At 43.8% G+C, this 461373-nt stretch carries 423 protein-coding genes, 20 tRNA genes, 6 rRNA genes, 10 pseudogenes and 1 riboswitch (2 of these 460 running past the window's edge); of the genes and pseudogenes, 184 read left to right on the top strand and 275 right to left on the bottom strand.

Going from position 1 to position 461373, the window contains the following annotated elements; translation table 11 throughout:
- The 5 genes from I6L24_RS00540 to I6L24_RS00560 all read left to right on the top strand — a co-directional run.
- A protein-coding gene (locus tag I6L24_RS00540; protein ID WP_216986269.1) for a Mu transposase C-terminal domain-containing protein crosses the window boundary here: on the top strand, positions 1 to 1233 show its 3' portion. Its footprint begins 654 nt before the window's first position; 1233 of the gene's 1887 nt are visible here — the last part of the coding sequence; its start codon lies beyond the left edge, outside the window; the stop codon is at positions 1231 to 1233.
- Positions 1226 to 1645, top strand: a complete 420-nt coding sequence (locus I6L24_RS00545; protein ID WP_228733333.1) for a TniB family NTP-binding protein — start codon at positions 1226 to 1228, stop codon at positions 1643 to 1645. The genes I6L24_RS00540 and I6L24_RS00545 overlap by 8 nt, the downstream gene beginning before the upstream one ends.
- A gap of 85 nt (positions 1646 to 1730) precedes the next feature.
- A protein-coding gene (locus tag I6L24_RS00550; RefSeq protein WP_155857500.1) for an IS3-like element ISAcsp5 family transposase occupies positions 1731 to 2860 on the top strand; the annotation gives its coding sequence in 2 pieces (ribosomal slippage) (positions 1731 to 1983 and positions 1983 to 2860; 1131 coding nt in all).
- A 40-nt stretch (positions 2861 to 2900) separates the two neighbouring features.
- On the top strand, positions 2901 to 3455 hold the full coding sequence (locus tag I6L24_RS00555; protein WP_228733334.1) for a TniB family NTP-binding protein: 555 nt from the start codon (positions 2901 to 2903) through the stop codon (positions 3453 to 3455).
- 4 nt (positions 3456 to 3459) lie between these two features.
- A complete protein-coding gene (locus tag I6L24_RS00560; protein WP_216986270.1) occupies positions 3460 to 5469 on the top strand; it encodes a TniQ family protein in 2010 nt (669 codons plus the stop codon).
- Positions 5470 to 5690: 221 nt separating this feature from the next.
- Here I6L24_RS00560 and I6L24_RS00565 read toward each other — a convergent pair whose 3' ends face one another.
- The 3 genes from I6L24_RS00565 to I6L24_RS00575 form a co-directional block, all read right to left on the bottom strand.
- Positions 5691 to 7820 carry a TonB-dependent receptor gene (locus tag I6L24_RS00565; protein ID WP_005252684.1) on the bottom strand — a complete coding sequence of 710 codons (2130 nt, stop codon included), beginning with the start codon at positions 7818 to 7820 and terminating at the stop codon, positions 5691 to 5693.
- 391 nt (positions 7821 to 8211) lie between these two features.
- Positions 8212 to 10614, bottom strand: coding sequence for a glucose/quinate/shikimate family membrane-bound PQQ-dependent dehydrogenase (locus tag I6L24_RS00570; protein ID WP_005252687.1), 2403 nt, complete (start codon positions 10612 to 10614; stop codon positions 8212 to 8214).
- A gap of 170 nt (positions 10615 to 10784) precedes the next feature.
- Complete coding sequence (locus I6L24_RS00575; protein ID WP_005252689.1) at positions 10785 to 12026, bottom strand: carbohydrate porin; 1242 nt, start codon at positions 12024 to 12026, stop codon at positions 10785 to 10787.
- Between the two features lie 482 nt (positions 12027 to 12508).
- Between I6L24_RS00575 and I6L24_RS00580 the strand changes: the two genes are divergently transcribed.
- Positions 12509 to 13117 (top strand): DUF805 domain-containing protein, encoded by a 609-nt coding sequence (locus I6L24_RS00580; protein ID WP_005252690.1) that lies wholly within the window; start codon positions 12509 to 12511, stop codon positions 13115 to 13117.
- Between the two features lie 24 nt (positions 13118 to 13141).
- Positions 13142 to 13657: a hypothetical protein gene (locus I6L24_RS00585; RefSeq protein ID WP_004645901.1), complete on the top strand. Its 516-nt coding sequence runs from the start codon at positions 13142 to 13144 to the stop codon at positions 13655 to 13657.
- 148 nt (positions 13658 to 13805) lie between these two features.
- On the opposite strand, the gene I6L24_RS00590 is transcribed toward I6L24_RS00585, so the two are convergent.
- On the bottom strand, positions 13806 to 14453 hold the full coding sequence (locus tag I6L24_RS00590) for an HAD-IA family hydrolase (RefSeq protein ID WP_004281744.1): 648 nt from the start codon (positions 14451 to 14453) through the stop codon (positions 13806 to 13808).
- Between the two features lie 98 nt (positions 14454 to 14551).
- On the opposite strand from I6L24_RS00590, the gene I6L24_RS00595 reads away from it, so the two are divergent.
- Complete coding sequence (locus tag I6L24_RS00595) at positions 14552 to 15319, top strand: hydroxymethylpyrimidine/phosphomethylpyrimidine kinase (protein ID WP_004281743.1); 768 nt, start codon at positions 14552 to 14554, stop codon at positions 15317 to 15319.
- A 78-nt stretch (positions 15320 to 15397) separates the two neighbouring features.
- On the opposite strand, the gene I6L24_RS00600 is transcribed toward I6L24_RS00595, so the two are convergent.
- The 16 genes and pseudogenes from I6L24_RS00600 to acnD all read right to left on the bottom strand — a co-directional run bounded on the left by I6L24_RS00600 (position 15398) and on the right by acnD (position 31404).
- Positions 15398 to 16456: a DUF1176 domain-containing protein gene (locus tag I6L24_RS00600; protein WP_005252694.1), complete on the bottom strand. Its 1059-nt coding sequence runs from the start codon at positions 16454 to 16456 to the stop codon at positions 15398 to 15400.
- A gap of 3 nt (positions 16457 to 16459) precedes the next feature.
- Entirely contained in the window at positions 16460 to 18898 is a 2439-nt protein-coding gene (locus tag I6L24_RS00605) for an AI-2E family transporter (RefSeq protein WP_086044533.1), read from the bottom strand.
- Positions 18899 to 19019: 121 nt separating this feature from the next.
- On the bottom strand, positions 19020 to 19460 hold the full coding sequence (locus tag I6L24_RS00610) for a YybH family protein (protein WP_005252710.1): 441 nt from the start codon (positions 19458 to 19460) through the stop codon (positions 19020 to 19022).
- A 428-nt stretch (positions 19461 to 19888) separates the two neighbouring features.
- Entirely contained in the window at positions 19889 to 20251 is a 363-nt protein-coding gene (locus I6L24_RS00615; RefSeq protein ID WP_034436289.1) for a 5-carboxymethyl-2-hydroxymuconate Delta-isomerase, read from the bottom strand.
- A gap of 136 nt (positions 20252 to 20387) precedes the next feature.
- Positions 20388 to 20735: a zinc ribbon domain-containing protein YjdM gene (locus tag I6L24_RS00620; protein WP_004281737.1), complete on the bottom strand. Its 348-nt coding sequence runs from the start codon at positions 20733 to 20735 to the stop codon at positions 20388 to 20390.
- Positions 20736 to 20859: 124 nt separating this feature from the next.
- Positions 20860 to 21306 (bottom strand): SRPBCC domain-containing protein, encoded by a 447-nt coding sequence (locus I6L24_RS00625; RefSeq protein WP_004281736.1) that lies wholly within the window; start codon positions 21304 to 21306, stop codon positions 20860 to 20862.
- A 243-nt stretch (positions 21307 to 21549) separates the two neighbouring features.
- Positions 21550 to 21939, bottom strand: a complete 390-nt coding sequence (locus I6L24_RS00630; RefSeq protein WP_004281735.1) for a ribonuclease E inhibitor RraB — start codon at positions 21937 to 21939, stop codon at positions 21550 to 21552.
- Positions 21940 to 22200: 261 nt separating this feature from the next.
- Positions 22201 to 23133, bottom strand: a pseudogene (locus I6L24_RS00635) (DUF4041 domain-containing protein).
- Positions 23134 to 23718: 585 nt separating this feature from the next.
- Positions 23719 to 24384 carry a pseudouridine synthase gene (locus I6L24_RS00640; RefSeq protein ID WP_005252715.1) on the bottom strand — a complete coding sequence of 222 codons (666 nt, stop codon included), beginning with the start codon at positions 24382 to 24384 and terminating at the stop codon, positions 23719 to 23721.
- Positions 24385 to 24468: 84 nt separating this feature from the next.
- Complete coding sequence (locus I6L24_RS00645; RefSeq protein WP_004281732.1) at positions 24469 to 25182, bottom strand: SIMPL domain-containing protein; 714 nt, start codon at positions 25180 to 25182, stop codon at positions 24469 to 24471.
- A gap of 122 nt (positions 25183 to 25304) precedes the next feature.
- On the bottom strand, positions 25305 to 25553 hold the full coding sequence (locus tag I6L24_RS00650; RefSeq protein ID WP_004281731.1) for a DUF6868 family protein: 249 nt from the start codon (positions 25551 to 25553) through the stop codon (positions 25305 to 25307).
- A gap of 529 nt (positions 25554 to 26082) precedes the next feature.
- On the bottom strand, positions 26083 to 26346 hold the full coding sequence (locus I6L24_RS00655) for a hypothetical protein (protein ID WP_004281730.1): 264 nt from the start codon (positions 26344 to 26346) through the stop codon (positions 26083 to 26085).
- A gap of 113 nt (positions 26347 to 26459) precedes the next feature.
- Positions 26460 to 26681, bottom strand: a complete 222-nt coding sequence (locus I6L24_RS00660) for a hypothetical protein (RefSeq protein ID WP_004281729.1) — start codon at positions 26679 to 26681, stop codon at positions 26460 to 26462.
- A 164-nt stretch (positions 26682 to 26845) separates the two neighbouring features.
- The gene (locus tag I6L24_RS00665) at positions 26846 to 26989 is read right to left on the bottom strand and encodes a zinc ribbon-containing protein (protein ID WP_004645925.1); all 144 of its coding nucleotides are present in this window, start codon (positions 26987 to 26989) and stop codon (positions 26846 to 26848) included.
- A 362-nt stretch (positions 26990 to 27351) separates the two neighbouring features.
- Positions 27352 to 28481, bottom strand: a protein-coding gene (locus I6L24_RS00670) for an IS3-like element ISAcsp5 family transposase (protein ID WP_155857500.1) whose coding sequence is annotated in 2 segments (ribosomal slippage) — positions 27352 to 28229 and positions 28229 to 28481 — 1131 coding nt in all. Because the reading frame shifts where the segments join, the coding sequence is not laid out codon by codon here.
- Positions 28482 to 28785: 304 nt separating this feature from the next.
- Positions 28786 to 31404, bottom strand: a complete 2619-nt coding sequence (gene acnD / locus I6L24_RS00675) for a Fe/S-dependent 2-methylisocitrate dehydratase AcnD (protein ID WP_004281727.1) — start codon at positions 31402 to 31404, stop codon at positions 28786 to 28788.
- Positions 31405 to 31918: 514 nt separating this feature from the next.
- Between acnD and I6L24_RS00680 the strand changes: the two genes are divergently transcribed.
- Together I6L24_RS00680 and ygfZ are read left to right on the top strand one after the other, a co-directional pair.
- Positions 31919 to 34051, top strand: coding sequence for a multicopper oxidase family protein (locus I6L24_RS00680; protein WP_005252718.1), 2133 nt, complete (start codon positions 31919 to 31921; stop codon positions 34049 to 34051).
- Between the two features lie 114 nt (positions 34052 to 34165).
- Positions 34166 to 34891 carry a CAF17-like 4Fe-4S cluster assembly/insertion protein YgfZ gene (gene ygfZ, locus I6L24_RS00685; protein ID WP_004281725.1) on the top strand — a complete coding sequence of 242 codons (726 nt, stop codon included), beginning with the start codon at positions 34166 to 34168 and terminating at the stop codon, positions 34889 to 34891.
- A 51-nt stretch (positions 34892 to 34942) separates the two neighbouring features.
- Here the strand turns inward: ygfZ and I6L24_RS00690 are convergent, their stop codons facing one another.
- The gene (locus I6L24_RS00690) at positions 34943 to 35188 is read right to left on the bottom strand and encodes a hypothetical protein (RefSeq protein ID WP_004645929.1); all 246 of its coding nucleotides are present in this window, start codon (positions 35186 to 35188) and stop codon (positions 34943 to 34945) included.
- Between the two features lie 263 nt (positions 35189 to 35451).
- On the opposite strand from I6L24_RS00690, the gene I6L24_RS00695 reads away from it, so the two are divergent.
- Positions 35452 to 36249, top strand: coding sequence for a tetratricopeptide repeat protein (locus I6L24_RS00695; protein ID WP_085064227.1), 798 nt, complete (start codon positions 35452 to 35454; stop codon positions 36247 to 36249).
- 83 nt (positions 36250 to 36332) lie between these two features.
- Here the strand turns inward: I6L24_RS00695 and I6L24_RS00700 are convergent, their stop codons facing one another.
- The 3 genes from I6L24_RS00700 to I6L24_RS00710 form a co-directional block, all read right to left on the bottom strand.
- A complete protein-coding gene (locus I6L24_RS00700) occupies positions 36333 to 37259 on the bottom strand; it encodes an AEC family transporter (protein ID WP_004281722.1) in 927 nt (308 codons plus the stop codon).
- A gap of 60 nt (positions 37260 to 37319) precedes the next feature.
- A complete protein-coding gene (locus I6L24_RS00705; protein WP_216986271.1) occupies positions 37320 to 38429 on the bottom strand; it encodes an NADH:flavin oxidoreductase/NADH oxidase in 1110 nt (369 codons plus the stop codon).
- Positions 38430 to 38521: 92 nt separating this feature from the next.
- Complete coding sequence (locus I6L24_RS00710) at positions 38522 to 39790, bottom strand: carbohydrate porin (RefSeq protein WP_005252726.1); 1269 nt, start codon at positions 39788 to 39790, stop codon at positions 38522 to 38524.
- 399 nt (positions 39791 to 40189) lie between these two features.
- On the opposite strand from I6L24_RS00710, the gene mutM reads away from it, so the two are divergent.
- A complete protein-coding gene (gene mutM, locus I6L24_RS00715) occupies positions 40190 to 41050 on the top strand; it encodes a bifunctional DNA-formamidopyrimidine glycosylase/DNA-(apurinic or apyrimidinic site) lyase (protein ID WP_005104147.1) in 861 nt (286 codons plus the stop codon).
- Positions 41047 to 41331 carry a peptidylprolyl isomerase gene (locus I6L24_RS00720; protein ID WP_004281718.1) on the top strand — a complete coding sequence of 95 codons (285 nt, stop codon included), beginning with the start codon at positions 41047 to 41049 and terminating at the stop codon, positions 41329 to 41331. Before mutM ends, I6L24_RS00720 begins: the two co-directional genes overlap by 4 nt.
- Before the next feature lie 104 nt (positions 41332 to 41435).
- On the opposite strand, the gene mscL is transcribed toward I6L24_RS00720, so the two are convergent.
- On the bottom strand, positions 41436 to 41873 hold the full coding sequence (gene mscL / locus I6L24_RS00725; RefSeq protein ID WP_005252728.1) for a large conductance mechanosensitive channel protein MscL: 438 nt from the start codon (positions 41871 to 41873) through the stop codon (positions 41436 to 41438).
- Positions 41874 to 42050: 177 nt separating this feature from the next.
- Positions 42051 to 43889, bottom strand: a complete 1839-nt coding sequence (gene typA, locus I6L24_RS00730) for a translational GTPase TypA (protein WP_004281716.1) — start codon at positions 43887 to 43889, stop codon at positions 42051 to 42053.
- Positions 43890 to 44063: 174 nt separating this feature from the next.
- Here typA and I6L24_RS00735 point away from each other — a divergent pair, with 174 nt between their 5' ends.
- From I6L24_RS00735 to I6L24_RS00745, 3 genes are all read left to right on the top strand, one after another.
- A complete protein-coding gene (locus I6L24_RS00735) occupies positions 44064 to 45434 on the top strand; it encodes a uracil-xanthine permease family protein (RefSeq protein WP_004281715.1) in 1371 nt (456 codons plus the stop codon).
- A 66-nt stretch (positions 45435 to 45500) separates the two neighbouring features.
- Positions 45501 to 46535, top strand: coding sequence for a methyltransferase (locus I6L24_RS00740; RefSeq protein ID WP_005252731.1), 1035 nt, complete (start codon positions 45501 to 45503; stop codon positions 46533 to 46535).
- Positions 46535 to 47998, top strand: coding sequence for an amino acid permease (locus I6L24_RS00745; protein ID WP_005252733.1), 1464 nt, complete (start codon positions 46535 to 46537; stop codon positions 47996 to 47998). The genes I6L24_RS00740 and I6L24_RS00745 overlap by 1 nt, the downstream gene beginning before the upstream one ends.
- 73 nt (positions 47999 to 48071) lie before the next feature.
- Here I6L24_RS00745 and I6L24_RS00750 read toward each other — a convergent pair whose 3' ends face one another.
- A complete protein-coding gene (locus I6L24_RS00750; RefSeq protein ID WP_005252735.1) occupies positions 48072 to 48605 on the bottom strand; it encodes a cysteine peptidase family C39 domain-containing protein in 534 nt (177 codons plus the stop codon).
- Between the two features lie 104 nt (positions 48606 to 48709).
- Entirely contained in the window at positions 48710 to 49768 is a 1059-nt protein-coding gene (omp38, locus tag I6L24_RS00755) for an outer membrane protein Omp38 (RefSeq protein ID WP_005252738.1), read from the bottom strand.
- Positions 49769 to 50142: 374 nt separating this feature from the next.
- Between omp38 and I6L24_RS00760 the strand changes: the two genes are divergently transcribed.
- The 3 genes from I6L24_RS00760 to I6L24_RS00770 all read left to right on the top strand — a co-directional run bounded on the left by I6L24_RS00760 (position 50143) and on the right by I6L24_RS00770 (position 52633).
- The gene (locus I6L24_RS00760) at positions 50143 to 50664 is read left to right on the top strand and encodes a GspH/FimT family protein (protein ID WP_005252739.1); all 522 of its coding nucleotides are present in this window, start codon (positions 50143 to 50145) and stop codon (positions 50662 to 50664) included.
- Positions 50665 to 50774: 110 nt separating this feature from the next.
- Complete coding sequence (locus I6L24_RS00765) at positions 50775 to 51950, top strand: thiolase family protein (protein ID WP_005252742.1); 1176 nt, start codon at positions 50775 to 50777, stop codon at positions 51948 to 51950.
- A gap of 233 nt (positions 51951 to 52183) precedes the next feature.
- On the top strand, positions 52184 to 52633 hold the full coding sequence (locus I6L24_RS00770) for a VOC family protein (RefSeq protein ID WP_005252744.1): 450 nt from the start codon (positions 52184 to 52186) through the stop codon (positions 52631 to 52633).
- A 65-nt stretch (positions 52634 to 52698) separates the two neighbouring features.
- On the opposite strand, the gene I6L24_RS00775 is transcribed toward I6L24_RS00770, so the two are convergent.
- From I6L24_RS00775 to I6L24_RS00785, 3 genes are all read right to left on the bottom strand, one after another.
- Positions 52699 to 53184 carry a DUF934 domain-containing protein gene (locus I6L24_RS00775; RefSeq protein ID WP_005252746.1) on the bottom strand — a complete coding sequence of 162 codons (486 nt, stop codon included), beginning with the start codon at positions 53182 to 53184 and terminating at the stop codon, positions 52699 to 52701.
- Positions 53177 to 54820 (bottom strand): nitrite/sulfite reductase, encoded by a 1644-nt coding sequence (locus I6L24_RS00780; RefSeq protein ID WP_005252749.1) that lies wholly within the window; start codon positions 54818 to 54820, stop codon positions 53177 to 53179. Before I6L24_RS00780 ends, I6L24_RS00775 begins: the two co-directional genes overlap by 8 nt.
- 254 nt (positions 54821 to 55074) lie before the next feature.
- Entirely contained in the window at positions 55075 to 56196 is a 1122-nt protein-coding gene (locus tag I6L24_RS00785; RefSeq protein ID WP_216986272.1) for a CaiB/BaiF CoA transferase family protein, read from the bottom strand.
- A gap of 213 nt (positions 56197 to 56409) precedes the next feature.
- Between I6L24_RS00785 and I6L24_RS00790 the strand changes: the two genes are divergently transcribed.
- From I6L24_RS00790 to I6L24_RS00805, 4 genes are all read left to right on the top strand, one after another.
- Positions 56410 to 57420, top strand: coding sequence for an AraC family transcriptional regulator (locus I6L24_RS00790; RefSeq protein WP_005106131.1), 1011 nt, complete (start codon positions 56410 to 56412; stop codon positions 57418 to 57420).
- Between the two features lie 198 nt (positions 57421 to 57618).
- Entirely contained in the window at positions 57619 to 58824 is a 1206-nt protein-coding gene (locus I6L24_RS00795; protein ID WP_168730859.1) for an acetyl-CoA C-acetyltransferase, read from the top strand.
- A gap of 11 nt (positions 58825 to 58835) precedes the next feature.
- Complete coding sequence (locus tag I6L24_RS00800; protein ID WP_168730860.1) at positions 58836 to 60971, top strand: 3-hydroxyacyl-CoA dehydrogenase NAD-binding domain-containing protein; 2136 nt, start codon at positions 58836 to 58838, stop codon at positions 60969 to 60971.
- Between the two features lie 160 nt (positions 60972 to 61131).
- Positions 61132 to 61479, top strand: a complete 348-nt coding sequence (locus I6L24_RS00805) for a hypothetical protein (protein WP_005106128.1) — start codon at positions 61132 to 61134, stop codon at positions 61477 to 61479.
- Between the two features lie 69 nt (positions 61480 to 61548).
- Here I6L24_RS00805 and I6L24_RS00810 read toward each other — a convergent pair whose 3' ends face one another.
- Both I6L24_RS00810 and I6L24_RS00815 read right to left on the bottom strand, forming a co-directional pair.
- Entirely contained in the window at positions 61549 to 61980 is a 432-nt protein-coding gene (locus I6L24_RS00810) for a GNAT family N-acetyltransferase (RefSeq protein ID WP_168730861.1), read from the bottom strand.
- Positions 61974 to 63197: pseudogene (locus I6L24_RS00815) on the bottom strand (class I SAM-dependent methyltransferase). The gene I6L24_RS00810 and the pseudogene I6L24_RS00815 overlap by 7 nt, the downstream one beginning before the upstream one ends.
- Positions 63198 to 63299: 102 nt before the next feature.
- On the opposite strand from I6L24_RS00815, the gene trhA reads away from it, so the two are divergent.
- The 3 genes from trhA (at position 63300) to I6L24_RS00830 (ending at position 65927) form a co-directional block, all read left to right on the top strand.
- Positions 63300 to 63944, top strand: a complete 645-nt coding sequence (trhA, locus tag I6L24_RS00820) for a PAQR family membrane homeostasis protein TrhA (RefSeq protein WP_216986273.1) — start codon at positions 63300 to 63302, stop codon at positions 63942 to 63944.
- A 142-nt stretch (positions 63945 to 64086) separates the two neighbouring features.
- Entirely contained in the window at positions 64087 to 65394 is a 1308-nt protein-coding gene (locus I6L24_RS00825; protein WP_004281697.1) for an MFS transporter, read from the top strand.
- Positions 65395 to 65525: 131 nt separating this feature from the next.
- Positions 65526 to 65927, top strand: a complete 402-nt coding sequence (locus I6L24_RS00830; protein WP_216986274.1) for a hypothetical protein — start codon at positions 65526 to 65528, stop codon at positions 65925 to 65927.
- A gap of 24 nt (positions 65928 to 65951) precedes the next feature.
- Here the strand turns inward: I6L24_RS00830 and I6L24_RS00835 are convergent, their stop codons facing one another.
- Positions 65952 to 66962, bottom strand: a complete 1011-nt coding sequence (locus tag I6L24_RS00835; RefSeq protein WP_216986275.1) for a metallophosphoesterase — start codon at positions 66960 to 66962, stop codon at positions 65952 to 65954.
- A 101-nt stretch (positions 66963 to 67063) separates the two neighbouring features.
- Here I6L24_RS00835 and I6L24_RS00840 point away from each other — a divergent pair, with 101 nt between their 5' ends.
- The gene (locus tag I6L24_RS00840; protein WP_216986276.1) at positions 67064 to 68698 is read left to right on the top strand and encodes a phospholipase D family protein; all 1635 of its coding nucleotides are present in this window, start codon (positions 67064 to 67066) and stop codon (positions 68696 to 68698) included.
- Positions 68699 to 69014: 316 nt separating this feature from the next.
- On the opposite strand, the gene I6L24_RS00845 is transcribed toward I6L24_RS00840, so the two are convergent.
- Together I6L24_RS00845 and I6L24_RS00850 are read right to left on the bottom strand one after the other, a co-directional pair.
- Positions 69015 to 69828 (bottom strand): IS5 family transposase gene (locus tag I6L24_RS00845; RefSeq protein WP_180181165.1). Its coding sequence is split into 2 segments (ribosomal slippage): positions 69015 to 69440 and positions 69442 to 69828, totalling 813 coding nucleotides; the frame shifts between segments, so codons are not numbered across the junction.
- A gap of 91 nt (positions 69829 to 69919) precedes the next feature.
- Positions 69920 to 70729, bottom strand: coding sequence for a lysophospholipid acyltransferase family protein (locus I6L24_RS00850; RefSeq protein ID WP_004732180.1), 810 nt, complete (start codon positions 70727 to 70729; stop codon positions 69920 to 69922).
- Between the two features lie 189 nt (positions 70730 to 70918).
- Here I6L24_RS00850 and I6L24_RS16715 point away from each other — a divergent pair, with 189 nt between their 5' ends.
- The 8 genes from I6L24_RS16715 to I6L24_RS00885 all read left to right on the top strand — a co-directional run bounded on the left by I6L24_RS16715 (position 70919) and on the right by I6L24_RS00885 (position 75855).
- Positions 70919 to 71050 carry a hypothetical protein gene (locus tag I6L24_RS16715; RefSeq protein ID WP_267313459.1) on the top strand — a complete coding sequence of 44 codons (132 nt, stop codon included), beginning with the start codon at positions 70919 to 70921 and terminating at the stop codon, positions 71048 to 71050.
- A 77-nt stretch (positions 71051 to 71127) separates the two neighbouring features.
- Positions 71128 to 72468, top strand: a complete 1341-nt coding sequence (gene hflX, locus I6L24_RS00855) for a ribosome rescue GTPase HflX (protein WP_129717518.1) — start codon at positions 71128 to 71130, stop codon at positions 72466 to 72468.
- A gap of 40 nt (positions 72469 to 72508) precedes the next feature.
- Positions 72509 to 72880, top strand: a complete 372-nt coding sequence (locus I6L24_RS00860) for a hypothetical protein (protein ID WP_216986277.1) — start codon at positions 72509 to 72511, stop codon at positions 72878 to 72880.
- Positions 72881 to 72889: 9 nt separating this feature from the next.
- A complete protein-coding gene (locus I6L24_RS00865) occupies positions 72890 to 73564 on the top strand; it encodes an LrgB family protein (RefSeq protein WP_005252772.1) in 675 nt (224 codons plus the stop codon).
- Between the two features lie 86 nt (positions 73565 to 73650).
- Positions 73651 to 74097 (top strand): DUF2147 domain-containing protein, encoded by a 447-nt coding sequence (locus I6L24_RS00870; protein ID WP_004732188.1) that lies wholly within the window; start codon positions 73651 to 73653, stop codon positions 74095 to 74097.
- 204 nt (positions 74098 to 74301) lie between these two features.
- Positions 74302 to 74751, top strand: a complete 450-nt coding sequence (locus I6L24_RS00875) for a DUF2147 domain-containing protein (RefSeq protein WP_216986278.1) — start codon at positions 74302 to 74304, stop codon at positions 74749 to 74751.
- A gap of 60 nt (positions 74752 to 74811) precedes the next feature.
- Positions 74812 to 75261, top strand: a complete 450-nt coding sequence (locus I6L24_RS00880) for a DUF2147 domain-containing protein (protein ID WP_004645963.1) — start codon at positions 74812 to 74814, stop codon at positions 75259 to 75261.
- A 147-nt stretch (positions 75262 to 75408) separates the two neighbouring features.
- The gene (locus I6L24_RS00885) at positions 75409 to 75855 is read left to right on the top strand and encodes a DUF2147 domain-containing protein (protein ID WP_216986279.1); all 447 of its coding nucleotides are present in this window, start codon (positions 75409 to 75411) and stop codon (positions 75853 to 75855) included.
- A gap of 52 nt (positions 75856 to 75907) precedes the next feature.
- On the opposite strand, the gene I6L24_RS00890 is transcribed toward I6L24_RS00885, so the two are convergent.
- From I6L24_RS00890 to pdxA, 3 genes are read right to left on the bottom strand one after another with little or no spacing between them, the layout of a single operon-like run.
- Positions 75908 to 76753 carry a symmetrical bis(5'-nucleosyl)-tetraphosphatase gene (locus tag I6L24_RS00890; protein ID WP_216986280.1) on the bottom strand — a complete coding sequence of 282 codons (846 nt, stop codon included), beginning with the start codon at positions 76751 to 76753 and terminating at the stop codon, positions 75908 to 75910.
- 6 nt (positions 76754 to 76759) lie between these two features.
- Entirely contained in the window at positions 76760 to 77572 is an 813-nt protein-coding gene (gene rsmA, locus I6L24_RS00895) for a 16S rRNA (adenine(1518)-N(6)/adenine(1519)-N(6))-dimethyltransferase RsmA (RefSeq protein ID WP_004645966.1), read from the bottom strand.
- Positions 77573 to 77605: 33 nt separating this feature from the next.
- Positions 77606 to 78574, bottom strand: a complete 969-nt coding sequence (gene pdxA, locus I6L24_RS00900; RefSeq protein ID WP_044111680.1) for a 4-hydroxythreonine-4-phosphate dehydrogenase PdxA — start codon at positions 78572 to 78574, stop codon at positions 77606 to 77608.
- Between the two features lie 305 nt (positions 78575 to 78879).
- Between pdxA and rplM the strand changes: the two genes are divergently transcribed.
- From rplM to I6L24_RS00925, 5 genes are all read left to right on the top strand, one after another.
- Positions 78880 to 79308, top strand: coding sequence for a 50S ribosomal protein L13 (gene rplM / locus I6L24_RS00905; RefSeq protein WP_004281682.1), 429 nt, complete (start codon positions 78880 to 78882; stop codon positions 79306 to 79308).
- A 13-nt stretch (positions 79309 to 79321) separates the two neighbouring features.
- Positions 79322 to 79708 (top strand): 30S ribosomal protein S9, encoded by a 387-nt coding sequence (rpsI, locus tag I6L24_RS00910; protein WP_005007735.1) that lies wholly within the window; start codon positions 79322 to 79324, stop codon positions 79706 to 79708.
- Positions 79709 to 80039: 331 nt separating this feature from the next.
- A complete protein-coding gene (locus I6L24_RS00915) occupies positions 80040 to 80693 on the top strand; it encodes a glutathione S-transferase N-terminal domain-containing protein (protein WP_216986281.1) in 654 nt (217 codons plus the stop codon).
- A 9-nt stretch (positions 80694 to 80702) separates the two neighbouring features.
- On the top strand, positions 80703 to 81131 hold the full coding sequence (locus I6L24_RS00920) for a ClpXP protease specificity-enhancing factor (RefSeq protein ID WP_004281679.1): 429 nt from the start codon (positions 80703 to 80705) through the stop codon (positions 81129 to 81131).
- 18 nt (positions 81132 to 81149) lie between these two features.
- Positions 81150 to 81797 (top strand): hypothetical protein, encoded by a 648-nt coding sequence (locus I6L24_RS00925; RefSeq protein WP_004281678.1) that lies wholly within the window; start codon positions 81150 to 81152, stop codon positions 81795 to 81797.
- Positions 81798 to 82045: 248 nt separating this feature from the next.
- Here the strand turns inward: I6L24_RS00925 and rrf (I6L24_RS00930) are convergent.
- The 13 genes from rrf (I6L24_RS00930) to secA form a co-directional block, all read right to left on the bottom strand.
- Positions 82046 to 82160, bottom strand: a 5S ribosomal RNA gene (gene rrf, locus I6L24_RS00930).
- A 268-nt stretch (positions 82161 to 82428) separates the two neighbouring features.
- Positions 82429 to 85323: ribosomal RNA gene (locus tag I6L24_RS00935) — 23S ribosomal RNA — on the bottom strand.
- Positions 85324 to 85769: 446 nt separating this feature from the next.
- Positions 85770 to 85845 (bottom strand) — tRNA-Ala (locus I6L24_RS00940).
- Positions 85846 to 85916: 71 nt separating this feature from the next.
- Positions 85917 to 85993 (bottom strand) — tRNA-Ile (locus tag I6L24_RS00945).
- A gap of 60 nt (positions 85994 to 86053) precedes the next feature.
- A 16S ribosomal RNA gene (locus I6L24_RS00950) occupies positions 86054 to 87591 on the bottom strand.
- The 16S, 23S and 5S rRNA genes sit together here with 2 tRNA genes alongside, the layout of an rRNA operon.
- A 914-nt stretch (positions 87592 to 88505) precedes the next feature.
- Positions 88506 to 88582, bottom strand: a tRNA-Pro gene (locus tag I6L24_RS00955).
- Positions 88583 to 88599: 17 nt separating this feature from the next.
- Positions 88600 to 88675, bottom strand: a tRNA-His gene (locus I6L24_RS00960).
- Between the two features lie 33 nt (positions 88676 to 88708).
- Positions 88709 to 88785, bottom strand: a tRNA-Arg gene (locus tag I6L24_RS00965).
- Positions 88786 to 88819: 34 nt separating this feature from the next.
- A tRNA-Pro gene (locus I6L24_RS00970) sits at positions 88820 to 88896 on the bottom strand.
- A gap of 151 nt (positions 88897 to 89047) precedes the next feature.
- Positions 89048 to 90115 carry a quinolinate synthase NadA gene (gene nadA, locus I6L24_RS00975; protein WP_044108476.1) on the bottom strand — a complete coding sequence of 356 codons (1068 nt, stop codon included), beginning with the start codon at positions 90113 to 90115 and terminating at the stop codon, positions 89048 to 89050.
- 153 nt (positions 90116 to 90268) lie between these two features.
- Positions 90269 to 91489 (bottom strand): bifunctional glutamate N-acetyltransferase/amino-acid acetyltransferase ArgJ, encoded by a 1221-nt coding sequence (gene argJ, locus I6L24_RS00980; RefSeq protein ID WP_005248020.1) that lies wholly within the window; start codon positions 91487 to 91489, stop codon positions 90269 to 90271.
- A gap of 159 nt (positions 91490 to 91648) precedes the next feature.
- Complete coding sequence (locus I6L24_RS00985; protein WP_005106111.1) at positions 91649 to 92002, bottom strand: hypothetical protein; 354 nt, start codon at positions 92000 to 92002, stop codon at positions 91649 to 91651.
- Between the two features lie 138 nt (positions 92003 to 92140).
- Positions 92141 to 94867, bottom strand: coding sequence for a preprotein translocase subunit SecA (secA, locus tag I6L24_RS00990; RefSeq protein WP_216986282.1), 2727 nt, complete (start codon positions 94865 to 94867; stop codon positions 92141 to 92143).
- A gap of 332 nt (positions 94868 to 95199) precedes the next feature.
- Between secA and I6L24_RS00995 the strand changes: the two genes are divergently transcribed.
- Together I6L24_RS00995 and I6L24_RS01000 are read left to right on the top strand one after the other, a co-directional pair.
- Positions 95200 to 95841 carry a peroxiredoxin gene (locus I6L24_RS00995; protein WP_216986283.1) on the top strand — a complete coding sequence of 214 codons (642 nt, stop codon included), beginning with the start codon at positions 95200 to 95202 and terminating at the stop codon, positions 95839 to 95841.
- Positions 95842 to 96154: 313 nt separating this feature from the next.
- The gene (locus I6L24_RS01000; protein ID WP_213686888.1) at positions 96155 to 96757 is read left to right on the top strand and encodes a dual specificity protein phosphatase family protein; all 603 of its coding nucleotides are present in this window, start codon (positions 96155 to 96157) and stop codon (positions 96755 to 96757) included.
- On the opposite strand, the gene I6L24_RS01005 is transcribed toward I6L24_RS01000, so the two are convergent.
- The 4 genes from I6L24_RS01005 to trpA are packed head-to-tail and all read right to left on the bottom strand — an operon-like array spanning position 96754 to position 100770.
- Positions 96754 to 97797, bottom strand: coding sequence for an SPOR domain-containing protein (locus tag I6L24_RS01005; RefSeq protein ID WP_216986284.1), 1044 nt, complete (start codon positions 97795 to 97797; stop codon positions 96754 to 96756). The two genes, I6L24_RS01000 and I6L24_RS01005, sit on opposite strands and share 4 nt — an antisense overlap.
- Positions 97794 to 99077 (bottom strand): bifunctional tetrahydrofolate synthase/dihydrofolate synthase, encoded by a 1284-nt coding sequence (gene folC / locus I6L24_RS01010; protein WP_216986285.1) that lies wholly within the window; start codon positions 99075 to 99077, stop codon positions 97794 to 97796. Before folC ends, I6L24_RS01005 begins: the two co-directional genes overlap by 4 nt.
- Positions 99074 to 99970, bottom strand: a complete 897-nt coding sequence (gene accD / locus I6L24_RS01015) for an acetyl-CoA carboxylase, carboxyltransferase subunit beta (RefSeq protein ID WP_216986286.1) — start codon at positions 99968 to 99970, stop codon at positions 99074 to 99076. Before accD ends, folC begins: the two co-directional genes overlap by 4 nt.
- Positions 99967 to 100770: a tryptophan synthase subunit alpha gene (gene trpA, locus I6L24_RS01020; RefSeq protein ID WP_191112608.1), complete on the bottom strand. Its 804-nt coding sequence runs from the start codon at positions 100768 to 100770 to the stop codon at positions 99967 to 99969. The genes accD and trpA overlap by 4 nt, the downstream gene beginning before the upstream one ends.
- Positions 100771 to 101135: 365 nt before the next feature.
- On the opposite strand from trpA, the gene I6L24_RS01025 reads away from it, so the two are divergent.
- Entirely contained in the window at positions 101136 to 102470 is a 1335-nt protein-coding gene (locus I6L24_RS01025) for a Na+/H+ antiporter NhaC family protein (RefSeq protein WP_004645172.1), read from the top strand.
- 48 nt (positions 102471 to 102518) lie between these two features.
- Here I6L24_RS01025 and I6L24_RS01030 read toward each other — a convergent pair whose 3' ends face one another.
- A complete protein-coding gene (locus tag I6L24_RS01030) occupies positions 102519 to 103556 on the bottom strand; it encodes a helix-turn-helix transcriptional regulator (protein ID WP_216986287.1) in 1038 nt (345 codons plus the stop codon).
- Positions 103557 to 103698: 142 nt separating this feature from the next.
- Between I6L24_RS01030 and I6L24_RS01035 the strand changes: the two genes are divergently transcribed.
- Positions 103699 to 104577, top strand: a complete 879-nt coding sequence (locus I6L24_RS01035) for a metal-dependent hydrolase (RefSeq protein WP_004645170.1) — start codon at positions 103699 to 103701, stop codon at positions 104575 to 104577.
- 62 nt (positions 104578 to 104639) lie between these two features.
- Here I6L24_RS01035 and I6L24_RS01040 read toward each other — a convergent pair whose 3' ends face one another.
- Together I6L24_RS01040 and I6L24_RS01045 are read right to left on the bottom strand one after the other, a co-directional pair.
- On the bottom strand, positions 104640 to 105632 hold the full coding sequence (locus I6L24_RS01040; RefSeq protein ID WP_005252817.1) for a DUF2804 domain-containing protein: 993 nt from the start codon (positions 105630 to 105632) through the stop codon (positions 104640 to 104642).
- A 136-nt stretch (positions 105633 to 105768) separates the two neighbouring features.
- Entirely contained in the window at positions 105769 to 106278 is a 510-nt protein-coding gene (locus I6L24_RS01045; protein ID WP_216986288.1) for a DUF1543 domain-containing protein, read from the bottom strand.
- A 484-nt stretch (positions 106279 to 106762) separates the two neighbouring features.
- On the opposite strand from I6L24_RS01045, the gene I6L24_RS01050 reads away from it, so the two are divergent.
- On the top strand, positions 106763 to 108994 hold the full coding sequence (locus I6L24_RS01050; RefSeq protein WP_005252821.1) for an NADP-dependent isocitrate dehydrogenase: 2232 nt from the start codon (positions 106763 to 106765) through the stop codon (positions 108992 to 108994).
- A gap of 258 nt (positions 108995 to 109252) precedes the next feature.
- Here the strand turns inward: I6L24_RS01050 and I6L24_RS01055 are convergent.
- Positions 109253 to 109339, bottom strand: a tRNA-Leu gene (locus tag I6L24_RS01055).
- Between the two features lie 167 nt (positions 109340 to 109506).
- Here I6L24_RS01055 and queA point away from each other — a divergent pair.
- The 8 genes from queA to secF all read left to right on the top strand — a co-directional run bounded on the left by queA (position 109507) and on the right by secF (position 117785).
- The gene (gene queA / locus I6L24_RS01060; protein WP_216986289.1) at positions 109507 to 110541 is read left to right on the top strand and encodes a tRNA preQ1(34) S-adenosylmethionine ribosyltransferase-isomerase QueA; all 1035 of its coding nucleotides are present in this window, start codon (positions 109507 to 109509) and stop codon (positions 110539 to 110541) included.
- Between the two features lie 16 nt (positions 110542 to 110557).
- Positions 110558 to 111586, top strand: a complete 1029-nt coding sequence (locus I6L24_RS01065) for a hypothetical protein (protein WP_216986290.1) — start codon at positions 110558 to 110560, stop codon at positions 111584 to 111586.
- Between the two features lie 49 nt (positions 111587 to 111635).
- The gene (locus I6L24_RS01070; protein WP_004645163.1) at positions 111636 to 112205 is read left to right on the top strand and encodes a LemA family protein; all 570 of its coding nucleotides are present in this window, start codon (positions 111636 to 111638) and stop codon (positions 112203 to 112205) included.
- Positions 112206 to 112318: 113 nt separating this feature from the next.
- Positions 112319 to 113161, top strand: a complete 843-nt coding sequence (locus I6L24_RS01075; protein WP_216986291.1) for a DUF4303 domain-containing protein — start codon at positions 112319 to 112321, stop codon at positions 113159 to 113161.
- Between the two features lie 130 nt (positions 113162 to 113291).
- Positions 113292 to 114422, top strand: a complete 1131-nt coding sequence (gene tgt, locus I6L24_RS01080; protein ID WP_005252828.1) for a tRNA guanosine(34) transglycosylase Tgt — start codon at positions 113292 to 113294, stop codon at positions 114420 to 114422.
- Between the two features lie 100 nt (positions 114423 to 114522).
- Positions 114523 to 114852 carry a preprotein translocase subunit YajC gene (gene yajC, locus I6L24_RS01085; protein WP_004645158.1) on the top strand — a complete coding sequence of 110 codons (330 nt, stop codon included), beginning with the start codon at positions 114523 to 114525 and terminating at the stop codon, positions 114850 to 114852.
- A gap of 51 nt (positions 114853 to 114903) precedes the next feature.
- A complete protein-coding gene (gene secD / locus I6L24_RS01090; RefSeq protein WP_064095204.1) occupies positions 114904 to 116802 on the top strand; it encodes a protein translocase subunit SecD in 1899 nt (632 codons plus the stop codon).
- 8 nt (positions 116803 to 116810) lie between these two features.
- Positions 116811 to 117785 carry a protein translocase subunit SecF gene (gene secF / locus I6L24_RS01095; RefSeq protein WP_171260795.1) on the top strand — a complete coding sequence of 325 codons (975 nt, stop codon included), beginning with the start codon at positions 116811 to 116813 and terminating at the stop codon, positions 117783 to 117785.
- 24 nt (positions 117786 to 117809) lie between these two features.
- On the opposite strand, the gene I6L24_RS01100 is transcribed toward secF, so the two are convergent.
- The 5 genes from I6L24_RS01100 to cysM form a co-directional block, all read right to left on the bottom strand.
- On the bottom strand, positions 117810 to 118493 hold the full coding sequence (locus I6L24_RS01100; protein ID WP_216986292.1) for a S24 family peptidase: 684 nt from the start codon (positions 118491 to 118493) through the stop codon (positions 117810 to 117812).
- Between the two features lie 100 nt (positions 118494 to 118593).
- Positions 118594 to 120903, bottom strand: coding sequence for a RelA/SpoT family protein (locus I6L24_RS01105; RefSeq protein WP_004733739.1), 2310 nt, complete (start codon positions 120901 to 120903; stop codon positions 118594 to 118596).
- 32 nt (positions 120904 to 120935) lie between these two features.
- On the bottom strand, positions 120936 to 122324 hold the full coding sequence (rlmD, locus tag I6L24_RS01110; RefSeq protein ID WP_216986293.1) for a 23S rRNA (uracil(1939)-C(5))-methyltransferase RlmD: 1389 nt from the start codon (positions 122322 to 122324) through the stop codon (positions 120936 to 120938).
- 6 nt (positions 122325 to 122330) lie between these two features.
- The gene (locus I6L24_RS01115; RefSeq protein ID WP_005101819.1) at positions 122331 to 123149 is read right to left on the bottom strand and encodes a 3'-5' exonuclease; all 819 of its coding nucleotides are present in this window, start codon (positions 123147 to 123149) and stop codon (positions 122331 to 122333) included.
- Positions 123150 to 123167: 18 nt separating this feature from the next.
- Entirely contained in the window at positions 123168 to 124097 is a 930-nt protein-coding gene (gene cysM, locus I6L24_RS01120) for a cysteine synthase CysM (protein ID WP_005248067.1), read from the bottom strand.
- Between the two features lie 362 nt (positions 124098 to 124459).
- On the opposite strand from cysM, the gene I6L24_RS01125 reads away from it, so the two are divergent.
- From I6L24_RS01125 to rsfS, 5 genes are all read left to right on the top strand, one after another.
- Positions 124460 to 127267: a GacS-like sensor histidine kinase gene (locus I6L24_RS01125; RefSeq protein ID WP_216986294.1), complete on the top strand. Its 2808-nt coding sequence runs from the start codon at positions 124460 to 124462 to the stop codon at positions 127265 to 127267.
- Positions 127268 to 127374: 107 nt separating this feature from the next.
- A complete protein-coding gene (locus tag I6L24_RS01130; protein WP_071851623.1) occupies positions 127375 to 128163 on the top strand; it encodes a crotonase/enoyl-CoA hydratase family protein in 789 nt (262 codons plus the stop codon).
- Positions 128164 to 128199: 36 nt separating this feature from the next.
- Positions 128200 to 129069, top strand: a complete 870-nt coding sequence (locus I6L24_RS01135) for an NAD(P)-dependent oxidoreductase (RefSeq protein ID WP_216986295.1) — start codon at positions 128200 to 128202, stop codon at positions 129067 to 129069.
- Between the two features lie 39 nt (positions 129070 to 129108).
- Entirely contained in the window at positions 129109 to 129897 is a 789-nt protein-coding gene (locus tag I6L24_RS01140) for a hydroxypyruvate isomerase family protein (protein ID WP_085064179.1), read from the top strand.
- A gap of 81 nt (positions 129898 to 129978) precedes the next feature.
- On the top strand, positions 129979 to 130386 hold the full coding sequence (rsfS, locus tag I6L24_RS01145) for a ribosome silencing factor (RefSeq protein ID WP_004645144.1): 408 nt from the start codon (positions 129979 to 129981) through the stop codon (positions 130384 to 130386).
- Between the two features lie 267 nt (positions 130387 to 130653).
- On the opposite strand, the gene I6L24_RS01150 is transcribed toward rsfS, so the two are convergent.
- The 3 genes from I6L24_RS01150 to I6L24_RS01160 are packed head-to-tail and all read right to left on the bottom strand — an operon-like array spanning position 130654 to position 133565.
- Entirely contained in the window at positions 130654 to 132099 is a 1446-nt protein-coding gene (locus I6L24_RS01150) for an NAD(P)(+) transhydrogenase (Re/Si-specific) subunit beta (RefSeq protein ID WP_216986296.1), read from the bottom strand.
- Positions 132100 to 132102: 3 nt separating this feature from the next.
- A complete protein-coding gene (locus I6L24_RS01155) occupies positions 132103 to 132426 on the bottom strand; it encodes a proton-translocating transhydrogenase family protein (RefSeq protein ID WP_004281642.1) in 324 nt (107 codons plus the stop codon).
- Positions 132427 to 132437: 11 nt separating this feature from the next.
- Positions 132438 to 133565 carry a Re/Si-specific NAD(P)(+) transhydrogenase subunit alpha gene (locus tag I6L24_RS01160; protein WP_004281641.1) on the bottom strand — a complete coding sequence of 376 codons (1128 nt, stop codon included), beginning with the start codon at positions 133563 to 133565 and terminating at the stop codon, positions 132438 to 132440.
- A gap of 983 nt (positions 133566 to 134548) precedes the next feature.
- On the opposite strand from I6L24_RS01160, the gene I6L24_RS01165 reads away from it, so the two are divergent.
- Positions 134549 to 135736: an MFS transporter gene (locus I6L24_RS01165; RefSeq protein ID WP_005106075.1), complete on the top strand. Its 1188-nt coding sequence runs from the start codon at positions 134549 to 134551 to the stop codon at positions 135734 to 135736.
- 15 nt (positions 135737 to 135751) lie between these two features.
- Here I6L24_RS01165 and I6L24_RS01170 read toward each other — a convergent pair whose 3' ends face one another.
- The 9 genes and pseudogenes from I6L24_RS01170 to I6L24_RS01210 form a co-directional block, all read right to left on the bottom strand.
- Positions 135752 to 136396 (bottom strand): hypothetical protein, encoded by a 645-nt coding sequence (locus tag I6L24_RS01170; protein ID WP_005248075.1) that lies wholly within the window; start codon positions 136394 to 136396, stop codon positions 135752 to 135754.
- Between the two features lie 664 nt (positions 136397 to 137060).
- The gene (locus I6L24_RS01175; protein ID WP_004281638.1) at positions 137061 to 137678 is read right to left on the bottom strand and encodes a DUF805 domain-containing protein; all 618 of its coding nucleotides are present in this window, start codon (positions 137676 to 137678) and stop codon (positions 137061 to 137063) included.
- A gap of 219 nt (positions 137679 to 137897) precedes the next feature.
- A complete protein-coding gene (locus tag I6L24_RS01180) occupies positions 137898 to 141002 on the bottom strand; it encodes a type I restriction endonuclease subunit R (RefSeq protein ID WP_216986297.1) in 3105 nt (1034 codons plus the stop codon).
- Positions 141003 to 141177: 175 nt separating this feature from the next.
- Positions 141178 to 141684 carry a hypothetical protein gene (locus I6L24_RS01185; protein WP_004281636.1) on the bottom strand — a complete coding sequence of 169 codons (507 nt, stop codon included), beginning with the start codon at positions 141682 to 141684 and terminating at the stop codon, positions 141178 to 141180.
- Positions 141681 to 142379 (bottom strand): DUF3800 domain-containing protein, encoded by a 699-nt coding sequence (locus I6L24_RS01190; RefSeq protein WP_141991899.1) that lies wholly within the window; start codon positions 142377 to 142379, stop codon positions 141681 to 141683. Before I6L24_RS01190 ends, I6L24_RS01185 begins: the two co-directional genes overlap by 4 nt.
- Positions 142380 to 142381: 2 nt before the next feature.
- Entirely contained in the window at positions 142382 to 143791 is a 1410-nt protein-coding gene (locus I6L24_RS01195; protein WP_216986298.1) for a restriction endonuclease subunit S, read from the bottom strand.
- Complete coding sequence (locus I6L24_RS01200) at positions 143788 to 145191, bottom strand: AlbA family DNA-binding domain-containing protein (RefSeq protein ID WP_010115575.1); 1404 nt, start codon at positions 145189 to 145191, stop codon at positions 143788 to 143790. Before I6L24_RS01200 ends, I6L24_RS01195 begins: the two co-directional genes overlap by 4 nt.
- Positions 145181 to 146911 (bottom strand): class I SAM-dependent DNA methyltransferase, encoded by a 1731-nt coding sequence (locus tag I6L24_RS01205; RefSeq protein ID WP_216986299.1) that lies wholly within the window; start codon positions 146909 to 146911, stop codon positions 145181 to 145183. The genes I6L24_RS01200 and I6L24_RS01205 overlap by 11 nt, the downstream gene beginning before the upstream one ends.
- A 240-nt stretch (positions 146912 to 147151) precedes the next feature.
- Positions 147152 to 147646: pseudogene (locus I6L24_RS01210) on the bottom strand (recombination directionality factor); the annotation flags it as partial.
- Positions 147647 to 147802: 156 nt separating this feature from the next.
- Between I6L24_RS01210 and I6L24_RS01215 the strand changes: the two are divergent.
- Entirely contained in the window at positions 147803 to 148582 is a 780-nt protein-coding gene (locus tag I6L24_RS01215) for a TorF family putative porin (protein ID WP_004679614.1), read from the top strand.
- A 45-nt stretch (positions 148583 to 148627) separates the two neighbouring features.
- On the opposite strand, the gene I6L24_RS16815 is transcribed toward I6L24_RS01215, so the two are convergent.
- Both I6L24_RS16815 and I6L24_RS01220 read right to left on the bottom strand, forming a co-directional pair.
- Positions 148628 to 148843, bottom strand: a complete 216-nt coding sequence (locus I6L24_RS16815) for a hypothetical protein (RefSeq protein WP_004733097.1) — start codon at positions 148841 to 148843, stop codon at positions 148628 to 148630.
- Between the two features lie 10 nt (positions 148844 to 148853).
- On the bottom strand, positions 148854 to 150269 hold the full coding sequence (locus I6L24_RS01220; RefSeq protein WP_004733098.1) for a glutamine synthetase family protein: 1416 nt from the start codon (positions 150267 to 150269) through the stop codon (positions 148854 to 148856).
- 250 nt (positions 150270 to 150519) lie between these two features.
- Here I6L24_RS01220 and I6L24_RS01225 point away from each other — a divergent pair, with 250 nt between their 5' ends.
- Positions 150520 to 150915 carry a transposase family protein gene (locus tag I6L24_RS01225; RefSeq protein ID WP_082190872.1) on the top strand — a complete coding sequence of 132 codons (396 nt, stop codon included), beginning with the start codon at positions 150520 to 150522 and terminating at the stop codon, positions 150913 to 150915.
- On the top strand, positions 150863 to 151282 hold the full coding sequence (locus I6L24_RS01230; RefSeq protein ID WP_216986300.1) for a transposase: 420 nt from the start codon (positions 150863 to 150865) through the stop codon (positions 151280 to 151282). Before I6L24_RS01225 ends, I6L24_RS01230 begins: the two co-directional genes overlap by 53 nt.
- Before the next feature lie 100 nt (positions 151283 to 151382).
- Here I6L24_RS01230 and I6L24_RS01235 read toward each other — a convergent pair whose 3' ends face one another.
- The 5 genes from I6L24_RS01235 to kdpA all read right to left on the bottom strand — a co-directional run bounded on the left by I6L24_RS01235 (position 151383) and on the right by kdpA (position 159378).
- A complete protein-coding gene (locus I6L24_RS01235) occupies positions 151383 to 152096 on the bottom strand; it encodes a response regulator (protein WP_004281627.1) in 714 nt (237 codons plus the stop codon).
- Between the two features lie 27 nt (positions 152097 to 152123).
- On the bottom strand, positions 152124 to 154772 hold the full coding sequence (locus I6L24_RS01240) for a sensor histidine kinase (protein WP_004733101.1): 2649 nt from the start codon (positions 154770 to 154772) through the stop codon (positions 152124 to 152126).
- A 205-nt stretch (positions 154773 to 154977) separates the two neighbouring features.
- Positions 154978 to 155580, bottom strand: coding sequence for a potassium-transporting ATPase subunit KdpC (gene kdpC / locus I6L24_RS01245; RefSeq protein WP_004682291.1), 603 nt, complete (start codon positions 155578 to 155580; stop codon positions 154978 to 154980).
- A 19-nt stretch (positions 155581 to 155599) separates the two neighbouring features.
- Complete coding sequence (kdpB, locus tag I6L24_RS01250; RefSeq protein WP_004281624.1) at positions 155600 to 157642, bottom strand: potassium-transporting ATPase subunit KdpB; 2043 nt, start codon at positions 157640 to 157642, stop codon at positions 155600 to 155602.
- Between the two features lie 11 nt (positions 157643 to 157653).
- Positions 157654 to 159378, bottom strand: a complete 1725-nt coding sequence (kdpA, locus tag I6L24_RS01255) for a potassium-transporting ATPase subunit KdpA (protein WP_005252878.1) — start codon at positions 159376 to 159378, stop codon at positions 157654 to 157656.
- 313 nt (positions 159379 to 159691) lie between these two features.
- Between kdpA and I6L24_RS01260 the strand changes: the two genes are divergently transcribed.
- Positions 159692 to 160489 carry an undecaprenyl-diphosphate phosphatase gene (locus I6L24_RS01260; protein WP_004281622.1) on the top strand — a complete coding sequence of 266 codons (798 nt, stop codon included), beginning with the start codon at positions 159692 to 159694 and terminating at the stop codon, positions 160487 to 160489.
- Positions 160490 to 160544: 55 nt separating this feature from the next.
- On the opposite strand, the gene I6L24_RS01265 is transcribed toward I6L24_RS01260, so the two are convergent.
- From I6L24_RS01265 to I6L24_RS01285, 5 genes are all read right to left on the bottom strand, one after another.
- Positions 160545 to 161480 carry a recombination directionality factor gene (locus tag I6L24_RS01265; RefSeq protein WP_216986301.1) on the bottom strand — a complete coding sequence of 312 codons (936 nt, stop codon included), beginning with the start codon at positions 161478 to 161480 and terminating at the stop codon, positions 160545 to 160547.
- 141 nt (positions 161481 to 161621) lie between these two features.
- Positions 161622 to 162680: a YqaJ viral recombinase family nuclease gene (locus I6L24_RS01270; protein ID WP_004733106.1), complete on the bottom strand. Its 1059-nt coding sequence runs from the start codon at positions 162678 to 162680 to the stop codon at positions 161622 to 161624.
- A gap of 197 nt (positions 162681 to 162877) precedes the next feature.
- Positions 162878 to 163909 carry a DUF932 domain-containing protein gene (locus I6L24_RS01275; RefSeq protein ID WP_216986302.1) on the bottom strand — a complete coding sequence of 344 codons (1032 nt, stop codon included), beginning with the start codon at positions 163907 to 163909 and terminating at the stop codon, positions 162878 to 162880.
- A 22-nt stretch (positions 163910 to 163931) separates the two neighbouring features.
- Positions 163932 to 164210, bottom strand: coding sequence for a hypothetical protein (locus I6L24_RS01280; protein ID WP_201953857.1), 279 nt, complete (start codon positions 164208 to 164210; stop codon positions 163932 to 163934).
- A 105-nt stretch (positions 164211 to 164315) separates the two neighbouring features.
- Positions 164316 to 165224 carry a YagK/YfjJ domain-containing protein gene (locus tag I6L24_RS01285; RefSeq protein WP_216986303.1) on the bottom strand — a complete coding sequence of 303 codons (909 nt, stop codon included), beginning with the start codon at positions 165222 to 165224 and terminating at the stop codon, positions 164316 to 164318.
- A 463-nt stretch (positions 165225 to 165687) separates the two neighbouring features.
- Here I6L24_RS01285 and I6L24_RS01290 point away from each other — a divergent pair, with 463 nt between their 5' ends.
- Positions 165688 to 166584: a hypothetical protein gene (locus I6L24_RS01290; RefSeq protein ID WP_005252890.1), complete on the top strand. Its 897-nt coding sequence runs from the start codon at positions 165688 to 165690 to the stop codon at positions 166582 to 166584.
- Between the two features lie 422 nt (positions 166585 to 167006).
- On the opposite strand, the pseudogene I6L24_RS16525 reads toward I6L24_RS01290, so the two are convergent.
- Positions 167007 to 167132: pseudogene (locus I6L24_RS16525) on the bottom strand (tyrosine-type recombinase/integrase); the annotation flags it as partial.
- A 47-nt stretch (positions 167133 to 167179) separates the two neighbouring features.
- The gene (locus I6L24_RS01295) at positions 167180 to 168349 is read right to left on the bottom strand and encodes a hypothetical protein (RefSeq protein WP_227554916.1); all 1170 of its coding nucleotides are present in this window, start codon (positions 168347 to 168349) and stop codon (positions 167180 to 167182) included.
- 144 nt (positions 168350 to 168493) lie between these two features.
- Here I6L24_RS01295 and I6L24_RS01300 point away from each other — a divergent pair, with 144 nt between their 5' ends.
- Complete coding sequence (locus I6L24_RS01300) at positions 168494 to 168790, top strand: pyocin activator PrtN family protein (protein ID WP_004281614.1); 297 nt, start codon at positions 168494 to 168496, stop codon at positions 168788 to 168790.
- Here I6L24_RS01300 and I6L24_RS01305 read toward each other — a convergent pair.
- Positions 168756 to 169892 carry a site-specific integrase gene (locus I6L24_RS01305; RefSeq protein WP_005252908.1) on the bottom strand — a complete coding sequence of 379 codons (1137 nt, stop codon included), beginning with the start codon at positions 169890 to 169892 and terminating at the stop codon, positions 168756 to 168758. The genes I6L24_RS01300 and I6L24_RS01305 overlap by 35 nt on opposite strands.
- A 131-nt stretch (positions 169893 to 170023) precedes the next feature.
- Here I6L24_RS01305 and dusA point away from each other — a divergent pair, with 131 nt between their 5' ends.
- Entirely contained in the window at positions 170024 to 171049 is a 1026-nt protein-coding gene (gene dusA, locus I6L24_RS01310) for a tRNA dihydrouridine(20/20a) synthase DusA (protein WP_216986304.1), read from the top strand.
- Positions 171050 to 171099: 50 nt separating this feature from the next.
- On the opposite strand, the gene I6L24_RS01315 is transcribed toward dusA, so the two are convergent.
- Positions 171100 to 171612, bottom strand: coding sequence for a hypothetical protein (locus I6L24_RS01315; protein ID WP_216986305.1), 513 nt, complete (start codon positions 171610 to 171612; stop codon positions 171100 to 171102).
- A gap of 230 nt (positions 171613 to 171842) precedes the next feature.
- Entirely contained in the window at positions 171843 to 173117 is a 1275-nt protein-coding gene (coaBC, locus tag I6L24_RS01320; RefSeq protein ID WP_216986306.1) for a bifunctional phosphopantothenoylcysteine decarboxylase/phosphopantothenate--cysteine ligase CoaBC, read from the bottom strand.
- 113 nt (positions 173118 to 173230) lie between these two features.
- On the opposite strand from coaBC, the gene radC reads away from it, so the two are divergent.
- Entirely contained in the window at positions 173231 to 173932 is a 702-nt protein-coding gene (radC, locus tag I6L24_RS01325) for a RadC family protein (protein ID WP_216986307.1), read from the top strand.
- Positions 173933 to 173997: 65 nt separating this feature from the next.
- The gene (locus I6L24_RS01330; protein WP_004733710.1) at positions 173998 to 174909 is read left to right on the top strand and encodes a bestrophin family protein; all 912 of its coding nucleotides are present in this window, start codon (positions 173998 to 174000) and stop codon (positions 174907 to 174909) included.
- An 84-nt stretch (positions 174910 to 174993) separates the two neighbouring features.
- Here I6L24_RS01330 and I6L24_RS01335 read toward each other — a convergent pair whose 3' ends face one another.
- The gene (locus tag I6L24_RS01335) at positions 174994 to 175845 is read right to left on the bottom strand and encodes a PHP domain-containing protein (RefSeq protein WP_216986308.1); all 852 of its coding nucleotides are present in this window, start codon (positions 175843 to 175845) and stop codon (positions 174994 to 174996) included.
- 44 nt (positions 175846 to 175889) lie between these two features.
- Between I6L24_RS01335 and I6L24_RS01340 the strand changes: the two genes are divergently transcribed.
- The 4 genes from I6L24_RS01340 to mnmC are packed head-to-tail and all read left to right on the top strand — an operon-like array spanning position 175890 to position 179285.
- A complete protein-coding gene (locus I6L24_RS01340; RefSeq protein WP_004645132.1) occupies positions 175890 to 176501 on the top strand; it encodes a septation protein IspZ in 612 nt (203 codons plus the stop codon).
- Between the two features lie 28 nt (positions 176502 to 176529).
- Entirely contained in the window at positions 176530 to 176832 is a 303-nt protein-coding gene (locus I6L24_RS01345) for a YciI family protein (protein ID WP_004281605.1), read from the top strand.
- 5 nt (positions 176833 to 176837) lie between these two features.
- Positions 176838 to 177347, top strand: coding sequence for a hypothetical protein (locus I6L24_RS01350; RefSeq protein ID WP_216986309.1), 510 nt, complete (start codon positions 176838 to 176840; stop codon positions 177345 to 177347).
- 39 nt (positions 177348 to 177386) lie between these two features.
- On the top strand, positions 177387 to 179285 hold the full coding sequence (mnmC, locus tag I6L24_RS01355; RefSeq protein ID WP_216986310.1) for an FAD-dependent 5-carboxymethylaminomethyl-2-thiouridine(34) oxidoreductase MnmC: 1899 nt from the start codon (positions 177387 to 177389) through the stop codon (positions 179283 to 179285).
- Positions 179286 to 179422: 137 nt separating this feature from the next.
- Here the strand turns inward: mnmC and tnpC are convergent, their stop codons facing one another.
- The 4 genes from tnpC to I6L24_RS01375 form a co-directional block, all read right to left on the bottom strand.
- A complete protein-coding gene (gene tnpC, locus I6L24_RS01360; RefSeq protein ID WP_216986311.1) occupies positions 179423 to 181069 on the bottom strand; it encodes an IS66 family transposase in 1647 nt (548 codons plus the stop codon).
- Between the two features lie 74 nt (positions 181070 to 181143).
- The gene (gene tnpB, locus I6L24_RS01365; protein WP_005232274.1) at positions 181144 to 181479 is read right to left on the bottom strand and encodes an IS66 family insertion sequence element accessory protein TnpB; all 336 of its coding nucleotides are present in this window, start codon (positions 181477 to 181479) and stop codon (positions 181144 to 181146) included.
- Positions 181476 to 181859 carry an IS66-like element accessory protein TnpA gene (tnpA, locus tag I6L24_RS01370; protein ID WP_004733109.1) on the bottom strand — a complete coding sequence of 128 codons (384 nt, stop codon included), beginning with the start codon at positions 181857 to 181859 and terminating at the stop codon, positions 181476 to 181478. Before tnpA ends, tnpB begins: the two co-directional genes overlap by 4 nt.
- Positions 181860 to 182024: 165 nt before the next feature.
- Positions 182025 to 182339 carry a rhodanese-like domain-containing protein gene (locus I6L24_RS01375; RefSeq protein WP_216986312.1) on the bottom strand — a complete coding sequence of 105 codons (315 nt, stop codon included), beginning with the start codon at positions 182337 to 182339 and terminating at the stop codon, positions 182025 to 182027.
- Between the two features lie 92 nt (positions 182340 to 182431).
- On the opposite strand from I6L24_RS01375, the gene I6L24_RS01380 reads away from it, so the two are divergent.
- Both I6L24_RS01380 and I6L24_RS01385 read left to right on the top strand, forming a co-directional pair.
- Positions 182432 to 182920, top strand: coding sequence for a YajQ family cyclic di-GMP-binding protein (locus tag I6L24_RS01380; protein WP_004281601.1), 489 nt, complete (start codon positions 182432 to 182434; stop codon positions 182918 to 182920).
- Positions 182921 to 182945: 25 nt separating this feature from the next.
- Positions 182946 to 183449, top strand: coding sequence for a DUF4442 domain-containing protein (locus I6L24_RS01385; protein ID WP_005252918.1), 504 nt, complete (start codon positions 182946 to 182948; stop codon positions 183447 to 183449).
- Between the two features lie 59 nt (positions 183450 to 183508).
- On the opposite strand, the gene I6L24_RS01390 is transcribed toward I6L24_RS01385, so the two are convergent.
- Genes I6L24_RS01390 through I6L24_RS01400 form a run of 3 tightly spaced genes read right to left on the bottom strand, consistent with a single transcriptional unit; the run spans position 183509 to position 185283 of the window.
- A complete protein-coding gene (locus tag I6L24_RS01390; RefSeq protein ID WP_153566559.1) occupies positions 183509 to 183949 on the bottom strand; it encodes an acyl-CoA thioesterase in 441 nt (146 codons plus the stop codon).
- Positions 183950 to 183954: 5 nt separating this feature from the next.
- Complete coding sequence (trxC, locus tag I6L24_RS01395) at positions 183955 to 184386, bottom strand: thioredoxin TrxC (RefSeq protein ID WP_005101783.1); 432 nt, start codon at positions 184384 to 184386, stop codon at positions 183955 to 183957.
- Positions 184387 to 185283: an alpha/beta hydrolase gene (locus I6L24_RS01400; RefSeq protein ID WP_195725581.1), complete on the bottom strand. Its 897-nt coding sequence runs from the start codon at positions 185281 to 185283 to the stop codon at positions 184387 to 184389.
- 125 nt (positions 185284 to 185408) lie between these two features.
- On the opposite strand from I6L24_RS01400, the gene I6L24_RS01405 reads away from it, so the two are divergent.
- Positions 185409 to 185744: a protein tyrosine phosphatase family protein gene (locus tag I6L24_RS01405; RefSeq protein WP_004281596.1), complete on the top strand. Its 336-nt coding sequence runs from the start codon at positions 185409 to 185411 to the stop codon at positions 185742 to 185744.
- Positions 185737 to 186159 (top strand): protein tyrosine phosphatase family protein, encoded by a 423-nt coding sequence (locus I6L24_RS01410; protein ID WP_004645120.1) that lies wholly within the window; start codon positions 185737 to 185739, stop codon positions 186157 to 186159. Before I6L24_RS01405 ends, I6L24_RS01410 begins: the two co-directional genes overlap by 8 nt.
- A gap of 164 nt (positions 186160 to 186323) precedes the next feature.
- On the opposite strand, the gene I6L24_RS01415 is transcribed toward I6L24_RS01410, so the two are convergent.
- From I6L24_RS01415 to I6L24_RS01430, 4 genes and pseudogenes are all read right to left on the bottom strand, one after another.
- Positions 186324 to 189731, bottom strand: coding sequence for an Ig-like domain-containing protein (locus tag I6L24_RS01415; protein ID WP_228733335.1), 3408 nt, complete (start codon positions 189729 to 189731; stop codon positions 186324 to 186326).
- A gap of 201 nt (positions 189732 to 189932) precedes the next feature.
- Positions 189933 to 190325: pseudogene (locus tag I6L24_RS01420) on the bottom strand (transposase family protein); the annotation flags it as partial.
- Positions 190326 to 190362: 37 nt separating this feature from the next.
- Complete coding sequence (locus tag I6L24_RS01425; protein ID WP_000669095.1) at positions 190363 to 190767, bottom strand: transposase family protein; 405 nt, start codon at positions 190765 to 190767, stop codon at positions 190363 to 190365.
- A gap of 72 nt (positions 190768 to 190839) precedes the next feature.
- A complete protein-coding gene (locus tag I6L24_RS01430) occupies positions 190840 to 192423 on the bottom strand; it encodes a hypothetical protein (RefSeq protein ID WP_228733336.1) in 1584 nt (527 codons plus the stop codon).
- 171 nt (positions 192424 to 192594) lie between these two features.
- Between I6L24_RS01430 and I6L24_RS01435 the strand changes: the two genes are divergently transcribed.
- Positions 192595 to 193986, top strand: coding sequence for a dihydrolipoyl dehydrogenase (locus tag I6L24_RS01435; RefSeq protein WP_216986313.1), 1392 nt, complete (start codon positions 192595 to 192597; stop codon positions 193984 to 193986).
- Between the two features lie 157 nt (positions 193987 to 194143).
- On the opposite strand, the gene rrf (I6L24_RS01440) is transcribed toward I6L24_RS01435, so the two are convergent.
- From rrf (I6L24_RS01440) to I6L24_RS01475, 8 genes are all read right to left on the bottom strand, one after another.
- A 5S ribosomal RNA gene (rrf, locus tag I6L24_RS01440) occupies positions 194144 to 194258 on the bottom strand.
- Positions 194259 to 194479: 221 nt separating this feature from the next.
- A 23S ribosomal RNA gene (locus tag I6L24_RS01445) occupies positions 194480 to 197374 on the bottom strand.
- A gap of 468 nt (positions 197375 to 197842) precedes the next feature.
- A tRNA-Ala gene (locus I6L24_RS01450) sits at positions 197843 to 197918 on the bottom strand.
- A gap of 71 nt (positions 197919 to 197989) precedes the next feature.
- Positions 197990 to 198066: transfer RNA gene (locus I6L24_RS01455), tRNA-Ile, on the bottom strand.
- Positions 198067 to 198126: 60 nt separating this feature from the next.
- Positions 198127 to 199664, bottom strand: a 16S ribosomal RNA gene (locus I6L24_RS01460).
- 441 nt (positions 199665 to 200105) lie between these two features.
- Positions 200106 to 201182 (bottom strand): DUF6670 family protein, encoded by a 1077-nt coding sequence (locus tag I6L24_RS01465; RefSeq protein ID WP_216986314.1) that lies wholly within the window; start codon positions 201180 to 201182, stop codon positions 200106 to 200108.
- 18 nt (positions 201183 to 201200) lie between these two features.
- Entirely contained in the window at positions 201201 to 202022 is an 822-nt protein-coding gene (pssA, locus tag I6L24_RS01470; protein WP_005108642.1) for a CDP-diacylglycerol--serine O-phosphatidyltransferase, read from the bottom strand.
- Between the two features lie 38 nt (positions 202023 to 202060).
- Positions 202061 to 202918 (bottom strand): 23S rRNA (adenine(2030)-N(6))-methyltransferase RlmJ, encoded by an 858-nt coding sequence (locus tag I6L24_RS01475; protein WP_044113156.1) that lies wholly within the window; start codon positions 202916 to 202918, stop codon positions 202061 to 202063.
- A 117-nt stretch (positions 202919 to 203035) separates the two neighbouring features.
- Between I6L24_RS01475 and I6L24_RS01480 the strand changes: the two genes are divergently transcribed.
- Complete coding sequence (locus I6L24_RS01480; protein WP_004281424.1) at positions 203036 to 203638, top strand: 2OG-Fe(II) oxygenase; 603 nt, start codon at positions 203036 to 203038, stop codon at positions 203636 to 203638.
- Positions 203639 to 203708: 70 nt separating this feature from the next.
- Entirely contained in the window at positions 203709 to 204236 is a 528-nt protein-coding gene (locus tag I6L24_RS01485; protein ID WP_004281425.1) for a hypothetical protein, read from the top strand.
- 90 nt (positions 204237 to 204326) lie between these two features.
- Here the strand turns inward: I6L24_RS01485 and I6L24_RS01490 are convergent, their stop codons facing one another.
- The 6 genes from I6L24_RS01490 to I6L24_RS01515 form a co-directional block, all read right to left on the bottom strand.
- Positions 204327 to 204584 (bottom strand): DUF2789 family protein, encoded by a 258-nt coding sequence (locus I6L24_RS01490; protein WP_004645106.1) that lies wholly within the window; start codon positions 204582 to 204584, stop codon positions 204327 to 204329.
- A 115-nt stretch (positions 204585 to 204699) separates the two neighbouring features.
- On the bottom strand, positions 204700 to 204954 hold the full coding sequence (locus I6L24_RS01495) for a DUF2789 family protein (protein ID WP_004645105.1): 255 nt from the start codon (positions 204952 to 204954) through the stop codon (positions 204700 to 204702).
- 51 nt (positions 204955 to 205005) lie between these two features.
- Positions 205006 to 205284 carry a DUF2789 family protein gene (locus tag I6L24_RS01500; protein WP_216986315.1) on the bottom strand — a complete coding sequence of 93 codons (279 nt, stop codon included), beginning with the start codon at positions 205282 to 205284 and terminating at the stop codon, positions 205006 to 205008.
- A 172-nt stretch (positions 205285 to 205456) separates the two neighbouring features.
- Positions 205457 to 206443: a malate dehydrogenase gene (locus I6L24_RS01505; protein WP_216986316.1), complete on the bottom strand. Its 987-nt coding sequence runs from the start codon at positions 206441 to 206443 to the stop codon at positions 205457 to 205459.
- A gap of 167 nt (positions 206444 to 206610) precedes the next feature.
- Positions 206611 to 207249, bottom strand: a complete 639-nt coding sequence (locus I6L24_RS01510; RefSeq protein WP_153567136.1) for a ribonuclease T2 family protein — start codon at positions 207247 to 207249, stop codon at positions 206611 to 206613.
- A 32-nt stretch (positions 207250 to 207281) separates the two neighbouring features.
- Complete coding sequence (locus I6L24_RS01515; protein ID WP_216986605.1) at positions 207282 to 209216, bottom strand: lytic transglycosylase domain-containing protein; 1935 nt, start codon at positions 209214 to 209216, stop codon at positions 207282 to 207284.
- Between the two features lie 334 nt (positions 209217 to 209550).
- Between I6L24_RS01515 and miaB the strand changes: the two genes are divergently transcribed.
- The 3 genes from miaB to ybeY are packed head-to-tail and all read left to right on the top strand — an operon-like array spanning position 209551 to position 212627.
- Positions 209551 to 211008 carry a tRNA (N6-isopentenyl adenosine(37)-C2)-methylthiotransferase MiaB gene (miaB, locus tag I6L24_RS01520; protein ID WP_216986317.1) on the top strand — a complete coding sequence of 486 codons (1458 nt, stop codon included), beginning with the start codon at positions 209551 to 209553 and terminating at the stop codon, positions 211006 to 211008.
- A gap of 37 nt (positions 211009 to 211045) precedes the next feature.
- Positions 211046 to 212122, top strand: coding sequence for a PhoH family protein (locus I6L24_RS01525; protein WP_004732214.1), 1077 nt, complete (start codon positions 211046 to 211048; stop codon positions 212120 to 212122).
- A gap of 22 nt (positions 212123 to 212144) precedes the next feature.
- Positions 212145 to 212627 carry an rRNA maturation RNase YbeY gene (gene ybeY / locus I6L24_RS01530; RefSeq protein ID WP_216986318.1) on the top strand — a complete coding sequence of 161 codons (483 nt, stop codon included), beginning with the start codon at positions 212145 to 212147 and terminating at the stop codon, positions 212625 to 212627.
- A 167-nt stretch (positions 212628 to 212794) separates the two neighbouring features.
- Here ybeY and I6L24_RS01535 read toward each other — a convergent pair whose 3' ends face one another.
- Positions 212795 to 213652, bottom strand: a complete 858-nt coding sequence (locus tag I6L24_RS01535) for an energy transducer TonB (RefSeq protein ID WP_216986319.1) — start codon at positions 213650 to 213652, stop codon at positions 212795 to 212797.
- Between the two features lie 263 nt (positions 213653 to 213915).
- Between I6L24_RS01535 and I6L24_RS01540 the strand changes: the two genes are divergently transcribed.
- From I6L24_RS01540 to I6L24_RS01550, 3 genes are all read left to right on the top strand, one after another.
- Positions 213916 to 214602 (top strand): hypothetical protein, encoded by a 687-nt coding sequence (locus I6L24_RS01540; RefSeq protein ID WP_005108629.1) that lies wholly within the window; start codon positions 213916 to 213918, stop codon positions 214600 to 214602.
- Between the two features lie 159 nt (positions 214603 to 214761).
- A complete protein-coding gene (locus I6L24_RS01545) occupies positions 214762 to 215475 on the top strand; it encodes a DUF3108 domain-containing protein (RefSeq protein WP_005108628.1) in 714 nt (237 codons plus the stop codon).
- 88 nt (positions 215476 to 215563) lie between these two features.
- Positions 215564 to 216139 (top strand): xanthine phosphoribosyltransferase, encoded by a 576-nt coding sequence (locus I6L24_RS01550; RefSeq protein WP_005094083.1) that lies wholly within the window; start codon positions 215564 to 215566, stop codon positions 216137 to 216139.
- A gap of 310 nt (positions 216140 to 216449) precedes the next feature.
- Here I6L24_RS01550 and I6L24_RS01555 read toward each other — a convergent pair whose 3' ends face one another.
- The 3 genes from I6L24_RS01555 to I6L24_RS16880 all read right to left on the bottom strand — a co-directional run bounded on the left by I6L24_RS01555 (position 216450) and on the right by I6L24_RS16880 (position 218772).
- Positions 216450 to 217112: a hypothetical protein gene (locus I6L24_RS01555; protein ID WP_034608358.1), complete on the bottom strand. Its 663-nt coding sequence runs from the start codon at positions 217110 to 217112 to the stop codon at positions 216450 to 216452.
- Between the two features lie 83 nt (positions 217113 to 217195).
- Entirely contained in the window at positions 217196 to 218401 is a 1206-nt protein-coding gene (locus tag I6L24_RS01560; protein WP_216986320.1) for a CsgG/HfaB family protein, read from the bottom strand.
- Positions 218395 to 218772, bottom strand: coding sequence for a hypothetical protein (locus I6L24_RS16880; RefSeq protein WP_005108624.1), 378 nt, complete (start codon positions 218770 to 218772; stop codon positions 218395 to 218397). Before I6L24_RS16880 ends, I6L24_RS01560 begins: the two co-directional genes overlap by 7 nt.
- A gap of 846 nt (positions 218773 to 219618) precedes the next feature.
- Here I6L24_RS16880 and I6L24_RS01570 point away from each other — a divergent pair.
- Complete coding sequence (locus I6L24_RS01570; RefSeq protein WP_171054336.1) at positions 219619 to 220026, top strand: hypothetical protein; 408 nt, start codon at positions 219619 to 219621, stop codon at positions 220024 to 220026.
- Positions 220027 to 220073: 47 nt separating this feature from the next.
- On the opposite strand, the gene wrbA is transcribed toward I6L24_RS01570, so the two are convergent.
- Complete coding sequence (wrbA, locus tag I6L24_RS01575; RefSeq protein WP_216986606.1) at positions 220074 to 220670, bottom strand: NAD(P)H:quinone oxidoreductase; 597 nt, start codon at positions 220668 to 220670, stop codon at positions 220074 to 220076.
- Positions 220671 to 220783: 113 nt separating this feature from the next.
- Between wrbA and I6L24_RS01580 the strand changes: the two genes are divergently transcribed.
- The gene (locus I6L24_RS01580; protein ID WP_216986607.1) at positions 220784 to 222031 is read left to right on the top strand and encodes a YihY family inner membrane protein; all 1248 of its coding nucleotides are present in this window, start codon (positions 220784 to 220786) and stop codon (positions 222029 to 222031) included.
- Between the two features lie 29 nt (positions 222032 to 222060).
- Here I6L24_RS01580 and yddG read toward each other — a convergent pair whose 3' ends face one another.
- Positions 222061 to 222948, bottom strand: coding sequence for an aromatic amino acid DMT transporter YddG (yddG, locus tag I6L24_RS01585; RefSeq protein ID WP_004281450.1), 888 nt, complete (start codon positions 222946 to 222948; stop codon positions 222061 to 222063).
- Entirely contained in the window at positions 222945 to 223883 is a 939-nt protein-coding gene (locus I6L24_RS01590) for a DMT family transporter (RefSeq protein WP_005108620.1), read from the bottom strand. The genes yddG and I6L24_RS01590 overlap by 4 nt, the downstream gene beginning before the upstream one ends.
- A gap of 104 nt (positions 223884 to 223987) precedes the next feature.
- Here I6L24_RS01590 and I6L24_RS01595 point away from each other — a divergent pair.
- Positions 223988 to 224819: pseudogene (locus tag I6L24_RS01595) on the top strand (AraC family transcriptional regulator).
- Positions 224820 to 224871: 52 nt separating this feature from the next.
- On the opposite strand, the gene I6L24_RS01600 reads toward I6L24_RS01595, so the two are convergent.
- Complete coding sequence (locus tag I6L24_RS01600; RefSeq protein ID WP_216986321.1) at positions 224872 to 225513, bottom strand: fumarylacetoacetate hydrolase family protein; 642 nt, start codon at positions 225511 to 225513, stop codon at positions 224872 to 224874.
- 37 nt (positions 225514 to 225550) lie between these two features.
- Entirely contained in the window at positions 225551 to 226048 is a 498-nt protein-coding gene (locus I6L24_RS01605; RefSeq protein ID WP_216986322.1) for a YcxB family protein, read from the bottom strand.
- Between the two features lie 158 nt (positions 226049 to 226206).
- Here I6L24_RS01605 and I6L24_RS01610 point away from each other — a divergent pair, with 158 nt between their 5' ends.
- The gene (locus I6L24_RS01610; RefSeq protein ID WP_216986323.1) at positions 226207 to 227505 is read left to right on the top strand and encodes an SRPBCC family protein; all 1299 of its coding nucleotides are present in this window, start codon (positions 226207 to 226209) and stop codon (positions 227503 to 227505) included.
- 105 nt (positions 227506 to 227610) lie between these two features.
- Here the strand turns inward: I6L24_RS01610 and I6L24_RS01615 are convergent.
- From I6L24_RS01615 to I6L24_RS01635, 5 genes are all read right to left on the bottom strand, one after another.
- A tRNA-Arg gene (locus tag I6L24_RS01615) sits at positions 227611 to 227687 on the bottom strand.
- Between the two features lie 287 nt (positions 227688 to 227974).
- Positions 227975 to 228580, bottom strand: a complete 606-nt coding sequence (locus tag I6L24_RS01620; RefSeq protein ID WP_005263738.1) for a dihydrofolate reductase family protein — start codon at positions 228578 to 228580, stop codon at positions 227975 to 227977.
- Positions 228581 to 228698: 118 nt separating this feature from the next.
- Positions 228699 to 228775 (bottom strand) — tRNA-Arg (locus I6L24_RS01625).
- Positions 228776 to 228824: 49 nt separating this feature from the next.
- Positions 228825 to 228901: transfer RNA gene (locus I6L24_RS01630), tRNA-Arg, on the bottom strand.
- A gap of 16 nt (positions 228902 to 228917) precedes the next feature.
- Positions 228918 to 229007 (bottom strand) — tRNA-Ser (locus I6L24_RS01635).
- Between the two features lie 263 nt (positions 229008 to 229270).
- On the opposite strand from I6L24_RS01635, the gene rnr reads away from it, so the two are divergent.
- From rnr to I6L24_RS01670, 7 genes are all read left to right on the top strand, one after another.
- Positions 229271 to 231718, top strand: coding sequence for a ribonuclease R (gene rnr, locus I6L24_RS01640; protein ID WP_216986324.1), 2448 nt, complete (start codon positions 229271 to 229273; stop codon positions 231716 to 231718).
- Positions 231719 to 231802: 84 nt separating this feature from the next.
- Positions 231803 to 232117, top strand: a complete 315-nt coding sequence (locus I6L24_RS01645; RefSeq protein ID WP_004281465.1) for a hypothetical protein — start codon at positions 231803 to 231805, stop codon at positions 232115 to 232117.
- Positions 232118 to 232426: 309 nt separating this feature from the next.
- Positions 232427 to 234466, top strand: a complete 2040-nt coding sequence (locus tag I6L24_RS01650; RefSeq protein ID WP_216986325.1) for a M3 family metallopeptidase — start codon at positions 232427 to 232429, stop codon at positions 234464 to 234466.
- Positions 234467 to 234506: 40 nt separating this feature from the next.
- Entirely contained in the window at positions 234507 to 234716 is a 210-nt protein-coding gene (locus tag I6L24_RS01655; protein WP_171248537.1) for a YheV family putative zinc ribbon protein, read from the top strand.
- A gap of 17 nt (positions 234717 to 234733) precedes the next feature.
- Positions 234734 to 235168: a restriction endonuclease subunit S domain-containing protein gene (locus I6L24_RS01660; protein ID WP_216986326.1), complete on the top strand. Its 435-nt coding sequence runs from the start codon at positions 234734 to 234736 to the stop codon at positions 235166 to 235168.
- 55 nt (positions 235169 to 235223) lie between these two features.
- A complete protein-coding gene (locus I6L24_RS01665; RefSeq protein WP_216986327.1) occupies positions 235224 to 236105 on the top strand; it encodes a DMT family transporter in 882 nt (293 codons plus the stop codon).
- Positions 236106 to 236209: 104 nt separating this feature from the next.
- A protein-coding gene (locus I6L24_RS01670) for an IS3 family transposase (RefSeq protein ID WP_148335412.1) occupies positions 236210 to 237432 on the top strand; the annotation gives its coding sequence in 2 pieces (ribosomal slippage) (positions 236210 to 236546 and positions 236546 to 237432; 1224 coding nt in all).
- Between the two features lie 49 nt (positions 237433 to 237481).
- Here I6L24_RS01670 and I6L24_RS01675 read toward each other — a convergent pair.
- The 5 genes from I6L24_RS01675 to I6L24_RS01695 all read right to left on the bottom strand — a co-directional run bounded on the left by I6L24_RS01675 (position 237482) and on the right by I6L24_RS01695 (position 242814).
- The gene (locus I6L24_RS01675) at positions 237482 to 239764 is read right to left on the bottom strand and encodes a TRAP transporter large permease subunit (RefSeq protein WP_216986328.1); all 2283 of its coding nucleotides are present in this window, start codon (positions 239762 to 239764) and stop codon (positions 237482 to 237484) included.
- A gap of 197 nt (positions 239765 to 239961) precedes the next feature.
- Entirely contained in the window at positions 239962 to 240534 is a 573-nt protein-coding gene (gene rrtA / locus I6L24_RS01680) for a rhombosortase (protein WP_004281478.1), read from the bottom strand.
- Positions 240535 to 240601: 67 nt separating this feature from the next.
- Complete coding sequence (locus I6L24_RS01685) at positions 240602 to 241642, bottom strand: hypothetical protein (RefSeq protein WP_004732263.1); 1041 nt, start codon at positions 241640 to 241642, stop codon at positions 240602 to 240604.
- 535 nt (positions 241643 to 242177) lie between these two features.
- Complete coding sequence (locus I6L24_RS01690) at positions 242178 to 242564, bottom strand: hypothetical protein (RefSeq protein ID WP_216986329.1); 387 nt, start codon at positions 242562 to 242564, stop codon at positions 242178 to 242180.
- A complete protein-coding gene (locus tag I6L24_RS01695) occupies positions 242557 to 242814 on the bottom strand; it encodes an FAD assembly factor SdhE (RefSeq protein ID WP_004281484.1) in 258 nt (85 codons plus the stop codon). The genes I6L24_RS01690 and I6L24_RS01695 overlap by 8 nt, the downstream gene beginning before the upstream one ends.
- A 183-nt stretch (positions 242815 to 242997) precedes the next feature.
- Here I6L24_RS01695 and I6L24_RS01700 point away from each other — a divergent pair, with 183 nt between their 5' ends.
- Positions 242998 to 244170: an acyl-CoA dehydrogenase family protein gene (locus I6L24_RS01700; protein WP_216986330.1), complete on the top strand. Its 1173-nt coding sequence runs from the start codon at positions 242998 to 243000 to the stop codon at positions 244168 to 244170.
- A 60-nt stretch (positions 244171 to 244230) separates the two neighbouring features.
- Here I6L24_RS01700 and I6L24_RS01705 read toward each other — a convergent pair whose 3' ends face one another.
- From I6L24_RS01705 to I6L24_RS01850, 30 genes and pseudogenes are all read right to left on the bottom strand, one after another.
- Positions 244231 to 245721, bottom strand: coding sequence for a flavin-containing monooxygenase (locus I6L24_RS01705; RefSeq protein ID WP_216986331.1), 1491 nt, complete (start codon positions 245719 to 245721; stop codon positions 244231 to 244233).
- Between the two features lie 218 nt (positions 245722 to 245939).
- A complete protein-coding gene (rplQ, locus tag I6L24_RS01710; RefSeq protein ID WP_004281488.1) occupies positions 245940 to 246305 on the bottom strand; it encodes a 50S ribosomal protein L17 in 366 nt (121 codons plus the stop codon).
- A gap of 18 nt (positions 246306 to 246323) precedes the next feature.
- Entirely contained in the window at positions 246324 to 247331 is a 1008-nt protein-coding gene (locus I6L24_RS01715) for a DNA-directed RNA polymerase subunit alpha (RefSeq protein WP_004281489.1), read from the bottom strand.
- A 16-nt stretch (positions 247332 to 247347) separates the two neighbouring features.
- The gene (rpsD, locus tag I6L24_RS01720; RefSeq protein ID WP_004281490.1) at positions 247348 to 247974 is read right to left on the bottom strand and encodes a 30S ribosomal protein S4; all 627 of its coding nucleotides are present in this window, start codon (positions 247972 to 247974) and stop codon (positions 247348 to 247350) included.
- Positions 247975 to 247986: 12 nt separating this feature from the next.
- On the bottom strand, positions 247987 to 248373 hold the full coding sequence (gene rpsK / locus I6L24_RS01725; RefSeq protein ID WP_004281491.1) for a 30S ribosomal protein S11: 387 nt from the start codon (positions 248371 to 248373) through the stop codon (positions 247987 to 247989).
- A 19-nt stretch (positions 248374 to 248392) separates the two neighbouring features.
- Entirely contained in the window at positions 248393 to 248749 is a 357-nt protein-coding gene (rpsM, locus tag I6L24_RS01730; RefSeq protein WP_004281492.1) for a 30S ribosomal protein S13, read from the bottom strand.
- 105 nt (positions 248750 to 248854) lie between these two features.
- Positions 248855 to 248971 (bottom strand): 50S ribosomal protein L36, encoded by a 117-nt coding sequence (gene rpmJ, locus I6L24_RS01735; RefSeq protein ID WP_000867907.1) that lies wholly within the window; start codon positions 248969 to 248971, stop codon positions 248855 to 248857.
- Between the two features lie 19 nt (positions 248972 to 248990).
- On the bottom strand, positions 248991 to 250310 hold the full coding sequence (secY, locus tag I6L24_RS01740) for a preprotein translocase subunit SecY (protein WP_171054339.1): 1320 nt from the start codon (positions 250308 to 250310) through the stop codon (positions 248991 to 248993).
- Between the two features lie 45 nt (positions 250311 to 250355).
- Positions 250356 to 250796: a 50S ribosomal protein L15 gene (gene rplO, locus I6L24_RS01745; protein WP_004281494.1), complete on the bottom strand. Its 441-nt coding sequence runs from the start codon at positions 250794 to 250796 to the stop codon at positions 250356 to 250358.
- 3 nt (positions 250797 to 250799) lie between these two features.
- On the bottom strand, positions 250800 to 250976 hold the full coding sequence (rpmD, locus tag I6L24_RS01750; RefSeq protein WP_004281495.1) for a 50S ribosomal protein L30: 177 nt from the start codon (positions 250974 to 250976) through the stop codon (positions 250800 to 250802).
- A gap of 6 nt (positions 250977 to 250982) precedes the next feature.
- Positions 250983 to 251480, bottom strand: a complete 498-nt coding sequence (gene rpsE, locus I6L24_RS01755; protein WP_004281496.1) for a 30S ribosomal protein S5 — start codon at positions 251478 to 251480, stop codon at positions 250983 to 250985.
- A gap of 2 nt (positions 251481 to 251482) precedes the next feature.
- Complete coding sequence (gene rplR, locus I6L24_RS01760; protein WP_004281497.1) at positions 251483 to 251833, bottom strand: 50S ribosomal protein L18; 351 nt, start codon at positions 251831 to 251833, stop codon at positions 251483 to 251485.
- A 14-nt stretch (positions 251834 to 251847) separates the two neighbouring features.
- On the bottom strand, positions 251848 to 252381 hold the full coding sequence (gene rplF, locus I6L24_RS01765; protein WP_004645059.1) for a 50S ribosomal protein L6: 534 nt from the start codon (positions 252379 to 252381) through the stop codon (positions 251848 to 251850).
- A 13-nt stretch (positions 252382 to 252394) separates the two neighbouring features.
- Entirely contained in the window at positions 252395 to 252790 is a 396-nt protein-coding gene (gene rpsH, locus I6L24_RS01770; protein WP_004281499.1) for a 30S ribosomal protein S8, read from the bottom strand.
- A 12-nt stretch (positions 252791 to 252802) separates the two neighbouring features.
- Positions 252803 to 253108 (bottom strand): 30S ribosomal protein S14, encoded by a 306-nt coding sequence (gene rpsN / locus I6L24_RS01775; RefSeq protein ID WP_004732275.1) that lies wholly within the window; start codon positions 253106 to 253108, stop codon positions 252803 to 252805.
- 9 nt (positions 253109 to 253117) lie between these two features.
- Positions 253118 to 253654 (bottom strand): 50S ribosomal protein L5, encoded by a 537-nt coding sequence (rplE, locus tag I6L24_RS01780; RefSeq protein WP_004645057.1) that lies wholly within the window; start codon positions 253652 to 253654, stop codon positions 253118 to 253120.
- A gap of 16 nt (positions 253655 to 253670) precedes the next feature.
- Positions 253671 to 253988, bottom strand: a complete 318-nt coding sequence (gene rplX, locus I6L24_RS01785; RefSeq protein WP_004281502.1) for a 50S ribosomal protein L24 — start codon at positions 253986 to 253988, stop codon at positions 253671 to 253673.
- Positions 253989 to 253997: 9 nt separating this feature from the next.
- Entirely contained in the window at positions 253998 to 254366 is a 369-nt protein-coding gene (rplN, locus tag I6L24_RS01790; RefSeq protein ID WP_004281503.1) for a 50S ribosomal protein L14, read from the bottom strand.
- A gap of 91 nt (positions 254367 to 254457) precedes the next feature.
- Positions 254458 to 254715, bottom strand: a complete 258-nt coding sequence (gene rpsQ / locus I6L24_RS01795) for a 30S ribosomal protein S17 (protein WP_004281504.1) — start codon at positions 254713 to 254715, stop codon at positions 254458 to 254460.
- The gene (rpmC, locus tag I6L24_RS01800; protein ID WP_004281505.1) at positions 254712 to 254909 is read right to left on the bottom strand and encodes a 50S ribosomal protein L29; all 198 of its coding nucleotides are present in this window, start codon (positions 254907 to 254909) and stop codon (positions 254712 to 254714) included. The genes rpsQ and rpmC overlap by 4 nt, the downstream gene beginning before the upstream one ends.
- Entirely contained in the window at positions 254909 to 255322 is a 414-nt protein-coding gene (gene rplP, locus I6L24_RS01805; protein WP_004281506.1) for a 50S ribosomal protein L16, read from the bottom strand. Before rplP ends, rpmC begins: the two co-directional genes overlap by 1 nt.
- Positions 255262 to 256078 (bottom strand): annotated as a pseudogene (gene rpsC / locus I6L24_RS01810) (30S ribosomal protein S3). The gene rplP and the pseudogene rpsC overlap by 61 nt, the downstream one beginning before the upstream one ends.
- 1 nt (position 256079) lies before the next feature.
- Complete coding sequence (rplV, locus tag I6L24_RS01815) at positions 256080 to 256409, bottom strand: 50S ribosomal protein L22 (protein WP_001982638.1); 330 nt, start codon at positions 256407 to 256409, stop codon at positions 256080 to 256082.
- Positions 256410 to 256420: 11 nt separating this feature from the next.
- Positions 256421 to 256696 (bottom strand): 30S ribosomal protein S19, encoded by a 276-nt coding sequence (gene rpsS, locus I6L24_RS01820; protein WP_004281508.1) that lies wholly within the window; start codon positions 256694 to 256696, stop codon positions 256421 to 256423.
- Positions 256697 to 256715: 19 nt separating this feature from the next.
- Positions 256716 to 257540, bottom strand: coding sequence for a 50S ribosomal protein L2 (gene rplB, locus I6L24_RS01825; RefSeq protein ID WP_004281509.1), 825 nt, complete (start codon positions 257538 to 257540; stop codon positions 256716 to 256718).
- An 11-nt stretch (positions 257541 to 257551) separates the two neighbouring features.
- Complete coding sequence (gene rplW / locus I6L24_RS01830; protein WP_004281510.1) at positions 257552 to 257872, bottom strand: 50S ribosomal protein L23; 321 nt, start codon at positions 257870 to 257872, stop codon at positions 257552 to 257554.
- Positions 257869 to 258471, bottom strand: a complete 603-nt coding sequence (rplD, locus tag I6L24_RS01835; RefSeq protein WP_216986332.1) for a 50S ribosomal protein L4 — start codon at positions 258469 to 258471, stop codon at positions 257869 to 257871. Before rplD ends, rplW begins: the two co-directional genes overlap by 4 nt.
- A gap of 11 nt (positions 258472 to 258482) precedes the next feature.
- Positions 258483 to 259121 carry a 50S ribosomal protein L3 gene (gene rplC / locus I6L24_RS01840; RefSeq protein ID WP_004645054.1) on the bottom strand — a complete coding sequence of 213 codons (639 nt, stop codon included), beginning with the start codon at positions 259119 to 259121 and terminating at the stop codon, positions 258483 to 258485.
- Positions 259122 to 259181: 60 nt separating this feature from the next.
- A complete protein-coding gene (gene rpsJ / locus I6L24_RS01845; protein ID WP_000070912.1) occupies positions 259182 to 259493 on the bottom strand; it encodes a 30S ribosomal protein S10 in 312 nt (103 codons plus the stop codon).
- A 272-nt stretch (positions 259494 to 259765) separates the two neighbouring features.
- A complete protein-coding gene (locus I6L24_RS01850) occupies positions 259766 to 260500 on the bottom strand; it encodes a type 1 glutamine amidotransferase (protein ID WP_216986333.1) in 735 nt (244 codons plus the stop codon).
- Between the two features lie 164 nt (positions 260501 to 260664).
- On the opposite strand from I6L24_RS01850, the gene I6L24_RS01855 reads away from it, so the two are divergent.
- From I6L24_RS01855 to yihA, 5 genes and pseudogenes are all read left to right on the top strand, one after another.
- Positions 260665 to 261867, top strand: coding sequence for a PLP-dependent transferase (locus tag I6L24_RS01855; protein ID WP_216986334.1), 1203 nt, complete (start codon positions 260665 to 260667; stop codon positions 261865 to 261867).
- 18 nt (positions 261868 to 261885) lie between these two features.
- Positions 261886 to 263436, top strand: a complete 1551-nt coding sequence (locus I6L24_RS01860; protein ID WP_216986335.1) for a helicase HerA-like domain-containing protein — start codon at positions 261886 to 261888, stop codon at positions 263434 to 263436.
- A gap of 153 nt (positions 263437 to 263589) precedes the next feature.
- Entirely contained in the window at positions 263590 to 264351 is a 762-nt protein-coding gene (locus I6L24_RS01865; RefSeq protein WP_004281516.1) for a globin domain-containing protein, read from the top strand.
- A 97-nt stretch (positions 264352 to 264448) separates the two neighbouring features.
- Positions 264449 to 264889, top strand: coding sequence for an RrF2 family transcriptional regulator (locus I6L24_RS01870; protein WP_216986336.1), 441 nt, complete (start codon positions 264449 to 264451; stop codon positions 264887 to 264889).
- Between the two features lie 105 nt (positions 264890 to 264994).
- Positions 264995 to 265771: pseudogene (yihA, locus tag I6L24_RS01875) on the top strand (ribosome biogenesis GTP-binding protein YihA/YsxC); the annotation flags it as partial.
- 281 nt (positions 265772 to 266052) lie between these two features.
- Here the strand turns inward: yihA and I6L24_RS01880 are convergent.
- Together I6L24_RS01880 and I6L24_RS01885 are read right to left on the bottom strand one after the other, a co-directional pair.
- Positions 266053 to 267300 (bottom strand): dicarboxylate/amino acid:cation symporter, encoded by a 1248-nt coding sequence (locus tag I6L24_RS01880; protein WP_017397874.1) that lies wholly within the window; start codon positions 267298 to 267300, stop codon positions 266053 to 266055.
- Between the two features lie 174 nt (positions 267301 to 267474).
- The gene (locus tag I6L24_RS01885) at positions 267475 to 268347 is read right to left on the bottom strand and encodes an acyl-CoA thioesterase (RefSeq protein ID WP_004645045.1); all 873 of its coding nucleotides are present in this window, start codon (positions 268345 to 268347) and stop codon (positions 267475 to 267477) included.
- A 283-nt stretch (positions 268348 to 268630) separates the two neighbouring features.
- On the opposite strand from I6L24_RS01885, the gene plsB reads away from it, so the two are divergent.
- A complete protein-coding gene (gene plsB, locus I6L24_RS01890) occupies positions 268631 to 271198 on the top strand; it encodes a glycerol-3-phosphate 1-O-acyltransferase PlsB (protein ID WP_216986338.1) in 2568 nt (855 codons plus the stop codon).
- 239 nt (positions 271199 to 271437) lie between these two features.
- On the opposite strand, the gene I6L24_RS01895 is transcribed toward plsB, so the two are convergent.
- Positions 271438 to 272253 carry an NAD-dependent epimerase/dehydratase family protein gene (locus tag I6L24_RS01895; RefSeq protein WP_216986339.1) on the bottom strand — a complete coding sequence of 272 codons (816 nt, stop codon included), beginning with the start codon at positions 272251 to 272253 and terminating at the stop codon, positions 271438 to 271440.
- A 33-nt stretch (positions 272254 to 272286) separates the two neighbouring features.
- Between I6L24_RS01895 and recG the strand changes: the two genes are divergently transcribed.
- Positions 272287 to 274332: an ATP-dependent DNA helicase RecG gene (recG, locus tag I6L24_RS01900; RefSeq protein WP_004645042.1), complete on the top strand. Its 2046-nt coding sequence runs from the start codon at positions 272287 to 272289 to the stop codon at positions 274330 to 274332.
- The gene (locus I6L24_RS01905; protein ID WP_005101225.1) at positions 274319 to 274954 is read left to right on the top strand and encodes a ComF family protein; all 636 of its coding nucleotides are present in this window, start codon (positions 274319 to 274321) and stop codon (positions 274952 to 274954) included. The genes recG and I6L24_RS01905 overlap by 14 nt, the downstream gene beginning before the upstream one ends.
- A gap of 4 nt (positions 274955 to 274958) precedes the next feature.
- Here I6L24_RS01905 and I6L24_RS01910 read toward each other — a convergent pair whose 3' ends face one another.
- Together I6L24_RS01910 and I6L24_RS01915 are read right to left on the bottom strand one after the other, a co-directional pair.
- Positions 274959 to 275360, bottom strand: coding sequence for an NUDIX hydrolase (locus I6L24_RS01910; protein WP_005108590.1), 402 nt, complete (start codon positions 275358 to 275360; stop codon positions 274959 to 274961).
- A 30-nt stretch (positions 275361 to 275390) separates the two neighbouring features.
- Positions 275391 to 275981, bottom strand: coding sequence for an LOG family protein (locus tag I6L24_RS01915; protein ID WP_216986608.1), 591 nt, complete (start codon positions 275979 to 275981; stop codon positions 275391 to 275393).
- 152 nt (positions 275982 to 276133) lie between these two features.
- On the opposite strand from I6L24_RS01915, the gene I6L24_RS01920 reads away from it, so the two are divergent.
- Positions 276134 to 277147 (top strand): CorA family divalent cation transporter, encoded by a 1014-nt coding sequence (locus I6L24_RS01920; RefSeq protein WP_004732304.1) that lies wholly within the window; start codon positions 276134 to 276136, stop codon positions 277145 to 277147.
- A 106-nt stretch (positions 277148 to 277253) separates the two neighbouring features.
- Here the strand turns inward: I6L24_RS01920 and I6L24_RS01925 are convergent, their stop codons facing one another.
- The 8 genes from I6L24_RS01925 to dxs form a co-directional block, all read right to left on the bottom strand.
- A complete protein-coding gene (locus I6L24_RS01925; protein WP_071850897.1) occupies positions 277254 to 277544 on the bottom strand; it encodes an STAS domain-containing protein in 291 nt (96 codons plus the stop codon).
- 15 nt (positions 277545 to 277559) lie between these two features.
- Positions 277560 to 278198 carry an MlaC/ttg2D family ABC transporter substrate-binding protein gene (locus tag I6L24_RS01930; protein ID WP_004281529.1) on the bottom strand — a complete coding sequence of 213 codons (639 nt, stop codon included), beginning with the start codon at positions 278196 to 278198 and terminating at the stop codon, positions 277560 to 277562.
- 18 nt (positions 278199 to 278216) lie between these two features.
- Complete coding sequence (gene mlaD, locus I6L24_RS01935) at positions 278217 to 278894, bottom strand: outer membrane lipid asymmetry maintenance protein MlaD (protein ID WP_216986340.1); 678 nt, start codon at positions 278892 to 278894, stop codon at positions 278217 to 278219.
- Entirely contained in the window at positions 278894 to 279673 is a 780-nt protein-coding gene (gene mlaE / locus I6L24_RS01940) for a lipid asymmetry maintenance ABC transporter permease subunit MlaE (protein WP_216986341.1), read from the bottom strand. Before mlaE ends, mlaD begins: the two co-directional genes overlap by 1 nt.
- A complete protein-coding gene (locus tag I6L24_RS01945) occupies positions 279670 to 280488 on the bottom strand; it encodes an ABC transporter ATP-binding protein (RefSeq protein WP_216986342.1) in 819 nt (272 codons plus the stop codon). The genes mlaE and I6L24_RS01945 overlap by 4 nt, the downstream gene beginning before the upstream one ends.
- Before the next feature lie 405 nt (positions 280489 to 280893).
- Positions 280894 to 282768, bottom strand: coding sequence for a DEAD/DEAH box helicase (locus tag I6L24_RS01950; protein WP_216986343.1), 1875 nt, complete (start codon positions 282766 to 282768; stop codon positions 280894 to 280896).
- Positions 282769 to 283320: 552 nt separating this feature from the next.
- Complete coding sequence (locus I6L24_RS01955; protein ID WP_004281534.1) at positions 283321 to 284151, bottom strand: inositol monophosphatase family protein; 831 nt, start codon at positions 284149 to 284151, stop codon at positions 283321 to 283323.
- Positions 284152 to 284265: 114 nt separating this feature from the next.
- Positions 284266 to 286176 (bottom strand): 1-deoxy-D-xylulose-5-phosphate synthase, encoded by a 1911-nt coding sequence (gene dxs / locus I6L24_RS01960; protein WP_216986344.1) that lies wholly within the window; start codon positions 286174 to 286176, stop codon positions 284266 to 284268.
- Between the two features lie 309 nt (positions 286177 to 286485).
- On the opposite strand from dxs, the gene ribA reads away from it, so the two are divergent.
- Positions 286486 to 287088 carry a GTP cyclohydrolase II gene (gene ribA / locus I6L24_RS01965; protein ID WP_004281536.1) on the top strand — a complete coding sequence of 201 codons (603 nt, stop codon included), beginning with the start codon at positions 286486 to 286488 and terminating at the stop codon, positions 287086 to 287088.
- Between the two features lie 139 nt (positions 287089 to 287227).
- On the opposite strand, the gene hemN is transcribed toward ribA, so the two are convergent.
- Positions 287228 to 288601 (bottom strand): oxygen-independent coproporphyrinogen III oxidase, encoded by a 1374-nt coding sequence (gene hemN / locus I6L24_RS01970; protein ID WP_005249871.1) that lies wholly within the window; start codon positions 288599 to 288601, stop codon positions 287228 to 287230.
- A 238-nt stretch (positions 288602 to 288839) separates the two neighbouring features.
- Here hemN and hemF point away from each other — a divergent pair, with 238 nt between their 5' ends.
- From hemF to I6L24_RS01995, 5 genes are all read left to right on the top strand, one after another.
- A complete protein-coding gene (hemF, locus tag I6L24_RS01975; RefSeq protein ID WP_086044437.1) occupies positions 288840 to 289796 on the top strand; it encodes an oxygen-dependent coproporphyrinogen oxidase in 957 nt (318 codons plus the stop codon).
- 134 nt (positions 289797 to 289930) lie between these two features.
- Complete coding sequence (locus tag I6L24_RS01980) at positions 289931 to 290137, top strand: hypothetical protein (RefSeq protein ID WP_004281539.1); 207 nt, start codon at positions 289931 to 289933, stop codon at positions 290135 to 290137.
- 99 nt (positions 290138 to 290236) lie between these two features.
- Positions 290237 to 291025, top strand: coding sequence for a shikimate dehydrogenase (gene aroE, locus I6L24_RS01985; RefSeq protein ID WP_005263792.1), 789 nt, complete (start codon positions 290237 to 290239; stop codon positions 291023 to 291025).
- A 398-nt stretch (positions 291026 to 291423) separates the two neighbouring features.
- On the top strand, positions 291424 to 293247 hold the full coding sequence (locus tag I6L24_RS01990) for an acyl-CoA dehydrogenase C-terminal domain-containing protein (RefSeq protein WP_216986345.1): 1824 nt from the start codon (positions 291424 to 291426) through the stop codon (positions 293245 to 293247).
- A gap of 347 nt (positions 293248 to 293594) precedes the next feature.
- Positions 293595 to 293804 carry a cold-shock protein gene (locus tag I6L24_RS01995; protein WP_004281542.1) on the top strand — a complete coding sequence of 70 codons (210 nt, stop codon included), beginning with the start codon at positions 293595 to 293597 and terminating at the stop codon, positions 293802 to 293804.
- A gap of 77 nt (positions 293805 to 293881) precedes the next feature.
- Here the strand turns inward: I6L24_RS01995 and I6L24_RS02000 are convergent, their stop codons facing one another.
- Together I6L24_RS02000 and hemW are read right to left on the bottom strand one after the other, a co-directional pair.
- Positions 293882 to 294826, bottom strand: coding sequence for an HNH endonuclease (locus I6L24_RS02000; RefSeq protein WP_216986346.1), 945 nt, complete (start codon positions 294824 to 294826; stop codon positions 293882 to 293884).
- Between the two features lie 170 nt (positions 294827 to 294996).
- Complete coding sequence (gene hemW / locus I6L24_RS02005; RefSeq protein ID WP_216986347.1) at positions 294997 to 296151, bottom strand: radical SAM family heme chaperone HemW; 1155 nt, start codon at positions 296149 to 296151, stop codon at positions 294997 to 294999.
- A 126-nt stretch (positions 296152 to 296277) separates the two neighbouring features.
- On the opposite strand from hemW, the gene I6L24_RS02010 reads away from it, so the two are divergent.
- Together I6L24_RS02010 and I6L24_RS02015 are read left to right on the top strand one after the other, a co-directional pair.
- Positions 296278 to 296736 carry a DMT family transporter gene (locus I6L24_RS02010; RefSeq protein WP_005108571.1) on the top strand — a complete coding sequence of 153 codons (459 nt, stop codon included), beginning with the start codon at positions 296278 to 296280 and terminating at the stop codon, positions 296734 to 296736.
- Between the two features lie 39 nt (positions 296737 to 296775).
- A complete protein-coding gene (locus tag I6L24_RS02015; RefSeq protein WP_324160403.1) occupies positions 296776 to 298134 on the top strand; it encodes an MATE family efflux transporter in 1359 nt (452 codons plus the stop codon).
- Positions 298135 to 298176: 42 nt separating this feature from the next.
- Here I6L24_RS02015 and I6L24_RS02020 read toward each other — a convergent pair whose 3' ends face one another.
- The gene (locus I6L24_RS02020) at positions 298177 to 298383 is read right to left on the bottom strand and encodes a DUF1737 domain-containing protein (RefSeq protein ID WP_004281552.1); all 207 of its coding nucleotides are present in this window, start codon (positions 298381 to 298383) and stop codon (positions 298177 to 298179) included.
- Positions 298384 to 298670: 287 nt separating this feature from the next.
- Here I6L24_RS02020 and I6L24_RS02025 point away from each other — a divergent pair, with 287 nt between their 5' ends.
- Both I6L24_RS02025 and I6L24_RS02030 read left to right on the top strand, forming a co-directional pair.
- A complete protein-coding gene (locus I6L24_RS02025; RefSeq protein WP_216986348.1) occupies positions 298671 to 299969 on the top strand; it encodes an ABC1 kinase family protein in 1299 nt (432 codons plus the stop codon).
- A 96-nt stretch (positions 299970 to 300065) separates the two neighbouring features.
- Complete coding sequence (locus tag I6L24_RS02030) at positions 300066 to 300317, top strand: type B 50S ribosomal protein L31 (RefSeq protein WP_004732342.1); 252 nt, start codon at positions 300066 to 300068, stop codon at positions 300315 to 300317.
- An 89-nt stretch (positions 300318 to 300406) separates the two neighbouring features.
- On the opposite strand, the gene crcB is transcribed toward I6L24_RS02030, so the two are convergent.
- Positions 300407 to 300787, bottom strand: a complete 381-nt coding sequence (gene crcB / locus I6L24_RS02035; protein WP_216986349.1) for a fluoride efflux transporter CrcB — start codon at positions 300785 to 300787, stop codon at positions 300407 to 300409.
- A gap of 174 nt (positions 300788 to 300961) precedes the next feature.
- On the opposite strand from crcB, the gene I6L24_RS02040 reads away from it, so the two are divergent.
- Positions 300962 to 301294: a HopJ type III effector protein gene (locus I6L24_RS02040; RefSeq protein WP_005101257.1), complete on the top strand. Its 333-nt coding sequence runs from the start codon at positions 300962 to 300964 to the stop codon at positions 301292 to 301294.
- A gap of 73 nt (positions 301295 to 301367) precedes the next feature.
- On the opposite strand, the gene I6L24_RS02045 is transcribed toward I6L24_RS02040, so the two are convergent.
- On the bottom strand, positions 301368 to 301931 hold the full coding sequence (locus I6L24_RS02045) for a hypothetical protein (RefSeq protein WP_216986350.1): 564 nt from the start codon (positions 301929 to 301931) through the stop codon (positions 301368 to 301370).
- A 190-nt stretch (positions 301932 to 302121) separates the two neighbouring features.
- Here I6L24_RS02045 and I6L24_RS02050 point away from each other — a divergent pair, with 190 nt between their 5' ends.
- Complete coding sequence (locus I6L24_RS02050; protein WP_216986351.1) at positions 302122 to 302751, top strand: class I SAM-dependent methyltransferase; 630 nt, start codon at positions 302122 to 302124, stop codon at positions 302749 to 302751.
- 18 nt (positions 302752 to 302769) lie between these two features.
- Here the strand turns inward: I6L24_RS02050 and I6L24_RS02055 are convergent, their stop codons facing one another.
- Both I6L24_RS02055 and I6L24_RS02060 read right to left on the bottom strand, forming a co-directional pair.
- On the bottom strand, positions 302770 to 303348 hold the full coding sequence (locus I6L24_RS02055) for a hypothetical protein (RefSeq protein ID WP_216986352.1): 579 nt from the start codon (positions 303346 to 303348) through the stop codon (positions 302770 to 302772).
- A gap of 27 nt (positions 303349 to 303375) precedes the next feature.
- Positions 303376 to 303843 carry a Holliday junction resolvase-like protein gene (locus tag I6L24_RS02060; RefSeq protein ID WP_004645008.1) on the bottom strand — a complete coding sequence of 156 codons (468 nt, stop codon included), beginning with the start codon at positions 303841 to 303843 and terminating at the stop codon, positions 303376 to 303378.
- 124 nt (positions 303844 to 303967) lie between these two features.
- Here I6L24_RS02060 and I6L24_RS02065 point away from each other — a divergent pair, with 124 nt between their 5' ends.
- From I6L24_RS02065 to I6L24_RS02085, 5 genes are all read left to right on the top strand, one after another.
- Entirely contained in the window at positions 303968 to 304612 is a 645-nt protein-coding gene (locus tag I6L24_RS02065) for a ParA family protein (RefSeq protein ID WP_216986353.1), read from the top strand.
- A gap of 128 nt (positions 304613 to 304740) precedes the next feature.
- Positions 304741 to 305871, top strand: a complete 1131-nt coding sequence (locus I6L24_RS02070) for an AI-2E family transporter (protein ID WP_410550221.1) — start codon at positions 304741 to 304743, stop codon at positions 305869 to 305871.
- A 122-nt stretch (positions 305872 to 305993) separates the two neighbouring features.
- Positions 305994 to 306536, top strand: coding sequence for a superoxide dismutase family protein (gene sodC, locus I6L24_RS02075; protein ID WP_216986355.1), 543 nt, complete (start codon positions 305994 to 305996; stop codon positions 306534 to 306536).
- Between the two features lie 126 nt (positions 306537 to 306662).
- Positions 306663 to 308846 (top strand): YccS family putative transporter, encoded by a 2184-nt coding sequence (yccS, locus tag I6L24_RS02080; protein WP_216986356.1) that lies wholly within the window; start codon positions 306663 to 306665, stop codon positions 308844 to 308846.
- Between the two features lie 120 nt (positions 308847 to 308966).
- Positions 308967 to 309263 (top strand): DUF3817 domain-containing protein, encoded by a 297-nt coding sequence (locus tag I6L24_RS02085; protein WP_004645001.1) that lies wholly within the window; start codon positions 308967 to 308969, stop codon positions 309261 to 309263.
- 179 nt (positions 309264 to 309442) lie between these two features.
- Here the strand turns inward: I6L24_RS02085 and craA are convergent, their stop codons facing one another.
- On the bottom strand, positions 309443 to 310672 hold the full coding sequence (craA, locus tag I6L24_RS02090) for a chloramphenicol efflux MFS transporter CraA (RefSeq protein WP_216986357.1): 1230 nt from the start codon (positions 310670 to 310672) through the stop codon (positions 309443 to 309445).
- A gap of 148 nt (positions 310673 to 310820) precedes the next feature.
- Positions 310821 to 311468: an AbiH family protein gene (locus I6L24_RS02095; protein ID WP_216986610.1), complete on the bottom strand. Its 648-nt coding sequence runs from the start codon at positions 311466 to 311468 to the stop codon at positions 310821 to 310823.
- Between the two features lie 112 nt (positions 311469 to 311580).
- Between I6L24_RS02095 and I6L24_RS02100 the strand changes: the two genes are divergently transcribed.
- A protein-coding gene (locus tag I6L24_RS02100) for an IS5 family transposase (RefSeq protein WP_228733337.1) occupies positions 311581 to 312332 on the top strand; the annotation gives its coding sequence in 2 pieces (ribosomal slippage) (positions 311581 to 311815 and positions 311815 to 312332; 753 coding nt in all).
- On the opposite strand, the gene I6L24_RS02105 is transcribed toward I6L24_RS02100, so the two are convergent.
- From I6L24_RS02105 to I6L24_RS02115, 3 genes are all read right to left on the bottom strand, one after another.
- Positions 312310 to 313086, bottom strand: coding sequence for an AbiH family protein (locus I6L24_RS02105; protein WP_216986358.1), 777 nt, complete (start codon positions 313084 to 313086; stop codon positions 312310 to 312312). The genes I6L24_RS02100 and I6L24_RS02105 overlap by 23 nt on opposite strands.
- 77 nt (positions 313087 to 313163) lie before the next feature.
- A complete protein-coding gene (locus I6L24_RS02110; RefSeq protein ID WP_216986359.1) occupies positions 313164 to 313541 on the bottom strand; it encodes a DUF4348 domain-containing protein in 378 nt (125 codons plus the stop codon).
- Positions 313542 to 313682: 141 nt separating this feature from the next.
- Positions 313683 to 315092, bottom strand: coding sequence for an FAD-binding oxidoreductase (locus tag I6L24_RS02115; RefSeq protein WP_216986360.1), 1410 nt, complete (start codon positions 315090 to 315092; stop codon positions 313683 to 313685).
- 354 nt (positions 315093 to 315446) lie between these two features.
- Here I6L24_RS02115 and serA point away from each other — a divergent pair, with 354 nt between their 5' ends.
- The 3 genes from serA (at position 315447) to I6L24_RS02130 (ending at position 318803) form a co-directional block, all read left to right on the top strand.
- Entirely contained in the window at positions 315447 to 316679 is a 1233-nt protein-coding gene (serA, locus tag I6L24_RS02120) for a phosphoglycerate dehydrogenase (RefSeq protein ID WP_004281578.1), read from the top strand.
- A gap of 124 nt (positions 316680 to 316803) precedes the next feature.
- Positions 316804 to 317679 carry an EamA family transporter gene (locus tag I6L24_RS02125; protein ID WP_216986361.1) on the top strand — a complete coding sequence of 292 codons (876 nt, stop codon included), beginning with the start codon at positions 316804 to 316806 and terminating at the stop codon, positions 317677 to 317679.
- Positions 317680 to 317924: 245 nt separating this feature from the next.
- The gene (locus I6L24_RS02130; protein WP_216986362.1) at positions 317925 to 318803 is read left to right on the top strand and encodes an EamA family transporter; all 879 of its coding nucleotides are present in this window, start codon (positions 317925 to 317927) and stop codon (positions 318801 to 318803) included.
- 411 nt (positions 318804 to 319214) lie between these two features.
- Here the strand turns inward: I6L24_RS02130 and I6L24_RS02135 are convergent, their stop codons facing one another.
- The 3 genes from I6L24_RS02135 to truB form a co-directional block, all read right to left on the bottom strand.
- Positions 319215 to 319682 carry a hemerythrin domain-containing protein gene (locus I6L24_RS02135; protein ID WP_216986363.1) on the bottom strand — a complete coding sequence of 156 codons (468 nt, stop codon included), beginning with the start codon at positions 319680 to 319682 and terminating at the stop codon, positions 319215 to 319217.
- A gap of 133 nt (positions 319683 to 319815) precedes the next feature.
- Positions 319816 to 320580, bottom strand: coding sequence for a sulfite exporter TauE/SafE family protein (locus I6L24_RS02140; protein ID WP_005248297.1), 765 nt, complete (start codon positions 320578 to 320580; stop codon positions 319816 to 319818).
- A 12-nt stretch (positions 320581 to 320592) separates the two neighbouring features.
- Positions 320593 to 321498 carry a tRNA pseudouridine(55) synthase TruB gene (truB, locus tag I6L24_RS02145; protein ID WP_005263817.1) on the bottom strand — a complete coding sequence of 302 codons (906 nt, stop codon included), beginning with the start codon at positions 321496 to 321498 and terminating at the stop codon, positions 320593 to 320595.
- 186 nt (positions 321499 to 321684) lie between these two features.
- Between truB and I6L24_RS02150 the strand changes: the two genes are divergently transcribed.
- The 5 genes and pseudogenes from I6L24_RS02150 (at position 321685) to I6L24_RS02170 (ending at position 327321) form a co-directional block, all read left to right on the top strand.
- Positions 321685 to 322713, top strand: a complete 1029-nt coding sequence (locus I6L24_RS02150; RefSeq protein ID WP_216986364.1) for a lipase secretion chaperone — start codon at positions 321685 to 321687, stop codon at positions 322711 to 322713.
- Positions 322714 to 323103: 390 nt separating this feature from the next.
- The gene (locus I6L24_RS02155) at positions 323104 to 324114 is read left to right on the top strand and encodes an esterase/lipase family protein (protein ID WP_195725525.1); all 1011 of its coding nucleotides are present in this window, start codon (positions 323104 to 323106) and stop codon (positions 324112 to 324114) included.
- An 84-nt stretch (positions 324115 to 324198) separates the two neighbouring features.
- Positions 324199 to 325170: an esterase/lipase family protein gene (locus tag I6L24_RS02160; RefSeq protein WP_216986365.1), complete on the top strand. Its 972-nt coding sequence runs from the start codon at positions 324199 to 324201 to the stop codon at positions 325168 to 325170.
- Between the two features lie 134 nt (positions 325171 to 325304).
- A complete protein-coding gene (locus I6L24_RS02165) occupies positions 325305 to 326273 on the top strand; it encodes an esterase/lipase family protein (RefSeq protein WP_216986366.1) in 969 nt (322 codons plus the stop codon).
- A gap of 69 nt (positions 326274 to 326342) precedes the next feature.
- Positions 326343 to 327321, top strand: a pseudogene (locus tag I6L24_RS02170) (esterase/lipase family protein).
- Between the two features lie 70 nt (positions 327322 to 327391).
- Here I6L24_RS02170 and rplS read toward each other — a convergent pair.
- The 12 genes from rplS to ispH form a co-directional block, all read right to left on the bottom strand.
- Positions 327392 to 327766 (bottom strand): 50S ribosomal protein L19, encoded by a 375-nt coding sequence (gene rplS, locus I6L24_RS02175; protein WP_004281205.1) that lies wholly within the window; start codon positions 327764 to 327766, stop codon positions 327392 to 327394.
- Between the two features lie 185 nt (positions 327767 to 327951).
- A complete protein-coding gene (trmD, locus tag I6L24_RS02180) occupies positions 327952 to 328686 on the bottom strand; it encodes a tRNA (guanosine(37)-N1)-methyltransferase TrmD (protein WP_216986367.1) in 735 nt (244 codons plus the stop codon).
- Positions 328687 to 328728: 42 nt separating this feature from the next.
- Positions 328729 to 329277 (bottom strand): ribosome maturation factor RimM, encoded by a 549-nt coding sequence (rimM, locus tag I6L24_RS02185; RefSeq protein WP_168418483.1) that lies wholly within the window; start codon positions 329275 to 329277, stop codon positions 328729 to 328731.
- A gap of 28 nt (positions 329278 to 329305) precedes the next feature.
- Positions 329306 to 329563 (bottom strand): 30S ribosomal protein S16, encoded by a 258-nt coding sequence (gene rpsP / locus I6L24_RS02190; RefSeq protein ID WP_004809941.1) that lies wholly within the window; start codon positions 329561 to 329563, stop codon positions 329306 to 329308.
- 142 nt (positions 329564 to 329705) lie between these two features.
- Positions 329706 to 330134: a type IV pilin protein gene (locus I6L24_RS02195; protein ID WP_216986368.1), complete on the bottom strand. Its 429-nt coding sequence runs from the start codon at positions 330132 to 330134 to the stop codon at positions 329706 to 329708.
- Positions 330134 to 330727: a type IV pilin protein gene (locus tag I6L24_RS02200; protein ID WP_216986369.1), complete on the bottom strand. Its 594-nt coding sequence runs from the start codon at positions 330725 to 330727 to the stop codon at positions 330134 to 330136. The genes I6L24_RS02195 and I6L24_RS02200 overlap by 1 nt, the downstream gene beginning before the upstream one ends.
- A 10-nt stretch (positions 330728 to 330737) precedes the next feature.
- Complete coding sequence (locus tag I6L24_RS02205; RefSeq protein ID WP_216986370.1) at positions 330738 to 334343, bottom strand: pilus assembly protein; 3606 nt, start codon at positions 334341 to 334343, stop codon at positions 330738 to 330740.
- 16 nt (positions 334344 to 334359) lie between these two features.
- Positions 334360 to 335052: a pilus assembly PilX family protein gene (locus I6L24_RS02210; protein ID WP_216986371.1), complete on the bottom strand. Its 693-nt coding sequence runs from the start codon at positions 335050 to 335052 to the stop codon at positions 334360 to 334362.
- Positions 335049 to 335999: a PilW family protein gene (locus I6L24_RS02215; RefSeq protein WP_216986372.1), complete on the bottom strand. Its 951-nt coding sequence runs from the start codon at positions 335997 to 335999 to the stop codon at positions 335049 to 335051. The genes I6L24_RS02210 and I6L24_RS02215 overlap by 4 nt, the downstream gene beginning before the upstream one ends.
- Positions 335989 to 336474, bottom strand: a complete 486-nt coding sequence (gene pilV / locus I6L24_RS02220) for a type IV pilus modification protein PilV (RefSeq protein ID WP_019836171.1) — start codon at positions 336472 to 336474, stop codon at positions 335989 to 335991. Before pilV ends, I6L24_RS02215 begins: the two co-directional genes overlap by 11 nt.
- 18 nt (positions 336475 to 336492) lie before the next feature.
- Positions 336493 to 336927 (bottom strand): prepilin-type N-terminal cleavage/methylation domain-containing protein, encoded by a 435-nt coding sequence (locus I6L24_RS02225; RefSeq protein ID WP_216986373.1) that lies wholly within the window; start codon positions 336925 to 336927, stop codon positions 336493 to 336495.
- Positions 336928 to 337091: 164 nt separating this feature from the next.
- The gene (ispH, locus tag I6L24_RS02230; protein ID WP_216986374.1) at positions 337092 to 338042 is read right to left on the bottom strand and encodes a 4-hydroxy-3-methylbut-2-enyl diphosphate reductase; all 951 of its coding nucleotides are present in this window, start codon (positions 338040 to 338042) and stop codon (positions 337092 to 337094) included.
- 134 nt (positions 338043 to 338176) lie between these two features.
- Between ispH and gmk the strand changes: the two genes are divergently transcribed.
- From gmk to I6L24_RS02255, 5 genes are all read left to right on the top strand, one after another.
- Entirely contained in the window at positions 338177 to 338800 is a 624-nt protein-coding gene (gene gmk / locus I6L24_RS02235) for a guanylate kinase (RefSeq protein WP_216986375.1), read from the top strand.
- A 76-nt stretch (positions 338801 to 338876) separates the two neighbouring features.
- Positions 338877 to 339158, top strand: a complete 282-nt coding sequence (gene rpoZ / locus I6L24_RS02240; RefSeq protein ID WP_004281186.1) for a DNA-directed RNA polymerase subunit omega — start codon at positions 338877 to 338879, stop codon at positions 339156 to 339158.
- A gap of 214 nt (positions 339159 to 339372) precedes the next feature.
- Positions 339373 to 341478, top strand: a complete 2106-nt coding sequence (locus I6L24_RS02245) for a RelA/SpoT family protein (RefSeq protein ID WP_005108527.1) — start codon at positions 339373 to 339375, stop codon at positions 341476 to 341478.
- 75 nt (positions 341479 to 341553) lie between these two features.
- A complete protein-coding gene (locus I6L24_RS02250; protein ID WP_086044403.1) occupies positions 341554 to 341937 on the top strand; it encodes a RidA family protein in 384 nt (127 codons plus the stop codon).
- Between the two features lie 220 nt (positions 341938 to 342157).
- Positions 342158 to 342352: a bacterioferritin-associated ferredoxin gene (locus I6L24_RS02255; RefSeq protein WP_004644972.1), complete on the top strand. Its 195-nt coding sequence runs from the start codon at positions 342158 to 342160 to the stop codon at positions 342350 to 342352.
- Positions 342353 to 342513: 161 nt separating this feature from the next.
- Here I6L24_RS02255 and I6L24_RS02260 read toward each other — a convergent pair whose 3' ends face one another.
- On the bottom strand, positions 342514 to 343575 hold the full coding sequence (locus I6L24_RS02260) for an RNA-guided endonuclease InsQ/TnpB family protein (protein WP_004281181.1): 1062 nt from the start codon (positions 343573 to 343575) through the stop codon (positions 342514 to 342516).
- A 231-nt stretch (positions 343576 to 343806) separates the two neighbouring features.
- On the opposite strand from I6L24_RS02260, the gene bfr reads away from it, so the two are divergent.
- Positions 343807 to 344271, top strand: coding sequence for a heteropolymeric bacterioferritin subunit Bfr (gene bfr / locus I6L24_RS02265; protein WP_005265547.1), 465 nt, complete (start codon positions 343807 to 343809; stop codon positions 344269 to 344271).
- Between the two features lie 49 nt (positions 344272 to 344320).
- Here the strand turns inward: bfr and I6L24_RS02270 are convergent, their stop codons facing one another.
- From I6L24_RS02270 to I6L24_RS02345, 16 genes are all read right to left on the bottom strand, one after another.
- On the bottom strand, positions 344321 to 345949 hold the full coding sequence (locus I6L24_RS02270; RefSeq protein WP_216986376.1) for a PglL family O-oligosaccharyltransferase: 1629 nt from the start codon (positions 345947 to 345949) through the stop codon (positions 344321 to 344323).
- Positions 345950 to 346101: 152 nt separating this feature from the next.
- The gene (gene tfpZ, locus I6L24_RS02275) at positions 346102 to 346836 is read right to left on the bottom strand and encodes a TfpX/TfpZ family type IV pilin accessory protein (RefSeq protein ID WP_216986377.1); all 735 of its coding nucleotides are present in this window, start codon (positions 346834 to 346836) and stop codon (positions 346102 to 346104) included.
- A 114-nt stretch (positions 346837 to 346950) separates the two neighbouring features.
- On the bottom strand, positions 346951 to 347472 hold the full coding sequence (locus I6L24_RS02280) for a pilin (protein ID WP_410550516.1): 522 nt from the start codon (positions 347470 to 347472) through the stop codon (positions 346951 to 346953).
- 475 nt (positions 347473 to 347947) lie between these two features.
- A complete protein-coding gene (locus I6L24_RS02285; RefSeq protein ID WP_216986379.1) occupies positions 347948 to 348508 on the bottom strand; it encodes a TPM domain-containing protein in 561 nt (186 codons plus the stop codon).
- On the bottom strand, positions 348502 to 349605 hold the full coding sequence (locus I6L24_RS02290; protein WP_216986380.1) for a TPM domain-containing protein: 1104 nt from the start codon (positions 349603 to 349605) through the stop codon (positions 348502 to 348504). Before I6L24_RS02290 ends, I6L24_RS02285 begins: the two co-directional genes overlap by 7 nt.
- Positions 349606 to 349624: 19 nt before the next feature.
- Positions 349625 to 350215 (bottom strand): LemA family protein, encoded by a 591-nt coding sequence (locus I6L24_RS02295; RefSeq protein ID WP_216986381.1) that lies wholly within the window; start codon positions 350213 to 350215, stop codon positions 349625 to 349627.
- 291 nt (positions 350216 to 350506) lie between these two features.
- Positions 350507 to 351928, bottom strand: a complete 1422-nt coding sequence (locus tag I6L24_RS02300) for a glutamate synthase subunit beta (protein WP_216986382.1) — start codon at positions 351926 to 351928, stop codon at positions 350507 to 350509.
- Between the two features lie 73 nt (positions 351929 to 352001).
- Positions 352002 to 356477: a glutamate synthase large subunit gene (gltB, locus tag I6L24_RS02305; RefSeq protein ID WP_216986383.1), complete on the bottom strand. Its 4476-nt coding sequence runs from the start codon at positions 356475 to 356477 to the stop codon at positions 352002 to 352004.
- A 449-nt stretch (positions 356478 to 356926) separates the two neighbouring features.
- Positions 356927 to 357805: a hypothetical protein gene (locus tag I6L24_RS02310; RefSeq protein ID WP_005263881.1), complete on the bottom strand. Its 879-nt coding sequence runs from the start codon at positions 357803 to 357805 to the stop codon at positions 356927 to 356929.
- 10 nt (positions 357806 to 357815) lie between these two features.
- Positions 357816 to 358895 carry a 3-dehydroquinate synthase gene (gene aroB / locus I6L24_RS02315; protein ID WP_085064333.1) on the bottom strand — a complete coding sequence of 360 codons (1080 nt, stop codon included), beginning with the start codon at positions 358893 to 358895 and terminating at the stop codon, positions 357816 to 357818.
- Positions 358896 to 358923: 28 nt separating this feature from the next.
- Positions 358924 to 359460, bottom strand: a complete 537-nt coding sequence (gene aroK, locus I6L24_RS02320; RefSeq protein WP_005263885.1) for a shikimate kinase AroK — start codon at positions 359458 to 359460, stop codon at positions 358924 to 358926.
- Positions 359461 to 359496: 36 nt separating this feature from the next.
- Positions 359497 to 361662 carry a type IV pilus secretin PilQ family protein gene (gene pilQ, locus I6L24_RS02325; protein ID WP_005263887.1) on the bottom strand — a complete coding sequence of 722 codons (2166 nt, stop codon included), beginning with the start codon at positions 361660 to 361662 and terminating at the stop codon, positions 359497 to 359499.
- Positions 361663 to 361679: 17 nt separating this feature from the next.
- Positions 361680 to 362207 carry a pilus assembly protein PilP gene (locus I6L24_RS02330; protein WP_004732447.1) on the bottom strand — a complete coding sequence of 176 codons (528 nt, stop codon included), beginning with the start codon at positions 362205 to 362207 and terminating at the stop codon, positions 361680 to 361682.
- Positions 362207 to 362929 carry a type IV pilus inner membrane component PilO gene (locus tag I6L24_RS02335; protein ID WP_216986384.1) on the bottom strand — a complete coding sequence of 241 codons (723 nt, stop codon included), beginning with the start codon at positions 362927 to 362929 and terminating at the stop codon, positions 362207 to 362209. Before I6L24_RS02335 ends, I6L24_RS02330 begins: the two co-directional genes overlap by 1 nt.
- Positions 362926 to 363564 (bottom strand): PilN domain-containing protein, encoded by a 639-nt coding sequence (locus tag I6L24_RS02340; RefSeq protein ID WP_180180631.1) that lies wholly within the window; start codon positions 363562 to 363564, stop codon positions 362926 to 362928. Before I6L24_RS02340 ends, I6L24_RS02335 begins: the two co-directional genes overlap by 4 nt.
- Entirely contained in the window at positions 363564 to 364622 is a 1059-nt protein-coding gene (locus I6L24_RS02345) for a pilus assembly protein PilM (RefSeq protein ID WP_004644949.1), read from the bottom strand. The genes I6L24_RS02340 and I6L24_RS02345 overlap by 1 nt, the downstream gene beginning before the upstream one ends.
- Before the next feature lie 165 nt (positions 364623 to 364787).
- Between I6L24_RS02345 and ponA the strand changes: the two genes are divergently transcribed.
- A complete protein-coding gene (ponA, locus tag I6L24_RS02350) occupies positions 364788 to 367313 on the top strand; it encodes a penicillin-binding protein PBP1a (protein ID WP_216986385.1) in 2526 nt (841 codons plus the stop codon).
- A gap of 51 nt (positions 367314 to 367364) precedes the next feature.
- Here ponA and I6L24_RS02355 read toward each other — a convergent pair whose 3' ends face one another.
- The 9 genes from I6L24_RS02355 to I6L24_RS02395 form a co-directional block, all read right to left on the bottom strand.
- Positions 367365 to 368168: a putative RNA methyltransferase gene (locus I6L24_RS02355; RefSeq protein ID WP_085064368.1), complete on the bottom strand. Its 804-nt coding sequence runs from the start codon at positions 368166 to 368168 to the stop codon at positions 367365 to 367367.
- A gap of 54 nt (positions 368169 to 368222) precedes the next feature.
- On the bottom strand, positions 368223 to 369341 hold the full coding sequence (gene mraY, locus I6L24_RS02360) for a phospho-N-acetylmuramoyl-pentapeptide-transferase (protein ID WP_004644946.1): 1119 nt from the start codon (positions 369339 to 369341) through the stop codon (positions 368223 to 368225).
- On the bottom strand, positions 369342 to 370745 hold the full coding sequence (locus I6L24_RS02365) for a UDP-N-acetylmuramoyl-tripeptide--D-alanyl-D-alanine ligase (RefSeq protein ID WP_184412770.1): 1404 nt from the start codon (positions 370743 to 370745) through the stop codon (positions 369342 to 369344).
- A gap of 9 nt (positions 370746 to 370754) precedes the next feature.
- Entirely contained in the window at positions 370755 to 372251 is a 1497-nt protein-coding gene (locus tag I6L24_RS02370; protein WP_216986386.1) for a UDP-N-acetylmuramoyl-L-alanyl-D-glutamate--2,6-diaminopimelate ligase, read from the bottom strand.
- A gap of 11 nt (positions 372252 to 372262) precedes the next feature.
- The gene (gene ftsI, locus I6L24_RS02375) at positions 372263 to 374086 is read right to left on the bottom strand and encodes a penicillin-binding protein PBP3 (protein WP_086044379.1); all 1824 of its coding nucleotides are present in this window, start codon (positions 374084 to 374086) and stop codon (positions 372263 to 372265) included.
- A 15-nt stretch (positions 374087 to 374101) separates the two neighbouring features.
- Positions 374102 to 374368 carry a cell division protein FtsL gene (gene ftsL, locus I6L24_RS02380; protein WP_370940785.1) on the bottom strand — a complete coding sequence of 89 codons (267 nt, stop codon included), beginning with the start codon at positions 374366 to 374368 and terminating at the stop codon, positions 374102 to 374104.
- A 76-nt stretch (positions 374369 to 374444) separates the two neighbouring features.
- Positions 374445 to 375356, bottom strand: coding sequence for a 16S rRNA (cytosine(1402)-N(4))-methyltransferase RsmH (rsmH, locus tag I6L24_RS02385; RefSeq protein ID WP_086044378.1), 912 nt, complete (start codon positions 375354 to 375356; stop codon positions 374445 to 374447).
- A gap of 184 nt (positions 375357 to 375540) precedes the next feature.
- The gene (locus tag I6L24_RS02390; RefSeq protein ID WP_086044928.1) at positions 375541 to 376560 is read right to left on the bottom strand and encodes a sulfate ABC transporter substrate-binding protein; all 1020 of its coding nucleotides are present in this window, start codon (positions 376558 to 376560) and stop codon (positions 375541 to 375543) included.
- Positions 376561 to 376804: 244 nt separating this feature from the next.
- Positions 376805 to 377806 (bottom strand): sulfate ABC transporter substrate-binding protein, encoded by a 1002-nt coding sequence (locus I6L24_RS02395; RefSeq protein ID WP_086044927.1) that lies wholly within the window; start codon positions 377804 to 377806, stop codon positions 376805 to 376807.
- A gap of 393 nt (positions 377807 to 378199) precedes the next feature.
- On the opposite strand from I6L24_RS02395, the gene I6L24_RS02400 reads away from it, so the two are divergent.
- From I6L24_RS02400 to I6L24_RS02420, 5 genes are all read left to right on the top strand, one after another.
- Complete coding sequence (locus I6L24_RS02400) at positions 378200 to 378502, top strand: hypothetical protein (protein ID WP_004281126.1); 303 nt, start codon at positions 378200 to 378202, stop codon at positions 378500 to 378502.
- Between the two features lie 127 nt (positions 378503 to 378629).
- Entirely contained in the window at positions 378630 to 380138 is a 1509-nt protein-coding gene (gene gltX / locus I6L24_RS02405; protein WP_086044377.1) for a glutamate--tRNA ligase, read from the top strand.
- A 57-nt stretch (positions 380139 to 380195) separates the two neighbouring features.
- A tRNA-Ala gene (locus tag I6L24_RS02410) sits at positions 380196 to 380271 on the top strand.
- Positions 380272 to 380309: 38 nt separating this feature from the next.
- Positions 380310 to 380385, top strand: a tRNA-Glu gene (locus tag I6L24_RS02415).
- 157 nt (positions 380386 to 380542) lie between these two features.
- Positions 380543 to 380884: a hypothetical protein gene (locus I6L24_RS02420; protein WP_086044376.1), complete on the top strand. Its 342-nt coding sequence runs from the start codon at positions 380543 to 380545 to the stop codon at positions 380882 to 380884.
- Positions 380885 to 380961: 77 nt separating this feature from the next.
- Here I6L24_RS02420 and ettA read toward each other — a convergent pair whose 3' ends face one another.
- Entirely contained in the window at positions 380962 to 382623 is a 1662-nt protein-coding gene (ettA, locus tag I6L24_RS02425) for an energy-dependent translational throttle protein EttA (RefSeq protein ID WP_005263915.1), read from the bottom strand.
- A gap of 308 nt (positions 382624 to 382931) precedes the next feature.
- Between ettA and I6L24_RS02430 the strand changes: the two genes are divergently transcribed.
- From I6L24_RS02430 to I6L24_RS02480, 11 genes and pseudogenes are all read left to right on the top strand, one after another.
- On the top strand, positions 382932 to 384209 hold the full coding sequence (locus I6L24_RS02430; RefSeq protein ID WP_064102368.1) for an O-acetylhomoserine aminocarboxypropyltransferase/cysteine synthase family protein: 1278 nt from the start codon (positions 382932 to 382934) through the stop codon (positions 384207 to 384209).
- Between the two features lie 296 nt (positions 384210 to 384505).
- The gene (locus tag I6L24_RS02435; RefSeq protein ID WP_085064329.1) at positions 384506 to 385393 is read left to right on the top strand and encodes an SDR family NAD(P)-dependent oxidoreductase; all 888 of its coding nucleotides are present in this window, start codon (positions 384506 to 384508) and stop codon (positions 385391 to 385393) included.
- Between the two features lie 225 nt (positions 385394 to 385618).
- Complete coding sequence (gene hisIE / locus I6L24_RS02440) at positions 385619 to 386401, top strand: bifunctional phosphoribosyl-AMP cyclohydrolase/phosphoribosyl-ATP diphosphatase HisIE (protein WP_085064365.1); 783 nt, start codon at positions 385619 to 385621, stop codon at positions 386399 to 386401.
- Between the two features lie 15 nt (positions 386402 to 386416).
- Complete coding sequence (locus I6L24_RS02445; RefSeq protein WP_085064364.1) at positions 386417 to 387919, top strand: UvrD-helicase domain-containing protein; 1503 nt, start codon at positions 386417 to 386419, stop codon at positions 387917 to 387919.
- Between the two features lie 41 nt (positions 387920 to 387960).
- Positions 387961 to 389342 (top strand): annotated as a pseudogene (locus I6L24_RS02450) (ATP-binding protein).
- A 437-nt stretch (positions 389343 to 389779) separates the two neighbouring features.
- A complete protein-coding gene (locus I6L24_RS02455) occupies positions 389780 to 392617 on the top strand; it encodes a monovalent cation/H+ antiporter subunit A (protein ID WP_004281115.1) in 2838 nt (945 codons plus the stop codon).
- A 4-nt stretch (positions 392618 to 392621) separates the two neighbouring features.
- Positions 392622 to 392987 carry a Na+/H+ antiporter subunit C gene (locus I6L24_RS02460; protein ID WP_004281114.1) on the top strand — a complete coding sequence of 122 codons (366 nt, stop codon included), beginning with the start codon at positions 392622 to 392624 and terminating at the stop codon, positions 392985 to 392987.
- The gene (locus I6L24_RS02465; protein ID WP_216986387.1) at positions 392987 to 394795 is read left to right on the top strand and encodes a monovalent cation/H+ antiporter subunit D; all 1809 of its coding nucleotides are present in this window, start codon (positions 392987 to 392989) and stop codon (positions 394793 to 394795) included. Before I6L24_RS02460 ends, I6L24_RS02465 begins: the two co-directional genes overlap by 1 nt.
- A complete protein-coding gene (locus I6L24_RS02470; protein ID WP_004281112.1) occupies positions 394795 to 395313 on the top strand; it encodes a Na+/H+ antiporter subunit E in 519 nt (172 codons plus the stop codon). The genes I6L24_RS02465 and I6L24_RS02470 overlap by 1 nt, the downstream gene beginning before the upstream one ends.
- A complete protein-coding gene (locus tag I6L24_RS02475; RefSeq protein WP_004281111.1) occupies positions 395310 to 395585 on the top strand; it encodes a monovalent cation/H+ antiporter subunit F in 276 nt (91 codons plus the stop codon). The genes I6L24_RS02470 and I6L24_RS02475 overlap by 4 nt, the downstream gene beginning before the upstream one ends.
- A 10-nt stretch (positions 395586 to 395595) precedes the next feature.
- On the top strand, positions 395596 to 395997 hold the full coding sequence (locus I6L24_RS02480) for a Na+/H+ antiporter subunit G (RefSeq protein ID WP_004281110.1): 402 nt from the start codon (positions 395596 to 395598) through the stop codon (positions 395995 to 395997).
- An 87-nt stretch (positions 395998 to 396084) separates the two neighbouring features.
- On the opposite strand, the gene I6L24_RS02485 is transcribed toward I6L24_RS02480, so the two are convergent.
- From I6L24_RS02485 to tpiA, 11 genes are all read right to left on the bottom strand, one after another.
- Entirely contained in the window at positions 396085 to 396489 is a 405-nt protein-coding gene (locus I6L24_RS02485) for a ribosome-binding factor A (RefSeq protein ID WP_004281108.1), read from the bottom strand.
- Positions 396489 to 399197, bottom strand: coding sequence for a translation initiation factor IF-2 (infB, locus tag I6L24_RS02490; protein ID WP_004281106.1), 2709 nt, complete (start codon positions 399195 to 399197; stop codon positions 396489 to 396491). Before infB ends, I6L24_RS02485 begins: the two co-directional genes overlap by 1 nt.
- 10 nt (positions 399198 to 399207) lie before the next feature.
- Complete coding sequence (gene nusA, locus I6L24_RS02495; protein WP_004281105.1) at positions 399208 to 400692, bottom strand: transcription termination factor NusA; 1485 nt, start codon at positions 400690 to 400692, stop codon at positions 399208 to 399210.
- A gap of 34 nt (positions 400693 to 400726) precedes the next feature.
- Entirely contained in the window at positions 400727 to 401251 is a 525-nt protein-coding gene (rimP, locus tag I6L24_RS02500) for a ribosome maturation factor RimP (RefSeq protein ID WP_004281103.1), read from the bottom strand.
- Between the two features lie 223 nt (positions 401252 to 401474).
- A tRNA-Met gene (locus I6L24_RS02505) sits at positions 401475 to 401551 on the bottom strand.
- 88 nt (positions 401552 to 401639) lie between these two features.
- A tRNA-Met gene (locus I6L24_RS02510) sits at positions 401640 to 401716 on the bottom strand.
- A gap of 67 nt (positions 401717 to 401783) precedes the next feature.
- Positions 401784 to 401860: transfer RNA gene (locus I6L24_RS02515), tRNA-Met, on the bottom strand.
- An 80-nt stretch (positions 401861 to 401940) separates the two neighbouring features.
- Positions 401941 to 402017 (bottom strand) — tRNA-Met (locus tag I6L24_RS02520).
- 54 nt (positions 402018 to 402071) lie between these two features.
- Positions 402072 to 402156: transfer RNA gene (locus I6L24_RS02525), tRNA-Leu, on the bottom strand.
- A 53-nt stretch (positions 402157 to 402209) separates the two neighbouring features.
- Positions 402210 to 402539: a preprotein translocase subunit SecG gene (secG, locus tag I6L24_RS02530; protein WP_004281101.1), complete on the bottom strand. Its 330-nt coding sequence runs from the start codon at positions 402537 to 402539 to the stop codon at positions 402210 to 402212.
- Between the two features lie 13 nt (positions 402540 to 402552).
- On the bottom strand, positions 402553 to 403344 hold the full coding sequence (gene tpiA / locus I6L24_RS02535) for a triose-phosphate isomerase (protein ID WP_004281100.1): 792 nt from the start codon (positions 403342 to 403344) through the stop codon (positions 402553 to 402555).
- Between the two features lie 277 nt (positions 403345 to 403621).
- Here tpiA and pilB point away from each other — a divergent pair, with 277 nt between their 5' ends.
- Genes pilB through coaE form a run of 4 tightly spaced genes read left to right on the top strand, consistent with a single transcriptional unit; the run spans position 403622 to position 408053 of the window.
- Positions 403622 to 405331, top strand: coding sequence for a type IV-A pilus assembly ATPase PilB (gene pilB / locus I6L24_RS02540; protein ID WP_004281098.1), 1710 nt, complete (start codon positions 403622 to 403624; stop codon positions 405329 to 405331).
- A gap of 31 nt (positions 405332 to 405362) precedes the next feature.
- Positions 405363 to 406592: a type II secretion system F family protein gene (locus I6L24_RS02545; RefSeq protein WP_004281096.1), complete on the top strand. Its 1230-nt coding sequence runs from the start codon at positions 405363 to 405365 to the stop codon at positions 406590 to 406592.
- Positions 406592 to 407452, top strand: coding sequence for a prepilin peptidase (locus tag I6L24_RS02550; protein WP_004281094.1), 861 nt, complete (start codon positions 406592 to 406594; stop codon positions 407450 to 407452). Before I6L24_RS02545 ends, I6L24_RS02550 begins: the two co-directional genes overlap by 1 nt.
- Before the next feature lies 1 nt (position 407453).
- Positions 407454 to 408053 carry a dephospho-CoA kinase gene (coaE, locus tag I6L24_RS02555; RefSeq protein WP_004281093.1) on the top strand — a complete coding sequence of 200 codons (600 nt, stop codon included), beginning with the start codon at positions 407454 to 407456 and terminating at the stop codon, positions 408051 to 408053.
- 21 nt (positions 408054 to 408074) lie between these two features.
- Here coaE and I6L24_RS02560 read toward each other — a convergent pair whose 3' ends face one another.
- From I6L24_RS02560 to ppnP, 3 genes are all read right to left on the bottom strand, one after another.
- Positions 408075 to 408998 (bottom strand): DMT family transporter, encoded by a 924-nt coding sequence (locus I6L24_RS02560; RefSeq protein WP_410550518.1) that lies wholly within the window; start codon positions 408996 to 408998, stop codon positions 408075 to 408077.
- A 6-nt stretch (positions 408999 to 409004) separates the two neighbouring features.
- Positions 409005 to 409754: a 23S rRNA (guanosine(2251)-2'-O)-methyltransferase RlmB gene (gene rlmB, locus I6L24_RS02565; protein WP_004281091.1), complete on the bottom strand. Its 750-nt coding sequence runs from the start codon at positions 409752 to 409754 to the stop codon at positions 409005 to 409007.
- Between the two features lie 134 nt (positions 409755 to 409888).
- Positions 409889 to 410212 carry a pyrimidine/purine nucleoside phosphorylase gene (ppnP, locus tag I6L24_RS02570; protein ID WP_004281089.1) on the bottom strand — a complete coding sequence of 108 codons (324 nt, stop codon included), beginning with the start codon at positions 410210 to 410212 and terminating at the stop codon, positions 409889 to 409891.
- 442 nt (positions 410213 to 410654) lie between these two features.
- On the opposite strand from ppnP, the gene recN reads away from it, so the two are divergent.
- The 3 genes from recN (at position 410655) to ruvX (ending at position 413421) form a co-directional block, all read left to right on the top strand.
- Complete coding sequence (recN, locus tag I6L24_RS02575) at positions 410655 to 412316, top strand: DNA repair protein RecN (RefSeq protein WP_004644925.1); 1662 nt, start codon at positions 410655 to 410657, stop codon at positions 412314 to 412316.
- Between the two features lie 114 nt (positions 412317 to 412430).
- Positions 412431 to 412985: a YqgE/AlgH family protein gene (locus I6L24_RS02580; protein ID WP_004281085.1), complete on the top strand. Its 555-nt coding sequence runs from the start codon at positions 412431 to 412433 to the stop codon at positions 412983 to 412985.
- The gene (gene ruvX / locus I6L24_RS02585; protein ID WP_004281083.1) at positions 412978 to 413421 is read left to right on the top strand and encodes a Holliday junction resolvase RuvX; all 444 of its coding nucleotides are present in this window, start codon (positions 412978 to 412980) and stop codon (positions 413419 to 413421) included. The genes I6L24_RS02580 and ruvX overlap by 8 nt, the downstream gene beginning before the upstream one ends.
- Before the next feature lie 64 nt (positions 413422 to 413485).
- On the opposite strand, the gene I6L24_RS02590 is transcribed toward ruvX, so the two are convergent.
- On the bottom strand, positions 413486 to 414106 hold the full coding sequence (locus I6L24_RS02590; RefSeq protein ID WP_004281082.1) for an alpha-ketoglutarate-dependent dioxygenase AlkB family protein: 621 nt from the start codon (positions 414104 to 414106) through the stop codon (positions 413486 to 413488).
- A 151-nt stretch (positions 414107 to 414257) separates the two neighbouring features.
- On the opposite strand from I6L24_RS02590, the gene I6L24_RS02595 reads away from it, so the two are divergent.
- Positions 414258 to 416060 (top strand): ABC transporter ATP-binding protein, encoded by a 1803-nt coding sequence (locus I6L24_RS02595; protein ID WP_004281080.1) that lies wholly within the window; start codon positions 414258 to 414260, stop codon positions 416058 to 416060.
- A 62-nt stretch (positions 416061 to 416122) separates the two neighbouring features.
- Here I6L24_RS02595 and phoU read toward each other — a convergent pair whose 3' ends face one another.
- Both phoU and abuO read right to left on the bottom strand, forming a co-directional pair.
- Positions 416123 to 416842 carry a phosphate signaling complex protein PhoU gene (gene phoU / locus I6L24_RS02600; protein ID WP_004281079.1) on the bottom strand — a complete coding sequence of 240 codons (720 nt, stop codon included), beginning with the start codon at positions 416840 to 416842 and terminating at the stop codon, positions 416123 to 416125.
- Positions 416843 to 416933: 91 nt separating this feature from the next.
- Positions 416934 to 418295 carry a multidrug efflux outer membrane protein AbuO gene (gene abuO / locus I6L24_RS02605; protein WP_004281078.1) on the bottom strand — a complete coding sequence of 454 codons (1362 nt, stop codon included), beginning with the start codon at positions 418293 to 418295 and terminating at the stop codon, positions 416934 to 416936.
- A 292-nt stretch (positions 418296 to 418587) separates the two neighbouring features.
- Between abuO and I6L24_RS02610 the strand changes: the two genes are divergently transcribed.
- The 7 genes from I6L24_RS02610 (at position 418588) to I6L24_RS02640 (ending at position 425343) form a co-directional block, all read left to right on the top strand.
- Positions 418588 to 419619: a hypothetical protein gene (locus I6L24_RS02610; protein ID WP_004644924.1), complete on the top strand. Its 1032-nt coding sequence runs from the start codon at positions 418588 to 418590 to the stop codon at positions 419617 to 419619.
- Between the two features lie 108 nt (positions 419620 to 419727).
- Positions 419728 to 419860: riboswitch (TPP riboswitch) on the top strand.
- 87 nt (positions 419861 to 419947) lie between these two features.
- The gene (gene thiC / locus I6L24_RS02615) at positions 419948 to 421843 is read left to right on the top strand and encodes a phosphomethylpyrimidine synthase ThiC (protein ID WP_004281076.1); all 1896 of its coding nucleotides are present in this window, start codon (positions 419948 to 419950) and stop codon (positions 421841 to 421843) included.
- A 76-nt stretch (positions 421844 to 421919) separates the two neighbouring features.
- Positions 421920 to 422555: an NUDIX domain-containing protein gene (locus tag I6L24_RS02620; protein WP_004281075.1), complete on the top strand. Its 636-nt coding sequence runs from the start codon at positions 421920 to 421922 to the stop codon at positions 422553 to 422555.
- The gene (locus I6L24_RS02625; protein WP_004281073.1) at positions 422552 to 423364 is read left to right on the top strand and encodes a metallophosphoesterase; all 813 of its coding nucleotides are present in this window, start codon (positions 422552 to 422554) and stop codon (positions 423362 to 423364) included. Before I6L24_RS02620 ends, I6L24_RS02625 begins: the two co-directional genes overlap by 4 nt.
- 210 nt (positions 423365 to 423574) lie before the next feature.
- A complete protein-coding gene (gene dksA, locus I6L24_RS02630; protein WP_004281072.1) occupies positions 423575 to 424102 on the top strand; it encodes an RNA polymerase-binding protein DksA in 528 nt (175 codons plus the stop codon).
- Positions 424103 to 424104: 2 nt separating this feature from the next.
- Entirely contained in the window at positions 424105 to 425025 is a 921-nt protein-coding gene (gene gluQRS, locus I6L24_RS02635; RefSeq protein WP_004281071.1) for a tRNA glutamyl-Q(34) synthetase GluQRS, read from the top strand.
- Between the two features lie 57 nt (positions 425026 to 425082).
- Positions 425083 to 425343: a zinc ribbon domain-containing protein gene (locus I6L24_RS02640; RefSeq protein ID WP_004281070.1), complete on the top strand. Its 261-nt coding sequence runs from the start codon at positions 425083 to 425085 to the stop codon at positions 425341 to 425343.
- Here the strand turns inward: I6L24_RS02640 and ftsW are convergent.
- The 5 genes from ftsW to I6L24_RS02665 all read right to left on the bottom strand — a co-directional run bounded on the left by ftsW (position 425332) and on the right by I6L24_RS02665 (position 430482).
- Positions 425332 to 426528, bottom strand: a complete 1197-nt coding sequence (gene ftsW / locus I6L24_RS02645) for a putative lipid II flippase FtsW (RefSeq protein ID WP_216986388.1) — start codon at positions 426526 to 426528, stop codon at positions 425332 to 425334. The genes I6L24_RS02640 and ftsW overlap by 12 nt on opposite strands.
- Before the next feature lie 20 nt (positions 426529 to 426548).
- Positions 426549 to 427895, bottom strand: coding sequence for a UDP-N-acetylmuramoyl-L-alanine--D-glutamate ligase (gene murD / locus I6L24_RS02650; RefSeq protein WP_004281068.1), 1347 nt, complete (start codon positions 427893 to 427895; stop codon positions 426549 to 426551).
- Between the two features lie 162 nt (positions 427896 to 428057).
- Complete coding sequence (locus I6L24_RS02655) at positions 428058 to 428309, bottom strand: DUF6587 family protein (protein WP_004281067.1); 252 nt, start codon at positions 428307 to 428309, stop codon at positions 428058 to 428060.
- 59 nt (positions 428310 to 428368) lie between these two features.
- On the bottom strand, positions 428369 to 430225 hold the full coding sequence (gene feoB, locus I6L24_RS02660) for a ferrous iron transporter B (RefSeq protein WP_004281066.1): 1857 nt from the start codon (positions 430223 to 430225) through the stop codon (positions 428369 to 428371).
- Positions 430222 to 430482 (bottom strand): FeoA family protein, encoded by a 261-nt coding sequence (locus tag I6L24_RS02665; protein ID WP_004281065.1) that lies wholly within the window; start codon positions 430480 to 430482, stop codon positions 430222 to 430224. Before I6L24_RS02665 ends, feoB begins: the two co-directional genes overlap by 4 nt.
- Before the next feature lie 174 nt (positions 430483 to 430656).
- Here I6L24_RS02665 and xerD point away from each other — a divergent pair, with 174 nt between their 5' ends.
- The 4 genes from xerD to thrC all read left to right on the top strand — a co-directional run bounded on the left by xerD (position 430657) and on the right by thrC (position 435117).
- Positions 430657 to 431574: a site-specific tyrosine recombinase XerD gene (gene xerD / locus I6L24_RS02670; RefSeq protein ID WP_004281064.1), complete on the top strand. Its 918-nt coding sequence runs from the start codon at positions 430657 to 430659 to the stop codon at positions 431572 to 431574.
- A 99-nt stretch (positions 431575 to 431673) separates the two neighbouring features.
- Positions 431674 to 432486, top strand: coding sequence for a DsbC family protein (locus tag I6L24_RS02675; RefSeq protein ID WP_004281063.1), 813 nt, complete (start codon positions 431674 to 431676; stop codon positions 432484 to 432486).
- 127 nt (positions 432487 to 432613) lie between these two features.
- Positions 432614 to 433921: a homoserine dehydrogenase gene (locus I6L24_RS02680; protein ID WP_034605826.1), complete on the top strand. Its 1308-nt coding sequence runs from the start codon at positions 432614 to 432616 to the stop codon at positions 433919 to 433921.
- A gap of 56 nt (positions 433922 to 433977) precedes the next feature.
- On the top strand, positions 433978 to 435117 hold the full coding sequence (gene thrC / locus I6L24_RS02685; protein ID WP_004281061.1) for a threonine synthase: 1140 nt from the start codon (positions 433978 to 433980) through the stop codon (positions 435115 to 435117).
- A gap of 57 nt (positions 435118 to 435174) precedes the next feature.
- On the opposite strand, the gene I6L24_RS02690 is transcribed toward thrC, so the two are convergent.
- On the bottom strand, positions 435175 to 436236 hold the full coding sequence (locus I6L24_RS02690) for a serine hydrolase (protein ID WP_004281060.1): 1062 nt from the start codon (positions 436234 to 436236) through the stop codon (positions 435175 to 435177).
- 219 nt (positions 436237 to 436455) lie between these two features.
- On the opposite strand from I6L24_RS02690, the gene gacA reads away from it, so the two are divergent.
- Genes gacA through I6L24_RS02705 form a run of 3 tightly spaced genes read left to right on the top strand, consistent with a single transcriptional unit; the run spans position 436456 to position 440118 of the window.
- On the top strand, positions 436456 to 437091 hold the full coding sequence (gene gacA, locus I6L24_RS02695; protein WP_004281059.1) for a response regulator transcription factor GacA: 636 nt from the start codon (positions 436456 to 436458) through the stop codon (positions 437089 to 437091).
- A 22-nt stretch (positions 437092 to 437113) separates the two neighbouring features.
- A complete protein-coding gene (locus I6L24_RS02700) occupies positions 437114 to 438679 on the top strand; it encodes a sensor histidine kinase (protein ID WP_004281058.1) in 1566 nt (521 codons plus the stop codon).
- A 14-nt stretch (positions 438680 to 438693) separates the two neighbouring features.
- On the top strand, positions 438694 to 440118 hold the full coding sequence (locus I6L24_RS02705) for a sigma-54-dependent transcriptional regulator (protein WP_086044365.1): 1425 nt from the start codon (positions 438694 to 438696) through the stop codon (positions 440116 to 440118).
- Here I6L24_RS02705 and I6L24_RS02710 read toward each other — a convergent pair whose 3' ends face one another.
- The 4 genes from I6L24_RS02710 to lptF all read right to left on the bottom strand — a co-directional run bounded on the left by I6L24_RS02710 (position 440119) and on the right by lptF (position 445167).
- Entirely contained in the window at positions 440119 to 441291 is a 1173-nt protein-coding gene (locus I6L24_RS02710) for a S41 family peptidase (protein WP_216986389.1), read from the bottom strand.
- A 30-nt stretch (positions 441292 to 441321) separates the two neighbouring features.
- Complete coding sequence (gene gpmI, locus I6L24_RS02715; protein WP_100357783.1) at positions 441322 to 442869, bottom strand: 2,3-bisphosphoglycerate-independent phosphoglycerate mutase; 1548 nt, start codon at positions 442867 to 442869, stop codon at positions 441322 to 441324.
- Positions 442870 to 442993: 124 nt separating this feature from the next.
- Positions 442994 to 444064, bottom strand: a complete 1071-nt coding sequence (lptG, locus tag I6L24_RS02720; RefSeq protein WP_004281054.1) for an LPS export ABC transporter permease LptG — start codon at positions 444062 to 444064, stop codon at positions 442994 to 442996.
- A gap of 2 nt (positions 444065 to 444066) precedes the next feature.
- The gene (gene lptF / locus I6L24_RS02725; protein WP_004281053.1) at positions 444067 to 445167 is read right to left on the bottom strand and encodes an LPS export ABC transporter permease LptF; all 1101 of its coding nucleotides are present in this window, start codon (positions 445165 to 445167) and stop codon (positions 444067 to 444069) included.
- A gap of 156 nt (positions 445168 to 445323) precedes the next feature.
- On the opposite strand from lptF, the gene I6L24_RS02730 reads away from it, so the two are divergent.
- From I6L24_RS02730 to blhA, 3 genes are read left to right on the top strand one after another with little or no spacing between them, the layout of a single operon-like run.
- A complete protein-coding gene (locus I6L24_RS02730; protein ID WP_085064325.1) occupies positions 445324 to 446772 on the top strand; it encodes a leucyl aminopeptidase in 1449 nt (482 codons plus the stop codon).
- Entirely contained in the window at positions 446765 to 447172 is a 408-nt protein-coding gene (locus I6L24_RS02735; protein WP_085064324.1) for a DNA polymerase III subunit chi, read from the top strand. The genes I6L24_RS02730 and I6L24_RS02735 overlap by 8 nt, the downstream gene beginning before the upstream one ends.
- Before the next feature lie 26 nt (positions 447173 to 447198).
- Positions 447199 to 447828 (top strand): cell division protein BlhA, encoded by a 630-nt coding sequence (gene blhA / locus I6L24_RS02740; RefSeq protein WP_086044361.1) that lies wholly within the window; start codon positions 447199 to 447201, stop codon positions 447826 to 447828.
- Between the two features lie 60 nt (positions 447829 to 447888).
- On the opposite strand, the gene I6L24_RS02745 is transcribed toward blhA, so the two are convergent.
- From I6L24_RS02745 to glnK, 7 genes are all read right to left on the bottom strand, one after another.
- On the bottom strand, positions 447889 to 448434 hold the full coding sequence (locus tag I6L24_RS02745) for a VTT domain-containing protein (protein ID WP_086044360.1): 546 nt from the start codon (positions 448432 to 448434) through the stop codon (positions 447889 to 447891).
- A 109-nt stretch (positions 448435 to 448543) separates the two neighbouring features.
- A complete protein-coding gene (locus I6L24_RS02750) occupies positions 448544 to 449203 on the bottom strand; it encodes a riboflavin synthase (RefSeq protein WP_086044359.1) in 660 nt (219 codons plus the stop codon).
- Positions 449204 to 449225: 22 nt separating this feature from the next.
- Positions 449226 to 450518, bottom strand: coding sequence for a DNA adenine methylase (locus I6L24_RS02755; RefSeq protein ID WP_086044358.1), 1293 nt, complete (start codon positions 450516 to 450518; stop codon positions 449226 to 449228).
- Positions 450515 to 451603: a bifunctional diaminohydroxyphosphoribosylaminopyrimidine deaminase/5-amino-6-(5-phosphoribosylamino)uracil reductase RibD gene (gene ribD / locus I6L24_RS02760; protein ID WP_086044357.1), complete on the bottom strand. Its 1089-nt coding sequence runs from the start codon at positions 451601 to 451603 to the stop codon at positions 450515 to 450517. Before ribD ends, I6L24_RS02755 begins: the two co-directional genes overlap by 4 nt.
- 2 nt (positions 451604 to 451605) lie before the next feature.
- On the bottom strand, positions 451606 to 452070 hold the full coding sequence (nrdR, locus tag I6L24_RS02765) for a transcriptional regulator NrdR (protein WP_004281044.1): 465 nt from the start codon (positions 452068 to 452070) through the stop codon (positions 451606 to 451608).
- A gap of 140 nt (positions 452071 to 452210) precedes the next feature.
- Positions 452211 to 453623: an ammonium transporter gene (locus I6L24_RS02770; RefSeq protein WP_086044356.1), complete on the bottom strand. Its 1413-nt coding sequence runs from the start codon at positions 453621 to 453623 to the stop codon at positions 452211 to 452213.
- A gap of 59 nt (positions 453624 to 453682) precedes the next feature.
- Entirely contained in the window at positions 453683 to 454021 is a 339-nt protein-coding gene (gene glnK / locus I6L24_RS02775) for a P-II family nitrogen regulator (protein ID WP_004281042.1), read from the bottom strand.
- A 277-nt stretch (positions 454022 to 454298) separates the two neighbouring features.
- On the opposite strand from glnK, the gene I6L24_RS02780 reads away from it, so the two are divergent.
- Positions 454299 to 454526: an accessory factor UbiK family protein gene (locus I6L24_RS02780; RefSeq protein WP_004732524.1), complete on the top strand. Its 228-nt coding sequence runs from the start codon at positions 454299 to 454301 to the stop codon at positions 454524 to 454526.
- A 66-nt stretch (positions 454527 to 454592) separates the two neighbouring features.
- The gene (locus tag I6L24_RS02785) at positions 454593 to 456083 is read left to right on the top strand and encodes a YifB family Mg chelatase-like AAA ATPase (protein WP_216986390.1); all 1491 of its coding nucleotides are present in this window, start codon (positions 454593 to 454595) and stop codon (positions 456081 to 456083) included.
- Positions 456084 to 456130: 47 nt separating this feature from the next.
- On the opposite strand, the gene I6L24_RS02790 is transcribed toward I6L24_RS02785, so the two are convergent.
- A complete protein-coding gene (locus tag I6L24_RS02790) occupies positions 456131 to 456865 on the bottom strand; it encodes a TorF family putative porin (RefSeq protein ID WP_216986391.1) in 735 nt (244 codons plus the stop codon).
- Between the two features lie 597 nt (positions 456866 to 457462).
- On the opposite strand from I6L24_RS02790, the gene I6L24_RS02795 reads away from it, so the two are divergent.
- Positions 457463 to 458809 (top strand): OprD family outer membrane porin, encoded by a 1347-nt coding sequence (locus I6L24_RS02795; protein ID WP_085064600.1) that lies wholly within the window; start codon positions 457463 to 457465, stop codon positions 458807 to 458809.
- Between the two features lie 95 nt (positions 458810 to 458904).
- On the opposite strand, the gene ppa is transcribed toward I6L24_RS02795, so the two are convergent.
- Together ppa and I6L24_RS02805 are read right to left on the bottom strand one after the other, a co-directional pair.
- Positions 458905 to 459441 carry an inorganic diphosphatase gene (ppa, locus tag I6L24_RS02800; RefSeq protein WP_004281037.1) on the bottom strand — a complete coding sequence of 179 codons (537 nt, stop codon included), beginning with the start codon at positions 459439 to 459441 and terminating at the stop codon, positions 458905 to 458907.
- 117 nt (positions 459442 to 459558) lie between these two features.
- Complete coding sequence (locus tag I6L24_RS02805; RefSeq protein WP_216986392.1) at positions 459559 to 459957, bottom strand: MAPEG family protein; 399 nt, start codon at positions 459955 to 459957, stop codon at positions 459559 to 459561.
- A 100-nt stretch (positions 459958 to 460057) separates the two neighbouring features.
- On the opposite strand from I6L24_RS02805, the gene I6L24_RS02810 reads away from it, so the two are divergent.
- The gene (locus I6L24_RS02810; protein WP_004732541.1) at positions 460058 to 460438 is read left to right on the top strand and encodes a hypothetical protein; all 381 of its coding nucleotides are present in this window, start codon (positions 460058 to 460060) and stop codon (positions 460436 to 460438) included.
- A 50-nt stretch (positions 460439 to 460488) separates the two neighbouring features.
- On the opposite strand, the gene I6L24_RS02815 is transcribed toward I6L24_RS02810, so the two are convergent.
- A protein-coding gene (locus I6L24_RS02815; protein ID WP_216986393.1) for an AMP-binding protein crosses the window boundary here: on the bottom strand, positions 460489 to 461373 show its 3' portion. The gene runs 792 nt beyond the window's last position; only the last 885 of its 1677 coding nucleotides appear in the window; its start codon lies off the right edge, out of view; the stop codon is at positions 460489 to 460491.

A 461373-nucleotide genomic window follows, 5' to 3' on the forward strand; every position in this document is an offset into this window, starting at 1 on the left:
GAAGCAAGTAAAAAATTTAAAGCATCAGGTCAGAGCTTAGTATCGCCTGGTTTACTCGCAATAGTTCAAATGGATACCCATGAGATTGATTGCATCATATTAGATAAAAATGGGAATGTACTTGGTAGACCAGAACTTTGCATTGCGATAGATATCTATACAAGAGCTATAGTAGGTTGGCACTTATGTATGCTACCTCCCTCAGCAACAAAAACATTACTTACACTTAAAAATATGTTGATGAGACCTCATCTCGACAAAACAGGAGGACTTCCAACAGTAATAATCCCAGACAATGGTTGCGAGTTTAATAATAATGCTTTAGCTAATTTTTGTAATAATTTTAATATTACTAAGTCAGAATCACAGCCATACTCTCCCAATAATAAAGCTCATATTGAAAGTTTTTTTAGATCATTAAATATGAGCATTATTCATAAACTTAAGGGTACTACATACTCATCACCAGTCCATAGAGGAGATTATGACTCTGTAGGAAATGCCTGTTATACACTAGATATATTAAGAGATTTAGTGAATGAATGGATTGAGAACATATATCATAAACGAATTCATTCAAGGACAAATCAAAGACCAGAAAAAATGTGGCAAGAAGCGTCTAAAATATTTCCTGTTTTAACCATTCCTGAATTAGAAATTGAAAGAAAATGTCGGACTGTGTTCCGATATAGAATCAACAAAGGACAAATAAACTTAAAAGGTCTAAGATATAAATCTCAGGCTCTCGCCACATTAAATTATCATTTCAAAGATAAAGTCACGATTTATGTTAATCCACTAGATTTAAGCTCTATTTATATACAAGACCCATTTGATAAAGATAATCTGATTCAAGCAGATTCAATATATCCTGAGGCTACTAAAGATTTAACTTTAGCTGAATGGTTAGAAGCTAAGGAAATATTGCGAGAGAAGTATAAATGTAACCCTGATGAGATTAAAAATGAAGAAATTTTATATCTTGCTCGTTTAAATTTTCTAGAAAAAATACAAAAGCTTAATCGAAGAAATAAACGTTTTAGACAGGTTAAGAATGATCTGCCCTCAATGATTACGAGCTTTGAAAGACACTTAAATTTAGTAACATTAAGTGAGAAAGATAAAGCTATCAAAACACAGTGCAACTCAAAAACAACCCCTTCCCTTACATTTGACAATTTACCTCCAGATTTAACTGATTTTTTCTATGAGGAGGTAAATTTTGATGAATAGTAATAAAAACATTGAAACTCTCTCTAAGTTACGGAACTTCATTTGTCATCATTCAGACTTCTCAAAAGCTTTAACGTCTATTGATGAGTGCATGCAAATGAGTTACATGGAAAATCGACCTATTGGCTCCTTGTTACTTGGTGCAGGGGGTGTAGGTAAATCTACTATATGTAAGCTTATTAAAAGCAGACATAAGCCTTATAAATGTATAGAGGATAACTTTGAGAAGTTAATAGTACCGGCTTTTTACTTTCCTGTTCCTTCACCAATCACTATTAAGAGCCTAGCCATTCGAATGCTTGAAGAGCTAGGATGTACAGATCATAGAGGTACAAGTGAGCAATTAAACTATCGATTACGCATTCTCTTAAAAGAATGTAAGACACAACTTATCATGCTGGATGAATTTTGATGTGGTTCTAGGATTTTAGACCACGCCTATAAGTGATAATCTACTCCCCAATAAGCATGGGAAATGCTTGTTTTTGGAGTCAACCATGACACGAAGAAAACGTCGTAATCATTCAGCAGAGTTTAAAGTTAAAGTTGCTCTCGCAGCAATTAAAGGCGACCACACACTCGCTGAACTTTCTACTCAATTCGATTTACATCAAAACCAAATCATCGATTGGAAAAATCAACTGCTTGAGCAATCAGTCAATATTTTTTCACGACCAACAGCACAACAAGAACCAGAGATTGACCTCAAAGCTCTACATGCCAAGATAGGACATCAGGCATTGCAAATTGATTTTTTAGAAGGTGCGCTCAGAAAAATAGGGCAGCTGAGCGGCAAAAAATGATCGATAAGACCCATCAACTTTCGGTACGACAACAATCGCAATTGATTCAAATCAATCGCAGTACGTTGTATTACAAGCCCAAAGAGATTTCATCAACTGATTTGAGTTTGATGCGTCTAATCGATGAAATTCATCTCGACTACCCATTTATGGGCAGTCGAATGATACGAGATATGCTACAGCGTCAAGGACATCAAATAGGTCGGCGTAAAGTCCGACGTTTAATGCGCTTGATGGGAATACATGCCTTGTATCCAAAACCCAATACCAGTAAGCCTAATCTTGCACACCGTATTTTCCCATATCTGTTGAAAAACATGGTCATCGATCACTCTAATCAAGTCTGGTGTACAGATATCACGTACATTCCTATGGCTAAAGGCTTTGTCTATCTGTGTGCAATTATAGATTGGCATAGTCGTAAAGTACTGGCTCATCGAGTATCGATCAGTATGGAAACAGACTTTTGCATAGATGCGTTGCAAGAAGCAATTGTGAAATATGGTTGTCCAGAGGTGTTTAATACAGACCAAGGCAGTCAATTCACAAGCGAGGCATTTTTGAATGAGTTAAAATTGCGAAATATCCGTATCAGTATGGATGGGAAAGGACGATGGATGGATAATGTGATGATTGAGCGTTTATGGCGCAGCGTGAAGCATGAGGAAGTCTATTTGAAGGCTTACGATACGGTTAAACAAGCGAAACAATCAATTGCTGAATATTTGGATTTTTATAACATGATACGTCCTCATTCAAGTTTGAATAAGGCAACACCGGATGAATTTTATGATCAACATTTACTAAAAGTAATGGCAGCATAATTTAAATATTTAGAGCGGATTTATCACTTATAAAACTGAATTGAGTGGTCTAATTAACGGAACCACATTATTTCATCATATTTATAGCTCGAGTGCCCAAAAGAATAAAACATCTGAAAATGTAGCCAACTGGATTAAAACATTAGCTGATGAAACTAAAATATCTATATGTTTGGTCGGGTTACCTACTATTCAAGATAATCTTTTTATTGACAGTCAACTAGCACGCAGATTTTCTTGTGTCTTACAACTCAATCCTTTGACCTTAAATAAATATGATCAATCTGGGACACTTATGCCCTTTTTGAAACAGACCTCTCTATACATAGCAAAGAACTTCAATCTTAGCTTTGATCCCGAAATTTTCTCAAAAGATTTATCTAAGCGCATATTTTTAGCCACTAGTGGCTTCCAAGCCTATGTCATGCAGCTGATACATCAAAGCTGTCTGAATGCACTAAGCGATAATCGTACGGTTGTTTCAATGAATGACTTTCATACAGCTTATGCATTAAAAAGTATCTTATATAAACCCATGACTAACAAAGATCTTTTTTTACTTAATCCCTCTCAAATTACTGAAATCTTAATTTAATATCATGAAAAAATTATCTCTTTCTCATACTCCAATCCCATTTTCTGATGAATTTTTAGCAAGCTTTCTCCTTAGAGCTTCATATATAAATGGCTATGAATTTCCTGAACAAATGCTAAACAGCGCAGGTATTTCCATATATAAAAAATCTTACGAGGCATTATTTACCAATGAAGATAAGTTTAAGGAAGTTATTGAACAGTTGGGACTTTCAGATGACTTACTAGATCTGGTAATAAAAAAGACCCCTCCAACATTTCAAAATTTCTTCTGGACAAAAACTCAAGTAATTCATCGTAAATTACTTAATATTGGCCTCCATAAATTTTGCTCATCCTGTTTAGAAGATAAGGGTTATTGGAAGAAAAATTGGTTATTAACCCCCTTAACAGTTTGTCTAGATCACCATATTGATTTGATAGAAAAATGCCCTGAATGCGATAATCCATTAGAGACTAGCCGAAAATCATTATTTGAATGTTCAACTTGTACTTTTAATTTACGTAAGAGCCAAAAGCAGCAATCTACACTAGAAGATATCCAGATTAATACATGGTTCTTAGATAGCTTTCAAGGGACTGATAAAACTTTTAATGAAAATTTTTTTGATATCTGGATAGCTTTATGCGAGTACTTTTCTAACTTAGAAATATTTAAAAACCGATCTTATATTTTAAATTTATCCCATGAATATTTTCATAATGAGGATAAATTTATTTCTAGCCTTATAAATGAAATCAAAAGCAACCTAGATTATGCTCATCCAAGAATTCAACTTCTTCCCTTTTTAGAAAATAAATCTAGATTTAAACCTATTCTCGATGAAATCCTAAGTTATTTTAGAGATTATAACTCTCCTTCCTCAAAATGTATTCAACGGAAATTTAATAAGAGAGAAGCTACTCATATACTTGGGGTTAGTTTTGCAGCATTTCATAAAAGACTGAAGGCGGGAGTTTTATATCACGATAAACTCAATGTAAGTGATAGAACTAATTTTCTTGCTTCTATACTTGAGGAATGGCTAATCAATGAAAAGAAAAATATCAATGGCACCTATACATATCATCGTCCACCACCACAAGCCGATGAATCTAATGATTATTTTTCTATTCCAGAAATTATGGAAATACTAAATATTAACAATCATAATGCACGTTTATTTCTTAAAATACCAGATATTCCAGCCACAAAAAAATATGTCCATCGTTATACACAGTCTTGTCTTTCCAAAAAATTTGTTAATGATTTTCATAAAAAATATATTTTTCTAAGTCCACTTGCTGACTACTTGGACGTTTCGCATCTCACACTGAGAGCCAAGCTTTCAAGTTTAAAAATTGAACCTATATATATAAACAAACTTTATCCGGCATATTATGCAAGAAAAGATATTCAGCATTTAGATAAGTCAATGATTGAAAATATAGTTACTTATAAAAATAATTCAGGGCGTAAAAAAGTTGGAACTGTAGATAAGAGTAAATGTGATGCTTATGTAAGCCTAAATGAAGCATCTCAACTTCTAGGTATTTCCTCATTACAAACAGCTCAACTTATTCAACATAAATGGCTTAAAGTAGAAAATTTAGAGATACGCCCGTATCGTATCCCAAGAAGAAGTATCGACAAATTAATTCAACAAAAGAATGACCCTACGTATGTTGATATAGAGGTGGTACTCAATGGATTAGATTGCTCATATGACCAACTTGAAAAAAATTGGATTATGACAGGTCATTTAAAACTTCGACATATTGGATATTGGCGGTCCTTCTCCAAAACTGAGTTTGATAAAGCCATGAAGATTCACCAAGAGTATTTTACAGCTTCAGAGGCTAATGACTATTTAGGTATGCATCGCACGCATATGACTAATCTAGTAACTCAGGGATTAATTAAGCCTAAATTTCATGGCAATAAATTTTATTCGGTCAGACTATTCTTACGGGAGGACGTTGATAAATTACTCGAAGCCGGTTATGGCTATAAAAGTAATCAAAAAAAATCTTAACTTATGTGTCAGAGATTCTCAGAAAATCTTAACTTATGTGTCAAAACCTCGTTAAGATTGAATGTCAAAAAAACTAATAAATAATTGATTTATTTAGTTAAATAAATCTCACATTATCTGTCATTTAACGCCGTCACGCGACACATAAGTTGTCATTTATGACTTATAGTTTGTCATAAAAAAACCGCCAATACTGGCGGTTTTTTTACATCACATAACAATTAAAACTCTTTTGTTACACTCAGACCAGCGCTCCAGTTCCGCCCTTCTGCCGGCTCAAAGAAACGGCTATTGCTTTCATTGACAATCACTGAACCTGAATAGTCTTTATCAAAAAGATTATCGACACGTGCAAAAGTTTTGACAGACCAGTCTTTCATATTCCATTTATAGCCAACATTGGCACCAGCAACAGTATAGCTGGGTGCATATTCAGTATTGGTATCATTGACATAAATTCGATCTGAATAACGTACATCCAAACCTGCACTCAAACCATTTTCAGGTTTCCAGCCCAGACTTAAAAATGCCTGATTTTTGGCAATACCGGGAATATAGTTTCCTGATTCAACTCTCGACACTGCAATATTGCCATTCTGATTTAAAATTTCAGGAATATCAGCATCAAAAGTTGCATCTATATAGCTATAGCTGGCTTGAGCAGTGAGATCACGCCATAAACTTTTATTCCAGGAGAGTTCAATACCTTCTCTTAAAGTTTGATCTGCATTACGGAAAGTAGAGCGACCATTGTCATTACCTGCAGAAACAATGTCATCCTGAGTCGTCGTATGGAAAACTGCAACAGTAAAATCACCTAATGTATTGGCAGATTTCAATCCCATCTCATAGGTTTCACTTTCTGCTGCTTTTAAACTGAAGCTGCGGTTTTCTGCAGTATTTGCAGGATAGGACATTTCGGTAAAGGTCGGCGTTTCAAAGCCTTGTGCATAACTGACATAAGTCATCAGCTCAGGTAAAATCTGCCAGCTTAAAGCCATGGAGGGCAATAATTTCTGATAATCGGTTTTACCTGAATTATTGCCATTCGCCAGAAACTTGTCTTTAGACTTGAAATGCACATTGCTATAGCGCAGGCCGGCATCCAAGGTCCAATCGGGAGCAAAGTGATAAGAAGCTTGCAAATACGGATCTAAATTCCACAGGGTATTATCTTCATCTCGACGTAGTTCACCTTTAACCCCCAAGCGATCACCTAAAAAGTTTTGATAGCCTTTACGGTCTTCAGTCATGGCATCAAAAGCGAGACCAGCAATCAGTTGGATATCTGGCAGAATATCTTTACCCGTCCAGCGTAAATCTGTCCCATAAAAATTACGGTCAAAATCAATCACGCCACCCGCATGATTAACTCCACCTTGTGCTGTACGAGGAATCGACTGATATTGCGTGACTGCGCGCTGTCCCCAGTAGGCCATACCATACAGTTCATGCTGATCATTGATCGGTTTATTCCAGGTCAAACCTGTTTGCAGCTGCTCAATTTCTTTACGTGCATTATAAAGAAGGACGTTGGTCGCTACCTGTCGGGGATTGGCCTTCCACTGGTCTCGGGTTAAACCACCCGGATCATCCGCTGCAATTTTGACATAGTTATTCATCCAGTTGATTTTAGAACCATCTTCCAGATCCCAGGTCAGCTTGGCATTATTCAGAACTTTATGTGCACTGCTGTGATCACGGTAACCATTGGTATCAAAATAAGAGGAGCTGATGATATAGCTTGGCTCTGAAGCATTCTCTGAACCGCCTTGCAAAACCAGCTTGGTCTGCCCTTTGTTCTGACTCCCTGCAGAATGCCCCAGTTCAATTGAGTCAGCGCCTTGCCCTTCCGTTGTGGTGGTTAAAATCGTTCCCCCCGAAGAGTTGCCATACAACGAGGAAAACGCACCACCCAAAACCTCAATATGATCCAGACTGTTCAAATCAATATTCGAGGTTTGCCCCTGCCCATCCGGCATCGTTGCAGGGATTCCATCCACATATAAACGCACACCACGCACACCAAAACTGGAGCGAGCGCCAAAGCCTCGCATCGAAATTTGCAGGTCCTGGGCATAGTTTTCACGATTATTTAACTGTAATCCTGGAACGCCTTTTAATGTTTCCGACAGGTTCACATTCATGCTGTTATCTTGTTCTTGATTCAGATAATACACTGATGCCGGTGTGGTCAATCGCTCCCGATCGGTACGGGTCGCTTGAATGATAATCGTGTCTAACCTTTGGACTTCTTGTGTGTCATTTTCTGCATAAATATTCTGACCTGCGCAAGCAATCAGGCAGGACAAGGTCGATTTCACAAATGGAAATTTCGGGCTTTGATACATAAATAACAGGCCTTATTTGAAAGTGGTTTAATGCGGCAAATACCTTATCAAGATGGCGTACATCTCATGATTCAATTCATTTTGTTTTAAGCATCGATATCCAATAAATGCGCTGATTCGATGACATATAGTTCGTTCAATGGATAGAAAGACTTTGAGCTTAAAATTCTGTGTTCGGTAAATTCAGACTTGATTAATCCTTTATCTGAATTGCGCTTAAAATCAGCCAGATACAAAGCATATTATTTTAATGCGATCTGAATGAAATTGAGCTTTCAGCAACAAATCAACATCATTTCTCTGTGTCCTTAAAACTGGATGTAGGCATTCAACAATACATAATAAAAAAGCCTGACGAATCAGGCTCCTTCATACTGATTTAAAAATTTAACTATTTATTGTCTGGCAAGGCATAAGCCACCAGAGAGTCGCCCATTTTAGTCCCAAAGGAACCATGACCACCCGCCATAATGACCACATACTGCTTGCCATTCGCTTCATAAGTCATTGGTGTAGCCTGACCACCCGCAGGTAGACGCCCTTTCCACAATTCATCACCGTTGTTCACGTTAATGGCACGGATATAGTTATCTTGAGTTCCGCCCACAAACATCACGTTGCCCGCAGTTGAAATAGGTCCACCCAGCATCGGCACACCCATTTTGAATGGCGGCAATGGAATGCCTGGCATACTGTCACGAATGGTACCGATACGGCGTTTCCAGGCCACTTCATGAGTATTTAAGTCCACACCTGCAACAAAGCCCCATGATGGCTGTTTACACGGCAGCCCAAACGGAGACAGGAACGCACTGATTTCAACGCCATAAGGCACGCCATACATCGGTTGAACGCCGGCTTCTGTGCCTGCACCTTTAGCCGTCTTAGGACGGTTCGGATCTTGAGGAATCAGTTTTGATACAAATGGCAGGCCAATCGGGTTGGTCAGTGCAATTTGACGGTCCGGATTCACCGACATACCGCCCCATTCAAACACACCCAGGTTACCCGGGAAGACCAGCGTCCCATTTTCAGAAGGTGGGGTATAAATGCCATCGTAATTCAATTTGTGGAACGCAACACGGCAGACCAACTGGTCGAACATGGTCGCACCCCACATCTGTTTATCGGTCAATTTCTCTTGTGGCGCCAGATTAAAATCAGAGAACGGTTGAGTTTTAGAATAGAACTCGCCTTTGGTTTGAGGTCCACGCTTCACAGATTGCGGTACCGGTTTCTCGGTAATCGGTACAATGGCTTTACCATTACGACGATCCAGCACAAAAGCATTCCCGGTTTTGGTCAAGACATAAATAGCCGGAATCATATTCCCGTTTTTATCTTTGATCTCGGTCAATGTCGGCTGTGAAGGTACGTCCATATCCCACAAATCGTGATGGGTAGTCTGGAAGTTCCATACCAGTTTGCCGGTCGTCGCATTCAAGGCCAGCATCGAGTTGGCATAACGCTCGTCCAGCTCAGTCCGGTGACCACCATAAATATCCGGTGTACCGACACCCGTTGGTACGTAGACGATATCCAGCTCTGCATCATAGGCCAAAGGTGCCCATGCATTAGGTGAATTATGTACAAATTTTTGACCCGGTGCAGGAATCAAATTCGGATCTTCAGCGCCTGTGTCAAATACCCAAAGCAGTTCACCGGTATTCACGTCATAACCACGGATCACACCCGATGGTTCTTCAGTTGAATAGTTGTCGGTAGTTGAACCCGCAATAATAATGGTGGTGCCGGTTACTACAGGCGGTGAGGTTGGAATATAACCGCCCGGATATGGGAATGGCATATCTTTTTGCAGATCGACTTCGCCATTTTTACCAAAGTCAGAGCAGACTTTACCGGTGGTCGCATTGACCGCAACCAGACGCCCATCATTGACCGGTAAAATCACTTTTTGTGGACATTCAGCCGATGTGGTTTTCTTCGCAGCGAGACTGCTTTCAAAACCTACCGTATTGTTGACATCATAATAAGATACACCACGGCAGGTTAAATGCTGATAGGTATGATCAGCTTTTAATTTCGGATCATAGGTCCATTTCGCCTTACCAGTTGCCGGATCAAGCGCAGTCAATTTCTGGTGAGTGGTACAGATGTACATGTTGTCACCCACCTTGATTGGGGTAACCTGATTGGTGGTTTCACCCGAGTCATTTTCAGTCTTGAATTCGCCCGTGTGATATTCCCAAGCCACCTGCAAATCTTTGACATTTTCAGTATTAATCTGCTTTAAGGGTGAATAACGCAAACCGGACTGGGTACGGCCATAAGCCGGCCAGTCTTCATCTGCCACACCGGGAATTGGCTGGTGGGTTGCAGGCTGCTGGGATTTTAATTCACCGCGAATTTCTTGCGGGTCATTAAATACAGCATAAATCATGACAGCGATGGTAATAGCCAGTGAACCACCCAGGGCAATTTTCGCACCTTTACTTTGATCAAAACCGCGTGTTACTGCCGGAATCAGCAGGGCCAGACCAAACAACCCTAAAATATCTAAACGCGGCGCGAGTGCAAAGAAATCTGAACCGACTTCCCACAGCCCCCACACCACTGTCGCCAAAACGAATACGGCATAAACCAGAAGTGCAGCACTTTTTCGTTTATACAAGAGAACTGCGGTCGCAATAAAGAGAATACCTGCAATGATGTAGTACCAAGACCCACCCAGCACTGCAAGATAAATCCCTCCAATCAGCAGTCCTATACCGAAAACAGCGGCAATGACCGCTAAAATCGTTTTCAGTACCGAACCTGATGATGAAGTATTCATATTGAACACCTATAAAAGTTTTTTTGAAAGTCCATGCACATGACAGGCATGAGCACCCTTATTGTTAAATTCTGAGTTATAAATACATCAATGTCTTAAGCAGGCATTGCCCATTACTGCAACAAAGTACCTAGAGATTCAATAGTGTATTTGCAACTAAAAACTATGTTTTAAAATGACGTATTAAACTTGATTCCGCCCACCCATACATTTTCACCGTCTTTGTCCGCACCGACGTGACGCACATATTGCACATTCGGGCGAATAGTGAGCCAGTTGGTGGCATGTAAGCCATAATAAATTTCTGCATCGATTTCTTGATGATGGTCAGTACTGACATCGTCATTCATGTTGATGCGTGCAATACCAAATGCGATTTCATCTTGAGGGCGTGAATCCATTGCACCCTTATAAACCAGTCCAATATTTTGCATATCGCTGACGGTATTGGTTTTGGAGTCATGCACTGTCGCATTTATAAAGCCGGTCAAACCACGCGAAGTATCTCCGTCATGTGCAGTCAATTGTTGCTTGGCAACGATCCAGCCACCGTGGTGGTGATCTGTTTGATCTGGATTGGAAATGACTTCAGCATCCGCTGTACTGTAGTAATAACCGGCACGATATTCACCCGGTAGTTTCTGTTCACCCAGTTTAGGCGTCCAAACCACTTCTGCAGGAAGCATTGCCCCTTTAGAACCATCCGTACTCAGATTAAACCCTTTACCACGTTCCAGATTCTCAGGGTTGTACTCATAAGCACCGACTTGGGCATAAAATTCAGGGTTAATATTGTATTTGACCCGTGCAGCCCATTGGCTTACCGGCCAGTTGTACCACTGATCACCGACCCAGTTCCCGACTTGTGAACCGCATAGGGCCAGATTCTGAAAATCGCAGTCAAAACTGTTGAAGTCTTCACCTTCACCGAAGCGCCCGACTTTCACATCCAGTTTTTGTTCCAGGAATTTTTTCTTGATCCATAAATCAGTCAGACGCCAGGTTTGACCACGGCCCCAGACCTCTTGTACTGAACTCAAATGACCGTTTAAAGCAGCAGCGCTTTGAGACAGTGACTGACCGTTACGCTGGGTCACTGTTATTTGTGCTTCAGTGTCTTGCCAACCTGCAATTTTTGCCAGATCCAGATGTGCCCCAAAAACAAACTGGTCCGCATATTCAGTTCTATGGTTTGAAGATCTTTGCGCATCGATCAAGGTTGCCATTTCACCGGTATAACCAAAACTGAAATCATAGCCCTGGTTTTGGAGCGCTGTACGTTGCCCGTTCCAGTCACCGAGCATCCACGGGCTTTCCGAACTGAAAGCAGCTTCAGCATGCACAGTGGTCGTGGTTAAGATGAAAGAGGCACAGCAAAGGTAAACGGCCTTCGATAATGGGGAGAGATACATTGAATGTGATACCTTCATCACAATATGAAGTTTTTTATTATACGCCTGTTGATTTTAAAAAATCGTTACTAATAGATAAAAAGTATGAATAAAATGTTATATTTATTAGTATTATTATATGCTTTTTGTAAATTTAAAATTTATAAGTATCTGTTTATCATCATATTAAATTTAACAACATCAAACCATAGTTCCAAAGAAAAATTTGATATTCATCAGATAGATTTAGCTTTAATTTCTTATAAAAGATTCAGAGATAAATCAGCTCCATTACTATTTAATTTTCTTCATTTCAAATCATGCAACGCTACATTTTTTGTTGATTGAATACTGAATCACTATTGCGATAAGGCTTTTAAAAACATGAAAAAATTATTGTCATTTCACCATAAACTTTTAAAAATTAGATTATGCTAAAGTTATTCTGATAAGAAATTGCGTCGCTTTAAAACAATAATCTAGCTTAATAGACGAGAACAAGCATGAAAGGTTCAATCCTTGATTTTTCTATTCAACACAATACCGGTTTTATCTCGGGGGATGATAATCAGCGCTATAGCTTTAATGGCGCGGACTGGCGTAGTGAGCGTCCACCTTCACGCGGTGATCGGGTCGATTTTATCGTCAATACTACAGGTGAAGCCTCTGAGATTTATCTGGCCTTAGGCAGTTCTATTTATCTGGGAGAAAAAATTTCCAGTCAGCTCGGCAAATATTCCAATCTGGATCAAGCCGAGGAAAACTACAGCAGCATTGACTGGTTTGTAAAATGTCTGACCAACTATGCAAACTTTTCCGGCCGCGCACGCCGTAAAGAATTTTGGTTCTTTATGCTGTTTTGTGTAATTTTAGGCATTGTTGCTGAGGTAATTGATACAGTTTTAGGCACTAAACCGCTGGTGAATAGCCTGCTTAATCTGGCACTTCTAGTCCCAAGTCTGGCCGTTGGCGCGCGTCGCTTGCATGATGTAGGACGCTCTGGTTGGTGGCAATTACTGACGCTTACCGTGATTGGTATACTGGTACTGATCTGGTGGTGGGCAACTGAAACCAAGCAACAAAACAATGAATATGGTGCTCCTGCCAAATAACCGAACCTTACAAATCCCGTCTTGATGCGGGATTTGTTTATCGATTATTTAATGACTAAATATCAGCAAAATCAGACTTTCTCCATGCTGCAAGATCAATTAGTGAAATTTCCAGATGCTGTATGGGTGCAAATCTATAAAGATAAAATGCAGCTGATGAATATAGATGGCACGATTACGCATACTCTGCTACCCGATGTGCCTTATGCCCATCCGCGGAGTATTATTGCCGACTTTGATGCAGCCGCGGTGACGCTGAAACGGCTGTTACCATCGTCAATGATGAAGAAACTATTTAGCTCTATAGCACTGCTGCAAATTATGGATCTGCCTGAAGACGGTTTAACCGAAGTTGAAAAGCGCGCGTTACTCGAACTCGGTTATGAAAGTAGCGTGCAAAATGTCATCCTGTTTGACCATGCAGGAAATGCACTGACCAAAGCCAGAGTTCCACCCCAACATCGAATGACGATCATCAATATTTTACTGGTGATTATCATTATGGTGGTGTTGGCATCGACCTGGTTTTTGACGCTTTAAATGTTCTTGTAAGAGCAAAAATCCCGCACGCTGCGGGATTTTTATTGAGATAACAATCTAATAAGAGAGTTGATCTGTATAGATGTAGCAGCTTATAGACAAAATATCTCTAAAAATCAGCTCAAATAAAATAAGCAAAAATTAGGGTTTATTTAAAATAATCTAGCAACTGATTAAAGCGGTCTATTTGATATTTAGGCTGTGCCAGTGCTAACTCTTCCTGACTACCATAACCATAATTTACCGCAATAGTATCAATACCATTTTGACGGGCACCAAAAATGTCATGCTCGCGATCACCGACCATCATGCATTGATCGGCCTGTAATTTTTGTTGCGCTAAAATATACTGAATCAGCTCGGCTTTATTGGTTCGGTCACCATTCAGCTCACTGCCATGAATGTCGGTAAAATACTGGGCCAGATCAAAATGTTCCAGAATCTGTTTGGCATACACTGTCGGTTTTGCTGTAGCGACAAACAAGCGATAACCACGGCGTTTCAGTTCTGCCAGCGTTTCTGCTACACCCTCAAAAACATGATTTTCATAGAGACCCTTGACTGCAAAGCGCTCCCGATAACCCATCAAGGCCTGTTCAGCCAGAACATGATCGGCCTCAACATTTAAAATTTTGGCAAGCGAGGCTTTTAAGGGCGGACCAATAATCCAGTCGATATTGATCTCGTCACTAATCGGATGACCAATTTTTTCCAGACCATAGCGTGCAGACGTCGTAATCCCCACTTTCGGATCGGTTAATGTCCCATCCAGATCAATTAAAATATTCTTAATCACCGCCTATCCCCTCTCATCAGCACCGATATAAATTAATATCGAGAGTTCATTCAAATTTGCCTATACTAATGCAATTTTAGTGAATGAAGGACATCATTTTGCGCCCTACCGTACTTTGCTTTTCCGGTTTAGACCCTTCAGGTGGAGCCGGCCTTCAAGCAGATATTGAAGCTATTGGTCAAAGTGGTGCACATGCGGCAATTGCCTGCACAGCCCTCACTATTCAAAATTCACAGCAGGTTTTTGGTTTCGAAGCCACTTCCAGAGAATTGCTATTGGCACAGGCCAATGCGGTGGTCAATGACCTGCCCATTCGTTGCGTAAAATCTGGCATGTTAGGCACCACAGACAATATCGTGGCTCTGGCCGAGTTTCTGACTGTACATCCAGATTATCTGTATGTGCTGGATCCGGTTTTGGTCGCCAATAGTGGCGGCTCGCTGGGTAATCAGGAAACGCTGGTCAAAGCATTTACCCAGCTGATTCCATTGGCCACCATTTTAACGCCAAATACGGTTGAACTACGCGCCCTGACGGGTGAGCAAGACCTCAAACTGGCCACTCAAAAATTATTTGAAATGGGTGCACAGGCAGTTTTGGTCAAAGGTGGCCATGAAGATACGCCAGATTACATTCAGAACAGCCTATATATCGCAGGTGAGCTGGTCAACGAAACTCGCTGTCCACGTCTGCCAGGTGAATATCATGGTTCAGGCTGTTCACTGGCCAGTTTCATTGCCGGACGTCTGGCCATGGGTGATCAGTTGAAAACTGCGGTACAGCATGCTGAAACCTGGTTATTTGGGGTATTAAAAAATGCTGAAATTCCTGTTCCAAATGGCCAGAGAATTCCAAAGCGTTTTTAAGATCACACTTCTTAAAATCAAAACTAAAAAAGCCTGAGTCATTCAGGCTTTTTTATCACTGATATTTTATAAACAATACTATTTGGCCTGATAAATGATTTTGCTTACATAGGTCGGTAAATTCCAAGCACCACCGGCGAAGCCTTTGCATTGTACGGTCAGACCACTGAAGCTTTTGACAAATTTCTTGCCATTCCAGGCCCATTCGTTCTGACTCAGACAATCGCCCAAACCACGCACTTTATGCCCGGAAAATATCTGGCCTTGGTTAAATGTTTCTCCCGAGGTCGTCACCAACTGTTTAAATTGCTTGTTTCGATCCATCAGCCAGAAGCCACTACCCATATTATAAGCCCCACGCCAGCATGGAATCTGAATCAGTTGATTCTGGGCATTAATGGGATAAATGGTCATAACATCATCATCCAGAAAACGCTGGCTAAACAGCAAATCACATTGATCTTCCTTGGTGGTGGCTTGCAGTTTTCGAATCATCTGCTGACTTGTTGCCGTATTCAGTTTTGCTTGAGTGACTTTGCCTGACTGATATTTTGGTATCTGAATTTTCGGTATCGCTGCAGCTTTGAGCACCGCCTGATTGGATTTTTTCCCCGGCCTGATCAAGGCTGAGGGCGTAGAAAGTCGACGCTGAAATTCATCCATCTTGAGTAAAACGGCACTGGCACCGGAAGTCGACAGGTTCCAGCGTGATTGCGTATTCTTAAATACAACCGGAGCTGTTCCCTGTACAGCTTTTAGCAAGGCTCGCGTTTGATCAGTACTGAGGTGCCCTATTCCCTCCCGATTCAGACCAATCACACCATAAGGTGTGCTGGCAATTTGTAGCTGAAGCTGTCGTGTAGGTGTGGCAGCAGCTAAGGGTAAAATCTGGACTTGGGCTTTGATACTACTGTTTGCACCCGCAGCACGCTCTAGTAGCACCGAAACCGGCTGATCAATATCTTGATCCGATTGATAACCGGCAGCGCGGCAGGTGCCGGTATTATCACAGGAAATTTCCCAGTCTTTATGTAAAAAATGCAGTCCCTGAATAGCAGCCAGACTCCATGAACTGATACTGGCTAGACCAAATGTGATACTCATGATTTTGATGCTGTAAATCCATTTTTGTTTCATCATTTAGTCCTTATTTAAAACGCTTGCCGAGGTAGCAGGCTGCATCTGCTCAATCTGCTTCTGTTTATCTTTTTTCTTGCGCTCATTGCTCAGGGTCGCCATTAAATCCTGCGCCAAAGCCTTAAGCAGAATCATATCTTCGGCCTGCATCTGTCTCGGTTGTTTATCCAGCAGACATAGACTCCCAACCGCAATTCCATTTTTATCTTTTAAAGGCACACCAGCATAGAAACGGATATGATGCTGTCTTAATTCTGACAGATGTGGAAAGCGCGGGTCACGCTGCAAGTCTTCTATCACCAAAGGCTCATTCTGATAGAGCAAATGGGTGCAGACTGAATCCTTGCACATTTGTCGGGTTGCAACAGGCTCCTGAGTAAAAGGACTGATTGGAATATACATTTCATGCTGATTCAGCCAGGAAATTTGTGCGTAATCAACGTCAAAGGCTTGACGGGCTTCTTCAATATATTGTTTATAAAGGGTCTGATGACGATGATCCAATAACCCCAATTCATTTAAAGCCTGCTGCCGTTCTTTTTCATTCTTGATCTCCAGATTCTCAAACCAGCTTTCGCCTTCATTCAAGGTATAAGTTTCGATAGTCAGAATCAGATCATCGACATTATTGACCAATGCCTCCAGCTCAAAACGTTGTTGCAGTTCATCCAGAAGCTTCAGCTGCATCACGCCCCAAGTCGCAAAAATGATTTTCAGCTCAGGATATTGCTGCGCCAGTCTATATTTCAGCAGCCGAATCTGTGCCGCAGGCGCATGATGAAAAATCGACACACATAAAATCTTGATCGAAGCTGGCAGTACAATACCCTTTCCTGATTCACTCGATTGAATCAATACATCCGGATCATTTCGGGCAGCAATATTTTTGAGATTCAGCGCGTGTGCCAACATGGCAGAAATCTGGGTGTCAATTTCCCAACGTGCACCAACGCAATAGACTTCGGGCTGCTCGGCACTCATCTTACTCGGATAGGCTTTTTGAAACGCATGATTAAAGAACTGCAAGCCCTGATAAAGACGCAACCGGTGTTCGGCAGTGACATCGGTATCATGTCCTTGAGAATAAATCCGAATGGCTGGAATGGCCACTTCGCCATAGAACATTTGTACCCGACGGGCCACCTCCTCTTCACTGGGCTTTTTCGGTAATTGTGCACAGATGTAATCATTGGCTACCTGCATTGCATCATTGACTTCATCAGCCACCAGTCGTTGGTAAAAGCGTTCGGAGGGTGACAATACTGGCGTACTGCCAAGTAAGGTTTTGACAAAACCCAGTGCCGGTACATAATTGGACAAAACCAGCAGGCAGGCAGTCAAAGGCGTCGACAAGATCAGCCCTACCGGTCCCCAGAGGGTGGTCCAGAACGTAGCAGCCAGAATAATTGCCAAAGTAGACAGACCGGTACTTTCCCCATAGAGCCACGGTTCAATCACGTTATTGCTGATGAGTTCCAGCACCAGTATCAAGGCCACAGTCCAGAGCACCATGTCCCAGCCCGGATCAACGGCGAAAGCCAGCGTAATCGGGAAAATAGCTGAAACGATCGGGCCAACATAGGGTACAAAACGCATAACCACCGCAACCAGCCCCCACATAATCGCTGCCGGCACACCAATCAATAACAGCCCAATCGCCATGGGAATGCCATAAGTGACATTGACCAGCAGCTGCATGCGCAAATAGGTTCCGATACTTTTGCCGGCATCATCCAGCGCATCGGTGCCGATATTCAGATTACCGCCCAAGAGTTTCAGAAAGCGGTCATGCAGGTCTTTGCCATTGAATAAAATCAATACCATAAACAGGAACACAATCCCGATAATCGCCAGTGGATTCAGGATTTTATTCAACCAGTCCAGCGCAGCCTCTTCACTCGTTGGTTCCAAACCGACCACTTTGACATTCTGCACATTTGGGTCTTCTGTTTCCTGTTCTGGGGTGTCTATCGAATCTTCGACTGTGTCAAAGGTCTGGATCGCACCGTCCCACATGCTCGGTCCTTGACGGTAGTTTTCGAGCATTTTCAGTTTTTGCTGGATAGTGTCCTGATATTGCGGCAGTTCCTGACTCAGCTTGCCGAGTTGTACCCCCAGATAAGTTGCAGTGCCACCCAGAAAGGACAAGGTCAAGCACATGACCAGGCCAATCACCGCCCATTGGGGACAGCCCCAACGCTTCAAACGGGAAACCAGAGGAGAAAGTAAAAATGCCAGCAGAATGGCCAAAGCCAGCGGAATAAAAATATCACGGCCAAAATACAATGCCGTCATGACTACAGCAGCAATTACAAAGCCTGCCATCATTCTGAGTGCATGTTGGGTGCGTTGCCGCTCGGACTGATCCGGCATCAATACTTCAGTCTGTTGTTGCAGGTTGGCCTGTCGTGGTTTTACTTGACTGTTCTTGTTGTTATCCACCTGAAAAGTCCTAAAATATTATTCCTTCAACATAATTTAGGACTTTCTATATTTTTGTTACAAAGGTATTCCTGTAATCATTTGCAAAGATATTTCACTTAAATCTTTTCAGGTAAATAGATTAACTCACGCTTTTGATCCGGCGCATTTTCCGGGTTTCGAGTTGCACAGGGACTGAAGTATGTTGATGCAGCAATTGCCATTTGCCCTGCTGCTTGCTCAGGCACATGCTGACCCGACACCAGCCCAGCTGGAAAATCGGTTCAATCACCGCATAACTCACCCGTACATAACCATCGACTACAGCCAGATCAGAAGTGACATGAATATTAAGGTCTTGGCGTTCGATGCGTATGCCTTCCGGTATAAATGCCCGATATTGCTGCCAGAGTGCCTGATAGGCTTCTACACCTTTCACTTCCATACTGACATCGACCAGACGGATATCGGGTCGGCATAATTGAACAATATCCTGAATTTCAAGTCTGGCTACGGCATTATCCCACTCCTGAAGAAATGCCATGACTTCCTGAGCCAATTTTTCATCCCCAAAAACCTGCATAAAATTTCCTTCAACCGGACAAGTCAGACCTGAAATCTGGGATTCAATCAACTCACCGGATTTCTGATCTTTTTGTTCTTATTATTATGCCTATGCTAAAGCGTTATTCTCGCTTTGCTCTTCACACTGCCGGATTGGATACAGCTCACCTGAAGATTATTTTTTAAATTATTTTTATTTCAATCAGGATGAATATGCTGTTTCTAGATTGGATGATTCAAAAATCAGCAGCGATTAAAAGTTACTTTAGAACTTTTATCGCATGCCTGTAAATGACATAAAGCGTCATTTAAAAATAGAAATAATTTTAGATCTGAATAAAATAGCGAGCTGTTACAGACCAAGTCGATCTGTTTATAAATTTCGTATGGCATTGATAAGGTTTCAAGGCATTTGATCATATCATCTCAGCAAATAAAAGCCATCATTCAGATAACAGCTTTACGATAAGTCTGCTTTGGCATTTCAATGATTTCGACACAAAGCTGTATTTTTAATTCAGGTTGTGGCGCAATATATTGCTGCATCACGTCGAGCACCAATTCGGAAATCGCCTGACGAACTTCGACACTGCGCCCACTCAACAGTGAAACTTTGGCATGCACATAGGCCTGATCTGTAACAGCATTCAGTCCAATCACATAATCCCGCTGCATAATCGCACGACTTTTTAAATCATTGGGATCAGTGACATGGCCGGTGTTAAAAAGTGCCTGATGGATCGCGACCAATAAAGGTTTGATCTCGATATGTTGCAGATTGTCAGAATATTCCAGATGCAGGTGCGGTATTAAAGTGGTCTCAAATCGAAAACGTGAGGATCAGAGCGGCAGGAAAATAATCAGCCCAGAATTTCAGTAATAATGAGAATAATACGATACATCAACCGTATTATTCTCTCGTCAGAATTTTAGTCTAGGGCTAAATTTAAGCTTTCTTTACATATTCTGATTTCAGTTTCATCGGGCCGATTCCCTCGATTTTACAATCAATATCATGCCCATCGGCAGCATCAGGCAGCAAACGGATATTTTTTACCTTGGTGCCCACTTTCACCACTGAAGATGAACCTTTGATTTTCAGGTCTTTAATCACCGTTACGCTATCACCGTCCGCCAGCACATTGCCGTTGGCATCCTTAATGATCACTTGTTCTTCAGTGACTTCACCTTCTTTCCACTCGTGTTCGCATTCAGGACAGATCAGTAGATCGCCATCTGCATAAGTATATTCAGATTGACATTTTGGACAGTTTGGACAGTTTGGCAGATCCATAAGAACCTCGAAAAAAAGAGAAAAATAAAATAAATGAAACAAATAAGCGCACAGTATAGCATCTTTGTCTGGAGCACTCATGGATAGGACATTGGGATGAAACCTACACAGGAGATCGAAGGAATTAATTGTCTGCAATCTGGGGATTAACCAGCAAAGATAGGAGTTGCAGTGATTCCTGCCAGCTCAAATGACACACCGCTGGCGGCACCACATCCGGATAACCCACCTGAATAATATGCAAACCGGTACCGATTGACACTTTTTCAAAGATGATCGTCACCTCTATTTCACCCTGCAATTCCGGGGTAGAGAACTGATCGGTATAGCGCAGCAGCTGATTGGGAATGACCTCATGATAAATGCCATGAAAATGATGCTGGGTCCCGGTAGAAAAATTGGTAAAGGTGGTTTTATAGCTGCCGCCGGGTTTGACTTCCGCATGTTCTACTTTGGCAATAAAGCCATGTGGTGCCAGCCATTTGGCCAGTGCATCCGGATGCACAAAGGCACGATACACCCGCTCCGGTGGTGCACTGAACACACGATGCATTTTTAAGGTGTAACTCATTTTTTCTTGTCCTTTGTTCTTATTATTTTTTTATTGCGGGATATTCCCTACATTTATTGTGACTAAATCATCAGCCTGAGTTAAGTACTCATTTGAGTTATTTTATCCAGTTTTGAGCTGGCTATATATAATGAGTATGTATCTATACTCAAGCTCAAATCTTCGTGTAGCAATTAAATAGAGCAATAAAAAAACCCGGCAGCACCGGGTCTCTTATTTTAAATGCTTTAAATACAAGCATGATCAGCTACTACGCAGGCTGCTCTCTTCGTCATCCAGCTCATCATCATAGACATAGGCCATGCAGCCCCAGCCATCATATTCGCCCTGAAATTGTGCAGCGATTTTGCTGAACCATTGTTCCAGATCCACGATATCTTCGTAGGCAGGCTCCATATACACATAAATCGTGATAATCCATTCCAGGGTATCGCTTTCTTCGTCCTGAAACAGGCTGATTTTTTGCTCTTCTTTTAATAGATGCAAGGCACAGCGATCTGCCTGCGCTTCATCCGCAAAGGCAATCGAAAATTCAATTTCGTGCGCTTCTTGCAAGTCGTCGCCATCCTGATGCATTTGCCACAGTACATTGCCATTTTCATCGTCAGGGAATTGATTGTAATCACGTGACATAGAAGTATCCTTATTATGATGCTGTTTTATTCTGCATTTAAGATTAGCTGATTTTTGTACAATTATCGAGATACAGACAAAAAATATTATCTTTTAACCATAAATAAACATATGATTTTTATAAATATAAAAATAAGTAAGGGGATCAATATATTCGAGATTCCTCAAGGCCAAAAATCCTGAAAAATATCAGGATTTAAACCAACTTATAGCATTCAGAATACTCTGGTAAAAATCTTCTAGACCTATGAATGTCATGATCTACGCGATGTGTGGATGCAGATGGTCTTGTTTCAGTTGCAAAAGCAGCGCAGCAAACTTGAGTTCCTCTAGACGCAGATCAAGATAGGATTCCCGAATCATCGCCTGACTCAGTGCCTGCCCGGTATAATTCAGCAAGACATAATCATCCTTTAAGGCTTGCAGCATCTCGCCTAGATTTTCTGTGCTTAATTGAGAGAGATATAAATCTGCCTTACAGTTGAAAGCCAGACTAAGGATTTCAATAGTACTTCGACGGCGATTGTCGTCGACATAATTACAGCTCGCCACCTGCTGTGTTTCTATGGCCTGTTGAATTCTGTCACGGACATTGCGTAAATGCCGAACCGCATCCGTTTCGCTATAACCCTCAATCAGCTGCTCTAAAACCTGTGTTGCGGGAAGCTGCAAGCCGAAGCGCTGGGCCTGTATTTTATGCTCTAAAGCACTCAATACCTCTTGCAAGCGATGCTGTTGTTTGGCCTGTTCATAATAACCGTGCAAACTTTGTCGGGCCTCCTGCTCAACCTCGGCCACGGCCTGCGCCTGAAACTGGGCAAGATAATCTTTTACTCTTGCGATATAGGCTTTGAGATCATCGATCATGATCGAAGCATCCAGCTTGGTCGCTTCAACAAAGTTTTCGGCCTGCAAAGTCCGGTTAATAATATATTGCTCGATATCCCAGATATCCTGATATTTTTTATATTTATTCAGCGCAATGTTTAAACTGCCATTCTGTACCCGCAGTTGGGTGATTTCATAATTCAATTCATCAACTTGAGTTTCATAATCTGCCAATTTGCTGCGGGAATGATCCAGATTTTCCTGTAAAAACTAAATATTGCTGCGTAATGAAGCCTGTACCTTCAAGCTCCATAGCAATGCACATATTGAAATACTCGCGAGAACGAAGAGAGCCATACTGAGCATCGTTCTTTCCTTTAACCCCGGGCAGCGCCCTAAACCATCAAATTAAAAATTTATTATAAAGTAATGATTGATTTTGCATCACTTCAGCCAGATAAGCAAAGCCATTGATCACCACTAAGTCATTCATTCATTTTATTTTTCTACAAAATTTTTATGTGAAAGTCATGTAGGACAGACTGCTTTCCGGCTCAAATCAAATCTATTCTGAAACAACTTACGATATTTTTTATATCAAAGGATATAATTTGAAAGTTTAAAAATAATGAAAGGAAAATTAAAAAACCATAAAAATAAAGGCATCAGGCCTATAGTGGGAGATAAAAGAATAAAAATTCTCTAGGCTCATCATCAAGAGATAAACCGAACATTAAAAATTTATGTGCGGTAGTGACAACCGATCAGGCAATGGATCAGTAGAAAATTTCATTTGAACATGCTTGTAAAGCTACTCATCTCCAAGCTACTATCGAAATAAATTCTCACACTTTTTATTCGGGTTGCCCAGTTTAAGGGCTTGAACCTCATTATATTTATGAGCTTAAAAAGCATGTGTCCGGTTGAATCTAACTATTAAGCAGAATCAAATTAGAACGGTATGGCTGCCTTAATTTCGACCGGGACACCACTCAAAGGCTGGGTAAAAGCCAGATAACTGGCATGCAAGGCCATACGATTTAAAGGACTGCGCTGGGGTTCAGGATGATAAATTTTGTCGCCAGTAATGGGATGACCAATATGCAGCATATGGACGCGAAGCTGGTGGGAACGGCCGGTAATGGGGGTCAGTAACACCCGACTAATGTCTTGCTGAGGTAGATATTCTAATGCCTGATACAGGGTTTTGGCAGCCTTGCCCAGTTCAAAATGCACCATCTGACGCGGACGGTTTTCCCAGTCGGTAATCAAAGGCACTTCGACGCTGCCCTCACCTTCGAGTTTGCCTTGTACCAGCGCGACATAATTTTTAAGTACCGTGCGTGCCTGAAACATTTTACTCACCGCCACTTCTGCATCGCGGTGTTTGGCAAACATCAAAATACCTGAAGTGGCCATATCCAGACGATGGGTAATTTTGGCCTGCGGATATTTATCCAGCACACGTAAATAGGCACTGTCATGATGCTCAGGTAAACGCCCTGGAACTGACAATAATCCGGCCGGCTTTTCAATCACCACCAGATCATCGTCTTCATAAACAATATGCAGCGGTTCTTGCGGTGGACAATAGACAAAGTCGTTATTGATGGGCATTTTAAGGGTACAGCATCTGGAACAATGCGCGCAAAATAACAAGCGGCTTCTAGGCTGTCAATTACCGTGCTTGACCAGCTCAGCTTAATCTGCCAGATAATAATCGACCGTCGAGACTACACGCACTTTCTTCAAATACGGGGTATTGCTGTCGCGATCTTCAATACTAAACAGCCCCTGATTGGCGGACTTGATTTTGCCCAGACTGCTTTTTGAATCTGCCGCAAATTTTTCGGCTACACTGCGCGCATTTTCGGTGGCCTGTTCAATCATCGCCGGCTTGATGTCATTCAGCTTGGTAAATAAATATTCCGTTCTTTGTCCAGAATCATCTCCGGCAAAGGCAATGCCTTTTCGACCCAAAGCCACCAGACGACTTTGTGCCGCACGCACTGCATCTATTTTATGGGTATAGACTGTAATGGTCTGGCTGGCGGTGTAACGTAGCGCGACATTGGCATCCCCGCCATATTGCTGGGCGTATTTATCGGTGATACTCGGTGAAGCACTGGTAATTTCTTCCGTGCTAAATCCTTCATTTTTTAAGAAGGTCTGAATTTCCTGGGTATTGGTTTGCATGGTATCGTACAATTCGGCCAAATCCTGACTGCCGGCATTAAAGCGGATTGGCCATACCGCCACATCGGCTTTGACTTCGCGTTCCGACAAGCCTTTGACCGAAACTATACGTTCATACTGTTTAATTTTCAGCGCGCTATTGCCCAGAATCCATCCTGTAATAATCATTCCCAAGCCGATCAAGGCGCCTAAAATCAGGGCCGGTTTGAATTGATTCATCCTTCAACTCCTTTGAAATCTTTTTTCGTTCTTATTGATCCTGCCACGCTATCAAGTAGCGATAAAATGATACTAATTCAATCTTATTTTTATCACTCGAAGATTCAATCACAACATCGTACTTAACCTTGATTTATCAGATAGATTGCAATTAACGGCGTCAGGTTAAACAGCAGAATCCCAATTTTATAGAGCGCCATCCCTGAATAATGAATCACATCGAAACTGGTATCTGACAGCTGAAACCATTTTCCATGCACCTGTTTCATCCAGTTTCGGGCAAAGACAAAGACCACGAACCAGATCATGAGAATGACATAATTGATCAGTGTGCAAAACAGTAAAAAGCGACACCAGATATCGAGATTCATGAGGATTCCCCTAAGGGGCAGCTGATGTTTTAAAATAACAGATCATGTTGAGAAATGAAGGGCTTATTTGTATCTTGCGCAGCTAGATATTTTTCTTAAATTTATGATTTATATTTATTTTAATTTTTTATTCTGCGTATATTACTAGAGAATTTTTTAGGGTGTTGGGAAAACTCGCAATGGTTTACTTCAACTATCATTCTTTGTAAGACCTGATCTTATAGCCTATAAACTTTTGGTCTATAGCGTCCTAAGCCGGATCGAGACCTTTTGGGTTCGTACTGCACTCGCGTTTTGCGCCGCTCACAGCATGCTACTCTTTCCGATCCCATCACACCCTTGAAAGCTATATTAGGCAAAGATGGACGGGATTAATTTCCTATGTTTTTTTAATTTCGATTAAATCTGAAAATTTATTTCACTATTAACCCCAATATAGAGAAATAAATTCCATTTCTTATTTTTTACGCTTTTTTATTCGCCAAAATGAGACTTTATTGCAATTTATATTCAGGAAATAATTACTATTTTATTGAAAGAATGTTCCCTGAATCCATTGCGCACTAAACCACCAGGCACTGATCGCTGACATCCCGCACAGAAGATTGGCCAAGACCTTGTTGAGCCTGGTCAGTTCAGAACTATAAATTTTCAGATTAAGCAGATAAGCGATCACAGCGTAAAACGAGCCAATCGCGCCCCCAAAAAGAATCAGGATCAGCGGCCATGCAGAATAGAAATGGGCTTTTTTATCTAATTTTCCTGATTCTGGCGCGTGCTGTTGAATATCCATAGGTGATAGCCCTCTTTTTAATATATGCACTTGCACTATTTCTAGGCAGATATTTATCCTTTAGAAAATATTTGCCTTCTAGGACTTTCACTGAAGCAAGAAGCAGACCAGTTTTAACGTACAAAAAGCTGTCGGGTATGATGATTGATATAGGCATTTAGCCCATCCCCATATTGAGCGAGCTGTTTCATGTTTTCGACATGCTGATAACTGGCACTGCTATAGCTATAGGTATAAACTTTCGAGGTTTTTTTGAATTGAACGCGAATAAACTCGTTACCAATCTCGTAATTGGCAACACCTGAGTCGTGATTAAGATCAAGATAATGTTGCAATTGAGCTGCCCTAAATACTTTGAATCTAGAGTTTTAGATGGGGTTTTATTGATTATTTTTCAATCAATCTTAAACTATAAATAGGGATGTTTAAATAGCAAAAAGCCCTATCGAGTAATAGGGCTTTCATTCAAAACAGAGGGTAACTGTTTGAGTTGTTTTGCTTAGGCATTCTTATTGTTAAATTGATTGCCTTGGCATTTGGTACACGGTGGTAAACGATCAGTACCAATTTCTAAGTAGGTGCGGTGTCCGCATTGAACACAAAAATAGAAGCCTGTTCCGGGTTTTTCGCCAGCAGTAACCATCTTTGTTCTCCATGGTTTTAGAAATGGTCTGACTAGTATAACCCTCTGGTAATGAATGTCTATTGTCCATTTTTGTAAATGATAGTGTCGTTTGGGCAAAGTAGTATTTCTAATTATTATTTAGTAACTTATTAATTAAGTGATAATTTATTATTTTTTTCAAGTTAACTAGTTTAATAACATTGAGATAAGTGATGCATAAGGCCAAGTATAGCGCAGTGCGTTAATACAAAATTATCACCATAGCCATATGAAATTTTATATTCCCTTAAAGTTATAGACGTCTTTAATCTAATGTGGTTCCGTTAATTAGACCACTCAATTCAGTTTTATAAGTGATAAATCCGCTCTAAATATTTAAATTATGCTGCCATTACTTTTAGTAAATGTTGATCATAAAATTCATCCGGTGTTGCCTTATTCAAACTTGAATGAGGACGTATCATGTTATAAAAATCCAAATATTCAGCAATTGATTGTTTCGCTTGTTTAACCGTATCGTAAGCCTTCAAATAGACTTCCTCATGCTTCACGCTGCGCCATAAACGCTCAATCATCACATTATCCATCCATCGTCCTTTCCCATCCATACTGATACGGATATTTCGCAATTTTAACTCATTCAAAAATGCCTCGCTTGTGAATTGACTGCCTTGGTCTGTATTAAACACCTCTGGACAACCATATTTCACAATTGCTTCTTGCAACGCATCTATGCAAAAGTCTGTTTCCATACTGATCGATACTCGATGAGCCAGTACTTTACGACTATGCCAATCTATAATTGCACACAGATAGACAAAGCCTTTAGCCATAGGAATGTACGTGATATCTGTACACCAGACTTGATTAGAGTGATCGATGACCATGTTTTTCAACAGATATGGGAAAATACGGTGTGCAAGATTAGGCTTACTGGTATTGGGTTTTGGATACAAGGCATGTATTCCCATCAAGCGCATTAAACGTCGGACTTTACGCCGACCTATTTGATGTCCTTGACGCTGTAGCATATCTCGTATCATTCGACTGCCCATAAATGGGTAGTCGAGATGAATTTCATCGATTAGACGCATCAAACTCAAATCAGTTGATGAAATCTCTTTGGGCTTGTAATACAACGTACTGCGATTGATTTGAATCAATTGCGATTGTTGTCGTACCGAAAGTTGATGGGTCTTATCGATCATTTTTTGCCGCTCAGCTGCCCTATTTTTCTGAGCGCACCTTCTAAAAAATCAATTTGCAATGCCTGATGTCCTATCTTGGCATGTAGAGCTTTGAGGTCAATCTCTGGTTCTTGTTGTGCTGTTGGTCGTGAAAAAATATTGACTGATTGCTCAAGCAGTTGATTTTTCCAATCGATGATTTGGTTTTGATGTAAATCGAATTGAGTAGAAAGTTCAGCGAGTGTGTGGTCGCCTTTAATTGCTGCGAGAGCAACTTTAACTTTAAACTCTGCTGAATGATTACGACGTTTTCTTCGTGTCATGGTTGACTCCAAAAACAAGCATTTCCCATGCTTATTGGGGAGTAGATTATCACTTATAGGCGTGGTCTAAAATCCTAGAACCACATCAAATCATTGAGGAAGCTCAATTGCTTAAGTTTAAAAAGAAAAGTACCTGTTTGTATTTTCTTGATAAAGACATTAATGCTCTAAATAAAAACCCCACTTCACAGTAGGGTCTTTTTTAAACAATATCAACAACTTTAATCCACTCCAACCCTCCTTAAAAAAGTAGGGAGTTCCCCTCTTTTTCAAAGAGGGGCTAGGGGTGATTAAAAAAAAAAGATTAAGCCACATTTCCTTCCAAGAAATCCTGTGCAAAGCGCTGTAATACCCCACCCGCTTCATACACATGTACTTCTTCTTCAGTATCCAGACGACAAGTGACTGGAACTTCAATAATCTGGTTCTTACCATCATCGGTTGAACGCTCAATCACTAAAGTTAAAGTCGAACGTGGCGCAATATTACCAATCACGCTATACAGCTCTGTACCATCAAGACCTAAAGTCTTACGATCTGTACCCGGCTTAAACTCAAGCGGCAACACGCCCATACCGACCAGATTGGTACGATGAATACGCTCAAAACCTTCAGCGACAATTGCTTCTACACCTGCCAGACGTACACCTTTCGCTGCCCAGTCACGACTCGAACCCTGACCATAATCCTTACCAGCAATAATAATCAACGGCTGTTTACGGTTCATGTAGATTTCAATCGCTTCCCACATCCGCATTACTTCGCCTTCAGGTTCCACACGCGCTTTCGAACCCTGCTTGATCGTGCCGTCTGAACGCACTACCATCTCATTAAACAGTTTCGGGTTGGCAAAAGTCGCACGTTGCGTCGTGAGGTGATCACCGCGATGCGTTGCATAAGAGTTAAAGTCTTCCTCAGGCACGCCCATTTTTTTCAGGTATTCACCTGAAGCACTGTCAAGCACAATGGCATTCGATGGTGACAAATGGTCGGTGGTGATGTTATCGCCCAAGATCGCCAGCGGACGCATATTCGATAATGTACGCGGTGCAGCCAAAGCCCCTTCCCAATACGGCGGACGACGGATATAGGTACTTTGTGGACGCCAGTCATACAGCGGACTTGTTGCTTTTTCATTCACACCCAAGTCGAACATCGGAATATAGATTTTTTTGAATTGTTCTGGTTTTACAGCAACTTTCACCAGCGCATCAATTTCTTCATCCGATGGCCAGATATCTTTCAGATAAATCGGATTGCCGTCTTTATCGTTTCCTAAAGCATCTTTTTCGATGTCAAAACGAATCGTACCGGCAATCGCATAAGCCACCACTAAAGGCGGTGAAGCCAAGAATGCCTGCTTCGCATAAGGATGGATACGTCCATCGAAGTTACGGTTGCCCGAAAGCACCGCTGTTGCATACAGGTCACGGTCGATAATTTCTTGCTGAATTTTTGGATCGAGTGCACCCGACATCCCATTACAGGTCGTGCATGCATAGGCCACGATACCAAAGCCCAATTTTTCTAAATCTTTAAGTACGCCTGCTTCTTCCAAATATAAAGCAGCCGCTTTAGAACCCGGTGCAAAAGAAGATTTTACCCAAGGCTTACGGACCAAGCCCAATTCATTGGCCTTACGCGCCAGCAAACCGGCTGCCACCGTATTACGTGGGTTTGAGGTATTGGTACAAGAGGTAATCGCCGCGATAATCACCGCGCCATCTGGCATTAAGCCTTCTGCTTCTTGTGCGCGAGCAGCATCTAGATTACCGGCAATACCTTTTTCTTTCAGGTCAGAGGTTGATACACGTGCATGCGGATTCGATGGGCCAGCGATATTACGTGTCACAGTCGATAAATCGAAATGCAGCACACGTGGATATTCCGCTTGGGTCATATCCGATGCCCAAAGCCCGATCTCTTTGGCATAAGTTTCGACCAGTTTGACTTGCTCAGGCTCACGACCGGTCAAGGTCAGATAATCAATGGTGTTCTGGTCGATATAGAACATCGCAGCCGTTGCGCCATACTCAGGCGTCATGTTGGAAATCGTGGCGCGATCACCCACCGACATGCTGTCAGCACCTTCACCAAAGAATTCTAAATATGCGCCAACCACACGCTCTTTACGCAGGAATTCAGTTAATGCCAAGACGATATCCGTTGCGGTAATACCCGGCTTGCGCTGACCTACCAATTCCACACCAATGATATCAGGCAGACGCATCCAAGACGCACGACCAAGCATCACATTTTCAGCTTCAAGACCGCCCACACCAATTGAAATCACACCTAAAGCATCTGTATGTGGCGTATGTGAATCTGTACCGACACAGGTGTCCGGGAATGCCAGACCATCACGGTTTTGAATCACCGGAGACATTTTCTCCAGATTGATCTGGTGCATGATGCCATTGCCCGCAGGAATTACATCAACATTTTCAAACGCGGTTTTAGTCCATTCAATAAAATGGAAACGGTCTTCGTTACGACGGTCTTCAATGGCACGGTTTTTCTCAAAGGCATCCGGATCAAAACCACCAAACTCAACCGCCAGTGAATGGTCGACAATCAATTGAGTTGGAACTACCGGATTGACTTTAGACGGGTCACCGCCCTGTTCTGCAATCGCATCACGTAAACCGGCAAGGTCGACCAGTGCCGTTTGCCCCAAGATGTCATGACACACTACACGTGCCGGATACCAGGGAAAATCATGTTCCTGTTTACGCTCAATCAGCTGGCGTAAAGACTGTTCCAGAATGGCAGGATCACAACGACGCACCAACTGCTCTGCCAGGACTTTGGAAGTATAAGGAAGTTTGGCATATGCGCCTGGCTGAATATCTTCTACGGCCTGTCGCACGTCATAATATTCCAGCTGGGTGGATTGCAGCGGTTTACGGTAGTTGTTGTTCATAAGCTTGCCTGCCCTCGTTTATCTCTATTTTTATTCATCAATAGATATTGATGAGTTACTTTTGTAATAGCAGCATTGTACGCTGCACAAATAGCATTTCCCAAATTTTATATTTTTCAAATACTTAATTATAAAAATCGGTATTTTCGCAAGAATTTGTTACATAGACTTTAGAATTTTTGCTTTAAAGCGGTCTTTTGCTAAAAAAATCTGAATAATTCGCCTCATTCTTTAGTCTTATGTTGCAAAATATTTCTCTAAATTTTTATTTTATTATTAATATAAACCACTAATATCATTAATAAATAATTAATTTTATTTGCATTTTTCTAAAGATAAAAAAATATAGTCTCCCTGGTTTTCCTAGGCCTGTCCTGCCGCCGCATTTAGCAAAATTTCAATCCCCTAATTTGGGATAGCAGATTTTCCAAAACTATCAGAAGCTCAGTGTGACGCATATCACATTATTCGTAATCCTCACATTAAAACAATAACCATAACAGGCAGAACTGAAATGTTGAAAATCGCAATATTCGGAGCTATAGCCGCCATTTTGACGCTCTTAGCTCGCGGTTGGGATGGAACAAAAAATCCATCGCCGCCGTCAAATCCCCCTAACCCGTCCCAACCCTCTCATCCCTCACACCCCACACCTCCACCCAAGCCATTACATCCCGTTCCGACAACATCAGACAGCTTGATTAGCAACCCACCCCTGTTACCGAAAAGTGCCAAAGGCAAATATGAGCTGATCGTGGCCTATAAGACTAACAAGCTCTATAACCCCAGAAACGGCTTATGGGATCAGGTGCTGCTGAGAGGCTATTTAACCAAACCCAGTTTATTTGATAAGAAAAAAACTGGTGAATATGTTGAGGATCAATTGGTCGGGCCACAGATTCGGGTCAAACAGGGTGAAACCATGGCGCTTAACCTGAATAACCAGCTTCCACCCGAGTCAGAAACAACCTGTCCAACTCATGTCGAGAATGTAAATGAACCACACTGCTTTAATACCACCAACCTGCATACCCATGGCTTCTGGGTCAGTCCTCAAGGCAATAGTGATAATGTTTTCCTGAAATTCAAACCTCAGGAAAAATTTGATTATGAGTTCAAAATGGAACCGAATCATCCTGCAGGGACTTACTGGTATCATGCCCATCTGCATGGCTCAACTGCTCTTCAGGTGTCGAATGGCATGGCAGGCCCATTGATTATTGAAGGCTCAAGAACACCAAAAGTCAAAAATGGCAAAGTCACTTCAACTGGAGATATGGATATTCTATGGAAAGAAAAAAACAGTTACCCCAACGAAAACATCCTGTTGTTCCAGCAAATCCAATATCGCTGTAGCAATCCCGATCCTAATGTCACATTTGCTGTTCCCAATAACTGTGAAGGTGAAGGTGTAGGCATGCTAGAAAATTATAATGACCTGTCTATTGGCGGCTTCTGGACCAACCAGAATTACTACACGTCTATCAACGGTAAAATTGTGGGAGAAATGAAGGTTGAACAGAATGTATTTAACCGCTGGCGCATGATTCATGGCGGTGTACGCGATACTATTGGTTTAATCATTAAGGAAATTCCTGACTCCAGTAAGTTTACTGCAGAGCAAACCATTAAAGCCTGTTCAGCCTATCAGGAGGCAGACAAGAAAGCTGAATTTGAGAAGCTGAATAGCCTGAATGTGCATACCATCGCGCAAGATGGCTTAACCATGAATCATGTACAGACCAGAACCCTGTCCATGTTCCATCCTGGTTATCGTCATGATGCAATGGTTGCCTTTCCGACCACCAATAGATACTGCCTTTTTGACACCAAATTGAATATCGATGATGAAATTAACGCGCCATTACCCAATGTAGGTCCTCAAATTGCTCCAAATCACCGCCTCAATGCCCAACTGCTTGGATGGGTCAATGTCAAAGCAGCCAAGACCAAAGCTCAGACTGCTGCACAGTTCCTGAAAGATCGGGCACAAAAAATTGGTTTAAGCAAAGACATCCAGACCCAGTTATCTCAGCTTAATCTTTCTGCGTTTAGTGATCATCCATCACTGATGACGCCGGAAATTGATAAAATAGTTGCTGCCCGACCAAAACAATATAGTGCTTTTTCGCTCGGCCCCGACCCTAGAACTGGCATATTTAAATTTGGCTTCCGACATAAAAAAGATGGAGATACACTGAGTTTTGGAGATTTCTTTGATGGAGATGGTTCAGTAGATGGCGAATATGTCCGTCAGTTACAAGTTGGACAGACTGATGAATGGGAACTGACCAGCGCTGGTTTTGGTGGTCATCCGTTCCATATTCATGTTAACCCGTTCCAGATTGTTAAAATTTTGAATCCTCAAGGTAAGGATGTCAGTGAGGCAGTAGCCCCAGAAGATCCGGTAAATCCAGTTCTGGATGATGTGCAATACCGTGGCATGAAAGGACAGTTTAAGGACACACTTTTTGTAAAACAAAACTATACCTATATTGTCCGCAGCCATTACAAGAAATTTGAAGGTGACTTCGTACAACATTGTCATATCCTTGACCATGAAGATCAGGGCATGATGGAAACCGTACGAGTCTGTGGAGGCAAATTCCCTTGTGATTCACCATTACCGGCTAGCCATCACCACTAAAGATCCGCTCACTAAAAGCCAATGATTTCGATTGTTGGCTTTTTTGTTTGCCTCTATTTGATGCTTGCTGCACAATAACTGCATTGATTTATAGTATTCAAACCGGGGCTTATTATGGCAGCGTCTCCTGCTTTTACATTGTTTAGTCTGAATGGTGTAGATGCACAAAAATTCCTTCAAGGTCAGGTGACTTTGAATACTGAAACTTTGGCGGAAAACCAGACACGCTATACTGCGATCTGCAGTCTGAAAGGACGCATTCAATTTGGCTTGTGGCTTAAAAAAATCAGTCCGGAAAGTTTTGAAATCGTCAGCACTGAAGATCAGGCTACGGAACTGACCAATCATATTAAAAAATTTGGTGCCTTTTCAAAAATGAAACTGGAACTGGTCGGTCCAGTTTATCCAGTCATCAATGGCATTCATACTGACTTTGTGGCGACTGAAACCGATGTGACGATGTGGGAACAGCAAGCCATTGAATCAGGTCAGGCCTGGATTCAGGCTGCCACTGCAACCCTGTTTCAACCACAAGAATTACGTTTGCATCAACGCGAAGGCATTCACTACGACAAGGGTTGCTATCTGGGTCAGGAAGTGATTGCGCGTTTATGGTTTAAAGCCAAGCCAAAACACTGGTTACATCTGGTTCAAGGCACAGGTGCCGCGCCTGATGTTGCGACCAAACTGAATAATGATGTTGAAATCGTCAATAGCATCGCGATTGAAAATGGTTATAAAGCGCTAGTCGTGGCAAAACCTGAAGCATTGGCTGAGCTAGGTCTCGAAGTTCTGGAGCTTCCTGAAGCTTTGAGCGGTGATGTAACGCGTCCGCAATAATCACTGCATAACTCATAAAAAAGCCAAGATAAAATTCTTGGCTTTTTTATTTTAGAAGCCATGAAACAGCTTGTTCATGTCTTTTACCACATAATCTTTAAAATGATAGGCCCGCGCATGTTTGGCATCAAACTTTGCCGTGAGTTCACCTTTTTGAAAGACATATACTCGGTCTTCCTGACTCATCAAAAACTCTGCACCAAGTTTCATCAGCAGCGCATCAATCTTGTCTTCATCGGCAATCGATTCATCAGCATTGATTCTGTCATAGTGACGTTTAATGGTTTTGACAAACATGGTTAAATCCTGGGAGTCTGATTCAAACCGAGATTTAATCAGAGAAGTCGGCTGAAGCAAAGTAATCCTTTTGATATCTGCAGGATTGATCAGAAACCTGTGCAAATCATGCATCGATTTAATCGGTATATTGTGCTTCGATGATTTGTATTTAGTGACAAATTGTATATTTACAAAGCACAAAATCCTTTTATGATGTAAGTGAAAATGATTAAAACGGCACCAAGGAATAAGGTGCCAGCAATAATAAGGTTATAGGAACCATGAAAAAATTAGTACTCGCTACAGTTCTTGCCCTTTCTGCGCAATTCGCTCTGGCAAATACCGTAAAAGATCAAGTCGATCCCCAATTCCAAAAAGTTGAGGCCATGGTCAAAGCCAATAATTTTAAAGGTGCCTATGACGCTTTGAATCAATTGGCCAGTCAGGGAAATGCCCAAGCTTTATATAACTTAGGCTATTTGACCCAAACCGGCCAAGGTACAACCAAGGACGAGAAAAAAGCCATTCAGCTTTACGAGCAGGCAGCCAGCAAAGGCTATCCGGTGGCCAATTATGTACTGGGTAAAAACTATGCAGCCGGCACACTCGGCCTCAAACAGGATTTGGCCAAAGCCAAACAGCATCTGGAACGCGCTTCAGCAGCCAAATTTGATGATGCCAGCATTGATCTGGCCATACTGCTATTTTCTGAAAATACGACAGCGTCAAATAAAGCCGGACTACAAAAGCTGCAACCGCTGATCAGCAAAGGCAATATGCAGGCCATTCATGCCAAAGCCTTATATGACATCAGCAGCGGTTTCAAAAACAAAGATGAAAAACCGATTCAGCAAGGCCTAAGCAGCATTCAGGAACTCGCCAAAAAAGGTTATATTCCGGCGCTGATGGCAGTAGGTAATATGTTTGCCAATGGCAGTATTGTTCCGCAAAATCTGCCAGAAGCTAAGAAAATCTTTGCTGCATTGGCGCAGCAAAATGTTCCGCAGGCCAAAGAGTCTTTGGCAGCGGTAGACAAAATGCTGGCTGAGCAGAAAAAAGCGCATGCGAAGAAAAGTTAAGTTAATTCCACAAAATTAAAATATAAAAAGCCCCATGCAATTTGGGGCTTTTTTTAGTAGCAGAGCATCCATCTGCTAAAAGATTATCCCCACCACAAGGCAATTAAGCCACTGGTCACGATAAAACCGACAATAGTACTCATCAACAATGGCGTTAAGGTTCGATCATTCAAACCATACGCCTGTCCCAGCATGCCAAAAATCGTCGGCATCGGCAAAGCTGCAATTAGCGTACCAGCATGGACCATTTCCTGACTTAAATCAGTTAACTGGCTCAGTCCCAGATACATCAATAACGGCATCATGATATTGCTGGAAAATACCAGATAGAAACTTTGCAGGTTGACATATTTCAGACTCATTCCCACGATCCCACCTCCAATGGCAAACAAGGCCAATGGTGAGGCCGTCTGACCAATCAAGGCAAAGACCTGATCGAGATAGACTGGAATTTTAATCTGGAAAACTGCACAGGCCATGCCCAGCATCACTCCCATAAATAAGGGATTCTTTAGCAAGGTCAGTAGCACACTTTTCAAAATGGCGCCAAGGTTCGCCTGATGTTGTGTGCCCAGCGCAGCCATGACCAGCACCAGCGGAATCAGCAACACGCTTTCAATGATGACCACCAGAGAGGTATAGGTCATCGCCTGTTGTCCGATCAATAAGCTAAGCACAGCTGTACCAATCAGCCCGGTATTTGACATTGCAGCACCCAGCGACAAGACTGCACTTTGCGAATGCGTATTCTGAAAATGACGGCGCATGATCCAGAAACCGCTACCATAGAGCAGTAAGGTCACGCTGCTATACACGGCAAAGTATTCAAAATACCAGATTTCATGCAGGTCTTTGGAGGCAAGGGACTGAAAGAACAGCAAGGGCAAGGCTACTTTAATCACAAAGGCACCGACCGTCCCCACCTGTTCTTTGTTTAACACTTGACTCTTTACAGTCAGATAACCCAGCGCCAACAATAAAAATATGGGCACAATGACCGCAAAAATCATAATGCAGTATCCTCTTGCCAGTGATATTCCATTATAAGAATTTCTGAGACTAAAGCAGTGTTAAAAAGGCTCAAACAGGTGATTCAAACCATGGGGTGCAGAGCGCAGATATTGCGGTGAAATCTTGATTTTTTCCTCAAGTGCTGCCGCTGCATGCCAAGGCCAATGGGGATCATAAAGAATGGCACGAGCCAGTGCGATAGCGTCGGCTTGGCCCTTTTGTAAAATATCTTCTGCCTGCTTAGCTTCAGTAATCAAACCGACGGCAATCACGTGAATATTCACGACTTTCTTGATCGCATCTGCAAAAGGCACCTGATAATTCGGCTTCACATCAATGTTCTGTTTGGCATGTAAACCGGCACTAGAAATATGAATATAGGCAGCACCCGCAGCTTCCAGTGCTTTGGACAATTCAATTGAAGAGTGAATGGTCCAGCTATCTGGCTGATCCATCCAGTCGCTGGCCGAAATACGCACTCCAATCGGATAACCGTCTGGAACCGCCGCCTTCATGGCTTGTAATACTTCCAGAGTCAGGCGCATCCGGTTCTCCAGTGAACCGCCATACTGATCATCACGTTTATTGGAAAGTGGTGACATGAACTGATGCAGTAAATAACCATGCGCTGCATGCAGCTCAATCAGGTCAAAACCAGCCTCAACTGCACGTTTGGCACTTTCTGCAAAGTCAGCAATGACCTGCTCAATTTCCAACTGGCTTAATGCCTTAGGTGGATGTTCATCGGCCTGAAAAGGAATATCACTGGCAGAAACAGTTTGCCAGCCATGTGCTTCATTCGGCTTAAACTGACCTTTACCTGCCCATGGTTTATCTGTGGAAGCTTTACGTCCGGCATGTGCGAGCTGAATGGCAAAAGGCATCGGGGAGATGGATTTGACTTTTTCTAGTAAAGTCTTGATCTGCTTTGCCTGTTCGTCATTCCATAACCCCAGATCGGCATAACTGATCCGGCCTTCTGGCTGTACCGCAGTCGCTTCGACGATACATAAACCTGCACCCGATAAGGCATAGTTAGCCCATTGCTGCTCGTGCCAATAGGTAATTTCCCCCTGCTCTGTTGCAGAGTACTGACACATCGGCGCAATTACGATTTTATTTTGAAGTTGCAGTGATCCAAATTGAATAGGTTGAAATAGTAATGCCACGCTGTATTTCCTCTTTTTATTGCACAGTTTCACTCTAGAAATAAAAACAGGCTCCCAAGAGCCTGTTTAGTTATAACGTGAACGATCAAACTTTAGAAGATGATTCGTGTAGTCAAACCGAGTACCAGTGCATCATCCACATTGTTGCTTGAACCTGGATTAATGACATATTGCAGGTTTGGACGCAGCATCAGCCACTTTGTTGTGTTATAGCTATAGTTCAGTTCAATATTGTATTCTGCATCAGCATTGAAAGCTGGCCGTGAATCAGCAAAGCGATCATTCACATGCACACGGTTGACCGCCAGACCTAAAATGTCGTTCGGTTGACTGTCCGCAAGACCGATATATTTCACACCGATTTGTTGTGAATTATCCACTTTATTGGTATCGCGGTCATGCCAGGTAAAGTTGGCAAATGAATGCAAACCCTGACGGCCCTGACCTGTAGACGTTAACTGTTGCTCTACAGCTAACCAGCCGGCAAAGGTACGGTTTTTGGCATCAGTAGGATTGGCAATATCCTTTTGGTTGGCAACATCATCGGCAGTATTGTACATCCCGCCGACACGGTAGCTGCCCGGCAAGCCATTCACCAATGATTTCGGCGTCCAGATTACTTCTGCCGGAATCGTCACGCCATCGGCATGGTCGGTATCCAGACTCCAGCCCTGACCTTCTTTAGCGCCATTACCATTATCTGGATTAAACTCATACACACCGACTTGTACTGCAAGTTCAGGATTGAGTTGCTGCTTCACGCGCGCACCCCATTGTGCTACAGGCGTATTCATCCAGATATTGCCCTGCCATTTTCCCATTTGCGCTGCACAAAATGCAGTACTGGCAAAATCACAAGCCATGACATTAAAGTCCATGCCCAGACCAAGACGACCCGCCTTAATACTGAGTCCCTGCTCTTTATAATTCTTTTCAATAGACAGCTCGCTCAGACGGCTATCCTGATTACCACGTCCGAAAGTACCTTGTACATTGGCCAGTTGCGGTGCACTAGGATCCTGCAAGTCACGGACAGAGGTACTTTGACCCTGACGTGCACTCATCACGGCACGTACGGTGACGCCATTCCATCCTGCCAGCTTTTCCATGTCCAGTTGAGTACCTAGCCATAATTGGGCAGAAGTTAATGGATCTGCGCCCTCATTACGACCACCATCAGCAAGATAGGCGGTATCGGTTAACAGATTGGCTTCAAATTTAATTCCCTGTTGGGCCAGTTCTGTACGTTGACCATTCCAGTCACCCAGTAAATATTGACCTTGTGGATCAAATGCAGATTCCGCTTGAGCGGTTGTCATGGCAGCCATTAAAGGCAATAGAGCTAGACCTAAATATTTCATGTAAAACCTAAACATTCGGAGAGAAAAACAAGCAAGGTTTTTAAATTGCTATTAGGTGCATGAATTTACATAACTTTTCATACAAATTCCCAGCATTTTTTTTATTACTCATTAAACTTTTAGTTATGTCTTAAACATAAAAATATAATTTTTATTTAAAAAATCTTAAATTATTTATATATTTTTCATCAGCTTATAATGTATTGATAATTTCCATTCGATTTACTTCTAAGAAAATTCGCTATAAAAACATAGAAACCCAGTTTATTCTTTAAGCAATTACAGCTTAAATAAATATGAAATACCCAGTCATTTTCCAGCGATTTCACCCAGATTAACGCTTGCAATCCCAGCCAATTCACCCAATATTAGCTGCATCTCCCTCGCCACTGATGTGTTATGCCTGAATTACCAGAAGTTGAAACCACCAAAACCAGTTTATTGCCTTTATTAGAGCAACGCGTAAAACGTGTTGAAGTACGTCAGTCAAGTTTGCGCTGGCCTATTCCGGAGAATATAGAAAAGCTGGTGGGGCAAAAATTACTGAAGCTCACTCGCCGTTCTAAATATATTCTGGCGGAGTTTGAACACGACACCATGCTCTGGCATTTAGGCATGTCGGGGAGTTTCCGTCTATGCGAGAGCAATGAAGAATTACGCAAACATGACCATCTAATCATTCAGTTTGAAGATATCGAACTGCGTTATCATGATCCTCGCCGTTTTGGCTGCATTCTTTGGCTGGATGCACAATCACAAAGCAAATTGATCGATACGCTGGGGCCAGAGCCCTTAAGCGAGAACTTTAATGCCAAGTATTTATTTGAAAAATTGAAGAATAAAAATGTTGGCACCAAAGTTGCAATTATGGATAACCATGTGGTGGTGGGCGTAGGCAATATTTATGCGACTGAAAGTCTGTTTAATCTGGGGATTCATCCGGCGCAACCGGCCTCGACTTTAAGCTTGATGCAGATTGAAAAGTTAGTGCTGGAAATTAAGCGCATTTTGAAACAGGCAATTGATCTGGGTGGTTCAACCTTAAGAGACTACACCAATGCCATGGGCGAAAATGGCTATTTTCAGCAAACCCTGCTAGCTTATGGCCGTGCCGGTGAAATGTGTGTGAACTGCGAGACCACGCTTGAAAATATTAAATTGGGGCAACGGGCTTCAGTTTTTTGTCCTGAATGCCAACCTTTGAAAAAGATCCATCTCCCTGTCAAAAAAGTGTCAACTGTACGAGGGAAAAAGTCATGAAAACAGCCATTGTGCGTCATATTCTGGTTAAAGATAAAGAAACCGCTGAGCAGCTTAAAAAGAAGATTTTAAGTGGTGCCGACTTTAATAAAATCGCAAAACAGTATTCAACCTGTAATTCTGCCAAACGTGGCGGTGAGCTAGGTGAAGTGAAGAAAGGCCAACTGGTTCCAGTGATTGATAAACTGGTATTTACTGCCGCTGAACGTGTATTACATGGCCCGGTTAAAAGCCAGTTTGGTTTTCATTTGGTCGAAATTAAGTTTCGGATGGATTTTTAAGCAATATTCCGCAAGGGGATGGAGGTTATTTTATTCTTAAAGAAATAGTTTCACCTCCCCCTAACCCTCTCCTAAAAGGAGAGAGAAAATTTTGATACACTGAATTATGCTTGTGGACGCTTTTTCAATTCATCACGAATTTCACGCAGTAATTCAATATCGGCTGGGGTAGTCGGAGTTTCCTCGACTGGGCCTTCTTGTTTACGTAAACGGTTCATGAACTTCACCAATAAAAATACGACCCAAGCCAAGATTAAGAAATTAATTAAAATCGTTAAAAAGTTACCGTAAGTCAGTACATTCACACCCGCCTTAGTCAAAGCATCCAGAGATTGTAAATTGTCTGGGTTTCTTCCCAAGATAAAGAATTTTTGCGTAAAATCGACGCCACCACCGGTGATCACGGTAATTAGAGGCATAATGATGTCTTTCACCAATGAATCGATGATCTTGCTAAAAGCACCACCGATAATGACACCAATCGCCAGATCCATCATGTTGCCTTTGATCGCAAACTCTTTAAATTCTTGAATAATGCTCATAACTGCTCCCATATGTTATTTTCAAGTTTTGGGTCAAATTATACCTGAATAAATACTTTTAATTTTGACTTAGTTTAATGCGTTTTAGTAAATTATGATTTAAGCATAACGTAAATATAAAAAAACCGTAATCTTCGAAAAGATTACGGTTTTTGAAAACCCGAAATAATCTAGCGATTATTTACCTGAACGGTTACGTTTACGTTCGTTTTCAGTCAAGAAACGCTTACGGATACGGATTGACTTAGGTGTTACTTCTACTAGTTCATCATCTTCAATAAACTCAAGCGCTTGCTCAAGCGTATATTCAATCGCAGGAACCAGCGTTAACGCATCGTCAGTACCAGAAGCACGTACGTTCGTTAACTGTTTTGCTTTAGTCGGGTTAACTGTCATGTCGTCTGAACGAGAGTTAATACCGATGATCATACCTTCATAAACTTCTAACTGTGGTTTCGCGAATAGACGACCACGGTCTTGAAGTGTGAACAGTGCATAGCCCAGGCAAGTACCTTGAACCATAGAAATCAGTACACCGTTTTGACGTTTCGCAACAGTACCTTGCTTCATTGGACCGTAGTGCGAGAAGCTAGACGTCATGATCCCTGTACCAGAAGTCATGGTCAGGAATTCAGAACGGAAACCAATCAGACCGCGTGAAGGAACAGTTGCCTCAATACGGATACGGCCTTTACCGTCAACTTCCATATTGGTCATTTCGCCTTTACGATGACCCATTTGTTCCATTACAGCGCCTTGGTGCTGTTCTTCAACGTCAAAAGTAACGTTTTCGTATGGCTCTTGTTTTTCACCATCAATTTCTTTAATGATTACTTGTGGACGAGATACGCCCATTTCGAAACCTTCACGACGCATGTTTTCAATCAGAACTGAAAGGTGAAGTTCACCACGACCAGATACTTTGAAACGGTCTGGACTATCAGTATCTTCAACACGTAATGCTACGTTGTGAATCAATTCGCGGTCTAGACGTTCACGGATATTACGTGAAGTTACGAACTTACCTTCTTTACCAGCAAACGGTGAGTTGTTTACCTGGAATGTCATCGATACTGTAGGTTCATCTACAGACAATGGAGGTAAAGCTTCAACATTTTTCGGATCACAGATGGTGTCAGAAATGTTGAGTGCATCGATACCCGTTACACAAACGATATCGCCTGCAGAAGCTTCTTCAACGTCAACGCGATCTAGACCATGATAACCCATGATTTTTAAGATACGGCCGTTACGTGTTTTGCCATCTTTATCGATTACAGTTACTTGTGTGTTTAATTTCACTGAACCACGCTGGATGCGACCAATACCGATAACGCCTACGAAGCTGTTATAGTCAAGTGAAGATACTTGCATTTGGAATGGACCATCAACGTCAACCGCTGGTGGTTCAACGATGTCTACGATCGTTTGGAACAACGGAGTCATATCTTCAGCAAGTTCTTCTGGAGAAGGACCAGCCACACCACGAAGGCCTGAAGCATAAACAACTGGGAAGTCTAACTGTTCGTCAGAAGCACCTAAGTTGTCGAACAAATCGAATACTTGGTCAATTACCCAGTCTGGACGCGCGCTTGGCTTGTCCACTTTGTTAATAATCACAATTGGTTTCAAACCACGTGCGAACGCTTTTTGCGTTACGAAACGAGTTTGTGGCATCGGGCCTTCTTGTGAGTCTACAAGAAGAAGTACGCAGTCAACCATCGACATTACACGTTCAACTTCACCACCGAAGTCGGCGTGTCCCGGGGTGTCCACGATGTTAATGCGGTATTCAGTATTGGTACGTTCATCTAACCATTTGATTGCAGTGTTTTTTGCAAGAATGGTAATACCACGTTCGCTTTCAATAGCGCCAGAATCCATGACACGCTCGATCTCACCCGCGCGATCACCGAGAGCACCTGATTGTTGCAAAAGTTTGTCTACAAGAGTGGTTTTACCATGATCGACGTGCGCAATAATGGCGATGTTACGGAGAGTTTTAATATCTGACATGTAAATTCAATGCGTATGTAATTTGAGGGCAAATTATACAGAAAAATACAAAACTTTTATAGTCACTGTAACCACACTCCTCAACTTTTTTTGCCCAGTTGGGGCTTTTTTGATTTTGTAAAGACGTGTAACTCGATTAGAATAGCGCCACCCAGACTTAATTTGCATTGACACATGTCTGATTTTAATCAATCTCCTCCTTCTAAAGATCAACTCGACCTGGTATATGGTCTGGAAGATCGACCAAAACCACTGATTGCTTTTTTAGCTGCATTCCAGCATTTATTAGCGATTATTGTCCCGATTGTGACTCCTGGCCTGCTGATTTGTTTAGCGCTCGGTGTTTCCAAAGAAGACACCAACATGATTTTGTCCATGTCCTTGGTGATCTCGGGCATCGCAACTTTTTTACAGTCTAAAAAAGTCGGACCTTTTGGTGCCGGTCTGCTGATTGTCCAAGGAACCAGCTTTAACTTTATCGGTCCAATTATTGGTATTGGTTCAGCCATGGTGGCTGCAGGTACACCTGTAGAAGCAGTAATGGCTTCTATTTTTGGTGTGGTGATTGCAGGTGCATTTATTGAAATGGGCGTGTCACAAATTCTGCCTTGGATCAAAAAACTGATTACACCGCTGGTGACCGGAATTGTCGTGCTGCTGATTGGTTTGACCTTAATTAAAGAAGGTTTAATCAGTATGGGCGGTGGTTATCAGGCCATGAGCGATAAAACTTTTGCCAATGCTGACAACCTGATCATGTCTTGTACCGTCTTGGCGTTGATTATTATTCTGAACCGTATCCGGATTACCTGGGTAAAAAGTTCTGCCATTTTGATCGCCCTAATCTGTGGTTATGTTCTGGCGGGCTTTATGGGGCATCTGGATTTCTCTGGTCTAAAAGATGCACCGTTGGTACAGATTCCAACCCCAATGCATTTCGGTTTAAGCTTCTCCTGGAGCCTGTTTATTCCAATGGCATTCATTTATCTGGTGACGTCTTTAGAAGCGATTGGTGATATCACTGCGACTTCAAAGCTTTCCAACCAGCCAGTTGATGGTCCAAAATGGATGCAGCGCATTAAAGGTGGTGTACTGGTGAATGGCGCGAATTCATTCCTTGCCGGTATTTTTAACACCTTCCCGAGTTCAGTATTTGCACAGAACAATGGTGTGATTCAGCTAACAGGTGTAGCGAGCCGTTATGTCGGCATCTGGATTGCTGCTTTGCTGGTTATTCTTGGTTTGCTGCCTGCAGTTGCTGGTATTATTCAGGCCGTTCCACAAGCGGTACTGGGTGGTGCAGTGATGGTGATGTTTGGGGCAGTCGCAGCCTCTGGTATTAACATCCTGTCTGGTGTTCATTTGGACCGTCGTGCCCTGCTGATCATTGCGATTTCACTGGCGCTGGGTTTAGGTGTTGCACAAGTTCCACAAATTCTTGAGCATCTTCCTGAGTTATTCCGTAATATCTTTAGCTCAGGCGTTGCTACTGGTGGTATCGCTGCCCTTATTCTGAATGTAGTACTTCCTGAAACAAAGAAGTAATTTCATGTCCAAAGAACACTGTCTAGGTCAGACTTAGGCAGTGTTCTTTATATTGGAGAGATACCTATGGATCCTAAAAGCGAAGTTTTATTAAGACAATATGATTTTTTGTCGGGTCGCATCTTACTGATTAATGCACCAACAGATGATCTGCTCGCTGAATTCGATGCCTCTATCAATCCCGCTGTCTGGACATGGAATTTTAATGATTTTCAATATTTCCAGTCACAACAAGCAGATGTGCATTTTGGTGCAGAGATGCCTGAAGCTGAGTTTGATCAGGCAGTTATTTTTGTACCCAAGTCTAAAGAACTGTTGAATTATTTATTGCATAATGTGGCAGCGCAGCTTAAACCGGGCAGCAGTATTTTTCTGGTCGGTGAAAAGAAAGGCGGGATAGAACGCGCAGCCAAACAGTTGCAGCCTTTTGGTAAAACTCTCAAACTTGACAGCGCACGTCATTGCCAGCTTTGGCAATTGGTTCTAGAGCATACGGTCGAGAAAAAAGCACTTGCAGACTGGGCGCAGCGTTATACCGTTTCGACACCAAATGGCGACTTAATTATTTGTGCACTTCCAGGCGTCTTTAGTCAAAACCGTTTGGATGTAGGAACTGCCACGCTATTACCTTATTTGTCACAAATCACTTCAGGTAAAATCGCTGACTTTGGTTGTGGTGCAGGTGTGATTAGCGCATATCTGGCAAAGTTGAATCCGAAAAACCGGATTTTTGCCATGGATGTTGATGCCTTTGCACTGGCTTCTACCCAAATGACATTTGAAGAAAACCAGCTCATTCCTGAACAGATTGAAATCAAAGCGGTTACAGGCATTGAGGATGCACCGTTATTCCTGCATGCCATTGTCAGTAATCCACCTTTTCATATGGGAATCGAAACCGATTACACGGCAAGTGAAACCTTATGTAAAACCTCGCGTCGTCATTTAAAATCGGGCGGTGAGCTTTGGATTGTGGCCAACCGTTTCTTGAACTACCCGACCCTGATTGAACAAAACTTTGGTCGCTGCACAGTAAAAGCGGATCAACAAGGCTTTAAAGTGCTCTTCGCCAGCACTCAAAAAAATGTTAAGGAATCATGATGAGCGAAACGCAAAACACGATGCAGCTGCAGCGTAAGCTGGGTGCTCGTCATCTGAATATGATCGCGATTGGCGGATCAATTGGTACAGGTCTATTCCTGGCCTCAGGGGCGACCATTGCCAATGCTGGACCAGGTGGTGCACTACTTGCATATGTACTGATTGGGATCATGATTTATTTCCTGATGACCAGCTTGGGTGAACTTGCCACGCACAATCCGACCTCAGGTGCATTTTTCACTTACGGCACCAAATATGTCGAAGGTGGTTTTGGTTTCGCTTTAGGTTGGAACTACTGGTACAACTGGGCCATTACCGTAGCTTTTGAGCTGGTTGCCGTTCAGTTCATTATGAAATTCTGGTTTCCCGATATACCGGGCGTGTACTGGAGCGCCATTTTCCTTGCCATTATTTTCGGGATTAATGCCCTGACGGTAAAAGGCTTTGGCGAATCTGAATTTTTCTTTTCTCTGGTGAAAGTTCTCGCGATCATTGCCTTTATCATCATCGGAATCTGGATGATCGTGAAGATCATGCTCACCCCGGGTGCGGAAGCATTTGTTAACTGGAGCATTGGTGATGCACCCTTTGTCGGTGGTTTCCAGGCATTAATTGGCGTGGCGATGATTGCCGGATTCTCCTTCCAGGGTACCGAAATGGTCGGTGTGGCGGCAGGTGAATCGAAAGATCCAAAGAAAACCATCCCGGTGGCCATCAAACAGATTTTCTGGCGTATCCTGTTGTTTTATATTGTGTGTATTTTCATTATCGGCACCTTGATTGCCTATAATGATCCACGTTTATTACAGGCCGCTGCAACAGATAATATTGCGCTTTCGCCATTTACCTTATTGTATGAAAAAGCCGGTTTTGCCTTTGCCGCCAGTATTATGAATGCGGTGATCTTGACCGCTATTTTGTCTGCAGGTAACTCGGGCATGTATTCGTCTACTCGTATGCTGTTTGATATGGCACGTAAAGGTAGTGCACCTAAAATGTTTGCACGTCTGGATCCGCGTGGTGTGCCGATGAATGCACTCTATGCCACTACGGCGATCGCAGCTCTGTGCTTCCTGACTACTTTCTTTGGTGAACAGGAAGTCTTTAACTGGCTGCTGAATATGTCGGGGATGTGTGGCTTTATCGTCTGGCTCGGGATTGCCATTTCCCATTACCGTTTCCGTAAAGGGTATCTGGCACAAGGATATAAACTGGAAGATCTGGCTTATCGCGCTAAATTCTTTCCTTTCGCCCCTTGGTTTGCGTTTATCCTCTGTGCGATTGTCGTCCTTGGACAGAACTATCAGGATGTTTTGTCTGGTCAATGGATGGGTGTGTTATCGACCTATATCAGTATTCCGCTATTCCTAGCCATTTGGTTCGGCTACAAATGGAAGAAAAAAACTAAACTAGTATCTTATCAAGAGATGGATGTACAGCCCATGAAACTTGATCAGGAATAAAAAATTATTCATTAAAAATAAAAAATTATTCATTAAAAAATCAGCTTACGGGCTGATTTTTTTATTTCTTGAATTAACTATGACGCATCACGAAATTGCGATCATCAATCACAATCACTTGCTGGCAAATTCCGCCTACCCGACGTTGCTGCTCAAACACATGCGCCGGCATTGTCTCAAAGCTATCAAAGAAGCTGATTTCATTTTCATCGATTGCATAAACTAATGAATGATTACCCACACCTTCTAGGGTATCGTAAAATACAATCACGAAACGTCCTGCCTCTACATTTTCCTGAATTTCTGTATAAGACAATGGCTGTTCTGTAACAGGAATATTTAAGCGATGGGCTTGTTGATAGAAATCGACTTCAATTGGCTGTTTATCTGCATCATGTTCAGTATAAAAATCGACATCCAAACCCAGTGTTTTTAAGGCAACCGCAAGTGCGATGCTAGAGCTTCCCATTTCAAGATCATGCTGACAGAGCTGAGTTAAGTCAGAAATATTCAAATCAATGCCATAATGATGAAAAATCATCCATATTGCAAAAATTCCGCCATTGGCTTCCAGATTTTGCAAGTCTTCAGGAATTTCAACACTCATATTTTTACTCAACGACATCTTAACAGGCTAAGTGTAGTCAAAATGCAGACATAAAAAAAGCGACTCCAGAGAGTCGCCTTTTTTAATCAGTATTCAATAACGAATTATTGAGCTGGTTGTTCAGCTAAAACAGTACGGCTACCAGTAATCGTCGCGAATACACGACGGTTCATAGCACGACCTTCTTTAGTGTTGTTGTCAGCAATCGGTTGATCCCAAGCGAAACCTTGAGTAGACAAACGAGATGCATCTACGTTGTATTCGTTCACAAGTGAAGATTTAACAGAGTTAGCACGAGCTAGAGATAAACGTTCGTTTAATGCACGTGGACCAGTGTTGTCTGTGTGACCTTCGATGCGAGCAGTAGCATTTGGATATTCAACTAACTTCTCAGCAACTTTTGCGATTTCTGGTTTGTATTGATCTTTGATATTTGATTTGTTGGTATCAAAGAACACACGAAGTTCCATGTTCAGGTCTTCAGTCAACTCTTGTGGAGCTGGAGCAACCGGAGTTACAGGCTCAACTGGAGCAACTTCTACAACAGGAGCAGCTGGCTTCAAACGTCCGCCTAGAACTACGTTAAGACCAGCAAGTGCTGTATAGTTCCAGAATTTTTCGTCAAAGTGGTAAGTACCACGAGCTTCGGTACGTAGCGCTAATGCATCGTTGATGTGCCAGAATGCACCAACACCAGCGTTACCTAAAGTACCTTCTTCTTCAAGACCACGACCTGCACGACCAATAGCAGCATCTGTAGCGCCATCAAATTCATATTTGTAGTGACCCGCACCCAAAAGCATGTATGGCTTCACTTTGCTGTCATAGTTACCAGTGAATACATCAGAAGTTGCATAGAAGTTACCCGCAATATTCTGACCTTTGTATTCAGCACCAGGTAGATCAGTCATATCGCCTTTAACCTGGCTATATTCAGCTTCAAAACCTAGCCATGGCGTTAATTCAACACCAATCGCCGCACCTACAAATAAATCATCTTCCATTTGACCAAAGGTGGTTAACTCTCCATCGTCACCGCCATTGTTGTGCTGAGTGTCTTGGAAAGTATAACCTAACATCAACGGAGTAACAGTTACGCCTGCATTGGCAGCAGCAAAAGGTGCAGCTACAAGCATAGCTAAAGCAATACGACTCATTTTCATGGATTTATCCTCCAGAGATAACAATTGTTGTTCAAGCTCAAGCCCGTAATAGGCCATCCTGAGATAGGCTTTTTATTACCCCAGTATTATTCTTAAGCTATTCACATGGCATCATACAAACACTTTTTTATTTTTCCAAGTGCTTGATTAATCTAATCAAGTAAATTATTGACAAAATTACTTACAATTTCCGTTGTAATTCAGTAATTTTTTACTCAATTTTTTATTCTGAATGACCTATTGTGATTGCCAATTATTTTTAACAGCTTTCTTGAAACTTAAGTAAGTACTGATTTACACGCTCAATAAAGCATAAAAAACGTATAATTAATAACATCTTTATCATAAAAATAATATATAAATCAGGTAACTCTATGTATAAAAAAATAACAAGAGCGTTCACTATTGTTGAGTTAATTATCTGTATTGCATTAATTGCAATTGTCGCCAGTATCGCCCTACCGTACTTCCATGAATATCGATCCAAACAGGAAGCCAAAAATATTCCGATCAAATTATCTCAAATTAATCGCTATGCACGCAGCCAGGCTGCAGTGTTTCATCAAAATATTGTGATTTGCCCGAGCCAAGATTCTCTCAGTTGCCAAGCCAATCAATGGAACAAAAACATGCTGGTTTTTATCGATAAAAATAAAAATAGGCAAGTGGATGTAGACGAACAAATTTTACATATTGATGTACTTAACCTCAAATACGGCAACCTGAGTTGGCGAGGAACTTTGAGTTTACCGAGTGTCACTTATCAAGCGCACACTGCCTTGCCGATTGGTTCAAATGGTAGTTTCTATTATTGTTCTACCCATCTTTCTAGCCAACAGCGTATTGTACTCAGCAAAATGGGCCATATCCGGATCGAAAGTCTCTCGTCTTGCTAACAGAACTATCCAGTTTATGCTTCGCTGCGATTAACGCTTCAATCCTGAGTTTTTTTCAATATACTGCTTAAGTCTGAAAAATTGATTAAAACTCATACGGAGAGAAAACAATGACTGACATCGTAATTGTCAATGGTGCACGTACAGCCATGGGTGGCTTTCAGGGTAGTCTTGCAAGTGTAACTGCGCCCGAACTCGGTGCGGTCACCATTAAAGAGGCAATTTCCCGTGCGGGTCTGCAACCAGCGGATATTGAAGAAGTCATTATGGGTTGTGTACTCCCGGCAGGTTTAAAGCAAGGGCCTGCACGTCAAGCGATGCGTCAAGCTGGTCTTCCAGATTCTACTGGTGCTGTGACCATTAATAAATTATGTGGTTCAGGCATGAAAGCCGTCATGCAGGCTGCTGACATGATTAAAGCAGGTTCTGCTGATATCGTGGTTGCCGGTGGTATGGAATCCATGACTAATGCTCCTTATGTATTGCCAAAAGCACGTGGCGGTTTCCGCATGGGTCACGGTGAAATCAAGGACCATATGTTTCTGGATGGCTTGGAAGATGCTGAAACAGGTCGCTTGATGGGTTCATTTGCCCAAGATATGGCAAATACCAAAGGTTATAGCCGTGAGCAGATGGATGATTTTGCAATTCGCTCATTAAAGCGTGCGCAAACTGCGGTCAATGAAGGCTACTTTGCTGATGAAATCGTGCCTGTAACAGTTAAAACCCGCAAAGGCGATGTGGTTGTTGATAAAGATGAGCAACCATTTAATGCCAACATCGATAAAATTCCAACTTTACGTCCAGCGTTTGCTAAAGACGGTACGATTACGGCGGCTAATGCCAGCTCGATTTCAGATGGCGCATCAGCTTTAGTAATTACCTCGGCTGACAATGCAGCAGCAAAAGGTTTAAATCCTTTAGCCAAAATTGTGGCGTATGCATCGAATTCTCAACATCCATCTGAGTTTACCATTGCTCCAGTCGGTGCAATCCAGAAAGTACTGGATAAAACCGGATGGACCGCTTCTGATGTCGACCTTTGGGAAATCAATGAAGCCTTTGCCATGGTCACCATGTGTCCAATGGATGAATTCAAGCTAGACCCTGAAAAAGTCAACATCAATGGTGGTGCATGTGCACTCGGTCATCCTGTGGGTTCAACCGGTTCACGTATTATCCTGACTTTGATTCATGCACTAAAACGTACCGGTGGAAAAAAAGGGATTGCAGCCCTGTGTATTGGTGGTGGTGAAGCGACAGCTGTGGCGATTGAATTACTTTAAAAGAAGTCTCCCTTTACTAAAGGTAAGCAGTATTACTGCGCAAGAGATAGATTGATGCATTGCTATAATTGAAAAATAATCCTCCCCTAACCCCTCCTTTATCAAAGGAGGGGGATTTTAAATCCCTTCACATGCAGGGATTTTTTATTCTTACATTTTGATAAAGTTTGCTCACACGCAATACCGCAAAGTGGCGTAGATTAAAACAAACAAAATAAAAAGGGAGCTCTCCCATGCAACTGAATCATTACCTCAATTTCCAAGGTCAGGCTGAAGCGGCCTTTAACTTTTATAAATCCGTTTTTGGCGGCGAATTTTCAAGCCTAAGTCGTTATGGTGAAATGCCACCCGAAGAAGGTGTCACACTGTCTGAAGCGGATAAAAATAAAATTCTACATATCTCACTTCCCATCAATGAGTTTACCGAACTGATGGCATCCGATACGAATGATCAATTTTGCGCGCAAACCAATACCGTGTTCACGCAAGGTAATAACCACTATATTTCAATTAACTTAGACGCAAGCGAACAAGCTGAAGCACAACGACTTTTTAATGCTTTATCGGTGAATGGTCAAATTGAGATGCCGCTAGAAAAAACCTTTTGGGGCGCACTTTATGCTGCCTTTAGCGATCAGTTTGGAATTCACTGGATGATCAACTGTCAACTTGAAGAAAGTTGAGAATTTTAATCAAGATATAAAAAAGCCGGAATCAATCCGGCTTTTTGACAGGAGCATAATTTAAATTATGCTCCTGTTTGATAATGTGCCTGTGCAACCGCAGTCGATGCCTGATACGGATTTTTGAAATCATTCAAACCGGCAGCGGCTTCCTGAATATCTTTACCTTCTTTAATTACGAAAGTATCGAAACCAGAACGCTTCATGTAATTCAGCACATCTTTGAACACGTCACCAGTGGCTCGTAGTTCACCTTGGAAACCCTGACGGCGAAGAAGTGCTGCAAATGAATAACCACGGCCATCATTAAAACCGGCAAACTCAATGAAGATTGCATCAAGCTGATCTAATGGAAATTCATGATTTTCAGGAGAAGCATCTACAGTTAAGTACAATGCTTTTTTACCTGAAACATTGCCAATCCGATCTAACTGGTCCACAGTCAGAACCACATCACCCTGCGGCAAAACACCATCTTCACCAATCAATTGATAGGTATTGTCTGCAATCGTGCCATCTTTAGAGAGCACTTGAAGTGCGGTATTAAGCATATGCACGCTCCTTAAATGGTTGAATGCCGACACGGCGATAAGTATCGATAAACTCTTCACCATCCTGACGCAGGTCAAGATAAGTATTCAGAATTTCTTCTACGATATCCGGCACGACTTCGGCTGCAAATGATGGCCCAAGAATGTCACCAATCGAAGCATCATGATCGGCATTACCGCCTAAAGTGATCTGGTAGAACTCAGCGCCTTTCTTGTCTACACCCAAGATACCAATATTACCAACGTGGTGATGACCACAGGCATTCATACAACCTGAAATATTTAGATCCAGTTTGCCTAAATTGTAAATCGTATCCAGGTCATCAAAACGGCGTGAAATCGCTTCAGAAATTGGAATGGATTTCGCATTGGCCAATGAACAGAAGTCACCGCCTGGGCAGCAGATGATGTCGGTCAAGAAACCGATATGCGCACGTGCCAGGTTATTTTGGTCAAGAGTTTGCCATACAGCGAACAAATCTTTTTGCGGTACATCCACCAGTGAGATGTTTTGTTCATGCGTGGTACGCAGCTCACCGAAAGTGTACTGATCTGCAAGATCTGCAATCAGGTTCATTTCTTCGGTGCTGACATCACCCGGTGCAATTCCGGCACGTTTCAGTGAAATCGTCACAATACGATAACCTTTCACTTTATGTGCATTGGTATTAATGTTGAACCACTGTTTGAATTTCGGATATTGCGCGAACAATTCAGTGAAATCTTCATCTGCATAATCTTGGTAATCGAATGGCGTGAAGTTCTCATCCATTTTTGCCAAGGTGTCTGCATCGATTTTCAGTGTTTTAACCGTATGCTCAAATTCAGCTTCAACTTTCTCGGCAAATACTGCTGGTGTTAAGGCTTTTACCAGAATCTTGATACGCGCTTTATATTTGTTGTCGCGACGGCCATGCAAGTTATACACACGAAGCACTGCTTCCAGATAAGCAATCAGGTCTTCACGTGGCAAGAACTCACGGATAAAGCTACCAATCACTGGCGTACGGCCGAGACCACCACCGACTTTGATTTTATAGCCCATTTCGCCTGCTTCATTACGCACGATATACACACCGATATCGTGGAATGCAGTAGCTGCACGGTCAGTTTCTTCCAGCGCAGAAACTGCAATCTTGAACTTACGTGGCAAGAAGGCAAATTCCGGATGGAAGGTTGACCATTGACGGATCAATTCACAAGTCGGACGCGGATCGGCAATTTCACCTGCAACCACACCTGCATACTGATCCGTCGTGGTATTACGGATACAGTTACCTGAGGTCTGAATCGCGTGCATTTGCACAGTCGCCAGTTCAGCCAGCATATCCGGCACATTTTCCAGCGCCGGCCAGTTAAACTGGATGTTTTGACGGGTCGAAATATGCGCGTAGCCACGGTCATATTCTTTTGCCAAATCAGCCACTTTACGAAGTTGTTTTGAGTTCATCAAACCATATGGCACGGCAATACGTAACATTGGCGCATAACGCTGTACGTACAGACCATTTTGCAGACGAAGCGGACGATACTCATCTTCAGTGAGTTTACCGGCTAAATAACGTTCCGTTTGGTCACGGAACTGTGCAACACGTTCATTAATCAGTTGCTGATCGAAATCAGTATATAAATACATGGCGTACAGCTAGTAGTTTCTATTATATCGCCGGCAAGGATAGCGAGATTGAACCTATCAATAAAATGCTTTTTATACATATTTCATAGCGGTTTTATTGATAAGCCTGTCAAAGTTTCACGGATCTCAGTATTTACAGCATTCGATTAAATTTAAAGTAATAATGATTAAATTCTTCAATCATTATTACTTATTTTCATATAGAAAGATTTATCTCTACTTTCATTATCTACTTTATTAACACTTTAAAAATTCTACCAATTTTGACTCTCTCCCAATTGCTGTCCTACAAATTCATAACGTATCGTGGAACGTGAAAATTTAATCGGGCAAGCCAGTTGTGCTTCGGTTTGCTGACTATTGGATTTGAGTGGCACCTGTACAACCCATCCCCGCTGCTGGGCCAGATCAGAATGTAAAGCTTCTTCAAGTTTGAGTACCGGTTCGACACAGACGTCTAGCGCGGCAAACAGCGTTTGCCATGCAGCCAATGACTTGGTCTTGATTTTATTCTGAATCGCCTGTTTCACCGCAGCATGATCTTCAGCGGCATAAGAAGCACCTTTTTCCAAAAGAATCGGCAGCTCTAAAGCCTGTGCCAGCCCCTGCATAAATTGTGGTTCCAGACTGCCAATCGACAAATAACGCCCATCCTGGGTTTCATAATAGTCGTAAAAAGTACCGCCATTCAGATACCCTGATTCAGGCCGTTGATGCTGATTGCCAGCCAGACTGGCAGAAGCCGCCAAATTATTCATCGTCACCACGCAATCGGTCATGGAAATATCAATATACTGCCCTTTGCCACTTTGTTGGCGTTCAATCACCGCAGCCAGAATCGCAATCACGGCATGCATGGAACCACCTGCAACATCGGCGACCTGAATTCCCAAGGCAGGTGGGCCATTTTCAATCCGACCACTGTGTCCGACAATTCCAGATAAAGCCAGATAATTAATGTCGTGCCCTGCCTTATCTTTATATGTGCCAGTTTGGCCATAACCGGTAATGGAACAGTAAATCAATTTTGGATTAATTTCGCTTAAGGTTTGATAATCTAAGCCTAGACGTTGCATTACACCGGGGCGAAATTGCTCAATCACAATGTCATAATCTGCAATCTTGGATTTAACCAGTTCGATATTCACAGGATCTTTCAAATCCAGTGCAACCGATTGCTTGTTTCGATTCAAATAACTTTGTGAAGTGGCTTGTCCATTGGCAAAGGGTGGCATTAATCGCAACAGGTCCGGTCGGGTCGGTGATTCAATATGCACAACTTCTGCACCTAAATCAGCAAGATATAATGTGGCAAATGGGCCGGGTAAAAGTGTAGAAAAGTCGAGGATTTTCAATCCTTTTAATACATATGACATTGGAGTATTTGCTCTACTTATATTGCTTTTTTCAGCATAATAGGCACATAAATGCACAAAAACAATGTCATGTTCAGCCATTTACCTTGATAGTTTCGGCAATCTAATATGTAAGAAAATGGCAAAGGTATTCTTGTAAATTGCCATTGCTTTATTATTTTTCGTCATTTAGGTCAATTATTAGTGAACATTAAAGAGACTGAAGGATTAAACATGAGTCGTGATACGATCAGTATCCACTTCGTCAATGCTGCCTTATCTGGCGTTAAGCGCTTGGGCATGGATGTCGATACTTTATTGTCTCACGTCGGGATTGAAGCAGAACTGCTGCATCAGCCCAAAGCGCGTATTTCGCCTGAACAATATACCCGCTTTATTAAAATGCTGTGGATGGTGACCCAGGACGAGCATGTCGGCTTTGACAAACAGCAACGCCGGTTGGGTACTTTTGCGATCATGTGCCAGCTCATCATTCATGCCAAAACCCTCGGTGATGCACTAGAACTTTCTTCCCAGTTCTACAAACTCTTTGGTGATGAATGGTCGGTGACCCTGGAGCGTGACAAACACGAAGCTCGTCTTGTTCCACTCATTCCAAATGCAATGGATCCGGATCATTTTATTACTGAAAGCATGTTGATGATCTGGCATGGCTTGGCGTCTTGGCTCATTGAACGTCGCCTGCCACTGGAACGCGTGCATTTTAGCTATCCACGTCCAGCCCATGCCGATGAATATGATGCCCTGTTCTTTGCGCCGGTGATGCAGTTCGACATGCCACGTACCGAAATTACTTTTGCTGCGGACTATCTGGACCTGCCAATTCGTCAGAATGAAGAAACCTTAGAAGAGTTTTTGAAAGCTGCGCCGGCACAATTGCTAGTGAAATTCAAAAACACCAACTCGCTGACTTCACGGATTCGTGATGTGCTGAAGAGCCAGATTGGGGAAGAAATGCCGACATTAAACGATGTCGCGTCGATGTTATATCTATCACCACAAACCTTGCGCCGCCGTCTGGCAGCCGAAGGCAAAAGCTATCAAGGCGTAAAAGATGCCTTACGCCGTGATGCTGCAATTCACTTATTACTTAATCCGGATCTAACCCTTGAAGATGTTGCACAACAAGTCGGTTTCAGTGAAACTAGTACTTTCCACCGCGCCTTCAAGAAATGGACCGGTGTAACCCCGGGTCTGTATCGTCAATTGCATGGCTATCATTAATCAAATGATGTTGCGAAATAACATTTAAAAATTAAAATCAGTTCTCTCCGCCTAAGCATTAGCTTAGGCTTTTTTATAATTACAATTGGCTAAATCGCTCAATTGATCTGACCCGTTCTCGTCATTGCACTTCAAAAATTAAGGATTACACTCGAATCATTAGAATAATTTTCATTAAATCAATAAAAGGAACATGCTATGAGCGAGGCATATATTATTGACGCCATTCGTACGCCACGCGGAAAAGGCAAAAAAGATGGATCTTTACATCAAGTAAAACCCATTTCATTACTGACTGGTTTACTCAATGAACTGAAAGACCGTCACGGACTGGACACCTCAAAAGTCGATGATATTGTGCTGGGTTGTGTCACCCCGATTGGTGATCAGGGGGCCGATATTGCCAAGACCGCTGCCATTGCTGCGGGTTGGGACAATGATGTCGCTGGCGTGCAAATCAACCGTTTCTGCGCTTCCGGACTCGAAGCTGTCAATCTGGCCGCACAAAAAGTCCGTTCTGGCTGGGAAGATCTGGTCGTTGCAGGCGGCGTCGAATCCATGTCCCGCGTAGCGATGGGTTCTGATGGCGGCCCTTGGGCGCTTGACCCTGAGACCAATATGGCCTGTGACTTTATTCCGCAAGGTATCGGTGCAGATTTAATTGCCACGATTGACGGTTATAGCCGTGCAGATGTAGATCAGTTTGCCGAACAATCACAAAAGAAAGCAGCGGCTGCTCAAGCCAATGGTTATTTCAACGCTTCTGTTATCCCGGTAAAAGACAGAGCCGGTGTAGTGATTCTGGACAAAGATGAATTCATCAAACCGACAACAACAGCAGAAGGCCTGAGCAAACTCAATCCAAGTTTCGCCACTATGGGGCAAATGGGCTTTGATGCAATTGCCCTGCAAAAATATCCTGAAGTCGGTGCTGTTAATCATGTGCATCATGCCGGGAATTCTTCAGGCATTGTCGATGGTGCAGCGGTGGTTTTGATCGCATCGGAACAAGCAGTAAAAGAACAAGGTCTGAAGCCACGTGCCAAAGTGCTGGCCACTGCACTGGTCGGTGCAGATCCAACCATTATGCTGACTGGCCCTGCCCCGGCTGCTCGTAAGGCCTTGGCTAAGGCGGGTTTAACCATTGATGATATTGACCTGTTTGAAGTTAATGAAGCCTTTGCTGCAGTGGTGATGCGCTTTATCAATGAGATGAAGGTTGATTCTGCTAAGGTGAATGTCAACGGCGGTGCAATTGCCATGGGACATCCACTCGGTGCGACTGGAGCCATGATTTTAGGCACTTTGCTGGATGAGCTGGAACGCCAGGGGAAAAAACGTGGATTAGCCACACTTTGCGTGGGTGGTGGTATGGGCATCGCAACCATTATTGAACTGGTATAAGGAGAAAAATAATGAGCGCAATTCAATATCAAAAAAATGAAGATAATATTGTTATTTTAACGTTTGATTCTCCAAACCAGTCTGCCAATACCATGAATGCCGACTTTCGCACGGCACTGGATGAAGTCGTTACCCAGTTACAAGCAGATAAAGATATTGCCGGGATTATTTTCCGTTCAGCGAAAAAAACTTTCTTTGCTGGCGGCGATCTGGATGAACTGATTCAAGCCACTCCTGAACATGCAACTGAATTCTTCAATATGATTGAAGAGATGAAAGCCAAACTACGCTATATCGAAACTCGCGGTATTCCTGTCGTTGCTGCACTGAATGGTACGGCGCTTGGCGGTGGCTGGGAAATTGCCCTGTGTGCCCATCATCGTATTGCCCTGAATGACCCTAAAAGCAAATTTGGCCTGCCTGAAGTTACACTGGGTTTATTACCAGGGGGCGGTGGGATCGTCCGTAGCGTCCGCCTGCTCGGTCTGCAAAATGCCCTTCCTTTATTGATGGAAGGCAAACAGTTTGGAGTCGATAAAGCCAGATCTTTAGGGCTGATTCATGAGGTCGCAGACAGTACCGATGAACTGTTGAAAAAGGCCATTGCCTGGATCAAAGCCAATCCAAAATCTCAGCAGCCATTCGATGTAAAAGGCTATAAAATTCCGGGTGGTAGCCCTTCGACACCAGCAGTTGCCCAGATGCTGGCAATTGCTCCGGCGATGCTGCGCGATAAAACCAAAGGCTGTTATCCTGCGCCTGAAGCGATCATGTCGGCTGCGGTAGAAGGTGCACAGGTCGATGTCGATACTGCCCTGACCATTGAATCGCGTTACTTTACTTATTTGGCGACCAGTCAAATTTCTAAAAATATGATTGGCACTTTCTGGCATGGTCTGAATGCAATCAAGTCCGGTGCCAGTCGCCCTCAAGGTATTGAAAGGTGGAAAGCCACTAAAGTCGGTATTCTAGGTGCGGGCATGATGGGTGCTGGGATTGCCTATGCGACTGCCAGCACAGGCATTCCAGTGGTCCTGAAAGATATTTCATTAGAAGCGGCTGAAAAAGGCAAAGCCTATAGCCAGAAACTGCTGGATAAAAAAGTCGCTCAAGGGCGTTTATCAGCCGAGAAACGAGATCAGTTTTTAAGCCTGATTCAAACAACTGCATCTAATGCAGATCTAGCCGGTTGCGACCTAATCATTGAAGCCGTATTTGAAAATCCCGCGCTCAAGGCTCAAGTCACGCAAGAGGTAGAGCAATATCTTGCCAGCAACGGCGTGATGGCATCGAATACCTCGACCCTGCCGATTACAGAGTTAGCCCAGGCTTCAAAAAATGATCAGAACTTCATCGGCCTGCATTTCTTCAGTCCGGTCGATAAAATGCAGCTGGTGGAAATTATCAAAGGTAAAAATACCTCGGCAGAAACGCTGGCCAAAGCTTTCGATTTCGTGCAGCAAATTGGCAAATTACCGATTGTGGTGAATGACAGCCGGGGATTCTTTACCAGCCGCGTGTTTGGTACCTTTGTGCAGGAAGGTTTACGCCTGCTGGCAGAAGGTGTACATCCGGCGCGAATTGAAATGGCTGCACTCAAAGCCGGTATGCCGGTGGGTCCGTTGGCGATTCAGGATGAAGTGTCCTTGACCCTGTCTGAACATGTGGCCAATGAAAGATACAAAGCTTTAGAAGCACAAGGTCAGACCATCACTAAATCACCCGCTGATGACGTGATTCACAGCATGATTCACGAATTTAACCGTAAAGGTAAGGCTGCAGGCGCAGGTTTTTATGATTATCCGGCCGATGCCAAAAAGCAGCTCTGGTCTGGTCTCAGCCACTGGAAAAAAGACAACGATATTTCTGAACAGGAAATAATTGACCGCTTCCTGTTTGTACAGGCATTAGATACCGTGCGCTGTCTGGAAGAAGGTGTCCTGGAATCTGTGGTCGATGCCAATGTCGGTTCTATTTTTGGTATTGGCTTTGCCGCCTGGACGGGCGGTGCTGTGCAATTCCTGAATCAGTATGGTTTAGCCAAAGCCGTGACCCGTGCCAAAGTACTTGAAAATAAATATGGCGAACGCTTCAAAGCCCCACAACTCCTCAAAGATCGCGCAGCACACGCCCAGCCGATTCAATAACTTAGGCACTTAAATAAAAGAGGAACGTGTTTCCTCTTTTTTATCTTCTGGATTTGCTTAATGCACTGGATAGACTCATCTGATGACAGATTTCGATCTGCTTTTTGATCAATTTATGTTATAAAGTTACATAAGTTTGATATCCACGTGGGTAAGACCTATGACTGATCACAGTTCACCTGAAAAATCTCCTTGGGGCTGGAAAGCACTTATCATCTTCTGTATTTTAGGTGGATTATTCATGCTTATTTTTTGGCTCGCGATAAGTAATGAACCGGATTACATGCCAAGCCAGCAAAATAAACAAACTACCCAGCAACACGCTTTTAAAAATGCACCGACGATGTCTCCAGAAGCCATTGCCAAAGCGCAAGCAGATCGTGAAGCACGTGAAGCTGCCAATACTGCTCATCCAGGTACGACAGCCGCTGAACACAATATGTCAGCTGAAGAACATGCCAATATGGATAATGCCGAGCACAGCTCAAATGCAGCACATGGCCACTGATCCAGATTCAGTCTATGCATAAAAAAGCGAGGTCAATGCCTCGCTTTTTCGTATTTGAATGGCTGAAAATTAAAGCTTTAAATACATATCAATATGCGGAATTCCACAATCCAGATATTCCTCGCCTTGAGCTTCAAATCCCAGCGCTTGATAGAAGCCAATGGCGTGCACTTGCGAAGACAGCTTTACCAACTTACGCTGCTCTGCACGCGCATAGTCAATCACGGCCTGCATCAAGCGCTGACCAACACCTAAACCGCGTGCTGTGGTTAGGACTGCAACCCGACCGATACTGTTATTTGACAATAAGCGTGCTGTAGCAATCGCCTGATCCTGCTGAAAAACAATGAAATGTACAGCAACCGCATCCTCAGCATCCCACTCATCTTCAGCTGCAATATGCTGTTCTTGAATAAACACGACTTCACGAATCACTTTGGCATGCGCTGCCAAATCCTTCCAGCTCCCGGAAATTATTTTAAGTTCTGGGCTATTTAGCATTTAGATCCGATTCCCTGCTGATCCCATTGATCATTAAGCAACAATTCCAGTGAATGTTTCTGGATACCATACATCTCTTTCAAGGCCTGGATTTGTGCCAGAACCGCCTGATCAGGTTGTTGATAGTCTTTGCGTTTTGTCGCCAGAATCATTTTATTTTTACTGGTATGTTCCAGCGCCACAAATTCAAAAACTTTGGTTTCATAACCATAAGCTTTGAGCAGTAAAGCACGTATGGTATCGGTCAGCATTTCTGCCTGCTGTCCGGCATGAATGCCAAACTGTAACATCGGGCTGAGGACTTTCGGTGCTTGTAACTGTGGACGTAATTCCTTATGACAACATGGTGCACACATGATCATCTGTGCATTTAGGCGAATTCCGCTATGAATCGCAAAATCTGTTGCTACATCACAGGCATGCAAAGCAATCATCACATCCAGACGTTCCGGTGTATAAGTACGGACATCCCCTTGGAAAAAGTCCAGCTGATCAAAACCGGATTGCTGCGCGACATTCTGGCAGAATTCAACCATTTTCGGATTAAGCTCTACCCCGGTGACATACGGCGTTTGACCATGTTTTTGCATATAGTCATATAAAGCACAAGTCAGATAGCCCTTACCCGAACCAAAATCCACCACGCGCAGGCCTTAAGCCTGTGGCTTAATCTGTGCCAATGCACCTGAGAAGATTTCTACAAACTTATTAATCTGCTTCCATTTACGCGCCATGCTCGGAATGATTTGCGCTTTTTGATCGGTAATACCGAGATATTGGAGAAAGATGCTGTCCTGATCGACATAACGTTGTTTAATCCGGTCATGGCCTTGTTCAGCAGGCTTCACCTGATTCATCGTGGCTTTATGTTTGCTACGCGTTAACATAGCTTTTTTCTTGTTTTTTTTCAGCTGTAATTCTTCATCTACTGTCATCAGATTGGCCTGTTTGCAACACGCCAGTAGTGAAGTAACCTGGAATAATGCTTCATCTAAAGGATAATTTTTCGTGACATCCTGCGTCTTGTAACGATATAGACAGCTCAATACGCGCTGTTCATTTAATGTAATGACTCGCAAGGTCATTTTCTCTAAATCCTGCAGTTCACCTTTATACTGGCTTAAGATCAGGCGATCGAATTGATTCCTTTCAACAGCTTGCTGAAAGGTATCCAAGAATTGCTGTTCCTGATCTGAGAGAGTTGCCAACGTTGACATAGATAAAACCTGAAATGAATTGCGCATCAAGTTTAAATCTTCTTAACCTAAAAGCAAAATTGAATTACTATACAAGTGTATATTTGAAAAAGAATGACAATCATGCAGAATGCTCCACTGGTTCCAGATTATGATCAAAATGAGGAACGGATTAACTATATTAGTCATGGTGTAGGTGCCGGGCTGTCCATTATTGCCGGTATTCTTTTGATTATTAAAGGGTCTTACCTGAGTACTGGACAATGGATTGGTCTTTGGGTTTATGCACTGAGCATGATTCTGTTATTTTCTGCTTCCATGCTTTACCACATGGCCACTGCAGCAGACCGCCGTTATTTTTATAAAAAAATCGATCATACTGCGATTTATTATTTAATCGCCGGAACTTATACCCCTTTCCTATCGATTGCCATTCCGACCGCCAAAGCCCAGTATTTATTGATTGCACTGTGGGTGATTGCCCTTCTTGGTACACTTTTCAAGTTCGTTTTCATTCATCGTTTCCAGAAACTTTCTTTAGCGGCTTATCTGGCCATGGGCTGGCTGGCGCTGCTGGTGATTGATGATATGCAGCAATATTTAAGTGTTCAATCTTTAACCTTTCTCATCATTGGTGGACTCGCTTATACCGTGGGTGCATTGTTTTACGCTTTAAAAAGAGTAAGATATACCCACGCTATCTGGCACATATTTGTATTGATAGGCGCAGGATCACATTTTCTGTCTATCTATCTTTACGTGATTTAATCATCTCCTTTTTCATTTCAGTGACCCTGAGCGAGTTGAAGCGAGAAGATTGCAGTTGTTTTTTTAAAAAATTACGCCTTTTTTAAAAAGATTACGCTTTTAAAACTAAGTTTTTTTATTTTTAGTAAGTGTAAGGTTTTCCATGGCGTCGTCTAATTCTGCTGCTCAGCCAGCACAAAATTCAAAATTTCGCGTTTTAACAGCAAGCTTGGTAGGCACTACAATCGAATTCTTCGATTTTTATATTTATGCCACCGCTGCTGTCATTATTTTTCCGTATCTGTTTTTCCCTACCAGTACAGATCCGATGACCGCAACCATTCAGTCTCTTGCGACTTTTGCCATTGCATTTATTGCCCGTCCGATTGGTGCAGCATTATTTGGTCATTTAGGTGACCGGATCGGACGAAAAGCCACCTTGGTTGCAGCTTTGCTGACTATGGGGATTTCAACCGTTGCGATTGGTCTATTGCCAACTTATGCGCAAATCGGAATTGCTGCGCCACTGTTACTTGCACTGTGCCGTTTAGGTCAGGGCTTGGGTCTGGGTGGTGAATGGTCAGGTGCGGTACTTCTTGCAACTGAAAATGCCCCGGAAGGCAAACGTGCCTGGTATGGCATGTTCCCGCAACTGGGTGCTCCGATCGGCTTTATTCTGGCAACAGGTTCTTTCCTGACGCTTGGCGCTTTCATGTCTGAAGCTGACTTTATGGCTTGGGGCTGGCGTATTCCGTTTATCTCAAGTGCCTTGTTGGTAATTGTCGGTTTATGGATCCGTTTAAAACTGCATGAAACGCCTGCTTTCCAGAAAGTGCTGGATAAACAAAAAGAAGTAAATGTTCCTTTTGTTCAAGTGTTCAAAAAGCACTCTCGTATGCTAGTTCTGGGTACGATTGCTGCAATCTGTACATTTGTTGTGTTCTACCTTACTACGGTATTTGCATTGCAATGGGGAACCAAACAACTCGGTTATTCCCGTGAAGAATTCCTGCAATTGCAGTTAGTTGCAACCCTGTGTTTTGCTGCATTCATCCCGCTTTCAGCAGTATTGGCAGAGAAATTTGGCCGTAAGACTACTTCCATTGCGGTATGTGTCATTTCTGCGATCTTCGGTATCTTCTTTGCAGATATGCTTGAATCTGGCAGCACCTTGGTGGTGTTCCTGTTCTTGTGTATTGGTCTGGCGATCATGGGCTTAACTTATGGGCCAATCGGTACTGTATTGTCTGAAATTTTCCCGACTTCAGTACGTTATACGGGTTCTGCATTAACCTTTAACTTGGCAGGTATCTTCGGTGCATCATTTGCACCGCTAATCGCAACCAAGCTGGCAACGGCCTATGGTTTGTCTGCAGTCGGTTATTACCTGACCGCAGCATCTATCCTGTCGCTTGTCGCGTTTTTACTGATTCGTGAAACCAAGAATGATGATGTAAATAATCAGATCTAAGGTTTTAGATCAATTCAAAAGCCAGCACTCGATGCTGGCTTTTTTATGATTTCACAACAAAACTTGGCTACTTATCTTGTTAAATTTGCTCAACAATCAAATGAACTGAATTCAAAAAATGAGGCAAGGCCATGCAGGATCTTATTGAATACCTATCGCAGGAGCAGTTGGTCAATATCATTATTTTGCTGGAAGATGATAAAAAATTAGAAGCTGTTCGCTATATCACCGAGAATACGCCCTTGGATGAAGCTCAGGCACTGCAAGTGATTGATGAAATTGTGCGGGAACATGACGTGGTCATGAAGCATGAAAGTACCGGTCCACGCTTTAGTGATGACGCCGGTGATATCGACCTGGTGACACCGCCACTGGAAATCCCCACCCATCCTAGTTTAAGCACATCCACAGAAGCTGAAATTACTGCACAACAATTACGTGAAAATGTGCCAACCCGAAAAATCGAAAAGAAAATCTGGATGATGGCGGCCATCGCGGTGGTGTTGCTGATTCTGGTCTGGATCATCAGTTAACACGGTACAGAACGCCGACTGAATTTAAATCAGTTCAATAATATCAATGGTAGGCGGCACCCGGAAACGGAAAGGCACACCGACCAAGCCGGTACCGACAGTGACGAACACATCTGCATGTTCATGACGGTACATGCCCTTTTTATGTCCCAAAATTGAAACCTTTTTCATGACGTAATTAGTTAGCCAAGGCAGCTCTACCTGTCCGCCATGAGTATGCCCGGACAGCATCAGAGGGCGCGTCGGCAGTTTGGGAATCATATCGACCGTATCCGGGTTATGCGAAAGAATGACCCAAGGCTTGTCCTGAGGCAAGTCTGGCAAACTGCGCATATCGGCTTTTCCAGCCCAGAGATCACCCACGCCCAAAAGTCGGAATTCATCAAATTCGACAATTTGACCTTCGATATCCATGACCTGATTGACTTGCAGTGCATAGTGCAACAGTTCGCGAATCGGCGGTCCGGGATATTGTTCGTCATGATTGCCATTGACCGAATAGACCGGAGCGTGAATCTCTTTTAAAACCGCCAGTTCCTGTGCCAGTTTATTTTTTGGCTCGTAAGTCCAGTCGCCAGCAACCACCACCAAATCAGGTTGAATATGATTTAATTTGTGTACAATTTGTCGCAACTGCCGCTCATGGCCCGAAAACAGACCGATATGCAAATCTGCAATCAGGGCGATTTTCACCGGCTGCTTTAAACGTTTATCTGCATTGATCTGATATTTTGTCGTTTTCACTTGAATTAGATGCGGCTCGATAAAGCGTGCATAAGTCAAAACCCCACTGAGTAAAAATACAAAAATGGCTTCATGCAGTGAATAATAACCTGTCCATCCAGCATAAATACTGAAGAAAACCAAAGGGATTAATAAATAGGCAAGATAAAACGCCAGCAAATGACCAAAAGCTTTAAAGGGATGAATGGTTTCGGTACGTGATTGGCTCGACCATGCCTGAGCCACAGCCCAGATGGCTAAAATCGCCATTCCCAAGTAAAAATAAAACAGTACGGAATTCGAATCCCACATAAATTGGCCTTATTCAGTCGAGCAGCAGATTACTGGCTTTATATTTATCTTTTCATAGCTGGCAATTATACTCAATTCTAATTTTTCATTCTTCGACTTATATGGCCACTGCTCCCCGCGATCAAGTTCACCTTCAATCCTCAGGTTTTATCCGCACTCATCGCTATAAAGCTGGCATTTTACTGAGCTGTAGCCTGGTTCTGGGTCTGCCTGCGTGTAGTACCTTACCCAAGCAAACCGAACAGCCAAGCCAGATGGCATTTGAAACGGATACATCGCAAACCAGCCTGGCACAAATTGTTGAACCTTTACGTGATCAGAACATCGGGTTGACTGGTTATCGCGTGCTGTATGATCCGCTTGAAGCACTGGCTGCTCGGATTCAGCTGATTAATAAAGCGGAACGCAGTCTGGATCTGCAATATTACATCTGGGATAACGACCGAATCGGTGCCCTCGCCCTGCATGCGATTATTCAGGCAGCAGATCGTGGCGTAAAAGTGCGCCTGTTGATGGATGACAATAATGCCAAGAAAATGGAAGGGATTTATCTGGCCTTAAACCAGCATCAAAATATCGATGTCAAACTGTATAATCCCTATCGCTTTCGTAAATACCGCGCCATGGACATGGTGCTGGATTTAAAGCGCATTAACCGCCGCATGCACAATAAAAGCTTTATTGCCGATAACCAGATTGCCTTGATTGGCGGGCGCAATATGAGTAACCAGTATTATAATGTCAGTGAAAGCTATCAGTTCTCTGATGTCGATGTGATGCTGGTCGGTGCAGCATCGGATGAAATCATTCATTCCTTCGATGAATACTGGAATGATGATTATGCCTATCCGGTACAAGAGGTGGTGAATCCACGGCATCATGGCTTACGTTTTCCAAGCTTAAAACTACAGCTAGAAACCCATAGTCAGGATCCAGCGACTCAAAATTATCTGGATCTGGCTAATCGTTCCAGAGCCTTTGACCAATGGCTGGAACAAAACATTCAGCTGGATTGGGTTGAAGCCGAAGTAGTCAAAGATCCACCGAGCAAAATCAAGGCCAAAGCCAAAACCGAAGAACATCTCAATTTCCAGTTATTACAGCGTCTGGAAAAACCTGAACAAAGTGTCGATATTGTCTCTGCCTATTTTGTTCCGGAAAAAATTGGTGCAGACCGTTTAAAGAAACTGGCGAATGAGAATATCAAGGTTCGCGTCCTGACCAACTCTTTTAAGGCCAACGACGTTGCCGTGGTGCATGCCTTTTATGCCAAATATCGTCAGGATCTATTGGAAAATGGGGTGCAGCTGTATGAGTTCTTGGCAGCGCCAGAAGCTAATCACCTTAATGCCAATACTGAGGAAATTTCGAAAAAAGCTAAAGTCAGCCTGAAAGGACTGAGCCGTTCCAGCCTGCATGCCAAACTGATGGCACTGGATCAAAAACAGGTGTTTATTGGTTCTTTTAACTTTGATCCGCGTTCAGCCTATTTGAATACTGAAATTGGCGTGTTGCTGAACAGTCCGTCTTTGGCACGTGCAGTACACGACACCATGGACAAAAATTTAAGCAAATATGCGTATAAACTGGTGCTGGATGCGAATCAGAACATTAACTGGAAAATCAAGAAAGCCAATGGTGACGTTCAAACGTTTACCAAAGAACCAAAAATGAAATGGTATCAGAAAGCTGGACTTAAACTGGTGTCGTGGCTGCCTATTGAAGGCTTTATGTAAGTTTGATTCTTTGAACAGCAATCCTAAAAAGTTTCTTATGGAATAATGGCGTCAATTAACGAGTTTAGAAAAAACTCCTTAATTATTTTCAGTGAACAACAGCATCTTTTCATTTTAAATTAAACGATTATAGTCTATATGCTACTTTTGTTTCGGCAAAAGTAGCCAAAACCATTTGTCACCCGCAAAACTCGTCCACTATGATCAACGATCAGATTCATCGCAAAAACAATCATTTTTTAATATCGTCCTGCCTCAGACAGTTGCGGGTGACGTTTCCACGTATCCTCTATAATCCATAGATCTCTTGCGAAAGTTAATTTAAGAGCATCCAATTCACCATTCCAGCAATTAAATTCATTCTTAGACCAAATCGTTTCCGTCTATTTCTATAGCGTTCTGTTAATATCCGAAAATGTTTAAGTTTGCCGTTGATATGTTCAATGGCTGTCCTACGCCGACTGATTTCTTGGTTGATCTTTTTTGCTATTTTGGGTAATGATAAATTCTTAGGTTTCTTGATTGGAATGAGTAACTTACTCTTAATCTGATGAAATCCTTTATAGGCTAAATCTGCCATGATACAAGGATAAATAATCATCTCCTTCAAATACTTACGCGCAATCGTCAGATCATGTTTTCTGCCACTTTCGACCTGTATACTTACAATTTTCTTTAGTCTTGGGTTAAAAATGACCTGTGTTTTTAGCGTATGTTTCTTCTTTTTACCACTATAGAATTTTCTTTGTTTTTTTGGGATGCTCAATCTGTGACTCAGTGACATCAACGATCACATAATCCCCCTCACTAAACTTTTGATTCCTTTTAGGCAATGCGAAAATCCGTGATTGAATCAGAGCATTTTCAACTTTTTGAATAGTACGATTCACATTGCTTTCAGCTAGGTTATAGTCAGCGGATAACTCAATTTGAGTTCTATAACAGCGTAAGTAATTTAAAGTTAACAACAATTGATCCTCTAAACACAACGAATGAGGTCTTCCAGATTTTTTCTTGGCAAGTTCAGCGTGTTGTAACACCGATACCATTTTTAAGAATAATGGACGAGGAACTCCAACGAGTCGTTTAAATTCCCCATCATTAAATCTAGTTAAATTTTCATATTTCATGGGGCTAGTATAAACAATTTTTTACTTTCGCAAGAGATCTCATGTATAAAAAAATTAAAGTCGATCAATTTACAAACTAACTCGGATTATCTTATTGAGGCTTTTTTAATACCCGTGACTGAAGTTCAACTAGGCCAGTCTGCATTTTTTCCTGGACCACACGGGTAAGGCTTTCAACCGTATGCCCTTCCGTGGCAATTGCAGGTAAAGCCACTAAATGTGCAATGACTTGCGGCATTTCCAGTACTTTTTTGACATGGGCAGCAAAACTGATGTCATTGACAAACGGCGCAACCATATCCAGTTCGCCCTGCTGATTCACATAACAAATCAGACAGATTTGTACAGGACGCTGCGCTTCAATCGCGGCGCCTAAAATCCGGCCATGCACTTTTTTGATGGCTCGTCCATCAGAAGTCGTCGCTTCAGGAAAGAACAGCACCGGAATATTCTGTTTGAGAAAATCGGTAATTTGTTCACGGATCCTGACGGAATCTCCTGAACCCCGTTTAATAAATAAGGTACCCCCACCCTTGGCCAATTTGCCTAGAATCGGCCAGTTCTCGATTTCTGCTTTCGCCAGAAAAAATACGCGCGCTCCGGAACCCAGAACGGCAATATCCAGCCAAGACACATGATTACTGACCCATAAGGCGGGTTCACGTGGAATCTCGCCATGCACCTGCACTTCGATATTGAATACTTTGCATAACTGACGGCAAAAATGTTGCACATAGCGCGTATTGGTCGGGTTATTCGGATTTTTATATAAGCCATGACGAAAAACCAAGTAAAACCCTTCACTAATGGTAGCCAATGAAGCTGTGATTTTCCGGCTATACAGGAAAAACTTGGCCAAGCCTTCGATATCTGGAGTCTGGTTTTGTACAGTCGAGTTCATAAAAACGTCATTAAATCCTAAGCGAGATACAGGGAATATCCATGAATTAAACTCATTCTATACTGTTCATTCGCAACTTGCATTGATAATAAAAATCGGCCAATAACATCTATATCTTCAATTTTAATTGGATTAAAAAATCATTCAAAATAAAGCTATCGAAATATTAGATTGAAAAGGATCGTAGGCATGCCAGATCAAACCCAGCCCGCGAACGACACACCTCAACCTTTACAAGTGCTCAAATATATTTTGGGCGGCACCGTTATCTATGCCGTGGTACTGGTAACACTTGTACAACTGTTTATCAGCGCACTTTAAACCAAAGCCGCGCTAATTCAGTATCTGCACAGCCTTTTTTCAACTACACTAAAGTTTTCAAGTGGAGATGGGCCTGAGTGGAATATTTACAACAACATCGAGGGAAAGAGCGCGTCATTCTGGTGAGTGTCAGCGTACAAATGCTGGATGACCTTGATGCTGAAGAGTTTCGTTTGCTGGCACAGTCTGCAGATGCTGAAATTCTGGAACATATTCATGCTCAGCGGATCAAACCTGACGCCAAATTTTTTATCGGCTCCGGCAAGGCAGAAGAAATTGCTGAACGTGTTGAAGAACTGGAGGCCAATTTGGTCATTTTTGACCATGCCCTGACCCCGGCCCAAGCCCGAAATCTGGAACAGGTGATCAAATGCCGCGTGGTCGATCGTACTGAACTGATTCTGGATATTTTTGCCCAGCGTGCCCGTACCTATGAAGGTAAGCTGCAAGTCGAACTGGCACAGTTACAACATTTATCTTCACGTTTAATTCGTAGTCGTGGCAATCTCGACAGCCAGAAAGGCGGGATCGGTTTACGTGGTCCGGGTGAAACCCTGCTGGAAACTGACCGCCGTTTGCTGCGTATCCGTATGGGACAGCTCAAGGCACGTATTGATAAAGTCCGCCAGACCCGGATGCAAGGCCGTGTTGCCCGTCAAAAAGCGGCTGTGCCGACGGTATCTTTGGTGGGTTATACCAATGCTGGTAAGTCTACCCTGTTTAATTTACTCGCCAACAGCGATGTCTATGCAGCCGATCAGCTGTTTGCCACTTTGGACCCAACCTTACGGCGTCTGGAATGGGATGGAATCGGCAATCTGGTACTGGCCGATACGGTAGGTTTTGTCCGTAATCTTTCCCATTCACTGGTAGAATCCTTTAAGGCAACGCTGGAAGAAACCGTTGAAGCCACACTGTTACTGCATGTGATTGATTCAAGTAGCCCAGAGATGCTAGAACAGATTGAAGCCGTTGACAAAGTGCTGAAAGAAATTGGGGCCGATGTTCCCATCCTTCAGGTCTACAATAAAATTGACTGTAGCGGTGAAGAAGCCAAAATTATTTATCGACGCCCGGGCGAACCGGAACGGGTCTATGTCTCGGCACATAGTGGCGAAGGTATCGACCTGCTGCGTAAAGCGGTACATGAGTCCTTGATGGGGCAACTACAGTCCTTCGATTTAATCCTGAAACCTGCCTACGGCAAGCTGCGTAACCAGCTCTATGGTCTGAATGTGATTCAGTCTGAACATTATGATGATGAAGGCCAGTTGCATCTGCATATTCGAATTGCCCCACAGAAACTGGAACAGTTGATTAAACAGGCGCATTTACCTTTAGATGAAATCCTGGGCAAACAGGCGCAGCAATTTCAACGTCCACTGGAAGCGTTTGAAATCCAGTCAAAGATCGAGTAAAACTTGATAAGTAAACTTATTAATATTAATGATCATAGCAATGAACTGGATAAAACGAATAGATTGGCCGGCATGGATCGGCACCCTTTTACTAATTATTGTCTTTCGGGAAGCTTCAGTCTGGTTAATGACCCAACTGAATCATCCTGAATTAGGTAATCTGGTCGGATTATTAAGCCTTTTAATTGCGCTGTTTACCTGGCGCTATTTTGGCAAACTCCCCGCTCGCCTCGTGGATACCAATAACAAACTGATGAAGGAAAGCGCCTTTGCTTTCCTGCCTGTCAGTGCAGGTGCCTTAATGATGCTGGTACATATGGGCCAGAAAATTCCGGCCTTTCTGTTGATCATGTTTTTCAGCACCCTGATTCCTTTATGGATTTACGCCAAAATGGCCAAGCGCTGGTTATAGGAGTTCCGCATGTTATCTATTTTGTATGGCTTTGCGGTTACCCTCATCGCCTATCTGATTGCCAAACCCTGTAACCGGTTCATTCCGCAAATTCCCGTCATCGTGTTCAGCATGTTCTTTGTACTGGCGATTTTATTTGCGCTCGGCATTCCCTATGAAAATTACATGGATGAAGTTAATCCTCTCTTCAACCATTTACTCGGCTATGTGACCGTCGCCCTGGCTATCCCTCTGGCCGCGATGCGCTACGATGACTTGCCGCTCAAAGCCATTATCGGCATTTTGGTTTTTGCCAGTATCAGTGCTGTCGCCTTACCGATGGGACTAGCTTATCTGCTGCATATGTCCTCTGCAGATATTATGGCGTTTGCTACCCGCGCAGTGACCACTCCAATTGCGATTAATATTGCCACCCTGCTGGATGCACCCATCAGCATGGTCATTCTGATCGTGATTCTTTCTGGTGTGATTGGTGCAGCTTTTTCTCCATTTATTCTGAGACATATCAATGATGAACGTGCCTCCGGACTGGCTTTAGGACTAGCCGCACATGCCATTGGTACAGCTCAGGCCTGGCAGCGTGGCAGTATTGCAGGACGTTATGCCGCATTTGGTATGGCCGTCAATGCAGTCTTTACCGCGGTCTGGTTGCCTACGTTTATACTTTATTTGCAAAAAATGTGACTAGTGAATCAAATTAATCATTTGTTTTATGTGGTAATCGTTCTTACTATAGAGTAAGAACTCTAATCCAACCTAGGAACAGATATATGAATAAGGTTCAATTTTTTTCAACTTTACTTTTAGCCTCTTTCAGCCATTTGGCCTTTGCCTCTGACCTTTCAGGCACATGGAGAAATATTGACGACAAAACTGGTTCGCCTAAAGCATTCCTCGAAATTCGTGAGACGGCTTCCGGCGTCTATGCTGCCAAGATCACAAAAATTACCCCGCGTCCTGGATATACCCCGAAAGAAAACTGTGTGTCCTGTCCTGCACCTTATACCAATAAACCTATTCTCGGTCTGGATGTGCTCACTGGCTTAAAGCACGTCGGCAATAACAGTTTTGCTCAAGGCAAGCTGCTTGATCCATTATCAGGGAATCTTTATAACACCAAGGCAAAATTAAGTGCTAATGGGAAACGTCTGATCCTACGCGGCTATATCGGCGTTTCAGCACTAGGCCGTAGTCAAACCTGGATTAAGCAGGATTAATTCCTGCTTTATTAAATAAAATGTGACGGGGTTATGCTTTAGTAGATAGAAGCTTGCATTTTAATGCATTAAGTTGTATGAATATTAAACATATGCTTTTTTCATGCAATATATATTATGAAAGTGTATTAACGTAGTTTGCGTCAATATTCACCACATGGAATTAGGTGAATGTTCATAAAAAAATAAGGATAAGGATATCGCATGTATAAAATCGCAATTTTAACTGTTTTTTCAGCTTCTTTATTCACAGGCTCTATGGCCTTTGCTCAGGAGTTATCTGGTCTTTGGCAACAGATTGATGATAAAACCGGCTCACCTAAAGCATTGATTGAAATGAAAACGCAGGCTGATGGCTCCTATACCGGAACGATTACTAAAGTCACACCTCGCCCAGGTTATACACCACGGGAAAAATGTGTCAAATGCCCACCACCTTATACCGATAAACCGATTTTGGGATTAGACGTTATTAAAGGACTGAAACCCACCACCAAAAATAACTATGCACATGGCCGGGTACTCGATCCACTCACCGGCAAAATTTATGATTTAAAAGGGCGGATTTCTGCCAATGGGAAAAGACTGACTTTACGTGGATATATCGGGATCTCTGCGATTGGTCGCACACAAACCTGGATTCGCCAGGATTAATAAAAACAGCACTTTTGTGTTGGGGATATTTTATTCATCTATAAAAAAGGCATAAATATAATGAAACAAACTAAATTAGGATTAATGTTCATCGCTGCACTGATGACTGGGACTGCTTATGCACAGGATCTGACTGGCATCTGGCAGCAAATTGATGATAAAACCGGCTCACCAAAAGCAATTATTGAAATTCGTCAAAATGATAATGGGACTTTTGCTGGAAAAATTATCAAAGTGACTCCACGTCCAGGCTATACTCCACAAAAGACCTGCAATAAATGTCCCGCGCCTTATACCAATCAACCGATCATGGGCATGGATGTATTGACTGGCTTAAAACATGTGGAAGGCACCAACAATTATGAAAAAGGTAAAGTGATTGATCCATTGGCAGGTAAAGTTTATGACGCTCGAGTGCGTCTAAATGCCAATGGTAAACGTTTAACCTTGCGTGGTTATGTGGGTGTGTCCGCTTTAGGCCGTAGCCAGACCTGGATTCGCCAAGATTAATACCTGATTCTCATTATTCAAAAAAGCTGCCAAATTGGCAGCTTTTTTTAGTGTATCAACTCTATAGTATTCAGATAAGTGTTGACTATTTTAGTAAGATTTCTAACATGAGCGGGCGATGATAAAAATTCTTTGGAATGACTCTCTATGTTTAAAAAAATATTACTTGCCGCGCTTACAGCAGGATGTATGACGAATTTGTGGGCAAACGATATTACCGGGACCTGGCAACAAATTGATGATAAAACGGGGGCGGCTAAAGCGATTATCGTCATTAGCAAAGAAGCAAATAATACCTATTCAGGCAAAATTGTAAAAATCACGCCTCGCCCAGACTATAATCCACGTGAAAAATGCAATAACTGCCCTGCACCTTATACCAATCAGCCTATTTTAGGCATGACCATTTTAAAAGGCCTAAAACTGGTTGAAGGCACCAAAAATTATGAAAAAGGTAAAGTGATTGATCCATTGGCAGGTAAAATTTATGATGCAAAAATGCGTTTAAACAATACCGGTAAACGTTTAACCTTACGTGCCAGTATGGGCGTTTCAGTTCTAGGTCGTAACCAGACCTGGATTCGAGCAGACTAAATTTTAAAACTAAAAAAGCCACGTAATCACGTGGCTTTTTTAATAGCTTTACTTACATCACCGGATTATCCACTGCAAACATCTGCTGATCTTCTAGGCGGAATGCCATGAGTTGATTACCCCAGACACAACCGCCATCTACATTCTGAATCTTGTTCGAAATGGTTTTACCGTTCAAGGCGGCCCAGTGACCAAACAGGATCTGATGAGTTTGTGCGGCCTGTGATTCAAACTCAAACCAAGGTTTAAATCCTTCCGGCATCGGATCATCCAGCGCATCTTTAAAGCTGTATTCCAGACGTCCCTCAGCGTCAGTTAAACGCATCCGGGTCAAGTAATTCACGATACAGCGAATACGTTCATGGCCTTGTAGTTGATCCGACCAGAGTGCTGGTTCTTTCCCAAACATTGCTTTCAGGAAATCATCCAGCACATCAAAGTCATCATGAGCAATGATCGCTTCAACTTCTTGTGCCAATTGAGCAGTTTTTTCTGCACTCCAGATATTCGGAATTCCAGCATGCGTCAGAATAGTCTGCTCATTTGGAAATAGACACATTGGCTGTTTGCGCAGCCAGTCAATCAGGTCATCACTGTCGATCGCATCAATCACATCACGGACATTGTCTTTTTCTTTTACTGGCTTGATACCACGGGCATAAGCCAGCAAAGTCAAATCATGATTTCCCAAGACCGTCGCAGCCGCACCTTGTTCAGCCAGCTTTTTGATAAACCGCAATGCAGCGATTGAGTTTTCACCACGTGCAACCAAATCTCCAGCAAACCAGATAAAATCTTGTTCTGCATCAAACTGGATTTCCTTGAGTAAAGCTTTCAAGGCTTCAAAACAGCCTTGAACATCCCCAATCACATAATTATATCGAGCAGTGCGGTTCATCGTAATTTAAGCCACCATTTGATCTGAAAGTGCAACAAACTGTTCAAGGGTCAGGGTTTCTGGACGTGCCATCGGATCAACACCCGCTTTTTCAAAACCTTCTTCGACCAGCATACCTTTCAGACTGTTACGCAGAGTTTTACGACGCTGGGTAAATACATGCGATACCAGACGTGCTAGCGCTTTTTCATTCTTCGCCACAATCGGTTTAACTTTATAAGGCTCCAAACGGAATACTGCTGAGGTCACTTTTGGTGGTGGATTAAAAGATCCAGGTGGCACTTCGAACAAGAAAGTCGGTTTACAGAAATATTGAATCATCACCGACAGACGGCCATATTCTTTGGTATTGGGTGATGCGGTAATGCGGTCCACTACTTCTTTTTGCAGCATGAAATGCATGTCTTGCACTTTGTCACCAAATTCCAAGAGATGGAATAACAGTGGCGTTGAAATATTATAGGGCAAGTTACCGACCACACGTAATGGACGATCTTCCTGAAACAATTGAGAATAATCATATCTCAATGCATCGGCTTCAATAATGGTTAAACGCTCAGGATGCGGCACACGACCCGGCAGGCCAGCAGCCAGATCACGATCCAGCTCAAGTACGGTTAAGGCATCACATTCACCAATTAAAGGTGAAGTCAAAGCGGCCAGACCCGGGCCAATTTCCAGAATGTTCTGACCTGGACGCGGATTGACTGAGCGTACAATTTTGGCAATGACACGCTGGTCATGTAAAAAGTTTTGACCAAATCTTTTTCGAGCCTGATGCCCTTCATCTTTTGGGTTTAAGGCATTAATTTGATACATAAAAACATTTCCAACATGAGTGATGAACAATAATCAGTGGCGCGCCAGATCGAGGGCTAAATCGACAGCAACGTGCAGGCTGGAACTTTTCGCAAGTCCCGTCCCCGCAAGGGAGAGTGCTGTGCCATGATCAACAGAAGTTCGAATAAACGGTAAGCCGAGGGTAATATTAATGGCTTCACCAAAGCCCTGTGATTTTAACACAGGTAAGCCCTGATCGTGATACATCGCCAGAACAGCATCAGCATCTTTTAGGTTTTCTGGAGTAAATAAAGTATCAGCAGGTAGGCTTAAACTCATGTTGATACCTTGGGCACGATAGCTTTCGAGTACCGGATTGATCACTTCAATTTCTTCCATCCCCAAATAACCGCCCTCCCCGGCATGCGGATTTAAACCGCAAACCAGTATATTCGGCTGTTCAATCTTGAATTTGGATTTCAGGTCGTGAATCAGAATATCAATCACCTGATGCAAGCGTTCAGGCGTAATCGCATCTGCCACGGCACGAAGCGGAAGATGGGTAGTGGCCAAGGCCACGCGTAAAGTTTTGGTGGCCAGCATCATGACTACACGTGGAACACCAGCAAATTCCTGGTAATACTCGGTATGACCACTAAAAGAAATGCCCGCTTCATTTATCACGGACTTTTGTACAGGCGCAGTCGCGACGCCGACACTTTTTCCTGACATGGCATAGTCTGCGGATCGACGCAGTTGCTCCAGTACATAAGCCGCATTGTTCGGATTCAGCTCACCCAATACGACGTCTTGCTGCACGGGAACATGCTCTACAAATAGCTGACCGATGCCTGAAGATGACTCCTGTCCTTGATATTCAATCAGCTCAACCGATAATTTGAGTACCTGAGCACGTTGCTTGAGCATATGAATATCCGCCAATACCACAATTGGGCGCTCATCAACACGATCTGCAAGACTCAGGCAAATATCAGGACCAATTCCGGCAGGTTCCCCACTGGTGACATATAAAGGCAGCATCATCTTCTCAATTTGGCAAAGCTGAGAAATATTATAACCCGATCACGCCTACGCTGTAGTAATCATTGCAAAGAGTACTTATAAATCAATATTTTGATACCATTGAAACTATGGTTACAAATATAGTTGCAGTTTTTGTAGCATATAAAGGCTTAGGTCTTTCTTTCACCAGGGAGATTAGATAAAATACAGCGCTTGAAATTTTAATTTTCATTTGTGATTCTTCACGTATTCGTTTAGAATCGCGTCTCCTTTAGTTTGGACAGATTCCATAGTCCAAACCAACTATAATAGGTAGTGGTTTAATGAAAACTCTCAGCGCTAAGCCAGCTGAAGTTCAACACGACTGGTACGTTGTTGATGCTTCTGGCAAAACTTTAGGTCGCCTTGCGACTGAAATCGCTCGTCGTTTACGCGGTAAGCATAAAACTTCTTATACTCCTCACGTTGACACTGGCGACTACATCGTTGTTATCAATGCTGAAGAAATCACTGTGACTGGTAAAAAGTCACAAGATAAGAAATACTATCGCCACACTGGTTTCCCTGGTGGTATCCGTGAGACTAACTTTGAAAAGTTAATCGCTCACAAACCAGAAGCAGTTCTAGAAAAAGCTGTTAAAGGTATGTTACCTAAAGGTCCTCTTGGTTATGCAATGATCAAGAAAATGAAAGTGTATGCAGGTACTGAGCATCCACACGCTGCTCAACAGCCACAAGTTTTGGACATCTAAGGGATAACAGCACATGGCTACTAATTATGGTACAGGTCGCCGTAAGACCGCAACTGCACGTGTTTTCCTATCAGCTGGTACTGGTAAACTCGTAATTAACAACCGTACTCTTGAACAGTATTTCGGTCGTGAAACTGCTCGTATGGTTGTTAACCAACCACTTGAGCTTCTTGAAGCTACTGAGAAATATGACCTTTATATCACTGTTGCTGGTGGTGGTATTGGTGGTCAAGCAGGCGCTATCCGTCACGGTATTACTCGTGCATTGATCGCTTCTGACGAAACTTTAAAACCTGCTCTTCGTCAAGCTGGTTTCGTTACTCGTGATGCTCGTGAAGTTGAACGTAAGAAACTTGGTTTACGTAAAGCTCGTAAACGTCCTCAGTTCTCTAAACGTTAATTCGTTTACCGAATCGGACAAAAAACCCTGGATTTTCCAGGGTTTTTTTATGGCGGTTAGTTGCTCATTTAGAGCTATTTTCTCGTTATTGCTCATGTACATCCTTACCCCATACCCCTTCATGACACCAGAATGACTTCATCAAATAATAATTTGCGATCCCAATACAGATAAACAGCAAAATGACAGGAAGCTTGATCAGCATCTTATTTTCCTCCAGTTGTTTTTCTTCTAATCTACCTCGGCTCAAGCCGATTGATCTTTGATGCTTGGTGCTTTTTAGGTTGAATTTTAGTATCCTAGTCTATTCATTAGAAGCTCATCAGGATTTATGTCAGTCGAAAGCGCGCCTCTTCAAGGAATCACTCTCTATAGTCATGCCGATGACTTTCGTTCCCATTGGATTCGCTATGTGCTTACCGAAAAACAGATTAAATATAACCTGATTTTGGTGGATGCCGATGATGAGGATCTGGCCAGTCTCAATCCTTATAATCAATTGCCGATGCTGATCGAAAATGAACTCAAATTATTTAATACTTCAATTATCTCAGAATATGTAGATGATCGTTATCGCCAGAATAAACTGTATGCCGATGCTCCGATGCCACGCGCAGAGCAACGACAATACATCTGGCGCTTTGAAAATGACTGGTTAAAGCTGGCTGATCTCATGTTATGCCATCCTGATACGCTGGATAAGAAAGCCAGAACTCAGGCACAAAAGCAGTTACAGGATATTCTGATTTCACTGATGCCACTATTCCAGCATTTTCCCTATTTTATGTCTGAACAATTTAGTATCCTGGATTGTATGCTGGCACCAATTTTTATCCGTCTGAAACAGATGGGCGTAGAATTACCACAGCAGCAATGCCGTCCGTTTTATTTATATTGCCAACGAATTTTCAGTCGTCCTGCCTTTGTAAAATCCATGACATTACAGGAAAAGAACCGTTATTCAGCGCAACTCAAGCACCCGTAGAGAAACCTCATGTCCGAACAAGAATTCAACCTTAGCCCTACCCGTCCCTATATGGCACGTGCAATCTATGAGTGGGTTTGCGATAACAATATGACGCCTTACCTGCTGGTGGATGCCACACGCCCAAATACCATGGTTCCTGAGCAGTTTATTAAAGACGGACAGATTGTCCTGAATATTGTGCCACATGCCGTACATGCGCTGCATATGAGCAATGATGCCATTAGCTTCTCGGCTCGCTTTGGTGGCGTTTCTCGTGATATTTATGTTCCTATGGCAGCAGTACTCGGTATTTATGCACGTGAAAATGGTCAAGGTTTATTCTTTGATCCAGGTGAATATGAGCATACACAAAATGATGAAGATGCTTTAAAATCAAGCACTGAAGAACAAACTGAACAACCAAAGAAAAAACCGACTTTAAGACTATTAGATTAAAAATAATGGAGCAAGTGAATGGCTTTTGATTTAGTACAATATTTTGTTGAACAGATAGAGACTCAAAAGCCTGAGCTTCTAAAAGAATATACAAAAGAAGAAAGACGAAAATATATATCAGAAATCAATGCCTTAACTTTAGGAAAACTTATTACTGAATGGCGTCATAACCCACAAAAAATTTATAATGAAATCAATCATCCTGATGAATTATATATCCTGGAAATCGTGCGTCATCTCGCTACCAGTCCGGAAAATCAATCTACTCTGGATCGAGCCCAGCTTGAGCACAGCACTTCAGAAATTTTTCATTTACAGCTTATTGAATTAAAACAACTGCATGATACCGGCAACCATAATATCCATAGCATTCAGGAATTACTGACCGGGCAAATTGAACATTTATCTGGTCAAGCAGATGATTGGGTTTGGACAACAAACAAGCTAACAGAACTCAAAGGCTCTAAACCAATTGTGCAAGAAGAGCTATCATTGGAAGCATCAATGAAGGAGTTTAATCAAATGGTAAGCCAGAATCAGCAGCATCAAGATGTCGAAGAAGTCATTGTTATCAATACCCCAACATGGGCAAAGATTGTTGAACCCATCGTGGCGATTGTCATTCTTTGGGTATTAATCGCAGCCGTAATGCGCGTGTTTGGCTAAAATAGTCTGCAATAAAAAAACCAGCGATTCGCTGGTTTTTTATTTTGTAAGGTTTATAAGATCAGCTTGTAAACTCTTATAGCGCTAGTTTTACAGAGATCCCAATAGGTCAAACAAATTAACAGGAATTCTCTGTCTCAGAAGAATCTGATCAACTTTGAGATATAGATATGTTAAATATCTTATCTAAAATTCCACGCACAAAAAAATCCCCCTCTGCTTTGGCCGAGGGGGATTTTCGAATAATGAGCTGGCGATGACTTACTCTCACATGGGTAACCCCACACTACCATCAGCGCTAAGAGGTTTCACTTCTGAGTTCGGGAAGGGATCAGGTGGTTCACTCTTGCTATTGTCGCCAGCACAACTGTTATGGACTTGTTCGGGTCTTACTTAACTGCTGTGCAGTGTATGCCTTACTTCGTACCAAATAGAATTCATTAACAGGTATATCTGAGTTGTGAGTGTAACATAAAGCGTAGCTTTATGCCTTGCACTCAGGCAAACGCTTTCGCGTTTGCTTATTCTTCGTTCATCTTAAGCGTTCACTAAATCAAGTCACTTTGTTTAATATCGAATCAATTGATCCTCACTTCTTTCGAAGTTCGTACAACAACTGTTTGGGTGTTGTATAGTCAAGCCTCACGAGCAATTAGTATTGGTCAGCTTCACATATCACTATGCTTCCACATCCAACCTATCAACGTCGTAGTCTTCAACGGCTCTTTAGGAGACATAAAGTCTCGGGGAAATCTTATCTTGAGGTAGGCTTCCCGCTTAGATGCTTTCAGCGGTTATCCCTTCCGAACATAGCTACCCGGCGATGCCACTGGCGTGACAACCGGTACACCAGAGGTTCGTCCACTCTGGTCCTCTCGTACTAGGAGCAGATCCTCTCAAATTTCCAACGCCCACGGTAGATAGGGACCGAACTGTCTCACGACGTTCTAAACCCAGCTCGCGTACCTCTTTAAATGGCGAACAGCCATACCCTTGGGACCTGCTTCAGCCCCAGGATGAGATGAGCCGACATCGAGGTGCCAAACACCGCCGTCGATATGAACTCTTGGGCGGTATCAGCCTGTTATCCCCAGAGTACCTTTTATCCGTTGAGCGATGGCCCTTCCATACAGAACCACCGGATCACTAAGACCTACTTTCGTACCTGCTCGACTTGTGGGTCTCGCAGTTAAGCGCGCTTTTGCCTTTATACTCTACGCGTGATTTCCGACCACGCTGAGCGCACCTTCGTACTCCTCCGTTACTCTTTAGGAGGAGACCGCCCCAGTCAAACTACCCACCAGACATGGTCCTCGTCCCGGATAACGGGACAGAGTTAGAACCTCAATATTACCAGGGTGGTATTTCAAGGACGGCTCCACCGAAACTAGCGTCTCGGTTTCAAAGCCTCCCACCTATCCTACACAAGTAAGATCAAAGTTCAATGTCAAGCTGCAGTAAAGGTTCACGGGGTCTTTCCGTCTAGCCGCGGGTACACCGCATCTTCACGGCGAATTCGATTTCACTGAGTCTCTGCTGGAGACAGCGCCCCCATCATTATGCCATTCGTGCAGGTCGGAACTTACCCGACAAGGAATTTCGCTACCTTAGGACCGTTATAGTTACGGCCGCCGTTTACTGGGGCTTCGATCAAGAGCTTCGCTTACGCTAACCCCATCAATTAACCTTCCAGCACCGGGCAGGCATCACACCCTATACGTCCACTTTCGTGTTTGCAGAGTGCTATGTTTTTAATAAACAGTTGCAGGGGCCTGGTTTCTGAGGCTGTCGGCCGCTCAAGGAGCAAGTCCTATCACAGACAACAGCGTACCTTCTCCCGAAGTTACGGTACCATTTTGCCTAGTTCCTTCAGCAGAGTTCTCTCAAGCGCTTTGGTCTACTCGACCTGACCACCTGTGTCGGTTTCGGGTACGATTCCTGTGTAACTGAAGCTTAGAGACTTTTCCTGGAAGCATGGTATCAGCCACTTCACTGTACAAGTACAGCTTGCTATCAGTTCTCAGCATAGAGTACCCCGGATTTGCCTAAGATACATGCCTACAACCTTCCACCTGGACAACCAACGCCAGGCTGACTTAACCTTCTCCGTCCTCTCATCGCATTACACAGAAGTATTGGAATATTAACCAATTTCCCATCGACTACGCCTCTCGGCCTCGCCTTAGGGGTCGACTCACCCAGCCCCGATTAACGTTGGACTGGAACCCTTGGTCTTTCAGCGTGCGAGTTTTTCACTCGCATTGTCGTTACTCACGTCAGCATTCGCACTTCTGATACCTCCAGCAGACTTCTCAATCCACCTTCATCGGCTTACAGAACGCTCCCCTACCACGCATAATAAATTATGCATCCGCAGCTTCGGCATATAGTTTTAGCCCCGTTACATCTTCCGCGCAGGCCGACTCGACTAGTGAGCTATTACGCTTTCTTTAAAGGGTGGCTGCTTCTAAGCCAACCTCCTAGCTGTCTATGCCTTCCCACATCGTTTCCCACTTAACTATAATTTTGGGGCCTTAGCTGGCGGTCTGGATTGTTTTCCTCTTGACTACGGACGTTAGCACCCGCAGTCTGTCTCCCGGATAGTACTCATTGGTATTCGGAGTTTGCATCGGTTTGGTAAGTCGGGATGACCCCCTAGCCGAAACAGTGCTCTACCCCCAATGGTATTCGTCCGAGGCGCTACCTAAATAGCTTTCGGGGAGAACCAGCTATCACCAAGTTTGATTAGCCTTTCACCCCTATCCACAAGTCATCCCCTGGCTTTTCAACGACAGTGGGTTCGGTCCTCCAGTTAGTGTTACCCAACCTTCAACCTGCTCATGGATAGATCACCTGGTTTCGGGTCTATACCCAGCAACTAAACGCCCTATTAAGACTCGGTTTCCCTACGGCTCCCCTATGCGGTTAACCTCGCTACTGAATATAAGTCGCTGACCCATTATACAAAAGGTACGCAGTCACCGGACTAAGCCGGCTCCCACTGCTTGTATGCATGCGGTTTCAGGATCTATTTCACTCCCCTCACAGGGGTTCTTTTCGCCTTTCCCTCACGGTACTGGTTCACTATCGGTCAGTCAGGAGTATTTAGCCTTGGAGGATGGTCCCCCCATATTCAGACAAGGTTTCACGTGCCTCGCCCTACTCGACATCATCATATAAGCCCTTTCGTGTACAGGACTATCACCGTCTACGGTCGCACTTCCCAGAGCGTTCCACTAGAACTTATATGACTTAATGGGCTCTTCCCCTTTCGCTCGCCGCTACTGAGGGAATCTCAATTGATTTCTTTTCCTAAGGGTACTGAGATGTTTCACTTCCCCTCGTTCGCCTTGCAACACTATGTATTCATGTTGCAATACCTACCTTATGGTAAGTGGGTTTCCCCATTCAGACATCTCCGGATCACAGGATATTTGCCGCCTCCCCGGAGCTTTTCGCAGGCTATCACGTCTTTCATCGCCTCTGACTGCCAAGGCATCCACCACATGCACTTAATTACTTGACTATACAACCCCAAACAGTCGTTTATCCTTACAAGTGGGATAAGCAACAGATCGTGTCTTTCAACACTCTCATACAGTTGGCGTTTCGTAGATTTAACTACAGTACAGCTTCAATTAGATTCATATACCAAAACGCTTGATTCAGTTAATTTCGCTAGAACTCATTTCCTTAATCTTCACATCACAGTAATAAATCACTGTTAGTGTTGATCTTAAAAACGAGTTTGAACAAATTATTTCAACTCAAATATATTCTGTTAATGATTTTTCCAGCCTTCGTCAGGTCAGGAAACTGTGATAAATCACAGAGATTATCAAGTCCGCGTATCATAACGCTTGTACTTGTTAATCTCTAGGATCTCATCACTTGATCGCTTAAGGACTAAACTAACAATCAACTGATTGTCTATTTATTAGCTTTTGTCTTTATACATTCCGTAGGAATGTATGGTGGAGACTAGGAGAGTCGAACTCCTGACCTCCTGCGTGCAAAGCAGGCGCTCTACCAACTAAGCTAAGTCCCCAGCTTATCAATAAGTCAATGTATCGTTCTGTTCTGTTTGCTTCAGCACTTACATGCTTTGTTAGTCAGATTTGGTGGGTCTGACAAGACTTGAACTTGTGACCCCACGCTTATCAAGCGTGTGCTCTAACCAACTGAGCTACAGACCCTCAGATACATCGTATGAAGAACAACTTGTTGTGAATTCTTACCAATCGTCAATCTTTCGTTAAGGAGGTGATCCAGCCGCAGGTTCCCCTACGGCTACCTTGTTACGACTTCACCCCAGTCATCTGCCACACCGTGGTAAGCGTCCTCCTTGCGGTTAGACTACCTACTTCTGGTGCAACAAACTCCCATGGTGTGACGGGCGGTGTGTACAAGGCCCGGGAACGTATTCACCGCGGCATTCTGATCCGCGATTACTAGCGATTCCGACTTCATGGAGTCGAGTTGCAGACTCCAATCCGGACTACGATCGGCTTTTTGAGATTAGCATCCACTCGCGTGGTAGCAACCCTTTGTACCGACCATTGTAGCACGTGTGTAGCCCTGGTCGTAAGGGCCATGATGACTTGACGTCGTCCCCGCCTTCCTCCAGTTTGTCACTGGCAGTATCCTTAAAGTTCCCGGCTTAACCCGCTGGCAAATAAGGAAAAGGGTTGCGCTCGTTGCGGGACTTAACCCAACATCTCACGACACGAGCTGACGACAGCCATGCAGCACCTGTATGTAAGTTCCCGAAGGCACCAATCCATCTCTGGAAAGTTCTTACTATGTCAAGACCAGGTAAGGTTCTTCGCGTTGCATCGAATTAAACCACATGCTCCACCGCTTGTGCGGGCCCCCGTCAATTCATTTGAGTTTTAGTCTTGCGACCGTACTCCCCAGGCGGTCTACTTATCGCGTTAGCTGCGCCACTAAAGCCTCAAAGGCCCCAACGGCTAGTAGACATCGTTTACGGCATGGACTACCAGGGTATCTAATCCTGTTTGCTCCCCATGCTTTCGCACCTCAGTGTCAGTATTAGGCCAGATGGCTGCCTTCGCCATCGGTATTCCTCCAGATCTCTACGCATTTCACCGCTACACCTGGAATTCTACCATCCTCTCCCATACTCTAGCCAACCAGTATCGAATGCAATTCCCAAGTTAAGCTCGGGGATTTCACATTTGACTTAATTGGCCACCTACGCGCGCTTTACGCCCAGTAAATCCGATTAACGCTTGCACCCTCTGTATTACCGCGGCTGCTGGCACAGAGTTAGCCGGTGCTTATTCTGCGAGTAACGTCCACTATCCAAGAGTATTAATCTCGGTAGCCTCCTCCTCGCTTAAAGTGCTTTACAACCAAAAGGCCTTCTTCACACACGCGGCATGGCTGGATCAGGGTTCCCCCCATTGTCCAATATTCCCCACTGCTGCCTCCCGTAGGAGTCTGGGCCGTGTCTCAGTCCCAGTGTGGCGGATCATCCTCTCAGACCCGCTACAGATCGTCGCCTTGGTAGGCCTTTACCCCACCAACTAGCTAATCCGACTTAGGCTCATCTATTAGCGCAAGGCCCGAAGGTCCCCTGCTTTCTCCCGTAGGACGTATGCGGTATTAGCATCCCTTTCGAGATGTTGTCCCCCACTAATAGGCAGATTCCTAAGCATTACTCACCCGTCCGCCGCTAGGTCAGGTAGCAAGCTACCTTTCCCCGCTCGACTTGCATGTGTTAAGCCTGCCGCCAGCGTTCAATCTGAGCCATGATCAAACTCTTCAGTTTAATACTATGTAGTGCCTTAAAGGGCACCAATCTTGGCTCATCAATTTTCTGACAAATATTTCTCAAATAAACTTCGAGTAATTTCTACCATCAATCAATGAAAATAATTTCGATCAATCAACCAGTAAAAATCCACACAAGTTGTTCTTCATAATCTCTTAATGATCTTCTTGCTAATTCGTCACCAGCAAGCTAGGTCGGCTATATTACTCTCTATCTCTAGAAAGTCAACCAGTAATGAAAACTATTTTTCAAAATTATCAAATAAAACCCAACTCAATCAATCTCAACTAAGTCACTGTTTTATCAGAAGTTTTAATCTTCATCACCGCCGATGGATGTGCATTCTACAGCATTCCCGACCTAATACAACCCCTATTTTTAAATAATTCAGAAAAATCATCACGACTGTTTATTTATTCTACAAAAAATACAGGTTTTTCTATTTTTCACTCAAAATTTATTCAATTATTGATGTTTTAAAGTAGTTTATTTACTTATCAATGGGTATTTCTAGTTAATTTAATTGCTATATCTATCTAAAAATTTTTTATTGTCTTTATTTCAGATCAAACACAACAGATGAGTTAATAAAATAGATTTACTATGGAATCCCTTACCCATTTTAAAAATATAATCCTCATCCATCCATTAAAATTCCATTCAACAAGATAATCACTCTATAGATAAACTCTGGTTAAATTGTTGAATGATTAAAATTAAGAGTGAAGCAATGCGAGAAGAAAGCAATCTTCAATGCACAGTTTTATTAGATGAAAAATAATTTAATAGGGATTCGAGCATTCATCATGATAGCCACCGATAACAATTGTATATTTTTTATTCACATTGGATTTCAGGCATAAAAAAACCGCTTAACGCGGTATCTTTTATCTCGACCATCTTGAAGGAGATGGTCGGAGCAGTAGGATTCGAACCTACGACCCCCTGGTCCCAAACCAGGTGCACTACCAGGCTGTGCTATGCTCCGATTTCAACTTTAAAAGTTGGGGTGAATGACGGGATTCGAACCCGCGACAACTGGAATCACAATCCAGGGCTCTACCAACTGAGCTACATCCACCATCATTTTGATTCTTAACATCAAGCGACCAAATGGCGCGCCTGACAGGATTCGAACCTGTGACCATCCGCTTAGAAGGCGGATGCTCTATCCAACTGAGCTACAAGCGCGTTACTGATGCAAACATCATTTGCCTTGAAGAATTGGTCGGAGCAGTAGGATTCGAACCTACGACCCCCTGGTCCCAAACCAGGTGCACTACCAGGCTGTGCTATGCTCCGATTCATCTCAGCTTTCGTATCGAACATCGTTCGGTACGGTGTGCATTCTAGGCGCGACGCCCGGAGACGTCAACACCTATATTTAAAAAAAACCGAAAAAACGCTTCAAGCGTTTATTTATCAATCGCTTCAGACATTTTTTATACAAATTTTAACGTTTTAGTCCGGCACTAAAGTTCAGCATGCGATCTAGAGGCAGTTTAGCTCGTTCAGCAAGTACCGGATCGACATGCACTTCCTGATCTTTATGCTGTAACACATGCAAGATACCATCCAGCTCGTTCATGGCCATCCAAGGACAATGCGCACAAGAACGACAAGTTGCCCCCTCTCCTGCGGTTGGTGCTTCAATCAGAATTTTATCCGGCACTGCCTGCTGCATTTTATAAAAAATACCGCGATCAGTAGCTACGATTAAACGCTGATTTGGCAAAGTTTGTGCTGCTTTAATTAATTGTGAGGTACTACCCACCGCATCGGCAATCTCGACCACAGACATCGGTGATTCGGGATGTACCAGAACTGCCGCATCTGGATAGAGCGCTTTCATATTGGCAATACCGCGTGAACGGAATTCTTCATGCACGATACAGGCGCCATCCCAGAGCAACATCTCTGCACCGGTTTTTTTCTGGATATAACGACCCAGATGCTGATCTGGTGCCCAGATGATTTTTTCGCCCAGACTGTCCAGATGTTCGATAATTTCCACTGCACAACTTGAAGTGACGACCCAATCGGCTCGGGCTTTCACGGCCGCTGACGTGTTGGCATAAACCACTACGGTATGATCCGGGTGCGCATCGCAAAAAGCGGTAAACTCATCGACAGGACAACCTAAGTCCAGTGAACAGGTCGCTTCCAAAGTTGGCATCAGCACGGTTTTATTGGGTGAAAGAATTTTAGAGGTTTCGCCCATAAATTTCACACCAGCTACCACAAGCGTTGAAGCTGGATGATCGCGACCAAAACGCGCCATTTCCAGTGAATCGGAAACACAGCCCCCCGTCAGTTCAGCCAGTTCTTGCACTTCAGGATCACAATAATAATGCGCCACCAAAACAGCATCCTGTTTTTCCAGCTCTGCCTTGATCTGTGCAAATTTGTCCAATTTTTCCTGCTGGCTCATTTGATGTTCTTGTGGAACACCTAAACGATCTAAATGCGCCTGCACAATCGATTTAGCTTCATTGGCTATTAATTTGGTCGCATCATTCATAACAACTCTTACTCTACCCTCATGGTTCACTATTCAATGAACCTTTCACCCTACATCCCGGTCAGCTCTGGCGAAGTGCTATTTTTGACCAGTCATTAAAAACTACAAGATATAAAAAAAGCCCCACAACGGAGGCTTTAGAAACGATCTGAATTATGAGCGATAATCTGCATTGATTTTTACGTAGTCATACGACAGGTCACAGGTATAAACCGTATCTTTTGCCTGACCTCGTCCAAGATCAACACGAATCGTCATTTCAGCCTGGGCCATCACACGTGCACCGGCTGCTTCAGTATAGTCTGCTGCCGCACCACCATCTTTACAGATTTGTACATCATCTAACCAAACCTGAATTTTTGCAACGTCTAAATTCGGTACACCGGCATAACCAATCGCTGCCAGAATACGCCCCCAGTTTGGATCAGAAGCAAAGATTGCGGTTTTGACCAGCGGTGAATGCGCAATGCTATAGGCAATATCGCAGCACTCTTGAGTATTGCCACCACCTTCTACAGTCACGGTAATGAATTTAGTCGCACCTTCACCATCACGTACAATCAGTTGCGCAAGGCGTTTCATGGTACGTGTCAATACGTCTAGCACCACTGCATAACGTGGATCTTCAGTCGAAGTGATTTCAGCACCACCGGCCTGACCTGTGGCAATAAAAATACACGAGTCATTAGTTGAGGTATCGCCATCAATTGTAATACGGTTAAACGATACATTGACTGTTTCAGTTAATAACTGTTGAACCAGTTCACGGCTGATCGGTGCATCCGTCGCAACATAGCCCAGCATGGTCGCCATATTCGGGCGAATCATGCCTGCACCTTTGGAAATACCGGTCATGGTATAAGTCACACCATCCAGCTCGAACTGTTCTGACGCTCCTTTCGGAGTGGTATCTGTGGTCATGATTCCAGTCGCTGCATCGCCCCAGGCATCATCACGCAATGAATCCAGCGCAGGCTGTAAACCTGTAAGCAAACGCTCCATTGGAAGCTGCTCACCAATCACACCAGTCGAGAATGGCAACACTTCAGCAGCCTGTACGCCTGCAAGTTCAGCTAACTTGGCACAGGTGGCTTCTGCATTTGCCATGCCTATAGGACCTGTTCCTGCATTGGCATTGCCGGTATTGATTACCAGGTAACGTGGATTTCCCGCTTGCAAATGTGCTTTGGATACATGCACAGGTGCTGCACAAAAGGCATTCTGGGTAAACACCCCAGCAACATTGGAGCCTGCAGCCAGTTCAAATATCACCAGGTCACGTCGGTTCTGATAGCGCACATAGGCTTCAGCCGAACCAATTTTAACCCCTTTCACCACATGCATCTGTGGCATAGATACGTCACCAACTGCCATTTTAAAGTCCAATATTGAAGTTTTAGAAAAATACAGCTTAGTTGATCTGCAACAAAAAATCGAGCCAAAGCCTGAGCCAGCCTGAGATTTGTTATGGGTTTTCACAATAAAAAACCAGTCATCAAGACTGGTTTCTACGTTTTTAAAATTAAGATATTTTTAATTTTGTGCAAGTTGTCCAGATTCGCTTAGTAAAGCCTGTTTCGCTTGTTGTTGACTTGCACTAGAAAGTGCAGGATTAGTAGCAACAATACGGTCTGCATTTGCCGCATTAGCAGCTGCAATCGCAGCGGTCTGCAACACAATCGGACGATTCTGATTGGCAAAGGTATAACGGATGCCGGTACGTGGGCTTGCCACAGTCACTTGTGCATCGGTACGTTGTACTTGAGCAGTAGTCGTACCCACCGCTTGCTGAACTTTATCAATTGTTGTGGTCGCTGCAGTTTGTGCAAAACTTAAGGCAGGCGTTGCCAAAGCGGCAATTATGAGCGTTTTTAATACTTTTTTCATTCAGGTTATTCCACTTTGAGGTGTTGAATGAGCCATTAAATAGCATTTAATTCCTAAGACTGCAAACAGTATTCAATTTCTGAAAAATCTTCATACATAAAAAAATCAGAGCCATGGGGCTCTGATTTTTAATAGCGTTTAGATCTTGCCATGACATTGTTTATATTTCAGGCCTGAACCACATGGACAAGGCGCATTACGACTTGCCGGTGCTTCAAAGACTGGCGCCACCGAATTTGCCTGAGCATTTTGTTCAGTAGTGTTTTCATGTTCGCCTGCCAGCAAACCGTCAAACTCTTCATGAGATAACTGCAAACGCATTGCCTCAGCCTGTGCCTGCTGCTGTGCTTCCATTTCCGCCAGCTCTTCAGGTGTCGGTACGTGGATGCGCGACAGATCTGTCACGACATCTGACTTGATCGTACCGAGCATGTTTACAAACAGGTTATAAGCTTCTTTTTTATATTCCTGCTCTGGATTCTTCTGCGCATAACCACGTAAATGAATACCTTGACGCAAGTAATCCATAGCCGCCAGATGCTCTTTCCAATGACGGTCCAGAGAATTCAGCATAAAGTGGCGTTCAAGCGATGCTGCAGATTCCTCGCCCATTTGTTCACGACGTGAACGGTAGCGGTTCAGCACTTCGTCGGTAATGCGGACCACCAAGGCTTCTTCATCCAGACGACGGTCCTGTTCCAGCCATTGTCCAATAGGAAGATCCATCGAAAGATCTTCACGCAGCGCCAGTTCCAGGCCTTCAATATCCCACTGGTCATGAATCGATTCAGGTGGAATATAGTTGGCGATCACACCCTGCATCACTTCACGGATCATTTCTTCAATATAATCCTGCAGTGAATTTTCTGCCAGAATGTCATCACGCTGACTATAAATAATCTTACGCTGTTCGTTATTCACGTCATCGTATTTCAGCAAGTTCTTACGAATATCGAAGTTACGTGCTTCCACTTTACGCTGCGCATTTTCAATCGAGCGAGACACCATTTTGTGCTCAATTGCTTCATCTTCCTGCAAGCCCATGGCACGCATCATGCCAACCACGCGATCTCCGGCGAAAATACGCATCAAGTCATCTTCAAGTGACAGATAGAAGCGTGATACACCCGGGTCACCCTGACGACCAGAACGACCACGCAGCTGGTTATCGATACGGCGTGATTCATGACGTTCAGAACCGATAATATGCAAACCGCCCGAATCTAGAACAGATTGGTGACTAACATCCCATTCTGCTTTCAGACGCGCTTCATCTTCAGCTGTCGGGTTTTCAATTTTGGCCAGCAAGGCTTTCCAGTTACCACCCAACAAAATGTCGGTACCACGACCCGCCATGTTAGTAGCAATGGTCACTGCACGCGGCGCACCGGCTTGCGCGATAATATCCGCTTCACGTTCATGCTGTTTGGCATTCAATACTTCATGCGTGATACCTGCCGCTTTTAGCTTATCCGACAGAATCTCAGAGGCTTCAATGGTTGCTGTACCGATCAGAATTGGCGCAACACCCGCTTCATGCACACGCTGAATTTCTTGAATAATCGCGTTATATTTTCCTTCACGATTTAAGTAAATTAAATCGTTATGGTCTTGACGAATCATTGGACGGTGAGTCGGAATCAGCACCACGTCCAGACCATAAATTTCCTTCATTTCCGCTGCTTCAGTATCAGCAGTACCGGTCATACCGGACAGTTTTTTATACAGACGGAAATAGTTCTGGAAGGTTGTAGTCGCTAGAGTCTGGTTTTCCGGCTGGATTTCCAGACCCTCTTTGGCTTCTACGGCTTGATGCAAACCTTCAGACCAACGACGTCCCGGCATGGTACGACCGGTATTTTCATCGACAATAATCACTTCACCGTCATTGATGATGTATTGCACATTGCGTTGATAGAGATAATGCGCACGGATCGCTGCAGTGACATGATGCAACAGGTTCAGGTTCGACGCTGAATACAAGCTCTCGCCTTCTGCCAACAAGCCCATTTCAATCAGTTCACTTTCAATGGTTTCAAAACCTACTTCAGTAATTTCAACTGAACGCTGTTTTTCATCAATCCAGAAGTGACCGCCATCCGGCACTTTCTCTTCTTTCTGTGCCTGTAATTTTGGTGGAATATTATTGATGGCTGCATAAAGCTGTGAAGAATCTTCACTTTGACCGGAAATAATCAACGGGGTACGTGCTTCATCAATCAGGATCGAATCGACCTCATCGATAATCGCATAGGTCAAACCACGCTGCTTTTTCTCTGCTAGCGAGAACACCATGTTGTCACGCAGGTAGTCAAAGCCAAATTCGTTATTGGTACCGTAAGTAATATCGGCACGATAAGCTTCAGCTTTTTCCATCGGATTTTGCATGGAATAAATAATGCCGATGCTTAGACCTAAAAATTCGAATAATGGACGGTTCAACTCGGCATCACGTTGCGCCAGGTAATCGTTCACGGTAATGACATGCACGCCCTGACCACTGATGGCATTCAGATAACAGGCCAAAGTACCCATCAGGGTTTTACCTTCACCGGTACGCATTTCTGCGATTTTGCCTTCGTGCAAGGTAATACCACCGATCAGCTGCACGTCATAATGACGCATGCCCATCACCCGCTTCGCGGCTTCACGACAGACTGCAAATGCTTCAGGCAGTAATTTATCGAGGGTTTCACCCTTATTATATCGTTGTTTGAATTCTTCAGTTTTTGCAGATAAGTCTGCATCGTTAAGGGTAGATATCGTCGGCTCGAGCACATTAATCTTGTCTACGATTTTACGCATGCGTTTGAGTTCGCGCTCATTTTTGGTACCGAAGATTCCTCCGATCAGACTTGCCAACATGAATAGACTCTCTAAATCTTGCTTGTCAAATGAATATGTTCTTAGTCGTTATTATGGTGCTAGAAATTTGAACTACAAGGGTTTTGCTGTAAAACCGCTAAAAAAATCTGATCCTTAGTTCTAGCCCTAAGATCTAAGGCAAAGTAATGTAGCAAATTTTCCCTGTGCAACATAGTCAATTAAGTGACTGATTTTTGCGCTTCTGGATAGATGGATATCTCACTTATGCAATTTACTCATAAAGAAAGCAAAAAACACTATTTTTAATCATAAAAAAATTGGTTCATATTAAATCGTATCTCGACATTAAAAGACCAATTGAGGCTAAAAAGATGAGTTTACGTTTAGGCGATACCGCACCGAATTTTGAACAGCAATCCAGTGAAGGCCTGATTAATTTTTATGACTTTCTGGGTGATAGCTGGGGCATTTTATTTTCACACCCTGCCGACTATACACCGGTATGTACGACTGAACTTGGCTATACCGCAAAACTTAAAGATGAGTTTGCAAAACGTGGTGTTAAAGCGATTGCCTTGTCGGTCGATAATGTGGAGTCACATCATGGCTGGATTAAAGATATTAATGAAACCCAGAACGCCACGGTGAATTTCCCGATCATTGCCGATCAGGATCGTAAAGTTTCCGAGCTATATGACTTTATTCATCCAAATGCCAGTGAAACTCTAACGGTTCGTTCTTTAGTGGTCATTGATCCCAATAAAAAAGTCCGTTTGATTATTACTTATCCTGCATCGACCGGCCGTAATTTCCATGAAATCTTGCGTGTGGTGGACTCCCTGCAACTCACCGATAGCCATAAAGTAGCAACGCCTGCGAACTGGCAGCATGGTGATGATGTTGTGATTATCCCTTCACTGAAAGATGAGGAAGAAATCAAGCAACGTTTTCCAAAAGGTTATACAGCGGTCACGCCTTACCTGCGCTTAACGCCCCATCCTGAGCAAGGATAAGCAGAGCACTGCTCTGCCCTGAGGAATATATTCCGCAAGAAGGTGAGAAGCTATGCTTCGAGCAACAAATTAAAAGGACTCCTTTTTAATTTTGCGCAAGACAAGCGAAGCGCGTAGCACAGGATAAGATGGAGCTCGTAGTAAAGAATAAGAGAAACTCTATTTTTCCAGATTTTATGTTTTATCGAATACGACATTGACGTGCCACGGATTCGATTTGTTGATACAGCCTGTCTTCGGATAGGCTTTTTTATATTCAAAATTCCATATCCACTTTAAACTTGAAATAACAAAAACAACATCTATGCTCTGTATGAAAATCTGCATATTTCCAATCCTGATGAGCTGCCTCCTGACAGGTTGTATGACCACGCCGGCCCTGCCTGAACCTCAACGTCCTCAGCATTGGGGACAGCCCATTCATCAGAATCATAATTTTCATCAAATCAGCAATTTTGTCTATCGTAGTGAGCAGCCTTCAACTGAACTCATTCCTTTATTAAAAAAGCATCAAATCGATGTAGTTATTAATTTACGTTCACGGGATCAAGACAGCTTTGTTTTGAGCAATGAAAACTTTCAGCTACATCATGTACCCATACATACCTGGGCAATTGATCGGGAAGATTTATTGAAAATTATGCTACTGATTCAGCAAGCACAACAAAATCACCAAAAGGTGCTCCTGCATTGTTATCACGGTTCAGACCGCACTGGTGCAAGTGTCGCCATGTACCGAATTATTTTTGAACATTGGCCGATTGAGCAGGCGCTACAGGAAATGAAACATGGCGGTTATGGCTTTCATGCCATTTGGAGCAATATCGAAAAGTTATTCACGCCTGAAAATGTAAAATGGATTCGCGAGCAACTCAAGAATCCATCTACAGAAACTTTGATTAATACAAAGAATTAACGCTTATCCAGCGGCACCCAGTCATTCACCCAAGCTGATTTCATATTCAGGCTGGCATCAGACGCAATTTTCTTACGAAGTGCATCTGCAGTCTCACGGTCTTTGGACGGCCCCACCATGATGCGTACACCTTTAGACGTTGAGCTTTTGGTGACCTTATAACCTTTGGCACGCAGTTTGGCTGCTACAGCATCCGCATTGGCTTCATTCGCTGCCAGTGCCACCTGTACCATCCATTGCTTGTCCTCTTCACCTTCCAGTAACTTACGCGCCTGCTCAGCTTCTGCTTTCTTCTTGGCTTCTTCGGCTGTAGCCTTTTTCTTGGCTTCTTCAGCTTTACGTTTTTCGTCAGCTTTACGTTTTTCCTCGGCAGCTTTACGTTCAGCTTCTTTCTTTTCAGCCGCTTTACGCTCTTCCTCGGTTTTACGTTTTGCTTCAGCCGCCTTACGTTCTGCTTCGGCTTTTTGCTGTTGCTCTAACTTGCGTTTTTCTTCAGCGGCTTTACTTTCAGCAGCTTTACGCTCTGCTTCTTTCTTGGCTGCGTCAGTAGAACTATTGGCTTTTTGTTGTACCAGCTGCTGCTGGGCTAACTTTTTTTCTTGCACCACTTTTTCTTCAGCCAGACGTTTCTGCTTGGCCTGTTCATCTTCCACCAGTTCTGGTGGAATATTATCGGAACTTTGCTGTCCCAGGCGGTGTGCATTCAGGGCAGCATATTCTTCAGCTGCTTTACGCGCAGCATCTGCTTCAGCCTGCTGTTGCATCGCTAAAAATTCGGCCGCACGCGCCTCCTGTTCTGCAACCGATTTTTCCCGGTCACGACGTTGCTGTTCAAGTAAACGCTTTTCTGTTTCCACATCGACCGTCAAAGAACCGAGCGAATGATTGCCTGTCTCTTTATTTTCAACTTCCGCAGCCTGTGCCGGATTTTGCTGACGGTCCTGATTGATTTCATCCTGGCCTTTCAGGAGTAATGCTGCCAATAAAACACCACCACCGAGTAAAACAACACCGCCCATCCAGCGCTGTTTGTTATTCATTGACATTCTTCCAAATACTCCCATACCGCTTCTAAGGTATGAAATGATCCACATACCAAAATCAGCTGATTATTATCTGTTTGATCCAGTGCTGATTTAAAAGCTAATTTTACATTGTCAAATTGTTCTACCGCCTCACCGTTTAAAGCATCAGCCAAAACTGTGACGTCTGCCGCACGTGGAACGGATAATGGTGCAATTTTCCACAATTGCACCGTGTCTTTCAATAACTTGACGACAGAATTTATATCTTTATCTGCCAGCATTGAAAATACACAAATGACTTCATTATATTTTTGATTGTAATTTAAATAATCTCGTAATTGTTTCAGTAGAAATTCGACCCCATGCGGGTTATGTCCTGCATCAAAAATCACGGTTTTATTCTGGATTTGACGGATTTCAAAACGTCCCGGCAATTTTGCCGTTTGAATGCCTTGTGCAATTGCCTGCTGGCTGACGTTTAATTCGCTCAGCAGAATGGCGGCCACGGCGGTAGAAATATTATCTAATGCCAGTGAACCTGTAGGGAGTTTTAAGGTCGTACCTGATGAAGCAAAAGCCCAGCTTTGGCCATCTTCAAAGGCTTCATAAAAATAATCCCGGTTGATTGCATACAAGGGTGCTTTACATTCTTGGGCTTTATTTAGAATGGCTTGCGGGATCTGTTGCTGTCCACCAAATACCACGGGAATATCCGGGCGAATAATTCCGGCCTTTTCAAAAGCAATTTTCTCAATGGTGTCACCAAGCCAGTCGGTATGATCCAGACCAATATTGGTAATTACCGCCACATCTGGATTGACCACATTGACCACATCCAGACGGCCGCCTAAACCCACTTCCAGTACCCAGACATCACAGCCTTGATCTTTAAAAATCACAAAAGCAGCCAGTGTGGTGGCTTCAAAGAAAGACAGGCTCAAACCGCATTCGCGACGAGCCTGATCGACCTGAACAAAAGCATCAATCAGCAACTGATCTTCCACTTCAATGCCGCGCAATTTAACACGCTCATTGAAACGGTACACGTGGGGGGATTGATATAGCCCGACCTTGAAGCCTTGCGCATTCAGGATCGCGGCCAGCGTGGTGGTGGTCGAACCCTTACCATTGGTTCCTGCCACCGTCAGCACTTTGGCCGCCGGACGTGTCACACCGAGCTTTTCAGCCACCGGAATAACCCGTTCCAGACCTAAATCAATACCCGTAACGTGAACATGGCTCCAATAATCGAGCCATGTACTTAAAGAATCTGTTGCTAGCGGTGCTGTGTTCAATGCAGGTTCATCAATTTCGTAACAATACGGTAAACTGTATCACGTAATGCGTGACGGTGAACAATCTGATCGATTACCCCATGATCAAGCAAATATTCCGCGCGCTGGAACGGTTCTTCCAGTTTTTCACGGACAGTTTGTTCGATCACTCGTTTACCGGCAAAGCCAATCATCGCCTTCGGTTCAGCCAGATGTACATCACCCAGCATCGCCAATGATGCAGTGACACCACCGTATACCGGATGCGTCAATACCACCACATAAGGCAGGCCTGCTTCTTTTAAACGCTGGATAGCAGCCGAAGTACGTGCCATTTGCATCAAGGATAACATGCCTTCCTGCATACGTGCACCGCCTGAAGCAGCAAAGCAGATCAAGGGCTGACGGGCTTCAATCGCACGCTCTGCCGCCTGAACAAAACGGTCACCGACCACTGTGCCCATAGAACCGCCCATGAAATCGAATTCAAATGCACAGGCAATCATTGGGACGTCTTTGAGCAGACCCTGAATCACGACCAACGCTTCGGTTTCGCCGGTTTTCTTTTGTGCTTCTGCCATACGCTCTGGATAAGCTTTGCTATCGACAAACTTTAATGGATCTTTAGCCTTAAACTCCTGACCCAGTTCAGTCTGTACCTGGTCAAAGAACCAGTTCAGGCGATCACGGGCTTTCATGCGTAAATGCTCATCACACTGCGGACAAACATAGGCATTAAATGACATCGCGGTACGGGTCACCAAAGCATGACATTCAGGACACTCGACCGTAGGCTCGGTAAATGTCGCTTTGTAGATCGTTTGCTCATCGGGTACATGAATGCCTGGAACAGTACGCTCCGTCCATGGGGTCGATGGGCTCAGAATTTTGCCTGATTTCAGTTGTTGACTCATACTAACTCATCGAGCGCTGCTCGAAGCTCCTTGACTTTATTCACCGTCGCAATAACGGCTTGTTCTGGTGCGAGCGTTGCAAACTGCTTTACAAACGCACTACCCACAATAACTGCATCGGCAGCAACACCCATCGCTTTCGCAGATGCAGCATCACTGATACCGAAACCTACGCCTACAGGAACATCAGTCACAGCTTTAATCTTTTGAATGCGTGCAGCGGCTTCAGAAACATCTAAAGTTGCTGCACCGGTCACGCCTTTCAGTGACACATAGTAAATAAAGCCGCTGGCCTGTTTTGCTACATGTTGAATACGTGCATCGGTTGAAGTTGGTGCCAGCAGGAAAATCTGATCCATGTCATATTTTTCCAGTACTTCACCCAGACTTTGTGCTTCTTCTGGTGGCAAGTCCACCAGCAACACACCGTCTACTCCACATTCATAGGCATAAGCCACAAACTTTTCATAGCCAATTACTTCAACCGGATTCAGATAACCCATCAGCACCACTGGTGTTTCGCGGTCTTTCAAGCGAAACTCTTTCACCATGTGCAGTGCATCCAGGGTATTGGTTCCACCAGCCAGAGCACGTTCAGCAGCTAGCGCAATCACCGGCCCATCGGCCATCGGATCCGAGAAAGGAAGTCCCAGCTCAATCACGTCGACACCCGCCTCCACCATCTCATGCAGCAAAGGCACTGTGACTTCTGGATGCGGATCACCCGCCATGACATAAGAAACTAAAGCTTTACGCTGTTGAGATTTAAGTTGTCCAAATCGTGTGGCTAAACGTGACATAGGGTGGTATTTTCCTTAACGTGTTTCAAACTTGAGGCATTGACTATGTAGAAATACAAGACATCGCATTGTAACGCTATTTTTTGTCCAATGAACAGTCTGCGATACCGACCTCGAGTACTTCATTTCCTGTGCGAAGATTTCAAAACAATTCGGAAGGGTCTATTTACGATTATTTTGATTTTTTTCACAATGATCAAAGATGCCTAATTTTGCTATTACCTAAAATCTTGAATATTTAGATAAACTTATTTTTATCATATAAAAATTAATAAAAATGTAGATGTTAGCGCATTCATTTAAAGTTTTCTGAAATAGCAAAACCTGCTTTATACTAGTCCTATTCTCTTACTTTTTTATCTCCTATGCAGACTGATTCTGAGGCTACAGTGCAGGCACGCGCCATTGCACTGCTGCCGCTTATTGTATTTTTAACCATATTTTTGGGTAGCGGGATCTATCATTCCCTGATCGGAACCGAGTTCGCGTTCTATCAGGTGAAAGCGCCTGTAGCTGCCCTGCCTGCGATTATCTTGGCTGCATTAGTGTATCGCGGCAAACTCAACCAGGGCATTGAGGAATTCCTTAGAGGTGCCAGTCATCCGAACTTAATTCTGATGTTTATGGTGTTTATGCTGGCCGGCGCCTTTGCCAGCGTCAGTAGCGCCATTGGCAGCGTCGACGCCACCGTGCAGATGGGCTTGTCAGTGATTCCACCCACATTTATTCTGCCGATGTTATTTGTGATCTCGGCCTTTATTGCCACGGCGATGGGTACCTCCATGGGCACCATTGCGGCCTGTGCGCCAATCGCTTTTGGTTTCACCCAGGTTACCGATATTGATGTGATTTATGCGATTGGTGCAGTGGTCGGTGGTGCCATGTTTGGTGATAACCTGTCCATGATCTCAGACACCACCATTGCGGCGACCACCAGCCAACGCGTACAACTGCGTGACAAGTTCAGGGTCAATGTCTGGATTGCGGTTCCAGCCTCAATCGTCACTATTTTGATTTACGTGTTGAGTACCAGTAGTAGCAATGCAGTGGAATACAAGGATTTTAACTGGCTTCTGGTTTTACCTTATATCGCCGTATTTATTTTAGCCTTTAGCCGTTTACACGTTCTGGCTGTACTGACCATTGGCGTACTACTTTCCGGCTTGTTTGGCCTGTTTGCCACAGCTGAATTTGATCTGCTCAAACTGAATACTTCAATTTATGATGGCTTTGTCGGCATGTTTGAAGTGGCGTTATTGTCGATGTTCCTGGGTGGCCTCTCGGCGATCATGCAACGAGAAGGCGGTTTACGCTGGCTGATCGAGCGCATTTATAGCTTGACCCGTCTATTTAAAGTTGGGAAGCAACGTGCCGGCGAAATCGGGATTAGTTTTCTGGTGGTGTTTTCGAATATCTTTGTGGCCAATAATACCGTGGCGATTATTCTATCTGGTGATATGGCGCGTGAAGTCGCCAAAGAATACGGGGTGGATCCCAAGCGTTCTGCGGCACTGATGGATATTTTCTCTTGCGTGGTACAGGGTTTAATTCCTTATGGCGCACAGTTACTACTGGCCTGTTCCATTGCAAAAATCTCGCCGGTTGAACTGATTGGTGGTGTGTACTATTGCTGGATTCTGGCCATTTTTGCGATTGCTGCGATCGCGTTTAGATTCCCTCAGGTGAAAGCAAGCACTTAATCCATCATCCTGCGAAAATAAAAAAGCGACCGATACCGGTCGCTTTTTTCAGCTTCGTGCTTTGTGTAACTGCCTTTTTCGCTCTAACAAGGTCTGTCCGGTGGCTGCCTTATAGGCCCGTGCCAAAGCAGACTGATCAGAATAATCCAGCTGCTCGGCAATCTCGGTCAGACCTAATCCCTGCTGCAACAACAGCTCGCAACGTTTAATCCGCTGCTGTTCCAGCAGTTTTTTAAATGAAGTGCCCTGTGTACTGAATAAGCGTTGCAAACTACGTGTCGACATCAACAACTGCCGGGCAAGCTGTTCAACTTTAATGGCCTGATGCTGGGTCCGCAGCTGTTCGGCAATCATTTGCTGCGCCTGTTGCAAATGATTTTCAAGGGGCGGCTTGGCTGCAATCGCCTGTTCTGCCTGATGAACCAGTAGCTGCAACAGCATTGGATCAGCCTGCTCAGACCCATGTGCCAGTCCTTGCAAATCCAGCTCTATGCCATAATAGTCCTGAGAAAATCTCACCTCACTGGCAAAAAACTTTTGATAATGCATTTGCCCCCTGTCGGGCGCATGGGCAAAACGTACACAGTGCAGTAACAGTTGATGATCCTGCAAAATGACACGCCCCAACTGCACCATCGCGGCCATGGTCAGCTCATTTAACAGATTATATTTTTTATCCAGATAGGCCCAAAATAATTCAAGACTGTGTTCACGCTGCTTCAATTGCAAAGGTACAAACTCACTGCCATCAATTACCAGTCGTTGAAAACGCATAATATGGCGGATCATTTCCGCAACGCTGCTGCTTCGCGAAGCCATATAACCGAGCACACCAAAATGTTCTGGACGAATGACCTGCACGATCTCGAAAATCAGCTGCGGACAGTTTAAATATTGCCGAGTTCTTAACAGAAGCTGATTTAATAATTCCAGCGGCACTTGCGTGGCAAAAGGCTGATCAATCAGGGTCGCAAGCGCTTCATGTACATCTTGCAGAAAATCAGCTTCCAAAGGCTCAATTTTCAGACTGCGTAGATAAGTCGCCCAAAGCTGAATATAACCATTGGATATTTTAATTTCTTGCATGCGCGCTTCTCGATGCCTGCTTTAGTCTGAGCAGTTTTATTTTCATTTGGCATAAAATGTATAAAAATTGGCAAGCATTGTCAAAACAATTGCGGCATTCCCCGACATACTGTCAGCATCGTCACAAAAAAGAATTCATAAGATGAATGCAGTATTAAAATCTTCAATAAAGCCCGTGGTCCGGACCCAGCTTGATTTTAAACTGGATGAAATCCCGCGCTACTGGTTTGGCGGTGACCCCTTTCTGACCCGCATGTTCGATGCCTTGAGCCTGACCTTTCCAGATGGCGAGCGTTATTTTATTCAGAGTGTGCGCCTGTTCCGCGATCAGATCACAGACCCGGAGCTGCAAAAACGTGTGGCAGATTTTATTCGTCAGGAAGCACAGCACGGCATTGCCCATGAAAAGATGAACCAGCTGATGCGTGAACAAGGCATGCCCGTCGATGATTTTATCGAACGTTTAAATAATATGTTCGCCTATGACCTCAAACATCGTTCAGCACAGTTCAATATTGCAACTACGGCAGCGGCAGAACACTTGACCGCGCTGATGGCTGAAACTTTTTACGGTCAGAAATCCACCTTAAAAGACGGCCATCCTTATGTACGTGCCATGTTTGCCTGGCATGCGATTGAAGAAATGGAACATCGTGATGTGGCTTTTGACGTGATGAAAGAGGTCGCAAAAACACCTGAATGGATGCGCAAAATGACCCTGCTCAGTACGACATTTTTGATGTTTAGTTATACCGCCTATCGCGCCAATGTCATGCTGAAACATGATGGCTTCAGTGTCTTAGAGCGTCTGCAAATGAACCTGAAAGGACTGCCCTGGTTGTTTGGCCGTAACGGCACCTTGACCCGCATGGGCCCACAATATCGGGACTGGTTTAAAAAAGACTTCCATCCTAGTCAGCATCCGGTTATTGCGCAATATGATGTCTGGGTAAAAACCTTAGCCGAAACCAATGACCCGATTCAGGCCGGTGAAGCCTTCTGGCAGGCCGCAAAAGATTAAGACCTAATTTAAAAGCCTTCAAAAATTGAAGGCTTTTAAATTAGGTCTTATGTCCTGCACTTTTACCATTTGGCATAATGCTGCTCAAGCAAGGCATATTCATTCAGTAAAATAATTTCCTGATCATCCTGCTGGATCGTTCCGGAAACCTTGGCTTGCCACTGACTAAACTGACTTCCGACCAGACGCAGGTTCAGATTTTCATAACGGCGCCAGCCTGTACTCACCATCAGATTCAATTTTTCATCCAGCGACTGAATCGTCCATTGGTTTTCCGATTCCTGCTGGAACAGCACATCGGCCAACGGATAAATCTTGCCATTGATCCACAGACAGTTCTCGTTGCCAAAACTTTCATTCACGCCCGAAGCCAGATTAAGCCCAATCCGATTATGGTTCACATCCCAGAAATTACAGGACAACCAGAACCAGGCCGTTTCCGGGCGCAAAAAGCCACAGGTATCATCCAGAGAAGCAAAGCTGCGTTCATTAAACTGAATGGTTTCACCCTGCTTGTTAATGAAAAAGCCTTCACAGCCCAAAGTGGTCAGTTTCTGAGTATAGGTCCAGCCATTGATGCCGGTCGGACTGCACATACTCAGTGGATCGGTTCCGGCACAGAAAATCCGGGCACTGAGTTTAATTTCGCCGTATTTGCTGACGTTGATATAACGCACGCCGTTGGCATGCTGGATATCGATCTGAAAAGGTGACTTATGGAAATAACTATGATTAAACAGTGGCTGCTCGTCCAGCACAGTGTTACGGGACAGGAAATTAATCGCATTCCATTCCAGCACTTCATTGCTCATATGGTTATAGACATAGACAAAACCATGTCCTGCCCATGCGATATCGGCAATTGCCAGTCCAATCGTATAATGCTCGTGCTGAATACTACAGAATTTGAATTTTTTATATTTTAGATGCTTACGCCAGCCTGACAGCACATGACCATAAGGATTTTTGTATTGATATGCCTGATAGTCAATACTTTTTGGAAGCTCCTTGAAACGTCCATAACGTGGTTGTCCATTTGCCTGAATTAAATCCATTTAAGACATTCCATCTCAGTCAAAACTGTTTTTCCTTGGCAGTATTATGCCGATTATTAAATTTTGATAAAGATTTTTTTAAGTCACTCGTCGAATCATTCAGCTAGCCCTAGGTTTAATTCAATCGCAAACTGCTTTAAATCGTGAGATAAGTATTTTCCCAACGATTGCCACTGAAACTACCCTCTAACAGTTCTACGTAGCGACCATAAACCTGATCAATGGCAATACAGTCATCTACATCCAGCACACGGTCAGTATGCTGTTTTTGCCAGTGCCGGGCGAAGTAAGCTTTGCCGCGCTGTTTAGCGACCATGGCATTCTGTGCAACCACCAGCACATAACGATGCAACTCTCCAAACTCACGTGGATCATAACCACCCAGATTAATCAGCCAAAGTTTTTCATCGGATTGCTGTGGCTGTGCATCAGTAAATTGCAGCGCATAGGACTTGCCTTCAAACTCTAGCCCGTTGATTTGCGCCCAGGCATCAATATGCAGACCTTTCTGTTCCGCAAACCAGGCATTTTTCAATTGCGGATAGGTATCTTCCAGACTCTCTCCTATTGCCAAAACCACATCATGAACTTCTGTATTGGCACGCGCATGACGACCACCGAGCATCACAATAAACAAGCTAGGCATTACATTTCCTTGTTAGCGTCAATCTTTAAGATCATTTCATTGATGCTTGCCAGTATAGCGCAAAGCTATTCCATGATGATGTAGCCATCTGCCAAGGACAAATTTGCATCATCAGCCTGACTGAATTTGCGCAAAACAGCATCCAGTCACTCGGTATCCATCTCCATATCGAGGATCAGTTTAAGCCTGTGTCAGGATCAAAAAACCATTTTCAGTGAATACAATTGGCTAGCGAATCATTTCCGATCATTTTCATCAGGATTTACAGCGATAGAGGATTATTTTTTTGTACAAAATACAAACACGGCTAAACCGCACAAATCTGTACAAATTTTCGCCCAAATTTCAATCTAAAGGCATATTTCGTTGACTGAAATGCGCTGAAAGACGATACTCTCAATGTTTTTATTTAAGCAAATCGGTTCAAAGAGGCTGGGCCAAAAGTTCGGTCCTCAGAAACTCAATCCAACGCAAGGGGCTATATATGGCTGGTGGAAAGTCAACTATCATTTACACACTGACCGACGAGGCGCCATTACTGGCGACTTATTCTCTGCTGCCGATCATTGAGACCTTTACTAAGCCAGCTGGCGTTGAGATCGTCAAAAGTGACATCTCTGTAGCTGTGCGCGTGCTCTCCGAATTTACAGATTACCTAAGCGAAGAGCAAAAGGTGCCTGACACTCTAGCTGAGCTAGGTCGTCTTACACAAGATCCAGACACGAACATTATCAAACTCCCAAATATCAGTGCTTCTGTTGGCCAGCTAACAGCGTGTATCAAGGAACTTCAGTCTAAAGGCTATGCAATCCCTGACTATCCTGAAAACCCGACCACTGAAGAAGAAAAAGCAATCAAGGCACGTTATAGCAAATGTCTTGGTTCAGCAGTAAACCCTGTTCTACGTGAAGGTAACTCAGACCGTCGTGCACCTGCTGCCGTTAAAAACTACGTGAAAAAACACCCGCACTCTATGAGCGAGTGGAAACAGTGGTCGCAAACTCACGTTTCACACATGGACGAAGGTGACTTCTACCACGGCGAAAAGTCGATGACTTTAGACCGCGCACGGAATGTAAAAATGGAATTGATCACCAAGTCTGGTGAAGCGATTGTTCTTAAGCCAAAAGTTGCGCTTCTGGACGGCGAAATCATCGATTCAATGTTCATGAGCAAGAAAGCACTTTGCGACTTCTACGAGAAAGAACTTGAAGACTGTCGTGAAGCAGGCATCCTGTTCTCTTTACACGTTAAAGCAACCATGATGAAGGTGTCTCACCCAATCGTATTTGGTCACTGTGTAAGAATCTACTACAAAGAAGCATTCGAAAAACATGGCAAGCTTTTTGATGAGCTTGGCATTAATGTCAATAACGGTATGGCGGGTCTTTACGAAAAGCTTGAAACTTTACCAACCTCTGTACGTGAAGAAATCATTGCTGATTTACATGCTTGTCAAGAACACCGTCCAGCTTTAGCGATGGTTGATTCTGCAAAAGGCATCACTAACTTCCATTCACCAAACGACGTGATTGTAGATGCTTCTATGCCTGCAATGATTCGTGGTGGCGGTAAAATGTGGGGCGCTGACGGCAAGCCTTACGACTGTAAAGCAGTCATGCCTGAATCAACTTTCGCACGTATTTACCAGGAAATGATCAATTTCTGTAAATGGAATGGCAACTTCGATCCAAAAACCATGGGTACTGTACCTAACGTTGGTTTGATGGCGCAAAAAGCGGAAGAATACGGTTCACACGACAAGACTTTCGAAATTCCTGAAGCAGGTGTTGCGAACATCACTGACCTAGAAACAGGCGAAGTGTTGATGTCACAAAACGTGGAAGAAGGCGATATCTGGCGTATGTGTCAGGTGAAAGACGCACCGATTCGTGACTGGGTGAAACTTGCAGTTACTCGTGCACGTAACTCTGGCATGCCAGCAATCTTCTGGCTTGACCCGTACCGTCCACACGAAAACGAACTGATCAAGAAAGTTGAAAAATACCTGAAAGATCATGACACCACTGGTCTTGATATCCAGATCATGTCACAAGTACGTGCAATGCGTTATACGCTTGAACGTGTTGCACGCGGTCTAGATACTATTTCGGTAACAGGTAACATCCTGCGTGACTACCTGACTGACTTGTTCCCAATCATGGAATTGGGTACATCTGCGAAAATGTTGTCTATCGTGCCGTTAATGGCGGGTGGCGGCATGTACGAAACAGGTGCAGGCGGTTCTGCTCCTAAACATGTACAGCAGTTAGTTGAAGAGAACCACTTACGTTGGGATTCACTCGGTGAATTCATGGCGTTGGCGGTATCTTTAGAAGAAATGGGTATTAAAGAAGGCAATGACAACATCAAGTTACTTGCCAAAACTTTAGACCGTGCAACTGGTAAATTACTGGATAACGACAAATCACCTTCTCGTCGTACAGGTGAGCTTGATAACCGTGGCAGCCATTTCTACCTGGCGAAATTCTGGGCTGAAGAACTTGCTGCTCAAGACGAAAATGCTGAATTGAAAGCGAAGTTTGCACCTCTTGCAAAAACTTTAGCTGAAAATGAAGAGAAAATCGTTGCTGAGCTTGCAGAAGTTCAAGGAAAATCAGTAGACATCGGTGGTTACTACGCTGTTGATCAAGAAAAAGTAAATGCAGTGATGCGTCCAAGTGCTACTTTGAATGCAGCACTTGCTACGATCTAAGCTTTTGCAAAACTGACTTGATCAGTAATGTAAAATAACAAAACCGGCGTCTAGGCGCCGGTTTTTTTATTTCTGATTGATGTATCAAAGTTATTCAATTAATCTATTTTTCGCTATAGATATAAATCATCATCTTACTGACAAAACCACTCAAATTCAGTCAAAAACCATTTTAAGAAATGATGAAAATAAATACTTTTAAATATACAGACAATAAAAAACCCCAAGACTGAATGTGCTTGGGGTTTTTTAGAATTTTGGTCCCGAGGGTCGGACTCGAACCGACACGTCATCTCTGACAGCGGATTTTGAGTCCGCCGCGTCTACCAATTTCACCACCTCGGGAGTGGATGAAAGGTATAATACGCGATTTCTCGGCACTGTCAACGCAGAATATTTACATTTGTTTATTTTTAAAACAAATGGCATTTTTTCGTTTTAAAATCGAGCAATTCCCGCTATAAAAAAGAAAAAAGTTTATACTAGCCGCAGTTTTTTTAGCGTAAATCATCATGCAACTTTCTGATTTTAATTTTGATCTCCCCGATGAGCTAATTGCTCGCTATCCACTGGAAACCCGCAGTGCCTCTCGCCTGCTGCACCTCGATACCCAAGGTCAATATCATGACCATCAATTTACTGACATTCTGGATTTACTTGAAGACGGCGACTTGTTGATATTGAATGACACCAAAGTCATGAAGGCCCGTTTAAAAGGTAAACGTGCTTCAGGCGGTGCGGTAGAAGTGCTGGTTGAGCGTATGCAAGATCGCTTTATTGCCTATTGCCATATCAAGGCCAGTAATACTCCGAAAGCCGGTGCAGAGCTTTTTATTGGCCCGGATGCAGTGAAAGTGATCGTACAAGGCCGTCATGAAAATCTGTTTATTGTAGAATTTTCACAACCAATTCTCGATGTGCTGGATCAATACGGCGCCTTGCCGATTCCGCCTTATTTCAACCGTGAAGCGGAAGAGATTGATACTGAACGTTATCAAACCGTGTTTAATGACCCGACCAAACTGGCCAGCGTTGCAGCACCTACTGCCAGCCTGCATTTTGATGCCGATCTGCTGGCAAAATTGGAAGCCAAAGGGATTCAAAAAACTTTTGTGACCCTACATGTTGGTGCAGGTACTTTCCTGCCAGTGCGTACCGATGATATTCAAAATCACATCATGCACAGCGAATGGTGCGACGTCCCTGAAACTGCGGTCGAGATGATTCGTCAGACTAAAGCCCGCGGTAATAAAGTCATTTCTGTAGGCACGACTGCCACCCGTGCAGTCGAAAGTGCAGCACAAGCACATAACGGTGAACTGGCAGCCTGGACAGGTGATACCCAGATTTTCATCTATCCGGGTTATCAGTTTAAAGTGGTCGATCGTTTGATCACTAACTTCCATTTACCAGAATCGACCCTGTTAATGCTTGTGTCTGCCTTGTCCAATCGTGACAATATTCTCAATGCTTATAAGCATGCAGTAGACAGCCAGTATCGCTTCTTCAGTTATGGCGATGCCATGCTGATTGATCAGGCGAAATAAGCGAGAACCATTGCCTATGCCGATCGAGTCTGTACAACAGTCCATTCATATTCGCCGCAAGAAAAATGCAGTGGTGTTTCAAAATATCGCTCGGCTTTGGGATCTGGGTCAACAGGCCAAAACGCATCAGCAATTGCTGGATGGGCTGCATCCCTGGAATGGCCCGATTACGCTCAAGTTTGAAAATAACCTGCCGCTTGCGCTTGCCGGAATTGGGCTTTTTCTGATTGGCAGCATTTTTATTGCGCCGGGAAATATCTGGATTCAGAGCAGTGTTTTTCTCGGCTGTCTCTGTATCTTCTGGGCCTATATTTGCTATGAACAGCAGCAACCCTTAGAGGAAGTCATTGCTTTTCTGGAAGAACAGGCACTGGCCAAGAAATATCAGCTTGCTTTTCAACAACAGCCGCAGCATATTTCCATGCCACTCAATCCCCTGTACTTTATCCGGCATTTAAAACAATTATTTCCAGTATTCAATCAAGGTTCGTTGAGTAATGAGATTCAGCGTTATGCCAGCACGGTCTGGGAAGATGAAAATGGCCAGCAACATCAGGTGCTACTGTTCCAATACCACTATATTGATGAAGTACAGGCCCGAAATAAGGAAGGTCAGCCAGTCAAACTGATGCAGGTCCATAAAGACCTGTGGGGCGTATTTGTGTTTGATATCCAGATTCAGGGACTGGCCGTTACGACTTCCAGAAAGAAATTTTATTATCCTTATAGCTATCCCTGGCACAGCAGCGATATTCGCACCAACCAGAGATTAAGCTTTTATGGCAGTGATCCGCTGCAAACTGCCAAATTACTCAGTCCGGGTTTTGTGCTGCGACTGGCCGATTTTTTTGAACAGCGTCAGGGTGATTTACTGTTTCATCCAGAAAATAAGATGCTGTGCTATCTAGGGCCCCATGATTTATTTCAGGTATCGAGCAAGCAGCAGAATATTAGCGATATTTCCACATTGCGCGGCCACCTGAGAACGTTTAAATTAAAACAGCTCGAAAACTTACAACATGATCTGCTGCAGTTTTTAAAATAAATTTTTCGCATCATTTTTAAAATATAGATATAGCTTGGGGAGATCTCGGATGGGATTTTTGATTTTATGTTTGATCATTGTGGCGCTGATTGTCACGATTATCATGATCCGCAACAGTATTGTCCGTCATCACAACGCCACGATTCGCGCCTGGTCGGATGTCGCCAGTTATGAACGGCAAAAACTGAAAATTCTGGATGGGCTGCAACCACTGGTTGAACAATACTCGAGTTTCGAAAAAGGTACGCTAGAAAAAGTCACCGAACTGCGTCAGAACATCATGAACCTGAATATCAAGGATGCCGATATTGGGCAGTTACAACGCATTGAAAGCCTGAATAAACAGTTGATGCACAGCCTGAATGTGGTGATTGAAAATTACCCGGAACTGAAAGCCAATGACATCTATCTGAAAATGATGGCTGAAATTGAAGAACAGAATGAAAATGTCGGTGCGGCGATTACCATTTATAATCGCAATGTCGAGCTGTTTAACAACCAGATCCAGATTTTTCCGCACAACATCATTAATAATATGTTACTCAGAAAAAAAGTGGTACGTCCATTCCGTGATCAAAGCGTGACACAGAATTTTGATTACCGTCCGAACTTTCACTGAGTGAACAGCAAGATCTGATAAAATTTTGCATCCTTGGCGCATTAACTTATTATAAAAATAGCCAAGGATGCGGCTGTACCTATCTAAAACTTATAATATAAAGAATAAAAATTATGCTGGATTATTTAGAGCACTTGCAACAGACGCTGGTCGAGGAATTTTATCGGTTATACGACCATTATCAGGATGATCAAATCTATGCCTGTAGTCTGGTCTTTGACGAATTTTTACTGCTGGATGATCTGGCCATCTCGACTGAACGCAGTATTTTTAAAGATCCGGAAAATCCACAGCAATATCTGGCGGAACAGGATCGCTGGAATGTCCGGAAGTGGCGTTATCGGGCCCACGCTTTGCCCCACTCTGGACTCATTCCCTTTAAAACCTTGCTGGCCGATTATTTTAAAACCCAGCACAGCTTTGGCCATCCGGTATTGGCACAGCAAAAACAGCTGCACGCGACGCATCTGGATTTATTGCTGGAGAGTTTTAAACAGACCAAACATCGTCTTTCTGAGGCTTATGGTCTGGATCTGGATGGCATCCTTTTTTTCATGAGCCTGCCCACCCAAGTCGAATTTGAATGCCAATCTGCACAGACACTTAATCCTGAGCATATTCATTTACAGGAATTTCTGGCATCCAGACAAACTACTCATTTACCTGCCATACAGAAACGCTTGAAACTCTCGCAAAACGACAAAGATATCTTGATTGATCTAGAGCAGATGCTGGTGATGGAGCCTTATGACTATTTGCAAGTGGCACAAGATGCCTATTTGCTGACCTTGGAATCCTACTTTGTCGATAGCAATATTTATATCCAGAAACTGATCCAGCATATCGCTGCAATGGCCTCTGAGCCGGATGGCAGCTGCGCCCTTAGCCGGGAAGATATCCAGCAGCGCTTGCAGCAGTTTTCTGCCCATCCGCCAATATCTCCGGATGTTCTCTAGCTTCAGCGATAAATAAAATTACAGAGCGAATGCTCTACAATGCTGGCGTTTAGTGTAAGAATCAAGGAAAATAGCGCCCTTTAGCTATAACAATCAGCGAACTGTTTTTTCGCCTTGATGTGGAACTCCTATGAAGTTTGAAAAATTAGGTCAGTCGGGCCGTGCCCGTCGTGGTCGTTTAACGCTTGAACATGGTGTGGTGGAAACCCCGATGTTCATGCCTGTGGGTACGTATGGTACGGTCAAGGGCCTGTTGCCACGCGACATTAAAGAGATCAAATCTCAAGTCATTCTGGGCAATACTTTCCATTTGTATCTACGTCCAGGACTGGATGTAATTCGTGAACATGGCGGCCTGCACGGATTTATGAAATGGAATAGTCCCATTTTGACCGATTCAGGCGGCTTCCAAGTCTTCAGTCTGGGCGCAATGCGTAAAATCAAAGAAGAAGGTGTGACCTTCCGCTCGCCGATTGATGGTTCAAAAGTATTTTTATCTCCTGAAATTTCAATGGATATTCAGCACACGCTGAACTCTGACATTGTAATGATTTTTGATGAATGTACCCCGTACCCTGCGACGCATGAAGAAGCGCAAAAATCTTTACAACTTTCTCTACGCTGGGCCAAACGCTGTAAAACCCAGCATCATGACGTGCTGAAAAACCGTAATGCGCTGTTCGGCATTATTCAAGGCGGCATGTATGAAGATTTACGTGATGAATCTTTAAAAGGCCTGCTTGAAATCGACTTTGATGGTTATGCGATTGGCGGCCTGTCCGTGGGCGAACCAAAAGAAGAAATGATCAAGGTTCTGGATTATCTTCCAGAGAAAATGCCTGCAGACAAACCGCGTTATTTGATGGGTGTCGGCAAGCCTGAAGATATTGTGGAAGCGGTGCGTCGTGGTGTCGATATGTTTGACTGCGTAATGCCAACCCGAAATGCACGTAACGGTCACTATTTTGTGACAGACGGCTTGGTGCGAATCCGTAACAGTAAATACCGTCATGACCAAAGCCCACTCGATCCGCATTGCGACTGCTATACCTGCCAGAATTTCACCCGTGCCTATTTATTCCATCTTGAGAAATGTGGGGAAATGCTCGGCTCTATGCTCGGTACGATTCATAATCTGCGCTATTACCTGCGTTTGACTGAAGCGATGCGTGATGCATTAGACAACGGTACATTTGACGAATTTGTTCATGACTTTTATGCCCGCCGTGGCCTGGAAGTGCCACCTTGTCCGCAAGATTAATCCATCAGCATTTGCGCTGAGGAAAAAGACAATGTAAATTGCAAGAATATGTCAATTTATTATCGAGTTGATCACCAGTTTTTTATTTTAGGAAAATGTAATGAGCCTTTTTATTTCGACTGCTCACGCTGCAGGTGAAGCTGCACAACAACCAAGCATGATGGCGAACCTTTTGATGATTGCTGTTTTTATTGCAATCTTCTATTTCTTGATCTGGCGTCCTCAATCTAAACGTGCCAAAGAACACCGTGCTTTGGTCGACAGCCTTGGCGTTGGCAGTGAAGTGGTATTTGCAGGCGGATTAATGGGCAAAATCACCAAGATTGAAGGTGACTTCGCAGTGGTTGAATTGAGCCGTGGTGTAGAAGTCAAAGTTCAACGTGCAAGTGTGATCTCAGTCCTACCTGAAGGCACTTTAAATAACCTTTAATCAAAAATAGTCGTGCCCTCGCACGACTTTTTCATTTTAAGAAGAAAACGAATGCGTTACCCAGCATGGAAATATGTACTGATCCTGGTTGTTCTGGTGATCAGTACTTTATATGCCCTGCCAAGTTTGTATCCAGATGAACCTGCTGTACAGATTTCGGGTGCCAAAGCCGGTACTCAAATTGATGCAAGCATCGTACAAAAAGCAGAGCAAATTTTAAAAACTGAAAATATTGCCACTCATGACAATAGCTTTAGCAACAATGCGGCCCTATTACGTGTAGATTCAAGTGAAGCGCAACTTAAAGCCAAAGAAGCTTTACGTCGTGGTTTAGGTGATGAGTACGTGGTTGCACTTAACCTCGCCCCAACCACCCCAGAATGGCTGCAAAAAATTGGTGCCAAGCCAATGAAGCTTGGTCTGGATTTACGTGGTGGTGTTCACTTCTTGCTTGAAGTGGATATGGACAAGGCCATTGCCCAGCGTATGGAAACCTCTGCGACGGATCTCCGTCGTCAGTTACGTGATAACAACCTGAAATTTAATAGCCTGACTTTAAGCAACAACACCATTGTGATGCAGTTTGCCAACAATGATGATCGTGCTGCAGTGATGGACTTCTTGCGCCGTAACGGCAATGAGTTTACCCAGCAGGCTGTTGCAACCAGTACCGGTTCGACCTTACGTCTGAACTATACCGATGTGCGTAAGCAAGAAATTGAATCTTATGCAGTCAACCAGAACTTGACCACCTTACGTAACCGTATTAACGAGTTAGGTGTGGCTGAAGCACTGGTTCAAACCCAAGGCAGTAACCGTATTGTGGTTGAGCTTCCGGGTGTGCAGGATACAGCTGAAGCGAAACGTGTCCTTGGCCGTACCGCGAACCTCGAGTTCCGTCTGGTATCTGACCTGAATGATCAATACATCGATCCATATACCGGTCAGGCTACAGGTGCATTACCACCGGGCACAGAAGTCTTTGCCTATGAATCACTGGACAGTGGTCGTCAGCTCCTTCTGAACCGTAACCGTATTTTAACTGGTGAACGTGTTCAAAATGCATCCAGTGGTTTTAGCCAGGACACTGGCGGTGCAGAAGTGAACATTACGCTGGACAGCGCAGGCGGCAAGCTGATGTCGGATGCGACCCGTAATGCGGTTGGTAAACGTATGGCAGTGCTGTTCATCGAAAACAAACAGCGCATTAACTATGTGGAAGACCCGGCAACTGGCACTCAAACTGAAGTCCGTACGCCATATACTGAAGCTGTCGTGATTAATGCTGCGACCATTCAGGCGGTATTGGGCTCTCAGTTCCGTATTACCGGTCTGGACTCGCCACAGGAAGCGGCTGAACTTGCATTAATGCTTCGTGCAGGTGCGTTGGCTGCGCCAATGTACTTTGTTGAAGAACGTGTGATTGGTCCAAGTCTGGGTCAAGAGAATATCGACAAAGGGGTGCTTTCAACTCAGATCGGTTTCCTCCTGGTTGCCATCTGGATGGTGGTGTTCTTCCGCGTGTTTGGCCTGATTGCCAACTTTGCCCTGATATTTAACCTGGCAATGATTCTGACAGTCATGTCGTGGATTGGTGCTTCCCTGACCCTGCCGGGTATTGCCGGTATTGTGATTACCATTGGTATGGCGGTCGATGCCAACGTACTGATCTGTGAGCGAATACGGGAAGAAATGAAATGGGGAGCTTCGCCAAAACAGGCGATTGTGGCCGGTTATGACCGGGCCTATAACACCATTTTTGACTCGAACTTGACCACCTTCCTGGTAGCATTCATTCTGTTCGCGATTGGTACAGGTCCGATCAAAGGCTTTGCCGTGACCTTAATGATTGGTATTGTCTGCTCGATGTTTACTGCCATTACAGTAACACGTGCAATCGTACAGATCATTTATGGCAAAAAACGTAACTTGAAAAAGTTGAGCATTTAAGGAGATCAATGATGACTGAAAATACTCAACTGAATCAAAAACAGTACGGTCGCCCGGAAGACGAACGCATTATTCCGTTTATGAAGATTGCGATGCCTGCGGCATTGTTTTCAATCCTCTTAACCGTTGCGAGTATCTTCTTTATTGCCACCAAAGGCCTGAACCTCGGTTTAGACTTTACCGGTGGTGTGGCAGCCGAATTAAACTATACCAATCCGGTCAAACCTGAAGATGTCTCCAAGGCATTGAACCAGGCAGGCTTTAATGATGCTGTGGTTCAGACTTTAGGTTCTGAACGTGACCTGATGGTGCGTATGCCGGTTCAGGAAGATATCGAAGCTGAAGACTTGACCAAGGCTGTTACAGCAGCGGTTCAACTGCCAAATAATGCGGCAGAAGTACCCAAGGTCGATGTCGTCGGTGGACAGGTCGGTAACGAGCTCTATGTCCGTTCTGGTGGTGCTGTGGCATTGGCACTCCTGCTGATGCTGGTCTATGTCACTATCCGCTTTGAGTTCAAGCTGGCCATGGGTGCCGTGTTGTCACTATTCCATGACATTATCGTCACCCTCGGGATTTTTGCGATGATGCAGTGGCCATTTGACCTCACTGTACTTGCGGCACTCCTTGCAATCATCGGTTTCTCACTGAACGATAATATCGTGGTCTCTGACCGTATCCGTGAGAACTTCCGTAAGATTCGTGGTGCAGAACCGGTCGAGATTATCAACATTGCCCTGACTGAAACCTTGCGTCGTACCATTCATACTTCCATGACTTTATTACTGGTTGTGGTTGCGATGATGGTTATGGGCGGTGATGGCCTGAAATGGTTCTCGATCGCGATGTTTGTCGGTGTTTTTGTTGGTACCTATTCTTCAATTTATATCGGTACAGCCTTTGCCTTGTGGCGTGGTCTGAACCGTCAGGACTTTATTGTTCAGGTGAAGCCAGAATTTGAAGACGAGAACCAGATTCCATAATCTGTTCTGTTTCATGTTCATCGTTCAGCCCGTCTTATGATGGGCTGAATTATTTCTGCCGTTTGAATATATGGCAGTGGGAATAATCGCAATGACTGGATGGATTTTCTCAATATCGGTTTTTTGGAAAATCACCTGTCGATGTTCATCCAGGCTTTGGAATTCATAATGATCTTGAGCTTCGCTCACCAACTGCAAAATGAGCTGCAGGCCATTAACCAGATACACACAGAGTATGCCTGCAGTGGATAACTCGACCTGTTTGTCACAGATCAGCCACCAGCCCGGTTTTAAGCTGGGAAAATAATACGGCCCTGCTACCTGAATTGCATAATGCTGTGCTTGCAGATGAAAAATATCCTGATTGAATGAAAATGCAGAATCTATAGGAATAAGTGCAAATGCCTGCTGTTGCACCACCTGCATCTGAAATAATACGCCTTGCTCTGGAATTGGAGCTAATTCAACTTTTGGCTCAGCCGACTGATCTAGAATGAGCACATCTAGACCCAGTTGTTGTTCCAGCTCCCTTGCTGCTTTCTCGCCGATCTGGCGTTTGCTATTCAGCAATTGAGCGATATACGATGCAGACAAGCCGAAATGCTCACAGATCTCTTTGCCGGTTTTAAATTGCTGCGTCTCGATCAGCAGATCAATCACCTTGGCCAGATTATTTCGTCTACGTTCAAATATTTCGGTGGCGCTCATCTTGGTTTGCTGGTCTATTTTTTATGCATGTGATTCAAATACCTTACAATAAAAAAGCCCGCAATTGAATTGCAGGCTTTTTAAACTTACATAAGGGAAATTAAGTACCCTGTACCAGACGGCGTGCGCTGATAATTCCCGGCTGCTGCTCTAGACGAGCCAAAAGCTTGGAAAGTTGTGCCAGACCTTTGACTTCAATCAACAGCTTCATATTGGCAATACCATCCGCTTCCGAAATGGTATTCACCTGACGGATATTGATCTGATCCGAGAAAATTACTTGCGTCAGATCTTTGAGCAAACCGCGTCGATCATAAGCTTCCACCACAATCTGCACACTTTGACCACGAGTCGGCTGCATTTCCCAGTCGGCTTCTACCGCACGTTCAGGCTCTTGGGTAATCATGCGCACATAGTCCGGACAAGCGACTTTATGAATGCTCACACCACGATTCAGAGTGATATAGCCAGCAATCGATTCACCATGCACCGGTTGGCAACATTGCGCGACATGTAGTTCCACGTTATCCAAACCATCGATCAGAATCCCGTGCGCTGACAGTGTATGACTGGCACGCGGGTTCAGGGCAGGTTTTAGCACCAGTTCAGGTTCGTCCTGATCCAGATGCATGTGACGATTCACCTGATTAATCAGGGCATGCAGGCTGATATCACCATTGACCAGATTGACCAGAATATCATCACCGGTTTTAACATTGAAGTGGTTGCAATAATCACTCAGATCAATCGATTTCGGGTGAATTGCCAGACGTGACAATTCTTTGTTCAGTACTTCACGGCCGACTTCCAGGTTCTTGCTACGATCCTGCTGACGGAACCAGTGACGCAACTTGTCTCGTGCCCGGGCTGTCTTGATATAACCCAGCGAATTAACCAGCCAGTCCCTGTTCGGTTCCCGGTCTTTTTTGGTCAGAATCTCGACCTGTTCACCGGTTTTCAGGGTATAGGTCAGCGGCACATAGCGCTGATTCACCCGTGCAGCATAGCACTTGTTCCCGACTTCGGTATGCACATGATACGCAAAGTCTAGCACGCTTGAATCACGTGGTAGCTCTTTGATATCACCATCACGGCTAAACACATAGATCTTTTCGAAGCCTTCAAAATCTTGAATATGCTCAAAATTCTCGATTTCATCTTCAGATTCTTTATGTGCACTGCTTTCATTGCGTTCTTGATAATGCTCAAGTACCGCACGTAAGGAATGCAGACGATGGTTAAAAGAGCGATCTGTAGTTTTCGCGCCTTCTTTATAATTAAAGTGTGAACACACCCCAAGTTCAGCTTCGTCATGCATTGCATGAGTACGAATCTGCACTTCAAGTGACTTGTTCTCGGCAATCACTGCAGTATGTAAAGAACGATAACCATTGGCTTTCGGATTGGTAATATAGTCATCAAACTGATGCGGAATATGGCGCCAGATCTGATGCACAATACCTAAAGTGTGGTAACACTCCGGTACACTTTTCACCAGTACCCGTAAAGCACGAATATCATAGAGTTGGTCAAAGCTCAGGTTCTTGCTTTTCATTTTTCGATAAATCGAATAAATGTGTTTCACCCGGCCATTAATTTCAGCTTCGATACCATGTTCGGCCAATTCATTGCGTAATTTATCAATCACAAACTGAATATACTGTTCACGCTCCAGACGCTTTTCATTCAGTAAGGAAGCAATTTCTTTATAACGTTCCGGCGCAAGATAACGGAACGCCAGATCTTCCAGCTCCCATTTCAGCTGGGCAATGCCCAAGCGGTGTGCCAGTGGCGAGTAAATGGTCAGAATTTCTCGGGCCACCCGTTCCTGACGCTCACGCGAGGAATTGGCCAGTTCACGCAAGGCATAGGTACGTTCGGCCAGCTTGACCAGAACAACCCGTACATCTTCGGTGACCGAGATCAGCATTTTGTAAATGCCAGACAGATGTTCACGCTGGTTATTATTGAAATGATCTTCCAGGCGTTTATTTTTTTCGATCAGCTCAGACAGCTTACCCATGGCAAGCGTACCTTTGACCAGGCTATGCACCTGTTCGCCGAACTGTTCCAATACTTCACTGAGTGGCATGACGCCTTCACGAACAGCACGATACAGCATGGCTGCGGACAAAGTATCTTCATCGACATGCAGATGCGCCAGAATATCCGCCATCTCAATACCAGTATAAAAGGTATTGGAGCGGTGCTGAACCGTACTTTGCAGCTCTCTTTCTAATGTTAAGTGGGCGACTTCTTCGAGCTGCGTTAAAGGTGCGCCATCTAATATGCCACGAACCCGATCCAACCATTCAGTCAGATCCTGGTGTGCTTGTTCGGCATGTTCTACAGTCGTCTCCTGTGACAACTCATTGAGTCGTCCAGGGAGTTGCTCACGTACTGTGACCATACCCGTCTCCTACTTTTAAAAACATCATTTCTTTAATCGTTTATTTGATTTTCTTTTTCGAACAATGCGATTGATTCAACATGTCCAGTATGTGTAAACATATCCATCACGCCCGCTTGGGTGAGACGATAGCCCTGTTGTACCAAGAGTCCTGCATCTCTGGCGAGTGTCGCAGGATTGCATGACACATAAACGATTCTTTTAGCTCCAAACTGAGGGAGATAATGCATCACTTCTTCTGCCCCGGCACGTGGCGGGTCGATTAATAATGCATCAAAACCTTGATTTGCCCAAGTATGGTGCGAGAAATCTTTGGTTAAATCTTGTGAATAGAACGCTATTTGTGCAATACCATTGTTTTTGGCATTTTCCGCACCACGTCGAACCATTTCATCACTTCCTTCAACCGCAATCACCTGACCCGATGCACCAACACAGCGCGCCAGCGGCAAAGAAAAGTTTCCTAATCCACAAAACAGATCCAGAACCCGTTCACCTTGTTGTAGCTGAAGCAAATCACATGCCAATCGTACCATTTGCGGATTGATGCTTGAATTTACCTGGGTAAAGTCCAGAGGATTAAAGCCGAATTTCACATCAAAGTCATCAAGACCATAGTGTAAGCGTGCAGATGCTTCTGGAGCATCTATCCGCGAGAGCGTTTCTTTGCCGGCAGGCTGCAGATACAGTTGCCAGCCTTTCTGTAACGTAAATTCGCGCAATTGGTTGACATCATCGGCAGATAATTTTGCAGTTTCACGCACCAGCAGCGCAATGTCCTGATCCCCCATAGCCAATTCTATATGACCGATGTCGGCCTTACCATTGAGACCTTGCAGCAATTGTTTAAGACGTGTAACCGAGCCAAACTCGCGATCCAAGATCATACAGCGATCAATCGGTGTCAGTTTGTTGGACTGATTTTCACGAAAACCCACCACCAGCTGATCCTTGGAAGGTAGATAACGCACCCCAATCCGGGCTTTACGGCGATAATCTTCACGTTGTGAACGTAAAGGCGGTAGCCATTGATCAGGCTGGATTCCAGCAAAATGCTGAAGATGCGATTTCAGCACATTCTGTTTCAGTTCAATCTGCGCATCCGCAGCAATATGCTGCATATTACAGCCACCACAAACGCCAAAATGTGAACACACCGGCTTCACGCGAATTTCAGAAGCGTCGCTCAACAATTCAAGGCTGTCGGCTTCTTCAAGTTTTTTCACTTCTCGGGTAATACGGGCACGCACGGTTTCACCCGGCAAGGCATAACGGATAAAGACTTTCTTGCCATGTTTATGCTGCGGATGATCTGGATGTGAACCATAATGAGCGATGCCACGTCCCTCATGCGATAGTGACTCAACCTGAAAAATGTACTCGGGTTGCTGGATAGGACGTGCTTTTGCTCGATGTTTCATGAAAACCTAGGGTGTGGAGATGGGAAAATCAAATTGGGTAAATTCAGTTCGTTGCGAAGTCTCACGCCAGACTGATAAAAAGTCCGCATGTTGCGGTTGAGTATGCAAATATTGAATCGTGCTTTGCAGCAAATGCTGATAATCCGGCAGCAACAACTGGCCTTTTAACAGCAACCAGCGGATATACACCAGCCAGGTATTCAGGACATCACCTTCACAATAAGACGTTAGTTCGGTCCATTGCTGATTGCGGACATATTCTGGAACCCGATAGGCTCCGTCACCGCGCTTGCCTGGATAGCCCAGCAAATGTGCAACATCGTCCAGCTTCTGGAAATGACGGGCATGAAACATGGCCATCACATCCATCAGGTCAACATGACGATGATGGTAACGATTCTGGTAGTTATTATAACGCTTTTGCGTATCAATTTCGCCCTGATCGAACAGACTCGGTGCAGAGAGTCCATGATACATGGCACGGTATAAAATCACTGGTAAATCAAACTGTGAGCCGTTCCAGCTGACCAGGGTTGGATGGCGCTTGTCAAAAATGGACAAGAATTTTTTCAAAATTTCTGCTTCGGAATGCTGTTCCCGGCTAAAGGAAAACAGCTTCATGCCCTGTTCGTCCATCCATAAACCGGAAATACAGACAATTTCATGCAGCGGTAAACGCTGAAAATCAGAGCCTGAATCCTGACGGCGTAATTTGGTCAAGGCCTGATCCAGATCTGCTTCGGGCAGGTCCAGACCAAACAGATGCGCGCCTGATTTGAGATCGGTTTGGGTTTCAATATCGAAAGTTAAAACAGGCAGGCGCATAAAACAGTGCTCAAATAATTATTCAGGATCTTGTACAGAGAATAACCCTGTAGACAAGTAACGGTCACCACGGTCACAGATAATACACACAATCACTGCATCCGGATGTTCTTCCGCCAGTTTAATCGAGGCCCACACTGCCCCACCAGAAGAGGTTCCGGCACTAATGCCTTCTTTCTGTGCCAGCTTACGCATGGTTTTTTCAGCTTCGATTTGTGGAATATCAATAATGCGATCGACTCGGCTGCGGTCGAAAATGGTTGGCAGATATTCTTCTGGCCAGCGACGGATTCCGGCAATGCTTGAACCATCAGATGGCTGTAAACCGACGATCTGAATATCAGGATTCATTTCTTTCAGGTATTTCGACACACCCATGATGGTGCCGGTGGTACCCATAGAACTGACAAAATGGGTAATTTTGCCACCGGTTTGCTGCCAGATTTCTGGACCCGTGGTCAGGTAATGCGCTTCGACATTGTCCGGATTTCCGAACTGATTCAGCACCAGACCCACACCATCATTCTGCATTTGAGCAGCAAGATCACGTGCACCTTCCATGCCCTGCTCTTTGGTTACTTCAATTAGCTCGGCACCATACGCAAGCATCGCGTCCTTACGTTCCTGACTCATATTGTTCGGCATGATCAGCTTCATTTTATAGCCACGCATTGCTGCGACCATCGCCAATGCAATCCCCGTATTTCCGCTCGTTGCCTCAATCAGGGTGTCACCCGGTTTGATCTGCCCACGCTTCTCGGCCTGCATGATCATATTATAGGCCGGACGGTCTTTGACCGAACCTGCTGGGTTATTGCCTTCGAGTTTCGCGAGTACTGTAGCTTGAGTGTGACTTGCCAGACGCTGTAAACGCACCAGCGGCGTTTTGCCTACATAATGGTCTAACAAAAATTCATCTGCTTGAAAATCAGGGATGGTATTACTCATTATTTGCACCTATATCGAGGTGCGGCTATTGTATGAAAAAATGCTTTTCCCTGCACCCATTTAGCAAGGCTTTTTCAGAAAACTCACTAAAACTCACACACTATCAAGCCATAAACTACATTTCACGATGATTTAGCCAGATGAAGCAGCTCGCTAATGAAGATGAAAATACTATTTCAGTCTGGCACTTTTACAGATTGAAATTTCGTGCGTCTTAGTCTTGCTGTACCTGAGCAAAATTAACTGAAATCTCTTGTATTTTTAACTGCTAATCCGAAGCTTTATAAAAATTATGCTTAAATTTTAACTGTCGATTTAAAGCATGCTAATATGCCAGGCATAAAGAAAATACTGCTTAAATCATGTCAACGATCAACAAAAAGCTGTTTAAACGCCTACACTTAAATCATGCCTATGGACAGCTGATTGCGCTGATTTTTGTGCCGATTACCATTTTGGCCTGTGTCGGTGCCATGCTGGTGTTGACTGAGACCTCGAATGCCGCACGTGCCCAGCAGAAGCAGATGGCCATTGCGATTCTCACCCGTTTTCAAGGCACCTCAGAATATGCACTGGATATCTTGAATCTGTATCCATGGCAATATGACCAGGCTCACAACGCCATGCAGAACATGCTGAATGAAAAGCATCTGGTTCGGGCAGCAGTTCTGGATGAAAATGGCAAGAACCGTTTGGGCATTGGTTTTCAGGAACAGGCGCCTTGGCCAGAATTTGAGAAAAGCGGCAATTTTGTTGGTCCGATTCTGCATCAAGATAATCATATCTATGCCATTAAAGTGAATGAAAACACTTTTTCTACCGGCTGGCTGGCGATCGAACTGGATAACCAGCCGCTAGCAATTGCCCGTTACCGAGTACTGATCGTACTGATTGCGACCGGATTACTGACCTTATTATTGTTATTACTTTGCTTGAATTTCTACTCACGGCGCTGGATCGCCCCAATGTATGAGATTCGCATGCAATTGCAACGCCTGAATGCCGATACCCTCGGCCAGCATATGGTGATTAACAGCACCGGCGAGCTGCGTTTATTGCAACGTGATATCGCCAATGTGGTGAAACGTTTGCATTTCAGCTTTCTGGAACTGCGTGAACATACCGAACAGACCGAAGACGATTTACGCCGCACCCTCGACACTTTAGAAGTCCAGAATATTACCTATCGTCAGGCACGCGACCAGGCGATCTCGGCCAACCAGGCCAAGTCGGTGTTTCTGGCCAATATTTCCCATGAATTGCGCACCCCGCTGAACAGTATTGATGGTTTTATTCATCTGTTGTTACGTCAGGGCAATCTCAGCAACGAGCAGAGCCTGTATTTGCAGACCATTCGTAAGTCTTCGGCGCATTTGCTAGCACTGATCAATGATGTTCTGGATTTTTCCAAAATTGATGCCGGCAAACTGGAACTGGAAACGGCACCTTTTGATCTGGAAGAAGCGATTTTTGATGTGATGGACATGTTGTCACCTCTGGCAGCACAAAAACATATTGATATGGCCTTCTATTATGCAGATGGTGTGCCAAAACACATTATTGGTGATGCGCTACGATTTAAACAGATTCTGACCAACCTGATTTCCAATGCGATCAAATTCACTCCGGATGGAGAAATCATTGTCCGGGCACGCATGGAACATGATGGAATGGATCAGTGTGTGCTGCATTTTAGTGTACAGGATAGCGGCATTGGCCTGAGTGGTACCGACCGTAAAAAGCTGTTTGAGTCCTTCTCGCAGGGTGATACCTCGGTGACCCGTCAGTTTGGCGGTACCGGTCTTGGTCTGGCAATTTCCAAACAGCTGGTCAGCCTGATGCATGGCCAGATTGGTTTTGAAGACAATCAGGAACGTGCTCCAACCGAAAAAGGCTCTACTTTCTGGTTTACTGCCCAGTTCCTGGTCGATGAAGATACCGTGATTGAGCATCCAGATTTTAGCGAATTGACCGTGGTGTCTTATCTTGCACATCCGGCAACTGCGAATGTGCTGCGGCATTATCTGGAAAATTATCAGGTTAAACATATTGAATGTGCATCAATTCTGGATCTGTTTAGCCGTCTGAATCATTTACAGAATAGCGAAAATACCTGGCTGATCGTCGATCATAGTGGTGACAGTGAGGTCTTGTTACGCGAAATCCGTTCACGTTATCAGGGTCATCTGGCTGTCTATGGTTATCAGATGCAGCTGGATCCAAGCATGCTCAACGACCATCGTGCCCGTGCCCTGCATCAGCCACTCAGCCGCAGCGCGCTGATTCAATTACTCGGCAATCAGCCGGTCTTCGATCAGGAACAGCATGAAGAATTTAATGGTCAAGGCCTGCATATTCTGGCCGTGGATGATCATTTGCCGAACCTGATTGTTCTGGAAGCCTTACTGGGCGAACTCAATGTCACCACAACCAAAGCCCTCAGCGGGCAGGAAGCGATCGATATTATTCAGCGCCGTTATGAACAGGAACAGCCGGCATTTGATCTGGTCTTTATGGACATTCAGATGCCAGTCATGTCGGGGATCGATACCACCCGTGCTATTCGCTCGCTGGAATCAACTTTTGAAAATCATAGCCGTCTGCCGATTATTGCACTGACGGCACATGCGCTTTCTGATGAAAAACATAAACTGCTGCAAAACGGCATGGATGATTATGTCACCAAGCCGATCCAGATCGAGCAGATTATCCAAATTTTGACGCACTGGACTACCGAGCATTTTAAACGGATTCCGGTACTGGAACGCGCCAATGTGATTGATGCACTGGATCCAAATATTCTGGACTGGCAGCAAAGCCTGCAACTGGCAGCCAATAAAGAAGATCTGGCGGTAGACCTGTTACGCATGCTGGTGGACAGCTTTGCAGATGAACTCGATGAAATGCAGCAACTGATTGAACTGGAAGATTTTCCACAACTGGAACATGTGCTGCATCGTTTATATGGCGCGACCCGCTATGTCGGTGCACCGACTTTGCAGAAAGTCACCGGTGGCTTTGAACAGTTCGTTTCAACCCTGCGCAAAGAACGCCGCAAGGCCGATGAAAGCTTTGTTCAAGACGTGTTGAAATATTTTGATGAACTCAAAGCTGTAATCGAACAGGTAGAACAGGCTGCCCAGCAAATTTTGAAGCAACATTTAAATTAAACCTCTGAAGCTGCTCAGTTCTTAACTTACTCAAGTGTGACTGAGCTGTCATGCAAGGCCAAAGGCTGCATGCTATGCTCAAGCCAGGAAAAATAAGGAAGAATGCCATGTCACTCGTGCGCTTGGAAAAAAATAACGGCATTGCCACTGTTACACTGAATCGTCCGGATAAACGCAATGCCATGAGCTTTGCCCTGCTACGCGAACTGGTCGCGACTGCACAGAAAATCAAAAAAGATAAAAGCATCCGTTGTGTGATTTTAACTGGCGAGGCCCAGGTCTTTAGTGCCGGTATTGATCTGGCAGATTTAAATAATCCTAAAAATCGTGCTTATGCCGCATGGGAACTGATTCGTCCTGGTCAAAGCTTATTTCAAAAAGCATTTCTGGTCTGGCAAGAATTACCAGTTCCGGTGATTGCCGCAATGGAGGGCTTCTGTTTTGGTGCCGGGATGCAGCTTGCTCTGGCCGCAGATATCCGCATTGCCCATCCTGACACCAAAATGTCAATTATGGAAACTCGTTGGGGACTGGTGCCAGACATGGGACTCAGCCGTTCACTGAAAGGCCTGATTGGGATTGATCTGGCCAAAGAACTGACCTTAACTGCCCGGATTTTTGATGGTGAATATGCCAAAGAAATCGGTCTGATCACCCATGTCGATCAACAACCTTTAGCTAGAGCACAAGCCTTGGCTGAAGAAATGCTGCAACGCTCTCCAGATGCGCTGATGGCCTCTAAATTTGTACTAGATGCCATGCAGCATCATCCAAATAAATCCCTGCGTATGGAAAAAATCTGGCAGCTGAAATTATTACTGGGTAAAAATAGTCAATTGGCTCGTAAAAAAGACAAAAACCCAGATATTCAGTTTGTGCCACGCCAGTACAAATAAACCAAGTCTGAATCCAGGAAAGGAATAAACCAAAGCATGCAGTTGAATCTTGATACTAAAATTGCCTTCTTAGGGATGGGGCTGATGGGCACTCGTATGGCCACACGTCTGCTTCAGGCAGGTTTTCAGGTAGCGGTCTGGAATCGCACACCAGCAGCCTGTGAGCCCTTGCTGGATCTAGGGGCAACTGCGCTATCTTTAGACCAGATTGCCGACTATCCGGTGATTCTTACCTGCCTGGCAGATGATCATGCAGTGCAATCGATCTTTGCTCAGATCGAACCGTATTTGGTTGCGGAGCAAGTGATTGTGGATTTTTCCAGTCTTTCGGTACAACAAACTCAAACACTTGCCGCGCAAGCACAGGCCAAGAAAGTGACCTGGATTGATTCTCCGGTTTCAGGCGGTACAGTTGGAGCCGAACAAGGCAGTCTGGTGATTTTTGCCGGTGGTGATGCCGCGACGATTGAAAATCTTAATCCGATCTATGCAGTACTTTCACAGCGCGTGACCCGTATGGGTGATACGGGTACCGGTCAGGCGACCAAAATCTGTAACCAGCTGATTGTGGCTGCCAATAGCACCTTGATCGCAGAAGCGGTCGCCTTGGCTGGACTTGCCGGGGTAGATACACGCTTACTGGCACCAGCGCTAGCGGGTGGTTTTGCCGACTCCAAGCCTTTTCAGATTCTGGCACCGCGTATGGCCACGCAAACTTTTGAACCGGTGCAATGGAAAGTACAGACCTTATCCAAGGATCTGAATAATGCCGTGCAACTGGCACAAAGCTTTGACCTGGATGTTCCGGTGGCGACTCAAGCTTTAACGCAGTTACATGCTCATCAAGCCCAAGGCTTTGCCGAAGCAGATCTGGCTACTGTAATCCAGCAACTAAAACATTCATAACGCTTGATTGATGCGGCCTTGAATATTGAAGAGAAAGACATGATTAAACTTGCCGTCAACCTGTCGATGATTTTTACCGAAGTGCCGCTGATTGAACGCTTCGCGCTGGCTCGTGCACAGGGCTTTAATCATGTGGAAATCCAGTTTCCTTATGAACTCACAATTGGCCAGATTCAAAACCAGCTCAGCACGCATCAGCTGAACTTGTGCCTGATTAATGTGCCAGCGGGCGATTTAATGCAGGGCGGTCATGGTCTAGCCGGCATTCCAGGACAGGAAATCGAGTTTCGTCATGCTGTTGAGCAGGCCATCCAGTATGCCACGGCGTTGAATGTACCGCGGGTCAATATTCTAGCAGGAAAACAGCCTCTGGATTGTGATCTGCTACCCTGCCTGAATACGCTGGCGAGTAACCTAAAAATGGCCTGTTCAATGCTGCTTGAGCATCAAATTGAACCGGTCTTCGAAATGATCAATGGCACCGATATGCCACGTTTTTTGATTCAAAATGTTGCCCAAGCCCAGGAAATGCTGGAAGCGGTACATCATCCGGCCTTAAAAATGCAGTACGACTGTTACCACATGGCAATGATGGGCGAAGATGTCTTAGAAACTTTGCAAGAAAATATTGCCTCGATTGGTCATATCCAATTTGCGGATTGTCCGGGACGGCATCAACCCAATACGGGTTCAATTCAATATCATGATATATTTCAGTGGTTAAAACATAGTCAATATCAAGGTTATGTCGCTGCCGAGTATAAACCTAGCGGACATTCCAACGATTCCTTTGACTGGAAAGCTGAGTTCTTTCCGGAGCATGACTGAGTGGACTGCGGCTTCATTTGAAATTCAGGACTAAAACCGCTATATTAGACCATGCATAATTGTTAGGAAATTACACTCCCCATGAATTTAGAACCATCGCCCAGCGCTTCTAATTCTCACGATCTTACTATGAATTCAAATTCTCAAGCTGTACAGGACTGCTTAAAAGTCGTACATGCTGCACTTGAAGATGTAAAAGCAAAAGAAATTGTTGAGCTTGATGTCAGCGGTATCAGTAATGTGGCTGATGCTATGGTCATTGCAAGCGGTACATCGACACGTCACATCAAATCATTGGCCAATAACGTTGCTGAAGAAGCACGAAAAGCTGGCTTCCGCCCTCTTGGTATTGAAGGCGAACGTGATGCTGAATGGATCCTCATCGACCTTGGTTATGTGGTGGTTCATTGTATGCTTCCAACAGCGCGTAAATTCTATGACCTAGAAAGCTTATGGCGCAATCCTACAGATACTGACTCTGTAGCGTAAAAACCGAATATTCAAAAAAGCGACCTGTGTAGGTCGCTTTTTTATTGCCTGTTCATCTAACTTTATAAGCATTAATACAACTCAATCTGTTCGCTATTTTTTAATTTCCATCTTGTCTTATGCACCGATTTGATTGGTATTTTAGGATCAATTCATCATCAACATAGACGTTCGATGATCACTCAATCATCCTTTTCCCAAGATATAAAATAAAAAGTCCCCCTTTATTAAAAGGGGGACTTAGGAGGATTCTAATAATTTAGATGATTAGTGACCCGTACCATTAATGGCTTTAGTCATATCTTCCACCACTTTCTTGGCATCACCAAAGATCATCATGGTCTTGTCATTATAGAACAAGTCATTGTCGAGACCCGCATAACCGGTTGCCATAGAACGCTTGATCACCATAATCGTACGTGCCTTATGGGCTTCCAGAATTGGCATACCATAAATTGGCGATGTTGGATCATCTTTCGCCGCAGGGTTCACAACGTCGTTCGCACCAATCACTAGCACCACATCTGTTGCCGGGAAGTCCGAGTTGATCTCATCCATTTCCAGGATGTCTTCATACGGTACGTCCGCTTCAGCAAGTAGTACGTTCATATGACCTGGCATACGACCTGCTACAGGATGAATCGCAAAACGAACCGTTACGCCCTGCTCTTTTAGCAAGTTAGCCAATTCTTTTACCGCATTTTGTGCACGGCCTTGCGCCATACCATAACCCGGTACAATCACCACGCTGTCTGCATTTGACATCAGGAAGCCTGCATCATCTGCCGAGCCAGAACGGTGATTACGTTGGACCTGTTCACCTGCTCCTGCTGTCGGCGCAGCTGCACCGCCCATCGCACCGCCAAACAAAACGTTGATGATTGAGCGGTTCATCGCTTTACACATGATGTAAGACAGAATAGCACCTGAAGAACCCACCAGTGAGCCTGCAACGATCAACATGTTGTTTTCTAAGGTAAAACCAATACCAGCTGCTGCCCAACCCGAAAATGAGTTGAGTAGCGATACCACCACTGGCATATCACCACCACCGACTGGTGCAATCCATACCCAGCCAAATGCCAGCGCAAGACCTGTCATCGCCCAGAACGATGTCATATTGCCAGTCAGGAAGAAGTGAACCCCAAAACCTAACATTGCAATAAAGATGATTGCCTGAACTGGTTTCACCCACACACCTGAAATGGTTTTCGCCCATTTCTTTGCAGCCAGTTTGCCGTAAGCAAAGACTGATGCTGTAAAAGTAATCGCACCTACGAAACAACCCACAAACAGTTCAAATAAATGAATACGGCTCATTTCATGGAAATTGACACCATTGGCAGCCAATAAGTCTGGACCAAGTTCGATCAGTTTGTTGTTGTGAATAATAGCAGCGACAGCAATCAAGACCGCAGCCAGACCCACCAATGAGTGCATTAGCGCCACAGTTTCAGGCATCTGGGTCATTGGAACTGTGCGTGCACGGGCGATACCCACAATTGCACCCAGCACCATTGCACCAATAATCATCCAGACAACCGGATTCTCAGCCACAAAGAAGGTAGTCACGACCGCAATGGCCATCGCGATCATTCCGTAACGGTTACCGGCAATCGCAGTTTTAGGACCTGATAAACCACGTAGCGTCAGGATAAAAAGAACGGCACCAATCAGGTAGAACCAATCCGCATATTCTCGAATCATTTCCATGGATTAACCCTCTTTTTTCTTTTGCTTAGGTTTAAACATTTCCAGCATACGTGCAGTCACGGCAAAGCCACCGAAAATATTAATACTGGCCAGGAATACCGCAATTGCACCAAGCACGCTCACCACGTTAATGGTCTGGAAATCCACACTACCTTCAACGCCGATCACCGGCAGGCCAACGGTTTGAATCATTGCACCGACAATAATGATCGATGACAAGGCATTGGTCACTGCCATCAACGGCGTATGCAATGCTGGTGTTACACCCCACACCACGTAGTAACCTACGAAAATGGCAAGGACAAAAATCGTAATTGTTTCAACCATGAGTCTTCTCCTTAACCACGTTTCAGCAGCACTTGGCCGCCATGAGTGACAAGTAGGGCTTTTTGAATTTCTTCTTCTTGATTCAGGACAAAATTCTTATCTGCATCAAATAGTGTTTCAACGAAGTTAAATACGTTACGAGCGTATAAAGCAGAGGCTTCAGTTGATACAGTCGACGGAATATTTGGAATACCGAGAATTTTGACGCCGTTGTCGGTATGGACTGTTTCGCCACATTTTGAACCTTCGACGTTGCCGCCAGATTCTACTGCCATGTCCAGAATCACTGAACCCGGTTTCATTTTCGCAACTGTTCCAGCACGGATTAAACGCGGTGCATCACGGCCCGGTAAAAGCGCTGTGGTAATCACGATGTCAGCATTTGATACCGCTTTATCAACAATTGCAGCCTGATCGCGGATGTATTCTTCACCCGGCATCCAGCCATAACCATTTTTGGCAGCATCTGCAGCTTTTTGCTGCTCTTCAGCAGACATCGGTACGTCTAACCATTTACCGCCCAGAGATTCAACCTGATCTTTTGCAGTTGGACGCAAGTCCGTGGCTTCAACGATGGCACCTAAACGTTTTGCTGTTGCAATCGCTTGCAGACCTGCTACGCCGACACCCATGATCACCACACGAGCCGGTTTAACCGTACCCGCAGCAGTCATCAGCATCGGGAACATGCGCTGGTATTCAGCCGCAGCCAAAAGCACCGACTTGTAACCTGCAAGGTTGGCTTGAGAAGACAAGACATCCATGTTCTGCGCACGAGACAAGGTTCGTGGCAAAAGTTCCAATGCAAATGCAGACACGTTTTGTGCCGCGAATTGGTCAAGCTCAGTATTACGGTAAGGATCAAACATTGCCACGATAGTGGTATTCGGGTTGAGTTTTTGAATTTCATCACCTTTCGGTGCACGAACTTTTAAAATCAACTGACTGCCAGTATAGGCATCATCCGTAATTTTGGCACCAACTTGTTCATAGGCACTATCGATATAGGCAGCTTTAACCCCTGCACCACGTTCGATAATCACGCTATGTCCTGCGCTGATCAATTTCTTTACTGTCTCTGGCGTCGCAGCGACGCGATTTTCACCGACAACAGTTTCGGCTGGAATTCCGATCTGCATGAGCGTTCCTCAAGCTAATTTTTCTTAAGTAAACATCGCCTAAACGATGCTTCCCCTCAGGATGTGTTCTTGTTGAATTTTTGGATTCTAATCAAACTGTTTGAAATTACCACCTACTATTTATTTAATAAATACCTATATTTTGAACTGATGATTCATAAAAATGATGCTGCAATAGCACATTTATTTAATTCAACGGCTATTCATATTCGATGCTTTTATAAACGATATTCATTCCGCTGAATGAAATATCCAGATTTTACTGGTGTAAATAAGCGCAGATTTCTGATTTATTTTGTTACATTGATGATTCTGACAATGATTGCTGTATTTCCTGATTTAGAAGCAGACTTTCAATTTCTCTAGTCCCTATAGATAGCGGCACTTTAGCTGCGCCGTTTTTTTAGTTTTGACTTTTTTGACAGATTTAGCACTCAAGCAAGAGCACTGTTTTTAGACGTTAAAATCGTATTTTATGAAATGATAGAATTTGATTTGAGCAGATCTTCATCAGACACAATTAATAGATCTGACAAAAAGTAATCGCTAAAATCTTATAAGACTCAGGTCTCAAACAGTCAGATAAAGGGTAGAAAAAAAGCTGGATGACTATTTATTATATTAATGTACTGAACTTGATTCAAAATGGAAAATCTCATTTTCGCACCAAATTTGCGCAATAAAATAGAGTAAATATTCCACTTTTTTTGACCTCAGTGCTCTTTTTTATTGTTTTTACTTTAAGCTGCGCTTTAATGAAGCAACCCCATCATTAAAAGATAAAAAATTCTGTAAATATTCACTCATACTTTCTATTTGAAATTGCACTTCTTTCATTAAGCTGCCTGAGTTCTAACAATTTTCAATGCTGGCAATATTTCTCTACTTTTAAAGCAAGAACTTCTGGCCTATAGTGCCCTCAATTTGAACATTATTCTCATTCCTCATTTAAGTTCTTCCGGTCTGAATACAAGGTTAGCCCTATGCACACGCCCCTCGATATTAGTCAAAATAAGCCCTTATTATGGCTGATGGCGATTGCATGCGGCTTATGTGCCGGCGCTAACTATTATTGCCAGCCGCTGATTTCATCGATTCAGCAGTATTATCAGGTGCCTGAATCACAAGTAGCGCTCACCGTCACCTTTGCTCAAATCTCTTATGCCTTGGGCCTGCTGTTTATTGTGCCTTTAGGGGACATGCTAAATAAAACCAAACTGATCCCCTTTCTCATGCTGGGTGCGGCAGCAGGTTTATTTATTTGTGCCAGTGCTGTGAATCTGCCGATGCTCTGGGTCGGCACTATCATTGCCGGACTGTTTTCCGTGGCTGCACAGATTCTGATTCCCTTGGCCACCATGGCGGTCAAACCGGAAAAAACCGGAGAAGTGGTGGGCTTCCTGATGAGCGGATTACTGGTGGGCATTCTGCTCTCAACCAGTATTGCCGGATTATTTTCCGACCTGTTTCACTGGAAAATGATTTATATCGTCAGTGGCATAAGTATGCTGGCCTTAAGTTTTTATTTGAGAGGAAAACTACCGAGCCTGCCACGTCTGAGAATCAGCTATACAGCGATTTTTAAATCTATGGGCATATTACTCAAGCAGGAACCACGACTGGTTTTGCGTTCACTTACAGGTGCGTGTGCTTTTGCTGCCATGAGTATGTTGTTCTCCACCATCGCTCTGCTGTTGACACAGGAACCTTTTCAGCTTTCTGATGTCATGGTCGGACTGGTCACGCTGGTCGGTGTATTTGGCGCACTTTCTACGCAGTTCATTGGTAAATGGGCCGATCGTGGCCATATCAAAATACTGAGCTGGATCGGCTGTTCTATCCTGATGGGGAGCTGGCTGTTTTTATACTTTGGTGCGGTATCCTTGCTCAGTTATATTCTCGGTTATGGACTGATAAATCTCGGGCTCGCAATTACGCACAGCTGTAACCAGAACGTGATTTTCCGCCTGCGCCCGGATGCCAAATCACGGGTCAATTCACTGTATATGACCTTGTATTTTATTGGTGGTGCATGTGGTTCAGCCTTAGGGGTTTATGCCTGGCATCACGGTGGCTGGAGCATGACCTGTCTGGCAGGACTCGGGCTAGCTCTGTGTGCCACCCTATTCGCCCTGCTGGATCAATGGCATCAGGCTAAGACAACCGCATAAGTATTTTACCTCTATCTAGCTGACTTGCGCCGCCGGATAATAAGGCTTATTCAGATCAAGAGTTTGTGAATTTTCCAATAAAATACAGATAAAAACCGGCAATAAGGCTGCCAGAATCCGGCAGCTTTCCTCTAATGATTTATAATTCAGCGAGCTGTGATACGTGGCGCCACCCTGCATTATCTGATGGTGCAAGGTAGATAAACGCTGAAATATTCCAGCTAAAATTTCAACAGAATTTCGTTCTTTTAAAGCATTCTCTATATTCTGTTTCTGTGTTTCCAAGTCAACCTGACAGCTTTCCAGGCTAATTTTCTGATGACGATAATCCCAAAAGCTTTGTTCCACATAGGGATTGGCCAAGAGTGAGCAGATCGGCTGGCTGTATTTTTCCCAAAGAATATGATTAATTTTCTGATCCAGATCCTTTTGGCAGAGTGTTTCCAGAAACTGCTGCAGCTTGCTTTGATCTTGAACTAGATCACTCTCATCTGCATAAATCGCCTGAAAGCTGATCCACAGGCTGATAAACTTAAAATCCAGATCCTGATCCAGATCTAGCGATTTTTTAAACCAGCCTAAGCCCCGATGAATTCTTAAATTAAAATGTGCCGAATTTTGTGCTTTATGGCTTTTATAAATTTCCTCCAATAACAACATGATTATTCTCCTTATTTCTAGCGTTTTTATCTTCATCTTTCTCCTATCAAAATATACCATTCCAACCTGACTGGGAATTCCAATTTTATTTCTTGTTTCATTCCCTGGATTTACCGGGCTAGCTCAAGTTCGCCGGGTGGTTTTTCTGATTTTATGCTAGTATTACGCCCTCTTTTTGCGACGTCAGCCGATCCAGTTTAAGCCAAAAACCAATAGCTGAGTGATCGCATGAATTGCTTCTTCTTTCTTCCATTTCGTTAAGGCGTGATTTTGAATGACTGATCTGACCACCATTGAAAATAAACTTCAACCACGAATCAGTGTTGCGCCGATGATGGATTGGACATCATGATAAATTTTACCCTTTAAAAACAATTATTTATAGTATTTTTGAATTTTAGTGGCGTAAATTTGGTGTAAAATATCCAGTCATTATTATTTATTCTGATAATTTAACAGGCAGTCAAAGCTAAAAAAGTTAATAAAATATGCTTGAGATTAAAACACAGCATCCTCAAAGTCTACGAATACTTAAAAAGCAATGCTTATCTCAATTACGTGCCAAGGTGATAATCATAATTTATTGTATAGCATTCACTTGATGCAGCATAATTTGAACAGAAAATAAGGCTTCCCACAAACTAGCAGAAAGCCCTTAGCTCAATTATTTTGCAGGTTGTCCCCATTGGTTTGATTCTTGCTTTGTTTCTGAAACCAACCAAATAAATAGAGGAATAAGTCCAATAATTGTCAATGAAATAAGCATCCACCATCCAGAACGATTCACGTCATGCAGTCGGCGTGCAAGAACAGATAAGTTCGGTAGTAAAAAGACTAAATACATCAAAGCCATAATACCATTCAACCCATCATCACTTAAGTCAAGTATGGCAGCAATTATCCCTAGACCGAATCCGACAATAATCTGGAATAGGTAGAAATACCAATACTCTTTACGTCTTGCACGCCCAGAAAAATCGACATACTTCCGCATACATTTCATTGACCAGTCGAGAAGGTTATAATTTGCTTCATCTTTTAATTCTACAGCTGTGCCTGTTGATGCAGAAATTTGTTTTTTTGCTAGAGCTTGAGCTGGATACTCAAGATAAATACCAACAGCCTGACCAGACTCACTGACTTCAAAATCGACTTGCTGTCCGCGGCTTGGGGAAACATTTTCTTTCCACTCAGCACCTGTAAACTTATATCGATTATTATCTTGACCAGTAATAATCCCTTCATTTGTTTGAATACTAAAATCTAATAATGTACCTTTCATTCTGGTGCTACCCCTTAATTTAATATTTTAATTTTCATTAAAATTTCGATTTTACAAAAAAGTGTTATATTTCATTTAATCAAATTGCTATTTTAGTATTATTTCCTCACTAAAGACAATGAATTATAAGGATAAAAAATATTTTATCCTTATAATTCATTTAAAAAATATGTATGGAGTTTTGGATCATTTACAAGTCTAATATTGATTGAATTTGACTTATCCACTCGTCCAAGCATTCGACAACTGCTCAGCCTGCTTCATCACTAACTCAATCGCTTCAGCTGCTTTATCAGGTGGATACTTCCAACGCTGCAAAGTACGACGTACTAATATTTTCAGCTGAGCACGCACACTATCCCGAACCTGCCAATCGACCGTCGTTGATTTCCGTAGCTTCTCTGTAATCTCTCGTGCGATCTGTTTCAGCGTATCGTCTCCAAGCTCTCTGACAGCACTTTCATTATTCGCCAAGGCATCGTAGAAAGCGATTTCATCTGGATTTAACCCAAGTGATGCTTCACGCTGCATCTCTGCCTGAAATTCTTTTGCCATTTGAATGAGTTCTTCAATGACCTGAGAAGTTTCAATCGCTCGGTTATTGTATTTCCTCAAGGTTTCCTGCAAACGGTCAGAGAAGCGTTTTTCCTGTACCACATTGTTTCGCGTCTTTGCTTTAATGCCGTCATTCAACAACTTTTCTAGAAGTTCAACTGCCAAATTACGATATGGCATCTGCCGTACATCTTCTAAGAACTCATCTGAAAGCAAGCCAATGTTTGGTTTATCTAAACCACACATTGCAAAAACATCTGTTACCCCATCTGCAATGACAGCATTATCCAGAATCTGTTTTAGCGTACTGTCCTTTTCCGCTTGCGACAGTTTACGATCTACAGAGGTATGCTTGCTAATGACTGCTTTAATGGCTGAGTAAAAGGCAATTTCTTTGTGCAGGTTCTTCGCCTCATCCAAGGTGCTGCATAAAGAGAAGGCTTTATTGATTGCCAGGACTAAATCAAGAAAACGCTTTTTACCATCCTTCAAGCTCAGCACATAGTTAGCTGCGGGGATAATCAGTCGGTGTGCCTGAGTTTCGTAAGCACTTAAATCCATGCCTACCTGTTCATTGGTTTTAGCAAACATTCCCCGTATCGCATCCATCTTTTCAGCAAGAACCGCATAGGCTTCTTCTGCACGTAAAGTCGGCTCACCCTTCCCTTTGGCATCAGTATAAGTTTTTAAAGCCTGCTTCAATTCATTGGCAATGCCGATATAATCGACAACAAGACCACCCTGCTTATCTTTAAATACCCGGTTCACGCGTGCAATTGCCTGCATGAGGTTATGGCCTTTCATTGGCTTATCGATATACATGGTGTGCGTACAAGGCGCATCAAAACCTGTGAGCCACATATCGCGCACGATCACTAACTGCAAAGGATCGTTTACATCCTTGAATCGTTTTTCAAGGCGTTTTTTGACTTGCTTGTTATAAATGTGTGGTTGTAGCAATGGTCTATCTGAAGCTGAACCTGTCATCACAATTTTGATTTTGCCTTTTTCAGGATCAGGGTCATGCCAATCTGGGCGTAGAGCAATAATTTCATTGTACAAATGCACACAGATTTCGCGGCTCATGGTCACAATCATACCTTTACCCGCCGTCGCTTCAGTACGAGCGTCAAAGTGTGCGACTAAATCCGCAGCAATCTGTTTCAAGCGTGGTGTAGCTCCTACCAGCTTTTCTAGTCGGCTCCACTCACTCTTGGTCTTTTCTCGGTTACCAACATCTTCTTCATCTTCCACCACCTCATCCACTTGATCAGACAGCTCTTCGATTTCAGCCTGATTAATATCTAGCTTTGCCAAGCGTGACTCGTAGTAGATTGGGACGGTTGCACCATCATCGACGGCATCCTGAATGTCATATATGGAAACATAGTCGCCAAAGACCGCTCGGGTATCTTTATCCTCACTCGAAATAGGGGTTCCAGTAAAGCCAATAAAAGCAGCATTCTTTAAAGCATCGCGCATGTGCTTGGCATAGCCGAACTTGTATGTGCCATCATTACCTAGTTTTGCTTTCAAACCATATTGGCTACGATGTGCTTCATCTGACATCACGACAATATTGTGGCGTCCATTCAGCATTGGATGCTCACTCTCACCATCTAGCAATGCGAACTTTTGTACTGTGGTAAAGATGATGCCACCAGACTCACGCTCAGCTAAAAACCTTCTCAGCTCATCGCGGTTATTTGCTTGTACTGGCGTTTGTTTTAATAAATCTTGAGCATTGCTAAAGGTTTCAAAAAGCTGTCCATCTAAGTCATTACGGTCAGTCACGATCAACAAGGTTGGGTTGTGCATGGCAGGCTGCTGTAAAAGTTTACCTGCATAGCAACACATAGAGATACTTTTACCCGAGCCTTGGGTATGCCAAACAACGCCTGCTTTCTTATCTCCACTTGGATTGGATGCCGCAATGGTCGCTTGTACGGCTTCTCTAACCGCATGGAATTGATGATAGCCTGCAATTTTCTTAATGGTCTTTTCGCCATCTGTTTCAAACAACACAAAGAATCGAATGTAATCTAGGAACAATTCTCGATCAAAGAAGCCTCGAATAACTGTCTCTAACTCCCATTCTAAAGCGGGTTTATCATCTTCATTCTTGATCGTACGCCACGGTAAAAAGCGTTCCTGATTCGCCGTCAGTGAACCGACACGTGCTGTTACACCATCACTGACTACCAAAGCTTCATTAAAGACAAACAGATCGGAGATTTCTTCTTTGTAAGTTTGCAACTGGTTAAAGGCATCCCAGATATCTGCATTTTCATCGGTTGGGCTTTTTAGCTCCAACACGGCAAACGGAATACCATTGATAAAACAGATGATGTCAGGGCGTCGAGGTTGTTTAGTGCCTAGAATCGTAAATTGATTGACCGCAACAAAACGGTTTTGATGCACATGATTAAAGTCCACTAAGAAGGCATGGTCATGTACCCAATCATCTTGCTTCTTATACGTGACAGGTACACCTTCCAACAACATACGATGGAAAGCGCGATTATTGGTGACAATATCTAAACTTTCAGGTTGATTCAGCTTTTGTAAGACTTGTTCAAAACAATTTATGGGAAGATGTGGATTTAATCGTTCAAATGCAGCATGTAAGTCTGATTCAATTAAGACTTGTTTATAGTCTTTGCGTAAAGGGTTACTGCTCTCAGGGGCAATATCAATACCATGAATGACTTCCCAGCCATTTTCGGTGAACCAGTCGAGGCAGAGATTTTCGAGTTGCGTTTCGTTCATGGATTCCCCCTATTCATTTAAACTTTAAATTCTGGTCTCTAATTACTATTTATATAGACATTATCTTTTGTAACTGCTATTGCGACCCTATATCAGTTTACTTATAATGTGCCTAGCTCATCTACCTAGTGTAGAAGGAGTATACGAAGTCCTTATATAGCAATATATCGGGGCTTTAGCCTTTTTTAGGGGTATGAAAACTTTCATATTCTTTTCTAAGTTTCCGTTTTGTATGCTCTCTTAGGCAATACGCTGTTTTCAATAAATAATATTTTTCATCTAAATCTGTTTTACGCTTAGCTAAAATAACAACAAAATCCAGATGTTCCGCCCAAATAACAACATGTGTTTCTCTACCGCGCTGATTTTCCCAATATAGAAAACCTGCTTGATGTGCATTCGTTATACACCAAGCCACCCACCGAATTCTCTCACAACGCTTTAGATCTGGAAGTCTGTCCTCTTCATTTTTATTATTTTGATCTGCAGCTTCAGAAATCAAATGCCAAAAGCCAAAAGCTTTATCTTTTGTTGTCGGACGAAATCTGACTTTTACGGGTGTATTTAAAAACAATAAGTTGGCATTGACGACTGTTTCTAAATAAACAGCATAGATTTCATTTTCATAGTCATTCCAGCTATCAAATCCCGCAAAAGCAATCAGTTCAGGAGGAGTATTCAATATTGAGGACTCCATATAAACAAATTAAACTTTTCCGCTTTAAGCAATGTGCTTATCTGCAAGCTCAACTGTGAACGATTTTGTAAATAATGAATGAGTTCAAGCTTCGCTTCACTCGTATTTAGCCCTCTATGCAAATACGATAAGGCACCTATAAACAAGTCTGCTAGCTGTAGCAACAAAACATCATGTGATTGCACCAAATCTATTGAATGGATAATAGTGCGATCGAAATCATAATTCGCATTGCATAAAACCTCACGCAACTTTGTTACTTTCTCTTGTCCCTTAGTATCTTTGATATCTAAATAGATTTTGTAATTATGATTTGGTGCAATTAAACGATTCAGCAGTAAGTACCATTGCTTATAATAAAAATCATCGTGACTCTGCATAAAGTTTGCATGATTTAATTTACTTTTATCTGGAATCACAACGCCTCTAAAATAAAGAAGAGGTTCATCAAAAAATAAATCTACGAGTGCTTTATAAAATGGGAGTTTGCTTTTAGAAACTTTCGTCCATTTAATTTCATTATTTGCAGAAATCTCAAATTCTTTTTTGAGTTGCTTAACTTTTCTTGCTAAATACTTATGATGTGAATCTGGGCACCATATTGCACCAAGTACCATTGCAGCAAAACCATCATTTTCGAGATGACAGCTTTCATCACAATAAATATTAAAAATACTCACGCTCAAGCCACCTCGTCCTGCACACCTGACACATCTAACTCACCCGACAATAATTTGGGTAATAATGTATCCCTTAAAGCTATTAAGCTATTATTTTCATATAAATTATTTTTTATATGCCCCATAATTTTTTCAACTTTAGACTCAAACAAGTCCATCATTTCTATGCTTGGTTTAATAGAAGTAACAGTATCAAATGTTGATTGAGTAATGGTATCAAATACAGCACCATGAGTATTTTTCTTTAAAACCTCTACTGCATTTTTTATCAAATAGTAGGTCATAAATTGCCTTACACCATTTATTCCTTGAACACCATAACAAGATTGGTTCATAGCCATTTCATAACCAACCAATGCTATTTTTCCTACAGTGCCTCTAGCAGTTATAATTGTAGTTCCTACAGGGAGTAATTTCGTTGAACTTTTATTTAAACCAAGTTCTGAAATTTTTTCTTGTGTAGTAATAACAAAAACTTCACCTTCATTTGGAACATCTTTTACAGAGAACCAGAAAATATCACCATTCCAATAATTTGGCTCAGATCTTTTAGGCGTTCCCCCACCAATTAGTGTGATCATTTTTGATAGCGAATATTTATCCCACCCCTTCGGAACTTCCCCTAACTCACTCTCTACCAACTCATCAGGAAACAGTGCAGCAGTCGCCTGTAATTCAATAAAATCATCATCAGATATTTGCTGAATCTCAACTTCACTTTTACCGCTAATGGCACACATGGCAGCAAGTTCAGTGTCTTTGCCTTCCTGCTTAGCTGCAATTTTGGCACGGACAGGATCAAAGTCGATAAACCAACTTTTAAATATAGCTTGGGCGATGGATTCTAGAGTTTGGTTGATTTGGCTGTTAAGATAAATTTTTTCATCGAAAGTTCTTAAAACTTGAGAAATCTTTTCGCTAGTTAAATAATCTATTTGAGGAAATGGAAGTGCTTCAATAGTTGCACTATTTATATTAGCTTGATTCGCACTACCACTAGAATTAGCAACTAAGTAATTTTGGGATTCCTTAGTACCCAAAAAATAAAAAATAAAATCTTTATGAACAGTTTTATTTTTTTTTAGAACAACCCTTCCAACTCGTTGGTTTATCCAAGCTCTTTTTCCTTTATCCCAAAACCGAGCAACCCTACCCACAAGTGATTGTGGTGCATTTGGTCCAGAACCCGTCAGAGATATTAATATATCACCCTCATTGACAATATAGCGTTCAGTTTCATCCGCTACCTTTTTATCAATATAAGCACAGTCATTAAAATCTATATAACCTGTTCGAATATTTTTTATTTTTAATACGGGATATGTAGAGCTTTGAATAAATTGTTGGCTCTTATAAGCATAACCACCTTGTACTGAAATATATTCTCCCAAAGTTGTTAATTCAAAACTCACACATCACCCCCAAATTCTTTCTTAATCACCCAAGAGCCACGAGTTCCACCCATACGCTCAAGCCAACCAATATCTTTTAAGTTATTCAAATGCTTTTTCACTGCTGACTCATTAATACCAAGCTGCTCTGCCATAGCACGATAGGAAACTTTCGGGTTCTGTTGAATTAAAACTAAAATTTCTTTTTGCCGATCTGTCAGTATACTTTCTTGAATTGAGCCACCTATTGAGCCACCGATTGAGCCACCTGCTTGCTCAGTCGAAGGACGGTAAAACTCCCAATCGACAAAATCTCCTTGGGCTTTCAGTTGAGGTTCGACATTGCCTGCCTGCAAACAAAGATCTTTGATCCGCGCAATACCACTGCCCCACTGCTCGATATAACCCAGCTCTTTAAACACACGGGCCAAGACACGGTTACGGATCTCTGAACGACCTTGTGCCAAATCCTCTTCAGTCAGACCATTGGGCAAACCACCCGGCGATACAATATTCAGGATGTCATCATAAATGCCAACCTTAATATCACGCCCTGCATTACTATAATCACGGTGCAGCACTGCATTCACCAAGGCTTCACGAATTGCAGGAATGGGGATTTCATAACTTTCTGTACGCTGCAAGCCTAAAATTTCTGCGCGTAGATGCAAATGATTTTTGATGAATTGCTCTGTTTGCTTCAACTGACTAAATAAGTCTCCACGGTATTCTTTTTTATCCAAAAATACTGTCATGGTCGTGCCTTTAAAGCGGCTACATTTAATCTCAACCTGCTCATAAAGCCCCAACAAAATGAGCAGCCCATGACTTGGGTAATCCTGTCCATTCTGCTGAATGATCAATTTGAGATTACGCATTTTCTGCAAAGACAATTCTTTACCCACCTCAGCAAAGGCTTGCTGTAAAGGCTGTAAATCGATGTTATCTAAACTGTATTGCGGATTCGGCTGCTCATCAAAAGTCTGGTTCAGACGTTGCAATTCAAGCTGCTGAATGTATTCAGGCGATGCCACACGATTGCTTGCACCTAAACGAATATACGTCCCCTGTGCCTTGCCTTGCGGCTTGAGATAATAAGGCAATAATGAACCACGGCTGACTTCAATCACCAGCAACTCAATGCCTTGGATATTCTCGATATAAATGTAAGGCAGAATATTAGGCGCACACAGCTCATTGATCATCGATGTGATCTGGTCTTGTAGCTCAAAAATATCATCTTGAATACCTACGAGTTGGCGATCATCACTTACACCCACTACCAATTTACCACCACTAGTATTGGCAAAAGCAATCAGGGTCTTTGCGACCTGTTGCCCTTTCGGTAACTGCTCTTTAAATTCAAGGTTTTGACTTTCACCCTTCTGAATTTCTTGCAATAAAGGATGATCAGAACTCATAACCCAAGCCCTTTAGATTCTTTTTAATCTCACTTTCCAAGACAGCACTTTCAGCAAATTGTTCTTTGAGCTGAGCGGTCAAACGCAGCATTTTCTCAGCGAATGGCTCGCCATCATCTTCCTGCTCGACTGCACCCACATAACGCCCCGGAGTCAGTACGTAGTCGTGCTTTTGTATATCTTTGAGCTCAGCAGAGAAACAGAACCCTTTCTCATCTTGATACTTTTCACCCTCAAAGTTCTCGCCCTGCTGCCATGCGTGCAAGGTCTGGGTGATTTTGGCAATATCGGCATCGGTAAAGTCACGCAGTACGCGATCTTTCATATAGCCCAAATTACGAGCATCGATAAACAGCGTCTTGCCTTCACGGTTGGCTTTCTTTTTATCCAAGGATAAGCCGTTCTTTTTATCTTTGGTCAAGAACCAAATACAAGCTGGAATTTGCGTGTTGGTAAACAGTTGTCCCGGTAACGCGACAATACATTCCACCAGATCAGCTTCGATCAAGTTTTTACGAATCTCGCCTTCATTGTTGGTATTGGAACTCATCGAACCATTGGCAAGTAAAAGTGCCATGCTGCCTGTTGGTGACAGATGATGTAGCATGTGCTGCATCCAAGCAAAGTTGGCATTACCTTGTGGCGGTGTACCGTATTTCCAACGTACATCACTTTCTAGCGAAGCATGCCACCAATCCTTGATATTAAAAGGTGGGTTGGCCATGACAAAGTCGGCGCGTAAGTCTGGATGCTGATCATCTAGAAAGCTGTCAGCGTTTTTCTTACCGAAATTAAAATCAATCCCGCGAATCGCCATGTTCATAGCTGCCAGTTTCCATGTGGTCGGATTGCTCTCCTGACCATAAATAGAAATATGCTTTTTCTGTTCGGAGGCTTTGTAATGCTTTTCCTGAGCATGCTGTTCAATGAACTTTTCACTGGATACGAAGAATCCACCTGAACCCATTGCAGGGTCATACACTCGCCCTTTATAAGGCTGCAACATTTCAACGATTAAAGTTACAATGCTTTTAGGCGTGTAGTACTGCCCACCTTGCTTGCCTTCAGCCAAAGCAAACTGTCCTAAAAAGTATTCGTAGACATGCCCGAGAATATCTTTACTGTGCAGACTGAGTTTCTCGCCATTATATTCAGGCTTGGTAAAACTGGTGTCAGAGAAGGTGTTGATCAGATCAAGCAGCTTGTCATTGTCCAGCTGATACTGTCCAATACGATTCAGAATACCCTTAAGCTTTGGATTGGCTTTTTCAATTTCATCAAAGGCATTGTCAATCAGCCAGGATACAGAGCGTAGTTTGACATCTTGCCCTTGTTCATCCTGCCAGATGCTAGAGCCAATCGCTTGTGCTGCTGCATTACGGATACTTAACCAACGTGCTGCTTTTGGCACCCAAAATACGTTTTTTTCTTGGTAGTAATCCAGTATTTCTAGTTCATCAGCAATAGCCTGTTGGTATTCTTCTTCGCTGTCGTACTGATCACGCGGCATGTAATAGATGTTGTGGTCGTCTTTTTGTGCAAACAATTCTTTGAGTTCAGATTGCCGTTCATCAAAAGCATCTGAAACGTACTTTAAGAAAATCAGCCCGAGAACAATATGCTTATAGTTGGCTGCATCTAGACTGCTGCGTAATTTATCGGCGGCTTTCCAAAGCTTGTCATCTAAGTCATTTAGAAATTTTTGTTCCAATGAATGCATTTTATTTCCTCAATCCAAGATCAACCGCTTTGGTTTTATACTTAATGTTAAACAATGTTGCTAAGTTAGCATATCTACGACCTATTAAAAGTCATGCACTTAACAAAAAAAATAGAGATTAATTAAGTCTTGTTATTTTAACGGGATAACTATAGCTAAAATAGTACTTTGACGACTCCCACGACTAATACTGTCGTAAAAAAGGGCAACCTAGAAAGCTGCTCTTTTCCAACCAACCGATTAGTTGACGGGTCTGACTGATTGCTGCAACCCCTGCTGAATATCCTGCACAAACCCTTCATGCGAAGCTTGTTGCTCTACCGTACGGTTTTGTTCTTGTTCAGGGTAGTATTCCTCCAGCACCTCTAACTCTTCCTCTATATCCGTTTCAAACCGTGCATTGGCAAAACCCTTCCTTGCAGTAAAGTCCAAAGCCTCCTGATAAAACCCTGCCTGCTTACTCTGCTCATCCATTTGCTTCGCCTGCATAATCGCTTCATTCAAGCTAATCCCTTCTCTTAAAGTCAGATCCACGTAATAGACTGGCTGACGATAGCTCTGTGTCGTACTCTTACCACGCAATATCAACTGCAATGGGAGGCAAGATAACAAACCATTAGACGCTGCATGGTAATAACTCAGTCGCGCAGCCAAAGTCCGAATACTGTTAAAGCCTGTGGTTCTAAAAATAAAGGGGTCAAATTCATCTAGCTTATTAAAGTTCATATGCAAACGTCTTTTAGACAATATGAATACTGATTTTTATTACTTTAAAAAATATTCATCTTAAATTTTATACTTATTTTACGCAAAATTTACGATAATTTTATTATATATCAATAAATTAAACCATAACATACATTACTTCAATGACTACTAATTTAAAGTGTTATGAAAAAATTATACCATCTACTTTTTAGCCTTATACCGCTCTATTCAAGTTATGCTTTTGCTACTGGAGATGAAAGCTCTCCCGCTTTAAGCTTTTCAGGTAATGTATCATTGGCCAGCGACTACCGCTGGCGCGGCCAAACGCAAACCCAGAATGATCCGGCCTTGCAGGGAAACTTTGTTTTAAGCCATGCTTCAGGATTTTATCTTGCTGCATTTGCATCGAATGTTGATTTTGATGACGAAGTAAATTTAGAACTGGATCCCCAGATCGGCTATACAGCGCCAATCGCGCTAGGTTCAATCCATCCTGCAGTTGATCTTGGCATGCTGCGCTACAATTACATCGGCAACAGCGATTTAAATTATAATGAATACTATTTCAAAATGATCTTTAATGCGTTGCTGCATCAGAACGATAGCTTTACACCAAGCATAAGCTATACCTATAACTATGGCGGCAAAGCTGCCAGTGACAGTATAGGTAAAGATATCTCAAATTGGTATTTTAATGTCTTATATGCTACACCGATTGCTCAAACTAATTTTGGCACAAATGTTAGCTTAGGTTATTCCAAAGCAAATCAGGACATTTATGGTTCTGAAGCAAAAGACCATTTTTTTGATTGGAAAATTGGTGCAACTTACCGCTATAACCCAATGGGAATAAATGCAGAATTAGCAGCGTTTGGTAGTAATTTAAAAACCAAAGACTTTACAAGTCAAAATAAAAAAGGGGTAAAAACTGAAGCAGTATTCACCCTGACTAAATCTTTTTAAAAGTTAAATGCCAATAGTATCAGCAATACTATTGGCATAATTATTTTACTTGAGTAATTTCAATATATGATCTATCTCACTTCGATTAAAACCTCTTTCTTTAAAAATAGTATGAATTATTTTTTTCATACTTTTTGACGCATACTGGTATTTCTTTACTAAAATGTCAGAATCAATTTCCTGTAAACTATACTTCAAATATAATTCTTCATTGAGCTTCTGATTTCTAGCATCATCTTCATTATTTATCGTGTTATACATTTTTAAGCAGTTAAATATCCCAATGTTGTTCGATCAAAGTAATTTGGCTGTACATATACTGATGCTCAGCACGTTTAACTGCACACCATAATTCCATAAATCTTTTGCCGAGATATTTTTGCAAAACAGTATTCCGGTGAAAAAATGTTAAAGCATCCAGCTGATTCGTACTTAAAAAGTGCGGCTGATGTTTATTTTTTATCTGAGTGGCTTGCTGTGGAATTTCCAGATTCTGTGTCAACCCATGCAGTGTGCCGATCAAAATCAGGGCTGCAGTTAAATAAGGATTGCAATCCGCACCTGCAACACGATATTCCAAGCGTTGATTTTCATTGTCCGAACATGGTATGCGAATGGCCACATTGCGGTTATTCACGCCCCAATTAGCTTCTAAGGGCACATGGTTTCCAGCTTTAAACCGGCGGAATGAGTTTACATTCGGGGCAAGCACGGCCATGGACGGCGGCAGCAAGACTATCAGCCCGCTGATCGCCTTTAATAATTGCCGTGACGGTAAAGGATTCTGCTTCATGCTGAAAATATTCTGCTGGTCTTGATTTAACAAACTCATGTGAAAGTGCATGCCGCTGCCCGCTTTATTCAGATCAGGCTTAGCCAAAAAGCTTGCATGTAACCCATGTTCTACAGCGACTTGCTTAATGGTGCGCTTTAGCATCATGATCTGATCGCATAGCTTCAAAATATCACCGCTATGCTGAATATTAATTTCGTATTGCCCGGAAGATGATTCCGAGACTAAGCCTGTAATCTGAATCCCCTGCAAAAGGGCAATCCGTTCAATTTCATCCAGAACGTCTTGATATTTATCTTGCACATTCACATCAAAACATTGATTTAAATAAATCTGATTGGAGCCAGATTTTTCATTGCTGTCAAATAAATAAAACTCCAATTCTGCGGCCATGCAAGGATAAAAGTTTTGATCATGCAGCGCTCTTAAACTTTTTTTTAAAATATTGCGCGGTTCAACTTCGCAATCTTGATGATTGTCATCTTTCATGGTTAGGAATAACTGTGCATTGGACTCTGGATTTAAAGCGCAGGGCTGCAGGCTTCCCAATATAGGTTTACATAAATAATCCGGCTCACCGATCGATTTTCCTAAACCCGATTCTTCAATCACTTCTCCATCAAGACTCATGGCATAAATAGACATTGGGAAATAACAGCCTTGTGCAATATTTTTTAGACCGACAATATCTATGCGCTTGCCGCGGACATGACCATTCAGATCGTGCAGGCAAATCTCAACATGACGGGTATTGGGATAGCGCTGCAGATAGTTTTCGATTTCTTCTGAAAATAGAATATCTTCAATATCGCAGCATTGACGCGCAGATGGCATGGATTCAGGGACCGCTTCTTCGTCAGCTATATTATGTCTAGCCATGAGTAAATTACTCATTATTTTGTCCTGTTAAATATTAACAATGATCAAAATAAAACAAGTTCTACCGAATGTAACGTAAATAAACCGTAAAAAAGCACCCAACTAATATGATTATTTTTTAAACTATTAAAACCACGAAAAAGCTAATTTAAAATAAGTTAAAACATAAAAATAACAATAGATCTTTTTCATAAATCAAAAAACGATCTTCTTTTTGGTTAATATTTGCACTCCGGATTTCTTAGCATTCGTGCATAATCTGCGGATGAAATACATCGATTCAAACAAGCTTTCTGATCCTCAGTTCAAGCGATACACAGGCATCTCATGGTCAACTTTCTATTTGATGGTTGAGCAATTGCAGAAGCATGTCTCTGCCAAAGGCAGACCGCCCAAGTTAAGCCTGGAGGATCAGGTTCTGCTCTGTCTGAGCTATTGGCGGGAATACCGAACCTTATTTCACGTTGCGACGAGTTACGGGGTTTCAGAGCCCACAGCCTCAAGAATTGTCCGTCATGTTGAAGACTGCCTGATTCGGTCCAATCTGTTTAATTTACCCAAAGATTTACCCGAGGGCAAAGGCATCGACTGGAATGTTGTGATCGTGGATGCCACGGAAATTCCAATCCAAAGGCCTAAAAAAACAGAAGAAAAGCTATAGCTGCAAGAAAAAGACCCATACCTTTAAAGTACAGGCCATGATTCACTACAAAACTCAGCAAATTCTGAGTTTATGTACCAGTCGCGGTGCAGTGCATGATTTCGAGTTGTTCAAACGCAATTTAAGCCAGATTCCTTTTGGGGCTTTTATCCTTGCAGATAAAGGCTATCAGGGGATTTATGTGTTGTATCCGAATAGCCTGTTGCCATTAAAAGCCAAAAGACACTGTAAATTGTATCCTGAATTGAAAATCTATAATCAAGAAATCAATAAAAGAAGAATCGGAATTGAGCATGTATTTGACAACCTGAAAACCTTCAAAATCCTTGCTGAGCGTTATCGAAATAGAGGTAAAGGCTTGATTTGAGATTCAATTTAATCGCTGGAATCTACAACTTGGAACTGAGCAAAAAATGATTTATGAAAGAGGTCTAATTACTCATGTAAAATAAATGGCATATTTAATATTAATAAATCTTCAAAAATCGCAAACCCACTCCCGGTTCAGTAATAATATATTTAGGCTGCACAGCATTATCATTTAACTTCACTCTTAATTTAGCAACCAGAATCCTTAAATAATGCGTATCTTCTTGGTGCGTTGGCCCCCACAGCTCTTTCAGTATTTGCGGCTGGGTAATCAATTGGCCTTTATTTTTCGCCAATAAATTCAGCAGCTGATATTCTTTGCGTGTTAAGGAGAGCAATTGTTGATTTAAAAAAACCTGCCGTTTGGAAAAATCGATTTTTAATACGCCATCATCAAAAATTGCCGTATCAACAGTACTATGCTGATGCTGCCTAAGCAGTACACGAATGCGCGCCATCAGCTCCTGAACACTAAACGGCTTGGTCACATAATCATTTGCGCCAGCATCCAGAAGCTTCACTTTTTCTTCTTCATTTGCCCGCACAGACAGCACTATCACTGGAACGTGCGACCATGTGCGAAGCTCAGACAAAACCTCATAACCATCCAAATCTGGCAAACCCAAATCGAGGATCACTAAATCTGCGCCTTGCAAAGCTAGGAGTTCCAAACCCTTTTGGCCATTTTCAGCCAAAAGGGTTTTATAGCCTTGCGCTCTGAGTGCTATATCCAAGAATTTTCGAATCTGATTTTCATCATCAATAATCAAGACATTGGTCATGGAGCTGGCTGATTCATTCTGTTCTGGCATTTTCCCACCTAAAAGCTGCTAGATGCTTTAAGTAATTTGCTGAATAGGAAGCTGTATGCGGATACATGTTCCTTGATTGTTCTTGCCTGATGATGCCATGATTTTCCCCATATGCGCACCCACAATCGCTTTCACAATCGTCAAGCCCAAGCCTGTACCATATTGCCCGCGGTCACCGCGCTGCATGGTATAAAACATGTCAAAAATGCGTTCCCGCTCACCTTCCGGGATACCCTGCCCCTTATCAGTTATGGCAATTTCGATCTCATTTTCATTCACCTGCTGCACCTCAATCATCACAGCTTTATTCTCTGGTGAAAATTTTGCGGCATTTTCCAGCACATTAAAAATGGCCTGTTCAATCAAGGCGGCATGTACAAATAAACTCAAAGATTCTTGAGGCGCATGCACTTCAACCAATGCATCTGGCATATAACGGTTTAAACGACGCACTGCTGAACCGATCAGTTCATCAACTCCAATCCAGTCCCGCTTCAAGCTTAAGCCTTCATGGCCTAAACGGGTCATATCCAGTAGGTTTTGAATATAGCGGTCTAAACGTTCCCCCTCTAAATGAATCGCTTCCAGCAAGCTGTCCTGATCATTTTCATTCATGGAATGGCGGTAAGTGCTCAAAGTATCCGCTGCTCCAATCATCGACGCCAAAGGCGAGCGTAAATCGTGCGATACGGATGATAATAATGCCGAGCGCAATTTTTCCGTTTCAGAATTCACATTGGCTATTTCCAAAGCCTTGGTCAGCTGGGTGCGGAAAATCGCCTGCGCAAGATACTCTACCATGAGTTCAGCGAGCTGTTTTTGCTCCGTATTGATTACTGCTTGCACATCTTTAAGTTTCAACCCCACCACGCCTAAGCATTGCTTGGAAGCCAATAAGGGCAAAAACCACCACTCATTTTCCGTCAAGGTTTGGGTAAAGCGACCGGACGGTTGATGGTTTTTGAATGTCCAATCGGCTGAAATTTTTTCTTTATTACTCATGATAGTGGATGATGCTTGAGTTGCTGCAGTATCTGGGAAATACAGCCAGACATCTGCATTGAGATTTTTACTCAGGCTATGTTCAGCAATCTCCTTGATTTGTGCCAAATCTAATGCTGTGGACAGCTTCTGCCCTAAATCCTGCATAATGCTGTTATAACTGTTCGCCGTTTTGAGTGCAGTCACCTGCTCTTTCAAACGTGACGCTAATCGGCTCGAAATTAAAGCCGCGCCCAAAAATGCAATCACGGTGACAATCCCCTGATGTGCAGAAATCTGAAATGTAAATTGCGGGGAAATAAAGAAAAAATTATAAGCTAGAAAGAATAGGATGGCTGAAAAAGCTGCAGCCAGCATCCGTGTTTTTGATGCCACAAAAACCACAGCGGTGATAAAAATCACCGAAAGATCTTCAATCCCTAAATACTTTTCCCCTAAGCTTGCAATCACAATGCTGATGACCGTGGTGGCTAGTACGTACTGTATTTCTCTCAGCGACAAGAATGCCCTTTGAGTGAAAAAGGACAGATGCTTATTCTCTGCAATAATCGGCACAATACTGAGTTCAAAACTGGGCCGGTATTGCAGTAATTGATCAATCAAATTGAGCCTTAAATTCAGCGAAAACTTTTGCGGAGCCGCTTGTGCTAAAACCAAGGTTGAAATGCCGCGGTCCATCACATAATCAAATAAAGTTTTAGCATGTTGCTGGCCGTGAAGGACTTCTGTCATTCCACCCATTTGACGCGTTAAGTTTAAAGCCCGTTCAATTTCACGGCTTTGCGAGTTTTCCTGTTTATTCATGATTTGCGTATCATGAGAAAAAGCAACAACTGTCCATTTTGCCGCACGATGCTCGGCAATACGGCATCCAGTCCGAACTAAAGCTTCAGAATGCCCTTTGCCATCAATCATAATTAAGACATGATTTTTTAAGGGGATTTGAGCAAGCCCTTGAATGGCGAAATTTTCGCGTACATCATTATCAACATAATTGGCAACGGTTTGCATTGCCAGTTCACGCAGTGCCGTTAAGTTGGAGCTGTTGAAAAATCGCTGTAAGGCCTGTTCCGCCTGCTCAGGCACATAAACCTTCCCTTGGTTTAAGCGCTCCAACAGCTCATTCACAGGCAAATCAATTAAGCGGATATCTCTAATCCGTTCGAACACCCGGTCTGGCACGGTTTCAGTGACACGAATCCCAGTGATTTGATATACCACATCATTCAAACTTTCCAAATGCTGAATGTTCATGGTGGTAAAAACATCGATACCAGCATCTAATAATTCATTGATGTCTTGCCAGCGTTTTTCATGACGGCTGCCGGGCATATTAGTGTGGGCAAATTCATCCACCAAAACAATACTGGGCTTTTTATCCAAAACGGCATCTAGATTCATTTCCTCCAGATGCTGCCCTTGATATTCAATAGCCTTGCGCGGAATTATATCTAAACCAGAAATTAAATTTTCAGTTTCTCTACGGCCATGCGTTTCTACATAGCCAATGACGATATTAATACCCTGCAGCGCCAGTTCATGCGCACGAACCAGCATGGCAAAGGTCTTTCCCACGCCCGGAGCTGCGCCTAAAAAAATCGTCAGCCGCCCAGACTGATAACGCTGTGTATGTTGCAGCAAAACATCGGCTTTATTGGTTCGTGGATCAGTCATAGAAGTAATCTTTATTTATTGCTTTAAAAGATGTTTTTAAATTCATTTAAATGCGTCTAAAGTCAGCTTGGCTATTGCTGGGCAATATGGATGCCACCGTTGGGCGGAGGTATAGAACATCCCCTCGCCCAACAATCGTATATAACTTAATTCAGATTATTCAATAGCTTTCAATCACTATATTTTAATCATCAAGCCATTCATATCACTTCCCGCCCCGATCCAAAGCCAAATTCAATTCAAGCACATTGACACGTGCCTGCCCTAAAATCCCAAAAATCGGCTGAACCGTATGCGACTGAATCAGTTTTTCGATATTCTGTTCAGGCATATGCCGTGCATGGGCAATCCGCTTCACTTGAATCATGGCTGATTGCACGCTAATTTCAGGGTCGATGCCGCTGCCTGAAGCGGTGACCAGATCCGCAGGAATTTTAGATTTTTCAATCTGTTCCTTCGCTGCGATTCGATTCAGCCGTTCCTCTATGGCTTTCTGCAGTTCAGGATTGGTTCTCGCCATGTTGCTTCCGGCCATCGCCATAGGATCATAATTTGCGGCAGATGGACGCGGATGGAAATATTGAACTTGGGCAAAAGGCTGTGCCACTAAGCGTGAACCGATCACTTGATTATTTTCGACAATCAAGCTGCCGTTGGCTTGTTTTGGAAAGAGCATTTGTCCTAAGCTGGTTGCAGCAGCACTATATACAAAGCCGCATAAGCCTAGAGCAATGATGGTCATTCCAAACGAAGCGCGCAGTTTCTCACCCCATGATGAGTCTGCCAATTGATGATTTTGCATATTCACTTTGTCATCCTCAAAAAATTTATAGGGCCAAGATTGGACTGATCAGCAGATCAATCGCTTTAATGGCAATAAACGGTAGCAGCACCCCGCCCACACCATAAATCAGCATGTTGCGGCGCAATAATTGGGTAGATGTCGAAGGTTTGAATTTCACACCGCGCAGTGCAATTGGAATCAGCAGAGGAATAATGATCGCATTAAAGATCAGCGCAGACAGGATGGCACTTTCAGAACTGCCTAGTTGCATGACATTTAACACATGCATTTGCGGAATTGCCGCGACGAATAATGCCGGCAAAATTGCAAAATACTTTGATACATCATTCGCCAAGGAAAAGGTGGTTAATGCACCGCGAGTAATCAGTTGCTGTTTGCCTATTTCAACCACAGATAGCAATTTGGTTGGATCAGAATCTAAATCCACCATATTGCCTGCTTCTTTGGCTGCTTGCGTTCCCGAGTTCATGGCTAAGCCAATATCTGCTTGGGCCAACGCCGGTGCATCATTAGTACCGTCACCGACCATCGCTACCAAATGTCCTTTGTTTTGCTCGGTTCGAATGCATGTGAGTTTATCTTCTGGTTTCGCTTCAGCGATATAATCATCCACACCAGCCTCTGCTGCGATGGCCGCTGCTGTGAGCGGATTATCTCCGGTCACCATCACAGTTTTAATGCCCATTTCACGTAAGCGCGCAAATTTTTCTTTAATGCCTTGCTTAATCACGTCTGATAGTTCAATGACACCCAACAAATTCTGGTCTTTAGCCACGACCAGCGGCGTTGCCCCTTTTGAAGCTATTTGTTCTACGCGCGCTTTCAGTTCGGCATGATTTTCAAGGTTTTGCGAAGCGAATTTAAGAATGGCATCCATAGCGCCTTTACGCACTTGATGACCATCCGCCAAGTTAAGGCCTGAAATGCGTGTGGACGCATTAAAAGCGATAAATTCAGCCTGTTCAGGCTCGGCCACTCTTTCACCTTGCTCTTTGGCCAAAGCAACCACCGATTTACCTTCTGGCGTTGGATCGGCCAAAGAAGTCAGTACCGCCGCTTGGCGAAGTTCAGACTCCGTCACTCCTGTTAAGGGATAAAAAGCAGTCGCCTGACGGTCACCGTAAGTAATAGTTCCGGTTTTATCGAGTAGTAAAACATCTATATCGCCTGCAACTTCAACCGCCTTGCCTGATTTGGCAATCACATTGGCTTTGAGCGCTCTGTTCATCCCTGCAATTCCAATAGCTGGCAATAAGCCGCCGATGGTGGTTGGAATCAAGCAGACCAATAGCGCCACCAATAAAATCGGGCTGATTTCAATATGCAGGAAATGTCCAATCAACGGCAGGCTGACCACGACGATGATAAAAGTCACAGTCATCACGGTCAGTAAAATACCTAAGGCAATTTCATTCGGTGTTTTTTGACGGTTTGAGCCTTCGACTAAAGCAATCATTCGGTCGAGAAAGCTATTTCCCGCCTCTGCGGTCACTTGCACGATGATCCGGTCGGTTAAGACTTTGGTTCCGCCAATCACCCCAGATTTATCTGTGCCCGCTTCACGGAGTACCGGCGCAGATTCACCTGTTACTGCAGCTTCATTGATCGTAGCAAAGCCCTGAATTATTTCACCATCTGCGGGAATCAATTCCCCTGCACGCACTTCAATCAAGTCATGCATGTTCAATTCAGCCGCTGAAATCTGCACCCCATCCATATCATCTTTAGAATGGATCCGGCGCGCCGTCAAATTCTGACGCGCTTGACGCAGGGATGACGCCTGTCCGCGGCCTTTGGCTTCAGCAACCGCTTCGGCATAATTGGCAAAGAGAACCGTCACAAATAAAATCAACGTCACCAATAAGCCAAAAACCAAACTAGATTGACCTAGAATTGTACTAACCAGTGTAATCAGCGTCCCAAGCCAAACGATGGCCATCACCGGATTTTTAATCACATGCTGCGGCAGCAGTTTAATAAAGGCATTTTTCCATGCTTCAGCTTGAAATAAGGTTGAAGCTATGGTGTTTTGCTGTGTTTGAACAGTGTGTTTTGAATGATTCATTGTACTCACCCTTAACCTTGAACCAATAACAGATGATCAGCAATTGGCCCCAAGACCAGGGCTGGCATAAATTGCAATAAGGTCAACATCACCACAATGGCAATTAAAGTCAGTGCGAATGTTGGCGTTTCGACTTTTAAACTGCCGCTGCTTTCAGGTGCTTGGCGTTTAGCAGCTAAACGTGTAGCGATGATTAAAGGAATAATTAATGTCGGGAAACGGCCGAGCAATAAAGCAATACCGCATGTGACATTCCACCACACGGTATTGTCTGATAGCCCTTCAAAGCCTGAGCCATTGTTGGCAAATGCAGACACATATTCGTATAGCACTTGAGAAATGCCATGGTATTGCGGATTACTGTTGCCCGTCAATTCAGGAAAAAATACAGTTATTGCGGTTAAACCAAGAATGACGATGGGTTGGATCAAAATCACAACAGCGAGCAGCTTGATTTCACCGACTTCAATTTTGCGGCCAAACAATTCTGGGGTGCGGCCGGTCATTAAGCCTGCAATAAAGACTGCTAAAAACAGATAAATAATGAATTGCTGTAAACCACAGCCAATCCCGCCCCAAATGGCATTGATCAGCATATTGGACAATTGCACCATACCTGTGAGCGGTGCAGATGAATCATGCATCATATCCACTGAGCCGTTATTGACTTGGGTGGTGACCGCTGACCACAAAGCAGATGATGCCTCGCCAAAACGCACTTCTTTACCTTCCATGGCGGAAAGCAATGTCGAAGTCGATGAAAGGCTTTCTGACCAGATAGCGCTAGTCGCAGAAATGATCGACATCAGCAGCATTGAAGCAAAGACCAAGCCTGCGAATTTGGCGCGTTTGGTGAAAAAGCCCAGCATAAAAATCACCGAAACAGGGATCAGTAAAATCGCAAGCATTTCCAGAAAGTTTGACAATGGTGTCGGATTTTCCAAAGGTACACTGCTGTTCGGACCATACCAGCCACCACCATTACTGCCCAATTGCTTAATTGCTACCATGGGCGCAACAGGGCCTAAAGGTATTTTTTGCGTTGTTAATTCGCTGCTTTGGTCGATGACTTGAACTTCTGGGCCGCCTTGAAAAGTCGATGGTACGCCTTGGCTAGTGAGCAATAATGACCAAACCATGCATAAAGGAATCAGAAAGCGGAACGTCGGACGAATCACATCGGCCCAATAGTTGCCGACATTAATTTGTTGCACTTTATGCTTAAAGCTGGTCTGTTGATCGGTTTCAGAAAGTGCATTGGATTGTTTGTAGAACAGTGCTCGAACTGTAGCCACCACCATCGCCAGGCCCATCATCGGCGTGATGATCTGCAAGCCGACAATGCCGACCATTTGCGATAAATATGACAGTTGCGCCTGTCCTGAATAGTGCTGCTGGTTGGTATTGGTCAGAAACGAAATCATGGTATGCAGCGCCAAATCCCATGACATATTCGGTGCATGGTTTGGGTTCAACGGCAGGCTGGCTTGAACCATAAATAGAGTCCAAGTCACCAAACCGATCACTGCACAGCTCATGACAAAATTGAATGAATAGGTTTTGACATTCATCCCCCGTTTGGGATTGATTCCTAAAACCGCGTAAATGGGCTTTTCAATCCAATTGAATAGAGGATCAATTTTCATATCGCGGTTGTGCATAATTGCTGCGAGGTATTTACCCAAGGGATAAGCCAGAACAAAGACGATGGCTAAAAGCAAAGCAAACTCTAACATGGCATTTCACTCCTATGTTTCAGAGCTGAAATCTGCTTAAAGAAGTTGAAATAAGATATATTTTGATTGTTTTGTACAACGCAATTTTTTTGATGCTGTACCTGCTGATGCGCGTGAATGACCGCACTCATGTTTTTCATCCTAAGCATTGGGATATTCCACTATCTAGTATGAAAAATAAAACCGTAAAGTCTCTATCCATAACTTTGGATGCCGCGTAAAGAAAGCGTAAAAATTTGGCTCAGTGAATTTATAAATGCAGAAAAATATCTTAAAAGTGATGGTTATTATTATTCTGTGACTCACTTTATTTATGGATATAATTTCAGTACTTAAAGCCTTATTTTTAGGTTTTATAGAAGGTTTAACGGAGTTTTTACCCATTTCCAGTACTGGTCATTTAATTTTATTTGGCCATTTAATTGATTTTCATTCAGACTCAGGCCGTGTCTTTGAAGTTGTCATTCAACTGGGCGCAATCTTAGCCGTTTGTTGGCTCTACCGTAAAAAAATTATTAATCTACTACATGGTTTTATATCAGGTGATTACCATGCGAGACGTTTTGCGATAAATGTCTTCATTGCATTTATTCCTGCAGTAGTGATCGGAGTTATAGCTGTTGATTTTATTAAACAAGTTTTATTCAGTCCTTCGGTTGTTGCATCTGCACTGATTATTGGTGCACTGTTAATTTTTGCTGTAGAAGCTAAAAATTTTAAAGTCCAAACCATTGAGGCAACCAATATTGGATTCAAACAGGCCATTGTTATTGGTTTGGTTCAATGTCTTGCGATGATTCCGGGGACTTCACGGTCTGGTGCAACCATTATTGGGGGGATGTTGGCGGGTTTATCACGTAAAGCAGCTACTGAATTTTCTTTTTTCCTTGCCATACCAACAATGCTTGGTGCCGCTACTTATGACATATTTCGCAACGTTGATGTTTTAACTTCAGAAAATTTATTGAATATTTCCGTAGGCTTTGTAACCGCATTCATCGCAGCTTTGCTTGTGGTAAAAGCCATGGTTAAATTTGTAGAAAAACATACTTTAAAAGTTTTTGCTTGGTATCGTTTGGTATTAGGTTCAATCATCTTATTTATTTTTTAATACAAGCAAAAAAATAAATAAATTAAAGAGAACTCGCTGTTCTCTTTAAGTTTTTTTAATTTACAACCCGTACATTCTGCTGCAAGCTTTTCTGAATCTCTTGTACAACACCCTCTCCCTGATGGAACTTAGGCCCTGATTTAGATTCCTTTTTGGTTCTAGTTTGCAGGGGTTCAGATTCAATAAGTTCATCTATATCAAACTCCTTAACTACCTCCAAGCCTTCCTCTATATCGACCTCCATCCTTCCATTCGCAAAACCCTTCCTTGCAGTAAAGTCTAAAGCCTCCTGATAAAACCCAGCCTGCTTACTCTGCTCATCAATTTGCTTTGCCTGAATAATGGCTTCATTCAAGCTAATCCCTTCCCTTAAAGTTAAATCCACGTAATACACTGGCTGACGATAACTCTGTGTCGTACTCTTGCCCCGCAATATCAATTGCAAGGGTAGACATGACAACAAGCCATTTGAGGCCGCATGGTAATAGTTCAACCGTGCAGCCAAAGTCCGAATACTATTAAAGCCCGTAGTTCTAAAGATGAAGGTGCCAAACTCATCCGATTCATCTAAATTGACATGCAGGCGTCCATAAGGCTTACAGTGCCCGCCTTGTCCAAGTGGGCATAAGTCGGGGGATGGGCAAGGATGTTGCTCTACACCTTGTGATGTCATACGTTGACAGGTCTGACCATTCCCCACACAAATCGGGCGACCTGTCTGTCGGTCAAACAAGCTGTACTCGGCACGTAAGTTCAATTCAGGATCATTGAAGATCATACGCACAGGAATGCTACGCAGCTTTTGATTCGGTGCTTGACTACGCAATTGCTCATCCAAGGGGTGTTTGACCCAACCATCCTTGCCTTGTATTTGACTGGTAATGGTGAACTGATCGTCTTTCTCAGGCAGACGCTTGCCATTCTTTTCGACTACACGACCAATACTGATCCGGCCCAAGATGGGTGGTGTGATTGCTAGACCTTTAATCATGTTGAAATTCCTCTCGTATAGATGTTGATGTTTAGATGTGTTGCACTGTTTGCTAAAAATGAAATCGGTATAAAAATCCCATGCAGGACTGCACGGGATTTCAGGTTTTTTCTTGCTGAGTGATTAACTCTAAGCTTTGAGCTAATCGTGATAAATGTTGAAACGACGACTGCCTGCTTTCTGCAATGGGTATTGTTGGATGAGTTCAGGTTGGTGCTGAAGTAAGGACTTGGTATCTAGGCTAATACTGTCCTTGCTCTTTTTCCATGTCACTGAACCTTGCTGAAATACGGCACGTTCATGTTCCTGCATCAGTGCCTGAACACGGTGTTTGAGTAGATCAAACTGGCTTTGGTGTTGTTCAATCTGCTGTTTTTCCTTTATCAGTTGATCAAACAGTTCATTGGCAAGTTCGACCTCCGTTAGATCAACACAACTGAGCGGGGTATGTTCAGGATAGAGCTGCTGTAAAGCTTTGGCTGCCGATTCACTGGCATCCACTGCTGGTGGAACGTCATTTTCAACACATTCCCAAAATAATCGTTCTGCTTGAACAATATGTTCAATCACGGATTCAGACCGTGTCACTTTGAAGATCTTGGTTTCATGCCCACAGATCAAGACACAAACATGCGCTGCCTGTTTACCAGTCACCGCCAGTTGATGTTGTACCTGACAAAGCACATATAAAGGCACACCATCACGCCACAATTTTGCTCCATGCTCACCTGCTGTTTTGCATTCAAGAATCTGAACTTCGTCGCTTCCAACAACAGAGTAATCCAAGTTTGCTAACATGAAATGCTTATCAGGATCAGGGTGCTGTAATACAGCATTGACTCGACGAACTTTGTTATTGGTGTGCATGCTGTAATACTCAGCCACCAAAGGTTCCAGCTGTTTGCCCCAATACAGAGGTGCTATACCTGAACTTTCATCTTCAATGGATTGAGTCTGACGACCTGTTTTGATCAGCCAAAGCTCTAACATGGACATGTAGGGATTTAAGCCACATGCTGTTGCTGCATCACTGCTGCCAATGCCTTGTTTACGAACTTCAAGCCAATCTTGATACGCCATATCTTTGGTGTTGACTAAGCGTTTTGCAGAACTAGCTCGTTTAGGTGTAGTTAATGGATTTAATGCAGTTTGAACACCTGCCTGTACAGTCTGATTTGAAATCGGTGCGATTTGATTCATGGTACTATCCTTATAAATTTCAGTTTTTGTAAAAAAGAAGCGCATAAAAAAGCCATACCCGACACGAGGTCGGGTATGGCGATATGCATGCTGATTCAGATTATTGATTGTGAGTAGTAAATAGAGAGAGTTACGTGTGTGCTGTACTCAGCGATTGTTGAGACTTGCGGGGTTAAGGTTGGATGGATTACATGAGCTTAGGCTATCAAAGATAAAGCCTGTTCCAATCCTCTTTGTTTAAGACCAGCACCTGCACCGAACCAAGCTGAATCAAGACGATGATCGGTACTCATGGCACGTCGTTCATGATCCACAAATTCCGTGATCGAACACAGTAAACCATAAGCAGTGTCTTTGGCGGATGACAGGTCAGCACCACGTCCTTGCCCATTGAACATGTCCAAAGCTTTATTCATGGCACGACCATTGGGTTCAGGCTTTTTCTCCTGAACTTGCTGTGCGACATTACGATAGAACTGAATGATGTTTTCTTCAGGATCGGAAATTGACATGGTGCTGTTGTTGAACACGGCATCAAAGTAAGCCTTAGCTTCTTGCTGACTCACCTTACGCTGTGTGAGCTGTTTCATCTCATACATGTGTTCATCCCATGCACGCACTGAAATACCCAATTGCTGTTTCACTTTCTCTGCATCAAACTTGGTGCTATGTGGAACCTTCACTACACCTGCACTACTGCTCTGCCCACGTAAGGCAATCGCCAAAGTGTTGTTACAGACCACTCGGATACCGGTGAACTGTGCTGTCGTTGCCAAAGTGCCGTCACACGCAGTAGCCAGCAGAATATAACCATTACTGACATCTTTGGACTTTAACGCGGTGCTTTGTCCGGTACGTGCCAAAGCCCAGAACTTCTTCCCACCTTTCAAAACCCCTGCGGTTTCTAACTCAAAACCTGATTGCTCAGTCAGATCCCGGTAGAACTCCAGAATCTCTTTGGGTTGAACTTCCTGATAACGCTGACTGACCACAGATAAAGGCGCATGGGTATCTGAGCGATACAATACACGCTGCTCTTCAAAAGGCATGATAATGCTCTGACCACGTTCATTCTGTGCCATATAGCTGACGTTCGAGGATTCGATCCGCCAGTCCATCCCCGCTTGCTGTGCCCAGACTTCCAGTGGTTGATTCGGACTCAGCTGATTACCCAGACCATGCCAAGGAGTTTCGCCAACATAGGCGATTTGTTCGATTTGATGTGCCATCGTTCTTATCTCCTATGACGATTCAACGAAAATTCTGCTGACATTGATTGCAATGGTAATAGGTCAGGGTGATCGGCTTTTTCGGCTCATCAAACATGCTGCTAAATAGACCACCAATGACCGCACCTGCAAGCCCGCCAAGCAGTGGTGATACAGGTAAAGGTAAACCCTTTGAAATGGTTGCACCGATGGTTGCGAACGATGCGGACGCTGCTAGACCTGTAGAATCAGAACCATTCACCTGCTGATTAACCACTTGAATAACCTGATCGGAAAAACAATAAGGACAATTTAAACTCATAATATACATCTCCAGAAATGACAAAGGCTCACCGATTGGTAAGCCTTGCAAAGTATTTAAAACCTCGTTTTCATCTAGATAATGTATATCTGAGATTATTTTCATTTAGCGTCTATCATACTGCACTCTTAACTGACCTTTACCAAATACTCTTCGTCCTTCTGGCTTAACACGTAAGTATTGAAGAGTACGTTTGTGATGATCAGCAATGTATTGCATTGCCTCAATGAAATTTGTCACTTGGGTTGAATCGCGACGATAAATCAAACCGATCCCTAGCTCATCTCTACCTCGAAGCTCCTTTACGCGTTCGCGGTTCCAACAATTATAGCCTTGACCATAATCTCGAGTAATCTCACTCCAAAGCGCGATAATTTTATTCCCCCAATATGCTGCGCTTCCATCACGAAAGGCAGTATCATAAATGATTGCTAAATGGCAATGAAAACCTTTACTTTTACCGCCTTGCTCCACTCCCCATATATACCCGACCACATGTTTAAATATGCCATCTTTATTTTGGATACGGTTAAGCAGTATATCCAAATCATTATAAATATCTTCAACTCTGATGCGACTAGAATGTTCTTGTAAATAACCCAAGTCCACCCGAGCAACTAATATTCGGCTATATTTACCAATTATTGACTCACAATATTCCTGCACTTCAATTTTATTTTCATCTTTCTGTTTTTCGATCATCTTATAATCTTTTTCAAAATCCTCAGATAAATCTAAAAACCACGCTCTCATCTCTCTATACCCAATTATCTTTAGCTCATCCATAAGATCAAAATAATCAGAGTCTATTCTCTGCAAGTCATATCTCAGAATTACAAAGAATTTAAGATAACCTGTGTATTCATCATCGGGATCATAAATATCATTAAAGCCTAATAACAGATTAGTAAGCTGCGAATAGAATCCATACCATTTTGTTCGTTCTCTTTTTAAACGTTTTAAAAATTTCTCAATCTCAAGTGTAAGTTTTTCCTGATTAATTGAAACTCTCATGTTTAAACCTATGTGTGTGATAGTTACATAAGAGATAGGGAATTCAGTATATATATACGTTTACTTCACAATAAAGTGTTACCTAATAAACGATTAGATTAATAACCAAAGAGTTAGGGAGTCCAAATTCCTCCTGTAGTACAGTACCCATTCTCCACATGAAAAACTTTTCCTCCCTGCTCTACGCTTAAATTCATGCAGGCTCTAGTCTCAAAAAAGCTAGAATTAAGGAATAAAATGAATTTTAGACTATATCGTTTTAGTACCTAATTTTAGTTATAAAAAAATTAAATTAAAAACTTATATTGCCTAAACATTGTTTATTTATACCCCCCTTATCCCTTAGTAGAAAGCTTTTAAAAATATAGTGCAAAACAAGGGGAAATAGAGTGAAAAACTTAGTAGAAAGTATTGTTTTTATTACCTAAAGTATGACGTAAGCTTTTTAAAAACAGGATACAAAATGCGCAATTCTGAACTAGACAATCTTAAATCATTCCTGACACAACTTCGAGATGAAGATCTTATCTGGGCACTATATGTCTATCATCGCCCAAATATTGATAACTATCGCAGAATACGGGAGAGCAACGATGCTATAGAAAAAGACATCGCAAAACTGAACAGCCTAGATAAACTCAGGAACATAAGTAAATTTATAATTGATGAAATGAATAATAGTAGTGATGATAATATCTATTATTTTTTACGTGATTTAAAGGATTTTCAATCTAGAATCAAAATACATTCTTTTGACTTTAATAAAATTAAAGATAATCAAAGATTCTTACAATTTGCATGCAAAGTCTTGCATGAAAAAGAAGGAGATCGCTTAATTTTAGATATAAAAAACCTATACTTCCAGCTTCTTTATCTGGCTTATACAATCCCTATTTATTATGAAGATTCTAGATCAATTGAAAATATATATTATCGATTTGACAAAATATACACAAAATTCAACAATCACTTTAAATCACCATGCTCTGATTTTCTTGTATGGGCTAAAAAGTATATTAATGAAAACTCAGAATTTAGAAGATACAGAAGAGATGCATCCCATGTATCTGAGTATGAGACTTTAATTAACTCAATATTTGATATTATCTATTATGAAGATGAAAATATTCACTATGCTTTAAGAAAAAAATTATCTAACGCGTGGTATCAAAAAAAGCACCGTGAGGAGAAAAAGGTGAAAAAACCTCACTATTACGCATTAACTAAAAGAGCTAGAGAAGCGTTGCTTACATTAGCTTTCAAGAATGGTGTGTCAGAAGAGCAAATGATCGAAAGACTCATCAATGAAACCTATGCCAAAGAATGCTGTTCAGTCGATGGAGAAAACCTATATTTGTAAAAATAATCTCTCCACCAGTCACACCCAATCTAGTCCATTGTATAACTAAGATTGGGTTTGTGCGTGCAGACCGGCTTTGTTGCACAAAGATTTCATAACTATATGATTTAAAAAGTTTTGATTATTTTTTGATCCAAAATTAAATTTATTTAAATCAGATGCTTACATATTTATGCAACAGAGCCGATCAATAGTATAGATACGCTGATAATCTACTTTTCCAAAGCTTCCAACTTGGCGTTAGACTTAATAACTGCAATGACTTTTTCATGGTCACTTAAATTATTCAAATCTACCAGCTGCGACATTTTTGCATTTGATGCCAATAGCCTATTTTTAAAGATTTCTAATTCGATAAATAGCATTGTTATCGGTAGTGTAAAAATGACCCCCTAACGGCATTTAAAAACTGACCCCCTTGGTTAATATTGCGCTCGGTTATATGCCGAGCGAATTCTGTTCTGTGACACATGAGCAAGCTGCCGTTCAATGGGATCGGGATTAAACAAATTTAATTCGTTCACAACTGGACTGAATAGCGCTCTCAAACAGTGTTTGTTCATTCAACCTGTATAAATAAGCATGCTCTAATATTTTAAAGTTTAGCCTTAGCTGCTTGTAACTGCTTCTTGAAGAATGCATTAGAATTCGGATTATAGTAAAAATCATGAATAAAAACTCTTTCGTTCATTCCATACATTTTTTCTTCCACCAAGCACTCTATAGTTATACGTATAAGCCTGTAAATTTCATAGACACGATCATAGCAGTCAAATATAGTTTTTTCAGACACAGAGAAACCAAATTCAGCTAATTTTTTTCTTGCGAGCTTGGCACATGAGATATCCGAGTCCACAACATATTGAGGGGACTCTTTGAACAATGGTTTATCGAGATTATTACCTTTCTTAAGTATCAAATGCCATGCACCGATTAAGGCAATCCAATTAGCCGAACTATCTGAGAAAATAGGATTATGTCCTAATCGCTCTTCAATATTTATTAGAAACTTCTTCAGATCATTCTTAGTCTTTAGCTTATAAAATCCATCATATTCAATCCCCTTTAATGACTTGGCCTTCCCCCTAGCCTTAATGGCAGCTGCTACTTTTTCATAATCTTCCAAATCATTTAAGTTAACAATTTGATCTTCGGAATAATACTCTGCAATTAAGTTATTTTTAAAAACGTCAAACTCTAGAAATAACATCGCCCTATAGAAAAGTTTATTTAAAAAACTCTCATTGATGACTTTATTCTTTTTTTGATATTTAGCTAATGTTAAAAAATTAAAATCTAGAAATTTACTAAGTACCCCTATAGTTATATTATCGTACTCAAAATATAGAACTTGACTTACAATTTTAAATGCAGCAGCACTAGTAATTGACTGGATTGGAATTTGGATTAATACTTCATTTAAATCTTGCTTATAATGTTCTATTTGAAAACCCAATAACTCTATTTGTTGAATTAGGTAGGCACGATATTTTTCTTGCATTTTAAAATAGATATCATCTTTAATTAATTCACCCTTTCCAAAAGTTAACTCAAAATCTACTCCTATTAATAACAAATGTTTGTAATGTTCCCCTATCAACGCGCCTTCAGACCTTCGATAAGCCAATAAATCAATAGCTGCTAATAACTGACTATATATACTTGACTTCTCTTCTGAGAAGCTCTGCATGGCTGCCACATCATGAAAATATAAATAATCTAATAGTCTGACTGTGCTGTTTTGAAAATCGTTAAGTTTTGGCATAAGTGTGTATTCTTAAAAAAGTTCCCCTTATTTCAGAATTATTACCCATTTCATCTCATTTACAATTATTTCAGTGAATTTTGTTAGCTATACCTTAGTTGTATGACTAAAGATTCAAGAATTAACTTTTAAAAGAGTAACCAAATGAACAAAGTACAAATGAATTTATCAGATTATTTATTCATGCAATTTAAAACCATGACTCCCACTCTTGAACAAGTGGCAGCCATGTATTACCCCCATCTAAGTAAAGCAAAAATATTAGAAAAAGCGAGAAAAAAGGAATTTCCATTTATTTGCTACAAGATAGATGAAAGTCAAAAATCACCATACTTAGTTGATATTTTTGACTTAGCTTTTGTTTTAGACAAACGTTACAACGAACAAGCTAAAGAGTATGAAATTTTTACGAAGTCAGCTCTAACGAATTCTCAAAATTAAGGGTCTGTTTTCTTCGTTTAACTGATACATACCTTTCCAAACTCCCCCATGAATCGTGCAAACTAATTTGCTGTATCTGGGGGATAGTGAAACCTTGCTCAGCTAAACGGGTACACCCTTCATGTCTCAAATCATGGAATTTTAAATCATCTATTCCAAGCAACTTACAAGCTTTTCTAAATTCACCACCTATTGTTTTTGGACTAAGAGGTATCAGATATTCATCGCCATAGCCTCTTTTCAACATTCTAGCTCTAACTTCCTGCTCCGATAAAAGCTCAATAATTTTTTTACACTGAGGTAATACATTAAACTCCTTATGATTCCCTTTAGAGCCTGTTGGGTTTTTCAAATCACGTATTTTCCATGAGTTGTTATGAATGTCAAAATCACTTAATTCCATTCGAGTTATTTCCGCCTCACGTCTACATGAGTAAATTGCAAACCAAATAATCAAATGCATTGGATAACTGTAAGCAGGATTATTCCATTTATTGACAAAATACTTCGTCAATGCCGCCAACTCTTCATTCGTTGGAAGCCTATCTCTTTTTTGACTTGATGAAATTTGGCGTGTCTTTCTTAATTGTGCTGTTGCCTTATCGAAAGAATTTAGATCAATATCTATATCCCACATTACCGCTGCATGAGATAGCACCCCTCTAATATGTAAAAGCTCATGCTGGAGTGTACTAGATGCAACAGGAGCGAGTCTTAGATCTTCAATGCCTTTTTTGCGTAGAGCTACGTGTTCCGCAATATGAGTCGATTTAATTTTTGTGATAACATGCCGCGCGATTGGAAACTTCTGAATAAGTTTGAGTGAATATGTTTTAGTTCGTCCATACTCAGCTCCCACTTCCGCCAAATATTTCGAAATAGCGTTAGAAAGAGTTAGATCTATTACATCTTCTTGACCAAACAAAATTTCAGGATTTTCTTCTATTTCAGCTTCCCTTTTTGCTAACCAAATTGCTGCAACTTTCTTCGATCCAAATGTTTTACTTTCTTTATATATTGGTAAATCTTTTCGATTGATTCGAATTTCAGCACGATAGCGTATTGATCCATTGACTAACTTACGCTGCGTGATTGTACCCATTTTTACGCCTTATGATATTTTTACTTATTATGGCGTATTTATGACGTAAATCAAATTTTAAAAAGAGCAAAAAAAGATGAAATAGATGCAAATAAATTCAACACAACACTGATTCAATAGGTTGATTTTCAATGAGTATTTTATCAAAACCAAGCAACACACAGAATCCTCGAATCAGTGTTGCGCCGATGATGGATTGGACCACCAAAGACTATCGCTTCTTTGCGCGTCTGTTTAACCCGAATGTGATTATGTACACCGAAATGGTCACCACAGGTGCAATCATTTACGGTGATGCCAAACGTCATTTGGACTTTAATACGGAAGAACAGCCAATCGTGTTGCAACTCGGCGGCTCGAATCCAAAAGATCTCGCCACTTGTACCAAGATGGCGCAGGACTGGGGCTATAACGAAGTCAATTTAAATGTAGGTTGCCCAAGTGACCGGGTACAGAATAATAAAATTGGTGCCTGTCTGATGGCAGAGCCTGATTTAGTCGCAGAATGTATTGCTGAAATGCGTCATGCGGTGGATATTCCAGTGACTGTAAAACACCGGATCGGGATTGATGATATGCACTCCTATGAAGAGATGCTACATTTTGTCGATACTGTGGCCAAAACCGGCTGCAATAACTTTATCGTGCATGCGCGGATTGCCTTATTAAAAGGTCTATCACCTAAAGAAAACCGCGACGTGCCACCCCTACGTTATGAAGATGTCTACCGTTTAAAACAGGATCGTCCTGATCTGCTCATCGAGATCAACGGCGGGATTAAAACCTATGCCGAAACCCTAGAACATCTCAAACATGTGGATGGGGTGATGATTGGCCGCGAAGCCTATCATAATCCTTACTTACTGGCTGAACTGGGCCAACTGTGGAATCTGGATGCACCAGACCGTTTTGACATTATGCAACAGATGCTGCCTTATATTGCCCAGCGCATGGCCGAAGATGCACCGTTGTCGATTATTACCCGTCATATTTTGGGACTGTTCCAGAACCTGCCGGGTGCACGCAAATGGCGTCAGGCTTTAAGCGGTGGCAATGCCAAAACCTTGAAAGATGTAGAAACTGCTCTCTTTAATATTCAGGAAGCGATGCAGCGTACTGAAGATTATGTACGTGAACATCAACAGGTTGAATCCTAAACACAAAAAGCACCGATCATCGGTGCTTTTTTATAGCGATTGCGCATGAGTTATTGCGTATACGCCGTGATATTACCGACCGGAATCGGCTCTTCCTGATAAGAAACATCTTGCAATACGGGTTCAGCCAGTGGTGTGATCAGAGAGCCGGAGACATTCTGGTTTGGTTCATCTACAGGTTCCAGATCATCCAAGGCTGAGGCCAGTTGCTGTAATTCTCGATCCAGTTGCTGACGATATTTTTCAATTTCAATTTCATCAATAAAAGCAAAGGCATCATCTTCAATCGACCAACTATACCCCCCATCCACCTTAAAGACTTTTACATGAATGGGATATTCCTCACCCTGATAATTCAGATGAGAAATGGCCTGAAACTCATTCCCCTGACGCTGGACAATTTTGACTTTTTTCACGGTAAAACGATAGTGTTGATAATCTCGATTGGAATTAAATTCACGTTGCATCTGCGTTTGAATATTTCTGGCCAGTTCATCCATCGAGACAAAATAATTGCATCCAGCCAGACAGGCGACCATCCATAACATCATGATTTTTTTCATAGCGCCCCCTCTTTTTTTCTTTCCACTTCCTGCTTATAGCTGATATACGCAGTATTTTTATCTTTGCTTATTCTGTGACCCATTTTATGCTTTTTTGCAAAAACAATAAACAAACAGCGCTTCGATTAAGACTAAATATTTATGGTTTCTATGGTTTTTTTGAATTAATGATAAAAAATCAGCCATAAAAAAACCCTGATGGATTCAGGGTTTTTTCGATACAGATCGTTTTAAAAATCATCATCACTGGATGGATCACGATGCAGGGCATCATGAATAGCTTCGATCAACTGCTGGGCAATTTCCTGCTTGGAGGCTTTTTCCAGATCGCGTTTATCCAGCTGATAATGCTCGGCAAAGAATACTATCATGGCATTTTCATCCGAAGCAAATCCGATATCTGCACGTGATACATCATTGCAGGCAATCATATCCAGCTTTTTCGCGACCAGCTTTCCGGCAGCATATTCTTCAATATTGCGGGTTTCTGCCGCAAAGCCGACCATAAATGGACGTTTTTCCTGCTGGGCAATTGTGGCAACAATATCCGGATTTTTCACCAAGGCTACATTCAGTTCATCACCAGCTTTCTTGATTTTATGCTCGGCTACTTCTGCCACACGATAATCGGCTACTGCAGCTGTCGCAATAAAGATATCGCAACCATTTTCCAGCATTTGCATGCTTTCATTCAGCATTTGCACGGCAGAAGAAACATTCTTACGTTTCACGCCATTTGGAGTGTCCAGACTGACCGGCCCTGCAATCAGGGTCACATTGGCTCCGGCTGCATAACAGGCTGCAGCCAGTGCAAAGCCCATTTTCCCGGTACTGTGATTGGAAATATAACGCACCGGATCAATCGCTTCGCGGGTCGGGCCTGCGGTAATCGTGACTTGTTTACCCGCAAGCAGGCCAAATTTTTCCGCAATCGCACGTTGAGCTTTGTGAAAATATTCAGTCACCTGTCGGGCTAAATCTTCCGGCTCAGGCATCCGGCCCAAACCTACATCACCACAAGCCTGTGATCCCGCGTCCGGCATGATCACATGCACACCATCTTCGATCAGTGTCGCAAGATTGCGCTGCGTTGCTTTCGCCGCCCACATTTGCTGGTTCATGGCAGGCGCCACCCAGACGGGTGCTTTCGTCGCCAGATATAAAGTACTTAAGAGATCATCAGCCAGACCTGCGGCAAATTTTGCCAAGGTATCACAGCTGGCCGGCGCTACCAGCAACAGATCTGCCCAACGTGCCAGCTCGATATGGCCCATGCCGGCTTCTGCTTCAGTATCCAGCAATTCGGTATGTACGGGATTGCCCGATAAGGCTTGAAAGGTTAAAGGTGTAATAAAAGCCTGTGCACCGTGAGTCATGACGACCCGCACATCAAATCCGGCATCTTTTAGACGGCGGACCAGAATTGCACTTTTATAGGCAGCAATACCGCCAGTGACGGCCAAAATGATATTTTTATGAGGAATTACACTTAGATCAAAGCTCACGAACAGATTACCTCGCTGTTGCAGTGGGGCTCACAATAGCATTAAATAATCGCATTCCCAAGAGATCAGCTTGCGGGAAAACTGATAATTCATAATAAATAAGTCTAATAACTATGCAATTTTCTATTAAAAATTGGCCGGAACAAGAACGGCCGCGAGAACGCTTAATTCAATATGGCGCAGAAAGTCTGTCCGATGCCGAGCTACTGGCTATTTTTCTACGCTCCGGTTCCCAGCAACATTCGGCAGTTGATCTGGCGCGTTTGCTGATTCAGCATTTTGGTCATTTGACTGCGTTGCTCGATGCACCTTTACAGGAAGTCAGCCAGTTTCATGGCATGGGCATCAGTAAATATACTCAACTGATGGCCGTCAAGGAACTCGGACGGCGTTACATAGCCGAGCACCTGAAACAGGATGCACTGGAACTTACCAATTCCAAGCGGCTGAGAGATTACTTACGTTTTGAACTGCTCGGTGAAACTCAGGAAGTGTTTGCCGTGCTGTGTCTGGATGCCAGTTTAAGAAAAATTGCCTTTAAAAAACTGTTTTATGGCTCCATCAATGCATGTGATATTTCCATTAATCAATTGCTACGTTATGCGATTACCCAACAGGCAACCTCAATTGTCATTGCACATAATCATCCGCTGGGCCGGCCCTCTCCCTCCAAGGCTGACCTAGTGTTAACCCGTCAGATTCAACAGGCCTGCCAGCTAGTGGATATCCATCTGATTGACCATTGCATCATCGCCTTGGAAGGCAGCTTTTCCTTTGCTGAGCAGCAACTCATCAAACCGGAAATGCAGTATTGAATAGCACTTGACAAAGCAGGCACAACTCCACAAGATCATGAAAAAAATTGTGATGATTCCAATAAATGATCGTACGTGACCAGCCGACTGTTTTTAAACTGCTGTTTTCCTGGCGGGGGACGATTTTACCTAAAGTTTTGCCACCTTTAGGCGTAGTGATGCTGATGTCAGCCATCATCGGTGGCTTGTCACATATTGGCTATTTTCATTTTCCAGAATTACCCCTGGTCGGATTTACCCTGATTGGAGTGGTACTGTCTATTTTTCTTGGTTTTAAAAATACCGCCTGTTATGACCGCTGGTGGGAAGCGCGCAAACTTTGGGGAATTCTAATTGCCAATTCACGTCATTTTGACCGTGATTGCCGGATGCTGTCTCAAGGTCGCCGTGAGCGTGTGATTCAGCATGTGATTGTCTTTGCCAATGTACTCCGCGATCGCCTACGCCATCAAACAGCCAATCCGACTGAACTGGTTGAAACCAGCGGCATGAGCCAGCAGGCGGTGACCCAACTCTATCAGCAGGCCAATGCGCCGCAATATACCTTAAGCCTGATTCAATGGGAGTTAATGCAGGCGCTTAAAGAAGGTGAAATCTCCGATATCATCTATATGCAGATGAATAATCATGTGGCGGAACTAAGTATTGTCCAGACTGGTTGTGACCGGATTGCGACGACGCCTTTGCCTTTTGCCTATTCGGTCTTGCTCAATCGTACCGTCTATTTTTTCTGTTTTATTTTACCTTTTAGTTTAGGTTCAACGCTTGGTCTGTTTACGCCTTTACTGGTTGGAATTTTGGCCTATACTTTTTTGGGGCTGGATGCGCTAAGTTCAGAAATTGAGGAGCCTTTTGGTACCCAGAGTAATGACTTGCCACTAGACTCGATGGTACGTACGATTGAAATTGAACTGTTAGGGACTTTAGGTAAACCAACGCCACCACCGATTCAGGCTCAAGATCATAATTTGCTATAATTTATAATTCTCTCCTCGCCCTTTGCTATTAGTAGCGAAGGGAAAATCTTCTCTCAAATGAAAAAGATCGAGGTAAAGGAATGACTAAACAAAACTCTTCCAAATTCCGACCTGACCCGGTTTAAGGCTCGGGACATTGCCCAGTTTAATCCAGGGCATGTGATCGCCATGAAAATCACTGCCAATCGAAACTTTAAGATCATATTCAGCAATCATTCGATCCACCATCTGCCGGGTGGAACTTGGTTCAATCGCCGGTGGCAGCTCGACGGCATCTCCACCGAACTTGGCAAAGATCTCGATCAGATAACGGATATTGGTCGCAGATAAATCATATTTGGTCGGATGTGCCAGCACGGCGAAGCCACCACTTTCATGAATCACCTGAATCGTGTCTTCAAGATTCAAGCCGTCAAATTTGACATAGGCCTTTTTGCCTTCCTTGATATATTTATCAAAGGCCTGTTGCGGACGGGTCACAATCCCCTTTTCTACTAGCGTTTTGGCAATATGGGTCCGTGTCACCCGATCAGGGATATGGTCTACTTTGGCGAGCACATCAATATAAATATCCTCCCCAATTAAAGGAACCAGCAGATCACAAATCTGTTTAGAACGTTCAGCCCGGATTTTCTTTTGCTGATTGAGGGCTTTTTGTAAAGGCTCAGGATTTTGCATATTTAGCGCGACGATATGCACGCCATAGTTTTTCTTGGTGGCAGGACGTGACCATTGGCTGGATATTTCCACCCCGGAAATGATCTTAATCTCATGATTTTTGGCAGCTTCTTCCGCTAATACCAAACCGTCCATGGTGTCATGATCCGTCAGGGCCAAAGTATGGACAAGTTTTTCCACAGCCGCTTCGACTAATTGCTGAGGACTGAAAGTTCCATCAGAAATATTACTATGTGTATGTAAATCTACGCCGTGCATCTCTATACTATGACATTTATTTGATCAGATTTAGATACTCTAACATGAAAGCACTTTTAGACTTTGTGCCACTCATTATTTTCTTTTATTTATATAAAACTGTAGATCCAAAAGACACTGACCATCAATTGCTGCAATTGATCGGTTCTGCGGGGGGTGTCGACAATAATAATATTCTTGTTGCAACCACAGGTCTGATTATTTCCATGCTGGTCGTCTATGGTGCGTTATTTGTCATGCAAAAATTCCGTCTGGACAAGCAGCAATGGATTGTCTTGTTTATGACGGTGATTTTTGGTGGTATCACCCTGATCCTCAGCGATGATTTTTATATCCGTCTAAAAGCCGTGTTACTGAATCTGGTCTTTGCCGGGGTCTTTTTGTTATCGCCCTGGTTTAGCAAGGATAAAAAACCACTGATTCAGCGCCTGTTTGGTCCGGTATTCAATCTAAGCGAAAAAGGCTGGTTCAAGCTGAACTATGCTTGGGTTGCCATGTTCGTACTGATGTCATTTCTGCATACCTTTTTCGCCTATTTGTGGATGGATGGAAAATATTGGGGTGAATTTACCGCATTCGGTGACATGATCGTGATGTTTTCCTTTATCATTATTCAGTTTATTGTATTGCGCAAATACTTTAAGACCGCTGAATAAGTCCAACTACAAACGATTGAGAGTCATCATGCCATTATTCGTCGTTAGCTGTACCGATCGGGAAGGTACAGTTGAAAAACGCCTCGCGATTCGTCCACAACATCTTGCACGTCTGGAACAGTTAAATGCTGAAGGCCGCCTGATTGTTGCAGGTGCCATGCCTAAGGATCCAGCCAATCCACAGGCCGGTTTTTATGGCAGTACCATTATTGTCGACTTTGACAGTCGTGAAGCGCTGGATACATGGCTACAGGATGAACCTTTCTTAAAAGAAGGTGTGTACGAACACATCGATGTTAAACCATTCAATAAAGCATTCCCTCAAGGATAAGGTTCATGCGTGTTGTTACTGCCAGTATCATTGGCCTATGTTTTATGATTTCTCCAGTATGGGCAGTCGAAGTTGCGCCTGCTCCTGTGACTCAGGAAAATCAGACAGCACAACCTCAAGGGACAGCGGTGACTGCCCAAACCCAGTCTACGCCGAAACCTGCCATTATTCCTGCCGTAGCATCTTCTGCCCAGCCGGTGCCACCTGCCGAGAATAAGCCATTAACTGCAGAAGAAATCGCCAAGCTCAAAGCCCAGCAAGATACCAAGGTGAAAGCTTTGGTCAAAGATCAGGCCACCCGTTTGCAGCAACTGGAAAAAGCCAATCTGGAAGCACTATCGCAAAATCAAGAATTACAGCTCAAGAATGATAATCTTGGGGTGCAGGTACAGGTGCTGCAAAGTGAACGCAGTGCGCAGATGTTCCTCTACGGTGCAGCAACATTGGCTGTCGGTGTATTGCTTGGCTTCCTGATCGCGAGCTATGTTTATACCAAACGCCGTCGTCAATGGTAAGCTATAGTCCTTCCCGATATTTTTAAGGTTGTACCCGTTTTGTCGCACGCAATTCAAACTGCCGATCTGGATTGGCAATTGGTGGATGGCATTGATGTGCCTGTGTCCAAGCAATTTGGTGATGTGTATTTTTCCAAAGACAATGGCTTGCTGGAAACCCGGCATGTCTTTTTAAATGGCAATGATCTCAGTACGCGTCTGGCAGATTTAAAACCTTTTGAATATTTCTGTGTGGGTGAAACGGGTTTTGGTACTGGTTTAAATATTCTGGCCCTGTGGCAGCTCTGGCAACAGGTACGTCCGGATAATCACAGTCATCTGCATGCCATTTCAGTTGAAAAATTTCCTCTTTCCAAAGCTGATCTGATTCGAGCCTTAAATGCCTGGCCAGAACTCAAGCCTTTAGCCGATCAACTCATCTCTCAATATCCGATGCCAATTTCCGGCTGTCATCGTCTCAGTTTTCCTGAAAAACGATTCAGTCTGGATCTATGGCTGGGTGATGCACATGATGTTTTCCCGATGATTGAAAAAACTGCACCGGTAAACGCCTGGTTTCTGGATGGCTTTGCGCCTTCCTGTAATCCGGACATGTGGGAAGAAAATGTTTTAAATAATATTGTACGTTTATCCGAGATTGGGACAACTTTCGCCTCTTTCAGTGTCGCTGGCGTGTTAAAACGCGGCTTAAAAAATCATGGGATTTCAATTTCCCGTCCACGTGGTTTTAAGCATAAGCGTGAAATGCTGAAAGCGATCTGGAATCCGGCTGAAGAGACTGAGAGTTCATTAATACAAGAAATTACTCAAAAAAAAACTGAGCGAGTGACAGAGACCAATACCAGACCTCGCCAGATTGCCGTAATTGGTGCTGGAATCGCGGGTTTAAGTGCGGCCTGGGCATTCGCTCAACGTGGTCATCAGGTTACGATTTACGACCAGTCAGCGCCACTCTCCGGAGGTTCTGGCAATCCACTGGCCTTACTCAATCCTAAACTTTGTCCGGTTGAGCAAAGTGCAGAGCATTTAATGACCTTGGCCTGGCAACAGGCTCTGACGCACTATGCAAAATTCAAGGCTTTCCGCCCAATTCAGGTCAATCAACTCGCCTTAAAAAATCCTGAACAGCTTTTAGGATTGGCAGACGAATATCCTAAAAAAATTCTTGCTGCACAAGATACAGAAGATCAAGAGATTCAAACTGCATTTCGAAGTTTAAAACTGTTAGCAGCTGGTGCGGTTTCACCTCATCAATTGCGTGATGAAATTTTGCAGCATCCGAATATTCAGTATCAACAGGCCAAAATTAGCCATATTGAAGCTGTTACAAAACCTCAGCTATTTGCTAATGAACAGAATCTAGGTGAATTTGATCATGTCATTGTCTGTACTGCGCTAGAAACAGTACAATTTTTTGCAGATTATCCGGTTTTGAAACCGATTCGCGGACAGGTCAGCTGGGTGAATAATCAAGCCCAGCCTTTAAGTGAAAATATTGCCTATAGCTATGGCGGTTATTGTATGCAACTGGATGCAGAACATCTGATCTTGGGCGCTTCTTTCTATCCAGGTCGGGATGATGCAGAGGTACTGGCAGAAGACCATGTACACAACTACGAACTGATCCACAGTGTCTTTCCTGAATATGCACAATCATTAGCTTCTACCGAGACCTGGCAAGGTCGTGCCTCGGTACGCGCGCAAAGTCAGGATTATTTCCCCTTGCTCGGCAAGATGAAAGCGGATGAGGAAATTTACAGCTTTGCCGGTCTAGGCTCCAAAGGTTTTCTGTTTGCGCCGCTCTGTAGTGAAATTCTGGTAGCCCAGATTCTCTGCGAAGCCTGTCCGGTGCCATCCAGTTTAGTAAAAAAACTCAGTGTGACCCGTTTTCAAAAGAAAGTGAAAATGAAGAAACCGTATTTTAAGCTACAAATTTAATTACTATTTTGAATGAATCCCCCTAAATCCCCCTTTAAAAAAGGGGGGACTTTTCTCTACTTTTATGAATAAATAGAATAGATGTAGCTCCTCCCTTTAGAAAAGGGTAAGCGTGCGCTGAACCCCATAGCTATTTTTTAATTTTGGTCGGGTTTCCAGCGGTGCGGCAGCAATTCTTCTATTTGGCTCACTTTATGTGTCGGCAACCTTTTCAGCACATTACTTAAATAGGCATACGGATCCAAGCCATTCAGTTTTGCTGACTGGATTAAAGTCATGATATTGGCAGCTCGTTGGCCGCTGCGCAGCGAGCCAGCAAACAGCCAGTTCTTGCGCCCCAACGCCCAGGGACGCATCTGATTCTCGACCCAATTATTGCAAATAGGTAGATTGCCATCATCCAGATAGCGGCTTAAAGCTGGCCAACGCTTCAGAGTGTAATTGATGGCCTTGGCGGTGGGAGAACTCGATGGCACTGTCAGATGATGTTGGTTGAGCCATTCATATAGTTGTTGCATCACTGGTTGGCTGTGCTGTTGTCGGTATTCGCGGCGGTGTTCTGCTGTACTATCGGTCTTTTTCCTGAGTTCTGCTTCTATCGCATACAGTTTCTGAATCATCAGTAATGCCTGTTCAGCGATCTGACTTTTCCCAGTCACATGTAGCTCATGGAATTTACGACGTGCATGCGCCATGCAGCCCACCTCAATGACATCGCCTGATTTAAAGCGTGCTTTATAACCACTGTAATCATCACAGACCAGATGGCCCTGCCAGCCATTCAGGAACTCTTCTGCATGCTGACCTGAACGGCTATCCTGAAAGTCATAGATCACCGCTTGAACTGGATTGTACTGTGTGGTGGCATAGGCCCAGACATAACCTTTCTTCGGTTTTTTCTCATCATCACCCATCCGCATAATGGTGACTGGTGTTTCATCTGCATGCAGCACCTGCTGTTGCAGCACCACCTCTTTTAAGGCATTGGCCAGAGGCTCCAGTTCTACACCGCAGCGACCTATCCAGTCAGATAACGTGGATCTGGACAGATCAATGCCAGCCCGCTGATAGATCAGGCGCTGACGGTACAGCGGCAAATGATCGGCATACTTCGATACCAACACATGGCTGAGCAATTCAGGTGAAGCAATGCCTTTATCAATCACATAGGCAGGCATCGCTTGCTGAGTCAGAGTGTCGCACTGATCACAGACCCATTTGCCACGGACATGCTGTTCCTTGTAGAACTGTGCCGGTCTGAAATGCAGTTTTTCACTGATATCTTCGCCGATACGACGTAACTGGCAGCCACAACTGCATTGGGTTGATGCAGGTTCATGCTCAATACGGATGGTGTGTAGATGATCGGGTAGCAGTCGACGTTTAGGTTTGTTGACTGTGGCTTTCTGTGTCGCTGCATCGGTTTTATCTGCATTTAATCGTTCTAATTCTAGATCAACAGCGGCAATATCTTCTTCGACCGCTTCATCCCAGAGATGGATTTGTTTTGCGGTGAGATGTTCGTTTTTACTGCCGAATTTGTGCTTTTTAAACAGCGCCAGTTCATGCTCGTATTTTTGGTTGAGAATAGAAAGATGTTGAACTTGAGCATCTAATTGCTGATTGGATACTTCAAGATGCTGAACTTTGGTATCTAATTGTTGGTTTGATTTTTCTAATTCTTGATTTGATTGTGCCAGAGACTGATGCTGCATTGCCAACTGTCTGGTAAATTCCAGCAGTTGTTCATGGGTCAGTTGGCTTAAATCAGGCAGCGTATTCATGACCGCAGTATGCCTGAGGTCATGAGAAGAATGAAATACAACATTTGGAGAATAGCAGAATGGACCAGCCTAGTTTAGAGCATCGTCACCACCTGCTGTCGTCCAATGCGCTGCCAAGGTAAACCCTGGATCAGTGCATGTAACTGTTCCGGACTGATCGCCATGCTTTCACCCTGGTGAACCTGCGCCCAGTGGAATTTTCCCTGTTCCAGCCGCCGGGCACACAGCCAGATGCCCAGTCCATCATGTACCAGCACTTTCATGCGATGGCCACGTTTATTACAGAACAGGTAAGCACAATGCGGTTTGATGTAGCCAAAGGCTCTCACCACCTGAGCCATGATAGTATCCATCCCTGCTCGCATATCCAGAGGTTGGGTAGAAAGCCAGATTTCATCAATGCGGATCATGTTGCAAGTGCCTTGAGTAATTCTGCTAAAGCAGATATTTCTGATACTTGCCATTTCAAGCCAATTTCTGCTTTTGAGTGGGGTAAAGTAATTTGAACCGTTAACATGTCAGTAGGAGTAGGATCTAATGGTGTAGAGCAAGATAAGGCAATAAATGCAGGTTTATTCGGTAGTGGTGAGCGATCATTCCCTGGCTTACCATCAATTAAGCGAATCCATTTGGATACAAGATTTGTATTCAATCCATGTTGCAAAGCGACCGAAGCAATTGAAACGTCCGGTGCTTTACAAGCCTGAACGATCTGCTGTTTAAATTCAGCACTGTATGTTCTTCGTTTTTTCGCAAGAGATGCGATGGATGTCTGGTGATTTGTAGTCATAAATTTTAGTCCCCACTTGTTTTTAAGTGGGGACTAAATTAAGGCTTATAGGATGAATTCATAAGGTGTGTTCAGCGGACGCTTACAGAAAAGGGAGGTTGGGAGGCATTAAATCTCACCCATTAAAAAAGCGCCTTGCGGCGCTTTTTTTATTAACAGAAAGCTTTATGCATTCTGTTCAAGCGGTAAGCCTGCATCACGGGCAGCACGAGTACCACCCATCAGAATGACATATTCACGGGAGCTGTCAAAACCCTCTAACTTTTCAGCAGCACGTGGAGCTTTACTGCCCCCACCACACAAGATGTAAATGGGTTGATCCGCTGACACCTGAGTGAGGTGCTCTGCTGAAAGATCGTTAATAGGCTGATTCACCGCCCCTTTCACGTGTGCTTCAGCAAAAGCACTTGAATCGCGTACATCCCAGATAACTGCATTTTCTGGGAACTCAAATGTTGTAATTTCTTGCTTACGGATCATTGCGCACTCCTTTGATGTAAAACAACACTTGGCAAATGAAGAAAACATCCCTAGCATCTCAGATATTCTTTCCCTTTGTAAAGGTCTAAACTATGCCTTCTTTCGATATTGTTTCTGAATTAGAAATTTTTGAAGTAAATCATGCAGTTCAAAACACCCAAAAAGAAATCGCGACCCGTTTTGATTTCCGTGGTCAGGATGTTTCTATTGAACTGAATGAAAAAAACAAGGAAATCAAAATCTCGACTGAAAGCGATTTCCAGTGTGAACAAGTCTATAGCATGCTGGAAAGTCATTTCTTTAAACGCAAAGTGGATATTCAGGCGCTTGATCCACAAAAAATGACGGCTTCTGGCAAAAACGTGATTCAGGTGATCAAACTCAAAGATGGTCTTGACTCTGATACCGCAAAAAAAATTAATAAAGCCATTAAAGAAAGTGGGATTAAGGCGCAATCTTCTATTCAGGGCGACAAGATTCGTGTGACTGATAAAAAACGCGATACATTGCAGCAAGTAATGGCATTCTTGAAAGAACAGCAATTTGGTTTGCCTTTACAGTTCAATAACTTTAAAGATTAAGACAGCAACGTCTGTAGAAGGAATTATGGCAAAGAACAACCGATTAGCCAGATTAGTCAAAGCCACTGCACGATTACCGCAAGGCATTCGTACTGCTTTGTTAAGTAAAACTTTTGGCCGGGTGGTCCCGATGGTCGGCTCTGCCAAGATTCGTTATGAGGAAATGAGTGCGTCCAAAGTGGTAGTAAGTATGGCCAATCATAAAGCCATGCAGAACCATATCGGACAAATCCATGCATGTGCAATGGCCCTGCTGGCAGAAACAGCAACAGGATTTGTAACCGCAATGAATGTACCGGATAGCGCAGTGGTTTTGATTAAGAGTCTAAAAGTAGACTTTAAACGTCCGACCAAAGGTGCCCTGACGGCAGTTGCTACCTTGACTACTGAACAGCAACGGCTTATGCAAAGTTCAGACAAAGGTGAAACACTGGTTCATGTTATGGTAAGTGATGAATCAGGTGAAGCACCGATTCAATGCGAGATGCTCTGGGCCTGGATTGCCAAAAAGCAATTGAAGCAGACCTGATATCAATACAGACAAAAAAAATCCCAGATCATTAATCTGGGATTTTTTATTTCAAGTCATCATTGTGCTGTTTGGGATTCTAAAAGCTTCTGTTTTGCTTCTTCTGGAATCAGACGTTTGTTACCTTTGACATCTACCGCAACGAAAGTAAACACCCCTTCAGTTACCCGAATTGGTGGGCGTGAATCATCATGACTGTCCCAAACCTCGATTTCCATCTGGATAGAGGTCTTGCCAACTTTTAAAATTTTGGTATAACAACTAATCACGTCCCCGACTTTCACCGGGACCAGAAACGTCATCTGGTTAATTGAAATCGTGGCACAACGTCCCTTTGAAAATCGCTCTGCGTGAATCGCGCCTGCCAAGTCCATTTGTGAAACGATCCAGCCACCAAAGACATCACCACTCCAGTTGGTATCTGCAGGCATTGCGATCGTCTGTAGGGAAAGAATCCCCTCTGGTCTTACTTGAGAATCTGACACTTTCACTCCAGGCATTTGAATTAGGGTTGGGTATTTAACTGCTGATCAAGCCATTTTTGCAGCTCGCTTGACCGTAATGCACCGCTTATTCTAGCAATTTCGTTGCTTTTATTCATCAACACCAGCGTCGGAATACTGCGAACATTAAATGCCGAACTTAAGCGAGGATTGGCTTCTGTATCAATTTTTGCAAAAACCACATTTGGATATTGCTGGGCGACAGTCGCAAAATGCGGTGCCATCATTTTACAGGGACCACACCATTCTGCCCAGAGATCAATCAGGATTGGCAAGTCACTATGCGTGACAAACTGGCTGAAATTCTGCTCATTCAGCTCAATTGGTACCAGTGGAATCAGGGCTTGATGACATTGACCACAAGCAGGGTTGGCAGTGAGTTTATCTTCAGGGACACGGTTTTTGGCCAGACATTCCGGACATACAATAATCATCTAGCGCACTCCAATATGTTGATGTAAGAATTCTAATTGGGTCGAAACTGCTTTTTCAAACCATTCGCCATGATAAATATCAAAATGTCGCATATTCCACTCATGATATTGTACAAATGGTGCAATATTAGTTGCAGTTTCCCGACTGGATTCAATGGGAATCAGACTATCCTGTTTTGCCGCAATAAACAGGACTGGAATGTTAATCTTTCTTACTTCCTGAATCGGCCGATAGCGCATCAGTTTAAAGAATGCCCGTGCAGGAATATGACCACTCCAGTAATAATCCGGATTGACAATCGACAGATAACCTTCATAACTGTCCTGTGTCGGCATAAAACATAGCTCATGCGGATCAACTACAGGTAAGGTTTTTGGTGCCATACCAACCTTGGCCCCCATATAATCCTGACTGGAAACTTTAAGCGCCTTGGGGAGTTGCTGTAAAGGATATAGTTGGGCACTTTCAGCCCCATCGACAAAAGGCACCTGTACCATCGCCGCCTGAATATTTTTCAGCTCTGCTGCAAGTGTCAATACATGCCCACCACTTAAGGCCGTACCCCAGAGCACGATCCGTTTACTGTCAATCGATTTGCGTTCCTGAATATGTCTGATCATGGTTCGCCAGTCATCGAGCTGGGCATTGATCGACACCAGTTCACGTGGACGCCCAGTGCTGCCGCCCCAATAGCGATAGTCAAATAAAACCACCGCATAGCCGGCACTGGCAAAACGCTGGGCATATTGCACCAGTTTAAATTGACGTAAGGCAGCCAGACCATGAGCCATCAGGATTACGGCCGGTTTTTCTATATTTTTAGGCCGATAAAAATCTGCAGCAATCACTTCCTGACCGCTTTTGACATACAGTGGTTCAACTGTATAAGCCTGCATACGCGCTCCATTGCGTTATCTTATGGTTATCATCATTTATAAAAATTTCAGAACAGGTTCAGCATGTTTTCAGCTTAATGCTATCATAAAGCATATCGATATAAATGAAATGATGGAGTGGCGTCATGAGCGAAAATGTAGGTTTTGCTGGTCAAATTGGTCCTGAACACGTAACTCAAGTGGTTGAGAAAGGTTTTAAATCGATTATCAACAACCGTCCGGACATGGAAGGTGGTTCCGAGCAGCCAACCAGTGCACAAATCGAGGAAGCTGCACGTAATGCCGGTCTGGATTATGTATTCCAGCCAGTAGTAGCCGGTCAGATTACTGAGCTTGATGTACGCACTTTTGCCAATCATTATAATGAGTTGCCAAAACCGATCTTGATGTTCTGTCGTACTGGAAACCGCTCGAATAACTTATATCAACTGGCAAAACAGATGGACCTGCTGGATGATTAAGTCGTTTTGGAAAGGTGTGGTACTGGCAACCTATTTTAGCTGTATTACACCTGTTTTTGCTGCAAATGATCTTAGCCGTGCGCTGACCTCTACGGTGAGTGTTACGGGGCAAATGACACCAAGCAAGTTTCAGCAATTGATTCAGCAAGGTTTCAAATCTGTGATTGTAAATCGTCCTGATCAGGAAACTGGTAATAGTGTCACGGTGAGTCAATTACGCTCCATTGCAGAGAAATCTCAAGTGAGTGTGATTTATCAGCCTGTAATGAGTGGCCAACTTTCTCAGGCGAATATTGAAGAATTTGCTCGATATTATAATGAGCTGCCTAAACCGATTTTGATGGTTTGCCGAAGCGGCACACGTTCAGCCGCCTTGTTTAATCAGGCTAAATCTCAAGGATTGATTCATGAGTAAGTTATTGATTATTTTATGTTGTAGTTTGGCTTTTACAGGCTGTAGCTCGATGAATCTAAAGCCGACTGTGGGTGTGAGTGTGGGAACATCAATTTAGTTTTTTTAAATTTTAGTTCCCATAAAAAAACAGCGCCGAAGCGCTGTTTTTTCGTCAGATTAGATTATTAGTTGACACATGTTGTATATGGACTTACGCGGTTAGGTGCATAACTTCCATCAGCAGCATAATCACTACTTAAACTTGGCAATGTTAATGTTGTATAGCCTCTAGTTGGTGTTTGTGCAAGTGTAGTTTTCGCTCCTACTTCTACTGCGATCCAATGAGCATTTGCTTTTGGATATTCAATGATGAAGTCAAACCTACCAGTACTATCTGTACGATAGGTCGCGGTATATGGGTGAGTCGTACTATTATTTGCTGTACCACCTAAGAAACGAACCACACGTAATGCTTGACCATTAGCTGTCCAAGTTGATGTTGTTGGATCCACCGTACATGTCGTTGCTGAGTTTTTATCTTGAACTTGTGCAGGTATTGCACCAATTAATGGATAATAATAATCACTTGGTTTAATCCAGCCTTTTAGATTCGTAAATGGATAAATCGCATCTAGCTCTTTAACTTTTAAGGTAATAGGATTGCCATCCACATCGACACCAGGTTGCTCAACTATTTTCCATGGATCTTTCTGAATTTCAAATTTCCATTCACCTAAGACGTAAGATGTTGGACGAATATCTAAAACCACATCCTGATTTGCCACTGGCTTCCCATCAACATCTACCAGCTGAACAGAACCCTCTTTTTGATAATAAATCCCGTTACCCGTTGATGTAAGCTCTGTTGGATTAAAATTAACCGCAATAGAACCAATCGTTACTGGCACTTCGGAATTTACCACATCAATCACATGCGGTACACGTCGCTCTGTATTCTGCGTATCTTTAACTACAGCTTCTACACGTAAATCAGCAGCAACGAAGTCATAGCTTGGATTACGTAAACTTTCATCAATTACAATTGAAAATTTTGCCCAACCATTCTCATCACTTTCAATAGTAGATGCGCCATGAATATATGCACCATTTTGATTATATTGAGGAATTGTTAATGTAACTGCTTTACCAGCTTGACTTGAACCATCTAAGTCTACTACCAATACTGATACTTCGAAAGAATCACCACGGACATTTAACTTATCTTTAGATACTTTAATTTTTAAGTCCAATTCTGGCGCTAAAACTGTTGGTGAGTGCACTTGAATACTGCCAGGTAGACTTACTGAAGCACCTGTTGCAGTGGTATGGGTTGCCGTTAATTCGATTGGTAGAACTGGTAATACTAATGTACCTTGTAGTGATTTCATCGATACTTCAAATACAGCTTCACCAAATTGATTAGTAATGAGCTGTGAAGCCCCTTTAATACTAGTCGCATTTCGCGGATCAGCAATAGCTAAGCTAACTTTTTCATTCGCAACACCGCCTTGATTCTTATCAAGAAGTTTAACCGTCACAAATGCACTATCACCTGCTGAACTTAATGACACACGACTACTATCAATAGTTAAGTGATAAGGATTACTAATATCTTGAACAGCAAAATTTAGCTTCGTCTGAATTTCATTACCGCGTGGATCACGGATAGTTCCTGTTACTACAATAGATTCTAAAGCAGCAGATGTAATACCTTGTGGAATAATTAAGTCAATTGGCACTGAACCATTTCCTTGTATTACCACTCCGTCAGCACTCAGTTTAACACCTGCAGCAATAGCTTTTGGATTCAGAGTCAATCGCATTGGTGTACCAGCTGCAGTATTAATGCCCATTTCATCTTTAACAGCTGCATACACTTTAACTGTTTGCCCAGCTGTCACTGTTTTTACATCTGATGTTAAACGTGGGTTTAACGCATTTGCAGGAGCAGTAATATTAATTGCACCTGTTTGCTGTAAACGGTCACCATTATTTAAGTTTGTACCTACTACAGCAAAGATAATGCCATTTTTGATCAAACTAGGGTCATACTCTCCCTCGGCTACGGTCACGGTAAATTCAGCTTTACCCTCACTATTCGTTTGAGTTGGTATATTGCTTAATGACACACGACTAGAAGTGAGACTAGATAAAGCAATTGCAATTGGTGTATTTGGAATAGGATTACCCTTTTCATCAACTGCTGTAATTTTGACGCGAGTCTCACCACCGAGAACAGAAATAGGATCTAATGGCTTATCTTCTATTGTAGTAAACAGAAAGTTAGCCAAGTCTGGTAATACTTCAACCGGTTTCGAAAGTTCAACTTTTTGAACTGCTGAATATGATGAACCATCAGGGCGCTTACCGAGAATTGCAATTGTTAAATCATTTGCATCTAAATTTGCAATTTGTTCAGCTGTTTTTGGATCAATACTTATTTGGAATACAGCTTTACCTGCATTATCAGTAATAAGTGAGCTTGGAGTTAATAACTTTATACCATTTGGTAATGCAGCATCATTTAAACCAATTGAAACCTGCTGTCCAGCTAAAATATCCCCATTAATATCTTTAGCATCTACTGTGATACTAATTACTTTTTCCCCACCCTCAAGAGCCAGGGCATATTGAGATAAACTTACATTAAAATAATCCAACACTTTTGGTAAGGTAGCAAATTTAATAGCAATATTATCTACCTTATTAGTAATAGCAGAACGAATAGTAAATTCTACGCCTGCTTTCGCTAAATTAGCTTGTGTAGATGTTCCATCATATTTATAACTATATATAAATGTCGCATAGCCTTCTGCATCTGTAACTTGTTCAGCCTGACTCACAAGGCTTAATTGCAAAGCTTTCATATCTGTACTAGATAAGGATGATTCAATATTTACACGTGCATTAACGAGTGGGTTTCCTTTATCATCTAATGCTTTTGCTCTTATAACAATATTTTGATTTTGAACGTAACTAAATGCATTAGTAATAGGATCAATCATTAATTGAGCGACTTTACTGTTCGCTTCAGGATCAGTTGTAAATGCAGATAATTCAATATGTCTACTAATCTTTTTTGTATCTGATCCGATAGGAGTTACTTCAATATCAAAACCATTCATTAAGGCATCATAATCACTTTGGTTTTGTGCTTTAACTTTTAAGCTAAATACAGCCAAGCCATTACTATCTGTTGTCACCTCGGTTGGTGAGGCATAAGAAACACCTTTAGTTAGTGAAATATTGTCTTTCACATTTAAGTTTACTAATTGATTTGCTAAGGCATCTCCATTTTTATCAACTGCAGCCACTCGTACTGTTACTATTTTTTCTACACCCAAGATAATAGATTTTATCCCGTCAGTATCAACAGTTAAATAGTCCAGTTCTGGCTTAGCTTGTGTAGCAAAGTTAAGTTTAATAGATTGAGTTTTTTTACTGTCTCTAACTGCAGAGAAAACTATATTTACACCTTGTTCAGCAGCAATTCTTTGAGGCTCAGACCCATTATACTTATAATCTAGTTCAAATATTGCATAGCCATCATCACGTGTTGCTGCTTCTGCATTACCATTTAAGCTTAAACCCAAGCTTTGAAATTGTGTATTCTTATTTAATTGTAATTTTTCACCGATTAAAGGACTACCTTTTTCATCAAGAGCTTTAACTTTTACTGTAATAGTTTGATCTTTTTTATAGTCAAAGGTATTTAATATTGGATCGATCTGTAAATAATCAATTGTTTTTTCAGAGACAATTTCATTAGACTTCCTTCATAAATCATTTTTCAATCAATTTAATTGTTTATCTTTCACCCAATCTAAATTGTATATGCCAGCAAGTAAATTAAACCGCAGGTTTAATCTTTTACGACGATTTCTATATACACAAGATAAAATCTTAAAACATTTCATCCTTCCAAATACATGCTCTACTTGAATTCGTCTACGACCAATCTCTTTATTTAACTTTTTTAATTCAGAATCTAGTTTTTCAGTTTTCTTTGCTTTAGATGGCATGAGGCATCCAAAACCCAATTTCTTTATCCCTAAATAACCCTTATCAACGATAAAAAAGGGCTTAAATTTTAATTTCCTCATGCTTTTTTTAAATATTTTAAAATCATGCATGCTTCCATGACTTCCACATACACTCAGTATTTCACCTGTTATATAGTGCATAGATAGCTGAAATTTAAAGGTATGTCGCTTTTTTTTACCGCTATACCATTTCTTCTGTTTTTTTTGGACGTTGAACTAATATTTCAGTGGCATCAATCACAACAACTTCCCAATCCACTTCATCTCGATTAGGAAGTTGTTTTGGCAAGTTGAATTTTCCAGAACGGATTAAGGTATCTTCAATAACACGTGTGATACGAATTGCACTCGTTTCAGATACACCGTAACTCATACCAAGATGGAAAAATGTTCGATATTCTCTCCAATATTCTATACATAAGAGCAAACGATCTTCCAACGGTAATTTATGCGGTCGTCCTTTACCAATATGACGAGGTAAATGCTTATTTAGCTCGGCCAACATGAGGTTAAATGTAGCCCAACTAACACCGGTAAGCCTACGAAACTTAACGTTTGATAATTTTTGAATATCTTTGAATTTCATCCAAGGATTATCTCTTGAATTAAATAATTTTGCTGATTAATTTAAGATCAAATAAATTGTACGTTTTTTGATTTATGACGGAAGTCTATTATCTACAATAATATTAATCTTATTGCTTGCACCATTATCTGCAGTAAAAGTTGCTTCAATACCAGCATCAATTAAAGCATCAATTGCCTTTTGTGTAGGTGTTGGTGTCAGAGAAATTGTCTTAAGCTTAAAAGTTACAAAGCCATTTGGATCTACATCACGAGTTGCAGCACCATCAAAAGTAACACCATTAGATGTTGCCCCTGCATTCAAGCTGAGAGTGATATTACCCTTAGAAGCCCCTAATCCTTTATAATTTATTGCTTTAACTTTAATTTCGACACTATCATTAACTGCATTCACTTTATATGCAGATGCGATTTCTAAACGCTGAATTGCCTCTTGATTATTTACACTACTATCAGCAGTTACGACCTGTACCGTTGCTTTACCATTAATATCCGGATTATTTTCGTATGTGGCAGTAAGCTCAATTCCTCTTTGTGAAAGAGCAATTGGATAATTCGAGTTACTCTTTAAAGTGAACTCAGCATAACCTTCTGAATTTGTTGTAGCCTCATTTTTATCAAGTTGGACCCCATAATATTTCGCGATTGCATCTACAGCTAACTTGACTTGGGTATTTTTTAAAACATTTCCTGCACTATTTTTTGCAAATACGAGAATTTTTGCTGTGCCATCTTTGGCTGCAATAGAATCTTCTGGTGTAATAATTTCGAGTTTATTTACTACACTTGAAATATCTTTAAATGTAAGAGACGTTACTGCATTTTTTTCAGCACGATACTCATCAATTAACTTAAAACTTAGTTTTTGTGAACTTTCAACAAAATTTGCAATATCATCTGATGTCAGATTCGGATTTGCACTAATTTTAAAAGTCGCTTTACCTTGAGTATCTGTTGTTACTGATGAACCTGTTTCAACTATAAATTTACCATTCATTTCAGGAGGTAAAGTTAATTCAACAGTCTGACCAACTTTTGCACCACTTTTGGCATCCGTTACTTGTACTACAACGTCAGTAGAGCCTTTTGGCAAATTTAACACTAAACCTTGTGGTACATTAAGATTATAATCACTGATAATTGTACTTGTTTTTTTGATATTCAATGTATAAGGAATTGAGACTGTAGTTCCTTCAACCTTTGCTGTTAGTTGAACCTTTCCAGTATCAGTTTGTAATGCAGGAATATTTAATGTAAATAATGCAACCCCATTTTCATCTGAAGAAACTTTAGAGTTAGTACTTTCTACCCCCAAATCTTCTCCGCCAATACTTAAACGTACATCTTTACCTGCGATTCCACCTTTATCTATATTTAATACTTTAACTGCTATTTTGACTTGACTATTATCTTGAGCAATCTGTAAAGGTTTGCCTTCAATATCTTGTAATGAAATACTAAGACTATTTGCTACCTTTGAAGTATCTGTTTCTGATTGATTGTTATCACTTGTATTCCCTTCCCCAGTATTGCCACTTGGAGAACCATTATTGTAGTAACCATCACTTCCCCCACCGCCACAAGCGACCAATGAAATTGATGTCGCTAAAACTGTTGTGTTTACCCCTAATTTTTTTAAATTTATAAACAAACTCATGATTTTTCCCACTAGATATAATATTTAAGCTGCCATAAAGTTAGTCTTCTGGCTTTTATACAAAATTTACTCAAATTAGCAAAAATAAGCAATGTAGTTACATAATTTACATCGAAAACATTGTAAATATTAAGGTAAATAGTTAGTTGTTGAGAACTGAGTAAACATTTTATGCATGACCTCATCATCATCGGCGCAGGCACTGCAGGGATCAGTGCTTATAACGAAGCTATCAAATACACCCAAAATATTTTAATTATCAATGATGGATCGTGGGATACGACCTGTGCCCGTGTAGGTTGTATGCCAAGTAAATTGCTAATCTCTTCCGCAAATCGCATGCATGATATTCAAACTGCTGAAGAACTTGCTTTAAAACATAATTCTGTCATTGATCCTTCAGAGGTTATGCAACGCGTGCATGTCCTTAGAGAACGTTTTATTCGTGCAACCTTGAAAGGTGTCGATCAATGGGACAGCTCACATAAAATTTCCGGAAAAGCCAAATTTGTTGATCTCCAAACGATCGAAGTCAATGGACAATCCTATCGGGCCAAAAGTTTTATTGTCGCTGTAGGTTCACGCCCCAATATTGATGAAAATCTAAAGCAAAAATTAAAAGACAAATACATCACTTCAAATGAAATATTTGAGTTTTCCCAATTACCTAAGTCTTTAGCAGTGATCGGGAGTGGTATCATTGCAATTGAATTAGCTCAAGCCATGCAAAGACTGGGTGTACAAACCACAATGTTTGCGCGTAGTCAAAAAGTAGGTGCTTTAACTAGCCCGATCTTACAAAAACTAGCACAAGAGCAATTCAGTAAAGAACTTAATATCAAATTTAAAACCTTACCAAATAAGTTTGAGATCCAAGCTGATAAAATAAAGATTAACTTTACAGAAAATGATCAGACTAAGAGTATTGACGTTGAATATGTTTTAGGTGCCACAGGTCGGCAAAGCAATATAGATCATTTAGGTTTAGATCAACTCAATTCAACATTCAAGGATATCAAAAACCTTCCTATCGATAAAGAAACCAAACAACTTGCAAACCTACCTATATTTATAGTCGGTGATGCCGCCCCTGATGCACCCATTCAACATGAAGCCGCGCATACTGGCAAACAGGTTGTTCATAACTGTTTGAATTATCCGGATGTAAAACCTATTTTTGCTTTAACCCCATTGGCGATTGTATTTTGTCATCCTGAAATGGCGATTATCGGAAAAAGCTTTAAGCAACTAGAAGATCAACAAGTCGAATTTATTCGGGGATTCATCTCTTATGAAAACCAAGGACGTGCTCTAGTTTTGGGAGAAAATTCAGGTGGAATAGAAGTTTATATTGATAAAAAATCAGGTAAATTACTGGGTGCAGAACTCCTCTGTTCACAAGCAGAACATCTGGCCCATTTACTGGCCTGGATGATTGATGCCGACCAGGATATTCACCAGATCCTAAAGAAACCTTTTTATCATCCTACGCTGGAAGAAGGCCTTAGAACTGCCTTTAAACATGCTCGACGTCAGTTTGATGCATTGCAAGAACAAAGTTGAGCAATCCGCCCCTTACTCGATAAGGTTAATTATCGCTCTAGCTTCATATTGAACACTGTATAAAGTTAACGTTATATGAATGCTAAATAGTCAAGACAATTATCTCGCCCATAAAAAACACCCCCGGCCTTATGGTCGGGGGTGTTTAGGAATAATGAGCTGGCGATGACTTACTCTCACATGGGTAACCCCACACTACCATCAGCGCTAAGAGGTTTCACTTCTGAGTTCGGGAAGGGATCAGGTGGTTCACTCTTGCTATGGTCGCCAGCACAACTGGTATGATTACTTACTGAGGTCTTATGGTTGCCTTAGCTTTCTTCAAATCTTGCACTCTGTTCAAAGCAGTGCTTTGAACATCGTTCATTAACAGGTATATCTGAGTTGGGTATTTTGTTCGTTCAGCGTAACTAAATCAAGCTGTTTTGTTTAATATCGAATCAATTGATCCTCACTTCTTTCGAAGTTCGTACAACAACTGTTTGGGTGTTGTATAGTCAAGCCTCACGAGCAATTAGTATTGGTCAGCTTCACATATCACTATGCTTCCACATCCAACCTATCAACGTCGTAGTCTTCAACGGCTCTTTAGGAGACATAAAGTCTCGGGGAAATCTTATCTTGAGGTAGGCTTCCCGCTTAGATGCTTTCAGCGGTTATCCCTTCCGAACATAGCTACCCGGCGATGCCACTGGCGTGACAACCGGTACACCAGAGGTTCGTCCACTCTGGTCCTCTCGTACTAGGAGCAGATCCTCTCAAATTTCCAACGCCCACGGTAGATAGGGACCGAACTGTCTCACGACGTTCTAAACCCAGCTCGCGTACCTCTTTAAATGGCGAACAGCCATACCCTTGGGACCTGCTTCAGCCCCAGGATGAGATGAGCCGACATCGAGGTGCCAAACACCGCCGTCGATATGAACTCTTGGGCGGTATCAGCCTGTTATCCCCAGAGTACCTTTTATCCGTTGAGCGATGGCCCTTCCATACAGAACCACCGGATCACTAAGACCTACTTTCGTACCTGCTCGACTTGTGGGTCTCGCAGTTAAGCGCGCTTTTGCCTTTATACTCTACGCGTGATTTCCGACCACGCTGAGCGCACCTTCGTACTCCTCCGTTACTCTTTAGGAGGAGACCGCCCCAGTCAAACTACCCACCAGACATGGTCCTCGTCCCGGATAACGGGACAGAGTTAGAACCTCAATATTACCAGGGTGGTATTTCAAGGACGGCTCCATCGCAACTAGCGTCGCGACTTCAAAGCCTCCCACCTATCCTACACAAGTAAGATCAAAGTTCAATGTCAAGCTGCAGTAAAGGTTCACGGGGTCTTTCCGTCTAGCCGCGGGTACACCGCATCTTCACGGCGAATTCGATTTCACTGAGTCTCTGCTGGAGACAGCGCCCCCATCATTATGCCATTCGTGCAGGTCGGAACTTACCCGACAAGGAATTTCGCTACCTTAGGACCGTTATAGTTACGGCCGCCGTTTACTGGGGCTTCGATCAAGAGCTTCGCTTACGCTAACCCCATCAATTAACCTTCCAGCACCGGGCAGGCATCACACCCTATACGTCCACTTTCGTGTTTGCAGAGTGCTATGTTTTTAATAAACAGTTGCAGGGGCCTGGTTTCTGAGGCTGTCGGCCGCTCAAGGAGCAAGTCCTATCACAGACAACAGCGTACCTTCTCCCGAAGTTACGGTACCATTTTGCCTAGTTCCTTCAGCAGAGTTCTCTCAAGCGCTTTGGTCTACTCGACCTGACCACCTGTGTCGGTTTCGGGTACGATTCCTGTGTAACTGAAGCTTAGAGACTTTTCCTGGAAGCATGGTATCAGCCACTTCACTGTACAAGTACAGCTTGCTATCAGTTCTCAGCATAGAGTACCCCGGATTTGCCTAAGATACATGCCTACAACCTTCCACCTGGACAACCAACGCCAGGCTGACTTAACCTTCTCCGTCCTCTCATCGCATTACACAGAAGTATTGGAATATTAACCAATTTCCCATCGACTACGCCTCTCGGCCTCGCCTTAGGGGTCGACTCACCCAGCCCCGATTAACGTTGGACTGGAACCCTTGGTCTTTCAGCGTGCGAGTTTTTCACTCGCATTGTCGTTACTCACGTCAGCATTCGCACTTCTGATACCTCCAGCAGACTTCTCAATCCACCTTCATCGGCTTACAGAACGCTCCCCTACCACGCATAATAAATTATGCATCCGCAGCTTCGGCATATAGTTTTAGCCCCGTTACATCTTCCGCGCAGGCCGACTCGACTAGTGAGCTATTACGCTTTCTTTAAAGGGTGGCTGCTTCTAAGCCAACCTCCTAGCTGTCTATGCCTTCCCACATCGTTTCCCACTTAACTATAATTTTGGGGCCTTAGCTGGCGGTCTGGATTGTTTTCCTCTTGACTACGGACGTTAGCACCCGCAGTCTGTCTCCCGGATAGTACTCATTGGTATTCGGAGTTTGCATCGGTTTGGTAAGTCGGGATGACCCCCTAGCCGAAACAGTGCTCTACCCCCAATGGTATTCGTCCGAGGCGCTACCTAAATAGCTTTCGGGGAGAACCAGCTATCACCAAGTTTGATTAGCCTTTCACCCCTATCCACAAGTCATCCCCTGGCTTTTCAACGACAGTGGGTTCGGTCCTCCAGTTAGTGTTACCCAACCTTCAACCTGCTCATGGATAGATCACCTGGTTTCGGGTCTATACCCAGCAACTAAACGCCCTATTAAGACTCGGTTTCCCTACGGCTCCCCTATTCGGTTAACCTCGCTACTGAATATAAGTCGCTGACCCATTATACAAAAGGTACGCAGTCACCGGACTAAGCCGGCTCCCACTGCTTGTATGCATGCGGTTTCAGGATCTATTTCACTCCCCTCACAGGGGTTCTTTTCGCCTTTCCCTCACGGTACTGGTTCACTATCGGTCAGTCAGGAGTATTTAGCCTTGGAGGATGGTCCCCCCATATTCAGACAAGGTTTCACGTGCCTCGCCCTACTCGACATCATCATATAAGCCCTTTCGTGTACAGGACTATCACCGTCTACGGTCGCACTTCCCAGAGCGTTCCACTAGAACTTATATGACTTAATGGGCTCTTCCCCTTTCGCTCGCCGCTACTGAGGGAATCTCAATTGATTTCTTTTCCTAAGGGTACTGAGATGTTTCACTTCCCCTCGTTCGCCTTGCAACACTATGTATTCATGTTGCAATACCTACCTTATGGTAAGTGGGTTTCCCCATTCAGACATCTCCGGATCACAGGATATTTGCCGCCTCCCCGGAGCTTTTCGCAGGCTATCACGTCTTTCTTCGCCTCTGACTGCCAAGGCATCCACCACATGCACTTAATTACTTGACTATACAACCCCAAACAGTCGTTTATCCTTACAAGTGGGATAAGCAACAGATTGTGATGATCTCTCATCACGCTCATACAGTTGGCGTTTCGTAGATTTAACTACTGTACAGCTTCAATTAGATTCATATACCAAAACGCTTGATTCAGTTAATTTCGCTAGAACTCATTTCATTCAACTTTCACAATTGCTTGCTAGGTTGTTTAAAACGAGTTTGAACAAATTATTTCAACTCAAATATATTCTGTTAATGATTTTTCCAGCCTTCGTCAGGTCAGGAAACTGTGATAAATCACAGAGATTATCAAGTGCGCGTATCATAACGCTTGTACTTGTTAATCTCTAGGATCTAAACACTTGATCGCTTAGGAACTAAACAACTTCATCACTGTATGCTTACATACTGCGCGAAGCGTAGCTTCTTGCTTAAATTTCAAGTAAAAGCAGTGCTCTTTTATGATCTTGAAATTTGGTGGAGACTAGGAGAGTCGAACTCCTGACCTCCTGCGTGCAAAGCAGGCGCTCTACCAACTAAGCTAAGTCCCCAGCTTATCAATAAGTCAATGTATCGTTCTGTTCTGTTTGCTTCAGCACTTTCATGCTTCGTTAGTCAGATTTGGTGGGTCTGACAAGACTTGAACTTGTGACCCCACGCTTATCAAGCGTGTGCTCTAACCAACTGAGCTACAGACCCTCAGATACATCGTATGAAGAACAACTTGTTGTGGATTCTTACCAATCGTCAATCTTTCGTTAAGGAGGTGATCCAGCCGCAGGTTCCCCTACGGCTACCTTGTTACGACTTCACCCCAGTCATCTGCCACACCGTGGTAAGCGTCCCCCCTAAGGTTAGACTACCTACTTCTGGTGCAACAAACTCCCATGGTGTGACGGGCGGTGTGTACAAGGCCCGGGAACGTATTCACCGCGGCATTCTGATCCGCGATTACTAGCGATTCCGACTTCATGGAGTCGAGTTGCAGACTCCAATCCGGACTACGATCGGCTTTTTGAGATTAGCATCCACTCGCGTGGTAGCAACCCTTTGTACCGACCATTGTAGCACGTGTGTAGCCCTGGTCGTAAGGGCCATGATGACTTGACGTCGTCCCCGCCTTCCTCCAGTTTGTCACTGGCAGTATCCTTAAAGTTCCCGGCTTAACCCGCTGGCAAATAAGGAAAAGGGTTGCGCTCGTTGCGGGACTTAACCCAACATCTCACGACACGAGCTGACGACAGCCATGCAGCACCTGTATGTAAGTTCCCGAAGGCACCAATCCATCTCTGGAAAGTTCTTACTATGTCAAGACCAGGTAAGGTTCTTCGCGTTGCATCGAATTAAACCACATGCTCCACCGCTTGTGCGGGCCCCCGTCAATTCATTTGAGTTTTAGTCTTGCGACCGTACTCCCCAGGCGGTCTACTTATCGCGTTAGCTGCGCCACTAAAGCCTCAAAGGCCCCAACGGCTAGTAGACATCGTTTACGGCATGGACTACCAGGGTATCTAATCCTGTTTGCTCCCCATGCTTTCGCACCTCAGTGTCAGTATTAGGCCAGATGGCTGCCTTCGCCATCGGTATTCCTCCAGATCTCTACGCATTTCACCGCTACACCTGGAATTCTACCATCCTCTCCCATACTCTAGCCAACCAGTATCGAATGCAATTCCCAAGTTAAGCTCGGGGATTTCACATTTGACTTAATTGGCCACCTACGCGCGCTTTACGCCCAGTAAATCCGATTAACGCTTGCACCCTCTGTATTACCGCGGCTGCTGGCACAGAGTTAGCCGGTGCTTATTCTGCGAGTAACGTCCACTATCCAAGAGTATTAATCTCGGTAGCCTCCTCCTCGCTTAAAGTGCTTTACAACCAAAAGGCCTTCTTCACACACGCGGCATGGCTGGATCAGGGTTCCCCCCATTGTCCAATATTCCCCACTGCTGCCTCCCGTAGGAGTCTGGGCCGTGTCTCAGTCCCAGTGTGGCGGATCATCCTCTCAGACCCGCTACAGATCGTCGCCTTGGTAGGCCTTTACCCCACCAACTAGCTAATCCGACTTAGGCTCATCTATTAGCGCAAGGCCCGAAGGTCCCCTGCTTTCTCCCGTAGGACGTATGCGGTATTAGCATCCCTTTCGAGATGTTGTCCCCCACTAATAGGCAGATTCCTAAGCATTACTCACCCGTCCGCCGCTAGGTTAAGTAGCAAGCTACTTTTCCCCGCTCGACTTGCATGTGTTAAGCCTGCCGCCAGCGTTCAATCTGAGCCATGATCAAACTCTTCAGTTTAATACTATGTAGCACCTTAAAGGGTGCCAATCTTGGCTCATCAATTTTCTGACAAATATTTCTCAAATAAACTTCGAGTAATTTCTACCATCAATCAATGAAAATAATTTCGATCAATCAACCAGTAAAAATCCACACAAGTTGTTCTTCATAATCTCTTAATGATCTTCTTGTTGGTTCGTCACCAGCAAGCTAGGTCGGCTATATTACTCTCTATCTCTAGAAAGTCAACCAGTAAATCAGATTATTTTTAAACTTTCTTTCTAAAACCCAACTCAATCAATCTTAACTAAGTCACTGTTTTATCAGAAGTTTTAATCTTCATCACCGCCGATGGATGTGCATTCTACAGCATTCCCAACCCAATACAACCCCTATTTTTAAATAATTCAGCAAAAATATCACGACTGTTTATTTATTCTACAAAAATCGCACTTTTCTTCATTTCTTGAGCAGTAAAGGGACTGAATTGGATAAATGACTTAATCTTTTTTCTGTTTTATTCTGTTCCTGAAAGCGTAAAGGCCGACAATCTATGTATTCACAATAGCCCCCTTCCCCACTTTCGGTTTCTTCATTTATTTTCACTTGATAACTAAAACTTCCTACATAGCCCGCTGCCAGGCCAAATTTAAAATCTCCACGACTTTGCCCTTGTACCCAGATACAAGTACCGTCTGCATTTTCATAACACCATTCAAATTCGCGCGGCAAATACATACTCTGCCCATTAGGTGTCGTGACACGCGGATAAACACGATGAACTTTAAAATAAACTTTGCGATCGAACATTTGGGTCCGCATGTTTTTTAAATCACGCAGATAGATCCGCGACTGAACAATACGATTAAAACCACCCCGAATTTGCGCCAACAACAGTTGCCGGTTTTCACTAAGATTAATAATTTGATAAGTCAGGAAGGCCAAAGGCAGATAAGGAAAGTTAAAACTTCGCGCGTATTCAAAGCTTCCCAGACCATCAATCGTATATTGCTGTGCTTTATAGTTCACCGTTCCCTGACAATGACATAGCAAAGACCAGTGATCTGCCAAGGAAAACCGCATTTTGGTAAAATGAGAAATCAGTTGAATAGTTTGAATATTTAAATCCAAACTGAGCTCCGAGTCAGAACGTAGCAAACGAAAATTTGGGAAATTTCCGCTCAATTGCTCCCGATCCAGAAACTGAAACAGACCCGATTTAAAATGACAGTCCTGCTTGACCGAGTAGTGATGTAATTGCCCCACCATATGCGGACTCGAACTGCAAATCACGGTGGCGGTATCTAAGGCTGTGGTTTCGATTGCGCTCGGGTTTGACAGCATGGGTGCATTGGGTTGCCCGATAATACTCATAAAGTTTAAATAATAGAGCGGTGCCGGAAGCCCGGGGATCATCAAACCTTGATGAATAATTTTATATTTTGAGGTAGGACCATGATAGGCGGGATAGCGCGAAACAGCAGGAGTCTGATTTAGCTGTTTCGAACGATCTAGAAAATCTTGAAGAAACCGCATCTCAAACTCCTTATATTTTTATAATGTACTCGATCTTTTTGCCATAAAGGTGGTTACAAAACCAGACAAGGCATAGAGAATAGAAATGACCAGAATGCCGACAGGAATATTATAAGTCATCGCTGCAAAGACGAATACGGCAATTGGTAGGACAAAAAATGGAACCCGTTTACGTTCTACAGTTTTAAATGAATAGTATTTGATATTGGAAATCATCAACAAGCCTACCGCAATGATGACCACTGCATTAATGACCTGAAGAGAAGGTTCACGAATATCAAAGATTTCTGGAAAATCCAGACCGACCCAGACCAGTGACACAATCATGATGGCAGCCAGAGGACTTGCGACACCAATAAAATAACGTTTGTCGACCACACCAATCTGTACATTGAAGCGTGCCAGACGGAACGCAGCACATGCGGTATAAACAAAACAAGCCGCCAGACCAATACGGCCCAAATCACTCAAGCCCCAGCTATACATCAAAATAGCGGGAGCTACGCCAAAAGCCAGCATGTCAGAAAGCGAGTCAAATTGTTCACCGAACGGACTTTGTGCACCAATAGCACGTGCCACACGTCCATCCAGTCCATCCAGTAATGCCGCAATAAAAATCGCATAAATAGCTTGCTGAAAATCACCATTCATACTGGCAATAATGGAGTAGAAACCTGACAACAACGCTGCCGTTGTAATCAGGTTCGGCCATAGATAGATGCCTCGACGCTTAACTTTTTGCCCTTCCTGGGTATGCTCCTCTTCTTCTACCTCAAAGGTGATGCCATCGAAAGGCACTTCAGTTGAAGAGTCACGTTCCGGTTTGCTTATATTTGTCATTCTTGTCGATCCTAGCTATGACCTGATCTTTGAAAAAATTATTCGCCCACTAACCAACGAACTGCAGCGTGACCACCGTTTTCACTCATGCGAAGATGCGGGAATAACCACTGTAGTGCTTCATCAGCATCTTCAGAGAATTTCCAAGGTGGGTTAATCACCAGCAAACCACAACCGTTCAGGCCTACTGGGGTATCATCCGGCCATACACAGACTTCACAAACCAGTTGACGGCGGATACCAGTCTTAAACATTTTCTTCTCAAAACGTTCAATCATGGCACGGTCTTTAATTGGATACCAAACGGCAAATACACCTGTCGGCCATTTCTTATACGCAGCAACCAGCAGTTCGACCAACTGCGGGAAATCTTTACGTTCCAGTTCATATGGCGGATCGATCATCACCAGACCACGTTTTTCTTTTGGCGGAATGACTGCCAACAGACCTTCGTATGCATCACGCTCATGCAAACCGGCACGCTTGTCAAAAATATTATGACGAAGTTGCTGGAATACATCACGCTGCATTTCAAAAATGGTCGCTTTATCAATTTCACGCATGCCTTCCAGGGCAAACCAAGGTGAACCGGGATAAGCACCCTTACCAAAGTTTTCACGCATTTTTTCGACAACTTTCAAATATTGTTGTACGCCTTCAGGTGCATTACGCTTGATCGAATCATCCAGCTTAATAAGACGATGAATACCGTTTAAAAACTCACCTGATTTTTGCGCTTCGGCAGTCGACAAATCATATTTACCTGCACCACCATGTGTATCTACATAGCGATAAGGTTTGTCTTTTGCATTCAGTCGAGTCAACAACTGAAGCAATAAAACGTGCTTCATGACATCGGCAAAGTTGCCTGCGTGGTAAGAGTGACGGTAATTCATGTTTCAATTATTCCTAAGATCAATTGCTATTTTAACATGAAAAACTATTTCGTTCAGAAACGATTATTGAACTAAAATAGCGGACCTTTTTTTACCACACTATCGAGAATTGAAAAAATGGAAGCAGTTATCATCCCAGGGGATTGGAATGTTGATCAAATCTTAGATGATTTAGATCAACATGGCTTTAGTATTGTTGACGATGCTTACTCTAGCGAATATCAACATGCAGTGAGCCAAGAATGCTTAAGCCACTTAAACGAATTTCGTAATGCAGCCATTCAAAATGGTGTAGTTAACAACATCCGTAGTGATCATATTCTTTGGTTACAACCTGAATTTCAAATTTCCCACCTACACATCCAAACACTTCAACAATTTTCCCAAATTTTAAACCGCGCGTTTTATTTAGGCATCAAAGATGTCGAAGCACATTTCGCTTGCTATCACGCGGGTGAGTTCTATACCCTGCACCGCGACAATCCTCAAGATAAAAATGGCCGGATGATTTCCAGTGTGTATTATTTACATGGACAATGGCAGACGGACTGGGGCGGTGAACTACGCCTGCAGGACAAACATGGCCAGTGGCATATTATCCAGCCAAAACCGAACCGAATGGCGCTGTTCCAGAGCGATTTATTACATGAAGTTTTAATCTCTAAACAGCAACGCCTATCCATTACCGCCTGGCTAAGAAGTGATACCTCACTACTCTAAGACACGCTGCCGCTTTAAATTTTAATTTTTAACCTCATATAGCCATTATTGAGAAATGAGGATTGCGTTGATGCGATTAACGACCAAACAGATTATTCAACGTCTGGGTGAAACTGACCAATTGTATTTAAAAGGCAATACGCCGGAATTAACGCTTGAACGTGCTGATCTTCGTTTACAGCTGGTGACTTTAAGTGAACTGCGTCAGGAACAGCGACATTTCCTGCAAGAAGCCGTAGTGTTGCTGGAACAAGGCCGGGTAGAATTTGAAGAAATGCCGCTGCGCATGTATATCAACCTATCTTTGCATCTGGCCAAGGCTTATATGATGTTTTTTGAATTGACCAAAGAGCACCATTTCGCCCTGATTACTCAGCAAATTTTAAAGCCAATGGCCAGTTATGAACATGGGGACATTTATTTCTTTCTGGCCTATGCCAGTGCCAGTAAAAATGAGCCGGCCCTGACCCGCCACTGGTTAGGTAAGTACACCACCACTGCCGAATTTGAGCTGGAATTATTACAGCAGCATCATGCATTTAATGATTATCGTCAGCACGAATGGTTTAACAAAATATTAAAAAGCAAAATGCATTAAGCCAAAGAACAAAAACGCCTCAAATGAGGCGTTTTTTAATACAAGCTATATCATCTTATTTTAAATATCAGAAAAATATAGGAAAAATGATCAAGCAGGTTGACGTCTATAAGCGTCCATGTGCAGTTGCTGATTCAGTTCATCGACCCAAATTGCCCAATCATCATCTTGTACCAAATGGCTGATTAATAAAGAACGCTGGGCTTTATTCCAGAATGGCGCATCATGCAAGGACAGCCCTGCTGGCAGTTGATGGGTGCGTACATACAATTCAATAGCCGCAGGACTATTGGCGAGACCGAGCTGAGAAAACAAGAGCTCTAAGGATGGTTGGTTCTTTGCGAGCATCGCGCCCTCCTTATATCAGATAAATTGTAATTATTTATAGATCTAACTTATAAGATAAGGCAAAAAAAACCTAGTCCTTTGACTAGGTTTGTTGTTTCTTTTTGTATGAATGCATTTAAACGCTTTGTTTGTCGCTTTCCACATGTAAAAGCTGATTTAACTTGTCAATAATGACAATCCATTCATCATCTTGGTGCCAATGTTCACGCAGGAAGGCACTTTGTCCCTCACTCCAGAATTCGGCATCTGGCAATGCGACTTCAGATGGCAATTGATGGGTATGGGTAAACTGATTAATTGAGGCTTCATCAGAAGGCAAACCCAATTGTTCAAATAATAATTCTAAAGTTAACTGTTGTTCCGTAAGCATAAATAGACTCCATCGTAATGTTAAATTATGAGCGTGTTGAGATTCGAATTCTTAGGTTGATTTATGGCTCGGTATGTCACAGGAACCTGAACCCTCTGCCTCAATATGTAATTGTTCATTTAACACATCGACAAAAATGGCCCAGTCATCATCTTTCTTCCAGTGACTGATCAGAAAGTCATGCTGTGATTTACTCCAAAAAGGAGCTTTATGCAGGGGCACATCCATACCGATTTGATGCGTATTAATAAACTCATCAATCGCTTCCGGACTCGAATCCAGACCCAATTGTTCAAAGAAAAGTTCGAAGGTGGCGCGTTGTTCTAACATCTGAACCTCCATCTTTTTTATCTATAATCTTGTCTCTACCTTAGATCGCTCATAGCGAAAACTCAGTTGTCTCTCCTTCACAGCTTGTTATTTTTTGTTGATTAAAGTGAGTGACATAAAAAAAGCACCCCAAATGGAGTGCTTTTCTTCAACTTAATCTGAAAAGATCAAATTATTTAAGCATATCAGCAATTGCTGCGCGCTCTTCTTCAAGTTCGTTCAACGTAACGTTGATACGTTCACGGCTGAATTCGTCGATTTCTAGACCTTGAACGATTTTGTATTCACCGTTTTCAGTCGTTACAGGGAAACCGAACATTACGCCTTCAGGAATACCGTAAGAACCGTCAGAAGGAATACCCATAGTTACCCATTCGCCATTTGTACCAAGAGCCCAATCGCGCATATGGTCGATTGCAGCGTTAGCAGCAGAAGCAGCAGAAGACAAACCACGTGCTTCGATAATCGCAGCACCACGTTTACCAACAGTCGGAAGGAATGTATTTGCATTCCATTCTTGGTCGTTGATCATGTCTTTAACGCTTTCGCCGTTAATTGTTGCAAAACGGTAGTCGGCATACATGGTTGGAGAGTGGTTACCCCAAACTGTAAGATTTTTGATGTCTTTAACCGCTTTACCAGTTTTAGCAGTAATTTGAGATGCAGCACGGTTGTGGTCAAGACGTAACATTGCAGTGAAGTTTTTCGCTGGAAGATCTGGAGCAGATTTCATTGCGATGTAAGCATTCGTGTTTGCAGGGTTACCAACAACTAGAACTTTAACGTCACGGCTTGCAACTTCGTTCAATGCTTGACCTTGACCGATGAAGATTTCACCGTTCACTTTAAGCAGGTCAGCACGTTCCATACCTGGACCACGTGGACGTGAACCAACTAATAACGCATAGTCAGCATCTTTAAATGCAACTTTAGGATCATCAGTACCGATCATGTCTTCTAGTAATGGGAATGCACAATCTTGAAGCTCCATCATTACGCCTTTAAGCGCTTGTTGAGCTTTCTCAAAAGGAACTTCGAGCAATTGCAAAATCACTGGTTGATCTTTACCTAGCATTTCGCCGCTTGCGATACGGAATAATAGGCTGTAACCAATTTGACCTGCAGCGCCAGTAACGGCAACACGAACTGCTTGCTTCATCTAATTATCTCCAATTGAGGATATTCAATGCGATTAAATAGTTAGTATTTAATCTAATAATCGTAAACGCGAAAGATTGTACTCCAATCCTTTGCCAGATGCATATAAAAGAGGACGGATTTCACCTAAAGTCTGATAGGAAATATAAATTAAATCGGCAAAAAAGCTCAGTATGTTCCTTTTATTGTGACAGTTTTTGGGCATGTATTAATAATGTTGGCAGGACAGGATTTGTAATTGCCATTGGGGCGATAACAGACCTTGATCGAGGTAAGCACGCTAGCTGACTGAGTCTGCTGGCAGTTGAATCGCAAGGCATTGCCCGGTAATTGCGGATTAATTTTCAGGAATTTGGCTCGCAATGTATCGACAGAAATCGTGATATTTTCCTGTTCCGTCAGTTCCGCAGGCACTTTGAGACGATCTGCATAATTGATAATCGTCCGGAAATATTGACTGGCATTCATCGGCACGCAGCCACCGATATTGCGCCATAAAATTGTCCGGGTATTGTCATCCGGCATGATCCTGGCCACTACCTTGGACTGCAGTGGTGACAGTTTCGCGGAGCTATTGGTCGTACAATTTTGTGATGTAGTCTGAGGATATAAGCCGGAGATATTCAGCGAATAACCTTCCAGACATTTTCGCTTCTTGGCATATTCCGGGTACAAGCTACATAAGGCCGGGACCATTTGTACATCCATGACATAGTCTGTTGGTGCAGCAAATGCTGCCTGACTGCTGGTCAATACTACAAGCGCAACCGATCCAGCCCAGACTCGACGATCCTTCATTATTTTCATGAATAAATTACCATCCCCCAATAATTTTAATTTTATTGTGTATTACGTAATGGTATCAGTTGCATGCGTTTACCCACTGACTGTGCCCCCTGTCCTAACAAGATACCGTAATGCGTGGCATTGGTCATGACATGTTTCACATAATCTCGGGTTTCGAGTAAAGGAATACTTTCAGTATATTGATCTGCGGCCATTCCCTGAAATTCCGGCTGCCAGCGGCGGGCACGGTTTGGACCGGCATTATAGCCTGCTGTTGCCAGCACCGGACTATCGCTAAGCTGACGCTGAATCGTAGATAAATAGAATGTTCCATAGCGAATATTGGTATTCATATCGGTAAGTGCCGCCGGGTTATAAGCTTCACCCATTTGACGGGCCACCAACTTGGCCGTATCCGGCATAATCTGCATTAGACCACCCGCCCCGACATGTGAACGTGCGACGGTATTGAAACGACTTTCTTGACGCATCAAACCATAGGCCCAGGCCGGATCTATACCGGCATTTCGACTATGGCTGACCACGTAATTCTGATGTGGCATTGGATAACGATAGTTATAATTATGTTTGTTCGCGGTACGGTCAGCGGCATAAATGGCACGATCATACCAGCCCATATCCATGGCACGTTTTGCCGCGGCCAGCAACAGGTCATCATCCTTCTTTAGATAAGCCTGACGCACTGCCCAGTTCCATTCCCGGTTAATATAGTTCTCCGGGGCGCTGATATTACGTAAGGTGAAAGCACGGCGGAAATGAATATCCTGATTCAAGCGCTGCATAGCCTGATTGGATGGCTGCGCTGGATTTGGTGTACTCGCAGTCACCTGCCCCAGCTTGTCGCGTGCCAGAAGATTGTGATAGTCATCTCCGGTCGCCAGCTTACGATAAATACTTTCTGCTGCCTGTTTGGAAGCACGATCAGTACGTTGTTCGCTGGCACGCGCCAGCCAATATTGCCAGCGATCTTCCTGCTTCTGGTTGACACTCATGCTATCAATCGCACGGACCAGGCTTTCCCAGGCACTAAAACGAATCGCCTGACGCGCATAAATCTCGGCTTCTTCCGGGCTAAATGGCAGACCATAGCTGGCATCTAGCGCATTTAACACTTCCCGGTTGAAGTTGTTTTTCATGACTGTGGTACCACCGATATAACCGACAGCACGATATAAGGCGCGTTGTACCTGTACTGGTGTACCTTCCGCGGTCCGCTTGACGATAGACAAAGCTGAGTCCAAATCGCTATCGGCCAGACGTCCCAGCGCATAAATCAGATAGGCATGCTCTGCCGCAGTACTTTTAGGCGCAGACCACAAATAATTGGTGGGATTGGCCTGAATCGAATTCAGTTGTGCCAGAGACAGATTTAGACCAATGCCTTGCGCTGTCGCAATGGCCTGACCTGACTGTCCGGCACGAAGTTGCCCCCAGAGTCGCTGCTGACGGTCTTCTGAGGTCATGAGTGGACTGGATAGCATCATCCGACCTAGACCAGTACAAGAATCAGGCTGGCTATTGGTGGTTAACCAGACTTCTTTAAACTCGGCATAGACCAGTTCATCGCCAGCTTTGGCGCGCACTTGTGCCACTGCACAGGCTTCGGCAGGATCGGCATTGGTCACATAAGGCAATACCGGTTGGGCAGTGCTAAAGTCTGCCATTTTTACTTTTTCTTCGACATAGTCTGCTGCCAGCTTTTCAGCCATAGCAGATTGAGGGTAACGCTGGGCAAAGCTGATAATCTGGCTGACAGGCTGCATGGCAAGATTCTGGTTTAAAATCCAGTATTCCGGATAATAGCCCAAGGCATCATTCTGCATAGACAGACGATATTGCTGTAACAGTTCAGTATTACCTGCATTGGCTGCACGCAAGGCATCATTAAATTGTTCTTCTGCTGCCTGTGTACTCGCTGAACAGATACATGCCACACTTAAAGTAATTAATTTATAGTATTTATACATAGTTTTAGTGTGTTTCAACATCCCTTTGCCTTCTATCATCGATTTTGTGCTTAGCCCATGTTGCATATCATAAGAGCTAGTTTGAAGATTATAACCCACTCTATTGTTCAGTTATGTAACCTTATGATTAAGCAATATTAATCTACAGACAATTTTTGCCCATAAATCAATATTTTTCCACAGTTAATTTGGGCTATAAGTTTAAGCGACTTTCCTGCTAAAATATGCGCCTTTCCAAGATTTCAGTCCGTGAATTGAATTTTTATTCACCTGTTTGATGCATCAATCAGGCTGTTCGTTCACTCTTTCAACGTATTACCTTGTAGGAGCCTACATGACGGTTCAAACCTTCATTCCGAATGGTGCCCCAGCTGCCTCAGAAAACACTGTTACCCAGCCAGCGCACACCCCAGTTAGCGATGCTTCAGTCAAAAAACTGTACATCGAAACACAAGGGTGTCAGATGAATGAGTACGACAGTCACCGTATGGCAGACCTGTTAGGCGATTCTCATGGCTATGTGCTGACCACTGATCCTAAAGATGCCGATATTCTGCTGATGAATACCTGCTCGATCCGTGAAAAGGCACAGGAGAAAGTATTCTCCGAGCTGGGCCGCTGGCGCAAACTAAAGGATAAAAATCCTGACCTGATTATTGGTGTCGGTGGTTGTGTAGCGTCTCAGGAAGGCGACAACATCCAGAAACGTGCCAATTATGTCGACATGATCTTTGGCCCGCAAACCCTGCACCGTTTGCCGCAAATGCTGGATCAGCATTTTGAGCAGATCGAAAAGCCGAAAAAAGAAAAAATCAAACTGGTGGATATTTCCTTCCCGGACATCGAGAAATTCGACTTCCTGCCTGAACCGCGTGTTGAAGGCTATAAAGCCTTTGTTTCGATTATGGAAGGCTGTTCTAAATACTGTTCTTTCTGTGTGGTGCCTTATACGCGTGGTGAAGAAGTGTCCCGTCCACTGGATGATGTCCTCGCAGAAATTGCGGGTTTGGCAGAAAAAGGCGTACGTGAAATTTCACTTTTGGGTCAGAACGTAAATGGCTACCGTGGTGAAACTTTTGAAGGCAATATCTGTACCTTTGCCGATTTGCTGCGTTTGGTTGCGGATATTCCGGGTATTGGCCGGATTCGTTATACCACCTCGCATCCACTGGAATTTAATGACGACCTGATCCAGTGTTATCGCGACCTACCACAAATGGTTTCACATCTGCATCTGCCGGTACAAAGCGGTTCCAATGATGTCCTTCAGGCTATGAAGCGTAACCACACCATTGATGTCTATATCGAGAAGATTAAAAAGTTACGTGCAGTTCGCCCAGATATGCACCTATCTTCAGACTTTATCATTGGTTTTCCGGGTGAAACTGATGAAAACTTTGAAGAGACTTATCAATTCATTAAAGATCTGGATTTTGATCACTCTTATAGTTTCATCTATTCAAAACGTCCGGGCACACCGGCAGCAGAACTGGAAGATACGATTTCTGAAGATGTGAAAAAAGAACGTCTAGCCAAAGTTCAGCAATGGATTAAGCGTTCAAGCATTGACAAGACGGATGCCATGCTCGGGACCATCCAGCGTGTACTCATCGAAAAAGTTTCTGATAAAGATCCGAACATTCTGGTTGGTACGGCGGACAATACCCGTTATGTTAACTTTATTGGTGACCCTGCCTGGGTAGGCCGCTTTGCCGAGATTGAAATTACCGAAATTAAAACTTTGAATTTAGTTTACGGTGAGCTCTTGAATCTTGAGCCTGACGTGGCGTAATGTAGAGCATATAACGCACACTTCATAAGGAACACTCTTGACTGCAGCGATTCGACGTACAGTAGCTTTTCCTGGAATTTCGATGGACCGTATACAAGCCATGTTAGGTGCCTATAACGGCCATTTGAAGCAAATTGAACAACGTTTAGACGTCAAAATCTCCCATCGCGGAGAAAGTTTTATTATTGATGGTGGAATCGATGCCGTTGAGAGAGCCGAAATGCTCTTACAACGTCTTCATGAAGAATCTGAACATAGTCAGCAGATTAGTGCAGATACTTTACATCTGATGATTCAGGGTAGCCAGACTGACCGTGAACTTCAGCAAGATCTGGATGATCAGGAACATACGGGGCTGGACAATGTCTGGCTGCAAACCCGTAAAGGCCGGATCAACCCGCGTGGTGCCAACCAGAAACGCTATGTACAGCGCATTCTGCAAAGTGATATTTCTTTTGGTATTGGCCCTGCCGGTACAGGTAAAACCTATCTTGCCGTTGCGGCTGCCGTGGACATGCTGGAGCGCAATGAAATCCAGCGCATTCTGCTGGTTCGTCCTGCGGTTGAAGCCGGTGAAAAACTCGGTTTCCTGCCGGGAGATTTAACCCAGAAAATCGATCCTTATTTACGTCCCTTGTATGACGCGCTGTATGAAATGCTTGGCTTTGAAAAAGTGGCCAAGCTGATCGAACGTCAGGTGATTGAAGTGGCTCCGCTTGCTTATATGCGTGGCCGTACCCTAAATCATTCTTTCGTGATTCTGGATGAAGCGCAGAACACCACCCCAGAACAGATGAAAATGTTCCTGACCCGTTTAGGTTTTGGCTCACGAGCGGTGATTACTGGCGACGTAACTCAGGTAGATTTACCGCGAGGTCAGCAATCCGGCCTGTCACATGCTTTGCGCGTGATTGATAAAATTCCTGAAATTCATATCACCCGTTTTCATTCGCGTGATGTGGTACGTCATCAGCTGGTACAGAAAATTGTCGAAGCCTATGAAGGCTGGGACAGTGAACAGCAGCGTTTAAGTGCTGAAGCACGTGCAGAACGTAAAGCACGTCAGGATGCCTTGATCGCTGAAAATGATGCTGCGGCAGATGCACAGCATTAAGCTTTAAACTTAAGGATTTGTGTTGAAACTTAGTCTTTCCTTACAACAGGACTTTCAGTCGCCTGAACTGGTACTGAAACGTGTCTATATTAAAAAAGTTGTAGAAACCACTTTACGTCATATCAGCACTCAAAGTGATTGCGAAATCGGAATTGCCTGTGTCGACAATGACGAAAGTCATAAACTGAATCTGGAATATCGCGGCAAAGACAAACCGACCAATGTCCTGTCTTTCCCGAGTGAACTTCCAGATGAAATGGCGCAGTTTCTGGATGCATTTCCCATTGGTGATCTGGTGATCTGTATTCCTGTGGTACTGGCGGAAGCGCTGGAACAGCAAAAAGTACCCTTGACGCATTTCACCCATATGCTGGTACATGGCACTTTACACCTAATGGGCTATGACCATGAAACCTCGGATGAAGATGCTGAAGAAATGGAAGGTATTGAAATCGAGATTCTGGCCAAGCTAGGTTTTGAAAATCCCTATCTGGAACAGAACTAAAATTTCTTCATAAAAAAAAAGCGGGCCAAGGCTCGCTTTTTTTATTGTTTACCCTCACCCCAACCCTCTCCCATAAGAGAGGAAGCTTTAATATCTATAACTCAATGATAGTCCTCCCTCCTTTTGGGAGGGAGTTAGAGGGAGGGTTTACAAATGAGTAAAATGGTCTAACGAACCTCAAACTCTGCTTCAGCCGGGTCAAAACGCCAGGTACGAATCACCCGCAGTTCGGAAATTTCTTTCATTTTACTATCGAAAGCACCAAATGGCGCTGCCTTACGCACGGAAGCTTTGGCTGCTTCATCCAACATGGCATGTCCTGAACTGTCAATCAGTCGAATGGCACGAATTCCGCCATTCTGATTGAGGATCACCATCAGCCGCACTTCCCCTGCCAGATTCTGTTGTTTGGCTGCTTCCGGATAATAACGGTTCCCATAGAACTCCACTTTCTCGCGAAACTTTTCCAGATAGGCGGCAGAAACATCCTGCTTGGACTGAATACCATCTACAGTCTTAATTTTTTGCTGACGACTGAAATTTTGCTGACGCTGTAAATATTGCGCTTCCAGACTGGCGACCATGGCCGCTTTGGCCTGAAACTGGCTCTGTAATTGCTCCTGCATTTTTTTTCGCTGATTTTCTTCCGCCTGCTTTTGCCAGCTCAAGGTGGTCATCAGGACTTTTTCTTCAAAACTGAGTTCCTGTTGCTGTTGCAGCATATCCAGACTTTCTTGCAGCTCTTCGCCTGCATGTTGTTCCATTAACGGCGATGGCATATCACTCGACATGCGATGAGCTTCTCTAAACTGGCCGGAACCCTGCTGGTCCGTTTGGGCGAGAAAATCAGCATGCTCAATTTTTTCATCAGTCTGGCGCAAACTGACTGCGATTTCTTTGGTACTGGTATCCCGATCTTGCGGCATACCAAATTCCAGGGTCAGCACGATCAAATGCAGAATGCCTGCGGCAAGCACCGCACTGCTAAACACTGGATCTTTCCACCAAGTTCTGACCAGAGGCATGAGTATCATCGTTTTTTCACATTCGCCCAAACTCAATACTGAGTTCAGCTCCCCAAAAAAGTATTTGAAAGATTAAAAATAAACGGATTCGTCATTTATCTTTTTAAAATGCCAAATCCATCAAATCTTCAACGTTACATAACTAAAACTATAAAAATGGTGCTATTTATTTTGCTAAACTTCAAGCATGAACGCTTGTATTTTTCATACAATTCGACAAGATACATCCCGAGTCAAAAATAAAGTTGCCAGGACGCTTCAGTATGCAAACGCTAATTTCCAATATTTCCAACCGAATCCGCCAAGTGTATCAGAGGGCGGAAGGATTTATTGAAGATGAGCGTGAATTTCCCTTATCGCAAGTCTTCCTGAATGCAACCTTTCAGCGCTTTGTCACAGACAATGTCGATGCATTAAAAGACTTACATGCAGATTTACACGAAGACTGGCTGCGTTTGTATGCAACACTGGATTATAAAGGCCTGATTGTCACTTTATCGGTTGATTTGAAACTGGTACAGATGGAATTGAATAAAACCACCCAGTTGATCGTGTTCGAGCAAATTAGTGATACTCAGCTGATTGAAGCCAAATATCCAAATATGCTGTATAAACTGGGCGTGCGTTTCGGCTTGTTCTTCTATCAACGTATCTTGAATAAAGATCCTTTGGGAATGATTCTGGAAAAACTGGGCGTAATTAAAGTCATCGATGACTTGCTTTATCTAGATTTAAATCGCTGGTTAGGTAAAAGCCGATCGGTCATTGATACCTTGGGCAAAGTTCATGTGAATCACGCAGTACTTCGTGAAGCCGAACTGGTGGTGATTGGTAATGTCAATCTGGCCGCCCTGTTTAGAAAACTTTCCCAAGATCAGGAAGAGAACTGGGATGAAGACAAGATGGATGACAACCGGGTCACCCCCATCAAACAGAAAAATCCTTCTTAAATCATGTCAAACGTAGTTTTTGAACAAAAGTTCCATAAAACTACATGAAATATACATTTTTGGCAGAAATATCCCTTCAATTTCCATATTTTGCCCAAATAATAAAGGGTGCAATAAGTGATATGTTTTGCCAATTGAATCAATATAGGAAAATAACTGATGGCGAAGACTGTATTCAAAATTTTAGTGATGACCACGGGTCTGAGCAGCGCAATACTGTTCACTGTTATTTCTAGCCAGGCTTTTGCCATGACTCCTTTCCAAGCCAGTTATCAATTTAGCTATAATGGCAAGAATATGGGTTCTGCAACGCGGACTTTAAGCAAATCAGGCAATAACTGGACTTATGTCTTTGCTGCAAAAGCCGGAGGTATTGCCTCTGCAACCGAAACCAGCCGCTTTACTTTTAATAATGGCAAGATCGGCTCAAGCAGTTTCAGTCGCAGCAGTAAAGTGCTGGTGCATAACAACACCATGAGTATTAATTTTAATCCTTCCAGCAAAAGCATCAGTACCAAGAAAGACGATGAAAAACGCTCTTTTGCCTGGAGAGCAGATGTTCTGGATGAGTTGAATGCGGAATTGCAGATCCGTGAAGACTTAAAAAATTCAGGCCTGAAAGCAAATTACTATATCGCTGATGCTAAAGAAGTTGAAGGCCGTAAGTTTATCAAACAGGGTTCAGAGACTATAAGCACCAAATACGGATCCTTTAATACCATTAAAGTGGTGATGAAACACAGCAAACCAGGTCGTGAAACCATTTTCTGGCTGGCACCAAAACTTGACTATCTTCCAGTCAAAGTTTCGCATGTCGACAAGAAAACCTCCTATGGTTTACTGTTAACTGACTATAAAGGTGCAAGCAACTAAGTTTTTGGCGAATTTCACTTGATTTTTTCCGGGTGCTTTTTACAATACGCTTTTGCTTGAAAAAGCACCTGCTCTTGAGGATTCTCCCGTGCATGCACTAGAACAGAAAATCTTGGCTGAAGGCATCGTCCTCTCTGAAGAAGTTTTGAAAGTAGACTCTTTCTTAAACCATCAGATTGATCCAGTCATGATGCAACTGATTGGTCAAGAATTTGCGCGTCTGTTTAAGGATGCTGGTATTACCAAAATTATTACGATTGAAGCATCAGGTATTGCACCTGCCGTAATGGCCGGCCTAGAGCTTGGCGTACCTGTAATCTTTGCACGTAAATACCAGTCTCTCACCCTGAAAGATGATTTATATCGTTCTAAAGTCTTTTCATTTACCAAACAGACTGAAAGCACAATCGCGATTTCAAATAAACACATCAGCTCAACCGATAAGGTTTTAGTGATCGATGATTTTCTGGCTAATGGTCAAGCGGCTTTAGGTCTTGCAGACCTGATCCACCAGGCAAATGCAGAAGTAGTCGGTATTGGCATTGTGATTGAAAAATCATTCCAGCCAGGTCGTGACCTGCTGCTTGAAAAAGGCTACCGTGTGGAATCACTGGCACGCGTAAAATCTTTGGCAAATGGCACAGTTGAATTTGTTCGCGACTAAGCTCGACAATCAATTTTAAAAGAGCGCTTATGCGCTCTTTTTTATTTTGTCTATCTGATGAAATAAATTAAAAATATTCAAAGCTCGACTCTAGTTCAATCTAATGTGTTATTCATGATTCCTGACTTGATCCTAGATGAATGGCTTACTTTTAAATTCGAAGTGATTAAACCTCTAAAATAGATCGTGTCATAAAATAAATAATTTTTCTATCCGATGAATAAACAACCAGTTATAGCAATTTTATTATAAGATAAAGAGGTCTAACTATCTGCAAATAATTAGACCTCTGTTCACCTTGAACAAGAGTTTATTTAACCGTCACAGTAATACTGCCGCTATTTACAGCACCGATAGCGGTAGTTGTGATGCTATTGTTAATAGCAGTTTGAGTTCCTTCTGCAATCGCATTGACAGAGGCATCAATGGTACCCGCATTATAGGCAATGTTCGCGACACTATAATTGCTTAAAGTTTCATTGATCTGCTCACTATAGTTGGTAGACAGTGATGAACTTACAACTTCCGAGAGATCTGAACTATCCGCAACCTCGGATAACTCTTCTAAGGTTTCAGAATTATTCGTTGCACTGGTGACTTGACTGAAATCATAGTCATATGTTTCATCTGATACGTCTGATATCACCTGATTGAAGCTGCCTTGCTCAATCGTGATACTACCTGTGTTCGCTGCACCAATTGCAGTAGTTTCAATTGTCCCTTCAATTGAACTAATCGCATCTGGTACTTCTCTTACTGCTCCTGCAAGTGCTTCTAAATCAACGCTTGCATCAACATCACCTGTATTCACTGCCAGATTCAGCGCAGAACCATTTTCAACCTGCTGAGAAATAGAATCCAGAGTAGCTTGTAAACCGGTATCTACTTCCACATTGGTTTCTTGAGCATATGCCATCCCCGCACTAGACAGAAAGGCGACGGATAATGCGACTGTTTTGATCGTGTTTTTCATCATTGTTCTTCCTACTGTTATTTTGAAGTACCTCTCGCTAAGTACTTCTTCTGACAATGGGAGCGAGCCCATTTTCAAATCTTTTAATCACGTTGAATATTTGACCAGTAATTCTCCACTACCTCTGGATTGGCATCCCATAAACTGGATGACTTCTCCTCAGCTTGTTCTTTGTTGGCTTGTTCTTGAACATCTTTTTTGTCATTTATTTTGCTTGTCGGAGATGGGCGCTTAGTCTTACTAATATATTTAATCAGTTCCTGTTTGCTCATTTCAGGCTCGGCTTCAGGATTCTGAATCACCTCAGATTCTTTCTGCTTAGGCGGCTTGGTATCTTTGCTGGGTGAATTGATCGACTTGTTTTTTTCATTGGATGAATCTGCCTGACGTGAGGCCGATTCCTGAACAGGGTTGCTGGAATCGGTACTGATTTGTTGCTGATTTTTCTTATATTTATGCAAGGCAACAGAACTGCGAGTGAGATCTAAGCGACCAAATTCAGGTGGAATTTCCGCACGGCAACTTGCAAACACTGCCGGTGGCACGACCTGACTGAGTAATTCAAAAGTGGCCAGGTTCAACATTTGGCGTAAGGCAAAATTACTCGCCTCTCGTTCTCCCTTGCCAATTTGAATATTTAACAGTGTACGACCCGCGAACCTGCCTGCACTAAGACCATAATCCTGTGCAGCAATCTGCTTTTGCAAAGAAACATTACCCACCACTTTACTACTGCGGGTATCAGTCAAAGATAAATCCAGACCGATCATAATCCGGGTTTGACTATAATTCGGACCGACACCAGCGATCTGCATGTCAAAACCACCACCCGGAATAAAATCCAGACTGTTAATACTGCCTGTCACATAATAATCAGAAGCCTGGATTTGTCTTGGATCACGAATGCCCCACTTGGCTTCGCTTTCGATAATCCGGGGATCACGCCGGTTCATTAAGCTTACCCCCGCCTGAAACAAGGCAGATTGCACCATATCTCCCGCACCTTGGGTCACCATTTTTCCGCTACCACCATTGGTAACTACATCCTTACCGGTTTGATCCAGAATTGCCCCCACGGAGAAACTCACATCACTACGTAATTGTCCTTTTAGGCAGGATAAAGCCATATCAAAAGGGGTAAAAATATCGGTAATTGGGGGGCCTTGTACCAGGCTAACTGGCTTCTTGTTTGAGGGCGCTAAACCCGTGCAGCCTGTTAAAAAAGAGCTGAAAAGGACAGTGGCACTCACGAAAGATATATGTCTTTTGGTCGAGGAGAAATTCAACATTGTGATTCTCCTGGTCTGTTACTTAAATTAAGACAGCGCTGAGGATTTTGGTTGGTATTTGAATTGACTGGTGCTTCATTCAGCAACTCACTCGTAATATCGATACTGTTGTCTGTACCCTCTACATTGATATTGTTGGTCGGGGTATTTACCGTCCCGATGGAAGTAGTTGAGGTGCTATGAACGGTGGTTTTACCTAATCCGGAATAATAGTCTGACTCCTTAAGTTCGATCAGATTGGCTTGAACTAGATTCTCATTGGAACGGGCACTGGATGATTTCCAACGCTGAGTCCACTCATCAGAGGTGGCATAAGCGTTACTCAGAAAACATAAACCTAATAAACCCAGATTGATAACTAATATTCTCATAATCTTAATATCCTCTGACTTAAGATATTTATTTAATTTTTCATTTAAGTAAGATTAAATTTATCTGAAAAATATTAAATCACATAAAATTATAAAATGTAAAACTTATACCTATTCACTTATTTTTTTGTTTTATTTAAAAATATAAATTATTGTTTTTATTAAATTAATATATATTTGTTTATTATTTGTGATTTGTAAGAAATCATTATATAAATTTTTTTGAATATAAAATTCATCCAAAAAACTTGATTAAGATAATATATTTTTTATATTATCAATAATCAAAAATTTATCTAATAAAGATTAGAATTATTATACTTTTTATATTTTAAAAGTCGTAAATTTTTATTTTATTAGAACTTCTATTTAATAAGGATAAATGTCACGATTTATTTAAAATATAATTAATCAATTACAATGAAGGTGACTTATAACGAAACGCCAATATTCAGATGTATTTTGGCAGAAAAATTTTAATAGCCCTGATAAGAACTCGTTTACATATTTTTCGACTTCCCTTCCTTTTTCATTTCGAATCCAGAAATGGCCTACCTAAGATCGCAATATTTAGACTGATGAGAGAAGAACATTTCTGATGATCTTGAGATTTGCCATTTCCTCAATGACAGGTTAAGAATTGCGTTAATCAACCAAGAAGGCATATATTTACAGCTGAAATACAATGTTTTAGCGTGAACTCAACTAGAATCAAGTGAGTATGCAATGTTTCTGATTTGCGAATTCAAAACTTATCTAGTGTGTTGTTGTATGTTATGAATAAGTGCTGATCAGGGCACACATCCTATTCCCGACAAACCTAAAACAAGCACATCTCAATCCTTGATGGAACAATCTATGCAATGTCCTAAATGTGGCTCAGCTGATATCGAACAGCGCGATCATGAACAGAATTTAAAGAAAATTGGCGGCATTCTCATGAGTTCAGCGGGTGCAACTGCAGGGACTGTGGGTGGCGCTGCTTCAGGTGCATCCATTGGCGCTGCGATTGGTACAGTAGCCGGACCTTTAGGTGTAATTGTCGGCGGAACCGTAGGCACTTTTGTCGGTGCAATCAGTGTCGGGATTACCGGCGGTGTAGTCGGTAATTTTCTGGGGAAAAAGGCCGGGGTTTCTGTCGACCGTAATCTGTTTCAGGATTATCAATGTCTGAAATGCAAATACAGATTTAGTCAAAAAGATCAAAAAGATCAAAAAGATCAAAAAGATCAAAAAGATCAAAAAGAAGCCTAATAAAATTCAGGAAATGAAGTTCATCCTTCATTTCCTGCGAGAGCTTGTCAGACTTGATTGAGTTTCAGTACCACTTCACCTAAACGCTTGCCTTGTACTTCACACAGAATTTTTTCATCCTGACTCAGGCCCTGATCATGCCGTGGTCCGCTGACATGACTAGCACCATAAGGGGTACCACCCGTTTTGGTATTCGAGAGTGCAGGTGTTGCATTGCTGAGCCCCATGATCATCATGCCATGATGAAATAACGGCGGCAGCATGGTCAGCAAAGTACTTTCCTGCCCGCCATGCATGGAACCTGATGCTGTAAACACGCAAGCCGGTTTACCGTGTAGCGCTCCATTCAGCCACAGACTCGTGGTCTGATCCCAAAAATATTTCATTTCAGAGGCCATATTGCCAAAACGGGTCGGTGAACCAAGCGCCAAACCGGCACACTGCGCCAGATCTTCCAAAGTACAGTAGATATCCCCTTCTGCCGGAATACTGGGTTCAGCCACTTTTACCATGCTGGATATGTTTGGAACTGTCCTGATTTTTACTGCCACGCCTGCCGCTTCAATTCCATTGGCAATTAAATGCGCCATTTCTTTGGTTGAGCCATATTTGCTGTAATATAAAACAAGGACATAAGGTTGCATCATGGTTCTTAGTCATTACTTAAAAAAATAAAACTATACGATACTTTGCAAGTTTTTTGGTTAAGCTGATGGTGAAAATTCATGATGATTAAAAAAATTGAGATTGGATGCAGATGATTGTTAAGTATTTAAAGAAATTACCTTTCTATGAAAAACACTGGTTTCAATTTGTTTTATTTGTACTTCGACGCTTTGAAGCAGACCGCTGTCGCGAACAGGCAGGTTCCCTGACCTACACTACCCTGTTTGCGGTGGTGCCGATGCTGACGGTTTTTCTGGTAATTATCTCTTCCATTAAAGCGCTGGAACCTGCGCGGCAGCAATTGCAACAACTGATCTATAGTAATTTTTTACCCAAAACTACAATTGCCTTTGATAAGGCCCTGAATGCCTTTACCGATAAATCCAGCAATCTCACCATCATTGGTATTCTGTTCTTGTTTGTGACGACAGTATTGATGCTCAGCAGTATCGAAACGGTGTTTAACCGCATTTGGCGCGTGACTGAAACGCGGGGCGGAATTATGGGCTTTATGCGTTACTGGACCATCATTTCGCTCGGGCCGATTTTACTCGGCAGTGCATTTGTGATTTCTTCGACCGTGGCATCCATGAGCATTCTCAGCAATAACTTTGCCGGTTATGAGCTTGATGGCGCTTTTGTCCTCTGGGCGATTTCCTTTTCTTTGACTGTACTCGGATTTTTCATTTTGAACTGGACCATCCCGAATCGCAGTGTACCGCTTAAATCTGCCTTTATTGCCGGTCTATTTAGTGCCGTGGTGTTTGAGCTGCTGAAAAATCTGTTTGGCTATATCATGTCAAACTTTACCAGCTATGAGATCGTCTATGGTGCCTTCGCCGCCGTGCCGATTTTCCTGCTCTGGATTTATCTGTCGTGGATTATTGTGTTACTAGGGGTTGAAATCAGCTATGCCCTGACGGCGTTTGAATCTGGGCAGGACAATAAACGCCATCCCATCGTCATGCTGCTGGATCTGTTAGAATTATTTTATAAAAAGCAGAAAACTGGTGAAAGCATCAGTGAAGCCCAAGCACTTGAGGTCTTAGGCCGGGATGAAATTGGACGCTGGCCGAGCTATGTCGCCATGTTTGAAAAGCAGAATTTGATCAAACGTACCGATGAAAATGAATATGTGCTGGTTCGTGATCTGGATCAGGTCAGCTTCTGGAATTTTTATCTGCAATTACCCTATCCACTGCCACGCAAAGACCATCTCACCAATGCCCAGACTGATGACATCTGGATGCAAAATTTCTCACCTAGATTACAGGAAACCGATCAATATCTGGAAGAAAAACTCAATTTTCCATTGTCCGAACTGTTCCGACATAAATAAAAAAATCCTCTCGCTTGAGAGGATTTTTTTTAACTGATAGCGGTAGATTTCCAGCAGACTATAGCGCCTGCAGTCACCAAACCCGTCCCGATCCAAAAACTGAGTTCGGGTCTGACATCCAGAATCAGCATTGACATGACCGAAGAAAGAATCGGCATAAAATAGGTGGCTAAAATCAGCACCTTGATATTGCCGAACTGCATACTCTGATTCCAGTTACTATAGGCGATGCCAATCAGACTACCCACCACTGCAATTCCCAACCATAGCTTGAATGTGGGCATGATAAAAGGTTCGTTTAATCCTAAATGTAAGAACCATAAGCTAATTACAGCGACCAAAAAGAAAATCGGTACACCATTTTGTCCGCGGCCATAGGTCCTAGTTAGAACGCAGTAGCAAGGCCATAACAAAGCGCCGAGAAAGGCAAAGCCATAAGCCCAAGGATTTTCAGCTAAAGCCTGCATAAACTTCGGCAGATTAGTGATTTCTGGATTGACCACCAGCATCAGTCCCATCACAGCGAGCAGAAAGCCTGGAATCACCCAGAGGCGAGCCTGCAACTGTCGGGCAAAAATCGAAAAAACAATCATCAAGGGTGGCCACAGATAATTGATCATGGCAATCAGCATCACCTGTTCACGATTATCCGACCATGCCACAGCAACCAGAAATAGAATCTCATAAGCCACAAATAAAGCGCCACAACCGAGCAGATAACGCTTGGACATTTGCATGATTTTTGGAAAGCCGGTGAACGCAAAAATCGCCAGACTGCTAAAACTATAAATTAAAGCAATCCCCTGCACTGCACTGGTGGATTCAGTAATCAGTTTCACTACGGCGACCAGACTGGCCCAGATCAGAATAGAAGACAGACCAATCCAGGTCGCTAAATTTACAGACCAGATTTTCATGCTTGCTCTTGAATGCTTTTATTGATATTCGGTTTTTTCAGCCATCCCTGCAAACTCACTAGAATCACACCCAGCATGACCATACAGGTGCCGATAATAAAATTGATTTCGATATGTTCATCCAGAATCAGTACGCCGAACAGCATGCCGAATACAGGGGTCAAAAAGGAAAATACCCCTAGACGCGATGCCAGATAATGCTTCAGCATCCAGAACCAGATCAGATAACTGGCAAAGGAAATCAGCACGGTATGAAAAACCAGACTGGAAATAGACAACACCGTCCATTGAATGGCTGCTTGTCCAGTCAGAACAGCCAGAGGCAATAACAGCATTCCACCTATCAATAATTGATAGAACAAAGTCTGGGTTGCAGGTGCTTCAGCCAGCCGGCTCAGACGTACACTGACTGTGGTGGCTGCCCAGAATACGCCGCCAAGCAAAGCCAGAAAATCTCCCCACAAGGCATCAGTTTGTAAAGTTGATTCTGTCTGTGGACGTAACAGAAAGCTGACTACAATTCCGCTAAAGGCAAGAAATATTCCGCCCCATTGCACAGAAGACAAACGCTCTGCCGGCAATTTCCAGTGTAAACCCAAAGCCACAAAAATCGGCGCGGTATAAAGTAAAACAATCGTATGCGAGGCTGAGGTATAACGCAGTGCCTCACCAATCAGATAGAATTCGGTTGCAAACAACACACCGACTAGTAATCCTGCAGGTAAATAGCGTGCATTCCAGAGTTGACGGCGCACGCTCTGCTGAATCAGGGGATAAACCATCAGCGCAGACAAGGCTGAACGCAAGGCAATTTGCATCAGGGCTGAAATATCATTCGCGGCCCACTTCAGTACCACCTGTTGTAAACCCCACAACATACACAATACAAACATGATGGCAGATGCTTTGGCATCTAATGCCTGACGCTGGCTCACATACGGTCCTGTTGCTCATTTGGAAGGTACACTATAAAAGTGTCAGAAATAAAAGATATACTTCAAAACAGACAAATGATGGTGTTATTCAGGCAATTTCGGTGATGCATAAAAAAATCCAAGCAGATTCAGCTTCGCTCAAGCAACTTCCGACCCATGATCTGATTAAAGCACCTCTGTGGATCAGTTTCAGGGAAGATCCTGCGCAATCTGTTTATCCGCTACATGGCCATGCCTGGGGAGAATTTGTCTATGCTTTTCATGGCGTGATGGAAGTGAATATTAATCATATAAATTATGTGACGCCTTCACCTCACGGCATCTGGCTCCCACCGAATTTAGAGCATCGTGGTCTGAACCGTACCGCAGTTTCTCATGGCACTCTGTATGTGCATGAATCACTTTGTAGCCAACTGCCCACTCAACCGGGCATCCTGCTCAGCGCCCCCTTGGTCACTGCTTTATTTACCCACCTGAAACAACTACATCAGCAAGATCATCCGGGATTCGAGAATTCAGCTGAATATCAGCGTCTGCTACAGGTGCTGCTTGATCAGCTCCAGCAAGCCCAACTGGTCAGCAGTTATCTACCGCATTCAGAACATGCATTGCTGAAACAGATTTTAGATTATTTACATCAGCATCCGGCAGATCAGAGCTCGCTGCAGCAACTGGCCGAACGCGTCAATTTAACCGAGCGGACGTTAGCGCGATATAGCCAGAAAGAACTGGGAATGTCACTGCATGAATGGCGGCAACGCCTGAAAGTGATGCAGGCCATGTCTTTATTAAATGCAGCGCATAGTGTCGAGAGCATTGCCTTTGATCTGGGCTATGCCAATGCCTCAGCATTTATCAGCATTTATCAGCATGTTTAAACGCTGGATGGGAAGCACCCCAGATCAGTTTCGCAAACGTTATACTGTTAATGATTAAAATTATGCATATGAAAAAGGAGCCAATAGGCTCCTTTGATTCAAAATCCTGGTTATTTCACAAAAGTCGTCCAGACATAATCTTGAGCCTGCCCTTTGAGGGTCATTTTCAGTTGATCGCCTGAATGTAATGCCGCAACGCCTGCCGGTGTACCGGTCATCACCACATCCCCTTCTTCCAAAGTAAAGACCTGACTGATGTCAGCCAGCAAGGTCGCAATATCAAATATCAATAAAGCGGTATCACCTTTTTGACGTAGCTCATCATTGACTTGCAGTGTGTAATGCACATCTTTCCAGTCCGTGACTACATCGGCGACAGGCACCCAGTCCGACAACAGACAAGAGCCATCAAAGGCTTTGGCACGTTCCCAAGGCTGGCCTTTTTTCTTGAGATCATCCTGTAAATCACGCAAAGTTAAGTCCAGACCTAAAGTCACCGCACCCACAGCTTCAAGTGATTTCACAGGATCGCTTTCTTTGCTTAAAGTCCGGTCAATGCGCAAGCTGAGTTCACATTCATAATGACAATTGCCCCATTCCGGATTCCATTCAATGCCTGCTTCGAGCGAACTTAAGGCACTCGGTGGCTTGATAAACAATACCGGACGATCAGGGATCGCATTGCCGAGTTCTTTGGCATGATCGGCATAACTGCGACCCACGCAAACGATTTTGGATGGACGTGTGCTCATGATCAAAACTTCCCTTTTCCTTTTATAGATATCTGAATTATTTTTTAAATGTATGCTCGAACATACTCTGTTCAGTGCCGTCCTTAAATGCACGCTTCGGCACAATAACCACGGTACGGTTTTTTAATTCCAGCATATAAGTGAGTTTACCGACAGCAAAATTCTGCACTTCGCTATATGGCACCGACTTACTACGATCATTATTAAAAATTTCCGCATAGTCCTGATACAAATCAATACCCTGTTCGCTTTTACCAAACTGATATTTAACAAACTGACGTTTAAACATCATCGGCAGGAACCAGTAACGCATAATACCTTGCAGGAGCAGAAAAAATGCGCCCAAAGCCACGTAATAACGTCCGACGCCATCAAAACCCATCGAGAAACCCCAGATGATGATCCCGATACTGACCAGAGGCGTCAGAAAACGTGAAATCTGCTTTTTACCAAACGTCGCCAGGGCAAAACCATCCTGAGATTCTTCTAAAGTCAGAAAATAACGGGTCGATAAAGTCGGTGCTGACTCAGTCATAGCATCACATCAAAAATAAAATCTTGCCCAATACTATACCAAAATATCCATAGCGCTTATGGCCTGTCGCATCAATTACATAACTTTGCTTTGGAAATACGTGCATTTGGTTTTAAATAAACAGCAATTAAAACAAAAAATACGCAACAGGATGTTGAATGAAAGGATTAAAGCAATGCATGCTCATCGGTGTTTGTTTGGCAGTTTCTGTCCCAGCACTGGCCAAGATTATTCCTTGGAATGCCGAATTGCCGAGCAGTCTGAGTGCTTATCAGGGCAATGCCCAGCAACTGGCAGAATTAACCGGCGAGCGGATTCTGATTTATGCGCATCCAACCAGTAAAACCCAGCTCCCCACCTTAAACAATAATGCAGCCAGCAAGACACAGTTTTATAGTGCAGCTGTGGTATTGCCTGTGGCTGAAGCTCAAGTTGAAAAATTGCTGCGCCATTATCCAAATTATGTGGGTCTGTTTCCAACTTTAAAGTCAGCCAAAGTGCTAGAGCAGCAGGGTTCGATTCAGCAGATTAAATATCAGGTTCATATCCCGACCCCGATTCCGGTGTTAAACTTTAAAGAAACTGTAGTGATGCAGCATCATCTGGGCGAAAACAGCATCAGCACCTTAATTATTGATGCGCCGATTCCCTATGGTGCGGGAAAACTGGAATGGTTTGCACTGGGTCCGCATAAAACGCTGGTGACTGTCACCCAATGGGGCGACCTGAACCAGCCCAAAGGCTTTTTATTCAGTAAAATCCTGAATGCGCTGCCTGAAGCCAAACTCGGCATTCCGCCGAGTACCAATGCATTTCTACTGGAAGCACTACAACAGCGCTTTGAAACCGATCATACAGCGGCACTAGCAACTCCAATTCCGCAACTTAGATTCAACCCTCAACAGCTACAAAAAATTACCCAGATCAGCCAAAAGTCTGGTCAACCGGTCAGTTTCATTTTTCCGAACTATCAGATTAAAGAAGGAAAAGCCTCAGAAAATTTAAGATTTAGCAGCACCTATCAATATTTTGCGCATCCAGTCGAAAAATTGCTGCCGTGGTTGGCTGCTGAAGCAACCCAGCAACTTTTCCCCCGGCAGATCAAGAAGGTCGAACTTAATCCAGTCAATACCCAAAGTGTGGATGCCAACTATAAGGTTTCGGTGGGTTTAGGGGTGATTCAGATTCCATTTAACTTCAAGATGCGTTTTTACCAGCTTGATTCCCTGCAAAACCAGTTCAATGCCAATGGCGGCGACTTGAAGTTTGTGAAAGGTGGCATGCGCTTATTACCGCAGTCACAAGGTACCTTATTTCAAATTACCAGCAGCATGAAGATTCACGATCAGGCGCCATTCTTATTAAGAGCTATGCGCAGCATGCCCTATCACGATGTTTTACCTGCGGTAGGTGGCAATACCGTTTATGCACTGAAAGTTCAGCAAAAATTAAGATAAGAAGGATGCAGAGAGTTATTGGTTTTTTATATGAAAAATTCACACACATTCCAGACACAAAAAAACCGCATCAATGTGCGGTTTTTTCAGATTTTTTATCAAGATTGGTGCGCTCAGAGAGATTCGAACTCCCGACCCCTTAGTTCGTAGCCAAGTGCTCTATCCAGCTGAGCTATGAGCGCGACGTCTTGATGGGGTGCATTATACGAGTTTTTTCAGTGTTGTTAAGTGTTTTTTAATAAAATCTCAACCGAACGTACAGTAATTAAACGATGCAGCAATATTCACAACTTTCTGCTGAAAACTTCTGCAAATTTAGAGCTAAAAGCACTTAATTAATTCAACCAAGAAGCTTCATTTTCCAAAAAATTTCAGCACCAAATAATGGGTCAACCTTAAGTATTCTCAACCAGGTATCCAGCCAGAATAGAATTCAAATATAAACCGACCATCACTCTTGTGCGCTTTATCACTCGCGTATTGTTCCCGTCTTTACTTCTCCTGCCCTTTGATAATGCGTAAACACAATACCATTTGAGCTGACCAGATGATCTATCAATTGAAAAGCGGCGGGTATTGATTCATGACTAAACAGGCGTTTGCCAACACCCAGTATAATTGGAAAAGTCAGCAGACAAAGTTCATCCACAAGCTCATATTTGAAAAGCGCCTGTACCACTGCAGCACTGCCATAAACTCGAATATCCCCCTCTCCTGATGCTTTAAGCTTGATGATCTCATCAATGCTTTTCAGAAAAAGGGTATTTTGCCAGTCGGAATGCTCCAGACTGGTAGAAAGGACATATTTATTGACGTCATTGATTCCCGGCCAGTCTTCAGTATGTGTGGGCCAGTAAGATTCAAAAATCTGAAAAGTATGTTTCCCTAAAAGAATATCGGAGGGCTGCATCCATTTTTGCATAATGACATCAAATGCCGGATCAGGTTCCGCATTAAAATACGGCGCCACCCAGCCACCATATTGAAAGCCACCAGATATATCTTCTTCTGGGCCGCCGGGCCCCTGCATCACGCCATCGAGGGTCAAAAATTCCTGGACAATGATTTTTCTCATCACGACTGCCTTTATTTTTATTCACTCGCCTGAGACTTATTTTTAGCATGTGTTGTCTGGTGTTTCTGTAAATTTTAGGCACAAAAAAACCGCAACATGTGCGGTTAATTGTTCAAGTTGGTGCGCTCAGAGAGATTCGAACTCCCGACCCCTTAGTTCGTAGCCAAGTGCTCTATCCAGCTGAGCTATGAGCGCGTAACTTGTCTGCCTCGGTTGGCAATACGTTTTTTCTGCTTAACTTACTTGGTGCGCTCAGAGAGATTCGAACTCCCGACCCCTTAGTTCGTAGCCAAGTGCTCTATCCAGCTGAGCTATGAGCGCGCGACATAAGTAAGCGTGGCGGTGAGAGAGGGATTCGAACCCTCGATACAGTTACCCGTATGCGTCCTTAGCAGGGACGTGGTTTCAGCCACTCACCCATCTCACCGTAACGTGCGGCCATAATACAAATTTCGGCATGGCACTGCAAGCGCAGCATCAAAAAAAAGTGCATATTTTTGCTCGTTTAAATACTTTTTAAGCAATTCCTCGATTTTTCGCGCATTTTGATGGCAAAAAAACTGCATAAATTTCCAGTTATCGAAAATTAACAGAAAATTGAAAACTTAAATGGATTATTGCAATCATTTACGTGCAGTCTGCGCACACATGTTTTATGCTAAACCTATCTCCTAAGATAAATTTAAAGACATGATGAAAAACTGGGTCGATCCTGAAGCAAAAGCTGAAGCCGAACGTTATGACAACCCTATCCCTAGCCGCACGCTCATTTTAGAAACCATCGAAAAGAACAATGCCCAGTCCCATGCAGACCTGGTCGAACATTTTGAAATTGCAGATCAAAAAAGTATTGATGCCCTGAGCCATCGTTTAATTGCGATGGTGCGTGACGGGCAACTGATGAAAGACGGCTACAAGTTTCAGATTGCCGTCGAGCAACCTGAATCCGAAGCGACGGTTTATATCAATTCCCGAGGGATGGGAACTGCCAACATTTCCGGCCAGGATGACCTATTATTGGCTGAGCGTGAACTGCGTCTGGTCTTTAATGGTGACCGCGTTAAAGTGCGTCAGACTTCGGTAGACCGTAAAGGTAAGGCCTGGGGCTATATTACTGAAGTTGTGCAGCATCGTGTCAAACAGATCATTGGTAAAGTGTCAGAGTATGATGGTGAATACTTTATCCAGCCAGCCAACCCGAATGCACATCAGCCAATCACCCTTGAAAAAGAACTGATCGAACATGCCCAGGTCAATCTGGGTGACTCGATTCGTGTGGCGATTGATACCTATCCGACCCGTGAAGAATTCGCGACTGGGCATATTGTGCAGTCCATGGCAGACAAGGCCGATACTGAAATCATCATTCCACAAACCATTTTAGAATATGGTTTGCCTTATGAATTCCCGGAAGAAGTTGTTAAAGAAGCCGAGAGCTTTAAAGAACCAACGGCCAAAGACCATGAAGGTCGTGTGGATCTGCGTGATTTAGCCTTAGTTACTATTGACGGTGAAGATGCACGTGACTTTGATGATGCCGTTTATGCCGAAAAACGTCCCGGCGGTGGTTATCGTGTAGTCGTAGCCATTGCCGATGTCAGCCATTATGTGCGTCCAGGCAAACCGCTGGATGATGAAGCGCAGGAACGCGGGACGTCAGTCTACTTCCCGCACTTTGTTTTACCGATGCTGCCTGAAGCATTGTCGAATGGCCTGTGTTCGTTAAATCCGAATGTTGACCGCCTATGTATGGTCTGTGATTTAAAACTGTCACGTGCTGGCCGTGTTACCGGTTTTGAGTTCTATCCATCTGTTATGCATTCCAAGGCACGTTTGACCTATGATCAGGTCGCACAGTATCTGGAAGGTGACAGTCAAGCCATTACCGAAGACCGTGAAGTTCGCAAGTCGATCAACACCCTGTTCCAGCTTTATCAAGTTCTTAAAAGTTTACGTGCTGAACGCCATGCCATGGAATTTGAAACCGTCGAAACTTACATGACCTTCGACGAACTGGGCGGAATTAAAGAAATTTTGCCGCGTAGCCGTAATGATGCGCATAAGCTGATTGAAGAATGTATGTTGCTGGCCAACGTGGCAGCCGCAGAATATGCATTGAAAAATGAAATGCCAATGTTGTACCGTGTGCATGAGCCACCAGAGTTCTCACGTATCCAGAAAGTCCGTGACTTCGTCAAGCTGCTGGGTTTGAATTTCCCGGAACAGCCGACTCAGAAAGATTATCAGGCGGTGATTGAAGCGACCAAAGAACGGATTGATGCACCAAGTATTCATGCGGTGTTATTACGCTCCATGATGCAGGCTTACTATGGTGCGAGTAATGCAGGCCATTATGGTCTGGCTTATGAAGCCTATACACATTTCACTTCACCAATTCGCCGTTATCCGGATTTGTTATTGCATCGTGCAATCAAAGCACATTTAAATAACAAGCCATCTCCGCTTTCAGGCGGTGCTTTAGATGAAGCTGGTGACCATTTCTCTGCCACAGAACGTCGTGCAGATGAAGCGTCGCGCTCGGTGACGACCTGGTTGAAATGTCATTATATGCAGCAGCATCTGGGCGAAGAATTTGTCGGCATTATTAGTGCAACGGCAGAATTTGGCCTGTTTGTCACGTTAAAAGATCTGTATGTCGATGGTATGGTGCATGTCAGCCAGCTAGGTGATGACTTCTTTGTCTTTGATCAAAGCAGCCAGAATCTGATCGGCCAGAACCGTGGTCAGGTCTTTGGTCTGGGTGATGAAGTCAAAATCAAGGTTGCCGGTGTCAATCTGGAAGAACGTAAGATCGATTTTGAACTGGTGCAACAACTCAGTCATGCCGGCCGTGCAGTTCGTGCCCGTGCACCGCGCGTGAGTGAGAAAAAACCAGTATCACGTCCAGCAGCGACAGAAGAAGTGTTTGGCAATAATGAACGTGAATCTAAATCCAACTTGAGCGCCGATGGAGAACAACCCATACGACACAAAAAAGGAAAAGGAAAACCCAGCTCTTACAGTAAAAAGTCTGCTAAACCATCTGCAGGAAAGTCTGAAGCAAAGGTTAAAGATAAAGTAAAGAAAAAGGCCAAGGTCAAAAAGAAAAAGTCGAATGCAAAAGCCAAGACTGAATAATTTTTGATGGTTTAAAAAGAGCGCTACGGCGCTCTTTTTTATTCATAATCAAGATACTAACTAGAAATAAAAAGGAATTATAAATTGGAAGTTATTAATATTCTAACATTAATCATTTCTCTTATGGCTCTGCTCGTAACCTATGCAGTTTTTAAGTCCGATCAGCAACCACAAATTATTATTTTTGCTACCCCTCATTATGGGAAAGAATCCGTAATCCAACTTCATGTTAAAAATATTGGAAAGTCCATCGCTCATAATGTAAAAATATCTAGTGATCGACTGATCCCTCGTGCAGCATTTGGAATTGAAAAATTAAATTCTGAAAAACAATATTTTGAAACTGGAATTTTTAAAAATGGAGTCAAAGTATTCCCACCCAATCAGAGCTATATATAAGATTGGGGGCAATATGGGGGCTTAAAAGATTCATTAGATAATTCCCCTATAACATTCACTATTACATATTTGTATAAACACCCTTTGAATCTTTGGAAAACAAAAATCACTGACATCTCTACAATTGATATAAATGAATTAGAATCACTTCCAGCGTCCAATGGAGGATTATTAGAACAATTAAAAAATATCAATAAATCATTAACAACCTTAAATCAAAAGATCGAGAAAAAAGTATAGATAGCTTGATTTCCTAGCTTACAACCCCTACATCTAGATTTAACATAGGAAATAAATCGGCAGACCGACATGACTTTAGAAAAGGCAACTTTGCCTGTTCCACAATTTGATCAGATTACGCTGGCTGAGCTAAAACAAAAAATTGAAAGCTGTATCGCTGAAGGGCAAAAGTTCCTGAATGACCTCACCGAAACGCCTACTACAGTACAGGAGCAGCTGACTACTCTGGAACATGTCGACACGCTTGAAAACAATATGAGTGAGTCTTGGGGCATCTTGTCACATTTAAATGCCGTGATGAACAATGCCGAAACCCGTGATGTCTACCAAGCACTTTTACCGGGTCTTAGCGAATATTATACGCAACTGGGTCAACATACGGCGCTGTATCAGACCTATCAGCATATTTATGATGCGTCGATTTATAGTGAACTGCCGGCAGCGCAGCAAAGCGCTATTAAACTGGCCTTACGTGACTTTAAATTATCTGGGGTGGCGTTAGAGGGTGAAGCGAAAAAACGTTATGCGGAAATTTCGGCACGTCTGTCCCAATTATCTTCCGACTTCTCCAACCATGTGCTAGATGCGACTCAGGCCTATTTCAGACCGCTGAATGAAGAGGAGTTAGCGGGTCTATCTTCAAATAATATTGAGCTGTTAAAACAATATGGTCAGCAACGTGAGCTGGATCAACCGGTGGCTACGCTGGATTTCCCGTCTTATCTGGCGATCATGACCCATTCAGAAAATCGCCCTCTGCGTGAAGAACTCTATAAAGCTTATACCACGCGTGCGTCAGATCAGGCTGAACAGAGCGAGTTTGACAATACTGCACTGATCGAAGAAATTCTCAGTTTGCGTCTGGAAATGGCAAAACTGCTTGGCTTTAATAATTATGCGGAATTGTCCTTAGCCAGCAAAATGGCACCAAGTGTAGAGGCCGTAGACGAATTCTTGCGTGATCTGGCAGAGCATGCCCGCGCGCCAGCAGAGAAAGAAATTGCAGAACTGAAAGCGATTGCTGCTGAAGATGGCATCCGTGATCTGCAACCGTGGGACAGTGGCTATTATTCTGAAAAGCTGAAAATGCAGCAATTTAATTTGTCACAGGAAGTGCTTAAACCTTACTTCCCTGCACCAAAAATCCTGCAAGGCCTGTTCAGTATTGTGAATCGTCTGTATGGCATTCAAGTCATTGAACGTGAAGCGCCTGTCTGGCATCCAGATGCACGTTATTTTGAACTAGAAGATCAGGGTCAGGTGATTGGCGGTTTCTATTTTGATCTGTATGCACGTCAAGGCAAACGTGGCGGTGCATGGATGAGCGGTTTCCGTTCCCGTATGCAGACCAGTGATGGCTTGCAAAAACCGATTTGTTATATGGTCGGTAACTTTACTCCACCCGTCGGCAATCGCCCTGCACTGCTGACCCATGATGAAGTCATCACCTTGTTCCATGAATTTGGTCATGGCCTGCATCATATGCTGACAGAAGTAGACAATATTGCCGTGGCAGGTACCCATGGCGTGGCGTGGGATGCGGTCGAGCTGCCAAGCCAATTTATGGAATTCTGGGCTTGGGATCAGGAAAGTCTGGATCTGCTCAGCGAGCACATAGAAACCCAAGAATCTTTGCCGGCTGAACTGCTGAAAGCCCTGCTGGATGCACGTTTCTTCCAGTCTGGCATGCAAACCCTGCGTCAGCTTGAATTTGCCCTGTTTGACCTGAGTATTCACCGAGCCAATCCGGCTTTAAATGCAGCACAGGTTCAGGCTACTTTGAATGAGATCCGTGAAAAATATGCGGTTCTACCGACCACCGACTATAACCGTTTCCAGCACAGCTTCAGTCATATTTTTGCCGGTGGTTATGCAGCGGGATATTATTCCTATAAATGGGCCGAAGTTTTGGCCAGTGATGCCTTCGACCGCTTTGAAGATGAAGGTATTTTTAATACCACTACCGGAAAGCAGTTTCGGGAAAATATCCTCGCAGTTGGCGGAAAAGACACAGCACTTGACGCATTTATCAATTTCCGCGGACGCGAGCCAAAAATAGATGCATTGCTGCGTCATCAAGGTTGGACGAACCCCTCTAAAAACGCTTAAACTAGCTTTTTAAGTTGATCACAAGGTGAGTATGATGACCATTAAACGTCGTTTCATTGCAGGCGCAAAATGTCCAAAATGTCAGGCGTTAGATCGCGTCGTCATGCTGACCTCTGGTGAAGATGAATGGATCGAATGTATTGAATGTGGTTATGAAGAAAATCGTCCCACACATGTTGACCCACCAGAAACACCAGCTGTTCCAGATGAAGTTGGCGTGATTCAGTTTAAACCTCGTTCAGTAAAATAAAAATCAAGGTTCAAGCTATGTCAGTAGAACAAAGAAATAACCCCAAACTTTTAATGGGGATTATGGGGGCTTTAGTTACTGTCGTTGCATTGGTATTGCTATATCAGTGGTTGAATGCCTCTTCCGGTGAAGCGGAACGCATGCATCAGGAAGATATCGCGGCTGTTCCGGCAGCAAAACCTGCGGCGAAAACTGAAGAAGATACGGCGGCAGCCAAAGCAGCTGAAACTATCGAAGCTAAAGCACTGGTATCAGAGCAGCTGTTAGATTCACCAGTGCCGGAGAATGCCAGTTTGGCCAAAGAAGAAGTGGCTAAACTAGATGACATCCAAGTTCAGCTCAATGAACAAAAAGCCACACTGGATGCGCAGCATAGCGATGCCGACCAGTTGATCCAACTGAAAGAGGAACAGATCAAGTTACTTGAAGCACAACTTGCTCAAAGCCAGTAAATCTCGACAGCATTTCAGCTAGAATATCGTCAGATCTTCTAGCTCAGTTGTTTCCATGTCTGCCCCAGCCGCTCCGCATCTGCTTAAAGCCATTCTGTTACTGACCTGCTCTGCTTTTCTCTTTTCAGTTATGGGCGTCTGTATCCGTTATGCCTCGGCAACGGTTGATAATGCCACAGTGGTCTTCTTTCGCAATTTTGTTGGGCTGTTTATTTTCCTGCCCTTCATTTTCAATAAAGGCATTGTTTTTTTCAAAACTGAAAAGCTGTGGATGCACACTTGGCGCGCAGTGGTCGGACTGACGGCCATGTACGGCTTTTTCTATGCCATTGCTCATTTAAAACTCTCCAATGCCATGGTCTTCACCTACTCTTCCCCGATTTTTATTCCTTTGATTGCCTGGCTATTTCTCAAGGAAAAAATCACCACAAGCATGTTAGCCGCAGCTCTGATTGGTTTCATCGGCGTACTCTGTGTCGCCAAACCAGATTCGGGTCTAATTAACCTGATGTCGGTCATTGGTTTGAGTGCCAGCTTTCTGGCGGCGATGGCCTTTGTCACGGTTCGGGCACTGACCAAAACCGATTCTCCGGAAAAAATCGTGTTTTATTTCTGCTTTATTGGCACCCTGATTTCAGTGATTCCGATGTTCTGGCTATGGCGACCTTATACCCTGACAGAACTCAGCTATCTGATTACTGCCGGCATCCTGGCCAATTTCAGCCAACTGTTTATGTCAAATGCCTACAAGCTGGCTCCGGCAGGACAGATTGGACCGGTCAACTATGTGGCGATTTTCTTTGCCGGCATGTGGGGCTTTCTGTTCTGGCAGGAAGTTCCGGACCTCTATAGCGTGATTGGGCTGGGGCTGATTTTCTGTGCGATTCTATTGTGTAGCCCGATCCTACAAAAGCGCCTGAATTCATCCAAAATTTGATTAACGAATTTAAATCAAATAAATAAAAAAGCACCCGAAAGTGCTTTTTTATTGCTTTTCTTGTCCCGTCCTGAAATAAGTTTACACCTTAAGAGACTTATTTTATGGAACATAAACGAGAACAACGAGTTAAACGTACACAACGTGACTATAGCTTTGCCTTTAAAATGATGGTGGTACATGAAGTAGAAAAAGGGCAAATTACTTATAAGCAAGCTCAGGCAAAATATGGTATTCAAGGAAGATCAACTGTGCTGGTATGGTTACGCAAGCACGGACAACAGGACTGGACTTCGAATATGCCGACTTCTTCTAAACGCCAATTGACACCCCAACAACGAATCCGCCAATTAGAAAAGCAGTTAGCCGCAGAAAAGCTTAAAACTGAATTTATTCAGGATGTGATTTATCACATTGATAAAGAATGTGGGACTGATCTTGGAAAAAAGTATACCGAGCACGTTTCAAAGATTGGCAAAGCCAAAGAAGACTAAGCGTTTCACGTTATTGTCAGTGGTTGGGAATCACCCGACAAGCTTATTATCAAGCAGAAAAACGTGCTCAAATGACTGCACAAGCAACTGAACAAATACTTGAGTTGGTTATGGAATATCGCTGTCTCATGCCAAGTATCGGAACACGTAAGCTGTATTGGCTTATTAAAGGCAAATTGTTGCAACGTGGTTTAAAGTGTGGACGGGATCAGTTATTTAAAATATTGAAAGAAAATAACTTATTGATTCGCCCTAAGCGTCGCTATACAAAAACTACGGATAGCAAGCATTGGATGAAGAAGCATCCAAATTTATTAAAGGATTATTCAGCGGTGCAAGCCAATGAAGTCTTTGTTAGTGATATTACCTATGTTGAGAGTGCTGAAGGTGTGCATTATTTATCCTTGGTGACAGATGCTTATACCCGACAGATTAAAGGTTATAAGTTATCGAATGATATGCGTGCAGAGAATGTTGTGCAGGCACTACATATGGCGATGCAGCATGTGACAGATCGGGCAGCCAGGATGATTCACCATTCAGACAGAGGCTCTCAGTATTGCTCTGAGCTATATCAATCGGCATTGCGCCATTATGGGATATGTCCTTCCATGACAGATGGCAAGGACTGTTATCAGAATGCATTAGCAGAGCGAATTAATGGAATATTAAAGCAGGAGTTTTTAACCACGCGATGTCAAACCATGAAGGAGTTAGATCACTTAATTGCGGAATCTATCATGATTTACAATTGTTATAGACCGCATTTAAGTTTAAATATGAACACCCCGAATCAGATGTATGAGCAAACAAAAACCGAGCTAATTGCTTAACTCGGTTTGAAGTGGAATACTGTCAATCTATTTCAGGACAAGACATCTTTTATTGATACCAGCCGAACAGCTTAAACATATAAGGCACATAGGCAATGATCAGCATCGCAGGCAGCAATACTATCATCGGCAAAATCCAGCGTTCATAACGGTAGTAGAAAGACAAGTGTCGTACTTCTGCATCCGCCTCGGCCACTTCGGCATCGCCAATCGACTGTCTGGCCAGCAGATGATTTAGCGCAACCGGTGGCGTCACATAACCCAGCTCAAAACCAATCAGGGTAATCATCCAGAAATGTACTGGATGAATGCCGTATTGATAGGCCACTGGAGCCACGGTCGCCGAGATCAGAATCACCGCGCCAAATGGATCCATGATCATCCCGACAAAAATCATCAAGCCGACAATCAGGGAAATCACCAGAATGGTACTGCTGATTTCGGTCGGGAAGGCTTCCATAATTTCAATACGTTCCAGCAAGCCACCCACACTCACCGAAAGTGCCATCAGAATCACCAGCGCACCAATATGTCCCACGGTTTCACTGGTAGAAATATGCATGGATTTCCAGAAACCGACATTACGCAAAATTTCAGTCGCTTTTGAACGCTGCACAGTATGATCAACAGCCAATTCTTTGCCTGGTTGTTCACTATGTTCAGCCTCACGATATTCTGCATTGGCTGCGGCACCGGCTGTCGCCAGTTCAGGTGCCGATCTTGAGTTTAAAGTTGCGGTCAAAGTTTCATCCCAATGCCCCACTGCCGGCAACGGCGCAGGTTCATGACGCAACTTGTCGAACAAGACAATCATCAGCAGAATGACTGGCATCATCACTGGTGCGGTAAATTCATTCAGGTCAGTCGACAAGGCATATTTATAGAATAACCAGATCAGAATGAAAATCACGATATATGGAATAATCGCAATGAAGGCGCGACCGGATTGAGGAGCAGCCACAATAGGTGCAGCAATCCGGAATTTGTTTTCTGCAAAGAACAGGGAAATTACCAGGAATAAAGTCGAACTGAGCAGGAAGACATAAATCCCGTAGTGATAGAGTAAGTCGGTGGTCACTTCTTTATTCAGTGATGCCACAACGACAATCAGCAAGCAAGGACGTAAAACCACGCCCAGTGAACCAGACATTGCAGTGGCGGCCAATGCAAACTGACGGCGTCCGCCCGCATTCCAGACTTCCTTATAAATAATCGCACCTGCGGCAATTACGAAAATCCCTGATGCTCCGGTATAGGCGGTCGGTAATGCAGCTGCCAGCAAGATTAACCAGGTCAGGGTTTCAGGGGCCAGATTCCATGGACGCAGAATATTCAGGAACATGTCCACGACACGGGTCTGTTTTAGCAACATACCGGCCCAGATAAACAAGGCCAAGTTCAGAAAAATACTGGAAAACTCTACCAATTGACCGAGGTAAATCCCCTGTCCCATTGGATAGTCCATAAAAAAGGTGAAATTTATTCCGGTAGTAATGGCCATATAGGCATACAGCGGCACACTCAAAAAGGCCAGACCAAAACTGCCACCTTCGCGCGTTGGTTTTGGCTGTTTGATCACCTGATACAGGCTGATCAAGGTGAGTGTGCTGAACAGAATCATCCACAACCAGTAGATGTACTTCATCTCCCCCATCGGCACGCCCGAGTTCAATACGGACTGATATTGGCTATAGGATGAAAATGCCAGGAAAGCATTAGCGACCAGCATGGCGACCGAATAAACTTTAAAGTCGATACGCGTGCTCGGGCTACGTAAGCCAATATGATGGGTTTTTAGAGTGGCACTGATCGCAGCAAAGACCACCATGATGACCAGAAGCAAAGCCCGGTTTTCCGTACCAAACTTGAAGATTCCAAAAAAAGAGGTTTCAAACGTCCGATAAGCCCGAATACTTGGATGAGCTTGCACATGTTGAATGGCTTTATCATAAAACAGGTAGGATTCTTCACAGACCTGCTGTGCCTGTAACACCGCAGCACGGACATCCGCTTCCGAACGCACCCCGAAGAAATCAGCATATTCATCGGCTGCATCGGCTTTCATCTGCTGCTGAACACGCTGATCAACATTGATATTGCGTTCACATTGTGGACGCGTCGGTTCAGCCCTTAGAAATGAATATTGCATTGCGGTTGCCGGATCGCCGTAAATACGCTCGCCCATACGCAGCAACTGGCCGTGAATCATTTCCCCGGTGCCAATAATCAAAGTGAGCAAAAGTAAAACCAGCACGACGAAGGTCGAGATCCACTCTGTCCATATATAACGCAACAGACCTAATCCTGATCTGTTTTGATCATCATTTTGCATGTGTATTCCTATTTTTATTTTAGCGGCCTGATGCTTGGTCTAGGACGCCGATCTTCCCTTCTGCCTAGAAAATTCCTTTTCAAAGGTCAGGATCTTTATTCTATGTTTTGACTTTGCATGAAAATTGGTACAATAAAAATGACAATTTATATTTTCTTTTTGTATTTTCTGCCAAGTAAATTATTTATCTCTGCACTTTAATTATCCCGAAAATAATTGCTCACAATATAGATCAGCGCCAGAATCACGCCCCAAATCACCCCAAGTAAATGTGCCTCAACCAAAACCGGACTACCGATCAGCTGCGCCGTTCCGACATTGCCAATGGTGTTTTCCCAGACCAGTTTGGCAAAAATCAAAAATAATACCAGCGCCGCAAAGCCGCGTTCCCGCTTATACAGCAAATGTACACAGGCTACGGCGACATAGGCACCATGCAGCACGCCCGACAGGCCAGCATAGGCTTCAATATTGGGTAAGAAAAAATAAAAGCTTAAACTGATCAACGGTGGCAAGATCAGCAAAATGGCACAGAAATGCCAGACGGTAGCGCGTGGAAAAATGAAAGGTAAACAGATAAAGGCGAGAATGTTTAGAAAGTAATGAATCCAGCTCACATGTACCCAGTGCGCTGTCCAGAGTCGCCAGAATTCACCCAGCAGACTCTCTTGCCAGTAGATAAAATGATCCTGAAAAATTTGCAGACATGCAGAGAGAGAGACAAAAGCCGCTAGAAAAATAATTTTTCGTCGAAAATGTTGATCTAGCATCGGCCTGTTGTCCTCCCTGACCATCTAATTTGACTTCATCCCTGAAGCTTCATGCATAGTATCTGCATTACAGATCCGCACTGAACAGATCATCGAGCTCGGAAGAACTGTCGGATTCATCCCAGAAACGTTGCATGCCATCATCGCCACTACGTATACCAGTATTTTCTGTCCAGTAACGATCTGATATGCCACTGACCATAATCGCGGCCATGCTGTCAATCAGCTTGAATTGCGGATTTACCGGTTTTTCCTCCGTACGGGCCTGAGCAAAGGTTTTCAAGGCATCCCGAACTTTGGCATCATCGCCACTGGCCTGAGCCGCTACGGCATACAAGGCATGAGATAAACGTACACCTTTTTGCTCACCAATTTGTGTAGATTGTTTTAATGTTTGGTAAGGGTCAGGCTTGCCTTCCCCTGCGCCTGGCAACAAAGTCCAGATCACCGCACGGGTGGCATTCGGCGCACCCCAGAATTTCGCGTTATCCAGACACACCATGCCACGCTCGACCACGGCAGCAATATCTTTCGGTACATGCACTGCACCACCCGAGTTAATATCATTGGTCATGGCCTGCAAGCCACTGAGCATACCCAACAGATAAACCGTTTGCTCGATATCACTGTTCATGCGTGGGCATTCTTCACCCAGGGCTTTTTGGTATTTCTTTTCATAACGGCTCTGGAACAGTTGATAACCGGTATATTGACGCTGTGCTGCCAGTGCCGCCCAGCGCTTCTGCTCGATTCGGGCATCTTGAGCTTCTGCCACCTGATTGGTTTTTGAAGCACGTAAATAGCGTAACTCGGCTTCCAGCGCTTTTTGCTCGGCACAAATACCGGCAGCCGAATACATCAGCACGGCCACCCGTGTTGGATCCGCCCCCATTTCTTTGGTCGCCATAATGGCCGGCGTTAAAGAATTCCCTGAATTACACACCATTTCAGCATCATCCATCGCTAAAATCGGCGGTACAATATGGTTTTCGGTGAAACCCAGTGCAACATTGGCACCGGTTTTAATGACCTGAGAACACCCCGTCAAAACTGTTGTTGTTATTGCAATGGTCGCCATACCTTGGCATATTTTACGGACGCCTGACATTTTCCTGTCCTCTATAATTGTGATTATGTCCATCTTTCTGCTAAAGATATCAGAAGCATTTTGTGAATAAAAGAGTATTTACTCTAATTTAGACGAGACACTTTGCCATTAAATAGCCACGCTGCAATTGACTGTATTCAGGAGAATCCCAAATTTTGGGCAAAAAAAAGTAGCATTGCGACGGTTCAGCACATGCTACTTATTAACTGTACAAGCAGAAAAATGATAAAACCCTGCTTGGTTAAGATGAAAACTTATCCTTCAGCACCGTCCCGATTCGTCCTACTACCAAGGCTAAAACAATCGCGACGATCAAATACATCCACACTGGAAATTCCATCAAGGTCTCCCGTAGTTGCTGTTGGTGAGTTAAATGTACAGGCTAAAAATAAAACATAGGGAATAAATTGTCAGACAATTTCTCTAAGTTATGCATTAACCGTAATTTTTGTCTGACAATAAAAATAGAAAGTTGATCTAAATATTTGTTTTATAATTATTTTAATCAAATTATTAAAATACACTTGTCTTACAACTAAATTAATTTAGTCAATAATTTTAAGTATTTCCATTGTTTGAAGGACAATTGATCACACCAGATCAGTAAAGGTCGCGCCTTGGCATGCTGGAAATACACCACAATATACGCCTGATGATCAATCACGTAACTAATACATACCCGACGGGTCGGTCGTGCTTTGGTGGTCAATAACCATTCACGTCCATCCAGATATTCAAACTGCTCAATCTGTGGCGTCTTGCGGTAAAACAGCTGATAAATCACCAAGCCTATGACAGCACACACTGCCCAAAGTGCAATCGGTAATAACTGATACAATAGATACATCAGCAGTGCAAAAATAAAAAACTGAAACGCCAATGCACACAGACTGCGTTTCAGCTTGAAGCAACGATTATCCATGAACGTAAAATTTAAGCTTCTTGATAAAATCTTTTAGTTCAGGACGCGGCGGCTCAGACACTTCCATAAACCAGTCCAGCAAATCCGGGTCTTCCTGCTCAACCAGCTCTGCAAACATCTGTTTTTCGAAAGGCTCGGCATTCAGGTAATGGTTTTTTACGTAGGGATCAAAATATACATCCAGTTCTTTTAGACCACGACGCGCACGATAAATCACTTTGCGCTCTTCTAAGCTAATGTCATCAGTCATCGAATTTCCCCCACTCGTTATAAACCCGAATAGTTTACCTGAAGCGCTGGCTGAATTTCGAGGGATTTCATAGAAATGACCAAAAGCATCAGCAGATTTAAGTCATTTGAACATTCCGCTCATTGCTGCTGATCTTGGCATGGCCTAAGTTAAACCAAACAGATCAAAATAAGGAATAACAAGATGCAATCTGCAGCCATTCGCCCACTTGCTCCGATGCTGCCGCGCCAACTCTTTAATACCGAACATGATGCTTTTCGCGAGACGGTACGTAAATTTTATGAGAAAGAAGTCATTCCACATACCGAGCGTTATGAAAGTCAGCAACATGTGGATCGAGAGCTATGGAATAAATCCGGTGGGCTTGGATTGCTCTGCGCTACCATGCCTGAGGAATATGGCGGCTCTGGCGTAGACCGGCTGTATAGCATGATTTTGATTGAGGAACAGGCCTATGCCGGAGATTCAGCGACCGGATTTTCATTGCATTCGGATATTGTTGCCAATTATCTGCTGAACTTTGGTAATGAAGCTCAAAAACAGCAATGGCTACCCAAAATGGCGTCTGGAGAAGTCGTCACCGCGATCGCCATGACCGAACCGGGAACTGGCTCTGACCTGCAAGCAGTGCGTACATCGGCAATCCTGGATGGCGATGACTATTTGATTAATGGTTCCAAGATTTTTATTACCAATGGCTATCTCTGTGATATGGCCATCGTGGTTTGTAAAACTGGCAATAATGATAAAGGTTCAGCCAATCTGTCATTGATTATGGTCGAAGCCGACCGTCCCGGATTTAGCAAAGGCAAGCCGCTGAATAAAATTGGCATGAAAGGACAGGATACCTGTGAACTGTTCTTTGACAATGTTCGGGTTCCGAAAGAAAACCTGCTCGGTCTGGAAGGCATGGGCTTTATGATGCTGATGAAAGAGCTGGCTTGGGAACGCCTGATTGTGGCAATTATCTGTCAGGCAGGCGCTGAAGCTGCTTTCGCACATACAGTGAAATATACTAAGGAACGTCAGGCATTTGGCAAGAGCATCAGCCATTTTCAAAATACCCGTTTTAAACTGGCAGAACTACGTACCGAGATCGATGTCTGCCGCACTTATCTGGATCGCTGTATGCAGCTGCAACTCAAGCACGAACTAGGCATAGATGCCGCTGCGGCGGCCAAATACAAGATTTCAGAAATGTACAGCAAAGTCGTTGATGAATGTCTGCAATTGCATGGCGGCTATGGTTATATGCTGGAATATCCGATTGCCCGTGCCTATATCGACAACCGTGCCAACCGGATTTATGCCGGTACCAATGAAATTATGAAAGAACTCATCGCACGTTCACTTTAAAATGGATGCATAAAAAAGGAGTCTCTCAGGACTCCTTTTTCTGTATGCAAAGATATAACTTTAAGAAACCAGACGCGGTTTATGCTTTAAAGCATTACTGTTTTTTCTAAATTTCAGTACACCATCTTCAAACGAAGCTTGTTTGAGCTCCTTACGGTCTGCCAGATAATTATTGCTGACTTTCCACGGAGCCTGTTTGCCTTGCTTTGGCATGACGTCTGCAGCCCGGGCAATATAACCCGAACTGAGACTGCCCATGACGGTATCCTGAAGCAATTCACTCTGATCTCCCTGAGGAATTACCTGTGCATAACCTTGCTGATCCATATAGTTCAACAGACGGCAAATATATTCTGCTGCAATGTCGACTTTAAGCGTCCAGGAGGCATTGATATAGCCAATAATCAGCGCCATATTCGGTATGTCACTGACCATGATACCTCTATACAGCATATGCTGAGAGGTATCGATAGGCTGACCATCCATCGTCGCCTGAATCCCGCCAAGAATTTGAATATTCAGACCGGTGGCAGAAACAATAATATCAGCATCCAGATGTTGACCTGATTTCAGCTGAATTCCCGTTTCGGTAAAGGTTTCTATCTGATCCGTTGCAACCGATGCCTGTCCTTCACGTAAAATTTTAAACAGATCTCCATCCGGCACCACACAAAGACGTTGATCCCAAGGTTCATAATTCGGGGTAAAGTGCTTCATATCCACTTTACCTTTCAGCTGGAGTTGCACCGATTTAAGCAAAAGCGATTTTAATAATTTTGGCTGTTTCTGTGCCAAAGCGTAAATCCCGCGCTGCATGCCGATATTACGCGCACGTGTCAGCTTATAGGCGACCTCCTCAGGCAGATATTTACGCATTTTTGAATAAATAAAATCGACCGAAGGCACAGAGGCAATATAAGTCGGTGAACGCTGCAACATGGTCACATGACCTGCTCCACCTTTGACCATCGCAGGAACCAAGGTAATCGCGGTCGCACCACTACCAATAATGACCACCTTTTTGCCTTTATAGTTTAAATTTTCCGGCCAATGTTGCGGATGAATAAACTCACCTTTGAATGCAGTTTGATTTGGAAACTCCGGCTGAAAACCCTGATCATAATTATAATAACCGGTACAACCCAGTATAAAGTTGGCGATCGAGATCTGCGTCTTACCCTGTGCGTCCACAATCTCTACTGACCATTTGCAGGTGGCAGAATCATAATTAGCACTCAGAACCCGATGCTGGAAATGGATTTTTGGCTGAAGTTTAAACTCTTCTACCACTTCAGCCAGATAATTTTTGATGGATGCGCCATCGGCAAGCACGCTTTCTTTCTTCCAGGGTTTGAAATTAAAACCAAAAGTCGACATATCCGAATCAGAACGGATTCCCGGATATTTAAACAGATCCCAAGTTCCACCAATACTTTCGCGGCGTTCAATAATCTCAAAAGAGCGTTGCGGACAATGTTTAGAAAGATGTGCTGCCAGACCAATCCCCGAGATCCCTGCACCCACAATTAAAATATCTACCTGCTTTTCCATGTTGTTCTTTTACCTAAGCGATGCTATCTGTTTTTATTAAATCACAAAACTGACAATACACAATGTCAAGTTCATTAAAAAGCCACTATTTTTTTTATCTTTTCAGGCCAGATCAGTTATGTTGAACTCAATCACTTTAAATTAAAATATACAGGCATTAAAAAAGGCCGGTTTATTCAACCGACCTTTTCGAACAACTTACGTTATTCTTCACGAAATTAGTTAACTTCGCGATCTACTAGCTCAACGTAAGCCATCGGTGCAGCATCACCTGCACGGAAGCCCGCTTTAAGAACACGTAGATAACCGCCGTTACGCTCTTTGTAACGAGGGCCAAGAACGGTAAATAATTTACCAACAGTTGCTGCTGAACGAGTACGAGCAAACGCCAAACGACGGTTTGCTACTGTATCGTTTTTAGCTAAAGTGATTAAAGGCTCAGCTACACGACGTAACTCTTTTGCTTTAGGCACAGTTGTTTTGATCAACTCGTGCTCGAACAAAGAGTTAGCCATGTTTTGGAACATCGCTTTACGATGACTGCTTGTACGGCCTAATTTCACACCACTATTACGATGACGCATGGTGATAGTCCTACTTAATTAACGGCTACGATAGGCGAAACGATCGTCCATACGGAGACTAGCCGGTGGCCAGTTCTCTAAACGCATGCCGAGTTGTAAGCCTTTAGAAGCCAGAACATCTTTGATCTCAGTAAGCGATTTTTTACCCAAGTTAGGAGTTTTAAGCAACTCAACTTCGGTACGCTGTACAAGATCACCAATGTAGTAAATGTTTTCTGCTTTCAAACAGTTAGCAGAACGAACAGTTAGCTCTAGATCATCTACTGGGCGAAGCAAGATTGGGTCAACTTCTTCACGAGGCTCTTGAGCAACAGGTGCTTGATCTTTCTGAAGGTCAACGAAGATCGCAATTTGTTGCTGCAAAATAGTTGCAGCTTTGCGGATCGCTTCTTCAGGATCTACAGTACCGTTAGTTTCAAGATCAATGATCAGTTTATCAAGGTCAGTACGTTGTTCTACACGCGCGTTTTCCACGGTGTATGAAACACGTTTGATTGGGCTGTAAGACGCATCTAACTGCAAGCGACCCACTGGGCGAGTTTCGCCTTCAGGGAAGCGTGAATCAGAAGTCTCGTAGCCACGACCTTGAGCCACTTTCAGACGCATTTTCAATGAGCCTGAGGCACTTAAAGTACCGATCAAATGTTCAGGGTTAACCACTTCAACATTATGAGGTAAACGAAGGTCAGCCGCAGTTACGTCGCCTGCACCTTGTTTCTCTAATGTTAAATAAGCTTCATTTTGATCGAACAGCTTAATCGACAATCCTTTTAGGTTCAGCAAGAGCTCGACGATGTCCTGCTGCAAGCCTTCCAAAGTACTGTACTCGTGCTCGACCCCTTCAATCTCAACTTCTACCACAGCTGCGCCAGGTAGAGAAGAAAGAAGGATGCGACGTAAAGCATTACCAAGAGTATGACCAAAGCCACGCTCTAATGGTTCTAGAATAACTTTTGCCGAGGTCCCGCTTGCCGCTTCGACCTTGATCGCTTGCGGAGTTAGAAACTCATTTGCAGTACGCGTCATATTGCTTCCTCAAGGATTATTTAGAATACAATTCTACAATCAAGCTTTCGTTGATTTCAGCAGGTAAATCAGAACGATCCGGTGCAGCTTTGAACGTACCTTCTAATTTAGAATGGTCGATTTCCATCCAAGAAGGCATGCCACGTTGAGTAGCTAATTCAATTGCGTTTTTGATACGTAATTGTTGCTTAGCGCCTTCGTGAACTGCGATCACATCACCCGCTTTAACTTGGATAGACGCAATGTTAACACGACGGCCATTCAAAGTGATGCTACGGTGAGATACTAACTGACGAGCTTCTGCGCGAGTAGAACCGAAACCCATACGATAAACAACGTTATCAAGACGGCTTTCAAGTAGCTTCAACAGGTTTTCACCAGTTGCGCCTTTAACACGAGCAGCTTCTTTATAGTAGTTACTAAATTGACGCTCTAAAACACCGTACATGCGACGTACTTTTTGTTTTTCACGTAATTGTAGTGAGTACTCAGATTGTTTACCACCACGAGCCCCGCCGTGTTGGCCAGGAACTTTCGCATGTTTTTTTGTCTTAACATCAAACGGTTTAACGCCTGATTTAAGTTGCAGGTCTGTCCCTTCGCGACGAGAGAGTTTGCATTTTGGACCAATATAACGAGCCATGAATGTTTCTCCTTACACGCGACGTTTTTTAGGTGGACGGCAACCGTTGTGCGGGATTGGCGTCACATCGGTAATGCTGTTAATTTTATAACCCACTGCACCTAAAGCACGAACCGCAGATTCACGACCAGGACCAGGACCTTTTACAAGGACGTCCAAGTTTTTCAAACCGTAGTCTAAAGCAGCTTTACCAGCAACTTCAGCAGCTACCTGAGCAGCGAACGGAGTTGATTTACGTGATCCACGGAAGCCTTGTCCACCTGAAGTGGCCCAAGCCAGTGCATTACCTTGACGATCGGTAATAGTCACAATGGTGTTATTAAAAGAAGCGTGAATGTGTGCGACACCTTCAGAGACGGTACGAGTGACCTTCTTGCGTGCGCGAGTATCTTTAGCCATCTTTTAGCTTCCAGAAATCTTATTTCTTAATAGGTTTGCGCGGACCTTTACGGGTACGAGCGTTAGTTTTGGTGCGTTGACCGCGGACAGGCAAGCTGCGACGATGACGAAGACCGCGGTAGCAGCCTAAATCCATTAAACGTTTAATGTTCATGGAAATTTCGCGACGTAAATCACCTTCGGTCGGAACCTTAGCAACTTCTGCACGAATCGCATCAAGCTGAGCGTCATCTAATTCACGGATCTTAGTAGTTGGAGCAATACCAGCAGCAGCTAAGATAGCTTTTGAAGTATGGCGACCAATACCAAAGATATACGTTAGAGAGATAACAGCGTGCTTGTTATCCGGAATGTTTACACCGGCAATACGAGCCATTCAATTTTCTCCAAAAAGGCAGTAGATAATCAACCGCCCCACAAAAATCTTGAGGGGCGGATAATAACCTAATTCGCCTACAGAAATCAACAGGTCTTAATCAGATTAACCTTGACGCTGCTTATGACGAGGTTCTGCGCTACAAATTACGCGGATAACCCCATTACGACGGATAACTTTACAGCTACCACAAATTTTCTTAACAGAAGCTTGTACTTTCATGATGAAACCTCAAGTGCGCTTATCCCTTAGGATGAGCAGTCGTTTTTCTCATTAACGTTTGATTATCGTATTGGTGCGAAGTAAGGTGTGATTGCAGCTGAGCCATAAAGTCCATCACTACTACCACAACAATCAGCAAAGAGGTACCACCCAAATAGAATGGAATACCAAATGAACTTTGCAATACCATCGGCATTAAACAAATGACTGCGATGTAAATCGCGCCAATAAACGTCAAACGATTGAGAATATGATCTAAGTAACGAGCAGTTTGCTCACCTGGACGTATACCAGGCACGTAAGCTCCGCTGCGTTTCAAGTTCTCTGACACTTCTTTAGGACTAAATACCAGTGCTGTATAGAAGTAACAGAAAAAGATAATTAACGCACCAAAGAGCACCAAATACAACGGCTGACCAGGCGACAACACCAATGCTACATCTTGCAGGCTACGCTTAATAAATCCAGCATTTGGATCTGCACTACCCACCCACTGACCTAAGCTCGCAGGGAACAAAAGCAATGAGCTGGCAAAAATTGCCGGAATCACACCCGCCATATTAATTTTTAATGGCAAATGTGTCTGCTGTGCAGTAAATACACGACGACCTTGTTGTTTTTGAGCATAGTTTACCGGAATACGACGCTGCGCTTTCTCGATAAACACGATCGCCGCCAAAACACCCAGAGACAACAAACCAAAAATTACCAAGCCAATCAGGCTGGTTTGGCCATTATCTACAGATGAGAAAGATTGCATAATCAGATTAGGCAATCCGGCAACAATACCCGCGAAGATGATCATGGAAATACCATTCCCCACCCCACGCTCGGTAATCTGTTCACCCAACCACATCAAGAACATGGTCCCCGCAACCAGTGAGGTTACTGCAGGAACATAAAAAGCCAAACCAGTATTCAGGGTAATCCCCTGACTGATCAGGCCTGCACACATACCTATCGCCTGTACCAGCGCTAAGAATAATGTACCTTGTCGTGTATATTGATTAATTTTACGTTTGCCTTGCTCGCCTTCTTTCTTTAAAGCTTCCAGCGAAGGAACCACAGTTGACATTAACTGCACGATAATCGATGCAGAGATGTATGGCATGATCCCGAGAGCAAGAATAGACATTCGTTCTAATGCCCCACCAGAGAACATGTTAAACAAACCAAGGATGGTACCTTGGTTTGCATTAAACAAGTTTTCTAACGCAGCATTATTGATGCCTGGTACTGGAATATGCGCTCCTAGTCGAAATACCAACAACGCACCAATGAGAAACATCATTCGACGAATAATTTCACGGTATTTCACATGAAATGGTTGGCCTTTCATCATGTTGACATGACCTGAAGAACTAGGAGTCATAGACACTGGGGATTACTCCTCGACTTTGCCGCCAGCAGCTTCAACAGCAGCTTTAGCGCCTTTAGTCAATGCAACACCTTGAACAGTGAATGCACGAGTAATTTCACCAGAAAGTACGATACGAGCACGGATCATGTCTTTACGTACAACGTTCGCAGCTTTTAAAGTTTCGAGAGACACGATGTCGCCTTCAACTTTAGCAAGCTCAGATAAACGTACTTCAGCAGTTTTCAAAGCCAATTGGCTAGTGAAGCCGAATTTAGGCAAACGACGATAAAGTGCTGTTTGACCGCCTTCGAAACCTGGACGAGTACCACCGCTCTTACGTGAGTTTTGACCTTTGACACCACGGCCACCGGTCTTACCAACGCCAGAACCGATACCACGGCCTAAACGAAGGTTGTCACGTTTAGCACCTTCTGCAGGTGCAATTGTATTTAAACGCAGAGTCATGGCTTATTCCTCTACACTAACCATATAGTAGACTTGGTTGATCATACCACGGTTAGAAGGTGTGTCTAACACTTCTACAGTATGACCAATACGACGCAGACCTAAACCTTGCAGGCTAAGCTTGTGATTTTTCAAGCGGTGCGATGCAGATTTAGTCTGGGTAACTTTAATCGTTTTCATGATTGATTACCCTTGAATTTGTTCTACTGAAAGACCACGTTTCGCAGCAACCTTTTCAGGAGTAGTCATATCACGCAAACCATTGAAAGTTGCGTTTACTACGTTAGCAGCGTTAGTAGAACCACGGCATTTAGTCAACACGTTACGTACGCCTACAGCTTCTAGAACTGCACGCATAGCGCCACCAGCAATTACACCTGTACCTTCAGAGGCAGGCTGCATGAATACGCGGCTAGCGCCGTGACGTGCATGAATTGGGTGCTGTAACGTACCATCAACAAGGTCAACAGTAATCATATTGCGACGAGCAGCTTCAAGTGCTTTAGAGATAGCAGCTGGAACTTCACGTGCTTTACCACGACCAAAACCTACGCGACCATTACCATCACCCACAACAGTTAATGCTGTGAAAGAGAAGATACGACCACCCTTAACAACTTTGGCTACACGATCAACGGCAACCAGCTTTTCAACAAGACCTTCGTTTTGTTCAACTTTAGCCATGATTAGAACTCCAAGCCGTTTTCACGAGCAGCATCAGCCAAGGCTTTGATACGACCATGATATTTAAAACCAGAACGGTCAAATGCAACTTTAGTAACACCAGCTGCTTTAGCGCGTTCTGCGATTAAAGCACCTACTTTTTGAGCTGCTTCAACGTTACCAGTTGTACCCGCACGTAGAGTAGCGTCTAAAGTAGAAGCTTGCGCTAATACTTTGCCACCATCTGCAGAGATAACTTGAGCATAGATGTGACGCGGAGTGCGGTTTACACACAAACGAGTCGCACCCAATGCACGGATGTGCAAGCGTGTGCTTTTCGCACGACGCAAACGGGATTGTTTCTTTTCGTTCATAAGAACCTCGCGCCTTATTTCTTCTTAGCTTCTTTACGAAGTACAACTTCGTCAGAATAACGAACACCTTTGCCTTTATATGGCTCTGGTGGACGGTAACCACGGATATCTGCAGCAACCTGTCCTAAAGCTGCTTTATCAGCAGACTTAAGAATGATTTCAGTTGCAGTTGGAGTTTCAGCAGTTACACCTGCAGGAAGTGCATAATCGATCGGGTGAGAGAAACCAAGGTTAAGATGAACAACGTCACCTTTAACCGCAGCTTTATAACCAACACCGATAAGCTGTAACTTACGTTCGAAACCTTCGCTAACACCTTTTACAAGGTTGTTAAGCACAGCGCGAGCAGTACCAGCTTGCATCCAAGCGTCTTTCGACTCTTGTACTGGAGCAATAGCTAGAATACCGTCTTCCTGTTTAAGCTCGACCAGCGCATGCAGGTTGAAAGACAATGTACCTTTAGTGCCTTTCACTTCGACCTGCCGGCCGTTCTGAGTAACTGTTACACCGTTAGGTACAGTTACTGGGGCTTTAGCCACACGAGACATGAGGAATCACCTATTAAGAAACAAAAGCAATAACTTCACCACCAACGCCTGCAGCACGTGCAGCGCGATCAGTCATGATGCCTTTGCTTGTAGAAACAATTGCAATACCTAAACCTTGCTTAACGCTAGGAAGTGCATCTTTACCGCGATACTGACGTAGACCTGGACGGCTTACGCGTTTCACAGTTTCGATAACTGGTTTGCCTTCGAAATACTTTAAAGTCAAAGTAAGAGTTGGTTTGCCTTCAGCATCCGCAACTTCTACGTTTGAAATATAACCTTCTTGTTGAAGTAAGTTAGCAATTGCTACTTTCAACTTAGAATTAGGCATAGAAACAGTTTGTTTCTTTGCCATTTGTGCGTTACGAACACGTGTTAGCATGTCGGCAACGGTATCTTGCATACTCATCTATAGTGCTCCTTACCAGCTTGCCTTAACAACGCCAGGTACATCACCTTGCATTACTGTTTCACGTAATTTGTTACGGCTTAAACCGAACTTACGGAAGTAACCATGAGGACGACCAGTTAAACCACAACGGTTACGTAGACGTACTGGAGATGCATTACGTGGTAATGCTTGTAATTTCATCATCGCTTCGAAACGTTCTTCGTCTGATGCATTTACGTTTGCAATAACAGCTTTTAATTCAGCACGTTTTGCAGCGTATTTAGCAACAGTAGCTTCGCGTTTCAATTCGCGATTAATCATACCTTTCTTAGCCATATCGACCTCTTATTTGAACGGGAAGCCGAATGCACGCATAAGCGCACGGCCTTCGTCATCGGTGCGAGCAGTCGTAGTAATGGTAATATCCATACCACGAATACGATCAATCTTGTCAAAATCGATTTCAGGGAACATGATTTGTTCCTTAAGACCCATTGAGTAGTTACCACGACCGTCGAATGATTTCGCAGAGAAACCACGGAAGTCACGGATACGAGGAATCGCAATCGAGATCAAACGGTCCAAGAATTCGTACATACGTTCGCCGCGTAAAGTAACTTTACAACCGATCGGCCAACCATCACGGATTTTAAAACCAGCGATTGATTTACGAGCTAACGTAAGTACTGGTTTTTGACCAGCGATAGCTTGCATATCTGAAAGAGCACCATCAAGGAGTTTTTTGTCAGCAGCAGCTGCGCCAACACCCATGTTGATCGTGATTTTAGTGATGCGAGGAATCTCCATCACATTCTTAACGCCCAATACTTCTTGTAATTGAGCTTTAAGTTCGTCGTTGTAACGTGTTTTAAGTCTGGCCATGGCCTATATCAACCTATTACTTCGCTACCGCCACTGATTCACCATTTGATTTGAATACGCGAGTTTTCACGCCATCAATCACTTGGTAACCAACACGGTCAGCCTTTTGGGTTGTAGCATTAAAAACTGCCACGTTTGAAATATGAAGCGAAGCTTCCTGAGTTACAACGCTACCTTCAGCGCCTGTAGCACGGTTTGGCTTCTGATGCTTCTTCACCAAGTTAAGGCCTTCAACCTTAACACGGTCATTAGAAACAGACAGAACAGTACCCTGTTTGCCTTTTTCTTTACCTGCGATCACAATTACTTGATCGCCTTTTTTAATCTTAGCCATGATCGCCTCTTATAGAACTTCAGGAGCCAATGAAATAATTTTCATGAACTGTTCAGTACGAAGTTCACGAGTCACTGGTCCGAAAATACGAGTTGCAATCGGCGCTTTGTTGTTGTTCAAAATAACAGCAGCGTTATCGTCGAAACGAATCACTGAACCGTCTGCACGACGGATACCGAATTTTGTACGAACCACAACCGCATTCATCACGTCACCTTTTTTAACACGTGCGCGTGGAATTGCTTCTTTTACAGTAACTTTAATAATGTCGCCAACAGAAGCATAACGACGATGCGAGCCACCAAGTACTTTAATACATTGTACGCGGCGTGCACCACTGTTGTCTGCTACGTCGAGCATAGTTTCGGTCTGAATCATTGCCCTACTCCAAAACCGAGCAACACCGGTCGAAATTTCGAAAGGCTCAAAGAGTACTCGAAATTGACCGATGATGCAACAAGAACGTTAATTACTCAGCAGCTGCTTCAACAACTTCAACTAGAGTCCAAGACTTAGTTTTAGAAATTGGGCGGCTTTCTTTAATGGTTACAACATCACCAGCTTTCGCTGTGTTGTTCTCATCATGAGCATGTAATTTTGTTGAACGGCGGATTAATTTGCCATACAACGGGTGTTGAACTTGGCGTTCAATAAGAACAACGATAGATTTATCCATCTTGTCGCTTACAACTTTGCCAGTTAACGTGCGGACTGTTTTATCACTCATTGTCCGTTCCCCTGTTTTTCGGTAAGGAGGGTCTTAATACGAGCAATAGTCTGACGAGTAAGTGCAACTTCATGCGATTTACCCAATTGACCAGTTGCTTTCGCCATACGAAGACGGAATTGGTTAAGCTGTTGCTCATCAAGCAAAGCTGTCAACTCTTCTACCGACTTTTCACGTAGATCTTTAGTTTTCATTACATTACCGTCCGAGTCACGATAGCGGTTTTAAACGGAAGCTTAGCTGCTGCAAGCGTAAACGCTTCGCGAGCCAATTCTTCGTTAACACCATCAATTTCGTACAAGACTTTACCTGGTTTGATTTGGCAAACCCAATATTCCACAGAACCTTTACCTTTACCCATACGCACTTCAAGAGGCTTAGAAGTAATCGGCTTGTCCGGGAATACACGGATAAAGATCTTACCACCACGCTTAATACGACGGCTAATTGTACGACGCGCTGCTTCAATTTGACGCGCAGTCATTTGACCACGTTCAACTGATTTAAGTGCAATAGTACCGAAAGATACTGTGCTACCGCGGTGTGCTAGACCAGTGTTACGGCCTTTCTGCACTTTACGGAATTTAGTACGCTTAGGTTGCAACATGGATTATTCTCCTTTTTCAGCAGAACGATCATTGCGACGACCACGACGCTCTTGACCTTCACCACGACCACGACCGCGTTTAGCTGGACGCTCTTCTGCTGGAGCTGGGTTCATGACTTGTTTCATGCCGCCCAAGATCTCACCACGGAAGATCCAAACTTTAACACCGATCGTACCGTAAGTAGTCTCAGCACGCATAGTCGCATAGTCGATATCTGCACGAAGCGTATGTAGAGGTACACGACCTTCACGATACCACTCAGTACGAGCAATCTCAGCACCACCTAAACGGCCTGAAACTTCTACTTTGATACCTTTAGCACCAGCACGCATTGTGTTTTGTACCGCACGCTTCATAGCACGACGGAACATTACACGTTTTTCTAATTGAGAAGCGATAGCTTCAGCAACTAGACGCGCGTCTAAGTCTGGACGATCAATTTCATTAATACTTACTTGCGCAGGAACACCCATAATAGATGTTAATTCGCGTTGTAGTTTCTCAATATCTTCGCCTTTTTTACCGATTACGATACCTGGACGAGCAGTGCTAATAGTTACTTTAGCAGCGCCCGTAGGGCGTTCGATAAGAATGTTGCTGATCATCGCGTTTTTAAGTTTTTTGATCAAAAACTCACGAACTTGAAGATCTTTAAGCAAGTATTCAGCGTATTGTTTCGGATTCGCATACCAGTTAGCGTTATGACGTTTCACAACACCTAGGCGGATACCGATTGGATGAACCTTCTGACCCATATCAAACCCCTACCTTAACGGTGATGTGACAAGTACGCTTAGTAATACGATCTGCACGGCCTTTAGCACGTGGCATAATACGTTTCAGGCTCATGCCTTCATCAACGTAGATCGTAGAAACTTTAAGGTCGTCTACATCTAAACTGTTATTGTGTTCAGCGTTTGCAATCGCAGATTCCAACGCTTTCTTAACTAGAACTGCAGCTTTTTTGTTGCTGAAGTTAAGGATGTTAAGAGCGTGCGCAACAGATTTGCCGCGGATAAGATCTGCAACCAAACGAGCTTTTTGTGCCGAGATAGCGGCACCGCGTAATTTAGCAGTTACTTCCATCATAGCACCCATTAACGTTTAGATTTCTTGTCAACACCGTGACCGCGATAGGTACGAGTTGGTGCAAATTCACCAAGCTTGTGACCAACCATGTGCTCAGAAACGATCACAGGAACGTGGTTACGGCCATTGTGTACAGAAATTGTTAAACCAACAAAATCCGGGAGGATCATCGAACGACGCGACCAAGTTTTGATCGGCTTACGGTTATTAGCCGCGATAGCCGCTTCAACCTTAGCGAACAAGTGCGCATCGACGAATGGGCCTTTTTTCAGAGAACGAGGCATTGTCAGATTCCTTTACTTGTTACTTAACGCGACGGTCGCGAATAATCATCTTAGTCGTACGCTTATTGGTACGTGTCTTGTACCCTTTAGCTTTTTGACCCCATGGGCTTACAGGTTGAATACCTTTGTTACGCCCTTCACCACCACCATGTGGATGGTCAACTGGGTTCATCGCCATACCACGAACGGTAGGACGAACACCACGCCAGCGTGATGCACCAGCTTTACCTAGTGAACGAAGGTTGCTTTCTGAGTTAGATACTTCACCTAACACAGCACGGCATTCAACGTGAATTTTACGCATCTCGCCTGAACGCAGACGAACGATAGCGTAAGAACCGTCACGACCCAACAGCTGAACTGAAGTACCAGCTGAACGAGCTAACTGCGCGCCTTTACCGATTTTAAGTTCGATGTTGTGAAGAGTAGAACCGATAGGCATGTTGCGAAGCGGCAAGCAGTTACCTGGACGAATTGGAGCATCGTTACCAGACTGTACTTTATCGCCAGCGCGAAGGCCTTTAGGAGCGATGATATAACGACGCTCACCATCAGCATACAATACAAGTGCAATGTGTGCAGTACGGTTAGGATCGTATTCGATACGCTCTACAGTTGCAGGAATACCATCTTTGTTACGTTTAAAATCAACTAGACGGTAGTGCTGCTTGTGACCGCCACCAACGTGACGAGTCGTGATGTGACCGTTATTATTACGGCCGCCAGTACGTTTTTTAGCTTCAACCAACGGAGAGTATGGTGCGCCTTTGTGAAGGTGATCGTGAACCACTTTCTCTACAAAGCGACGTCCTGGAGACGTTGGCTTACATTTTTGAATAGGCATAATTCTCGTCCTTATTCCGCTGTGCTTTCAGCGGTATCGCCCAAGTCAGCCATTTCAACATCTTGGCCAGCTTTCAGGGTGACGTATGCTTTTTTAACATCAGAACGACGTCCTAATGTTTTACCAAAGCGTTTAGACTTACCTTTAGTGATAGTCGTGTTAACTTTAACAACTTCCACACCAAAGAGTTGTTCCACTGCTTTTTTGATTTCAAGCTTGTTTGCATTTAATGCAACTTTAAACACTTGAACACCAGCAGTTTCACCTAAAACTTGTGCTTTTTCTGAGAATACAGGTCCTTGCAGGACTTGATAGATACGTTCGTTGTTCATGCGAGTTCTACCTCAATTTTCTTAGCAGCAGCTACAGACATAACAACTTTGTCGAACGCAATCAAGCTAACCGGATCGATTGCAGCAGCATCAACCACATCAACGTGTGGAATGTTGCGCGCAGCAAGATACAGGTTCTCATCAACAGCATCAGTAACGATCAATGCGCGAGTCGCATTCAAGTCGTTAAGTTTTGCAAGCAATTCTTTAGTTTTTGGAGCTGCAACAGCAAACTCTTCAACTAAAACTAAGCGATCTTGACGAACAAGTTCAGCTAGGATGCATTGCATAGCACCGCGGTACATTTTACGGTTTACTTTTTGAGACCAGTCTTGTGGACGAGCAGCAAAAGTTTTACCACCGCCAACCCAGATTGGGCTACGAATAGAACCAGCACGAGCGCGGCCAGTACCTTTTTGACGGAATGGCTTGCGACCACCGCCAGAAACGTCTGCACGTGATTTCTGAGCTTTTGAACCTTGACGGCCACCAGCTAAATAAGCTGTAACCACTTGGTGAACAAGAGCTTCATTAAATTCACGACCGAACGCAACTTCTGATAATTCAACAGCAGAGCCGGAAACAGTATTTAAATTCACGTTATTTCCCCTCAGGCCTTGATCGTAGGACGAACGATTACGTCGCCACCAGTAGCACCAGGAACCGCGCCTTTAACAACTAGAACTGAACGTTCTGTGTCGATAGCAACGATCTCAAGACCCTGTGTAGTTACGCGTTCAGCACCTAAATGGCCAGCCATTTTTTTGCCTTTGAATACGCGACCAGGAGTCTGGTTTTGACCAGTAGAACCTAAAACACGGTGAGAAACTGAGTTACCGTGAGTTGCATCTTGCGTACGGAAGTTCCAACGCTTAACACCACCTTGGAAACCTTTACCTTTAGATTGACCAGTTACGTCAACAACTTGACCAACTTGGAACAATTCAACGGTAAGCGTACCACCAACTTCACGACCTTCAAGATCAGCTTCTGTAGCACGGAATTCTTGAACTAGACGACCAGCTGCAACACCCGCTTTCGCGAAGTGGCCTTTCTGAGCGTTAGTTACGCGAGATTCGCGACGTTCACCAGTAGTGATTTGAATCGCTTGATAACCATCAGTTTCAAGCGTTTTGATTTGAGTGATGCGGTTAGGATCAACCTCAATCACTGTAACAGGCACAGAAACACCGGCATCTGTAAAGATACGTGTCATACCGCACTTGCGACCGACTAAACCAATAGCCATGTGCATAAACCTCTAAAAAAGCGGCCTAATTAACTTAGAGTGTTAATTAACCCGAAAGCCTTAACCCAATGCGATCTGAACATCAACACCAGCTGCAAGATCTAACTTCATCAATGCATCTACAGTTTTGTCTGTAGGTTGAACGATGTCGATCAAACGCTTGTAAGTACGGATTTCGTACTGGTCACGCGCGTCTTTGTTTACGTGTGGTGATGTTAAAACGTTAAAACGTTCAATGCGTGTTGGCATTGGAATTGGACCACACACTTGTGCGCCAGTACGTTTTGCGGTTTCTACGATTTCTTGAGCTGATTGATCAATCAGGCGATGATCAAAAGACTTAAGACGGATACGAATTCTCTGGTTAGACATACCAGTAAACTCCAAGCCAAATATATAAAGAATCACTCTTGACGCACCTCACCCCACTTTATATGGGCAAGTGTCAAGAGCAGTGAAATATCACTAAGGTCATGATCGATGCCACGACTGTAACGATAGTTAACTACTTTATTCGCAGTTAACCCCCTTCCTATTGAAGGGTCGCTTATTATAGCCATTGTTTAATGCATAAGCAAATCTCTTTTATGGTTTTATCCAAGTTTTCAATTTATGACTTAAAACAATAGTTTATTGTTTAAATATTAGGCAGTTTTTGCCAAAACATATTCTATAGCACGATTTAATATCTGATTTCCTTCAATAAATTTTTGCTTCGTGGTTTTTTTTAATTCAAATAAATTTTGCACATATTTTCCTGAAAATTGCACAAGCTCTTCTTCATTTTCCAAAAACAATGCCAAGGTTGCCGGCGTGATTTCCGGATGAAACTGGAAGCCCAATACATTTCTGCCCAACTGGTACATCTGATTACGACAGGCTTCATTTTCTGCCAGATGGACTGCACCTTTGGGCAATTCAAATGTTTCATTGTGCCATTGCAGAATATTGAACTGCTCCGGCAGGCTAAAACACGTCTCTGGTAGATTCGCCACTCTGTGCACCGTGGTCCACCCCAATTCTTGTTCTGGATTGCGACTAACACCTGCACCCAAAGCATTTGCAATCAACTGCCCACCCAGACACAGGCCAATTGCCGGTTTGCCATGCGAAAGATAGCGACGCAACCAGCGTTTTTCTATTTTTAACCAAGGGAAATTTGCTTCATCATTCACACTCATGGTTCCCCCCATAATGATCAGCAAATCCACCTCTTCCACAGCAGGCAGCGCCTCGATCTCCAGCGGCCGATCCACGGGTAAAGCAAAAAATTCAGTCGCTGTAATGTGCGCCTGATGCTGCTTTAAAAATTCATAACAACTACCAAAACCTTCACCAGCAATATGCTGAAAATAATGCACTTTTAAATGCGATTTCATGCTCCTCAACCTATTTTTTTTAGCTATATAGATTTAGGTTTTGCAAAAATGAAGCCAACTTTTTATAAGACTTGTTGTTTTTAAACAATTCACAACGTAACTGGCAGTGAGTCACAGATTCTCTTAAGCTAGAGTAATATTTGATTACATTTGAGCGCATTCACGTGAAACAAGACTCTCAAACTCGCCTGATTCATGCACCACGAAAGGCTCCTCAAGCGATTTCTACCATTCAGCCTCCCCTCTATCGTGCATCGACCATTATCTTTAACAATACCGATGCCCTGTTTAATCGCCATTGGACCGATGACTATGACTATAGTTATGGCACGCATGGCACGCCTACAACCTTTACGCTGGGCGATAACATCGCCCAGCTCGAAGGTGGCTTGTATCACCTGCTCGCACCGAGTGGTTTATCCGCGATTAATCTCGTGAATTCTTGCTTTTTAAGTCAGGAGGATGAAGTTTGGGTGGCTGACAATATCTATGGTCCAAACATGGAGCATTTACGCAATCTGGAAAAGCGTTATGGAATTACGGTTAAAGTCTACAACCCCATAGAGCTTGATACATTTCAGCCTACAGATAAAGCCAAACTGATCTGGCTCGAGGCTGCTGGCTCAGTCACCTTAGAGTTTCCGGATCTGGTTGGTTTGGTGAAAAAAGCCCAGGCACATCATATTCTGACGGCACTGGATAATACCTGGGGCGCAGGTCTGGCTTTTAATGCCTTTGATTTTGGTGAAGAGCATTTAAGTGTAGATATGACGGTACATGCACTGACCAAATATCCAAGCGGCGGGGGGGATATCCTGATGGGCTCAGTGGTTACGCGAGATAAGGTTTTGCATCACAAACTGTTCCGTGCACATGCCATTCAGGGCATTAGTGTTTCTGGTGATGATGTGGCACAGGTACAACGCAGTCTGGCTTCGATGCAACTGCGATATCAACATCAATCCAACAGTGCGCTGACCTTACTGGAATGGCTTAAACAGCAAACCGAGTTTGTACAGGTGCTGCATCCTGCTGATCCGGACAGCGCAGGCCATCAGTACTGGAAAGAAATTTGCAAGCAAGGTGATAGTGCCGGCCTGGTCAGCGTAATCTTTGACAGCACATACGCCATGCAAGATATCCGAAATTTCTGTGATAGTTTAAAACTGTTTAAGCTAGGCTTTAGTTGGGGTGGCCCTGTCAGTCTGGTCATGCTATATAACTTAAAAGACATGCGTGTGCTGGAACATTCACACTTAAAAGACGGCTTGCTGGTTCGTTTCTGTATTGGACTGGAACATCCGGAAGATTTGATTCAAGATATTCAGCATGCACTAGAACAAATGAAAAAACTTAAAAATGAATAATAAATAACAGGAACAGCTATGGGTACACCAATTGTTATTGCTAAAAAAACCACGGATACCACGCAGGATATTGTGCTGCATTCCCAACTTGCCAATCGACATGGCTTGATTGCAGGTGCCACTGGTACCGGAAAGACTGTGACTTTAAAAGTATTGGCGGAGAGCTTTTCTCGAATTGGTGTGCCTGTTTTCCTCGCCGATGCTAAAGGCGATGTGTCCAGCCTGGCCAAAGCAGGTGAAAGCAACCCAAAATTTGATGAACGGATTAAAAGTCTCAATATCGAGTCCATTCCTTTTACAGCATCACCGGTGGTGTTTTGGGATTTATTTGGCGAACAGGGTCATCCGATTCGCACTACTATTTCTGAAATTGGTCCACTGCTGCTAGCGCAAATGCTGAATCTGAATGACACCCAGGAAGGTGTGCTTTCCGCAGTATTTCGGATTGCTGATGATCAGGGTTTATTGCTGATCGACTTTAAAGATCTGAAAGCCATGCTGAGTTATGTCTCTGAGCATGCGGCTGACTTTAAAGCTGAATATGGCAATTTATCTCCCGCCAGTCTTGGTGCGATTCAACGCAACTTGTTGGCACTGGCTGATCAAGGTGGTGACCAGTTTTTTGGCAACCCAGCGCTGGATCTGATGGACTTTTTGCAGACGGACAGTCAGGGCCGTGGCAATATCAACCTATTGGCGGCCGACAAGCTGATGAATACACCCAAGCTATATGCTACTTTCCTACTGTGGATGCTCTCCGAGCTGTTTGAACAGCTTCCCGAAGTCGGCGATCCGGACAAACCTAAACTGGTGTTTTTCTTTGATGAAGCCCATCTCTTGTTTGATAATGCCAGCCCTGCCCTGCAAGAAAAAATTGAGCAGGTGGTGCGTCTAATTCGCTCGAAAGGTGTAGGGATTTATTTTGTCACGCAAAATCCTTTGGACTTGCCTGAAAGTGTCTTAGGCCAGCTCGGCAATCGGGTTCAACATGCTTTGCGGGCTTTCACTCCCAAAGATCAAAAAGCAGTGAAAACCGCAGCAGAGACTTTCCGAGCCAATCCTGAATTTAAAGTCGATCAGGTGATTACCGAGTTAGCAGTAGGTGAGGCTCTAATTAGCTGCCTGGATGAAAAGGGCATTCCACAAATTGTAGAGCGTGGCTGGGTCATGCCGCCGCATTCATCCTTTACACCGATCTCGCTTGAAGAACGCAAGGCTCTCATGCAGCAAAGTATTGTCGCCGGTATTTATGAGCAGCCAGTCGATCGGGACAGCGCCCACGAAATGCTGCAAAACAAGGTCGCAGAACGCCAGCAACAGGCTCAGGCCGCCGAATTTGCCAAACAACAAAGCAAGGAACAAGAAGCTCTTGCCAAGCAGCAAATTAAAGAACAGGAACGTCTGGCACGAGAACAGCAAAAAGAAGCTGAACGCGCAGCCAAGCAACGAGAAAAACTGACTCAGGATATTGTCGGCACCTTTGCCAAAAGTGCTGCCCGTAGCCTGGGCGGGAGTACTGGGCAGAAAATTGTGCGCGGCTTACTGGGTTCGCTGTTTGGCCGCAAATAATCCCCCTCCTTTTCCGATCATCATCACACTTTTTATGGGATATTTTTATATCCCGTAATTTTTTTATGGTTTTATGACTATGCGCTATTGTAAAGCCATTTTAAAAGATGTAATTTAAATACATCTTTTAAAAAACACCTGTAGACGGCTCTCATGACTCCACAACATATTGAACTTGTACAAGCGACTGTTCCTGTTTTACGTGAAAACGGCGTAGCACTTACCACGTATTTCTATAACCGCATGCTGAAAAACCATCCAGAGTTGAAAAACACCTTCAACATGGATCATCAAAGTACTGGCCGTCAACCACGTGCCTTGGCTGCCGCAGTACTTGCCTATGCCGAAAACATTACCAATCCGGGCGTTTTGGCCAAAGCCATCGAACGCATTACCACTAAACATGTCAGCCTGGATATTCAACCGGATCAATATGCGATTGTCGGTGAGAATCTGTTGCACTCGATCAGCGAAGTTTTAGATGTACCCATGGACTCAGACCTGATTGCAGCCTGGAAAGAAGCGTATATGCAACTGGCAGATATTTTGATTGGTGTGGAAAAATCTAAATATGCCACCCTAGCTTCTGAAAATGGTGGCTGGGCGGGCTGGCGCGAATTTGAAGTAGCAGCAGTCAATGATACCGACGCAGGTAAAATCTTTACACTTAAAGCTAAAGATGGTGCAGCGATTGCAAGTGCTGAAGCCGGTGAACATATTTCAGTACGTGTACAGGTGCCTGAACAGCACATTCGTCAACCACAACAGTTTAGCTTTGATCAGGCTCAAAACGAGCAATATCAAATTACTGTGAAAGCGGAAGAAAATCCAACCGCATTCTCGGTTGCACAGACACTGATCGACCACTACAAAGTTGGTGATGTAGTTGAAGTGTCTGCCCCGCTCAAGCTTTAATTGCAAAAACGGTTTAGACTAGCATCAGATTCTGATTAAAAGCTCCATTCGTGGAGCTTTTAACATTCAATTCTTTCATTTTCTAGCTGTTGACGTTATGCAACTCAATAAATTCACTGACTATGCGCTTCGGATTATGATGTATGTCGCACAGCCACGTGATCTCCCCTATACCATTGCAGAACTTGCCGAGCGATTACAGGTTTCACAAAATCATGCCATGAAAATCGTGCATTTTATGGCGAAACAGGAGTGGCTGATTACCACACGTGGTAAAGGTGGCGGCATACGTTTAAATCCGGCCAGCCTGAACCTCCAGCTGGGACAGATTGTGCGGATCCTGCAACGCGACAGCAATGTAGTGGAATGCAATAGCCCACCCTGCGTATTACGTCCGACCTGTGGTTTAAAAGGTATTTTAGATGATGCGGTGGAACAGTTTTATAGCAGTCTGGACCAATATGTGCTTAAAGATGTGATTAGGCCACGAAATGCGCGTTTCAGTACAAATTCTCCGATCGGCCTGATTAATCTTTAAAGTCTTCCGGGTCAGGTCTTGTGACTTATTCTTGCGGCAAAGTTCGCTTGCCTGTGCGACTTCCTTTATAATGTTTCATTGTAGATCATTTATTGAAGTTGAGTTATGCACCACAGCAGAGGAAAATCCAAAAACAGTAAGACAGCCCATGCGCCTAAGCAAAAGATCAGCTACGAGAAAAAAGTTGATTCTGCCATTACTGAATATTCTGTGCGCGCACTCAACTGGCTACGCAAAGCCGAATTTTTAATGAGTGCACCCAAACTTAGTCTTTGTGTAGAAGATACTGGCTATGAAATTGCTTTTGCCGGCCGCTCAAATGCGGGTAAGTCCAGTGCGATTAATGCTTTGACCAACCAGAAACAGTTGGCACGTGCATCGAAAAAACCTGGCCGTACCCAGATGATCAACTTTTTCAGCCTGGGTAATCCGGATCAGCGTTTGGTCGACTTACCCGGTTATGGTTATGCGGCTGTGCCTGAAAAAATGAAACTGGTCTGGCAAAAAGAACTGGAAAATTACCTGATTCACCGCCAGAGCTTACAAGGCCTGGTATTGCTGATGGATATCCGCCATCCACTGCAACACTTTGATGTGATGATGCTGGAATGGGCTTATTCCCGCCAGTTGTTCGTGCATGTCTTGTTAACCAAGTCAGATAAACTAAACCGTGGTCCTGCATCCAAAGCCTTGCAGGAAGTCAAAGCGGCATTGAAAAAGATGAAGCTGGATTTCTCGATTCAACTGTTTTCCTCCATGAACAAACAAGGTTTAGAAGAACTGGCCAGTGTCATGGGTGGCCGTTTGAACTTTACCTTAGATCAAGCCTCTGAATATGATCTGGACAGTATTCCGGAAGCATCAGCGCATGATTTAAATGAATCTGATGAACCGCTTGAAGAGCTCGAGCTTAGTGAATCCGATTCGGAGCATGTTGCCGAAGTATCGACACATGATTTAAATGAAGCTGAAGAACCGCTGGAATTACTTGAGCAGGATCAATCCGAGCTTAAAGCGGCAGATGAGCTAAATCAGAATAAGCGTTCAGCGGATTAAGACCATATCACCTAAATGATCTGTGATCATTCTTGATTTATTAAAACTCAACGTACAAATAAAAAAGCAGGTCAAATACCTGCTTTTTTTTTATTTTTTTAAATGTTTTAGCTATCTGTAGCTTGAAGATCGGGTTCACGCGTATGCCGGTCCACCACCACGCTGATCATCATATCTCCCTGAACATTCACCACTGTACGTACGGTATCCAGTAAACGGTCGATCGGCAACAGAATGGCAATTGCCTCGGCAGGCAAACCTACCGATTGCAAGACCATAATCATAGTCACCATACCGGCACTCGGAATCCCCGGTGCACCTAAGGATGCAATCATCGCAGTCGCGCAGACCACCAGTTGCTGCCCCAGACTCAGATCCAGCCCCATTAAATTGGCAATAAACAGAGCTGCAGCTGCTTCATACAGCGCCGTACCATCCATATTTAACTGGGTCCCAAGTGGAATTACAAAGCCTGCGGTATGTGGGCGTACCCCTAAATTTTCCTGTGCGCATTTCATCGACAGGGGCATGGTGGCCGAACTGGAACTGGTGGCAAAGGCAGTAATCAAGGCAGCACGTGTGCCTTTAAAGAACGTGACCGGATCCATCTTGCCGAAAATCCATAGCAATAAAGGTAAGACCACGATGCCATGAAAAATCGTCGTACCGGTGACTACCGCAGCGAATTCAGCCAGACGACTAAGAACCGAAACATCTTCAGTGGCAATTAATTTGGCCAATAAGGCAAAAATACCGAGTGGTGCCAGTTTCATTACCCAGCCAATCATCAACATCATGATTTCGAAAAACTGGTGACTCAGCTTGCGCACGGTACGAAATTTATCTCCTCCCGCAACCAGTGCCACACCAACAAATAGCGCAAAGACTACCACCGCCAAGACATTGCCATCCGAAAATGCTTTAAAGGGATTGATCAAGGTATTTTGAATAAAGTTGGTAAAGAAAGAAGAAGGCGTCAGCGTATCCGGTGTTTGATGTTGTGCCATGGCATCCTGGAACATCAGCACATCCACACCCTTACCGACATCAAACAGATGCGCACACGCCAGACCTAAAATAAGTGCCAAGGTAGTGGTGGTCACACAGCACATCAGGGTAATTTTCCAGGTGCGGCTTAGCTGCCCACCCGCCTGCAGATTGGATACGCCGACCACGATCGAGCTAAAAATCAGCGGCACTAACAGCATTTTTAACAAGCCAATAAAAATACTGCTGACGATGCCGATGCCATATAAGCTGATATCAAAAAATGAGGTCTGCGGAAATATCGTCAATAGAAATCCAAACAGCACCCCCAATACGGCGGCAATTAAAATTTGCGTATTTAAGCTCATCTTTTCATGCATTTTTAATATTGATCTTAAGCCGCACTATGCCATGCGAATTCTACAGAATCGAGTAATATTTTATAAACGCGGCGTGAGGACATGATATCAAATGGCCATTTTCATCCGGCTTAAAAACAAAAAGCCGAATCAGGGATTCGACTTTTTGAGCAGGAAGAAAAATTACTGTGTTTCGATTTCACGTAAACGGATCAAGCCTTCCTGAGAGGTACTGCAGACCAGCTCACCGTTCTGCCACATCCGGCCAAAATTCAGGCCACGCGAACTGGCGCTTTGGGTGGCATCCATATCGTAAAGCATCCACTCATCCGCACGGAACGGTTTATGGAAGTACATGGCATGGTCAATACTGGCACATTGCAAACTTGGCGAGATATAGCTCAGACCATGTGGACGAAGCGCTGTGGTCATCAAGGTAAAATCAGAATAGAAAGCAGCAATAGCCTGATGCAAGGAGATCTGATCGACTTCTGCAGCAATACGGTCATGCGTACGGATATAGTGCGCATAAGACGGTGCTTCAGGTTGAGGCTGGAATGGATTTTGCGGATTGACCGGACGAATTTCCACATGACGATCACGAGTGAAAGATGCACGGACATTTTCCGGAATAAACTCAATAATCTGTTTGATCAGTTCCGCTTCATTTTTCAGGCTTTCTGCCGGTGGATATTCAGGCTCTGAAATCTGGTAATTTAGCCCTTCTTCCTGATGCGCGAAAGACACCATACACATGAAAATGGTACGGCCATGCTGAATAGCGCGCACCTGACGGCTGACAAAGCTCTTGCCGTCACGGATACGATCCACTTCATAAATAATCGGTGCATTGACATCCCCGCCAAACAGAAAATAGGCATGTAATGAATGTGCTGGACGGTCTGTGGTATAAGACGCGGCGCGTAGTGCCTGCCCTAAAACCTGCCCACCGAACACGCGCTTGCCCACCAGATTCCGGCTGATTCCCCGGAAAATGTTTTCTTCTAACTTTTCTAAGCTGAGCAGCTCGACCAGTTCCTGTGTTAAGGCATTCATAAGCAACCTATCTAATATTGGAGATATCCCAAAATGGAAAAAAGGATCTAAATAATTGATCTGGAATATTCTGCCACAAAATCAGAACGAAACTCTAAAGTTTGCATGACTGTTCTGTCATACTGATGTCATAAGTGACTAGGAAAAGCACCTGCTTTCACGCTAAAATTGAAGCACTTCTGTTGAAGTTGTTAAAAAAAGATATATTGTTTCATCTTAAAAACCCGCAAAATAAATCCCCTCAGAAGTCCTGTGGTTTTGGTCAGTAAAATTAGGAGCAGCTATGTCCAAGAATGGCTTTGGTCAAATGTATCGCAAGCTTTCAAGTAAACTACTTGATCTTGTGGTTACCCCTCATGTTCTTGGGGAAGTACCAAGTGAAGTGACAGCCCCTGAATCTGATCAGACTGCAGCAGAATCGCAGAAACTGGTCTGCTACGTTTTACAGAACCATTCTCGTAGTAATGCACTGGTTGTCGATGCAGAAACGCGCCGCTTAAAATTGCCGGCTGCACTTGATCCAATGCAACTGGGTAACAATAAAGAAAAAGCATCAGTACTGTTTTTGCAGCATCATGATGAAAATAATTTGCTCAGCTCACCACCGCATGCTTTCCCGCCGCGCTTATTACGCCTGATTGAAATTCTAGAGCAGCACCCTGAGCTGGATGTCGAACTGGTTCCGGTAACAGTACTTTGGGGACGTGAACCTGAGAAAGAAGATTCCTGGTTTAAGCTTTTATTTACCGATACTTGGTCTACGCCAAGCCGGGTCAAACAACTGGTCAATATCGGCCTGCATGGTCGCCAGTCTTATTTAGAGTTTCATGAACCGCAATCTTTACGCACCTTGATTAACTTTGCCAAAGAGACGCATCCAAATTCAGCGCCAGCAACTTATATTGTCAGCACTTTAAATGATTACCTGGATGGTCAGCGTGAAGTCATTCTCGGGCCGGATCTGTCCGACCGCCGTAATGTGATGCATGGTCTGATCAAGTCACCCGATGTACAGGCAGCGATTCGCAATGACAGTATTCGTAGCAAAATCTCGATGCTGGAATCTGAACGTCGTGCGATTGGTTATCTGAACGAAATCGTTTCCGATTATTCTCATTCTACCGTACGTTTTGCCGACAAGGCCCTGACCCGCTTATGGACCCAGCTTTATGATGGTGTGGAAGTGCATAATTTCAGTACCGTGCGTGAACTGGCCAAGGATTATGAAATTGTCTATACCCCATGTCACCGCAGTCACATCGACTATTTGTTATTGTCTTATGTGATCTATCGTCGTGGCTTGATGGTGCCGTATATCGCTGCGGGCGATAACCTGAATATGCCTTTTGTCGGTCAGATTTTGCGCGGTGGTGGCGCTTTCTTTATTCGCCGTACTTTCCGCGGCAATGCGCTCTATACCACGGTGTTTAAAGAATATCTGTATAGCGTCCTGTCACGTAATACCCCGCTGGAATATTTTATTGAAGGGGGCCGTTCACGTACCGGTCGTTTGCTTCCGCCAAAAACCGGGATGCTGGCAATGACCGTGCATGGTCATTTACGTGGCAAATCTAAGCCGATCGTATTTTTGCCGACCTATATCGGCTATGAACGCCTGATGGAAGGTGGCACTTATGTCGGTGAAATGAGTGGCAAGCCAAAAGAAGCTGAGTCTATTTTTGGTATTTTGAAAACCCTGCGCAAGATTGAACGCATTTTTGGCAAGGTGCACCTGAACTTCGGGAACCCGGTATTTCTAGATGACATCCTGAAACAGCATGGCGCAGAAAATATTAAGATCGAAAAGAATGATGATCCAATTCCCCAAGCAGTTTCTGATGCTGTGAATAGCTCGGCACAAGCTATTCTGGAAAATATCAACAGTGCGGTCGTAATCAATCCGGTATCATTATTATCTTTAATCTTACTGGCTACGCCAAAACATACGCTGGATGAAGAAATCTGTATCAAACAGCTGGATACCTATCGCACCTTGCTGGCAGCATTGCCTTATGATGAACGCATGCAGGTGACGCCGCTGTCAGGCAAAGAAATAATTGCCTATGCGATGAAGCTGAAACTGATCAAGCGGGTCAAGCATGTACTGGGAGATATTATTGCGATTGAAGATAATCAGGCAGTTCTGCTGACGTATTTCCGTAATAATATTGTGCACACTTTTGTGCTGCCATCTTTGATTGCAGCCCTAGTTGAACATAACGGTACCATTCGTCGTCATGATGTCGTGAATATCAGCAGTACCCTGTACCCATTCCTCAAAGCTGAACTGTTTTTAAAATGGCATGAAGACGAGATTCAGGATCAGGTGAATGCACATATTGACAGCTTAATTACCTCAAAACTGATTACACAAGATGGTGAAAACCTGATTGCCCCTGCACCAAATACTGAAGCGCATCATCAGCTCGAAATTCTGGCTGCCCCAGTGACCCAAAGTCTGGAACGTTATTACATGACTTTGGCCCTGATTACCCAGCGTGGTTCTGGCAATATTTCGACCCGTCAGGTCGAAGAGCTGAGTTATCTGGTGGGACAGCGCCTGTCTGTGCTATATGAGTTCAACTCACCTGAGTTCTTCGACAAAGCCCTATTCCAGAGCTTTATTAAAGTCTTAACCCAAAAAGGTTATCTGTGTACCAATGAAGACAATGCGATTGTCTTTGATGAGCAGCTAACCAATGTGGCTCAATATGCAGATTTGGTACTGGATGAAGTGAAGCTACAAATGCTGCACCACATCACCGACTTTACGGATGAAGAACTGAAAGAAGCGCTCGATGCGGTTGCAGCTGAACAAGCCAAGAAACGCGCGAAGCGGAAAAAGAAGTAAGTTTAAATTAAATAAAAAGAGAGGCTAAGGCCTCTCTTTTTATTTTAGAATTTATAAGAAGTGAAAATTGGAAAGCTAATGCCATTATTTAAATATGAGTATTCCCTCTCCTGAGCGAGTTTTAAAGCACGGCTTTTAAAACGAAGTGCAAGTGAGGATATGGAGAGGTCTTTTAAATAAAATCCTCCCCTAACCCCTCCTTTGAAAAGGAGGGGGATTCCTCCCTTTAAAAAGGGAGGCTAGGAGGGATTATTTTTCCTCATCAACCCCAAATAATCCTCATAACAATCTGGATGCTCTAACTCAAATCCCATTTTTTGCATTCGGGTCGCATAAAGCTTCTTACCTGTCACCTGCTCACTTTCTACTTTAAGCAAAGGAAGCCCCATCTGCTTTTGGAACCATTGCAATATTTCATGCATTAATTTTGGATCGTTGTTTGTCACAATATAAGAATTTTCAGGATGTTCCACGTGAATCATCTGTGATAAGAAACGTGATAAATCTTCAATGTGAATCCGGTTGGACCAGTGCAGACTCGGATATCTCAACATCGAGGCGGCCATTTTTTGTAGGCGTTCTACCGATGCTCCATAAATCCCACTTGGACGAATGATGGTACATTTCTCAGGATAAGCAGTGAAATAAGCCTGCTCCATCTGCTGCAAGATTTTGCTCTGAGCATCATTCGGGTGAATTTCAGTTTCGTCATCTACGATTTCACCGGAATTTTGCCCATACACTCGTGTCGATGACACCACCACAATCCGTTTCACCGGATGCTGTTTCAAGGCAGAGACAATAGGTTGAACCGAATCCAGATAAGTTTGCTGATAGCCTTCAACCGTACTTTGTTTTGGACTAAGTAATACATAGACCCAGTCAATCGGTGTAACTGCTGTTAAATCCAGTTTATGCACATCCTGAATCAGATGAGTTGCGAATGAATCTGTTTTGGGACTCTGGCTAATTGTGCTAATTTGATGACCTTGCTCAAATAGTTGTTTAGCCACACGTCGGGATGTTTTACCATAACCGGTAAATAAAATATGCATTGAGCACCGAATCACAAATCTGGTTGAGGGGACATGGCTGCAGTCCATCAGTTACAAGGCGTTGGCAATGCCGCCGCTTCATTACTCGAAAAACTAAATATCTTCAATACTGATGATTTGCTTTTTCATCTACCACGTGACTATGAAGACCGTAGCACGATCATTCCCATGAATCAATTGAGCGTGGGACGCAGTTATCTGCTGGAAGGGATCGTTAAAGGTGTAGATTTTCCACCCGGTAAACGCAAATCTATGGCTGTGCTGCTGGATGATGATTTTGGCAAGGTTACTTTACGTTTTTATCATATCTATAAAGGTATTACTGACCGCTGCAAACTGGGTAACCGTTTAAGAATTTTTGGTGAAGTGCGGGTCGGTGCGCGCGGTCTGGAAATGTATCATCCCGAACTGCAAGTCATTACTGAGGACACACCTTTACCTCAAACCCAGCTCACGGCGATTTACCCTGCGACTGAAGGCCTGACCCAACCCAAAATACGGGATTATATTCAGCAGGCCTTGGCTCAATACAGCGACCATCTGCCTGAACTACTGCCAGCAAAATTTAGCAATGGTTATGCACTGAAACAGGCACTGGAATATATCCATCACCCGCCAGTCAATGCCAATATGCTGCAACTAGCACAAGGCTCACATCCTGCACAGCAGCGCCTGATCTTTGAAGAACTGGTAGCGCATCAGATCAGTTTATTGACACGTCGGGCCTTTATTCAGCAAGTCGAAGCGCCTTCATTTGCGCCCAGTAAAACCTATGCCAAACAGCTCTTAGCCAGTCTGGCTTTTGAAATGACCGGTGCGCAAAAACGTGTATCCAGAGAAATCGTGCAGGATTTAAAAAGCAATAAACCAATGTTGCGTCTGGTGCAAGGCGATGTTGGTGCAGGTAAAACCCTAGTGGCCGGTGTCGCAGCCTGCCATGCCTTAGAGGAAGGCTGGCAAGTGGCCTTGATGGCACCGACCGAGATTCTGGCCGAGCAGCATTATCTAAACTTTAAACGCTGGTTTGAGCCTTTGGGCTTAAATGTGGCCTGGCTTTCCGGCAAGCAGAAAGGCAAAGCCCGCGCCGCAGCAGAACAGGTGATTCGGGACGGGAGCGCCCATCTGGTGATCGGTACCCATGCCCTGTTTCAGGAAAATGTCGAGTTTGCCAAACTGGGTCTGGTGATTATTGATGAACAGCACCGCTTTGGTGTGGATCAGCGCCTTGCACTCAGAAATAAAGGGCTAGATGGTATGTCTCCGCATCAACTGGTGATGACTGCGACTCCGATTCCCCGCACACTGGCCATGTCTGCCTATGGTGATCTGGATACCTCGGTGATTGACGAGCTGCCGCCGGGCCGTACCCCGATTCAGACCGTGACCATTCCATTAGATCGACGCGAAGAAGTCTTGCAACGGATTGCCAGCAACTGTGCTGAAGGTAAGCAGGCATATTGGGTGTGTACACTGGTAGAACAGTCCGAAACCCTGGATGCTCAGGCCGCAGAAGCGACCTTTGCCGAAATTCGCGAGCGCTTTCCTGCGCTGAATATCGGACTGGTACATGGCAAGATGAAAGCCGATGAAAAACAGGCGGTAATGCAGCAGTTTAAAAATAATGAATTACAGCTCCTGATTGCCACCACCGTGATCGAAGTCGGCGTCGATGTACCCAATGCCTCCATTATGGTGATTGAAAATGCCGAGCGTCTGGGTCTATCTCAATTGCATCAGCTACGTGGCCGGGTCGGTCGTGGCGCCAAAGCCAGCTTCTGTGCCCTGCTGTATAAGCATCCACTTTCGCAAAATGGTCAGGAACGTTTAAGAATCATGCGCGAAACCAATGATGGTTTTATGATTGCCGAGAAAGATCTGGAGTTACGTGGCCCGGGTGAGCTGCTCGGGACCAAACAGACCGGGGACATGAATTTCCGTGTGGCCAAACTTGAACGTGATGATCACCTGCTCAATCAGGCACATTATGTGGCTCAGCAGATGCTCAAGGATTATCCCGATCAGGCCGAAGCATTATTGCAACGCTGGCTACCGGAAGCACCGCGCTATGCCTATGTTTAAATTACTGCAACATGGAAAATCCTGGCTGACCCGCTTACAGCCCTGCCAGCTCTGTCTGACCGATCATCAGTCCATTCATTCAGTCTGTGAAGATTGCTGGCGACAATTACCCTGGGCACATCAAACCATTCAACGGCAGGAAATGCAGTTCCAGATTGCCTGCGACTATGCTTACCCGATGGACCGGCTGATTCAACTGTTTAAATATGAACAGAAGCTGCATTTGCAAAATTTACTGGCAGGTGTGCTGTTAAGTTTAGACCTACCTAAAGTCAGTGCGATAGTACCGATGCCGATCTCGAATGAGCGTCTGGCTGAGCGCGGTTATAATCAATCTCTAGTGCTGGCCAAACATGTGGCAAAACAGTTGAATGTACCCATCTGGCAACCTGTTCGACGAATGAAACAACACTCGCAAAAGGGCCTAAGCCGGCTGGAGCGGATTGAAGACATCCAATCACAATTCCAGATCAGTACTATTTCCAAGCTGCGTTACCGTCGGGTGCTGATTATTGATGATGTGGTGACGACCGGCAGCTCGATTCGAGCACTGAGCCAAACACTTGAACAACTGGGCTGTCAAAAAGTTTATGCAGCCTGTCTGGCAGGTGCTCAAATCTGAAAATTTAAGCTTGGGCGAGTAACTGCGACTTCACCCAAGGAATCACAATTTCAGTGGTCAAGGGTGCGAGTCGTAGCTCTTTTTCATCCAGATCGACCCATTTCATTTCGGCAATTTCCGCTTCAATTTTTGGTGCTTGATCCAGACTTACCCAATAGACATAACTCACCAGTTGATGATCAGGTTCATTTGCCGTCTGGGTTTCAAAACGCCCAATGAATTGCTGAATCTGCGCCTGTGTGCCAATTTCTTCCTGAATTTCACGCAACATCGTTGCTTCTGGTGCTTCATTTGGCTCCAGCTTGCCACCAACCTGCATAAAGCAGGATGTCCCTTTTTTGCGAACCACCAGCAGTTGCTGCGCTTCATTTAAAATAATGGCTGCAGCCACCGTAATCACGTTCATTTATTTTCTACAAATCATGCTGTGGACAGCTTATTTTACAAGATCGGTCTGATCGACCATACCCCATTTCGCTTCAGGCGGCTGATAACTTTCAAACTGGCGCAAAATATCATCCAGATTATCACTCACAATTAAAGCATCGCTAAAGCGCGCTTTGGTAAAACCTTTCTCAGTCGTCATATAGATAAATTTGAGTAAATCATCATAGAAACCATCTACATTTAAAAAAGCACAAGGCTTTTTATGAATTCCCAACTGTGCCCAGGTCCATTGTTCAAAAATTTCCTCTAGGGTTCCGGCACCACCCGGAATGGCAATAAATCCCTGGGCCAGTTCCGACATGCGGGTTTTACGTTCATGCATATTATCGACCACAAATAGCTCGGTAATATGCGGATGCGCCAGTTCACGATTGACCAGCTGTCTTGGAATTACACCAATCACCTTGCCACCAGCAGCCAAAGCACTATCAGCAACAATGCCCATTAAACCGGAGCGACCACCGCCATAGACCAGCGTCTGATGCCTTGCTGCCAAGGTTTGGCCAACCTTTTCGGCAATCTGGGCATAGAGAGGATCCGAGCCCAGTGCTGAACCACAAAAAATTGCAATAGAATTCATCATTTCACTCTCCAATTGACGCTATATTGTACGAAATCGCTGCAAGCGCGCTTTTTCCAAAAATAACTGCTTAATATCAGTGTTTTTATTCAATTCCTTGTCTAAAATACACCCATTCCAATTCACATACTGCGCCAGGGAGAAAAGACAGCATGCTTGAAGCCTTTTACGCCACAGAGCGCGGTAGCTTAGAAGATATCACGATTAACGGTGATTTCGACCTGCATCCAGATTTAGTATGGCTTGATCTGATTGCACCTTCACAAGAAGAGCAGCAATGGATTCTAGATGCCTATGCGCAAAACTTGCCGACCTTAAAATCGCTGGAAGATATTTCCTCGAGTGCCCGATTTTACCGTGATGATGACGGCATTTTGCATATCAGTACCTATTTTTTAACCAAAAATAAAAACTATCAGGTCGAGAACGAAAACGAAGATGAATCCAGCATGCTGGCGACGGTACAAACCGTAGCATTCATTCTGCATAAGGACCGTCTGTTTACCTTGCGTGGCGAAAAGCTGGTGGCCTTTCGTGCCTTCCGTGCCCGTGCGCGCCGCAATGATTATGAAATCGATTATAAAGATCCGACCTGGATTTTATTGGGTCTGCTCGAAGCCAAACTAGATGAACTGGCCGACATTCTAGAAGATGTACATAAAGATTTAGAGAAATATTCAACTGAAGTGTTGAATAACCGCCATCGTGAGCAGATTCTCGATCTGGATGACATGATTACCCGGCTAGCTCAACTGGAAGATATGCTCGGTAAAGCGCAGCTCTGTCTGATCGATTTACGTCGTGTTCTAACTTTCCTGTCTCGTCCACGCGCCTTGGGTAGTCATATTTATGATGCGGATATCCGAGAACTTAGTGAAGATGTCCGCTCGCTGGTGGAGCATGATGCCTTCCTGTTCCAGAAAGTGCGCTTCCTGCTCGATACCACGTCCGGATTCATTAACACGGAACAGAACGATACGATTCGTCGATTCTCGATCTTGCCAAGTATGCTTGCACCGCCGATGCTCATTGCCAGTATTTATGGCATGAATACCGAAGTTCTGCCTTTTGCACAAGGCTCCATGAGCTTCATTATGGTCAGTATTATTTTGATCGGCTTTTTGATCGGGCCATTGATTTACTTTAGATGGAAGAAGTGGATTTAAGCGAGCTTTAAAGCACTGCTTTTAAAGCGAAGTGCAAGAAACGCTCCTCATCTGATTCATGTTTATTTGAAAAGCAATAAAAAAGCACCTTTCGGTGCTTTTTTATTTACTGAATGATCTGTAAATCATCCTGTAAATGACAGGCCTGAATGATATTCATCATTTTAGCAGGAACAGCTTTAAACTGTAGTCCTTGCGCTTGAGGAGTTTGGCGCAACCAGCGCACCAATACCGCCAAAGCCAAAGTACTGCCACTTTCAAGCCCAGCCAAGTTGACCACAAGCGGAAATTTGGTCTGGGATTGAACCACACGCAGACCATTTAGGTAATAGTCCTGCGCATTGGCATAGTCAATTTTGCCTGAAACCTGCAATTCCTGATCCTTGAATACAATCACGGCTCACCTATCTGATTATTTCTTGTTCTTGTCGATTGCAGCTTCTGCATCCGGTTTGAAGTTAGCAATAGCTTTATCTATATTACCGCCATTACGTTTTACTGTCGCAGCAAACTGGTTACGGAATTGCAAACCTAGATCGATACCCGATACGTTGATGTTGCGGATTTTCCATTGTGAGCCTTTGTCCACCAGCTGAAACGCTACCGGAATTTTCTCGCCTTTATTATTAAAGTCGATGGTTACAACAGGGTTTTTGCTGTTGCTGGCCTTGTATGGACGCACGCTATAGGTCTGATTACTAAACTTGGAAAATGCAGAACCATAATTTTCAATGAGCGTTTCACGGAAATTCTTTTCAAACTGCGCGCGCTGTGCAGCAGTACTATACTGGTTCGTCGCATAAGTCCCCATCACAATACGCGTGAAAGACTGTGAATCAATGTATGGATCCAAATTCTGGCGGACAATCGCTTTGACCAGCGCCGGATTGTTCTGCAATTTTGCATTATCAGCTTTGAGGCGCTCAATCAAACCATCTGCCACTTTTTTAATAAAAGCAGGTGGTGCTTCAGATGGTGCAGCAAACACTGTACCAGCAACCATTGTTGAAAGAATGCTTGCTGCAAGCGTTTGTTTTACTAAAGTCTTCACTGAAATCTCCTCAATCTATTATTCAACAAATGCAGGTTCTGCATCAGTCGATTCTGAAACTGTCGCCTGTTCTGGGGCAGTTTCTTGACTATCCGACGATTTACCGGCACCGCCAGTAATGAACTTCGTCACTAAATCTTCAATTTCCATGGTGCCTTGGGTATTGGCAATCTGATCACCGCGTTTCAAATAGTTCAGACCACCACCTGGAATAATTTTCAGGTATTTTTCACCCAACAACCCATTGGTCGCTACCATAATATAAGCATCTTCATCAATATTGGTGATGGAGTTCATGTTATCTAACAGTTGTTTTTCCATGTCTTTTTGTTGCGCAGGTGCAGCCGCAGTATAGTCCGAACTATAACGTAACTCTTCCAGTGCTTCCTGCTGAACCTGCTTTAACTGTTCAGCATTAAACGAGGTCAATGAGCCATCCAGGGTCATATGCACGGTCGCCAGACGCGTGACTGGATCCAGGGTAATGTCATCCACTTGCCCCACTTTCACACCACTCAATGCCACTTTGGCACGCGGCTTAATCCCATTTACATTTTCAAAAGTCGCTGTCATTTTATAGCTGTCGGAAATATTGTGTCCGACCAGACCACTGACACGCATTGCTAGGAAAAATAAGGCAATACCAAACAAAATAACAAAAACACCAACGGCCAGCTCACTAGTACGTGATTTCATTAAACACCTCCGAACATGACCGCAGTCAACACAAAGTCAAAGCCTAAAACGCACAGTGAAGAATAGACGACTGTACGCGTTGTAGAAGTTGCAATACCTTCCGATGTCGGGACACAGGCATAGCCTTGGTACACCGCAATCCAAGTACAAATTAATGCGAATACAAAACTTTTAATAATGGTGCCATTCAAGACATCTTTATAGAATTGCACGCTGCTTTCCATGCCGCTCCAATAAGCGCCTTCATCGGCACCCAGGAAATCTACCCCGACCATTTTACCGCCCATAATGCCAACTGCGGCAAAGATGACGGAAAGCATTGGCAAGCTAAAAATCCCTGCCCAAAGACGCGGCGAAATCACCCGCTTCAATGGATCGACACCGATCATTTCCATACTGGACAATTGTTCAGTAGCTTTCATCAGGCCAATTTCCGCAGTCAAGGCTGAACCGGCACGTCCTGCAAATAGCAAAGCAGCGACCACAGGTGCCAGTTCACGCAGCAAGGTCAACGCGACCGCCGTTCCTAGCATCGACTCACTACCAAAGGTCGACAAGATGCTAAACATCTGCAAACCAAGCACGGCACCAATAAACAGGCCAGAAACCACAATAATCAGCAGGGACAATACCCCAACCCGATACATCTGATAAATAAACAGCTTTACTCCAAGCCAGGTCGGTATGGAAAATAAAATCTGCAACAGCATCAGGGTCGCGACCCCAATCCCCTGTACACGTTCAATAACGCGTCTACCTAATGCGGCAATTGCATTCATGAACGAACCTCATCACTTAAATAAGCTTGATGACTAAACTGATAATCCACTGGACCTTCTACCGAACCGGTCAGAAATTGCTGTACAAAAGCAGACGGATGCGCTTTCAGCTCTGCCGGTGTGCCCTCGCCCTGAATTTTGCCTTCTGCCACCACATAGATGTAGTCTGCAATTGATAAAGTTTCTGCAACATCATGCGAGACAATAATTGTGGTTAAGTCCAGTGCTTCACGTAATGAACGGATCAGACGAGTCAAAACGCCCATCACAATCGGATCTTGTCCGGCAAAGGGTTCATCGTACATGATCAGCTCAGGATCCAGCGCAATCGCACGGGCCAAAGCCACGCGTCGGTTCATACCACCGGATAGTTCAAACGGCATCATCTGTTCTGCACCACGTAAACCGACTGATTCCAGCTTCAGTGCCACGATTTCCTTAATCAGATGTTCCGGCAATTTAGTATGTGCTCGAATCGGAAATGCGACATTTTCATACACGCTCATATCGGTAAACAAAGCACCGCTCTGAAACAACATACCCATCCGTGCACGTGCTGAAAAAAGTTCGGAACGTGACATCGTGGCAATATCTTTGCCGTCCAGTAAAACCTGACCGTGCTCAGGAACCAGCTGCCCACCAATCAACCTTAATAAAGTGGTTTTACCAGTACCGGATGGTCCCATAATGGCGGTAATCTGCCCACGACGAATACTTAAACTCACGTCGTCATAAATCACGCGCTCACCCCGCTTGAAGCTCAGATTCTTGACTTCAATCAGAGATTGAGTATCTCGCGCTGTTTGATTTTTCATAGCTGAGTTTATTCCTGCATTTTTTCAGCATGCATACTATAAAGGAACGAAGTTCAAAATGTTAGCAGTTGAAAAAGGTGGTTTAATATCATAAAAAATGACAACAATGGATTATTTCGTATTTTTTGTAATAAAAATATGCACTTAAGCTTGAGCCAGGTACATTGATTAATTAAAAAGACTGTATAAATAATAGATAATATTACATAAAATCAAAGTCAATGCGATATATGGCATATACACCTCTATCAATTGAGATCGAAGAGTTAAGCTTTTCATGTTAATAATTATCATAACCCTGACAAAATATGATTTAGTAGACATTTTACGTTAAAAAGCAAAAAACTCAATGCATAAAAAAACCGGTATTTCTACCGGTTTTTTTATCTTCATCTAGCGACTGAATTAGTCGTTAAATTTACGACGTGGACGATCTTCACCACCGAACGAACGTTCACCACGTGGCTTGTCATCAAAGTTGCGACGTACTGGACGATCACCGAAATCACGCTTTGGACGGTCATCACCGAATGAACGCGCTGGACGATCACCGAAACCACCTTCACGACGTGGAGCAGGACGATCACCAAAATCACGTTTTGGACGATCACCATAACCGCCTTCACGAGCTGGTTTATAATCTACACGGTTACCACGGTTGTCATCATTAGAGCGAGGACGGTCACCAAAACCACCTTCACGACGTGGAGCTGGACGATCACCGAAGTCACGCTTTGGACGGTCATCAAACGAACGTTGTGGACGATCACCAAAACCGCCTTCACGACGTGGAGCTGGACGATCACCGAAGTCACGCTTTGGACGGTCATCAAACGAACGTTGTGGACGATCACCAAAACCGCCTTCACGACGTGGAGCTGGACGATCACCGAAGTCACTACGTGGACGATCTTCGCCAAATGCCGGACGTTCGCCACGAGGTTTGTCATCGAAGCTACGACGTGGACGATCATCACCGCCTTCACGACGTTTGAAGTTGCTTTCGCCTTCAAAACGACGACCGCCACCGAAACCACCACGACCGCCATCACGACGACCACCATCACGGCCACGACCGCGACCAGCGCCATCACGGCTACCACGTGCAGGAGGTGGAGATGGCTCAAGACCTTCAATTTCAGATACGTTTAGACGCGCATCAAGGAAGTCTTCTAAAGCACGGATTTTACCGCGTTCACGGTAAGTCGCCAAAGTAATGGCTTTACCAGTACGACCCGCACGACCTGTACGACCGATACGGTGTACATAGTCTTCATTCTTCATTGGAAGACCGAAGTTGATGACGTGTGAAATAGTTGGTACATCAAGACCACGCGCTGCAACGTCAGTTGCAACCAAGATCTTCGCACGACCTTCACGGATGCTGCGTAAACGACGGTTACGAACAGTTTGTGGCATAGCACCGTGAAGCGCTACAACTGATAGACCTGCTTCAGCAAGTTCTTCAGCCAACATATCTGTGTCTTCTTGAGTTGACGCAAATACAACTGCTTGATCAACGTCTTCTTCGTTCAACCAGTGAGTAAGAAGTTTTTTCTTGTGCTCGAAACCGTCAGTCCAATGCAAAGTCTGAGTAATATCAGTATTTGTAGAGTGACCAGTTTCGATCGAAATACGCATTGGATCATTCATCATGCGTTCTGCAAGTGTAATGATACGTGGTGCAAAAGTCGCAGAGAACATAAGAGTTTGTTTGCGGTTTGCAGCCAACTCACCAATTGCTTCTAAGTCTTCAGAGAAGCCCAGGTCAAGCATACGGTCAGCTTCATCGACGATTAACGCGTCAACTTTATCCAATTTGATTTGACGACGATTCACCAAGTCAAGTAGACGACCTGGAGTTGCAACAACAACTTGCGCGCCTTTCAACTGTTGAATTTGTTTACCAAAAGGCATACCGCCCATGATTGCTGCAATACGAACACCTTTCATGTGACGTACAAATGCGATTGCGTCTTGACATACCTGTTGTGCCAATTCACGAGTCGGTGAAATCACCAAAATATTCGGTTGAGTAACCGCTTTCATACGGTCTTTAAACGGTACTAATGTATCTTGGTTTGCCAACGCATTTAACGTAGGCAGTAAGAATGCAGCAGTTTTACCAGAACCTGTTTGGCTTGACACAAGAAGGTCTTTGCCTTCAAGCGCAGCTGGAATCGCTTGTTCTTGTACAGGAGTAGGAGTAGTAAAGCCTAAAGCGTCGAGAGCCTGTGTTAGAGATTCGTCGAGGGAAAAATCAGCAAAAGTTTTGCTCATAGAGAGTATTCACCCTGAAGTGGGTGCTCCATTTAATAAATAACAATTATGGACATCGGCAAAAAGCGGCACAGCAAATAATGCTGAAAATATTAGGATTCAGCAGCGATCCGAGTAACGACGATGTGGATATAACGCACGCATGATTACGGCCGCAAACCTGAAGGAATCGCTTAAGCGATTGGGGCGCGAAGGATATGTCCTCTCTATGGACAGCACGCGCATACAATGATTAGAAGATAGTGTTCAGGTAAAGAACAGAAATTAAGTGCGTGGCGGAATTATAGCAGAATATTCCACAATGTCATTAAGTTTTAAAACTAATTTCCCTTATTCTTAATTTATCTATATATTTCTGATACTTAAAATATAATAAAAAATGTAACAGGCGGTATAAAAAGTCACTTTACGCCAATTCACCTGATATTTCCAGTATTCAAGCATAGACAAACAATCTTGCATCAGTCTCTCGCGACTTAAATTTCCATGCATAAAAAAGGCATCCCGAAGGACGCCTTTTCTCAATATTAGATCTGATTCATCTAAACCCGATTATTTTGCTGCTTCGCCCCAAGCAGGAACAACTGCTTGCATTAAAGGCTTAAGCATTTTCATTGAACAAGCCAAAACTTGACCATTTTCCATAGAGTCGCTACCACCACGTGCATCAACTACAGTACCGCCTGCTTCTTTCACGATCAATTCGCCAGCTGCGATATCCCAAGGCTTTAAACCAAGTTCGAAATAACCATCGAAACGACCTGCAGCAACATAGGCTAAATCCAATGCTGCAGAACCTGAACGACGATATTGCGCGCCAGCTTCAGTTACGTTTAACAGGGTTTGAAAATGGTTCTTGGCATAAGACACAACTTCGCCATTACGCTTGGCACGATAAGCGTGACCAACAGCCATAAAGGTATTTTCCAGGCTGTCTTTAACATTCACACGAATACGGCGCTGGTTCATCATGGCACCACGACCACGACTGGCAGAGAATAGCTCATCTTTCACCGGGTCATAAATCACCCCGTGTTGAGTAATGCCTTTGTGCTGAACTGCGATAGAGATACAGAAATGCGGGAAACCGTTAATGAAGTTTAAAGTACCATCTAGCGGATCGATCACCCAACACCAATCGGCGTCATGACCTTTACCTTCCTGATAGCCAAACTCTTCACCAAGGAAACTGTGATTTTTATAGCTTTTACGTAGGGTATCGATGGTCAACTGTTCCAAATAACGATCTACACGCGTTACCGGACCATCAATTCCTTTTTCTTCGACTTGTAGATCGAGTTTATGACGATTCTGATGCGCTTTTAAAAGCTCTTGACCAACTAACTGAGCCGCACGCGCAGCCATCACCACCATAGGTTCCATTGAACACCCACTACAAATTTGAAGACACTGATAAAGAATAATGCATAAAAGCCCCGATATCTTAGCAAATATCAGGGCTTTTTTGGGAAAAATGTGTCTAAAATTTTTAAGATATTATGACAAGACGCTTTGCCCTAGGTTGGACCAAGCCTGATTGATTGATTTTTCAATACCTTGCGCATCCAGCCCCGCCTGCTGTAACATCTGTGCATGAGTCGCTTGTGCCATAAATGTATCATCCAGACCCAAATTCAGTATCGGTTTGACAATCTGCGCTTCTGCCAGATATTCATTCACGGCACTACCCGCACCGCCCATCACTGCATGTTCTTCCACCGTGACAAACAGACTGGTGCTTAAAGCGAGATCATCGAGCATTTGAGTATCCAGTGGTTTGACAAAACGCATGTTAACCACACGCACGCCAATCTCATGTTTCACGGCAAATGCTTCAGCAGCGTCGACTGCAGCCTGTACCCGGCTACCAAATGCCAGTACAGAAATATATTCATCATACTGCCCATTAAAGCTGGCCACAATTTCCGCCTGACCGATCGGAATCTCGATCATCTTTTGCTGGATATCGACGCCCAGTCCATTGCCACGCGGATAACGTACCGCTGCCGGCCCTGGATACAAATACGCTGTATGCAGCATTTGACGGCATTCATTTTCGTCTTTCGGCGCCATGATCACGATATTCGGGATAGTACGCATATAGGCATAGTCATAAGCACCGGCATGCGTCGGGCCATCTTCACCAACCAGACCGGCACGATCAATACCGAAAGTAACATCCAGATTCTGCAAAGCCACGTCATGTACCAGTTGATCATAACCGCGTTGCAGGAAAGTCGAGTAAATTGCAACCACCGGCTTCAAGCCTTCACAAGCCATACCGGCAGCCAAGGTAACCGCATGCTGTTCGGCAATCGCGACATCAAAGAAACGTTCTGGATATTCTTTGGCAAATTTGACCATGCCTGAGCCTTCGCACATCGCAGGTGTGATTGCGAGCAAACGGGCATCTTGTGCCGCTTCATCGCAAAGCCATTGTCCAAATACATCCGAATATTTCGGTGCAGTATTGCTGGCGGCAACGGCGTTGATTTTGCTAATCGCGTGATATTTGATTTGATCGGATTCTGCCGGAGCAAAGCCTTTGCCTTTTTTAGTATAGACATGAATCAGGCGTGGGCCTTTACGCTTTTTCAGCGCATTAAAGACATGCACCAGCTGTTTGACATCATGACCATCGTACGGGCCAAAATAGTCAAAGCCGATGGCTTGGAATAAGTTATCTGCAGCGTCGGTTGCTGCACTGTGCAAACGCGAGTTATACAACCATTCTGGATGTGGCTGTACATATGCCTCACCCTGCTCGGTAACATTAACGAACTCACCGCGCTCCCAAATGGCAGCCAGATGTTTGGCAAAACCACCGGTACTGCAAGAAATCGACATATCATTGTCGTTCAGCACCACCATCAGATCAGCACTGTGTGCCACGGCATCATTCAAAGCTTCAAAAGCCATACCTGCCGTCATGGCGCCATCGCCAATAATCGATACCACTTCACACGGCTTGTTCTGATAACGACGTGCCAGCGCCATACCTAGGCCAGCAGAAATCGCCGTCGAAGAATGCCCTACCCCAAAGGTATCAAATTCAGATTCTTCACGAGCCGGAAACGCAGCCAGACCATCTTTGGCACGAATCGTGGTGAGCTGTTCACGACGACCAGTCAACACTTTATGCGGATAGGCCTGATGACCTACATCCCAGATCAGGCGGTCATGCGGTGTATTAAAGCAATAATGTAAAGCCACGGTGAGTTCAATCACACCGAGATTGGCACCAAAATGTCCGCCACTTTGCCCGGCAGCATACAAAATGAATTGACGTAACTCATCCGCCACTTGTTCTAGCTGGCTTTGCTCGAGTGCACGCAGTTGCTCAGGATGATTGATCGCATCAAGCAACGGTGTTACAGGGCGTTGAGTTGGGATTTCTGTATACAGCATATTATGGCAAAGCCTTCTAAAGCCTGGCAAATCTAAAGCTAGGTCAATGGGGAGTACCCGATCATATAGCTGAATTGTAGCAGCTTCAATTCAGCTACGCTTCTAGCGATGCAATATTAAACAATGATCTCGTCGGGGTGAAAAAATTGCAGCCTACGATTATCCTGAATAATCTTACTATTTATCAACTATTATCGTTCGCTTTCTACAAAAAAGAAAATCTATTGCAGAATTTCGACTTTGCAATTCTACCAATGTTCAATCATTACGCTATACTTTAGCCAATTTCAGGATTTAACGGGTTCAGCTGTGCCAATCGAATTTGTCGCAACGTCAAGATTACCTACCGCTCACGGTGAATTTAAAATTACTGTATTTCAAGACCCTGAGACTGGCGAAGAACATGTCGCACTTTCCAAAGGACTTGAAGAAATATCAGATGAGCCTGTAGTGGTGCGTGTGCATTCTGAATGTTTAACCGGTGATGCCTTTGCTTCGCTCAAATGCGACTGTGGCCCGCAATTGCAAGCGACTTTAAAACTGATCAATGAATTGGGCCGCGGAGTCATTCTGTATTTGCGTCAGGAAGGTCGTGGCATTGGCCTGACCAATAAAATTCGCGCTTATGCTCTGCAAGATCAGGGACATGACACCGTAGATGCCAATTTAATGCTGAACCTGCCCGCAGATGCACGCCAGTATGATATGTGTAGCATCATGCTGGATCATTTACAGGTGAAAGCAGTACGCTTGGTGACCAATAACCCTTCTAAAATTGAGGCTTTAAAAGCCCAGGGAATTAACGTGATCGATCGTGTGCCTTTGACTGTGGGTTTAAACCCTTTTAATGAACAATATCTCAAGACCAAGCACGAACGCATGGCACATCTTTATAAAAAAGATGATTTTTAATATTTTTAAAACCCTGTCCTACCTTATTTTAACTTAACCACTCCAAACCTCCCTTTCTTGCGCTTCGACTTAAAGCAATGCTTAAGTCTTGCTCGGGGAGGTTTTCCCTATCTTTCTTAAAAATGGGGTTAGGGGAAGATTAAATCGTCATCGAGAAAATCCGGTTCTCCGGTATGCGTCGCTTTAAACGTAAATCAAAAGCCATACAAATATTGCGTACAAATGGTTTCCCTTTCTCCAGAATCGTGACTGACGAGTCTGAAAATTGAATCAAACCATCCTGTGCCATTTCCTCAAGCTGTTCCAAAACCTCATCAATTTCAGGGAAAAGCATCTCGGAATTTTCCCATGAGGTGCTAAAGCTGCACATCAAATTTAGAATATGTTGCCGGATGATCAAATCTTCCTGATTTAAGACATGTCCTTTAAATACCGGAATTTCATTGCGTGCCAGGCATTCATAATATTCTTCAATGGTTTTCACATTCTGCGCAAAGCTGTACCAGCTATCACTGATTGAAGAAATGCCTAGCCCAATCATCACCTGGGTTTTAGAGGCGGTATATCCCATAAAATTGCGGTGCAATGTTCCAGCTTGAAAGGACTGGTACATCGCATCTTTTTCTAAGGCAAAATGATCCATACCGATTTCATGATAGCCATGTGCCAGAAGTTTCTTTTTACCCGCTTCATAACATTCCCGTTTGATCGCATCTTTGGGCACATCGGCATCTTTAAAACCGCGCTGACCATTACCTTTAATCCAGGGCACATGTGCATAGCTATATAAAGCCAGACGGTCCGGCAAGAGCGAATTGGTTTGTTCAATAGTATTTAAAACATCATCCAGACTCTGAAATGGCAGACCAAAGACCAGATCATGGGAAATCGATTCATAGCCAATTTCTCGCGCCCATTCGGTCACCTGTTTAACATTTTCATAAGGCTGAATCCGGTGAATCGCCTTTTGCACGGTTTCGTTATAATCCTGCACACCATAACTGACCCGACGAAAACCCAGGTCATACAATCCCTGCAAATGTTCACGCGTAGTATTATTGGGATGACCTTCGAAACTGAATTCATACTCAGGCGCTACGTCTGCTTTGGCCAGAATGCCTTGAATTAGTTGAGCCAGATGTGCCATTGAAAAAAAGGTCGGCGTTCCTCCACCAAAATGAATCTCTTTAATGATGGGCTTTTCTTGTAATAACTCGCAATATAGATCCCATTCTTTCAGCAGTGCCTGAATATAAGGTTGTTCGACTTCATGGCGTTTGGTCACGCGCTTATGACACCCGCAGAAGGTACACAGGCTTTCGCAAAATGGCAGGTGGATATACAAGCTAATGCCTTCGCTTTGATTGGATTCATCAAAAGACTTTTTTAGCGTTTGCTTCCATTGTTCCAGCGAGAAATTCTGCTCTTCCCAATACGGAACAGTGGGATAACTGGTATAGCGTGGCCCGGGAACATTGTATTTTTGAATCAGGGAATTGACCTGTACCGACATGAGACCCACCTATTACCGTCGAGAAATGCTCAAGCCAATGAGCGCTTGTGAGTTATTGTGCTGAGCTTGAAAAAAGAATTCAACCTAGCCATTTAGTCGGATTTAATGATGCATTCTGCTTATGAATAGTGGAATGTAATGTCTGGGCTGATGAATTGCATCACCAAATTAGACCTTAATCTTTGACTGATTTTATGCTTTGATGTCGTTAGTTTTTTATTTCCCTACGAGGGCTCTGATGCAGCATCCTACATCTACGGATATTCAACACGTTCGTGAATTTCTCCTCGACTTGCAGGCACGGATTTGTGCAGCATTAGAACAGCAGGAACGTGCTGGCGGCGGTACGGCCGAATTTATCATCGATGACTGGGAGCGTCCAGAAGGTGGTGGTGGCCGTTCACGTGTTTTGCAAAATGGTACGGTGATTGAAAAAGGTGGGGTAATGTTCTCCCACATCAACATTTCCAAGCTACCTGCTTCTGCGACCGAACGCCATCCCAATATTGCCGGTGCCAAAGCGCAAGCGATGGGGGTATCACTGGTCATCCATCCAAAAAACCCGAATATACCGACTTCGCATGCCAACGTGCGTTTATTTGTGGCTGAAAAAGAAGGCCAAGATCCGATTTGGTGGTTTGGTGGCGGTTTTGACCTGACCCCGTTTTATCCGAATGATGAAGATGTACTGTCTTGGCATCAAACGGCGCATGATCTATGTGCGCCATTCGGCGAAGAGGTTTATCCTGAACATAAACAATGGTGTGATGATTATTTTTATCTGAAACATCGTGATGAACAGCGCGGTGTGGGTGGTTTATTTTTTGATGATCTGAATCAATGGGATTTTGAAACCTGTTTCCAGTATATGCAGGCTGTAGGCAATGGGTATCTGGAAGCCATTCTGCCGATTTTCCAGCGCAATCAGGATAAGCCTTATACCGAAGCACAACGCGAATTCCAGTTATACCGTCGCGGCCGTTACGTGGAATACAATCTGGTTTATGACCGCGGCACCCTGTTTGGCTTGCAGACTGGTGGCCGGATTGAATCGATTCTGGTCAGCCTGCCCCCGCTTACCGGATGGTCATATCGCCCTGAATGGGATGAGGGCTCACCGGAAAAACATTTAACAGATTACTACCTGAAACCACATAACTGGTTAACAGAATTAAAATCCAACGCAATGAAATGATACAAACGGCCCTCAAATAGAGGGCTGTTTTAATAGATATATCCTCTATACTGCTGCATAGAAATACCTGATTTGATCGCGGCACCCTATCGCTACATCGATCATATTCCATTTGATGTCTAGTGAGAATAACAATGCATAATCTTCAATTAAATCTACCTGTGTTGGCCTTTTGGCTTTTTCTGGCTCTCGCCATCAGCGCGATGAGTACCGCAATTTTGAGTCACAACCTGATTCTGGATGGCGCCGCTATTCTGGTGAGTATCCTGACTGGGTTTGGGGTTGTTCTCAGTATGGCGCTGATGTTTGCGGAACATATTATGGATATTTGCAGTTCCTAAAACCCGGATCACTTAACAGCAATTTAAAATCGCGCAGGCTTTAGTCTCTGCGCTTTTTCACGTATATTGATGGCCATTTCCGCACATGGACATTGTGAAATGAGCAAACAATTTTCCGTGATTGGTAACCCGATTGAACAATCACGTTCTCCAGAATTGCATCACGCCTTTGCTGCTAAAACTGGTGTCGACCTGAGTTACACCAAGCGTCTGGCGCCACTGGATGGCTTCGTAGCCAACATTCAGGAATTCTTTAGCAATGGCGGTAGTGGCATGAATGTCACCGTACCCTTTAAAGAACAGGCTTTTGCCCACTGTCAGGTGCTGAGTGAACGGGCCAAAATTGCCAAAGCCGTGAATACGCTATGGATGGAAAATGGTGTGCTGCATGGCGACAATACCGATGGTCAGGGACTGGTTGAAGCAATTCGAGCACTAGATTGGCCACTGGAAAATACAGATATTTTAATTATTGGTGCAGGCGGTGCCACGCGTGGTGTAATCTATCCCCTAGCCCAGGCAGGTGCGAAAAAAATCGTGATCGCCAATCGTACCTTGGCACGGGCGGAACAACTGGTCGCTGATCTTCAGAATGCCGTACCGCAAGTCGAATTACAGGCGATTTCACTAGACACTTTAGCCGGTGAATTTGATTTGATGATTAATGCCACTTCTGCCAGTCTCAGCGGTGATGCCTTGGTTTTACCGGAAACGCTACAGTTTAAACGGGCCTATGAAATGGCCTATGGCAAACCTTCTTCCTTTCTGGATCAAGCCAAGGCACGCGGTGTACCGACATCTGAAGGTTTTGGCATGCTGGTCGGTCAAGCAATTGAATCTTTTTACATCTGGAATGGTATCAAACCGGATTTAAAAGAGTTTCTTTAAAACCCCTATCTCTCTAATGAGTTCAGTTCGGGTTGCAACTGCAACCCTTTACTTCCCTCCTACTACTTTTTATAAGCTGAAAAACCATGGATTGGTTTTAATGACATTTTAAAATGAGTTATTTTGCCACCTGAATCCGAGCACAATTCATAAAAAAATATACTGGACAAATCACCTTTTAACTCATTAAATTCCATTGATATAACAAGTTTTTAATCTTCCTGTAATGTAAACACCTAATGATGAAATTCGATGATTTCATTCATTAGCCTTAAAAATCGATTAGCTTTTCTGACATTTTTATTCACTGAATTCATCAATGTTTTTTTATCCCGAATGTGAATAATCAAAGAATCGATACAGATAATCCAAAACTAATTTCAATCAGGATTAAACGCATGCCAGCATATAAAGCCCCTTTACACGACATTCGCTTCCTTATGAATGAAGTGCTTGACTACCCTGCGCACTACCAGAATTTGTCGAATGGTGAATATGCCGATGCCGACACGGTAGATATGATCTTAGAAGGCGCTGCAGATTTCTGTGAAAATGTACTGTCGCCGTTGAATCAAAGCGGTGATGAAGAAGGCTGTCATTTTGAAAATAGCGAAGTAAAAACACCGAAAGGCTTTAAAGAAGCTTACGACCAGTTCGTACAAGGTGGCTGGCAAGGTCTGTCTTATCCTGAAGAATTTGGTGGCCAAAACCTGCCAATGTCTTTAAACCTGATCAAATCGGAAATGATGGGGACTGCAAACTGGTCATTCCAGATGTATCCGGGTTTAAGTGTGGGTTGTATCAACACTATCATGCAATATGGTACCGATGAGCAGAAAAACACGTATCTGCCTCACTTAGTTGCAGGAACTTGGGCGGGCACCATGTGTCTGACTGAGCCGCAATGTGGTACTGACTTGGGTCAAGTTAAGACCAAAGCAGAGCCGAAAGAAGATGGCAGCTATGCCATTTCAGGCACCAAAATCTTTATTTCCGCAGGTGAGCACGACCTGACTGAAAATATCGTACATATCGTACTGGCACGCCTTCCAGATGCGCCGCAAGGTACCAAAGGGATTTCTCTGTTTATCGTACCGAAATTTATTGCTGCTGCAGATGGCGGGATCGGCGAGCGTAATCCAGTGAACTGCGGTTCGATTGAACACAAAATGGGGATTCGCGCTTCAGCAACGGCTGTACTGAATTTTGACAATGCGACTGGCTACCTGATTGGCGAACCGAATAAAGGCTTGCACGCTATGTTCACCTTTATGAACACGGCGCGTATTGGTACTGCGATTCAGGGTATTTGTCATGCTGAATTGTCATTCCAGGGTGCTTTACCGTATGCCAAAGAGCGTATGTCAATGCGCGCCCTGTCTGGCAAAAAAGATCCGGAAAAAGTAGCGGATGCGATCATTCACCATGCTGATGTCCGCCGTATGCTATTGACGCAAAAAGCCATTGCTGAAGGTGGCCGTGCCATGATTTATCATGCAGCAAAAATTGCCGACAACATGAATGATGCTTTGCTGCGTGGCGATACTGCAGCATTTGAACAGCATGATGACCATCTTGGGTTCTATACTCCAATCCTGAAAGGCTTCCTGACCGAAATGGGTTATGAGGCATCAAATCACGGTATGCAAGTCTTCGGTGGACACGGCTATATCAAAGAATGGGGCATGGAACAGATCGTACGTGACTCACGTATTTCTACCTTGTATGAAGGCACAACAGGCGTTCAGGCACTGGATCTGATTGGTCGTAAAGTGCTGTTGACCTCGAAAGGCAAAGTGATTCGTGATTACACTGCTGAAATCCTGAAATTCTGCGGTCAGCATGCACGCAATAAATACATGCGCCGCTTTGCCTGGGATTTGACCAAGCTCTGTGCACAGTGGAATGCACTAACTGTGCGTATCATGCTGGCTGCACGTAAGGACCGCGACATCGTTTCTTCTGCATCAGTCGATTTCCTGATGTTCTCCGGTTATGTGATGATGGCGTACTTCTGGGCACAACAAGCCGCAGTCGCTTCAGCCAAACTGGCTTCTGGCGATGGTGCGGAAGTACCAGAGTTCTATAAAGCAAAAATCAAAACTGCTGATTTCTACTTTGAACGTATCCTGCCACGTACCCAAGGTCATGCAGAAGCGATGGTGAATCCGTCTAAAACCATGACGGCACTCGCGCCAGAACACTTTAGCTTCGATTACTAAGCTGTAAATTGACTTGAAAAGGGCGCTTCGGCGCTCTTTTTATTGATGTAGATGCCCTTCTTCAACTTAAAAAACCTTTCTGCATAGAAAATATACAAATTTAATTTTATATTTTTCAACATCCTAATAAATTAGCCAAATAAAACGCTTGTATATCTCAAAATAAGCGGTATGATAATCCCAACTAGAAAAATTCTTGTTTTGGTTAGTCTTCTTTTAAGTATCGCAGTTTTAGTCATAAACCTTCGTATTACAGATCAAAAAGCTCCATCCTTTTTATTTTTCAAAGTTACAGTTAGTCATCTGAAATTTTGGCTATAAATTCATACGATTCAATAGGTTATATTATGTCTAATACAGTTAACGGTACAGTAAAATGGTTCAACGAAACTAAAGGTTTTGGTTTCATTCAACAAGAATCAGGTCCAGACGTTTTTGCTCATTTCAGCGAAATCACTGGTTCAGGTTTCAAAACTTTAGTTGAAGGCCAAAAGGTTTCTTTCAGCGTAGCTCAAGGTCAAAAAGGCCCGACAGCTGTAAATATCGTTGCTCTATAATTTAGAAGCAAGATATTGAAAAAAGCACTCTTAGAGTGCTTTTTTTGTGCCTATCATTTCTCTCATACCGCTCGCTTTTAAAGATCATTGGGTTTTTCTAAAAACCGGTGTGCTCTATGCCAGGCTAAAAATACCGGATCAGGGGCAAAACGTTTTGGTACGTCGATTCGTTTACCGTGATAGGGTTTTAAATAGGCGTATAAACTCGCATCTTGCTTGGCTTGATTAGCAAGACACACTTTAAGCCCTTTATCTAGCGTGATAAATCCTTGATCAAAAGCTTGATCCAATAAAGAAGATAAACAAATTCCATTACGCGGATTTTTTCGGTGTGCCTGATTTTCAGACCAGGGTACGATATGAGAAGCCACTAAAAAAGTTTTGGTCTTAATGCCGGAGATCGCACATTGATATTGATAATTAAGTTTAACTTGTAAAGCAAATTTCTGGTGTGGCGAACCGCGAACATTTACCCTTGCATATTGATCTTCAACACTATAATCAAGGATTTCTTGACGCAAATGCGTATCTAGTAAAGTGTCCTGTTTTTCTCCTCTTCCCGCTAATTTAAGTAATCGCCAAAAATCATCTGCCGTGATCTCATTCATGCCATATTGTTGAAAAAAATGTGCCCAAGTATTTCCGCGTGGTTTAAAAGTCCATTGAAAATCTTCCAAATCGGACTGTAGAATGGGATCTATAAAACGTATACCATCGATCACTTCCGCAAAGACCGGTTTGGTTCGGCGTTTTTGATGATTTTGAGGAATAGCAGTAGGTGCAATAATCTTGGCTATACGGCCTGCACCATAAAGATAGAATTGATTTTTAATTTCAGAGGCTTTTTGCGGTCGGCGATATAGAAAGAAATCTCCTTCCCTGACTCTATTATATTTAGACTGATCCCAATGATATTCTTCAAAGTCTAGATCCCCATAGACGAGATGATCAGCTTTACTATCGAAAATAAAAAATCGGGTATCAGCTAAATCCATCTGTTGAAAAGCCCATAATGTATCCACCTGCCCACCCTCTAGAAATTATAATATTCATTTAATTTAATCTTTGAATATTCTCAGAAAACTTCTCTCTAAGAAAGCTTCAATCAGACTTTAGGTATTTATTTAAGGCAATAAAAAACCCACTAGAATCCTAGTGGTGTTTCTTTTCAAACAATGGGAAAATTAAATAATTAAAGAAATTCTTCTAATACCGAATTTAAAAAGATATGCCCCTGCTCAGTACAAGAAAGCCGGTCTTGATCATCGACCATTAATTTTCTGTCACGTAAAGAACTCAGTAACTCATGTAAAGTATCTAGACTCAAACCAGTACGTTCGGCATAGAGTTTGGCTTCCACACCGTGATTTAAACGTAACGCATTCATCATAAATTCAAAAGGCATGTCGGCATCTTCAATACGCTTAAACTGCACATGCTCGGCAGGTACTTTGGCTAAGTAGTCCTTAGGTAAACGGGTTTTCTGGAACCGATACACGCCATCCGGCTGAGTGACTTTGCCATGTGCTCCAGCACCAATTGCCAAATAGTCACCAAACTGCCAGTAATTCAGATTATGCGCTGAAGGCAATTCTTTACGCCAAGCCGAAACTTCATAGTTGATAAAGCCTTGAGCTTTTAAGTAGAGCTCACCCTGCTCCTGAATATCTTCCAATACTTCATCGACAGGCAAAATCGGTTGAGTCCGGAAAAATACCGTATTGGGTTCAATCGTCAGCTGATACCAGGAAATATGGGTTGCGCCCTGCTCCACTGCCAGTTTTAAATCATGCAAAGCCTGTTCTAAAGTCTGTTCAGGCAAACCATGCATCAAGTCGACATTAATCCGCTGAAACCCAGCTTCACGTGCCAGCCCAATGGCAGAAATCGCATCTTCATTGCTGTGAATCCGTCCCAAACGCTTGAGATGCTCGGTATTAAAACTCTGTACCCCAATCGACAGACGGTTAATTCCGGCCTGCAAATAACCGGCAAACGGATCATGTTCGACTGTGCCGGGATTGGCTTCCAGCGTAATCTCACAGCCTTCGGCAAAGGGAATAACGGCTTTGAGCTGATCAAATAACCATTGATAGCCTAGGGCAGAAATCAGTGACGGCGTCCCCCCACCAATAAAGACACTGTGAATCTGCCGGCCTTGGGCAAAATCGACCTGAGTTTTAAAGTCTTCCACCAGTGCTCGTAAATATTCCTGTTCCAATTCCAGTGATAGCTGACCATCCGGAACCGCATGTGAATTGAAGTCACAATAAGGGCATTTGCGCACACACCAAGGCATATGAATATATAAGGACAAAGGGACAGCAGCAGGATTCAATTCAGCCAAAGAACTACTCAAAAACGATTACAAGATATAGCGGAATTTTAACATGACTCGGCGGCAACACTGCTAAAATTAAATTTGATCGTGTGATATGCCTAAAAATTTAAATAGAATTAGTCAGTTAAAATTATGAAAATATCTTCTCAACTTATTATTTTACTTCCTTTGGTTTTTGCAATCGGTGTTTTATTGACACTCCAGACCGCAATTAATACACAACTAAAAGAATATTTATATTCTCCTATTCAAGCTGCATTTTTTTCCTTTTTGATTGGTACAATAGTGCTCGCCGTAATCGTACTTTTTCAGTCCAATCCCAAACCCGGTTTACAGGAACTGATGAGTGTTCCCTGGTATTTATGGCTCGGGGGCATCGTGGGTGTATACGCGATTAGCATGAGCATTTATGCAGCGCCCAAACTTGGCTTTCTGGTTCTTAGCGGTCTCATTATTTTTGGTCAGATGGTGATGTCGATGCTGGTCGATCATCTGGGATTATTGGGTAATGAAAAAATGCCGATTAATTGGCAACGTCTTTTAGGCGGCGTGGTAATTTTTATTGGTGTGCTTCTCACTTTACAACGCTAAACCTTCTATTTAAGCACATGATCACGATGAGTAATTTTTGTGTCGAATGTTTCACCAGTCACAACCTTTGGTTTTGAATTAAAAAAACTGTTTCATCTGATGTTACCCATTCTGGTGACCCAATTTTCTCAGGCTGGTCTGGGTCTGATTGATACCATTATGGCCGGTCACCTGTCTGCTACCGATCTTGCCGCGATTGCCGTCGGAGTAGGACTCTGGATTCCGGTGATGCTGCTGTTTAGTGGCATTATGATTGCCACGACGCCTTTGGTTGCTGAGGCCAATGGCGCACGTACACCTGAAAAAATTGCCACCATTGCACGTCAATCACTTTGGGTTGCCCTGATTCTTGGGGTAATTGCCGGCTTGATTCTACAAGTTTTGCCAGCCCTTTTACCTCTCTTGGGTGTACCGGAAAGCTTGCAGCCCAAAGCCGGTTTATTCCTGCATGCGATTGGTTTTGGTATGCCTGCGGTAACCATGTATGCAGCCTTACGCGGCTACTCAGAAGCGATTGGAAATCCTCGCCCGGTCACCGTGATTAGTTTATTGGCGCTGGTTTTGCTGGTTCCGCTGAACTATATCTTTATGTATGGTATTGGCCCTGTTCCGGCCCTGGGCAGTGCAGGCTGTGGGTTTGCCACAGCGATTTTGCAGTGGTTAATGCTCATGACTCTGGCATTGTATATCTTTAAGAATAAGGCCTATCAACGTACCCAGCCTTTTACTCATTGGGAAAAAATCAACCCGGAATGGGTGAAGCGTATTCTGCAACTGGGTTTTCCGATTGGATTGGCGATCTTCTTTGAGGTCAGTATTTTCAGTACAGCAGCAATTGTGCTGAGTCCTTTGGGTGAGACCATTGTCGCTGCCCATCAGATTGCTATTTCTGTCACTTCACAACTGTTCATGATTCCCATGTCACTGGCGATTGCCCTGACCATTCGGGTTGGCACCTACTATGGTGAACAGAACTGGCAAGCCATGCGTAAAGTACAATATCTCGGCCTGATTACTGCCACTATTCTGGCGATCCTGACCATGATTCTGCTTTGGGTTTTTCGCAATGAAATCGTGGCACTCTACACCTCAGATATGATCGTGACCCAAATTGCAGTCTATCTGATTCTGTTTGCCATTGCCTATCAGCTGATGGATGCCTGGCAGATCAGTGCGGCAGGTTGTCTGCGCGGCATGCAGGATACCAAGGGGCCAATGTGGATTACCATGCTGGCTTACTGGGTCATCGCCTTCCCGGTCGGGGTGTATTTGTCCCGCTTTACCGACATGGGCGCCGCCGGTGTCTGGGTTGGCCTGATTGTAGGCCTCAGCGTAGCTTGCATACTTTTATTGGGCCGTTTATATGGCAATAATAAACGCTTAAGTCTAAACAACTAAACACTTTTATTTGATTAATTTAAGTTAGAAAATGCGCTGAGATTAAAGATCCAGCGCATTTTTTAATCCTTGTGGAATCTCAGATTCATCCACTACATCTTTAATCACCACCTGCCCCACAATTACATCCGTACCATTAAAAGTCATGGTGGGTGAACCATATAGCTCATAACCTTCATTTAAGGCACGGGTCACCCGCGCACAAAAATGTACATCATCTTTCCCGGTAAAATATCGATAGACTTTCATTGAATTTTCTTCATTACTACACTCTGTTTATTCTAAGCTTTTAGCTATAAAACAACATTCAGAATTAGTACTCGGTCTTATCTAAAACGATGACGGATTCCGGCATATTCTTATAGTTTAAACGCAAGCAATAAAGATAAATCTTTTAACAAATCAGAGATGATGCATTAAACATGGAGAAGCTGAAGGAAATCACAACACAACCTCTACAATTAAATCTAGGCAATTGAACCTTTGTCACCTATGATCAAATACATCCATTCATAGTTGGTCTCAAGGAATCTCGCATGGCAAAAACGGCTAGCACACCCGGTCGTCGCTTTATGAAACTTGCCGGAATGACCGCAAGTATTGCAGGTAAAACCCTCTCCAATTCCATTAAAAATTTAACTGCCGATGACGAGCAGAAAAATACTGCGCGCAGTAAATTATTTCAGGATATTGGGGTGCAGATTGCGGATACCTTGGGAGAGATGAAAGGCGCAGTCATGAAAGTTGGCCAGATTGCCTCGCAATATAAAGATGTTTTCCCGCCCGAAGTCGCTAAAGCCATTGCTAAATTACAGCGTCAGGCCCCACCCATGCCGTTTAAAGAAATTCAGGCACAAGTAGAAAAAGAATTGGGTAAACCTTTGCAGCAACTTTTCCAGCAGTTTGATGAACAGCCATTTGCCGCGGCCTCGATTGGTCAGGTGCATAAAGCCACTCTACCGAATGGCCAGCAAGTTGTAGTCAAGGTGCAATATCCTGGTGTGGATGAAGCCTGCGAAAGCGACCTGAAGCAAGTTCGTCTGGCACTGCGCATGATGGGCGTATTAAAGATTGATCGTAAACTTCAAGATCAATTATTTAAAGAAATTCAGCACAGTCTGGACAATGAGTTGAACTATGAAATTGAAGCCCAGAATCTGGAAATCGCCCGTGCCTTCCATGAATCTCTGGATAGTAAAATTATAATTCCGAAAGTGTTTCATGAGTACTCTTCACGTCATATTCTGACTTTGAGCCAGGAGCTTGGTGAAAGTATTGAAACTGCCAGCACTTGGCCACTCGAAACCCGAAATGCTTTAGGCCGCCGCCTCTTCCGCGCCATTGGCCAAGAAATTTTTTATCTGAAACGCTTTCACTGTGACCCACATCCGGGTAACTTTGCATTTCGTGAAGATGGCTCTGTGATTGTTTATGATTATGGTGGCGTTAAAACGCTGTCGACTGAAGTAATTGGACATTTCAGAGAATTGATCCATGCTGCACGTGAGAAGAATATTCCCGCAATCGAACAACAGCTGGATGCACTACATTCCTTAACTGAAACTGGAAAATTCCCCACAGAATTGTATGAACAATGGCTGGAAGTGCTTATGCGTCCTCTGGTCACTCACTATGATTTTGCTGAAAACTCAGCGCATCATGATGGCATGGAACTGTTGAAACCGTCCTTAAAATATTGGGATGTGTTTAAGCCTTCTCCTGATACCTTGATGGTGAACCGGACAATTTCAGGACAATACTGGAACCTGATTCATCTCAAAGTACAGGATGATTTAAGCGATGTATTTGAGGAACTGGTACCGGGCCGAAGTTAAATTGAGACGATAGGCTTACACGCTGCAACACTAGATTACTTGAAATATCAAATGTTATATTATAACATTTAATCACGAATCATGAGGAAGTTAGATATGCGTTCAGATATCCATCCTGAGTATCGTGAAGTGTTATTCCATGATACCAATGCCGATGCCTATTTCGTGATTGGCAGCACGATGAACTCGAGTCAAACCAAAGAATATCAAGGTAAAACATATCCTTATGTAACACTAGATATTTCAAGCGCATCACATCCTTTCTATACGGGTGAGCAACGTCAGACCAGCAATGAAGGACGTGTGGCAAGCTTTAACAAACGTTTTGGGCGTTTTAAACGGGGTTAAAACCGAAAACCCTCGATTATCTTAAGATTTAAATCGTGGTTTATGTCAGGAAATGACCTCCAATTTCCTGACTTTTTTATGCGCTGATTTTAACTCTGTGCTAACACGAGTGAAGTTAAATAAAAGCCCAGCGCCAGAACAATAATACTGACAATTAAGCTGGATAATGCATATAACAACGCTAGGCCCATAGCACCCTGCTTCAATAACAAAAAGCTTTCCAGACCGAAACTGGAAAATGTGGTAAAACCACCGAGAATCCCCACCATTAAAAACAGACGAGCTTCTTGTTGGAGTACTGGATATTTTTGGCTACAGGCAAAAAAAATCCCGGCACATAAACAGCCTAAAATATTGATCCACCAGGTGGGCCAAGGAAATTGCATTTGTGGTTTGAACAGCCAAAGTCCTGCTGCATAACGCAGACTGGCACCGATTGCCCCACCCATTGCCACCCAAAGCCAGCCCATATTTTTTCCTGTTCTATTTATTGATCAAGTTTATTTTATCCAAAGTTTCATATTCAGCATGGATAAATTTCACTGTTATCTTGAACCGAAAATCAATGAAATACCATGGAACTTCGCAAGAAAATTGCTATATTTATTGCATCGAATTTTCATGAATGGCATAGGAAAAACAGCATGGCACAGGATTTATTGGCCCAGTTGGCAGCAGGCGAAGCAAAATTTGCAGATGTAATTACTTATATCGAATCCCGTTATACGCATACACCGACTGCATTTAAAAATGGCCAGCAGAATAATGCGGCCACAGAAAACCAGGGCAGCGCCAAAGTCTTTTCTTTTGCACAATTAAATGGTCTGGATCAGGCACAAACGTTAAGCCTGTTTGCTGAGCATTATGCTTCTGTACTGGCGACGCCAGAGGCGACTGATCATCAGAATATCCGCCAGTTTATGCTCAATGGCTGGGATGGAATTGCCTTTGAAGGTCAGGCTTTAACTGCGAAGTAAGTACTAAGCAGATAAAAAAACCGCTCAAAGGAGCGGTTTTTTATACAACTCAGAAGTGTATAGGATGTCTGTTTTAGCTCTTACCGACTTTTTCAATCCACTTAATGGAACTGACGCGGAAAACTTCACAGGCACCATCACCCGTATCGGTCGGCGTTAAAGACGATTTCCAGACCAGATCTTTGTCACGAACTTCAACTAGCTCCCCTTGCATACGCACCAGATCGCCACGCTTTACCTTTTTAATTGCCTTGGCAATTTCAGGATTGGCAGGAATGATATGCATATTGGACACCATCTGCTTGGCTTGTTCTACCGGCACTGGCACCCGATCCATTTTCCAGTTCAAATAACGATCAAATTGATTGACCGTGATATGTCGAGCAATTTCAGGCTCAGCAAACAGCCCCCAACTGACTGCATAATCAATTGGAGAGAATTTGGCTTGCGGGTCAGAACTATAAACCTTTGAACCCAGAATACGAAAATCACCTTTAAAAGGCTGCAAGACCGAAATTGACTGGCCTTTAACGACGGGAGGCAAGCCTTTGGCAATATTGTGGTCGACCGAGCTATAGCCCGAAACAGGCAGCAACAGGCTGGCCAGCAAAGCATAATGTTTAAAGTGTTTGAGCATAATTTTAATCTAATCCTAATCAAGTTGATCAAACGTTTTAAGGATATCTTCCTTGATCTTACGGATTTTTTAATGAATAAACAGTTGAACTTGGTAACAAACTGCAAGTATTTAGTCAGCTCGAGATATGCCTGTCATTTTATTTTTCAGTTAAGCTAGAACGTATTTCCATCAAATTAAAATAACTCAAATGCTGTATAAACTTTATCAACAACATATCTTTCCGCATCTGCTGAATCAGGTGATGCAAACACCATCCCTGATGGACTTGCGTCGTGAATTGCTTTTGGACATTTCAGGTGAAGTGCTGGAAATTGGTTTTGGTACCGGCTTGAATCTGCCTTTTTATCAATCGGTTGATAAGGTCTATGCGCTGGAACCAAACCCGACGATCTTCAAACTGGCAGAATCACGAATTCAACAGGCAGGGTTTCAGGTCGAGCATATTCAGGCCAGCGCAGAAGCTTTGCCTTTTGTTGAAAATAGTGTGGAAAATATTGTATCTACCTGGACGCTTTGTAGTATTGCAGAGCTAGAACAGAGCCTGCAGGAAATTTACCGTGTGCTACAACCGGGTGGGACTTTACATGTGGTCGAACATGTCCTGAATGGGCAAAATTTAAATATTCAGCGTCTGCAACATTTACTCACTCCCATTCAAAAGAAAGTCGCAGATGGCTGTCATCTGAATCGGGATATTGAAACCGCCTTGCTGGAAACTGGTTTCGAAATAGAAACCTTAAGTTATGTAGATGCCGAAGGTATTCCGAAGATTGGCCAACGCATGTTGTTAGCACGATTTCGTAAACCAGGAAGCTAATTTACGACCATCTTATATTTAGTGTGGCTGAAGGTGGGTTACTTGCAGCAACTGACAATGAGCACGATATTCAGAGCCCGTCCCGACCCGGAATTCTTGTCCAGTCGTGCCTGAATGAACTGTCACCAGATCACCGCTGATGGTGATTTTCTGTCCCGATTTTAGCCGGCGAATCTGATCGGCAATTTTTTCAGTGGCAGCAATCAGACTAAAATGCTGCACATGCGTATTGACGAAGTCACGCTCCGCTTTATTGGTTTGTCCTTCGAGCTGATAGCAGCGTTTTGCTTCATCAAACTCCAATGTTGCCTGCATGGTGGGCAGTGGTTGTGTCAGCAACAGCACATCAATATTACTCAGATAGGCCAGATCATTAAAATGCCCCACCACAGGGCTGGCCTGATGCAGCACCCGACGATCAGGTTTTACGAAACGGTGATCATGCACAATATAAGTCGCGGAAATGCGCTTAACGGGTTCTACTTTAAAGTTTTTAAGTACGCCCTTTTCTTGCAGATGCGGAATGGCACGAAAAAATTCATTCCACACCCAGAGTCCTAGCATAAACAGCAGCGCAGTGATCAGTAATTTTTGCATAATTTTTTATTCTTCACTGGATTTTGGTCAATCCTGAAAATCAATCCGAATGGTTTCAAAACGTACCCGCCCTTCCTGAACCGCACGGGCAATGGCTTGCTGGCCTTTGGTCAGACGTGCTCCGCCACTTTTAATGTCAATCAAAACCACTTCAATATCTTCAGCGTCGCCTTCGCCATCACGAAAATCGGTATAACCATCAAAGACCACATAATCCACCGGATCACCCAAAAACTTGGCATCACTCGGCAGATATTGAAATTCCGGCATGATCGGCGCGAGCTGTTCCGCCATTTTTCCTTTGAGAACTGCACGGCTGGTATTCACGCTGCGTTTTTGCGCGGCAATGAGGGACTGCTGATGCTCTAGTTCCAGCTCGGCAATATACTGCTCATATTCGGCCTTGATCCGTCCATTGCGCGTCTGACTTAAAATAATAGTGGTCAATACCACCCCGATACATGCGCCAATCAACATGGCCATCCATATGGACATTCAATCTTCCTAATTTGCCTGATTTTTATAGCATCGCATTCGACTGAAGTTGAGGACTTCGGCCATTTGCATACTTGAAAAGAATGATATGCTAGGCCGGAACAGAATAAAATCACCTTGAGTCATGAAAACAATTTTAGTTGCGAATCAGAAAGGCGGTTGTGGCAAAACCATGACAGCCATTAGTTTAGCGTCAGCACTCGCACAAAAGGGTTATAAGGTGGCATTGGCCGATGCCGACAACCAGAAATCAACATTGCAATGGCTCAAGCATCGTCCGGCACAGGTGGCACAGATCCAAAGTCTGGACTGGCGCAACAGCAAGTCCATTGGTGATGCGCCGAAGCAGATCGAATACCTGATTATTGATGCACCAGGTGCTTTGACCGATGATCATGCCGAACAGCTGATCAGTGAAGCACATGCGATTATCATCCCGATCCAGCCTTCTTTTTTTGATATCGATTCGACCCGCCGTTTTCTCAAACATTTGCAGGACATCAAACGCATCCGTAAGGGCAAGGTTGAAATTTTACTTTTGGCCAATCGCACCAAAGCAAATGCAGCCAGCAATCAGGACATACAGCAGTTTTTTGACAAGATCGACCAGCAGCCAGTGGCCTGGATTTCGGAACGTGCCCCTTATAGCCGACTGGCTATGGAAGGTCTTTCAGTCTTTGATAAACCTCAGAAAATCTACCGGGAACTGCAGGCTCAATGGCAACCGGTACTGAATGCCATTATTGATGATCCGAGTCAGTGGTTTTGAGTCAATCATCTGAATCGTGGTATAGCTTTGGGAAAATAATCTCGCTACTTGGCTAGCTATCATTTTCGATCGCTTTTTTTTCAGTTAATATGCCTGAACACGACCTAAAAAATGAGTCATTAAATTCAGTGCAACAGTACGCGCCTACATTACAAAAAGTCTTATTATTTGGATTGTTCTTTATCCTGATTTTTTTGAGTTTTCATATACTCAAGTATTTCATCATTCCTGTAGTTTGGGCAGCCATTATTGCCTATATGACTTGGCCGCTGTATCAGTCGGTATTACGCCTATGCGGCAATCGACCGACATTAAGCGCAACCGTAATGATCTTGGCCGTGATTCTGGTCTTTGGTCTGCCGTTTATTTTCGCCATTTTCATGTTGCAGCATGAAGGTCGTAACCTGTATTTTGAATTGCAGCGACAAGTGTTTTCCGGTCACCTGAATGTCCCAGATTTTATTCGCGGGCTTCCGATTGTCGGCAAGGAAATTACCCGAACCTTAAATGAAATCAATACTGATCCACAGAGTATTGCACTGTCGGTATCGACCTGGATTCAAGGTCATCTGAATTATGGCAAAGTGGTGTTGAATGAAGTCAGCAAAAACATCTTTAAATTGTGTTTTGCGGTACTTTCGCTATTTTTCTTCTACCGTGATGGTCAGACCATTTTAAATCAGGTGCGTAGAGCCTTTGAAATGGTGGTCGGCCCACGTGTACATCATTATTTTTCTACCATCTCTGCAACTACACGTGCCGTGGTCTATGGGGTTGGTTTGACTGCGATTGCACAGTCCTTGTTGGCAGGTCTGAGCTATTTTGTTGCAGGTGTTCCGAATCCGATGGTTTTAACCATTGTGACCTTTATTTTTGCCCTGATTCCCTTTGGCCCACCCCTCGCCTATAGTGCGGTGGCGTTATGGCTGTTTTCACAAGGACAAACCATTGAAGCCATTGGGGTCATGGTCTGGGGTGTCTGTATTGTCAGTACTGCCGATAACGTGATTCGTCCACTGGTAATTTCTGGCGCAACCCAGATTCCTTTCCTGCTGATCATGTTTGGAGTCTTGGGTGGTATTGCCAGCTTTGGTCTGGTCGGGGTGTTTATTGGCCCGGTGATTCTAGCTGTGCTGCTTGCAATCTGGCGTGAATGGTTACATGAAAGTAATCTGAATGAACCTTTGATGATGCCTAAAGCCACCATGGCACATGAGATTGATCCAGAAACCAAGGACACACCGCCCAAGACACCTTAAAGTATAGATAGAATCGACTTAAACAAAACAAAACATTTAAGTACTGATTCTATATAGAGCTTCTGATCTTGCTCTGTTTAAATGAATCCACAAAACAGAATAAAGATCAGGATGCCAAAATCATGTCTTCATTGTTTAAAATTACGACACTTTGCGCGTTAAGCGCCGCACTTTTTACCGGTTGTGCCTCAACTTCTCCATCAAATGAAGTGGTCAGAGCAGTGACTGTGAATGCTGTAACTGCTCAAGGTGTGGGCCAAGAGATTGGGACCGTATTACTCAGTGACAGCCCAGCCGGTCTGGTTATTCGTACCAACCTGAAACAACTTCCTGCGGGTGAACGCGGTTTCCATATTCATGAAAATGGTTCATGCACGCCTGCCATGAAAGACGGCAAGATGGGTGCAGCACTGGCTGCAGGTAGCCATTACAATCCAAATCAAGCACCGCATCACGGTACACCAGTGACAGGTCACTTAGGTGATTTACCCGCATTGAAAGTCAATACAGATGGAAGTGCACGTGTCACCCTGCTTGCGCCACGTCTGAAACTGGCTGATGTTCAGGGTCGTGCCATTATGGTTCATGCCGGTGGCGATAACTATTCCGACAACCCATTACCCTTGGGCGGCGGCGGTGAACGTATTGCCTGTGGTGTGATCTAAACACCTTCATGCCAATGACTCAATAGAAAAACGGGCACTATGCCCGTTTTTTATAGACATTTCCTTTATTTTGGCGTCTAAATTGCATTCAGAACTTTGCGTTTTTACTTCCCGGATCCTGTCCTTGTGAATGCTGCCCGACCTGCGACTGCTACTTTTGTTAAAATTATAAAACCTGTCCTGCTGCCCTTTCAGTCTAGTGCGCTGATGACTTATTGCCTGCAAATCTTGCTAGTGTTTTTAGGTACCACTTTCGGTCTGAAATTTCTGGGTTATGAGTTCTTGATCGTTCCAGTAACTTTAGGGGCAATTGCCACGGCACTGACTGATTTTGATGACCGGCTGAGCCTGCGTTTGCGCAACCTGTTACTGGTCATCATTCTGTTTTTTAGTGTCAGCAGCATTCTGGAATTTCTTGCTCCACATAAATTCTGGTTTGCACTGTGGCTATCCCTGTCGAGTGCGCTGTTTATTCTAATGGGTGCATTAGGCCAACGTTATGCCATGATTTCATTTGGCACCATTTTACTGTCAATCTATACCATGTTCGGCCTGGGCGAATATCAGCACTGGTATGAACAGCCGCTTTATTTTGTCATTGGGGCGCTATGGTACGGCCTGACGTCTATTCTATTTTTTCTGCTGCGTCCTACTTTGCAGGTTCAGGAAAATCTCGCACAAAGCTTGCAGCACATGTCGGATTTACTGCTGAGTAAAGCCAAACTGTTTGATCCAGACCAGTATCCAAATGTTGAAACCCTGCTCTATGAGTTGTCACTTAAAAATACTTTAGTCATTCAGAGTTTTAACCGTAGCAAAGATTCGCTATTGACACGACTCAAAGCTTCGCGTGCCAATCGTAATACCATTTACTGGCTGAATCTGTATTTTTTGATGCAGGATATTCATGAACAGGCCACCGCGAATTATCTGCATTATGAACAGATCGAACAGCATTTTAGCCGCACTGACCTGATTTTCCGGATTCAGAAAAATATCCGTCTGCAAGCCCTTGCCTGTCAGCATTTGGCAGAATGTGTATTGCGCAATGAGAAATTTTACCTGTCTACAGATGATGAACTGGCATTAAAACATTTACAGGAGTCGATGCAGGACTGGATTGCTCAACACCCACAAAATATTGAAGTCAAAAATTTACAGCTTATTCTGGCCAATCTGCTGAGTGTACATGAACAGTTACAACACCTGCATGATCAACAGGCACTGTATAAACCACGCTATCAGCAGCATTTTGATGACTTGAGTCTGTTTGATGATGATATTCGCGATAGCATAGATCTTTGGCTGAAACTCAAACCACACTTAAGTTCGCAATCGGCACTCTTTCGGCATGCGGTGCGGATTGCGATTGTGTTTTTAGTTGGCTATGCCATTTCATTATTACCTTTTGCGAAAAATGGCTACTGGATTTTACTGACCAGCCTGTTTGTCTGTCAGATCAGTTATTTTGCCACCAAAAGCCGGCTCAAATTGCGGACGCTCGGAACATTATTGGGGGTCATGCTAGGTGTTCCCATTCTGTATTTTGTGCCAAGTGTCGAAGGTCAGTTATTGCTAACAGTAATTTTTGGTGTCGGTTTTTTCTATCTACGTTCCAAAAAATATGCCATGGCCACTCTCATGGCGACCTTGATGGTACTCCTGATTTTTAACCTGAAAGGTGCCGGTTATGCCATTATTTTACCGCGTATTATTGATACCCTTATAGGCTGTCTGATTGCATGGATGGCAGTAAGCTGGATCTGGCCTGACTGGAATTTTCGTAATATTTCCAGCAATATCAAAAAATCATCACTTGCTACGCTGGACTATTTTGCTGCAGTGGTCGAGCAATATCAAAACGGTAAAGATAACAGTATTGCTTACCGGACTGCACGACGTCTGGCCCACAATGCACAGATTGATTTATCCAGCATGATTTCAAGCCTGAGCACCGAACCAAATCCAGATCCGCAACTGGTTAAAAGTGCCTTTCGCTATCTGGTCTATAGCCATAGCCAGCTCAGTTATATTGCAGCATTGGGGAGTCACCGTGAGCAGGTCACTGATGCGCAAATTCTAGATTTAATGCGTTGGTGCCAGCAGACCTTAACTGCGGTATTGCTGCAACAACAGCCTTTAGATACCTACGACATTGATCATAAACTGGCAGAAATTCAACGCTTAAGTACCCAGGAAAACCCGTCAGCACATCTGCTTTTGGTACTGAAACAGATCAGTTTATTGCTGGAAACCTTACCGGAATTACTAAAATTACGTCATGAATTACTAGGTGCCGAGATTAAATAACCAACTGCCTCACTTGGTTATAACTTATTAAAAATATTGAATATATCTTTATTATTAAGATTCAATATTCAGGTGATATTCGGTACACTCAAAACTAATTCGGTTAAATCAATATGTATTATGAACATCAAAACTTTGCGTCTGGTCGGTTTGCTTGAAGGGATTTCATTCCTGCTGCTGTTATTTATCGCGATGCCAGTGAAATATATGATGGATAATCCGATTTTAGTGAAATATGTCGGCATGGGTCATGGCGTACTGTTTGTGCTGTTTCTGGTGGTGTTATTCGCGGTATGTGAAAAACAGAAATGGTCTCTCAGCATGTTTGTGATGGGTTTAATCGCTTCGATTCTGCCTTTCGGTCCATTCCTGTTTGATATGAAACTAAAGAAGCTGGAACAGCCCGCTGAAGCTTAATTGTAGAATCCTAATATAATTAGATCAGTCAAAAGAAAATTCTCTCTCCCTTTGGGAGAGAGTTAGAGAGAGGGAACTTATTAAATACTTAACCTCACCCTAGCCCTCTCCTAAAAGGAGAGGGAAATTCAATACTGAACATATGATTTCAATAATTTATAATTTCCCTTAATAAGGAATCAAAACTCCCCACGCTCTTGTCTTTCCAGCATTAACTGTTTGAGTTGCATGCGTGGCAAAGTAAACCAGAGTGCAATCAGAATCAAAGAGGCAACACAATAGGCCCAGATATCATAAGCTTCATATGCCATTCTTACTGCTTCAATTACCACAAAAAAGCTGAGCATCAGGATAATAGAAACCGTCGCAGCCACCGTACCTTTGGACACTTCTGAAGACATCAGTGCAAAACGGTATAGTACCGAGAAACTTACGCCCTCACCTAGACTGATACAGGTGGTGCCGATAATCAGACAATGAACAAAATACTCTGGAATCAATAAGCCCAACATCAATAAACCGGCACCCAACAGCATCAGTGGCAGACCCAATAATACGGTTTTACCCAGCGGCATTTTATCGATAATTTTCAGCAAAATCAGATTACCTGCAATCAGGCCACCCAAGACCGGAAACTGCGCCAGACCATATTGCACACTACTGAATCCAAATTGCTCGACCAGAATCACTGGTGACAATGCAATCCATAACATCAAAGGCAGACTCACCAAAGGCAAGGCTACAGTCATAATCACAAAGCGCTTATTTTTTACAACCTGTTTAAAGTCATCCAGAATATAGCTGACCGGCTGTCTGGGAATACTGACTTTCAGATTTGGCATTTTGGCTTTTAGGCCGAACCAGCTCAGAAATGACAGAAATGCAATGCCGATAAAACCCCAATGCCAGGAGATATGATCAATCATAAAGGCACCCAGCACTGGTCCTAGCAAGGGTGCCAGCAAAGACACATTGGCCATCAGTGCCATGACTTTGATGGCATCACGTTCTTCAAAGCTTTCCTGAATGGCGGCATAACCTACAGCAGTAATAAAGGACAGGCCAAAGCCCTGTAAAAAGCGCAGGAATAAGAAACTTTCGATATTGGGTGTCAATAAAATGGCCAGACAACTGAGGGTAAAAAATGCCACACCGCCGAGCAGTACCGTTTTACGTCCGAGACGATCGGACAATGGCCCCAAGATCGCTGCGACAAATGCCCCGCCCAACAGGAAAAAGGACATGGAGGATGGTGCCCATGAACTACTCACGCCAAAATCACGGGTAATCGCCAGCATGGCCGGTTGAATCAGGTCATTACAGATATAGACTGAGAATTCAAATAGGACCAGTGCCAGCGGGAACATGAGTGTGGCACGGGTCAGTTTTTGGGTTTGGATTTTTTGCATGGGAGTTTTTATTGTCAGTCTGCCTGATGAAGCAGAATGAGCTTTATCTAAAATAGAAAGAAGGAATTTTAGCAGATTTGCTTTTAATAGTTTTAGGATAACTCCTCTAACGCTACTCTTTCTTTGATCTGAAAATTTATTTCAGGGTTTAGTTAAATTGAAGCCAACCATTTTTCATCCACTGTTCTACTTTATCCTTTCCAAGAATTGCTAAAAGATTATTTAGGAGAGAAAATTTAGCCAGCTTATCAAAATAATAGACTCCAACTCTAACGTTACGATCGATATCATCGTTTAAACTAAATAAATCAAGAATGTAATCCTTATCCGAAACATCTAATGAATGACCCCAAATATTAAAATTTAAATCTAACTTCATTATCTTTAAAAAATGCTCTTCTCGTTCTTGTTCAATTTGATTGTTTGGATAATTATGACTTTTATGTTTTTTATATTTTTCTAAAGTATCTTTCAACTTTTTTTTATATTCATCTAAAAATAAATAATGAGTATCTTTAAATAATTTTTGATGATATTTGGTGAAACCGTACGCTTTTAGCTTTTTAAGTGATTCATCTTCTAACTGTGAGATACCTAAAACTATATTTTGAAAGTCTCCATGATTCCCATGTAAGTAATCAACTTCAATCGAATTATAGATACGTTGATATGTATTAGTATAGTTAAATGAATAAATTTTATCTGGATTAATCCAGTCATCTGAGGAAATTTGAATATTGTTATTCGAATTAATTTTATTAACTATCAGTTCTAAATATAAATTAAATATTTCTATAAATTCTTCTAAATTTTTTACTAAATTATTTACTAGGGCGTGTCCTCATTTGAAGAATTGGTTTTAAATACTTAAAATCCTCCTTTGAGTTATTTTTATTTCTATATTTTCAATGGCACGTACTCTTCTTACCGATGATATCTGGCAGCAAATTCAAGATACTATGCGATTACATGGTTGTTACTGTTCAAAGAATAGTAGAAATATCATGGAAGCGATCTTATGGAAACTGCGTACAGGCGCCACATGGCGTGATATTCCTCAAGAATTTTGTCCTTGGCAAACTGCTTATAATCGTTTTAATCGTTGGGCAAGCAAGGGATTGTGGAATAAATTTTTTTTAGATTACGAGGCGTCTTGGATCAAGAATGGGTATTCATTGACGGAAGCTACATACGCGTGCATCAACATGCAAGTGGAGCTCGGAATGGTTTCGAAAGAGCAATTGGACAATCACGTGGTGGACGAACAACAAAAATACATCTTGCAACCGACGCGAATGGATTACCGATTGATTTTAAAATCACTGGGGGTGGCGTCCACGACAGTCAAGTTGCAAAACAACTGATTGATACTGTAGGCGAGGCAACTTATCTCATTGCTGATAAGGGGTATGATGCTGAGCACATTAGAATATATGCCCAGAACAAGGATATGATTCCCATCATTCCAATGAGATCAAATAGTAAAAGATCGAATAAGGAGTTTGATAAATATCTATATAAATTAAGACATTTAGTTGAAAATGTGTTTGCGAGATTGAAGCATTTCCGAGCGATTGCAACCCGATTTGATAAGCTTGCACGAAATTACCAGTCTATGATTTACATTGCTTGCATATTTATTTGGTGTAAAGCCAAATGAGGACACGCCCTAGGGTGTCACTATTAAATTTCTTATAACCCAATAAAAATTGGATATTTTCATCTTTTATATAGAATCGAAAATCCCCAATATCTGAATCATTAACCTTATGTATATTTGTATAGGTATGTCCAGATTCATCATTATCTATTTCATCAATAAAGTAGCCAGATTCTAAGATTCCTAATTTTTCTAGAATATTACAGTTTTCTCTGGTCAAAAAAATTTGCCATTCATTGCTGTCTCCAGAGAAATAAACTTCCGGAGAAAAACTTCCAACTTTTTCTATTTTTTCTTCTATATTCTCAATAAATCTTGCAACTACTCTCAATGCCTCATCAATTTTATTTTCAAAATCAATCCAAGTTTTAACTTCTCTAACATGATCCTTGAAATACTGATACCAACAATTCAGTTCCAATCTATATTGGATCTTTAATACATCTTTAGCGGATAAATTAATTTTATCTACTAAATAATACTCTTTTGTTTTATCTATAAATTTAATATCTCTTATTTTTAAAAATAACTCATTAAAGCTCATATCGAACTTAAACGAATCAGGATTTTTATTTTTTAGGAACATGTCATCGAGTATATCCATCCATTCTTGCACTGTATGAATTGTTAAGTTTGGGGCCTTTCCACCAGTATTCTTATTTTCAATTGCCTCCATCACATCCATAAAATGATCGTACTTCGTCGGTAAATAGTGCGACAAATCAAATCCGTTCCCCACAATCAAAATATTCATTCTTATAAACCCCAAAAACAAAAAAGCGCATCCTTAGATACGCTTTTAACCAAAATCTACCTAAAGATCAAACACTATTATGGACAGACCGCTTTCTGGTAAGTCTTGGTATTTGAACCTCGTGCACAACGATATAACTTCTCGGTATTTTGCAGCATCCAGCTGTTATCTTCCCGTTTAAAATAATAAATGGTCTGCACTGAGCGTACCGAATCATCCATTAACCCAGTTTCAGTGACTTTGACCTGTCCAATCGTGGGCGACTCTACCTTGTCAAAGAACTGACGCAATTCAACCGTTGCCAGTTCCTTACGCAAGTCCGGTCTTAATTGTAAAACCTGTTCCAAAGGCGTATCTGAAGACGACTGTACCTTTGCAATGACCTGTTGAGCAGTTGCACAGCCTGAACCCAATATACCAAAAGCTAGAGTTACGACTGCCAATATCCGGAACATATTGTTTAACCCTATATCATCATTCTTATTCCCACCCATCATGCCGAGCTTCTTCGTACAAAACCATTTAGACTCTGTAACTGTATTTACACAGCAATAAAAAAGCGCACCTTTCGATGCGCTTTTTTCAATTCCGACCGATTAAAGATCGAAAAGTTTACCCGGGTTCATGATGCCATTTGGATCGAACACTTTTTTCAGGGCTTTCATATATTCAATTTCTTCCGCCGAACGCGAATATTCAAGATATGGCTTCTTGGTCATGCCCACACCATGTTCCGCAGAAATTGAACCGTCATATTTTTTCACGGTATCAAATACATACTTATTCACGACTTGGCATTTCGCAAAGAATTCATCTTTACTCAGGTCAGCAGGTTTTAAGATGTTTAAGTGCAGGTTACCATCACCGATATGACCGAACCAGCAGATTTCAAAATCAGGATAGTTCTCGCTCACAATCGCATCAATTTCTTTAATGAATGCAGGAACGTGCGTGATCAGAACTGAAATGTCGTTTTTATATGGAATAAATGGGGCAATAGATTCAGAAATGTCTTCGCGTAATCGCCATAAGCTTTCTACCTGATCCAGGCTCTGGCTCATCACGCCGTCCAGTACCCAACCTTGTTCCATGCAATGCTCGAAGATTTCCATCGCCTTGTCCATAATCGGCTCAAACGGAGCTTCAAACTCAAGCAATACATAGAATGGGCATTCAGTTTCAAATGGACGTTGCACGTGACCGTTGGCCAATACTTTTTGCATCGCCAGTTCACCAAAGAACTCAAATGCAGTCAGGTCAATTTTCGCCTGGAAGGCATGCAATAACGGCATGATTGCATCAAAGTCAGGCACACCCAGTACCATCACTTGCAGGTCTTGCGGTTGACGTTCAAGCTTGATTTCCGCTTCAGTCACCAGACCCAGCGTCCCTTCACCACCGATGAATAAATGCTGAAGTGCATAGCCGGTTGCATTCTTGATCATGCCTTTGTTCAGACGCAATACATCGCCCTTACCCGTAACAACCGTCAGGCCAAGCACCCAGTTACGGGTCATGCCGTATTTAATCACTTTGATGCCGCCAGCATTGGTCCCGATGTTACCGCCAATTTGCGATGAACCTGCCGAAGCAAAATCAACCGGATAATACATGCCCTGCTCTTCAGCATAGTTCTGCAACTGTTCAGTCACCACACCTGCCTGTACGCGCACCATACGGTCTGCCGGGAAGAATTCCAGAATCTGGTTCATCTTGTCCATGCTGACCACGATCTCGCCATTGGCTGCGACTGCACCTGCAGAAAGACCGGTACGACCACCCGATGGAGTCACTGCAACGTTAAATTGGTTTGCCAATTTTACGATGTCTTGAACTTGCCCAGTTGACGACGGAAAAACGACGACTGACGGGTTTGGATCAAAGTGCTTCGTATGATCGCGACCCCAATTCTGGAGGCTGTCCGTATCGGTTTTAATACGGTTTTCACCCACAATTGCAGTCAATTGGGTCAATAACTCAGGGGTTAAAGCGACTGGAGCATTCATCGTTTGCAGACCTAGCATGATTTAAACAAGAGAGACTTCGCTGGTTCATTTGCACATTTTTTATGCATAAAAACATGGATACAAATCAGGCGAAACATGATTATTAAAGCACCGGATCACGCGGCTTTAAAAGCATGGCGCAATATTATAAGCTATTTTTTGGTGTTTCCTGCGAAAAATGACAATTTTGATAATATACCTTTGAAAATACAGATTTAAATCAAACACCATGATCATTATTATCAATATATCTTGCCAGAATAGCTGATGTGAGCGTCATCAAGGAAATGTATAAGTGCGCTTTTCCTGTGCTATTATACCGCGACTAAATTTGGCCTTTGTAGCGGAGCCGTAATGAGCCAACATCTATCTCTACCTAAAGATAAAATCCGTTTCTTGTTGTTAGAAGGCGTTCACCAGAATGCAATCGACACTCTAAATGCTGCTGGATATACCAACATCGACTATCGTAAAACTGCGCTTGAGGGTGAAGCGTTGAAAGAAGCGATTAAAGATGCGCACTTCGTCGGTATTCGTTCCCGTACTCAATTGACTGAAGAAGTCTTTGAAGCTGCGAACAAACTGATTGCTGTCGGTTGCTTCTGTATCGGTACCAACCAGGTGAACCTGGACGCTGCAATGCGTCGCGGTATTCCAGTCTTTAACGCACCTTACTCAAATACGCGTTCAGTGGCTGAACTGGTATTGGCAGAAACTATTCTTCTTCTGCGCCGTGTACCTGAAAAATCAACAGATACACATGCAGGTGGCTGGAACAAATCGGCTGTCGGTTCATTCGAAACACGTGGTAAAACTTTAGGTATCGTAGGTTACGGTTCAATCGGTTCACAACTTTCTGTACTGGCTGAAAGCCTAGGCATGAAAGTAACCTACTATGATGCAGTCACAAAACTACCTTTAGGTAATGCACGTCAAGTCGGCTCTATGGGCGAATTACTTGCCAATGCAGATGTGGTTACTCTACACGTTCCGGATCTGCCATCTACTCGTAATTTCTTTGGCAAAGAACAGTTTGCGCAAATGAAAGAAGGTTCAATCTTCCTGAATGCGGCACGTGGTACATGTGTCGTGATTGAAGACCTGGCAGATGCGATCAAATCTGGTCATATTGCTGGTGCTGCGGTTGACGTATTCCCGAAAGAGCCTAAAGCGAACGGTGAAGAATTTGTTTCTCCATTGCGTAACCTGCCAAACGTGATCCTGACTCCGCATGTGGGTGGTTCGACCATGGAAGCGCAAGCGAACATCGGTCTGGAAGTAGCTGAGAAATTTGTAGCTTACTCTGACAAGGGTATGACGCTTTCTGCGGTGAACTTCCCAGAAATCGCATTGCCGTTGACTGAAGGCAAACATCGTTTACTGCACATCCACCAAAATATTCCGGGCGTGTTGTCTAAAATCAACAACCTGTTTGCTGAACAAGGCATCAACATCTCTGGTCAGTCACTGATGACTAAAGGCGATGTGGGCTACCTGGTGATGGATGTCGATGCTGCTGCATCTCATGAAGCACTTGATATGCTTTCGAATGTTGAAGGTACAATCCGCGCACGCGTATTGTTCTAATTCAAGATTTCAAAAACACCACAGCTCTCGGGCTGTGGTGTTTTGTTTTTTAAGGTTTTTATTTTAAACCTTTTTCAGCTGATGCTGCTCTTCCGCTATTCGAGAAATCGAAACCTATTTAGTCATGCTGAATTTTAAAATTGCACCTATTGTGCAAGCGCCGCTGATTTTGCTGATCGCCATGATCAGTATGCAAAGCAGTGGTTCCTTTGCCAAATATCTGTTCGGTCAGTTTCCCATCCTGACTGTTTCCGCAATGCGTCTGCTGTTAGGCGCTATGATTTTGGCGCTGATTTTTAAAATTTGGCAAATCCATTTCAGACAGATCAAGTGGCCGGCCATTATCAGTTATGGCCTTGCTCTGGCTGGTATGAACCTGCTGTTTTATCTATCTATTAATCGCCTGCCGCTGGGAATTGCCGTCTCTTTTGAATTCATTGGCCCCTTAAGTGTTGCCCTGTTTTATGCACGTCAGAAATTTGACTTTATCTGGGTCGGACTGGCAATTCTAGGTCTCATTCTACTGTTCCCTTTTGATCAGGCTGCCCAGCCACTTGACCCGATCGGGATTGCATTCGCCCTGGGTGCTGGTGCCTGCTGGGCCTTATATATCGTTGCCGGCCAAAGACCTTCAGGCATTTCTGGCAATCATACTGTCTGCCTAGGCATGTTTGTCGGCATGCTGGTTTTGATGCCGATTGCGCTCTTTGCAGGCATGCCGGCATATACTTTTGAACCGATGAGTTTGCTGTATTTTGTGGCTTTGGCTGTGTTGGCCAGTGCCCTGCCTTTCACTCTGGAAATGATTGCACTGCGTAATTTAAGCGCACTGAGTTTCGGCACCTTGATGAGTTTGGAACCCGCTATTGCCGCACTCTCGGGGCTGATCTTTCTAGGCGAAACCTTGTTGTGGACACAGTGGCTGGCATTGGCCACGATTATCAGTGCTTCGGTAGGCTGTACGGTGACCATGCAAAAGCGCAAAAATAAAAATATTTAAATCATTGATCATTTTCTACTGTAGGAATTTTTAAATTCAAAGTTTTGCGCAGTGATTTTTACACTTTGAATTTAAAATTTTCTGGTCATTTATGGAGCTTAAAAATTTAAATTCATTTGCGTTAAATTTAAGGCAACTGTTCACAAAATATTCTCTCTGCCTACTCATCAAAAATTAACCAGTTTGCTATAATCTGCCTTTCTCCCTGACCTGAATTCTGTGCCTGCCTGGCATATCAAACTCCCATGCCAAACGCCCAACTCCTTGCTGTGTTGTACATGGTTTTATCCATGACTTCATACCAGATCAGTGCATCCTTCGCGAAGCAATTATTTACTGTACTGGACCCGCTGACAGTAACCATTTTGCGTCTATGTTTTGCCGCCATTATTGTCTGTGTGATGTTCCGTTCCTGGAAAATTATCTCGCGACTGCCCTATCTCAAATGGAAAGATTTACTCTGCTACAGTGCAGCACTGGGCCTGATGAATATCCTGTTTTATATGTCACTGGGCAGACTGCCTCAAGGGATTGCAGTCGGTCTGGAATTTGTAGGACCGCTAGGGCTGGCGTTGTTATCCATTAAAAATCGCAGTGATTATATCTGGGTAATTCTGGCCATTTTAGGAATCGCATTGATGGTGCCATGGGGACAAGCTGCCAATCATCAGTTTGACCTGCTGGGTGCTGCCTGTGCATTAGGTGCTGGTCTATGCTGGGCCTTTTATATTTTCTTTGGTCAGCGTGTGGTACAGCAGAATATGGGTATGCATGCCCTGACCATTGCCATCAGTATTTCTGCGCTATGTTTACTTCCATTCGGGCTATATCACAATGCGGCAGCAGTTCTCGATACCCAGCATTGGGGCAAAGCCATTACCATTGCAATTCTGGCAACAGCCATTCCTTATGCTCTGGATTTAAAGGCACTTCAGCATTTGAATAAAACCAGCTATGGTACCCTGTCCAGCCTGTCTCCGGCTTTGGCTGCACTGGCCGGTTTTGTACTATTAGGCGAAAAAATTACGCTTCTTCAGACCGTGGCACTGATCTGTATCATGCTGGCATCAGTCGGCGTGACTGTACGTGCCGCCCGTCAAGGATCGGGAGAAAAGAATACCTAAAAGGCTTATTGGAATTTGAACAACTAAATATATCTCATCATTAATCTCTTCACTTTATCCATTTGATATAACTAAAAAAAATAGATGAATGGATAAAAATCCCATATCTCCAGATAAAAAGATGATCAGATGCCCTAGTTGCAATAAAGAGATTTTTGATACGCGAGTGTGGCAAGGATGCCACATGTTACCCATCACGACAGGACGTCGTGTATGGGTAACAAAAGACTTTTGCCTACTTTGGGTCTTTCCAAAGTAGGGAGATTGCCTACACAAAAGCATTTAAGTTTTTAAGAAATGAGGCTGTACAATCATCTTCTTAAGCTAAACATGCATAACGATTAACTCAAACATCTAATTTGAGTTATAAGTTATGGAAAAGTAGCTAATCAAATGTCATCTTTTCGATGTTTAGTTTTGTACCAGCATATCTTTTTTCATGTCTTTATAACGCTGGTATTCATTCTGGTACTGCACTGCTAAAGCGGTCTTCTGCTTTTCATCCAGAATTTTACCGGCCTGCTGGAAGAAACCATGTTCCTCTTCTTTTAAGTGATGATGCACCTTTTCGGAAAGTTTTTTGGCCATGGCAATCCAGCCCGGATTACTCAATTCAGTTGCAGTTAATTCCTCGATCATTTCGTCCATTTCATGATGTTCGGCCAAGGCATGGCGGGTAATATTCAGGCCCGAATCGGTCATCATCAAGGGAATATAAAAATAACGGTCTTCCGCAGCTTCATGGGCAAACAATTCATTTTTCAGTTGCTTGAACAGCTCGCGGCGTTCTGGTGTATCCCCGGAAGTCTGTAATAGTTTTTCTGCAAGATCACGCTGAATCTCATGACTCTCTCTTAATGCTTCAAAAATAGTCGTCATTCCGATATTTCTCCGATTGTTTTATATTTCATATCATTGATTCTAGAAGATTTTCAGAACAGGTTCAGACGAAGTTTATACAGTGATTTGTTAAGAAATTTTAATATCGAGAATGATTTACATCGGGTTTAGATCAAAAAAACATCTGGTATGCCATCCGGCAAATTAGCAGACTGACCAGAATCAGGAATAAAATCCGGATAAAGCCACTGCCATATTTAAATGCCAAACGCACCCCGACCAAGGAACCACAAATATTGGCTACCGCCATCATTGTCCCGACCATAAACAGCACATTGCCACTGGGAATAAAAAAGCTTAATGCGGCCAGGTTGGTGGTGAAATTGGCAATTTTCGATAAGGCCGATGCATGCAGGAAGTCGACGCTTAAATAGCGAATAAAAAAGAAAATAAAGAAACTGCCGGTGCCCGGACCAAAGATACCGTCATAAAAGCCTATCGCCAGACTGCCCAAAGCGGCCAGAATCAGCATTTTCCGATTCAGTTTTTGTTCGGTATGCACCTGGCCAAACTGTTTTTTCATTAAGGTATAGATTGCGATCACGATCAACATGACCAGCACAAAAGGCTTAAGAATCTCGACTGGAATTAGCGTAACGCTGGCTGCACCAATAAAAGAACTGACAAAACTACACAGTGCAATCACGCCCAAGAGCAGCCAAGGTAGTTTTACCTGACGCAGATAGGAAAATGCCGCAGAAGCGGTGCCACAAATGGAGGCGAGTTTATTGGTGCCAAAGACCGTAGCAGGCTGTAAATGCGGTAAACTCCCCATAATTGCCGGGATCTGGATCAGACCACCACCACCCACGGCAGCATCAATCGCCCCTGCAAAAAATGCAAAGACAACCAGACTGATGATGATCTCTATTTCCATATCTTGACTCGATTAGAGGTTCAGGACGCGTTTGGGTACCAGACGTTTTTTGTCGGTAATTTCTGCCAGCCCCAGACATTTCTCGCCATCAAAAACCAGCACCTGTTCAGCTGCTTCATGTTCGATATTGCTTTCCATGCCGCGGCTAAAATATTCTGCGCGACCTTCGGGTACCTGCACTTTTGGAAAATGATCAACCGGTGCATAGGCCGGCAACAACAGTGCATCACGCTCTGCTTCGCTCAGGCTTTCCAGATATTCAATGGTATAACTCGGGATCAAATCAAAATGACCGGTTTTGATGCGGTGCAGATAAGTCAGATGACCATAAGTTCCCAGTGCTTTGGCAATATCTTCACCCAATACCCGGATATAAGTCCCTTTAGAACAGGTAATATCCAGCGTGATACTGTTCTCCGTAAAGGATAAAAGCTCAATCGCTAAAATGGTAATCGGACGTGCTTCACGTTCAATCTCGATACCTTTGCGCGCCAGTTCGTATAAAGGACGGCCTTCTTTTTTCAAGGCAGAATACATTGGCGGCACTTGCTGGATATCCCCGATAAACTGTGCCAATTTGTTCTGAATCAAGGTTTCCGAGAGTTCAGGAACTGCTTTTTCCAGAAGCACCTCGCCTTCCACATCTCCCGTGGTGGTACTATGTCCCAAAAATACGGTCGTCTGATAACGCTTGACCGAATCTAATAAATAATGCGAAAACTTGGTCGCCTCTCCCAAACATACAGGCAATAAACCAGATGCCAGCGGATCCAGCGCACCAGTATGGCCGGCTTTGTGTGCACGGTACAACCAGCGGACTCTTTGTAATGCGGCATTAGAGCTGATACCCAAAGGCTTGTTGAGCAGGAAGACACCACTGAGATGACGGCGCTGAATTTTAGGAGATGATGCTTTCATGGCAAAAAATCAGACATTTTATAAATTGGCGCCATGGTAAAACCCTGCGAGATGATTTACAACTTTTCTATAGTCTCTAATGATTTTTATGGCATATTGAGCCGGCTTGAACATCTAAAAGCTTTAATATCTAAAAGCTTGAATATCTAAAAATAATGAAATAACGAGAAAATAGGTGCATAGGATATGCAGAAATATAAAATATGGATCATTCTGGCGTTGCTGGTGCTGTGTATTCTCACATTGATCTTATGGCTGTCTCCAAAAGAAAATACCCAGGCGGATACCGGGACAAAAATGCCTTTAACTGAAACTCAGGCAGAACAAACCGCACTCTTGGTCAATGGCCCTGCCAATGCAGCTTTCCCCAGTGCCAGCCAGCAAGATACCGAAATTAATTGTCAGATGCAGCTAGACGCCAGCAACCGTCTGATTGTGAATGAACAGACCCGCAACTGTTTTGAATATTTTATTACCCAGTTCGGTGAAAAAAATCTGCAGCAGATCCAACAGGATTTTAAAGCCTATATTCGCCAGAATCATAAAGAGCCTGCACTCTCGCAAATTCTGGATTTATGGGATCGTTATCTCCAGTACCGTCAGGGCTTGGGCCAGCTCACTGCACCGGCCGGGCTAAATCAGGAAGATCCTGCCTATTATCGCAGTATCTATAACAGTACCCAGAATTTGCGCCAACAATACTTTTCCAAGTATGAAATTGAGGGCTTGTTCGGCACAGAAGATGCCTATCATGAATATACCCTGGACCGGATGAGCGTACTGGCAGACAAAAGCTTAACGGAGACTGAAAAAGCGCAAAAGCTCAAAGCACTGTTTCAGCAGCTCCCGCAGGACTGGCAGGAAAATCTGGAACAACTGAATAAACTGGAAGATTTGCGCAAACTTACCGCAGATATTAAAGCTCGTGGCGGTTCCCGTGATGAAATCCGGCAGATGCGGATGAATCTGGTCGGTGCTGAAGCGACACAACGTCTGGAACAACTGGATGTACAACGCAGCGACTGGAAAAACCGGGTGACTGGCTATTTAGATGAACGGGATCAGATTACCCAGTCCAGCATGTCCCATACTGCCAAACAGCAAGCGATTGCCCAGCTTCGCAGCAAACATTTTAATACACCGCAAGAACAGCTGCGGGTTGAAACATTTGAACAGGTTCATGATCAGGGAGCCAAACTACCCTTTGCTGACTAAGCCTAAAAGCCATCACCTGTTGATGGCTTTTTTATAAATGCCCTTTTGATAACTTTATATTTTTTCTCAAAATGATCTTTTATAGTTGTTTCCAAATATTTCGTATTTACACAAAATAACTTAGAAAAATTATAATGATTTCAAAGACTTTTTATTTAAATACATCTGCAAATAAAACGCATACTTACAATGTAAATTCCTCCTGTCCTGCATGTCCCCAAATGACATGGTTTTAGACCTCTGAAATGAAAAAATACCGCTTCATTAAAAGAAAATTTGCTTAGCCACTGAAGGCCGAAACTGTATTTTCATCGTCTGATTTGTGGCTTGCGACACTCTACAAAAAGCAATGATTGCTTGAATAAAGATAGAATTAAAAAAGGGACAGCTATGCATACTTTCAGCAAGACAGCCCAGTTACTGACTGTGGCTTTAGCGACTACTCTGGGATTCAGTTTTTCTGCACAGACTCAGGCTGCAGCGAGTGCAACACAAGTCATCGAAAAGAGCCGGTCTGACTATGCCAAGACCAAATATCCGATCTTGATGGTGCATGGCTGGCTAGGCTGGTCACGCATTGGCACCGATAGTATCGGGCTGGATTACTGGTATCAGATTCTGCCAGATATGGCACGTAATGGCTCAACCGTCTTTGCGGCACAATTGTCTCCAGCAAATACAACGGCGCATCGCGGTGAACAACTAGTTCATCAGGTTGAAGAGGTTGTGGCAATTACCGGCAAGAAAAAACTGAATTTGATTGGTCACTCTCATGGCGGACCAACAGTGCTGTATGTTGCAGCGACCCAGCCGCAGTATATCGCCTCTATTACTGGCGTTGCAGGAACCTACCATGGCTCCAAAGTGGCAGATGATATTCAGAACAATAGCCTGACGCGTACCGCCTTTAACATTTTAGGGGATTATATTATTGGACCATTGATTGCACTGGGTCAGTTTAAGCCTGAACTGGAAATTGATTTTGATGCTTCCATGAAATCCCTGACCCAGACCGGTTCAAATACTTTTAATGCCACAGTGGCGCAGCAGGTGGTCAAAGATGGTGTATTGGCGTCCACAGAAAACTGCAATAAAAATTTAAAACAGAAAGACAGTAAAGGCATTCATTATTATTCATGGACGGGTGTGGCCCAAGCCACCAATGCACTGGATATTGACACGATCCTGATGCAGCTCGGCCCTTTATCTTATGGCAGTAAAGACAATGATGGCATGGTGTCACGTTGTAGCGCTTTCATGGGCAAGGTGATTCATGACCAGTACAAACTCAATCATACTGACCTGGCCAATATGATGTTTGGTCTGAAAGGAGTGTTTGCACCAGATCCGGTCGCCCTCTACCGCCAGCATGCCAACCGACTCAAATTAGAAGGTTTATAACGCCAGAGTGCCTATATTTCAGCTGAAATATAGGCTTTTTTCTGGTTCTTTTTTATTTGACCTATCAGTGATCGGGAAGCTGCAATGAAAAAAATAATCTATCACGTGAACCTTTTGCTGCTTGGTTCTATCTTGACTGGCCCTGTGCAAGCTTCGGCATTACAGCCATATAAAAGCAATTTTGTCCTCTCGAGTTATGCCAAGACAAAATATCCGATGGTCTTTGTGCATGGTTTTGGTCTGGGTTTTAACCGGATTGGAACGGATCGCATTGGTTTGGATTATTGGTATCAGATTCCCCAAGACCTGAGTCGGCATGGTGCACGGGTATTTTCTGCTGAATTGTCTGCCGTCGCCTCCAATGAACTCCGCGGTGAACAGCTCTTGATGCAAATTGATGAAGTAATGGCACTGACAGGTCAGAAGAAAGTCAATCTGATTGGGCATAGCCAAGGTGGCCCAACGATTCAATATATCGAGGGCGTTGCACCGCATAAAGCCGCCTCTTTAACCGCCATTGCAGGAGCGATGCAAGGTACACCAGTTTTTGTCAATGCCAGCCAGACACCCCTGCTTGAACCATTCATTCAGGCCGTCGGTACGATTCTGGGCCACAGCATGAATCTGGTTACAGCTAACCAGTATCCAGTCAGTATGATTGAAGCACTGGAAGCCATGAATCCAGAGGCGATTCAGGCTTTCAATATGAAATATGGTTCTGCTGCCATTCCCAAAGACTGTCAGTCTCAGGGCAGCAAACTTACGCCAAATGGAATTTACCACTATTCCTGGATGGGCAACCGGCAGGCGACCAATCCACTGGATGCGATTGAATCTACAGTCGTGAGGTTAGGTAGCAGTTTCCTGAAAGGAGAAGCCAATGATGGTGCTCTGCCGCTGTGTAGCGGACGCTATGGCCAAATCATTCGTCAGGATTATGCCCACAATCATTTTGATGAAGTAAACCAGTTTTTTGGTATTTTGGGTCCTTTCGCGCAGGATCCAGTCGCCCTGTATCGCCAACATGCCAACCGGCTCAAACTGCAAGGCTTATAAATCACTCATCTTTATAAATAGATCATCTCTATTAATTAAAAAAACTTAGGAAACTGAGTCCCTGCTGCAGAGGGGGACTTTAGGCAACCGGATGAGGATCATCCCGTTAAAACAACAAAAGTGAGGAAAATATAATGAAATTCGGAGCATTCATCACCGGCCTGCTGCTGGCGGGTACATGCCTCAGCACTCAGGCATCCACCCAAGCCAGTCAGGTCACAGCAAAAGCCAGTTCACAATATGCCAAGACCCAATATCCGATTGTCTTCGCCCATGGTATGGCAGGCTTTATCCGGGTCGGTACCGACCAGTTTGGACTGGATTACTGGTATCAGATTTTACCGGATCTGGCGCGTAATGGTGGCAATGTCTGGGCAACACGTGTCTCACCTTTTAACTCATCAGGAATTCGGGGTGAACAACTTTTAGAGCAAGTCAAAGAAATTCAGGCCATTACCGGTGCAGACAAAGTCAATCTGATTGGTCATTCACATGGCGGCCCGACCATTCGTTATGTTGCAGGTGTGAGACCTGATCTGGTTGCTTCCCTGACTTCCGTCGGTGCTCCACATAAAGGCTCTCCGGTGGCAGACCTGATTCTTCAGGCAGAAGGTACGCCAATACAAGGGCCTTTAGTGGGTGGTATCAACCTGGTGTCTAAGGCCATCACCTGGGCACAAGGTCTGGATCCGAACAGTTTCCCGCATGATTCTCTGGCTGGTGGTAGCAGCCTGACCCTAGCAGGATCTGCTCAATTTAACCAGAAATATCCGTTGGGTATGCCGACCACCGCCTGCGGTGAAGGTAAGGAAAAAGACGGTGATATTCGTCATTATTCATTCACAGGTATAGGTCAAGTCACCAACCCTCTCGACCCTGATTCAGCACTCAAAGTTACAGCTTTACTCATTGATGGTGGCAAGGAAAATGATGGTCTGGTTTCTCGCTGTAGTGCCAAATTCGGTAAAACCATTCGGGATAACTATAACTGGAACCATCTGGATGAAGTGAACCAGTTCCTCGGATTAAAGAATATCTTTGCTCCAGACCCAGTCGATGTTTATCGCCAGCATGCTAACCGGCTCAAATTGCAAGGCCTGTAATTCAATCTCATCCCTGTCATCCCAATGCACAGGGATTTTTTGATTTTTAAACTGCCAAAATGGAAATTTATGAAAATTAGAACGCATTTTATAACCTTATGCTGCGTGTTATTTGCGGGCCAATATGTGCAGGCTTCCAATTTGCAGCAAGCAGAATCCAGATTTGTCATGTCCAATTATGCCAAAACACAATACCCGATTGTATTTGCACATGGCATGGTCGGCTTTAATCACATTGGTTTTGATGCCTTAGGCATGGATTATTGGTATCAAATTTTGCCAGATTTAGCCCGTAATGGTTCAACTGCCTTTGCCACCCGCATCTCACCTTTCAATTCCAGCGAAATCAGAGGTGAACAATATGTGGAGCAACTCAAAGAAGTCATGGCAATCACCGGCGCCAAAAAACTGAATTTAATTGGTCATAGTCATGGTGCGCATAGCGTGCGTTATGCTGCGGGGGTTATGCCGCAATATGTAGCCTCAGTGATGACTGTGGGCGGTGCCAACCAAGGGACGATTGTCGCCTCTGATGTCATGCGACTTGCCAATCAAACCGGAACATCTGAGCTACTCAATACCCTGATCAGCAGTTTTGGCAACGTCATCATGTGGGCACAAGGCTTAGACGGTCAAGCTTTCCCACACAACACCCTTGCAGCAGGACACAGCACGTCGTGAAGGCACAACAGAATTTAACCAGCGCTTTAAACTCGGTCTTTCGCTGAGTCCATGCGGTGAGGGCAAATATAAAGACCAAGGCATTGCATTGTATTCAATGACAGGCAATCAACCTGTAACCAATCCCCTAGATGTCAGTGATGCCGCCATGAAAGCCTTGGATGTACTTTCTGCAAGTAAGGCTGGCGCGAACGATGGAATCGTGTCGGTATGTAGCGCCAAATTTGGTAAAACGATTCGTGATGATTATCCATGGAATCATCTGGATGAAATCAATTTGTTATTTGGCATTAAAGGTACCTTTTCACCTGATCCGGTTGCTGCCTATCGTCAACATGCCAACCGCTTAAAACTGCAAGGTTTATGATTTATTAAAATAGCCAGACATAAAAAAATGCGCCCAAAGGCGCATTTTTTCGCTCGTATAAAACTTAAAATTAAGCTTTAGTTTTACGAGCTGGTAATTTTTCACGAATACGTGCAGCTTTACCAGACAATTCACGTAGGTAGTAAAGTTTAGCACGACGAACGTCACCACGACGTTTCACTTCGATACCAGCAACGATTGGAGAGTGAGTTTGGAATACACGCTCAACGCCAACACCGCTAGAAATTTTACGTACTGTGAACGCAGAGTTCAAACCACGGTTTTTCTTAGCAATTACAACGCCTTCGAACGCCTGTAAACGCTCACGGTCGCCTTCTTTTACTTTAACTTGAACAATAACTGTATCACCTGGTGCAAAAGCAGGGATGTTTTGTTTCAATTGTGCGTTTTCAATTACTTGAACTAAAGGATGCTTACCGCTCATGGGGTATCTCCAATATGTGCGAGTCAGAAGAGGTCTGATCATCGCTGGGTATAGAGGCTAAAGCGCATACACCCGATTATCTTTCCCTTTATAGTTGACCATCTCAACCATAAAGAGCCTATTAAAGAATACTTAAATCATTTTAAGTACTTGCTTGAAGACAGAAATGATTACTCATCAATATCTTACAAATCTTTTAGCCATTTTTTCTGCTGCTTGGTCAGCTCGACTTTTTCCACCAACTCTGGGCGGCGTTCAAGTGTACGCTGATATCGCTGCAAAAACCGCCATTTTTCAATATTGGCATGATGCCCGGACTTTAACACCTCAGGCACATTCAAACCTTCAAAATGATCTGGCTTGGTATATTGTGGGCAATCTAGAAGACCATCCACAAATGAGTCTTGCACGTGTGATTGCTCATCAGACATGGCACCCGGAAGTCTCCGGATAATACTGTCCAATAAAACCATCGCAGGAAGTTCACCACCCGACAAGACGTAATCTCCAATTGACCATTCCTGATCAACATATTGCTGGATCAAACGTTCATCGACGCCTTCATAACGTCCGCACAGTACGATGATTCCGTCATATTTGACAAAATCCTGTACCGCAGTTTCGTTTAAGGTCTTTCCTTGCGGTGACATATACACCACAGGAACCTGAACTGCACCTGCTTGCGTTGCAAGCTCTTTGGCATGCTGGATTGCTTTTGCCAAAGGCTCAGCCATCATCACCATACCCGGACCACCACCAAATGGACGTTCATCCACCCTTTTGTAGTTGCCCTGTGCATAATCACGTGGATTAATACAAGTAATTTGCATTAAATCGCGTTTTGCTGCGCGTCCGCTAATACCGTAAGCTGTAATCGCTTCAAACATTTCAGGAAAAAGCGTAATGACTGCAAAAAACACCGCAGACTCCTCTATTTTCCTGCTATGTGAATCCTGAAAGGATTAATAATCTACGCCCCAATTCACGTAGATACGACCCGCTTCGAGATCAACACGTTGCACCACATCTTTATGCCATGGAATCATGCGCTCTTCACTATCGACACTGGCAGCAGTTGCGCGAACCACCATCACATCGTTAGCACCTGTTTCAAACAGTTCATGGATTTGACCGAGATTAATTTCCTGTTCGTCATCATCCAGACCTAACACAGTTAAGCCTTTTAAATCTGACCAGTAATACTCATCCACACCTGGTTGAGGCAGTTGCGATTTTGAAATCCAGATATTTGCACCAACTAAGTTGTCTGCTGCGGTGCGATCACTCACACCTTTTAAGCTGACCACCAAGCCTTTGCCATGTGGTTTCCAACGTTTTACATCGACCATTTGCCAACCTGCTTTGGTTTCAATGTACCAAGGCAGGTAGTCAAATATGTTGCTCATAGGTTCTGTATTGGAATAGACCCAGAGCCACCCATTTAATCCATAAGCTGAACGTAGCTGTCCAATCTGAATACGATCTTCGGGCACATTCTGTGTTGGTGTCATGGGCTACCTACGACTTAATTCTTTAAAATTATGCAGCAGCTGCAGCTTTCTTCGCTTGAGCAGCCAAAGAAGCAACACGTTCAGACGGTTGAGCACCTTGTGCTACCCAGTGAGCAAAACGGTCAGCATCTAAACGAAGTTTTTCTGCTTTACCTTGCGCTGTAGGGTTGAAGAAACCGATACGTTCGATGAAACGACCGTCACGTGGATTGCGGCTATCAGTTACAACGATTTGATAGAATGGACGCTTTTTAGCACCACCACGAGTAAGACGAATAACTACCATGATACAACCTTATAGTTTTTACGGATTATCCCTGCATCGACCATCGATACATTTCAAACCCCTTTCATAGAGGGCAGTATTTTACGTGAATTTTGCCCTGAATGAAAGATCTAAACGTATTTATCCGCAGGTTTGAATTTATTTAGCGTCCGTCCCAGTTGGAGGTGGCTGAGGGAACGCAAGCTGTAGTTGTTTTAGTCCAACACTTCCTTCCCTGACTATCTAAAATTACACTTCCATTACCCACCTGAACAGTGCCGGATATAGGCTCTGCAGTTAATGTATAGGTTTGACCACTCGGAACAAGCGTAACTCTATAAACAGGATTAGATATTGGATAATCTTTGCTGGTTGTGCCGTTATCTAGGGTTGCACTCGTGTAATTATGATTGATCACGTAGTAACTTTGTAAGCGCTGTGCAATATTCATCATTTCACTTTGTACATCAGCACGGTTAGTACGAATTTTATATTGAGTATAAGAAGGGTAAGCAATCGCCGCCAAAACAGCAATTATTGCCACAACAATCATTAATTCAATTAAAGTAAATCCTAAAGAGTATTTTTTCATTACCATGACTCGCTATAACTGCCGCAATTTGCATAACCTGTCACTACATCTTTGACTTTTGTCATACAACGTATACCTGTACTGCTTAAAAGCAGATCGTAATTACGTGGCTGTTTTGGCTCACCATCACTATCCTTAGCACGCTCTAGCGACATTACCCAGCTCAAACCGTTCACACTCGCTGAATCTGCTGTTTCTTGACCATCAGCTCCTTTAACAATCGTTAAGGGCTTATGTCCTGTTCCTCCATTCGCCAATGTCAACGTATATTTCGCAGTGGAACTCGTTGAGCCTAGTGGCAACAGCAATTGACCCGTCGTTTTATTATAATAACTGGCAGTTGCAAGATTTCCACCAGCATCTGTGCTTTCGTATGTATATAAATAACTTGCATCAAAACCTTTGTAACTAAAGTTTTTTGCTTTAAATCTTTCTAATTCCGCAGCTATACGTAATGCTTCTTGCCGAGCAATTGCTAAGTCCTTTCGTTCTATATATTGTTGATACGAAGGTACGGCAATGGCAGCAATAATTGCTACCACCACCACTGTAATCATTAGCTCAATTAATGTGAAGCCATGTGTTTTTTTCATGATTTACCCCTTAACGAGTTTCATACCAACGTAACTGTCTAAGTTTCGCTGTGGTGGTAAACTCCTGACATTCAGGTAAATTTGGGGTAGTGGTACAATCGAGCGTGTTAGGGCGGTTTACAATCAACCCAGTATTATTGGCACTACTACGTCCTTGACCTAAACCAGCACCCAAAATACCCGCACCAAGTTTTACGCTATTCGGTGCTGTCTGACCACTCGCATAAAAGTTTTCAGGACATTCACCTGTTGGCAAACAGAATTGATAAACATAGCTGTCCCCTTTTACACCAGCGCCACACGTCCCACCAATACCTGTACCATCACGATGAAACACATTGACATACAACATGCCATCTAAGGCATACAGCTCATTCATGCCTTTATAGACACCAGCTATATTCGAATAAATATATTTCCAACCATTATTACCAGTAACTGGAACGCCTGTACTAATATTTGTATTTAAAGAACTAAAGCTAATATTTTGTGTCGTTAATGTTGGAGAAGCATAAAGATCTGTTTTAGCAACGTCTTTATCATAAACGACAAATACACCGTCCGCTGCACTCACCGTTGAACCTGCCTGGTTATTTGTGCCTGAGGCTGATGCTGTTCCAACTAATGGAGAACTACGATTCCCTGAGCTAAATGCAACGGCTGCAACATAACCATCATCGCTGTCATGTATAGACACACTCGGCATTTCATAGAACCGAGGACTTACGCCACCTGTTGCATGTTCATTGAACAAACGTACCACACGTTTCGCAAAATTACCTTTTTTCGCACTTGCATCCGCCCCAGTCGCCGCATTATTTAAGTCAACACGGAATCCCTGTCCACCCAAATCACCAAAGTACAAATTATCTACCAAACCATCACTATCACGATCAATCGCATTGATCTGACTGACAACACTGTATTTCATGTTAATTGTAGAGTCACTGGCATCGGTAAATGCTTCTGCACCACCTGCTGCTGTTGCATTGGCACTGGTCCACCAAAGCAAGTCGCCATTATTGGCATCAAACATATATACGCCTGCGCCGATACCATTAGTTTGGTTATAAGCTGCATTTTCATAGCCTTCATCATACCCCCCCCCCACAAACATCACTAGTTTCTTCACACCACCGAATTTGACATAGGCAATAGTTGGTTTAGACCAACTTTGTCCCATATAACTTAGAGCGGTTACACCTGTAGTTGTGGAACTTGATTTATAAATTTTTGAGCTAGCTGGGTCGATGTGAAATTTGAGCTCTGGATTATCTAAGTCAGATAAATTCAAGGCGTAATAACTTTTGCCTCCCATACGCAAACCACCATAGACCCACTGCAAGCCTTTAATGGCAATATCATCACCACTGGCATTCTGTGCAACACGACCTGAATCCTTCACGGTCAATGTTCCATCTGCTTTTGCAACATACTGGGTATAAGCCGTCCACGGTGCATCAATACCATAAAACAGATTCGCCGAGCCACCAGTAGTGCTATCTTCTTTCAGGAATGCAGTCTTTTGGTCTCTCATCATTTCGTGAGGTACAAAAGTAAATACTTCCTTACCACGATCAGCATCAGTTGCATTTTTGCCTGCCCGTACGACATGCAATAATCCTTGTGTAGTACCGAATAATAAGTAATCGTCACGATCAGTGGTGTCAATAGTGCCAGAAGTGTATGAAATTTTACCTGACTGGGTGAGCAAAATAGGAGTGGAGTGCATAACCGAACCGACCTGACGCAGTTCAGGTTTGGTTATAAGATCGGCTAAAGTCACCGTTCCTGTTTCAGCAACATTGTAACCAAGCAAGTTCAACCAATAATTTTTATCTGGGTCGTTCACAAACAATGCCGTGCTACCTGTACCAAATAGCGTCGCCACATTGACTTTTTTCAGTGAACCGATTTCACTTGCTGCATACGGAGCCGCAGTACCTGTAATTTCACGATTGGTATAAATAGTACGGTTTGCAACTTGCTCGTTAGCAGCATTAGTGCCTATGCCTAAGGGCAATTGTCCTTTCATGCCCTCGTCAGTCCAAAGCCCTTTGGCGGCTGCGTCAAGCGAACCATCTGCCTTAATTAAGCGAATAGTTTTACTTGCATTATATAGTTCACCGTTAAAAATATGATATTTATTCATATTCCCAACCCAAAGCTGAGTAGACTCCTGAGGTTTCGGTGTAAATGATCCATAATAACCATAAGGTTGAATGCGTAGTGGATTCAATGCATCCTGAGGATAGGTTGGAGAACCCGTTGCTACCGCAGGAATTTCAACTTCGATTTCATTTAAAAAGCCTTTAACACTATTCACCACATCTTCTGACCTACTACCAGAATACCACCCACCACCGCCTTCAACCCCCCACAGTGCGGCATTCTTTTGATTGAAGCTCGCACTGGAAGCATTAATTGATGCCACATTAGCCGCAATACTTTTTGTCTTATCATATGACGGCACACTGTTAAAGTTATTACCAAAACCAACAACAGCTGTTTTAATTGCCACACCTTTAGGATTGTTCCCACTAAGTAAATAATTTTTTGCAAGATTACGAACACAATCCCATGTTCCAGCCGAACTGTCACTAGTACTACAGCTAAATGAGCTTCCTGTACTTCCCAAGGCACTTTGAATCAACTCTTGCGCATTCGTATGTTGATAAGGATCACCATCGGTTAATACATACACACCTTGTCCATTACACTGTTTATCCGCTTCTGCCTGCGTCATGGATGATGGCGCCGCATAATATCCTGTTCGAGTGGTGTCATAAGCATCTGGATTAGCAAAATTATACCCGCTTGAAGCACGCCCCTGAGTTGTCTCACCCAGCAAATAAGCTATTGTTTCAGCATACGAACGTGCAGTTGGCGTATTCGTCACCGCTGCAAGACTGGCAATTTTCTGTGCTAAATATTTACGTTGAGTGATCGAAACACCATCCACCGTAATCGTTGCATCTAGTCGTCGTGCAGGCACTGCAATATTACCAATATTATCCCAATCCGACTCAATACCACCACGCTCACTTTTATATGTATCCGTATTACCATAAGCCAAACGATTCATATTACCTTGATTTCTCATAGGTGAGCTAGACTGTGTTCCATCCCAAAGCAACCGACCATCGGACTTTGTAGGATCGATTAACAGCGGATTCCGAACCCAGCCTAGCGTTGATAAACCAATGATATTATTATCAGGTAAGGCGGTTATGCCTTTACTAGTATTTCCAAATAACAAATCAATCATACCGTCCTTAACGCGGGTAATACGATCTGGATATGGGGTAGTTACCCCTCCACTGGTCACCTCGCACCACTGCCTTCTATAGGTTGGAGCATCTGCATGCGGATTAATTTTTTGCAGCGCATACTTTTTTACACTTTGGTTCGGTGCATCACATGCACTTTGACCACCATAAGACATATAGTCCATACTCCCTGAAATATCGATCAGCATCATCAGGGTAATCGTGCTTGGCTTGGCATTTTGATAGATCTCGATATCACTCGCCCGAGAGACACTACTACAAACCATCATCGTCATCAGCGCCGAGACTGCCGTAGAAAGTATATTTCTTGAATTTAATGTTTTCATTTTTTAATCCTCTCTACTATATGAGCTTCATGAGCTTCGGCTGTCCACCAACCACATAGTCCGAATGCTGCATGTTATAGGGAATACCCAACCCATCAAAACATGCCCCCACGGCCGAAGCCCGCTGCTTAAAACAGTTCTCTATTTGCGTAGTAGTCGCACCTGCAAAACTTGGTAAGACTGAAATGACAGTCGCCCCGATATTATGCATGGTTACCGGCACATTACTTTGTCCAAGACTTGTTCCTTTTGGCACACCAGCAAATGGTGTAGAGGTTGTTGCATTTTTGGTTAAATACACTTGTGACAGCACTGCAGAACGCCCCATTGCAAATTGATTGGCTTTACAAAAGCCATCAACACCAATTTTAGTTGTTGTACCATCTGCAGCAATGGCACTGGCTTTAGAAAAATCGTAAAATGCGTTTTGGGCAGCCCGATAGCAAAATACCAATTCATCATCAGCATTGGCAGCCGAGTTAAAATAAGCAAACATACCATCCAAGGCCAGTTGTCTTTCAACCTCAGCAGGATTTTCAATATTAAACAACGCTGAATCAGAGTTTTCTAACAACAACGCATTCACCTGACTATTGGTTGCAATTTTTAAGCCCACAATCCCCATTTTTACCGCAATTGTGCCAAGTAAGGTGACAATGACCAAAATAACCAAAACTGTAATGAGTGTTGCACCTTTTTGTTGTTTCATGATGATGCTCCCAAAGTATTACGAATAGCGACCACTTGATTTACCGCCTGACGCAAATATCGCTTATTTACTGCTACATCCCCTGAAAGCGTGACTGGAGTTCCCGCAACATTAAAGCTGGTTTGAGTATTTAAATTTGCATCAGCACCAATTGTTCCCGTAGAACGAGACAGAATACCAATCTCCATAGAAACAACATTCAAATAGGTTTTTGAACAGGTATCTTCAACAATTGGAGTGGCACAAGCTGCACGAATTGCATCCATCGCAGTAATATATTCATTAATCGTCATATAGCGTAACTGACCCGCAGGATTTTTTACCCCTAAGCGTACTTTAAACGCATCGACCCGCTGCATAATTTGTTGTGCATTGGTATTTAAACCGACTAGCCCTGCACCATCATAAGAAGCAGCATCACAATACAGCGAGTACGAGGTCGGCTCACCCGTTACTTGTTGTGGACTTTCTGCCACATAATAACGTTGCACAATGGTTTTCGAGGACGCATTCGTCACCTGTACGCCTTCACAATTAAAAATCTCACTGCTTGCAGGGACATATTGTATAGTTAACCGATCACTTGTCCCAGTAGTGTTGTCAGTATCCTTATTTTGCAAAGTAACAAATTCAGCTTCTAAATTAGCTGTTGCTTGCAATGCAGTTGGTAAATTTTCTTTTTTAAAAATAATCCCCGAACCATTGTTATAATTATTCACCCTATGTGAAGAGACAGTATTTAAATTGGTATGTCTCAAATCATGTGTAACGAGCGACATTCCAAAGTTCGCATTTTGCTGCAACTCACTCATGCCAGACTGTAAACCCAAAGAACGCTGACTACTCAAAAACACAGCCAAACCTGCGGCAACAATTAACAATCCTAATGCTAAAGCAACCATCAACTCCATGAGGGTGAAACCTGAGGTATATCGCTTATGAGCCATAGTTATATACCTCCATGATGATGCATTTCGCATTTGGCACATAGGCTGCACCATTGGTGCAATCAGAACTACCTGTACCATTGGTCGCTGTTGTTCCTTCCCACGCTACATATATACATTTTCGAACTAAGGTAGACCCTTGACAATTAAGCACATCCATACTCATACCCAAGTCAGTTGCACGGCTGCTTACTAGTCTAAAATCGTATTTAGCCATATTTTCAGGGGAACAAAATGCAGTTGCGCAATTCGTGGTATCGGTATTCGCAACATATCCCGCCAACCCATCCCGATTCATACGCATCCGCTCCGCCAAATCTCGGGCAATATTAGTCGCCTGAACATTCATCGTCGCTTCGTTGCTAGCCGTGATGGCTCTAATTTGTAATGCCACAAACCCCAATACAGCAATACTTAGAAGTACTAAAGCCACAAGCACCTCCACTAACCCAACTCCCGTTTGACGTTTCATCATTTTTATTATTCCTTCCCCTCAAGTCGGACAACTTGTTGCCGCTTTATTGTAAACAACCGTTCCACCCTTTTGTACATACACATATGCTTTTAACGCAGCATCACTACTGTGTTCAAAAATAAAGCACTGTCCGTTTGTGGAAACACTGGTCTGCCCCAAACGATTAAAAGTCACACTGCTATCCCCACTCGTTTTTGTGACATGCGTTGGCACCCAAGTTTTAAAAGGTGTTGCCACACTACTATCTAACGCTACGACCCGATCACTCTGTTTAAAAATCGCTTCAGACCTTGTTTCCGCCAATAAATCTACAAAATCACGCGTATCACTTATAAGTTGGTTTTTTCGAATTGTTTGGGTAAAAGAAGGCGCCGCCATCATCGCGATAATTGCCATCACCGCAATCGTCACCATCAACTCAATTAAGGTGAACCCGTTTTCTTTATGTCGCATAACTCCCCCCAAGACACAAACTTTGCCCTATTAAAAATAGTAACCAACAACTTTACAAAACTCTCACACTTCAGGATAAAAGGCATAAAAAAGCAGATAACCGTCATTCAACGGTTATCTATCTATTTTTCATCAATTTTTTAAAGTGTTATGTACTTCGCAGTTTAAGCTTGTGTTACAGGAATACGTAACTCTTTGGGCAAACTAAAGGTAATGTTTTCTTCACGGCCTGCCAGCTCTTCAGGGGCGGTTGCACCCCAGTCTTGCAGACGCCGAATCACTTGTTTAATTAAAATTTCTGGTGCAGAGGCGCCTGCAGTTACACCAATCTTTGTGTTCGGTTGAAACCATGCTTGTTCCAACTCGTCTGCATTATCCACCAAATAGGCGCGTTTCCCCATACGCTCAGCCAACTCACGTAAACGGTTAGAGTTGGATGAATTTGGTGAACCCACCACCAACACCACATCACACTGATTGGCTAAGTCACGCACTGCGTCCTGACGGTTTTGAGTGGCATAGCAAATATCGTCCTTACGCGGCCCTTGAATATTCGGATATTTTTGGCGCAAGGCATCAATCACTTTGGCAGTATCATCAATCGACAAGGTGGTTTGTGTTACAAAAGCCACTTTATCTGGATGCTGAACCGCAAGTGCAGCCACATCATCTTCATCTTCCACTAAATAAATGTCACCACCATTATTTTTATCATATTGCCCCATGGTGCCTTCAACTTCTGGGTGGCCCTCATGACCAATTAGAATCGCTTCTACTCCCTCACGGGCATATTTAGTCACTTCAATATGTACTTTAGTGACCAATGGACAGGTCGCATCAAAAACTTTTAAACCTCGGCGTTCGGCTTCCTGCTGCACAGCCTTAGACACCCCATGTGCACTAAAAATCACGATATTGTCATCCGGAACTTCATCTAGCTCATCGACAAAAATCGCACCGCGCTGACGCAAGTCATCGACCACAAATTTGTTATGCACCACTTCATGTCGCACATAAATCGGTGGGTTAAAGCATTCTAGGGCACGGTTCACGATCGCAATGGCACGATCTACACCAGCACAGAAACCACGTGGGTTGGCTAAAACAATTTCCATAGAATCCTCAATACTCACACCATTTTTAGCGGTTCAATTGAAATAAATGTAAAACAATCGACTGACAACTATTTAGTTTAAAGCCGCTCTACTCTAAAATAGAGAAGATATTTTATCATATCAGGAAAAATATCATGTCGGGTCTCTTGTTTGTCGTTTCTGCAGCGTCTGGAACAGGCAAAACATCCCTCGTTAAAGCCCTACTTGAGCGTGTCAACAACCTTCACGTTTCTGTGTCACATACCACACGCGGTCAACGACCTGGCGAACTCGATGGCGTGCACTATCATTTCTCCGATAAACAAGATTTTTTAAATCTGGTCAATGAAGGTGGTTTTATTGAATACGCAGAAGTGTTCGGTAATTACTACGGCACTGCACAGGCAACTGTTAAAGAGCAATTGGCCAAAGGCCATGATGTGCTGCTTGAAATTGACTGGCAAGGTGCACAGCAAGTCCGTCGTCTTTTTCCTGAATCAAAACAAATCTTTATTCTGCCACCAAGCCAGTTTGACCTGCGTGAACGCCTGTCTAACCGCGGCACCGACACGGTGGATGTGATCGAACATCGTCTCAGCTGCGCGGTAGAAGATATGCAACAATATAGCAACTTTGACTATATTATTATCAATGATGACTTTAATAAGGCGCTGCATGACCTGGAAGCGGTCATTATCGCTAACCGCTTGACCTTGTCGCAACAGGCCAACCGTCATGAAAAACTGATTCAGCAGCTCATCACACCAACTGAACAGTGATTAAAACTTGAGTCTATAGACAAAGCCTTTTATACTGTGCAGTCTGTTAAAATTTATTATTCAAACGAGAATTCTTATGGCACGCGTCACCGTTGAAGATTGTTTAGACCATGTAGACAACCGCTTTGAGCTTGTACTAGTGGCAAGCAAGCGCGCGCGTCAATTGGCACGTCAAGGTATTGAACCAACTGTAGAATGGGACAATGACAAACCGACTGTTGTTGCTTTACGTGAAATCGCTTCAGGTCATGTCTCAAAAGATATTTTGAAACAACGTGATCAAGACTATCAAACATCAAGTCTAGACCTTGCACTTTCTGCAAATAATCTAAACTTAGACGGTTTTTCTTTCCAATAAGAGATCGTCACTGAAAAAGCCTAGTTCTAAACTAGGCTTTTTTTGTTATGTGACTTTTATATTTATGCCAGAACGGTTATAACATAAGGGTTAGCTATCAAGTTTGTATTGGTTTTCTGCTCGCTAGCAGCCAAAAACCATCAAACCAGGAAATTCACATTTCTAAAGCGCTTTCACGTTTTATTTGTAAAAAATTCAGTTGAAAAGGTGTTTTATGCCAGGCCCACAGGTCAGTCAAGCCAAGCAGCAGTTAGAGATCATTATCGATGCGTATTTAAGTGAAAGCGATGTCGAACGTGTGCTTGCGGCCTGTGATTATGCAGATATGGCGCATGATGGGATTGTGCGCAAAAGTGGTGAACCTTATATTCTGCATCCGATTGCAGTCAGCTGTATTCTGGCGCATATGCGTCTTGACCCTGAAACGCTGATGGCTGCCTTGCTGCATGATGTGATTGAAGACACCGACTTTAACAAAGATGATATTACTGAGACTTTTGGTTTTACTGTGGCCGAGCTGGTCGATGGCGTGACCAAACTGAGTCATTCTAGCGATAAAGAATATAATAAAGCCGCTTCATTCCGGAAAATTCTACAAGCGACTCTACAAGATCCACGTGTCATTATTGTGAAACTGGCCGACCGCTATCACAACATGACCACTTTGGATGCACTACGTCCGGACAAACGTGCGCGTATTGCCCGCGAAACCTTTGAAATTTTTGTCCCAATGGCACGTATTGTCGGCATGAATGAAATGGCCGATAATCTGGAACATTTGTGCTATCAGAATCTTGATCTGGATATGTACAATAACGTTCAGACCGCACTACAGGAAACCAAGCCGAAACGCTGTGAATATCAGGCCAAATGGGAAAAGAACTTGACTGAACTGCTGCAACAGCATGCCATTCAAGGCCGGATCAAAAAGAAAAACAACAATATTGAGCTACTGCGCCACTTCGTCAAAAATGATATCGACCTGCAAGAGCTGACGCATAGCCATGCTTTTGAGATTATTTTACAGAGCATCGCGGACTGTGACCGACTGGCAGAAATTCTGACCCAAAGCTTTAAAATCCAGAGTTATGAAGATCATATCCGCCGTCCATTACCGGGAGGCAACCAGTCCTTGATGATGCGCTTGAAAGGCGAAGAGACGACCCTGTCGCTCACCATTCAAACCGAACTGATGCGTAAAGCCGCACGTTTTGGCGTTGTGCTCGGTGAAAGTGCCCCGCAGGCCTGCCGTTCTGCGATTCAGGCCTCGATGCAGAATCTGAATGTCCTGGTCGATGGTGAATGTGCCAAAACCACTTTTAGTGAATTGCTCGATTATCTACACCAAGAAAAAATCTGGGTCTATACCCCGCATGGTCATTTACATGAATTGCCGCAAGGCGCCACGGCCGTCGACTTTGCTTATGCAGCGAGTTTATTCCTGGGCAACCATGCGGTCGGTGCAAAAATTAACAATGAAACCAAACCCCTTTCAACGCCTCTAGTCAGTGGTCAGGTGGTCGAAATCATTACTGATGTCCTCGCCACCCCGAATCCGGATTGGCTCAGTTTCATCAATACCCAAAAAGCCCGTCGTGCTATTCAGAATATTCTGCGTGATCAAGATCCAGATGAGCAACGTCTGGTCGGACAACAGGCACTCAATCGTGCACTGAAACTGTTCCATCGTTCTATTCGTGATCTGACTGAAGCAGACTGGAAAAACCTCTTGGAATGGCGCCATGTTTCCAGCAAAGAACAGCTGTTTGAACAGATTGCAGTCGGTGATTTATTACCACAACTGGTGGCCAACCATTTATTTGCCCAAGATCAGCATCAGAATATCGCCAGTTCAGACCGTCTGATTCAGGGAACAGAAGGTGTCGATGTCAAATATGCACATTGCTGCAATCCTGTGCTGGGTGATCCGATTCAGGGTCATTTGACCCGTCGCGGTCTGATTGTGCATCGTGCGCGCTGTCATAACCTGCTGCATGAACAGCATCAGCATCCAGAAAATATCATGTTATTGCAGTGGACCTCTGATGATCTGGAAGATATCAGCTTTACTGCCTATCTCAGCATTGACTTGGACATGAATGACGAGCAGATTTCCGACCTGATTTACCAATGCCGTAAAGCGCATTCTGGGGTGGAAATGGTGCGTACTCAGGATGACAAAACCTACGTCAATATCGTGGTGCATAACCGTAAACAGATTGCACAGATTATCCGGGATTTACGCATGTATTTCGGTTTCCCGCGAATTATCCGTCTGGCTCAGCCCGTCGTTTTCAGTGAAGCCTCTAAAGCGAGTTAATCATTTAAAACGATAGTGCTTTGATCGGCCGAATTGATCGAATATGATGTATGTCGATGATAAAAGGAGAAATTAATGTCCCGCCAAGTAATCCATACTGAAAATGCCCCTGCTGCGATTGGCACTTATTCGCAAGCCATTTTAGTGGGTGATACCTTATATCTATCAGGTCAAATTGGCTTGGATCCTTATAGTATGGAACTGGTTGAAGGCATTGAAGCTCAAATTCGCCGGGTGTTTGATAACTTAAAAGCAGTCTGTGAAGCCGCTGGTGGTTCTTTGGCAGATATCGCCAAGCTGAATATTTTTCTGACCGATTTATCGCACTTCCAGCTGGTCAATCAGATTATGGGTGAGTATTTTGCCCAGCCTTATCCAGCACGTGCTGCTTTAGGTGTCGCCAGCCTGCCTAAAGATGCCTTGGTTGAAATGGATGGGATTATCATCATTAATCAATAAGTTATAAAAATCACTCAATCACCAGCCTTTAATATCTAACTCTAATTCACAAATCACTCTTGTGCGGAAATCTGAGCAGTACTTAGATTTCCGCTCAGATGGTAATTTTTTATCTAAATCATCAATCGTGATAAAAGCTATTTCAAATGATTTTTATTGACAAACGATAACAATTATCAATAATATTACTTATCTTATTTAATCATTGTGGTTGTGTCCTATGTACGTTTGTCTATGCCGTGGCATTACAGATCAAGACATTAAAGATGCTATTGCAAATGGCGCTGAAAGTTATCGTGATGTTCGCGATATGTTGGACTTGGGAACTTGCTGTGGCCGCTGTGCACCCGAAGCCCGTATGATCATCAGTGATGAAGTTTCACAAATTGCAGCACGGCTGGCCGTTGCAGCATAAATTCAAAATATTTCTCCTTATAAGCATAATGAAAAAACAATGATCTTTGGTCATTACTCCTCCCCCGCCTTTGACTCTGGCGGGTTTTTATTGCCACTCATCTGAGTCTGGATCGATTCGATGTCGATTTTCATTTGCTGTTCCTTGACATCCTCACCTCTCTAAATAGAGCTGATTCCTCCTGCGAGACGCTTATGCCCAAGCGCAAGTATGTTCTTAGCACTATTCAAGTCCCGATCCAGAACACTTGAACAGTTTTCACATTCCCATACTCTTATTCGCAAATCTGCTCTACCTTTCGGACTGCTTGCAGTGACCTCACCACAGCACGAACACATTTGGGTTGTGAAACTTTCACTAACTTCTTCAAACCATACTCCTGCGTTCTCGCATTTATACTTGAGCATGGTCTTGAATGCTGAAAATCCGGTATCCAGAACAGACTTCGCCATCTTGGTTTTCACCAGTTTTTTCGCACTCAGATCGCCTACAACAATTAGTGCATTTTTCTTTATAAGCATCGTACTTGCTTTGTGCAAATGGTCTTTACGACAGTTTGCAATCTTGGCGTGTAATGCACGGACACGTTTTCTATTTTTAGCTCGTTGAGCAATCCCTAATTTCTGTTCATATTGACGGTAGAACTTGGGATTTGAAATTATCGTACCATCCGAACAAGTGGCTATATCCTTTAAGCCCAGATCAATCCCAATCAAATTAGTCGCAGTCGATTTCTCAATTTTAGGGCTATTCACAACTAAGCAGACATACCAGCGGCCACGCGCATCCTCGACAAACGAACCAGTCTTGATACTGTAATTTGACAGTCCATAGCTATCCCATATTTTAAACTGATGCTTGCCATACTGGATATGGCCATCAGCATACTTGATTGCTACTTTCTTAAAGGGTATCCAACCTAGTGATCTTCTGGCTGATTTCTTATGACTGACCCGCCATTTTAGTTTGGTCTTCTTGAATTGCTTTCTGCGTATGACTAATTCTTCGGTAACAGCCTGAATGGTTTGACTATGTAACCCACAAAGCCTAGATGTACCTTTCGTATATTCAGCAATATCGTAAGCACTGAGAAATTCACCTTTTCTTTTAAGGTGTTTAAAGCTTAAATCATTGACATAATTCCAGACGAAATTCACTTCAGATGCTAATTGCTCTAATATCTTAGAATGTTTATCTTTAATGCGTAATTTAAGTGTTTTCATGCGATTATTTTATCAATGAAAATAACCAATAGAATATCCAAAGTTAAAAATGTTAATTTGAAACGACATTTCATGTCGTATGGCTTAGGTCACTCATTTATATCCCTGCCTTGAAAACGAGGTTTTACGTTTGATTTGATAAATTACTCGCCATTTGCCCCTGACTTGCTTTACTATCAGGATTAGAGTGCTTTCTTAGAAAGATAAAACAGGTCCAAATGGAGTTATGCGATGAAAGGCAATCGTGATGTGATTAATCAGCTCAATCAGGTGTTGTATCACCACTTAACTGCCATTAACCAGTATTTCCTGCATTCGCGCATGTTTAATGACTGGGGCATTGAGAAACTGGGCTCGGCAGAATATAAAGAATCCATTGTTCAGATGAAACATGCCGATAAAATTATTGAACGTATTTTATTTTTGGAAGGTCTGCCGAATTTACAAAATCTGGGCAAACTGTATATCGGTCAGCATACTCAAGAAGTACTGCATTGTGATGTGCGTAAAGTCAAAGAAAATATTGAAGTCATCCAGAAAGCAGTCGCGCTGGCTGAAACCCAAATGGATTATGTAACACGTGATCTGGTTCAGGAAATTCTAGAGAAAGAAGAAAATTATCTAGACTGGACGACAACGCAGATTGATCTGATCGAAAGTATTGGTATCGAAAACTATATTCAAAGTCAGCTCTAAACTTAAAGTTAAGCCAAGAAAAAGCCAGCATCTGCTGGCTTTTTTGTATTTAACGAGGTACATGCTGCATTAGTTCTTCATAACTCATTTCAGTTTTCTGAATAGTCTTTAAGCGTTGCAGCTGGTGCTTGGCTTCCGCCTCATATCCATTAAAAGCTAAAAGTTTGGCATATTTGATCAGGTTATATTTAGTCGGATAGCTCAAGACCATTTGTTCACCTTCCTGAATCTGTTCAACAGACGCTTTGCTATAAGGATTTAAACGAATCCAGCCAATGCGATGATTAAACTCAGTCAGCAAATAAATTGGTTTTTCATTAGTGATTTTTTCCGGCTGCTTTTCATAACGAATACTTTGTCCAAGTTTTGGTACCATCACTTCATAATCACGATAAATCAGCACCAACAACAATGCGCCAAGTACAAAAGCACTGCGTAAATATAGTGGAGATAAAGTAATACCTTTCACTACCCGCTGTGACTGAACCATGCCGATAATAAAACCTACAGGCAGCAAGAAGTAGGCATAGTTTTGTGGAAATTCCAGCATGGCATGTACGCTAAATGCACCGACCATTAAAATCCCCACAACCGATTCCACCGACTGGGTATGTTTATGCAGTTGGTAGCCCCAATAACCCAGATACGCCAAAAATGGCACGCCGAGTATCACACCATTCCAAAGTAAAAAGTCTAAAATAAAATTATGTGCGCTACGAATCCACACAGGGCCTTGCACAAATTCGCTAATCGTGACATACGCCACACTGGTTTGATGCCAACCATAGCCCCACCAAGGTTGATGTTCAATCGCAGCGAGCATTTGCTGCCAAATGGCCAAGCGTGACATATCACCTGTGGCGCGTTGTACCACATCGCGAGATTGCACCGAGAGGTCTGCACTTTGTGAGAGCAATTGACTGAACGCAGGTGCGATAAAAATCAGCCCGATAAATGCGGCAAACCACAGTAAGCTATTGCGCCATTTAATCCGCATCACGCCACGGTATTGTTGATAGCCCAAATAGGTCAAGAGACACAGCGATGCCAACCATGACGTCCGCGATTGACTTAGTACCACACCGACCAAAATCATGGTAGCTGCAATCACAATCCACACGGTTTTAAGTTTTTGTTTTTCGTATAAATATAGGCATGCCATAAGCGACATCACCAAAAAGGTCGCCATGTTATTGGGTTGGGCGAAGTTGGCATAAGGGCGTTGTCCAATTTTAATATCCACCATCATTGGCAGGTATTGGTCGAGTGTCAGCCACTGGCAAATTGCCATGAGTGCAGTGATGCTACCCGCGCCCAACAATACATAACTAAAGCCTGCGAAGATGCGTTCACGTTCGCTGTTATTTTGCGTGAGGTTGTAGCCAAAAATGATTGCTAACCAAAAACTGAATATATACACGCTGCTGAGCAAGGCTTTGTCAAAGAAGTAGACTAAGCCAAAGCCCCACTGAATGAGTGGAACACTGCACAGTGCCAGTAAGGGCAGGCTAATTTTAGGTATCTGTAATTTTTCTTTAAACAGGCAGGCTGCAAGAGCAAACAAGGCAAAAAATGCGTAAAGTTCACCTGTATAGGTGACCCATGGGCGGTAGTGAATGGGTAATAGCCATGCAAGGGAGATGAGGATGGCAGCCAAAAATAGCAATGCAGATTTCATAAGAAAAACAGATCAAAAAACTGGCTCTATCTTATATTTTTTTAAGCAAGATGATAGTGCTTTGTATAGCAAATTTGATTGAAATTCTACCCGTTTTGAAGTGGGATAATTGCATGGGGAATACTGAAATTCCCCATTTTAAATTTAAGCGATTATTTCCACGGTCTGAGGTCGACGATTTTAACAACCTCAGCCTTTTCTTTGGTAATTAATACTACCATATCTTCTGCATTGGCTTTTAAGGGTAGCCAAGCATTTGCTTTTGGATATTTGGCTAAAGTTTTTTCAACGTCTGCTTTTGAGTTGTACTGTTCCAATTCTTTAAGTGGTAATGCACGTTGTTGGATTTGGGTTTTGGCTTGAGTCAGTTCCACATAGCGTTCTGGACGCTGTGCAATAGAAATACCCCCTAAAACTTCTGCAAACATTTCATCATTGCGTTGTTGTGTGTCTTTGGCAAATTCAGTTGCGACATATTGTGGCTTAAACCATGAAGGTTGTTGGAATTGTTGCTGTGCTTGCTGAATATTCGTATCAACCAATTCATTTTTTCTAACCAATTCAAAACGATCTACATTATAAACCAACCATGCAGGGCGACCTTGTTCAATACTAAATACCCCATAACATAAAGCCGCGATTTGAATAAGAATAATGACACTGAGGTCAAATTTAAGTGTTTTTTTACCTTCTTTATAGACCAATAAACCTAAAAGTGGCCCTAAAATTACATCTATAATCAATAACATTAAAAAGATATGGGTCACACCAACTGCTGTAGCGAGCGGCGATGGATACCAAATAAAAAACACCAATCCAATCACCAATAAAGCGACTAAAAATGAGAGCAATAAATGGCTGAGGAAAAAATTTAGGCGTTTGGACATATTTGAGAAAACTACGTTTTTTTGATTGATAAAATAATTATATTCATTTTTATTTTTTCCAAAGAGAAACCGTGCTTTCCGAAGAAAGCACGGTTTTTATAGACTAAAACTACATTATTTTTTTACTCGGCAGTTAGATGGTACATATTTAAAATCTTTAGCATCAGCTACAGCACAACCCCAAACAATTGGTTGACCTGGTGAAATTGCAGCAGTTGGTAATGCACCATTGGCAATAGTACCGCTACCTGGTTGTAGATAAACCTTATCACCAGTCATGGCACCTGCAACTTGACCAGCATAAGTAATCGTGATTAAGCCTTCGCCTGCTGCTGGAGCTGCAACATTTGCAACTGCAGCAATTGCAATTGAAGCAACATTTTCAGTGGCAGTAAATTCAAATCCGTATGAACCATTTGCTGCTGCGCCAGTACCTGTATAAGCTGCAACAGGACCAGAACTGCGTGAAGACAATGTTTCAGCAACTGCTGTCTTGGCAGCAGCAGCCAAAGATAAACCTTCAGTTACTTTTGCACGAATAGTGTAGCTTTGATAAGCAGGAATCGCAATTGCAGCCAAAATACCAATGATCGCTACAACGATCATCAATTCGATAAGGGTAAAACCTTTTTGCATCGTATTCATAAACATTCTCCACAAATGTTTGTTAATTTAATTATAAGCTTTGTAAGCTATTTTATACTTAGCACTAAATGTGCCAACTTTTATTATAGACAATTTACACAGAAAAACAGCACCTTACACATAAAAAATTTAGAACTTTTAATTTAACTGTGTATTTTTGTTAAAAAGTGACAATAATTGTCAGACCAAAAACTTGAGTTTAACAAATTTTGTCATTTTTAGAGAACTGTGTCACATTTTAAATTTTTACATCATCTGCTTTTACGTATTTGATTTATATTTCAGCAAATTTAAGCTCTGTGCTATGGATATCTTTGTACTTTGTACTTCTCTGCTTTAGACAAAGTAAGCTATCTATGACACATAGCGAAGAATTGTAAAATCTCAAAAGTAAAGGTTTTATAGCAAAAATCATGACCAAGCTCTCTCCTATCTTTCAAAGAGAGGGACATTGATTGACAAAAATCTATCCTAAAATAATCGGCGCATTGCCCAATTCATTTTGCTGATCTAGCAACTGACGGTCATAAAAACCATCCAAAATTTCACCAATTTCTTGTACGCCTGTGATTACTGCTTGCCGAAACTGCTGCTGTGCCAACCCCTGCACTATATGCGCACAGACTTCATCCCACACCTGTTGCGTGGTCGCTGTTTTAATGCCACGGTCAATCACAATTTCCACTTTGCGCTCACACAAATTCAGGTACAGCAAAACCCCGCTGTTCAGTTCAGTATCCCAAACACCCAATTCTGCAAATAATTGGCGCGCACGGGTATGCGTATCTACCGCATACGCCAAACGCGAGGGTAAACAGCCTTCAATCACCACCTGAATTTCTCCCACATGCCCATGTTCAGCAGCAGTCACTGCTTCTGCAATGGCATGTTGGTCCTGCGCATTAAAAAAACGTTTGGTGGCAGGTAAAAAAAAGAAATGCTTCAGCCAGCGCTTAACACTCGGACGGGCTACAATGCCCATTTTTGGTTGAGTAATAATTTCTGTTGTATCTGTTGTAGTTACCATGATCCTGATGCTCCTCCCCCACCAAAGCCACCGCCGCCGCCGCTATAGCCACCGCCACCAAAACCACCACCGCCCCGTCCGCCACCACGACCTGCAGAGGACAAGAAAAGTTGGAAAATGGTCTGTGCAATGGCAGTGATGAGTAAAAAGAAAATTCCCGCGCCAATCATTAAACTGGTGATTAAGCCTGCACCATTGACCAAACCTGCCACTGTACCTGCCACGGCAGCGGTTGAAGCACTTAAGCGTTTTCCGACAATCAGTGAGCCAATTACCCCTGCAATTAAAATAAATAAAGCGCTGCTCAAGGTTTTTTCACGCGCCTGTTGTTCTTGCAGCGCTTGTTCCTGACGCTGTTTCAGTTCTTGCGCCGCCTGTGCAGCAACTTCGGGGTCTAAGCTTAAAATCCGTTCGATTTCTGCCAAGCCTGCGTCAATGCCTTGAGCATATTGCGCTTGTTTAAAATACGGGGTAATGCGCTGGTTAATAATACGGCTCACTACAATATCAGGCAGTACACCCTCTAAACCATAACCTGTTAAAATTTGAATACGGCGGTCATTGACTGCAATTGCCATCAACACACCATTATCTTGCTTGGCAGAACCGAGCTGCCATTGTTCTGCGACCCGCATGGCAAAATCAAAAATATCTTCCTGCCCTGTGGTCGGTACAATCACCACCCCAATTTGTGCTTTGGCTTGTTGATGTAAATTTAAAATCCGCTGGCTGATTTGCTGTTTTTCTGCAGCAGTGAGCAAATTGGCTTGATCGACTACGGGCTGATGCAATGTCGGCAAAGCACGGATGGACTCACCCTCTGCCATATCATTGGCAATTTGCGGTTGCTGAACGGGTGTTTCTATAGGTGCTTGCTGAGTGCTCGATGTAGGCTGGCGTGAATTCGCAAGATCAGGGATAGGGTTTGCATTTTGAGGATGCTGTTGCTGCACAATTTTACCTAGCACCACAGCTTCGGCGGTTTCATCAGTTGCAGTGGCAACTTCACTATATGCCAAGCAGCTGAAACACATAACTGCCATGAGCAGCAGCATCTGCATTAGATTTATACAGGTCTTGCTGTGCGATTGCAGCATCCAGACATCCTCCTAGGCGTTATTCAAACGAAACTTTAGGTGCAGTTTGTGCGCTTTGCTCGGCACTGAAGTTTGGTTTGGTGTCCATGCCAATCACTTTGGCGGTCATCACTTGCGGGAACTGGCGTGCATAGCTGTTAAAGTCTTGCACTGTACTGATGTAACGGTTACGTGCCACGGCAATACGGTTTTCTGTGCCTTCTAGTTGTACTTGTAAATCACGGAATTGCTCATTGGCTTTTAAGTCTGGATAATTTTCAGACACCGCAATTAAACGTGATAAGGCACTGGTCATTTGCGCCTGTGCTTCCTGATATTTCTGGAATAACGCAGGGTCTTCCAATACCGACTTATCCACTTTTAAGCCTGCGACATTGGCACGTGCCTGAGTGACTTCAGTCAAGACTTGTTCTTCATGTTTGGCATAGCCTTTGACCACATTCACCAAGTTTGGCACTAAGTCAGCACGGCGTTGATATTGGTTTTGGACTTCTGACCAAGAAGCAGTCACGGCTTCATCTTTCACTTGTAAGGTGTTATAACCACAGCCGCTTAATGTCAAAGTACTGCTTAAAGCCACTGCGAGTAGGGTTTTTTTTGTGAAATTCATACATTAACCTCTAAATTTTCTTTGTATTTGTTTGAAATGATATCATTCTAACGTGAAATTCTGACCTGTTTGTGTATTTTGTTTAATCGAGCGAATCACCAAACTGTTTACATCAAACAATAACCTTGCACAGTAGATTAAATTGATATTGCGGTTTCTGCGCTTAGGCCATATAAGGCTCATGGATGGCAATATATTCCACAAGAAGATGAGCTGGATAAAATATCCAATAAAAAAGGACTGAATTCCTTAAAACTCAGCCCTTTCAAGATCTAAGCAAAACAAACTCGTTTAGACCTCTAAATAATCTAAAATACCTTCTGCCGCCTGACGACCTTCCCAAATTGCGGTCACGACCAAATCAGAACCACGCACCATATCGCCCCCTGCAAAAATTTTCGGGTTTGAGGTTTGGAACTTAAAAGTTTGCTGTTCTGCTGCCAGCACACGACCTGAACCGTCTACTCCAACATTGGCAGAGGCAAACCAATCTGCAGGGCTGGCACGGAAACCAAAAGCAAGTAATACTGCATCGGCAGCTAAAACTTCTTCTGAACCTGGAACAGGCTCTGGACTACGACGACCACGGCTGTCCGGCTCACCCAGCTGAGTAGTAATAAATTTCACACCGGTCACTTTACCATTTTCACCGACAATTTCGATCGGCTGACGGTTGAACTGGAAACTCACCCCTTCTTCACGCGCATTTTGCACTTCACGGCGTGAACCGGGCATATTTTCTTCATCACGACGGTAAGCACAAACTACCGATTCAGCACCTTGACGAATAGAAGTACGGTTACAGTCCATGGCCGTATCACCACCGCCTAAAACGATGACCTTTTTACCTTCCACGCTAATATATTCAGCCGGATCTTTTTCCCAGCCTTGGCAACGGTTGACATTGGCAATCAGGAAATCCAGCGCATCATGGACACCGTCCAGCTCTTCACCGGCAAAACCACCTTTCATATAAGTATAGGTGCCCATGCCCATGAATACCGCATCATAATCTGCAAGTAACTGGTCGATGGTCACATCTGTGCCAATTTCAGTATTCAGACGGAATTCCACGCCCATACCGGTGAAAATTTCACGGCGGCGCTTCATTACGTCTTTTTCCATTTTGAATTCTGGAATACCAAAAGTCAGCAAACCACCAATTTCCGGACGTTTATCAAAGACCACAGGTTTTACCCCGTTACGCACCAGAATATCTGCACAGCCAAGTCCTGCAGGACCTGCACCAATGATTGCGACTTTTTTATTGGTCCATTGCACATTGGACATATCTGGACGCCAGCCCAATGCAAAGGCGGTATCGTTGATATATTTTTCTGCATTCCCGATCGTCACCGCACCGAAACCGTCGTTGAGGGTACACGCCCCTTCACACAGACGGTCTTGCGGACAGACACGACCACAGACTTCTGGTAGGGTGTTGGTCTGGTGACACAGTTCAGCCGCCTGGAACAAACGGCCTTCTGACACCAGTTTCAACCAGTTAGGAATATAGTTATGTACCGGACATTTCCACTCACAATACGGGTTACCACAGCCTAGGCAGCGATGCGTCTGGTTGGCTGCAATTTCCGCAGTATAAGGCTTATAAATTTCCACAAATTCTGCTTTGCGGACATCAAGCTCTTTTTTCTCTGGATCTTGGCGTGCGACATCCAGAAATTGAAAGTCATTATGTAGGCGTTCAGCCATGTCTCTCTCCGTGGCTAGAGGTAAAGGCTTTACAGTTGCCTTACCTCTGCCTATATATCTGTTGGTCGTGGAATTATTGTGGATCAGCTTGAGTTGTTTTCAACAGCGTTTGCAAGTTGGCTGCTTTTGGTTTTACCAACCAGAACTTACGGCTATAGAAATCAAACTCATGGCGGATCTTGTACGCCCAAGCACTACCGGTTTCTTTAATATGTTCATCCAAAATGCGACCCAGGAAGGCTTTGTGCTCTTCCATCGCTTCCGTAGAAATACGGTTCAGCTCAATCAGTTCGTGGTTATAATGATCAACGAAGTCATTATCCAGATCAAGTACATAAGCAAAACCACCAGTCATACCCGCACCGAAGTTATGTCCGACTTTACCCAGCACAGTCACAATACCGCCGGTCATATATTCACAGCAGTGATCACCTGCGCCTTCAATCACGGCAAATGCACCCGAATTACGCACCGCGAAACGCTCGCCCGCTGTACCCGCTGCATATAACTTACCGCCAGTCGCACCGTACAAACAGGTATTCCCAATAATCGCGGTATTTTGCGTCTGGAATGGCGAACCTTTTGGCGGGAAGATAGAGATGCGACCACCGGCCATGCCTTTACCGACATAGTCATTGGCATCGCCTTCCAGGCTGATGTGCAGACCACCAGCGTTCCAGACACCCAGTGACTGGCCCGCAGTACCATTCAGGTGAACTTTCACCGGATGAGCTTCCATGCTCAGGTTGCCATAGCGTTTCGCAATTTCACCAGACAGGCGTGCGCCAATCGAGCGGTCACAGTTACCGATCGTGAAACTATATTCGCCGCCAGTTCCCGCTTCAATCGCAGGTAGAATCTTATCTACCATTTTTTCAGCCAGAATGCCTTTATCAAATGGCGCATTGCCCTGTACTTCGCAGTATTGTGCTTTACCTTCCGCTGAAGGATGCGACTCAAGCAATTTGCTTAAATCAAGATGTGCATGCTTGGCAGTTTCACCTGGCAAGACTTCCAGCAGATCCGTACGGCCAATCAGGTCTTTCAGACTCGATACACCAAGTGCCGCTAGCCATTCACGGGTTTCTTCAGCAATAAAGGTGAAGAAGTTAATCAGCATTTGTGGCTCGCCAATATAATGCTCTTGACGTAAATGATCTTGTTGAGTCGCAACACCGGTTGCACAGTTATTCAAGTGGCAGATACGCAGGTATTTACAACCCAATGCGATCATCGGAGTCGAACCAAAGCCGAAGCTTTCAGCACCGAGAATTGCTGCTTTTACGACATCCAGACCGGTTTTTAAACCACCATCTGTTTGTACGCGAACTTTACCACGCAGGTCATTCACACGAAGGGCCTGATGTGCCTCAGAAAGACCCAGTTCCCACGGTGAACCTGCATGATGAATTGAAGAAAGTGGAGAAGCCGCTGTCCCACCATCATAACCAGAAATGGTAATGAAATCGGCATACGCTTTCGCTACACCTGCCGCAATCGTACCGACACCCGGTTCAGAAACCAGCTTAACTGACACCATCGCCTGTGGGTTAACCTGTTTTAAATCAAAGATCAACTGTGATAAATCTTCAATTGAATAGATATCGTGATGCGGAGGTGGCGAAATCAGGGTAACGCCCGGTACAGAGTAACGTAAACGGGCAATGAGACCATTCACTTTACCACCCGGCAACTGACCACCTTCACCTGGTTTTGCACCTTGCGCGACTTTAATTTGAAGAACTTCTGCAGATGTTAAGTAAGCAGGCGTCACACCAAAACGGCCCGATGCAATTTGTTTGATTTTCGAGTTGCGGATAGTACCGTAACGCGCTGGATCTTCACCGCCCTCACCTGAGTTCGAGCGACCACCAATCGTGTTCATGGCAATCGCAATCGCTTCATGTGCTTCAGGGGACAGTGCACCCAAAGACATGCCGGCAGAGTCAAAGCGAGGCAGGATCTTTTCCACAGATTCCACTTGTTCGACTGGAATCGAATTATCTGTTTTTAGTTTGAACAGGTCACGAATCGTGGCGATCGGACGATTGTTCACCAATTCTGCATATTCTTTAAAATCTGCGTAGTTCCCAGAACGTACTGCTTTATGCAGTGAGTTGATCACGTCTGGGTTAAAGGCATGGTATTCCTTGCCGAATACAAATTTCAGCAGACCGCCCTGATCAATTGGCTTACGATTTTTCCAGGCAATATCCGCCAACTGTTTCTGATCATTTTCAAGATCAATAAAGGTTGCACCCTGAATACGGCTTGGTACACCGATGAAGCATTTATCCACTACTTCATTGGATAAGCCCACTGCTTCAAACAGCTGACCGCCACGGTAAGAGGCAACTGTTGAAATACCCATCTTAGACAGGACTTTCAGCAAGCCTTTTTCAATACCCTTACGGAAGTTGTTTTGCGCATAAATCGGGTCACCCAATAATTCACCTTTCGCGACCAGATCATTGATCACGTCATACGCCAGGTACGGGTAGATGGCTGTCGCACCAAAACCAAGTAGCACGGCAAACTGATGTGGATCACGGGCAAAACCGGTTTCAATAATCAGGTTAGCGTCAGTACGCAAACCGATATTGATCAGGTGATGATGCACCGCACCGGTGATCATAAAGGCATTGGCAGGCAAGTAACCTTCACGGATTTTCTTGTCGGAAAGCACCAGTAAGGTTTTACCATCACGAATGGCTTGTGCAGATTCTTCACAGATCCGTGCAATGGCTGCTTCCAGACCTTCGGTTTCAGCATAGTTCAGGTCGATATCTGCAATTTCATAACCGGCACGACCCAAGGTACGGATCTGATGCATTTTCGAATTAGACAGCACAGGGCTGGAAATGATCAGGCGGTCTGCATGTTCAGGCCCTTGTTCAAAGACGTTTTGTTCACGCCCCAAACAGGTTTCCAGTGACATCACAATCGATTCACGTAGCGGGTCAATCGGTGGGTTGGTCACCTGTGCAAACTGCTGGCGGAAATAATCCGACACATGGCGTACCTGACGAGACAATACCGCCATCGGGGTATCATCACCCATTGAACCTACAGCTTCCTGACCACTTTCAGCAATCGGACGCAACAACTGGTCACGCTCTTCAAAGGTCACCATGAACATTTTTTGTGCCGCTTTCAGGCCATCGCCTTTTAAGCCTTGATCACATAAATATTCTTCCAGCTCTGGACTACCTTGCAAACGCACAGAATTTTCACGTAACCATTCACGGTATGGACGCATACGTTTCAGATGATTATTGACATCTTGAGTATCCAGCACCTTACCGGTTTGCGTATCAATGACCAGCATTTGGCCAGGACCGACACGGCCTTTAGAAATCACATCTTCAGGTTGATAACCCCAGACACCAATTTCAGAAGCCAGCGTGATATAACCATTCTTGGTGATGACCCAACGCGCAGGACGCAGACCGTTACGATCCAGCATACAGATCGCATGTCGGCCATCCTGAATCACCAGACCAGCCGGGCCATCCCAAGCTTCCATATGTTTTGAGTTGAATTCATAGAAAGCACGCAGATCAGCATCTAAGGTTTCCACATTTTGCCAAGCAGGCGGAACCAGCATACGGAGTGCACGGAACAGATCCATGCCGCCACCCACCAGAATCTCCAGCATGTTGTCCAGGCTTGAAGAATCTGAACCGGTACGGTTCACAATTGGATTCAGTTCAGTTAAACCTGGCAATAATGGATTTTCAAATTTCGGCACACGCGCCATGGCCCAGTTACGATTCGCAGTAATGGTATTGATTTCACCATTGTGCGCCAGGTAACGGAACGGTTGTGCCAAAGGCCAGCGAGGCAAGGTATTGGTCGAGAAGCGCTGATGGAAGACCACGATATGCGATTCCAAACGTGGATCAGCCAGATCTGTATAAAAATCTGCAATCGCTTCCGGCATCATCAAGCCTTTATAGCTGATCACCGTTGAGCACAAAGTAGTGACATAGAAAGACGTATCATTCACCAACAGTTGTTCTGCACGACGGCGTGCCAGGAATAACTTACGGTTAAATTCAACCTCAGTCACACCCATTGGACAGTTAACAATAATCTGTTCAAATGCCGGCATCGATTGCAATGCAATTTCACCCAATGCATCGACATTGGTCGGAATCACGCGCCAAGCCAAAACGATTAAACCTTCAGCTTCAATCTCTTTGTTTAAAACCTGTTTGGCATGTGCAGCAAGTGCCGGATCAAGATTTAGAAACACCAACCCCACAGCAAACACTTCACTTAAAGTGGTATCACTTAAGCGTTTTGCTTCTTCACGGAAAAATTTCTTCGGCATCGCCAAGAGCAGACCACAACCATCCCCGGTTTTGCCATCCGCGGCAATACCACCACGATGGGTCATACAACTCAAACTATGAATCGCGGTCTTGACGAGATCATGGCTAGCATCACCCTGCATATGGGCGATCAAACCGAAACCACAGTTATCTTTAAACTCATCCGGTTGGTATAAACCTTGAGCGGGAGCTACATTATTAGGCGATGGCATGTGCATAGCGTACCCTTCTTTCACTAAGCCTCAACAGGCTATTAAACAATCTAAACTTTTCTCTGCGCTAGCGTCTAATGGACTTTCGAAGACTGTATTGGTAGAGCAAAAGCATTTTTCTTTATTTCTTCAGACTAGTCCTTTTTTAGACTAAATGCATAACAAATAAAGTTTATTCTGCTCATGAATAACATAAAAATCTGGAATAAATATGACATTCATACGGTGTCATCGAATCATTTTTCGCGCCAAAACAGGGAGATTAATTCAATTCATGCACCAATAAAGCAAATTCCATGCCAACAAACAGCGCATAAATTAAAACAATACAGATGACAAAGATTTAGCGCAGAACAGCACTCTAAGGGTTAATTTTAATGTGCATTTTTTGCACCAAAAGCGCTCATTTTTAATTCTGTAATTTTTTGGATGCGCTATTTTAGACCGGACTAATTAAATGGATCACTAATCTCATTATTTTGAGGACGAGGATTACTGCCCTGAGCAGGTCGATTATTGTTATTTTGCGGTTGAGGCGTGCCTTCTACAGCACTTTCAGATTTCTGTACATCGACCACATTTCCCGATGAATCACGGCGCACAATGGTGGTACTGGTAGTCGCAGCATCAGAGCTACGCGGCTTGGACTCAGTCTGGGTTTGCTGCTGTCTAAGTCGCACCGATTCATCTACTTTCGGCAAAGGCACATTTTTCAAACGAATTTCGTAAAGCTTTTGATTACTGGCCAATTCCTCTGAACCCAGATTATTGACCAGACTGACATATTGCTGCATTGCTACAACTTCAGGCTTGACTGAGGCCGGTAAATTTAACTTCAGTGTAGATAAAGCCTGATTGGCTTGCGCCGCCGTCTTATATTGACCATATAACAATACATATTGTTCTGGCTGATTTTCACCCGAGATTCTTAAATAAATAAAAGGTTTACGATCGGACTGTTTTTTAAGAAAACTTTTTAAAATGGCTTCATTTGTCACACGAAATAATTCAATGGCGTGCTGGTTTTTCGCTTCATTGACAAATTTGGTACCACGGAATTCCGGCTCATGACTGGCATTCACGACGGTACGCGTATTTAGGTCCAGTGGTTTCACTTCCTGAAAAAGTGCACCAAGATGGATCATTGTGGCGACTTTTTCTGGTTGAATCTGCAACTGAACTTCAGTTTCAGGCTTTTTTTCAATTTCGACGACATCATCTGAATCAGTCACCGCCCAAAAAACTAAGGCAGCAAATAGGCAGCATACACCACAGACCAGCCAGAAATAATGCTGAATCTTTTGCCAAGGAGTATGTAATGCTGCCATAAAACTAAACCTATGCCTGACTGGCTAAAATTGCCTGTTTCATTAACTCGAGATCAAAGTCTCGGGTAATCACTGCTTCGCCTAATTGCTTTAATAACACCAGACGCAATTGTCCATTTAAGACTTTTTTGTCATGGGCCATATAGGCCAGAAAATCATCCAGAGGGATTTTAGGACAAACCACAGGAAGTTTGGCACGAGAAATGATTTTTTTTGTACGTTCTAAATCCTCTTGAGAAATCCAGCCCATACGCTGTGACAGATCCGCAGCCATCACCATACCGGTGGCAACAGCCTCGCCATGTAGCCAGACACCATACCCCATGTAGGATTCAATCGCATGACCAAAGGTATGACCTAAATTGAGTAAAGCACGTTCCCCTTGCTCTTTCTCATCATTGGCTACGATCCGCGCCTTATGCGCACAGGAACGGTAAACGGCTTCAGCCAATAATTTCTCATCACGAGCGGCCAGAGCATCCATATTCTCTTCCAGCCAGACCAGAAATGCTTCATCACCGAGCAGCGCATATTTAATCACTTCAGCCAAACCTGCTGAAAGCTCTCGATCAGGCAAAGTAGAAAGCTGCGACATATCCGCCAGTACCACTTGAGGTTGCTGGAAAGCGCCAATCATGTTTTTACCCAGTGGGTGATTAATCCCGGTTTTTCCACCAACACTTGAATCTACTTGCGACAGCAAAGTCGTCGGTACTTGGATAAAGTATACACCGCGCTGGAAACAGGCAGAAGCAAACCCGGCCATATCTCCAATCACACCACCACCCAGCGCAAGCACAGTACAGTCCCTGTTAAAACCGGCTTCAAGCAGTGCATCAAAAATCAGATTCAGATGCGGACTATCCTTATATTTTTCACCATCAGGCAAAATACAGGTCGCAACACGTTTGTTCAGAGCTTCAATTGCAGTTTGATAACGCTGCAAATAAAGTGGTGCAACCGTAGTATTGCTCACAATCATTACTTGCTTGCCATGAATATAGGGTGCCAATAAGGCCTGTGGATCCAGATCGCTCCCGATAAAAATAGGGTAACGACGTTCTCCGAGTTCTACATATAAGGTTTGCATGCTTGATTAACCACTTTATTCAATGAACTTAGTTTTTAGAAGTAATGAGATTGAGAATCCGCTGCGCCAGATCTCGTGCAGCACCCTGATTGGTCTCAATAATATGATGCGCCACTTCCCGATACAAGGGATCACGGACTGCCAATAAATCCCGTAACTTTTGTTCCGGATTTTCGACTTGAAGGAGGGGACGGTTTTTATCGCGATAGGTACGTTGCAGTTGAATTTCAACCGGGGTATAGAGATAAACGACGATTCCGCGCTGTTTCAGATAGTCCCGGTTTAAAACCTGAGTAATTGCACCACCACCAGTGGCTAAAACCAGATGGGGACGTGAGGTAAGTTCATTAATCACAGCCGTTTCACGGTCACGGAAACCCTGCTCCCCTTCTTTTTCAAAAATCCAGGGAATGGTCGCACCTGTTTTACGTTCAATTTCATGATCACTGTCTAGAAATTCGCGTCCTAACAATTCTGCGAGATGTCGTCCTACTGTTGTTTTACCGGCCCCCATCGGCCCTACCAAATAAATATTTGGTAGGGTTTCAAACTCTTTGCTTGGCAAGGAGTCACCTATTCGTTTTGTTAAATTCAAAATATATTAATGATTTCTTGAAACACTGTCATTAACAATTCGAGGTGTAACGAAAATCAGTAGCTCACGTTTATTATCCGACTTTAAATCTTTACGGAATAAACGTCCTACATAAGGAATATCCCCCAAGAATGGCACCTTGGTTTGTGCATTACGGGTTTCCTGCTCAAAAATACCACCTAAAACGACTGTTTCACCATTATCAACCAAGACATTGGTATTGATCTGGTTTTTGTTAATAGTAAGCTGTCCAGTCGGTGTCGGATTACCCGGCGAATCACTGGTAATATTGAGTTCCATCTGCACTTTACCATCTGGCGTAATACTTGGCGTCACATCCAGACTTAAGGTGGCATCAATAAACTCAGTAGTGGACACAGCATTAGCACCTCCACCTTCAGCAGATTGATACGGAATTTGTGAACCAGAGGCAACAGTTGCTTTCTGCTTATCCGCAGTCAGTACTTTAGGGGTAGAAATCACCTCACCATAGCCATCTGCCTGAAGTGCAGAAAGCTCAAGATCCAACATAAAATCCGATAGACTGATTAGACCAAAAGCAATACGACTTGCACCCGGACTGGTTACACCCAAGTCTACATTAAGGTTTTGTGGACGTTGAATCTCATAAGTATATCCACCTAAATCACTTTCTTGGGGATCTCTGAGATCCCATAACGTCGTGTCACTACCACCGACCAGAAGGCTATCATTGTTGGTAATCCCTTGAGATAGAATCCCCCACTTCACTCCCATTTCTTTGGTGAAGTCAGTGGTAGCTCGCACAATACGTGCTTCGACCATCACCTGCTTGACCTGTACATCGAGCAGATCTACCATATTACGGATTTTATCAATAAAAGGCTGGGTATCATTCACAATAATAGTATTGGTTCGTGCATCAATAGACACAGAGCCACGTGAACTCAATAAGCTTTCTCTCTCATCATTATTTGTAGTGTTACTCGAACTACCTGAACTAGATGCGCCTTTATTCTGCGTAATCAGTTTCTCAATATCAGCGGCTTTGGCATAACTGAGCTGCATATATTCCGTTTGGATAGGCGCAAGTGCAACACTCTGCTTAATCGCCTTAGCTTCTTCCTCTTCAGCCTTTATCAGCTCTGTAACTGGTGCGATCCAGATCACATTGCCATTGCGCCGTTTATCCAGATTTTTGGTTTTCAGCACAATATCCAGCGCCTGATCCCAAGGTACCTCTTTCAAGCGCAAGGTAATATTGCCTTGCACACTATCCGCAGCCACCATATTGATATCGGTAAAATCCGCTAAGAGCTGTAGCACGCGGCGCACTTCAATATCCTGGAAATCTAGCGAAATTTTCTTACCGCTATAAGCAACGGTTTTAGGACGCAATGGACTCTTGGCTTCTGGTCGTTTCAAGCTGATGGTCAGCTTGTTATCAGTCTGATAAGCCATATATTCATAACTTTCCGCAGACTGAATCGTAATGACCCCTGAACCATTTTGATTCACAGCATCCACACTCGATACCGGAGTCGCGAAATCAGTCACATTAAGACGGCGGGTCAAATGAGCCGGAATCTTGGAACCTAAAGTGCGTACAATAACTTTGGTACCCTGCTGTTGTACATCAACCGGGGTATTATTACCTGCTAGATCAATAACGACTTGGCCCTCACCTTGCGCACCGCGCTGGAAACCAATGTTGCTAATACCCTGAGCTGACTGTTGCTGCACAGGTTGAGTTATGGCTACAGGAGTTGCCGAGTTAATTTTAAGAATAAAGGTATTGCCTTCCACGCGAGTCGTAAAGGCTCCAGCCTCGGTCAGATTTACCGTTAGACGTGCCCGCTGAGCATCCGAAGTGACATCCACTGAACTGGCTTCACGTGTTGCCACCGGAATACTGCTTTGTTTTAAATTCTGTTGTGCTTTGTCAAAGTCCAGAATCAAACGTGACGGCGATTCTAATTGATAGGCTTGTGGTTGTGGTGGCAAACCATTGAACATCACCCGAATCTCAGTTCCTTGTCCAGGAAGCTGCATGGGTACTACATTGGTCATTGAAACCTGCGCACTGGCCGCTTGCATCACCGCAATCGCAACAGCACCCATTGAAAACTGACGAAACACACGATTCATTGTATTAACATCCCCAAAAATAAATTCTTTAATACTCTTATTCATTGTTATTCCTTTAAAACTTATGGCGCCGGCCCGATAAGAACCAGACTTCGCGGACGTTCCACATATCCCTCACGGCCATCTGGAATAATCTCAATCAAATCGATCTGTGTTGGTGTAATTCCAACCACACGACCATGATTAAGTCCCATATAGCTACCACGTTGAATCCGCTCAACCTCACCATCAGGTGTCTGGATTAAAGCCAGAATCTGTCCTGCCTGATTGCGCATGCTGCCTTTCATGGTCAACGTTTCGAGCGGATAACTTTCTAGCGGTTGCAATTGACGTGATAGGTTTGGATAAACCCGTTTCCCCGCCATAATTTTCAGTTCGGCAGCCAGAGAGCTTGGTAAAAAAGGACTTTTGATCTGATGTGCTGCATAGTTGAAGGTTTCAACTGGCATAAAATCAGGCGCAGGTTCAATCGGTAAAGGCGGCTGATTACGAATATTGGCCATTTCCTGATTGACTGCATCAATGCGTGAATCACATCCCAATAATAAAAACCCAAGCGTTAAAGCTGAAGTAATTTTAATGTTCTTCATTACTGCGCCCCCTGAGTAGTACTATTAGCTGCAGGCTGCACTGCAGCGCCTTCCGCATTACCAACATAACGATAAGTTTTGGCTTTCACCACATAATCAATGACCGGAATTTCAGATTTTTTCTCTTTGTTTTCAGTACCGGTAATGGTGAAATCATGCAGCGTGACAATACGCGATAAGCCGGCAATACTGCTTACAAAAGAACCAAAAGCGTGATAATCTCCAGTGGCTTCAATCGCAATTGGCTGCTCAATAAAGAACTCTTGTTTAATTTCAGGTTCCAGACGGATATTTTTAAACTTCAAGCCTGAATTCACACCGCTCAGATTAATATCTTCAACTAGACCTGGAATTTCAGTTTCTTTTGGCAACTGTTCTAACTGCTGGTTAAAACGGGCTTCCATTTCCTGAAGCTGAATTTGATATTGTTGTAAATTGCGTAATTTGGATTCTTTTTCACGGAATTCATTCAGCAGGTTTTGTTCTTGGGCACTGGCTTGTGAAATCGATTCAATTGTACTTCTGATCATGACAAAGTAAATCACTGCAAAGGCCAGTGCAACAATAAAAATCCAACAGGTAATTTTGACCGACAAAGGCCAGCTACCATAGTTATTTGGATCCAATGTATTGAATTGCTGAAAAAACTTTTCAACAGTCATTTTATTTTTGGGTACAGCGACGACATCCTGGCTGAACTCATCGAATTCTTCATTACTCATGATGATGCCCCCGTAGTTGTAGCGACTGCTTGTTGTTCTTCGTTAAGTACTGGCTGAGCGATCTGATCCAGATCTACCGTCACGGTAAAACTACCGTAGGACTCTTCCACACGTGGAATAATAGAGCTCGGTGCCTTTTCTTTTGCTTCTTCAGCCACCAGGAAAGCGTTCATAAAGGCATTTCGATACCAAGATGAAGCCTCCAGATTACGGAGCAGTTCTGCTACTGTATTTGGACTCTCAGCCCGACCTTCAATGGTAAACTTGTCACCGGTACGCTGGAATTTGGTGATATACATATTGCTTGGGGTCACCCGTACAATTTCATCAATCAAATGTACCGCAATCGGACGCTGAGTTTGTAGACCCTGAATCAGTTTCATCCGTTCAACAATCGCATTACGCTGCTCTTGCAAACCTTCAAGCGCCTTTAACTGCACATCCAGATTCTGGTTGGTACTTTGAATCAGCTGATTGGCCTGCTCCTGATCCTGAAGTTTGTGATCATAATAAAACCAGGTTGAACCTGCTGCCGCTAATCCCAAGAAAAGCGCCCCCACGCAGATTGCCACAAATTCATTATTTCTTTTAATTCTTAGCTCATCACGCCAAGGAAGTAAGTTAATTCTTGCCATTAATCAAAACTCCTTAATGCCAAACCGCATGCAACCATGAGTGATGACGCGTCATTTTCAATTTTTTTAATATCAATTTGCGGAGAAAAGCCCATTTGCAAAAATGGATTCGCGATCGTGACACGGTAACCGAGTTTTTGTTGTAATAATTTTGCCAGACCTGGAATATTAGCATTCCCGCCGGCCAGTAAAATATGGTCAATCTCATTAAACTGAGAAGATGAAAAGAAGAACTGCAATGAACGGGCTGCCTGTTGCACCACGGCATCCAGAAAGGGTTCTAGGACTTCAATATCATAATCATCCGGCAAGGCACGGGTTTTTTTAGCACGTCCAGCTTCCTCAAAGGATAATCCATAACGATTCTGAATTTCCTGAGTCAATTGCTTGCCGCCAAACACCTGCTCACGAGTATAAATAATCTTGTTGTTCTGCATCACCGACAAGGTCGTCATACTATGACCAATGTCTAAAATACCAACCGTATTGACCCCCATCGGCAAAGTGTCCGAAAATACCTTAAAGGCATTTTCCAGCGCAAAACTTTCTACATCTGCAATCTTAGGCGTTAGACTGCTAATCTCTAAAACTTCAGAACGTGCTTCGACATTTTCGATCCGTGTCGCGACCAGCAGCACATTGACCCGGTTCGGATTGGAAAGGCGGTCTGGCAGAACTTCAAAGTCCAGACTCGCTTCATCGAGTGGAAAAGGAATATATTGTTCCGCATCTTCACGAATCTGAACTTCACGTTCATCATCTGACATGTCTGCATCCATCTCAATGATTTTGGTGATGACCATTGAAGTTGGAATCGCAAAAGCGGCCTGATTCGACTGGGTATTACCCAAATTAATTGCACGCCCAAGGGCATCAGCGACTGCTTCTGGGTTTAAAATGTTTTTTTCAACAACACTGTTTTCCGATAATGGGATCAAAGCATAGCTCTCTACCCAGTAACGGCCACTTTTTACAGAAAGTTCTAAAACCTTAACAGAAGTCGAACTAATATCGACTCCTATTAACCCCTTATTTGGTTTACGATATAACCTGCGCACAATACACTTCCTATTATTTTTTTGTCCCCAATTCAATCTAACTTACCAATTGGTCCAGTCTATAATTTTATATAGATACAATAACTCATCTAACAATATGGATATCGACAGGATATACTGACCGGTAATTAGTTCGCCATTAGCTCTTATTAAAACTTACTTGTTATGAAAAAGCTATCTTGTTCAGGCCTTGTTCATCCATTTTTTTTGATCATTATCATTATACTGATCTCAATTCCGATGGGTTTCTATGGCATGTATCTCTATATTGCCCCATCTTTGCCTGAAATGTCTACGCTTAAAAAGGCCCCTTTATTAAAGCCTTTACAAGTTTTTAGTTCAGATAATGAATTAATTGCCGAATATGGAGGCAAGCTTTCTGTTCCCGTGAAATATGAACAAATTCCGCCCGAGTTTATTCATGCTTTCCTCGCCGCTGAAGATTCCAGCTTTTTTGAGCATAGCGGGATCAGCTTTAAAAGCTTGGGACGCGCACTCAGTGAGACGGTGACCGGCTCGGATGTACAGACCGGTGGTTCGACCATTACCATGCAAGTGGCAAAAAACTATTACCTTAGCCCTGAACGGACGCTGAAGCGTAAACTGACAGAAATTTTTCTGGCCCGTAATATTGAGCAAAACTTAACTAAAGAAGAAATTCTGACCTTGTATGTCAATAAAATTTTCTTGGGAAAAAATGCTTACGGCATCGCAGCAGCAGCTAAAATTTACTATAACAAGAGCTTAGAAGAGCTTTCAATTGCACAAATGGCCATGATCTCTGGCCTGCCTAAAGCACCTTCTCGATATAATCCGGTCGCCAATCCCAAGCGCGCCCTGGAACGTCGTAACTGGATTCTGGGCCGTATGCTGCAACTGGGCTATTTAAATCAGAGCCAGTATCAGCAAGCCATTGCTGAACCGGTTAATCTGGATATGCCTGACCGGAGCACCCGAAACAAATTCCCTTATGTCGGTGAAATGGTGCGTTCTGAACTGGTACAAAACTTTGGTGAACAGGCGGTAGATTCTGGTTATAAAGTTTATACCACCATCCATAGTGAACGTCAGGCCTATGCGGAGCAAGCGGTACAAGAAGGTTTAGAGGCTTATGACCGTCGACATGGCTGGCGTGGTGCTGAAGCACATGATCAACCCCTCGACAAGTTCCGTGCCTATGCCAACACCTATCCTGCGCAAGTAACTCAGGTGGGTAATTCCAGTTTTGAAGCACTCATGCAGGATGGAAGCAGCGTGACTGTTCCCTGGTCAGGTATGTCCTGGGCGCGTCGCTTTCGAAACGTTAACAGTGTAGGTGGTGCACCGAGCAAAGCATCCGAGATTGTCAAAGTCAAAGACATTGTTCGCTTAAGACCCAATGAAAATAAAACCTCTTGGTCATTGGTGCAGATCCCCAATGTGCAAGGACAATTGATTGCCATCAATCCAAATAATGGTGCGATTGAAGCCATTGTCGGGGGATATAACTTTTATCAGTCGAAATTTAACCGTGCAATCCAAGGCTGGCGTCAACCCGGCTCTACCATTAAGCCTTTTGTTTATGCCCTGGCTTTAGAACGTGGCATGACGCCGCATACTATGGTCAATGATGCACCCATTACCATTGGCAAATGGACGCCACGTAACTCGGATGGCCGTTATCTGGGCATGATCCCCCTACGTCGTGCACTTTATCTGTCACGTAATACAGTCTCAGTGCGCTTATTACAGGCCGTCGGGATTGAACGTACACGTCAGTTATTCATGGATTTTGGTTTACAAGACAGTCAGATTCCACGTAACTATACTATTGCATTAGGCACCCCGCAGGTCCTCCCGATTCAGATGGCGACTGGCTATGCTACCTTTGCCAATGGCGGTTACCGAATCCAACCGCACTTTATTACCCGTATTGAAGATGCCTATGGCAATACCATCTTTGAAGCCAAGCCTGAATATGCCTGTATTTCATGTATTAATGAAAAAGAAGAAACAGTTCAAGCCACTGACCCTATTACCGCAGATGACGAAGCAATTGCAATTAACAATACAACTTTAGAGCAAAAACAGCCTGCACCTAAAGTCTCTGCCGAAGACAGTAATTATCGTCAGGCACAGCGTATTTTAAAATCCAGCTCTGCCTATGACATGGCCAACATTTTGCGTGATGTGATTCAGCATGGTACTGGCCGTGCTGCATTAAGAATTGGTCGTGGTGATATCGGCGGGAAGACCGGTACCACTAATGATGCCAAAGACGCCTGGTTTGCAGGTTTCAATGGTAAGTTAGTCACCGTGACCTGGGTAGGCTTTGATCAGCCAACCACTTTAGGTCGCCGTGAATATGGTGGTGTGGCAGCTCTACCGATCTGGACCGATTTTATGGGCAAGGCATTAAAAGGCCAGCCGGAAGCATGGGTCCGTTTAGACCGCAATGCCAAGGCACCGGTAAATCGTAATAAGGTGGTTCAGGCTGATGAGCAGCAGAATGATCCGTCTTCTCCACCTATGGCGACAGCACTTTACCGTCCTGCACCTGTGGTCGTCCCGAAACGCACAGAAACTGACTTTGAGGATTTACCAGATCAACCGATTCGTTTACCAGATGATGAAGGTTCTGCACCTCAAGAACAGCCTCTTCAGCCGAACCGGGTAGATTCTCTGGAAAATCTGATCGAAGAAGTCCAGTAATCTGAAGATATAAAAAAGCCCTCAGTTGAGGGCTTTTTTTATATGCATTTTTTATTTTTTCTGAAACAGGTAAATCTGATATTGAGCCAGTAATTCAAACTGATCCTGCTGTTCAAGTGCTAAACGACGTTCAGGTTTGGCCTTATAAGCATATGGCGTCATCGCAATCAGGTTTTTTAAATCAGCCTGTGGCAAAACCATTGGCGCATCAATCACCTGCTCACTAACCAGATTAAATTCATCTTGTAACTGCTCAACAAACTTCTGCGGCTCATGTGGTTTCACTTCTTCAAACAGCGCTTCACGCATAGCATATAAATGTTGTGGGGCTGGTGTCACCACCATCAAATAAGATTTTGGTTTTAGAACTCGCAGGATTTCCTGTTTGGGAATTGGACTAAACAAGCTGGTACACAGATCAATCAACTCATCTAATACTGGTAAAGTCGCTCCGGTTCCCACGACCCAAGTCACCTCTTTATTCAGTTTGGCTGCGACCTGAACCGCATTCTTGGCAATATCGACCCCAACACATTGCAGCACTTCGGCCTGCATGGCATCGGTATAGTAGCCTTCCCCACAACCAATATCCAAAAGGTTCTCAATCCGCAACTCGCGAATCTTCTCTACGACAGCCTGTTGCAAAGGCGCATAATAACCTGCACTGAGAAATGCGCGACGTGCCTGCACAGACTCAGGCGTATCTCCCGGATTTTTACTATGCTTGTGCTGAACCACATGCAGGTTCACATAGCCTTGTTTGGCGACATCGTAACTATGATGATTCTCACAGCGCCATGTTCTTTCATTTAAGCTCAACTGCTGGCGACAGACTGGGCACATGAGTAAATTCATCATTTTCTCCAAAACAAAAAAGCCGGCATGCGCCGACTTTTTCCAATGCATTTCTTAGCGCAATTTTAAGGTCATTAGACCTAAAACTACCAGCATAATCGTAATAATCCAGAAACGGATCACCACCTGGGTTTCACGCCAGCCTTTCTTTTCATAATGATGATGTAGCGGCGCCATCAGGAATACACGTTTATTGCGCATTCTTAATGAACCAATCTGCAGGAATACTGAAACCGCTTCCACGACAAAGACACCAGCCATAATCGCAAATACGATTTCCTGACGAACCATGACGGCAATCGTACCGAGCATTGCACCGAGAGATAAAGCACCGACATCCCCCATAAATACTTGGGCTGGATGGGCGTTATACCAAAGGAAAGCCAGACCCGCTCCGATCATGGCAGCACAGACCACCACCAGTTCAGACGAATATTTTACATAAGGAATATGCAGATAATTGGCAAAGCGCACGTCACCGGCCAAATAGGCAAATACGCCCAAACCTGTAGCAACCAGCACGATTGGCATGATTGCCAGACCATCCAGACCATCAGTCAAGTTCACGGCATTGGAGGCACCGTTAATCACGAAATAGGTAAAGATAATAAAACCAATGCCCAATGGGATCATCGATAATGGAATGCTTAGGTCTTTAAAGAATGGAATCAGCAGATCCAGCATATTCGCGGTATGCACCGGATTGGTCTGTTGCTGTGCAATGACATACAAAGCAATACCAGCACCCAACGAACCCACTGAAGTCCAGAAGAATTTTTTCTTCGCAGGCAAACCCGCATTGTCTTTATAACGGATTTTAATCCAGTCATCGGCCCAGCCAACGGCACCGAAAATCACCATCACACCCAGCACAATCCAGACATAAGGATTGGAAAGATCTGCCCAGAGTAGAGTTGAGATACCAATCGAAAGCAGGATCAGCACCCCGCCCATGGTCGGCGTGCCCATTTTCTTAGCATGGTTTTCAGGGGCATACGAGCTGACTGCCTGACCATATTTCAGCGCCTGAAGCTTGCGAATCATTACAGGACCGAGCACCAGACCGATGGTCAATGCCGTCAAGACACTGAGCAAAGCACGTAAAGTTAAATAACGAACCACCTGAAACGTGCTGTCAAAGCCCGCCAAATGTTCAAAGAGCCATAACAGCATTTAGAGTTTCTCCATCAATGCAGCCATCAATGTTTCCATATGGGTAAAACGCGACCCTTTAAACAGGAATGACATCGGCTGAGGTTGATGTGTTTCAATCAAACGAATTAAAAACGGTAATGCCTGCTCCTGATTCAGGAAAGCCTGCATTTTTTTACCATATTGTGTACTACGGGCACCTTCTTGTGCGGCCGGCGCAAATTCACCTACAGCCACCACAAAATTAATGCCTTTCACCGAGACCAGATCCCGACCGAGCTTGTAATGCTCGATTGCGGCAGATGAACCGAGTTCACCAATATCGCCGGTGACCATGATCCGGATGCCTTGCTGTTGTGCCAACACTTCTGCTGCTGCACGCATCGAACCCGGATTGGCATTGTAGGTGTCATCAATAAATAAATAGTCTTTGTGCGGAATAAAGTTCAGACGACCTTTCGCACCCACTGCCTGTTCCAGGCCAGCCACGATATCATCAAGATTAATACCGATCGCCAGGGCAAATGCAGCGGCAGCTGTGGCATTCTCGACATTATGCTCGCCGGCAAATGGTAAACGAACTGTTTTCGAGCCCTGTGGTGTATTCAGTGTAAAGCTTGAAGATTGAGCTTCAAGCACCATATCGCTGGCATAGACTTCACCGCCAGCACCAAAACTCAAGCTTTTTTCAGTTTTTACTGCAGCACGAATGGTTTCAGCAAAATCATCGGCAGCGGGAATAATCGAAGTCTCAGAGATATGTGCATAGATCTCGGATTTTGCACGGCAAATTCCGTCACGGCCGCCAAATTCACCTAAATGCGCAGTCCCGATATTAATAATCCCGGCCACATGCGGCTGCACCATTTTCGAGGTGTAATCAATTTCACCCTGATGACTCGCACCGAGTTCCATCACCGCATATTGATGTTCAGGACGCAGCTCAAGCAACATTACCGGCACGCCGAGGTCATTATTCAAATTACCACGCGTAACCAAGGTCGGTGCCAGACGCGACAGAATGCTTCCCAGCATTTCTTTAGTCGTGGTCTTGCCACTACTGCCGGTCAAGGCAATGACTTTGAGTTGAGGATTCTGCTGACGGCGATAAGCACCTAACTGTCCCAATGCCAAACGGGTATCTTCCACCACCAACTGGCAAATATCAGCATCCACCGGACGGCTGACAATGGCAATTTCACAACCTTGAGCGGCCACCTGAGCAATAAAGTCGTGCGCGTCAAAACGCTCACCTTTCAGCGCAAGAAAAGCATCACCTGATTCTGCATCACGTGAATCAGTCAAAATTCGCTTGATCTGGCCTGCAGGCTTTTTATCATTCAGCCAGTAGCCTTGAGTAGCCTGCTGTAATTGTTCTATGCTCCACGGCTCCAGCGCCGCAGTGCTTGTTGTTGAGGTATGCATATCTGAATCCTAATGCGCTGAATAGGCTGAATCTGTACTGCAATGCTGGGCATCAATCGCAGCTTGCACTTCGACCACGTCATCAAACCAGTGACGTACACCATCAATTTCCTGATAATTTTCGTGCCCTTTTCCTGCAATCACCACAATATCACCCGCCTGTGCGTGTTTAACCGCAAACTTGATCGCTTCACGACGGTCATGAATTTCATGATAGGTTTTGCCGGAAAAATCGATGCCATTTTTCATATCAGCAAAAATTTGTGCCGGATCTTCGGTTCGCGGGTTATCCGAAGTGAGTACTGCGATATCCGAACCGTCTAAAGCAGCCTGAGTCATCAGTGGACGTTTACCGCGATCACGGTCGCCGCCACAGCCGAAGACTGCCCATAGATTTTGTGAGACATGCCGTTTCAAGGTCACTAGAACCTGAGTCAGGGCATCCGGGGTATGGGCATAATCCACCACAAACAAGCGCTCTCCATCATGTAGCACCTGCATTCGGCCCGGTGCACCTTTGAGCTGTGGCACAGTTGCAATCAAACTTTCCAAGTCAAATCCGGCCTGCTCCACCATGATCAGACTGGCGACCAGATTTTCAATATTGAAATGACCCAGCAATGGACTGTTAACCATATATTCAGCAGAAGCAGTTTTTAGTTTAAAGGTCGCACCTGAAATGCTGTACTGAATATCCTGAACCTGATAATCCGCTTTTTGCTTGGTGGAATAAGTCAAAATTTTAGGCTGTGCCGGATTGTTTTCCGCAGCATCCAGCATGATCTGTGCATGTTCATCATCGATATTGATGACAGCCACTTTTAAAGATTCAAACCGGAATAAACCAGACTTTGCTTCTGCATAAGCTTGCAGCGTTCCATGATAATCTAGATGGTCACGACTCAAATTGCTGTAGCCTGCAATCTCGATATTACAGCCATTCAAGCGACCTTGTTCCAGACCATGCGAACTGGCTTCAATCGAGGCAAATTCCGCACCGGCCTGCGCATAGCCATGCAGGGCATTTTGCAGTTGCAAGGCATCTAGGGTGGTATGCGAAGACGCTTCCAGATTTGGCAAAATCCCGTTACCTGTGGTACCCATCACTGCACAGGCTTTACCTTGCAGCATGATGAATTCAGCCACCAAGCGAGAAATCGTGGTTTTACCATTGGTGCCGGTAACTGCCAGAATTCGAACAGCTTGAACAGGTTGAGTAGCTTGCAAATACTGCTTTTGCCACTGCCCCATCAGATGACGTACATCTGCCACCACCAGATTTGGAGATACATCCAGCTTAGTTTCTGAAATCACAGCCAATGCACCCTGATCCAAAGCTTTCTGGGCAAATTGAGCAGTTTTTTCCGGTTGTGACAGACTGGTCAGGCCAATAAAAATCTGTCCTGGTTTAACTTTACGACTATCCAGCTCGAAGCCCTGAAAGGATTGCTTCATCCAGTCAGCGACATCGTGAGGGGTGTAGATATCTTGAAATGTAATAGACATTGATCACCTATTTACTGGACTTTGGGAGGTTCTAAAGGTTTGTCCAGAGGGACATTCAGCAGACGCAAGGATTCCTGCATCACGCGGGCAAAGACTGGTGCAGATACCGTACCGCCATAGTAAGTGCCTTGTGGATTTTCTACTACCACCACCATGGCAATCCGTGGATCACTGACTGGTGCTACGCCGGCAAATAAAGCCCGGTATTCACTGGTTGAATAACCTTTACGGTCAGCACGCAGCTTATGTGCAGTACCGGTTTTACCTGCCACGCGATAGCCTGGAATGGTGGCGCGAGTTGCTGTACCACCTGGCAAGGTTGCAGTTTCCATCATCAGCAGGACCTGATCGGCAATCTTGGCATCGATCATCTGTTCACCCTGCGGCTGCTCTTCCAGCTTGTACAGGCTCAGCGGCATTTTTACGCCTTTATTGGCCAACATGGCATAGGCATCGGCCAGTTGTAACACGGTGGCGTTCAGACCATAACCATAGGACATAGTCGCCACTTCTGATACATTCCATTTGCTTGGTGGAAGAATCAAACCGGCACTTTCACCCGGGAATTTCACCGCTGAACGCTGACCAAAACCCAGACGTTTATAGAAGGTTGGTAAGGTTTCATACGGCAACGATAAGGCCAGTTTTGCCACACCAACGTTAGAGGATTTCTGGATAATGCCACCCAAGGTCAACTGACCATAGTTATGCGTATCACGAATGGTATGATTACCGACCCGCATACTGCCCGGTGTGGTATTCACCACTGAATTCGCCGTATATTTGCCACTTTCCAGCGCCATTGCCACGGTCAGCGGCTTCATAGTCGAACCCGGCTCGAAAGAATCGACTGCACCACGATTACGCATGGCATCCTTGTTGAGCAGGCTGTTTTTATCATTCGGGTTATACGATGGCCATGATGATAGCGCCAGAATTTCACCGGTTTTGACATCAACAGCGATCGCAGTCGCTGAACGGGCATTATTGGCGACACCGGCCGCGGTCAGCTCACGGTACATAATATATTGCAAACGCGAGTCGATACTTAAGGTAATGTTTTCGCCCGGTTCAACCTCTTTAATCACTTCCGGTTCTTTGACCCGGTTGCCTTTTTTATCGCGAATGATCTGCTGTTCGCCATCTTTTCCGGAAAGACGGCTATTCAGCTGCATTTCTAGACCTTCAATGCCGCTGCCTTCGCTATTGGTCAGGCCAATAATCTGAGAGTTCGGCTGTGGCTGCGGATAATAACGTTTATAGTTTTTCTCAGTATATACGCCCTGAAAATTACGCTTCATGATCAGTTCGGCCTGTTGTGGCGGAACTTCTTTTTTCAGGATCAGATAACGTGAACGCGGACGTTCTTGCATTTTTTTACGCAGTTCTGCCCGATCCATACCGACTGCATCAGCCAGCTCATCCAGATTCAGGTTTTTATCCGGTAACTGACGTTTCAGTTTGCGGCTATTCGGCTCTTTTTCCAGCGCCAGCATGGTTTCATCATAAAGTTTTTTATTGTCAAAATAATCACGTGGATCAATCACAATTTTCATGATCGGGGTACTGATCGCCAATGGAATACCATTACGATCATAAATCACGCCACGCATCGCCTTGATGGTATTGGTTCTTAAAATATTGGCATTGGCTTTATTTTGCAAAAAATCTTTATTAATAATCTGTACATAGAAAGCACGGCAAATCAGTGTCACAAAACACAGCAGCACCACCGCCCACATGATGTAAAAACGATTGATATAAACATTTGAGGCATTTTTGTCGGTGACCGATTGTTTTTTACGTACCGGTTGCTTCTTTCTCTTGTCTACCATGTCGGAACGCTAGCCTTATTTTTTCTCATCTGAAGTTTGTGGTAAGGAAATCACGACACTTTGTGAAACCGGAGGTGAATACATACGCAGCTGTGTCACTGCACGCGTACCGATCTGTGCCGTCGCGCCAAAAGTTTGCTGCTCAATCAGCAAACGCCCCCACTCTGCATTCAGGTCATCCCTTTCACGCAGATAGGTACTCAGCTTTCTGTTATCCTGACGGTATTCAAATACCTGAAATACCACAAATACTGCACTGATGAAGACCATCAATATCAGCATGAGATAGATTGTAACTTTTTTCAGCCACAATTTTTCTGTTTTTTTATCAACCACTTCCGTTTTCATGATCTGCCTATTAAGCTAAACGTTCTGCTACCCGGAGCCATGCACTACGTGAACGAGGATTGGCTTTGACCTCCTCATCACTGGCTTTAACACGAGAAACTTTCTTTAAACGTCGCGTATCTTTCTGTTGTTGTGGCATTCCCCAGCCTGAATCCTCTTCAAGCGTTGACTCTTTTTGAATAAATTGTTTAATCAAACGGTCTTCCAGTGAATGGAAGCTAATCACCGCCAAACGTGCTTCAGGTTTCAAGATTTCAACGGCCTGAGGCAAGAAGATTTCAATATCTTCTAATTCCTTATTAATAGCAATACGAATTGCCTGGAAAGTACGGGTCGCAGCATGCTTATTTTTTTCCCATTTCGGGTGCGCTACTTTTACAATCTCAGCCAGCTTTGCCGTGGTATCAATATATCCGGCAGCTTTAATCGCTTTGGCAATACGGCGACTATAACGCTCTTCACCATATTTAAAAATGATATTCGCCAGTGCTTCTTCTTCAATCTGGGTCAGCCATTCTGCTGCAGTTGGACCTTGCGAGTTATCCATGCGCATATCCAGCGGGCCATCTTTCATAAAACTGAAACCACGTTCAGCCTGATCCAGCTGCGGTGAAGAAACACCAAGATCCGCCATCACCCCATCGACCTGTTCAATGCCCAACTCAGCCAATGCATCTTTCAGATCAGCAAAGCTGGCATGAATAATTTTAAAACGTGAATCTTCTTGTTCGAGTTCAGCCGCCACCGCCAGTGCCTGTGGATCTTTATCAAAGGCATAAACGCGTGCATGTTCATCTAATTTGGACAGCAATAAACGCGTATGTCCACCACGACCAAAGGTCCCATCCACATAAGTTCCCGTATTGCGACCCGCCAACAAGGCATCAATCGTTTCGTGAAGTAATACAGAAATATGTGACATAAAAACTCAATCAATAGGGGGAAAAATTTAACTGCACATTATCACCCTGTTTAGGCAAAGCTCCAAACGACTTTTTGTAGATAAATATTAATTTCCATAGAGAAAACCGTTTTAGCATTTTTCTCATACAAAAAAGCCTCCAGTTTCGGAGGCTTTTTCCAACCAAGATGACTTCGCAGATCAATTAACGTTTGCTGTTATAAATCTGGTCGAAAATTGCACCATTCACAAAATGGGTTTTCTGTGCATTGGCCCAACCACCAAAGACTTCATCAATGGTAAAGGTTTTGATTTTTGGGAACTGTGCCGAATATTTGGCTAATACTTTTTCATTACGTGGACGATAGAAATGTTTAGCTGCCATTTCCTGACCCAATGGTGAATACAGGTAATTGATATAACCAGTTGCCAACCATTTATTGCCATTTTTCTCTACTGTACGATCCACAATCGCCACTGATGGTTCAGTCAAAATCGTAATCGATGGATAAACGATATCAAACTTGTCTTTGCCCAAGGTTTTTTGCGTTACTAAAGCTTCATTTTCCCAAGTCAGCAATACATCGCCAATCCCACGCTCGGCAAAAGTGGTCATTGAAGCACGTGCAGCAGAATCCATCACTTTCACGTTCTTATAAAGCTTGCCCACAAATTCCTGTGCTTTGGCTTTATTACCGCCTGGCTGTTTCTCGGCATAACCCCATGCAGACAGATACACCCAACGCGGCAAACCACCCGTTTTTGGGTTCGGCGTAATAATTTGCACGCCTGGTTTGGTTAAGTCATTCCAGTCCTTGATGCCTTTCGGATTGCCTTTACGTACCATGAATACGATCGTCGAGGTATAAGGTGCGGAGTTGTGTGGGAATTCCTTTTGCCAGCCTGGCTGAATCTGACCAGATTTCACAATTTCTTCGATGTCATTGGCCAGCGCCAAAGTCACCACATCACCTTTCAAGCCATCGACCACAGAACGTGCCTGTTTGCCCGAACCGCCATGTGACTGCTTGAAATTCACATCCAGACCGGTGCGGTTTTTCCAGTAAGCCCCAAATGATTTGTTAAATTCATCATAGAACTCACGCGTAGCATCATAGGATACATTTAGAAACTGACGGTCTGCTGCTTGTGAAGCAGTCGCGGTCATGCCTAAACCAGTCGCCAATAAGGCAGCACTAAATAACGATTTTAATTGAGTTTTCATGGCAGCACGGAGTTTATCTTCATTAGATATAACTATATGAAATAAAATCATTTATCGCAATTCACCCTACAACATCACAACACGATAAAATAAAAGGTTTTTCTGTATTAATATTTTGTTTTTAAAAGGAAAATACTATTTATTATTCTACTTATATCTAATATATAGAATTTTATGCATTAGATATAAAGAAAATGGATAACACTTTAGCCATTTTCTTTATTGTATTTAGACTACCGCTCACTTATCTTTTTTCATTGTAAATCTGGTCATAAATCGCCCCATTCACAAAATGTGTTTTTTGCGCTTTGGCCCAACCACCAAAGACTTTATCAATGGTAAAGGTCTGGATTTTCGGAAACTGGTCTGAATATTTGGCAGCCACTTTGGCGTCCCGCGGACGGAAGAAATATTTCGCAGCAAGCTCCTGCCCTTTCGGTGAATACAAATAGTTCAAATAACCTTTGGCCAGATGGGTATTGCCATTTTTATTCACGTTTTTATCGACAATCGCTACTGATGGCTCGGCCAGAATGGAAATCGATGGATAGACGATATCGTATTTGTCTTTACCCAGCCCTTGCATCGCCAGCAAGGCTTCATTTTCCCAGGATAAAAGCACATCGCCAATGCCGCGCTCGGCAAACGTCGTCAGTGAACCACGAGCACCGGAGTCGAGCACTTTGACATTTTGATAAAGTTTTTTCACCAGCTCTTTGGCTTTCGCATCATTCCCGCCAGGCTGTTTCAGCGCATAACCCCAAGCAGACAGGTAGATCCAACGCGGTGCGCCACCGGTTTTTGGGTTTGGGGTAATAATGTCCACACCCGCTTTGGTCAGATCATTCCAGTCTTTGATTTGCTTTGGATTCCCTTTACGCACCAAGAATACAATCGTAGAGGTATAAGGTGCCGAATTACTCGGAAACTCTTTTTGCCAGTCTTTCTCGATTAAACCTGCATTGACGATTTCTTCGATATCATTGGCCAAGGCCAAGGTTACGACATCGGCCTGCAAACCATCGACCACCGAACGTGCCTGCTTGCCTGAACCGCCATGCGACTGTTTAAAATTAACCGTTTGTCCGGTTTTCTGCTTCCAAAATTTGCCAAATTCTTCGTTATATTCCTGATAAAATTCACGGGTCGGGTCATAAGAGACATTCAGGAAATCTTTGGCAATGGAATTCTGTACTGCTGTTCCCACTAAAATTGTCAAGATTGCGGATGCTATTATTTTTTTCATTTGATGTAACTCATTGTTTATATGACCTGCACTATACAAATCAAAAATAAACATAACAATCATATGTTTATAACAATATCTACAATCTATTTATGATTTTGAGATATCTTCTAACAATTAAATTCGGATACATATTCTGCTAGAAAAGTAATCTTCTGCTACAATATAAGACAGTTCTTCACGTTCTCTTCACAGTTGTCTGTTAAAAATAGGCCACCAAAACAGGAAATTACGATTTTTGGTAATTTTCCACAGAGTTATATTATTTCTTTTGTAAAAAATGTGACTTGGTTCTACTTCTTTATGATCAACTGTGATTAAATTGTAGACAGAGTATTAAAAAAACATTTTTAACAAAATAAAACCAACCAGCAGTAAGGAGGAAGTTTGGATATGAAATTTACATTATTCACAGCCAGCATCCTAAGCCTGATTATGTTGTTCTCGATTCAACTCGGTCATGCCGTTGTTGTGAAGACAGATTTGCCGAAGCCTACAGTAAGCACTGTTGAAAGTAAGACTTCGCCGATTGAAAAAGCGATTCAGCAACAAAAAACTGAAAAAACACTTCAAACAGAAGATAATCTAAAAGTCTTGACTGCATTTAAAGTCGCACCTTCGCAAAATTTCTTTGCAGAACAGAATTACCGCTTCACCCGCTTTGTCCAAAGTATTTTTTCGAGCGCTCATTCTTAATCAGCCTCAACAGCGCTGAATATTCCCGGATTTAAAAGCCACATCATTCAATGTTGAATAAAGCATTAAGTGATGTGGCTTTTTCGCTATAATAGCTGCAATTTTATATCTAAGATTAGATCCGGCTATGACTGTTCGTACTCGTATTGCACCTTCTCCTACTGGTTTTCCGCATGTAGGTACTGCCTATATCGCCTTGTTTAACTTATGTTTTGCTAAACAGCATGGTGGTGAATTCATTCTTCGTATTGAAGATACTGACCAACTGCGCTCAACGCCTGAATCTGAAAAAATGATCCTGGATTCATTGCGCTGGTTGGGTCTGAACTGGTCTGAAGGTCCTGATGTCGGTGGCCCGCATGCGCCGTATCGCCAGTCAGAACGTATGGATATCTATAAAAATTATGCCTTGGAACTGGTAGAGAAAGGTCATGCTTTCTACTGTTTCGCAACTGCTGAAGAACTGGATCAAATGCGTGCAGAACAGCAGGCACGTGGTGAGTCGCCACGTTATGACGGTCGCGGTCTGAATCTCACTCAAGAAGAAGTTGAGCGCCGTTTGGCCGCTGGCGAACCACACGTCATCCGTATGAAAGTACCAACTGAAGGCGTATGTAAATTCAATGACATGCTACGTGGTGAAGTCGAAATTCCATGGACGCAAGTAGACATGCAAATCCTGCTGAAAACCGATGGCCTACCAACCTACCACTTGGCTAACGTAGTAGATGACCATTTGATGCAAATCACCCACGTAATTCGTGGTGAAGAATGGATTCCATCTGCGCCGAAACATCAGTTGCTGTATCAATATTTTGGTTGGGAAATGCCGATACTATGCCACATGCCACTGCTGCGTAACCCGGATAAATCTAAGCTGTCTAAACGTAAAAACCCGACCTCAATTAACTATTACAGAGACATCGGTGTACTGCCTGAAGCCTTGTTGAACTACTTGGGTCGTATGGGCTGGTCAATGCCAGATGAAAGTGAAAAATTCACTCTGGCTGAAATGATTGAGCATTTTGATATCAAACGTGTATCCCTCGGTGGTCCGATCTTTGATGTTGAGAAATTGAACTGGTTAAATGGTCAATGGATCAAGGCACTCAGCCCGGCTGAATTACTTGACACCTTATTGGCCTGGAAAGCAGACCGCGCAAAACTGGAAGAAATTGCAGCTGCGATTCAACCGCGTATTAACCTGCTGTCTGAAGCTGTGAACTGGTCTGCACATTATTTCAACCATTTCCCGACCCTGTCTAAAGAACAGTTTGAAAGCAAGAAACTGTCGGATGAACAGGTACGTCAAAGTCTTCAATTCGCAATTTGGCGTTTAGAAAGCCTGTTTACTTGGAATAACGACACGGTGAGCCAGACCTTGATGGACTTGGCGACACAGATGGAAATCAAGCTACGTGATTTCATGCCTGCGTTCTTTATTGCGATCGCCGGTTCGACTGCGTCTACACCAGTGATGCAAACGATGGTGACCATTGGTCCGGATCTAACCTTTGCACGTTTACGTCATGCACTGGAAATTGTCGGTGGTCCAAGCAAAAAAGAGCTGAAAGTCTGGGAAAAACTCAATGAAAGCTTAAAGTTGCCGAAAAATGAAGCAGTTGATCAAGCTTAATTAATTTTTGTGTTGACGTGTGAGCGCGATATCCCTAATATAGCGCTCACACAGACTGGGGTCATAGCTCAGTTGGTAGAGCGCTACAATGGCATTGTAGAGGTCAGGAGTTCGATCCTCCTTGACTCCACCAAATCAAGTCTTGCTTTAGCTGTGTTATTTGCCTCAATTGTCCCTATCGTCTAGAGGCCTAGGACATCGCCCTTTCACGGCGGTAACCGGGGTTCGAATCCCCGTAGGGACGCCATATTCAAGATGACCATAATATATTATGGTCATCTTATAAAAAACCCAAGCATTGCGACTTGGGTTTTTTATTGCCTGTATATTTTATGTTGGGCAATATTTCGGTTTCTTCGCATCTTCCGATAAAATAATCAGTAATTTAGAATTTTGGAGTTGTAATGCAATATCGTTGCCCTAAGTGTCAAAGCCCGAAAATCATGCCAGTGGCCCAGCCAGGTCAAGCAGCTCCACGTCCAGTGGTTCCTAAAAGCTTAATGTTTCTGGTCCCTACCCTGTTCCTGTTGTTATTGCTGGTGATTATTAGTATCGCGATGTGGATTTTTGGCGATGGTGCAGGTACCACTTTACAGACTGCGACTGTGATCGTCTTTATTCTTTCTTTGATCGCAGGCTTTATGTTCTATAAGGACTTACCTGATTTTAAAATTTCAATGCAGGCATTCATGCAAACCCAAAAGAAATGGAAATGCCGTGAATGTAATCATGAGTGGGAAATCTAATTTACCCTCCACCATATAATAAACATAAAAAAACCAGTCCTGAGGCTGGTTTTTTTATTTACAAAAGTCGGAGATGATTAAACACCGATTTTGCGATATTTTTGACGCTTCGCTACAAGATCATCACCATCACGTTTACGGCGATATTCTTCGAATTCAGCATAGTTACCAGTGAAGAATTCAGGTGTTTCACCTTCGAATGACAAGATGTGCGTTGCAATACGGTCTAGGAACCAACGGTCATGCGAGATCACCATCACAGTACCTGGGAATACCAAAATGGCATCCTCAAGTGCACGCAAGGTTTCGATGTCCAAGTCGTTCGATGGTTCATCCAGCAAAATCACGTTTGCGCCCATTTGCAGGATTTTCGCAAGTTGTAAACGGTTACGCTCACCACCTGATAATTGACCTACACGCTTTTGCTGATCCTGACCTTTAAAGTTAAAGCGACCGATATACGCACGAGATGCAATTTCGTAATCACCAATCTTCAAGATATCTAAACCGCCAGAAACTTCTTCCCAAACGGTTTTGTTGTTATCTAAGGTGTCACGGATCTGACCGACATAAGCCACTTTAACCGATTCACCCAGCGTTACCGTACCGGTATCTGGTTGCTGTTCGCCAGTCATCATACGGAATAGCGTGGTTTTACCCGCACCGTTCTCACCCACGATACCCACAATTGCAGCAGGTGGTACTGTGAACGTTAAATCTTTGTACAGTAAGCGATCACCAAACGATTTACTGATGCCTTCAACTTCTACAACCTTGTTGCCCAGACGTGGGCCAGGTGGAATGTAGATTTCAGAAGTTTCGTTACGTTGCTGGAATTCGCGCGAGTTAAGCTCTTCAAAACGCTCCATACGCGCTTTGTTTTTCTTTTGCTGACCTTTGGCATTAGAACGAACCCATTCAAGTTCTTTTTTCAATGCTTTAGCAAAAGATTCTTCCTGCTTGTTCTCTTGCTCTAAACGGGCATTTTTCTGCTCAAGCCAAGAAGAGTAGTTACCTTGATACGGAATGCCCATACCACGGTCAAGCTCCAGAATCCATTCAGCAACGTTATCCAAGAAGTAACGGTCATGCGTAATAGCGACGATGGTACCCGGGAAGTCTTTCAAGAAACGTTCCAACCAAGATACAGATGAAGCATCTAAATGGTTCGTTGGTTCGTCTAGAAGTAACATATCTGGTTTAGACAGAAGTAATCGGCACAGCGCCACACGACGACGTTCACCACCTGAAAGCTTAGATACATCTGCATCCCAAGCAGGCAAGTTCAATGCTGCAGCTGCTTGATCCATCTGGTTCGCAAGGTTATGCGCATCCCAAGTCTGGATAATCGCTTCAAGCTTCTCTTGCTCTTTCGCAAGTGCATCGAAATCCGCATCTTCTGCTGCATATTCAGCAAAGACTTCATCCAGACGTGCCAAGGCATCAAGCGGTTCACGTAAACCATCTTCGACGTTACCACGAACGTCTTTAGTTTCATCTAAAGGTGGTTCTTGCTCAAGATAACCGATTTTTATACCCGGTTGCGCACGTGCTTCACCAGAGAAATCTTTATCTACGCCCGCCATAATACGAAGCAAGGTAGATTTACCTGCACCGTTTAAACCAAGCACACCAATTTTAGCGCCTGGGAAAAATGATAAGGAGATGTCTTTCAGGATTTCGCGCTTAGGCGGAACCATCTTCGACACTCGGTTCATCGTGTAAATATATTGGGCCACGTAGGACTCCTCAACTGAAAAACCAAATGGGGTTAAAACAACCACCCCAGCTCAAAAATGAGCGAAAAAATAATCGGCTATTATACGCAGAAAGCAGCAAAAACATAAGCCATTGCCATGAACTTGCATGCATTGTTACAAGTTTATTGCTGATGTTTTTTTAAACAACCATTTTCAGTAAAATAACCGGATTAAATCCAGACTGGTATATGAATATTTCATATATTCATTTCAATAAAATTGCACTTTTACTTATATGTAAAAATGCTACACTCAAGCCATAAGCTTAAACAAGAAGATCAAACAGAATGAGTTATAAAGCAGAAACTTTAGCGATTCACGCAGGCTATACCCCCGAAGCAACCACTAAAGCAGTGGCTGTACCAATTTATCAAACCACATCTTATGCCTTTGACAATACACAACATGGGGCCGATTTGTTTGATTTAAAGGTACAGGGAAATATCTATACCCGGATTATGAACCCGACCACTGCAGTACTTGAACAACGTGTAGCAGCGCTTGAGGGTGGAATTGGTGCACTGGCTTTGGCCTCTGGCATGGCTGCGATTACCTATGCAATTCAGACCATTGCTGAAGCTGGGGACAATATTGCTTCGGTATCGACGCTTTACGGAGGTACCTATAATCTTTTTGCGCACACCCTGCCCAAACAAGGTATTGAAGTCCGTTTCTTTGATTATGAAAAACCGGAAAGTCTGCATGACCTGATTGATGAAAAAACCAAACTGGTTTTTGTGGAATCAATTGGTAACCCACTGGGTAATATTATTGATCTGGAAGAAATCTCTAAAATTGCGCACGAATATGGCGTGCCGGTCATTGTCGACAATACTGTTGCCACCCCAGTACTTCAAAAATCTTTCGATTTCGGTGCAGATATTATCGTGCATTCCCTGACCAAATATATCGGTGGTCATGGCAATTCCATTGGCGGCATCATTGTGGATAGCGGCAAATTCCCGTGGGGTAAATATCCTGAACGCTTCCCTGCCCTCAATACACCAGATCCAAGTTACCACGGCGTGAACTATGTTGAAGTTTTGGGGGAAGCAGCATATATCGCACGTGCGCGTGTAGTGCCGCTGCGTAATACCGGCGCTGCGATTAGTCCACAAAATGTGTTTCTGATTCTGCAAGGTCTGGAAACCTTAAGCCTGCGAATGGAACGTCATACCGAAAACGCACTGAAAGTCGCTGAATATCTGCAAAAACATCCTAAAGTGAAATGGGTCAATTACGCTGGCCTGAAAGATCATCCACAGCATGCCTTGGCACAGAAATATGTGAAAGGTAAACCGTCTGCCATTCTGACTTTCGGAGTGCAGCATGGCCTTGAAGGGGGCACACGTTTTATTGATGCCCTGCAACTGTTCACCCGTCTGGTCAATATCGGTGATGCCAAAAGTCTGGCCTGTCATCCTGCCACCACCACCCATCGTCAGCTGAATGCTGAAGAACTGAAATCTGCCGGTGTCAGTGAAGATATGGTACGACTTTCCATTGGAATTGAGCATATTGACGACCTGATTGCCGATCTGGAACAGGCATTGGCCGCCGTTTAAAGCAGTGCTTAGAACTGACCCGAAACCTCATCATTTCTGATGAGGTTTTTTATTTATTTTCTAAAACAGCCACTTGCTTTGCTTTTTATTTTCATGATAAAAGTTAAATGAAATAGCGAACACAAATAGAGCAATTACTCTAATTTTTATTTTAATTTCAATAATTTAATGTATAGATTTTCCTGAAGAATTAGTTATCATATCCATACTCACCTTCGCTCTCGTCTTCTGTTAGAGCGCCATAGACCTTTAATAAAAATAATTTGAACGCAGACTTCAAATTAGGGATAACAAACGTGAAAACTAGACTACTCAAACAACTGGAAAAGTGTGTTGCAGGTAAAACCGTGCTGATTACTGGTGCATCCAGCGGTATTGGCCTAACCACAGCACATCAATTGGCCGATGCAGGTGCCCATGTTTTACTGGTAGCCCGCACACAAGAAACCCTAGAACAAGTAAAATCAGAAATTGAAGCCAAAGGCGGCAAAGCCTCGATATTTCCATGTGATTTAAATGATATGGAAGCCATTGATGAAGTCTCCAAACAGATCATTGCTTCAGTCGACCATATCGATATTCTGATCAATAATGCAGGACGTTCGATTCGCCGTGCGGTACATGAGTCAGTGGATCGTTTCCATGATTTTGAACGTACCATGCAGCTGAATTATTTTGGCGCGGTGCGTCTGGTCATGAATATCCTGCCACAAATGATGATTCGCCGTGCAGGTCATATTATCAATATCAGTTCAATTGGCGTACTGGCTAACGCCACCCGTTTTTCGGCCTATGTTGCCTCAAAAGCAGCATTAGATGCCTTTAGTCGCTGCCTGTCTGCAGAAGTACATTCGCACAAAATTGCAATCACCTCGATCTACATGCCTTTGGTACGCACCCCGATGATTGCACCGACCAAAATCTATAAATATGTACCGACACTTTCTCCGGAACAGGCGGCTGACCTGATTGCCTATGCGATTGTGAAACGTCCGAAGAAAGTCGCCACCGGTTTGGGTCGTCTGGCATCGATCACCTACTCAATAGCCCCAGATATTAACAACGTGTTGATGTCGATTGGTTATAACCTGTTCCCAAGTTCAAGTGCCTCTGTGGGACAACCACAAAAACTGAACCTGGTACAAAAAGCATATGCGCGTCTGTTCCCGGGCGAACACTGGTAATTTTTACTGGAATAATTTCCTGAAAATACAGGCCGCCTACCGGGCGGCTTTTTAATGCTTCAGTCTTGAAACATCCAGATCAAAGCCGGTGATTCTGATGTATACACGACACAGCCTGTCCTGTCGATACAGATTTTTGTCGCAAATGCTGCGAGATCACGTACACTATCAGCGGATATTTCCTATCCGTATTTTTATATTTTGATTGAAATGATGGAAACCCTTATGAATAACGCGCAATGGCTCGATGAAGTAAAATTTAACGAACAAGGATTAGTCCCTGCCATTGCCCAGCATCATCAAACTGGTCGTGTGTTGATGGTGGCCTGGATGAACCGTGAAGCCTTGGCTTTAACTGCCGAAAAAAATCAGGCAGTGTATTTCTCCCGTTCACGCAACAAGTTATGGCATAAGGGCGAAGAATCAGGACATTTTCAGACCGTACATGAAATCCGTCTGGACTGTGATGCCGATGTGATTGTGCTGCAAATTGAACAGCATGGTGGCATTGCCTGCCATACTGGCCGTGAATCATGCTTCTATCGCAAGCTCACGCCAAATGGCTGGGAAATTGTCGATGCACAGTTGAAAGACCCGTCTGCGATTTATGGTGAAAAATCCACAAATCCGCATACGCTGGCGATGGAAGCATCAACCGTTCAATCAGAACAGGTTGAAGTCCTGTCTTATCTGGGCCAAATGATGGCAGAACGCAAACAGGCTGATCCAGATTCATCTTATGTGGCCAAGCTGTACCATAAAGGCTTGAACAAGATTTTAGAAAAAGTCGGCGAAGAAAGCTTTGAAACTGTGCTGGCAGCCAAAGACTTTGATCAGGATGCTTCCGCAGACCATAAAAATGATCTGATCTATGAAGTGGCAGATCTGTGGTTCCATACCATCGTGATGCTGGGTTATTTCGACCTGGATGTGCAATTGGTACTCAATGAACTGGCTCGTCGCCAAGGCTTGTCCGGCCTGGTTGAAAAAGCCAATCGTCAGCATTAAGTCTTGAATTCATCTGTGTCTGATTTAAAAAAACCGACCGCGACCTATGAGCAGGCGACTGCTATTGATAACGCACGTCTGGGCAAATCCTTTAAGGTGATTGCCTATGCGGGCACAGGTAAAACCACCACCCTGCAAATGATCAGTGATGCCATGCCGCAAAGACGTGGCATGTATCTGGCTTTTAACAAGGCCATTGCCAGTGAAGCGCAAGCCAAATTTCACCGGGGTGTCGATTGCCGTACTTTTCACTCGCTGGCGTTTCGCAGTGTTCCACGTGGAGTCACCGACAAACTGCGTCTGCCACGCTTGAGTCCAAGTTTTATTGCCAAAGAATACCGGCTTGAACCGATGACCATGCGCCGTATGATGGGCGGAAGATATGAAAAATATGTCTTGATGCCTTCGCGTCTGGCGAGTTTAGTCGCCAATGCTGTCGGTTATTTCTGCTCGACCAGTTCGCAATACCCTGCCCCACGGCATATTCAGGCACCAAGCTGGCTGCATCCAGATGATATCGAGACCTTGCAGCAGAAGCTTTATCCGGCAGTCGAACGGCGCTGGCTAGAGTCGATTGATCCAAATCATCAGGCCGGCATTGGTCATGACATTTACCTGAAACTCTGGGCACTGTCTGAGCCGAATATTCCGGCCGATTATGTGCTATTCGATGAAGCTCAGGATGCCGATCCCTTAATGCTGGGAATTCTACTGAAACAGCGCAGCACCCAAGTGATTTATGTCGGAGATGCGCATCAGCAGATCTATGCCTGGCGCGGTGCAGTCAATGCCATGCAGCAACTGCCTCTGCCTGAATCACGTCTGACCACCTCATTTCGTTTTGGTCCTGAAATTGCCCTGAATGCCAATGCCATTTTAGGTGCCCTCAATGAGACTGTGCCTTTGCTGGGCAATCCGTTGTTAGATTCTAAAGTCGTGAATAAACCGCATACCAAAATGCGTGATGCAATTTTATGTCGGACCAATGCCCGGGCCATGGAATTGCTACTGGCCGGACTGGTACGCGGTGACAAAGTCAGCCTGCAAGCCGATCACGTCAAACTGAATCGTTTTGTCGATGCGGCTGCCATGCTGAAACAGGGCAAACGTGTGGTTGATGTGCCGGAACTGGCCTGGTTTAACTCCTGGCATGATGTCCATGAATACTGTGAAACTAATGAAGGCAGTGACATCAAGCCACTGGTCAAACTGGTGGACGAACATGGCACCGATCCGCTGAAAAAAGCTCTGGCTAAAATCACACCAATTGCCCAGGCCGACTATATTATTTCCACGGCACACAAGGCCAAAGGTCTGGAATGGGATCGGGTTCATATTGAAGATGACTATCAGTTTAAGCTGAATGAAAAAGACCATAAAATTAGTGATGAAGAATTAAGATTACTTTACGTGGCCTGTACACGTGCTAAAGTGAGTTTAAATATTCATCACATTTATGACCTGATTCAGCAATTGAAGATCAAAATGCCGCAGTCGCTTCGGCAGGCAGTCGGTTAAGGTGCATGGCATGGATGTAAACATCATAGGACAGGTGATCTATGCACATCCAAGCGCTTCAACTGAAACATACCCTGCATTTTTTCGACATTCAGCTTCAGTTTAATTATCCGCAATGCCCGGTTACCTTGATTCTGGGCAATCAGGGAACTGGCAAAACTACGCTTTTACGTTTTAGCTATCAGGCATTGACCTGGTTTGCAGCCCGTTATCGTGATAGCCGTGCTGCGGGTCTGGTGATGCAAGATCAGGACATCATGCAAAACCGGCTGCAATCCAAAATCGATATCCAGATTGGTTTTCCTGAAGAGATGGGCAGCTTGCCAGAATCCAGTCAGTCTGAGCCTGCGAACCTACAAAGCTGTTCATGGCAAATCTACAAGACTTTAAACAGTCAGGGGCTGGGTTTTAGCAAAGCAGAAACCTCACAGCTTGAAAGTGTGCTCAGCTTGTATCAGAAAGCCCGCTTGCACGATCCCCTGCTCGGCTTGCCCCTGATTGCCTATTATCCTGCTGAACGTTTTACCAATGAAGTCAATCTGCTCAACAAAAATAACCCGGCCATTCTCCAGTCCGCACATGCTTATGAAATCACTGCGATTCCTTTCACCACCTTTGCCCGTTTTTTGAATGGTTTCGTGAAATCAGTGATATTGAAAATGCGCAAAGTGCTAAGCTTATGGATCAGATTTTGGCGCGTGCCTTACAGCAGCCAGAGGATATTCGCGGAGATGAACTGGCCCGGCAGATCGAGAAAGCCCAGGCACATCTGCATGCACCAAATCTCGCCGCTTTAAAACAGGCGTTGTCACTGATCCTGCCAGAAGTCAGCCAGATTTATTTAAAATATCAGCCCAAGCTGCAACTGATGGTAACCTATCAGCAACAGACCTTTAGCTTCCAGCAACTGCCCAACAGTATCCGCAACTGGATTGCGCTGGTGGGTGATATTGTGCGGCGTCTTTGTCTATTGAATCCCAATAGTTTATTTCCATGTCAGGAAGGTACAGGTGTTTTACTGATTGATGCGATTGATCATCAACTGGATCAGGAGATGGCAGCAGTAATCCTGTCACGCCTGCATCAGGCTTTTCCTAACTTGCAGATTATTGCAACCGGCAACCGGCCTGAATTACTAGAACAGGCGCAAGGCTTTCAATGTCTGAAACTGGAAAATAAACAGCTGCACCCCATTCATCTTGAAAGTATGAAAACCCAGTTTGATCAGATCTACGCAGAGCTGGAATTGCAGCGAAATAAAGACCTATCTTCCGAAGATACTTTATTGGAAACGGTCACCGAACCCGTCACACTGCTTGCAGTATTGCAAATGATCCGGGAACAGCTCAATCCGGAACAGCAACAAGAATTGCTCGCTTTACTTGCTCAGGAGCATCATCCGACGCTACCTCAGTCGCTCTAAACAGATTCAAAAAAATAAGAGCGACTGTTTGAGTAAACAAGGAAGCCTTTCCAGCATTCTGTTTTGCTAGGATTGAACTGTTTTGAGTCAAATTTACAATCAATGCCTGCAATTTAATCTTAATTTTCGGTCACTTCTAGATGATCTGTTTAAGCATGCAGCGCCTGTTAAAACCGAGCCGGCGTATAATTTATAAGTTCTACATAAAAACGTTGATGTTGTTGTTATCCTGTAATATGATCGGTTTTATTTGCGAATTTCATTGTAAAATCGGAATTTGCTATCGTTTATAAGTTGCGCAATACAACTGTTTTATATTCTTTTTTTGAATATTCTTTTGGCTTTCAAGGTTGAGAAGTTTGGGTCGCTCCTTGTGGTCCTGTAGTCCTTGAAAGATAAAGATTCACCTTAGGTTGGTCAAAACCTAAATCATGACAATGGATACGAGTGTGCTGCCGATTATTATATTGTTACCGTTAGTATTAGGCACAACCCTTGTCTCGTGGCTGAAGCAATTTTCGCGCGGGGTAACGGCTTTAGGGGCAATTGGTGTCAGCCTCAGCAGTTTCTTATTATTATTGAGTCAGGCGCCTGCCATCTTTGATGGTGCAGTGATGACCCAGACCTGGTCCTGGCTGCCCCAGCTCGGCATTGATTTCAGTTTTCGCCTGGATTCTCTGGGATTGCTGTTTGCCTTGCTGATCAGCGGAATTGGCACCCTGATTTATATTTATGCCTATTATTATCTCAATCCAAAAAATTCACTGAGCAAACTGTATCTCCTGCTGATGCTGTTTATGGCGGCGATGCTCGGAATTTCATTGTCGAATAACCTGATTATCTTATTGGTTTTCTGGGAACTGACCAGTATTTCATCCTTCTTGCTGGTAGGTTACTGGAGCAATTACGAAGCGGCGCAACGTGGTTCGCGTATGGCTCTGACCATTACCGGAATGGGTGGTCTGGCGATGCTGGGCGGTTTTGTCCTGCTCGGTCAAATCACCGGCACTTATCAGCTTGACCAAATCCTGATGATGACTGAACAGATTCAGTCGCATCATTTATTTGTTCCAACCTTGTTGCTGATTTTACTCGGCGCCTTTACCAAAAGTGCGCAGTTCCCGTTTCACTTCTGGTTGCCCAATGCCATGGCTGCACCGACACCGGTCTCTGCCTATTTGCACTCGGCCACCATGGTCAAAGCCGGTTTATTCCTGGTCGCACGTTTGCTCCCGATCTTTGCCGGTGCTGCACTGTTTCATAATATTGTGACCTTTGTTGGTCTGTTTACCCTGTGCATGGCCGCCTTCTTTGCCATTTTTAAGGAAGACCTGAAAGGCTTGCTCGCCTATTCCACCATCAGCCATTTAGGTCTGATCATGTGTCTGCTCGGGATTGGTTCACCATTGGCTGTTGCAGCAGCGATTTTCCATATTATTAACCATGCCACCTTTAAAGCGGCACTGTTTATGATTGCCGGCATCATCGATCATGAATCCGGGACTCGTGACTTACGTAAACTGTCTGGCCTATGGCAATTACTGCCATTTACCGCCACGCTGACCATGATCACGGCAGCATCCATGGCGGGTGTACCGTTGACCAATGGTTTCCTGTCTAAGGAAATGTTCTTTACCGAACTGGTCGCCAGTTTAAGTGGTCCACTTATGGTCGGCTCTGCTATTGTCGCGACACTGGCCGGGATTTTTGCGGTGGCTTATTCCATTCGACTGGTGCATGGAGTCTTTTTCGATGGTCCGCTAGGCAAGCAGGTCCCGAATAAAGATGCACATGAACCTGCCTTTGGTATGCGCGCACCGGCCACTTTGTTAGCAATTTTATGTATTTTAGTCGGTCTATTACCGGCTCTTCTGGTGGAAAAAATTGTCAACAGCACTACTCAAGCCACCACCCAGAATTTTGCCTTTGAAGGCACTCATCTGGCGCTTTGGCATGGTTTCAACCTGCCCCTTCTGATGAGTGTGATTTCTCTGCTCGGCGGAACAATCTTTTACTTTTCTCTCGCCAAAGGTGGCGTCTTACGTGAAATCGACTTGGATCCAAAACTGGGTCGCTTACAGGGCCGGGTGCTGTTCGATCTATTTTTGAAAAATTTGCTGCTGAATTCACGTCGTTTCCGCCGTTCCACTGAAAATGGCAAATTACAAAGCTATTTATTGTGGATTGTAATTTTTACCGTCGGGCTGGTGGGGCTCCCATTACTCAGCAATGCGGTGGGTACAGGTACGCGCGAGCTGACCCATGCTCCTGCCCTGGCGATTATCCTGTGGTTACTGCTGTTCTCTTCCTGCTGGATGCTGTTGTGGTTCCATCATGAGCGGATTAAAGCGGTACTCATTAGCGGTGCAGTCGGCCTGGTCGTCACCATGGTCTTTATCGGCTTCTCGGCGCCCGATCTGGCATTGACCCAGATTACGGTCGATGTGGTCACCACGGTTCTGCTCCTGATGAGTTTATCTTTACTGCCTCAGTTAACACCGTATGAATCGAGTCCGACCCGTCGCTGGCGTGATGCCATTATTGCCTTGGGCGGCGGTCTCGGGATTGCGGCAATTGCCTGGCTGATCATGACCCGTGATCACAATTCCATTTCATGGTTCTTCCTGCAACAGTCCATTCCTCTGGGCGGCGGCACCAATGTGGTGAATGTGATTCTGGTCGATTTCCGTGGTTTCGATACCTTCGGCGAAATTACTGTACTCGGCATTGCGGCGATTGGTGTTCTGAGCCTGATGGATGGCATGCGTGCGCATGGTACCACCATGACTCAGGGCCTGACCTATCGTTTTAACCCATCCCCGCTGATGTTGCGTATTACCGCATCCTGGATTTTGCCGGTCGCGCTGGTGGTCAGCCTGTATATCTTTTTGCGTGGCCATAACCTGCCGGGCGGTGGTTTTATTGCCGGACTAGTGACTTCACTGGCACTTATTATTCAATATATTGCAGTGGGACAGGACAAAACCGAACAGTTGCTTGGCGCCAAATCCGGTCGCCTGTATGAAATCTGGATCGGGATCGGCTTAACGATTGCAGGGTTGACCGGAATCGCGGCCTGGTTCTGGTCACGTCCATTCCTGACCAGTGCACATATTTATGTCTCTCCGCCCATCATTGGAGAAATGCATCTGGCTTCGGCTGCACTGTTTGATGTCGGCGTCTATGTCACTGTTGTCGGTGCGACCATGCTGATGATTTCGGTCTTGGGCGATTCACGTCACTCAAGCATGACTGGCCCCGTACCAAGAGGATAATAGAATGATCAGTTTAGAATTTTTATTAGCCTCTGCGATTGGCCTGCTGACAGCCACAGGCATTTATCTGATCCTGCGTGCCCGTACCTTCCCGGTGGTGTTGGGTCTCGCCATGATTGGTTATGCAGTCAACCTGTTTTTATTTGCCATGGGCCGAATTCAGATGAATTCGCCTGCAGTATTGACTGAAGCCTCGAAAGTGACCGATCCCCTTCCTCAGGCACTGGTGCTGACAGCCATCGTGATTGGCTTTGCCACCACTGCCTTTATTGTCCAACTGGCATTGCGTAGCCGCTACGAATCAGGAACAGACCACGTTGACTCCAAAGAAGAAATACCAAATCTTGACCCGCGCGAGGATGAGCCTTAATGACTGATCTTCTCAATTTCTGGAATCAACATACCCCTATTTTCAGTATTCTTTTACCGCCCTTTACCGCTTTTGTCCTGGTTCTTTTAGGCAACCCGGGTTCAGGCTCTCTGGCGACGGACTGGCGTCAGCCCTGGCGTCGGGGTATCAGCTATGTCTCGAGTATCTTGGGCCTGATCATTGCTGTCAGCTATTTAGTAGACAGTAGTCAGGGTCAGATCAATGTTTATACGCTGGGCGAATGGGTCGCACCTTTTGGTATTGTACTGGTTCTCGATCAGCTCTCTGCGATGATGCTGGTTTTGACCTATGCCCTTGCAGTGCCGGTGCTCTGGTATGCCAGTAAAGAATGGGATATGCGTGGGCGTTATTTCCATGCCATGGTGCATTTCCTGCTCATGGGTTTGACCGGTGCCTTCCTGACCGGTGACCTGTTTAACCTGTTCGTGTTTTTTGAAATATTGTTGATGGCATCCTATGTACTACTGCTACATGGACAAGGCAAGGCCCGTTTCCAGCTGGGAATCCATTACGTCACCATCAACCTGTTTGCTTCTGCCCTGTTCCTGATTGGACTCGGGATGATTTATGGCAGTGTCGGCAGTCTGAATATGGCAGATGTGGCCCGCTTGATGCCTACCCTCGCTGAAGATCAGCACAAGCTGGCGGTTGCTGGTGGATTAATGCTGTTTGTCGTGTTTGGAATTAAAGCAGCGATGTTACCGCTCGGCTTCTGGTTACCCAAAACCTATGCCGTAGCCACCACACCTGTGGCAGCACTCTTTACCATTATGACCAAAGTCGGGGTGTATGCAATTTTACGGATTAATGGAACTGTTTTTGATGATGAATACAGCCACCAGATTCTGATGAATTGCCTGCTGGTGATTGGTCTGATTACGTCGGTTTATGGCGTGATTTGTGCAATCGGCACAGAACGTCTGCGCCGTTTTATCGGCTTTATGGTGCTGTCTTCAGTCGGAACAATTCTGGTAGCAATCGGTATGAATACGACTGCAGCCTGGGCCGGTGCATTGTATTATATGGTGCACAGTACCCTGATTGGCGCAGCCTTTTATATCCTGTCAGGCTGGATTACCTCACAGCGCGGCGAATTTAAGGATCATTTTAAAATCGCGCCACTGATGAAACAGAACAAGCTGGTTTCGATTGTCTATTTCATCATTGCCTTGATGATGGCAGGCCTGCCACCGTTTAGTGGTTTCTTCGGTAAAGTCTTTATTTTGCAGGCTTCTGCCAATTCAGACTATCAGATGATTATTATCCTGACCATTTTATTGGTAAGCTTCCTCAGTATTCTGGCCTTTACCAGGGTTGGTTTCGTGCTGTTCTGGCGTTCGACCAGACCTGAGGATGACCTTAATTCTGAAGATTTTCACAAATATGAAGCTTTACCAAGTAAGGCACCGGCACGTAATGATCGTGTAATCTATCTATTGCTTGCTGGCCTGACTGCCTATGTGGTGTTTGCCGGACCGATCTATCAATATAATTATCAGACTGCGGAACAGATTAAAAATAATCCGGTTTATGAAGCTGCCTTGTTAAAACGCGATGCAGAAGGCCAGTTTATTAGTGTGCAACCTTTTGATCCAAGCTATTTACCTGAAACCAAGTACGGTGGTGAGACAGTCGATCCGAATGCACATCTGGTTCCTTATACGATTTCGGAAGCCACTCTGGAAGGTGAAAATATTTCTGAATTCAAGCAACGCCAGATTGATCAGCAGTATGTTGAACAAAACAGATATGATGATAATCAACTTAAACCGGTGGAGGGACCTTAATGGCTGTATCATTCCTGCAACGTTGGTTCCCGCATCCGCTAGTTTCTGTGATCGTTGGGCTAAGCTGGATTCTACTGGCACATAATCTGGAAGCTGGAACATTGCTTTTCGCGCTGGTTCTGGCGATTGTCATTCCGAAAATGGTTGCACCTTTTATTGACTATACCCCGAATATCCAGTGGGCTCCTGCCGTGCGCCTTTTCTTTGTCGTGGTTTGGGATATTGTAGTAGCCAATATTAAAGTCGCAAAACTGGTACTTGGTCCAACCAAGAACCTGCATCCAAAATGGTTTCGCGTGCCTTTGGAAACCGAGCATGAGGAAGTCAATGCCTTGCTGGCAATGATCATTACCACAACGCCCGGTACAGTATCTGCAGGCATTGATCAGGATCGTGGTGATATTCTGGTTCATGCCTTAAGCACAGAGGATGAAGCAGCAGAAATCGAAACAATCAAACAGCGCTACGAACAGCCTCTGATTGAAATTTTCAGCGCACAGACAGGAGAAAAAGCATGACTATTCTGCCTTATGCATTAATGATTTGCCTAGGTGCTATCACTGTCTCGATGTTACTCTGCCTGATCCGACTCATCACTGGCCCTTCTATCGTGGATCGTCTGTTGGCACTCGACACCCTGTTCCTGAATGCCACCTGTCTGATTGTCATTTTAGGGATTTACTGGAGTAGCAGCTTCCTGTTTGAAGGGGCCTTACTGGTTGCGATGCTTGGCTTTGTTTCGACTACAGCCTTGGCACGTTATTTCACCACTGGCCATGTGATCGACTAGGAGTTTTTAAATGTCCTTAATTTTAGAAATACTGGTGTCGATTTTTTTATTGATTGGTGCTTTCTTTATGTTGGTCGGCGGGATCGGTATGGTCCGTCTGCCCGATCTGTTTATGCGTCTGCACGCCCCGACCAAATCCAGTACTTTGGGCCTGGGCAGCTTTTTGATGGCCTCAATTCTGTTCTCGGCCATATATGGCCGTTTCGGTTTTGCTGAAGTGCTCATCACCCTGTTCGCCTTCATTACCGCACCGGTATCTGCCAATCTGATGGCACAGGCTGCATTACATTTGCGTTTACGCTCTTTGAGTGGCGAGGTTCCGGAAACGCTGGAACGCCCTCTGCCTTGGCAGCGCTCACGCCGTCGTACCTTTTATGAAAAGAAAATCAATCGTAATGATGATTTCGATTAATTGAGCAAGCAATTCAAGTTCTTTTAAATCTAAAAAAATCTAGAGATAAAAAAAGCCACCCGAAGGTAGCTTTTTTAGTCCTAAGACTTATTCATCATCTTTTTTTGCTTCAGCTTCAGGTAAGTCCTTCACTGCTTCAGCGATCAGACCAAACATATAGTTACCATATGCATTGGTCTTATCATAATGGAAACGTAGACGAGGCGTAATACGGGTTTTGATACGACGACTCAGCTCATGGCGCAAGAAACCAGATGCTTTGTTCAACACATCCAAAGTTTCTTTATTGGCTTCTTGGCTTTGCTCATCGCCAAGTTCACGTCCCATCACAGTGACATAAACTTCCGCATATCCCAGGTCTGGGCTCACCTTCACCGCAGAGATGGTCACGAGACCACCTAAGCGTGGATCTTTCAGCTCCTGACGGATCAGTTCTGACAACTCGCGTTGTACTGTATCCGCCATACGCTTCAGACGTTGACTACCCGCCATTAAAGACTCCGTTTAATCAGTTGAACATCGTACACTTCGATCTTATCAAGTGCTTTGATGTCTTTATAGCCTTTCACCGCAAGACCACATTCCATACCGGCACGAACTTCTTCAACCACCTCTTTGTAGCGACGAAGAGATTCAAGCTCGCCCTGGAACACAACCACATCATCACGTAATACGCGAATCGGTTTGTTACGATGCAATACGCCTTCAAGTACCATACAGCCCGCAGCCGCACCAAACTTACTTGAGTGGAATACTTCACGTACTTGTGCAACACCCAGAATCGTTTCACGATGTTCTGGTGCAAGCTTACCGCTCATTGCTGCTTTCACATCATCAATCAATTGATAGATGATTGAGTAGTAACGAATGTCGATACTGTCTGCATCTGCTTTTTGACGCGCAGCGTTGTCCGCACGTACGTTAAAGCCGAGTAGAACTGCTTCTGAAGATTCAGCCAGTGTCACGTCAGACTCAGTGATCGCACCTACACCAGAACCGATGATACGTACTTTAACTTCATCAGTCGCAAGCTCAGCAAGTGCTACATGCAAGGCTTCCAAGGTACCGCGTACGTCAGTTTTCAACACAACATTTACGATAGGCACATCTTTCTTGCCCATAGACGCCATGATGTTTTCAAGACGCATTGCAGATTGACGCTCAAGACGTTTTTGACGTTCACGATCCATACGCGCATCGGCAACTTCACGTGCTTTCTTCTCATCGCTGACCACAAGAACTTCGTCACCTGCCATTGGCGCTTCTGGAAGACCCAGAATTTCCACTGGAATCGAAGGACCTGCAGATTTGATACGCTGACCATTTTCATCCGTCATCGCACGAACGCGACCATAAGATGAACCGGCAAGAACAAGATCACCTACTTTCAATGTACCGTTTTGAACCAGAATAGATGTTACTGCACCACGGCTGTTATCTACGCGTGCTTCAATTACGACACCTTGTGCAGCACCTTCTTCAGATGCCTTAAGCTCTAGAAGTTCAGCTTGAATCGAAATAATATCAAGAAGTTCATCAATGCCTTGACCAGTATGTGCAGAAACCATTGCCACTGGAACGTCACCACCCCATTGTTCTGGCACGATTTCTTTCACAGTCAATTCATTCAATACGCGATCTGGATCAGCAGATTCTTTATCCATCTTGTTGATTGCAACAATGATTGGTGTACCTGCAGCACGTGCATGGTCAATTGCTTCTGCAGTTTGTGGCATTACACCATCATCTGCTGCAACAACCAGAACCACGATATCTGTTGCTTTCGCACCACGTGAACGCATTGCAGTAAATGCTGCGTGTCCCGGAGTATCAAGGAATGTAATCATACCTTTATCAGTAGTTACATGGTAAGCACCGATATGCTGTGTGATACCGCCCGCTTCGCCAGCAGCCACTTTTGCACGACGAATACGGTCAAGCAGCGATGTTTTACCATGGTCAACGTGACCCATAATGGTAACAACAGGCGCACGCGTAGATTGCGCACCACGTGCTTCTTCAGCTGCTTCAAGCAAGTTATCTTCAGCTTGTGTATCAGAAACCAGTACCGGATTATGGCCCATTTCTTCCACAACAAGTGCAGCAATTTCTTGATCAATCGCCTGGTTCTGAGTAACCAATTCACCCATTTTCATGAGTGATTTAATCACTTCACGAACCTTAACTGCCATTTTCGCAGCTAAGTCAGCAACGACAATCGTTTCACCGATTTCAACATCGTAAACCTGTTTTTTCACAGGTTTTTCGAAGCCGTGCTTGTTGCCTTGACTGGTTTTTAAACCGCGCTTAGGCTGTTTGCTGAAGCTTTGCTCTTCCTGACCACGACGACCACCTTTTTTCGGTGCACGCGCGCTCGGCGTATTCGTACCACGTTTGATTTCGCGGTCTTCTTTCGCAAATGAGTCTTCATATGCCTGACCAACAAGACCGGCAGCCAGAGGAGAATCATCAACAACACGAATCGTTGCAGCAGTATCTTCCGCGGTGTACTTAGACGCCATTTGACGCATTTGTTCAAGCGTACGTTGCTGCGCTTCTTCAGCCGCTTTACGACGTGCTGCTTCTTCAACAGCTTTTAATTTTGCTGCTTCTGCTTCACGTGCCTTTTTCTGTTCAGCGGTTTCAGTTGGTTTAACAACTTGCTTCACAATCGGCTTGTTGGTTGATTTGCGTTTTACCACAACTGCAGCTTTAGAAACTTCTTGCTTGTCGCTGGTTTGCTTTGCAGCAGCACGCATCGCTTCTAGAGCTTTATTCGCGTTATTTACGCCAGTTTTTGGAGCTTCAGCAGAAGCAGCTTGTGCTGTATTCTGCTCAGGCGCAGCTTTGGCCTGTTGCTCAGCCTTGGCTTTCGCCAATGCTTCTGCTTTGATCTGCTCTGGATCCGGCTTAACAAATGTATGCTTCTTGCGAACTTCTACATTAATCGTTTTCGCCTTACCTGAAGTACTGGCTACTTTAGCCGTACTAGTCGTTTTACGTTTCAACGTGATTTGCCCTGCTTGGCTTTCTGAACCCTGTGACTTTTTCACATGGCTCATCAAGCTATCTTGTTGTTCGGTGGTAATAATATCGTCAGCTTTACGCTGTGGTAAACCTGCCTCACGAACCTGCTCTAGGAGCTTCTCAACTGGACTACCCACATTGAGGGCTAACTCTTTAATCGACTTGTCCGTCATATACTACCTCCTAGTTAAACCATGATTCGCGCGCTTTCATAATGAGTTGACCTGCTTTCTCAGCACCCAAACCTTCAATATCTTCGATATCGTCAGTCGCCTGATCTGCTAAATCATCCACTGTTACCACACCACGAGCTGCTAGCGCTTGCGCGATCTCTACTGTCATGCCTTCCATTGCAACAAGTTCTTCACTTGGCGCTTGTATGTTCTCTTGCTGTTGTAATGCATCAGCAAGTGCAATTTCTTTCGCACGGCTTTGCAGTAGTTCAACCAGTTCCGCATCCAGTTCGATTTCATCAAACGTTTCTGCAGGAACATAAGCAATTTCTTCAAGCGAGGTGAAGCCCATTTCTACCAATGCCATCGCCAAATCTTCCGCGATATCCAGACGGGTAACAAACATGTCTAAATATTGTTGCGCTTCGTTTTGTTGACGGGCGTAGTATTCCTCTTCCAGCATCATGTCCAGCTTGTAGCCAGTCAATTCAGATGCCAGACGAACGTTCTGACCTTGTGAACCAATCGCACGTGCCAACTGATCGCTGGTTGCGAAAATGATATCTGCAGTACGTGCATCTTCATCGATGACAATACTCGATACATCTGCTGGTTCCAATGCACTTGCGATATATTGCGCAGGATCATCCGACCAAACTACCACATCAATACGCTCGCCATTGAGCTCTTGCTGTACAGCTTGAATACGGGTACCACGCATACCAATACAAGCACCCACCGGGTCAATACGGTGGTCATTGGTTTTCACTGCAATTTTAGCACGAACGCCTGGTTGGCGAGCCGCCGCTTTAATTTCAATAATTTCTTCAGAAATCTCAGGGATTTCTTTCTTCATCAATGCAATCAGCATATCCGGTTTAGCACGTGACAGTTGTAACTGCGCACCACGACCTTCACGGTTGACATTGAATAGAATCGCATTCACGCGTTGCTTCGGACGAAGGATTTCTTTCGGAATCATTTCTTCGCGAGCAAGATACGCTTCAGCATTGTCACCTAGGTCAATGATAAAGCCGTCTTTGGTTTGTTTTTTCACTTCACCGTAGATCAGCTCGCCGACTTTAGATTCGTAAGCATCGGCTACGAGTGCACGTTCTGCTTCACGGATCTTCTGTACGATCACTTGCTTGGCAATTTGCGCTGCAATACGACCGAAGTCAATCGATTCAACTTCAAGCTCACGAATGTCGCCAATCGACCATTTTGCCGGATCAACATCAGAGATGGCATCCTGACAAGCTGGCATTTCATGGTCTTCGTCTGCAACCACTTCCCACTGACGGAAAGTACGATAGTCACCTGTTTTACGATCGATTTCCACACGTAAACGTGCTTCTTCCGAATGTGTTCCTTCGTAGAATTTTTTCTTTGTCGCAGCAACTAAAGCTTGCTCAAGCGCTTCAAAGATCGCTTCACGAGGTACACCTTTTTCGTTACTAACCGTTTCAACGACGGTCAGAATTTCACGTGCCATACGTCACCTATTCGTTAAATTTTTATTTATTAAATTAATCTTGGAAGACCAAATTTGCTTTATCGATATTGTGACTGTCGATCTCCAATACCTGTTGCTTTTCTACTTCAACCTGAATCATTTCATTTTCAAGATCGACAGCAACCAGTTTGGCCTGGAATTTACGACGGTTATCTACCGCACTGATCAAACGTAGTGCTACGGTATGACCGATATAGCCTGACATCTGCTCGAGCTGGAAGAATGGACGGTCCCAGCCTGGCGAAGATACTTCAAGTGAATATTCACCCGAGATCGGATCATGAACATCCAGCATTGCACCCACTTGCTGCGTGACACGCACACAATCCTGAACGCCAATACCACGCCCCTGCTCTTCTTCACCATCTTCATTGATTGCTGGTGCAACGCTCTCATCGACTGGCTTGTCGATGTAGATACGTAATAACGAACATTTACCCTGTGGCAGGAATTCAATCCCCCAAAGGTTTACATTACAGGCTTCAACTGCTGGTGCAATCAAGTCCTGAAGTGCTTGAGTTTTATTTGATAGCTTCATTTACTCTCGTCATCTGGTGCGATTTTATGATCTATTTGACCACTACAAACCAATACAAACTATAGTAGTAGTGAAACATGGAGATTTGACCAAATAATGTCGACACTACACGATAGCCAATAAAAAAGGGCGTAAATCGCCCCAATTAATGCACAATTTAAGATTTTTTCAAATCCCACTGTGCAAAAAGGCCCACCTTGTTGTGAGCCTCTTTTTAGAAACTTGGTAGCGGGAGCTGGATTTGAACCAACGACCTTCGGGTTATGAGCCCGACGAGCTACCAGACTGCTCCATCCCGCATCAACGTGCAAAAATTATATACAAAAGATGAGAACTTTTCAATCAAAACCACATCATTCTGCATATTTGTCATCTGTCGCTGAAAAAGTGGTAGCGGGAGCTGGATTTGAACCAACGACCTTCGGGTTATGAGCCCGACGAGCTACCAGACTGCTCCATCCCGCATCAGCGTACAAATAACATTCAGTTTAAAAAACTTAAACTGCTTTTAAAGTTTGCATCTTTAAAAGATTGGTAGCGGGAGCTGGATTTGAACCAACGACCTTCGGGTTATGAGCCCGACGAGCTACCAGACTGCTCCATCCCGCAACAACATGCAAATTAATTTTCTCAACTTAAAACCTGTTTAAGCTGCCTCTTGAAAGTTTGCGCCTTTAAAAAGGATTGATTGGTAGCGGGAGCTGGATTTGAACCAACGACCTTCGGGTTATGAGCCCGACGAGCTACCAGACTGCTCCATCCCGCATCAACAGAAGTTTTTTCAGCTGCATACACCAACTTAAATTTCTGGATTATAAGTTGGTGCGGAAGGGGGGACTTGAACCCCCACGCCCGAAAGCACTACCACCTCAAGGTAGCGTGTCTACCAATTCCACCACCACCGCAGCTGTGACGCATTCTAGTCGTATCACTGAAAAAAAGAAAGGATTAATTAAAACTATTCGGTCGTTTCTGGTGCAGTTGGTGAAGTTTCATTCGATTGTACAGGTGTGGTCGGCGCAGACTGAACCGATCCCAAACTATAGGCATTCGAGGTTTGTTGCTTGGCTAAAATCGCCAAAGTCAGACTGGTTACGAAAAACAGTGCAGTAAAAATTGCAGTCAAACGGGTCATGAAATTACCCGAACCCGATGCTCCGAATACTGTCGCTGCACCACCGCCACCGAAAGAGGCACCAGCATCTGCACCTTTACCATGCTGAACCAAAATCAAGACAATCATCAAAACAGCTAAGATAATATGTACTACCAGCACAAAAGTTTGCATGCTGAACTCCTAATTATTGTGTATTTGCAAATGCATGAGCAATTTTATGGAACGACTCAGCATTGAGTGATGCACCACCGACCAATGCCCCGTTGATATCTGGGCAGGCTGCTAACTCTACTGCATTTTCCGGCTTGACACTACCACCATATAAAATCGCCATCGTCGCGCCATAACCAGTGATCTGGCTTAAACCTTGACGGATTTGTGCATGCATGGCCTGTGCATCTTCAGGAGAAGCAGTTTTACCAGTTCCAATTGCCCAGATCGGTTCATAGGCAATCACGATATTTTTCCATTGCTCAGCTTCAACCACAGCAGCAATATCACAAATCTGTTGTAGCACTACAGCTTCTGCCTGCCCTGCTTCACGTTGTTCCAGGCTTTCACCAACGCAATAAATCACGGTCAAACCGGCACTTAAGGCATTCTTGATTTTCGCATTTAAAATATCAGCATTTTCCGCAAATATTTCACGGCGTTCAGAATGACCCACTAGTACATAGTGAATTTGACTATCGGCCAACAATTCAGCACTGACTTCACCAGTGTAGGGACCTGTTCCAGAAATACGTGAAACATCTTGTGCTACGGTATAAATCGGACGAACCGCAGATGACAGCTCTGCCTGAATCTGGCTTAAGGCAATGGCAATCGGTGCCACACCTAAATGACATTGATCTTCGGCAATTGGCGCAGTTTCCAGCAAATTCTTAATACCACGCACCAAGCTCAATGCATCTGCCTGCACCGGATTCATTTTCCAGTTACCTATCACCCAAGGGGTAATCGTCGAAACCGACATAATTAACCTATTTCATTTACATATTTTGAATTGGGCACATTCTACACGGAATTGGAAAATTAAAAGAATAGTTTTCTTATCACTCCTTCTCAGTTTAGACTATCCAAAATGGTTATTTTTTGTTATCACTTAAAAAAATGGGGACTTCTTCCAACCAGTTCATGCTTTTACTGGAGATGAGGAAGCTAGCAGCACTCTTGGCTATGGTATTTTTACGTAACAAACGTATAATTTTAGTATAGCAATTAAAAGAATTTGATGAGTAGGCATTTATAGCATGACAGCATTACAGGGGTCGCCAAGATTTACCGGATTTATTCGTCGTTTGGTCGAGGAAGGCGTCATCTCGGCTGAAGATATGCGCAGTGCATTAGCGCATGCCAAACAAGAAAAAATCGATATTGTGGCTGAGTTAATTAACCAGCAGCAACTTTCTCCAACCGTCATTGCTGAAACGATTTCAGTCGAATTTGGCGAACCGCTGTTTGATATCAGTGCCTATGATCCTGCTCAAATTCTTCGGGATGCGATTGATGAAAAGCTGATTACCAAGCATCGCATTCTGCCGATTTTTAGAAATTCCAGTATTTTATATGTTGCGACCAGTAACCCGACCAATATCGAAGCGATTGATGCAGTCCGCTTTTCCACCAAACTCAATATTGAAACCATTATTGTTGAACACAATAAACTTGAAAAACTGATCGAGCAGAATTTTACCGAAGAAAGTACCTTTGAATTCGATGAAGACTTTGATCTGGATGTTGATGTCGAATCTGCTGATCCGAATAAAGAAGAGGATGACAGTAACAAGGGTGAAGAAGCACCGATTGTCAAATATATTAATAAATTACTAATTGATGCGATCCGTATGGGGGCTTCAGACTTACATTTTGAACCTTATGAAAAAATCTATCGGGTACGTTACCGGGTAGATGGGGTATTACGCCAGATTGCAACACCACCACTACAGCTGGCAAATCGCTTGTCTTCGCGTCTTAAAGTCATGTCGCAAATGGACATTTCTGAAAAACGGGTACCGCAAGATGGTCGTATTAAATTAAAACTTTCTAAAAATAAAGCCATTGATTTCCGTGTCAACTCTCTCCCTACCCTGTTTGGTGAGAAGCTGGTACTGCGAATTCTGGATCCCTCCAGCGCGATGTTGGGAATTGATGCACTAGGTTATGAACCGGAACAAAAAGACCTTTTTATGCAAGCGCTGGACAAACCGCAAGGCATGCTCCTGATCACTGGTCCAACAGGTTCCGGTAAAACCGTTTCACTGTATACCGGTCTGAATATCCTCAATCGTGAAGATACCAATATTTCGACAGCGGAAGATCCGGTCGAGATTAACTTACAAGGCATTAATCAAGTCAACGTCAACAATAAAGTTGGTCTTACCTTCTCTGCCGCACTGAAGTCCTTCTTACGTCAAGACCCGGACATCGTAATGGTCGGTGAGATCCGGGATCTGGAAACTGCCGAGATTGCGATTAAAGCGGCGCAGACCGGTCATATGGTGATGTCGACCTTGCATACCAATAGTGCGCCTGAGACCTTGACCCGTTTACGAAACATGGGGGTGCCCTCTTTCAATATTGCCACTTCAGTAAACCTGGTCATTGCACAACGGTTGGCGCGTCGTTTGTGTTCACAATGCAAGAAACCTGCAGATATTCCGCAACAAAGCTTACTGGAGATGGGCTTTACCGAAACCGACTTGCAGCAACCTGAGTTCCAAATTTATGAACCGGTGGGCTGCAATGAATGTCGTGAAGGCTATAAGGGTCGTGTAGGTATTTATGAAGTTATGAAAGTAACACCCGAAATTTCCAGAATTATTATGGAGGACGGCAATGCACTTGAAATTGCAGATGCTTCCGCACGTGCAGGTTTTAACAATTTACGCCGGTCAGGTTTAATCAAGGTGATGCAGGGGGTGACTTCTTTACAGGAAGTCAATCGTGTCACCAGCGAATGATCGGGCGCTGATCTAAAATAAGGATAAAGGTATGGCAGCAGTAAAGAAAGGCCAGATGATGCCGATCTTCAGCTATGAAGGAATTGATCGTAAAGGGGCAAAGATCAAGGGGGAATTGCCAGCAAAAAATATGGCTCTGGCCAAGGTCACCCTTCGGAAACAAGGCATCAGCATCAAGACCATTCGGGAAAAGAAAAAAAATATCCTTGAAGGCTTGATGAAGAAAAAAGTCTCAACACTGGATATTACAATTTTTACCCGACAGTTGGCGACCATGATGAAAGCCGGGGTACCACTGGTACAAGGCTTTGAAATTGTCGCAGAAGGTCTGGAAAATCCGGCGATGCGTGAAGTTGTACTAGGAATTAAAGGTGAGGTTGAAGGCGGTAATACTTTTGCCGGAGCACTGCGCAAATATCCACAATATTTCGACAACCTATTCTGTTCACTGGTCGAATCTGGTGAACAATCTGGTGCTTTAGAAACCATGCTAGATCGCGTTGCGATTTACAAAGAAAAAAGCGAACTACTCAAGCAAAAAATCAAAAAAGCCATGAAATATCCTGCTGCGGTGGTTGTAGTCGCCCTAATTGTTACCATCATTCTGATGGTCAAAGTGGTCCCGGTTTTCCAGGATTTATTCTCTTCATTTGGTGCGGACTTACCGGCTTTTACCAAAATGGTGGTCAATATGTCGGAATGGATGCAAAAGTATTGGTTCCTGCTGATTATCGCCATTGGGGCCGTGATTACCGCTTTTCTTGAAGCGAAAAAACGCAGCAAGAAATTCCGCGATTTTCTGGATAAGGCCGCACTCAAAGCCCCGATTTTTGGTGACCTGGTGTATAAAGCGATTATTGCACGTTATAGCCGCACTTTGGCCACGACTTTCGCAGCTGGTGTTCCCTTGATTGATGCACTGGAATCCACTGCCGGCGCTACCAATAACGTCGTGTATGAAGATGCCGTGATGAAAATCCGTGAAGATGTCGCCACAGGTCAACAACTACAGTTTGCCATGCGCGTGACCAACAAATTCCCATCCATGGCAGTACAAATGGTCGCGATTGGTGAAGAATCTGGTGCACTAGATGCCATGCTAGACAAAGTAGCCACACATTATGAAAATGAAGTCGACAATGCAGTTGACGGCTTAACCTCGATGATGGAACCGCTCATTATGGCTGTTCTCGGTGTGCTTGTCGGTGGTCTGGTGATTGCCATGTACCTTCCAATTTTCCAAATGGGTTCTGTGGTTTAATGCACGATTTTCTTCAATATTTTATTCAAAACCCAACGGCGTTGTATATCGCAGTTGGGCTTTTTAGTTTATGTATCGGCAGCTTTCTGAATGTCGTGATTTACCGCACTCCCAAGATGATGGAACAGGAATGGCGTACTGATTGCCAGATGTTCCTGCATCCGGAACAGCCGGTGATTGATGAAACTAAGTTAAGTTTAAGCAAACCCGCTTCAGCTTGCCCCAAGTGTCATCAGCCAATCCGCTGGTACCAGAATATTCCCGTCATTAGCTGGCTGGTCCTGCGCGGAAAATGTAGCAACTGCCAGAATCCGATCAGCATCCGTTATCCTTTGGTTGAAATTCTGACGGCAGTTTGTGCACTCCTTGTCGTAGCAGTATTTGGCCCTACCCTACAAATGCTGTTTGGCCTGATCCTGACTTATGTGCTGATCGCACTCACTTTTATTGATTTTGACACCCAGTTATTGCCTGACCGTTATACTTTACCCTTGGCCGCGCTAGGTTTGGGGGTAAATAGTTATGCACTTTATACCTTACCCGGTGCTGCCATCTGGGGCTATATTATTGGTTTCCTGTGTCTGTGGGTGGTGTATTATGCATTTAAAATCGTTACCGGCAAGGAAGGTATGGGCTATGGCGATTTTAAATTGCTTGCCGCCCTGGGTGCCTGGATGGGGCCTTTATTACTGCCTTTAATTGTGCTGCTGTCTTCTCTGGTTGGTGCGATTATCGGGATTATCCTACTGAAAGTCCGCAAGGAAAATCAGCCTTTTGCCTTTGGTCCCTATATCGCGATTGCCGGCTGGATTGCTTTTTTGTGGGGCGAGCAGATTATGAAAGTGTATTTAGGTCAATAAAGTGAAATTTATACTCGGATTAACCGGCGGGATTGGCAGTGGCAAGTCTGCTGCCAGTCAGTGGTTTGAAGCACAAGGGATCACGGTAGTCGATGCCGATGTGGTAGCGCGTGAAGTGGTCGAAATTGGGCAGCCTGCACTTACCCAGATCCAGCAGGCTTTTGGCGATTGGGTACTGCTTGCCGATGGCTCACTGAATCGTCGTGCCTTGCGTGAATATATCTTCCAGTCTCCTGAAGCACGCAAGACCCTGGAAAGTATTACCCATCCGGCAATTCGCACTTCCATTATCCAGCAACTACATGCTGCGCAAAGTCCCTATGCCATTCTGGTTTCACCACTTTTATTTGAAACCAATCAGCACGAACTCACTCAGCATACCTTACTGATTGATGCCACCATCGAACTGCAAATTGAGCGGGCCTCACAACGTGATGGCCAGAATATCGAACAAATTCGCAATATCATTGCCGCCCAAATGTCCCGCGAACAAAAGCAGACCATGGCCGATGATATTGTCCTAAATGATGGTCATCTGGATCATCTCTATGCTCATCTCAGACCATTACATCAAAAATATTTAAACATGGCAGCCAGCTGAAGCATAAAAAAAGCAGTCTGATTAAGACTGCTTTTTTTGTTCTGCTAATTTTCGGCTCAGACTGTCCTGATGCTGTAACCAGCGCCACGGCTGTAAGGCCCCGACGGCCATACCCATCAGGCCACACACCATGGCCAGACTTAAAGTTTCATTTAATAAAGGTACAGCCAGAATTACCGCAATAAAAGGTGCAAGATTGGTAATACTGCCTGCCTTAAATGCACCAAGACGCTTGATGGCTTCTACATAGCTTAAAGTAGCAATAATCACCACAAATATGCCGTGAAAAATGGTCTGAAACAGTAAATGCTTGGGTTCAGGCACACTCAAATTTTTCGGTAAAAATAGCAGATAAATCGGCACATATATCACTGCCGACCAGATCGCGACACCACACATTGCCTGCCATGCAGTTAGCTGATATTTACGCAATAAAACAGTAAAAATCGCCCAAAGTATGGCACTGATAAAAAACAGCCCGTCCCCTGCCCCAAAGGCTACACCAGTTTCCCGATACATCAGCATACTCATGAGACATAGTACGACGATCATAATGATCAGGCTGGCCCAGGTATGTTTATCAAAAGCCTGCCCCATCAGAAAAAAAGCCATGATCGCGGTACAGATCGGAATACAGCCATTCAAGAAAATTGCAGCATGGGCGGTAGGTGCGTAGTGAAAAGCACTATAGGCAAACAGGCAATAAATCACCCCGCCAATCATAGCTAAAATAAAAGGCTCTTTTTTCAGTAAAAAAGCGGCCTCTTTACGATAAAGCAAGATCGGCATCAGAATCAGGAAGGCCAAAGAAAAACGCAAGGCCACAATATCCCAAGCACTGATCTGCCACAGCGCATTCAGGCGGGCTGTTAAAGTAAAACCGCCCCAGATGCACATGGTAACAACTAAAAAAACATAGCCTTGGGTACGGTCTGACAATGCCATCATCAATTAAAGGTTACGTTGACGGCAGGCTTCATACAGCGCCATGCCTGTAGCCACACTGACATTCAGACTTTGCAGATTACCTGCCATCGGAATATACACGGTCTGATCACATTGGCTTTGCGTAATTGGACGTAGGCCAGTATCTTCCGCACCCATCACGATACAGACGCCAGTACCGGTAAAATCAAAATTTTGAATCGGCAGCGCTTTTTCATCCAGCATAGTTCCGACAACACGAACATTAAAATCTTCTTTGATTTGACCCAAAGTACGCGCCAGATTGGTGACCTGAATGAATTTGACTTTGTCCGCACCACCTGCAGCCACTTTACGTGCAGTCGGGGTTAACGTTGCAGAACGATCACGTGGCGCAATCACTGCCTCAACGCCCATTGCAGCGGCTGTACGGATACAGGCACCGAGATTATGCGGATCGGTAATATGATCGAGGGCCAATAACAACGCTTGAGGATTCGCACTCAACAAGGATTCAAGATCTTTTTCATTCAGGGTTGGATGAGCACGAACTGCGGCTACGACCCCCTGATGAAACGGTTGCCCGGCCAGTTTCTCCAGTTTGTCACGGCTGGCTTGCTGCACACTGATCCCAAACGGTTCAGCCAGTTCCAGTACACGCTTTAAACGCTGATCATCGCGTCCTTTGAGAGTGAATAATGTCAAGACACGTTCAGGCTCAAGCTCTAACAATGACTCCACTGAATGTACGCCATAAAAATATTCAGGTTTTGCCATGAACGACCTCTAGATTAGTTATATACAAAAGAAAAATCCCGTAAAGCTGACTTCACAGGATTTCTATAGCTGATTAGTTTAACCGATTCGCACTGAAATTTCTTGCCCGGTTTACACTGATCTTGAATCTGGACTTAACCTTCAAAATGGCAGACATAGTCCAGCACATCATCGGTTTCGATTTTAAAACGGCTATTGCCCGGCACATAGAAAGACTGCCCCGCACGGAACAGCTCACTTTCTTCGCTATCGCCAATCTGAACACGGCATTCACCTGAAACAATTTCCATACGCTCAGGAACATGTGTTTCAAAGGTCAAGGCATTTTCTGATGGCAGAATGACACCCAAAGTTTTTTTGGTCCCGTCTTCAAATTGTACAATGTGGCTAATACACAACCCGCCGAAATATACATTAGATTTTTTAAGTACAGATACATGATCAAACTGAGCTGACATGCGATTTCTCCAGATAAAGCATTTTGTAATATTTTGATTGCTGTAGTTTAAATGTGCACCCTCAACTAATCAATCGAAGTTTGTCGGCGTCGATCAAATATTCTGTATCACCTGAACCCCTTCTATTTACAGCATGTTTTGGCCTGTATTTTGCTGATAGATAAACTTAAGTTTCGATCTGCACGCGCTCTTTTAAAAACAGGCTCAATTGAGTCTTTAATTTAAAGATTGGGGATGTCAAAAATATGAAAATCAGCAGTGCATTAACGGACTTCTGAGTCAGCTTCTTGCGAAAATACAGTGAAATAAGCATATATAAATCGCTAAAATTTAAGATAGAATGAAATTGATTCGTCCTGATTTATAATAATCACAGCCATGTTGCGACCCCAATCCGACATCAGGCTATTTCAATCAAACTTTTCGCAGCCCGGATGCGTTTATGCTGACACATTTAACTCTGATCAATTTTGCTTTAGCTGAACATCTTGCTATTGATATTGATAAAGGTTTTAACGTTTTAACCGGTGAAACCGGTGCAGGTAAATCCCTCTTACTGGATGCATTGTCTGCCTGTTTGGGTGAGCGAACCGATACCAATTATGTACGTTATGGCTCAGAAAAAGCCGATGTCACTGCCAGTTTCAGCTATCAGGAACACAGTCCTGAAGCCGCATGGTTAAAAGAACATGAGCTGGATGACGAATCAGGTGAAATTCATTTACGCCGGGTGATTTTTGCTACCGGCCGCAGCAAGGCCTGGATCAATGGACGTCCGAGCAGCCTGTCTGAACTGAAAGAAATTGGGCGTTTACTGGTACAACTCTATAGCCAGCATAGTCAGCAGCAACTTCTGGAACCGCCTTATCCGAAGCACTGGCTGGATCGTTATTATCATTTTTATGCGCCGGCTCAAGCAGTACGTGATGCGTATAGCACTTGGCAAAAAAATATTCGCCAGCATCAGGCAGCTTTGGATGCACAAGCGACACGCAAGCAGCGTCTGGAAACCCTTGAGCTGCAACTCGAAGAACTGGAAGAAATTGTTCAGACGGATTATCCTGAAATTGAACAGGAATTTGATCGGCTCTCGCATCATGAAGCCATTATGCAGGACTGTGTCTATAGCCTGAATGTGCTGGATGAAGCTGAACAGAATATCACTCAGGAACTGGCATCAATTATGCGTCGGGTTGAGTCGCATGCCGGACGCAGTGAACAGCTTTCCGGGATTTATACTTCCCTACTGAATGCTCAAAGCGAACTTGAAGATGCAGCAGCGAATTTACGCCAGTTTATGGATCGGCAGAGTTTTGATCCTGAACGCATGGAAGTACTGAATTCAACTTTAGAAATCTTCCATCGTCTGGCACGTAAATATCGTACCCAGCCAGAATTACTGAAAGAAGAATATGAAGCCTGGCAAAGTGAACTGGAACAGTTACATCAACTGGAAGATCCGGAAACACTGGCTGAACAGGTAGCAGTGTCTTATCAGGAATTTCTGGATAAAGCCCAACATCTGGATCAGATTCGCCGTGAAGCCGCAGCACCTTTGGCCAAGCAGCTCACTGAGCAGGTCAAACAGCTGGCACTGCCTGAAGCACGTTTTGAGTTTAAGTTTGAGCCTCTGGAACATCCATCTAGCGAAGGCCTGAGCTTTATCCAGCTACTTTTTACTGCCAATAAAGGCATTCCGGCACAGCCTTTGGCCCGGGTTGCATCAGGTGGTGAGCTTTCGCGTATTGCGTTGGTGATGCAAGTCATGAATGCGGAAAAAACCGAAGCGGAAGTGCTGGTCTTTGATGAAATTGATGTCGGGATCAGTGGTGGTACCGCAGAGATTGTCGGGCGTTTACTGGCCGATCTGGCCCAACATGTACAGATTCTGTGTATTACCCATCAGGCGCAGGTTGCAGCACAATCTGATCAGCACCTACTGGTGAAAAAACAGCAGACTGATCCTGCCAGCAGCACGATTATCAATCTTGAAGAAAATGAAATAATTCAGGAGCTTGCAAGAATGACAGGTGGTGTAGAGATTAGTGAAACCACCTTGCAACATGCCCGTCAGTTACGTCAGCTGAAATTTCAGCAGGCTTAAATATTTACAATCTGGACAAATAAAATTTGGTGAATCCAAGAAGCTCTAGTAACGTAGCTATTAGGATCATAGGATTTCTCTGCGAAGAAATTAATTTTAAGGAGAACTGCTCAGGTGACCAAACAGTTTCTGACACATCGTTGTCTGATTGCACCGCCGCATGCGAATGATGATTTTTTTGCCCAGACGGTCATTTATCTCGCACGGCATGATGAAGATGGTGCGCAAGGCATCATTATCAATCGACCTGCCGGCATTCAAATTAAAGAATTGCTGAATGATCTTGATATTGAAGCAGACAATGTCAATCCGCATGAAGTATTGCAAGGTGGTCCATTACGCCCTGAGGCCGGCTTTGTCCTGCATACCGGTCAGCCGACCTGGCATTCGTCTATTGCCGTAGGCGAGAATGTCTGTATTACCACATCGAAAGATATTCTGGATGCCATTGCGCATAATGAAGGCGTTGGTCGCTATCAGATTGCACTTGGCTATGCCAGCTGGGGCAAACACCAGCTGGAACAGGAAATTGCTCGTGGTGACTGGCTGATTTGTGATTCCGATATGGATCTGATTTTTAATTTACCTTATAACGACCGTTGGGACGCTGCCTATAAAAAAATGGGGGTAGACCGCAACTGGTTATCTTCCGAGATTGGACATGCCTGATGTAAACGCGCCACAAACCATTATGGCGTTTGATTTTGGTACACAAAAAATGGGAATGTCGGTCGGACAATCCCTGATTGCTAGTGCCAATCCCCTACCCTTATTTCCCATGAAAGATGGTATTCCCAACTGGGATGAACTACTCAAAATCGTGAAAAGCCATCAACCCAATTTATTTCTGGTCGGCTTACCATTGAATATGGATGATAGTGAATCGGAGCTGTCGACACGGGCGCGAAAATTTGCCCGCCGTTTACGTCATCAGACCAATATTGAAACCTGGATGGTGGATGAACGTTTGACCACCCGTGAAGCACGCGATGAACTGGATCATTACCAAGCTCAAGGTCGAGGCAAGAAACTCTCTGCGGACAGTATTGCGGCTGCCTTGTTGATTGAAAGCTGGTATCGCCATCCTGCCGGAATCACGCCTTAATCTGTTTTTAAATTTTTTTAAATCAGCATCCTTTAGGGTGCTTTTTTACACTCCAAAATGCTTCTTAAGGATAAAAATAACGAAAAGTCAGATTAATTCTCGGTGTTAAAACTTTGCTGGTTTTGCTGATACTGTGCTTCCAGTGCTGCTGCGTCGCGCCACGCATCACAATCAGTTGTCCACTGTGTAACAGCACATCGACTTTATCGCTGTGAATTTTATGCTTAAAGCTCATTTTACGGGTAGCTCCCAGACTTAGAGAAGCGATGACATTTTCCCGAGAGGTACCTGTATATAACGCCGGCTCATCATCACTATGCCAGCCCAAGCCTTGGGAACCATCTTCATACAAATTGGCCAGACAGGAATTAAAGGGATGACCGACCAGAATTTCAATATGCTGCTTTAAACGGAATAATCCGGGTGTCCATACCTGAGCTTGTTTGAGCGTACCAGAATAACGATACTGATAATGTTCATCGCCATACCAGACCACCTGGCGACCTGTGACATGGTGCTTGCCAAATAAATGCACTTCATCATGTTGCCAGGCCAGCTGACTGAGAAAATGCTGTAGATACTGCTGGCTTTGTTCCTGATCCAAAATCAGGCCATAATCCTCCACTACCCCATCAAAAGGTAATACATTGGCTTGCGGCTGGGGTGCAAATAAATCGAGAGTCATATCAATTCAATCCAGTATCCACATGAAAATACTGACATTCGACCTAAAGGATTACAACTGCTCTTCACAAATGACTACAACATTTATGCTTGTGGCTAGCCTAATTCCTGCCTAGACTGAATTCAACTTTCACAATAAAAATAATCCTTTTATGAACTTATGGCAGCTGTTTCAGAAACTTCGTCCCTTTGTTCAGCCTTACCGGTTGCTGGTGATTGCCACGCTGATTCTGACCCTGATTGGCTCATTCACCGCACAGGTCAATGCCATTACCTTGCAATATGCGGTCGACAGCATCAATTCGCTACTCGAAACCGGTCAAGGACTGGAACAAGGCTGGCATATTCTGATCACGATTTCGGCGATTTTGCTCGGCAAAGAAATTATCAATGCCTTTGTCCAGTTCGGGCAGAAGTTCTATGGAGAGAAACTGCGGATTTTTGTCTCTCAGGATCTGGCCCAAGGGATTATTGAAAAATTTTTAAAATATCGGCTGGAATTTTTTAATCAGGAAAATAACCAGGCCGGTAAATTACAGACCCGGATTGACCGTGGCATTGGCTCACTGACCCGTCTGGTGCAAATTTTCTTTATTGATATTTTACCGTTATTTACCAGTGCCATTGTGGCTTTGGGGCTAATGTACTATGCCAATGTGTATGTCGGTCTGGTCGCGACTGCTATTGTTCCTATCTATTTCTGGCTGACCTATAAGCAGGCACAAAAACTCGGGGGCTGGCGCCGCAGTCTTCGCGATGGTCGGGAGAGAAAAAGTCAGGGCATTCTCAGTATCATCAACTCGATTACCGTGATTAAGTCTTTTAACCGCGAATCGATTGAATCGGAAAAGCAGCTCGGTTTACAGCGTGAACTGACCGACAATCAGATGAAAACCCGCCAGACCAGTTTCCTGTTTGATGGCCTGAAAACTTTTCTGGAACAGATCGGGATTGTACTGATCATTATTTTAACCTCCTACTTTGTGCTGGATGGCCAGATGAGTATCGGTATGATCATGTTTCATGTGCTGCTATTTAATAATGTCTCTGCCCCAATTCGATCCCTGCACCGGATTTATGATGAAGTGAATGATGCCATGATCTATTCAGAAAGCTTTTTCAAAATTCTGGAGGCCGATGATGAAATTGAACAAAGCGGTCAGCAGAAACCGATTGTCCAAGGCAAATTTGAACTGAGTGGCGTGAATTTTTATTATCCAAACGGCCACCATGCCCTGAAAGATATTGATATGGAAATTCGCCCCAATAAAATTACCGCCTTGGTGGGCTTATCGGGTGCCGGAAAATCTACCCTCATCAGTTTGCTGGATAAATTTTATGAACCACAGCAAGGTCAGATCAAACTGGATGGCATTGACCTGAAAGATTATGACACCCAATATCTACGCGATCATATTGGTCTGGTCTTACAAAAAAATCATATTTTTCAGGGCACCATCTTTGACAATATCCGTTATGGTAAAACTACTGCCTCAATGGAGGATGTAATTGAGGCAGCAGAAAAAGCCTCGATTCATGAGCAGATTTTACAGTTACCGGATGGTTATGATAACGATGCCTTGATGCTGTCTGGCGGCCAGCAGCAACGGATTGCCTTGGCACGGATGTTCCTGAAAAATCCACCGATTATTTTTCTAGATGAACCGACGGCGAGTCTAGATGCAATTGCCACGGAACAGATTAAACACAGTCTGGACCAGATCAAGCAAGGCCGTACCGTGATCATCATTTCGCATAGCCTGTCGCAGATTATTGATGCGGATTATACTTACGTGATGAAAGAAGGAACGATTGCTGAGCATGGCGAGCACGACCAGCTTTATCATCAGCAAGGCGTGTATAAGGAAATCTTTGATGCGATGGCCAAAAGCCTGAATATTGAAAAAATTGCCAAAACTTTTGAAGATGATGCCGAGGAAGAAACTCATAGTTAGCTTCTCTATCTCAATAAAGAAACCTCCGGTACGGAGGTTTTTTTATTTTAATTTTTTAAGATTTAACGCTGAACTTTCTGTTCAATTTCTTCAACACTGGTATGACGCACATCAAAACCTTTGACCATATAGATCACCTGTTCCGAAATATTCCGGGCATGATCGCCAATTCTTTCGAGTGAACGCAGCACCCACAATACATTGATGACACGACTGATATGCCGTGGGTCTTCAATCATATAAGTCATAAGCGTACGTGTGGCTGACTGATATTCACGGTCAATATCCGCATCCGCCAACATGACCTTCAAAGCTTGATCTACATCCAGACGCGCAAAAGCATCCAGTGCATCATGAATCATCACCCGCACCTGGTTGCCAATATGCCGGGTTTCCATATAACCGCGTGGTGAGCTACCCTCTTCACACAAGCTTTGTGCAATTCGGCCTATTTTCGAGGCTTCATCGCCAATCCGTTCCAGATCGGTATTGGCCTTGGACATGGCAAGCACCATACGTAAATCAATCGCGGCAGGATGACGGCGCGCCAGAATCAGGGTCAGCGCTTCATCAATATCTCGTTCCATCTGATTGACGACATTATCTTGAAACTGCACATCTACTGCCATTGAGACATCTGTGTCCAATAGGGCATGAATGGCATTAGCTACCTGCTGTTCTACCAGTCCGCCCATCGTCATGAATTTGGTATTTACGTCCTGCAGTTCTTCATTAAATTGCGAAGAAATGTGATGACTTAATACAGGATTATTTGGACACAAGGAAAGCTACTCCTGAACGATAGAGGACAATGATCAATAATAAATCATATTAAAGCATATCCATGATGAAAGTTTGATGACAATAGTAGCCTCATAGAGGCTGAGGCGAATCATATTCAATCAGCCAGGCATTCAGCTCTGCCAGTTCCTTTTCGGTTAACTGCCCGACCGAGGCCTGCAATTGCAGCACATGCAACAGATAATCATATTTGGCATTCAAATAATCGGTCTTGGCAGAAAAGGCATTACGCTGTGCCAGCAACACATCGACCATGGTTTTTAAGCCTTCCTGATATTGGGCTCTGGACGCTTGTGAGACAATTTCCGAAGAGTCCATCGCGGCTTTACGTGCATTCAGTTTGGCCTGATCGGTTTCTACCTGCATAAAGGACTGTTTCACATCGGTATTGGCTTTACGGATAGCCGCATCCAGTTGCGCTTCACTTTTTTGCACATTAACGCCGGCCTGACGGATACTTTTTTGCGTGCGTCCACCGCTAAATACATTCCAGTTCACCTCCACCCCAATCTGGTCGAAATCTCCATTGCTGGACATGATCGTAGCCGGACTTTGCTTTAAATAGCCATAGGTTCCGACCACTTCGACCTGCGGATAGAGCGCAGCCTGTTCGACCCGTTTGGCATCTTCAGAATAGCGCTTTTGCAGACGCGCTTGCAGAATATTCAGATTTTGGCTTTGTGCTAATTCGGTCCAGGACTGCATATCACTTGGAACCGGTTTCTGGAACTGGAAATCGTTGCGTAATACCGCCAGATTTTCCTGATAAGGGCCGATTAACTGTGCCAGCTGTTCTTGGGCCAGTACCAGCTGAACTTGAGTCGAAATCCGGTTGGCTTGGGCACTTTGATACTGGGCATTGGCTTCACTGACCTCACTACGCGCCACCAAACCTTCTTTCAGCTTAGCATTCATCATGCGTAACTGTTCAGACAGCGCCTGCTCTTCCTGTAAATAAGCCGTAGTCAAAGACTGCTGCCGCAAGACATTAAAATAGGCTTCGGCCACCTGTAAAATATGCTGCTGTTTTTGCAGACGCAGATTGACTTCACTGAGTTCGACCGAGGTCTTGACCTGCTTATAACCTTGCCAGGCATCCCAGCGAAATAAAGGTTGGCGTGCGGTTAAGGCCACCTGACGGCTGGTTGTACTGGAACTTTGCAACTCACCAAATTCAGCAGGCAAACCTTCAGACTCTGAGTTGTTGACGGACTGGTTTTTACGGGTCACATTTCCAGATAAAGTCACGGTCGGCAGCAAATTTCCGCTGGCAATCCCCAGATTGAGCTGATCAGATTGGTACTGCAACACATTCGCCTGCCAATTTGGATCATTTTGCTGGGCGCGTGCATACGCTTCTTGTAAATCCAGGGCAAAAATCGCCGGACTAATTAATAGCAATAAACAGGCCATGACACTGCGTTTTAATTTCATTTTATAGTGTTAACCCCTAACAGCCATTCAGATCAAAAAATTCTGGCGCTTTAAGCTAAGCCATACTAAAGAGATCTCTTGAATTTTTACGTATGATTTTTATTAATTTTTTAATATAAAGATCAATTTTTATCCATCATTAATTCAATTTTCTGGCTCCCATACCGGCAATGTAACAAAGCAATTCACAATACTAAACATAGTATTTTAGTTTGATCTATACAATATCTCCCAGTAAGGCCGTTATTTTCTGAATTCACCTATATATACAGAGTCCTGAAGCATAGTGTTAATGCCATTCCCGTCGATATTCAAAGCCTGTGTGCTTGCTGGTAGCGTGCTGCTTCTTGGGGGCTGCCAACAGCCCTCAGATCCACAGATCCAGGTCGAACAGACTGAGGCGAAGCAAACGCAAAGTCCAGTCAGTGACTTTAGCCTCATGTGCCAGAATATTGAAAAAAATATGTCCCAGATTAATGACCAGCGCACGACGTTTGCGCTGGAGCAGATTAATCAGGATCTTAAAGTGTGCCTGCCGTTGATGGACTTGGCGGAGCAGAAGCAACTGATGCAGCGCTCTACCGAAATGTATCAGCGCTTTTTAAAGGTGGATCGCACCGAATTTCAGCAACGCGCCTTTGAGCAGTATGCACTGGAAATGGCGCAGCATCCCACCATTCAGCATGCGCATTTTCAACAGCTCACCTCACGTGACCAGTATCTGTTAAAACACAAGGGGCAGGCTTATGTAGAACTGCTGGATCTGGGGGATGGCACTTTACATTATCGCCGCAGTCCGGAATATCTGGCGCGTATTTTTGCCCCTTATTTACCGGCCGCTGAAAAAGCCTTTATTGAAAATCTGGCGGAACAGAATATGGAACCGGTGCTGGTGGAAAAACGCCTGCAGATTGAAGCCACTGATATTGCAGCCCGCAGTCTGCTTTGGGAAGACTATCTCAAGACTTATCCGAATAGCAGTTATAAACGCGATGCTGAATATCTGCTGAAGCAATATACCTATTTCCTGTTTAGAGGTACCGAGCAATCCCCGGTGTCGGAAGATTATCGCGATCGTTATGCTGTGGATACCAGTCATCTGGAAACTATTATTGGACTATCAAACGGCCAGAAATCAACGCTGTCCACACAGGCACGCCTGTTTCTGGAATTTCTGGACATGACTCCGGAACAGCGCCAACAAGTCTTGCCTGCCGATTATAGAAACCGCTCGGAAGCAGAACAGATTCTGTACTATGCCCAGATCAGCCCGCCCTCACAAAAATATGATAAAGACTGCTTTACCGATGCCATCTGTATCTAGTTGGGATCAGTTTCACCTTCAATCAATATCGCCATGTCTAAATCAATCCTCGTTTAAAGTTGAGCGATTTAGACCTGTTTATTCTGCCTAAACTGAGCTAAGCTTTAGCCTCGCTTGACGGAGCGCGAGTAATGCCTCGCTGAGATCATGTGATTCCTTTTATCGTTATCAGGAATTGAGCATGAGTACCGTTGAACCTGATCAGGTTAATACCTGCGTAGGAATCAAGCCAGCTAAAAACCCAGCCCTTGCTTTATCTGTTCAGGATAAATCTGCCTACGTTTTTGGTCGTGCTTGATTCGTTGATGTCATCATAAGGATCATAGCCATGAACCAGTTAACGAATCTTTCTTCTGAAACCACTCTCTCCGCTCATGAACAGGAAGCACGCGATTTAACGCGAATTCTGCCTGCCTCACGTAAAGTCTATCTGCAAGGCTCCCGTCCTGATATTCAGGTACCGATGCGGGAGATTTCCTTAAGTGAAACCCCGACCAGTCTGGGCGGTGAACATAATCCGCCATTAATGGTCTATGACACGTCTGGTGTTTATACTGACCCCGATGTGACGATTGACCTGAACAAAGGTCTGCCGAATATTCGTGAAAGCTGGATTGAGCAGCGCAACGATAGTGAAATTCTGGATCAGCTCAGTTCTGAATTTGGCCGCCAGCGTTTACGCGATATCCGTACCGCTGCGATCCGTTTCGCGCATATTCAAAAACCACGCAAAGCCAAATGCGGCCGCAACATCACCCAGATGCATTATGCCAAGCAAGGCATTATCACACCGGAAATGGAATACATTGCCATTCGTGAAAACCTACGTCAACTCGATGGTGTCGATATGCGCCAGCATCCGGGCCAGAATTTTGGTGCAAAAAACCTGACTGAAATTACGCCAGAATTTGTGCGTCAGGAAGTCGCCGCCGGCCGCGCGATTATTCCGGCCAATATCAATCATCCGGAACTGGAACCGATGATCATCGGGCGTAATTTTTTGGTCAAAATCAATGCCAATATTGGTAATTCTGCACTCGGTTCAAGTATCGAAGAAGAAGTCTCGAAAATGACCTGGGCGACGCGCTGGGGTGCAGACACAATCATGGACCTCTCGACCGGCCAGAATATTCATGAAACCCGTGAATGGATTATCCGCAACTCTCCTGTACCAATTGGAACCGTACCGATCTATCAGGCACTGGAAAAAGTCAATGGTGTGGCCGAAGACCTGACCTGGGAGATCTTTAAAGACACCCTGATTGAACAGGCTGAACAAGGTGTGGACTATTTCACCATTCATGCCGGCGTGCTTTTAAGATATGTACCGCTGACTGCCAACCGTTTGACCGGTATCGTATCGCGTGGCGGTTCGATCATGGCGCAGTGGTGTCTGGCACATCATCAGGAAAACTTCTTGTATACCCATTTCGATGAAATCTGCGAGATCATGAAAGCTTATGACGTATCGTTTAGTCTCGGCGATGGCCTACGTCCGGGCTGTGTGCAGGATGCCAATGACGAAGCGCAATTTGCCGAACTTCGAACTTTGGGCGAACTGACCCACCGTGCCTGGGAGCATGATGTTCAGGTGATGATTGAAGGCCCGGGCCATGTCCCGATGCATATGATCAAGGAAAATATGGATCTGCAACTGGAAGTCTGTAAAGAAGCACCCTTTTATACCTTGGGGCCACTCACCACCGATATCGCACCGGGTTATGACCATATTACTTCGGCAATAGGAGCCGCGATGATTGGCTGGTACGGCACCGCAATGCTGTGTTATGTGACGCCTAAAGAGCATCTCGGTTTACCCAATAAAAAGGATGTCAAAGACGGCATTATTACCTACAAGATTGCCGCACATGCAGCCGATCTGGCCAAAGGTCATCCGGGTGCGCAAGCCCGGGATAATGCCCTGTCCAAGGCGCGTTTTGAGTTCCGCTGGGAAGACCAGTTTAACTTGAGTCTGGATCCGGACACGGCGCGCAGCATGCATGATGAAACCATGCCGAAAGCCGCGCATAAATCCGCGCACTTTTGTTCCATGTGCGGACCAAAGTTCTGTTCAATGAAGATTAGCCAGAATGTTCGTGATTATGCCAGTCAACAGGCCAATCCTGATCAGCCGGCAAGCTCTCAGGCCGAAATTGAAGCCGGCATGAATCAGATGAAAGCCAGCTTCCACAACTCTGGTCAAAATTTATACCACAAACTATAAAACTGTAAAAAAAACAGTTGTCTTCAAAAAAAACTCAGATAGGATGAAAATAAATCAATTCATTCTATCTGAGCATATGAATATTATTAAACAGGCCTCTTATAATAAAAAAGACTTTAGCGTAGAGGCACGTGAGTTCTTGTACCAGGGATTTATTCAGGTAGAAAAAGTCAGCCTGAAACACCGTTTATTTAATCAGGAAAGCTCAACCCCTATTTTGCAACGTGAGCTGATTCATCGGCCAGAAGCAGCGGGTGTGCTGATGTACAATCATCAACAGCAGAAATTCGGCCTGATCGAACAGTTCCGGATTGGCGGACTGGATGATATCGACTCTCCTTGGCAACTCGAAGTAATTGCTGGCGTTCTGGATGGCGATGAAGCGCCTGAAACATGCATCCGTCGCGAAGCACTCGAAGAATCAGGCTGTACCCTGGATGAGCTGCAGCACATTTTCAGCTTCTATCCGTCCGCCGGGGCATGTTCCGAATTATTTCATTTATATGTGGCGCAGACCGAATTGCCTGAACAGGGCGGTATTTTTGGCATGCCGGATGAAGGTGAAAATATCCAGCTGCATATTCTGGATTATGCTGATATTCCGTCCTTGCTCACGAATGGTCGCTTAAGAAATGCACCTGTCATTATGGCCTTGCAATGGTTGCAACAACATATTCATACTGCAGGAATATGTCTAAGGGGAAAGACATGAGTTTTCAGCAGTCAAGCATAAACACACAGCCAGATTGGACCATTATCCAGATTTCTGATACCCATTTGATGGATCGGGAAGAGCTGGAATTTGCCCGGATGAATCCCGAGCAGAGTTTTCACGAGGTGATGCAGCAGATCCAACAGCGCTTTCCCCAAATGGATGCACTGATTCATACCGGTGATCTGGCACAGGTGCCGGTCGAGCAGACTTATCAACGCTATTTAGCATTTGTCCAGTCTTTAAACGTGCCGTATTATCAGATTCCAGGTAACCATGACGATTCTCGGGTGTTCCCTTTTCACCAGCATGCGAATCAGGTACATGCCATTCATTTTGGCACCTGGACCATGATCCTGTTAAATAGTGCCGTTCAAGGCAAGATCGATGGCTGGGTGGAACAAGCTCAACTCGATCAATTGGACCAATTATTGCTTGAATTTAAGCATCAGCATGTCATTGTCGCTTGCCATCATCATCCTTTTGCGATGAAATCGTACTGGATTGATCAGCACCGGCTGAAAAATGCTGAAGATTTAAAAGATGTACTGGCTCGGCATCATAATATCAAGCTGGTTCTGTTTGGTCATGTGCATCAGGATTCCTGCAACGAATGGCATGGCATCTACTTTTTATCCACGCCATCGACCAGTGTGCAGTTTAAACCTAAAAGTGAAGATTTCGCGCTAGATCAGGCGGCACCAGGTTATCGTGTATTACATTTGCAACAAAATGGTGAGTTTGATACCTATATTGAACGGGTGGCATTGAGCCAGCAAAATATTAATACCGAAATTTCAGGTTATTAACTTTTCAATTTGTTTTTTTTGCATTACTTTATTGCAACCAAAGGAAATGTGATATGCATAGTCCAGACATCAAAGACTATCAATAAGCATAAAAAGTCTATATGATGACGGCCCCCATAGGAGGATAATCTTTCTACAGGGTGGATAAAAAACTGCATATCACCATATTTTTTGCGTAGCAATCATACGCATAGATGAGGAATGCCCTAAATGGCGAATGACAACCAAAATCAAGTCTTAGACAATCAAACTGATGTTGTAGAAGAGAAAGCTGCAAAGCGCGTACGCAAATCTAAGCCTAAAACGACTGACGGTGGTTCTACTGCTAGCTTATTTGGTATTGAACCTTATCAACCTAAAAAAAATGAAGAATACATGTCTGAAGGTCAGCTTCAGCATTTCCGCCAAATCTTGCTGGCTTGGAAAGCTGAGTTGATGTCAGAAGTGGATCGTACCCTCAATACGATGCAAGACGAAAATACTGCTCTTCCAGATGTGAATGACCGTGCGACTCAGGAAGAAGAGTTTGCGATTGAGTTACGTACCCGTGACCGTGAACGTAAACTGATTCGTAAAATCGAACAGTCGATCGAAGCAATCCAGAATGATGACTATGGTTTCTGTGAAACTTGTGGTATCGAGATTGGCTTGCGTCGTTTAGAAGCACGTCCAACGGCTACTTTATGTATTGACTGCAAAACCCTTGCAGAGATCAAAGAGAAGCAAAATAACGGTTAAGTATGTCTGTAAATAATCCTCCCCTAACCCCTCCTTTAAAAAAGGAGGGGGACAACAGGATGGCTTATGTGGGCCGGTTCGCGCCATCGCCAACCGGCCCTTTGCATTTTGGCTCCCTCATTACCGCAGTTGCCAGTTACTGCGATGCCAAAGCCAATCAAGGCACATGGCTGGTCCGGATTGAAGACACCGATATTCCCCGCATTTATCCCGGCAGCGAAGAGCATATCCTGCGTGCCATGGATGCCTTTCAGCTTGAACCTGATGCCGAAATCATTTTCCAGAAAGACCGTTTAGATATTTACGAAGACGTCATCCAGCAATTACGTCAGCAAGACCTAGTCTATGCCTGTCAATGTACCCGTAAAATGCTCGGTTCCAACCATATCTATCAGGATACCTGCCGCAACTTGGGTCTGGCTTTTGAGCATCAGGCCATCCGTTTAAAAGTTGAAGATGTTGAAATCTGTTTTGAAGACCGGCTGCAAGGTCAGCACTGTTCAGAACTGAAAAAAGATCTGGGCGATTTTGTCTTAAAACGTCGTGACGGCATTATGAATTACCAGCTGGCTGTAGTAGTCGATGACTATCTGCAAGGTATGACTCATGCGGTACGTGGAGCTGATCTTTTAGATAATACCGAACGGCAAATCTATCTGGGACAGTTACTCGGTTATCCGCGTCTGAGCTATATGCATCTACCGCTGGCAATGAATGATCAGGGGCAAAAACTGTCAAAACAGAATCTGGCCCAAGCACTGGATTTAACTCAGGCACCGCAATTATTAAAACAGGCACTTCAGGCTTTGCATCAGGCTGAAGTTGATTTGGACACTCCCGATCGGATGCTGCAACAGGCGGTAGTACAATGGGACATTGAGCGGATTCCACATACAACTGAGCTACAAGGTCACTATTTATAAAAACAGCTTTTCACTTAAGCTAGACTTCTAGAATGAAAAATTGATAGGAAGAAGAGTATGTTTTTTATTTTTGGCGTCGGCCCTAAAACCAAAACCATTGAGAAAAGCCAGTTTCTGTGTCCGGTCTGCCGTACTCGTTCGGGCTATGAGCTAAAACAGCAGCGTAATTATTTTTCTTTATTTTTTATACCCTTGATTCCACTTTCCAAGCCTAAATCTGCTTTTGTGACCTGTTCCAATTGTGGAACCGCAATGCCGAGCACGGTACTGGACCATGCTCAGCCAGAGCCAGGACGAAACTCCAATCTAGAAGCTTGATTCTTCGCGGCTTGGATTGGCCTGACGCGTGGTCGAATCAATTTTCAGAATCAGACTGATCATGACCGCACAGATAATCAGGGATGAACCGCCATAACTAATAAATGGCAAGGTCAAACCCTTGGTCGGCAACATGCCCATATTCATACCGGCATTCACCAGAATCTGTAACAGGAAAATGATACTGATGCCATAAGCCAGATAGCCGGCACGCAAATATTGATGCTGCAAGGCGCGGTGTCCAATGCGGATACAGCAAACCAGCATGGTGAAGGACAAGATCAGGATGGTTGAAATGCCTAAAAAGCCAAATTCTTCACCCAAAATTGCCAGCATGAAATCGGTATGCGCCTCAGGCAAATAAGACATTTTCTGGATACTATGCCCCAAGCCTACCCCTGCCCACTCCCCACGGCCAAAGGCCATAAGGGCATTAGAGAGCTGATAACCGGTGCCTAAGGGATCTTCCCAAGGATTCGAAAAAGACAGCAGACGTTGCAGACGATACGGTTCCAACAGAATCGCGGCAGCAAATGCGCCGACCAAGGTCATAAAAGCCACACCGAACTGAATCCACGGCGCACCCGCCAGAAAGAACACGCCAAGCATGGTTAAGGTAATTACCACGGTTGCACCCAAGTCAGGCTCGAGAATAATCAAACCGACGGTAGCACCCATGATGGCACTTAAACGGACCAGACCCTTGATATTATTCCGTACTTCTTCCGCACGGCGCACCACGTAGTCTGCAGTAAAAATTGCCATCATCACTTTGGCGACTTCCGAAGCCTGTAAGGTAAAGCCTGCGATCCGAATCCAGCGTTTGGAACCATTGACTTCCGTCCCGACAAATAGCACGGCCACCAAAAGTACGATGGTAATAATCCACAAAAAGAAAGTGTTATTAAACCAGACTTTTAAGGGGATTTTATAAGCCAGAAAAGCTGCTACGGCAGCGACAAAAATCGAAATCCCATGTCGGCTAATATAGTGAAACGGATTTTCATGCATACGTTCTGCATAGGGCATCGAGGCCGATGCCACCATGATCGAACCAATGCAGAGCAAAGCCAACACACAGAAAATCAATACATTCCGTGGATTCACTTCAGCAGGTATTCTAGGTATCCACTGCGTATAAAATTGATTTAATTTATTGATCGTAGTCTGAGCAAACCCAGCCATATCACGAATCCTTGTTATTCTTAATTGAGTTCATTCACATACGCAACAAACTTGCGACCACGCTCAGGATAACCCGAGAACATATCAAAACTTGCGCATGCAGGAGACAATAGCACGACATCATGTGCCTGAGTGTGCTTTTGGCAGATTTCTACTGCCTGCTGCAAGCTGTCCGCATGAATCAGTTCAATCGTACCCGCAATCGCTGCTTCAATGACGGGACGATCTTCACCGATTAATACCGCTACTTTGGCATATTTGCTTAATGATTCACGCAAGGCTTTAAAGTCCTGCCCTTTGCCCTGACCACCGAGAATAATCGCGACTTTACCGCCTTGGGCTTCAATGGCCATGCCGAGACCGTCCAGTGCTGCCAAGGTTGCGCCGATATTGGTACCTTTGGAGTCATTATAATAACGTACGCCTTGCACTTCTTTAACGAATTCACAGCGATGTTCCAGACCTTTAAAGGTCTTTAAGGTATTCAACATGCTTTCCAGTGGCAGGCCAATCGCTTCACCCAGCGCCAGACAGGCCAAGGCATTGGCAACATTATGCGTGCCCTGCATATACATCTCGGTACTTTTCAGCAGACGCTCACGACCACGCGCCAGCCAGATGCTGCCATCCGTATCCTTGAGAATACCGTACTGGTTCATATCCGGTGCATTTAGACCAAAGCTTTGTATCGGTGTTACGTCTGGCACCAGAGGACGGGTCAAAGAGTCATCACGGTTATAGACGACTTTTTTTACACCCTGGAAAATCCGGTGTTTCGCCGTGTGATAACCCATCATATCGCCATGACGATCCAGATGATCTTCACTCATGTTCAACACCACCGCGACTTCAGCCGCCAGATTTGAGGTGGTTTCCAGCTGAAAACTGGACAGCTCGAGTATATACAGCTCAGGATCGTCTTTAGTCAGGTCTAGCGCAGGACGACCTAAGTTACCACCGATAGCGACTTTTTTACCAGCATCCGCTGCCATCAAGCCAATCAAGGTCGTCACGGTACTTTTGGCATTAGAACCGGTAATTGCTACGATTGGCTTGTCTGTAGCACGGCGTAAAATCTGGATTTCACTGACTACTGGAATGCCCTTGTTGATGGCTGCCTGAATTTCAGGAAGTTTAGGATCAAGTCCTGGGCTGATCACGATTTCTTCCGCAGACAACAACAGCTCGGCATCAAACTGACCGAAACTGGTCTGAACTTCAGCGGGTATCTGCTCATGCCCTGGCGGGTTAGCTCTAGAATCTGTTACTGCAACGCGGTAGCCCTGACTATGCAAGAAATTGACTGCTGCAACACCTGATATTCCGAGTCCTGCAACGACTTTTAACCCACCACGTTGTATTAACATTTTCGCCCCATATTTTGGTCTATTTTGAAACTGACGAAATGGTAGCACTTTGCTGTTTTGAATGCCTTTTCTGATTGGCTTTTCTGCACATTTTTTTTGTGTCCATGCGTAAAAAAACCGTCATGATCATGACGGTTTTTAAAATTCAGCCAGAAAAGGAAATTATTTCCATTTCACCGCTTGTTGGGCTGGCTTTTCTTCTGAACTTTTTTCTGAAACCGGACAGGCACAGTTGCCACCACAGCCTGCAGCCATACCCGGTTGCAGCCATTTGGCCAGACGCTGCCAACCCTTGGCCGCACAGGCATCAGACAGCTTCTGAAAGACTGAATTAGAGGTGTTGGGAAACACCTTTTTGAATACGACCAGCATGCTCCAAAGCACCAGCGCTGTCACAATTAGAATTTCAATCATCTCAATCTCCCATACCTATACAATGCAGCAAATTCAATTGGCCAAGGCCAAGCTGAGATTTAGCCCAAATAATATGAAGCAATTTGATAAGTCAGGAATGACATGAAATATGCCAGACCAAACAGGTAAACAGTCATGATACTGACAGTTTTCCAGGAACCGGTTTCACGTTTAACTGTTGCCAGAGTCGCCAGACAATGTGGTGCATAAATAAACCACACCAGCAAAGACAAACCTGTCGCAACTGACCAGCCCAGATCCCCTCCACCGCTGATTAGTGCAGCCAGACCTTCAGACATCGCATCTTCATCAACTGCCGACATCGCATAAACTGTGCCCAGTGCTGCAACGACCACTTCACGCGCTGCCATCGCCGGAATCAGGGCAATACAGATCTGCCAGTTAAAACCGAGCGGTGCAAAGATTGGCTGCATCAGATGACCGAGCATCCCTGCCAATGAATAATCAATGGCCGGCAGGGTTGCCCCTTCTGGGGGCTGCGGGAAAGTACATAGAAACCACAGCACAATCGATAAGGCGAAGATAATACCACCGACACGTTTCAAGAAGATTTTGCCGCGATCCAGCAAGCCGATCCAAACGTTCTTCAAATCCGGAAAACGGTAGCTTGGCAGCTCCATCAATAACATGTGCTGTGATTTATCTTTGTGGAAGAATTTCAACACAAAAGACACCAGCAAAGCACTTACGATACCCGCCATATACAGACCGAAGAGCACCAGACCTTGCAGATTCAGGAAGCCCCAGACAGTTTGTGCCGGTATAAATGCCGCAATCAGCAAGGCATAAACCGGCAAACGCGCCGAACAGGTCATTAAAGGTGCAACAAAAATCGTGGTTAAACGATCTCGTGGATCACTGATGGTCCGCGATGCCATAATCCCCGGAATGGCACAGGCAAAGCTGGACAATAACGGAATAAAGGCACGTCCTGACAAACCGGCTTTAAACATCAGTTTATCGAGCAAGAATGCTGCACGCGGTAAATAACCCGATTCTTCTAGTACTAAAATAAAGAAGAACAGAATCAGAATCTGTGGCAGGAACACCACCACGCCACCGGCACCGGCAATAATCCCGTCCACCACCAGGCTATTCAGTAATGGGTGCGAAATATATTCGCCGAGGAACTCACCCAGCCAGCCAAAGAAGGATTCAATCCCATCCATAAACGGCGCAGCCCAGGCAAATACCGCCTGGAAAATCACGAACATCATTACAGCTAGGCTGAGTAAGCCCAATACCGGATGCAGAAAAATCTTGTCAAGAAAATCGGTACGCTTATCTTCCTGATCGACGAAATTGACCACGTCATTCAGAATGTTTTCTACGCGCTGGTGACTATCACCTTTCAAGCCACTGAGCTCAGTCTGTGGTACAGAATACTTGCCTTGATCTAGCGCATTTTTCAGGTTTTCAATGCCTGAACTGCGCACAGCCACCGTTTCTACCACAGGCACGCCCAGTCGCTCAGACAGCTTCTGGGTATTGATCTGCATGCCACGACGGCGTGCTTCATCCATCATGTTCAGCACGACCAGCACCGGACGATCCAGCGCAATCATTTCCAGCACCAGACCCAGATGTAATTTCAGATTGGTGGCATCTACCACACACAAAAATGCATCCTGCTCCTGCTCTTCCGCAATTTTACCTTGCACCACATTACGGGTGATTTCTTCATCCGGACTGGTCGCATCCAGACTATAAGTTCCCGGCAAATCCAGTACCCGTACCGCTTTGCCTGAAGCAAGCTGAAAAGTACCGACTTTACGTTCAACCGTCACACCCGCATAGTTACCGACTTTTTGGCGTGTTCCAGTTAAGTGGTTGAATAATGAAGTTTTACCGCAGTTAGGGTTACCGACAAGGGCAATACGTAATGTATCACTCATGCCGACACCGCCTGTTCGATTTCAATTTTGGCTGCTTCTGATTTACGCAAAGCAAAACGTGTGAATCCAACTTGAATCAAAATGGGATCTCCACCAAAAATACCTTTAGTAATGACCTGTACCTTTGTACCTGGTACAAAGCCTAAAGTTTCCAAACGACTCGCGACGACATCGTGTAGAGCACTTTCACCATCAGTTGTTCGACTCACTTTTCGAATGATGGCAATTTGTTTTGCTTTTAAATCAGACAAACGCACCGTGAAATTCCTAAACTATTTTGTACAGTATACAAACAAATGAGAATAATTAACAAATAAGATTAATTACATTTCGATTTAGCCTTATACCACATCGACACTGTCATAAAATTAAACTACAGTGGAGAATACCAATCCCGATTATCGCTTTTTTAGATCAGATCCTTTCACCCTATGCTGAATAAAAAACCCCGTATTCCTGCCCCTGTCCAGATTCCTGATGCGTTCAGTTATTTGCAAGGTTTTCGTGATTATCTGATTGCACAAACGGTCAGCCCGCATACCCGCAATGCCTATTTGTCCGATCTGGTGCAATGTGCAGAATGCTTGAGCAAGCCTCTGCCCGAATGGAATCATGATGATATTTCCGATGTACTGATTGCGCTGACCAAACAGCAAAAAAGCCCACGTTCGATTGCCCGCTGCCTGTCTGCCTTGCGTTCATTTTATAAATTTTTACGCGAGCAAAAACTGCGTAGTGACAATCCGGTGGCCGCACATAAAACCCCGAAACTGGGCCGGGCCTTACCTAAAGATTTGTCCGAAGCTGATGTTGAAGCCTTGATTCATGCCCCGGATATCAACACGGCATTAGGGCTGCGCGATCGCGCCATGTTTGAAGTGCTGTATGCCTGCGGACTTCGGGTGACCGAACTGATTAACCTGCGTCTGGAACTGATCAACTTAAAACAGGGTTATTTACGTATCGTCGGTAAGGGGAATAAAGAACGTCTGATTCCAATGGGACAAATGGCCTGTGAATGGGTGGAAAAATATCTGAATGAAGCCCGTCCGCAACTGTACAAGACTTCGACCGATTATCTGTTTCTGACCCAGCATGGCGGCATCATGAGCCGGCAGAATTTCTGGTATGCCATTAAGCGTTATGCGCTGCAGGCCGGAATTCAATCCGAACTGTCACCGCATACCTTGCGCCATGCCTTTGCCACCCATTTACTCAATCATGGCGCAGACTTACGTGTGGTACAGATGTTACTCGGACATAGTGATCTGTCTACCACCCAGATTTATACTCATGTGGCGCAGGTACGGATGCAACAGCTACACGCGACCCATCATCCACGGGCTTAAAACGTTTACAGGTCGAATAAACTGAGAAGTTTGACGTGATTGTATTTTTTTTTGTTATGCTAATGCTCTGTTTTTAGTCCAAGAAGAAAAGGGTTATTTATGACATTTGCCCGCTCAAAAGTTTTTATGGCTTGCACACTTGCTGCTGGTTTGGGGCTTAGCGCATGTTCCAATTCCACGAACAACGATAAAAAGCAAGATACGCTCACTGCAAGTGCACCAGCAACGGGCGAAGCCTCTACCCTGACCGAACGTAATGCCCAACAGCGCCTGGTTTCGACCTTGGAAAAGCATTTCAAGACTGCCGGCATCAGTGCCAAAATCACCGACATTAAAGCCACCGAAGTCCCGAACCTGTTCTGGGTCAGCCTGGAAGGCATGTCTGCGGTCTATGTCACCAGTGACGGTAAGTATCTGATTCAGGGCGATGTGATCCGTCTCGGCGATAAACAGCTGCACAATGTCAGCGAAAATCTGCAAGCAGGCATCAACAATAAACTCTTTGCCGAACTCAAGCCAGCAGACTTGCTGGTCTATCCAGCCAAAGGCAAAACCAAGCATGTGGTCTATGTGTTTACCGATGTCAGTTGTCCGTATTGCCATAAATTCCATGAACAAATGGATGAGATGAATGCCAAAGGCATTGAAGTGCGTTATATCGCCTGGCCGCGTGGTGAACAGCATATGCCAGCCATGGAAGCGATCTGGTGCAGTGCCGACCGCCGTAGTGCGTTTGACCAGGCGATTGCCGGTGCACAGATTAGCGCAGAAAAATGTGAAAATCCTGTTCAAGATCAATATCAAATGGGTCTGAATATGGGCGTGAATGGCACCCCTGCCATTTATAATTCAGCAGGGGCTTATCTGGGCGGTTACCTGTCTACCTCGGAATTATTGAACCGGCTTAAATAACTCATTTTAATACGTTATTTAACTTTAATTTATAGATAAAGATATTCTGAAAATGACCCTAGAGTCAGGCGGTTTTTTTAGCTATGATCTAGGTTCTTGTAAAAAACTGTTTAATTTGGAGTGTGACGTGAAACCAGTTCGTCTGGCAATCCTCGGTCTTGGTACTGTAGGTGGTGGTGCCTTGAAACTATTAAAAGAAAATGCTGCTGAGATCAAACGTCGCACCGGTCGTGAAATTGAAATTACCCATGTAGGCACCCGTCGTCCACGTCCTGATCTGGATCTGCCAGAATCGGTCAAACAAAGTGCTGATTTGATGGACATCGTGCGTCAACCTGATGTAGACGTGGTGGTTGAAGTCATGGGCGGAATTCATCCTGCCTATGAAGTCATCATGGAAGCCATGAAACATGGCAAACATATTGTAACCGCCAACAAAGCACTCTTGGCTGAACACGGTAATGAACTGTTTAAAGCGGCTGAAGACAATGCCGTGCAAATTGCCTATGAAGCCGCAGTGGCTGGTGGCATTCCAATTATTAAAGTGATCCGTGAAGGTTTGGCAGCCAACAAGATTGAATGGCTGGCCGGTATTATTAACGGCACAGGTAACTTCATTCTTAGTGAAATGCGTGAAAAAGGCCGCGCTTTTGAAGATGTGCTGAAAGAAGCGCAAGAACTGGGTTATGCCGAAGCCGATCCGACCTTTGACGTGGAAGGCATTGACGCAGCACACAAGCTGACGATTCTGGCCTCATGTGCCTTTGGTATTCCACTTCAGTTTGACAAAGTCTTTACTGAAGGCATTGGCAAAGTCACGGCACAAGATGTGAAATATGCCGAAGACCTCGGTTTCCGGATTAAACATCTGGGCATTGCACGCCGTACTGATGCCGGGATTGAACTCCGTGTACACCCGACCCTAATTCCAGATGACCAGCTGATTGCCAATGTTAACGGTGTGAAAAATGCGGTTCTGGTACAAGCGAATGCGGTCGGCCCAACACTGTACTATGGTGCTGGCGCAGGTGCGGGACCAACGGCTTCTGCGGTTGTTGCTGATGTCGTCGATATTGTCCGTGACATCATTTACACAGAAGACGGCGCAGGTACTATTCCGCAACTGGCTTTTGAAGCGCTCAGTGATTTACCGATCTTGAGTCGTGAACAAATGACCACCGGCTATTACATCCGTATTAATGCCGAAGATCAGATGGGCGTGCTTGCCGATGTCACCACAATTCTCAGTCGTGCCGGCATCAGTATTGATGCGATCATGCAGCAACCGCGTTTATCCAAAGACCTTATTCCTATCGTGATTCTGACCGATCCTATCGTCGAATCAAAAATGGATGCAGCGCTTTCACAAATTCAAGCATTACCCGTCATTCATGGCGAAATTGTACGAATTCGTTTAGAATCGCTTGATAATTAATCGGGTTGAGGGGAGGATTCCCCTTGCCAAGCTCTACACACAATTGGAACATCATCATGTCGAATGCCAATCGTTATACTGGTTTAGTTGACCGCTATCGCGACCGTTTACCAGTGTCTGCAACTACTCGTGCGATCTCTTTGGGTGAAGGTAATACTCCACTGATCAAGCTTGAGAATATTCCACGCATTATTGGTAAAGATGTTGAAATTTATGTGAAGTACGAGGGCTTAAACCCGACTGGTTCATTTAAAGACCGCGGTATGACTATGGCGGTGACCAAAGCCGTTGAAGAAGGCTCTAAAGCCATCATCTGCGCATCTACTGGTAACACCTCTGCAGCAGCGGCTGCATACGCTGCGCGTGCCGGCATTAAAGCATTCGTGCTCATCCCTGAAGGCAAAATTGCCATGGGTAAAATGGCACAAGCGATGATGTATGGTGCGATCACCATGCAAATTCGCGGTAACTTTGATGACGGTATGCGTCTGGTCAAAGAAGTTGCCGATCAGGCACCGGTAACGATTGTAAACTCAATCAACCCATACCGTCTGCAAGGTCAAAAAACCATTGCTTACGAGATCGTTGAAGCTTTAGGTCGTGCACCGGATTATCACTGCCTGCCAGTCGGTAATGCGGGTAACATCACTGCGCACTGGATGGGTTATACTGAAGCGGTTGCCAACCAGTCGAAAGAAGAATTTGAGCAAGTCGTTTACGATGCTGAAACTGATGCCTTTACTGGTCCTAAACCGGCTGGCTTGCCAATCATGGCAGGTTACCAAGCCTCTGGTGCTGCACCGTTCCTTCGTGGCGGTCCAGTAGAAAACCCGGAAACTGTTGCAACTGCGATTCGTATCGGCAATCCGCAAAGCTTCAATCATGCTAAAGCGGTTGTTCGTGATTCAAACGGCTGGTTCGATGAACTGACTGATGCGGAGATTCTCGAAGCTCAACGTCTGCTTTCTATGTATGAAGGTGTGTTCGTAGAGCCGGCATCTGCTGCGTCTGTCGGCGGTGCCATCCGTGATATTAAAGCGGGTAAAATTGCTGAAGGTTCAGTAATCGTATGTACCGTAACGGGTAACGGTCTGAAAGATCCAGACACTGCTATCAAGCAATGTGCTGATGCCGTGATGTTGTCGATTGATGCAACTATGAGTCAAGTTAAAGACTCTATTCTGTCGAATATGTAATTCCGGCCAGAATTAAAAAAACCCTGCACTTGCAGGGTTTTTTTATGAACCAATCAATTAGATTCGTTTAGGTTGCTGGCTGACCCAACTCATTAAACGGGTCGCATCATTGGTACGCGCCTGTGAGCTGTTTGCACCTAAAAGTACCACCGCCACCGGACGGTTATTCAGAGTCGTGTGCATCACCACACAGCGCCCTGCTTCATTAATAAAACCGGTTTTAGAAATATTAATATTCCAGCCGCCATTACGTACCAAGGCATTGGTATTATTCGATTTCAACACACGATAACCCAAGTTAAAGTCATAGCTTGGCGTGGTCGAGAACTGGCGAATCAGGCCATATTGAGAGGCAGTATTTACCAAGATTCCCAAGTCACGAGCTGAAGCCATGTTACCCGGATGCAAACCGGTTGACTCCATGAAGCGGGTAGAATTCATGCCGAGCTCTTTGGCTTTTGCATTCATTTTGGCAATAAACGCTGATCGGCCACCTGGATAAGTGCGTGCCAAAGCGGCAGCAGCCGGATTCTCGGACTTCATCAGAGCAAACAGTAAAGCTTCAGCACGGTTCATGCTGTCCCCTGCTCTTAAAGTCGAGCTTGAGCTTTTACAACCTGAACAGGAAAAATCAGCCTGTTGTAGTGTGATTTTTTCCGACATGTTCAGACGTGCATCAGAAATGACCACCGCTGTCATCAGCTTGGTAATCGATGCAATCGGATAGGCAGTATTGGTATTTTTGCTAAACAGCACCTCACCGGTTTGTGCATCCATGACCAGTGCAGCCCGTGCATTGACAGAAGGTTGATTACTAAAATGATTCGTATCAATAATCTGCGGCGCAGTATAAGCAGGTTTGGCTGCTGCTGGCGCTGCTGTGCCGACCTGACGCAAAGTAGTGGTCACTGTTGCAGACCCGGGTGGCGAAGGCTCATTGGCTGACGCATTAAAATCATCGCTCATTAACTGGTTAACTTCTTCAGAAGACCAACTAATGCTGGAACCGTCCTCTGCCGTGCCAGAATTCATAATGATTTCAGCAAAACTTGTCGTGCTCATGCTGATTAACACGGACAGGCCGAGTAGATGCCTTAAAGACTTGTTTATTTTCTTCACTATTCCTTCACTCAACTAACAGAGGTAAGATTGATTTGCGTATTACCTCTAATATGCCTTACATTTAAACACAATGCCGAACATTTTTTGTTCTTGACACTGTGTGATAAGTTTCAGATTTAATCTTGCGAATAGGATTGCTAATTTTGTACTTTCATTGCAAGCTTATTTTGCTTTATGTAACAAAAAAATGATTTTTTTAACAGAGGGAGAGCGTAGGTGATCACAGTTTTAGTTGTGGACGACCATGAATTAGTTCGTACTGGAATTTGCAGAATGCTAGAAGACCATGCGGAGGTTCAGGTAATTGGACAAGCTGAATCTGGTGAAGAAGCGATCTCTCTAGTTCGTCAACATCATCCTGATGTAGTTTTGTTAGATGTGAATATGCCGGGCATTGGTGGCGTAGAAACCACGCGCCGTCTACTTCAGAGTGCGCCGGAAACCAAAGTTTTGGCGGTTAGCGGTTTAGCAGAAGAGCCTTATCCGTCCCTGTTATTGAAAGCCGGTGCCAAAGGTTATATCACCAAAGGGGCCCCGATTTCGGAAATGGTCCGTGCGATTAACAAAGTCATGCAAGGCGGCAAATATTTCAGTGCAGACATTGCGGAACAGTTAGCAAGCTCTTACCTTTCTGATACACAACAATCGCCTTTTGATGCATTGTCAGAGCGTGAAATGCAAGTCGCGATGATGGTCGTGAATTGTATCAGCGCCCAGGAAATTGCCGACAAGCTCTTTGTGAGTGTTAAAACCGTGAATACTTATCGTTACCGTATTTTTGAAAAACTGAATATCGATAGCGATGTTAAACTGACTCATCTGGCCATGCGCTATGGACTCATTAAACCTTAGCTTTTAACGATTTCCGGTGCATATGGCACAACAAAAAAACTATGCTGAACTGAATCAATACCATCTCGGTATCTGGTACAGCGCTTATCGTCTGCTGATCAGCACCGGTTTGTTGCTGATTTTTATGCTGACCTACCCCGAACTCACCACCGATTATCAATACCCGCAGCTGTATTATTATGCACTGGGAATCGGGGTTGCGATCAATACCGTACAGCTGTTTGTGCTGAAATGGATCAGACGCCTGATCCAGCCGCAGCTGATTATGATTTTCTTTAGCGATGTCTGCGTTTTAAGTTTGCTGACTTTGGCGAGCGACGGTCCTAATCTGCAAATCGGGCTGCTGTTTGTGATTACTATCTTTTCTGCATCTTTATTATTAGATGCAAAAAAGGCCTTGGTCGTCACGCTGGTTGCTGTTATCAGCGTAATTTATCAGCATTTTATCGGCAGTATTTTTGCATTTTCATCACTCAGCAATATCAGTAATAGCGCCTTGCTGGCCTTTTTATTTTTTGTGGTCTATGGCACTGGACAAATTGCCATACGCCGCTTTCAGATTCTGGAAAATCTAAATTTTTCTCAATCGCTGGAACTGCATCGCTTACAGAATATTAACCGCTATATTCTGGAGCAGATTGAAACCGGCTATCTGGTTCTGGATGAAAACTACCATGTGGTACTCAGTAATCCTGCCGCCTGTAATCTTCTTGGAATTGAGTCCAAATACGGCCATGAGAAATTCACCTTATCTCAGTCACAGCCAGATTTATTTGAACTGATCCATTTTGAAACGCTAGAAAATGGTGAGCGCTTTCAGTTTGAATCCCAACAAAGTCGCTATAATATTCATGTGCAAGTACAAAAGCTGATTGTGCCGCATCAGACTCTAATGCTACTGGTGTTACAGGATGCCAAAAAACTGAATCAGCAGGTGCAGCAACTTAAACTTGCTGCACTGGGTCAACTCTCGGCCAGTATTGCCCATGAAATTCGTAATCCATTGGCGGCTATTGTACAGGCCAATGATTTATATCTGGATTCAGAAACTGAACAACAACAAGTGCTCCACCAGATGATTGGTCGACAGGCGACCCGGATTGACCGGATTATTCAGGACACGCTGAATATGGTCAAAAATAAAGAAACCCATCCGGTGCCGATTCATCTCAATGAATTTATCCCGTTATTTATCCAGGAAGATCTGGCCGATATTCGCGATCAGATTCAATTTAATATTGATATCCCGCTGGTGATTCAGTTTGATGAAGCACAGTTCCGGCAAATCCTGATTAATCTGATTCGTAATGCGATTCGTCACAATTCAGCCGATGCAGCCTATATTCAGCTGAATGTGCATCCCTATGAACATCGGGTCTGGATTGATGTACGGGATTTTGGCTCTGGCGTAGCCGTACATGATCAAGCTCTATTGTTCAAACCCTTTTTTAGCACATCGATTAGTGGTACCGGATTAGGATTGTATTTATCACATAGTTTTTGCGAAGCAAATCAGGCACAATTAAACTATATACAACAAGAACAGGGCGCATGCTTTCGCATCAGCTGTCAACGTATTACGCTTTAAAGGGGTCAAGGAAGATGAATGGGGAACAACAACCACTGGTGCTCTTGGTGGATGATGAGGAAGATTTATGTACCCTCATGCAAATGTCATTGCTGCGCATGGGAATTCGCACGCACATTGCCCATCGTCTGGAATACGCTAAAAAATGCCTTGCCAATCATCAGTATGATGCCTGTCTGACCGACCTGAATCTGCCCGATGGCAATGGTTTGGAGTTACTGGATTGGATTGGCAATCTTTACCCGGCACTTCCGGTCGCGGTTCTGACCGCCTATGGCAACATGGAAATCGCCATTGCTGCGCTCAAAGCAGGGGCTTTTGACTTTGTCAGCAAACCGATTAATCAAAAACACCTGGAGCAGCTCTTACAAAAAGCGCTGAATAAACCGGTGGATTATTCGCATAATAATCCGAACGATGCACTCGAACATAAAATGCTGATTGGACAATCCATGCCAATTCAGCAATTACGCATTACCTTACAAAAAATTGCCCGATCCCAGGCACCAGTTTTTATCACAGGGGAATCAGGCACAGGCAAGGAAGTCGTGGCCAATCTGGTACATCGCCTGAGTAACCGCAACGAAGGTCCTTTTATTGCGATTAACTGTGGCGCCATTCCGACTGAGTTGATGGAAAGCGAACTGTTTGGGCATAAGAAAGGCAGCTTTACCGGCGCTGCTCAGGACAAACAGGGACTGATTCAATCTGCCCATGGTGGCAGTCTGTTTCTGGATGAAATTGCAGAATTACCGCTTTCTATGCAGGTCAAATTGTTACGTGCCGTACAGGAAAAACGTATTCGTCCACTCGGTTCGGATACCGAAATTGATGTGGATTTCCGTGTGATCAGTGCCACGCATCAGGATCTGGAAGCCTTGGTGCAACAAGGCAAATTCCGTCAGGATTTATATTTCCGTATTCATGTAATGGATCTGACTTTACCGCCGCTGCGTGAACGCGGCCAGGATATTCTGTTATTGGCCGAACACTTTATTCAGAAGATTTGCCAGGAATGGGGCATTTCCAATAAAAAACTGACCGAACGCAGCAAAGAGTTCTTATTGGGACAATATTATCCAGGTAATGTACGTGAATTACGTAACATTATGGAACGCGCGATTACTTTAAGTGATGAAGAGCGGATTGATCTTCAGCATTTGCAGAGTGCACCGCTGCGTCAGGCGCTAAACAGCCCTCAGGAGATGAATACGCTCACGAGCGAGATTATTGCGACCGAAACCCTGATTGCACCTAAAAAGCTGCCTGAAGAGGGTCTAGAGCTGTATTTGGAAAAGGTCGAAAAAGAAATTTTACTCAATGCGCTGAATCTGACCCACTGGAACCGGACACTGGCCGCCAAAAAACTCGGCATGTCGTTCCGTTCCCTGCGCTATCGCTTGAAAAAGTTCGGACTGGATACCGAAGAAGATGAATAATTATTTTTGCAGGAGCAGTAAATCTGTAACATGTTCCAGATAGCTCTCCTCACGCATTTCCTGCTTAAACGGATAGTTGAAATGCGGCTGTATGCCCCGCCCTTCAATCATCTGGCCACTTGGGCTAAAGTATTGCGATACCGTCATCTGTAAAGCCGAACCATTGCTTAAAGGAAAAAGTTTCTGTACTACGCCTTTGCCATAGCTCTTTTCTCCGACCACCCAGGCACGGTTATGTTCTTTCAGGGCTGCAGTAAACACTTCTGCTGCAGAAGCCGAGCGGTTGTTAATCAGCACCCCAACTTTCAGATTCTGGAACTCAAAACTCGGCAAGGCCTGAAATTGCTGGTTGCCTTCAGCACGGCTTTTGGTCGAGACAATCACGCCCTGATTCAAAAATAAATCGGCAGATTCAACTGCGGCCGAGAGTAAGCCACCGGGATTATTGCGCAGATCAAATAATACGGCTTTTAAGCGTTTATCCGAATAACTTTCAATCAGACGTTTGATTTCATTGGCAGTATCTTGCTGAAAAACCTTGACCTGTAAAACCAGCACCTGGTTATTGTGCAAGCTCGATTTAATTTCGGTATCCAGCTTGGTATTGCGGACCAGACGAACGGCCGGACTTTGCGAGGAAAGCTGGATCATGAGCGTAGAGCCAACTGCTCCACTCAATAACTGCCGGACTTGTTCCTGATTCAGGCTACTTAAGACCTGATCTTCAATTTTATAAACCGTGACGCCATTTCGCAGTCCCTGCTTGGCTGAATCTGCATCGGCACTCAGTCCTTGAACCACCCATTGCTTCAACCGCGGGTCAAATTGCAGATCAAAATCAATGCTGGCCAGATCCCCTTCGGTATATGCACGCAGCTGCTTATAATCTTCAGGCGACAAATAACGGGAATAGCGGTCTAAGCCACTGACCAGACCCTGAATGGCCTGCTGGAATAAGGCATCGTCATTTTTATCTTGAATATAATTGTCTTTTACGATGCCATAAATTTGTACGAATTCCTGAATAGATGCCACAGGAATTTCAGAATAAACCTGCCCATCCATTTCCATATCATCGAATGCCGGCTCATTTGAACCCGCACCCCAGGCTGAATGACTCAAACACATCAGTAAGCATGGTATTACAACAGACTTCCAGCGTATTCTTGTCATTCTTTGACCTTTTCAAAATTTTATTAAAGATTATGCATCAAGCTGAATCAGGTTACGGCCCTGCATTTCAGCCGGCACCGGAACTTGCATCAGGTTTAATAAAGTCGGTGCGACATCTGCAAGCACCCCACCTTCCACGATTGTGGCCTGAGTTGGGCCGACATAAATAAACGGAACCAATTCAGTGGTATGCTGGGTATGTACCTGACCACTGTGGTAGTCCTGCATCTGCTCAACGTTACCATGATCGGCAGTCACAATCATATGACCTTTTTGCGCCATCACGGCTTCGTAAACCCGACCCAAACAGGTATCAACCGCTTCAACAGCTTTCACCGCAGCATCGAATACCCCCGTATGACCGACCATATCACCATTGGCAAAGTTCACCACCAGCAGGTCAAATTCACCTGAATTGATCGCAGCCACCAGCTCATCAGTCACTTCATAAGCACTCATTTCCGGTTTAAGGTCATAAGTGGCTACGTTTGGCGATGGAATCAGGATACGTTTTTCACCTGGGTATTCATCTTCACGGCCGCCGCTGAAGAAGAAAGTCACATGCGCATACTTTTCTGTTTCCGCAATGCGCAGCTGTGTTTTACCCAAATCAGATAAGTATTCACCAATCGAGTTTTTCAACGCTTCAGGCATATACGCTACAGGTGCATCAATCGTGGCTTGATAACGCGTCAGCATGACAAACTTCGCCAAATTCGGCACGACTTTACGTTCAAAACCTGCAAAGTCTTTTTCTACAAATGCGCGAGTCAATTCACGGGCACGATCGGCACGGAAGTTCATGAATACGACGCTGTCGCCATCCTGAATTTTCGCCAGATCGCCAATACGGGTCGCTTTAACAAACTCATCCGACTCATCGGCTGCGTAAGCCTGTTCCAAACCTTCAACTGCGCTGGCAGCTGTACGAACCGCTTCACCTTCAGTCAACAAGCGATAGGCCTGTTCAACACGATCCCAACGGTTGTCACGATCCATGGCAAAATAACGGCCGATCATGGTGGCAATACGACCTTGACCTGGATATTGAGCGAATAAGGCATCGAGTTTTTCTAAAGAAGGTTGTGCGCTTTTAGGCGGCGTATCACGACCATCTAAGAATGCATGTAAATAGACTTGCGCACCGCGTTTTAGCGCTAGCTCTGCCATCGCCACAATATGATCTTCATGGGAGTGCACACCACCTTCAGACAAAAGGCCAAGCAAATGTACTGCCCCACCTGCAGCTTTGGCTTTCTCAACTGCATCGACCAGAACTTCATGTTCAAAGAAGTCGCCCGTACGAATGTCTTTGGTAATCCGGGTAAAGTCCTGATACAGCACACGACCTGCGCCGAGGTTCATATGTCCGACTTCCGAGTTACCCATCTGGCCATCTGGCAGGCCGACATCTTCACCTGAACCCGAGATCAAACCATGCGGATGCTTGTCCTGTATCGCAGTTAAATTTGGTCGTTTAGCTGCTAAAAACGCATTGTCTTCGACCGCTTCGCGATGACCCACACCATCCATAATCACCAAAATGTGAGGGATTTTGCCAGCAGTTGCATCCGTCATAATGAAATACTCTGTTCGTCTACGAATTAATCGCTCTATTTTAGCGAAGTTTATAAAAAGAGGCCATGACCCGTATATGGTTTAAGCCTCTCATGATGATTGATTTGTTCTATTTTCCTGTACCTTAGCGTGCCCGATGCAGCAAGTATCCGCCGATGCCGAACATGATCAGAATCGGAATAAACACGAACCAGGCCGGAGACGGTGCATAGATCAAGCTGGCATAGCCGAGGAAATCCTGCAGATAGAAGAAACCCAGTCCGGCAAATAAAGCTATCACCAGACGAAAACCCATGGATTGCTGACGTAATGGCCCGAAGATAAATGAACAGGCGATCACTACTAGTGCAATCAGGGCAAAAGGCGAGCCGAGTTTTTGCCAGAAGGCCAGCTGATAGGTTTTAGGCACCTGGCTGTATTCATGCATATAGCTCATGAAACTGACCAGTTGACTCGGCGATAAATCTTCAGGATCAATCGTCACCATATGCACATATTTAGGCTGTAATGCTAGCGCTAAAGGTTGCTGTTGCTGCTTAACCAGTGTGGCATTACCATTTTGGAGAATATCGAACTGCTCTGTGTTGTCCAGCGTCCAGGAACCATCTTTAACAAATTGGCCCTGATCTGCCTGCAAGGTACCGCGCAAACGATAGTTCTGGTCAAAGTCCAGCATCTGCACATTTTTCAACTGACCTTGCGAGTTAGCATAATCGATATAAATAAAGCGCTGCCCTTCCCGAGTCCAGTAACCACGAACTTCACCGAGCTGAGCGGCTTTACTGGCACTTTTTACGCTTTTGGCCTGTTCATTGGTATAAGGAATGACCCACTCGCTCAGGGCAAATGACAACACCACCAACAACAGTGCTGAACGGATCACCCACCCGACAATACGCCATAAGCTCACGCCGACCGAACGCATCACAATCAGCTCACTATTCGAGGCTAATGTACCAAGACCTAAAACTGCACCAATCAGTGCAGAAATCGGCAGGATTTCATATAAATAATTTGGTGCGCCCCAAAGCACATATTTCAAGGCATCCCAGGCACCATAACCATCTTTGAGCGAACCAAGCTCACCCAGATAAGTAAATAATACCTGTAAACCCGCCAATACCGCGGTTGCACCCAGCATCGCCAGCGCAGTGGTTTGGGTCACATGTTTTGCAACTATACGACGTGCCAACATTGTTAAGACCTCACTCGCTGAATCTGTTTCTTGATTTTCGGGCCTAATTTCTGTTTACGCGAGAACAAGGCACCCGCAATTGCATAGGCAATCAGAATCAATGGATAGGCCCAAATGCCCATTTCTTCTTTACTGATCCGCGTCTTCACTGCCATCAGGGCCACAATCAGACTGGCAAAAATCATGAGGGCAGGAAATAACTTGAGATATCGACCCTGTCGTGGACTCACTTCAGACAAGGCCACAGCCAGAATCAGGGCAATCAGAATCGCAAAAGGAACAAACACCCGCCAGCCCAACTCACTGGCCACCACAGGATCCTGACGGTTCTGCCACAATTGCGAGGTCGGTAAGGCCTCAACTTCAGTACTGGCAAATTGCGCTTCTTCATCGCTTTCTAAGCGCAGACGATAGCTTTCAAATTCAGCTTGAGTATATTGCGGTGTACCCGGATAGATCTCATAACGGCGTCCATTAACCAGATCGACCACATTGGCAGCATCATTCGGTACTTCAATTCGGGTGGCTTCCTGCGCCAGAATCATCACATCCGGTTTGCCTTCTTTTTCCGCACGCTGATAAAAGAAAATATCTTTTAAATTTTTACGGTCTTCTGACAGGTCACCGGCATAAATGGTATAGGGCCCAGAGGAGATAAATTCTTTCGGTCGCACCAGGTCAAAGCCGGTACGTACCGCCTGACTGGTGGTCAGGGCTTCAAACTGGCGAATGCCCCACGGCGCAGCCCACAGCATCAATCCGGCCTGAGCAATCAAAAACACCAGGGTCATCGGCACCAGTAGACGCGCCAATTGATGCCGACTGACGCCACTGCCATTCATCACGGCCATTTCATGGTCGACATATAAACGGCCAAACACCAGCATCAGTCCAATAAAGAAACCGAGCGGAAGAATCAGGGTCAAGAATTCAGGCAAACGGTAGCCAATAATGCTAAATAAAATGCCTGCATCCAGACGGCCTTGCGCCGCGACACCAAAATACTTGATCAGTCGACCGCCCATCATGATCAAGGTCAATAAGGCAATCACCACCAAGGATGTCGAGACAACTTGCTTGACCAGATAACGCCGAATAATCAAATTAATTCTTCCAAAATAAGGTCCATAAAACGAGTGCTAGTTTACCCGAATAGCAAAAATATAAAACCTAGGCCGCCCTGCCCATTGAAAATCTATTCGGATAAATGTTTCAATGACTGAATGATTTACCCATCTAGACAGGCGTGAAAACAGAATATGAAACTTACAATTAATACGTCATTCCCAGAGAATGGATCAAGTCAATCTTTGTTGATTTTAGTTGACTCAGAACAACTTCAGAATACAACCGCAACCTATCAAATCAATAATTTAGACACATTAATTGAAGCCTCTCAATTCAAGGCAGCGTTGGCGGAAAGCCTGAGCCTGATTGGTCAGGTGAGCCAGTCCAGCCATGCAGCACTAATTGGTTTAGGCAAGGTCGCTGAACTGCAACCGGCAAAACTTGCAAAAATCGCGCAAACTATTATTCAAGTCACTCAAAAAAAATTCAAACAGATTTCTGTAGATCTGACACAACTTCCACAAGAATTCCATTATCTGTTTGCGCTCTTCCTGACTCAGGCCAGCTATGGTTATGATGAATATAAATCCAAGAAGAATGAATTTGTGCTCGAGCAGATCGACCTGATTGCCACTCATAGCGTCTTAACTACCGAACAGTTGCAACTGGTACAAGCAGTGCAAAGCGGACAAAATCTGGCACGTGACCTGGGCAACCGTCCGGGCAATATCTGTTTCCCTGAATATCTTGCAGAACAGGCGTTGGCTTTGGCGGCCGAATATCCGGAGCTGCTTAAAGTCACTGTGCTGGATGAACAGCAGATGGCGGATTTAGGCATGGGTGCCTTCCTTGCAGTGAGTAAGGGTTCAGAGCGTCCGGGCCGTATCATCAGCATGGAATATCAGTCAGAACGTAGCGAAGCACCGGTAGTCTTGGTGGGTAAAGGTATTACTTTTGATACTGGCGGTATTTCACTTAAACCGGGCGCAGGCATGGACGAGATGAAATATGACATGTGCGGTGCAGCCTCTGTACTTGGTACGATGCGTGCATTGTGCGAAGCCCGCTTACCTCTACATGTGGTGGGAACCATCGCTGCAGCAGAAAACATGCCTTCAGGTAAAGCCACCCGTCCTGGTGATATCGTAACGACCATGAGCGGTCAGACGGTTGAAATCCTGAATACCGATGCCGAAGGACGTCTGGTGCTGTGTGATACCCTGACTTATGTAAAACGTTTTAATCCTGCTTTGGTGATTGATATTGCGACCTTAACCGGTGCCTGTGTGGTCGCTTTGGGTTCAGTGCTGACAGGTCTGTTCACGCCAGATGATAAACTGGCAGCAGAACTGGAAGCTGCCGGCCAGCATTCATTTGACCGGGTATGGCGTATGCCGGTACTGGAAGACTATCAGGAACAACTGGATTCACCATTTGCCGACATTGGCAATATCGGTGGTCCAAAAGCTGGTTCTGTGACTGCAGCCTGCTTCCTGCAACGTTTTACCCGTGAATATCGCTGGGCACATCTGGATGTTGCAGGTACGGCATGGAACTCAGGTACCAATAAAGGTGCAACCGGCCGTCCAGTTCCATTATTGATGCAATTCCTGACGAGTCGCGTTCAAAGCAATGGCTAAAGTCAGCTTTTATTTATTTGAAAAAAGTCCTGAACGACAAGTGAACAGCACTTGTCGTTTATGCCGTAAGATTCTGCGCCAGCCGGCGCGAATCTGGTTATTGTGTGCCGATACAGATTTGCAACAGCAGCTGGATGAACGCCTGTGGAGTTTTGATCCCGCGAGTTTTATTCCGCATGGTATTGACCAGCCTCAGGCGACGGTCTGTATTTCGGCAACACTACCGGAACAGTCCGACTGGATTATTTTCAATTTTAATCCGGAAGCACTTGAACCTTACGCAAAATTTAGTCACATTATTGAGATCATTGAAAACCATGAAACGGCTAAACAGCTGGGTCGTGAAAAATTCAAGCAATATCGTCGTTTAGGTATTGAACCGGACACCCATAAGCTTTAACCGATATCATCCACAAGGAGAGGCACGTGGCATTAAATGTAGGTCCCGATTTTAAACAGCGCTGGTTAAATGTGCCGGAAGCTGTACGTCAGACCTTTATCGATGACCTCTCTCGGATCTGCGATATTTTAAAGCCAGAAACGTCTTTGGAAGAATGGCAGAGTCGCGACCAGCGCTTGCAACAGGAATCTGAACGCAAGATCGAAGCCGCGTATGCGCAGCGCAAGGCCGAATTGATTGAAGAAGCCCGTATTCGCAAACAGCTTGCGCTTGAAAAGGCCTTGGCCGAGAAACGTGCCGAAGAACAGGCCTATCAAGAACAGCTACGTCATGAGGAACAGCGCAAATTTAGCGAACAGAGTCAGGCGCTCGCTGAAATAAAGACGCATCTAGAGGCTGAAGTGCAGCACTATGTCGCACGTTATGCAAAAAATCCTGAGACGACTTTTGATTTTGCCAGAGGTCGCATCCAGATTGAGGACCAGAGCATTTTATCCGAATTAGAAAGTGTACGTTTACGTCTGGAACTTGAGGCAGAAACCGTGATTGAACAGACCGTCAATGCACTGCGTGAAAAAATGCGTGCGGCGGCCAAAGAAGAAATCGAGTATATGCTGAAAAATTCAGAATTTTCTGATCAGCTACATAATATTTAAATGATCCTTTCACATTAAAAAGCCCGAAAATTCGGGCTTTTTTTTCTTCTATGTCGCGTCTTAGAAAAAATCTGCCAGCATAAAGGCAGCATTTCCGAGCAAGTAGCCAATGCTTAATAACGTGCTAATCCAGAGGATGCCACCCGCAATATTATAAAAGCTGAATGTGGCAAAGCTCATATGCGCTGAACCGGCAGCAAAAGGGCCAAATGAGCGGACAAAGGGAATAAAACGTGCGATTAAAATAGTTTTACCGCCATGTTTCATAAAATAGTGGTTGGTTTTCACCATATATTCCGGCTTGAAATAACGTGAATGTTGGTTGAAATATTTTAAGCCGAGAACTTTTCCAGTGTAATAATTCACGCTATAGCCCAGCACCGAGGCAGTGAATAACAACAGCCCCATCGAATGCAAGGTCACCAGGTCGCTGCTGGCGCACAAAGCTCCCACAGCCAGCAATAGACTGTCACCCGGCAGGAAAAAGAAAAATACAGAACCGGTTTCTGCAAAAATCACCAGAAACAGGATTGCATAAATCCATACCCCATATTGATCGAGCAATAGCGGCAATGACTGTTCCAAGTTCAGTAAAAAATCGAGCATTCGACCCGTCCACCCAGGCAATATTTGCAAGTTGAACTGCTGATTATCCCGAAAAATAAAAAAACAGTCTAATTTTTCAATCAGACTGTTCAGTAAATCAACATTTCTCTTATTTTAAGAAACCATTTTCAGCCAGGAAATCCATGCTGATTTTTGATTGCTCAGTAGTTTCAGCGGCTTTATCACCCAGTAATAAACGTTCAATATAACGTGCCAATACATCCACTTCCAGATTGACCTTGCTGCCAACTTTCCAGGTACCTATATTGGTCCGTTCAGCGGTATGCGGAATCAGGTTCAGACTGATCACACTGCCACGCAAATGATTAATCGTCAGGCTAATACCATCAACTGTAACCGAGCCTTTTTCTGCCAGATATTTGGCAATTTCGGCCGGTGCAGTGACTTCATAATAAATCGAACGTGCATCTTCACGAACCAGCGTGATCTCGCCGACTGCATCGACATGACCTGACACAATATGACCACCAAAACGCGTAGTTGGCAACATGGCTTTTTCAACATTGACAGGTTGACCGGCTTTCCAGGTGCCGAGTGTGGTCCGGTTCAGGCTTTCACGGGAAACATCAGCCGCATACCACTTCTCGCCCCAGTCGATCACGGTCAGGCAGATGCCGTTGGTCGCAATAGAATCACCCAGATGTACATCGGACATGTCCAGATCGGTCTGGATGCGTAAACGTACATCACCACCAACGCTTTGCAGACTTTCGACTTTGCCGAGGCTTTCGATAATACCTGTAAACATTTTTATTTCCTTTTCAATTCTTTTACCAGAGGGCCAACTGGGTACTAACGCCGGTCGTATCCACACCACCCAATTCTGCATAATGATGCAGCTGGCTGAGTAATTGACGGATCGGTGGACCTGACTTGGCGTGGGTATCGGTAATCACAATAAATTCCAGCACGCGGGCACGTTCAGACTGGCGCTGTTTGCTAACACGATAACGCGGCACATCCTGGGTCAGCAAAGTCACCCGGCCACGTTTCAGATTGGCCTGTAACAAATCGGTAGCGCTGATATTACCGTCAGTTGAATAACTGGTCAGAATGAAACGTGCATTGATGGTGGCCAACAGGCTCTCGTAAGCTTCTTTGGCATATTTAGAGGAATTGTACTGGCTCGGACGCTCTTTGCGCCATGCCCGGTCAATCCCGCTCTTAAAGCCCTTGGTATCTGGAGTCGGCAAATCGGCCTGATCCCATAAGGTCAGCGCATTCAGCACATGATAATTACTGCTATAGGCATGCTGATTATACGGTGGATCCAGATAAGCCACATCCACTTCAAAACCACTCATCTGGTTGGCCAAATGCTGGGCATCGACACACCACATTTCTGCGGCCATTCCTTTTTTCTGATCCGATTCACAAAAACGACTTGGCGTTAACCATAGTAAAGATTCAATCCGTTCCAGCGCAGTTTGGGTTTTCCCGCCCCAACCATGGTGAAAGCTTTTGAAAACACCAGAAGTATTGCTGACAAAACTGGCGGAATACAGCAAGGGTGCCAGCAAGGCAGACATTTCCACATCATCAATTGCACCTTGTGCCTGCCAGGCTGCAATCTGCTGACGAATCGCATCAATACGCATGCCGTTACGACGTTTAAAGAACAAACGGTCACGGGCGGGATCATAAATTTCATCATTGCGCGGACACAGGTTATGCGTGACCCAGCCTTTCACTTCCGGCAGACGGTTCAGATAATCAATGGCTTTCTGATAGCCACCCAATTCTTTAAACGCCGGTGCTTCAGTACAGGCCAGCACCGCATGATTCAATGCATGGCTATAGGGTTCCCAGTCATTGGCAATCACGCGATAACCATTTTGACGGGCTAAGCGTGATACCACACCAGAACCAGCAAAAAAATCAGCAAAAATCGGCGCACGGCCATCTTCACGCTTCAGAGTTCCTGTAATTTCAAGTGCTTCCAGAATCAAATGTAATAAACGGCGTTTGTTGCCCAGATAAGGAACCAGCTGATGGAAAAGATATTCATCGGTGGTACGTGCCGCATGGCGACGTTTATGATAAACCGTAGACTCTGAACTCATAGTGTCTCTTGAAAAGGAATTAACCTGAAGCGCACGTCATCACCCAAGCGGGTCACATCGCGCAGCTTAAATCGGAGTTGTTCTGCCATAAGGCTGAATTCTGCATTAAACATAGTACGTGCAGACTGACCCAATAAGGTCGGTGCAACGTAACTGATCAGTTCATCAACCAATTGTTCTTGTAAAAATGCCGTAGATAAGGTCGCCCCTGCTTCCACCAAGACATCATAAATCTGATGCTGCTCAGCCAGCTGGGACAATAATTGTTTTAAAGGCTGTACCGGCAATTGTAACACACCCAGATCGGCCAGCTCTTGCCGAAAAGGTCCCATCACCAACACGGTGTCGGCTTGCGCTAGAATTTTCGCCGTTAATGGCAAACGCCCCTGACGATCCAAAATGATACGCTTGGGCTGTACTACTGTTTCAATATCTTCAATGCCATCGAGTTGCCGCACATTCAGCTGACAGTCATCGGCCAGAACTGTTTCAATCCCAGTGATGACTGCACCGGAAATGGCCCGCCAATACTGCACGTCCTGACGCGCCTCGGCTCCGGTAATCCATTTCGATTCACCGGATGCCATCGCCGTACGGCCATCCAGACTGGATGCAATTTTAAGTCGCACATACGGCATGCCGGTCGCCATGGCTTTCAGGAAACCTTGATTCAGCTGATGCGCTTGTTCCTGACCAATCCCGACTTCAACATCGATACCGGCATCTTTTAAAATCTGTACACCCTTGCCCGCCACCAGCGGATTTGGATCAGGACAGGCCACGACCACTTTAGCCACACCAGCTTCAACCAGACCCTTGGCACATGGCGGCGTTCGCCCATAATGCGCACACGGCTCCAAAGTGACATACGCGGTTGCACCACGTGCCTGCTCACTAGCCTGACGCAGCGCGAATACTTCAGCATGCGGCTGCCCTGCTTGAGGATGAAAACCCTCACCGATAATGACGCCATCTTTGACAATGACACAGCCGACATTCGGATTGGGCTTGGTCGAGTATTGACCTTGACGTGCCAGTTCAATGGCCCGCTGCATCCAGATTTGATCTTGATTCAGTTCAGCCATACTTATTCTTGTAATTCTCGTTGTTGCATCTGTTCAATCTGATGACGAAAAGCTTCGACATCCTGAAAATCCTGATAGACCGAAGCGAAACGCACATAAGCAACATGATCAAGTGCGAATAAAGACTGCATCACGATTTCACCAATGGTACGAGATTTCACGTCACGCTCACCTAAACGGCGAATCTGTAGCTGAATATCGCTCAGCACCGTTTCAATCTGCTCCTGGGTCACCGGGCGTTTTTGCAAGGCATGCATCAGGGAACGACGTAATTTGGCTTCATCGAAAGGTTCATTCTTGCCATCCGACTTGATGACGCGCGGCATCACCACTTCATAGCTTTCAAAGGTAGTGAAGCGTTCATTACAACTGACACATTCACGGCGACGACGAATCTGACAGCCTTCAGCTGCCAGGCGTGAATCAATCACTTTACTGTCTGCAGTATTGCAAAATGGGCAATGCATAGCGGTTTAATTGAACAAATCCAGATGGATTCCGAGTGTAGCAAAAATTACAAACTTTGTAGAGTTTTACGCAACATATAGAAAAAAAACAGCCCATTCGGGCTGTTTTACACTATATATTGATTATGGTGTATTTATTATTATTCGACACGTTCGCCATGTTGACTTAAATCCAGACCCATACGCTCATCATCAGATGCCACACGGATTCCAATGATCAAGTCGATGACTTTCAGGATAATGAAGGTCATGATCGCAGAGTAAGCAATCGTTGCCAGCACACCTTCCACTTGCACCCAAAGCTGATGCATGACATTGGCAGGAGCATTGTCACCCATGATGAATTCGCTGGCAAAGAAGGCCGTTAAAATCGCGCCAACAATACCACCTACACCATGCAGGCCAAAAGCATCTAAAGAATCATCGGCTTTCAATGCGCGTTTCAGTGCAGTAATCCCCCAGAAGCACACCACACCACCGATCAGACCCATCGCCAATGCGCCGCCTACAGTCACAAAACCTGCAGCTGGAGTAATGACCACCAGACCAGCAACTGCGCCCGATACGCCGCCCAGTACAGAAGCTTTACCACGTGCCAGTTTTTCAGTGATTAACCAGGAGATAGCTGCTGCCGCTGCTGCGACTTGAGTCACGACCAAAGCATAGCCTGCAGAACCGTTGGCACCTAATGCAGAACCACCGTTGAAACCGAACCAGCCTACCCAGAGTAAAGATGCACCGACCACAGTAAGCGTCAGGTTATGCGGTGCCATAGATTCACGGCCCAAGCCCATACGTTTGCCTAACATATACGCTGCGACCAGACCGGCAACACCCGAGTTGATATGTACAACCGTACCACCGGCAAAATCAAGCGCGCCGTCATTACCTAACCAGCCACCACCCCATACCCAGTGGGTAATTGGTGCATAGACAATCACCACCCAAAGTGCGATGAAAGCAACGAAAGCACCAAATTTCATACGCTCTGCAATCGAACCGCTGATGATGGCAACCGTAATGATGGCAAAAGTCATTTGGAAAATCACAAACAGGATTTCAGGAATCGTGCCTGAAAGCGCCTCTGTGGTAATACCGGCCAGCATGAACTTGTCCAGGCCACCTATAAAGGCATTGCCTTCACCGAAAGCGAGGGTATAACCAATAATCACCCAGGCAATACTCACCACCGCCGCAGCAATAAAGCTATGTGCCATCGTCGCCAGAACGTTTTTCTTACGGACCATACCGCCATAAAATAGCGCCAAGCCAGGAATGGTCATGAGTAAAACTAGAGCGGTAGAGGTTAAAACCCAAGCGGTATCGCCGGTATCTAGCGTTGGTTCTTCTTCTGCAGGTGCTGCAGCTTCAACTGGCGCTGCTTCAGCAATTGCTGCTGTAGTGTCTGTTGTTGTATTTGTTGTATCGCCTGCTTCTTCAACAAGCACAATTTCTTCTGTCGGTGTTGTTGCTGTTGCAGCTTCTTCAGCCCATGCAACAGAACCACCAAAAAGAGCGCCGGCCATGCCGAACGCGAGTAGCATTTTTTTCATTCGTATCCCCCAACCAAGTTTTTGTGAGTTATTAGGTACTCAGCAAACTTCGTGCCAAGTTAGACAGCGTCTGCACCTGTTTCACCTGTACGAATACGGATGACTTGTTCCAAGTTAGTAACGAAAATTTTTCCGTCACCGATTTTTCCAGTGCTCGCCACACGAGTAATAGATTCAATCACCGCGTCTACCATTTCATCGCTAATCGCGATTTCAATTTTGACTTTCGGCAAGAAATCTACAACGTATTCAGCACCACGATAGAGTTCAGTATGGCCTTTTTGACGACCAAAGCCTTTCACTTCAGTTACAGTGATGCCTTGAACACCAATTTCAGACAATGCTTCGCGAACATCGTCTAATTTAAAAGGTTTTACAATTGCAGTTACGAGCTTCATGTTTGTTTTCCTTCGGCTTATTTCACCAGTAAGGTTTTACGTTCAAATTTCATGCCAAGATTCCTAAGGTCGGGGGAAATTAGAAAGCCCGGCATGTGGTTTATTTATACCTTATTTTATACGGATAAAGGCTTCGAATCTTCAAAAAATAGACATTTTTTATGTGGATTTTTACAATATCTTTAATCGAATAAGTCTATATTTTGTCTGAAATACTATAGTCTGCATTTTAGCAATGCTAAACTGTCGGTTCCTTTCTACGGCGATGGATCAGACAATGATTGAAACTTTATTACAAGCAATTTTGCAGCAAGTCGAACAACCTAAGAAAGATTTGGAACATAATATCCGTGCCTTGTTAAATGAAGCTGTGGCGAAAATGGATTTGGTGTCTAAAGAAGAAATAGAACGTCAGCGTACTGCCCTAAATAATGCCAATCATCGCCTGAATGATTTGCTCAAACAGGTGGAAGCATTAGAAGAGAGAATTTCGAACAAAAAATAAGCACAACTACAGTGCATAAAAGACACCAGAACTATAAAAATAACGCACCAAATTGGAACAATAATAATGTCTTTTGCCAAAATTTATACGCGAGGCTTGCTGGGCCTGCATGCGCCTTTAATTGAAGTCGAAGTTCATGTCAGTTCGGGTATGCCTTCACTCACTATAGTGGGGCTTCCCGAAGCGGCGGTACGTGAAAGTAAAGACCGGGTCCGTTCTGCCATTTTGAATAGCGGCTTTCAATTTCCAACCAAACGTCTGACCATTAATCTGGCCCCTGCAGATCTGCCAAAAGATGGCTCACGTCTGGACTTACCGATTGCTTTAGGTATTTTAGTGGCCTCTGGGCAGCTGCCTGAAAATTGCACCGAGCATCTTGAATTTATTGGAGAATTGGCCCTCGATGGTCAATTACGTCCTGTCAGCGGCACCTTAAGTATTGCCATTGCCTGTCAAAGTGACCAGCATCAACTGATTTTGCCTGGCCCCAATGCACAGGAAGCCTGTCAGCTCCCAGACTTTAAAGTCTTTGCAGCCAATCATTTAAAAGAAGTGTGTGAACATCTTGCCCAAGCGCAGCGCTTACCGCAAATAGAAGCCAGTCCACTCAATACAGACCATTTTTATAAGTTTGATCTGGCGGATGTAAAAGGACAATTACGACCACGGCGTGGCTTGGAAATTGCTGCGGCAGGTGGTCATTCCCTGCTGTTTCGAGGCCCACCCGGAACAGGCAAGACCTTGCTGGCTTCTCGATTGGCCAGTATTTTGCCACCCTTAAAGACGCAGGAAAATCTGGAAGTCGCCAGTATTTATTCGGTGGCGAATGCCAATCACTCTTTTGGGCAACGGCCTTTTCGAGCACCCCACCATACTGCTTCGGCGGTAGCATTGGTCGGTGGCGGCTCACACCCCAAGCCAGGAGAAATTACCCTGGCGCATTTAGGGGTTTTATTTCTGGACGAACTGCCTGAATTCGACCGCAAAGTTCTGGAAGTCTTACGGCAGCCTTTGGAAGCGAAGGAAATCGTCATTTCCCGAGCATCACGCCAAATTACCTTTCCGGCCAATTTCCAGTTAGTGGCTGCCATGAATCCCTGCCCGTGTGGATATGCCTTTAATCAGGATATCCGCTGCCAATGCTCACCAGAAAGTATTAAACGCTATCAGAACCGGATTTCAGGCCCCCTGCTGGATCGGATTGATTTGCATATTGATGTACCGCCATTACAGGCGCATGAGTTACAGGACAATCGACCTACAGAAAACTCAGAAACGGTTAGACAACGCGTCATTGCAGCCTATGAAATTCAGATGCAACGGCAAAATACCTCGAATATGAGTTTGAGTCCAAAGCAGCTAGAGCAATATGCCGCATTAGATCAGTCTGCTCAGAATATGCTTGAAATAGCTCAACAAAAACTGAATTTATCAGCGCGCGGCTATCATCGGGTCTTGCGTGTTGCACGCACCATTGCCGATTTAAATCAAAGTCCAGATATTCAAAGTCAGCATCTTTCGGAGGCCCTGTCTTATCGCGGGCAGCAGCAGATTTAGATCATTAAAATAAGGCGACCTAAGGTCGCCTTTTTATCTAAAGAGGATTAGAAGCTATAACCGAGCCCGAATACGACTTTATTCTTTTGTTTTTCATCAAAACGATCATAACCACCCAAAATATAATTCATGCTTGCAGTTACACCTGTGTCACCAAGTGGCTTGCTTAAACCGATGTCAAAATGACGGAAACCAAAACTTTCTGTAGTTCCTTCAATAAAGTCACCTGATTTTTCATAAGCATATAAGCCTAAAGCTGTATCCAAGCTGAAATCTTGTGGTAAAGCATAGCTATAAGTGGCTTTTAAATAGGTATCACCTGCATTGCCCCAAGTGGTATCTTCAAGAAGGGTTTGTGCTGTAACGCCCAAATCTTTATAGCTCATACCCAATAACAGCTCAAATCCATCAGAATTGACATCAGATTCATAATAATAGTAGTAAGTCGTACCGATCGTTAAACCTAAGTCATCATTGACTGCGTGGCTATAGCCAGCATAGAAGTTATTTTCGAAAGCATCACGTCCTTCTTCAGACAAAGTGTAATCTAGCGTAGATCCCCACCAACCTACATAGAAGCCAGACGCATGGTTATAATCGAGTCCACCTTGTAAGGTAGCGCCGCTATTTTCAGGAATGTTAGTAATACCACGCAGGTTATAGCTTGAAAGTACGCTTATATTTCCAGATACCGTATGTTCAGCAACAGGTTCTTCGGCAAAAGAAAAAGAAGATACAGCGCCCAATAAAGCAAGAGATAATACTTTTAATGTTAATTTCATTGTGTGGCTCCCCCAGATCGTCTGAGACGTTTTTATGATCATTGATTAAACTCAAGCTCAAAATTTGCAAGAGCTATGCCAATCTGGATAAAAGGAACCAAAATAATAAATCTAAAAAGAAAAATAAAATTTAAATCATTGTTTTTAAATAAAAATTAAAATTATGAAAAAATGAATTATCTAAGCTTTCTTTTAAATAAATGTAGTTAAGGGTATTTCATCAATTTTTTAATACTTATACATAATCATTTACAATTTGCCCTATTTTGATTCCATTTTTGTAATGATCAAAATTTGTGCTAAAAAATAGTGCGTAATTTTTGATCATATTTTTTGGACTTTCCAAAATAAACAAGCTGATCATATTCATTTCATCACTTCAGAAATATCATTTATACCTGTCAATAGAGTTATGTTTTTACTAACTTTTTACCGACAGGTTGAAAATTAATCACCTCAAATCCTTGCTATTGTTTAATTTGAGTTAAAAAAATCTAAACTTTAGTGGAATATATCTAATAAAAAATGACATTTTTTCAGCATTTCTTATACAATTCCTAAAAAATTCCGATCAATTTGTATAAGGCTCTCTTCCCAATGCAAAATTCAAAAAAATTAACGTTAGCAGTTTTGATTCAGGCTGCTTTGGTTTCTACTGCTTTCGCTAGCGAGCAAAGTGAATCGAAAGGTTTTGTAGAAGATGCAGAAGGTTCTGTACTTTTCCGTACCGGTTATTTGCACCGCGATAAAATCAACTATAACGACAATCAAACCGGTGCACGTGAAGTTGTTAATGATACAAGCTCAGCTGCTCAAACTGCGATCGTTAAATTAGACTCTGGTTTTACCAAAGGTGTAGTCGGCTTTGGTGCGGGTATCATTGGTGATGCATCTTTCAAATTGGGTGAAAATGCACATGCCGGTAATGACATGATTCCTCAACATCCCGATGGTTCAGCTTATGATCACTGGGCACGTGGCGGCGCATATGTAAAAGCACGTGTTTCAAACACGACTGCTACTTATGGTACTCAGGTTTTAGACTTACCTGTACTTGCAAGCAATACTGCGCGTTTAGTACCTGAATACTTTACAGGTGTATTGGTTGAAAGTAATGAAATCGAAAACTTAAGCCTCGTTGCTGGTAAATTTACTGAAAACCAGCGTTCAAGCCAGATCAAATCTGATGGTAATGAATTGGATCGCGCAGTAGTTTGGGGTGCAAAATACAAATTTAATGATGCAGTTAATGCTTCTTATTATGGTACAGACATTAAAGACCGCCTAGAGCGTCATTATGTCAATGCCAATTATAGTTATGCATTGGCGAATGGTAGTACTTTAACTCATGACTTTAGTGGCTATCATACTGATTGGGATAAAAAATCCGACGTCAGTGCATATACATACTCACATACAACTGATGACTTTAATAACTTAAGCAACAATATTTGGGCAATTTCTACGACCTATAATAAAGGCCCACACAATGTCATGCTTGCTTACCAACAAAATACGGGTAATACAGGTTATGACTATGGTTTAGGTAAAGGTGTAGGTGATGGTCATCAAACCATTTATATGCCGAACTCATACCTGTCTGACTTCATTGGTAATGATGAAAAATCAGCACAGCTTCAATACACTTATGATTTCGGTGCAATGAATGTTCCTGGCCTATCTTGGACTTCTGCATTTGTTTATGGTTGGGATATTGATGTTGCTAATCAAAATGATCGCTCTCAATTAATCACTAGTGATGCTCAAGAACGTGAATTCTTTAATCAGGTAAAATATACAGTTCAATCTGGTTTTGCTAAAGACACTAGCTTACGTGTACGTCACTCATACTACCGTGCGAGTGATGAATACCAATACGGAAACTACATTGGTGACACTAATGAATGGCGTATCTGGTTAGATATTCCTGTGAAATTATTCTAATTCACTTGAGTTTCAAGCCATAAAAAAACCTGCACATTGTGCAGGTTTTTTTATTCCAGGCTTTAAAAAGTTAAAACCTGAACGATAAAAAGCAATTATTTATTTGCTTCTGCATAAGCAGCAATTGAGTCCAGTACTTCTTGTTTCGCAACATCAGCACCTTCCCAACCACTCAGCTTGACCCATTTGCCTGGCTCAAGGTCTTTGTAATGCTGGAAGAAATGTTCGATCTGGCTGATCAACAATGGAGGAAGATCAGTATATTCCTGAACATCTTTGTAGATTGGAGTCAGTTTGTCATGTGGAACTGCAACCAGTTTCGCATCAACACCACCATCATCTTCCATGTTCAATTTACCGACAGGACGACAACGAATGACTGAACCTGGCTCTACTGGATGAGGTGTTACCACCAGTACGTCTAATGGGTCACCATCAAGCGATAGTGTGTTTGGTACATAACCGTAGTTTGCTGGGTAGAACATTGCTGTACCCATGAAACGGTCTACAAATAACGCATCAGAATCTTTATCGATTTCGTATTTGATTGGTGCTGCATTTGCAGGAATTTCGATGATCACATAGATATCGTTTGGCGCATCTTTACCCGCTGGGATATTGCTGTAGCTCATAGCATCACTCTTTAACAAATTATATCTTTTAAAAAACCGCGACAATTATAACGGTTTTTAAAGATTTTTTTGGATTTTAAAATATTGAACTGTAAATATGTCCGCAGACCTGATGACTTAAACCAACTTGATGATCAGCAGCAATAAAGCCACCGGACATAGCATCGAGAGCAACCATACAATGGAGCGTAAAGTTGCCCAGTTAGCCAAATAGCAGATTCCGTACAACACTCGAAAAACCAGATAAGCCACACCAAAAATCATGACCAAATCTTGTGATATCACCATGTACTCTGCCATCAAGATCGCAGCAATAAAGAGTGGCAAACTTTCAAAGCTATTCTGCTGGGCAGCATTGGCGCGACTGGCCAAGCCTGAAGACTTTTCTAAAAATGCCCGTGGGTTCTGATTGTCTTTGCTGCTGAAGCCTGCTGATTTTTTTGCAATCAATGTAAACACATAAGGCAAAAGACAAGCGGCCAAAATGAGATAAATAACCCCACTAATGCTGTGCATCTGTTTTTTCTCATGAAAATTTTATCTCTATCATAGCATGGCATTTCGTGAATAAATTTTGTTAAATAGAGTGCTTTTTATTACTTGTTAAGGATTCACTATGGTCGCACCTGATCAAAATGAAATGTTCGATGTCCTCGAGAAACAACGCCAGCATCAACGTCAAGTGGATCGCGTATTAAAAATTGTCCTACCGATCGTGGCATTTTTAATGGCCGTCATTTGTGCCAATATGAATATCTGGTCGCCAATCTTCACCTTTGCCATTTTATGGATTGCCTTTTATTTCGTAGGTATCAAGCGTACGCCTCTCTGGCACTGGCTGGTCGCGATTCTGGTTTATTGTGTGATCGATAACATTCTAAGTTATGGCAGCTTTAATCAAACCGGATTTACCCGTCAGTTTGGCACCATGTTTATCTTCTTGGGGGTGGTTGGCGTAGGCCGTCCGTATTTTGACCGCTGGTTAATGAAAAAATAAAAAGCCTAAATCAAAAAAAGCGCCTAACGGCGCTTTTTTTCTTTGAGGTATTAGGCTGTTTTACGCAGATCTTTACGCAGGATTTTACCTACGTTTGATTTTGGCAATTCATCCATAAACTCGACATAACGTGGACGTTTATAACCGGTCAGGTTTTCTTTAGCAAATGCTAAAACTTCTTCTGTGGTTAAAGATGGATCTTTTTTCACGACAAACAATTTTGGTACTTCACCTGATTTTTCATCTGGCACACCAATCGCGGCCACTTCCAGTACTTTTGGATGAGTTGCTACAACTTCTTCAATCTCAGATGGATAGACGTTAAAACCAGACACTAGAATCATGTCTTTCTTACGGTCTACGATTTTCACATAACCACGTGAATCCATGACACCGATATCACCGGTACGGAAGAAGCCGTTCACCATGACTTTTTCAGTTTCATCTGGACGGTTCCAGTAGCCTTTCATGACCTGAGGACCACGAATTGAAATTTCACCTTGCTCACCCAGTGGAACTTCATTGCCTTCATCATCCAGAATAGCCACTTCAGTCAATGGCAATGGAATGCCAATAGTGCCGCTGAATTCTTCAGACGCAGGTGGGTTTGCTGTTGCAACCGGAGAAGTTTCAGACAAGCCATAACCTTCAACGATATTGGTTCCAGTGACTTTCTTCCATGCTGCTGCAGTAGAAGGAAGTACGGCCATACCGCCGCCCATCGCCATTTTCAGTTTGCTATGATCAAGTTGCTTGAACTCTTCATTGTTTACCAACGCATTGAACAGCGTGTTTACTGCCGGGAAGAAAGTCGGTTGATATTTACGTAGTTCTTTCATCACCGCAGGTAAATCACGCGGGTTTGGAATCAGAACGTTCGCCTGACCTTTGTACATACCGTAAAGTGCGCATACCATGAATGCAAAGATATGATA

Origin of the sequence: Acinetobacter lwoffii (genome assembly GCF_019048525.1) — a bacterium.
Classification (GTDB): Bacteria; Pseudomonadota; Gammaproteobacteria; order Pseudomonadales; family Moraxellaceae; genus Acinetobacter; species Acinetobacter lwoffii_K.

What these genes read in the sequence shown, in the direction of transcription:
- I6L24_RS01905 (WP_005101225.1), top strand. Translation starts at nt 274,319, where the DNA reads ATGCCTATGTTTAAATTACTGCAACATGGAAAATCCTGGCTGACCCGC.
- I6L24_RS01500 (WP_216986315.1), bottom strand. Translation starts at nt 205,284, where the DNA reads ATGTTAGAACAACGCGCCACCTTCGAACTTTTCTTTGAACAATTGGGT.
- I6L24_RS01335 (WP_216986308.1), bottom strand. Translation starts at nt 175,845, where the DNA reads ATGCACGGCGTAGATTTACATACACATAGTAATATTTCTGATGGAACT.
- I6L24_RS01300 (WP_004281614.1), top strand. Translation starts at nt 168,494, where the DNA reads ATGAACAAAGTACAAATGAATTTATCAGATTATTTATTCATGCAATTT.
- I6L24_RS00775 (WP_005252746.1), bottom strand. Translation starts at nt 53,184, where the DNA reads ATGCTTAATACCGCACTTCAAGTGCTCTCTAAAGATGGCACGATTGCA.
- I6L24_RS02045 (WP_216986350.1), bottom strand. Translation starts at nt 301,931, where the DNA reads ATGCTCAAACACTTTAAACATTATGCTTTGCTGGCCAGCCTGTTGCTG.
- I6L24_RS02750 (WP_086044359.1), bottom strand. Translation starts at nt 449,203, where the DNA reads ATGTTTACAGGTATTATCGAAAGCCTCGGCAAAGTCGAAAGTCTGCAA.
- secD (WP_064095204.1), top strand. Translation starts at nt 114,904, where the DNA reads ATGCGTTACCCAGCATGGAAATATGTACTGATCCTGGTTGTTCTGGTG.
- I6L24_RS00805 (WP_005106128.1), top strand. Translation starts at nt 61,132, where the DNA reads ATGACTGATCACAGTTCACCTGAAAAATCTCCTTGGGGCTGGAAAGCA.
- I6L24_RS01075 (WP_216986291.1), top strand. Translation starts at nt 112,319, where the DNA reads ATGCTGGATTATTTAGAGCACTTGCAACAGACGCTGGTCGAGGAATTT.
- I6L24_RS00600 (WP_005252694.1), bottom strand. Translation starts at nt 16,456, where the DNA reads ATGAAACAAAAATGGATTTACAGCATCAAAATCATGAGTATCACATTT.
- I6L24_RS01665 (WP_216986327.1), top strand. Translation starts at nt 235,224, where the DNA reads ATGTCTGCCCCAGCCGCTCCGCATCTGCTTAAAGCCATTCTGTTACTG.
- I6L24_RS02655 (WP_004281067.1), bottom strand. Translation starts at nt 428,309, where the DNA reads ATGATTGAAATTCTAATTGTGACAGCGCTGGTGCTTTGGAGCATGCTG.
- I6L24_RS00610 (WP_005252710.1), bottom strand. Translation starts at nt 19,460, where the DNA reads ATGCAGGTTTTTGGGGATGAAAAATTGGCTCAGGAAGTCATGGCATTT.
- I6L24_RS02085 (WP_004645001.1), top strand. Translation starts at nt 308,967, where the DNA reads ATGAACATCAAAACTTTGCGTCTGGTCGGTTTGCTTGAAGGGATTTCA.
- recG (WP_004645042.1), top strand. Translation starts at nt 272,287, where the DNA reads ATGGCTGCAGTCCATCAGTTACAAGGCGTTGGCAATGCCGCCGCTTCA.
- nadA (WP_044108476.1), bottom strand. Translation starts at nt 90,115, where the DNA reads ATGAATGATGCGACCAAATTAATAGCCAATGAAGCTAAATCGATTGTG.
- secG (WP_004281101.1), bottom strand. Translation starts at nt 402,539, where the DNA reads ATGCAAACTTTTGTGCTGGTAGTACATATTATCTTAGCTGTTTTGATG.
- I6L24_RS01040 (WP_005252817.1), bottom strand. Translation starts at nt 105,632, where the DNA reads ATGGATTTAATTCAGGCAAATGGACAACCACGTTATGGACGTTTCAAG.
- rpsM (WP_004281492.1), bottom strand. Translation starts at nt 248,749, where the DNA reads ATGGCTCGTATTGCCGGTGTAAACATTCCGGATAACAAGCACGCTGTT.
- I6L24_RS00740 (WP_005252731.1), top strand. Translation starts at nt 45,501, where the DNA reads ATGGATCCTAAAAGCGAAGTTTTATTAAGACAATATGATTTTTTGTCG.
- I6L24_RS01045 (WP_216986288.1), bottom strand. Translation starts at nt 106,278, where the DNA reads ATGCCTAGCTTGTTTATTGTGATGCTCGGTGGTCGTCATGCGCGTGCC.
- I6L24_RS01165 (WP_005106075.1), top strand. Translation starts at nt 134,549, where the DNA reads ATGCACACGCCCCTCGATATTAGTCAAAATAAGCCCTTATTATGGCTG.
- I6L24_RS02625 (WP_004281073.1), top strand. Translation starts at nt 422,552, where the DNA reads ATGAGTTTTCAGCAGTCAAGCATAAACACACAGCCAGATTGGACCATT.
- I6L24_RS01895 (WP_216986339.1), bottom strand. Translation starts at nt 272,253, where the DNA reads ATGCATATTTTATTTACCGGTTATGGTAAAACATCCCGACGTGTGGCT.
- rplR (WP_004281497.1), bottom strand. Translation starts at nt 251,833, where the DNA reads ATGAACGAAAAGAAACAATCCCGTTTGCGTCGTGCGAAAAGCACACGC.
- I6L24_RS02050 (WP_216986351.1), top strand. Translation starts at nt 302,122, where the DNA reads ATGCTGTATAAACTTTATCAACAACATATCTTTCCGCATCTGCTGAAT.
- I6L24_RS02160 (WP_216986365.1), top strand. Translation starts at nt 324,199, where the DNA reads ATGAAAAAAATAATCTATCACGTGAACCTTTTGCTGCTTGGTTCTATC.
- I6L24_RS00835 (WP_216986275.1), bottom strand. Translation starts at nt 66,962, where the DNA reads ATGTGGGATTCGAATTCCGTACTGTTTTATTTTTACTTGGGAATGGCG.
- infB (WP_004281106.1), bottom strand. Translation starts at nt 399,197, where the DNA reads ATGACGGACAAGTCGATTAAAGAGTTAGCCCTCAATGTGGGTAGTCCA.
- I6L24_RS01375 (WP_216986312.1), bottom strand. Translation starts at nt 182,339, where the DNA reads ATGATCCGTAAGCAAGAAATTACAACATTTGAGTTCCCAGAAAATGCA.
- rplS (WP_004281205.1), bottom strand. Translation starts at nt 327,766, where the DNA reads ATGAGCGGTAAGCATCCTTTAGTTCAAGTAATTGAAAACGCACAATTG.
- aroB (WP_085064333.1), bottom strand. Translation starts at nt 358,895, where the DNA reads ATGCAAACCTTATATGTAGAACTCGGAGAACGTCGTTACCCTATTTTT.
- rpsS (WP_004281508.1), bottom strand. Translation starts at nt 256,696, where the DNA reads ATGCCTCGTTCTCTGAAAAAAGGCCCATTCGTCGATGCGCACTTGTTC.
- kdpB (WP_004281624.1), bottom strand. Translation starts at nt 157,642, where the DNA reads ATGAATCATTCAAAACACACTGTTCAAACACAGCAAAACACCATAGCT.
- I6L24_RS00735 (WP_004281715.1), top strand. Translation starts at nt 44,064, where the DNA reads ATGTCTGATTTTAATCAATCTCCTCCTTCTAAAGATCAACTCGACCTG.
- I6L24_RS01405 (WP_004281596.1), top strand. Translation starts at nt 185,409, where the DNA reads ATGAGCGAAAATGTAGGTTTTGCTGGTCAAATTGGTCCTGAACACGTA.
- I6L24_RS02795 (WP_085064600.1), top strand. Translation starts at nt 457,463, where the DNA reads ATGCAAAATTCAAAAAAATTAACGTTAGCAGTTTTGATTCAGGCTGCT.
- wrbA (WP_216986606.1), bottom strand. Translation starts at nt 220,670, where the DNA reads ATGCAACCTTATGTCCTTGTTTTATATTACAGCAAATATGGCTCAACC.
- secA (WP_216986282.1), bottom strand. Translation starts at nt 94,867, where the DNA reads ATGTTGGCAAGTCTGATCGGAGGAATCTTCGGTACCAAAAATGAGCGC.
- I6L24_RS02790 (WP_216986391.1), bottom strand. Translation starts at nt 456,865, where the DNA reads ATGAAATTAACATTAAAAGTATTATCTCTTGCTTTATTGGGCGCTGTA.
- pssA (WP_005108642.1), bottom strand. Translation starts at nt 202,022, where the DNA reads ATGACAAATATAAGCAAACCGGAACGTGACTCTTCAACTGAAGTGCCT.
- I6L24_RS01600 (WP_216986321.1), bottom strand. Translation starts at nt 225,513, where the DNA reads ATGAGCACACGTCCATCCAAAATCGTTTGCGTGGGTCGCAGTTATGCC.
- dxs (WP_216986344.1), bottom strand. Translation starts at nt 286,176, where the DNA reads ATGCTGTATACAGAAATCCCAACTCAACGCCCTGTAACACCGTTGCTT.
- I6L24_RS01275 (WP_216986302.1), bottom strand. Translation starts at nt 163,909, where the DNA reads ATGGCACATCAAATCGAACAAATCGCCTATGTTGGCGAAACTCCTTGG.
- mraY (WP_004644946.1), bottom strand. Translation starts at nt 369,341, where the DNA reads ATGCTGTTATGGCTCTTTGAACATTTGGCGGGCTTTGACAGCACGTTT.
- rplX (WP_004281502.1), bottom strand. Translation starts at nt 253,988, where the DNA reads ATGGCTAAGATTAAAAAAGGCGATCAAGTAATTGTGATCGCAGGTAAA.
- I6L24_RS01485 (WP_004281425.1), top strand. Translation starts at nt 203,709, where the DNA reads ATGCGATTAACGACCAAACAGATTATTCAACGTCTGGGTGAAACTGAC.
- gltB (WP_216986383.1), bottom strand. Translation starts at nt 356,477, where the DNA reads ATGCCATCGCCTAATAATGTAGCTCCCGCTCAAGGTTTATACCAACCG.
- cysM (WP_005248067.1), bottom strand. Translation starts at nt 124,097, where the DNA reads ATGAGTAATACCATCCCTGATTTTCAAGCAGATGAATTTTTGTTAGAC.
- I6L24_RS00790 (WP_005106131.1), top strand. Translation starts at nt 56,410, where the DNA reads ATGAGTCGTGATACGATCAGTATCCACTTCGTCAATGCTGCCTTATCT.
- I6L24_RS01205 (WP_216986299.1), bottom strand. Translation starts at nt 146,911, where the DNA reads ATGCATTCATTGGAACAAAAATTTCTAAATGACTTAGATGACAAGCTT.
- miaB (WP_216986317.1), top strand. Translation starts at nt 209,551, where the DNA reads ATGACGGTTCAAACCTTCATTCCGAATGGTGCCCCAGCTGCCTCAGAA.
- rpmC (WP_004281505.1), bottom strand. Translation starts at nt 254,909, where the DNA reads ATGAAAACTAAAGATCTACGTGAAAAGTCGGTAGAAGAGTTGACAGCT.
- ppa (WP_004281037.1), bottom strand. Translation starts at nt 459,441, where the DNA reads ATGAGCTACAGCAATATCCCAGCGGGTAAAGATGCGCCAAACGATATC.
- I6L24_RS00810 (WP_168730861.1), bottom strand. Translation starts at nt 61,980, where the DNA reads ATGCTAAATAGCCCAGAACTTAAAATAATTTCCGGGAGCTGGAAGGAT.
- I6L24_RS02390 (WP_086044928.1), bottom strand. Translation starts at nt 376,560, where the DNA reads ATGAAAACTCAATTAAAATCGTTATTTAGTGCTGCCTTATTGGCGACT.
- I6L24_RS00875 (WP_216986278.1), top strand. Translation starts at nt 74,302, where the DNA reads ATGTATAAAATCGCAATTTTAACTGTTTTTTCAGCTTCTTTATTCACA.
- ribD (WP_086044357.1), bottom strand. Translation starts at nt 451,603, where the DNA reads ATGGCTGAACTGAATCAAGATCAAATCTGGATGCAGCGGGCCATTGAA.
- I6L24_RS02140 (WP_005248297.1), bottom strand. Translation starts at nt 320,580, where the DNA reads ATGGAAATAGAGATCATCATCAGTCTGGTTGTCTTTGCATTTTTTGCA.
- I6L24_RS02400 (WP_004281126.1), top strand. Translation starts at nt 378,200, where the DNA reads ATGAAATTTACATTATTCACAGCCAGCATCCTAAGCCTGATTATGTTG.
- ygfZ (WP_004281725.1), top strand. Translation starts at nt 34,166, where the DNA reads ATGGCAGCGTCTCCTGCTTTTACATTGTTTAGTCTGAATGGTGTAGAT.
- secF (WP_171260795.1), top strand. Translation starts at nt 116,811, where the DNA reads ATGATGACTGAAAATACTCAACTGAATCAAAAACAGTACGGTCGCCCG.
- I6L24_RS01000 (WP_213686888.1), top strand. Translation starts at nt 96,155, where the DNA reads ATGAAAATCTGCATATTTCCAATCCTGATGAGCTGCCTCCTGACAGGT.
- I6L24_RS16880 (WP_005108624.1), bottom strand. Translation starts at nt 218,772, where the DNA reads ATGAGAATATTAGTTATCAATCTGGGTTTATTAGGTTTATGTTTTCTG.
- I6L24_RS01505 (WP_216986316.1), bottom strand. Translation starts at nt 206,443, where the DNA reads ATGAAGCAAGCAGTTCGTGTTGCCGTTACTGGCGCTGCAGGTCAAATT.
- I6L24_RS01265 (WP_216986301.1), bottom strand. Translation starts at nt 161,480, where the DNA reads ATGATTAAAGGTCTAGCAATCACACCACCCATCTTGGGCCGGATCAGT.
- rpsN (WP_004732275.1), bottom strand. Translation starts at nt 253,108, where the DNA reads ATGGCTAAGAAAGGTATGATTAATCGCGAATTGAAACGCGAAGCTACT.
- I6L24_RS02395 (WP_086044927.1), bottom strand. Translation starts at nt 377,806, where the DNA reads ATGAAAAAAATAATAGCATCCGCAATCTTGACAATTTTAGTGGGAACA.
- I6L24_RS01160 (WP_004281641.1), bottom strand. Translation starts at nt 133,565, where the DNA reads ATGCAGATCGGAATTCCAGCCGAAACTGTTGTCGGTGAAAATCGCGTC.
- I6L24_RS02370 (WP_216986386.1), bottom strand. Translation starts at nt 372,251, where the DNA reads ATGTCTATTACATTTCAAGATATCTACACCCCTCACGATGTCGCTGAC.
- pilB (WP_004281098.1), top strand. Translation starts at nt 403,622, where the DNA reads ATGACAGCATTACAGGGGTCGCCAAGATTTACCGGATTTATTCGTCGT.
- I6L24_RS00545 (WP_228733333.1), top strand. Translation starts at nt 1,226, where the DNA reads ATGAATAGTAATAAAAACATTGAAACTCTCTCTAAGTTACGGAACTTC.
- I6L24_RS02700 (WP_004281058.1), top strand. Translation starts at nt 437,114, where the DNA reads ATGGCACAACAAAAAAACTATGCTGAACTGAATCAATACCATCTCGGT.
- I6L24_RS01140 (WP_085064179.1), top strand. Translation starts at nt 129,109, where the DNA reads ATGATTAAACTTGCCGTCAACCTGTCGATGATTTTTACCGAAGTGCCG.
- I6L24_RS02710 (WP_216986389.1), bottom strand. Translation starts at nt 441,291, where the DNA reads ATGACAAGAATACGCTGGAAGTCTGTTGTAATACCATGCTTACTGATG.
- I6L24_RS01880 (WP_017397874.1), bottom strand. Translation starts at nt 267,300, where the DNA reads ATGAGCTTAAATACGCAAATTTTAATTGCCGCCGTATTGGGGGTGCTG.
- rrtA (WP_004281478.1), bottom strand. Translation starts at nt 240,534, where the DNA reads ATGCTAGATCAACATTTTCGACGAAAAATTATTTTTCTAGCGGCTTTT.
- I6L24_RS01330 (WP_004733710.1), top strand. Translation starts at nt 173,998, where the DNA reads ATGATCGTACGTGACCAGCCGACTGTTTTTAAACTGCTGTTTTCCTGG.
- I6L24_RS02115 (WP_216986360.1), bottom strand. Translation starts at nt 315,092, where the DNA reads ATGAATGCTCCAGTCGCTTTAACCCCTGAGTTATTGACCCAATTGACT.
- I6L24_RS02620 (WP_004281075.1), top strand. Translation starts at nt 421,920, where the DNA reads ATGAATATTATTAAACAGGCCTCTTATAATAAAAAAGACTTTAGCGTA.
- I6L24_RS01980 (WP_004281539.1), top strand. Translation starts at nt 289,931, where the DNA reads ATGCATAATCTTCAATTAAATCTACCTGTGTTGGCCTTTTGGCTTTTT.
- rpsK (WP_004281491.1), bottom strand. Translation starts at nt 248,373, where the DNA reads ATGGCTAAAGATACTCGCGCACGCAAGAAGGTCACTCGTACCGTCTCT.
- I6L24_RS00850 (WP_004732180.1), bottom strand. Translation starts at nt 70,729, where the DNA reads ATGAACTCGACTGTACAAAACCAGACTCCAGATATCGAAGGCTTGGCC.
- I6L24_RS02770 (WP_086044356.1), bottom strand. Translation starts at nt 453,623, where the DNA reads ATGAAAAAAATGCTACTCGCGTTCGGCATGGCCGGCGCTCTTTTTGGT.
- gluQRS (WP_004281071.1), top strand. Translation starts at nt 424,105, where the DNA reads ATGTCTGTAAATAATCCTCCCCTAACCCCTCCTTTAAAAAAGGAGGGG.
- rimP (WP_004281103.1), bottom strand. Translation starts at nt 401,251, where the DNA reads ATGAAGCTATCAAATAAAACTCAAGCACTTCAGGACTTGATTGCACCA.
- I6L24_RS01685 (WP_004732263.1), bottom strand. Translation starts at nt 241,642, where the DNA reads ATGTCAGGCGTCCGTAAAATATGCCAAGGTATGGCGACCATTGCAATA.
- I6L24_RS01170 (WP_005248075.1), bottom strand. Translation starts at nt 136,396, where the DNA reads ATGTTGTTATTGGAGGAAATTTATAAAAGCCATAAAGCACAAAATTCG.
- I6L24_RS01050 (WP_005252821.1), top strand. Translation starts at nt 106,763, where the DNA reads ATGGCTGGTGGAAAGTCAACTATCATTTACACACTGACCGACGAGGCG.
- I6L24_RS02560 (WP_410550518.1), bottom strand. Translation starts at nt 408,998, where the DNA reads ATGGCATTGTCAGACCGTACCCAAGGCTATGTTTTTTTAGTTGTTACC.
- I6L24_RS02485 (WP_004281108.1), bottom strand. Translation starts at nt 396,489, where the DNA reads ATGGCGGGTAGTCAACGTCTGAAGCGTATGGCGGATACAGTACAACGC.
- I6L24_RS00870 (WP_004732188.1), top strand. Translation starts at nt 73,651, where the DNA reads ATGAATAAGGTTCAATTTTTTTCAACTTTACTTTTAGCCTCTTTCAGC.
- I6L24_RS02595 (WP_004281080.1), top strand. Translation starts at nt 414,258, where the DNA reads ATGAACTTATGGCAGCTGTTTCAGAAACTTCGTCCCTTTGTTCAGCCT.
- glnK (WP_004281042.1), bottom strand. Translation starts at nt 454,021, where the DNA reads ATGAAGCTCGTAACTGCAATTGTAAAACCTTTTAAATTAGACGATGTT.
- I6L24_RS01410 (WP_004645120.1), top strand. Translation starts at nt 185,737, where the DNA reads ATGATTAAGTCGTTTTGGAAAGGTGTGGTACTGGCAACCTATTTTAGC.
- rpsP (WP_004809941.1), bottom strand. Translation starts at nt 329,563, where the DNA reads ATGGTAGTTATTCGTCTTACTCGTGGTGGTGCTAAAAAGCGTCCATTC.
- I6L24_RS01220 (WP_004733098.1), bottom strand. Translation starts at nt 150,269, where the DNA reads ATGAGTAATTTACTCATGGCTAGACATAATATAGCTGACGAAGAAGCG.
- truB (WP_005263817.1), bottom strand. Translation starts at nt 321,498, where the DNA reads ATGAAAGCATCATCTCCTAAAATTCAGCGCCGTCATCTCAGTGGTGTC.
- I6L24_RS01435 (WP_216986313.1), top strand. Translation starts at nt 192,595, where the DNA reads ATGCATGACCTCATCATCATCGGCGCAGGCACTGCAGGGATCAGTGCT.
- hemN (WP_005249871.1), bottom strand. Translation starts at nt 288,601, where the DNA reads ATGTCGGTACAGGTCAATTCCCTGATTCAAAAATACAATGTTCCCGGG.
- I6L24_RS00825 (WP_004281697.1), top strand. Translation starts at nt 64,087, where the DNA reads ATGGCGTCGTCTAATTCTGCTGCTCAGCCAGCACAAAATTCAAAATTT.
- I6L24_RS01910 (WP_005108590.1), bottom strand. Translation starts at nt 275,360, where the DNA reads ATGAACGTGATTACGGTGGCTGCAGCCATTATTTTAAATGAAGCGCAG.
- I6L24_RS01510 (WP_153567136.1), bottom strand. Translation starts at nt 207,249, where the DNA reads ATGAAAATAATGAAGGATCGTCGAGTCTGGGCTGGATCGGTTGCGCTT.
- ftsL (WP_370940785.1), bottom strand. Translation starts at nt 374,368, where the DNA reads ATGCTGATATTGATGGTCTTCATCAGTGCAGTATTTGTGGTATTTCAG.
- rplV (WP_001982638.1), bottom strand. Translation starts at nt 256,409, where the DNA reads ATGGAAGTAACTGCTAAATTACGCGGTGCCGCTATCTCGGCACAAAAA.
- I6L24_RS02300 (WP_216986382.1), bottom strand. Translation starts at nt 351,928, where the DNA reads ATGGCTGAACGCCTACATAATGACTTTCAATTTCTGGATGTCGCACGC.
- I6L24_RS00690 (WP_004645929.1), bottom strand. Translation starts at nt 35,188, where the DNA reads ATGTTTGTCAAAACCATTAAACGTCACTATGACAGAATCAATGCTGAT.
- I6L24_RS02270 (WP_216986376.1), bottom strand. Translation starts at nt 345,949, where the DNA reads ATGAAATCTGCATTGCTATTTTTGGCTGCCATCCTCATCTCCCTTGCA.
- rplW (WP_004281510.1), bottom strand. Translation starts at nt 257,872, where the DNA reads ATGAACAACGAACGTATCTATCAAGTCCTGCAAGGACCTGTATTCTCA.
- mlaD (WP_216986340.1), bottom strand. Translation starts at nt 278,894, where the DNA reads ATGAAATCACGTACTAGTGAGCTGGCCGTTGGTGTTTTTGTTATTTTG.
- I6L24_RS00620 (WP_004281737.1), bottom strand. Translation starts at nt 20,735, where the DNA reads ATGGATCTGCCAAACTGTCCAAACTGTCCAAAATGTCAATCTGAATAT.
- serA (WP_004281578.1), top strand. Translation starts at nt 315,447, where the DNA reads ATGAGCCAACATCTATCTCTACCTAAAGATAAAATCCGTTTCTTGTTG.
- I6L24_RS02215 (WP_216986372.1), bottom strand. Translation starts at nt 335,999, where the DNA reads ATGGCTCATAAGCGATATACCTCAGGTTTCACCCTCATGGAGTTGATG.
- I6L24_RS02255 (WP_004644972.1), top strand. Translation starts at nt 342,158, where the DNA reads ATGTACGTTTGTCTATGCCGTGGCATTACAGATCAAGACATTAAAGAT.
- I6L24_RS02210 (WP_216986371.1), bottom strand. Translation starts at nt 335,052, where the DNA reads ATGAAACAACAAAAAGGTGCAACACTCATTACAGTTTTGGTTATTTTG.
- I6L24_RS01885 (WP_004645045.1), bottom strand. Translation starts at nt 268,347, where the DNA reads ATGAATGCCTTAACACAGGAACTGGTCGAGCTGCTCAGCTTAGAAAAG.
- I6L24_RS01695 (WP_004281484.1), bottom strand. Translation starts at nt 242,814, where the DNA reads ATGACTGATGACATTAGCTTAGAAGAGCGCAAAGTGATTTATCGTGCG.
- I6L24_RS01235 (WP_004281627.1), bottom strand. Translation starts at nt 152,096, where the DNA reads ATGCCAGAACAGAATGAATCAGCCAGCTCCATGACCAATGTCTTGATT.
- kdpA (WP_005252878.1), bottom strand. Translation starts at nt 159,378, where the DNA reads ATGTTAGAGTTTGCTTTGCTTTTAGCCATCGTCTTTGTTCTGGCTTAT.
- rpsH (WP_004281499.1), bottom strand. Translation starts at nt 252,790, where the DNA reads ATGAGTATGCAAGATACCGTTGCCGACATGCTAACACGTGTTCGTAAC.
- trpA (WP_191112608.1), bottom strand. Translation starts at nt 100,770, where the DNA reads ATGTCACGTTTAGCCACACGATTTGGACAACTTAAATCTCAACAGCGT.
- rpmJ (WP_000867907.1), bottom strand. Translation starts at nt 248,971, where the DNA reads ATGAAAGTACAAGCTTCTGTTAAGAAAATTTGTGGTAGCTGTAAAGTT.
- acnD (WP_004281727.1), bottom strand. Translation starts at nt 31,404, where the DNA reads ATGAACAACAACTACCGTAAACCGCTGCAATCCACCCAGCTGGAATAT.
- I6L24_RS02020 (WP_004281552.1), bottom strand. Translation starts at nt 298,383, where the DNA reads ATGAAAGTCTATCGATATTTTACCGGGAAAGATGATGTACATTTTTGT.
- thiC (WP_004281076.1), top strand. Translation starts at nt 419,948, where the DNA reads ATGAACCAGTTAACGAATCTTTCTTCTGAAACCACTCTCTCCGCTCAT.
- I6L24_RS01225 (WP_082190872.1), top strand. Translation starts at nt 150,520, where the DNA reads ATGAAATACATCGATTCAAACAAGCTTTCTGATCCTCAGTTCAAGCGA.
- I6L24_RS01340 (WP_004645132.1), top strand. Translation starts at nt 175,890, where the DNA reads ATGAAAGCACTTTTAGACTTTGTGCCACTCATTATTTTCTTTTATTTA.
- I6L24_RS02155 (WP_195725525.1), top strand. Translation starts at nt 323,104, where the DNA reads ATGCATACTTTCAGCAAGACAGCCCAGTTACTGACTGTGGCTTTAGCG.
- I6L24_RS01270 (WP_004733106.1), bottom strand. Translation starts at nt 162,680, where the DNA reads ATGAATCAAATCGCACCGATTTCAAATCAGACTGTACAGGCAGGTGTT.
- I6L24_RS01070 (WP_004645163.1), top strand. Translation starts at nt 111,636, where the DNA reads ATGGGATTTTTGATTTTATGTTTGATCATTGTGGCGCTGATTGTCACG.
- I6L24_RS00575 (WP_005252689.1), bottom strand. Translation starts at nt 12,026, where the DNA reads ATGTATCTCTCCCCATTATCGAAGGCCGTTTACCTTTGCTGTGCCTCT.
- I6L24_RS01135 (WP_216986295.1), top strand. Translation starts at nt 128,200, where the DNA reads ATGCAGTTGAATCTTGATACTAAAATTGCCTTCTTAGGGATGGGGCTG.
- I6L24_RS01430 (WP_228733336.1), bottom strand. Translation starts at nt 192,423, where the DNA reads ATGAGTTTGTTTATAAATTTAAAAAAATTAGGGGTAAACACAACAGTT.
- I6L24_RS01580 (WP_216986607.1), top strand. Translation starts at nt 220,784, where the DNA reads ATGATTGTTAAGTATTTAAAGAAATTACCTTTCTATGAAAAACACTGG.
- typA (WP_004281716.1), bottom strand. Translation starts at nt 43,889, where the DNA reads ATGTCAGATATTAAAACTCTCCGTAACATCGCCATTATTGCGCACGTC.
- I6L24_RS02355 (WP_085064368.1), bottom strand. Translation starts at nt 368,168, where the DNA reads ATGAATTTACTCATGTGCCCAGTCTGTCGCCAGCAGTTGAGCTTAAAT.
- I6L24_RS02550 (WP_004281094.1), top strand. Translation starts at nt 406,592, where the DNA reads ATGCACGATTTTCTTCAATATTTTATTCAAAACCCAACGGCGTTGTAT.
- I6L24_RS02675 (WP_004281063.1), top strand. Translation starts at nt 431,674, where the DNA reads ATGACATTTGCCCGCTCAAAAGTTTTTATGGCTTGCACACTTGCTGCT.
- I6L24_RS00570 (WP_005252687.1), bottom strand. Translation starts at nt 10,614, where the DNA reads ATGAATACTTCATCATCAGGTTCGGTACTGAAAACGATTTTAGCGGTC.
- rplQ (WP_004281488.1), bottom strand. Translation starts at nt 246,305, where the DNA reads ATGCGTCATCGTAATAGTGGTGTGAAATTAGGCCGTACAAGCAGTCAT.
- I6L24_RS02025 (WP_216986348.1), top strand. Translation starts at nt 298,671, where the DNA reads ATGGCAAAAACGGCTAGCACACCCGGTCGTCGCTTTATGAAACTTGCC.
- rplC (WP_004645054.1), bottom strand. Translation starts at nt 259,121, where the DNA reads ATGGCTATTGGTTTAGTCGGTCGCAAGTGCGGTATGACACGTATCTTT.
- I6L24_RS01130 (WP_071851623.1), top strand. Translation starts at nt 127,375, where the DNA reads ATGTCACTCGTGCGCTTGGAAAAAAATAACGGCATTGCCACTGTTACA.
- I6L24_RS02110 (WP_216986359.1), bottom strand. Translation starts at nt 313,541, where the DNA reads ATGTTCCGGATATTGGCAGTCGTAACTCTAGCTTTTGGTATATTGGGT.
- rpmD (WP_004281495.1), bottom strand. Translation starts at nt 250,976, where the DNA reads ATGAAAACGATTAAAGTTACCCAGACTAAATCTGCATCGCACCGCTTG.
- I6L24_RS00640 (WP_005252715.1), bottom strand. Translation starts at nt 24,384, where the DNA reads ATGCCCATCAATAACGACTTTGTCTATTGTCCACCGCAAGAACCGCTG.
- sodC (WP_216986355.1), top strand. Translation starts at nt 305,994, where the DNA reads ATGTCTTCATTGTTTAAAATTACGACACTTTGCGCGTTAAGCGCCGCA.
- I6L24_RS01690 (WP_216986329.1), bottom strand. Translation starts at nt 242,564, where the DNA reads ATGGATAATCGTTGCTTCAAGCTGAAACGCAGTCTGTGTGCATTGGCG.
- recN (WP_004644925.1), top strand. Translation starts at nt 410,655, where the DNA reads ATGCTGACACATTTAACTCTGATCAATTTTGCTTTAGCTGAACATCTT.
- I6L24_RS00785 (WP_216986272.1), bottom strand. Translation starts at nt 56,196, where the DNA reads ATGTCATATGTATTAAAAGGATTGAAAATCCTCGACTTTTCTACACTT.
- I6L24_RS01650 (WP_216986325.1), top strand. Translation starts at nt 232,427, where the DNA reads ATGACTTTAGAAAAGGCAACTTTGCCTGTTCCACAATTTGATCAGATT.
- I6L24_RS00995 (WP_216986283.1), top strand. Translation starts at nt 95,200, where the DNA reads ATGAGTTTACGTTTAGGCGATACCGCACCGAATTTTGAACAGCAATCC.
- I6L24_RS00645 (WP_004281732.1), bottom strand. Translation starts at nt 25,182, where the DNA reads ATGAATCAATTCAAACCGGCCCTGATTTTAGGCGCCTTGATCGGCTTG.
- trhA (WP_216986273.1), top strand. Translation starts at nt 63,300, where the DNA reads ATGCAGAATGCTCCACTGGTTCCAGATTATGATCAAAATGAGGAACGG.
- I6L24_RS00765 (WP_005252742.1), top strand. Translation starts at nt 50,775, where the DNA reads ATGACTGACATCGTAATTGTCAATGGTGCACGTACAGCCATGGGTGGC.
- rpoZ (WP_004281186.1), top strand. Translation starts at nt 338,877, where the DNA reads ATGGCACGCGTCACCGTTGAAGATTGTTTAGACCATGTAGACAACCGC.
- I6L24_RS02745 (WP_086044360.1), bottom strand. Translation starts at nt 448,434, where the DNA reads ATGCTCGATTTTTTACTGAACTTGGAACAGTCATTGCCGCTATTGCTC.
- yddG (WP_004281450.1), bottom strand. Translation starts at nt 222,948, where the DNA reads ATGAAAATCTGGTCTGTAAATTTAGCGACCTGGATTGGTCTGTCTTCT.
- I6L24_RS01305 (WP_005252908.1), bottom strand. Translation starts at nt 169,892, where the DNA reads ATGGGTACAATCACGCAGCGTAAGTTAGTCAATGGATCAATACGCTAT.
- I6L24_RS00920 (WP_004281679.1), top strand. Translation starts at nt 80,703, where the DNA reads ATGTCCGAACAAGAATTCAACCTTAGCCCTACCCGTCCCTATATGGCA.
- I6L24_RS00780 (WP_005252749.1), bottom strand. Translation starts at nt 54,820, where the DNA reads ATGTATTTATATACTGATTTCGATCAGCAACTGATTAATGAACGTGTT.
- I6L24_RS01260 (WP_004281622.1), top strand. Translation starts at nt 159,692, where the DNA reads ATGGATATAATTTCAGTACTTAAAGCCTTATTTTTAGGTTTTATAGAA.
- I6L24_RS01850 (WP_216986333.1), bottom strand. Translation starts at nt 260,500, where the DNA reads ATGAAATCGCATTTAAAAGTGCATTATTTTCAGCATATTGCTGGTGAA.
- I6L24_RS01215 (WP_004679614.1), top strand. Translation starts at nt 147,803, where the DNA reads ATGAAAAAATTATACCATCTACTTTTTAGCCTTATACCGCTCTATTCA.
- pilQ (WP_005263887.1), bottom strand. Translation starts at nt 361,662, where the DNA reads ATGAATAAGAGTATTAAAGAATTTATTTTTGGGGATGTTAATACAATG.
- I6L24_RS01990 (WP_216986345.1), top strand. Translation starts at nt 291,424, where the DNA reads ATGCCAGCATATAAAGCCCCTTTACACGACATTCGCTTCCTTATGAAT.
- I6L24_RS00580 (WP_005252690.1), top strand. Translation starts at nt 12,509, where the DNA reads ATGAAAGGTTCAATCCTTGATTTTTCTATTCAACACAATACCGGTTTT.
- aroE (WP_005263792.1), top strand. Translation starts at nt 290,237, where the DNA reads ATGAGCAAACAATTTTCCGTGATTGGTAACCCGATTGAACAATCACGT.
- rplE (WP_004645057.1), bottom strand. Translation starts at nt 253,654, where the DNA reads ATGGCCAGACTTAAAACACGTTACAACGACGAACTTAAAGCTCAATTA.
- I6L24_RS01955 (WP_004281534.1), bottom strand. Translation starts at nt 284,151, where the DNA reads ATGGAACCTATGGTGGTGATGGCTGCGCGTGCGGCTCAGTTAGTTGGT.
- I6L24_RS02260 (WP_004281181.1), bottom strand. Translation starts at nt 343,575, where the DNA reads ATGAAAACACTTAAATTACGCATTAAAGATAAACATTCTAAGATATTA.
- I6L24_RS02475 (WP_004281111.1), top strand. Translation starts at nt 395,310, where the DNA reads ATGACTATTCTGCCTTATGCATTAATGATTTGCCTAGGTGCTATCACT.
- I6L24_RS01125 (WP_216986294.1), top strand. Translation starts at nt 124,460, where the DNA reads ATGTCAACGATCAACAAAAAGCTGTTTAAACGCCTACACTTAAATCAT.
- trxC (WP_005101783.1), bottom strand. Translation starts at nt 184,386, where the DNA reads ATGATTATTGTATGTCCGGAATGTCTGGCCAAAAACCGTGTCCCTGAA.
- pilV (WP_019836171.1), bottom strand. Translation starts at nt 336,474, where the DNA reads ATGATGAAACGTCAAACGGGAGTTGGGTTAGTGGAGGTGCTTGTGGCT.
- I6L24_RS01605 (WP_216986322.1), bottom strand. Translation starts at nt 226,048, where the DNA reads ATGACTGAGTCAGCACCGACTTTATCGACCCGTTATTTTCTGACTTTA.
- I6L24_RS00700 (WP_004281722.1), bottom strand. Translation starts at nt 37,259, where the DNA reads ATGATTTTTGCGGTCATTGTGCCCATATTTTTATTGTTGGCGCTGGGT.
- rlmD (WP_216986293.1), bottom strand. Translation starts at nt 122,324, where the DNA reads ATGAAACATCGAGCAAAAGCACGTCCTATCCAGCAACCCGAGTACATT.
- xerD (WP_004281064.1), top strand. Translation starts at nt 430,657, where the DNA reads ATGCTGAATAAAAAACCCCGTATTCCTGCCCCTGTCCAGATTCCTGAT.
- feoB (WP_004281066.1), bottom strand. Translation starts at nt 430,225, where the DNA reads ATGAGTGATACATTACGTATTGCCCTTGTCGGTAACCCTAACTGCGGT.
- I6L24_RS01545 (WP_005108628.1), top strand. Translation starts at nt 214,762, where the DNA reads ATGGCGAAGACTGTATTCAAAATTTTAGTGATGACCACGGGTCTGAGC.
- I6L24_RS01290 (WP_005252890.1), top strand. Translation starts at nt 165,688, where the DNA reads ATGCGCAATTCTGAACTAGACAATCTTAAATCATTCCTGACACAACTT.
- I6L24_RS00630 (WP_004281735.1), bottom strand. Translation starts at nt 21,939, where the DNA reads ATGTCACGTGATTACAATCAATTCCCTGACGATGAAAATGGCAATGTA.
- rnr (WP_216986324.1), top strand. Translation starts at nt 229,271, where the DNA reads ATGATGAAAAACTGGGTCGATCCTGAAGCAAAAGCTGAAGCCGAACGT.
- I6L24_RS00560 (WP_216986270.1), top strand. Translation starts at nt 3,460, where the DNA reads ATGAAAAAATTATCTCTTTCTCATACTCCAATCCCATTTTCTGATGAA.
- I6L24_RS01715 (WP_004281489.1), bottom strand. Translation starts at nt 247,331, where the DNA reads ATGACGCGTACTGCAAATGAGTTTCTAACTCCGCAAGCGATCAAGGTC.
- I6L24_RS02430 (WP_064102368.1), top strand. Translation starts at nt 382,932, where the DNA reads ATGAGTTATAAAGCAGAAACTTTAGCGATTCACGCAGGCTATACCCCC.
- I6L24_RS02610 (WP_004644924.1), top strand. Translation starts at nt 418,588, where the DNA reads ATGCCATTCCCGTCGATATTCAAAGCCTGTGTGCTTGCTGGTAGCGTG.
- plsB (WP_216986338.1), top strand. Translation starts at nt 268,631, where the DNA reads ATGTCCAAGAATGGCTTTGGTCAAATGTATCGCAAGCTTTCAAGTAAA.
- rpsE (WP_004281496.1), bottom strand. Translation starts at nt 251,480, where the DNA reads ATGGCTAAAGTTGAACAAAACGAAGGTCTTGTTGAAAAGCTGGTTGCC.
- I6L24_RS00880 (WP_004645963.1), top strand. Translation starts at nt 74,812, where the DNA reads ATGAAACAAACTAAATTAGGATTAATGTTCATCGCTGCACTGATGACT.
- I6L24_RS02465 (WP_216986387.1), top strand. Translation starts at nt 392,987, where the DNA reads ATGACTGATCTTCTCAATTTCTGGAATCAACATACCCCTATTTTCAGT.
- I6L24_RS02060 (WP_004645008.1), bottom strand. Translation starts at nt 303,843, where the DNA reads ATGTCCATATGGATGGCCATGTTGATTGGCGCATGTATCGGGGTGGTA.
- I6L24_RS01285 (WP_216986303.1), bottom strand. Translation starts at nt 165,224, where the DNA reads ATGAGAGTTTCAATTAATCAGGAAAAACTTACACTTGAGATTGAGAAA.
- I6L24_RS02455 (WP_004281115.1), top strand. Translation starts at nt 389,780, where the DNA reads ATGGATACGAGTGTGCTGCCGATTATTATATTGTTACCGTTAGTATTA.
- I6L24_RS00830 (WP_216986274.1), top strand. Translation starts at nt 65,526, where the DNA reads ATGCAGGATCTTATTGAATACCTATCGCAGGAGCAGTTGGTCAATATC.
- I6L24_RS00865 (WP_005252772.1), top strand. Translation starts at nt 72,890, where the DNA reads ATGTTATCTATTTTGTATGGCTTTGCGGTTACCCTCATCGCCTATCTG.
- I6L24_RS00720 (WP_004281718.1), top strand. Translation starts at nt 41,047, where the DNA reads ATGAAAACAGCCATTGTGCGTCATATTCTGGTTAAAGATAAAGAAACC.
- rpsI (WP_005007735.1), top strand. Translation starts at nt 79,322, where the DNA reads ATGGCTACTAATTATGGTACAGGTCGCCGTAAGACCGCAACTGCACGT.
- I6L24_RS01380 (WP_004281601.1), top strand. Translation starts at nt 182,432, where the DNA reads ATGCCTTCTTTCGATATTGTTTCTGAATTAGAAATTTTTGAAGTAAAT.
- I6L24_RS01705 (WP_216986331.1), bottom strand. Translation starts at nt 245,721, where the DNA reads ATGGAAAAGCAGGTAGATATTTTAATTGTGGGTGCAGGGATCTCGGGG.
- I6L24_RS02040 (WP_005101257.1), top strand. Translation starts at nt 300,962, where the DNA reads ATGGCACAGGATTTATTGGCCCAGTTGGCAGCAGGCGAAGCAAAATTT.
- I6L24_RS00745 (WP_005252733.1), top strand. Translation starts at nt 46,535, where the DNA reads ATGAGCGAAACGCAAAACACGATGCAGCTGCAGCGTAAGCTGGGTGCT.
- queA (WP_216986289.1), top strand. Translation starts at nt 109,507, where the DNA reads ATGCAACTTTCTGATTTTAATTTTGATCTCCCCGATGAGCTAATTGCT.
- rplM (WP_004281682.1), top strand. Translation starts at nt 78,880, where the DNA reads ATGAAAACTCTCAGCGCTAAGCCAGCTGAAGTTCAACACGACTGGTAC.
- I6L24_RS01995 (WP_004281542.1), top strand. Translation starts at nt 293,595, where the DNA reads ATGTCTAATACAGTTAACGGTACAGTAAAATGGTTCAACGAAACTAAA.
- I6L24_RS01570 (WP_171054336.1), top strand. Translation starts at nt 219,619, where the DNA reads ATGGAACAATCTATGCAATGTCCTAAATGTGGCTCAGCTGATATCGAA.
- pdxA (WP_044111680.1), bottom strand. Translation starts at nt 78,574, where the DNA reads ATGCTGCCTTTATATGTCACCAGTGGGGAACCTGCCGGAATTGGTCCT.
- I6L24_RS02470 (WP_004281112.1), top strand. Translation starts at nt 394,795, where the DNA reads ATGGCTGTATCATTCCTGCAACGTTGGTTCCCGCATCCGCTAGTTTCT.
- I6L24_RS02105 (WP_216986358.1), bottom strand. Translation starts at nt 313,086, where the DNA reads ATGAATATTTTGATTGTGGGGAACGGATTTGATTTGTCGCACTATTTA.
- I6L24_RS02780 (WP_004732524.1), top strand. Translation starts at nt 454,299, where the DNA reads ATGATTGAAACTTTATTACAAGCAATTTTGCAGCAAGTCGAACAACCT.
- I6L24_RS02340 (WP_180180631.1), bottom strand. Translation starts at nt 363,564, where the DNA reads ATGGCAAGAATTAACTTACTTCCTTGGCGTGATGAGCTAAGAATTAAA.
- lptG (WP_004281054.1), bottom strand. Translation starts at nt 444,064, where the DNA reads ATGTTGGCACGTCGTATAGTTGCAAAACATGTGACCCAAACCACTGCG.
- I6L24_RS01115 (WP_005101819.1), bottom strand. Translation starts at nt 123,149, where the DNA reads ATGCGCCTGCCTGTTTTAACTTTCGATATTGAAACCCAAACCGATCTC.
- I6L24_RS01950 (WP_216986343.1), bottom strand. Translation starts at nt 282,768, where the DNA reads ATGAGCAAAACTTTTGCTGATTTTTCCCTCGACGAATCTCTAACACAG.
- I6L24_RS01945 (WP_216986342.1), bottom strand. Translation starts at nt 280,488, where the DNA reads ATGAAAAATCAAACAGCGCGAGATACTCAATCTCTGATTGAAGTCAAG.
- I6L24_RS02420 (WP_086044376.1), top strand. Translation starts at nt 380,543, where the DNA reads ATGCAATATCGTTGCCCTAAGTGTCAAAGCCCGAAAATCATGCCAGTG.
- I6L24_RS00770 (WP_005252744.1), top strand. Translation starts at nt 52,184, where the DNA reads ATGCAACTGAATCATTACCTCAATTTCCAAGGTCAGGCTGAAGCGGCC.
- rsmH (WP_086044378.1), bottom strand. Translation starts at nt 375,356, where the DNA reads ATGTCACATATTTCTGTATTACTTCACGAAACGATTGATGCCTTGTTG.
- rplP (WP_004281506.1), bottom strand. Translation starts at nt 255,322, where the DNA reads ATGTTGCAACCTAAGCGTACTAAATTCCGTAAAGTGCAGAAAGGCCGT.
- ftsW (WP_216986388.1), bottom strand. Translation starts at nt 426,528, where the DNA reads ATGGCTGGGTTTGCTCAGACTACGATCAATAAATTAAATCAATTTTAT.
- I6L24_RS02290 (WP_216986380.1), bottom strand. Translation starts at nt 349,605, where the DNA reads ATGCTGCAATCGCACAGCAAGACCTGTATAAATCTAATGCAGATGCTG.
- I6L24_RS01540 (WP_005108629.1), top strand. Translation starts at nt 213,916, where the DNA reads ATGCAAACGCTAATTTCCAATATTTCCAACCGAATCCGCCAAGTGTAT.
- secY (WP_171054339.1), bottom strand. Translation starts at nt 250,310, where the DNA reads ATGAAAGGCCAACCATTTCATGTGAAATACCGTGAAATTATTCGTCGA.
- tfpZ (WP_216986377.1), bottom strand. Translation starts at nt 346,836, where the DNA reads ATGTCCAAACGCCTAAATTTTTTCCTCAGCCATTTATTGCTCTCATTT.
- I6L24_RS01535 (WP_216986319.1), bottom strand. Translation starts at nt 213,652, where the DNA reads ATGCCTCTGGTCAGAACTTGGTGGAAAGATCCAGTGTTTAGCAGTGCG.
- I6L24_RS02735 (WP_085064324.1), top strand. Translation starts at nt 446,765, where the DNA reads ATGGCTAAAGTCAGCTTTTATTTATTTGAAAAAAGTCCTGAACGACAA.
- I6L24_RS01025 (WP_004645172.1), top strand. Translation starts at nt 101,136, where the DNA reads ATGCAGACTGATTCTGAGGCTACAGTGCAGGCACGCGCCATTGCACTG.
- I6L24_RS01200 (WP_010115575.1), bottom strand. Translation starts at nt 145,191, where the DNA reads ATGAGTTCTGATCATCCTTTATTGCAAGAAATTCAGAAGGGTGAAAGT.
- I6L24_RS00650 (WP_004281731.1), bottom strand. Translation starts at nt 25,553, where the DNA reads ATGAATCTCGATATCTGGTGTCGCTTTTTACTGTTTTGCACACTGATC.
- craA (WP_216986357.1), bottom strand. Translation starts at nt 310,672, where the DNA reads ATGCAAAAAATCCAAACCCAAAAACTGACCCGTGCCACACTCATGTTC.
- I6L24_RS00915 (WP_216986281.1), top strand. Translation starts at nt 80,040, where the DNA reads ATGTCAGTCGAAAGCGCGCCTCTTCAAGGAATCACTCTCTATAGTCAT.
- rimM (WP_168418483.1), bottom strand. Translation starts at nt 329,277, where the DNA reads ATGACACCAACACAGAATGTGCCCGAAGATCGTATTCAGATTGGACAG.
- ftsI (WP_086044379.1), bottom strand. Translation starts at nt 374,086, where the DNA reads ATGGTAGACAAGAGAAAGAAGCAACCGGTACGTAAAAAACAATCGGTC.
- I6L24_RS02365 (WP_184412770.1), bottom strand. Translation starts at nt 370,745, where the DNA reads ATGCATACCTCAACAACAAGCACTGCGGCGCTGGAGCCGTGGAGCATA.
- accD (WP_216986286.1), bottom strand. Translation starts at nt 99,970, where the DNA reads ATGAGTCAACAACTGAAATCAGGCAAAATTCTGAGCCCATCGACCCCA.
- nusA (WP_004281105.1), bottom strand. Translation starts at nt 400,692, where the DNA reads ATGGCACGTGAAATTCTGACCGTCGTTGAAACGGTTAGTAACGAAAAA.
- abuO (WP_004281078.1), bottom strand. Translation starts at nt 418,295, where the DNA reads ATGAAATTAAAACGCAGTGTCATGGCCTGTTTATTGCTATTAATTAGT.
- I6L24_RS01230 (WP_216986300.1), top strand. Translation starts at nt 150,863, where the DNA reads ATGCCACGGAAATTCCAATCCAAAGGCCTAAAAAAACAGAAGAAAAGC.
- tnpC (WP_216986311.1), bottom strand. Translation starts at nt 181,069, where the DNA reads ATGAATACGCTGCCTGATTTAAGCCAACTGACCCATGAACAACTGCTG.
- thrC (WP_004281061.1), top strand. Translation starts at nt 433,978, where the DNA reads ATGTCGAATGCCAATCGTTATACTGGTTTAGTTGACCGCTATCGCGAC.
- I6L24_RS01865 (WP_004281516.1), top strand. Translation starts at nt 263,590, where the DNA reads ATGACTCCACAACATATTGAACTTGTACAAGCGACTGTTCCTGTTTTA.
- rsmA (WP_004645966.1), bottom strand. Translation starts at nt 77,572, where the DNA reads ATGTATCAAATTAATGCCTTAAACCCAAAAGATGAAGGGCATCAGGCT.
- I6L24_RS01240 (WP_004733101.1), bottom strand. Translation starts at nt 154,772, where the DNA reads ATGACTGATCCACGAACCAATAAAGCCGATGTTTTGCTGCAACATACA.
- I6L24_RS01700 (WP_216986330.1), top strand. Translation starts at nt 242,998, where the DNA reads ATGCAATCTGCAGCCATTCGCCCACTTGCTCCGATGCTGCCGCGCCAA.
- I6L24_RS00860 (WP_216986277.1), top strand. Translation starts at nt 72,509, where the DNA reads ATGAACTGGATAAAACGAATAGATTGGCCGGCATGGATCGGCACCCTT.
- I6L24_RS01860 (WP_216986335.1), top strand. Translation starts at nt 261,886, where the DNA reads ATGGGTACACCAATTGTTATTGCTAAAAAAACCACGGATACCACGCAG.
- I6L24_RS02130 (WP_216986362.1), top strand. Translation starts at nt 317,925, where the DNA reads ATGCCAAACGCCCAACTCCTTGCTGTGTTGTACATGGTTTTATCCATG.
- I6L24_RS01180 (WP_216986297.1), bottom strand. Translation starts at nt 141,002, where the DNA reads ATGAACGAAACGCAACTCGAAAATCTCTGCCTCGACTGGTTCACCGAA.
- rpsD (WP_004281490.1), bottom strand. Translation starts at nt 247,974, where the DNA reads ATGGCTCGTTATATTGGTCCAAAATGCAAACTCTCTCGTCGCGAAGGG.
- I6L24_RS02730 (WP_085064325.1), top strand. Translation starts at nt 445,324, where the DNA reads ATGAAACTTACAATTAATACGTCATTCCCAGAGAATGGATCAAGTCAA.
- mlaE (WP_216986341.1), bottom strand. Translation starts at nt 279,673, where the DNA reads ATGAATGCAATTGCCGCATTAGGTAGACGCGTTATTGAACGTGTACAG.
- I6L24_RS02310 (WP_005263881.1), bottom strand. Translation starts at nt 357,805, where the DNA reads ATGGCAGCATTACATACTCCTTGGCAAAAGATTCAGCATTATTTCTGG.
- I6L24_RS02285 (WP_216986379.1), bottom strand. Translation starts at nt 348,508, where the DNA reads ATGGTAACTACAACAGATACAACAGAAATTATTACTCAACCAAAAATG.
- I6L24_RS00665 (WP_004645925.1), bottom strand. Translation starts at nt 26,989, where the DNA reads ATGGTTACTGCTGGCGAAAAACCCGGAACAGGCTTCTATTTTTGTGTT.
- radC (WP_216986307.1), top strand. Translation starts at nt 173,231, where the DNA reads ATGCAATTTTCTATTAAAAATTGGCCGGAACAAGAACGGCCGCGAGAA.
- I6L24_RS16815 (WP_004733097.1), bottom strand. Translation starts at nt 148,843, where the DNA reads ATGTATAACACGATAAATAATGAAGATGATGCTAGAAATCAGAAGCTC.
- I6L24_RS00840 (WP_216986276.1), top strand. Translation starts at nt 67,064, where the DNA reads ATGGCCACTGCTCCCCGCGATCAAGTTCACCTTCAATCCTCAGGTTTT.
- hemF (WP_086044437.1), top strand. Translation starts at nt 288,840, where the DNA reads ATGCAGCATCCTACATCTACGGATATTCAACACGTTCGTGAATTTCTC.
- dusA (WP_216986304.1), top strand. Translation starts at nt 170,024, where the DNA reads ATGAGTATTTTATCAAAACCAAGCAACACACAGAATCCTCGAATCAGT.
- I6L24_RS01065 (WP_216986290.1), top strand. Translation starts at nt 110,558, where the DNA reads ATGCCGATCGAGTCTGTACAACAGTCCATTCATATTCGCCGCAAGAAA.
- I6L24_RS01480 (WP_004281424.1), top strand. Translation starts at nt 203,036, where the DNA reads ATGGAAGCAGTTATCATCCCAGGGGATTGGAATGTTGATCAAATCTTA.
- I6L24_RS00800 (WP_168730860.1), top strand. Translation starts at nt 58,836, where the DNA reads ATGAGCGCAATTCAATATCAAAAAAATGAAGATAATATTGTTATTTTA.
- rplF (WP_004645059.1), bottom strand. Translation starts at nt 252,381, where the DNA reads ATGTCTCGTGTGGCTAAAGCCCCAGTAACTGTACCTAACGGTGTAACA.
- I6L24_RS01490 (WP_004645106.1), bottom strand. Translation starts at nt 204,584, where the DNA reads ATGCTCGCAAAGAACCAACCATCCTTAGAGCTCTTGTTTTCTCAGCTC.
- mutM (WP_005104147.1), top strand. Translation starts at nt 40,190, where the DNA reads ATGCCTGAATTACCAGAAGTTGAAACCACCAAAACCAGTTTATTGCCT.
- I6L24_RS00890 (WP_216986280.1), bottom strand. Translation starts at nt 76,753, where the DNA reads ATGAACCGCACTGCTCGATATAATTATGTGATTGGGGATGTTCAAGGC.
- I6L24_RS02065 (WP_216986353.1), top strand. Translation starts at nt 303,968, where the DNA reads ATGAAAACAATTTTAGTTGCGAATCAGAAAGGCGGTTGTGGCAAAACC.
- I6L24_RS02640 (WP_004281070.1), top strand. Translation starts at nt 425,083, where the DNA reads ATGTTTTTTATTTTTGGCGTCGGCCCTAAAACCAAAACCATTGAGAAA.
- ispH (WP_216986374.1), bottom strand. Translation starts at nt 338,042, where the DNA reads ATGGAAATTGTTTTAGCCAACCCACGTGGTTTCTGTGCTGGTGTAGAT.
- I6L24_RS01560 (WP_216986320.1), bottom strand. Translation starts at nt 218,401, where the DNA reads ATGTTGAATTTCTCCTCGACCAAAAGACATATATCTTTCGTGAGTGCC.
- I6L24_RS01675 (WP_216986328.1), bottom strand. Translation starts at nt 239,764, where the DNA reads ATGCAAAATGATGATCAAAACAGATCAGGATTAGGTCTGTTGCGTTAT.
- tnpA (WP_004733109.1), bottom strand. Translation starts at nt 181,859, where the DNA reads ATGACTACAAATCACCAGACATCCATCGCATCTCTTGCGAAAAAACGA.
- I6L24_RS00760 (WP_005252739.1), top strand. Translation starts at nt 50,143, where the DNA reads ATGTATAAAAAAATAACAAGAGCGTTCACTATTGTTGAGTTAATTATC.
- I6L24_RS01175 (WP_004281638.1), bottom strand. Translation starts at nt 137,678, where the DNA reads ATGAAAGGTACATTATTAGATTTTAGTATTCAAACAAATGAAGGGATT.
- I6L24_RS02055 (WP_216986352.1), bottom strand. Translation starts at nt 303,348, where the DNA reads ATGCAAAAATTACTGATCACTGCGCTGCTGTTTATGCTAGGACTCTGG.
- tpiA (WP_004281100.1), bottom strand. Translation starts at nt 403,344, where the DNA reads ATGTCGGTTTCGACGATTACCCCTTGGGTGATAGGTAACTGGAAAATG.
- bfr (WP_005265547.1), top strand. Translation starts at nt 343,807, where the DNA reads ATGAAAGGCAATCGTGATGTGATTAATCAGCTCAATCAGGTGTTGTAT.
- I6L24_RS00695 (WP_085064227.1), top strand. Translation starts at nt 35,452, where the DNA reads ATGAAAAAATTAGTACTCGCTACAGTTCTTGCCCTTTCTGCGCAATTC.
- I6L24_RS01105 (WP_004733739.1), bottom strand. Translation starts at nt 120,903, where the DNA reads ATGGTCACAGTACGTGAGCAACTCCCTGGACGACTCAATGAGTTGTCA.
- I6L24_RS01155 (WP_004281642.1), bottom strand. Translation starts at nt 132,426, where the DNA reads ATGGTTGAAACAATTACGATTTTTGTCCTTGCCATTTTCGTAGGTTAC.
- I6L24_RS01620 (WP_005263738.1), bottom strand. Translation starts at nt 228,580, where the DNA reads ATGAGAAAAATCATTGTCCAGGAATTTTTGACCCTCGATGGCGTGATG.
- I6L24_RS00625 (WP_004281736.1), bottom strand. Translation starts at nt 21,306, where the DNA reads ATGAGTTACACCTTAAAAATGCATCGTGTGTTCAGTGCACCACCGGAG.
- murD (WP_004281068.1), bottom strand. Translation starts at nt 427,895, where the DNA reads ATGTTAATACAACGTGGTGGGTTAAAAGTCGTTGCAGGACTCGGAATA.
- rpsJ (WP_000070912.1), bottom strand. Translation starts at nt 259,493, where the DNA reads ATGTCTAACCAGAGAATTCGTATCCGTCTTAAGTCTTTTGATCATCGC.
- dksA (WP_004281072.1), top strand. Translation starts at nt 423,575, where the DNA reads ATGGCGAATGACAACCAAAATCAAGTCTTAGACAATCAAACTGATGTT.
- I6L24_RS02460 (WP_004281114.1), top strand. Translation starts at nt 392,622, where the DNA reads ATGATCAGTTTAGAATTTTTATTAGCCTCTGCGATTGGCCTGCTGACA.
- I6L24_RS01400 (WP_195725581.1), bottom strand. Translation starts at nt 185,283, where the DNA reads ATGCAGGCTTATACAGTTGAACCACTGTATGTCAAAAGCGGTCAGGAA.
- tgt (WP_005252828.1), top strand. Translation starts at nt 113,292, where the DNA reads ATGAAGTTTGAAAAATTAGGTCAGTCGGGCCGTGCCCGTCGTGGTCGT.
- rlmB (WP_004281091.1), bottom strand. Translation starts at nt 409,754, where the DNA reads ATGGCAAAACCTGAATATTTTTATGGCGTACATTCAGTGGAGTCATTG.
- I6L24_RS02125 (WP_216986361.1), top strand. Translation starts at nt 316,804, where the DNA reads ATGCTGAATTTTAAAATTGCACCTATTGTGCAAGCGCCGCTGATTTTG.
- I6L24_RS02195 (WP_216986368.1), bottom strand. Translation starts at nt 330,134, where the DNA reads ATGAAAAAATACTCTTTAGGATTTACTTTAATTGAATTAATGATTGTT.
- I6L24_RS02135 (WP_216986363.1), bottom strand. Translation starts at nt 319,682, where the DNA reads ATGACGACTATTTTTGAAGCATTAAGAGAGAGTCATGAGATTCAGCGT.
- nrdR (WP_004281044.1), bottom strand. Translation starts at nt 452,070, where the DNA reads ATGCATTGCCCATTTTGCAATACTGCAGACAGTAAAGTGATTGATTCA.
- rplN (WP_004281503.1), bottom strand. Translation starts at nt 254,366, where the DNA reads ATGATTCAGACCGAAACTATGCTCGACGTAGCAGACAACAGTGGTGCA.
- ruvX (WP_004281083.1), top strand. Translation starts at nt 412,978, where the DNA reads ATGCCTGATGTAAACGCGCCACAAACCATTATGGCGTTTGATTTTGGT.
- argJ (WP_005248020.1), bottom strand. Translation starts at nt 91,489, where the DNA reads ATGGCAGTTGGTGACGTATCTATGCCACAGATGCATGTGGTGAAAGGG.
- I6L24_RS01475 (WP_044113156.1), bottom strand. Translation starts at nt 202,918, where the DNA reads ATGAATTACCGTCACTCTTACCACGCAGGCAACTTTGCCGATGTCATG.
- I6L24_RS02295 (WP_216986381.1), bottom strand. Translation starts at nt 350,215, where the DNA reads ATGAATTTCACAAAAAAAACCCTACTCGCAGTGGCTTTAAGCAGTACT.
- I6L24_RS00680 (WP_005252718.1), top strand. Translation starts at nt 31,919, where the DNA reads ATGTTGAAAATCGCAATATTCGGAGCTATAGCCGCCATTTTGACGCTC.
- rsfS (WP_004645144.1), top strand. Translation starts at nt 129,979, where the DNA reads ATGAATTTAGAACCATCGCCCAGCGCTTCTAATTCTCACGATCTTACT.
- I6L24_RS02030 (WP_004732342.1), top strand. Translation starts at nt 300,066, where the DNA reads ATGCGTTCAGATATCCATCCTGAGTATCGTGAAGTGTTATTCCATGAT.
- crcB (WP_216986349.1), bottom strand. Translation starts at nt 300,787, where the DNA reads ATGGGCTGGCTTTGGGTGGCAATGGGTGGGGCAATCGGTGCCAGTCTG.
- rpsQ (WP_004281504.1), bottom strand. Translation starts at nt 254,715, where the DNA reads ATGAGTGATAAAACAGTCCGCACGTTAACTGGCAAAGTTGTAAGCGAC.
- I6L24_RS01350 (WP_216986309.1), top strand. Translation starts at nt 176,838, where the DNA reads ATGCGTGTTGTTACTGCCAGTATCATTGGCCTATGTTTTATGATTTCT.
- I6L24_RS01425 (WP_000669095.1), bottom strand. Translation starts at nt 190,767, where the DNA reads ATGAAATTCAAAGATATTCAAAAATTATCAAACGTTAAGTTTCGTAGG.
- I6L24_RS00925 (WP_004281678.1), top strand. Translation starts at nt 81,150, where the DNA reads ATGGCTTTTGATTTAGTACAATATTTTGTTGAACAGATAGAGACTCAA.
- I6L24_RS01870 (WP_216986336.1), top strand. Translation starts at nt 264,449, where the DNA reads ATGCAACTCAATAAATTCACTGACTATGCGCTTCGGATTATGATGTAT.
- I6L24_RS00795 (WP_168730859.1), top strand. Translation starts at nt 57,619, where the DNA reads ATGAGCGAGGCATATATTATTGACGCCATTCGTACGCCACGCGGAAAA.
- I6L24_RS02785 (WP_216986390.1), top strand. Translation starts at nt 454,593, where the DNA reads ATGTCTTTTGCCAAAATTTATACGCGAGGCTTGCTGGGCCTGCATGCG.
- I6L24_RS01150 (WP_216986296.1), bottom strand. Translation starts at nt 132,099, where the DNA reads ATGGAAATGATTCGAGAATATGCGGATTGGTTCTACCTGATTGGTGCC.
- I6L24_RS01030 (WP_216986287.1), bottom strand. Translation starts at nt 103,556, where the DNA reads ATGCAAGAAATTAAAATATCCAATGGTTATATTCAGCTTTGGGCGACT.
- I6L24_RS01100 (WP_216986292.1), bottom strand. Translation starts at nt 118,493, where the DNA reads ATGAGCGCCACCGAAATATTTGAACGTAGACGAAATAATCTGGCCAAG.
- I6L24_RS00565 (WP_005252684.1), bottom strand. Translation starts at nt 7,820, where the DNA reads ATGTATCAAAGCCCGAAATTTCCATTTGTGAAATCGACCTTGTCCTGC.
- I6L24_RS02200 (WP_216986369.1), bottom strand. Translation starts at nt 330,727, where the DNA reads ATGAAAAAAACACATGGCTTCACATTAATTGAGCTAATGATTACAGTG.
- ponA (WP_216986385.1), top strand. Translation starts at nt 364,788, where the DNA reads ATGAAAAAGCTATCTTGTTCAGGCCTTGTTCATCCATTTTTTTTGATC.
- rplO (WP_004281494.1), bottom strand. Translation starts at nt 250,796, where the DNA reads ATGACTCTGCGTTTAAATACAATTGCACCTGCAGAAGGTGCTAAACGT.
- I6L24_RS01920 (WP_004732304.1), top strand. Translation starts at nt 276,134, where the DNA reads ATGCTTGAAGCCTTTTACGCCACAGAGCGCGGTAGCTTAGAAGATATC.
- I6L24_RS01465 (WP_216986314.1), bottom strand. Translation starts at nt 201,182, where the DNA reads ATGCGGTTTCTTCAAGATTTTCTAGATCGTTCGAAACAGCTAAATCAG.
- I6L24_RS00985 (WP_005106111.1), bottom strand. Translation starts at nt 92,002, where the DNA reads ATGAAAAAAGTATTAAAAACGCTCATAATTGCCGCTTTGGCAACGCCT.
- I6L24_RS01555 (WP_034608358.1), bottom strand. Translation starts at nt 217,112, where the DNA reads ATGAAAAACACGATCAAAACAGTCGCATTATCCGTCGCCTTTCTGTCT.
- I6L24_RS00750 (WP_005252735.1), bottom strand. Translation starts at nt 48,605, where the DNA reads ATGAGTGTTGAAATTCCTGAAGACTTGCAAAATCTGGAAGCCAATGGC.
- I6L24_RS02010 (WP_005108571.1), top strand. Translation starts at nt 296,278, where the DNA reads ATGAAAATATCTTCTCAACTTATTATTTTACTTCCTTTGGTTTTTGCA.
- I6L24_RS02280 (WP_410550516.1), bottom strand. Translation starts at nt 347,472, where the DNA reads ATGCAAAAAGGTTTTACCCTTATCGAATTGATGATCGTTGTAGCGATC.
- I6L24_RS02805 (WP_216986392.1), bottom strand. Translation starts at nt 459,957, where the DNA reads ATGCACAGCATTAGTGGGGTTATTTATCTCATTTTGGCCGCTTGTCTT.
- tnpB (WP_005232274.1), bottom strand. Translation starts at nt 181,479, where the DNA reads ATGATCCGCATTGATGAAATCTGGCTTTCTACCCAACCTCTGGATATG.
- ppnP (WP_004281089.1), bottom strand. Translation starts at nt 410,212, where the DNA reads ATGTCAGCTCAGTTTGATCATGTATCTGTACTTAAAAAATCTAATGTA.
- I6L24_RS02150 (WP_216986364.1), top strand. Translation starts at nt 321,685, where the DNA reads ATGCAGAAATATAAAATATGGATCATTCTGGCGTTGCTGGTGCTGTGT.
- I6L24_RS02590 (WP_004281082.1), bottom strand. Translation starts at nt 414,106, where the DNA reads ATGACTCTCGATTTATTTGCACCCCAGCCGCAAGCCAATGTATTACCT.
- I6L24_RS02810 (WP_004732541.1), top strand. Translation starts at nt 460,058, where the DNA reads ATGGTCGCACCTGATCAAAATGAAATGTTCGATGTCCTCGAGAAACAA.
- mscL (WP_005252728.1), bottom strand. Translation starts at nt 41,873, where the DNA reads ATGAGCATTATTCAAGAATTTAAAGAGTTTGCGATCAAAGGCAACATG.
- omp38 (WP_005252738.1), bottom strand. Translation starts at nt 49,768, where the DNA reads ATGAAAATGAGTCGTATTGCTTTAGCTATGCTTGTAGCTGCACCTTTT.
- rplB (WP_004281509.1), bottom strand. Translation starts at nt 257,540, where the DNA reads ATGCCTATTCAAAAATGTAAGCCAACGTCTCCAGGACGTCGCTTTGTA.
- I6L24_RS02705 (WP_086044365.1), top strand. Translation starts at nt 438,694, where the DNA reads ATGAATGGGGAACAACAACCACTGGTGCTCTTGGTGGATGATGAGGAA.
- I6L24_RS02250 (WP_086044403.1), top strand. Translation starts at nt 341,554, where the DNA reads ATGTCCCGCCAAGTAATCCATACTGAAAATGCCCCTGCTGCGATTGGC.
- I6L24_RS02330 (WP_004732447.1), bottom strand. Translation starts at nt 362,207, where the DNA reads ATGAAGAACATTAAAATTACTTCAGCTTTAACGCTTGGGTTTTTATTA.
- yajC (WP_004645158.1), top strand. Translation starts at nt 114,523, where the DNA reads ATGAGCCTTTTTATTTCGACTGCTCACGCTGCAGGTGAAGCTGCACAA.
- I6L24_RS01345 (WP_004281605.1), top strand. Translation starts at nt 176,530, where the DNA reads ATGCCATTATTCGTCGTTAGCTGTACCGATCGGGAAGGTACAGTTGAA.
- I6L24_RS02205 (WP_216986370.1), bottom strand. Translation starts at nt 334,343, where the DNA reads ATGAAAACATTAAATTCAAGAAATATACTTTCTACGGCAGTCTCGGCG.
- I6L24_RS02225 (WP_216986373.1), bottom strand. Translation starts at nt 336,927, where the DNA reads ATGCGACATAAAGAAAACGGGTTCACCTTAATTGAGTTGATGGTGACG.
- I6L24_RS01385 (WP_005252918.1), top strand. Translation starts at nt 182,946, where the DNA reads ATGGCAAAGAACAACCGATTAGCCAGATTAGTCAAAGCCACTGCACGA.
- I6L24_RS01005 (WP_216986284.1), bottom strand. Translation starts at nt 97,797, where the DNA reads ATGAATAACAAACAGCGCTGGATGGGCGGTGTTGTTTTACTCGGTGGT.
- I6L24_RS16715 (WP_267313459.1), top strand. Translation starts at nt 70,919, where the DNA reads ATGCCAGATCAAACCCAGCCCGCGAACGACACACCTCAACCTTTACAA.
- I6L24_RS01280 (WP_201953857.1), bottom strand. Translation starts at nt 164,210, where the DNA reads ATGAGTTTAAATTGTCCTTATTGTTTTTCCGATCAGGTTATTCAAGTG.
- gltX (WP_086044377.1), top strand. Translation starts at nt 378,630, where the DNA reads ATGACTGTTCGTACTCGTATTGCACCTTCTCCTACTGGTTTTCCGCAT.
- I6L24_RS00710 (WP_005252726.1), bottom strand. Translation starts at nt 39,790, where the DNA reads ATGAAATATTTAGGTCTAGCTCTATTGCCTTTAATGGCTGCCATGACA.
- I6L24_RS00655 (WP_004281730.1), bottom strand. Translation starts at nt 26,346, where the DNA reads ATGGATATTCAACAGCACGCGCCAGAATCAGGAAAATTAGATAAAAAA.
- I6L24_RS01610 (WP_216986323.1), top strand. Translation starts at nt 226,207, where the DNA reads ATGAAAGGATTAAAGCAATGCATGCTCATCGGTGTTTGTTTGGCAGTT.
- I6L24_RS01915 (WP_216986608.1), bottom strand. Translation starts at nt 275,981, where the DNA reads ATGAATTCTATTGCAATTTTTTGTGGTTCAGCACTGGGCTCGGATCCT.
- I6L24_RS01390 (WP_153566559.1), bottom strand. Translation starts at nt 183,949, where the DNA reads ATGCCTGGAGTGAAAGTGTCAGATTCTCAAGTAAGACCAGAGGGGATT.
- I6L24_RS01495 (WP_004645105.1), bottom strand. Translation starts at nt 204,954, where the DNA reads ATGCTTACGGAACAACAGTTAACTTTAGAATTATTATTTGAACAATTG.
- I6L24_RS02545 (WP_004281096.1), top strand. Translation starts at nt 405,363, where the DNA reads ATGGCAGCAGTAAAGAAAGGCCAGATGATGCCGATCTTCAGCTATGAA.
- gpmI (WP_100357783.1), bottom strand. Translation starts at nt 442,869, where the DNA reads ATGACGGATGCAACTGCTGGCAAAATCCCTCACATTTTGGTGATTATG.
- I6L24_RS02755 (WP_086044358.1), bottom strand. Translation starts at nt 450,518, where the DNA reads ATGAGTTCAGAGTCTACGGTTTATCATAAACGTCGCCATGCGGCACGT.
- I6L24_RS02165 (WP_216986366.1), top strand. Translation starts at nt 325,305, where the DNA reads ATGAAATTCGGAGCATTCATCACCGGCCTGCTGCTGGCGGGTACATGC.
- I6L24_RS02335 (WP_216986384.1), bottom strand. Translation starts at nt 362,929, where the DNA reads ATGAGTAATGAAGAATTCGATGAGTTCAGCCAGGATGTCGTCGCTGTA.
- I6L24_RS01315 (WP_216986305.1), bottom strand. Translation starts at nt 171,612, where the DNA reads ATGAAAAAAATCATGATGTTATGGATGGTCGCCTGTCTGGCTGGATGC.
- I6L24_RS01035 (WP_004645170.1), top strand. Translation starts at nt 103,699, where the DNA reads ATGAATGCAGTATTAAAATCTTCAATAAAGCCCGTGGTCCGGACCCAG.
- hisIE (WP_085064365.1), top strand. Translation starts at nt 385,619, where the DNA reads ATGAATAACGCGCAATGGCTCGATGAAGTAAAATTTAACGAACAAGGA.
- I6L24_RS00885 (WP_216986279.1), top strand. Translation starts at nt 75,409, where the DNA reads ATGTTTAAAAAAATATTACTTGCCGCGCTTACAGCAGGATGTATGACG.
- I6L24_RS01660 (WP_216986326.1), top strand. Translation starts at nt 234,734, where the DNA reads ATGTCAGTAGAACAAAGAAATAACCCCAAACTTTTAATGGGGATTATG.
- I6L24_RS02480 (WP_004281110.1), top strand. Translation starts at nt 395,596, where the DNA reads ATGTCCTTAATTTTAGAAATACTGGTGTCGATTTTTTTATTGATTGGT.
- gmk (WP_216986375.1), top strand. Translation starts at nt 338,177, where the DNA reads ATGTCGGGTCTCTTGTTTGTCGTTTCTGCAGCGTCTGGAACAGGCAAA.
- I6L24_RS01295 (WP_227554916.1), bottom strand. Translation starts at nt 168,349, where the DNA reads ATGCCAAAACTTAACGATTTTCAAAACAGCACAGTCAGACTATTAGAT.
- I6L24_RS02245 (WP_005108527.1), top strand. Translation starts at nt 339,373, where the DNA reads ATGCCAGGCCCACAGGTCAGTCAAGCCAAGCAGCAGTTAGAGATCATT.
- I6L24_RS00585 (WP_004645901.1), top strand. Translation starts at nt 13,142, where the DNA reads ATGCGGGATTTGTTTATCGATTATTTAATGACTAAATATCAGCAAAAT.
- I6L24_RS01515 (WP_216986605.1), bottom strand. Translation starts at nt 209,216, where the DNA reads ATGTATAAATACTATAAATTAATTACTTTAAGTGTGGCATGTATCTGT.